General features: G+C 30.4%; 426 protein-coding genes, 14 tRNA genes, 12 rRNA genes, 1 other RNA gene, 3 pseudogenes, 4 riboswitches and 1 other annotated feature (2 of these 461 only partly in view). Of the genes and pseudogenes, 305 read left to right on the top strand and 151 right to left on the bottom strand.

What is annotated here, in order from left to right; genetic code table 11:
* The 57 genes and pseudogenes from DYA59_RS08795 to DYA59_RS08515 all read right to left on the bottom strand — a co-directional run.
* Positions 1-1140, bottom strand: the 5' portion of a protein-coding gene (locus tag DYA59_RS08795) for an efflux RND transporter periplasmic adaptor subunit (RefSeq protein ID WP_115271267.1). The gene continues 192 nt to the left of window position 1, outside the view; the window shows 1140 of its 1332 coding nt (coding positions 1-1140); its start codon is at positions 1138-1140; its stop codon lies beyond the left edge, outside the window.
* Between the two features lie 11 nt (positions 1141-1151).
* Entirely contained in the window at positions 1152-2411 is a 1260-nt protein-coding gene (locus DYA59_RS08790; RefSeq protein WP_172606969.1) for a TolC family protein, read from the bottom strand.
* The gene (locus DYA59_RS08785) at positions 2326-3123 is read right to left on the bottom strand and encodes a tyrosine-protein phosphatase (protein ID WP_115271263.1); all 798 of its coding nucleotides are present in this window, start codon (positions 3121-3123) and stop codon (positions 2326-2328) included. The genes DYA59_RS08790 and DYA59_RS08785 overlap by 86 nt, the downstream gene beginning before the upstream one ends.
* Positions 3123-3947 carry a CpsD/CapB family tyrosine-protein kinase gene (locus tag DYA59_RS08780; protein WP_115271261.1) on the bottom strand — a complete coding sequence of 275 codons (825 nt, stop codon included), beginning with the start codon at positions 3945-3947 and terminating at the stop codon, positions 3123-3125. Before DYA59_RS08780 ends, DYA59_RS08785 begins: the two co-directional genes overlap by 1 nt.
* The gene (locus tag DYA59_RS08775; protein WP_172606968.1) at positions 3940-4686 is read right to left on the bottom strand and encodes a YveK family protein; all 747 of its coding nucleotides are present in this window, start codon (positions 4684-4686) and stop codon (positions 3940-3942) included. The genes DYA59_RS08780 and DYA59_RS08775 overlap by 8 nt, the downstream gene beginning before the upstream one ends.
* Positions 4687-6109: 1423 nt before the next feature.
* Positions 6110-7099, bottom strand: a complete 990-nt coding sequence (locus DYA59_RS08770; protein ID WP_115271257.1) for a glycosyltransferase family 2 protein — start codon at positions 7097-7099, stop codon at positions 6110-6112.
* Entirely contained in the window at positions 7096-8493 is a 1398-nt protein-coding gene (gene wzx / locus DYA59_RS08765) for an O-unit flippase-like protein (protein ID WP_115271255.1), read from the bottom strand. The genes DYA59_RS08770 and wzx overlap by 4 nt, the downstream gene beginning before the upstream one ends.
* Positions 8493-9773 (bottom strand): protoporphyrinogen/coproporphyrinogen oxidase, encoded by a 1281-nt coding sequence (locus tag DYA59_RS08760; RefSeq protein ID WP_115271253.1) that lies wholly within the window; start codon positions 9771-9773, stop codon positions 8493-8495. Before DYA59_RS08760 ends, wzx begins: the two co-directional genes overlap by 1 nt.
* Position 9774: 1 nt before the next feature.
* A complete protein-coding gene (locus DYA59_RS08755; RefSeq protein ID WP_115271250.1) occupies positions 9775-10668 on the bottom strand; it encodes an NAD-dependent epimerase/dehydratase family protein in 894 nt (297 codons plus the stop codon).
* A gap of 70 nt (positions 10669-10738) precedes the next feature.
* Entirely contained in the window at positions 10739-11677 is a 939-nt protein-coding gene (locus DYA59_RS08750) for an NAD-dependent epimerase/dehydratase family protein (protein ID WP_115271248.1), read from the bottom strand.
* A 2-nt stretch (positions 11678-11679) separates the two neighbouring features.
* Entirely contained in the window at positions 11680-12756 is a 1077-nt protein-coding gene (rfbG, locus tag DYA59_RS08745) for a CDP-glucose 4,6-dehydratase (RefSeq protein ID WP_115271246.1), read from the bottom strand.
* 1 nt (position 12757) lies between these two features.
* Positions 12758-13534, bottom strand: coding sequence for a glucose-1-phosphate cytidylyltransferase (gene rfbF, locus DYA59_RS08740; protein ID WP_115271244.1), 777 nt, complete (start codon positions 13532-13534; stop codon positions 12758-12760).
* A gap of 9 nt (positions 13535-13543) precedes the next feature.
* Complete coding sequence (gene rfbH / locus DYA59_RS08735) at positions 13544-14884, bottom strand: lipopolysaccharide biosynthesis protein RfbH (RefSeq protein WP_115271242.1); 1341 nt, start codon at positions 14882-14884, stop codon at positions 13544-13546.
* A 32-nt stretch (positions 14885-14916) separates the two neighbouring features.
* Positions 14917-16038 (bottom strand): glycosyltransferase family 4 protein, encoded by a 1122-nt coding sequence (locus DYA59_RS08730; protein ID WP_115271240.1) that lies wholly within the window; start codon positions 16036-16038, stop codon positions 14917-14919.
* Positions 16039-16103: 65 nt separating this feature from the next.
* A pseudogene (locus DYA59_RS09695) lies at positions 16104-17040 on the bottom strand (dTDP-glucose 4,6-dehydratase).
* Between the two features lie 75 nt (positions 17041-17115).
* The gene (locus DYA59_RS08720; protein WP_115271239.1) at positions 17116-18234 is read right to left on the bottom strand and encodes an O-antigen polymerase; all 1119 of its coding nucleotides are present in this window, start codon (positions 18232-18234) and stop codon (positions 17116-17118) included.
* Between the two features lie 13 nt (positions 18235-18247).
* Positions 18248-19666, bottom strand: a complete 1419-nt coding sequence (rfbD, locus tag DYA59_RS08715) for a dTDP-4-dehydrorhamnose reductase (RefSeq protein WP_115271237.1) — start codon at positions 19664-19666, stop codon at positions 18248-18250.
* Entirely contained in the window at positions 19667-20515 is an 849-nt protein-coding gene (locus tag DYA59_RS08710) for a glycosyltransferase family 2 protein (protein ID WP_115271235.1), read from the bottom strand.
* Positions 20505-21377 carry a glucose-1-phosphate thymidylyltransferase RfbA gene (rfbA, locus tag DYA59_RS08705; RefSeq protein WP_115271233.1) on the bottom strand — a complete coding sequence of 291 codons (873 nt, stop codon included), beginning with the start codon at positions 21375-21377 and terminating at the stop codon, positions 20505-20507. Before rfbA ends, DYA59_RS08710 begins: the two co-directional genes overlap by 11 nt.
* A complete protein-coding gene (locus tag DYA59_RS08700; RefSeq protein ID WP_115271231.1) occupies positions 21374-22087 on the bottom strand; it encodes a glycosyltransferase family 2 protein in 714 nt (237 codons plus the stop codon). Before DYA59_RS08700 ends, rfbA begins: the two co-directional genes overlap by 4 nt.
* Positions 22088-22333: 246 nt before the next feature.
* Complete coding sequence (locus tag DYA59_RS08695; RefSeq protein ID WP_115271228.1) at positions 22334-23149, bottom strand: glycosyltransferase family 2 protein; 816 nt, start codon at positions 23147-23149, stop codon at positions 22334-22336.
* Positions 23150-23164: 15 nt separating this feature from the next.
* Positions 23165-23953 (bottom strand): NAD-dependent epimerase/dehydratase family protein, encoded by a 789-nt coding sequence (locus tag DYA59_RS08690; protein WP_245943728.1) that lies wholly within the window; start codon positions 23951-23953, stop codon positions 23165-23167.
* A gap of 19 nt (positions 23954-23972) precedes the next feature.
* Positions 23973-24557 carry a sugar transferase gene (locus DYA59_RS08685; protein WP_115271224.1) on the bottom strand — a complete coding sequence of 195 codons (585 nt, stop codon included), beginning with the start codon at positions 24555-24557 and terminating at the stop codon, positions 23973-23975.
* 2 nt (positions 24558-24559) lie between these two features.
* Positions 24560-25390: a formyltransferase family protein gene (locus tag DYA59_RS08680; protein WP_115271222.1), complete on the bottom strand. Its 831-nt coding sequence runs from the start codon at positions 25388-25390 to the stop codon at positions 24560-24562.
* Between the two features lie 15 nt (positions 25391-25405).
* Entirely contained in the window at positions 25406-26086 is a 681-nt protein-coding gene (locus DYA59_RS08675) for a PIG-L deacetylase family protein (protein ID WP_115271220.1), read from the bottom strand.
* 15 nt (positions 26087-26101) lie between these two features.
* The gene (locus tag DYA59_RS09615) at positions 26102-26323 is read right to left on the bottom strand and encodes an LbetaH domain-containing protein (protein WP_115271218.1); all 222 of its coding nucleotides are present in this window, start codon (positions 26321-26323) and stop codon (positions 26102-26104) included.
* The gene (locus tag DYA59_RS08665; protein WP_115271217.1) at positions 26323-28464 is read right to left on the bottom strand and encodes a polysaccharide biosynthesis protein; all 2142 of its coding nucleotides are present in this window, start codon (positions 28462-28464) and stop codon (positions 26323-26325) included. Before DYA59_RS08665 ends, DYA59_RS09615 begins: the two co-directional genes overlap by 1 nt.
* A 176-nt stretch (positions 28465-28640) precedes the next feature.
* A complete protein-coding gene (locus tag DYA59_RS08660) occupies positions 28641-29669 on the bottom strand; it encodes an acyltransferase family protein (protein ID WP_172606966.1) in 1029 nt (342 codons plus the stop codon).
* 115 nt (positions 29670-29784) lie between these two features.
* Complete coding sequence (locus DYA59_RS08655) at positions 29785-30876, bottom strand: patatin-like phospholipase family protein (protein ID WP_115271215.1); 1092 nt, start codon at positions 30874-30876, stop codon at positions 29785-29787.
* 129 nt (positions 30877-31005) lie between these two features.
* Complete coding sequence (locus DYA59_RS08650) at positions 31006-31302, bottom strand: hypothetical protein (protein WP_115271214.1); 297 nt, start codon at positions 31300-31302, stop codon at positions 31006-31008.
* Positions 31303-31494: 192 nt separating this feature from the next.
* On the bottom strand, positions 31495-32481 hold the full coding sequence (locus DYA59_RS08645) for an RnfABCDGE type electron transport complex subunit B (RefSeq protein ID WP_115271213.1): 987 nt from the start codon (positions 32479-32481) through the stop codon (positions 31495-31497).
* Between the two features lie 18 nt (positions 32482-32499).
* A complete protein-coding gene (rsxA, locus tag DYA59_RS08640; RefSeq protein WP_115271212.1) occupies positions 32500-33084 on the bottom strand; it encodes an electron transport complex subunit RsxA in 585 nt (194 codons plus the stop codon).
* A 2-nt stretch (positions 33085-33086) separates the two neighbouring features.
* On the bottom strand, positions 33087-33695 hold the full coding sequence (gene rsxE / locus DYA59_RS08635; RefSeq protein WP_115271211.1) for an electron transport complex subunit RsxE: 609 nt from the start codon (positions 33693-33695) through the stop codon (positions 33087-33089).
* Positions 33695-34225, bottom strand: coding sequence for an RnfABCDGE type electron transport complex subunit G (locus tag DYA59_RS08630; RefSeq protein ID WP_115271210.1), 531 nt, complete (start codon positions 34223-34225; stop codon positions 33695-33697). Before DYA59_RS08630 ends, rsxE begins: the two co-directional genes overlap by 1 nt.
* On the bottom strand, positions 34215-35159 hold the full coding sequence (locus DYA59_RS08625; protein ID WP_115271209.1) for an RnfABCDGE type electron transport complex subunit D: 945 nt from the start codon (positions 35157-35159) through the stop codon (positions 34215-34217). Before DYA59_RS08625 ends, DYA59_RS08630 begins: the two co-directional genes overlap by 11 nt.
* Before the next feature lie 45 nt (positions 35160-35204).
* Positions 35205-36515, bottom strand: a complete 1311-nt coding sequence (gene rsxC, locus DYA59_RS08620) for an electron transport complex subunit RsxC (protein ID WP_115271208.1) — start codon at positions 36513-36515, stop codon at positions 35205-35207.
* Between the two features lie 92 nt (positions 36516-36607).
* The gene (pth, locus tag DYA59_RS08615; protein ID WP_115271207.1) at positions 36608-37168 is read right to left on the bottom strand and encodes an aminoacyl-tRNA hydrolase; all 561 of its coding nucleotides are present in this window, start codon (positions 37166-37168) and stop codon (positions 36608-36610) included.
* 27 nt (positions 37169-37195) lie between these two features.
* Complete coding sequence (locus DYA59_RS08610; protein WP_115271206.1) at positions 37196-38404, bottom strand: L-serine ammonia-lyase; 1209 nt, start codon at positions 38402-38404, stop codon at positions 37196-37198.
* 93 nt (positions 38405-38497) lie between these two features.
* Entirely contained in the window at positions 38498-40885 is a 2388-nt protein-coding gene (gene pheT, locus DYA59_RS08605; protein ID WP_115271205.1) for a phenylalanine--tRNA ligase subunit beta, read from the bottom strand.
* Between the two features lie 15 nt (positions 40886-40900).
* The gene (pheS, locus tag DYA59_RS08600) at positions 40901-41917 is read right to left on the bottom strand and encodes a phenylalanine--tRNA ligase subunit alpha (RefSeq protein WP_115271204.1); all 1017 of its coding nucleotides are present in this window, start codon (positions 41915-41917) and stop codon (positions 40901-40903) included.
* Between the two features lie 41 nt (positions 41918-41958).
* Positions 41959-42417, bottom strand: coding sequence for a YfcE family phosphodiesterase (locus DYA59_RS08595; RefSeq protein WP_115271203.1), 459 nt, complete (start codon positions 42415-42417; stop codon positions 41959-41961).
* 13 nt (positions 42418-42430) lie between these two features.
* Entirely contained in the window at positions 42431-43198 is a 768-nt protein-coding gene (locus DYA59_RS08590) for an adenine nucleotide alpha hydrolase family protein (protein WP_115271202.1), read from the bottom strand.
* 35 nt (positions 43199-43233) lie between these two features.
* Positions 43234-45777: a DNA gyrase subunit A gene (gene gyrA, locus DYA59_RS08585; RefSeq protein WP_115271201.1), complete on the bottom strand. Its 2544-nt coding sequence runs from the start codon at positions 45775-45777 to the stop codon at positions 43234-43236.
* A 93-nt stretch (positions 45778-45870) separates the two neighbouring features.
* Positions 45871-47778, bottom strand: coding sequence for a DNA topoisomerase (ATP-hydrolyzing) subunit B (gene gyrB / locus DYA59_RS08580; protein ID WP_115271200.1), 1908 nt, complete (start codon positions 47776-47778; stop codon positions 45871-45873).
* On the bottom strand, positions 47775-48035 hold the full coding sequence (remB, locus tag DYA59_RS08575; RefSeq protein ID WP_115271199.1) for an extracellular matrix regulator RemB: 261 nt from the start codon (positions 48033-48035) through the stop codon (positions 47775-47777). The genes gyrB and remB overlap by 4 nt, the downstream gene beginning before the upstream one ends.
* On the bottom strand, positions 48035-48655 hold the full coding sequence (locus tag DYA59_RS08570) for a DUF721 domain-containing protein (RefSeq protein ID WP_115271198.1): 621 nt from the start codon (positions 48653-48655) through the stop codon (positions 48035-48037). Before DYA59_RS08570 ends, remB begins: the two co-directional genes overlap by 1 nt.
* Entirely contained in the window at positions 48627-49733 is a 1107-nt protein-coding gene (gene recF / locus DYA59_RS08565) for a DNA replication/repair protein RecF (protein WP_115271197.1), read from the bottom strand. Before recF ends, DYA59_RS08570 begins: the two co-directional genes overlap by 29 nt.
* A 29-nt stretch (positions 49734-49762) precedes the next feature.
* Complete coding sequence (yaaA, locus tag DYA59_RS08560; RefSeq protein WP_115271196.1) at positions 49763-49969, bottom strand: S4 domain-containing protein YaaA; 207 nt, start codon at positions 49967-49969, stop codon at positions 49763-49765.
* Positions 49970-50148: 179 nt separating this feature from the next.
* Positions 50149-51522: an MATE family efflux transporter gene (locus tag DYA59_RS08555; protein WP_115271195.1), complete on the bottom strand. Its 1374-nt coding sequence runs from the start codon at positions 51520-51522 to the stop codon at positions 50149-50151.
* A gap of 37 nt (positions 51523-51559) precedes the next feature.
* The gene (mscL, locus tag DYA59_RS08550; RefSeq protein ID WP_115271194.1) at positions 51560-51958 is read right to left on the bottom strand and encodes a large-conductance mechanosensitive channel protein MscL; all 399 of its coding nucleotides are present in this window, start codon (positions 51956-51958) and stop codon (positions 51560-51562) included.
* Between the two features lie 82 nt (positions 51959-52040).
* Positions 52041-53393: a glucose-6-phosphate isomerase gene (locus DYA59_RS08545; RefSeq protein ID WP_115271193.1), complete on the bottom strand. Its 1353-nt coding sequence runs from the start codon at positions 53391-53393 to the stop codon at positions 52041-52043.
* Positions 53394-53410: 17 nt separating this feature from the next.
* Positions 53411-53845, bottom strand: a complete 435-nt coding sequence (locus DYA59_RS08540; protein WP_115271192.1) for an S-layer homology domain-containing protein — start codon at positions 53843-53845, stop codon at positions 53411-53413.
* A 118-nt stretch (positions 53846-53963) separates the two neighbouring features.
* Positions 53964-54038: transfer RNA gene (locus DYA59_RS08535), tRNA-Gln, on the bottom strand.
* 6 nt (positions 54039-54044) lie between these two features.
* A 5S ribosomal RNA gene (rrf, locus tag DYA59_RS08530) occupies positions 54045-54161 on the bottom strand.
* A 119-nt stretch (positions 54162-54280) separates the two neighbouring features.
* Positions 54281-57193, bottom strand: a 23S ribosomal RNA gene (locus DYA59_RS08525).
* A gap of 210 nt (positions 57194-57403) precedes the next feature.
* Positions 57404-58911 (bottom strand): 16S ribosomal RNA (locus tag DYA59_RS08520).
* A 348-nt stretch (positions 58912-59259) separates the two neighbouring features.
* Positions 59260-61047, bottom strand: coding sequence for a replication initiator protein A (locus DYA59_RS08515; RefSeq protein WP_115271191.1), 1788 nt, complete (start codon positions 61045-61047; stop codon positions 59260-59262).
* An 800-nt stretch (positions 61048-61847) separates the two neighbouring features.
* Between DYA59_RS08515 and rpmH the strand changes: the two genes are divergently transcribed.
* From rpmH to mnmG, 7 genes are all read left to right on the top strand, one after another.
* A complete protein-coding gene (gene rpmH, locus DYA59_RS08510) occupies positions 61848-61982 on the top strand; it encodes a 50S ribosomal protein L34 (protein ID WP_005886225.1) in 135 nt (44 codons plus the stop codon).
* Positions 61983-62070: 88 nt separating this feature from the next.
* On the top strand, positions 62071-62409 hold the full coding sequence (gene rnpA / locus DYA59_RS08505; protein WP_115271190.1) for a ribonuclease P protein component: 339 nt from the start codon (positions 62071-62073) through the stop codon (positions 62407-62409).
* Between the two features lie 11 nt (positions 62410-62420).
* Entirely contained in the window at positions 62421-62648 is a 228-nt protein-coding gene (yidD, locus tag DYA59_RS08500; RefSeq protein WP_115271189.1) for a membrane protein insertion efficiency factor YidD, read from the top strand.
* 8 nt (positions 62649-62656) lie between these two features.
* Entirely contained in the window at positions 62657-63277 is a 621-nt protein-coding gene (locus tag DYA59_RS08495) for a YidC/Oxa1 family membrane protein insertase (RefSeq protein WP_115271188.1), read from the top strand.
* A 6-nt stretch (positions 63278-63283) separates the two neighbouring features.
* Complete coding sequence (locus DYA59_RS08490) at positions 63284-64021, top strand: Jag family protein (protein ID WP_115271187.1); 738 nt, start codon at positions 63284-63286, stop codon at positions 64019-64021.
* A gap of 9 nt (positions 64022-64030) precedes the next feature.
* Positions 64031-65401 (top strand): tRNA uridine-5-carboxymethylaminomethyl(34) synthesis GTPase MnmE, encoded by a 1371-nt coding sequence (mnmE, locus tag DYA59_RS08485; protein WP_115271186.1) that lies wholly within the window; start codon positions 64031-64033, stop codon positions 65399-65401.
* Between the two features lie 63 nt (positions 65402-65464).
* A complete protein-coding gene (mnmG, locus tag DYA59_RS08480; RefSeq protein ID WP_115271185.1) occupies positions 65465-67312 on the top strand; it encodes a tRNA uridine-5-carboxymethylaminomethyl(34) synthesis enzyme MnmG in 1848 nt (615 codons plus the stop codon).
* 134 nt (positions 67313-67446) lie between these two features.
* On the opposite strand, the gene DYA59_RS08475 is transcribed toward mnmG, so the two are convergent.
* Positions 67447-67884, bottom strand: a complete 438-nt coding sequence (locus DYA59_RS08475; RefSeq protein ID WP_115271184.1) for an ACT domain-containing protein — start codon at positions 67882-67884, stop codon at positions 67447-67449.
* 164 nt (positions 67885-68048) lie between these two features.
* On the opposite strand from DYA59_RS08475, the gene sstT reads away from it, so the two are divergent.
* On the top strand, positions 68049-69296 hold the full coding sequence (gene sstT, locus DYA59_RS08470; protein WP_115271183.1) for a serine/threonine transporter SstT: 1248 nt from the start codon (positions 68049-68051) through the stop codon (positions 69294-69296).
* A gap of 216 nt (positions 69297-69512) precedes the next feature.
* On the opposite strand, the gene DYA59_RS08465 is transcribed toward sstT, so the two are convergent.
* The 3 genes from DYA59_RS08465 to DYA59_RS08455 all read right to left on the bottom strand — a co-directional run bounded on the left by DYA59_RS08465 (position 69513) and on the right by DYA59_RS08455 (position 74099).
* Positions 69513-70679 carry a dicarboxylate/amino acid:cation symporter gene (locus DYA59_RS08465; protein WP_115271182.1) on the bottom strand — a complete coding sequence of 389 codons (1167 nt, stop codon included), beginning with the start codon at positions 70677-70679 and terminating at the stop codon, positions 69513-69515.
* A gap of 50 nt (positions 70680-70729) precedes the next feature.
* Positions 70730-72019, bottom strand: coding sequence for an L-cysteine desulfidase family protein (locus DYA59_RS08460; RefSeq protein WP_115271181.1), 1290 nt, complete (start codon positions 72017-72019; stop codon positions 70730-70732).
* Between the two features lie 310 nt (positions 72020-72329).
* Positions 72330-74099 carry a sigma-54 interaction domain-containing protein gene (locus DYA59_RS08455; RefSeq protein ID WP_115271180.1) on the bottom strand — a complete coding sequence of 590 codons (1770 nt, stop codon included), beginning with the start codon at positions 74097-74099 and terminating at the stop codon, positions 72330-72332.
* Positions 74100-74430: 331 nt separating this feature from the next.
* On the opposite strand from DYA59_RS08455, the gene nagE reads away from it, so the two are divergent.
* Positions 74431-75891: an N-acetylglucosamine-specific PTS transporter subunit IIBC gene (gene nagE, locus DYA59_RS08450; RefSeq protein ID WP_115271179.1), complete on the top strand. Its 1461-nt coding sequence runs from the start codon at positions 74431-74433 to the stop codon at positions 75889-75891.
* A gap of 231 nt (positions 75892-76122) precedes the next feature.
* On the opposite strand, the gene DYA59_RS08445 is transcribed toward nagE, so the two are convergent.
* Entirely contained in the window at positions 76123-76656 is a 534-nt protein-coding gene (locus DYA59_RS08445; RefSeq protein ID WP_115271178.1) for a helix-turn-helix domain-containing protein, read from the bottom strand.
* A gap of 404 nt (positions 76657-77060) precedes the next feature.
* Between DYA59_RS08445 and DYA59_RS08440 the strand changes: the two genes are divergently transcribed.
* From DYA59_RS08440 to DYA59_RS08405, 8 genes are all read left to right on the top strand, one after another.
* Positions 77061-78080, top strand: coding sequence for a PTS sugar transporter subunit IIC (locus tag DYA59_RS08440; protein WP_115271177.1), 1020 nt, complete (start codon positions 77061-77063; stop codon positions 78078-78080).
* Positions 78080-79306, top strand: a complete 1227-nt coding sequence (locus tag DYA59_RS08435) for an L-serine ammonia-lyase, iron-sulfur-dependent, subunit alpha (RefSeq protein ID WP_115271176.1) — start codon at positions 78080-78082, stop codon at positions 79304-79306. The genes DYA59_RS08440 and DYA59_RS08435 overlap by 1 nt, the downstream gene beginning before the upstream one ends.
* 128 nt (positions 79307-79434) lie before the next feature.
* Positions 79435-82389: a transcription-repair coupling factor gene (gene mfd, locus DYA59_RS08430; protein ID WP_115271175.1), complete on the top strand. Its 2955-nt coding sequence runs from the start codon at positions 79435-79437 to the stop codon at positions 82387-82389.
* A gap of 20 nt (positions 82390-82409) precedes the next feature.
* Complete coding sequence (gene mazG / locus DYA59_RS08425) at positions 82410-83174, top strand: nucleoside triphosphate pyrophosphohydrolase (RefSeq protein ID WP_115271174.1); 765 nt, start codon at positions 82410-82412, stop codon at positions 83172-83174.
* A gap of 37 nt (positions 83175-83211) precedes the next feature.
* Positions 83212-83502 carry an RNA-binding S4 domain-containing protein gene (locus tag DYA59_RS08420; protein ID WP_005886217.1) on the top strand — a complete coding sequence of 97 codons (291 nt, stop codon included), beginning with the start codon at positions 83212-83214 and terminating at the stop codon, positions 83500-83502.
* On the top strand, positions 83502-84356 hold the full coding sequence (gene ispE, locus DYA59_RS08415) for a 4-(cytidine 5'-diphospho)-2-C-methyl-D-erythritol kinase (protein WP_115271173.1): 855 nt from the start codon (positions 83502-83504) through the stop codon (positions 84354-84356). The genes DYA59_RS08420 and ispE overlap by 1 nt, the downstream gene beginning before the upstream one ends.
* Positions 84357-84387: 31 nt before the next feature.
* The gene (spoVG, locus tag DYA59_RS08410; protein ID WP_115271542.1) at positions 84388-84672 is read left to right on the top strand and encodes a septation regulator SpoVG; all 285 of its coding nucleotides are present in this window, start codon (positions 84388-84390) and stop codon (positions 84670-84672) included.
* A 173-nt stretch (positions 84673-84845) separates the two neighbouring features.
* The gene (locus DYA59_RS08405) at positions 84846-86189 is read left to right on the top strand and encodes a uracil-xanthine permease family protein (protein ID WP_115271172.1); all 1344 of its coding nucleotides are present in this window, start codon (positions 84846-84848) and stop codon (positions 86187-86189) included.
* 18 nt (positions 86190-86207) lie between these two features.
* Here DYA59_RS08405 and DYA59_RS08400 read toward each other — a convergent pair whose 3' ends face one another.
* Genes DYA59_RS08400 through hemA form a run of 6 tightly spaced genes read right to left on the bottom strand, consistent with a single transcriptional unit; the run spans position 86208 to position 92318 of the window.
* Positions 86208-86663, bottom strand: coding sequence for a precorrin-2 dehydrogenase/sirohydrochlorin ferrochelatase family protein (locus tag DYA59_RS08400; protein WP_115271171.1), 456 nt, complete (start codon positions 86661-86663; stop codon positions 86208-86210).
* Positions 86653-87960: a glutamate-1-semialdehyde 2,1-aminomutase gene (hemL, locus tag DYA59_RS08395; RefSeq protein WP_115271170.1), complete on the bottom strand. Its 1308-nt coding sequence runs from the start codon at positions 87958-87960 to the stop codon at positions 86653-86655. Before hemL ends, DYA59_RS08400 begins: the two co-directional genes overlap by 11 nt.
* 8 nt (positions 87961-87968) lie before the next feature.
* Complete coding sequence (gene hemB / locus DYA59_RS08390) at positions 87969-88946, bottom strand: porphobilinogen synthase (protein WP_115271169.1); 978 nt, start codon at positions 88944-88946, stop codon at positions 87969-87971.
* Positions 88947-88958: 12 nt separating this feature from the next.
* Positions 88959-90425 carry a uroporphyrinogen-III C-methyltransferase gene (gene cobA / locus DYA59_RS08385; RefSeq protein ID WP_115271168.1) on the bottom strand — a complete coding sequence of 489 codons (1467 nt, stop codon included), beginning with the start codon at positions 90423-90425 and terminating at the stop codon, positions 88959-88961.
* Positions 90418-91317, bottom strand: coding sequence for a hydroxymethylbilane synthase (gene hemC, locus DYA59_RS08380; protein WP_115271167.1), 900 nt, complete (start codon positions 91315-91317; stop codon positions 90418-90420). Before hemC ends, cobA begins: the two co-directional genes overlap by 8 nt.
* Positions 91317-92318: a glutamyl-tRNA reductase gene (gene hemA / locus DYA59_RS08375; protein ID WP_115271166.1), complete on the bottom strand. Its 1002-nt coding sequence runs from the start codon at positions 92316-92318 to the stop codon at positions 91317-91319. The genes hemC and hemA overlap by 1 nt, the downstream gene beginning before the upstream one ends.
* Before the next feature lie 228 nt (positions 92319-92546).
* Here hemA and DYA59_RS08370 point away from each other — a divergent pair, with 228 nt between their 5' ends.
* From DYA59_RS08370 to DYA59_RS08335, 8 genes are all read left to right on the top strand, one after another.
* Positions 92547-93416: an RluA family pseudouridine synthase gene (locus tag DYA59_RS08370; protein WP_115271165.1), complete on the top strand. Its 870-nt coding sequence runs from the start codon at positions 92547-92549 to the stop codon at positions 93414-93416.
* 215 nt (positions 93417-93631) lie between these two features.
* Entirely contained in the window at positions 93632-94639 is a 1008-nt protein-coding gene (gene gap, locus DYA59_RS08365) for a type I glyceraldehyde-3-phosphate dehydrogenase (RefSeq protein WP_115271163.1), read from the top strand.
* Between the two features lie 95 nt (positions 94640-94734).
* Complete coding sequence (locus DYA59_RS08360) at positions 94735-95934, top strand: phosphoglycerate kinase (protein WP_115271161.1); 1200 nt, start codon at positions 94735-94737, stop codon at positions 95932-95934.
* 120 nt (positions 95935-96054) lie between these two features.
* Positions 96055-96324 carry an ArsR/SmtB family transcription factor gene (locus DYA59_RS08355; RefSeq protein ID WP_115271159.1) on the top strand — a complete coding sequence of 90 codons (270 nt, stop codon included), beginning with the start codon at positions 96055-96057 and terminating at the stop codon, positions 96322-96324.
* A 60-nt stretch (positions 96325-96384) separates the two neighbouring features.
* Positions 96385-96747 carry a thioredoxin family protein gene (locus DYA59_RS08350; RefSeq protein ID WP_115271157.1) on the top strand — a complete coding sequence of 121 codons (363 nt, stop codon included), beginning with the start codon at positions 96385-96387 and terminating at the stop codon, positions 96745-96747.
* Between the two features lie 108 nt (positions 96748-96855).
* Positions 96856-97869: a permease gene (locus DYA59_RS08345; RefSeq protein WP_115271155.1), complete on the top strand. Its 1014-nt coding sequence runs from the start codon at positions 96856-96858 to the stop codon at positions 97867-97869.
* 12 nt (positions 97870-97881) lie between these two features.
* A complete protein-coding gene (locus DYA59_RS08340) occupies positions 97882-99492 on the top strand; it encodes an FAD-dependent oxidoreductase (protein WP_115271153.1) in 1611 nt (536 codons plus the stop codon).
* A 107-nt stretch (positions 99493-99599) separates the two neighbouring features.
* Positions 99600-100793: a coenzyme F420-0:L-glutamate ligase gene (locus DYA59_RS08335; protein WP_115271151.1), complete on the top strand. Its 1194-nt coding sequence runs from the start codon at positions 99600-99602 to the stop codon at positions 100791-100793.
* A 297-nt stretch (positions 100794-101090) separates the two neighbouring features.
* Here the strand turns inward: DYA59_RS08335 and DYA59_RS08330 are convergent, their stop codons facing one another.
* Positions 101091-101798, bottom strand: coding sequence for a queuosine precursor transporter (locus DYA59_RS08330; RefSeq protein ID WP_407918898.1), 708 nt, complete (start codon positions 101796-101798; stop codon positions 101091-101093).
* 208 nt (positions 101799-102006) lie between these two features.
* Complete coding sequence (locus tag DYA59_RS08325) at positions 102007-103335, bottom strand: MATE family efflux transporter (RefSeq protein ID WP_115271147.1); 1329 nt, start codon at positions 103333-103335, stop codon at positions 102007-102009.
* Between the two features lie 493 nt (positions 103336-103828).
* Between DYA59_RS08325 and DYA59_RS08320 the strand changes: the two genes are divergently transcribed.
* From DYA59_RS08320 to DYA59_RS08230, 19 genes are all read left to right on the top strand, one after another.
* Positions 103829-105336, top strand: a 16S ribosomal RNA gene (locus DYA59_RS08320).
* Between the two features lie 210 nt (positions 105337-105546).
* A 23S ribosomal RNA gene (locus DYA59_RS08315) occupies positions 105547-108459 on the top strand.
* Between the two features lie 119 nt (positions 108460-108578).
* Positions 108579-108695 (top strand): 5S ribosomal RNA (gene rrf / locus DYA59_RS08310).
* 99 nt (positions 108696-108794) lie between these two features.
* A complete protein-coding gene (gene gmhB / locus DYA59_RS08305) occupies positions 108795-109364 on the top strand; it encodes a D-glycero-beta-D-manno-heptose 1,7-bisphosphate 7-phosphatase (protein ID WP_115271145.1) in 570 nt (189 codons plus the stop codon).
* Between the two features lie 98 nt (positions 109365-109462).
* Entirely contained in the window at positions 109463-110740 is a 1278-nt protein-coding gene (locus DYA59_RS08300) for a UDP-N-acetylmuramoyl-tripeptide--D-alanyl-D-alanine ligase (protein WP_115271143.1), read from the top strand.
* Between the two features lie 20 nt (positions 110741-110760).
* Entirely contained in the window at positions 110761-111849 is a 1089-nt protein-coding gene (gene mraY / locus DYA59_RS08295; protein WP_115271141.1) for a phospho-N-acetylmuramoyl-pentapeptide-transferase, read from the top strand.
* A 74-nt stretch (positions 111850-111923) separates the two neighbouring features.
* Entirely contained in the window at positions 111924-113219 is a 1296-nt protein-coding gene (gene murD, locus DYA59_RS08290) for a UDP-N-acetylmuramoyl-L-alanine--D-glutamate ligase (protein ID WP_115271139.1), read from the top strand.
* A complete protein-coding gene (murG, locus tag DYA59_RS08285) occupies positions 113216-114292 on the top strand; it encodes an undecaprenyldiphospho-muramoylpentapeptide beta-N-acetylglucosaminyltransferase (protein ID WP_115271137.1) in 1077 nt (358 codons plus the stop codon). Before murD ends, murG begins: the two co-directional genes overlap by 4 nt.
* Position 114293: 1 nt before the next feature.
* Positions 114294-115649, top strand: coding sequence for a UDP-N-acetylmuramate--L-alanine ligase (gene murC, locus DYA59_RS08280; RefSeq protein ID WP_115271135.1), 1356 nt, complete (start codon positions 114294-114296; stop codon positions 115647-115649).
* The gene (gene murB / locus DYA59_RS08275) at positions 115649-116497 is read left to right on the top strand and encodes a UDP-N-acetylmuramate dehydrogenase (protein ID WP_115271133.1); all 849 of its coding nucleotides are present in this window, start codon (positions 115649-115651) and stop codon (positions 116495-116497) included. The genes murC and murB overlap by 1 nt, the downstream gene beginning before the upstream one ends.
* Positions 116498-116509: 12 nt before the next feature.
* On the top strand, positions 116510-117376 hold the full coding sequence (locus DYA59_RS08270; protein ID WP_115271131.1) for a D-alanine--D-alanine ligase: 867 nt from the start codon (positions 116510-116512) through the stop codon (positions 117374-117376).
* Positions 117377-117387: 11 nt separating this feature from the next.
* Positions 117388-118086: a cell division protein FtsQ/DivIB gene (locus DYA59_RS08265; RefSeq protein WP_115271129.1), complete on the top strand. Its 699-nt coding sequence runs from the start codon at positions 117388-117390 to the stop codon at positions 118084-118086.
* Positions 118073-119407, top strand: coding sequence for a cell division protein FtsA (gene ftsA / locus DYA59_RS08260; RefSeq protein ID WP_115271127.1), 1335 nt, complete (start codon positions 118073-118075; stop codon positions 119405-119407). The genes DYA59_RS08265 and ftsA overlap by 14 nt, the downstream gene beginning before the upstream one ends.
* An 18-nt stretch (positions 119408-119425) precedes the next feature.
* A complete protein-coding gene (gene ftsZ / locus DYA59_RS08255) occupies positions 119426-120493 on the top strand; it encodes a cell division protein FtsZ (protein ID WP_115271125.1) in 1068 nt (355 codons plus the stop codon).
* A 100-nt stretch (positions 120494-120593) separates the two neighbouring features.
* Positions 120594-120878, top strand: a complete 285-nt coding sequence (gene rpsF / locus DYA59_RS08250) for a 30S ribosomal protein S6 (protein WP_115271123.1) — start codon at positions 120594-120596, stop codon at positions 120876-120878.
* A 39-nt stretch (positions 120879-120917) separates the two neighbouring features.
* A complete protein-coding gene (gene rpsR / locus DYA59_RS08245) occupies positions 120918-121136 on the top strand; it encodes a 30S ribosomal protein S18 (protein ID WP_005885805.1) in 219 nt (72 codons plus the stop codon).
* Positions 121137-121486: 350 nt separating this feature from the next.
* Entirely contained in the window at positions 121487-122110 is a 624-nt protein-coding gene (locus tag DYA59_RS08240; RefSeq protein WP_115271121.1) for an OmpW family outer membrane protein, read from the top strand.
* 53 nt (positions 122111-122163) lie between these two features.
* Positions 122164-122802, top strand: a complete 639-nt coding sequence (locus DYA59_RS08235) for an outer membrane beta-barrel protein (RefSeq protein ID WP_115271119.1) — start codon at positions 122164-122166, stop codon at positions 122800-122802.
* A gap of 47 nt (positions 122803-122849) precedes the next feature.
* Positions 122850-123185 carry a hypothetical protein gene (locus DYA59_RS08230; protein ID WP_115271117.1) on the top strand — a complete coding sequence of 112 codons (336 nt, stop codon included), beginning with the start codon at positions 122850-122852 and terminating at the stop codon, positions 123183-123185.
* Between the two features lie 62 nt (positions 123186-123247).
* Here DYA59_RS08230 and DYA59_RS08225 read toward each other — a convergent pair whose 3' ends face one another.
* On the bottom strand, positions 123248-124585 hold the full coding sequence (locus DYA59_RS08225) for an MATE family efflux transporter (protein WP_115271115.1): 1338 nt from the start codon (positions 124583-124585) through the stop codon (positions 123248-123250).
* 84 nt (positions 124586-124669) lie between these two features.
* On the opposite strand from DYA59_RS08225, the gene DYA59_RS08220 reads away from it, so the two are divergent.
* Positions 124670-125491, top strand: coding sequence for a MerR family transcriptional regulator (locus DYA59_RS08220; RefSeq protein WP_115271113.1), 822 nt, complete (start codon positions 124670-124672; stop codon positions 125489-125491).
* 46 nt (positions 125492-125537) lie between these two features.
* On the opposite strand, the gene rpmB is transcribed toward DYA59_RS08220, so the two are convergent.
* Positions 125538-125795 carry a 50S ribosomal protein L28 gene (rpmB, locus tag DYA59_RS08215; protein ID WP_115271111.1) on the bottom strand — a complete coding sequence of 86 codons (258 nt, stop codon included), beginning with the start codon at positions 125793-125795 and terminating at the stop codon, positions 125538-125540.
* Between the two features lie 169 nt (positions 125796-125964).
* Here rpmB and DYA59_RS08210 point away from each other — a divergent pair, with 169 nt between their 5' ends.
* The 54 genes from DYA59_RS08210 (at position 125965) to rplQ (ending at position 159078) form a co-directional block, all read left to right on the top strand.
* Entirely contained in the window at positions 125965-128301 is a 2337-nt protein-coding gene (locus tag DYA59_RS08210) for an endonuclease MutS2 (protein WP_115271109.1), read from the top strand.
* Positions 128277-128954 carry a 2-C-methyl-D-erythritol 4-phosphate cytidylyltransferase gene (gene ispD / locus DYA59_RS08205; protein WP_115271107.1) on the top strand — a complete coding sequence of 226 codons (678 nt, stop codon included), beginning with the start codon at positions 128277-128279 and terminating at the stop codon, positions 128952-128954. The genes DYA59_RS08210 and ispD overlap by 25 nt, the downstream gene beginning before the upstream one ends.
* A gap of 206 nt (positions 128955-129160) precedes the next feature.
* Positions 129161-129991, top strand: a complete 831-nt coding sequence (locus DYA59_RS08200) for a nitrilase-related carbon-nitrogen hydrolase (RefSeq protein WP_115271105.1) — start codon at positions 129161-129163, stop codon at positions 129989-129991.
* Between the two features lie 10 nt (positions 129992-130001).
* The gene (locus DYA59_RS08195; protein ID WP_115271103.1) at positions 130002-131255 is read left to right on the top strand and encodes a hypothetical protein; all 1254 of its coding nucleotides are present in this window, start codon (positions 130002-130004) and stop codon (positions 131253-131255) included.
* Positions 131252-132670 (top strand): cysteine--tRNA ligase, encoded by a 1419-nt coding sequence (cysS, locus tag DYA59_RS08190; protein WP_115271101.1) that lies wholly within the window; start codon positions 131252-131254, stop codon positions 132668-132670. The genes DYA59_RS08195 and cysS overlap by 4 nt, the downstream gene beginning before the upstream one ends.
* Positions 132658-133047, top strand: a complete 390-nt coding sequence (locus DYA59_RS08185) for a ribonuclease III domain-containing protein (protein ID WP_115271099.1) — start codon at positions 132658-132660, stop codon at positions 133045-133047. The genes cysS and DYA59_RS08185 overlap by 13 nt, the downstream gene beginning before the upstream one ends.
* Positions 133037-134071, top strand: coding sequence for a rod shape-determining protein (gene mreB / locus DYA59_RS08180; RefSeq protein ID WP_115271097.1), 1035 nt, complete (start codon positions 133037-133039; stop codon positions 134069-134071). Before DYA59_RS08185 ends, mreB begins: the two co-directional genes overlap by 11 nt.
* Positions 134071-134982 carry an ATPase gene (locus DYA59_RS08175; protein WP_115271095.1) on the top strand — a complete coding sequence of 304 codons (912 nt, stop codon included), beginning with the start codon at positions 134071-134073 and terminating at the stop codon, positions 134980-134982. The genes mreB and DYA59_RS08175 overlap by 1 nt, the downstream gene beginning before the upstream one ends.
* Before the next feature lie 191 nt (positions 134983-135173).
* Positions 135174-135249, top strand: a tRNA-Val gene (locus DYA59_RS08170).
* Positions 135250-135256: 7 nt separating this feature from the next.
* Positions 135257-135333 (top strand) — tRNA-Asp (locus DYA59_RS08165).
* A 5-nt stretch (positions 135334-135338) separates the two neighbouring features.
* A tRNA-Phe gene (locus DYA59_RS08160) sits at positions 135339-135414 on the top strand.
* A gap of 19 nt (positions 135415-135433) precedes the next feature.
* Positions 135434-135508: transfer RNA gene (locus tag DYA59_RS08155), tRNA-Cys, on the top strand.
* A gap of 448 nt (positions 135509-135956) precedes the next feature.
* The gene (locus DYA59_RS08150; protein WP_115271093.1) at positions 135957-136337 is read left to right on the top strand and encodes a hypothetical protein; all 381 of its coding nucleotides are present in this window, start codon (positions 135957-135959) and stop codon (positions 136335-136337) included.
* 18 nt (positions 136338-136355) lie between these two features.
* Positions 136356-136838, top strand: a complete 483-nt coding sequence (locus DYA59_RS08145; RefSeq protein ID WP_115271091.1) for a TlpA family protein disulfide reductase — start codon at positions 136356-136358, stop codon at positions 136836-136838.
* Between the two features lie 185 nt (positions 136839-137023).
* Entirely contained in the window at positions 137024-137395 is a 372-nt protein-coding gene (locus tag DYA59_RS08140; RefSeq protein ID WP_115271089.1) for a hypothetical protein, read from the top strand.
* Between the two features lie 202 nt (positions 137396-137597).
* Positions 137598-138515: a dihydrodipicolinate synthase family protein gene (locus DYA59_RS08135; RefSeq protein ID WP_115271087.1), complete on the top strand. Its 918-nt coding sequence runs from the start codon at positions 137598-137600 to the stop codon at positions 138513-138515.
* Between the two features lie 122 nt (positions 138516-138637).
* A complete protein-coding gene (locus tag DYA59_RS08130) occupies positions 138638-139609 on the top strand; it encodes a gluconeogenesis factor YvcK family protein (RefSeq protein ID WP_115271085.1) in 972 nt (323 codons plus the stop codon).
* Entirely contained in the window at positions 139602-140432 is an 831-nt protein-coding gene (locus tag DYA59_RS08125) for a radical SAM protein (protein WP_115271083.1), read from the top strand. The genes DYA59_RS08130 and DYA59_RS08125 overlap by 8 nt, the downstream gene beginning before the upstream one ends.
* 174 nt (positions 140433-140606) lie before the next feature.
* Positions 140607-140682, top strand: a tRNA-Thr gene (locus DYA59_RS08120).
* A gap of 3 nt (positions 140683-140685) precedes the next feature.
* Positions 140686-140760: transfer RNA gene (locus DYA59_RS08115), tRNA-Glu, on the top strand.
* Positions 140761-140779: 19 nt separating this feature from the next.
* Positions 140780-140864: transfer RNA gene (locus DYA59_RS08110), tRNA-Tyr, on the top strand.
* Positions 140865-141011: 147 nt separating this feature from the next.
* Positions 141012-142196 (top strand): elongation factor Tu, encoded by a 1185-nt coding sequence (gene tuf, locus DYA59_RS08105; RefSeq protein ID WP_115268318.1) that lies wholly within the window; start codon positions 141012-141014, stop codon positions 142194-142196.
* 135 nt (positions 142197-142331) lie between these two features.
* Positions 142332-143099 carry a formate/nitrite transporter family protein gene (locus tag DYA59_RS08100; protein WP_115271081.1) on the top strand — a complete coding sequence of 256 codons (768 nt, stop codon included), beginning with the start codon at positions 142332-142334 and terminating at the stop codon, positions 143097-143099.
* 165 nt (positions 143100-143264) lie between these two features.
* Positions 143265-143576, top strand: a complete 312-nt coding sequence (rpsJ, locus tag DYA59_RS08095; RefSeq protein ID WP_005885865.1) for a 30S ribosomal protein S10 — start codon at positions 143265-143267, stop codon at positions 143574-143576.
* Positions 143577-143759: 183 nt separating this feature from the next.
* Entirely contained in the window at positions 143760-144386 is a 627-nt protein-coding gene (gene rplC / locus DYA59_RS08090; protein WP_115271079.1) for a 50S ribosomal protein L3, read from the top strand.
* A gap of 30 nt (positions 144387-144416) precedes the next feature.
* Positions 144417-145049: a 50S ribosomal protein L4 gene (gene rplD, locus DYA59_RS08085; protein WP_115271077.1), complete on the top strand. Its 633-nt coding sequence runs from the start codon at positions 144417-144419 to the stop codon at positions 145047-145049.
* Complete coding sequence (gene rplW, locus DYA59_RS08080; RefSeq protein ID WP_115271075.1) at positions 145049-145336, top strand: 50S ribosomal protein L23; 288 nt, start codon at positions 145049-145051, stop codon at positions 145334-145336. The genes rplD and rplW overlap by 1 nt, the downstream gene beginning before the upstream one ends.
* A gap of 69 nt (positions 145337-145405) precedes the next feature.
* Positions 145406-146236, top strand: coding sequence for a 50S ribosomal protein L2 (gene rplB / locus DYA59_RS08075; RefSeq protein WP_115271073.1), 831 nt, complete (start codon positions 145406-145408; stop codon positions 146234-146236).
* A 29-nt stretch (positions 146237-146265) separates the two neighbouring features.
* Positions 146266-146544: a 30S ribosomal protein S19 gene (gene rpsS / locus DYA59_RS08070; protein WP_115271071.1), complete on the top strand. Its 279-nt coding sequence runs from the start codon at positions 146266-146268 to the stop codon at positions 146542-146544.
* A 41-nt stretch (positions 146545-146585) separates the two neighbouring features.
* On the top strand, positions 146586-146918 hold the full coding sequence (gene rplV / locus DYA59_RS08065) for a 50S ribosomal protein L22 (RefSeq protein WP_115271069.1): 333 nt from the start codon (positions 146586-146588) through the stop codon (positions 146916-146918).
* A 17-nt stretch (positions 146919-146935) separates the two neighbouring features.
* The gene (gene rpsC / locus DYA59_RS08060; protein WP_115271067.1) at positions 146936-147592 is read left to right on the top strand and encodes a 30S ribosomal protein S3; all 657 of its coding nucleotides are present in this window, start codon (positions 146936-146938) and stop codon (positions 147590-147592) included.
* Positions 147593-147594: 2 nt separating this feature from the next.
* Positions 147595-148017 (top strand): 50S ribosomal protein L16, encoded by a 423-nt coding sequence (gene rplP / locus DYA59_RS08055; protein WP_005885881.1) that lies wholly within the window; start codon positions 147595-147597, stop codon positions 148015-148017.
* On the top strand, positions 148017-148199 hold the full coding sequence (rpmC, locus tag DYA59_RS08050) for a 50S ribosomal protein L29 (RefSeq protein ID WP_005885895.1): 183 nt from the start codon (positions 148017-148019) through the stop codon (positions 148197-148199). The genes rplP and rpmC overlap by 1 nt, the downstream gene beginning before the upstream one ends.
* 46 nt (positions 148200-148245) lie before the next feature.
* Positions 148246-148497, top strand: coding sequence for a 30S ribosomal protein S17 (rpsQ, locus tag DYA59_RS08045; protein ID WP_115271065.1), 252 nt, complete (start codon positions 148246-148248; stop codon positions 148495-148497).
* Positions 148498-148527: 30 nt separating this feature from the next.
* Complete coding sequence (gene rplN / locus DYA59_RS08040) at positions 148528-148896, top strand: 50S ribosomal protein L14 (RefSeq protein ID WP_005885899.1); 369 nt, start codon at positions 148528-148530, stop codon at positions 148894-148896.
* A 24-nt stretch (positions 148897-148920) separates the two neighbouring features.
* Complete coding sequence (rplX, locus tag DYA59_RS08035; protein ID WP_115271063.1) at positions 148921-149262, top strand: 50S ribosomal protein L24; 342 nt, start codon at positions 148921-148923, stop codon at positions 149260-149262.
* 18 nt (positions 149263-149280) lie between these two features.
* On the top strand, positions 149281-149832 hold the full coding sequence (gene rplE, locus DYA59_RS08030; RefSeq protein ID WP_115271061.1) for a 50S ribosomal protein L5: 552 nt from the start codon (positions 149281-149283) through the stop codon (positions 149830-149832).
* Between the two features lie 22 nt (positions 149833-149854).
* Positions 149855-150142 carry a 30S ribosomal protein S14 gene (gene rpsN, locus DYA59_RS08025; protein WP_005885905.1) on the top strand — a complete coding sequence of 96 codons (288 nt, stop codon included), beginning with the start codon at positions 149855-149857 and terminating at the stop codon, positions 150140-150142.
* Between the two features lie 26 nt (positions 150143-150168).
* Complete coding sequence (gene rpsH, locus DYA59_RS08020; RefSeq protein WP_005885908.1) at positions 150169-150564, top strand: 30S ribosomal protein S8; 396 nt, start codon at positions 150169-150171, stop codon at positions 150562-150564.
* Positions 150565-150589: 25 nt separating this feature from the next.
* On the top strand, positions 150590-151123 hold the full coding sequence (gene rplF, locus DYA59_RS08015) for a 50S ribosomal protein L6 (protein ID WP_115271059.1): 534 nt from the start codon (positions 150590-150592) through the stop codon (positions 151121-151123).
* A gap of 29 nt (positions 151124-151152) precedes the next feature.
* On the top strand, positions 151153-151521 hold the full coding sequence (rplR, locus tag DYA59_RS08010; RefSeq protein ID WP_115271057.1) for a 50S ribosomal protein L18: 369 nt from the start codon (positions 151153-151155) through the stop codon (positions 151519-151521).
* 24 nt (positions 151522-151545) lie between these two features.
* On the top strand, positions 151546-152049 hold the full coding sequence (gene rpsE / locus DYA59_RS08005; RefSeq protein ID WP_115271055.1) for a 30S ribosomal protein S5: 504 nt from the start codon (positions 151546-151548) through the stop codon (positions 152047-152049).
* Between the two features lie 12 nt (positions 152050-152061).
* Positions 152062-152247, top strand: a complete 186-nt coding sequence (rpmD, locus tag DYA59_RS08000) for a 50S ribosomal protein L30 (protein WP_005885913.1) — start codon at positions 152062-152064, stop codon at positions 152245-152247.
* A gap of 1 nt (position 152248) precedes the next feature.
* Positions 152249-152728, top strand: coding sequence for a 50S ribosomal protein L15 (rplO, locus tag DYA59_RS07995; RefSeq protein WP_115271053.1), 480 nt, complete (start codon positions 152249-152251; stop codon positions 152726-152728).
* A gap of 39 nt (positions 152729-152767) precedes the next feature.
* A complete protein-coding gene (secY, locus tag DYA59_RS07990; RefSeq protein WP_115271051.1) occupies positions 152768-154048 on the top strand; it encodes a preprotein translocase subunit SecY in 1281 nt (426 codons plus the stop codon).
* A gap of 127 nt (positions 154049-154175) precedes the next feature.
* On the top strand, positions 154176-154817 hold the full coding sequence (locus tag DYA59_RS07985) for an adenylate kinase (protein WP_115271049.1): 642 nt from the start codon (positions 154176-154178) through the stop codon (positions 154815-154817).
* Between the two features lie 25 nt (positions 154818-154842).
* Positions 154843-155607: a type I methionyl aminopeptidase gene (gene map / locus DYA59_RS07980; protein ID WP_115271047.1), complete on the top strand. Its 765-nt coding sequence runs from the start codon at positions 154843-154845 to the stop codon at positions 155605-155607.
* Between the two features lie 101 nt (positions 155608-155708).
* A complete protein-coding gene (gene infA, locus DYA59_RS07975) occupies positions 155709-155930 on the top strand; it encodes a translation initiation factor IF-1 (protein ID WP_005885934.1) in 222 nt (73 codons plus the stop codon).
* Between the two features lie 23 nt (positions 155931-155953).
* Positions 155954-156067 (top strand): 50S ribosomal protein L36, encoded by a 114-nt coding sequence (gene rpmJ / locus DYA59_RS07970; RefSeq protein ID WP_115271045.1) that lies wholly within the window; start codon positions 155954-155956, stop codon positions 156065-156067.
* 172 nt (positions 156068-156239) lie between these two features.
* The gene (gene rpsM, locus DYA59_RS07965) at positions 156240-156596 is read left to right on the top strand and encodes a 30S ribosomal protein S13 (RefSeq protein WP_115271043.1); all 357 of its coding nucleotides are present in this window, start codon (positions 156240-156242) and stop codon (positions 156594-156596) included.
* A 57-nt stretch (positions 156597-156653) separates the two neighbouring features.
* Positions 156654-157043, top strand: a complete 390-nt coding sequence (gene rpsK / locus DYA59_RS07960; protein WP_005885940.1) for a 30S ribosomal protein S11 — start codon at positions 156654-156656, stop codon at positions 157041-157043.
* Positions 157044-157106: 63 nt separating this feature from the next.
* Positions 157107-157694, top strand: coding sequence for a 30S ribosomal protein S4 (rpsD, locus tag DYA59_RS07955; RefSeq protein WP_115271041.1), 588 nt, complete (start codon positions 157107-157109; stop codon positions 157692-157694).
* A 27-nt stretch (positions 157695-157721) separates the two neighbouring features.
* A complete protein-coding gene (locus DYA59_RS07950) occupies positions 157722-158699 on the top strand; it encodes a DNA-directed RNA polymerase subunit alpha (protein WP_115271039.1) in 978 nt (325 codons plus the stop codon).
* 28 nt (positions 158700-158727) lie between these two features.
* Positions 158728-159078, top strand: a complete 351-nt coding sequence (rplQ, locus tag DYA59_RS07945; protein WP_115271037.1) for a 50S ribosomal protein L17 — start codon at positions 158728-158730, stop codon at positions 159076-159078.
* Between the two features lie 52 nt (positions 159079-159130).
* Here rplQ and DYA59_RS07940 read toward each other — a convergent pair whose 3' ends face one another.
* Entirely contained in the window at positions 159131-160408 is a 1278-nt protein-coding gene (locus DYA59_RS07940; protein ID WP_115271035.1) for an ArsB/NhaD family transporter, read from the bottom strand.
* Between the two features lie 267 nt (positions 160409-160675).
* On the opposite strand from DYA59_RS07940, the gene DYA59_RS07935 reads away from it, so the two are divergent.
* A complete protein-coding gene (locus tag DYA59_RS07935; protein WP_115271033.1) occupies positions 160676-161866 on the top strand; it encodes a MalY/PatB family protein in 1191 nt (396 codons plus the stop codon).
* 15 nt (positions 161867-161881) lie between these two features.
* On the top strand, positions 161882-163201 hold the full coding sequence (locus DYA59_RS07930; RefSeq protein ID WP_115271031.1) for a Na+/H+ antiporter NhaC family protein: 1320 nt from the start codon (positions 161882-161884) through the stop codon (positions 163199-163201).
* 58 nt (positions 163202-163259) lie between these two features.
* On the opposite strand, the gene trhA is transcribed toward DYA59_RS07930, so the two are convergent.
* Both trhA and pncA read right to left on the bottom strand, forming a co-directional pair.
* Complete coding sequence (gene trhA / locus DYA59_RS07925) at positions 163260-163883, bottom strand: PAQR family membrane homeostasis protein TrhA (RefSeq protein ID WP_115271029.1); 624 nt, start codon at positions 163881-163883, stop codon at positions 163260-163262.
* A 47-nt stretch (positions 163884-163930) separates the two neighbouring features.
* The gene (pncA, locus tag DYA59_RS07920) at positions 163931-164554 is read right to left on the bottom strand and encodes a bifunctional nicotinamidase/pyrazinamidase (RefSeq protein ID WP_115271027.1); all 624 of its coding nucleotides are present in this window, start codon (positions 164552-164554) and stop codon (positions 163931-163933) included.
* Between the two features lie 217 nt (positions 164555-164771).
* On the opposite strand from pncA, the gene rpsB reads away from it, so the two are divergent.
* From rpsB to DYA59_RS07745, 35 genes are all read left to right on the top strand, one after another.
* The gene (gene rpsB / locus DYA59_RS07915) at positions 164772-165524 is read left to right on the top strand and encodes a 30S ribosomal protein S2 (RefSeq protein WP_115271025.1); all 753 of its coding nucleotides are present in this window, start codon (positions 164772-164774) and stop codon (positions 165522-165524) included.
* A gap of 64 nt (positions 165525-165588) precedes the next feature.
* A complete protein-coding gene (tsf, locus tag DYA59_RS07910) occupies positions 165589-166482 on the top strand; it encodes a translation elongation factor Ts (RefSeq protein ID WP_115271023.1) in 894 nt (297 codons plus the stop codon).
* 68 nt (positions 166483-166550) lie between these two features.
* A complete protein-coding gene (gene pyrH / locus DYA59_RS07905) occupies positions 166551-167270 on the top strand; it encodes a UMP kinase (protein ID WP_115271021.1) in 720 nt (239 codons plus the stop codon).
* Between the two features lie 17 nt (positions 167271-167287).
* Positions 167288-167854, top strand: coding sequence for a ribosome recycling factor (frr, locus tag DYA59_RS07900; RefSeq protein ID WP_115271019.1), 567 nt, complete (start codon positions 167288-167290; stop codon positions 167852-167854).
* A gap of 125 nt (positions 167855-167979) precedes the next feature.
* Positions 167980-168666, top strand: coding sequence for an isoprenyl transferase (locus tag DYA59_RS07895; protein WP_115271017.1), 687 nt, complete (start codon positions 167980-167982; stop codon positions 168664-168666).
* Between the two features lies 1 nt (position 168667).
* A complete protein-coding gene (locus DYA59_RS07890; RefSeq protein WP_115271015.1) occupies positions 168668-169492 on the top strand; it encodes a phosphatidate cytidylyltransferase in 825 nt (274 codons plus the stop codon).
* Positions 169493-169527: 35 nt separating this feature from the next.
* Positions 169528-170679: a 1-deoxy-D-xylulose-5-phosphate reductoisomerase gene (gene dxr / locus DYA59_RS07885; protein WP_115271013.1), complete on the top strand. Its 1152-nt coding sequence runs from the start codon at positions 169528-169530 to the stop codon at positions 170677-170679.
* A gap of 1 nt (position 170680) precedes the next feature.
* Positions 170681-171352, top strand: coding sequence for a dTMP kinase (locus DYA59_RS07880; RefSeq protein ID WP_115271011.1), 672 nt, complete (start codon positions 170681-170683; stop codon positions 171350-171352).
* Between the two features lie 16 nt (positions 171353-171368).
* Positions 171369-172388: a M50 family metallopeptidase gene (locus DYA59_RS07875; RefSeq protein ID WP_115271009.1), complete on the top strand. Its 1020-nt coding sequence runs from the start codon at positions 171369-171371 to the stop codon at positions 172386-172388.
* Positions 172389-172534: 146 nt separating this feature from the next.
* Positions 172535-173920, top strand: a complete 1386-nt coding sequence (locus DYA59_RS07870; protein WP_115271007.1) for a sigma-54 dependent transcriptional regulator — start codon at positions 172535-172537, stop codon at positions 173918-173920.
* A gap of 59 nt (positions 173921-173979) precedes the next feature.
* Positions 173980-175707, top strand: coding sequence for a peptidylprolyl isomerase (locus DYA59_RS07865; RefSeq protein WP_115271005.1), 1728 nt, complete (start codon positions 173980-173982; stop codon positions 175705-175707).
* A 150-nt stretch (positions 175708-175857) separates the two neighbouring features.
* The gene (gene dnaG / locus DYA59_RS07860) at positions 175858-177657 is read left to right on the top strand and encodes a DNA primase (protein ID WP_115271003.1); all 1800 of its coding nucleotides are present in this window, start codon (positions 175858-175860) and stop codon (positions 177655-177657) included.
* Positions 177658-177680: 23 nt separating this feature from the next.
* A complete protein-coding gene (rpoD, locus tag DYA59_RS07855) occupies positions 177681-179015 on the top strand; it encodes an RNA polymerase sigma factor RpoD (RefSeq protein WP_115271001.1) in 1335 nt (444 codons plus the stop codon).
* Positions 179016-179081: 66 nt separating this feature from the next.
* Entirely contained in the window at positions 179082-179897 is an 816-nt protein-coding gene (locus DYA59_RS07850; RefSeq protein WP_115271540.1) for a sigma-70 family RNA polymerase sigma factor, read from the top strand.
* Entirely contained in the window at positions 179894-180670 is a 777-nt protein-coding gene (locus DYA59_RS07845) for a Nif3-like dinuclear metal center hexameric protein (RefSeq protein ID WP_115270999.1), read from the top strand. Before DYA59_RS07850 ends, DYA59_RS07845 begins: the two co-directional genes overlap by 4 nt.
* Positions 180671-180686: 16 nt before the next feature.
* Positions 180687-181271 carry a hypothetical protein gene (locus DYA59_RS07840; RefSeq protein WP_115270997.1) on the top strand — a complete coding sequence of 195 codons (585 nt, stop codon included), beginning with the start codon at positions 180687-180689 and terminating at the stop codon, positions 181269-181271.
* Between the two features lie 6 nt (positions 181272-181277).
* Positions 181278-181616, top strand: an RNA gene (gene rnpB, locus DYA59_RS07835) — RNase P RNA component class A.
* A gap of 200 nt (positions 181617-181816) precedes the next feature.
* Positions 181817-183324 (top strand): 16S ribosomal RNA (locus DYA59_RS07830).
* A 210-nt stretch (positions 183325-183534) separates the two neighbouring features.
* Positions 183535-186447: ribosomal RNA gene (locus DYA59_RS07825) — 23S ribosomal RNA — on the top strand.
* A 119-nt stretch (positions 186448-186566) separates the two neighbouring features.
* A 5S ribosomal RNA gene (rrf, locus tag DYA59_RS07820) occupies positions 186567-186683 on the top strand.
* 189 nt (positions 186684-186872) lie between these two features.
* Positions 186873-187025: a 50S ribosomal protein L33 gene (gene rpmG / locus DYA59_RS07815; protein WP_035960606.1), complete on the top strand. Its 153-nt coding sequence runs from the start codon at positions 186873-186875 to the stop codon at positions 187023-187025.
* 16 nt (positions 187026-187041) lie between these two features.
* Positions 187042-187117 (top strand) — tRNA-Trp (locus DYA59_RS07810).
* A 33-nt stretch (positions 187118-187150) separates the two neighbouring features.
* A complete protein-coding gene (gene secE, locus DYA59_RS07805) occupies positions 187151-187333 on the top strand; it encodes a preprotein translocase subunit SecE (protein WP_115270995.1) in 183 nt (60 codons plus the stop codon).
* A gap of 4 nt (positions 187334-187337) precedes the next feature.
* Positions 187338-187940 (top strand): transcription termination/antitermination protein NusG, encoded by a 603-nt coding sequence (gene nusG, locus DYA59_RS07800; protein WP_115270993.1) that lies wholly within the window; start codon positions 187338-187340, stop codon positions 187938-187940.
* A gap of 65 nt (positions 187941-188005) precedes the next feature.
* The gene (rplK, locus tag DYA59_RS07795) at positions 188006-188431 is read left to right on the top strand and encodes a 50S ribosomal protein L11 (RefSeq protein ID WP_115270991.1); all 426 of its coding nucleotides are present in this window, start codon (positions 188006-188008) and stop codon (positions 188429-188431) included.
* Between the two features lie 88 nt (positions 188432-188519).
* Positions 188520-189227 (top strand): 50S ribosomal protein L1, encoded by a 708-nt coding sequence (gene rplA / locus DYA59_RS07790; RefSeq protein WP_115270989.1) that lies wholly within the window; start codon positions 188520-188522, stop codon positions 189225-189227.
* A 3-nt stretch (positions 189228-189230) separates the two neighbouring features.
* Positions 189231-189375 (top strand) — a sequence feature (ribosomal protein L10 leader region).
* A gap of 19 nt (positions 189376-189394) precedes the next feature.
* On the top strand, positions 189395-189913 hold the full coding sequence (gene rplJ / locus DYA59_RS07785) for a 50S ribosomal protein L10 (protein ID WP_115270987.1): 519 nt from the start codon (positions 189395-189397) through the stop codon (positions 189911-189913).
* Positions 189914-189987: 74 nt separating this feature from the next.
* Positions 189988-190356, top strand: coding sequence for a 50S ribosomal protein L7/L12 (gene rplL / locus DYA59_RS07780; RefSeq protein WP_005885109.1), 369 nt, complete (start codon positions 189988-189990; stop codon positions 190354-190356).
* Positions 190357-190563: 207 nt separating this feature from the next.
* Entirely contained in the window at positions 190564-194064 is a 3501-nt protein-coding gene (gene rpoB / locus DYA59_RS07775) for a DNA-directed RNA polymerase subunit beta (protein ID WP_115270985.1), read from the top strand.
* Positions 194065-194172: 108 nt separating this feature from the next.
* Positions 194173-198135 carry a DNA-directed RNA polymerase subunit beta' gene (rpoC, locus tag DYA59_RS07770; protein WP_115270983.1) on the top strand — a complete coding sequence of 1321 codons (3963 nt, stop codon included), beginning with the start codon at positions 194173-194175 and terminating at the stop codon, positions 198133-198135.
* Between the two features lie 68 nt (positions 198136-198203).
* Positions 198204-199082, top strand: a complete 879-nt coding sequence (locus DYA59_RS07765; RefSeq protein WP_115270981.1) for a YicC/YloC family endoribonuclease — start codon at positions 198204-198206, stop codon at positions 199080-199082.
* 9 nt (positions 199083-199091) lie between these two features.
* Entirely contained in the window at positions 199092-199340 is a 249-nt protein-coding gene (locus DYA59_RS07760; RefSeq protein ID WP_115270979.1) for an extracellular matrix/biofilm biosynthesis regulator RemA family protein, read from the top strand.
* A complete protein-coding gene (gmk, locus tag DYA59_RS07755; protein WP_115270977.1) occupies positions 199333-199899 on the top strand; it encodes a guanylate kinase in 567 nt (188 codons plus the stop codon). Before DYA59_RS07760 ends, gmk begins: the two co-directional genes overlap by 8 nt.
* Positions 199900-199913: 14 nt before the next feature.
* Positions 199914-200129, top strand: a complete 216-nt coding sequence (gene rpoZ / locus DYA59_RS07750) for a DNA-directed RNA polymerase subunit omega (RefSeq protein ID WP_115270975.1) — start codon at positions 199914-199916, stop codon at positions 200127-200129.
* A 4-nt stretch (positions 200130-200133) separates the two neighbouring features.
* Entirely contained in the window at positions 200134-201114 is a 981-nt protein-coding gene (locus tag DYA59_RS07745) for an FAD:protein FMN transferase (protein WP_115271538.1), read from the top strand.
* 60 nt (positions 201115-201174) lie between these two features.
* Here DYA59_RS07745 and DYA59_RS07740 read toward each other — a convergent pair whose 3' ends face one another.
* Complete coding sequence (locus tag DYA59_RS07740; protein ID WP_115270973.1) at positions 201175-203067, bottom strand: PTS fructose transporter subunit EIIC; 1893 nt, start codon at positions 203065-203067, stop codon at positions 201175-201177.
* 176 nt (positions 203068-203243) lie between these two features.
* Between DYA59_RS07740 and DYA59_RS07735 the strand changes: the two genes are divergently transcribed.
* Positions 203244-205298, top strand: a complete 2055-nt coding sequence (locus tag DYA59_RS07735) for a BglG family transcription antiterminator (protein ID WP_115270971.1) — start codon at positions 203244-203246, stop codon at positions 205296-205298.
* Positions 205299-205575: 277 nt separating this feature from the next.
* On the opposite strand, the gene DYA59_RS07730 is transcribed toward DYA59_RS07735, so the two are convergent.
* Positions 205576-205776 carry a cold-shock protein gene (locus DYA59_RS07730; RefSeq protein ID WP_005885129.1) on the bottom strand — a complete coding sequence of 67 codons (201 nt, stop codon included), beginning with the start codon at positions 205774-205776 and terminating at the stop codon, positions 205576-205578.
* A gap of 248 nt (positions 205777-206024) precedes the next feature.
* On the opposite strand from DYA59_RS07730, the gene DYA59_RS07725 reads away from it, so the two are divergent.
* Positions 206025-206615, top strand: coding sequence for a ComF family protein (locus tag DYA59_RS07725; protein ID WP_115270969.1), 591 nt, complete (start codon positions 206025-206027; stop codon positions 206613-206615).
* Positions 206616-206684: 69 nt separating this feature from the next.
* Here DYA59_RS07725 and DYA59_RS07720 read toward each other — a convergent pair whose 3' ends face one another.
* Complete coding sequence (locus tag DYA59_RS07720) at positions 206685-208235, bottom strand: sodium:solute symporter (RefSeq protein WP_115270967.1); 1551 nt, start codon at positions 208233-208235, stop codon at positions 206685-206687.
* Positions 208236-208560: 325 nt separating this feature from the next.
* On the opposite strand from DYA59_RS07720, the gene DYA59_RS07715 reads away from it, so the two are divergent.
* The 10 genes from DYA59_RS07715 (at position 208561) to DYA59_RS07665 (ending at position 218457) form a co-directional block, all read left to right on the top strand.
* Positions 208561-209574, top strand: coding sequence for a substrate-binding domain-containing protein (locus DYA59_RS07715; RefSeq protein WP_115270965.1), 1014 nt, complete (start codon positions 208561-208563; stop codon positions 209572-209574).
* A 13-nt stretch (positions 209575-209587) separates the two neighbouring features.
* Complete coding sequence (locus DYA59_RS07710) at positions 209588-210496, top strand: ROK family protein (RefSeq protein ID WP_115270963.1); 909 nt, start codon at positions 209588-209590, stop codon at positions 210494-210496.
* 76 nt (positions 210497-210572) lie between these two features.
* Positions 210573-211034: a YhcH/YjgK/YiaL family protein gene (locus DYA59_RS07705; protein WP_115270961.1), complete on the top strand. Its 462-nt coding sequence runs from the start codon at positions 210573-210575 to the stop codon at positions 211032-211034.
* Between the two features lie 34 nt (positions 211035-211068).
* The gene (locus DYA59_RS07700; RefSeq protein ID WP_115270959.1) at positions 211069-211743 is read left to right on the top strand and encodes an N-acetylmannosamine-6-phosphate 2-epimerase; all 675 of its coding nucleotides are present in this window, start codon (positions 211069-211071) and stop codon (positions 211741-211743) included.
* Between the two features lie 92 nt (positions 211744-211835).
* A riboswitch (Lysine riboswitch) is annotated at positions 211836-212020 on the top strand.
* 172 nt (positions 212021-212192) lie between these two features.
* Positions 212193-213014 carry a transporter substrate-binding domain-containing protein gene (locus DYA59_RS07690; protein WP_115270955.1) on the top strand — a complete coding sequence of 274 codons (822 nt, stop codon included), beginning with the start codon at positions 212193-212195 and terminating at the stop codon, positions 213012-213014.
* A gap of 17 nt (positions 213015-213031) precedes the next feature.
* Positions 213032-213799, top strand: coding sequence for an amino acid ABC transporter permease (locus DYA59_RS07685; RefSeq protein ID WP_115270953.1), 768 nt, complete (start codon positions 213032-213034; stop codon positions 213797-213799).
* Between the two features lie 12 nt (positions 213800-213811).
* Entirely contained in the window at positions 213812-214555 is a 744-nt protein-coding gene (locus DYA59_RS07680; RefSeq protein ID WP_115270951.1) for an amino acid ABC transporter ATP-binding protein, read from the top strand.
* Between the two features lie 352 nt (positions 214556-214907).
* Positions 214908-216320 carry a pyruvate kinase PykF gene (gene pykF, locus DYA59_RS07675; RefSeq protein WP_115270949.1) on the top strand — a complete coding sequence of 471 codons (1413 nt, stop codon included), beginning with the start codon at positions 214908-214910 and terminating at the stop codon, positions 216318-216320.
* Positions 216321-216394: 74 nt separating this feature from the next.
* On the top strand, positions 216395-217702 hold the full coding sequence (gene eno, locus DYA59_RS07670; protein ID WP_115270947.1) for a phosphopyruvate hydratase: 1308 nt from the start codon (positions 216395-216397) through the stop codon (positions 217700-217702).
* Between the two features lie 104 nt (positions 217703-217806).
* Positions 217807-218457, top strand: coding sequence for an HAD family hydrolase (locus tag DYA59_RS07665; protein WP_115270945.1), 651 nt, complete (start codon positions 217807-217809; stop codon positions 218455-218457).
* A gap of 136 nt (positions 218458-218593) precedes the next feature.
* Here the strand turns inward: DYA59_RS07665 and DYA59_RS07660 are convergent, their stop codons facing one another.
* A complete protein-coding gene (locus DYA59_RS07660; RefSeq protein WP_245943725.1) occupies positions 218594-219895 on the bottom strand; it encodes an MATE family efflux transporter in 1302 nt (433 codons plus the stop codon).
* 700 nt (positions 219896-220595) lie between these two features.
* On the opposite strand from DYA59_RS07660, the gene DYA59_RS07655 reads away from it, so the two are divergent.
* From DYA59_RS07655 to atpC, 32 genes are all read left to right on the top strand, one after another.
* Positions 220596-222092 carry a sodium-dependent transporter gene (locus DYA59_RS07655; RefSeq protein ID WP_115270943.1) on the top strand — a complete coding sequence of 499 codons (1497 nt, stop codon included), beginning with the start codon at positions 220596-220598 and terminating at the stop codon, positions 222090-222092.
* A gap of 8 nt (positions 222093-222100) precedes the next feature.
* On the top strand, positions 222101-222211 hold the full coding sequence (locus DYA59_RS07650; RefSeq protein ID WP_115270941.1) for a methionine/alanine import family NSS transporter small subunit: 111 nt from the start codon (positions 222101-222103) through the stop codon (positions 222209-222211).
* Positions 222212-222284: 73 nt separating this feature from the next.
* On the top strand, positions 222285-223508 hold the full coding sequence (gene tyrS, locus DYA59_RS07645; RefSeq protein ID WP_115270939.1) for a tyrosine--tRNA ligase: 1224 nt from the start codon (positions 222285-222287) through the stop codon (positions 223506-223508).
* Positions 223509-223524: 16 nt separating this feature from the next.
* Entirely contained in the window at positions 223525-224058 is a 534-nt protein-coding gene (locus tag DYA59_RS07640; RefSeq protein WP_115270937.1) for a GNAT family N-acetyltransferase, read from the top strand.
* Positions 224012-224659: an endonuclease III gene (gene nth / locus DYA59_RS07635; protein ID WP_147368828.1), complete on the top strand. Its 648-nt coding sequence runs from the start codon at positions 224012-224014 to the stop codon at positions 224657-224659. The genes DYA59_RS07640 and nth overlap by 47 nt, the downstream gene beginning before the upstream one ends.
* Before the next feature lie 68 nt (positions 224660-224727).
* On the top strand, positions 224728-225900 hold the full coding sequence (locus DYA59_RS07630; protein ID WP_115270935.1) for a cysteine desulfurase family protein: 1173 nt from the start codon (positions 224728-224730) through the stop codon (positions 225898-225900).
* Positions 225901-225931: 31 nt separating this feature from the next.
* A complete protein-coding gene (nifU, locus tag DYA59_RS07625; RefSeq protein WP_115270933.1) occupies positions 225932-226318 on the top strand; it encodes a Fe-S cluster assembly scaffold protein NifU in 387 nt (128 codons plus the stop codon).
* 267 nt (positions 226319-226585) lie between these two features.
* A 16S ribosomal RNA gene (locus DYA59_RS07620) occupies positions 226586-228093 on the top strand.
* 122 nt (positions 228094-228215) lie between these two features.
* Positions 228216-228292 (top strand) — tRNA-Ile (locus tag DYA59_RS07615).
* Positions 228293-228301: 9 nt separating this feature from the next.
* Positions 228302-228378: transfer RNA gene (locus DYA59_RS07610), tRNA-Ala, on the top strand.
* Positions 228379-228474: 96 nt separating this feature from the next.
* Positions 228475-231387 (top strand): 23S ribosomal RNA (locus tag DYA59_RS07605).
* 119 nt (positions 231388-231506) lie between these two features.
* Positions 231507-231623, top strand: a 5S ribosomal RNA gene (gene rrf, locus DYA59_RS07600).
* 13 nt (positions 231624-231636) lie between these two features.
* Positions 231637-231712 (top strand) — tRNA-Asn (locus DYA59_RS07595).
* A 127-nt stretch (positions 231713-231839) separates the two neighbouring features.
* A complete protein-coding gene (gene rplS / locus DYA59_RS07590; RefSeq protein ID WP_005882833.1) occupies positions 231840-232190 on the top strand; it encodes a 50S ribosomal protein L19 in 351 nt (116 codons plus the stop codon).
* A gap of 107 nt (positions 232191-232297) precedes the next feature.
* Positions 232298-233641 carry a Sapep family Mn(2+)-dependent dipeptidase gene (locus DYA59_RS07585; RefSeq protein ID WP_115270931.1) on the top strand — a complete coding sequence of 448 codons (1344 nt, stop codon included), beginning with the start codon at positions 232298-232300 and terminating at the stop codon, positions 233639-233641.
* A gap of 20 nt (positions 233642-233661) precedes the next feature.
* Positions 233662-235212, top strand: coding sequence for a YfcC family protein (locus DYA59_RS07580; RefSeq protein ID WP_115270929.1), 1551 nt, complete (start codon positions 233662-233664; stop codon positions 235210-235212).
* 191 nt (positions 235213-235403) lie between these two features.
* On the top strand, positions 235404-236342 hold the full coding sequence (lepB, locus tag DYA59_RS07575; RefSeq protein ID WP_115270927.1) for a signal peptidase I: 939 nt from the start codon (positions 235404-235406) through the stop codon (positions 236340-236342).
* Positions 236343-236354: 12 nt separating this feature from the next.
* A complete protein-coding gene (rimI, locus tag DYA59_RS07570; protein WP_115270925.1) occupies positions 236355-236771 on the top strand; it encodes a ribosomal protein S18-alanine N-acetyltransferase in 417 nt (138 codons plus the stop codon).
* A 68-nt stretch (positions 236772-236839) separates the two neighbouring features.
* Positions 236840-238273 carry an adenylosuccinate lyase gene (gene purB, locus DYA59_RS07565; protein WP_115270923.1) on the top strand — a complete coding sequence of 478 codons (1434 nt, stop codon included), beginning with the start codon at positions 236840-236842 and terminating at the stop codon, positions 238271-238273.
* Positions 238273-238788 (top strand): Gx transporter family protein, encoded by a 516-nt coding sequence (locus DYA59_RS07560; RefSeq protein ID WP_115270921.1) that lies wholly within the window; start codon positions 238273-238275, stop codon positions 238786-238788. The genes purB and DYA59_RS07560 overlap by 1 nt, the downstream gene beginning before the upstream one ends.
* Positions 238785-240140, top strand: a complete 1356-nt coding sequence (glmM, locus tag DYA59_RS07555) for a phosphoglucosamine mutase (RefSeq protein ID WP_115270919.1) — start codon at positions 238785-238787, stop codon at positions 240138-240140. Before DYA59_RS07560 ends, glmM begins: the two co-directional genes overlap by 4 nt.
* Before the next feature lie 14 nt (positions 240141-240154).
* On the top strand, positions 240155-240862 hold the full coding sequence (locus DYA59_RS07550) for a class I SAM-dependent DNA methyltransferase (protein ID WP_115270917.1): 708 nt from the start codon (positions 240155-240157) through the stop codon (positions 240860-240862).
* Between the two features lie 104 nt (positions 240863-240966).
* On the top strand, positions 240967-241185 hold the full coding sequence (locus tag DYA59_RS07545; RefSeq protein WP_115270915.1) for an AtpZ/AtpI family protein: 219 nt from the start codon (positions 240967-240969) through the stop codon (positions 241183-241185).
* A 9-nt stretch (positions 241186-241194) separates the two neighbouring features.
* Complete coding sequence (locus tag DYA59_RS07540) at positions 241195-241572, top strand: ATP synthase subunit I (protein ID WP_115270913.1); 378 nt, start codon at positions 241195-241197, stop codon at positions 241570-241572.
* Positions 241573-241603: 31 nt separating this feature from the next.
* Positions 241604-242473 (top strand): F0F1 ATP synthase subunit A, encoded by an 870-nt coding sequence (gene atpB / locus DYA59_RS07535; protein WP_407918893.1) that lies wholly within the window; start codon positions 241604-241606, stop codon positions 242471-242473.
* 28 nt (positions 242474-242501) lie between these two features.
* Positions 242502-242774: an ATP synthase F0 subunit C gene (gene atpE, locus DYA59_RS07530; protein WP_005882859.1), complete on the top strand. Its 273-nt coding sequence runs from the start codon at positions 242502-242504 to the stop codon at positions 242772-242774.
* Positions 242775-242830: 56 nt separating this feature from the next.
* Complete coding sequence (atpF, locus tag DYA59_RS07525) at positions 242831-243337, top strand: F0F1 ATP synthase subunit B (protein WP_005882861.1); 507 nt, start codon at positions 242831-242833, stop codon at positions 243335-243337.
* The gene (gene atpH / locus DYA59_RS07520) at positions 243334-243858 is read left to right on the top strand and encodes an ATP synthase F1 subunit delta (protein WP_115270911.1); all 525 of its coding nucleotides are present in this window, start codon (positions 243334-243336) and stop codon (positions 243856-243858) included. The genes atpF and atpH overlap by 4 nt, the downstream gene beginning before the upstream one ends.
* Before the next feature lie 27 nt (positions 243859-243885).
* Positions 243886-245388, top strand: coding sequence for a F0F1 ATP synthase subunit alpha (atpA, locus tag DYA59_RS07515; protein ID WP_115270909.1), 1503 nt, complete (start codon positions 243886-243888; stop codon positions 245386-245388).
* Between the two features lie 14 nt (positions 245389-245402).
* Positions 245403-246254: an ATP synthase F1 subunit gamma gene (atpG, locus tag DYA59_RS07510; protein WP_115270907.1), complete on the top strand. Its 852-nt coding sequence runs from the start codon at positions 245403-245405 to the stop codon at positions 246252-246254.
* Positions 246255-246272: 18 nt separating this feature from the next.
* Complete coding sequence (gene atpD, locus DYA59_RS07505; protein ID WP_115270905.1) at positions 246273-247673, top strand: F0F1 ATP synthase subunit beta; 1401 nt, start codon at positions 246273-246275, stop codon at positions 247671-247673.
* Between the two features lie 2 nt (positions 247674-247675).
* Positions 247676-248080: an ATP synthase F1 subunit epsilon gene (gene atpC / locus DYA59_RS07500; protein ID WP_115270903.1), complete on the top strand. Its 405-nt coding sequence runs from the start codon at positions 247676-247678 to the stop codon at positions 248078-248080.
* Between the two features lie 152 nt (positions 248081-248232).
* Here the strand turns inward: atpC and thiD are convergent, their stop codons facing one another.
* Together thiD and DYA59_RS07490 are read right to left on the bottom strand one after the other, a co-directional pair.
* Complete coding sequence (thiD, locus tag DYA59_RS07495; protein ID WP_115270901.1) at positions 248233-249036, bottom strand: bifunctional hydroxymethylpyrimidine kinase/phosphomethylpyrimidine kinase; 804 nt, start codon at positions 249034-249036, stop codon at positions 248233-248235.
* On the bottom strand, positions 249036-249347 hold the full coding sequence (locus DYA59_RS07490; RefSeq protein WP_115270899.1) for a hypothetical protein: 312 nt from the start codon (positions 249345-249347) through the stop codon (positions 249036-249038). Before DYA59_RS07490 ends, thiD begins: the two co-directional genes overlap by 1 nt.
* Positions 249348-249483: 136 nt before the next feature.
* On the opposite strand from DYA59_RS07490, the gene DYA59_RS07485 reads away from it, so the two are divergent.
* Both DYA59_RS07485 and hydG read left to right on the top strand, forming a co-directional pair.
* Complete coding sequence (locus DYA59_RS07485; protein ID WP_115270897.1) at positions 249484-250986, top strand: YifB family Mg chelatase-like AAA ATPase; 1503 nt, start codon at positions 249484-249486, stop codon at positions 250984-250986.
* A gap of 91 nt (positions 250987-251077) precedes the next feature.
* Positions 251078-252481 carry a [FeFe] hydrogenase H-cluster radical SAM maturase HydG gene (gene hydG, locus DYA59_RS07480; protein ID WP_115270895.1) on the top strand — a complete coding sequence of 468 codons (1404 nt, stop codon included), beginning with the start codon at positions 251078-251080 and terminating at the stop codon, positions 252479-252481.
* A 194-nt stretch (positions 252482-252675) separates the two neighbouring features.
* On the opposite strand, the gene yfcC is transcribed toward hydG, so the two are convergent.
* The 15 genes from yfcC to DYA59_RS07405 all read right to left on the bottom strand — a co-directional run bounded on the left by yfcC (position 252676) and on the right by DYA59_RS07405 (position 268560).
* The gene (gene yfcC / locus DYA59_RS07475) at positions 252676-254178 is read right to left on the bottom strand and encodes a putative basic amino acid antiporter YfcC (protein WP_115270893.1); all 1503 of its coding nucleotides are present in this window, start codon (positions 254176-254178) and stop codon (positions 252676-252678) included.
* A 117-nt stretch (positions 254179-254295) separates the two neighbouring features.
* Positions 254296-254952 (bottom strand): N-glycosylase/DNA lyase, encoded by a 657-nt coding sequence (locus DYA59_RS07470; RefSeq protein ID WP_115270891.1) that lies wholly within the window; start codon positions 254950-254952, stop codon positions 254296-254298.
* Positions 254949-256346, bottom strand: coding sequence for a sensor histidine kinase (locus DYA59_RS07465; protein ID WP_115270889.1), 1398 nt, complete (start codon positions 256344-256346; stop codon positions 254949-254951). The genes DYA59_RS07470 and DYA59_RS07465 overlap by 4 nt, the downstream gene beginning before the upstream one ends.
* A 3-nt stretch (positions 256347-256349) precedes the next feature.
* Entirely contained in the window at positions 256350-257009 is a 660-nt protein-coding gene (locus DYA59_RS07460; RefSeq protein ID WP_115270887.1) for a response regulator transcription factor, read from the bottom strand.
* 12 nt (positions 257010-257021) lie between these two features.
* Positions 257022-257597, bottom strand: coding sequence for a metal-sensing transcriptional repressor (locus DYA59_RS07455; RefSeq protein ID WP_115270885.1), 576 nt, complete (start codon positions 257595-257597; stop codon positions 257022-257024).
* 101 nt (positions 257598-257698) lie between these two features.
* Positions 257699-260170: a heavy metal translocating P-type ATPase gene (locus DYA59_RS07450; RefSeq protein ID WP_115270883.1), complete on the bottom strand. Its 2472-nt coding sequence runs from the start codon at positions 260168-260170 to the stop codon at positions 257699-257701.
* Complete coding sequence (locus DYA59_RS07445; RefSeq protein ID WP_115270881.1) at positions 260170-260364, bottom strand: heavy-metal-associated domain-containing protein; 195 nt, start codon at positions 260362-260364, stop codon at positions 260170-260172. The genes DYA59_RS07450 and DYA59_RS07445 overlap by 1 nt, the downstream gene beginning before the upstream one ends.
* Before the next feature lie 81 nt (positions 260365-260445).
* Complete coding sequence (locus DYA59_RS07440) at positions 260446-261477, bottom strand: threonine aldolase family protein (RefSeq protein ID WP_115270879.1); 1032 nt, start codon at positions 261475-261477, stop codon at positions 260446-260448.
* Between the two features lie 122 nt (positions 261478-261599).
* Positions 261600-261998, bottom strand: a complete 399-nt coding sequence (nusB, locus tag DYA59_RS07435) for a transcription antitermination factor NusB (protein WP_115270877.1) — start codon at positions 261996-261998, stop codon at positions 261600-261602.
* 12 nt (positions 261999-262010) lie between these two features.
* Entirely contained in the window at positions 262011-262232 is a 222-nt protein-coding gene (locus DYA59_RS07430) for a DUF2273 domain-containing protein (RefSeq protein WP_115270875.1), read from the bottom strand.
* 12 nt (positions 262233-262244) lie between these two features.
* On the bottom strand, positions 262245-262769 hold the full coding sequence (gene amaP, locus DYA59_RS07425) for an alkaline shock response membrane anchor protein AmaP (protein ID WP_115270873.1): 525 nt from the start codon (positions 262767-262769) through the stop codon (positions 262245-262247).
* A 52-nt stretch (positions 262770-262821) separates the two neighbouring features.
* Positions 262822-263196, bottom strand: coding sequence for an Asp23/Gls24 family envelope stress response protein (locus DYA59_RS07420; RefSeq protein WP_115270871.1), 375 nt, complete (start codon positions 263194-263196; stop codon positions 262822-262824).
* 72 nt (positions 263197-263268) lie between these two features.
* Complete coding sequence (accC, locus tag DYA59_RS07415) at positions 263269-264615, bottom strand: acetyl-CoA carboxylase biotin carboxylase subunit (RefSeq protein ID WP_115270869.1); 1347 nt, start codon at positions 264613-264615, stop codon at positions 263269-263271.
* Between the two features lie 31 nt (positions 264616-264646).
* Positions 264647-265072 carry an acetyl-CoA carboxylase biotin carboxyl carrier protein gene (locus DYA59_RS07410; RefSeq protein WP_115270867.1) on the bottom strand — a complete coding sequence of 142 codons (426 nt, stop codon included), beginning with the start codon at positions 265070-265072 and terminating at the stop codon, positions 264647-264649.
* 71 nt (positions 265073-265143) lie between these two features.
* Positions 265144-268560 (bottom strand): DNA polymerase III subunit alpha, encoded by a 3417-nt coding sequence (locus DYA59_RS07405; protein ID WP_115270865.1) that lies wholly within the window; start codon positions 268558-268560, stop codon positions 265144-265146.
* A gap of 106 nt (positions 268561-268666) precedes the next feature.
* On the opposite strand from DYA59_RS07405, the gene DYA59_RS07400 reads away from it, so the two are divergent.
* Positions 268667-269371, top strand: coding sequence for a DUF554 domain-containing protein (locus tag DYA59_RS07400; protein ID WP_115270863.1), 705 nt, complete (start codon positions 268667-268669; stop codon positions 269369-269371).
* Positions 269372-269426: 55 nt separating this feature from the next.
* Here the strand turns inward: DYA59_RS07400 and DYA59_RS07395 are convergent, their stop codons facing one another.
* Together DYA59_RS07395 and DYA59_RS07390 are read right to left on the bottom strand one after the other, a co-directional pair.
* On the bottom strand, positions 269427-269903 hold the full coding sequence (locus DYA59_RS07395) for a GNAT family N-acetyltransferase (RefSeq protein WP_115270861.1): 477 nt from the start codon (positions 269901-269903) through the stop codon (positions 269427-269429).
* A gap of 26 nt (positions 269904-269929) precedes the next feature.
* Complete coding sequence (locus tag DYA59_RS07390; protein WP_115270859.1) at positions 269930-271243, bottom strand: Na+/H+ antiporter NhaC family protein; 1314 nt, start codon at positions 271241-271243, stop codon at positions 269930-269932.
* Between the two features lie 235 nt (positions 271244-271478).
* Positions 271479-271608, top strand: a riboswitch (FMN riboswitch).
* A gap of 86 nt (positions 271609-271694) precedes the next feature.
* On the opposite strand from DYA59_RS07390, the gene ribH reads away from it, so the two are divergent.
* From ribH to gpmI, 19 genes are all read left to right on the top strand, one after another.
* Entirely contained in the window at positions 271695-272156 is a 462-nt protein-coding gene (gene ribH / locus DYA59_RS07385; protein ID WP_115270857.1) for a 6,7-dimethyl-8-ribityllumazine synthase, read from the top strand.
* Between the two features lie 4 nt (positions 272157-272160).
* The gene (ribD, locus tag DYA59_RS07380) at positions 272161-273237 is read left to right on the top strand and encodes a bifunctional diaminohydroxyphosphoribosylaminopyrimidine deaminase/5-amino-6-(5-phosphoribosylamino)uracil reductase RibD (protein WP_245943724.1); all 1077 of its coding nucleotides are present in this window, start codon (positions 272161-272163) and stop codon (positions 273235-273237) included.
* 16 nt (positions 273238-273253) lie between these two features.
* Positions 273254-273904: a riboflavin synthase gene (locus DYA59_RS07375; protein ID WP_115270855.1), complete on the top strand. Its 651-nt coding sequence runs from the start codon at positions 273254-273256 to the stop codon at positions 273902-273904.
* A gap of 14 nt (positions 273905-273918) precedes the next feature.
* Positions 273919-275115: a GTP cyclohydrolase II gene (ribA, locus tag DYA59_RS07370; RefSeq protein ID WP_115270853.1), complete on the top strand. Its 1197-nt coding sequence runs from the start codon at positions 273919-273921 to the stop codon at positions 275113-275115.
* 139 nt (positions 275116-275254) lie between these two features.
* Positions 275255-275605 (top strand): Hpt domain-containing protein, encoded by a 351-nt coding sequence (locus DYA59_RS07365; protein WP_115270851.1) that lies wholly within the window; start codon positions 275255-275257, stop codon positions 275603-275605.
* A gap of 57 nt (positions 275606-275662) precedes the next feature.
* On the top strand, positions 275663-276478 hold the full coding sequence (locus DYA59_RS07360) for a 5'-methylthioadenosine/S-adenosylhomocysteine nucleosidase family protein (protein WP_115270849.1): 816 nt from the start codon (positions 275663-275665) through the stop codon (positions 276476-276478).
* Positions 276475-277131, top strand: coding sequence for a suppressor of fused domain protein (locus tag DYA59_RS07355; RefSeq protein WP_115270847.1), 657 nt, complete (start codon positions 276475-276477; stop codon positions 277129-277131). Before DYA59_RS07360 ends, DYA59_RS07355 begins: the two co-directional genes overlap by 4 nt.
* Positions 277132-277149: 18 nt before the next feature.
* Positions 277150-278145, top strand: a complete 996-nt coding sequence (locus DYA59_RS07350; protein ID WP_115270845.1) for an SPL family radical SAM protein — start codon at positions 277150-277152, stop codon at positions 278143-278145.
* Between the two features lie 10 nt (positions 278146-278155).
* Positions 278156-278848 carry an SDR family NAD(P)-dependent oxidoreductase gene (locus tag DYA59_RS07345; protein WP_115270843.1) on the top strand — a complete coding sequence of 231 codons (693 nt, stop codon included), beginning with the start codon at positions 278156-278158 and terminating at the stop codon, positions 278846-278848.
* A gap of 128 nt (positions 278849-278976) precedes the next feature.
* Positions 278977-279534 (top strand): ferritin family protein, encoded by a 558-nt coding sequence (locus tag DYA59_RS07340; RefSeq protein ID WP_115270841.1) that lies wholly within the window; start codon positions 278977-278979, stop codon positions 279532-279534.
* A 654-nt stretch (positions 279535-280188) separates the two neighbouring features.
* Positions 280189-281469 carry a branched-chain amino acid transport system II carrier protein gene (gene brnQ, locus DYA59_RS07335; RefSeq protein WP_115271530.1) on the top strand — a complete coding sequence of 427 codons (1281 nt, stop codon included), beginning with the start codon at positions 280189-280191 and terminating at the stop codon, positions 281467-281469.
* Positions 281470-282276: 807 nt separating this feature from the next.
* On the top strand, positions 282277-283233 hold the full coding sequence (locus tag DYA59_RS07330) for an RluA family pseudouridine synthase (RefSeq protein WP_115270839.1): 957 nt from the start codon (positions 282277-282279) through the stop codon (positions 283231-283233).
* Positions 283223-283843: a ribonuclease HII gene (locus DYA59_RS07325; protein WP_115270837.1), complete on the top strand. Its 621-nt coding sequence runs from the start codon at positions 283223-283225 to the stop codon at positions 283841-283843. Before DYA59_RS07330 ends, DYA59_RS07325 begins: the two co-directional genes overlap by 11 nt.
* Complete coding sequence (locus DYA59_RS07320) at positions 283833-284195, top strand: YraN family protein (protein ID WP_115270835.1); 363 nt, start codon at positions 283833-283835, stop codon at positions 284193-284195. Before DYA59_RS07325 ends, DYA59_RS07320 begins: the two co-directional genes overlap by 11 nt.
* Complete coding sequence (locus DYA59_RS07315; RefSeq protein WP_115270833.1) at positions 284179-284388, top strand: zinc ribbon domain-containing protein; 210 nt, start codon at positions 284179-284181, stop codon at positions 284386-284388. The genes DYA59_RS07320 and DYA59_RS07315 overlap by 17 nt, the downstream gene beginning before the upstream one ends.
* Positions 284357-284998, top strand: a complete 642-nt coding sequence (locus tag DYA59_RS07310) for a ComF family protein (protein ID WP_115270831.1) — start codon at positions 284357-284359, stop codon at positions 284996-284998. Before DYA59_RS07315 ends, DYA59_RS07310 begins: the two co-directional genes overlap by 32 nt.
* Positions 284999-285011: 13 nt before the next feature.
* A complete protein-coding gene (locus DYA59_RS07305; RefSeq protein WP_115270829.1) occupies positions 285012-285632 on the top strand; it encodes a chemotaxis protein in 621 nt (206 codons plus the stop codon).
* A gap of 92 nt (positions 285633-285724) precedes the next feature.
* Positions 285725-286477: a triose-phosphate isomerase gene (gene tpiA / locus DYA59_RS07300; protein ID WP_115270827.1), complete on the top strand. Its 753-nt coding sequence runs from the start codon at positions 285725-285727 to the stop codon at positions 286475-286477.
* A 25-nt stretch (positions 286478-286502) separates the two neighbouring features.
* The gene (gene gpmI, locus DYA59_RS07295) at positions 286503-288020 is read left to right on the top strand and encodes a 2,3-bisphosphoglycerate-independent phosphoglycerate mutase (RefSeq protein WP_172606965.1); all 1518 of its coding nucleotides are present in this window, start codon (positions 286503-286505) and stop codon (positions 288018-288020) included.
* Positions 288021-288212: 192 nt separating this feature from the next.
* Here the strand turns inward: gpmI and DYA59_RS07290 are convergent, their stop codons facing one another.
* Genes DYA59_RS07290 through ptsP form a run of 4 tightly spaced genes read right to left on the bottom strand, consistent with a single transcriptional unit; the run spans position 288213 to position 292733 of the window.
* Positions 288213-289835, bottom strand: coding sequence for a 30S ribosomal protein S1 (locus DYA59_RS07290; protein ID WP_115270823.1), 1623 nt, complete (start codon positions 289833-289835; stop codon positions 288213-288215).
* Entirely contained in the window at positions 289835-290704 is an 870-nt protein-coding gene (gene ispH / locus DYA59_RS07285) for a 4-hydroxy-3-methylbut-2-enyl diphosphate reductase (RefSeq protein WP_115270821.1), read from the bottom strand. The genes DYA59_RS07290 and ispH overlap by 1 nt, the downstream gene beginning before the upstream one ends.
* Positions 290705-290706: 2 nt before the next feature.
* Positions 290707-290976, bottom strand: coding sequence for an HPr family phosphocarrier protein (locus tag DYA59_RS07280; protein ID WP_115270819.1), 270 nt, complete (start codon positions 290974-290976; stop codon positions 290707-290709).
* A 23-nt stretch (positions 290977-290999) separates the two neighbouring features.
* Positions 291000-292733, bottom strand: a complete 1734-nt coding sequence (gene ptsP, locus DYA59_RS07275) for a phosphoenolpyruvate--protein phosphotransferase (RefSeq protein ID WP_115270817.1) — start codon at positions 292731-292733, stop codon at positions 291000-291002.
* A gap of 251 nt (positions 292734-292984) precedes the next feature.
* Between ptsP and DYA59_RS07270 the strand changes: the two genes are divergently transcribed.
* From DYA59_RS07270 to glyA, 3 genes are all read left to right on the top strand, one after another.
* Positions 292985-295099, top strand: a complete 2115-nt coding sequence (locus tag DYA59_RS07270) for a glutamine synthetase III family protein (RefSeq protein WP_115270815.1) — start codon at positions 292985-292987, stop codon at positions 295097-295099.
* 131 nt (positions 295100-295230) lie between these two features.
* Positions 295231-295587 (top strand): arsenate reductase family protein, encoded by a 357-nt coding sequence (locus tag DYA59_RS07265; RefSeq protein ID WP_115270813.1) that lies wholly within the window; start codon positions 295231-295233, stop codon positions 295585-295587.
* A 16-nt stretch (positions 295588-295603) separates the two neighbouring features.
* On the top strand, positions 295604-296839 hold the full coding sequence (glyA, locus tag DYA59_RS07260) for a serine hydroxymethyltransferase (RefSeq protein ID WP_115270811.1): 1236 nt from the start codon (positions 295604-295606) through the stop codon (positions 296837-296839).
* A gap of 306 nt (positions 296840-297145) precedes the next feature.
* Here the strand turns inward: glyA and deoC are convergent, their stop codons facing one another.
* The 6 genes from deoC to udp all read right to left on the bottom strand — a co-directional run bounded on the left by deoC (position 297146) and on the right by udp (position 302251).
* Positions 297146-297814 (bottom strand): deoxyribose-phosphate aldolase, encoded by a 669-nt coding sequence (gene deoC / locus DYA59_RS07255; RefSeq protein WP_115270809.1) that lies wholly within the window; start codon positions 297812-297814, stop codon positions 297146-297148.
* A 14-nt stretch (positions 297815-297828) separates the two neighbouring features.
* The gene (locus tag DYA59_RS07250; RefSeq protein ID WP_115270808.1) at positions 297829-299019 is read right to left on the bottom strand and encodes a phosphopentomutase; all 1191 of its coding nucleotides are present in this window, start codon (positions 299017-299019) and stop codon (positions 297829-297831) included.
* A 13-nt stretch (positions 299020-299032) separates the two neighbouring features.
* Entirely contained in the window at positions 299033-299743 is a 711-nt protein-coding gene (gene deoD / locus DYA59_RS07245; RefSeq protein ID WP_115270807.1) for a purine-nucleoside phosphorylase, read from the bottom strand.
* Positions 299744-299760: 17 nt separating this feature from the next.
* Positions 299761-300177 (bottom strand): cytidine deaminase, encoded by a 417-nt coding sequence (gene cdd, locus DYA59_RS07240; protein WP_115270806.1) that lies wholly within the window; start codon positions 300175-300177, stop codon positions 299761-299763.
* A 62-nt stretch (positions 300178-300239) separates the two neighbouring features.
* On the bottom strand, positions 300240-301442 hold the full coding sequence (locus DYA59_RS07235) for a NupC/NupG family nucleoside CNT transporter (protein WP_115270805.1): 1203 nt from the start codon (positions 301440-301442) through the stop codon (positions 300240-300242).
* A gap of 26 nt (positions 301443-301468) precedes the next feature.
* Complete coding sequence (udp, locus tag DYA59_RS07230) at positions 301469-302251, bottom strand: uridine phosphorylase (RefSeq protein WP_115270803.1); 783 nt, start codon at positions 302249-302251, stop codon at positions 301469-301471.
* Positions 302252-302497: 246 nt separating this feature from the next.
* On the opposite strand from udp, the gene DYA59_RS07225 reads away from it, so the two are divergent.
* From DYA59_RS07225 to DYA59_RS07160, 14 genes are all read left to right on the top strand, one after another.
* On the top strand, positions 302498-303250 hold the full coding sequence (locus DYA59_RS07225) for a MipA/OmpV family protein (protein WP_115270801.1): 753 nt from the start codon (positions 302498-302500) through the stop codon (positions 303248-303250).
* A 138-nt stretch (positions 303251-303388) separates the two neighbouring features.
* Positions 303389-303964 (top strand): tetratricopeptide repeat protein, encoded by a 576-nt coding sequence (locus tag DYA59_RS07220; protein WP_245943723.1) that lies wholly within the window; start codon positions 303389-303391, stop codon positions 303962-303964.
* Positions 303965-303994: 30 nt separating this feature from the next.
* The gene (locus DYA59_RS09610) at positions 303995-304549 is read left to right on the top strand and encodes a DnaJ domain-containing protein (protein ID WP_115270799.1); all 555 of its coding nucleotides are present in this window, start codon (positions 303995-303997) and stop codon (positions 304547-304549) included.
* Between the two features lie 89 nt (positions 304550-304638).
* Complete coding sequence (gene glmU, locus DYA59_RS07210) at positions 304639-305988, top strand: bifunctional UDP-N-acetylglucosamine diphosphorylase/glucosamine-1-phosphate N-acetyltransferase GlmU (RefSeq protein ID WP_115270797.1); 1350 nt, start codon at positions 304639-304641, stop codon at positions 305986-305988.
* Positions 305989-305991: 3 nt separating this feature from the next.
* Positions 305992-306963 carry a ribose-phosphate diphosphokinase gene (locus DYA59_RS07205; protein WP_115270795.1) on the top strand — a complete coding sequence of 324 codons (972 nt, stop codon included), beginning with the start codon at positions 305992-305994 and terminating at the stop codon, positions 306961-306963.
* Positions 306964-307047: 84 nt separating this feature from the next.
* Positions 307048-307692, top strand: coding sequence for an L-threonylcarbamoyladenylate synthase (locus tag DYA59_RS07200; protein ID WP_115270793.1), 645 nt, complete (start codon positions 307048-307050; stop codon positions 307690-307692).
* A complete protein-coding gene (locus DYA59_RS07195) occupies positions 307689-308126 on the top strand; it encodes a hypothetical protein (protein ID WP_115270791.1) in 438 nt (145 codons plus the stop codon). Before DYA59_RS07200 ends, DYA59_RS07195 begins: the two co-directional genes overlap by 4 nt.
* Before the next feature lie 222 nt (positions 308127-308348).
* Positions 308349-309635, top strand: a complete 1287-nt coding sequence (gene obgE, locus DYA59_RS07190; protein ID WP_115270789.1) for a GTPase ObgE — start codon at positions 308349-308351, stop codon at positions 309633-309635.
* A 124-nt stretch (positions 309636-309759) separates the two neighbouring features.
* Positions 309760-310674 carry a tRNA (adenosine(37)-N6)-dimethylallyltransferase MiaA gene (gene miaA, locus DYA59_RS07185; RefSeq protein WP_172606964.1) on the top strand — a complete coding sequence of 305 codons (915 nt, stop codon included), beginning with the start codon at positions 309760-309762 and terminating at the stop codon, positions 310672-310674.
* Between the two features lie 68 nt (positions 310675-310742).
* Positions 310743-311129, top strand: coding sequence for a hypothetical protein (locus tag DYA59_RS07180; protein WP_147280959.1), 387 nt, complete (start codon positions 310743-310745; stop codon positions 311127-311129).
* Position 311130: 1 nt separating this feature from the next.
* A complete protein-coding gene (locus DYA59_RS07175) occupies positions 311131-311526 on the top strand; it encodes an ATP-binding protein (RefSeq protein ID WP_115270785.1) in 396 nt (131 codons plus the stop codon).
* A 3-nt stretch (positions 311527-311529) separates the two neighbouring features.
* A complete protein-coding gene (locus DYA59_RS07170) occupies positions 311530-311877 on the top strand; it encodes an STAS domain-containing protein (RefSeq protein WP_115270783.1) in 348 nt (115 codons plus the stop codon).
* A 20-nt stretch (positions 311878-311897) separates the two neighbouring features.
* Positions 311898-313463, top strand: a complete 1566-nt coding sequence (gene rny, locus DYA59_RS07165; protein ID WP_115270781.1) for a ribonuclease Y — start codon at positions 311898-311900, stop codon at positions 313461-313463.
* A gap of 511 nt (positions 313464-313974) precedes the next feature.
* Positions 313975-322239, top strand: coding sequence for a two-partner secretion domain-containing protein (locus DYA59_RS07160; RefSeq protein WP_115270779.1), 8265 nt, complete (start codon positions 313975-313977; stop codon positions 322237-322239).
* An 83-nt stretch (positions 322240-322322) separates the two neighbouring features.
* On the opposite strand, the gene DYA59_RS07155 is transcribed toward DYA59_RS07160, so the two are convergent.
* On the bottom strand, positions 322323-323381 hold the full coding sequence (locus tag DYA59_RS07155; RefSeq protein ID WP_115270777.1) for an acyltransferase family protein: 1059 nt from the start codon (positions 323379-323381) through the stop codon (positions 322323-322325).
* A gap of 169 nt (positions 323382-323550) precedes the next feature.
* Here DYA59_RS07155 and DYA59_RS07150 point away from each other — a divergent pair, with 169 nt between their 5' ends.
* From DYA59_RS07150 to DYA59_RS09510, 7 genes are all read left to right on the top strand, one after another.
* A complete protein-coding gene (locus DYA59_RS07150; RefSeq protein ID WP_115270775.1) occupies positions 323551-324345 on the top strand; it encodes a TIGR00282 family metallophosphoesterase in 795 nt (264 codons plus the stop codon).
* A 10-nt stretch (positions 324346-324355) separates the two neighbouring features.
* Positions 324356-325285 (top strand): 50S ribosomal protein L11 methyltransferase, encoded by a 930-nt coding sequence (prmA, locus tag DYA59_RS07145; RefSeq protein ID WP_115270773.1) that lies wholly within the window; start codon positions 324356-324358, stop codon positions 325283-325285.
* Between the two features lie 12 nt (positions 325286-325297).
* Entirely contained in the window at positions 325298-325960 is a 663-nt protein-coding gene (gene cmk / locus DYA59_RS07140) for a (d)CMP kinase (protein ID WP_115270771.1), read from the top strand.
* A gap of 1 nt (position 325961) precedes the next feature.
* The gene (locus DYA59_RS07135; RefSeq protein ID WP_115270769.1) at positions 325962-327188 is read left to right on the top strand and encodes a 3-deoxy-D-manno-octulosonic acid transferase; all 1227 of its coding nucleotides are present in this window, start codon (positions 325962-325964) and stop codon (positions 327186-327188) included.
* Positions 327189-327199: 11 nt separating this feature from the next.
* Positions 327200-327895 carry a tRNA (guanosine(46)-N7)-methyltransferase TrmB gene (gene trmB, locus DYA59_RS07130; protein ID WP_115270767.1) on the top strand — a complete coding sequence of 232 codons (696 nt, stop codon included), beginning with the start codon at positions 327200-327202 and terminating at the stop codon, positions 327893-327895.
* Between the two features lie 17 nt (positions 327896-327912).
* Positions 327913-329193, top strand: coding sequence for an adenylosuccinate synthase (locus DYA59_RS07125; RefSeq protein WP_115270765.1), 1281 nt, complete (start codon positions 327913-327915; stop codon positions 329191-329193).
* A 325-nt stretch (positions 329194-329518) separates the two neighbouring features.
* Positions 329519-329737: an NUDIX hydrolase gene (locus DYA59_RS09510; RefSeq protein WP_218564216.1), complete on the top strand. Its 219-nt coding sequence runs from the start codon at positions 329519-329521 to the stop codon at positions 329735-329737.
* 361 nt (positions 329738-330098) lie between these two features.
* Here DYA59_RS09510 and DYA59_RS09685 read toward each other — a convergent pair whose 3' ends face one another.
* The 6 genes from DYA59_RS09685 to aroA form a co-directional block, all read right to left on the bottom strand.
* The gene (locus DYA59_RS09685; protein WP_407918897.1) at positions 330099-330227 is read right to left on the bottom strand and encodes an RloB domain-containing protein; all 129 of its coding nucleotides are present in this window, start codon (positions 330225-330227) and stop codon (positions 330099-330101) included.
* A gap of 397 nt (positions 330228-330624) precedes the next feature.
* Positions 330625-331230: an AAA family ATPase gene (locus DYA59_RS07105; protein WP_115270763.1), complete on the bottom strand. Its 606-nt coding sequence runs from the start codon at positions 331228-331230 to the stop codon at positions 330625-330627.
* 109 nt (positions 331231-331339) lie between these two features.
* A complete protein-coding gene (locus DYA59_RS07100) occupies positions 331340-331690 on the bottom strand; it encodes an AAA family ATPase (protein ID WP_115270761.1) in 351 nt (116 codons plus the stop codon).
* A 93-nt stretch (positions 331691-331783) separates the two neighbouring features.
* A complete protein-coding gene (locus DYA59_RS07095; RefSeq protein ID WP_172606963.1) occupies positions 331784-332398 on the bottom strand; it encodes a nucleotidyltransferase domain-containing protein in 615 nt (204 codons plus the stop codon).
* Entirely contained in the window at positions 332358-333167 is an 810-nt protein-coding gene (locus tag DYA59_RS07090) for a carbon-nitrogen hydrolase family protein (protein ID WP_115270757.1), read from the bottom strand. The genes DYA59_RS07095 and DYA59_RS07090 overlap by 41 nt, the downstream gene beginning before the upstream one ends.
* A 258-nt stretch (positions 333168-333425) precedes the next feature.
* Positions 333426-334700: a 3-phosphoshikimate 1-carboxyvinyltransferase gene (gene aroA, locus DYA59_RS07085; RefSeq protein WP_115270755.1), complete on the bottom strand. Its 1275-nt coding sequence runs from the start codon at positions 334698-334700 to the stop codon at positions 333426-333428.
* Positions 334701-334786: 86 nt separating this feature from the next.
* On the opposite strand from aroA, the gene DYA59_RS07080 reads away from it, so the two are divergent.
* The 19 genes and pseudogenes from DYA59_RS07080 (at position 334787) to DYA59_RS06995 (ending at position 356627) form a co-directional block, all read left to right on the top strand.
* Complete coding sequence (locus DYA59_RS07080; RefSeq protein ID WP_115270753.1) at positions 334787-335065, top strand: chorismate mutase; 279 nt, start codon at positions 334787-334789, stop codon at positions 335063-335065.
* A 251-nt stretch (positions 335066-335316) separates the two neighbouring features.
* Complete coding sequence (locus DYA59_RS07075) at positions 335317-337482, top strand: Tex family protein (RefSeq protein WP_115270751.1); 2166 nt, start codon at positions 335317-335319, stop codon at positions 337480-337482.
* A 5-nt stretch (positions 337483-337487) separates the two neighbouring features.
* Complete coding sequence (locus tag DYA59_RS07070; protein WP_115270749.1) at positions 337488-339896, top strand: sensor histidine kinase; 2409 nt, start codon at positions 337488-337490, stop codon at positions 339894-339896.
* Positions 339896-342697 carry an isoleucine--tRNA ligase gene (gene ileS, locus DYA59_RS07065; protein ID WP_115270747.1) on the top strand — a complete coding sequence of 934 codons (2802 nt, stop codon included), beginning with the start codon at positions 339896-339898 and terminating at the stop codon, positions 342695-342697. The genes DYA59_RS07070 and ileS overlap by 1 nt, the downstream gene beginning before the upstream one ends.
* An 8-nt stretch (positions 342698-342705) precedes the next feature.
* Positions 342706-343176 (top strand): signal peptidase II, encoded by a 471-nt coding sequence (gene lspA / locus DYA59_RS07060; RefSeq protein WP_115270745.1) that lies wholly within the window; start codon positions 342706-342708, stop codon positions 343174-343176.
* Positions 343173-344042 (top strand): glycine--tRNA ligase subunit alpha, encoded by an 870-nt coding sequence (glyQ, locus tag DYA59_RS07055; protein ID WP_005883024.1) that lies wholly within the window; start codon positions 343173-343175, stop codon positions 344040-344042. Before lspA ends, glyQ begins: the two co-directional genes overlap by 4 nt.
* A gap of 228 nt (positions 344043-344270) precedes the next feature.
* The gene (glyS, locus tag DYA59_RS07050; protein WP_115270743.1) at positions 344271-346337 is read left to right on the top strand and encodes a glycine--tRNA ligase subunit beta; all 2067 of its coding nucleotides are present in this window, start codon (positions 344271-344273) and stop codon (positions 346335-346337) included.
* 38 nt (positions 346338-346375) lie between these two features.
* On the top strand, positions 346376-347398 hold the full coding sequence (locus DYA59_RS07045; protein WP_115270741.1) for a PTS transporter subunit IIC: 1023 nt from the start codon (positions 346376-346378) through the stop codon (positions 347396-347398).
* Positions 347399-347423: 25 nt separating this feature from the next.
* Positions 347424-347975 (top strand): GTP cyclohydrolase I FolE, encoded by a 552-nt coding sequence (gene folE / locus DYA59_RS07040; protein ID WP_115271520.1) that lies wholly within the window; start codon positions 347424-347426, stop codon positions 347973-347975.
* A 10-nt stretch (positions 347976-347985) separates the two neighbouring features.
* On the top strand, positions 347986-348840 hold the full coding sequence (folK, locus tag DYA59_RS07035) for a 2-amino-4-hydroxy-6-hydroxymethyldihydropteridine diphosphokinase (protein ID WP_115270739.1): 855 nt from the start codon (positions 347986-347988) through the stop codon (positions 348838-348840).
* Positions 348813-349220, top strand: a pseudogene (locus DYA59_RS09550) (GNAT family N-acetyltransferase); the annotation flags it as partial. The gene folK and the pseudogene DYA59_RS09550, both read left to right, overlap by 28 nt.
* A 6-nt stretch (positions 349221-349226) precedes the next feature.
* Complete coding sequence (gene folP, locus DYA59_RS07030) at positions 349227-350072, top strand: dihydropteroate synthase (RefSeq protein ID WP_115271518.1); 846 nt, start codon at positions 349227-349229, stop codon at positions 350070-350072.
* 109 nt (positions 350073-350181) lie between these two features.
* Positions 350182-350496 (top strand): thioredoxin, encoded by a 315-nt coding sequence (gene trxA, locus DYA59_RS07025; protein ID WP_115270737.1) that lies wholly within the window; start codon positions 350182-350184, stop codon positions 350494-350496.
* A gap of 242 nt (positions 350497-350738) precedes the next feature.
* On the top strand, positions 350739-351224 hold the full coding sequence (locus DYA59_RS07020) for a hypothetical protein (RefSeq protein WP_115270735.1): 486 nt from the start codon (positions 350739-350741) through the stop codon (positions 351222-351224).
* Positions 351225-351352: 128 nt separating this feature from the next.
* Positions 351353-352684 (top strand): butyryl-CoA:acetate CoA-transferase, encoded by a 1332-nt coding sequence (locus tag DYA59_RS07015; RefSeq protein ID WP_115270733.1) that lies wholly within the window; start codon positions 351353-351355, stop codon positions 352682-352684.
* A 156-nt stretch (positions 352685-352840) separates the two neighbouring features.
* Positions 352841-353932, top strand: a complete 1092-nt coding sequence (locus tag DYA59_RS07010; protein WP_115270731.1) for an antitoxin — start codon at positions 352841-352843, stop codon at positions 353930-353932.
* Positions 353933-354236: 304 nt separating this feature from the next.
* Positions 354237-354998, top strand: coding sequence for an ABC transporter permease (locus tag DYA59_RS07005; protein ID WP_115270729.1), 762 nt, complete (start codon positions 354237-354239; stop codon positions 354996-354998).
* Positions 354982-355680 carry an ABC transporter ATP-binding protein gene (locus DYA59_RS07000; RefSeq protein WP_115270727.1) on the top strand — a complete coding sequence of 233 codons (699 nt, stop codon included), beginning with the start codon at positions 354982-354984 and terminating at the stop codon, positions 355678-355680. The genes DYA59_RS07005 and DYA59_RS07000 overlap by 17 nt, the downstream gene beginning before the upstream one ends.
* Positions 355681-355691: 11 nt before the next feature.
* Positions 355692-356627, top strand: a complete 936-nt coding sequence (locus DYA59_RS06995; protein WP_115270725.1) for an NrtA/SsuA/CpmA family ABC transporter substrate-binding protein — start codon at positions 355692-355694, stop codon at positions 356625-356627.
* A gap of 62 nt (positions 356628-356689) precedes the next feature.
* On the opposite strand, the gene DYA59_RS06990 is transcribed toward DYA59_RS06995, so the two are convergent.
* The 5 genes from DYA59_RS06990 to treC form a co-directional block, all read right to left on the bottom strand.
* Complete coding sequence (locus DYA59_RS06990) at positions 356690-357718, bottom strand: alpha/beta hydrolase (protein WP_115270723.1); 1029 nt, start codon at positions 357716-357718, stop codon at positions 356690-356692.
* A 72-nt stretch (positions 357719-357790) separates the two neighbouring features.
* On the bottom strand, positions 357791-358414 hold the full coding sequence (locus DYA59_RS06985) for a YczE/YyaS/YitT family protein (protein WP_115270721.1): 624 nt from the start codon (positions 358412-358414) through the stop codon (positions 357791-357793).
* A gap of 11 nt (positions 358415-358425) precedes the next feature.
* The gene (locus DYA59_RS06980) at positions 358426-358875 is read right to left on the bottom strand and encodes a MarR family transcriptional regulator (protein ID WP_245943751.1); all 450 of its coding nucleotides are present in this window, start codon (positions 358873-358875) and stop codon (positions 358426-358428) included.
* A 129-nt stretch (positions 358876-359004) separates the two neighbouring features.
* Positions 359005-360408, bottom strand: coding sequence for a PTS trehalose transporter subunit IIBC (treB, locus tag DYA59_RS06975; RefSeq protein WP_218564215.1), 1404 nt, complete (start codon positions 360406-360408; stop codon positions 359005-359007).
* Positions 360409-360425: 17 nt separating this feature from the next.
* Positions 360426-362075, bottom strand: a complete 1650-nt coding sequence (treC, locus tag DYA59_RS06970; RefSeq protein WP_115270717.1) for an alpha,alpha-phosphotrehalase — start codon at positions 362073-362075, stop codon at positions 360426-360428.
* A 141-nt stretch (positions 362076-362216) separates the two neighbouring features.
* On the opposite strand from treC, the gene treR reads away from it, so the two are divergent.
* The 4 genes from treR to DYA59_RS06950 all read left to right on the top strand — a co-directional run bounded on the left by treR (position 362217) and on the right by DYA59_RS06950 (position 367171).
* Positions 362217-362930: a trehalose operon repressor gene (treR, locus tag DYA59_RS06965; protein WP_115270714.1), complete on the top strand. Its 714-nt coding sequence runs from the start codon at positions 362217-362219 to the stop codon at positions 362928-362930.
* A gap of 132 nt (positions 362931-363062) precedes the next feature.
* Positions 363063-363818 (top strand): substrate-binding domain-containing protein, encoded by a 756-nt coding sequence (locus DYA59_RS06960; protein ID WP_115270712.1) that lies wholly within the window; start codon positions 363063-363065, stop codon positions 363816-363818.
* Positions 363819-363931: 113 nt separating this feature from the next.
* Positions 363932-366757, top strand: coding sequence for a DEAD/DEAH box helicase (locus DYA59_RS06955; protein WP_115270710.1), 2826 nt, complete (start codon positions 363932-363934; stop codon positions 366755-366757).
* A 15-nt stretch (positions 366758-366772) separates the two neighbouring features.
* Positions 366773-367171, top strand: coding sequence for a (deoxy)nucleoside triphosphate pyrophosphohydrolase (locus DYA59_RS06950; protein WP_115270708.1), 399 nt, complete (start codon positions 366773-366775; stop codon positions 367169-367171).
* Between the two features lie 45 nt (positions 367172-367216).
* Here DYA59_RS06950 and DYA59_RS06945 read toward each other — a convergent pair whose 3' ends face one another.
* The 10 genes and pseudogenes from DYA59_RS06945 to DYA59_RS06900 all read right to left on the bottom strand — a co-directional run bounded on the left by DYA59_RS06945 (position 367217) and on the right by DYA59_RS06900 (position 377032).
* Positions 367217-367807 carry an IMPACT family protein gene (locus DYA59_RS06945; RefSeq protein WP_172606960.1) on the bottom strand — a complete coding sequence of 197 codons (591 nt, stop codon included), beginning with the start codon at positions 367805-367807 and terminating at the stop codon, positions 367217-367219.
* The gene (locus DYA59_RS06940) at positions 367807-368541 is read right to left on the bottom strand and encodes a site-2 protease family protein (protein ID WP_115270704.1); all 735 of its coding nucleotides are present in this window, start codon (positions 368539-368541) and stop codon (positions 367807-367809) included. Before DYA59_RS06940 ends, DYA59_RS06945 begins: the two co-directional genes overlap by 1 nt.
* Entirely contained in the window at positions 368504-369853 is a 1350-nt protein-coding gene (locus DYA59_RS06935) for a ComEC/Rec2 family competence protein (RefSeq protein ID WP_115270702.1), read from the bottom strand. The genes DYA59_RS06940 and DYA59_RS06935 overlap by 38 nt, the downstream gene beginning before the upstream one ends.
* A gap of 106 nt (positions 369854-369959) precedes the next feature.
* Entirely contained in the window at positions 369960-371282 is a 1323-nt protein-coding gene (locus DYA59_RS06930; protein WP_115270700.1) for an MFS transporter, read from the bottom strand.
* Positions 371275-372450 carry a nucleotidyltransferase gene (locus DYA59_RS06925; protein ID WP_115270698.1) on the bottom strand — a complete coding sequence of 392 codons (1176 nt, stop codon included), beginning with the start codon at positions 372448-372450 and terminating at the stop codon, positions 371275-371277. The genes DYA59_RS06930 and DYA59_RS06925 overlap by 8 nt, the downstream gene beginning before the upstream one ends.
* A gap of 93 nt (positions 372451-372543) precedes the next feature.
* Positions 372544-373902, bottom strand: a complete 1359-nt coding sequence (locus tag DYA59_RS06920) for an MATE family efflux transporter (protein ID WP_115270696.1) — start codon at positions 373900-373902, stop codon at positions 372544-372546.
* Between the two features lie 113 nt (positions 373903-374015).
* A pseudogene (locus tag DYA59_RS06915) lies at positions 374016-374966 on the bottom strand (D-serine ammonia-lyase); the annotation flags it as partial.
* A gap of 71 nt (positions 374967-375037) precedes the next feature.
* A complete protein-coding gene (locus DYA59_RS06910) occupies positions 375038-375742 on the bottom strand; it encodes a toxin-antitoxin system YwqK family antitoxin (protein WP_115270694.1) in 705 nt (234 codons plus the stop codon).
* A gap of 69 nt (positions 375743-375811) precedes the next feature.
* Positions 375812-376315: a flavodoxin gene (locus DYA59_RS06905; protein ID WP_115270692.1), complete on the bottom strand. Its 504-nt coding sequence runs from the start codon at positions 376313-376315 to the stop codon at positions 375812-375814.
* A 3-nt stretch (positions 376316-376318) separates the two neighbouring features.
* The gene (locus tag DYA59_RS06900; protein ID WP_115270690.1) at positions 376319-377032 is read right to left on the bottom strand and encodes a tRNA threonylcarbamoyladenosine dehydratase; all 714 of its coding nucleotides are present in this window, start codon (positions 377030-377032) and stop codon (positions 376319-376321) included.
* A gap of 224 nt (positions 377033-377256) precedes the next feature.
* Here DYA59_RS06900 and rplU point away from each other — a divergent pair, with 224 nt between their 5' ends.
* The 3 genes from rplU to rpmA are packed head-to-tail and all read left to right on the top strand — an operon-like array spanning position 377257 to position 378209.
* The gene (gene rplU / locus DYA59_RS06895) at positions 377257-377568 is read left to right on the top strand and encodes a 50S ribosomal protein L21 (protein WP_115270688.1); all 312 of its coding nucleotides are present in this window, start codon (positions 377257-377259) and stop codon (positions 377566-377568) included.
* Between the two features lie 20 nt (positions 377569-377588).
* Positions 377589-377924: a ribosomal-processing cysteine protease Prp gene (locus tag DYA59_RS06890; RefSeq protein ID WP_115270686.1), complete on the top strand. Its 336-nt coding sequence runs from the start codon at positions 377589-377591 to the stop codon at positions 377922-377924.
* Positions 377925-378209, top strand: coding sequence for a 50S ribosomal protein L27 (gene rpmA, locus DYA59_RS06885; protein ID WP_005883067.1), 285 nt, complete (start codon positions 377925-377927; stop codon positions 378207-378209).
* Positions 378210-378591: 382 nt separating this feature from the next.
* On the opposite strand, the gene lgt is transcribed toward rpmA, so the two are convergent.
* Positions 378592-379458, bottom strand: a complete 867-nt coding sequence (gene lgt / locus DYA59_RS06880) for a prolipoprotein diacylglyceryl transferase (protein WP_115270684.1) — start codon at positions 379456-379458, stop codon at positions 378592-378594.
* Between the two features lie 253 nt (positions 379459-379711).
* On the opposite strand from lgt, the gene DYA59_RS06875 reads away from it, so the two are divergent.
* Both DYA59_RS06875 and DYA59_RS06870 read left to right on the top strand, forming a co-directional pair.
* Positions 379712-380923, top strand: a complete 1212-nt coding sequence (locus DYA59_RS06875) for an FprA family A-type flavoprotein (RefSeq protein WP_115270682.1) — start codon at positions 379712-379714, stop codon at positions 380921-380923.
* 8 nt (positions 380924-380931) lie between these two features.
* Positions 380932-381008, top strand: a tRNA-Arg gene (locus DYA59_RS06870).
* Between the two features lie 127 nt (positions 381009-381135).
* Here the strand turns inward: DYA59_RS06870 and DYA59_RS06865 are convergent.
* The 5 genes from DYA59_RS06865 to DYA59_RS06845 form a co-directional block, all read right to left on the bottom strand.
* On the bottom strand, positions 381136-382344 hold the full coding sequence (locus tag DYA59_RS06865) for an FprA family A-type flavoprotein (RefSeq protein WP_115270680.1): 1209 nt from the start codon (positions 382342-382344) through the stop codon (positions 381136-381138).
* A 16-nt stretch (positions 382345-382360) separates the two neighbouring features.
* Complete coding sequence (locus tag DYA59_RS06860; protein ID WP_115270678.1) at positions 382361-384280, bottom strand: acyl-CoA dehydrogenase family protein; 1920 nt, start codon at positions 384278-384280, stop codon at positions 382361-382363.
* Positions 384281-384513: 233 nt separating this feature from the next.
* On the bottom strand, positions 384514-388749 hold the full coding sequence (locus DYA59_RS06855) for a 2-hydroxyacyl-CoA dehydratase (protein ID WP_115270676.1): 4236 nt from the start codon (positions 388747-388749) through the stop codon (positions 384514-384516).
* A gap of 57 nt (positions 388750-388806) precedes the next feature.
* Positions 388807-389145, bottom strand: a complete 339-nt coding sequence (locus tag DYA59_RS06850) for a hypothetical protein (RefSeq protein WP_115270674.1) — start codon at positions 389143-389145, stop codon at positions 388807-388809.
* A 46-nt stretch (positions 389146-389191) separates the two neighbouring features.
* Positions 389192-389923 carry an HAD family hydrolase gene (locus tag DYA59_RS06845; protein WP_115270672.1) on the bottom strand — a complete coding sequence of 244 codons (732 nt, stop codon included), beginning with the start codon at positions 389921-389923 and terminating at the stop codon, positions 389192-389194.
* A gap of 1024 nt (positions 389924-390947) precedes the next feature.
* Between DYA59_RS06845 and DYA59_RS06840 the strand changes: the two genes are divergently transcribed.
* The 8 genes from DYA59_RS06840 (at position 390948) to DYA59_RS06805 (ending at position 398848) form a co-directional block, all read left to right on the top strand.
* Positions 390948-391772 carry an endonuclease/exonuclease/phosphatase family protein gene (locus tag DYA59_RS06840; protein WP_115270670.1) on the top strand — a complete coding sequence of 275 codons (825 nt, stop codon included), beginning with the start codon at positions 390948-390950 and terminating at the stop codon, positions 391770-391772.
* 8 nt (positions 391773-391780) lie between these two features.
* A complete protein-coding gene (locus DYA59_RS06835; protein ID WP_115270668.1) occupies positions 391781-392410 on the top strand; it encodes a thiamine diphosphokinase in 630 nt (209 codons plus the stop codon).
* A gap of 19 nt (positions 392411-392429) precedes the next feature.
* Positions 392430-392807, top strand: a complete 378-nt coding sequence (locus DYA59_RS06830) for a thioesterase family protein (protein ID WP_115270666.1) — start codon at positions 392430-392432, stop codon at positions 392805-392807.
* Between the two features lie 36 nt (positions 392808-392843).
* Positions 392844-394100, top strand: coding sequence for a uracil-xanthine permease family protein (locus DYA59_RS06825; RefSeq protein ID WP_115270664.1), 1257 nt, complete (start codon positions 392844-392846; stop codon positions 394098-394100).
* Between the two features lie 138 nt (positions 394101-394238).
* Positions 394239-396062 (top strand): oligoendopeptidase F, encoded by a 1824-nt coding sequence (pepF, locus tag DYA59_RS06820; protein ID WP_147368834.1) that lies wholly within the window; start codon positions 394239-394241, stop codon positions 396060-396062.
* A 98-nt stretch (positions 396063-396160) separates the two neighbouring features.
* Positions 396161-396928 (top strand): threonine/serine exporter family protein, encoded by a 768-nt coding sequence (locus tag DYA59_RS06815; protein WP_115270660.1) that lies wholly within the window; start codon positions 396161-396163, stop codon positions 396926-396928.
* The gene (locus DYA59_RS06810; protein ID WP_115270658.1) at positions 396925-397377 is read left to right on the top strand and encodes a threonine/serine exporter family protein; all 453 of its coding nucleotides are present in this window, start codon (positions 396925-396927) and stop codon (positions 397375-397377) included. The genes DYA59_RS06815 and DYA59_RS06810 overlap by 4 nt, the downstream gene beginning before the upstream one ends.
* Positions 397378-397486: 109 nt before the next feature.
* On the top strand, positions 397487-398848 hold the full coding sequence (locus DYA59_RS06805) for a CoA-disulfide reductase (RefSeq protein WP_115270656.1): 1362 nt from the start codon (positions 397487-397489) through the stop codon (positions 398846-398848).
* Positions 398849-398885: 37 nt separating this feature from the next.
* On the opposite strand, the gene DYA59_RS06800 is transcribed toward DYA59_RS06805, so the two are convergent.
* From DYA59_RS06800 to DYA59_RS06790, 3 genes are all read right to left on the bottom strand, one after another.
* Positions 398886-399827, bottom strand: a complete 942-nt coding sequence (locus DYA59_RS06800) for a TDT family transporter (protein ID WP_115270654.1) — start codon at positions 399825-399827, stop codon at positions 398886-398888.
* Between the two features lie 252 nt (positions 399828-400079).
* Positions 400080-400769 (bottom strand): TMEM164-related integral membrane acyltransferase, encoded by a 690-nt coding sequence (locus DYA59_RS06795; protein ID WP_115270652.1) that lies wholly within the window; start codon positions 400767-400769, stop codon positions 400080-400082.
* Positions 400770-400779: 10 nt separating this feature from the next.
* Positions 400780-401400, bottom strand: a complete 621-nt coding sequence (locus DYA59_RS06790) for a ribonuclease H family protein (protein WP_115270650.1) — start codon at positions 401398-401400, stop codon at positions 400780-400782.
* Between the two features lie 157 nt (positions 401401-401557).
* On the opposite strand from DYA59_RS06790, the gene rpmE reads away from it, so the two are divergent.
* On the top strand, positions 401558-401770 hold the full coding sequence (gene rpmE / locus DYA59_RS06785) for a 50S ribosomal protein L31 (protein ID WP_115270648.1): 213 nt from the start codon (positions 401558-401560) through the stop codon (positions 401768-401770).
* 134 nt (positions 401771-401904) lie between these two features.
* Positions 401905-402528 (top strand): uracil phosphoribosyltransferase, encoded by a 624-nt coding sequence (gene upp, locus DYA59_RS06780; protein ID WP_115270646.1) that lies wholly within the window; start codon positions 401905-401907, stop codon positions 402526-402528.
* A gap of 38 nt (positions 402529-402566) precedes the next feature.
* Here upp and pdxR read toward each other — a convergent pair whose 3' ends face one another.
* On the bottom strand, positions 402567-403958 hold the full coding sequence (pdxR, locus tag DYA59_RS06775) for a MocR-like pyridoxine biosynthesis transcription factor PdxR (protein WP_115270644.1): 1392 nt from the start codon (positions 403956-403958) through the stop codon (positions 402567-402569).
* Positions 403959-404110: 152 nt separating this feature from the next.
* Here pdxR and pdxS point away from each other — a divergent pair, with 152 nt between their 5' ends.
* The 11 genes from pdxS (at position 404111) to DYA59_RS06720 (ending at position 417302) form a co-directional block, all read left to right on the top strand.
* The gene (gene pdxS / locus DYA59_RS06770; RefSeq protein WP_115270642.1) at positions 404111-404986 is read left to right on the top strand and encodes a pyridoxal 5'-phosphate synthase lyase subunit PdxS; all 876 of its coding nucleotides are present in this window, start codon (positions 404111-404113) and stop codon (positions 404984-404986) included.
* Positions 404987-404988: 2 nt separating this feature from the next.
* Positions 404989-405564, top strand: a complete 576-nt coding sequence (gene pdxT / locus DYA59_RS06765; protein WP_115270640.1) for a pyridoxal 5'-phosphate synthase glutaminase subunit PdxT — start codon at positions 404989-404991, stop codon at positions 405562-405564.
* A 138-nt stretch (positions 405565-405702) separates the two neighbouring features.
* Positions 405703-406320: an NUDIX hydrolase gene (locus DYA59_RS06760; RefSeq protein WP_115270638.1), complete on the top strand. Its 618-nt coding sequence runs from the start codon at positions 405703-405705 to the stop codon at positions 406318-406320.
* An 82-nt stretch (positions 406321-406402) separates the two neighbouring features.
* Positions 406403-406903, top strand: a complete 501-nt coding sequence (gene rfaE2, locus DYA59_RS06755; protein WP_115270636.1) for a D-glycero-beta-D-manno-heptose 1-phosphate adenylyltransferase — start codon at positions 406403-406405, stop codon at positions 406901-406903.
* Positions 406896-407360 (top strand): tRNA (adenosine(37)-N6)-threonylcarbamoyltransferase complex ATPase subunit type 1 TsaE, encoded by a 465-nt coding sequence (tsaE, locus tag DYA59_RS06750; protein ID WP_115270634.1) that lies wholly within the window; start codon positions 406896-406898, stop codon positions 407358-407360. Before rfaE2 ends, tsaE begins: the two co-directional genes overlap by 8 nt.
* Positions 407341-408030, top strand: coding sequence for a tRNA (adenosine(37)-N6)-threonylcarbamoyltransferase complex dimerization subunit type 1 TsaB (tsaB, locus tag DYA59_RS06745; RefSeq protein WP_115270632.1), 690 nt, complete (start codon positions 407341-407343; stop codon positions 408028-408030). Before tsaE ends, tsaB begins: the two co-directional genes overlap by 20 nt.
* Positions 408031-408085: 55 nt before the next feature.
* Positions 408086-409411: an FAD-dependent oxidoreductase gene (locus DYA59_RS06740; protein ID WP_115270630.1), complete on the top strand. Its 1326-nt coding sequence runs from the start codon at positions 408086-408088 to the stop codon at positions 409409-409411.
* Positions 409412-409500: 89 nt separating this feature from the next.
* The gene (locus tag DYA59_RS06735) at positions 409501-409818 is read left to right on the top strand and encodes a thioredoxin family protein (RefSeq protein WP_115270628.1); all 318 of its coding nucleotides are present in this window, start codon (positions 409501-409503) and stop codon (positions 409816-409818) included.
* A 139-nt stretch (positions 409819-409957) separates the two neighbouring features.
* The gene (locus tag DYA59_RS06730; protein WP_115270626.1) at positions 409958-413767 is read left to right on the top strand and encodes a hypothetical protein; all 3810 of its coding nucleotides are present in this window, start codon (positions 409958-409960) and stop codon (positions 413765-413767) included.
* 35 nt (positions 413768-413802) lie between these two features.
* On the top strand, positions 413803-415719 hold the full coding sequence (gene thrS, locus DYA59_RS06725; RefSeq protein ID WP_115270624.1) for a threonine--tRNA ligase: 1917 nt from the start codon (positions 413803-413805) through the stop codon (positions 415717-415719).
* Between the two features lie 248 nt (positions 415720-415967).
* Positions 415968-417302 (top strand): CCA tRNA nucleotidyltransferase, encoded by a 1335-nt coding sequence (locus DYA59_RS06720; protein WP_115270622.1) that lies wholly within the window; start codon positions 415968-415970, stop codon positions 417300-417302.
* A gap of 27 nt (positions 417303-417329) precedes the next feature.
* Here the strand turns inward: DYA59_RS06720 and DYA59_RS06715 are convergent, their stop codons facing one another.
* From DYA59_RS06715 to DYA59_RS06705, 3 genes are all read right to left on the bottom strand, one after another.
* On the bottom strand, positions 417330-417881 hold the full coding sequence (locus tag DYA59_RS06715; RefSeq protein WP_115270620.1) for a DJ-1 family glyoxalase III: 552 nt from the start codon (positions 417879-417881) through the stop codon (positions 417330-417332).
* A gap of 9 nt (positions 417882-417890) precedes the next feature.
* Positions 417891-418151 carry a hypothetical protein gene (locus tag DYA59_RS06710; RefSeq protein WP_115270618.1) on the bottom strand — a complete coding sequence of 87 codons (261 nt, stop codon included), beginning with the start codon at positions 418149-418151 and terminating at the stop codon, positions 417891-417893.
* 81 nt (positions 418152-418232) lie between these two features.
* A complete protein-coding gene (locus DYA59_RS06705; RefSeq protein WP_172606959.1) occupies positions 418233-419225 on the bottom strand; it encodes a LacI family DNA-binding transcriptional regulator in 993 nt (330 codons plus the stop codon).
* Between the two features lie 185 nt (positions 419226-419410).
* Between DYA59_RS06705 and ebgA the strand changes: the two genes are divergently transcribed.
* The 4 genes from ebgA to DYA59_RS06685 all read left to right on the top strand — a co-directional run bounded on the left by ebgA (position 419411) and on the right by DYA59_RS06685 (position 424989).
* Positions 419411-422452 (top strand): beta-galactosidase subunit alpha, encoded by a 3042-nt coding sequence (gene ebgA / locus DYA59_RS06700; protein ID WP_115270614.1) that lies wholly within the window; start codon positions 419411-419413, stop codon positions 422450-422452.
* 18 nt (positions 422453-422470) lie between these two features.
* Positions 422471-422911, top strand: coding sequence for a beta-galactosidase subunit beta (locus DYA59_RS06695; RefSeq protein WP_115270612.1), 441 nt, complete (start codon positions 422471-422473; stop codon positions 422909-422911).
* Between the two features lie 15 nt (positions 422912-422926).
* Positions 422927-424321, top strand: a complete 1395-nt coding sequence (locus tag DYA59_RS06690; RefSeq protein WP_218564214.1) for an amino acid permease — start codon at positions 422927-422929, stop codon at positions 424319-424321.
* A 65-nt stretch (positions 424322-424386) separates the two neighbouring features.
* On the top strand, positions 424387-424989 hold the full coding sequence (locus tag DYA59_RS06685) for a sugar O-acetyltransferase (RefSeq protein WP_115270608.1): 603 nt from the start codon (positions 424387-424389) through the stop codon (positions 424987-424989).
* A 48-nt stretch (positions 424990-425037) separates the two neighbouring features.
* Here the strand turns inward: DYA59_RS06685 and DYA59_RS06680 are convergent, their stop codons facing one another.
* The 3 genes from DYA59_RS06680 to DYA59_RS06670 all read right to left on the bottom strand — a co-directional run bounded on the left by DYA59_RS06680 (position 425038) and on the right by DYA59_RS06670 (position 427045).
* Positions 425038-425640 carry a lysine exporter LysO family protein gene (locus DYA59_RS06680; RefSeq protein WP_115270606.1) on the bottom strand — a complete coding sequence of 201 codons (603 nt, stop codon included), beginning with the start codon at positions 425638-425640 and terminating at the stop codon, positions 425038-425040.
* Positions 425640-425918 (bottom strand): hypothetical protein, encoded by a 279-nt coding sequence (locus DYA59_RS06675; RefSeq protein WP_115270604.1) that lies wholly within the window; start codon positions 425916-425918, stop codon positions 425640-425642. The genes DYA59_RS06680 and DYA59_RS06675 overlap by 1 nt, the downstream gene beginning before the upstream one ends.
* Positions 425919-426001: 83 nt before the next feature.
* Complete coding sequence (locus DYA59_RS06670; protein ID WP_115270602.1) at positions 426002-427045, bottom strand: aldose epimerase family protein; 1044 nt, start codon at positions 427043-427045, stop codon at positions 426002-426004.
* Between the two features lie 131 nt (positions 427046-427176).
* Here DYA59_RS06670 and DYA59_RS06665 point away from each other — a divergent pair, with 131 nt between their 5' ends.
* Complete coding sequence (locus DYA59_RS06665; RefSeq protein ID WP_115270600.1) at positions 427177-428145, top strand: type I phosphomannose isomerase catalytic subunit; 969 nt, start codon at positions 427177-427179, stop codon at positions 428143-428145.
* A 90-nt stretch (positions 428146-428235) separates the two neighbouring features.
* On the opposite strand, the gene nhaC is transcribed toward DYA59_RS06665, so the two are convergent.
* The 3 genes from nhaC to asnA all read right to left on the bottom strand — a co-directional run bounded on the left by nhaC (position 428236) and on the right by asnA (position 432257).
* Complete coding sequence (gene nhaC, locus DYA59_RS06660; protein WP_115270598.1) at positions 428236-429612, bottom strand: Na+/H+ antiporter NhaC; 1377 nt, start codon at positions 429610-429612, stop codon at positions 428236-428238.
* A 222-nt stretch (positions 429613-429834) separates the two neighbouring features.
* Positions 429835-430989, bottom strand: a complete 1155-nt coding sequence (gene metK / locus DYA59_RS06655) for a methionine adenosyltransferase (protein ID WP_115270596.1) — start codon at positions 430987-430989, stop codon at positions 429835-429837.
* Between the two features lie 94 nt (positions 430990-431083).
* Positions 431084-431172: riboswitch (SAM riboswitch) on the bottom strand.
* An 89-nt stretch (positions 431173-431261) separates the two neighbouring features.
* Positions 431262-432257: an aspartate--ammonia ligase gene (gene asnA / locus DYA59_RS06650; RefSeq protein WP_115270594.1), complete on the bottom strand. Its 996-nt coding sequence runs from the start codon at positions 432255-432257 to the stop codon at positions 431262-431264.
* Between the two features lie 468 nt (positions 432258-432725).
* Here asnA and DYA59_RS06645 point away from each other — a divergent pair, with 468 nt between their 5' ends.
* The 15 genes from DYA59_RS06645 (at position 432726) to gmhA (ending at position 450439) form a co-directional block, all read left to right on the top strand.
* Complete coding sequence (locus tag DYA59_RS06645) at positions 432726-433199, top strand: ribosome maturation factor RimP (protein ID WP_147368833.1); 474 nt, start codon at positions 432726-432728, stop codon at positions 433197-433199.
* Positions 433200-433223: 24 nt separating this feature from the next.
* Positions 433224-434288, top strand: coding sequence for a transcription termination factor NusA (gene nusA / locus DYA59_RS06640; RefSeq protein WP_115270590.1), 1065 nt, complete (start codon positions 433224-433226; stop codon positions 434286-434288).
* A gap of 1 nt (position 434289) precedes the next feature.
* On the top strand, positions 434290-434817 hold the full coding sequence (locus DYA59_RS06635; protein WP_115270588.1) for a DUF448 domain-containing protein: 528 nt from the start codon (positions 434290-434292) through the stop codon (positions 434815-434817).
* 22 nt (positions 434818-434839) lie between these two features.
* Complete coding sequence (gene infB, locus DYA59_RS06630; protein ID WP_115270586.1) at positions 434840-437023, top strand: translation initiation factor IF-2; 2184 nt, start codon at positions 434840-434842, stop codon at positions 437021-437023.
* Positions 437024-437049: 26 nt separating this feature from the next.
* Positions 437050-437412, top strand: a complete 363-nt coding sequence (gene rbfA, locus DYA59_RS06625) for a 30S ribosome-binding factor RbfA (protein ID WP_115270584.1) — start codon at positions 437050-437052, stop codon at positions 437410-437412.
* Between the two features lie 4 nt (positions 437413-437416).
* On the top strand, positions 437417-439156 hold the full coding sequence (gene recJ, locus DYA59_RS06620) for a single-stranded-DNA-specific exonuclease RecJ (protein WP_115270582.1): 1740 nt from the start codon (positions 437417-437419) through the stop codon (positions 439154-439156).
* The gene (gene tig / locus DYA59_RS06615) at positions 439153-440439 is read left to right on the top strand and encodes a trigger factor (RefSeq protein ID WP_115270580.1); all 1287 of its coding nucleotides are present in this window, start codon (positions 439153-439155) and stop codon (positions 440437-440439) included. Before recJ ends, tig begins: the two co-directional genes overlap by 4 nt.
* 121 nt (positions 440440-440560) lie before the next feature.
* Positions 440561-441136, top strand: a complete 576-nt coding sequence (gene clpP / locus DYA59_RS06610) for an ATP-dependent Clp endopeptidase proteolytic subunit ClpP (RefSeq protein WP_115270578.1) — start codon at positions 440561-440563, stop codon at positions 441134-441136.
* A 14-nt stretch (positions 441137-441150) separates the two neighbouring features.
* Positions 441151-442383 (top strand): ATP-dependent Clp protease ATP-binding subunit ClpX, encoded by a 1233-nt coding sequence (gene clpX, locus DYA59_RS06605; protein ID WP_115270576.1) that lies wholly within the window; start codon positions 441151-441153, stop codon positions 442381-442383.
* Between the two features lie 22 nt (positions 442384-442405).
* Positions 442406-444712, top strand: coding sequence for an endopeptidase La (lon, locus tag DYA59_RS06600; RefSeq protein WP_115270574.1), 2307 nt, complete (start codon positions 442406-442408; stop codon positions 444710-444712).
* Between the two features lie 15 nt (positions 444713-444727).
* A complete protein-coding gene (gene yihA, locus DYA59_RS06595; protein WP_115270572.1) occupies positions 444728-445333 on the top strand; it encodes a ribosome biogenesis GTP-binding protein YihA/YsxC in 606 nt (201 codons plus the stop codon).
* Complete coding sequence (locus DYA59_RS06590) at positions 445334-447994, top strand: valine--tRNA ligase (protein WP_115270570.1); 2661 nt, start codon at positions 445334-445336, stop codon at positions 447992-447994.
* Positions 447995-448066: 72 nt separating this feature from the next.
* Positions 448067-448849 carry a Cof-type HAD-IIB family hydrolase gene (locus DYA59_RS06585; protein WP_115270568.1) on the top strand — a complete coding sequence of 261 codons (783 nt, stop codon included), beginning with the start codon at positions 448067-448069 and terminating at the stop codon, positions 448847-448849.
* A 132-nt stretch (positions 448850-448981) separates the two neighbouring features.
* A complete protein-coding gene (locus DYA59_RS06580) occupies positions 448982-449854 on the top strand; it encodes a LysR family transcriptional regulator (RefSeq protein WP_115271514.1) in 873 nt (290 codons plus the stop codon).
* A 9-nt stretch (positions 449855-449863) separates the two neighbouring features.
* Complete coding sequence (gmhA, locus tag DYA59_RS06575; RefSeq protein ID WP_005886481.1) at positions 449864-450439, top strand: D-sedoheptulose 7-phosphate isomerase; 576 nt, start codon at positions 449864-449866, stop codon at positions 450437-450439.
* A 27-nt stretch (positions 450440-450466) separates the two neighbouring features.
* Here gmhA and galE read toward each other — a convergent pair whose 3' ends face one another.
* A complete protein-coding gene (galE, locus tag DYA59_RS06570; RefSeq protein ID WP_115270566.1) occupies positions 450467-451444 on the bottom strand; it encodes a UDP-glucose 4-epimerase GalE in 978 nt (325 codons plus the stop codon).
* A gap of 179 nt (positions 451445-451623) precedes the next feature.
* Here galE and nagA point away from each other — a divergent pair, with 179 nt between their 5' ends.
* The 9 genes from nagA (at position 451624) to DYA59_RS06525 (ending at position 459015) form a co-directional block, all read left to right on the top strand.
* Positions 451624-452769: an N-acetylglucosamine-6-phosphate deacetylase gene (gene nagA / locus DYA59_RS06565; protein ID WP_115270564.1), complete on the top strand. Its 1146-nt coding sequence runs from the start codon at positions 451624-451626 to the stop codon at positions 452767-452769.
* Between the two features lie 57 nt (positions 452770-452826).
* Positions 452827-452915, top strand: a tRNA-Leu gene (locus tag DYA59_RS06560).
* A gap of 63 nt (positions 452916-452978) precedes the next feature.
* A complete protein-coding gene (gene bioB, locus DYA59_RS06555; RefSeq protein WP_115270562.1) occupies positions 452979-453965 on the top strand; it encodes a biotin synthase BioB in 987 nt (328 codons plus the stop codon).
* Complete coding sequence (gene bioD, locus DYA59_RS06550) at positions 453952-454638, top strand: dethiobiotin synthase (protein WP_115270560.1); 687 nt, start codon at positions 453952-453954, stop codon at positions 454636-454638. The genes bioB and bioD overlap by 14 nt, the downstream gene beginning before the upstream one ends.
* Complete coding sequence (gene bioA, locus DYA59_RS06545; protein ID WP_115270558.1) at positions 454639-456009, top strand: adenosylmethionine--8-amino-7-oxononanoate transaminase; 1371 nt, start codon at positions 454639-454641, stop codon at positions 456007-456009. It abuts the gene before it with no gap.
* A gap of 20 nt (positions 456010-456029) precedes the next feature.
* On the top strand, positions 456030-457148 hold the full coding sequence (locus tag DYA59_RS06540) for an aminotransferase class I/II-fold pyridoxal phosphate-dependent enzyme (protein ID WP_115270556.1): 1119 nt from the start codon (positions 456030-456032) through the stop codon (positions 457146-457148).
* The gene (locus DYA59_RS06535; protein WP_115270554.1) at positions 457126-457734 is read left to right on the top strand and encodes a pimeloyl-ACP methyl esterase BioG family protein; all 609 of its coding nucleotides are present in this window, start codon (positions 457126-457128) and stop codon (positions 457732-457734) included. Before DYA59_RS06540 ends, DYA59_RS06535 begins: the two co-directional genes overlap by 23 nt.
* On the top strand, positions 457731-458393 hold the full coding sequence (locus DYA59_RS06530) for a methyltransferase domain-containing protein (protein ID WP_115270552.1): 663 nt from the start codon (positions 457731-457733) through the stop codon (positions 458391-458393). Before DYA59_RS06535 ends, DYA59_RS06530 begins: the two co-directional genes overlap by 4 nt.
* A 13-nt stretch (positions 458394-458406) precedes the next feature.
* Entirely contained in the window at positions 458407-459015 is a 609-nt protein-coding gene (locus tag DYA59_RS06525) for a copper homeostasis protein CutC (protein WP_115271512.1), read from the top strand.
* A gap of 172 nt (positions 459016-459187) precedes the next feature.
* On the opposite strand, the gene hslU is transcribed toward DYA59_RS06525, so the two are convergent.
* Positions 459188-460501, bottom strand: coding sequence for an ATP-dependent protease ATPase subunit HslU (gene hslU, locus DYA59_RS06520; protein WP_172606958.1), 1314 nt, complete (start codon positions 460499-460501; stop codon positions 459188-459190).
* Between the two features lie 240 nt (positions 460502-460741).
* Positions 460742-460915, top strand: a riboswitch (Lysine riboswitch).
* 156 nt (positions 460916-461071) lie between these two features.
* On the opposite strand from hslU, the gene lysA reads away from it, so the two are divergent.
* Positions 461072-461373, top strand: partial view of a diaminopimelate decarboxylase gene (gene lysA, locus DYA59_RS06515; RefSeq protein WP_115270550.1) — the 5' portion only. 1003 nt of this gene lie beyond the right edge of the window; the window shows 302 of its 1305 coding nt (coding positions 1-302); it begins with the start codon at positions 461072-461074; the stop codon falls past the right edge of the window.

Raw genomic sequence — 461373 nt, 5'->3', positions numbered from 1 at the left:
ACTATTTACAACTGGTACAGATGTCTTAGCTTGCCCACTTATCTCAACATCAGCTATAAATCCAGGTCTTAAATCATTTTCTTCATCTATTGATACCTCTACTTGGATTACTTTTTCCTTAGTCTTAGAATACTTACTATCTACAGCAGCAGTAGAAACTTTTTCTACCTTCCCTTTATATCGCTTATCTCCATCACTATCTCTAGATACAATAACAGCTGGCTGTCCCTTTGTAATAGTCGAAGATTGATATAGTGGCACCTCTACATTTACTCTATTTCCTCCATTTGTAGATACCGCTAATAATCTCTCTCCAGGCTGAGTCACACTTCCTTCTTGTACGTCAACACCTACTACAACTCCATCTACTCCAGCTTTCAATGGTTGCTTTAACTGCTTTTCTCTAATCTTTAAAGTCTCATTTTCTAACTCCAACTTCTCAAGATTCGATCTCAGCTTTGCCTCTTCTATATTTAATTCTCTTTTTAAGCTCTCATAACTCACTACCATGAGTTGATGCTTTTGTCTATTTAACTCCAAGTCAGTTTTTAAATCTTCTAACTCTACTTGCTTTCTTCCTGATTCTGTATTTACTCTACTTGCCTCAGTTGCTGACACTCCATCTTTAGCTAAAAGTTGCATGTAAGCCTCTGCTCTTTTTTGAAGGGTTCTAGCCTCTTCTGTTATTACAGGAAGCTTTCTCATATCAGCCTTTATCTTCTCTTCTAAGTTTTTTATCTCCAACTCTCTATTATCTAGTTCTAATTTCATTGAACCAGAATCTAAGTCAGCTATTTGTAATTTTACATTTTGAATATCTAACTCATTTACTCTAAGAGCCTTATCATTTTCCATTATACTTTTATTACTAAAGAGTATAAGCTCTGTATCTTTTGTAACTTCTTCTCCATTTTTTACCAAGATTCTCTCTATTACTGCTGGAGCTGATATATAGACAGGCTTTACCTCTCCAGGTACCACCATACCAGTATATAAATTCATATCTGAAAGATCTCCTACTTCAATTCTTGCTACCTTCACCTGAGTAGTTCCTAAGATATTCATCTTATAGACTCCAACACCTGCTAATACAACAACTACAGCTGCTATCGCTATCTTCTTTGCCATCCCTTTTTCCATTTTCTCTCTCCCTATCTATACAGATTCTCATACTCTATTACCGCTAATACAAGCTTTCTTTGTAATTCATAATAATCTTCTTGAGCTTCCCTAAAACTATTTACAGAGTTTAGATAGTCAAAAGTCGTAAGTAATTCATTTTCATATCTCATGCTGTCAATATCCATATTCTCTTGAAGTAAGTTGGCTCTTTTCTCCATAGCTAGAGATTTTCCATATAGTGCCTTTATCTCTCCTAACTTATTTTTCATATCTAGCGATATTCCTTTTAAGTTATCTTCATATTCTATTTTAGCTTTCTCATAGAGATACTTCTGTGCTTTTACGTTATCTAAAGTCGCACCCCAAGATAGAACCCATCTAAATCCTATTTCAAATAGATCTCTATGTTCCTTAGGATAATCATATAGCTCTCCATAATCATTTGTCCCTTTATAACGCAAAGTATATCTTGTATAAATCATAGGATATAAATCAGCTTTAGCTATCTTTACATCATAATTAGCACTCTCTAATTTCAATGCTTCTTTTGATCCTAACAGGGTATTTTCAACAGGAGTTTTATTCTCTTCTGTGACATGAGCCTTCTCCTCTAAAAATTGTACTGGATCAAAATCTTTTAATTCCAATGGGCTACTTAGTGGATAATTTAAAATTCTTGCTAACTCACCTAAACTAGCTTCCTCTTTCTGCTTATTTTCCAGGTTAATACCTCTATTATTCTCTATATCAGCCTCTATCTTTAAAAGTTCAGACTTAGGTACTAACTTACCATTATTATATAGATCGGCTACTCTTTCTTTTTGTTTTTCTAGTGCCTCTATCGCCTTATCAGTTATCTCTATCTGTTTTTTATAGTTTAAGGCTTCAAAGAATTTTGCTACAGCTGCTTCTTGAGCTGCTATTCCTACAAGCTCACTATCCTTTTTTGCTATCTCATATTGATTCTTTGTCTTGTTATAAGTATTTACTATCTTTCCACCACTAAAAATAGGCATTGTTACAGATAATTGGTTTATTCCTATTCCCTCTTTTTCTATCATTTCCCAACTTTCTTCATTCGATAAATCTACTGGTGGTAATACCAAATTTTTCCAAGCTTTCTCTTTTAACTCTCTTTTACTTTCCTCATTCATCTTTTGAGCTCTTACTTGTGGATTACTCTCCTTAACTCTTTCTAATACATCAGCTAGAGTAAAAAAATCGCTCGAATAGCTCATTGAACAAGTCGCTAAAAACGTTACCAATCCCATTAGTTTTTTTCTTTTCATCACTATCTCCCTCATATTTTATTACCGTAACTATCTCTTTACTCTCTATTACCTTCCTTGGATTCACTTCCATAAGGAGTCGGAAAAACTCTTTACCTAAATATCTCTCTAAATTTTTTAGATACTCGCCTACATTGTAATCTCTTTTTCCAATACGATGACTATCTGTTGCTATTATTGAGATGTAACCATTTTCTAGTAGATATCTCACTTTATGTTTAGGATTAGCTACTGCTTTTAAGTTCATCTGTAAGACTACTCCCATCTCTACTAATTCTCTAAACTCAGATATTTTAATTTGAGGATATCTTTCTACATGGGCAAAAATAGGAATGTACCCTTTAGCTAAAATCTCTTTAAAAAAAGCTTTACAAGCTACAAATATAAGCTCTCTCTTTAGTTCCACAAGAAGATACTTACTTCCTGCCATACTATTTATTTTTCCTTCATGTTCAAAAAATCCCATATCTAAAGCAAATTCATTTCCTTTGTGAATATTTAAAGGAATTTTTTCTTCTAGAAGTCTATTCTTTAAAGTTTCAAAGTTTTCATTATAATTCTGATTTTCAAATCTTCCTATCAAATAATGAGAAGAGCAAACAATATCCGTATATCCAACAGCTACTGCTTGCCTTGCTAGACTTAGACTTTCTTCTATGTCTATTGCACCATCATCTACCCCAAAAAGTATGTGTGAGTGAATATCAATCATTATTTCTTTCCTTTCAAATCTCCAGAAAACTGTCTTTTATACTGCTCTTTTACAGCATGCATAAATCTACCAAATTTACTTTTAGGCTTTTTCACAATATGTTTTTTTCTATTTCCATCACTGTCACTATAATACTCTTGATAATATGAGTAATAGTTATTGTAGTATCCATAGTTTCCATAAGATAAGCCACCTTTATCAACCTTAGTTACAACAAATCCGTAGATATTAGCTCCAGCATTAGATAGCATCTCTTTTGTAAATTCAAGCTCTCTTTTTGCCACTTGATCATAAGCTACTACTACCACCACTCCATCTACATATTTAGACAAAATAGCAGCATCAGATGCTACTGCTAATGGAGGCATATCTAAGATAATTGTGTTGTATTCATTTTCTAATTCAGCTATTACCTCTTTCATCTTATCTCCAATAAACAACTCTGTTACATTATACTTCATGTGTTTAGTAGGTAATAGATCAAAATTAGGAATAATATCTTTTAAAATCACAGATTTTGGATCAGCATTTTCAGTAAGTACTGCTTCTAGCCCTCTTTCTACTTTTATTCCAAAACTCTCATGTGCTCTAGGTCTTCTTATATCACAATCTATAAGTAAAACTTTCTTCCCAGCTATAGCAAGACTGGCTCCATAGTTTCCTGCAAGTGTAGATTTCCCTTCACCTGGAATGGAACTTGTTATCATTATTTTTCTACCTATATCTTTCTCATTTTGAAAGGCAAGGTTAGTTCTCACTGTTCTAAAAGCTTCTGTTACTTCCATGTTGTCTTCTTGTATAAAAAATATCTTTCTTTTACTCATTACTATCCTCACCCTTTTGAGTTATGACATCCTCTAAATCTGGTATCATTCCTATCATAGGAGCCCCTAAAATAGATTGTATCTCAGATGGTTTTCTAAGTTTTTTATGTAAAAACTCCATTACAAAGGCCATTCCTGTTCCAGCTGCTAATCCTAAGACAACTGATGCAAAAAGTATAAGTAATCTTTTCTTAGGAAGAGGTTGTACTGGTACCTGTGCTTTTTCTACCACGCTTACATTTCTAACTCTCATTACTTGTACAACTTTATCCATAAACTCATTAGCTATCTCATTTGTTACCATAGCTGCAAGTTGTGGATCGCTATTTTTATACGTTAATGATATTAACTCTGTACTGTCTACTGGAGATATTGTTACTAATTTAGCTAAGGCCTCTACACTCTCTTGTAAGTCAAATTTTGTCTTTACTTTTCTAAGAACTGACTTATTTTTAGCTATCTCTGAATAAGTAATTACCAATCTTTGACTAAGTGTGATATCTGTACTATCTAGAGCTACACTACTCATATTATTAGATACTATGAGTGTAGTTTCTGCCTGATACACAGTTGGTCTTGTTGCTGCAAATATAACTCCTAGTATAACTACTGGTATGGCTGTAAGAACTATTAGCTTCCATCTTCTTATCAATGTGAATATAAGATCAGCTAAGTCTATTTCTTCATCATCATTTTCAAATTCTTCTTCATAATCTTCGTATCTTCTCTTTCTAGACATCTGTAAATACAATCCTCCCATTTTGTTTTCACTTTACATTATACTACAAAAGGAATATTTTGCAAGGTATTATTTTTCCTTTTTCGGAAAAGTATATTTTTTAACCTAATTTTACCAAAAAAATGTACAAAGTATGTACAATTCTTAAGATATCAGTGTTGTTTATTTATTTGTTTATTCAAAAATTTTCTCTTACCAAAAAATTATTTTTTAATTGTATATATGTTTTGTCTAGTTTTAGATATGAAAAAAGAGAGTATCCTACTCTCTTCTATAATATATTTTTTCTTCTACTTTTTATCTTTCATTACACACCTTGTAGTTATATATCCACACTTTGCTAAGTTACTTTTTCATGCACTTACAGTACTTTAAAATATAAAAAATCTAATATACCTATATCTTTTAAATTATCACTTACTTTACATAAGATTATTCCCCATATTTCCATATTTTATTTTAAGTTCTCAAAGTCTAGCATCTCTATTATTTAATTAATACTAGCATAAGTTGTATTTAATAAAAATGTTGTTATAAACTCTTAAGTATCTTCTAAAACTATTTTATAACTTTTTTCAAATTTTAATGTATTTTCTATTCTAGTATTCTATTTCTATATTAGGATATTTAGCTAATTTTCTTATACAATCTTCATAAAAATAGTTGAAATAAGTGGGAAATAGTATATCCAATATAGATTTTCTCAATCATATTTAATTTCAGAAAAAATAAAAATATTACAATTGGTAGATATATTGATATTTTTTCAAACTCACCTTCTATCCAATTCAACGTTAATACCATTATACTTAATATTAGACAAATATTTATCAGATATAAATATAATACTTTTTATTCTTAAAATATTGCTAATGTAAAAAAGTATATTTCCTTGCAACCCAAATTGCTGTAGAGAATTTTTTACTTTCCTGTTATCACTCTTAATCTTTCTGAATTTAAATTATTTTCTTTTAGAAAATATAATAAGTTTAATCTTTTATCTTTTAAACTCATTTCTTTAAAATCTATATTTTCTTTATAATTAAAAAAAGTTTTATTGTTTTAAGTTAAAAATTTTTAATTCATTAGCTACTATTCTTCCATAGGCTAAAGTTTCTTGATCAAATTGATGTCTTTCAAAACTTTTTATATCTCTAAAATATAGAAAATAAAATCTTATTTTATTATTTTAAAACTAAATCTCAAACTTAAATTCCATGTTGCTAGTAATGCTAATATAATATTTAAAAAACACTAATACTAAAAAACTTTTCTTTTTTATTAGATTAAATTTTATATTTAGTATTCCATTTCTCCATTTCATATATAACTCTGTCCTATTTGCTAATTTTTTTATAAATAATCGCTTAATTATCGAAATTTCTTACTTTGATATGACAAAATTATCTAAAATATTTTTTTATTAACCAAAAATATTTTTTACTATTTCTCTTAATTTGAAATAATACATATATTTTTTATTAAATATTTTTTTATCATAGATAATATCTATTTTCCATACCTCATTAATACTTTTTTTATTATATTCATTTAAACATAAATTTAACTGAGCATAATAGTTTTTCAAGTGCAACTTTACTATTAAAAAATCTCTAAAATTTTTATTACAAATTTGAAATAATATGGCTGTCTTTGGATTCATACTTTCATTTTGTTGTATCCTATAATTTCCTAATTCTTTCTTTAAAATTTTTGCACCATAATAATAACAATATTTAGCATGAAAAAAATAATCTGCTGAAGGAAAATATTCTTCATTATATCCTCCTAATTCAAGCATAGTATTTCTCTCAAAAATCATTCCTAAAGTCCCAGCACTTCTATTAGTAAAGAAAAAATCTATAATATTTAGATTTCTTATTTTTTTTATCTTTCTAATTTGATAATAAATTTCTCTTAAAATACTCGTTTTTATTTTTTTATTATTTAGTATTCTTTTATCATGGATTTTGTATTGTGAATAAATTATTTTTTTTTCATCTATATATTTAGTTATTTCAAATAAAAAATTCTCTTCTAACCAGTCATCATCATTTAAAATAGATAAATACTCACCATCAGCTAGTTCTATACATCTATTCCAATTTCCAAATATTCCTATATTTTTTTCATTTTTATAATAAGAAACTTTTTCTGAATTTATATCTAAAATCATATTTTTTACTTCATCAGTATTATTATCATCATTATCTACAACTATTATATTATAGTCATCAAAATCTTTCTGATTAATTGCGCTTACTAAAGCTTCTTTTAATAATTCTACTCTCTTATATGTAGGAATAGCTATTGTAATTTTAGGATTTTTTACTTTCCCTTCGATTATCAAGTTTGACCTTATATCTTTATATTTTTTAAAATTATCCTCATATCCAAAATAATCTGGAATCATATTTTTTCTCCTTTTAATACTTTATTTAGTTTATTTATGCCTAGTATAAAAATAGTAAAACTATTTAATCCTAATTCTTTATTTACTTCTAATGGCCATTTCCAATTATTATAAGAAAGCTGTACTATAAACTGAGATAGCAATAGTCCCCACAATCCTAATTTAAAATATTTTATCAGTATAATTGATAATACTATTATTCCAATTCCTGAACAAATAGAAGGTTTTACATAAGGAATGACATTTTTTGTTGCAATTACTCCTGCAGCATTTGAATGAATTACTTCTAAACATAAATAAATACCTATGAAAATTAATTCTCTAATATCTAACAATTTAGTTTTAGTTCCTAATATTTCCAAAACTTTAGGAGCTAATAGTGAAATAAAAAAAACTCCAAAAATATAAATTAATATATTAATTAAATAAGCAAAAGAATATAACTCTTTTAAACTTTTATTATTGTTTTCTAGTCTATATTGAGAAAATTTTGGAATAAAAGTTTGAAAAACCATACTAGATAATGCACCTAATATCCCATATATTTGTAAAGTTAATCCATATTTTCCTACTATTTCTAAACTTAAATATTTAGATGCTATAAAAGTATTCCCTCTTAAAATTAAAAAAGCTCCCAATGAAACTAATCCTATTTTTTTAGAATTATATAGAATAACTTCAAATAAATTTTTATCTATCACTTTTTTATCTTTTAATTTTTCTTTTAACTCATTTGTATAAAATGCTCTATATGATAGTATTCTTGTTATTACTACAGATACTAAATTTCCAAAGGTTAAGCTAAGTAGTCCATAATTTAAATTAAGAAAAAAAATAGTTATGATTAATAATCCAATTTTTGATACTATCATTATTTTATTTGCTTCACCTATTAATCCTCTTCCTCTAAGGAGAGCATTAAAATAATAATAATAAAAATTTAAAATTATTGATAAAATATAACATAACCATGAAATAATTATTTCTTTACTATTCTCTAAATTTTTACTTAAAGAATATATATATATATTTCCAAAAGTCATACATATTATTAAAGTAATCATAGAAACTTTTCTATATAATTTTTTACTCATAGCTATTAGATCATTGAGTAATTGATAATTAACTTCTCTTCCTACTTCACTAATTCCTTCTTTTTTTAATTCCTGTGCCCCACTAAAAACATATGAAATATTTCTTTGAATAGTAGGTAAAAATCCAAAATCTAATAAATAAACTAAATTAGAAATAGCTAAAAAAATATACCATATTCCTAACTCTTGAGAAGGTAATTTTCTTAATATTACTGGAAGAATTAATACTCCAACTCCGATATTTAAAAATTGAGCTAAATATCCCCAAAGAACATCTCTATTTTTTATTTCTATTTGCACTAATCTCTCCTTCCTATTTCTAATCCACTCATTAAACTTTGATCACTCCAAAAGTAATCCCACTCACCAAATCTTCCTATTGTTTTTATTCCTATACTTTCTAAATATTTTCTTATTTTCATTCTTACTTCATATATATTAAAATCAAATATTATATTAGCATATTTCTCAAATCTAATATCTTTGACTATGAGATCTTCTTCTTTAATAACTTTCATTTCTACTAACTTTTGTATACTCTTTTCTAGCAATTCTTCTTTGGAAGTTTTAAATTCTTTTTTATTTTCAAAATAAACTTCTAATTGTAAAGATGAACATCCCTCTGGACAATTATCTGCTGACTTATGACTTGGAGAATATACTCTTGCAAAAGGTATATCTTCATCATAAATATAAAACCAAAGATATGGAGAAATATTTTTATTTTTTAATCCTAGTGAAATTATATATCCAGAAGTCCATCTTAATTTTTTTATATTTTCTTTAATATTTTTTGGAATATTTTTTATTAAACTACTCATTTCAGATAATGGAATACTTGAAATTAATTCATCATAAGTTTCTTGAGTACTATTTGTAAAATAAATTACTTTATTAGTTATATCTATTTCTCTTACTTTATGATTTAATTTAATATCTAAATCTTTAACTATATAATTTAAATAACTTTTATAACCTCCAGTAGTTGGGTACCTCATTTCTTTAGCATAATAAGTTATTGGAGTATCTTCCGTTTCCATTCCTTGTTCAATTTCTTCTAGAGTAGGTCTATACATTCTATTTCCTACCCATCTAGTTTCCAATTCTTTTGCTTCAACTCCCCAATACTTTCTTGTATATTTCATTGGGAAATTTTCAGCAAAATAATTTCCATATTGAACTCTTAACCATTCTTCATAATTTTTAATTTTATCAATATCCCTATTTTCTCTTTTTTTAAATGAAGATAGTATTTGATTTTTCTCTTCATTAGATAATGGATAAAGATTATTTTGAGCTGGATGTTTTAACCATATTCCATTATAATAATTTTTGGGATTAGGAATATGTCTAATACTTTCACAACTCTTCTCAAATAATTCCTTTATTTCTTGATTATTTGTAAAAGACAAATGAACAAATCTATCAAATCTAAATCCATCTATGATAAAGTTATCACATAACCCTCCCCAACTACTATTCTTTTCATATAAAATAACTTTATTATTTTTATCTTTATTTAGTTGATATCCAGCTCCTATTCCAGATATTCCAGCTCCTAATATTACCATTTTTTTCATATCATTCCTCAATTATTTTTTCCAACCATTCTAATTTTAATTTTCTATTTAAAATACTTTCTAATTTAGATATATCTAAACAAAAATCCATCATCTCATTTTCTCTATATGGAATAGCTCCAAATCTTATTTCTGATTTAGAGTTTAATTTTTCCTTTGAATTTAAAATTATCGCTTTTAAAGATATACTAATTCCACTTCCTACATTTATAACTTCACCTTTTATCAAACTATTTTTTTCTAATAACTCCTTTATTATATAAACAAAATCATCTATACAAATAAAGTCTCTTTTCTGTTCTCCAAAAGTTGTTAAAATTTCTTGATTATTTTTTAATTTTTCTAATACATAAGGAATAAACTTATCTTTTGACTGATATTTTCCAAATAAATTAGAAGGTCTAATTATACATATTGGATAGTCATAATTTTTATTTAACATTAAAGCAGTATTAGTTGTTATTAATTTTGCTATTGCATATGGAGAAACTGGCTCTTCTTTCATTTTTTCATTGAAAGGAGCTTGAATATTTCCATACTCTTCTCCAGAGCCAAATTGCATAACTAACTCTAAATTTTCTAGTTCTTTAGTTACCTCATAAATTTTTAATAGGATATCTAAATTAGTATTTAACATTTTAGGAAATAATCCTAACTCTCTTATAGAAGTTACATAAGATATTAAATTTATAATATATTCTGGTTTTTCCAAATCAATTATCTCTCTTAATTTATCTATATTTTCAAAGTCATATTGATAAAATCTTATTTTATTTTCTTTTAAAAATAATTTATCAATATATTTATCAACTACAATAATCTCATAAAGATTTTTTAAATATTTAGATAAATTTTTCCCAATAAATCCACAACCACCAAATATAATTATTTTCATGCTATCAACTCATTTGTTATTTGATAATCAAATATAAATAATATATATTTGATTTTTTTTGGAAATTGTGCTACAATCCTATGTCTGTCTGTCTGTCTGTCTGTCTGTCTGTCTGTCTGTCTGTCTGTCTGTCTGTCTGTCTGTCTGTCTGTCTGTCTGTCTGTCTGTCTGTCAACTCAACGATATTCTTTAAATTTTTAATTGGTTCCATTACTTCTCTCTTTCTATAAGGTCTTGCTCCCCAATTTACTAAAATTTTTTTCCCGCTTTCTTTTTCAAAATTCTCTACAATCTCCCTTAAAGAAATTTGTTTTCCTGACGAAACTCCATAACTATCATATTTTAAAGTAATACTATTATTTAATAATTCAAAAGCTTTTATAAAGCTGTTTGTCACTTTATCTATATGAACTAAATCCAACTTTTGTTCTCCTAAAGACATGTCTAACACTTTTTTCTTATCAGCAAATTTATTTAATAAATTTATTAATTTAGGCCTTTTATCATTTTCTCCATAAGTATCAAATAATTTTAAAGTAATACATCTAATGTCTTCAGCTTCTACATAATATTTTATTATTTTTTCAAAAGCTTCCTTAGTTGCCGCATATAAATCTACTGGATTATATTCTTCAGAATTATAGTGTTGCCAATAAGTTCCTGTGTTAATTATTAGTTTTGTATTACTATATTTCATTGCTTCTAAAATATTTGTTCCATATAATATATTACTATCTATCAATTTTTTAATGTCTTCTTGAATATGTTCTGTCTTAATGTATGAAGCTAAATGAAAAATACATTGTATTTGATTTTCTATCAAATATTCAGCAAGTTTTTTTATATCTTCATTCCAACAATAAATACTTAATTTATTCTTTATATCTTCTAAATACTCAAATTTTGAAGTTTCTCTTATTAAAATATGAACTTTATAATTTTTTTCTAAAAGTTTTCTGCACAAATTTGAACCTATAAATCCTGTTGCTCCTGTAACTAAAACATTCATAATTATTCTCCTATAGTAGAAAATCTTTCTATATGTTCTTTACATAACTCATATACATCTTCATTAATATATCTCTTATACCAATCTACTGTTAACCCTATACTCTGTTCTATTGTTAAAGTTGGCTTCCATCCTAATTTAAATCTTGCTTTAGTTATATCTAAAAGTAAAAGTCTTGCTTCATGTAAATCATTAGGATTAGATATATCTTTTAATTTTCCTTTTCCATAAAACTTAACTATATTACTTGCAACCTCCCATACATTTACTATCGCATCTAAAGTTGGTCCAAAGTTCCATCCTTCACAATATTTAGTAGGCTCCTCTAACATCTTTTGCCCAAGTAATAGATATCCACTTAATGGTTCAAGTACATGTTCCCAAGGTCTAATTGATTTAGGACTTCTTATCTCTATTTCTTTTCCATCTTCCAATGCTCTTATACAATCTGGAACTATTCTATCTTTTGCCCAATCTCCTCCACCTATAACATTTCCCGCTCTTACACTTGCAATACTTTTTCCATGTTTATCATAATCTTTAGGATTAAAATATGATTTTATCCAAGATTGAATAGCTATCTCACAAGCTCCTTTAGAAGAAGAGTATGGATCATATCCACCAAAAGCTTCATTTTCTCTATATCCCCATATTTGTTCTTTATTCTCATAACACTTATCTGTAGTTATCAATATTCCTACTTTTACGCTTTTAGAACTTCTAATCTCTTCTAAGATATTAACTGTTCCCATTACATTAGTTTCATATGTTTCTACTGGAATATCATAAGATAATCTTACTAAAGGTTGAGCTGCTAAATGAAATACTATCTCTGGCTGATATTTTTCAAAGACTTCTCTTAGATGTTTTCTATCTCTAATATCTCCTCTTATATCTATTATTTTTTCTGATAATTTACTCAAATTAAAATTATCTTTTTCAGTATATGGGTTTAATGAATATCCTATTACTTCTGCTCCTAATTCTCTTAACCATATCGATAACCAAGAACCTTTAAAACCAGTATGCCCTGTTACTAATACCTTTTTTCCTTCATATATGTTATTAAAGTTTTTCATATTATTCCCACACTTTCCATGGGGCTTTTCCACTATCCCACATTTCATTTAACTCTTTATTATCTCTTAATATATCCATTGGTTTCCAAAATCCTTCATGTTTAAATGAGTTCATTCCACCATCTTTTGCTATATTTTCAAGTGGAGCTTTTTCAAATACTGTAGAATCTCCTTCAGTAATATAATCAAATACTTTAGGCTCACATACAAAATACCCAGCATTTATCCAGCTTCCATCCCCAGCTGGTTTCTCTGTAAATGACTTTACATTTCCTACTTCATCAAGATTTAAAGCTCCAAATTTCCCTTGTGGCTTATATGCAGTTACTGTTAATATTTTTCCTGTTTCTTGATGATATTTTATAGTATCAGCTATATTTAAATCTGTTACTCCATCTCCATAAGTAAGTAAAAAAGTCTCATTTCCTACATATTTTTGTATTCTCTTTATTCTTCCACCAGTCATTGTTTCAAATCCAGTATCTACAAGTGTTACCTTCCAATCCTCTGCATGACAATCATGTACCATCATATCATTATTTTTCAAATCAAATGTTACATCACTTGTATGTAAAAAATAGTTAGCAAACCACTCTTTTATTACATATCCTTTATATCCACAACAAATAATAAATTCTTTTATTCCATAGTGCGAGTAAGTTTTCATTATATGCCATAGTATTGGCTTTCCACCTATCTCCACCATTGGTTTAGGTATTAGATGTGTAGCTTCACTCAGTCTTGTTCCAAGTCCACCAGCTAAGATTACAGCTTTCATAGTAACCTCCTATCCTAGAATATATTCTCTTATCTTTTTAATCATAAAATCTAACATCTCTTGAGTCATCCCTGGATATACTCCTATCCATAAAGTATTATTCATTATGAAATCAGTTACCTTTAAATCTCCTACTACTCTATATCCTTTTCCTGTTTCTCTCATTTCATCAAAAGCTGGATGTTTTAATAAATTTCCTGCAAATAAATTTCTTGTTTGTATCTTATGACTCTCTAACCATTTAGCTAATTCTATTCTTGATTTTCCAGAATCTTCTTTTACAGAAATTAAAAATCCAAACCAACTAGGCTTTGAATTTTTTTCCGGTTCTGGTAAAATTATTTTATCTTGTAAATCTTTTAGTCCATTATATAGATATTCCCAATTCTTTCTTCTAGCTTCTACTATTATTGGTAATTTTTCTAATTGTGCCACTCCTATAGCTGCTTGCATATCAGTAACTTTTAAATTATATCCAAAATGAGAATAAACATACTTATGATCATATCCTAATGGTAATTGACCATACTGTTTTGTAAATCTTTGATGACAAGTATCATCTACTCCACTTTCACACCAACAATCTCTACCCCAGTCTCTAAATGACTTTATCAATCTATGTAGTAAGGGATTATTTGTATATACAGCTCCTCCTTCTCCCATAGTCATATGATGCGGTGGATAAAAACTTGATGTTCCTATATCTCCTATCGTTCCAGATTTTTTCCACTCTCCATTTATATAGTACTCTGTTCCTAAAGCATCACAGTTATCTTCTACTAACCAAAGATTATATTTTGCACAAAATTCTTTTACTACTTCTAAATTAAATGGATTTCCTAATGTATGAGCAATCATTACAGCTTTTGTTTTAGGACTTACAGCTTCTTCTAGCATTTCTACATCTATATTGTAAGCTGGTACTGTAACATCTACAAATACTGGAATCGCTCCATATTGAATAATTGGAGTTACTGTGGTAGGAAATCCAGCTGCTACAGTTATTACTTCATCTCCTCTTTTTATTCTTCTTTCTCCTAACTCTTGTGCAGTTAAAGTCATAAAAGCTAATAGATTAGCTGATGAACCAGAGTTAGTCAAAGAACAATATTTTACTCCTAAATACTCTGCCATTTGTTTTTCAAATTTTTGTACCCATGGTCCTGATGTTAACCAGAAGTCTAAAGATGAATCCACCAAATTAACCATTTCTTTCTCATCAAAAAATCTTCCACCATAATTAATATATGTTTCTCCACCTTTAAATTCTTTTTTATCTCCATATTTTACATTATGATATTCTTTTACTTTTTCTAATATATCTTGTTTTAAGCTTTTCAATTTAGACATTCTCTACTAAACTACTCCTTTCATCTAGATTTCTACATATAATTGAATAAATTCTTTATTTTTATTTTATAATTTTTACTAAAAGAGTACTTTTCAATTATTTTTAAGTTTCTCTTGAACAAATTTTTTTTTTCTGATTCCTTCAAATATAAAACCTTTTCAATTTTACTTTCTAAATTTTCTAAATTATTAGGATCAAAATAAAAAATATTTTTTTCCTCTTGAAATATTTCATCTAAATCACTTTCTTTAGTTATAATAGGAATCACCTCTGCCTTCATTGCTTCTATTGCTACTAACGGCCATGCTTCATTATAAGAAGGTAAAATAAATATATCAATTTTATTAAAAAATTCATTTATATCTATATAATCATATAACTTTAAATTAGACATTTCTAATTTTTTTTCAGTTATATATTTTTTTATTTCTTCTTTTATCTTTGAGCCACACATTATTGCTTCAACTTTATACTTTTTATTTAATTTTTCAATGAGCTCTACAAATAAATAAGGGTTTTTTCTTTCACAAAAAGTTCCAGCAAATCCTAAGGTTACTACTGATCTATCGCTATTCTTCTGCTCAATACTTTCTTTTATAAAATTGTATATAATATGATCTTTTGTTTTTTCTTTTATTTTTAATCTTTTTTTCCAAGAATATTTCAATTTATTTGATAAAAATATTACTTCACTTTTTCTAAATAAATATTTCATTATTTTATCCAACTTTGGATTATAAATTTTCGAATAATCATTATACCTTTCATGAATATGCCACACTATTCTTTTTTTAGTAATTACTCCTAATATAATTGGAAAAATATTTACGATTGTTGATGAATAAATTATATCTATATTTTCATTAATAATCAATTTTCTCCTAAAAATTATTATAAGAATAAAATCATATATAATTTTTATTAAATTTTTATATAGAGGCCCTACACTTATATTTTTTAAATTTAAAATAAATAATTTTATTCCTTCTTGATATTTTAATTTTTCATATAAATATCCCTTTTTATTAGGCAGAATAACTGTTATTTTATGTCCATCTTCTTTTAAATAGTCCAATGTTTTCTCAAATACAACTTCTGCTCCACCACCACCACTTGAATGAGAAACCATTAAAATATTTTTTCTTTTTTTCAATTTATAATTTCTTCCTTTCTATAAAATTATTTTAAATATTCTATTCATTCTTAATTATTTAAATATTATCTAATTGTTTTTTCTATTCCATTGTCAAATGATGCTTCTGGATACCAATCTAATTCCTGTTGCTATCCTTATTGAATTTATTGTATATCTTGTATTATATCCAAGTCTATCTGTATACAATTCTTACTATCATGTCTATTGTTAGTTTCACTATATTGATATTTTCCTCCTCATTAAATCCACCAATATTATAAACTTCTCCCAGTTTTCCACTATTGATTACCATATCAACTGCTTTGTTATGGTCTCTTACATATAGCCAATCTCTTACATTACTTCCATCTCCATACACTGGTAGAGATTTTCCTTCCAATATATTTTTATTATTAATGGTATTAGTTTCTCTGGTATTGATAGGGAGCTTATATGTTTCTACATAGGCTTTACTATAATATCTCCTGATGCCTTTGATGATAAGTATAGTGATCTTCTTGGGTATAGTGGAGTTTTCTCTGTGAAAAATTTATCTCTACAAGTTTTTAAACTATCTCTTCCTTTTATTCCCCTTTTTATACTCTTATCTAAGTGTAATTCCTCAGCTTCTATATAATCTCTACTTAATGAAACATATACTCCATCAATTGAAATTTGAATATATTTTTTCCTTTTTATAGCTAGGATATCCATTTTCATCTTTTCCTATTATCCAACTATCTTTAATACTTCTAATAGATTTGATGTTCCTAGTATATTTGTTTCTGTTTCTAGAATACTTCTATCTACATGTCATTCAGCTGCAAAATTTATAGATAATCTATATTATGTATTGAGAAAATATTTTCTACTAACTCTCTATTTCCATATTTCCCTTTACAAACTCTATCTTTCCTTCTGCTATCTCATCTTTTAAACTATCCTTATTTCCAGCATAAGTACGCTTATCTAAAACTATTATTTTACAAAGTTTACCCCTATAAATCCTGCTGTTCCTATTACTAAATATGTTTTATTTTAATTTTCTCTCTTCTTCGTAATTTCATATAATAATAAATACATTTGTTCCTTCTCTTAATTATTTTTTATTATTTTTTTTAAAATGTAAAATACTAGTGGATATATTATTGTGACTCCAATAGCACTATTAACATACATATTATCGAAAATAAAAAATATATTTGTTATTCCTAAAAGTAATAAAATAATAAAATAATATTCTGTATTCTTCATTAACTTTAAATATAAATATCCAAAACTCATATATGTTATGTAAGTTATCCAAGCACCTAGCATTCCAAGATTTATTATTGAACTATTATATCCAGTTTGAACAGTTAATACAGGTATTAAAAGTTTTATATTGGTATATCCTTGAAAACGCTTTTGAATAAAATCTAGAAAAAAATTTCTTCTAATATATTCAAAAATATTAAAAGTTATGTTATTAATTTCTAAAGTATGTTGTAAATTAGATAGTGGTGAAGTTATATAGGTATATACCCACAACAATGGATCAAAAAAACTTTCCTCAGTATTGAGAAAAACTATCGCTTTTAACATTCTTGTATCTAATGGTGAAAACCCATGTCTAATATTTCCTAAAATACCAAATAAATATGCTACTATAAAACTTATTATTATTCCTTTCAATAATAAGTTTTTTATTCCACGTATATATACATAAGATAAAAAATTTGCAATAAAAATTATTAATATAGGTCCTCTTCGATATCCTAATAAATAAAAACATATTTCTATGGTAAAATATAACAAATATTTTTTTTCTTTAAAAATTAAATATTGAATATAATTTTTTATACTATGATAAGTTGTTAAAGTATATATAAGTGGACTTATTGTTGGAATTCCTTTAAAATCTATATATATATATCCTGTTTTTCTCATTGCCTCAATTAAAGGGATTTTTCTTTCATATAAAAAAGTTAAAACCCAGCCAATAATAATAATAATAAATAATATTTTATCCTCAAAATTTTTAGTAAATTTTATCCTTTTTATTCTCAATGTTTTTCCTAAAAAAATAGAAAATAATATTGATAAAATTAAAAATATTTCTAACTCTAATGAAAGTTTAGGAAAAACTTTTATTATATTAATTTTATAAAATACCAAAGTTATAGTCCAAGATATTGAATATAAATAAAATGGATTTATTAATATTTTTCGCATTTAATTTTCCTTTCTATGATTTTCTATTTTTATACTCTTCTAAAAATCTATCAATCCCCTCTTTCCAATGAGGTATTTTCTTATTTACTAATCTCTCTATCTTACTACTATCTAATTTTGAATATTTGGCTCTTTTTGCCTTTAATGGAAAATCATTTGTTTTTGCTCTTTCTAATTTTCCTCTCCAGCCTATCTTATTTAATATATATTCTGCTTGTTCGTACTTAGAAGCTTCTCCTGCATTTGAAAAATGATATAATCCATACTTATCTGTTTGTATTAAAGTCCAAGAAAATTCTGCTAAATCCCTTGAATATGTTGGGCTAGATACTTGATCATCTACTATCTTTAATGTATCTTTATCTTTTGACCAACTTATTACTTGTTTACAAAAATTATTGTTTCCCATTCCAAATACCCAAGAGGTCCTAATTAAAAAAGCCTTCTCATATTCTAAAGAGTATTTCTCGCCTTCTAACTTAGATTTAGAATATATTGATAAAGGATTAGGAGTATCTTCCTCTACATATGGTATCTCTTTTTCTCCATCAAATACAAAATCTGTCGAATAGGTTACAAAAATAATATCTTTTTCTTTACAAATCTCTGCTAAATTTTTAGGTGCATAAGTATTTAAAGAATAACACTTTTCAACTTCATCTTCTGCCTTATCTACATCATTATATGCAGCGCAATTAATAACTACTGTAAAATTATTACTATTCATATACATTTTTATTTTTTCTTTGTCTGTTATATCAAGATCTTGATAATCAGTAGCTATATATCTAACTCCTAATTTATCAAATAACTTTTGAAAATCTTGTCCTAATTGGCCATTAGCACCAGTAAGCAATACATAATCGCCTTGGTAATTTTCTGTATATTCTCTAAAGGTTTGATGTTTTTTATCTTTTTCTGATAAAATTAACTCTGTTATCCCATATTCTTTTAATTTCCAATCTATATTTAACTCTTTATCATTGTACATTATTCCACTATCATATTGTGGCGCATATATATCTGTACATTTATATTGAAACTCTGTATCATCTTCTAAAGTTAAAAATCCATGAGCAAATCCATCTGGTATATAGAACATCTTTTTATTTTCTGCACTTAGTTCTATTCCATACCACTGTCCATATGTTTTACTTCTTTTTCTAATATCTACTGCTACATCATATACTGAGCCTTTTACTACTCTTACTAATTTTCCTTGAGAATGTTTAGTTTGAAAATGTAATCCTCTCAATACTCCTTTTCTAGATTTAGAATGATTATCTTGTACAAATTCTGCTGTTATTTCTAACTCTTCAAATTCTTTCTTATTATATGTTTCTAAAAAAAATCCTCTATTATCTCCAAATACAGTAGGTTCTATTACACATAGTCCTTCTATCCCTGTTTCTATTCTTCTAAACTTACTCATTTAAACACCTTCTACTAATTTACCTTTTTTATTTTTATAGAAATCATCAATCCCTTTAAAAAAATATTTAATTTTTTTTATTTTATTTTTTTCAAAAAGTATTATTTTAAAAAAATCACTAAAATTTTTTATTATATACTTCTTTTTTAACTCAGGAAATCTTTTTATCATATATAATCTATTTCTAGTTATGTAATATCTTCTAATATAATTATGATTAGTCACTGAAAAGAACTTATAATTTTTTAAATTTCCCAATTTATGATTTAGTTCAATATCATTTAAACATAATATTTTATATCCTTTTTCTCTTATCCTATAACAAAATTCATGATCAACTTCATCAATGAAAAAATCTTCGTTAAAATCTCCTATATTTTTTATTAAATTCAAATTAAGAATATTTCCAGATGTCATCACAATCTCTTTTTCTTCTAATTTATTTTTCGTTTTTATATTTTTCTCTTTTAGATTATGAATAGGAGAAATTATAGCAACTTTTTCCAGTAAAAGCTCATTATTAATTAACCAATTTATCATTTCTCTAAAATTATTTTTAAAACTACTGTCTTGATCTATTGTAAGGAAATAATCCGCTTCTTCGTTGATAGCTTTATTTTTTCCAACATTCAATGCTTTAGCTATCCCTTTATTTTCTCCTAGCCAAGTATATTCGATATTTTTATTAATTGTTATATAATTTTCTAACCGTGTATAGTTTTCTTTTTCGGAGTTATCTATTATGTATAATTTATCCAATTCACTCACATAAGAATTAATATTATTTATTGTTTCACTGATATTTGGATTATATAAAACTACAACTCCATAAATTTTTCTATTTTTCATTTTTTACCATTCCTATCAGATACTCTCCATATTTAGATTTCATTAACGGCTTAGCTAATTCTAATACTTTTTCTTTACTTATCCATCCATTTCTGTATGCTATCTCTTCAAGACAAGCTACCATTACTCCTTGTCTACTCTGAATTGTTTTTACAAAATTTGCTGCTTCAAGTAGAGCATCATGTGTCCCTGTATCTAACCATGCCATTCCTCTACCGAAGTTTACTACATGAAGTTTTTCTTCTTGTAGATACATCTCATTGATTGAAGTTATCTCCAACTCTCCTCTTTTTGAAAATTTTACTCTCTTAGCTTTCTCTACTACTGTATTATCATAAAAATATAGTCCTGGTACTGCATAATTTGATTTTGGATTTTGTGGTTTTTCTTCCAAAGATATTACCTTCCCATCTTTATCAAACTCTACCACTCCAAAATCTTCTGGATTAGTCACATAATAGCCAAATATAGTAGCTCCTTCCTTTTTCTCTCTTGCTTCCCTTAAAATTCCTGTAAGTCCATGTCCATAAAAAATATTATCTCCTAATACTAAAGCACATGAATCACTTCCTATAAAGTTTTCTCCTATAATAAATGCTTCTGCTAATCCATTTGGCTTTTCTTGGACACTATATTCTAGTCTTACTCCAAAATCTTCTCCATTTCCTAGTAAATCTTTAAACGAAGGTAAATCTCTAGGAGTAGAGATCACTAATATCTCTTTTATTCCTGCTAACATAAGAATAGAAAGGGGGTAATAGATCATTGGTTTATCATATATTGGATTTATTTGTTTCGATATCGCTTTTGTTATTGGGTAAAGTCTTGTTCCACTTCCTCCTGCTAATATTATTCCCTTCATTTTTTTATCACCTTTATAAACAAATTTTTTAACAATCGCCATCTTATTTGTAATTGTTTTAATTTTTTATTTTTACTATTATTTAGTTCAGTTACATTATTTTCATGTCTTCTATAATATATTAAAGTTTCAGTTTCAAAATAAACATTTCCGTATAGCTCAGCTATTAGTCCTATCCAACTATCATGCATTGGAATATCCTTAGGAAATGGCAATACCTTTTCTAGAATCTTTCTATTAAATGCCATACAACATCCTATATACCTATTTTTATATAAATTTTTTAATATCCCTTTTTTAGAATTTCTAATATCAAAAAAAGTTTCTTTTAAAATTACATCATCATTTGAATTAATAATTTTAGCATTATGTACTACTAAATCATATTTTCTTAAACTTTTAATTATCTTATCAACTTTATCCAATTCCCAAATATCATCTTGATCAACTAAAAATATATAATCTCCAGTACTTTCCTTCAAACTATTTTCAAAATTATTAATGACACCTTTTTTTAAATTTTTAATAATTTTTATTTTAGGATTATTAAACTTTTTTATAATATTTAAAGTTAAATCATTTGAATTATCATCTGATATAATAATTTCGTCTACTTGAAGTGTTTGATTTAAAATACTCTCTATTTGTTTTTTTATATAGTCTTCTCCATTATATGTTGCCATACATACAGAAATTTTCTTTCTTTTCATTTTTTATCCATCCATTATTTTAATAATCTTTTATATTTGATTATTTTTTATATAAAAACCTTACTTAATAAATATTAAATATTTTTTATAAATTATCATAACTAACTTTTATGATACTTCTAAATAATTTTTGTATTTATTTAATTTATAACGATTAATTTTGATAAATTTTCAACGAAATAAGAACTGATATAACTTTGATTCATCTCTTCTTACTAAATATTGTTTTTTATTATAATCTATTCACTATTGATATCGATTCTTTATTCTTTTATTTATTTCTCTCCTATATCTATCAAAAAACCATCCATATTTATTAAAATAATATATTGAGGATTGAATTGTAATATTTCTTAATTTTTTACTTTTATATGTTCCCCTTTCCCATTTATGAAAAATCTGTGTTTCAGGATACATAACAGTTTTATAGCCCTTTATTGAAATTCTTCTTGAAATATCTGTTTCTTCCAAATACATAAAAATATTGTCATCAAAATAACCAATTTCTTTAAAAACACTTGTTCTAAACCCCATAAAACATCCTGAAATATATGGAACTTCTATAGTTTTATCATAATTTGTGAATCTCATTTCATAATTATCATTTATTTTCTTTACCCATTTCCAACTTGGTAAAAAAGCTCTAGAAAATAAGTTAAATGGAGTAGGAAGCAATTTACAAGCATATTGAATTTCTCCATTTAAATGTAAAATTTTAGGCATCATTAAAGCCACATTTTCATTTTTTTCTAAAAAATCAACCATTTTTTCAAGTTGCCCTTCCTCATAATAAATATCTGGATTTATTACAAAATGATATTTTGAATTCTCTTTTTCTGCTTTTTTTATCGCTATATTATGTCCATATCCAAATCCTTTATTTGAGTTATTAAAAATATATTCTATTCTTTGATCTCTACATATTTCTTTAATTGTATCTATTTCAGAATTATCACTAATATAAAGTTTTATATCCAAATTTGTATTTAAAAAACTTGATATAGCCTTTCTCAACTCTTCAATATTATTATTATAAGTTACAATAGATCCTGTTATTTTCATCTTCACTCCCATAAATTATTCAAATCTCATATCTCCATATAAACTTTTCATTATTTCAGGTTTTATCTTAACTAACAACTTAAAAATAAAACTTGGAAACTTTATTAAGATTCTTTTCTTATTTTTTTCTTTTATTATCTTTTCCACTATCTCTTTTATAGAAACATCTCTATCATCTTTTGGAATTGTTATTCCTAATACTTCTTTCTCTATTACTTCATTCGTTATTTTTAATAGCTTATTTATTTCAACTAATGTCCTTTTATTCTCAATATAATTAAATGGTAGTATTGGTAGTATATCTACTAACTTTTCTAATCTTCTCATATTTCCTGGACAATTTTTTCCATATACCATTGGTGGTCTTAAAATTGAAATTTTAAAATTATCCCCCTCTAATTTTCTTAAAATTTCTTCTGCTTGCCACTTACTCTCTGCATAAGGTGTTTTAGGGTTAATTTTTGAATTTTTATCTAATATAACTTCTTTATAAATTTCCCCATGAGTTCCATATACTGCCACTGTACTATAAAATACAAAATGTTTTACCCCTTGCTTTTTAGCTTCTACTGCTACTCTTCTAGTAAGCTCTGTATTTACTTCAAAATACTTCTCTCTAGGAGCTCCTTTCATTTGATGAACTAAAGCAGCTAGATGTAATACTGTATCTACTCTAGTAAAATCTATTTCTTCTGGTTTTACTTTTAATAAATCCATAGGAATAATATTATATTTATCTTTATATCTTTCCATAAAATTACTTCCTATAAATCCAGAAGCTCCTGTTATTAATATTGTTTTCATTTTGATTATCTCCATACAGTTATATTCTCTTATTTTTAAATTTTTCTTCTCCTAATAAAACTACTCCTACTGTTCTAACCATTATTTTTAAATCTAATAATAAACTAAAATTCTCTACATAATAGACATCTAATTTATAACGTTCACTTAATGGTAGATAAATATTTCCACAAACCTGTGCTAATCCTGTCATTCCAGGAAGTACATTTAACCTTTTTGAGATCTCTTCATCATAATCTTTTAATGAATCTATTCTCTCTGGTCTTGGTCCTATTAGACTCATATCTCCTTTTAAAACATTTATTATTTGAGGTATTTCATCTATTTTTGTCCTTCTTAAAAATTTACCAATTCTAGTAACTCTTACATCATCTTTCATGACTTCTTTTCCTTTTATCATGACTTCTGATCCGAGATTCATTGTTCTGAATTTATATATTTTAAAAATTTTCCCCTTTAATCCAGGTCTATTTTGAAAGAAAAATACTGGTCCTTTTGAATCTAACTTTATTAATAAAGCTATTAAAAAACCTATAGGAAATAATATTATAAGTATTAAAAATGAAACTACCATATCAAATATTCTCTTTAATAATTTTTGCATCTTTACTCTCCTATAGTTTCTACTGTATATTCTATTGGTAACAAATATCCATTTAATAATTCTATTGAATTTTCTTCATACTTTTCTACTTTCTTTGCCTTCCAAATAATAATTTTTTGATTATCTTTTTTATAAAAAGCTCCTGGATAAGGATGAGTAACTGCCCTCACTAATGTTTCTGCTTCTTCTACTGTCATTTTATTTTTTATTTCCCCATCTTCTGGTTTACGACCTTCCCAATAAGTTGCATCTTCTTCTTGTTGCTCTTTTAATTCTAATCTATCATTTATAATATCTTCCCAATATTTCTCTATCAATTTTATGTGTGATTTATTAACTTCTCTATATAATTCTGTTGCAGTTATCTCTTCTGTTAAGGGTATCTCTACTTGACCTAAGATTTCTCCAGTATCTACCCCCTGATTTAATTTAAACATTGTAACACCAGTTTTATCTAATTTCTTTAAGATTGCCCAAGGAATACTTGCTCTCCCTCTTCCTTCTGGTAATAATGTTGGATGCATTCCAATACACCCTTTTTTAGGTGTATTTAATAAGTCTATCTTAGCTATTTGAGACCATCCTATTATAAATAACCAATCAATTTCATATTTTTTCAAAATTTCTATTACTTCTATATCATTTACATTATTTATTTTTAGTAATGGAATATTATTTTTAGTAGCTATATCATCTAAATATATTCTTCCTGATTTATCTTTAGCTTTTTCATCTTTTAAAGTTACTAATAAATCTAACCTTCCTCCCATTTCAAGAATTTTTTCAATACAACTCTTTCCTAATTGTACACATGTTATAAATCCAAATTTCATATTATATTTTCCCCCTTAAAATCCTCTTCTAAAAACACTTTCAAAAGCTTCAGCATAATATAATCCAGCTTGTCCGCCTCTATAGCCTGCTAATCCTGCTATAAACTCATTACTTCTTGGGTGTGGATAATCTCTCATCACTCCTCTATAACTATTTAATGCTTCTATTTTTTTTTCAAGTGCCTCTTTTCCTATTTCAACAAATAAATTTGGATTAAACTTATTCATACCATTATTAAGTGTCCATTCAGTAGCTGATGGTACTTCCATAAATAAAAATTCCTTTATTGGAGCTACATCATTTCTTCTTTGAAATAAACGTACTGCAGCTTGACAAGCTAAAGATGTATGTAAATGATCATTATTTAGATCTGAAGGATGATGTGTTATTATTACATCTGCTTTTGTTTCTATAATTACCTTTTCAATAAATTGAACTAACTCTAAGTGTGGAATTATATTCAATTGAATATTTGGAAACTCTCCACAAATAAACTTATTAACATTTAATATTCTCATACTAGTATTTGTGTCTTGTTCTAACTCTTCATCACTAGGTCTAAATTTACGAGCCATTACATTTCCTGACAATATACATACATTTACTTCTTTTCCCTCACTAGCTAATTTATACATTGTTGCTCCAGCACCTAAAACTTCATCATCTGGATGTGCACAAACTATTAAATATGACATTCTTTCTCTTCCTTTCTATACACTACTTCTTCTTTCTAATATTCTCCCCATATCTACCATAACGTTAGCTGATATCTTACTTTCACTTCCCACTAAGACTCTATAAGATAAGTGAGCATAATCCCCTATCTCACAGTTATGTTCAATTATACTTCCTGTATTTATAATTGAACATTTCCCTATTTTACTTTCTGGATTAATAATTACCATAGTTCCTATTAATACAACTTCTTCCATTAGTCATATTTCACTTCCTTATACGACACTACCAACTCCTTCATCACCTCTTTTATATGTCTTACATCTGGGTTATGTATACACTCTTCAAGTTTTATAAAGAACTTAGTAATATCTATATTTCCATCTTCTATCTTAGTTATAAATATCTTCTTATTATCTGTCTTAACTGCTGAGTTTACATCATATAGTAGCTCTTCAAAGAGTTTTTCTCCCGGTCTTAGACCTACCACATCTATACCTACATTGGCATTTGATAGTTTTATCATTCTCTTAGCTAGATCATATATTCTCACTGGTTTACCCATATCCAGTATAAAGATCTCTCCCCCATTACCTAAGCTTCCAGCCTCTATTACAAGTTGTGCTGCCTCTGGTATAGTCATAAAATATCTAGTTATATCCCTATGAGTTAGTGTTAGATTTTTTCCTTCCTCAATCAATTTTTTAAATATTGGTATTACCGAACCATTACTTCCTAATACATTTCCAAATCTTACAGCCATAAACTTAGTGTTTTTAGATATCTTATTCATATGTTCAATAACTAATTCACAAGCTCTTTTACTTGCTCCCATTAAGTTTGTAGGGTTTACTGCCTTATCTGTAGAGATAAGTACCATTCTCTCTACCCCATATCTATCAGCACACTCTGCTACCTTTTTAGTTCCAAATATATTATTTTTTATAGCTTCTTCTGGATTATGTTCCATGAGAGGTACATGCTTATGAGCTGCTGCATGGAATACTACATTTGGTCTATACTTATTAAATAAAAAATCCACCTTCTCTTCTTCTCTAATATTACAAATCTCCGATATCAAATTCAAATTAGGATATCTTCTTTTTAATTCTAGCTCTAAGAAATATGTATCATTTTCATTTATATCTATAATTACTAATTTTTTAGGATCAAATTTTGCTATCTGCCTTGAAAGCTCTGAACCTATACTTCCAGCTCCACCAGTTACAAATACTATTTTATTTTCTATAATTCCCCTAATACTTCCATCATTTATTACTATCTCATCTCTTCCTAACAAGTCTTCTATTCTTACACTTCTGATCTGACTAGATAGTGGCTTGTTCTCTATCATCTCTGATAATGCAGGTACTGTCTTTATACTTATATTCTCAATTCCTTGTAGTTTATCTACCACTCTTCCCAATTCTGTTCCATTCATTGAGGGAATAGCTATAAGGATCTCTTCTATTTTTTCATTCTTTATTACCTTATCAAAGCTCTCTTTATTCCCTAATACAGGAATGTTATATATAGATGTTCCTATTTTTTTGAAGTCATCATCTATAAAACCTACTAAATCATATGGAAAACTCGAGTTTAATAGATACTCTCTTGCTAACATCGCTCCAGCTTCCCCAGCTCCATATATAACTGTTCTTTTTTGTTTCGAACCATTTTTCTTATGTTTTCCATAATATTTTTTTAATCTAAAGATATATCTACACAAAAGTTGTACTGAAACTGATAATATATATATCATTACTATTGTTGTTATAGGAAAACTCCTATCTCTATTTATTAACATAACTATTACGAATACAAACGCTGTAACTAAATTCAAAACTAATAAGTTTAGAACATCCAGTATATTAGTATAACTCCAGCTTTTATCACTCATTTTTATGTATATATATCCTATTAAAAATATAGCTAAGTAAGTTGCTACATACTCAATCCTTAACTCCTGTATAGCAAAGAAGTCATATTTTAATATAAAAGCAAAAATTATAGAAAAAATTACTCCTAAAATATCTAAAAATACCTTTACAAAATTCCTTTTATTTATCCAATTATATGCTGGGAGATTGTTACTCCTCTCGTACATCCTTTTAAAAATTTTTGAAAGTAACATTTGAATAAGTGAAAATCCTAAAAATGCTATAAAAATAGATATATCTTTATAAAAGAAAAGAAATATTACAAAAATTATAATATTTACTAGAATAGAGTGTGTTTTTGGTTTTTTAGAAAAGTCTAAATTGTCGGTTATATGATAAAAAAACAGTAGCAAGGCAAAAAGTCCATATGCTGCTGTATTCATACTAAATCCTGTAAACATAAATATCATCTGGTAAGCTATAAACAATAATATTGAATAAAAAATTTTGATATTCATATAAATACTCCCTAATTTTTTTGTTCCTTTATATTTTACTACTTTTCTTAATAAAGTCAATAGTATAAAATTAAAATTAGATTTTATTTAGCTTTTGTTCATTTTTATAATCCTTTATGCATAAAATATTATTATTGATAATATACAAAAATTAAGAGAATAGGTTTTCTATCCTCTTAACTTCCAATCAATATCCTACTATTTTTTCCAAGTCCTTTTTTAAAGAGTAAAACTATCAATGTTGATAAAAAAATTGTTACAATACCTAAAGTTAAGCTCTGCAATATCCCTATCCCAGTATGATATTTTTCCCAGAATAGTAAAATAAAATAATTATGTATAAAAAATATTCCAAAGCTACACTCTGCTAATAGATTTAAAATTTTCTTTATTCCATCTCCTAAAGCATTATTTAAATTTTCTAATTTTATAAAAAGTCCTAAAAAGAAAAGACAGATAAAAAATTTTTCAGGGACTACTAAATCAACTCCTTTTATTTCAAAGATACTTTTTTGTGTTGTCTCTAAGATATTATATTTAACTTGAAAAATTAATGTTATTAACCATATAATTCCCAAAATTAATGTATTTCTTTCTAATATCTTTCCTATTTTTTCCTTGTTCATTGATACATATATCCCTAAACAGTAAAATGGTGAAAAATATATAAAAGCTTGAAAGAGATTGATAGTTAGATCCCTTATAGGTCTTTGAATTATCATGCTTATAATCAATAATAAAAATATTATTACTTTTTGCTCAGTATTCTTTAGATTGATAAATTTAACAAATATAGGTGAAGCTAAAAACAATAACATAGCAAATGGAATATACCAAGTTGCTGTGAGAGCATTCCCAGATAGGTAGTATAGTATTATATATAAAACCTTACTTTTTTCATATATATATGAATCTAAATTGTGCTGTGAAACTACATATATAAGGCCTGGTATGACTACTATAGTATAGGGTAAAAGTACATTTTTAAACTTATTTTTCATAAATTTTTTATAATCAAATCCTCTCCTATAGAATATGTGATGAAATAGAAAGCCTGATATAAATACGAAAGGGCTTGTTCCACCTTTTATAACTGCTTTTACTATCTTTTCTGTTACTGTACTCTCAGGAAAATATAGAAAATGTCCTAATACAACCATCAAGATAGCAAAGCCTCTAAAATAATTAATATAGTTTAAATACATCTGTACCTCCCATAAATTTTTTAGGATTTTAGCATATTTTTTTGTCATAACAGGCTCAATTTTTTTAATTTTTCCCTCTGTCTTAAAAATTGAGATAGAGAAAAACTTCTTTATATTATAGACTCTTTAATAACATACTCTCATACCCATGCCTTAATAACTTATCAAACTCCTCTTCCTTAGGTTTTTTAAGGTTAGTAGGATAACACTCTGCCCATCTACACTCCTTAATACTCAAACTATTATTTATTCTTTTTAACTTTCTCCATTCCTCCATTTCTCTATCTTTTAATATTTCAAAAGCACTCTCTCCTATTCTGATATATACTCCATTTTTCTCTCTTTCAATATACTCTTTATAAAATCTACTATTGAGACTATCAACTTGCTCCATTGAAATATCTAAGAGTCTTTTTAAAGCTCTGACTCTTCCAAATATTTTCCTATATACAACAAACTCCTTACTACCAGCCCCAGCATCACTCACTATATAGTAATTCACTTTTTCATCCTCTCTGAGTATCCTCTGAAATATCGGCTCCAGTCCAAGATTATCATAGATTCCTCCATCCCATAGGTGAAGTTTTCCCTTACTTGGTTCTATTTTCTTCTCTCCATATCTATCAAACCATTCAAAATTATCTCTTTTTAATTCATACATTCCTATTAAAATTGGAAATCCTGCTGATGCAGCAACTGCTTCCGCTATATCCAACTCCTCTCCATAAAAATACCCAATTCTGTTATCTCCACATCTTTCCTGAGAAAAGAAGAATCTCTTTCCAGTCTCATATGTTACAGCATTGATATCCCATCTAGGATTTTTAGGCAGTTCTCCTAATTTTCCATTCATTCCCCAAAATATTTTCATAGTATTAGCTAATTTCTTACACTTAGTATCTAATATATGTGGTATATCTATTATACTTCTCAATATAAATCGTCTTTCTATATCCTCACTCAATATCATTCTTCTTATACTAGGTAGTACTCTATCTATGTACTCATCACTACTTACCCAATGCATATTATTGTTCGTATACATAAGAGCTAGAGTTATACTTCCCCCTGATACTGAAGATACATATTCCACATTTTCTAATAATTTTTTCTCAGCTAAATATTTTAATACTCCTAGATGAAATATTATAGCCCTCATTCCACCACCAGATAGTGCTAAGCCTATCTTTAATCCATTTCTTTTCATATTATCACCTCCTTTTATATCAAAATAGCTATATCAAGTAAAAGAGAGAATAGAAAATAGGGTTATTAAACCAGAGGGATAAAAGATTAAAGGGAATGCTGTAGTTCTACAACATTCCCCTTTTGTTTCCTATTCTATAGGATTTTGCTCTAAGTAATACTGATAGGCAACTATGAGTTCTTTATATTTTTCTATTGTAGCTAGAGATGAATTTTTAGATTTTAATTTCTTTTCTACATCTGCTTGCCATTCATCATAACTAGTGAAATTTGTCTCTTCTGGCAATGGCTCTGAAGCTTCCTTCATCTCTGCTATATGTTCCATTACAGCTGTATAATTCTGCACCTCATTTTCTATAGCTGCCTCTCTTTTAATAGTATTTTGCATCTTTTCAACTTCTTTTTGTACTGTTGCTTGTATTGACATAATAATTCCCCCTCTTAATTTATTTCCTTGGTGGCCTCCTTTGGATACATATATAATACTATTTTTTCTTTTTATTAAACAGAGCACTAATCTTAATTATTATTAATTAATGGAAAATATCTTTTCTAGTTTTACTTCAATATAAAAAGGGTAGGATTTCTTCCTGCCCTTTCTTTTATACATTAATTTACTTTATACAACATTCATTTTTATTGCCTTAAACTTACAAGCATCAAAACAAATTCCACATCCTACACATTTGTCAGTAATTACGTGATGCTTTTCTTTTACTGCTCCTTCAATAGCAGATACTGGACATTTTCTAGCACAAGCTGTACATCCTATACAGTTATCTTCTATAATCTCAGCTTTTCTAGGCTCTATATCACTAACTATAGCTTTTGTAGGACACTTAGTAGCACAGATTCCACAAGAGATACATTTAGCTGGATCTATCTTAGCTAAATTATTCTCAACTGTAATAGCATCTACTGGACAGTTCTTAGCACAGATTCCACATCCTATACAAGCCGTAGTACAAGCTTTTTTAGCAACTGCTCCCTTATCTTTAGAAGAACAAGTTACAGTTACCTTTTTATTTTTTGGTAACATAGCTATTACACTCTTAGGACAAGCTTTTTGACAAAGTCCACAAGAGATACACTTATCTTCATCAACCTCAGCTATACCTCTTTTATTTACTTTAATGGCATCTACTGGACAAACTTTTTCACAATCTCCATGACCTAAACATGAGTAAGCACAAGATTTATCTCCGCCAGCATAAAGTGTCATAGCTGCACAAGTTTGTAACTCTCCTTCGAAATCATATATCTTAGTAGTTCTAGTATTATCACCTTGACATAATACTCTAGCCACTATTTTTTCAGAAGAAACATCTACAGATGCTCCCATAATCTCTCCAATTTTAGCTGCCACAGATGCTCCACCAGGTGCACATAGTGACATAGGTACTCCCTCTTCTACTATTGCAGCTGCATATCCAGAACATCCTGGAAATCCACATCCTCCACAGTTTGCTCCCGGAAGAATCCCACCAATTGCTTCTATTTTTGGGTCTACTTGTACCTCAAACTTAATAGACGCGAACGCAAGGAATAACCCCATAGCAAGTCCTGTTACCCCCAACACAATAGCTGGTATTAATACTGCCTCCATATTAACCTCCAATAATTTTTAAATTTGCATACCACTGAATCCCATAAATGCCATAGCAAGCAATCCTGCACAGATAAAGGCAATTGGAATCCCTCTAAATGGTGCTGGAATTGCTGAATACTCTATTCTCTCTCTAATTCCAGCTAGTAAAACTAATGCTAATGAGAATCCTACCGCAACTGCAAAACCATTTACAATTGTTTCAATGAAGTTATATCCCTCTTGAATATTGATAATTGCAACCCCTAGCACTGCACAGTTTGTAGTAATAAGTGGTAGGAAAACTCCTAATGCTTTATATAGTGATGGTGATGTCTTAGCAATAGCCATTTCAACAAATTGAACTAATGCCGCGATTATCAAAATAAAAGCAATAGTTTGAAGATATCCCAATCCAAATGGAGCTAATAAAAAATGATATACAAGCCAAGTAACTGCAGAAGCAATAGTTATAACAAATGTTACAGCCATTCCCATTCCTAAAGAAGCATCAACTTTTTTAGATACTCCCATAAATGGACAACATCCTAAGAACTTAGCAAAAATAACGTTATTTATAAATATTGAACCAATAATTATACCGAATAAACTACCAAAACTCACGATTATCCCTCCTTACTCTTTTTCATTTCAAGATAGTTAAGGAAAGCTTTTATAAAGGCAATAGTTATAAATGCCCCTGGAGCTAATATGAATATTAAAGCAGGTGAATATGATTCTGGTGTTACTCTTAATCCAAATATAGTCCCGTTTCCTAAAACTTCTCTAATCACTCCTAATACTGTCAACGAAAGAGTAAATCCAAGTCCTGAACCAATTCCATCTAAGAAAGACGCAAACACACCATTTTTTGATGCAAAACTTTCAGCTCTTCCAAGTACAATACAGTTAACAACAATAAGAGGAATAAATAATCCTAGCACTTTATATAGCTCTGGAGTATATGCCTCCATTACCATCTGTACAATAGTTACCAATGAAGCAATTATCATAATATACGCTGGGATTCTTACCTGTGATGGTATAAAGTTTTTAAATGCTGAAATCAAAAGATTTGAACAAGCAAGAACCGCAATAACAGCAATTCCCATTGAAAGTCCATTTATAGCTGAACTTGTAACTCCAAGAGTAGGACATAGTCCTAAAAACAACACAAATATAGGGTTTTCTTTAAAAATTCCAGACATTATTATTTTTCCATAATTAGTTTTCATTATTTACTCACCCCATTATAAGCTTTTAATGCTCTCATAAGCCCCGTATAAACAGCCTGCGGAGATATTGTAGCACCAGCAAAAGCATCTACTGATTTATTGAACTCATAAGTTGAATCCTTTCCTACCCAATGATCTTGCCACTCTATTCCTGCTACCTTAGCTCCTAGACCAGGAGTTTCAGATTGATTTGTTACTCTTACTCCAGCGATCTTTCCATCTAAAGTAACTCCTAAGATAAATGTTATATCTCCAGCATATCCTGGTTGTGCTACAGTTGTTACATATCCAACCTTAGCTCCATTTGCATCATATCCAGGTACAAACTCTAACCCTTCTGATGTCACAGCTTCTTCAGCTTTAAACTCATTAGCCTGAGTTAAAACTTGTCTCTTAGCTTCATTTTGAGCTTTTTCATTATTTTGTGCAATAACTGTCTTTGTAAAATCATTAACTAGTCCTAATATTCCTGCTGAGATTGCAGCTATTACTAATAGAACTAATCCGTAATGTATAAATCTATTTTTCATTAGCTTTCACCTCACCAAATTTCTTAGGTCTTGTATATCTATTGATAAGAGGTACAACTCCATTCATTATTAAGATAGAGTATGCAACTCCCTCTGGATATCCACCTTTCATTCTAATCATAGAGATTAAAAGTCCTAAAAGTAATGAATATATAATTTTTCCCTTTGAAGTATGAGGACTTGTAACCATATCTGTAGCCATATAGAAAGCTCCTAAGAAAAGTCCCCCTGAAAGTATGTGCATTAGTGGATCTCCACCCATTGCCCAAGTTAATACAAATACTGTGGCAATTATTGTAACAGGTACTCTCCAATCTACTTGTTTTTTATAGATTAAATAAATTCCACCTATTAATAATGCAAGTGCTGAAGTTTCTCCTAAACTTCCTCCCATTCTTCCAATAAAAGCTTGAACATACTGATTTCCACTCTCTAGTAAAGATTCATTTAAAGGAATCCCTCTTTTCATAGCATCAAGTACTGTAGCTCCAGCTTTTCCATCATAAGCAAATGTAGTTATTGCTACTGGCCAAGAAGCTTGTACGAATGCTCTTCCTACTAATGCTGGATTAAATACATTGTGTCCAAGTCCTCCAAATACCATTTTTCCAAGTCCAATAGATACTACACACCCTATAATTACATATTGTAATGGCATAATAACTGGAATTACAAATGAAAATAATATTCCAGTAATAATAGCACTTCCATCAAATATAGATGGCTCTTGCCCCATTACTCTTTGACAAAGATATTCAGTAACCATACAAGTAAGTATAGATACTGCTGTTACTATAAATGCTCTTATACCAAATACATAGATAGCAAACAAAAATGCTGGTATTAGTGATATAATTACATCATACATTACTTTTTCAACTGTTTCTGACGTTCTTATATGAGGTGATGGCCCCATTTTCAAAATATTAGTCACTTTTCCCTCCTGATAACCTAATAACAATAGTTATTATCCTTTAATTTACTTTTTCATTGCTCTTAATTTTGATTTTCCTATTTTTATAGCTTCAGTTAGTGGCCTGTTAGAAGGACAAATATATGCACAAGAACCACACTCTATACAATCCATTAAATTATACTCACCTATTTTTTCCCATTGTTCAAATGCTGCAAGCCTTGCATACATAAGCGGTTCTAGACTCATAGGACATGCATCTACACACTTTCCACATCCTATACATGGTTTAGGTTTATATGGATTTGTCTCCTCTTTAGTGAGAGCTAATAACCCTGATGTACCTTTAATAACTGGAGCCTCTTCTGAGAATTGAGCCATTCCCATCATAGGTCCTCCCATTACCAATTTATCTACAACTTCTCTATTCACACCACAGTAATCTAGTAAATAAGCAAAAGGTGTTCCTATTGCTACCTTTAAATTCTTTGGATTAGCTATCGCCTTTCCTGAAACTGTAACTACCTTTTCAATCAATGGAATTCCATTCACAATACCATCGTAGATAGCTGCTGCTGTCCCAGTATTTTGTACTACTACACCTACTGCTGATGGAAGTTTTCCCGATGGAACCTGTCTATCTAAAACAGCTTTAATAAGTTGTTTTTCTCCCCCTTGAGGATATTTTGTTTTTAATGGAACTATCTGAATTCCTGTTCCCTCTGCTGCTTTTTGCATAGAAGCTATCGCTTCAGGCTTATTTTCTTCAATACCTACTATTGCTCTTCCAACACCTAATATCTTTTTAATAATCTTTATACCATTGATTATCTTTTCTGGATGCTCTAGCATAAGCCTATTATCTGAATTAAGATACGGTTCACACTCTGCTCCATTCAATAATAACGTATCAATTTTAGTATCTGCCGGAGGATTCAGTTTAATATGAGTAGGAAAGCTTGCTCCTCCTATTCCTACTATTCCCTTTTCTCTTATCATAGCTAATAGATCTTTTTTATCAGCTGTTTCCCAATTCTCAATTTTTGATAACTCCGCCCAAGTATCTTGCTCATCATTTTCAATCATAATAGTTTTCATTCTTCCCATCAAAGGAAATACATGTTCTTCTATTTTTTTGATTGTTCCACTTACTGGAGAGTGAATAGGTGATGACATAAAACCTTGAGAATCTGCTATTTTTTGCCCTTTTAGTACCTTATCTCCAATGGCTACAAGTGGATCTAGTGGTGCACCTATATGCTGTAGTAATGGTACATACAACATTTTTGGTGCTTTTAAGTCTTCAACAGCCATATTTTCTGTTTGAATCTTATTTTCAGGCGGATGAACTCCTCCTCTGAAACCAAAAAATTTCATAATAAATCTCCTTTCAATTTAAAGTTAACTACTACTAAACTAAGTTTACCATATTTATCACTAATTCTCAATCTTTTTTGTAAAAAAATTTGTCACTTTTTGTTATATTTCTGCATTATTTTTCCTATTTCAACATCTTGTATAATATCAACTACACATTTACTTGCATTTTCTATCATTATTGTAACCTCTTCTTGTTCACTTTTACTAAACTGTCCTAAAACAAAGTCAATAGTATTATCCTTAGGTTTTCCTATCCCACATTTTATACGTAAAAATTCATCTCCTAGATGAGAGATAATAGACTTTATTCCATTGTGTCCACCTGAACTTCCTTTCTCTTTTACTCTCAATCTTCCTACTGGCAAATCCATGTCATCATAGATTACTACTAAATCTGTCTTTGGATTTAGCTTATAGAAATTTATGACCTCTATTATTGAATTTCCACTTAAATTCATGAATGTCTGAGGTTTTAGAAAAAGTACCTTCTCTCCACCTATGCTCTTTTCACTTATAAGTCCTTGAAATTTCTCTTTCTCGTTTGTTATTCCAAGCTCCTTTTGAAGATAGTTTATCACTTCAAATCCCACATTATGTCTAGTCTTTTCATATTTACTTCCCGGATTTCCCAGTCCTACTACCAACTTCATTTCTCTATTCTCCTTTTAATATTCCACTTAGCATTCAGCGTTAAATGTAAATTTTGCAAGTCCACCTAGTGAAGTCTCCTTATACTCCTCTTTTAAGTCTTTTCCTGTCTCACCCATAGTTTTTACAACTTGATCAAATGTAACTCTATGACTTCCATCTGTGTATAAGCTATATCCAGCTGCATCTAATGCTCTTGCTGCTGCAGCTGCATTTCTCTCTATACAAGGTACTTGAACATATCCACCTACTGGATCACAAGTAAGTCCTAAATGGTGTTCTAACGCCATCTCTGCTGCATACTCTATCTGAGCTAATGATCCTCCAAGTAAGAAACATGCCATAGCTGCAGCCATTGAACATGCTGATCCCACTTCTGCCTGACATCCTCCTTCTGCTCCTGATATTGTAGCATTTTCTTTTATAAGGTTTCCTATAAGCCCAGCTATTGCCAAACTTTTTAAAACCTCTTCCTCTTGTAAGTCATACTCCTCTTTAAGAGCATATAAGAGTCCAGGTACAACTCCACAAGCACCACAAGTTGGAGCAGTTACAACTTTTCCTCCAGCACCGTTTTCCTCTGAAACAGCTAGTGTATAGGCAAATATTCTTCCTAAAAATCCACCTCTACCATGGTTATTTCTAGCCTTTCTATAAAAATTTGAAGCTTTTCTAGGATATTTCAATGTTCCAGGAAGTACTCCAGTTTTATTAATTCCTCTTTCGACAGATTCTTTCATAGCTTCCCAAATCTCTTTTAAAAAATCAAATATCTCTTTTCCTTCACTTTCCACTACATATTCCCATAATTCTTTTTGGTTTTCTTCACACCACTTTTTTATCTCAGCCATAGAATTTAATTTATATACAGCTTGAGCTCCTTTTCTCTCTTGATAGTGCTCCATTATAGTTCCACCACCAACAGAGAATACTAACCACTCATCTGTTTGATTATTATCTTTGTCAAAAGCTTTAAATAACATTCCATTAGTATGATATCTATGAACTACTTCTGGTTTCCATAAAATATCAGTCGGAGTAGGTTTCATAGTTTCTACTATTATCCAATCTGTAAGATGTCCCTTTCCTGTAAGTGCAAGTGAGCCATATAATTCTACTTCAAATCTTTCAGCAGTTGAATTTTTCTCTTTAAATTTTTTTGCAGCTCTTTCAGGTCCCATTGTATGAGAACTAGATGGTCCATTTCCAATTTTAAATAACTCTTTTAGTGTATCCATTTCTTCCTCCCTTACTTTTTATGATTCTATTGAATAAAAAAGAGCGAAGAAAGCTATCACTCTCTTTTAGCTTTTTCCACTCTTCAATTCTGACTACTGTCTTATCTCTCCATTATAATCCTTAGATACAGTTGTAAGTATTTTCTCTATGACTTCATTTATCTCTTTTTCATCTAAAGTTTTCTCTTTATTTCTAAGTACTATACTAATAGCAATAGATTTTTTATCTGTACCTATCTTATCACCTTCATAAATATCAAATATCTCTATTTTTTCTATTATAGGAGATAGTTTTCTCAAATTTTCTATCATATTTCCTACAAGAACATCCTTTGGAAGAACTATAGCTAAATCTCTAGTAACTTCTGGATATTTTATTATTTTTTCATATTTAGTAGAAGTCTTCATATATTTTAAACACTTAGTTAAATCTATTTCTGCTATATATGGTCTCTCTTTTTGTATCCCCATACTTTTTTGTATATCTGGATGTATCTCTCCAAATACACCAATTATATCATTTCCTATTTTTATCTCTGCACTTCTTCCAGGATGAAAATTAAAGTCTGAACTTCTCTCTAACTTGTATTTAGCTATTCCTATGTATTCCATTAACTTTTCTACATACCCTTTTATAGTATAAAAATCATATGCTTCTGGCTTTGGATTCCACAATGTTCTCTCTGGTTTTCCTGCAACTCCAATACAAATTCTCAAACTTTCATCAGCTAACTCTTCAGCTGGTAAAAATACTTTTGAAACTTCATAAAATCTTAGATTAAACTGATTTCTATTCATATTATCTTTTATATTTGTAAGTATGCTCCAAATAAGTGTAGGTCTTAGTACAGCCATGTCCTCACTCAATGGATTTTCTATATCAATAACTCTCCCATTTATATCTAATATATTTTCTATATCTTTAGGAACAAAAGAGTAATTGATGACCTCTTGAAGTCCAATCTCTTTTAAGATTTTTTTAGTATGGTCTATTAGCTCTATGGTAGTTGCCTTTTTCCCTCCCTTAATATTTTCAACTGGCATTATAGGCTCTATATTTTCAAAACCATACATTCTAATTATCTCTTCATAAATATCAGCTGTTCTAGTCAAATCTCCTCTATATGTAGGTGGTATTACAAGTAGTGTATCTTGAGAAAGTGTCTTTATTCCAAGTCCCAAATTACTTAGAATTTTTCCTACAATATCAGGTGAGAGCTCTTTTCCTATAAATTTATTTAATTTTGTTAAGCTTAATGGAATTTCATACTTTTGTGGTTTTTCTATATATTTATCAATAGCTCCATCTAGTATCTCACCACCAGCTATCTCAGCTATTAATGCTGCAGCTCTTTCACTGGCATCTGAAATACCTTCTATATCAATACCTCTTTCATTTCTATATGAAGAATCTGTAGAAATTCCTAATTTTCTTCCTGTCTTTCTAATATTTTCTGGTGTAAAGTATGCTACTTCTAGGAATATATTTTTAGTTTCAGAAGTTATCTCCGTTCCTATTCCACCTATTATACCTGCTATAGCAATAGCTTTCTCATCATCAGCTATCACTAGCTCTCTTTCATTTAGCTCTCTTTCAATACCATCTAAAGTGGTTATCTTCTCTCCAGGTAAGGCAGCTCTTACATTTATACTTTTATTAGCTAATTTATCTAAATCAAAAGCATGCATAGGCTGATTATATTCGAACATAACGAAGTTTGTTATATCCACTATATTATTTATAGGATTTAATCCCATAGCTCTTATTCTCTTTTTTAACCACTCTGGAGATTCACCTATAGTAACATTCCTAATTACTCTTCCCATGTACCTCTTACATCTATCTTTATCATCAATATTTACCTTCGCAACCGTAGTAATAGTATCTATAGCCTCTGTATAAGTTACTGAAGGATACTTTACCTTTCTACCATAATAAGCTGCTATTTCTCTTGCTATCCCTATATGAGATAGACAATCTGGTCTATTAGGAGTTATCTCCAACTCGAATATAATATCATCTAAATTTGCATATTTTCTATACTCTTCTCCTATCGGAGCAGTTTTTGGAAGGATTATTATTCCATCTCCATCTGTTCCTATTCCTAATTCAACTTCTGAACATAACATTCCAAACGATTCAATATCTCTTATCTTACTCTTTTTAATTTTAAAATCTCCAGGTAATACTGCACCTATTTTTGCAACTACCACCTTATCTCCTAATTTATGGTTTGGAGCTCCACACACTATTTGCAATGGTTCTCCTTCTCCAATATCAACTTTTACAAGTGTTAACTTATCTGAATTAGGATGTTTTGTATATTCTATAATCTGTCCTATAACTACATTATCAAGCCCTTTTCCTTGGATATCAATGGCTTCAACTTCTTGTCCTATCATAGTCAAGGCATTATCTAGTTCTTCTATATTTTCTTTTATGTCTACATATTGTTTTAGCCAATCTAAAGAAATTAACATTACTCTCCTCCAAAATTACTTAAATTGTTTTAAAAATCTTACATCATTTTCAAAGAAAGCTCTCAAGTCATTTATTCCATGTCTTAACATAGCCACTCTCTCTATTCCCATTCCAAATGCAAAGCCACTCACTTCATCTGGATCATAACCGACAGCTTTTAGTACTTCTGGATCTACCATTCCACATCCCATTATCTCTACCCAACCGCTATCTTTACACATTCTACATCCCTTTCCTTTACATACGGCACATTGAATATCTACCTCTGCTGATGGTTCAGTAAATGGGAAGAAATGTGGTCTAAATCTTACTTCTCTGTCACCAAACATTTTCTTTAATGACTCTGTTAAAATAGCTTTAAAGTTAGCAAAAGATATATCTTTCCCTATCATAAGTCCTTCCATTTGATGGAACATAGGTGTATGAGATATATCATAATCAGGTCTATATACCTTACCAGGACAGATCATTCTAAATGGTGGTTTATTCTCTAGCATATATCTAACCTGAACTGGTGATGTTTGAGTTCTTAAAACTACATCATCATTGATGTAAAAAGTATCTGTTATGTCTCTTGATGGATGAGTTTCTGGAATATTTAAAGCATCAAAATTATACTTTACTAACTCTACCTCTGGTCCATCAACTACATCAAATCCCATCTCTACAAATATATTTTTCATAAAATCCATTGTTTCTGTAATTGGATGAGTTGTTCCCAATACATTTCTTTTTCCTGGAAGAGTTATATCAATAACTTCATTAGCTAATCTTTCTTCTCTTTCTTTTGTCTCTATATCCTTAGCTTTATCATTTAATTTTATATTGATATACTCTCTTACTTCATTTATTAGTTGACCTATGACAGGTTTCTCCTCCGGTGTAAGATTTTTTATCCCTTTGGAAATTTCTGTTAACTCACTTTTTTTACCGAGTAGTTTTATTCTTATCTCTTCTAATTCCTGTGAAGAATTCGTTTTATCAATACTTAATCTAGCAGTCTCTCTGAGTTGCTCTAACTTTTCTTCCATTTTCCCTCCCTAGTTTAAAAGGCTTTATGTATTTTAAAAATTTATATACTTTTGTGATAGAATTGAAATTTATTTTCAATTATCTCTAATACACCATACTCTCTTCCATATACGGAACCTGGATTAAATAAAGTAATACCATTTTTAGAAGATAGGTACTGAATATGTGTATGACCAAAAATAATAATATCACATCCTAATTCCAATCCTCTTTTTTCTATCGAAGCATAGCTACGTTTTACCCCGTATTCATGACCATGAGCTAGAAGGATCTTTATTCCCTCTAGCTCAACTAACATCTCATCATCATATCTTCTATCAAATATATCACAATTTCCACGCACTATATAGTACTTAGAATCTGGATATATAAAAGAAAGCTCTTCTCCATCTCTACTGTGGTCTCCTGCACAGATTACTACTTCTGGTCTTTCTTTTTCATATATTTTCATAAGTGTATCCAGTTTCTGATGTGAATCTGAAATTACCAATACTTTCATCTCTATCCCTAATCTATCCTATAAATATAGGTACCTTTCCTTTTTCTAATAATTTTATCCCATTTTTACCTATTACCTTTTCAAATAGATAACTTTTGCTTAAATTTCCCATTATAAATAGATCAGCTTCGTTGATTCTTTTTATTACATCTTCATAGTTATTTGTGATAATCTCCTCATGCTCTACATCTTTTTCATGTCCTACTAAATATTCAACCAACATATTTTCTTCTATCTCTTTATTTATAACAAAAGATGAAAATCTCTTCACCTCTGGGAAAAGATTCATAAAATGTGTACAACTTCTATTTACCTTTACACCATTGTCATTCCCTATCAATACATTTTCAATAGCTTGAAGAGGTTTTTCTCCTATTAAAAGTATTGATTTATAGTTAGCTTTTAATAAATTTATCTCTCTTTCAGTTAAAATATCATTTTTTCCCATAACTAATAAATCACATTTTTTCATCTGTTCAGTGACTACTTCTGAAATATCACCCATATCTACTATCAATTCAGACTTTATCCCTTTTTCTTTTAACATCTCTTTTATTCCTTGGATCTCGACTTTTTCTATCTCTTCCCAACCTTGATTTATAAAAGGGCTTCTTCCAGCTAGCATAAGTCCATCTGTTGCTGACATAAGTTTCTCTCTTGCTATATCTCTTACATAGAGAGGATATATTTTGAATCCTAATTGCTTCTCTAAGAAAACCACACTATCTGCTAGGCTTCCTCTTTCAATCTCGTTTCCAAATAAAACCAATGCTCTTCTCATATATATCACCTCATATTTTGTAAATGAGACTTTAATTAATCTACAGTCTCCTCTATTAACTCCTCTTCCTCAGAGCTCTCTATCTCCTTTGAAGTTAATTCCTCATCTATAGTTGCTGCTTGTTCTGCTTTCTCTATATCTTCTTCCTCACTGTCTTCAGATTTTACCCTTGTTATAGAAACAACTTTTTCATCTTTACCATTTACTTTCATGATAATGACACCTTGAGTAGCTCTTCCATAAAGTACTATATCTTCAACAGCTATTCTTATAATAACTCCAGAAGATGTAATCGCCATAAGCTGTTCACCATTTGATACTGTAAGAACCGAAACAACAGCTCCAGTCTTAGGACTACATCTCAAATTGATAACTCCTTTACCACTTCTTGATTGTAATGGATATTCATCTATTCTAGTTCTTTTACCATAACCATTCTCTGTAATAGTCAAAATACTACTATTTTCTATATCTTTTATGAGAAGAGCTGAAACTACTGTATCCCCTTCTCTTAAGGTAAGCCCCTTTACTCCCATAGTATCTCTACCTGTAGTTCTTATCTCCCCACAGATAAATCTCACTGAATATCCACGCTCAGTAGCTATAAGTAGCTGCTCTTTTTCTATATCCTGTATCATTCCTACATATATTATATCATCTTTTTCTTTTAATTTAATTGCTTTTAACCCAGAACTGTTGATATTTTTAAATTCACTTAAATTTGTTTTCTTTACAATTCCCTCTTTAGTTACAAAAATTACCTCATTTTCATTAGAGAAATCTCTAGTTTTTATAATAGCTCTAATTTTCTCATCATCTTTAAGATTTATGATGTTACCTATCAATCTTCCTCTAGATTGTTTTGAAGTTTCTGGAATCTCATATACTTTTATATTGTATACTCTTCCCTGATTTGTAAATACCATTAAGGTATCTAAATTACTAGCTGACTCTATATTTTCTACAAAATCATCTTCTACTGTATTTTGACTAGCTACTCCTTTTCCACCTCTTCTTTGGGCTTTATATTTACTTAGCTCCATTCTCTTGACATAACCCTTGTTTGTGAAAGTGAGTATTACCTCTTCATCTTTTATTAAATCTTCTGGACTGATCTCTTTTCTCTCTTTTTCTATAATAGTTCTTCTCTCATCATTATACTTATCTTTTAACTCTTGAAGCTCATTTTTCATTATATCATATATCTTCGAATCATGGGCTAATATATCTTTTAATTCACCTATATATTTTTCTATCTCCTGATACTCAGCTTCTACCTTATCTCTTTCAAGTCCAGTAAGTCTTTGCAACTTCATATCTAGTATAGCTCTAGCTTGAACATCCGTAAATCCATACTTTTCAATTAATTGCTCTCTAGCTTGATTTCCATCAGTAGCTGCTCTAACTAATTCTATTATTCTATCTATATTATTTAAAGCTATTCTATATCCTTGTAAAATATGGGCTCTTTTCTCTGCTTTATCAAGATTAAATTCAGTTCTTCTTGTAATTACTTCAAATCTATGTTTTATATACTCTTCTATAATTTGTTTCAAGTTAAGAACCTTAGGCGTATTATTAACTAAAGCTAGCATTATAATTCCAAATGTACTTTGTAGATCTGTATACTTGTACAGCTTATTTAGAATAAGTTCTGGTTCCTCTCCCTTTTTTAACTCTATAACAACTCTTATTCCATCTCTATCTGATTCATCTCTTAAATCTGAGATTCCTACTATCTTCTTATCTTTTACCAACTCTGCAATCTTCTCTATCAAAGTTGCCTTATTTAACTGGTATGGTATCTCTCTTATTATAATATTTATTTTTCCATTTTTCAACTCTTCTATCTCAATTTTCCCTCTTACTCTTACTTTTCCTCTACCAGTCATATAGGCATCTTTTATACCCTTATCTCCATCTATTATACCACCAGTAGGAAAATCTGGTCCCTTTATATATTCCATCAAATCTAACGGTGCAAGCTCTGGATTATCTATAAGAGCCAATGTTCCATCTACTATCTCTCCTAAATTATGAGGTGGAATATTAGTAGCCATTCCTACAGCTATTCCAGTAGCTCCATTTAGTAATAGATTTGGTAGTTTTGCTGGCAATACTGTTGGCTCATCTAATGAGTCATCAAAGTTCTTTCTAAAATCTATTGTATTTTTATCTATATCTTCTAAAAGCTCATTACTTATCTTTGCCATTCTAGCCTCAGTATATCTCATTGCTGCTGCTGAATCTCCATCTATAGAACCAAAGTTTCCATGTCCTGAGATAAGTGGATATCTGTAGTTAAAGTCTTGAGCCATTCTTACCATCGTACCATATACAGCTGAATCCCCATGTGGATGGTATTTACCTAGTACTTCTCCAACGATTCTAGCTGACTTTTTATATGGTTTATCAAAACTCATACCAAGTTCATTCATAGCAAATAATATTCTTCTATGTACAGGTTTCATTCCATCCCTTACATCAGGAAGAGCTCTACTTACTATAACACTCATTGAATAATCAAGGTATGACTCTTTCATTTCATCTTCTATGTATCTATTATTTATATTTGACATACGATTATACTGCCTAGGCAGTTTCCCCTCCTCTTATTCTTAATTTTTTCAATAGATTGCAGCACACAATCTAAGAATTCTATAATCTATAGATTATATATCCAAGTTCTTTACATACTCGGCATTCTCTTCTATAAACTCTCTTCTTGGATCTACCTTATCTCCCATAAGTTTATCAAATAGCATATCCGCTGCTCTAGCATCATCTATTGTAACCTTAAGAAGTGTTCTATTTTGAGGGTCCATCGTAGTTTCCCAAAGCTGTTCTGGATTCATCTCCCCTAGCCCTTTATATCTTTGAAGAGTATATTTTTTATCCTCTCCCTCAAATGTATCTGTTATCTCTTTTAACTCTCTATCTGAATAAGCATACTTTATCTGTTTTCCATAAGATATCTTATATAGCGGTGGTTGAGCTATATAAACATTTCCATTATATATTAATTCTATCATGTATCTGTATATGAACGTTAATAAAAGAGTTCTGATATGAGCACCATCAACATCAGCATCAGTCATAAGTATTATCTTGCCATATCTTAGTTTCTCAATATTAAAATTATCTCCTATTCCTGTACCAAAGGCTGTAATCATAGCTCTTACCTCATTATTTTCAAGAGCTCTATGAAGACCAGCTTTTTCAACGTTTAATATTTTTCCTCTAAGTGGTAATATAGCTTGATGGTATCTATCTCTTCCTTGTTTTGCTGATCCTCCAGCTGAGTCTCCTTCAACTATATATATCTCACACTCCTCTGGATTTTTAGATGAACAATCTGCTAATTTTCCTGGTAATGATCCCACTTCTAATGCCGATTTTCTAAGTACTAACTCTCTTGCTCTTTGAGCTGCTTCTCTAGCTTTTTTAGAATTCAATATTTTCTCTATTATGACCTTAGTATCGCTAGGATTATCCTCTAATACCATTTTAAGTTGAGTTCCAACTATTGTAGATACAATCCCTGTAATTTCTGAATTTCCTAACTTTGTTTTAGTTTGACCCTCAAATTGTGGCTGAGGGACTTTTACAGAAACGATTCCTGTAACACCTTCTCTAATATCTGAACCTTGTAACTTTCCATCTTTGTCTTTTAGTAGTCCCTGAGCTTTTCCAACATCATTTATTATTCTAGTAAGTGCTGTTCTAAATCCTTGAACATGAGTTCCTCCCTCATGTGTATTAATATTATTTACAAATGAATATATCACCTCAGACTGGTTAACTGTATATAGAAAAGCTATCTCTACTCCTATATTCTCAACCTCTCCTGTCATATAAATAGGTTCTTTTATCAACTTCTCTGTATCTTCAGTTATCTCTCTTAAAAAATCAGCTATTCCTCCTTCAAATTCAAAAACTTCCTTCTTAAAAGGCTCTTTTCTCGAATCTGTAAGAGTTATTACCAGACCTTTATTTAGATAGGCTAGTTCTTTTAATCTATTTTTTAAAGTATTATAATCATAGATCAATGTTTCAAATATTTCATGATCAGCCTTAAATCTAACTGTCGTTCCATGTTCTTTTGTCACTCCAATCTCTTTTACTGGTTCTTCTGGTATCCCTCTATTGTATCTTTGGTACCATACCTTTCCATCTTTCTTTACCTCCACTTCTGTCCAAAGAGAAAGAGCATTAACTACTGAAACTCCAACTCCATGTAGACCACCAGATACCTTATAATTATCATTTTCAAATTTTCCTCCGGCATGTAACACAGTCAAAACTATCTCTAATGCTGATTTTCCATATTTAGGGTGTATTCCAACTGGAATTCCTCTTCCATTATCTACTACCTCTATGATATTATCTGGAAGTATACTCACTTCTATATGAGTGCAATACCCAGCTAATGCTTCATCCACTGAGTTATCTACTATTTCCCATACCAGATGGTGCAATCCTCTCTCAGAAGTTGTACCTATATACATTCCTGGTCTTTTTCTTACCGCTTCTAATCCTTCTAGGACTGTAATATCTTCTGCTTGATAATTATCGCTCACTTTCTACCTCCAATTATATTAAAAAATTCATTGCTCCTACTCATTAAAGTCTGCTTTCCATATGATGAAATATATATCTTATTATCTGTTATTATGACTGTTTTTCTCTCTTTTTCAGTTAAATCAACAAGCTCTTTTTTCTTTAACTCTTCCCTATAAAATTTAGTATTTTTCTCACTCATAAAATGTATATAGTCAATAATAATTATTATTTCCTTACTAGGAATCAACAAATTATTTTCAAGATAAACATACATCACTCTTCACTGTCCTCTATACTCTTTGATCTTTCATGTCCTTTCAAGAATTTTTTAGCCTCACCTGTATCAAGACAGACTCTACAAAAATTCTCTTCTCCTTCGTATAACATTCCACATACTTTACATTTCTTATATCCATTAGCCAATAAGTATTTCTCTCTTTCTATAGCTAATTCCCTGAGATATGTTATCTTTTGCATTATTCCTATGTTATTTCCATCTAAAGCAACATTTTCTAACTCTTCTGCTATCTCATCCTCTTTTAATTTAGCTTTTTTTTCAATGATTACCTCTTCTTTTTCTCTATCTAGGTATTCATTCATAATTTCACTTAATTTTCCTGTCTTTACAACTATGTCTTTTATAACTTTTTTACAAAAATACTTATTTACTTTTTCTATATACTTATTCTTTTCAAAGGTTAAATGATGAATAAAAACAGGGCTTTCAACTCTTATGTAAAGAACTCCATCTTTTATGTATTCAGGTTGGCATTTCTCACAAATTTTTCCTACAATCTTCTCCCATTCAGCCTTCAGCACTCCTTCTTTCAATCTCATACTTTTACCTATTGCTGTGTCTATCATCTCACTTACATTGTTCAAATCCTGTGCCATATCTTATCTCACCACCCTCTACATAAAAATTCTCTGACTCTATTCCTAAATCTCCAGTTGAACTTATTAAAACTTGGATATTTCTTTTTCTGAGATAACCAAGTATACTATTCTTTCTATTTGAATCAAAATAAGAAGAGATGTCATCTATTATAAGTACTGGATTCTCTTTTTTTTCACGTATCACCATATCTATCTCAGAAAGTTTTAGTGAAAAAATTATAGATTTTTTTTCTCCTTGTGATGCTGTTGATTTAGCTTCATGTCCATTTAAAATAAATAAAAAATCATCCTTTTGTGGTCCACATAGTGAAAAGCCATATCTTTTCTCTTGATTAAAACTTTTCTTTATCTTCTCTTTTAAAAGCTCCTCTATCTCCTTTATACTCATTTTTTTTATATTTCCTAAATGACAGTCATAACTCAAACTTAACTCTTTTTCATTATCAAATAGCTTTCTGTAGTTCAAGTTTAAAATTATCGAAATTTTTTGCACATATTCCAATCTTTTCTCAATTACTTTAGCTCCATATTTTACAAATTCTTCTTCATATACTTGATACTCTATCTCTTTTGTCCTTTGCTCCTTTAAATACTTATTTCTTATTTTAAGTAGCTTATTATAATTTTTTAAATCTTGAAAATATTCACTATTTGTTTGAGCTATCTCCCCGTCAAAAAAAGTTCTCCTGATAGATGGAGAACCTGTTATTAGTACTATATCCTCTGGTATATATGTAACAACATTTAACTTTCCATAAAACTCATCATAAGTTACTTTTTTACTATTATAATAATATTCTTTTTTGCTATCATTAAATTTAACTGTAAGAGTTTTTTCACTTATGCTATCTCTATAGAGTATATATACGCCTGCTCTTTTCACTCCATACTTCATCATTTCAGTACTTTTAGTTGTTCTAAAACTCTTTCCTGTGGCATTGAAATATACAGCCTCTAATAAGCTAGTTTTTCCCTGTCCATTTTTCCCAAAGAATAAATTGAGCTTTGGAAAAAATTTTACATTATTATCAATTAAGTTTCTAAAATTTATATAATTTATCTCTAAAATCTCCAAAGCATAATTCACCCTATTTCAATTTCAACCTACTTAATTATAAAAATCTTCTCAGCTATTTCTACCTTATCTCCTGGATATAATTTCTTTCCTCTTCTAATTTCAGTTTCTCCATTTACTTTTACATTCCCATCTATGATAAAAAATTTTGCATCCACCCCTGTATTACAAATTCCTGCCCATTTTAAAAACTGATCTAATTTTATAAATTCAGTTGATATTTTTACCTCTTGCATCTCTTTCTCCTTATATCTTTTCCATAAATAATCTACTACATATTTTACCATAAATTTAGTTAAATTAACAGTAATTCTTTATCTATATCCCCTCTACAAATTTCTATATTCACTTTCTCAATTCCTCAATTTAATAGTTTCTCATAATTATATATATAATCAATAATAAATATCTATTTTTAAAAATTTCTTCTATTTTTTATTTTTCTACTCATTAATATTTTTTTATATGTCAAAGTAAAAGTTATGCTAGCTATTATCACTGATGTAATATCAGCAATTGGTTCAGCATAGTATATTCCATTCACTCCTAAAAAAAATGGTAAAACAATTGCTAAAGGTATTAATAAAATAACCTTCCTTAATAAAGCTATAAAAATTGAATATTTAGCCTGTCCTAAAGCTAAAAAAGTCCCTTGAATAGCTTGCTGTATTCCAAATATAAGCATTCCAAATACAAAAATTGGCATAAATTTAGAAGTTAAGTCAAACAATTCCTTTGAATCAGTAAAAATTCCAACATATATCTTTGGAAAAGCTACTCCTATTCCTCCCATTATAACTGTTACAGTCAAGCATATCCCTAACATTCCCTTAAAGGTCTGTAAAACTCTTTTTCTATTTCCAGCTCCAAAATTATAACTTATTACTGGCTGAATTCCTTGTGTTATTCCATTTACTGGAACAGTTATTAATTGTAATACACTTATTAATATTGACATAGAGCCCACATATAAATCTCCACCGTATTTTTGTAATCCTGAATTTAAAGTTAACAGAACTAAACTCTCTGTACTTTGCATGATAAAAGGAGAGATTCCTAATGCCCCTGTCTTTTTTAAAATCTCTTTCTCTAGATTTAAATTTTTTATTTTTATCTTTATTACACTTTTTTTAGATAAAAGAAAATATACAACCCAAATTGCACTTAAAGCTTGTGAGATAATAGTAGCCAACGCTGCTCCTCTTACTCCCATTCCAAATACAAATATAAATATAGGATCTAGAATAATATTAGTCACTGCCCCTATTAAAACTGATAACATAGCTATTTTTGCATTTCCCTGTCCACTAATAAAAGTATTAAGCCCTAAAGATAGCATAACAAATATAGTTCCATACAAATATAACCCTATATATTCTTCAGCATATCTTATAACATTAGTACTAGCTCCAAAAGCATATAACAATGGAGTCTTAAAAGTTTGAAAAAAGATTGTTAATACTATTGCGAATACTATCAATAAAGCGGTACTATTTCCCAATATTTTCTCAGCTTTTTTATAGTTTTTTGCTCCTAATTCAATGGAAGCTAGTGGTGAGCTTCCTTGACCAGCAAAAGCACTAAAAGCGGAAACTATCATTATTATAGGAAAGGTTACTCCTACCCCTGTAAGGGCTAAAGAACCCACATCTTTTATGTGCCCTATATATATTCTATCTACAATATTGTATAATACATTTATTAGTTGAGCTAGTACTGATGGTACTGCCATTACTAAAAATAATTTTTTTAAAGGTGTTTCTCCTAACTTTTCAGCTTGATTATTCATTTATTCTCTCTCTTTTTTTTATTATTATCTATATACACTATTTTTCTTTTAAAATATCCCTAATCTCTCTTAATAATAACTCTTCATTTGTTGGTTTTGGAGTCGGTTTACTATCCTCGTGTTTCTTTATCAGTTTATTTACTAGTTTAACCATAAAAAATACGCATAAACAAATTATTGTAAAGTCTAAAACATTCTGTAAAAATTGTCCATATTTTATAACTACAGAGTCCCCTCCTGCTATACTAGATGGTAACTTTAAACTTAAAGATGAGATATTAACCTTTCCTGTAAAAACTCCTATCATAGGCATAATCATATCATTTACCATACTTGACACAATCTTACTAAAAGCTCCTCCTACTATAACTCCTACTGCCATATCTAATACATTTCCACGTAATGCAAATTTTTTAAATTCTTCAATAAACTTCATTATTTCTCCTTTTTATTTAATAAATATTTATGATAAAAGAAGTGAGTTAAAAAACTCACTTCTAAGCTTTAAATATATAAAATTATCTATTTTCTAATCTTTTATTTAATATTTCAGCTTCTTTTTCATATCCTTTTTTACCAAGTAATGCAAACATATTAGCCTTATATGATTCTACTCCTGGTTGATTAAAAGGATTTACTCCAAGAATATATCCACTCATTCCACAAGCTTTTTCAAAGAAATAGAATAGGTATCCTAAGTGGAATGGAGTAGCTTCTGGTACATTTACTACTAAGTTAGGTACTCCTCCATCAACATGGGCAAGTAATGTTCCTTGAGCAGCTTTCTTATTTACAAAATCCATTCCTTTTCCAGCTAGATAGTTTAATCCATCTAAATCTATCTCTTCAGCTTCTATTGTTATATCAGCTTCAGGCTCTCCTATTAATACTGCTGTTTCAAATAATTCTCTTCTTCCATCTTGGATATATTGTCCCATTGAGTGTAAATCAGTTGAAAAATCTGCTGCTGCTGGAAATAGGCCTTTTCCATCTTTACCTTCAGATTCTCCAAATAGTTGTTTCCACCACTCACCAAAATAGTGTAATCTTGGTTCATAGTTTATTAACATCTCAATATTTTTACCTTTTCTATTTAAAATATTTCTAATTGCAGCATACTTGTAACAGTCATTCTCTTCAAATGGTGCATTATAATCATTTTGAGCCTCTCTAGCCCCTGCCATAAGCTCATCTATATCAATTCCTGCACAAGCTATAGGAAGTAATCCAACTGGTGTTAATACAGAGAATCTTCCTCCTACATCATCAGGAATTACAAATGTTTCATATCCTTCTTCATCAGCTAATTTCTTTAATGCTCCTTTTGCTTTATCTGTAGTTGCATATATTCTATTTTTAGCTTCTGCTTTTCCATATTTCTCTTCTATATGTTTTTTAAGAACTCTAAAAGCTATTGCTGGTTCAGTAGTAGTTCCTGATTTAGAGATTACATTGATTGAGTAATCTTTTCCTTCTAATATGTCTAATAAGTGTTTTAAATATACTCCTGAGATATTATTTCCTACATAGAATATCTCTGTTCCTTTTCTCTTATCTTTTGGTAAATTATTATAGAAAGTATGAGATAAGAAATCTATTGCAGCTCTTGCTCCTAAATATGATCCTCCTATTCCTATAACAAGAAGAATATCTGAATCTTTTTTTATTTTTTCTGCAGTAGCTTTAATTCTTTCAAATTCAGTTTTATCATAGTTAGTTGGTAGTTCAATCCAACCTAAAAAATCACTTCCTGCTCCATTTTTTTCTTTTAAAAATCTTTCTGCTACCACTATTTGTTCTTTCATAAATGATAATTCTTCTTCTCTTACATACCCAAGTGCTTTAGAATAATCAAATGACAGTTTTTTCACTATTCATCCCTCCAATTTTAATTTTTATTTTCAAGAGTTTCCACTCTTTTTTTCAACTCTTCAATAGTTTTTTCATTTTCATTGACTCTTTCTCTTAAAAGTTCAATAGTCTCATTAATATTATCAATTCTTCCATTGAAAGTACTAGCGTCAAAACCTATCTTATTTAATTCTTGAGAAAATTCTAACATCAAAGCCTCTAATATATTTAGATCTTCCTTATTGGCCTTTTTTAAATCTAAATAGTCAATAGTTCTCACTAACCCTTCTGCAAACTCATATCTACTTGTTGGTTCATTTCCATCAAATCTATATCTATTTTCTTTTATTATCCCTTTTTCAACAAGAGAATTTATAGCATTATATGCCCAATGCTCCTTATTCAAATCTTCAAATTTGGTATCAGCCATTGAAAAAGAAAATACTAAAAATAATAACAATAAATATCTCATAATTTCTCTCCATATTATTTTTTAATCTATTCTTTAGTATAGCATATATAGCAATTTTTATCTAGTTTAATTTTAGATAAAAAAAAACTGCCTTTTAGGCAGTTATAACTTCTTAAAATGGCTGGGGTGGCTGGATTCGAACCAACGCATGACGGAGTCAAAGTCCGTTGCCTTACCGCTTGGCGACACCCCAATCAAAGCTTGGCAAGTTCCTATCCTCCCAGGAGGCTTCCCTCCAAGTACTTTCAGCGTTTACGGGCTTAACTTCCAGGTTCGGAATGTATCTGGGTGTACCCCCGTAGCTCTTCTCACCAAGCTAATGTCTATTTACATAGGCATTTGAAACTATATAGTAATATCAGGTAACGCTGATTCCTTTCAGTCATCTGCGTCTAAATAATCATAGTCGTAACTTCGTTACTTCTTGATTATTTGAAGGTTAAAACTTCGACTTATTAGTATTGGTCAGCTAAAGGCCTCGCAACCCTTACACCCCCAACCTATCTACCTCCTAGGCTCGAAGGAGTCTTAAAGAATACTTATCTTGAAGTCAGTTTCCCGCTTAGATGCTTTCAGCGGTTATCTGTTCCAAACGTGACTACCCAGCTGTGCCACTGGCGTGACAACTGGTACATCAGAGGTTTGTCCATCCCGGTCCTCTCGTACTAAGGACAGATCTTCTCAATATTCTAACGCCTACAGTGGATAGGGACCGAACTGTCTCACGACGTTCTGAACCCAGCTCACGTACCGCTTTAATGGGCGAACAGCCCAACCCTTGGGACCTTCTCCAGCCCCAGGATGCGATGAGCCGACATCGAGGTGCCAAACCCTACCGTCGATATGGACTCTCGGGTAGGATCAGCCTGTTATCCCCAGGGTAGCTTTTATCCGTTGAGCGACGATCCTTCCATTCGGAATCGCCGGATCACTATGTCCTGCTTTCGCACCTGCTCGACCCGTCAGTCTCGCAGTCAAGCTCTCTTATGCCATTGCACTCTGCGGTTGATTTCCATCCAACCTGAGAGAACCTTTGAACGCCTCCGTTACTCTTTCGGAGGCGACCGCCCCAGTCAAACTGCCCACCTAGCACTGTCTCCGTGGCTTCAAACCACAGATTAGAATTTCAACATTGAATGGTTGGTATTCCACCGACAACTCCAATGCAGCTAGCGCCACATCTTCATAGTTTCCCAACTATCCTATACATGCAATGCCAAAACCCAATACCAAGCTACAGTAAAGCTCCATGGGGTCTTTCCGTCCTACTGTAGGTAACCGGTATCTTCACCGGTAATACAATTTCACCAGGCCTCCCGTCAAGACAGCGCTCAAATCATTACACCATTCGTGCAGGTCGGAACTTACCCGACAAGGAATTTCGCTACCTTAGGACCGTTATAGTTACGGCCGCCGTTCACCGGGGCTTCAATTCGGAGCTCTCACTCCTCCTCTTAACCTTCCGGCACTGGGCAGGTGTCAGCCCATATACATCGCCTTACAGCTTAGCATAGACCTGTGTTTTTGTTAAACAGTTGCTTGAGCCTCTTCACTGCGACCCCCAAGCGCTTTGCATTGCGTGTATACTCACGCCCAGGGGCACCCCTTCTCCCTAAGTTACGGGGCTATTTTGCAGAGTTCCTTAACGAGAGTTAGCCTGTCCGCCTTAGATTTCTCATCCTGACCACCTGTGTCGGTTTCGGGTACGGGCAGTCATACCTTAACGTTAGAAGCTTTTCTTGGCAGCGTGGGATCTGTACATTCATCTTACGACTATATATCACACCTCAAATCTAACTTGACGGATTTACCTATCAAGTCATTCTACATGCTTTTACGGAAACTACCGTTCTTCCGCGCACATACCCTTCTGCGTCCCTCCATCACAAAATATGACTGGCACAGAAATATTAATCTGTTTTCCATTCGCCTACGCACTATAGCCTCGGCTTAGGTCCCGGCTTACTCAGGGAAGACAAGCTTTACCCTGAAAACCTTGGTCTTCCGGCGGGGAGGATTCTCGCCTCCCTTCTCGCTACTTATTCCTGCATTCTCACTTCTGATACCTCCAGAGTTGCTTACGCTTCTCCTTCAACGGCCTACAGAACGCTCTCCTACCAATTGCTTGCGCAATTCCACAGCTTCGGTTCATAACTTAGCCCCGTTACATTGTCGGCGCAGAGACTCTCGACCAGTGAGCTATTACGCACTCTTTAAAGGTATGGCTGCTTCTAAGCCAACCTCCTGGTTGTTTATGAATCTCCACCTCCTTTCCCACTTAGTTATGATTAGGGACCTTAGCTGGTGGTCTGGGTTGTTTCCCTTTTGACGATGGAAGTTAATTCCCATAGTCTCACTCCTGAGCTCTTGAATTATGGTATTCGGAGTTTGATTGGATTCAGTAAGCAATGCGCCCCCTAGTCCATTCAGTGCTCTACCCCCATAATTAAACACTCAAGGCTGCACCTAAATGCATTTCGGAGAGAACGAGCTATCTCCTAGTTCGATTGGCTTTTCACCCCTAAACCTACCTCATCTCCCAACTTTTCAACGGCGGTGAGTTCGGGCCTCCACTGTGTCTTACCACAGCTTCACCCTGGACAGGCTTAGATCACCAGGTTTCGCGTCTACGCCCAGCGACTAAAATCGCCCTGTTCAGACTCGGTTTCCCTTCGGCTCCGTTAAACTTAACCTTGCCACTGAACGTAACTCGCAGGATCATTCTCCAAAAGGCACGCCATCACCCCGAAGGGCTCTGACCGCTTGTAAGCACATAGTTTCAGGTTCTATTTCACTCCCCTCCCGGGGTTCTTTTCACCTTTCCCTCACGGTACTATACGCTATCGGTTAGTAAGAGTATTTAGCCTTACGAGATATGGTCCTCGCAGATTCACACAGAATTCCTCGTGTTCCATGTTACTTGGGAGAGAACGGACAAGTTAATGAGTTTACCTGTACAGGATTATCACCTTCTACGATCTAGCTTTCCAACTAGTTCCAGTTCAGTCATTAACATTGTTGAGTACGTTGCAGTTCCTCATAGTTCTTCCCACAACCCCGCATAAACAACGGCTGCATCCTTGACATTTATGCGGTTTGGGCTCATCCCCGTTCGCTCGCCGCTACTTGGGGAATCGTTTTTACTTTCTTTTCCTCGCGTTACTTAGATGTTTCAGTTCACGCGGTACCCTCTTTCGTGCTAAGTCTTCAACTTAGCGGATTGCTCCATTCGGAAATCTCAGGATCAAACGTTCGATTGCAACTACCCTGAGCTTATCGCAGCTTACCACGTCCTTCATCGGCTCTTACTACCTAGGCATTCCCTATGTGCCCTTAATTATTTTAACCTTTAGTTTTTAAATATTGATTGACAGCTAACTCTATTAAAATTAGAGTTAAATTGTATTATCTGATTTACTATATAGTTTCCAATGTCCATTAATAATAATGTTGCGTCCCATTCTCCGAATGCGACATCTTTATAATCATAGTCGTAACTCCGTCACTCCTTGATTATAAGAACATTATCAATAGAATAGAGAAAGTATTGCTCCTTAGAAAGGAGGTGATCCATCCGCACGTTCCCGTACGGATACCTTGTTACGACTTCACCCCAATCGCTAATCACACCCTCGGAGCATCCCTCCTTACGGTTAGGCCTGCTACTTCAGGTGCAACCAACTCTCGTGGTGTGACGGGCGGTGTGTACAAGACCCGAGAACGTATTCACCGCAACATAGCTGATTTGCGATTACTAGCGATTCCAACTTCATGTACTCGAGTTGCAGAGTACAATCCGAACTGAGAATAGTTTTCTGAGATTAGCTCCCCCTCGCGGGTTTGCGACTCTCTGTACTACCCATTGTAGCACGTGTGTAGCCCAGCGTATAAGGGGCATGATGACTTGACGTCATCCCCACCTTCCTCCTGCTCATCGCAGGCAGTATCGCATGAGTGCCCAACTTAATGATGGCAACATACGAAAGGGGTTGCGCTCGTTGCGGGACTTAACCCAACATCTCACGACACGAGCTGACGACAGCCATGCACCACCTGTCACTAGGTTCCCCCGAAGGGGCACGAAGGCATCTCTGCCAACTTCCTAGGATGTCAAACGCTGGTAAGGTTCCTCGCGTTGCGTCGAATTAAACCACATGCTCCACCGCTTGTGCGGGTCCCCGTCAATTCCTTTGAGTTTCATACTTGCGTACGTACTCCCCAGGCGGATTACTTATCGCGTTAGCTTGGGCGCTGAGGTTCGACCCCCAACACCTAGTAATCATCGTTTACGGCGTGGACTACCAGGGTATCTAATCCTGTTTGCTACCCACGCTTTCGCGCTTTAGCGTCAGTATCTGTCCAGTGGGCTGGCTTCCCCATCGGCATTCCTACAAATATCTACGAATTTCACCTCTACACTTGTAGTTCCGCCCACCTCTCCAGTACTCTAGTTTGACAGTTTCCAACGCAATACGGAGTTGAGCCCCGCATTTTCACATCAGACTTACCAAACCGCCTAGACGCACTTTACGCCCAATAAATCCGGATAACGCTTGCGACATACGTATTACCGCGGCTGCTGGCACGTATTTAGCCGTCGCTTCTTCTGTTGGTACCGTCACTTACTTCGTCCCAACTGAAAGCACTTTACATTCCGAAAAACTTCATCGTGCACACAGAATTGCTGGATCAGACTTATGGTCCATTGTCCAATATTCCCCACTGCTGCCTCCCGTAGGAGTAAGGGCCGTGTCTCAGTCCCCTTGTGGCCGTTCACCCTCTCAGGCCGGCTACCTATCATGGCCTTGGTGAGCCGTTACCTCACCAACTAGCTAATAGGACGCAAAGCTCTCCTGCAGCGCATATAGCTTTCATATGAATTCCATGCGAAACTCACATAATATCCGGTATTAGCATTCGTTTCCAAATGTTGTCCCAGACTGCAGGGCAAGTTCTTTACGCGTTACTCACCCGTCCGCCACCATCACCCGAAGGATCAAGTAGACTTGCATGTGTTAAGCATTCTGTCAGCGTTCATCCTGAGCCAGGATCAAACTCTTCGTTCAATCTATTAAACTCAGTAAAATATACTGATTATTTACACCAATTTATTGTTGTGTTTGCATTACTTATCTTTCTCTATTCTGTTGCTAACGTCCTTATTCATCAATACCGCTCTCTCGCGGACGAAATACATATTACCATATATTTTAAAATACGTCAATACTTTTTTTATTTTTATTTTATTTTCTTTACTAATATTCTATAAATCTTCTAGATAATTCTTATATTTTAATAGATAAAAAATGAATAAAAAATAAAAGAACCATTACAAATATCATAATGGCTCTACTATACTTTGATCATCTCAGTTCAAAAAATAAATTTTTAAATATGTATATAAACAATAATATTTATATTTGATTTACTTTTACTTCTTTCATAACTCTCTCTATATAATCTTTTATCGCTCCTATATATATAGCTCTTGTCTTAGCTTTCATAGCTAATAAAAAATTAATATCTACTCCCATCTCTTTAGAACAAAGCTCTAATGCTTTCTCCTCTATTTTTAATTTCTCGTATTCATCATAACTTTCAAACTCTTCAATAATATCCCTAGGTATATTATTTTCTCCTACTAGATCTTTAATATTGCTAAGAACTGGTTTTTTACTAGCTTTTCTAGCTTGATTTATCTGTCTTCTGCTTTTTAATCCCTTATCTTTTACAACATTTCCAAATAGTGTCAAATTTTGTTTATTATTTTCTTTCTCTACAGAAGCTAAATTTTTCATAATTCCATTTATATACTGCACTAAGGTCGTTTTGACATTAGTAACTAAATTTTTATACAAAATATTTAATATCTCTTTTGTTCTTTCTTCACCCTCTTCTCTATAAATCTTTTTAATCTTAGTATCAGTTCTTTTATCCCATGCTCTCATTACATAAATATTTCTTTTAGCCTTTTTTATTCTTTCTAAAATTTCGTCAGGAAATTCAGTGCTCTCCTTCTTTTTAACACTCTCTTTTGTGGCTTTTTCTTCAGTAATCTCAATTATTTCTGCATCTTCAATATTATCTTCAATTTCTTGTTTATTTTTATAATCGATTGTTGCTAACTTCTCAGTTTTATTCTCTATATATGTTGAAACATGGCATTCACCATCTTTCTTTTTATTGAAAGTGTATTCAAAATAATAAGTATCTTCTGTTTTTATATATGCAACTTTATAATTTAGAATATATTCCAATCCAACTAAAACATCAAAAGCCTTTTCTATTCTTTTTAAAACTTGTTTTAATCTACAAAGAACATATTGCTTAACCTCGCCATTTTTATTTGCTCTTTCAGTTATCTGCTCAGTTTTCAGAGGGATTACAGCTGCTAATGTTCTCAAGTTTATCCTATCTTTATCTTTATTGTATCTAATTTTACTAATATATTTATAGATTCTTCCAGCTATAGGATCTTTTGTTAAAATTTCTAATAAAGATCTTGAATTATATTTTATGTATCTCTTATCTTTTATTTTTTGCCTAATATTTTTGTTTAAAGTAACTCTATAAAATTTTTTTCTTCCTCTTTCTAACTTTTGATAAGTAAGTAATTTAAACTCTTCATCTTCAAATCTATAATTTCCTAATTTTGTATGATTTGATACAAGAAATTGATACTCAGTATTTTTTAGATTCTTTAAGGCTTGCTCAACTTTAGTATAATAAGTTCTATTCATCTTATTTCCTAAAAAATTAACTATAAAGTCTGATATCTCAAACTCTATATATTCATCTGTATCGTTAACTTCCTTTTTTAATTCATACATTGAAATTAAATAGGTATATATTTTTTCCTCAAATATCGAAGGCTGAAAAACTTTATCATTATTATCTTTAGCTATTAAAGTACATGACATTGTTACACCTAAATCTTCAAAGGAATACTGAAAATTTACCCTTTTATTTTGTTTTTGTGGAGTAAAAAATGGAAAAACAATCATCTCAACCGGTATGTTTATTATATTATCTTTTAAATTTAGAAAATTTCCCGTCTCTTTTATAACAACTTCCTTCACTTCAATTTCTGGAACTTTATTTAATTTTATTTCAACATTTTTGATATCTTCAAGCAAAGATCCACTACTTACTATATTAAAACTATCTACTCCATCTTTAATTCTCGAATTTTCTTTTTTCATACCGACTCCTTTGTTCTATTAAGTTTAGCATATAATGAAAATGTATATATTCAATAATATATCATTTTCTTTTGTATATTTGCAATAATATTTTTTTATTTTTTTATTCTTCAATTTTAAGTCTCTATTTTTACTATATTTTATAATATCATCTTTGAAATATGAATTTAAATTTTACATTAAAACATAAATAAAATATAGCTTTATACTATTGTCTATCATCAATAATAAATGATATAATTTTTATATTTTTTCAAAACTTTAAAAACCTTAGTTAAATTATTCTTATAATCAATAATAAATTAAATTATATGTTAGTTTACTTAGAAAAAATCGCAATTTCTTTTATGCTTATTTATAATAATATTTTTTTCAATTTATTTTCCTTGATTTTACTAGTTAGTTATCCTAATTACTATATATAAGTTCTAAAAAAATAAAGCTTCTTAAATTTGTATATTGACAATAATATAATTTTTTATCTTAATTCTCTAATTTTTAGGACTTCTTTACTCTCTCTCTCCTACTAAAAGGTTGAAAAAACTAGTTTTTTAATAATGTTTATACTCAATAATATTTTTTTCTTTTTTATTTTCTCTCAAGCTTAAAAAAATAGATCTTTATCTCTTATAATTTTTTTAACATTGTCTGTACATATAACAAAATAACATATTACAAATAACTACAAAAATGTTTGTTTTTTTTTAGAGATTTAATTTTTATAATAAATACTTGACAAATTTATAAAAATAATATAAAATTTTTATCTGAAATATAGAATTTTTTCGGAGGTGAAATAGATGAAAAGAACATATCAACCTAATAAAGCTAAAAGAAAAAAAGATCACGGGTTCAGAGCAAGAATGGCTACTAAAAATGGTAGAAAAGTATTAAAAAGAAGAAGAGCTAGAGGTAGAAAAGTATTATCAGCATAGAACCCGGTGTTTTATATCACCGGGTTTTTACAAGGAGCTCATTTTAGAGACAAAATATTATTATATATTTTTTGGGAGAATAATAATCATGAATAATTTAAAAAAAAACAGAGAGTTTCAAATAATCTACAATTCTGGAAGAAAAAGTTTTGGTTATTACTCTCTTATTTTTTTTAAGAAGAATGATAATAATTTAAAAAAATGCGGTTTTGTTGTAAGTAAAAAAATAGGAAATGCTGTTTGTAGGAATAGACTAAAGAGACTATTTAGAGAATATTATAGACAAAAAGAAAAGATATTAAAAGATGAATATGATATTATTTTTGTGGCAAAAAAAACTGCTGGAGAAAAGATTAAAACTCTTAAATTTCTTGATATCGAAAGAGATTTAGATAAAGTTTTAAAAAATGTCAAAATTTTTAAATAGGAAAATGAATTATGAAAAAAATTATACTTTTATTAATAAAATTTTATCAAAAGTATATATCTATATTTTTAGGAAAAAATTGTCGTTTTTATCCAACTTGTTCAGCTTATACTTATGAAGCTATAGAAAAATTTGGAGTATTTAAAGGGATATATTTAGGTATACGAAGAATAATAAAATGTCATCCCTTTCATCCTGGGGGTTATGACCCAGTACCGAAAAAAAAAGATAAAAATTAGGAGGATTAATGAGTTATATTTATAGTTTATTAAAAGGTGCAATTTCAGGATTGTTACATCTTATGTATAGTTTAACGGGGAATTTTGGTATCGCAATAATTTTAGCTACTATAGTTATAAAAATAATATTACTTCCATTGACTTTAAAACAGGATAAATCAATGAAAAGTATGAAAGTATTACAACCAGAGATAGAAAAAATTAAAAAACAATATCAAAATGATAGTAAAATGCTGAATCAAAAAACTATGGAGTTATACCAAAAACATAAAGTTAATCCTATGGGAGGGTGTCTTCCATTATTGATTCAATTACCTATATTATGGGCATTGTTTGGTGTATTAAGAGATCCAGTAACAGTTCCTCAAGATTCAACTTTTTTATGGATGCAACTTATTAATCCAGACCCTTATTATATACTTCCAGTATTAAATGGAGTAGTATCATTTTTACAACAAAAAGTAATGGGTTCAGCTGATAATCCTCAAATGAAAAATATGATGTATATGTTTCCATTAATGATGGTATTTATATCTTATAAAATGCCAGCTGGATTACAAATCTATTGGTTAGCATCAAGTGTTGCAGCAGTAGTACAACAATACTTGATAATGAAAAAAGGAGACTAAATTGTTATGAGTAATGTTATAGAGATAAAGGCAATGACTCAGGAGCAAGCTATAACTAGAGCATTAAAAATTATGGAAGCAACTCCTGAACAAATTATTAAAGTAACAGAAAAACAAAAAAGTAGATCTTTTCTAGGTATTTTTAATAAAGAAGGAATATATGAAGTAGAAATAGATAAAAATAAGTGTACAAAAGAAAAGAAAAAAGAAGTAGAAAAGGAAATTAAAGAGGAAAAAGAAGAGAAAAAAGAGATTGAAAATGTAGAAAAGCAAAATCTTGAAGTAAAAGAAAGTAAAAAAGAGAAAAAAGATATTTCAAAAGAGATAGAAGAAAAGGCAGTAGAGCTTTTAAAATATATAGGATTAGAACTAAGAGTGGAAGCTAAGAGATTAGGAGATAGAAGTTATCTTGTAAATCTTTATGGTGAAGATAATGGAATTATTATAGGGAAAAAAGGAAAGACTTTAAATAGTTTTGAATATCTTTTAAATTCGTTAATGAAGGATTATAAAATAGAAGTTGATGTAGAAGGATTTAAAGCTAAAAGAACAGAAACTTTAAGAGAGTTAGGAAAGAAAATGGCTGAGAAAGCATTGAAAACTAGTAAAGCAGTAAGATTAAATCCAATGCCACCAAGAGAGAGAAAGGTAATACATGAAGTTGTAAATAAGTACCCAGAATTAGATACATATAGTGAGGGAAGAGACCCTAAAAGATATATAGTTATTAAGAGAAAAAAATAGGAGGCAATCATGCTTTTTGATACTATAGCGGCTATTTCGACCCCACGTGGAGAGGGTGGAATTGGTATTGTAAGAATTTCAGGAAGCGATGCTTTTACAATTCTTGAAAAAATTTTTAAACCAAAGTCTGGTAAAAAGATAGAAGAGTTGAGGAATTTTAGTATAAACTATGGACATATTTATGATGGAGAACAATTGATTGATGAAGTAATGGTATCTATTATGAAAGCTCCTCATACTTATACCAAAGAAAATATTGTGGAGATAAATTGCCACGGTGGTTTTGTAATAACTGAAAAGCTTCTTGAAACAGTTTTAAAGTATGGAGCAAGACATGCTGAAATTGGGGAGTTTACAAGGAGAGCTTTTTTAAATGGAAGGATTGATTTAACTCAAGCTGAAGCTGTGATAGATATAATCCATGGAAAAACAGAAAAATCAGTATCTTTATCACTAAATCAACTCAGAGGAGATTTAAAGGAGCAGATAGAGCATCTTAAAAAATTGATTTTAGATGTTGCTGCTCATATTAATGTTGTTCTTGATTATCCAGAAGAGGGAATAGATGATCCATTACCAGAAAATCTTGTAGAAAATCTCCAAGAGGTAATTGATACAACAGATAAATTAATTAGATCTTATGATAAAGGAAAGATGATTAAAGAAGGGATTAAGACTGCTATAGTAGGTAAACCTAATGTTGGGAAGTCAAGCCTTTTAAATTCAGTTTTACGTGAGGAGAGAGCTATTGTAACTCATATTCCAGGAACAACTAGAGATGTGATAGAAGAGATTGTTAATTTGAAGGGAATACCGTTGATTTTAGTAGATACAGCAGGTATTAGAAAAACTGATGATATTGTAGAAAATATAGGTGTGGAGAAATCTAAAAAAATGATAGAAAATGCCGACCTTATACTTTTTGTAATAGATGGTTCAAGAGAGTTAGAAGAAGAGGATATAAAAATTCATGAGAGTATAAACTCTGAAAAAGTAATAGGTATCTTAAATAAAATAGATATGCAAAGAAAAGTAGATCTATCAAAATTGATCAAGATAAAGAACTGGATAGAGATTTCAGCTATGAAAAATATAGGTATTGATGAGATGGAAGATAAGATCTATAGGCATATTATAGACGGAAATGTTGATGATAGTTCTCAAAAGTTAACAATTACAAATGTGAGGCATAAGTCTGCTTTAGAGAAAACAAAACAGTATGTAGAGAATATTTTTGATACTATACATTTAGGGCTTCCTATGGACTTGATGGCTGTTGATATTAAAGGTGCATTAGATTCACTTTCAGAAGTAACTGGAGAGATTTCTAGCGAAGATTTATTAGACCATATTTTTAGCAATTTTTGTGTTGGAAAGTAGTAGATGAGGATGCTCAAAATTTGAGTAATCCTCTTTCTTAATTTATGGAATTAGGAGGAGAAGATGAAAAAAAATTATGATGTAATAGTTGTTGGAGGAGGACATGCTGGAATTGAAGCTGCATTTGCTTCAGCAAGGCTTGGAAAAGATACAGCTATATTTACTTTATATTTAGATACAGTGGCGATGATGTCATGTAATCCTTCAATAGGAGGTCCAGGAAAGAGTAATCTTGTAGCCGAAATGGATATACTAGGTGGAGAGATGGGAAGACATACAGATGAATTTAATCTTCAATTGAAGCACTTAAATGAAAGTAAGGGACCAGCTGCAAGAATTACAAGAGGACAAGCTGATAAATATCTCTATAGGACTGAGATGAGAAAAAAACTTGAGCATACTGAAAATCTTCATATGATTCAAGATTGTGTAGAGCAAATTATAGTAGATGAAGGTGAAATAAAGGGTATTAGAACTAGATTAGGAATCTCTTATTTTGCCAAAGCTGTCATACTTTGTACTGGTACTTTTTTAAAAGGAAAGATAGTTATAGGTGATGTAACTTACTCTGCTGGAAGACAGGGAGAGCAATCGGCTGAGAAGCTCTCAGATTCTCTTAGAGAGCATGGAATACATATAGAGAGATATCAGACGGCTACACCTCCAAGAATTGATAAAAGGACTATAGACTTCTCTAAAATGGAAGAATTGAAAGGAGAGGAGCAGCCTAGATATTTTTCAATTTTTACTAATAAGGAGAGAAATAATGTAGTTCCAACTTGGCTTACACACACTACTGAAAAAACAATTGAAGTGGCAAAGGAAATGTTGAAATACTCTCCAATAGTAAGCGGAATAATAGAAACTCATGGACCTAGACACTGTCCTTCACTAGATAGAAAAGTACTTAATTTTCCTGATAAAACAAACCATCAAATATTCTTAGAGTTAGAGTCTGCAGATTCAGAAGAGATCTATGTAAATGGACTTACAACAGCTATGCCACCATTTGCTCAAGAGGCTATGATGAGAACTATAGCAGGACTTGAGAATGCAAAAATAATGAGATATGGATATGCTGTAGAATATAATTATGCTCCAGCTTCACAATTATATCCTAGTTTAGAGAGTAAAAAAATAGCTGGACTATATTTTGCAGGTCAGATAAATGGAACATCTGGTTATGAAGAGGCAGCCTGTCAAGGATTTATGGCTGGGATAAATGCTGCTAGGAAACTTGATAAAAAGGAACCGGTAATAATCGATAGAAGTGAAGGGTATATAGGAGTTCTAATTGATGATATCATACATAAGAAAACTCCAGAACCATATAGAGTACTACCATCTCGTTCAGAGTATAGATTAACATTGAGATTTGATAATGCATTTATGAGATTGTATGAAAAGGCTAAAGAGATTGGAATTTTATCTCAAGAGAAGTTGGATTGTTTAAAAAATGCTATAGATATAGTAAATAGTGAAATAGCTAGACTTAGAGAGATAAGTGTCCCTATGGTAAAAGCCAATGAACTTTTAGAAAAATTAGGTTCTAATCAAAAATTTGCTAAAGGGATAAAGATAGGAGAGCTTTTAAAAGTTAAAGAGGTAACTTATGATAGTTTAAAAGATATTACTGAGATTGGAGACTATCCAGAGTTTATTAAAAATCAGATAGAAACTATTATAAAATATGATGTTTTTATTCAAAGAGAAAATGAACAAATAGAGAAATTTAAAAGATTAGAAGAGATGAAAATTCCTAAAGATTTTGATTTTTCTAAGGTAAAAGGAATCTCTAATATTGCTAGAAGTGGATTAGAAGAGATAAGACCACTATCAATCGGTGAGGCTTCAAGGATAAGTGGAGTTACAGGAAATGATATAGCGTTATTGATAGGATATTTAAAATAATAATTACTTAATCGATTTAAAAAATTTAAATCTTATTTATAAAGACAGATGAGCAAGTATTAACTTGCTCATTTTATTTTTTACTTATCATTTATAAATTTCTTATTTTAAAATAAAAATTTATAAAAATTAATCTATTCCAATGCTATTAGTTTACTAGAAACAACATTTTTTATACTCCTTAATTTTGATAATATCTCTTCAATTACTAGTTTTGTATCAGAAATATCCATGGAAATTGTTATGGAAGCAACTTTATTGATTGGAATATTTTGATTGATAGTGATGATATTACAGTCAACAGAATATAAAAAATTTAGTACTTCTGAAAGAGCTCCTTTTTTATCTTCGAGCATTATAGAGAGGAGAACTTTTCTACCTATATTGCTATCTGAAGGTGAAAAAATAAAGTCTTTATATTTATAATATGTACTTCTACTTATTCCTACCTCTTTTACGGCATCACTAACATTTTGAAATTTTCCATCTCTTAAAAAATTTCTAACTTCGATAACCTTTTCAAAATAATCAGGTAAGATAGACTTATCAACAATTAGATATTTTCCTTTCATAAAATTTCCTCCCAAAAAATGTCTTTAATAAGAGTATAGCTTTAAAAATTTATTTTGTCTATAGAAAAATAAAAAAAAAGCTTGCATAAAAGAAAAGTTTATGGTATATTGTACTCTATACAAAGACACGTGTTTCTAAATTAAGGACAAAAAGGAGAGTTTTTATGAAAGATATATATTTGAAATGGATTGAGTTAGGTCTCATTAAAAGGATAGTTATTGGTATTATGTTGGGGATAATATTGGTTATAATAGCTCCAGAAAAAGCTAGTGCAGTTATTATTTTAGGAGATTTATTTGTTGGAGCACTTAAATCTATTGCTCCTATACTAGTTTTTTTCTTGGTTATGGCTGCTGTATTACAACATAAAAGAGGACAGAAATCTAATATGAAATCAATAGTAATTCTGTATCTTTTAGGTACTTTTTTAGCAGCTGTTGTTGCTATTATTGGAAGTTTTATGTTTCCTGTGGAATTGATGTTAAAAGCAGGTGAAGGTTCAGTTGTACCGCCAGAGAATGTAAATCAAGTTGTGAAGGGATTAATGTTAAATTTAGTAGATAATCCTGTAAATGCTTTATTAAAAGGAAATTATATAGGGATTCTTTTTTGGAGTATACTTTTTGGAATGATTTTAAGAGATGGAAAAGAAGAGACAAAACAAATTCTTATAGATATATCTGAAATAATTTTAAAAACAGTTAAAGTTGTAATAGAATTTGCACCATTTGGAATAATGGGGCTTATATTCAACTCTATGAAAACAAGTGGAATAGCTAGTTTGCTGGCATATGGAAAATTGATAGTTTTATTACTAGCTTGCTTAGCTTTTGTAACTTTTGTTATAAATCCTCTAATAGCATGGTTTATGATAAGACAAAATCCATATCCATTGGTATTTAAATGTTTGAAATACAGTGGAGTAACAGCTTTTTTTACTAGAAGTTCAGCTGCTAATATTCCTGTAAATATGAATCTTTGTAAAGAGTTAGGATTGGATAAAGATGTTTATTCTGTATCTATTCCACTTGGAGCTACTATTAATACAGCAGGAGCAGCTGTTACAATATCTGTATTTACACTGAGTGCTGCACATACTTTGGGCATTCAAGTAGATTTACTTTCAGCTATACTTTTAAGTATTCTAGCAGCTATTTGTGCTTGTGGGGCTTCAGGAGTTGCTGGAGGATCTCTTTTACTTATTCCGTTGGCTTGTAGCTTATTTGGAATACCTAATGATATAGCAATTCAAGTAGTAGGAGTTGGATTTATAATAGGAGTTATTCAAGATTCTTGTGAAACTGCTTTAAATTCTTCAACTGATGTTTTATTTACTAGTGTTGCTGAGTATGCAAATTGGAGAAAAGAAGGTAGAGAGATTAGATTTGAAAGAATAGAAAGCGTAGAGTAATTGAAAATGACAGTTATATAAAATTTTATTTGGACTACATCTAAAACCTTAGATATTTAAGATTGAGGGTGTAGTTTTTTATTTAGGATTTATAAATTATTATAAAATTAAGAAGGATTGACACCTGTAAAGTACATGTGCCAATCCTTGTTAATTAATAAATAAATGTTAATACTAAGAAAATAGCTTAACCTTATTCTCACACTTTAATTTATATTACTTAGCTAAATCTTTTTTAAAAATTCCATTTAACATAAGTGCTAAAGCTCCATCCCCAACGACATTACAAGCAGTTCCAAAACTATCTTGTAAAGCAAAAATTGTAAGCATTAAAGCAACTCCACTATCATCAAATCCAAGTACAGAGATAATAATTCCAAGAGAAGCCATGACTGTTCCACCAGGTACTCCAGGAGCTCCTACAGCAAAAATTCCAAGTAAAATTATAAATAATATCATAGTTCCAAGTGTAGGTAATTGTCCATATAGTACTTGTGACACTGTCATAACAAAGAAAACTTCAGTTAGAACAGAACCACAAAGGTGTACAGTAGAACCTAAAGGGATAGCAAAATTTGCTATATCATCATCAAGAACTTGAGATTTTTTAGCACAACTCAATGCAACTGGAAGTGTAGCAGCTGAAGACATAGTTCCAACAGCTGTTAAATAAGCAGGTCCATAAAATTTTAACAAACTGAATGGATTTTTTCCTGATGTAGCACCACCAATTGTATATAAAACAGCAAGCCAAATAAAGTGTCCTATTAAAACTATTACTACGACCTTTAAGAAGATAGGTAATTGTTTTGTTATTCCACCTTCATAAGCCAATGTAGCGAATGTAGAAGCTATGAAAAATGGAAGTATAGGAATAATAATAGCATAGACAATCTTTAACATAATGTTATTGAACTCATCTAATAATCTTTCAAAATTCTCAGATTTTGTCCAAACCACAGCTAATCCTAAGAATAAAGATAGAACAAGAGCTGACATAACAGAAAATACTGGAGGTATTTCAACTTTAAATATCATTTCAGGCAACTCTTTTAATCCTTCAACTGTAGATACAATATTTAGCTTAGGAATTAATGTGTATCCAGCTATCATAGAGAAAAATGCTGCTCCAACAGAAGAAGTATAAGCAAGTAATAACATGACCCCCAACATTTTACTAGCATTAGATTTCATTTTGGTAATAGCAGGTGCTATAAATCCCAAAATGATCAAAGGTACAGTAAAGTTTATTAACTGACCTAATATAAATTTAATAGATTGAATAACTCCAATTACAGCTTCATTAGAATATAAACCTATAATTAGACCTGCTACAACCCCTAGAATTAGCTTAATTATTAAGCTATCCTTCATTTTAGCCATAAAAAGCCCTCCTTAAAATAAATTTTATACATTAAATTTCTTTAATGACTCTAAATATTTTTAATCATTATATCCAAGATAACCTCATCTGTTGTCTTCATACCAACTTGTCCGAGTACCCCTACATGTTCTATTGTTTTTTCTACATTTTTACCTACTATTCCCTCTCCAAACTCAAATTTTCTATTTTTTGAAGCTGCATAGTAAGAGTCAAAAGCTGCTGATATTCCGGCCGCTATCTTTGTAGCACAAGAGCTTTTAGCACCATCACAGATCACACCTGACATTGTTCCTAAAGTAGTTTCAATAGCATAGCCAATCTGTTCAAGTGAGAGCCCTGATAAAAAAGATATAGCACCAGCTACTCCAGCACTAGCACATATAGCTCCACAATAAGCAGATAATCTTCCGATATTAGATTTAATATGAATTGTTGTCATATGAGAAAAAAATAGTCCTCTTATCAATTGTTCTTTTGAAAAACCTTTTTCTTGACAGAATTTTATTATTGGTAATGAACAAGTCATTCCTTGATTTCCACTTCCACTTGTAGTTATAACTGGAAGAGAACAACCATTCATTCTAGCATCACTTCCAGCACTTGCAAAGCTAGCCATTTTATTTCTTAGGTCGTTTCCATAAACTCCCTCTTCCATTCCCTCTTTTATAGTTTTTCCAATAGCTATTCCATAAGTATTAGTTAATCCTTCATTAGCAATAGCAGAGTTATAATCTATAACTTTTTGGAAAGTTGCTTCGATTAGAGATAAATCTATTGTTTTAGCAAGATTATAAATCAATTCTACTGATAAGAAAGATCTATCTGTCATAACATCACCAGAACATATTTCATCACAAGATTGTCCCTTTACTTCGACACCATTTTTTATGATTTTAGTTATATTAGTATGATAGTGTTGAATTTCAATAGTGGCAGTATTATTTTGGTAAATACCTTCTAATCTGATATACAGTTTAATATCTCCCTCATTTAAAAAAACATTGATTTTTTTATCTTCTATATATTTTTTTACTTCTGGTAAACGTGATTTATCTACATGTGCTATAACCATGAGCTCTTTTGAAGAATCTCCCAAGATAGCCCCCATAGCAGTAGAAGCTTCAATTCCTATCATACCTTCAGAATTAGGTATTTTAACACTTTTAACATTTTTGACTATGTTTCCAGAAAGATAGGCATCAATTTTTTCAGGGATACCTCCTAAGATATTTGTTAACTTAGCAGCAGCATAGGCTATAGCTATTGGTTCTGTACATCCTTCAGCAGGAACTAATTCTTCTTCTAAAATATTTAAGATTTTTTCTGTTACTTTTTCCATATTTTCCTCCCTTTATAAATACTACTAAAAATAAAAATTGTCAATAACTAAATTTAGTAATAGTCATGTTATTTTGCTTAAAATTTTTTAAATTAATTTAAAAGTTTCTACTATCTTATTTTTTTATAGTAAATAGAATTAAAAAATAAAAAAGTTTTGTTATTATTCTATATAAGCAAAAAATATACCAATGATAAAAAAATAAATAAAGATAGTAAAATTAATTATTGTAGCTATATTTTATTAAAAAGAAAAATTTTCAAAATGAAAAAATTTTCAAAATGAAAAAGTAGTTTTTCATTTTGAAAAACTACTCAATTCTTAATTTTTTTAATTTTCTATATAGAGTTGTTAATCCTATATTCATTTTGTCAGAAATAATCTTTTTTCCTGTTGTTGTATTTCCATATTTTTTTAATGCTTTAACAATATAATTTTTTTCAATTTCTTCAAAATTTTCTAACTCTTCATTAAAATTAGTACTAAAAATATGAGGCAGATCCAAAGAATTATTTTCAATAGGAGTAAGAATATTTTCAGGAAGGAGAGAATAAGTTAAAGTATTACTATCAGTACTCATATTTATCATTAATTCGATTATATTTTCTAATTCTCTAACATTTCCAGGCCAATCGTAAGAAAGTAAAGAATCCACAACTTTATTATCTATAGAGTTTATATTTTTATGAGCAATGTGATTATATTTTCTAATTAATTTTTCAACTATTGGAATGATATCTTCTTTTCTTTCTCTCAAAGGTAGTAACTTTATAGGGATTACATTCAATCTATAGTAGAGATCATTTCTAAATTTCTTTTCTCTTATTTTTTGTTCTAAATCTACATTAGTAGCAGCAATAATTCTTATATCTAAATCAATACTTTTATTAGACCCTATTCTTTCAATCTTTTTTTCTTGTATAACTCTCAAAATTTTAGCTTGTAAATAAAGTGGCATATCTCCAATTTCGTCTAGGAAAATTACACCAGTATTTGCCAATTCAAACTTTCCCATTCTTCCATTGTTATTAGCACCAGTGAAAGCTCCTTTTACATATCCAAAGAGTTCACTTTCTAGCAACGAATCTGGAATAGCTGAGCAATTTATGACAACAAAGGGTTTATCTTTTCTATTGCTATGGGAGTGTAATGAACGAGCTACGAGCTCCTTACCAGTTCCACTTTCTCCTGTTATTAAAACTGTTGAATTTGTATTAGCAACCTTTAATATATTTTCTTTTAATCTATTAGTAGCTATTGAGTTTCCATAGATATCATTTAAAGAGATAACATTTCCATTATTAGTGATCTCTATTATATTTTCATTTATTTTTTTTATATCTTCAAAGATGAAGGCTGAGTTTTCTCGATTATCAAAAGATGTGAGTGAAATTTCTTTTCCTACAACATTGAATTCTCTGTTTTCAATTATTAATTTAAAAATTTCTTCATTCATTAAATAATCATTTTGATTGATAAGTTTAATAGTTTTTCCAGTATATTCAAAATCTATATTTAGTTTATTTATAGCTATTTCATTGATACTTAAAATAATATTATTTTTATCTTTTATAATAACACCTTTGTTAATATTCTCAAGGATAGTATTTAATGTATTTTCTTTATCTTTTTGTAGGAGATTTTCTTGATATTCAAAAAATTTTATTCCTATAAATTCAGCTATTTGTTTTGTAAAATTAAGGTAGGAATCTATACTAGCTATAATTTTTTTCTTTTGTTGATCGTTAAAACAGACTAATCCAAGTACTCCAATAATCTCATTATGGCAATAAATAGGTGTGGATATTTCTAGTTTTTCCTTACAATTGTTTCTATCTTCGCAGCTACTACAAAGAATATGTTTTCTTGGATTTTCAATAATATGGGTTTTTCCTGTTTTTAGAGTGTTTTTATAAACATTTCCAAGGGCGTAGATACCGTTTATATTTTTATAAAGTCCTGTTCCAGTTATTCTTAACATGTTTTTATCTACGACTCCAACATCAACATTTATTAAATTAGAGATAATGTTGATATATTTATCAACTTCTTCTTTTATATTTAATAAAGAAATTTCCATATTTTTCTCCTTTTGAAATAATAGTTGCATAGTTTATTCTAACATAAAATTTATATAAAATAAATAGAGGAATTCTCTTGACAAATTGAAATAATAATAGTATCTCTAAGTTAAGGAGGCAGTGATAATATTATTATATTTTATATAAATAATTGTTATATAAAATATTAAAATAGAACATAAAGTTAAAATAAAAGATAAAAAATAAAAATATATATAGAAAAAAGTAAAAAGTTGTGCTATAATCAAGTTAAAGGATATGAAAAAAAAAATCGTGATCTAAACATTAACGTGAATAAATAAAAAAATGTTACAAAAAGGAGGAAGTTTTATGTTTAGTTACTTACAGAAAATTGGTAAAGCTTTGATGGTACCGGTGGCAGTATTACCTGCAGCAGCGATTTTGATGGGAATTGGTTATTGGATTGATCCCATTGGATGGGGAGCTAATAGTCAATTAGCAGCATTTTTAATAAAAGCTGGGGCAGCTATTATTGACAATATGCCTATTTTGTTTGCTGTTGGTGTAGCTTTTGGATTGTCGAAAGATAAAAATGGAGCAGCTGCTTTAGCTGGACTAGTTGCTTTTGAAGTTGTTACTACCTTACTTTCAGTAGGAGCGGTAGCACAAATGACTGGTGTACCAGCAGATCAAGTTCCAGCTGCTTTCGGAAAAATCAATAACCAATTTGTTGGAATATTATGTGGAGTTATAGCAGGTGAATTGTATAATAAGTTCCATACATTAGAATTACCTAGATTCTTAGCTTTCTTCAGTGGAAAAAGATTTGTTCCAATCATAACTTCTGTTGTAATGTTAGTAGTATCATTTATTTTATTATATGTTTGGCCTATCATTTATTCAGGGTTAGTATCTTTTGGAATATCGATTGCTAAACTAGGACCTATAGGAGCAGGAGTATATGGGTTCTTTAATAGATTGCTTATCCCAGTTGGATTACATCATGCATTAAATTCGGTATTTTGGTTTAACGTTGCAGGAATAAACGATATAGGAAGATTCTGGGGAGATCCAGCAGCAGCTTATGCAGGATTACCAGAAGCTGTGGAAGGAGCTTATCATGTAGGAATGTATCAAGCAGGATTTTTCCCAATCATGATGTTTGGATTATTAGGAGCATGTGTAGCATTTATTAAGACAGCAAAAGTAGAAAATAAAGAAAAAATAAAATCTATTATGTTGGCTGCAGGATTTGCAAGCTTCTTTACAGGAGTAACAGAACCTATAGAGTTTGCATTTATGTTTGTTGCACCAGGATTATATCTATTACATGCTATTTTAACAGGAGTATCAGTATTTTTAGCAGCATCTTTAAATTGGATGGCAGGATTTGGATTCTCAGCTGGTTTAGTAGACTTTGTATTATCATTACGTAATCCAAATGCAAATAATCCAATTATGTTATTAGTATTAGGAGTTATTTTCTTTGTAGTATATTATGTAATATTTACATTTGTAATTAATAAGTTTAATATAAAAACTCCAGGAAGAGAAGATGAGGAATTAGTAGAAGTTGTAGCTGAAGGGGGAGTAAATACTTATACAGCAGTAGCAATAGCTCTATTACCACTATTAGGTGGAAAAGAAAATTTAACAAATATTGATAACTGTACTACTAGATTGAGATTAGAAGTTGTAGATAGTTCTAAAGTGAATGATACAGAAATTAAAAAAGTAGCTGCAGGAATCATCAAAAAAGGAAATGCTGTACAAGTTATAATAGGACCACATGTTGAATTTGTTGCAACAGAATTGAAAAAATTGGTATAAACTTGAAATTTAGAAATAAAATAAAAGAATAAAAAAGGAAAAAATTTACTTTTAATTTGTAATTGCTTATGCAATAGTCATTATAGTAAATTTTTTCCTTTTTCTTTATTTTTAATTTATTCTTAATTTTTTTATTAAAACATAACTTTAGTAAAAATATATATTATTATTAAAAAATTTTCTTAATATTATAAATTTTAATTAAATAAATTCTAAGAAAGTAAAAATTATTTATTTTTTACTAGAAACCCAGTAAACTACAGAAGATGTTACACTTGGATTTCTATATCTATGAGGAGTATTTTGCTTAATAAAGATAGAATCACCTTCATAAAGATGATAAAGTGTCTTATCTATTTCAATTTCTAGTTCTCCTTTAACAACAATTCCAATTTCATCGTAACCATGTCCCCAAGACATATCACTAAAAGAGCTTTCTTCTTCAATAGTAATGGCAATTCCATTTAAACTAGCTTTTCTATTTAAGAGGCTTTCAACAGTTGTATTTGTTTCAATATTTTTGAGTATTTCCTCTCTTTCATGTACTCTAGTTATAGGATTAGTAGAGATTTCTTCATCAAGAATCTCCATAAGGTTGATATTTAATGCAGAACAAATCTGTTGTAGATTGTTAATAGATGGACTGTTCAAATCTCTTTCAATATTACTTAAAAATCCTATTGAAAGTCCAGTAATTTCTGATAATTCTTTTAAAGTATAATCTTTGTTTTTTCTAATTAATTTTATTTTTTCCCCTAATTTCATGAACAACTGTTCCTCCATAAAAAAATATGATTTACAAAATTATATCATAAATTTTAACTAATGTAAATTCAATATGATGTTAAAAACGCAAAAATGTGAAGAATTAGAGAGTGAAAAATTCAAAAAACTATAAATATATTATAGTGAAATAAAGATATAATATAGTAAATAGAATAGTAAAATCAATAAAAAACAAAAAATAATAATTGTATTAAAGGAGCAATTTATGGTGATTTTAATAACAGTTATTTCATTTTAGTGAAAAAAATCTTGAAATATTAGAAATGATATGTTATACTTTTATTGTATTTAAAGTAACAATAATATACGTAAAAAGAACGGAATATATTGTTAGATACTACTAAAATCAAATTAAGTAAAACTAAACAAAAGGAGAAAAAGATATGGATGTTATTAAAGGAGTAATTTTATTATTAGTTGTATTGGGTGGATTTTCGTTATTTAGTATGAAAGCTCCAAAAGGTATGAAAGCAATGGGAGCATTAGCAGGAGCAGCAACAGCTAGTTTTCTAGTTGAGGCATTCCAATTGTATGTAGGAGGAGATCTTTTAGGTGTTCCTTTTTTAGGAGAAGTAGGAAAAGCAGCAGGTTCTATGGGAGGAGTAGCATCAGCTATATTAGTGCCAATAGCTTTAGGAGTTAACCCAACTTATGCTGTATTAGTAGGTGTTTCTGTAGCAGGATTTGGAATATTACCTGGATTTTTAACAGGATACATTCTTTCTTTCATTATACCAAAAGTAGAAGAGAAAGTACCTCAAGGTTTAGATTTGATTTTTGTAATATGTTTTATATCACCATTAGCTAGATTAATAGCTTCTATATCTAGTCCAGTAGTTGATTCGGCATTAATGAATATAGGTGGAATTCTTGAATCAGCTTCAAAATCTAGTCCTATACTAATGGGAATTATATTAGGAGGAGTAATAACAGTAGTTGCAACAGCACCATTATCATCGATGGCTCTTACAGCTATGATGGGATTGACAGGGGTACCTATGGCAATAGGAGCACTTTCAGTAATGGGATCATCTTTTATGAATGGGATTTTCTTCCATAGAATGGGATTTGGAGATAGAAAAACAACAATAGCAGTTGCAGTAGAGCCATTAACACAAGCAGATTTAATTTCAGCTAATCCAATTCCTATATATGTAACTAACTTTATAGGTGGAGCATTAGCAGGTGTTGTGGTTGCACTTTCAGGACTTATAAATAATGCAACAGGAACAGCAACACCAATAGCAGGATTGATGGTAATGTATGGATTTAATGATGCAATAACAGTTACAAAAGTTGCGTTAATGTGTGCTGCATCAGGTTTATTTGCTGGATTCTTAGGTTCAATAATATTTAAAAATTATAAAATAAAAACTGTAGATGAAATAAGAGGTAAAAATTAATGGATAGTTTAAGAGAATTATTTAAAATAGGATGTGGACCTTCTAGTTCTCATACAATGGGACCAGAGAGAGCAGCTAAGAAATTTAAGGCTGAAACAGAGGGAGCTAATTTATATATAGTTGAGCTTTATGGAAGTTTAGCAGCTACTGGTAAGGGACACTTAACAGATTGGATAATAGAGGAAACTTTAAAACCTGTAAAAACAGAGATAGTATGGATGCCAGAGTATATTCATGAATATCATACTAATGGAATGAAATTTATAGCTTTAGATAAAGATGGAAAAGTTATGAAGGAATGGTTAGTATTCTCTGTTGGTGGAGGAACAATAAAAGAGCTTACAGATAAAAGAAGTGGAGCTGGACAATGCTATAATTTAACTAAGATGGATGATATTATAGCATGGTGTAAAGAGAATAATAAAGAGCTTTGGGAATATGTAGAGTATTGTGAAGGACCAGGGATATGGAATTACTTAAAAGATATATTAGATACTATGAATGCTGCTGTAGATAGAGGAATAAGAAAAGATGGCATTCTTCCTGGAAAATTAAGATATCCTAGAAAAGCAAAAGAGATATATGATAAAATTGATAAAAAGAAAAATTATCTAGTTTTGACTAAAAAGATATTTGCTTATGCTCTAGCAGTATCTGAGGAAAATAGTAGTGCTGGAACAATAGTAACATCTCCAACATGTGGAGCAGCTGGTGTAGTTCCAGGATTACTAAGAGCTCTAATAGAGGAATATGAATTAGATGAAACTACTTCGTTAAAAGCATTAGCTGTAGCAGGACTTATTGGAAATCTAATAAAAGAAAATGCTACAATATCAGGAGCAGAAGGTGGTTGCCAGGCTGAAATAGGATCAGCGTGTTCAATGGCAGCTGGAATGGCTGTATATATCTTAGGAGGAACAATTGAACAGATAGAATATGCAGCTGAGATGGGAATGGAACATCATCTTGGAATGACTTGTGATCCCGTTGGAGGATATGTACAAATACCTTGTATAGAAAGAAATGCAATAGTGGCTGTAAGAGCTCTAAATGCAGCAGATTATGCACTTTCGACAAATGGAGAACATACTATAAGTTTTGATCAAGTTGTAGTAACTATGAAAGAGACAGGAGTAGATATGTGTTCTGCTTATAAGGAAACTTCAACAGGTGGACTTGCTAAATATTATGATAAATTTTTAAAAGAAGAAGTTTTAACAAATTAATAGATTTAGATAAAAAAGATTGTATATTTTAAAGTATACAATCTTTTTTTTATAAAAATATAATTTTGCAAAGTTATAAAATAAAGAGTAAAATAGAGGTATAATCATGTAAAATACGGAGGATGTAAATGTTGGAGTATAGAGGAAAGATTCCTTTTTTGTTAAATGAGATGGAAGAAAAAGTTTTTTATCTTTGCTCTTCAAATAGGAATATAGAAGACTACTATAACGTTTTGATGGATATATATGATGGAAAACTATTAAAATTGGAAGCTAACTTATCATATGAAGAATTGGAAAAAGATAACTATGATTTACTTGAGATTCTAAAATCTAAGAAGAAATGTATAATACTTTTTTCACTAGAGGCTGTTTTTAGAGAGTATTTTTCAGAAGGTAAAAGATATGAATTAAAAATAGGAGAAAATATCAATATAAAAACTTTAGAAAAAGAGTTGGAAAAAAGTGGTTATCAAAGAGGCTATATGGTAGAGCAAAGAAATCAATATAGTATAAGAGGAGATATACTAGATATTTTTCCTAAAAATGGTAATTTTCCAATAAGAGTTGAATTTAATTTTGGAGATGAAATTGAAAGAATTACTTATTTTGATATCGAAACTCAAAAGAGTATAGAAAAAAAGGAAGTTCTTTATATGTATATAAACAATAATAATAAAGAAAAAAATACATTTCTTGAATTTTTAAAAACTCAGAGGAATATAAAAATATATGTTGAAAATACAGAGTTATTAAATTATAAATTTACAGAATTAGTAGAAGAGAGAATGGAAAATAAAGAAAGTTTAGAGAAAAATTATAAAGAACTTATGAGACTTGCAGAAAGAGTGGAGTTAAGAAAATTTGAAAGTAGCGAATTAAAGAAGTTTGAAGATCTACAATATGTAAAAACTCTAGGAGCAGCTGGTAGTTTATTAGATGTTAAAATTGTTTCAGAAGAAGAAAAAAGATATAGAGAAATATTTGAGAATTGTAACTTTGAATTTGAAAAATATCCTCTATATGAAGGTTATAGGGAAGGAAATAAGCTCGTTTTAACAGATAGAGAATTAAAGGGAATAAGAGTAAAAAGAGAGAAGAAAGATAAAGATTTTCAAAGATATAAAAATATAGCAGAAATACAAGAAGGAAATTATATTATTCACGAAAATTATGGAGTGGGTCTATATTTAGGGATTGAAATAATAGATGGACACGATTATTTAAAAATAAAATATGCTGGGGAGGATAAACTTTTTGTTCCAATAGAGGGGATAGGAAAAATAGGGAAATATATCTCTTTAGATGGAGAGATACCAGAGATATATAATTTAGGAAGAAAAGGATTTAGAAAAAAAAGAGAAAAAATAGCAGAAGAGATGCTACAATTTGCAAAAGAGATAGTAGAAATCCAAGTAAGAAGAGACTTAGAAGCTGGCTATTCTTTTGCTCCTGATAATTTATGGCAGGAAGAATTTGAGGAGAGTTTTCCGTATAAAGAAACTCCATCACAATTACAAGCTATTGAAGATGTGAAAAGAGATATGGAATCACCAAGAATAATGGATAGAATTGTGTGTGGAGATGTTGGATATGGAAAAACAGAAGTAGCTATAAGAGCAGCATTTAAAGCAGCTATTGAAGGAAAACAAGTAGTACTTATGGTTCCTACCACAGTTTTAGCTCAGCAACATTATGAGAGATTTACAGAAAGAATGAAAAATTATCCAATAAATATAGAATTATTAAGTCGTTTATTAACTTCTAAGGAACAAACTCGAACTTTAAAAAAGATAAAAGAAGGAGAAGTAGATATAGTAATAGGTACTCATAGAATTTTATCAGAAGATGTTGAGTTTAAGGATTTGAGGCTTGTAATTATAGATGAGGAGCAAAAATTTGGAGTAAAAGCAAAGGAGAAATTAAAAAAATTAAGAAGTAAGGTAGATGCACTAACTTTAACTGCAACTCCTATACCAAGAACTTTAAATTTAGCTCTTTTAGGAATAAGAGATTTATCAGTGATAGATACTCCGCCAGAGGGCAGAAAACCTATCAATACTCTTTTTGTTGAAGGATTTGAAAAAAATATAAGAGAGATTATCATGAAGGAGATAGCAAGAGAGGGACAAGTATTCTACATATTTAATTCAGTAAAAGGTATAGAGAAAAAGACTCAAGAGTTAAGAAAAATTTTACCAGAATATTTAAAAATAGATTTTGTACATGGTCAAATGGCTCCAAGAGATATAAAGGATAAAATAAAAGAGTTTGAAAATGGAGAAATAGATATATTAGTAGCTACTACAATTATAGAAAATGGAATAGATATAGAGAATGCTAATACTATGATTATAGATAGAGCTGATAAGCTAGGACTTTCACAAATATATCAGTTGAGAGGAAGAGTAGGACGAGGAAATAGACAAAGTTATTGTTATCTTTTGACTAAAGAGTATCAAACAAAGAAAGCTAAGGAGAGAGAAGAGTCAATAAGAAATCTTGAAGAGATTGGTGGTGGAGGACTTCAACTTTCGATGGAAGATATGAGAATAAGAGGAGCTGGAGAGATATTAGGAGAAAAGCAACATGGGATATTAGAGACTTTTGGGTATACTTTATATATGAAGATGCTACAAGAAGAGATAGATAAGATAAAAGGAAAGTTTGAAGAGGATATAGATGAGATAGAGATAAGAGTAAATTATCCAGCATTTATACCTAATGAGTATATAGAAAAAAATGAGAAAATAAAGATATATAGGAGAATAGCTGAAATAAAAAGTAAGAGCGAATTAGAGGATGTAAAGGATGAGTTAATAGATAGATTTGGAAGGATGCCAGTAGAGGCACAGGGATTTTTTAGATATATAGATTTAAAATTTAGGGCTAAGAAGTTGGGAATAAAAAGTGCATTTGAAATAAAAGGAAAAAATGAGTGTGAGATAAAATTTAATAACGATAAAGTAAATTTTGATGTTTTATTAAAATTAATACAGGAAGGAATAATAAAATATCAGAAAAAAGATGATACAATAGAGTATAATGGAACAATAGAAGAATTTTTAAATGTATATAAATAATAATAAAAAAGGAGATCATGATGAAGGAATTTGATAGACTTGTAGAAATAATAGATATATTGAGAAGTGAAAACGGGTGCCCTTGGGATAGAGAGCAAACTTTGGAAACTTTGAGACCTTGTTTAAGAGAGGAGGTAGCTGAATTATTAGAGGCTATGGAAGGTGATATAGAGGAACATAAAAGTGAGTTAGGTGATGTGTTAATGAATATCATATTTCAGGCTGATATTAGAGAAAAAGAGGGGAAATTTAATATAGCAGATGTTATAAATGAGGTAAGTGAAAAATTAATAAGAAGACATCCTCATGTATTTAAGGAAAAAAATAGTGAGATATCTACGAAAGAGGTTTTAACTAATTGGGATGAGATAAAAAAGACAGAGAAGTTACATGAAAATAGAAAGTCAGTAATAGATGGAGTTCCCAAATATCTTCCAGCACTATCTAAAGCTCAAAAAATACAGAAAAAAGCATCAAAAGTTGGTTTTGATTGGGATAATGTAGAACAAGTATTTGATAAAATCTATGAAGAGTTAGATGAATTAAAAGTTGAGATAGAGAGAAAAGATAAAGAGAAAATGAAAGATGAATTAGGAGATGTATTATTTTCCATTGTAAATATAGCTAGATTTTTAGATATAGATGCAACTGAAGCACTAGAAGGAACAATAAAAAAATTTGATAAGAGGTTTAGATATGTTGAACAAAACTGTGATATTGAAAAAACTTCATTGGAAAATTTAGAAAAACTTTGGCAAAATGCAAAAAAAGCCATTGACTTATAGAAAAAATGTAGTATATATAGTATAAAGAGGAGTAGATATGAGACTAGATAAATTTTTAAAAGTGAGCAGAATAATTAAAAGAAGACCTATTGCTAAAATCGTGGTAGATGGTGGAAAAGCTAAGCTTAATGGTAAAGTAGCAAAGGCAAGTACAGAGGTAAAAGTAGGTCAGATATTAGAGTTAGAGTATTTTAATAAGTATTTTAAATTTGAGATATTAGAAGTACCTACTGGAAATGTAGCAAAAGAGAGAACCTCAGAACTTATAAATGTGTTAGAAAGTAGAGGAATTACTGTGGATATAGATGGTGAGGAGGATATTTTTTAATGAAATTCTCTTTAAATTCAAATGCTAAAATAAATATTGGTTTAAATGTAACAGGAGTTTTACCTAATGGCTATCATCTATTGGATATGGTAATGATACCAATATCTCTTACTGATAAACTTGAAGGAGAGATATTTGAAGAGGATGGAGAGTTAGAGATTACTACTAATAAACCAAGTATTCCAACTGGAAAAGAAAATATTCTTTGGAAAATATATGATAAATTTTATAAGAGAAGTGGATTTACAAAAAAAAGAGTAAAAATATATTTAGAAAAAGTTATTCCACATGAAGCTGGTCTAGGTGGAGGAAGTTCTAATGGAGCTTTTTTCTTAAAAGAATTAAATAAATATCATAAAGACTTCTTTTCTTTAGATGAGTTAATAGAGTTAGGAAAAAGTGTTGGAGCAGATATTCCTTTCTTTATAATCAATAAGCCTAGTAGAGTGAAAGGTATTGGAGAGGAAATAGAAATAATAGAAAATAATTTGGATAAAGATATTATTTTGATTAAGCCAAATTTTGGAGTATCAACAGCTAAAGCATATAAAAATATGTATATGCTCAAAAATAAAAAAGATGCTAATATAGATAAAATAATTGAGGGATTAGAAGATAATAAGCTTTCTTTAATAGAAGAGAGTATAGAAAATAATTTGGAACAGGGACTTTTACTTGAAGATACTAATATAATAGAGTTTAGAAAAGAATTAGAAAAAATTTCTAGTATGAAATTTTTTATGTCTGGAAGTGGAAGTGCATATTATGCTTTTACAGAAAATGGAAAAGAAAAGGTAGAGGCAATAAGGGAGCAATTACAACACTGTGAAGTACATCTTTGCAGAGGGTTATAATGATTACATAAAAAAGGGAAGGTGCATGATTATGAAAATTACAGATGTAAGATTAAGAGAAGTTAAAGGGGAAAATGAATTAAAGTTGAAAGCCTATGCTGATGTGACTTTTGATGAGTGCTTTGTTATTCATGGATTAAAAATTATTGATGGACAAAAGGGAATGTTTGTGGCTATGCCATCAAGAAAAATGCCAGATGGAGAGTATAGAGATATAGTTCATCCTATTACTCCAGAACTAAGAAAAGAGATTACAGATACTGTAATTTCAAAATTTAATGAATTGAAACCAGAAGGGGAAGAAGTAGAAAAATAATTATAAAGGTTTACACCTAGGATCTTTTTAAGATTTTAGGTGTAATTTTTTTATCCTAAATATGTAAATTAAGACATAGTTAAATAATAATAGTCTAGATTTTATTAAGAAAATATGATAAAATAATCAATGGATAAGAGTGTGATAAAAATCATAGTGTTTGAGGTGCAAAGATGTTAGATAAAAATCAAAATTTAAAAGATGGAGCTGAATTGTTTAAAGTTGATGGAAAACCTGCTTTTCTAGAAGCATTGCCATTGGCTTTTCAACATATTGTGGCTATGTTTGTAGGAAATGTAGCTCCTATTTTAATAATTTCAAGAGTAACCAAATTGGATCCTAGTATAACTACAATTTTAATTCAATGTGCAATGTTATCGGCTGCAATAGCAACATTTTTACAGATTTATCCAATTAAACTTTTTGCAGGTCTAAGAATAGGATCTAAGCTACCTGTGGTGATGGGAACAAGTTTTGGATTTTTACCAACAGTTTTAGCTATATTAGGAGGAAATTCTTTGAACTTACCTACACTATTTGGAGCACAAATAGTAGGTGGAATAGCTTCTATTTTAATTGGTGCCTATTTAAAGAAGATAAGAAAGTATTTTCCACCTTTAGTTGCAGGAACTGTTGTTTTTTCAATAGGATTATCTTTATTTCCAATAGGAATTAACTATATGGCAGGTGGGGTGGGAAGCCCAACTTATGGATCATATCAAAACTGGGCTATAAGCTTAGTCGTATTAGCAACAGTATTATTTTTCAACCAATTTACTAGGGGAATTACAAAGTTATCCTCTATTTTAATAGGAATAGTGGTAGGATATATAATATCGATGGTTTTAGGAATAGTTAATTTTACTCCAGTAAGCGAAGCTGCCTGGTTTGCTTTTCCAAAATTTTTTATTTTTGGAACTCCTAAATTTGAAGCTGGAGCTATAGTAGCGATGGTAATAATGTATTTAGTAACAGCTATTCAAGCTGTAGGAGATCTATCGGCTATTACTTTAGGAGGAATAAATAGAGAAGTTAGTGATAAAGAGTTATCTGGAGGAGTAATAGGAAATGGTGTAGGAGCTATTTTCTCAGCTATATTAAACTCTTTTCCAACTGCAACTTACTCTCAAAATGTTGGACTTGTAGTTTTAACTAAAGTAGTAAGTAGATATGTAATTGGAATAGCAGCTACAGTTTTATTAATAGCTGGATTTGTACCTAAATTTGGAGCGATTATAAATACAATTCCTTCAGCAGTAATTGGCGGAGGAACAATTACTGTATTCTCAATGATAACAATGACAGGTATTCAAATAATAAGTAAAAGTGGAATCACAGGTAGAACAATGGTAATAGTTGGGCTATCAGTAGCAGTAGGAGCTGGAGTTGGTCAAGTTCCACAATCTATAGCCCAATTCCCTCAATTTATAAAATTAATATTTGGTTCAAGTGTCGTAATGTCTACATTACTAGCTTTATTACTAAATATCATTTTACCTAAAGAAGAGAATAAGTAATAAAAAAACTGACTTAGATTATTCTAGGTCAGTTTTTAACATATTTTTTAATTTATTTTTCAAAGCCTTAGATTTACTAGGGTTTCCTTTAGCAGATATACCTATTTGGTAATCTTTAGTTTCTAGAATACTAGCAAAACGACAATTCATATCTTCTTTAGAGGTAATATTATTTACTAATATATTTTTAGAGTTACAAAGTTTATAAATATATCTATTAAACTCTGGATTATCGGTAGCAGCCACGACTATAAATTTATTTTCAAGGAGAGTTTCATTAAACTCCCCTATTTTTATATCTATATTTTTAAGATTGAGAAATTTCTCTTCTTTAATTTCTCTGGTGACAACTGTAATCTTAGCACCATATCGAAGAAGTGATTCCACCTTTCTAATAGCTATCTTTCCAGCTCCAATAACAAGAGCTTCTTTTCCTATTAAGTTCACAAATAGCGGAAAAAATCTATTTTTCATTTTTTTCTCCAATAGTTTTAAATGCCATATCTATAACTTTTAAAGTTTTATCTAAAATCTCTTGAGTATGAGCTATAGATACAAAGTGAGCTTCAAATTGAGATGGAGGGCAGATAATACCATTTTCTAGCATAGTATTGAAGTAGATAGCAAAATTTTCTGTATTAGATGAAAGTGCATCTTTAAGATTATTTATCTCTTTTTTATCAGTAAAAAATACAGTGAAAAGAGAACCGATGGAGTTAATAACTACATTTACTCCATATTTTTCAGCAGATTTTTTAGCTTCTTTAGTTATATATTTTACTTTATCTTCTAACTCTTTATATAAGGTCTCTTTATTCTCATCTAAGTAAGTTAGCATTTCATATCCAGCTCTTACAGCTATAGGATTTCCAGATAGAGTTCCAGCATGATAAACTCTTCCCATAGGGGCAACAAGTTGCATGATTTCAGATTTACCACCAAAAGCTCCCACTGGGTATCCACCGCCAATTATTTTTCCAAGAGTAGTCATATCAGGAGTAATTCCGAAATACTCTTGAGCCCCTCCTAAAGCTAATCTAAATCCAGAGATAACTTCATCAAAGATTAGTAAGGTTCCTGTCTTAGTACAAAGTTCTCTCACTGCTTTTAAAAATTCCACATCAGGATAAATTACTCCCATGTTAGCAGGAACAGGTTCCATGATTAAACAAGCTATATTTTTCTTTTCTAATATATTGTTTAATTCCTTTAAATTACCAAAAGGAATAGTTATAGTATCTTTCAAAACTCCTTCGGTAATTCCATTACTATCTTGATATCCATCAGTTAAGAGGCCAGAACCAGATTTAACAAGTAGTGCATCAGAATGTCCATGATAACATCCCTCAAACTTAGCTATCTTATTTCTATTAGTGTAAGCTCTAGCAAGTCTTACAGCGGACATAGTAGCTTCAGTGCCTGATGTAGTAAGTCTTACCATTTCAATAGATGGGCAACATTTAGTTATAAGCTCAGCTAATTCTACTTCTTTTTTGGTAGGTAATCCAAAAGAACTTCCGAGTTCAATAGCATCACGTACTCCAGCTATGATTTTAGGATGATTGTGTCCAAGGATTAATGGTCCCCATGAACAGATATAGTCAATATATTCATTTCCATCTTCATCCCAAATTTTAGCTCCTTCACCTTTACAAGCAAAAATTGGGGCTTCTCTACTAACAGATTTAAAAGCTCTAACTGGGCTGTTAACTCCTCCAGGAATATATTTTTGGGCTTTTTTAAATATTTCTTTTGAAATTTTGTGATTCATTTTTCCTCCTAAAGTGTAATTTCTCCATTTTTAACCCATTGAGCTATCTCTTTAGCATGGTAAGTGATGATTAAATTTACTCCAGCTCTTTTTAGAGCATACATATTTTCCATGACAATGCCTTTTTCATTTATCCAGCCATTTTGAGCAGCAGCTTTAACCATTGAATACTCCCCACTTACATTATAAGCTACAAGTGGTAAAGAAAGATCTTTTAAAGCATGAATAATATCAAGATAAGCAAGAGCAGGTTTAACCATTATGAAATCAGCTCCCTCTTTAATATCTGAATCCACTTCTCTGTAGTATTCTTTAGAGTTTCTGAAATCCATTTGATAGGTTTTTCTATCTCCAAAACTTGGAGCTGAGTCAGCAGCTTCTCGGAAAGGACCATAATAATTAGACGCATATTTTACACTGTAAGACATTATGGGTATATATTCAAAACCATTGATATCTAAATTTTCTCTTATAACTTGAATTCTTCCATCCATCATGTCTGAAGGAGCTACAATATCAGCTCCAGCTTTGGCATGAGAAAGGGCTATTTTAGCAAGAGATTTCAAAGTTTCATCATTTTTAACATCACAACCATCTAAGATTCCACAATGTCCATGAGAAGTGTATTCACACATACAGACATCAGTGATAATTAAAAACTCTGGATAATTTTTCTTAATATATCTTATAGTTTCTTGGATTATTCCATTTTCAGCATAAGCTCCAGAACCAATAGCATCTTTTTCCTTAGGAATACCGAAAAGTAGAAGAGATTTAATGCCTAATTCTTTTAATTCTTGTAATTCCTCTCCGAGTCTATCTATAGAAAATCTATATTGACCAGGCATTGAGGTAATCTCCTCTTTGATATTTTTTCCCTCTTCAATAAAAAGTGGATATATAAATTCATCAATACTTAAAGTTATGTTTTTAACCATATTTCTCATAGTCTTAGAACTTCTAAGTCTTCTTGTTCTTATAAACATTCTTCCTCCTAGCTATTTTATAGCTTCAATAATTCCAGCTGTATCATAAACTTTAGCTTCAAAGTCTACAGTTAGTCCGTATTTTTTCATAGTTTCACTTGTAATAGGACCAATAGAAGCTAATTTAATATTTTTAATAGACTCTATATTATACTCTATACTTTCCATAAAAGCATCAACTGTAGATGAACTTAGAAAAGTTATTATTTCTATTTTTTTTAAAGTATTTAATACTTCATCTTTATCTCTTATTATTTTCTTAGTTTTATAGGCAATTATTTTATCAAAATATCTATTATAAGTAGAATTTAATTTTTCTGTATCACAAGGAGATATATTGGAAGTTACAATTAGAATTTTTTCTCCAACTGCTGTGTGTTGAATAGCCTCTTCAGCAAGTTTTTCAACTAGATATTTCTTAGGGATAAAATCAGCTTTTATTTTATATCTTTCCAATTCTTCTTTAGTTTTACTTCCAACAACTCCTATTTTAAGATGAGCTATATCTCGAATATCTTCAATTTTATTCATGAACTCTCTAACTCCATTAGGTGAGTTAAATAGCAAAGCTGAATAAGATTTTAACATCTCTTTGTCTATTTTATTTAATGTAGATTCTATCTCAATAAATGGAAGTTCAACAGCTACTCCCCCTATTTTTTCAATTTTATCAGAAAACTCTCTAGCTTGTCTTCTATCTCTAGTAACTAAAATTTTTTTACCAAATAATTTAGTATCTTCAAACCATTTAAAAGTATCTCTAAGATTTACAACCTCTCCTATTATTATAATAGCAGGAGGAACAATTTTTCTTTCCTTTGAAATATCAATAATAGTTTCTAAAGTTCCAACAGTAACTCTTTGATCAGCAGTAGCTCCTTTTTCAATAATAGCAATAGGAGTTTTAGGATCTTTTCCATTAACTATTAAGTCACTGACTATAACTGGAAGATTTTTTATTCCCATTAGGAAAACTAAAGTTCCATCTAATTTAGCAATAGCCTCAAAATTATGCCATTCTCCGTCAGTCATAGTATGTCCTGTAAATACATGAAAGGATCTAGCCACTCCTCTATGTGTTACTGGAATACCAGCATATGCAGGGACAGATATAGCTGAAGTTATACCTGGAATCTCTTCAAATTCTATTTTATTTTCAAAAAGAGCTTGAATTTCTTCTCCACCCCTACCAAAAACAAAAGGATCACCTCCTTTAACTCTAGCTACAATTTTTCCCTCTAAAGCTTTTTTAATAATAGTGTCATTGATCTCATCTTGGATAACTCCACCTTCAGTATTTCCTTTTCCAAGATATATCATCTCTGTATCTTTTTTAGCATAATCTAAGATACGATTATTAATAAGTCTATCATAAACTATACAATCAGCTTCTTCAATAGCTCTCTTTCCCTTTAAAGTAAGAAGCTCAGCATCTCCAGGACCAACTCCCATTATATATACTTTACCCTTTTTATCCATTGATCTTCTCCTTTATAGTATTAGCAAGTTTTTGAGCTACCTTAATTCCTTCTTCAAGTTTTTCAGTTATATTAGCACTATATCCTTTTTCTTCTTGGAAATATACACCATAAAAATTGATACTATCTCCTTTAACTTCTGAGTAGCATCCCATTGGTGTATGACAACCACCATCAAATATCTTTGAGAACTCTCTTTCAATAGCCACAATTTTTTCAATCTCTTTATTATGGATTGATTTTAGAATATTTCTAATTTTTTTATCATTTTCTCTACATTGGATGTATAGTACTCCTTGAGCTGGAGCAGGGAGAAATGTTTTAGGATTTAAGTATTCAGTAATTTCAGATTCTAATCCCACTCTTTTTAAGCCAGCTGCAGCTAGTAAAATTGCATCATAACCTTCAGTTTTTAATTTGTTTAATCTGGTGTGAATATTTCCTCTTAATTGTTTTATTTGTAAGTCTGGTCTTAAATTTTTAAGATTCATAGTTCTTCTTAATGAGCTTGTTCCAATAATAGCACCATTAGGAAGTTCTAACAGTGTTTTTCCATTTTTTGAAATAAGAACATCTCTTTGATCTTCTCTATCGGGAGTAGCTCCACAGATCAATCCCTTTGGAGAAACTATAGGCATATCTTTCATTGAATGAACAGCTAAATCAATAGTTCCATTTAAAAGTTCAGTCTCTATCTCTTTAGTAAAAAAACTTTTAAGTGATTTATTACTAGTACTCCAATTACTTACTAGGTCTTTATCTCCAGTAGTAACTATCTTTTTTATTTCAAATTCTAACTCTGGAAAATTACTTTCTAATTTTTTTTTTATTATTTCACTTTGGGCCAAAGCTAAAATGCTTCCTCTACTTCCAATAACTATTTTTTTTTTCATTATATATTCCTTCCTTTATAGTATTGAAACCATTTTTTTAAATTTTCTAACTGTCTATCTACTAAAAAACTATAATCTTTTACTAATGAATCTCTAGTAACTAGATGCTTGTTATATACTCTCCATATGTCATCAAGATTAAAAAGAGAAACATTTTCTAAATCCCCAAGAGATGGCTCTATATCTCTAGGCATTGCTAGATCAAGAAATGTATATTTTTTTTCTGGTTTTAAAAGTCGAGCTACATCTTCTGTTTTTAAAACTAAATGTGGAGCAGAAGTAACACTTATTATTATGTCGGTTTCTGGTATAATATTTAGTTTTTCTGCAAAAGATATGACATTGACATCAAATGTATTTTTTATTTTAAGAGCTTTATGATAAGTTCTATTAGTGATACTTATATCTTTTACTTTTTCTTTAACCAGAAGATAGAGAATAGCCTGAGCTAGATCTCCAACTCCTAAGATTAATATTTTTTTATTATTTAAAAATCCTATAGAGTCTTTTATAAATTTTAAAGATATAGCTTCAAGAGAGAGTGCATTATGGCATATTTTACTTTCAGTTCTAAATTTTTTTCCAATTTCAATTGCTTTATTAAAAACTGTATTTAAAATTTTAGAAGATCTATTTTCTTCAAGAGCGGATGAGTAAGCTTTTTTTATTTGAGCTAAAATTTGATCTTCACCTTTAATTATAGAAAAAAATCCACAAGATACCTTAAATAAATATTCGCTAGCGTCTATGCCTTTTTTTATAAAGATACCTTTATTTATTTTAAATTCTTGTATCAACTCTTCAATAAAAAAATTATCAGCTAATTGTAGATAAAATTCTATTCTGAGGCAAGTTGAAAGATTGATATAGCCAAGAATTTTTTTTTCTAAAAAAAATTTGTGTATGATATTAGTAGGGTTTTGTTGAATAAACTTTTCTCTTTCTTCAGTAGAAAGCTCTGTATGTGAGATACCTAAAACCAAAATTTCATCGATTTTCATTAATTTGTATTCTCCTTAAATTAAACTAAATTTTTATTTTAGAATTATATTATACAATTTTATTATATTATATTGTATATTTTTTTTTAAATTAATAATATTGATAAATTAAGAAAAAAATTTTATAGAAAGTAGCATTGGAGTTTAGAAGTAAAAAATTAAGTTAACTTTTTTTGGTAATTATAGTAAAATATGTTAAAAATATTGAAAGGAAATGAGAAAGTATAGATGAAAAAATATGTAATCGAACCAGAATATGATGGATATGAAATAGGAACATATCTCAAAGAAACAAAGGGGTATTCAGGAAGAGGATTAAGAAATCTAGAGATATATTTAAATGGAAAAAGAGTAAAAAATAATAGTAAAAAAGTGAGAAAGTTAAATAGGCTCCATATAAGAGAAAAAGAGAAGGAAACTGGAATAAAACCAATGGACATTCCTATAAAAGTTGTCTATGAAGATAAGAATCTACTTTTGATAAATAAAGACCCGTATATAATAGTCCATCCAACTCAAAAAAAGGTAGATAAAACTTTAGCTAACGGAGTGGTGAACTATTTTTTACAAACAACAGGTAAAGTTATGGTTCCAAGATTTTATAATAGACTTGATATGAATACTTCTGGTATAATAATAGTTACTAAGAATGCTTATGCTCAATCTTATCTTCAAGAAAAAGGAGTAGTAAATAAATTTTATCAAGCAATAGTATTAGGAATTGTAGAAAAAGATGAGTTTTTAATAGATAAACCTATTGGAAAAGTAGGTAATGAGCTCAGAAGAATAGAGTTGCGACCAAAAGATGGAGGTCAGAGTGCTCAAACTAAGATCAAAGTATTAAAAAGATTTCCAGATAAAAATTTAACTCTTATAGAGGCAGAATTACTGACTGGAAGAACTCATCAGATAAGAGCACATATGGCATTAGAAGGACATCCATTGTTGGGGGATGAGCTCTATGGTGGGATTGACAAAAGGATAGATAGACAGATGCTACATTCTTATAAAACAGAGTTTTCAGATGTTGAAACTGGAGAATTAAAAAGTGTAGAAGTGGAATTGCCTGATGATATGAAAAAAATATTAGGAATATAGTATTCTTCGATATGAAGAAAATACAGTGTGTCTATCTGAAATATTAGAATACAACTGATTAAAAAATAATCGTAAAAAGATAAAATTTAACTCTAATAGAATTATTAAAAAAGACTTAATTGACAAAGAGTGGAAGGTATTATATACTATTCACATAGAAAATAGCAAAATAAAACAAATTTATATAGTTTAAACAAAATTTAGGAGGAACAGAAATGGCAGTTAAAGTAGCAATTAACGGATTCGGAAGAATTGGAAGATTAGCATTGAGATTAATGGTAGAAAATCCAGAGTTTGATGTAGTAGCAATCAACGACTTAACAGATGCTCACATGCTAGCACACTTATTTAAATATGACTCAGCTCAAGGAAGATTTGATGGAACAATCGAAGTTAAAGAAAATGCTTTTGTAGTAAATGGAAAAGAAATCAAAACTTATGCAAAGGCTGATCCAAAAGAGTTACCATGGGGAGAACTAGGAGTAGACGTTGTTCTTGAGTGTACAGGATTCTTTACTAAAAAGGAAAAAGCAGAAGATCATATCAAAGCTGGAGCTAAAAAAGTAGTTATTTCTGCGCCAGCAACTGGAGACCTTAAAACTGTAGTTTACAACGTAAACCACGATATATTAGATGGAACTGAAACAGTTATATCAGGAGCTTCTTGTACAACTAACTGTTTAGCACCTATGGCTAAAGTTTTAGAGGATAATTTCGGAATCGTAGAAGGATTAATGACAACTATCCACGCTTATACAAACGACCAAAACACATTAGATGGTCCACACAGAAAAGGAGACTTAAGAAGAGCTAGAGCTGCTGCTGCTAACATCGTTCCTAACACAACTGGAGCTGCAAAAGCTATTGGATTAGTAATCCCTTCATTAAAAGGAAAATTAGATGGAGCTGCTCAAAGAGTTCCTGTAATAACTGGATCAATAACTGAGCTAGTATCAGTTTTAGCTAAACCAGTAACTGTAGAAGAAATCAATGCTGCTATGAAAGCTGCTTCAAACGAGTCATTTGGATATACAGAAGAAGAGTTAGTGTCATCTGATATCATCGGAATCAACTATGGATCATTATTTGATGCTACTCAAACAAGAGTTATGACAGTAGGAGACAAACAATTAGTTAAAACTGTTGCTTGGTATGACAATGAAATGTCTTATACTTCTCAATTAATCAGAACTCTTAAAAAATTCGTAGAATTATCTAAATAATTACCTGAATTTGAGATTAACTAAATAGAAATAGAATAGCGGAACTTTTAGGTTCCGCTATTTTTAAGAAAAGATATTAACGGGAGGCAATCTAAATGGCTAAAAAAATAGTTACAGATTTAAACGTTAAAGGACAAAAAGTATTAATGAGAGTTGACTTTAACGTACCTATGAAAGATGGAAAAATAACAGATGAAAATAGAATAGTTGCTGCTTTACCTACTATAAAATATGTATTAGAAAATGGTGGAAGAGTAATAGCTTTCTCTCACTTAGGAAAAGTAAAAACTGAAGAAGATTTAGCTAAAAAATCTTTAAGACCAGTTGCTGAAAGATTAGCTGAATTATTAGGGCAATCAGTTAAATTTGTTCCAGCTACAAGAGGAACAGAATTAGAAGCGGCTGTAGCTGAATTAAAAAATGGAGAAATCATGATGTTCGAAAATACAAGATTCGAAGATCTTGATGGTAAAAAAGAATCTAAAAATGATCCTGAATTAGGAAAATACTGGGCATCTTTAGGAGATCTATTCGTAAACGACGCGTTTGGAACAGCTCACAGAGCTCATGCTTCAAATGTTGGAATAGCTGCTAATATAGGAGAAGGAAAAACTGCTGCAGGATTCTTAATGGAAAAAGAGATTAAATTCATAGGAGGAGCGGTAGATAATCCTGAGAGACCTCTAGTTGCTATCTTAGGAGGAGCTAAAGTATCTGATAAAATAGGAGTTATTGAAAATCTTTTAGTAAAAGCTGATAAAGTTCTAGTAGGGGGAGCAATGATGTTCACATTCCTAAGAGCTTTAGGAAAAAATATAGGAACTTCATTAGTTGAAGAAGATAAAATAGAATTAGCAAAAGAATTATTAGCTAAAGCTAATGGAAAATTAGTTCTTCCAATAGATACAGTAGTAGCTAAAGAATTTAACAACGATGCAGCTCATATAACTGTATCAGTTGATGAAATTCCAGCTGACCAAATGGGATTAGACGTTGGACAAGGAACTGTAGAGTTATTTGCTAAAGAGATTGCTGGAGCAAAAACTGTTGTATGGAATGGACCAATGGGAGTATTTGAAATGCCTAACTTCGCAAAAGGAACTATCGGAGTTTGTGAAGCTATAGCTAACTTAACAGGAGCTACAACTATCATCGGAGGAGGAGATTCAGCTGCTGCTGCAATAAGCTTAGGATATGCTGACAAATTCACTCATATCTCTACTGGTGGAGGAGCTTCATTAGAGTACTTAGAAGGAAAAGTATTACCAGGAGTAGAATCTATTTCTGATAAATAATTTAACTATGTAATAAAAAAGGGTGGCTTTTGCCACCTTTTTTATTTTAAATATATTGACAAATATCAATGTGTTGACATATAATAGATTTATAATTATCGATATGAAAAGGAGATAAAGATGAATAAATTTGAGGAAGCCGCTAAGATATTTAAAGCTTTTTGTGATCCTAATAGATTAATGATTTTAGAAATATTAAAAGGGGGAGAACAATGTGCTTGTAAACTTTTAGAACAGTTAAATATAGGCCAACCTACACTTTCTCATCATATGAAAATACTTTGTGATTCTGGAATTGTAAATAGTGTAAAATATGGCAAGTGGACTCACTATTCAATTAATAAAGAAAAATTAGAAGATGTAAAAAGTATTATTGACAGTATGATATAAAAATTTTAAAAAATATATTGATAAATTTAAATATATAGATATTAAAATGGAGGTATAAAGATGAGTATATTTGATAAGTTATTTGGGAAGAAAGAGTGTGGATGTTCTTGTGGAACAGAGGTAAAAGAGGAGCCTAAAGTTCAAGAAACAAGTTGTTCTTGTGAAGGAACAAATGAGGTAAGCAAAATGGAGATTAGAGTTTTAGGACCAGGATGTAAAAACTGTCATACTCTAGAAAAGAATACTTTAGAAGCAGTAAATGAATTAGGATTAGATGTAAAATTAACGCATGTTACAGACTTTGCAGAGATAGCAACATATGGAATTATGTCTACTCCTGGATTATGGGTAGATGGAAAAGTAGTTTCTTATGGAAAAGTTCTGTCAAAAGATGAAATCAAAGAATTATTAAAAAAATTATAAATAAAATTTAGGGGTTGTTATAATTACTTTAATTTTTAAATTGTAACATCCCTTTTTATTAGAAAGATAGATTGATATATATCGATATAAAGGAGTGAAAGTAAAAAAATGGGAACAATATGGAGTTTTATACAAAATCAAATTCTAGGAATGAAATGGTTAAATCTATTAGTTGGAGATATATTAGTAAAATTTGGAATGGGAAGAGATACACATCTATTTGGTGGAGTTCAATTCTTTTTTTATGATGTAATCAAGATAACAATACTACTTTGTTCCTTAATATTTTTTATCAGTTATATTCAAAGTTATTTTCCACCAGAAAGAAGTAAGAAGATTTTAGGAAGATTTCATGGAATATGGGCAAATATAGTAGGAGCACTGTTAGGAACTGTAACTCCTTTTTGCAGTTGTTCATCTATTCCTCTATTTATAGGTTTTTCTTCAGCAGGATTACCTTTAGGAGTAACTTTTTCTTTTCTTATATCTTCTCCTATGGTAGATTTAGGTTCTTTATTATTGTTAATGAGTATATTTGGAATAAAAATTGCTGTATGGTATGTAGTATTAGGACTTATAATTGCTGTAATTGGTGGTACAATAATAGAGAAATTAAAATTAGAAGATGAGATAGAGGATTTTATTCGTAATGCTAAAAGTGTTGGAAGTATAGATTTAGATATTCCAGAATTAAGTGTAGGAGATAGAATAAGATATGCAAAACAACAGATGATGGAAACTTTTAAGAAGGTTTTTCCATATATAATTGTTGGAGTTGGAATAGGAGCTGCTATTCATAACTGGATACCAGAGAGATGGATTGTAGGAATATTAGGAAGTAAAAATCCCTTTGGTGTAATTTTAGCTACTTTAATAGGAATTCCTATTTATGCTGATATTTTTGGAACTATACCTATAGCTGAAGCATTATTTGCAAAGGGAGCAAATTTAGGAAGTATTTTAGCTTTTATGATGGCTGTTACAACTTTATCACTTCCATCTTTAGTAATGTTACGTAAGGCTATAAAACCTAAATTATTAAAGGTATTTATAGGAATTTGTACTGTGGGAATAATTATAGTGGGATACTTTTTTAATGCTATCCAGCAATTTATAATATAGTGAGGGAGATATATGAAAATAGTAGTTATTGGAGCTGTTGCAGCAGGAACTTCTGTAATAGCAAAAGCTAGAAGAAATATTGAAGAAGTGGAGATAGTTTGTTATACAGCAGGAAGAGATATAAGTTACTCTGGATGTGGAATACCCTATTATGTAGGAGAGGATTATATATCGAGAAAAAATTTAACTCCTAGAGATGTAAAATGGTTTAAGGATAGGTTTAATGTAGATATTTTTACAGTTCATAAAGTTGAAAAAGTAATTGCAGGAGAGAAAAAAATTCTAGTTAAAAATGAGATTACTGGAGAGGAATTTTTAGATACCTATGACAAATTAGTGATTACAAGTGGTGCTAGAGCAAGAGAGTTAGAGTATAAAGGGGAAAATATTTTCTATGTTAGAAATATTGAAGATGGAGATAGAATAAAAGCGTTTATAAATAAAAATAATCCTAAAAGTGCTCTTGTTATAGGAGGAGGTTTTATAGGCTTAGAGATGTTAGAAAACCTTACTTCTAGAGGAATAAAAACTACTCTTATAGAACAAGGAGATAGAATAGGGGGAAAATTAGATAAAGACATCAGTAGAATATTAGAAAAATATTTAAAAAAACAAGGGATAGAAGTAATTTTAAAGGATTCTATTGAAACTATTGAAAAAAATAGGGTAAAAACTATTAATGGAAAAGATATTGAGGCAGAGCTTATAATTGGAGCTATAGGAGTGATTCCAAATACAGAGTTTTTACAAGGAATAGGGATAGAACTTAGTAGAGAGGGAGCTATAAAAGTTAATAAATATCTTGAAACTAATATAAAAGATATTTATGCAGCTGGAGACTGTGCTTTGGCATATTCAAGTATAACTGGAGAAGAACTATATCTACCTTTAGGGTCAACTGCTAATAAGATGGGAAGAATCTTAGGAGATAGATTAACAGGAGGGAATCTAGAGTTTAAAGGAGTTTTGGGAACTTCAATATTTAGAGTTTTTAATCTTGTAGTTGGAAAAACTGGATTATCTCAAGAGGAAGCAGAAGCTAGAGGATATGATATTGAAATTATCCATAATATAAAACCAAATCAAACTGAATATTTAGAAAGTTCGAGAGAGATGTTAATAAAAGCTATTGCAGATAGAAAAACAGGTAAATTACTAGGAGTACAGATAGTTGGAGAAAATGGAGTGGACAAGAGATTAGATGTATTTGCTACTCTTTTAACTTTTGGAGCAACTGTGGATCAATTATTTCATATAGATTTAGCTTATGCTCCACCTTTTTCTACTACTAAAGATCCTGTTGCTTATACAGGAGTGATTTTAGATAATGCTATAAATGGAAGAAATAAAATAATAACTCCAGAAGAACTAAAGGATAATTTTTCTGAATATTTAATAATTGATACTCGTTCAGCAAGTCAATATAATTCAGCTCACATAGAAGGAGCAATAAATATTCCTTTAGAAAAATTGAGGGAAAAATTAAATGAGTTACCTAGAGATAAAAAAATAGTTGTTCATTGTAATAAAGGGACAACTGGAAATGCAGCTCAAAATATACTATTGAATTATGGATTTGATGTATATAATCTCTCTGGAGGATTTAAAAATTATAATAATTAAAATAACTTATTTTTCTTTTATTTTTTTTATTTTTAATAATATTTTTTCAAAAAATATGATATAATACTCTTGTAAAAATTCTAAATAAATAAAAAAGGAGTAAGAGTATGGGAAGATTAGTAGGAACTATATCAAGAGGACTTCGTGCACCAATTATTAAGCAAGGTGATGACATATCTGTATTTACAGTAGACGCTGTTTTAGCTGCTGCTGAATCAGAAAATATTGTATTAAGAGATAGAGATGTAGTGGCTATTACTGAATCAATAGTAGCTAGAGCTCAAGGAAACTATGCTACAATTGATGATATTGCAGCTGATGTAAAAAAGAAATATGGAGAGAATACAATAGGACTTATATTTCCAATTTTAAGTAGAAATAGATTTTCTGTTTGCTTAAAAGGAATTGCAAGAGGAGCTAAAAAGATAGTTTTAATGTTTAGTTATCCTTCTGATGAAGTTGGAAACCATTTTATAGATTACGATTTACTAGATGAAAAAGGAGTTAATCCTTGGACAGATATTTTAACTGAAGCTGAGTTTACTGAAAAATTTGGAAATCCAATTCACGTATTTACAGGAGTAAACTATATAGAGTATTATTCACAACTTATTAGAGAACAAGGGGCAGAAGTTGAAGTTGTTTTTGCTAATAATCCTACTGCTATTTTAAAATATACTGATTGTGTATTAAATTGTGATATCCACACTCGTATGAGAACTAAAAAATTACTAAAAAAAGCTGGAGCTAAAATAGTTTATGGAATGGATGAAATTCTAACTACTTCTATAAATGGTTCTGGATATAATTCTGATTATGGATTACTAGGTTCAAACAAAGCAACTGAAGATAGTGTAAAATTATTTCCTCGTGATTGCAAAGAATTAGTTGTAAAAATTCAAAAAATGTTAAAAGATAAAACTGGAAAAAATATTGAAGTTATGGTTTATGGAGATGGAGCATTTAAAGATCCAGTTGGAAAAATTTGGGAACTTGCTGATCCTGTTGTTTCTCCAGGATATACTGATGGATTAGATGGAACTCCAAATGAAATAAAATTAAAATATCTAGCTGATAATGATTTAGCTGATTTAAAAGGAGAAGAATTACAAAAAGCTGTAACTGAAGCTATTAAGAGTAAAGATTCTGACTTAAAAGGACAAATGATAACTCAAGGAACTACTCCAAGAAGATTAACTGACTTAATAGGATCTCTTTGTGACTTAACTTCTGGAAGTGGAGATAAAGGAACACCAATTATCTTAATTCAAGGATATTTTGATAACTACATAGATGAATAGATTTCTTAAATTGAAATCGGAGAAAGTAATAGTAAAGGAAAATTTACTGGTAACTACTCAGTTCTTAGTCAATTAAAGAAAACTCAAAGAATTGTGTAATTTATGAAGAGAAGTTAGATTAACTCAGCGAAATCGAACGCTAAAAAATGCAATAAGTCAAAAGACTTAACCCTTGCATTTTTAGTGAGATAAGCCATAGTTAATCAACTTCTTAGAATATGGAACAATTCTTAGTTTTCTTCTTAAAAGATGAAATGCCTGAGTAGTTACTTTTATTTTTGATTTCAATTTAAAGATTTATATAACCTGTTCTATTAGATTTTTCTTTTTTAAGTAGTGAGCTATATATACAAATGGAGTATCACATACAGCTACTAAGAATTTCATAAAATATGTAGTTAGGAAAATTTCGATTAATACCTCTTTTGGATAAACTCCATAGAAAGCTATTAAAGTAAAACAAGCATTATCTATAAGTTGGCTAACCATAGTACTAGCATTATTTCTTATCCAAATATGTTTTGGCTCACTGTATTTCTTTTTCCAAAACTCATAAGCCCAAATATCGTGAGTTTGAGAGATAAGGTATGAGATAAGAGAAGCTATTACTATTCTTGGCATAAAATCAAATACCCTTTTAACACCATTAAATGTTATAATTCCCTCTTCAATATTAGAAGGTGTAAAAGATACAGCTATCTGCATAATTAAAGTCATTGCAATAAGAGAGAAAAATCCTAAATATACAGCTTTTTGAGCTTCTTTTCTTCCATAATTTTCAGCTAAAATATCTGTAACTAAAAATCCTCCTGCATATAGAATATTTCCCAATGTAGTTCCAAAACCAAATAAATCAACTAAAAGAACAACTTGAATATTAGCTAAAATAGTTGAAATTGGTATCCAAGCATAAAGTCCAATTCTTCCAAATTTTTTATAAGCAAAAAGTATTAATCCAAAGTTAATAACGAGCATGCAAAACCAAAGTAATTCATTTCTAAATATCATTCTATCCTCCTAAATTTATTAAAAACTAGGAAGATAAAATAACTAATAAAAAAGAGCAGAAAAACTCTGCTCTTTAAAATAAATAATTACTTTAAATTTTGGCCTAGTTTTTTATAGATGGTTTGTCTGTGTAGAACATCTCCTTGTCTAAACAAGAGTTTATTTAATTTTACAGCATTTAGTATATAGTAAAATATTGAAAAAGTCAATTTTTTTTTGTATAGATTCTATAAGCAATGAGACACAGAAGTATTTGTACAACTGTAGAGATAGGAGTTCCTAATCCAATATGAAAAAGATTAGCATCTTTGATATTTTTCATAAAATATACAGCAGGAATTCTAATGAAGAAGGCCCCAATTATTCCTTGTAACATAACAAAAACAGTGTGACTACACCCATTAAAATAACCTATAAAACAGAAAAGTACAGCAGTTAACAGACAATCAATAGCATAAGCTTTTAAATAGTTATGAGAAGATAAAATAACATTTGCTTCATTTGAGAAAAATGCTGAAAGATGATTTCCCCAAAAAAATGATAGAGAACCCATTATTATTCCTGCTATAAAGGCTGTTTTAATTCCATAGAAAAGAGCTTTTTTTGAACGATCAAAATATCTAGCTCCATTATTTTGAGCAACAAAAGCTGAAATAGATTGCATATAAGCAGATGCAACTAACATAAGGAAGATACAAACTTTTTCAGCTACTCCAACAGCGGCAGATTCTATAACTCCAATGCTATTTACAATAATTTGAATAAATAGAAAAGAGAACTGTACAAGAAGTTCTTGTAAAGCTATTGGTATTCCTACAACTAATATTTTTTTACTTAATTTTTTATTAAAAGATATATATTTTTTTGAAAAAGAGAAAGGGAGCTCTTTCTTAGAGATAAAAATAAGAGAGATAATAACACTTATTCCTTGAGCTGTAACAGTAGCAATAGCAGCTCCAGTTGTTCCCATTTTAAAGATAACAACTAAAATTAAATCTCCTACAATATTTATAAAGCACGCAATAGCAACAGTTATAAGTGGTGTTTTAGAATCTCCTATACCTCTAAAAACTGCTCCAATAACATTATAAGCTACAATAAAAGTAGTTCCAATTCCACATATGAATATATAAGAGCTAGTTTGTTTAAAAGCTTCTGGAGGAGAATGCATAAATTGAGTAAGTATGTCACTAAAAATTGTAACTGAAATTGTAATGAAAATTGCTAAAATAGCAAATATAGCTATTCCTACTCCTATTCCTTGACTAGCTTCTTCTTTTTTATTTGATCCAATAGCTTGAGCAACTAAAACAGTTATTCCCATGGATAAACCTGTAATCACCATAGCAACCATATTAAAAAATTGACTTCCTGTAGCTACTCCAGATTGTTCAAAGGTTCCAGCAAATTTCCCCACAATTATTAAGTCTGCAGCTCCATACATAGCTTGTAAAAAGAGTGCTAATAAAACAGGAAAAGCAAAGGAAATTAATGATTTTAAAATATTTCCTTTTAATAATGTTGATTCTTTCATTTTTTAATTCCTCCTTGTTAAAAAAAAGAGCCAGATAAGAAACGGGAGTTTCACCCGTCATCTTATCCAGCTCATAACTTACAATAGTTATTTACCCTCCGATGGTATAAGAATACTAACATATAAAAAGATGAAAGTCAAGGAATTGTATTATAAAACTGTTAGAAATTATAAAAAATTACTTTTAAATTTCACATAAATGACATTGAAAAATAGTATTATTATACCATAAATCTTTCCCCAAAATATTTTATATAGATTAGTAAAATAAAAATCCCTCTTTAAGTTATTAAAGGGGGATTTTTATTTATAAATTCAAAAAATAAAAAAAAGTATTGACGAAAAATATTATTTATGGTAACATATACCTTGTTCGCGAGAGAGCGGTACTGATGAATAAGGACATTAGCAACAGAATAGAGAAAGATAAGTAATGCAAACACAACAATAAATTGGTGTAAATAATCAGTATATTTTACTGAGTTTAATAGATTGAACGAAGAGTTTGATCCTGGCTCAGGATGAACGCTGACAGAATGCTTAACACATGCAAGTCTACTTGATCCTTCGGGTGATGGTGGCGGACGGGTGAGTAACGCGTAAAGAACTTGCCCTGCAGTCTGGGACAACATTTGGAAACGAATGCTAATACCGGATATTATGTGAGTTTCGCATGGAATTCATATGAAAGCTATACGCGCTGCAGGAGAGCTTTGCGTCCTATTAGCTAGTTGGTGAGGTAACGGCTCACCAAGGCCATGATAGGTAGCCGGCCTGAGAGGGTGAACGGCCACAAGGGGACTGAGACACGGCCCTTACTCCTACGGGAGGCAGCAGTGGGGAATATTGGACAATGGACCAAAAGTCTGATCCAGCAATTCTGTGTGCACGATGAAGTTTTTCGGAATGTAAAGTGCTTTCAGTTGGGACGAAGTAAGTGACGGTACCAACAGAAGAAGCGACGGCTAAATACGTGCCAGCAGCCGCGGTAATACGTATGTCGCAAGCGTTATCCGGATTTATTGGGCGTAAAGCGCGTCTAGGCGGTTTGGTAAGTCTGATGTGAAAATGCGGAGCTCAACTCCGTATTGCGTTGGAAACTGTCAAACTAGAGTACTGGAGAGGTGGGCGGAACTACAAGTGTAGAGGTGAAATTCGTAGATATTTGTAGGAATGCCGATGGGGAAGCCAGCCCACTGGACAGATACTGACGCTAAAGCGCGAAAGCGTGGGTAGCAAACAGGATTAGATACCCTGGTAGTCCACGCCGTAAACGATGATTACTAGGTGTTGGGGGTCGAACCTCAGCGCCCAAGCTAACGCGATAAGTAATCCGCCTGGGGAGTACGTACGCAAGTATGAAACTCAAAGGAATTGACGGGGACCCGCACAAGCGGTGGAGCATGTGGTTTAATTCGACGCAACGCGAGGAACCTTACCAGCGTTTGACATCCTAGGAAGTTGGCAGAGATGCCTTCGTGCCCCTTCGGAGGAACCTAGTGACAGGTGGTGCATGGCTGTCGTCAGCTCGTGTCGTGAGATGTTGGGTTAAGTCCCGCAACGAGCGCAACCCCTTTCGTATGTTGCCATCATTAAGTTGGGCACTCATGCGATACTGCCTGCGATGAGCAGGAGGAAGGTGGGGATGACGTCAAGTCATCATGCCCCTTATACGCTGGGCTACACACGTGCTACAATGGGTAGTACAGAGAGTCGCAAACCCGCGAGGGGGAGCTAATCTCAGAAAACTATTCTCAGTTCGGATTGTACTCTGCAACTCGAGTACATGAAGTTGGAATCGCTAGTAATCGCAAATCAGCTATGTTGCGGTGAATACGTTCTCGGGTCTTGTACACACCGCCCGTCACACCACGAGAGTTGGTTGCACCTGAAGTAGCAGGCCTAACCGTAAGGAGGGATGCTCCGAGGGTGTGATTAGCGATTGGGGTGAAGTCGTAACAAGGTATCCGTACGGGAACGTGCGGATGGATCACCTCCTTTCTAAGGAGCAATACTTTCTCTATTCTATTGATAATGTTCTTATAATCAAGGAGTGACGGAGTTACGACTATGATTATAAAGATGTCGCATTCGGAGAATGGGACGCAACATTATTATTAATGGACATTGGAAACTATATAGTAAATCAGATAATACAATTTAACTCTAATTTTAATAGAGTTAGCTGTCAATCAATATTTAAAAACTAAAGGTTAAAATAATTAAGGGCACATAGGGAATGCCTAGGTAGTAAGAGCCGATGAAGGACGTGGTAAGCTGCGATAAGCTCAGGGTAGTTGCAATCGAACGTTTGATCCTGAGATTTCCGAATGGAGCAATCCGCTAAGTTGAAGACTTAGCACGAAAGAGGGTACCGCGTGAACTGAAACATCTAAGTAACGCGAGGAAAAGAAAGTAAAAACGATTCCCCAAGTAGCGGCGAGCGAACGGGGATGAGCCCAAACCGCATAAATGTCAAGGATGCAGCCGTTGTTTATGCGGGGTTGTGGGAAGAACTACGAGGAACTGCAACGTACTCAACAATGTTAATGACTGAACTGGAACTAGTTGGAAAGCTAGATCGTAGAAGGTGATAATCCTGTACAGGTAAACTCATTAACTTGTCCGTTCTCTCCCAAGTAACATGGAACACGAGGAATTCTGTGTGAATCTGCGAGGACCATATCTCGTAAGGCTAAATACTCTTACTAACCGATAGCGTATAGTACCGTGAGGGAAAGGTGAAAAGAACCCCGGGAGGGGAGTGAAATAGAACCTGAAACTATGTGCTTACAAGCGGTCAGAGCCCTTCGGGGTGATGGCGTGCCTTTTGGAGAATGATCCTGCGAGTTACGTTCAGTGGCAAGGTTAAGTTTAACGGAGCCGAAGGGAAACCGAGTCTGAACAGGGCGATTTTAGTCGCTGGGCGTAGACGCGAAACCTGGTGATCTAAGCCTGTCCAGGGTGAAGCTGTGGTAAGACACAGTGGAGGCCCGAACTCACCGCCGTTGAAAAGTTGGGAGATGAGGTAGGTTTAGGGGTGAAAAGCCAATCGAACTAGGAGATAGCTCGTTCTCTCCGAAATGCATTTAGGTGCAGCCTTGAGTGTTTAATTATGGGGGTAGAGCACTGAATGGACTAGGGGGCGCATTGCTTACTGAATCCAATCAAACTCCGAATACCATAATTCAAGAGCTCAGGAGTGAGACTATGGGAATTAACTTCCATCGTCAAAAGGGAAACAACCCAGACCACCAGCTAAGGTCCCTAATCATAACTAAGTGGGAAAGGAGGTGGAGATTCATAAACAACCAGGAGGTTGGCTTAGAAGCAGCCATACCTTTAAAGAGTGCGTAATAGCTCACTGGTCGAGAGTCTCTGCGCCGACAATGTAACGGGGCTAAGTTATGAACCGAAGCTGTGGAATTGCGCAAGCAATTGGTAGGAGAGCGTTCTGTAGGCCGTTGAAGGAGAAGCGTAAGCAACTCTGGAGGTATCAGAAGTGAGAATGCAGGAATAAGTAGCGAGAAGGGAGGCGAGAATCCTCCCCGCCGGAAGACCAAGGTTTTCAGGGTAAAGCTTGTCTTCCCTGAGTAAGCCGGGACCTAAGCCGAGGCTATAGTGCGTAGGCGAATGGAAAACAGATTAATATTTCTGTGCCAGTCATATTTTGTGATGGAGGGACGCAGAAGGGTATGTGCGCGGAAGAACGGTAGTTTCCGTAAAAGCATGTAGAATGACTTGATAGGTAAATCCGTCAAGTTAGATTTGAGGTGTGATATATAGTCGTAAGATGAATGTACAGATCCCACGCTGCCAAGAAAAGCTTCTAACGTTAAGGTATGACTGCCCGTACCCGAAACCGACACAGGTGGTCAGGATGAGAAATCTAAGGCGGACAGGCTAACTCTCGTTAAGGAACTCTGCAAAATAGCCCCGTAACTTAGGGAGAAGGGGTGCCCCTGGGCGTGAGTATACACGCAATGCAAAGCGCTTGGGGGTCGCAGTGAAGAGGCTCAAGCAACTGTTTAACAAAAACACAGGTCTATGCTAAGCTGTAAGGCGATGTATATGGGCTGACACCTGCCCAGTGCCGGAAGGTTAAGAGGAGGAGTGAGAGCTCCGAATTGAAGCCCCGGTGAACGGCGGCCGTAACTATAACGGTCCTAAGGTAGCGAAATTCCTTGTCGGGTAAGTTCCGACCTGCACGAATGGTGTAATGATTTGAGCGCTGTCTTGACGGGAGGCCTGGTGAAATTGTATTACCGGTGAAGATACCGGTTACCTACAGTAGGACGGAAAGACCCCATGGAGCTTTACTGTAGCTTGGTATTGGGTTTTGGCATTGCATGTATAGGATAGTTGGGAAACTATGAAGATGTGGCGCTAGCTGCATTGGAGTTGTCGGTGGAATACCAACCATTCAATGTTGAAATTCTAATCTGTGGTTTGAAGCCACGGAGACAGTGCTAGGTGGGCAGTTTGACTGGGGCGGTCGCCTCCGAAAGAGTAACGGAGGCGTTCAAAGGTTCTCTCAGGTTGGATGGAAATCAACCGCAGAGTGCAATGGCATAAGAGAGCTTGACTGCGAGACTGACGGGTCGAGCAGGTGCGAAAGCAGGACATAGTGATCCGGCGATTCCGAATGGAAGGATCGTCGCTCAACGGATAAAAGCTACCCTGGGGATAACAGGCTGATCCTACCCGAGAGTCCATATCGACGGTAGGGTTTGGCACCTCGATGTCGGCTCATCGCATCCTGGGGCTGGAGAAGGTCCCAAGGGTTGGGCTGTTCGCCCATTAAAGCGGTACGTGAGCTGGGTTCAGAACGTCGTGAGACAGTTCGGTCCCTATCCACTGTAGGCGTTAGAATATTGAGAAGATCTGTCCTTAGTACGAGAGGACCGGGATGGACAAACCTCTGATGTACCAGTTGTCACGCCAGTGGCACAGCTGGGTAGTCACGTTTGGAACAGATAACCGCTGAAAGCATCTAAGCGGGAAACTGACTTCAAGATAAGTATTCTTTAAGACTCCTTCGAGCCTAGGAGGTAGATAGGTTGGGGGTGTAAGGGTTGCGAGGCCTTTAGCTGACCAATACTAATAAGTCGAAGTTTTAACCTTCAAATAATCAAGAAGTAACGAAGTTACGACTATGATTATTTAGACGCAGATGACTGAAAGGAATCAGCGTTACCTGATATTACTATATAGTTTCAAATGCCTATGTAAATAGACATTAGCTTGGTGAGAAGAGCTACGGGGGTACACCCAGACACATTCCGAACCTGGAAGTTAAGCCCGTAAACGCTGAAAGTACTTGGAGGGAAGCCTCCTGGGAGGATAGGAACTTGCCAAGCTTTTTTATTTTTTGTAATTTTTATTCTATTTCTATTCTCCAATAAACTATGATATAATAAGAATGATTTTAAAGATTTGAGATAGAAGGGATTGAAATTATGAATAAAGCTATTATTTTAGATAGGGATGGAACTATAAATATAGAGAAAGATTATTTACATAAAATAGAAGATTTTGAATTTGAAGAGGGAGTAGTAGAAGGATTAAAAATTCTAGCAGATTTGGGATATATTTTTGTAGTAGTTACCAATCAATCAGGAATAGCAAGAGGATATTATACTGAAGAAGATTTAGAAATTTTAAATAATTATATTGGAGAGATATTGGAAAAAGAGGGAATAAAAATAAAAAAATTTTATTTTTGTCCACATCATCCAGAAAAAGGAGTTGGAAAATATAAGGTAGAGTGTAATTGTAGAAAACCTAATCCTGGGATGTTAGAAGAAGCTATAAAAGAGTTTGATATAGATAGAGAAAAATCTTTTATGATAGGAGATAATATAAGTGATATAGAAGCTGGTATAAATGCAAATGTAACTCCAATATTGTTAGAAACAGGGCACGGAATGGAGCATTTAACTAAAATTAAGAGAATGAAAGTAAAAAATTACAGAAATCTTTTAGATTTTGCAAACTTTTTGAAGGAGAATTTAGTTAAAAATATATAAAAGTTCATTGTATTATATAGCTATTAATGATACAATAAACTGTTAGTATTAAATATAAAGAAAGGCATATTAATTTATAAATTAATTTGGTAATATTTATGGAAATTCTTACAAAATTATTAAGGAAGAAATTTAAATTAGAAAATTTGAATGAAATATCAAAAGTAACTATGGATAGCAGAAAAGTAAATAAAGATGCTCTTTTTTTTGCTATCAATAATGGAAATGTTTATATAGAGAATGCTTTAGAAGATGGAGCTGCACTTGTTATAGCTGATAACTATTCTGGTAGTAATGAAAAAGTAATTAAAGTAAAAGATACAGTAGAAAGTATGCAAGAAATAGCAAAAGAGTATAGAAAAGTCTTAAATATAAAGGTTATAGCTATAACAGGAAGTAATGGAAAAACAACTACTAAAGATATGATATACTCTATTTTATCTCAGAAATATAGATGTAAAAAGACGGAAGGAAACTATAACAATCATATAGGTCTACCATATACTATTTTGCAATTAGAAGATAAAGATGAAGTATTAGTTCTTGAGATGGGAATGAGTGGATTTGGGGAGATAGATAGGTTATGTAGAATAGCACAGCCTGATTATGGCCTTATAACCAATATAGGAGACTCTCATTTAGAGTATTTAAAAACAAGAGAAAATGTTTTTAAAGCTAAGAGTGAGATGATAAAATATGTTAATTCAAAGAATTTAGTTGTCTTTGGAGATGACTTTTATCTTAAAAATGTAAAAGCAATAACTGTTGGCTATGAAAATAGCTGTAAAAAACAGATAAAAGATTATCAAGATAGTGAGAATGGAATAAGATTTCTTTTAGATAAAGAGAGTTATCAAGTTAACTTAAATGGGAAGCATAATTGTATAGATGCAGCTATGGCTGTAGCTATGGTAGAATTATTAGATATATCTAAACATGATATTCAAAAAGGATTTAATAAGTTGAATTTGACACCTATGAGATTTCAAAAAATTGATAGAATGGGAGTTTTATATATAAATGATGCTTATAATGCTAGTCCGATATCTATGAAGTATTCTTTAGAAACTTTTGATAGTTTGTATAATGATAGAATAAAAATAGCTGTTTTAGGTGATATGTTAGAACTCGGAGAAAACGAGATAGCTTATCATAAAGAAGTTATAAAAAAAGCTATAAATATAAGAGTAGATAGAATATATCTTTATGGAGAGAGAATGGAAAAAGCCTATGAATTAGTAGAAAAGAGTAATAAGATAAAAGTATTTTCAGATAAATTTCTTATAAAAGAAAATATAAAGTCTGAATTTTCAGATTCAAAGGTTGTTTTTTTGAAAGGATCTAGAGGAATGAAAATGGAAGAGATAATAGAATAAGAGGGAGAGAATGAGGTAAGATGTTTTATTTAATTGGAGAATATGTGCAAAGTTTACAATTTTTAAAATCTATCTATTTAAGAAGTTTTATGGCTTTTATTTTGGCATTTATGATAGTATTAATTGTTGGGAAACCTTTTATCAATTATTTAAGAGCGAAAAAGCTTGCTGAAAAAATTAGAGAAGAGGGACCAGCTACTCATATGTCGAAAAAAGGAACTCCAACTATGGGTGGAGTACTTATTATTCTGACAATATTTATTACTAATATTTTAGTATCTGATATAAGTAATAGAATAATTATATTATTGCTAATAAGTATGACTGGTTTTGCAGGGATAGGATTTATTGATGATTATAAAAAATTTACAGTCAATAAAAAGGGGTTATCAGGAAAGAAAAAGTTACTAGGACAAAGTTTTATAGCTATTTTAGTGTGGTTATTTATAAATTATTTTGGACTTACTGGGAATAAAGAGATAGATTTATCAATAATTAATCCAATATATGGAGAAAATATGCTATATATTGGTAGTATAGGAATGCTATTATTTATTTTGTTAATATTGATGGGGACTTCTAATGCAGTAAATATAACTGATGGATTGGATGGATTAGCTATAATGCCAATGGTAATATGTTCTGCTATTTTAGGAGTAGTAGCATATTTTACTGGACACATAGAATTAAGTAGACATTTAAATCTTTTTTATACAGAAGGTTCAGGAGAAATAACAGTGTTTTTATCAGCTGTATGTGGTTCAGGATTGGGTTTTTTATGGTATAATTTTTATCCAGCACAGATATTTATGGGAGATACAGGTTCATTAACACTTGGTGGAATTTTAGGAGTAGTAGCAATTCTCTTAAAACAAGAATTGATCTTACCTATAATTGGTGGAGTATTTGTAATGGAAGCTCTTTCAGTAATAATTCAAGTTGGCTCTTTTAAGTTGAGAGGAAAAAGAGTGTTTAAAATGGCTCCGATTCACCACCATTTTGAGTTATGTGGACTTGCAGAGACCAAGGTAACAATGAGATTTTGGATCGCTACTTTAATGTTTGGAATAATAGCTTTGGGAGTAATAAGAATGAGAGGAATAATCTAAAAAAATAACCACGGGAAAAATATAACCGTGGTTATAAATCTATCTAGGGAAGAAAGAGAAAAGGCGGTAGTAAAATGAAAAAAGCAATGGTTTTTGGAGCTGGAATAAGTGGAGTGGGAGCGAAAAAACTTCTGGAAAGTATACATTATGATGTGATTTTAGTAGATGATAAGGTAGGATTATCTTCAGTAGAGGCAATAGATTATTTGGATGAAATTGAAGTGTTTATAAAAAGTCCAGGAGTACCTTATAATAAATTGGTACTTGAAGCTCAAAAAAAAGAAATAAAAGTTATAGATGAAATTGAATTATGTTATGAATATATGGTACAATATAACGTCAGTACAAAAATTATAGCTGTAACGGGGACTAATGGAAAGACCACAACAACTACAAAAATAGCAGAACTTTTAAAGTATTCAGGGCATAAGGCTGAATATGCTGGAAATATAGGAAGAAGTTTTGCAGAGTTACTTTTAGAAAGGAAGGAATTAGAATATATAGTATTAGAGCTCAGTTCATTTCAATTAGAGAATTTAATAGATTTTAGACCATTTATTTCTATGATAATAAATTTAACTCCTGATCATCTTGTAAGATATGGTAGTATTGGTGAATATTACGATACTAAATTTAATATTTGTAAAAATCAAGATGAAAGAGAATATTTTTTAGTAAATAGTGATTGTGAAGAGATAATAAAGAGAGAGGAGTTAATTTTTGGACAAAAAATAGAATTGTCTCAATACATAAGAAGGGATTGCTATGTGCAGAATGGAAAACTTTATTGGAAAGAAGAAGAGATTTTAGAAGTTGAAAAACTTTCTTTAAAGGGAAGACATAATTTAGAGAATGTATTATTTGTAGTAGCAACAGCTAAACTTTGTGGAATAGAGAGTGAAAAAATAAAAGAATTCTTATATACTACTAAAACATTAGAGCATAGAATGGAAAATTTTTTTGAATATGGGAAGATAAAATTTATAAATGACTCTAAGGGGACAAATATAGAATCAACAGCTTTTGCTATAGAAGCTTTTCAGAAGTGTATTTTAATATGTGGTGGTTATGACAAAAAATTGGATTGGACTCCTTTGGTGAAATTGATAGAAAAATATGTAAGTTGTGTTTACTTAATAGGAGAGATAGCTGATGAATTAAATATGAAACTGTTAAAAGAAGGATATGAAAATGTCTATCTTTTAAGAGAGTTGAAGCCTTGTTTAGAAGATATAAAAAGGAGATTTTCTAAGTATGAAGAAAGAGTAGTATTGTTTTCTCCAGCAACTTCTAGTTATGATCAATTTAAAAATTTTGAACATAGAGGAAATGTATTCAAAGAGTTAGTAAAAGATATTTTTGGTAGGTGAGATATTTGAAAAAGGTAATCTTAACGACAGGAGGAACTGGAGGGCATATATATCCAGCTCTTTCAGTAGCAGATGAGTTAAAAAAAAGGGGAATAGATGTACTTTTTGTTGGCACTAGCATAAGGATGGAAAGAGATATAGTGCCTAGGGCAGGTTTTAGATTTATAGGATTAAATATAGCGCCACCTAGAACTCTTAAAAAGATGTTAGGTTATATAAAAGGAGTATTTCAAGGAATAAGTTTAGTGGCAAAAGAGAAGCCAGATGCGATAATAGGTTTTGGAAATTATATATCTATTCCTGTTTTGATTGGAGGAGTGCTTTTTAGAAAAAAAATATATCTTCAAGAACAAAATGCTAACTTAGGAGGAACGAATAGATTTTTTTATAGATTTGCTAAAAAAATATTTTTAGCTTTTGAAAAAACTTATGATGATATTCCTATTAAGTATCAGCAAAAGTGTATGGTAACAGGAAATCCATTGAGAGAAGAGATATATCTTGTAAAAACTCTTGAAGAAAGAAAAAAGTTAAAAGTAGAAGATAATGAAAAAGTTCTTTTGATAACAGGTGGAAGTCTTGGAGCTAAAGAAATAAATGAAGCAGTTTTAAAAAATTGGGAAAGGATATTAGAAGATAAAAATATTAGACTTTATTGGGCTACTGGTGAGAAAAATTATGATGAGATAGTGAGAAATATAAATAGGACTAAGATTCAAGATATAGTTAGACCATATTTTGAAAATATGATAAATATAATGGCAGCTGCAGACTTGATAGTGTGTAGAGCAGGAGCACTAACTATATCAGAGATAATACAGTTAGGGAAACCATCTGTTATTATTCCTTATAATTCAATAAAAGTAGGTCAATATGATAATGGAAAATTATTAGAAGAAGTTGGGGCAGCTTTAATGTATAAAAATTCAGAAGCTAGTCTAGCGGTTGAAAAAGCTCTAGAATTATTAGAGCAGAAAAATGATTTAGAGATGATGAAAGTAAATATTAGAAATTTAAAAAAAGAGAATGCTGTGGAGAAAATAATAGAGTCTCTTGATATTTGGAGGAATTAAAGTGAAAAAAATTTATTTTATAGGGATAAATGGAATAGGAATGAGTGGTCTTGCTAAGATAATGAAATGTAAGGGATATAAAGTAGAAGGAAGTGATTTAAGTCGTTCTTATGTAACTGATGAATTAGAGAGTATGGGGATAATAGTTCATAACCAGCATTCTGAAAAAAATCTTGAAGGAAAGAATTTTGATATGATAATAGCTTCTAGTGCTATAAAAAAGGAGAATCCAGAGTATATATATGCCTTAGAAAATGGTATAAAGGTTGTAAAAAGAGGAGAGTTATTAGCTATGCTTTTAAATGAAGAATGTGGAATAGCAGTAGCTGGAACTCATGGAAAGACAACAACTAGTTCAATGGCAGCTTCAGTTATGTTATCGCTAGATCCTACTATTGTTATAGGGGGGATACTTCCTGAGATAGGATCAAATGCTAAGCCAGGGAAATCAAATTATTTTATAGCTGAAGCTGATGAGAGTGATAATTCTTTTTTATATATGAATCCAACTTATTCAATAATTACAAATATAGAAGCTGATCATTTAGAAAATCATGGATCTTTAGAAAATATTATAAAATCTTTTTCTAAATTCATAGATCAGACTTCTAAGGAAATTCTTATTTGTTCAGATTGTGAAATCCTAAACAAGTTAGTTTCTAGTAAGAAAGATAAAAAAATAATTAGATATAGTATGAAAGACAAAACTGCAGATATCTATGTTGAAAATGTAATGATAGAGGATGGAAAAACTAGTTATGACGTGGTAATTAGAGAGAAAAAGATAGGGAATTTTACTCTGTATATTCCAGGAGAGCATAATATTTTAAACTCCTTGCCTGTGATATATTTAGCTTTAGAATTTGGACTAGACGAAAAAGATATAGAAAAAGCATTTGGTAAATTTAGAGGATCAAAAAGGAGATATGAGATACTTTATAGCGGAAATGGAGTGAGAGTAATAGATGACTATGCTCATCATCCAACAGAGATAAAAGCTACTTTACAAGGAGCAACTTCAATTGAAAAAGATAAAATAACTGTTATATTTCAACCACATCGTTATAGCAGAGTGAATTTTTTATTGAAAAATTTTAAAGATGCTTTTGAAAAAGCTGATGAATTAATTCTTTTACCAATATATAGTGCTGGAGAAAAGAATATATTCAAAGTTACAATTGAGGATTTACAGAATATAATTACAAAGCCAAAAGCTATTGTAGAAAAAAATCCACAAAATATAGATGAAATGATAATGAATTTTGAAGGAAATAGGGTGTTTATGTTTATGGGAGCTGGAGATATATCAAAAATTGCTCACAGAGTTGCAGAAAAATTAGAAGGGAAATATAGATAATGAAGATATTAGAAAATCACAATATGAGAAATTATTCAAATATGAAAATAGGAGGAATAGCAAAAAGGTTCATCATAGTTGAGGATAAAAGTGAATTAAAAGAGATATATGAAAAATATGGAAATATTTTTTTAATAGGTAATGGAACTAATACTCTTATTGATGAAGGAAACTTAGATATAACTTTTGTATCTTTAAAAGAATTGAATAGTATAGAAGAATTAAAAGAAGGAGTTATAAGAGTAGGTGCAGGATTAGATTTTAATAAGCTTATAGCTTTTATGAATAAAAATGATTATTCAGGACTTGAAAATTTGGCTGGAATTCCAGGAAGTATAGGTGGATTAGTCTATATGAATGGTGGAGCTTATGGAAGTGAAATATTTGATTGTATTAAGGAGATAGAAGTATTTGATGAAAATTATGAAATAAGAAGCTTGAAAAAAAATGAAATAAAATTTTCTTATAGAAATACAGAGATTCAAGAAAAAAAATGGATAATTATAAGTGCTACCTTTGAATTTAAAAGAGGATTTAATTTAGAAAAAGTAAAAGAGATACAAATTCTTAGAGAGAGTAAACAACCTTTAGATAAACCAAATCTTGGAAGTACATTTAAAAATCCAGTAGGAGATTTTTCAGCAAGATTAATTTCAGAAGCTGGCTTAAAGGGAACAAGAATAGGTGGAGCAGAAATATCTTCTAAGCATCCAAATTTTATAATAAATCATGGAAATGCAACTTTTGAAGATATTTTAAAAATACTAGCACTTGTAAAAAAGAAGATAAATTCTATGTATGGTATAAATTTAGAAGAAGAAATAGTTATATTAAAAAATAATAAATAAGGGGTAAGAAGGATGAAAATAGCAGTATTTATGGGAGGAATATCTTCGGAGAGAGAAGTTTCACTTAGAAGTGGCACAGCTATATTAGAAAGTTTACAGAAACAAGGCTATAATGCCTATGGAGTAGATGTAACAGAGAAAAATTTATTTTCAGCTTTTATAGAAAATGAATATGATTTAGCATATATAGCTTTTCATGGTGGCTATGGAGAGAATGGAACATTTCAAGGATTATTGGATATGTTAGGAAAATCATATACAGGATCTGGGGCTTTAGAAAGTGCTATAGCAATGGATAAAGCTTATACTAAAGCAATAGCTAATTCAGTAGGAATAAAAACTGCAAAAACTTATAACTATGTTGAAGAAATAAAGGAGTTTCCAGTAGTTGTAAAACCAGCAAGAGATGGATCAAGTGTAGGAATATATTTTTGTAATACTCATGAGGAAGTAAGAGAGGCTATTAAAGTACTAGAAGGAAGAAAACCTTTAATAGAAGAGATGATACAGGGAGAGGAACTAACAGTAGGGGTGTTAAATGGAGAAGGACTTGGGGTATTAAGAATTATTCCTAAGAATAAATTTTATGACTATGAATCAAAATATGCTGCTGGAGGATCTATTCATGAATATCCAGCTAAAATAGATAAAATAGCTTATGATAAAGCAATAGAAAATGCTGAAAAAATTCATGAGATAATAGGGTTAAAAGGAATTTCAAGAAGTGATTTTATATTAAAAGATGGAGAGGTATATTTTTTAGAGGTAAATACTTGTCCAGGAATGACAAAAACAAGTTTAATACCAGATTTAGGTACACTTAAAGGGTATACTTTCGATGATTTAGTGAAAATAATGGTGGATACTTTTAAAAAATAAGGAGAGTTTTTTTGAAATTTATATTAAGACTAGTATTTATATTTTTATTTAGTTGGTTAATATATATAATTCCTAGTAAATTTTTAGTCTTGGATTTTTTCAAAGTAAAAGAGATAAAAATAGAAAGTAATTCAAAAATATTGTCAAGTGAATTGACAGATATGATAAAAATAATTTATAATAATAACATATGGGATATTGATTTTAAAAGTTTAGAAGAGTATTTAGAGACTGATGTAAGAGTTGAAAAAGCAGAGATAAAAATTTTAGGATTAGATAAAATAGCCATTTATATACAGGAGAGGAAATTAGCTTACTATCTTCAAAATGGAGAGAATACTTTTTTATTAGATAGTAAGGGTAAAATTTTCGGATATTTAAAAGAACAGTTAGATAGTAATATATATTTTTTAGTTGCTGAAAATAAAGAAAAATTAGAAAAACTTTTAAAATTATCACAAAAATTAGAGGATATCTTATTAAGGACATTAATTTCTCAAATTTATTTAAAAAATGATAACTGCATAGAGCTTATTTTAACTGATGGAACTATTATAAAGACAAATTTAGATGTTGAAGATGAAAAATATAAAGTATTAGAAACTTTATATGGTGAACTTATAAAAACTAGAAAGATTGAATATATAGATATCAGATTTAATGATTTTATAGTTAAAGAGTTCGGAGGAGAAAAAAATGGTAATAAATAGGGATAAGATTGTAAAGACAGTAGTAGACATAGGAAATGCAAAAATAAAAGCTATCACAGGAGAACTTTCTTCTAATGGAGAGGTATTGAAAGTATTAAAGTATGTAGAAGGTCCTAGTGTCGGAATGATAAAAAATGAAATTAGAGATGCTGAAGAGCTTTCAAAGGCTATAAATAATGTTATTGAAGAGTTAAGAATAGCTACAGAACAAGAAATAGACTCTATAACTATTGGAATAGGTGGAGAAAAAATAAAATCAAGAACGGTAAATATGGAGTATAGTTTTCATGAAGAGGAGATTACAGAGGATCATATAAAAGCTCTTTTAGAAGATACAAAGAAAAAAATTCTAACTTCAGAGGAACAATTAATAAAAACGGAGATATATAATATAAGAGTTGATAACTCAGGAATTGTTAAAAATCCGTTAGGAGTATTAGGAAGTAAGTTACAAGGTGACGTACATTTGATATATACAGAGAAAAAAAGAGTTGCTAAGCTAGTAGAAACTATTAATAGAATAGGTGTGGATGTAGAGAATATAGTTTTGAATGCTTATGCTTCAGCTAAGTCTACATTAGGAGAAGAAGATAGTAGAATGGGAGTAGCTCTAGCTGATATAGGAGAGGGAAGTACTGATATTATTCTCTATAAAAATGATAAGCTTATCTATACCGAAACTATCCCACTTGGTGGAATGCATTTTAAAACAGATTTAATTTATATTCTGAAATTGAATGAAGAAGAAGAAGCGATTGAAATTTTAAATAAATACAGAAATAAAGATATTTCTCCAGAAGGTTATATCTATTATGGAGAAGGAAAATATATTGCAGCACTTGAATTAGAAAGTTTCATTAATGCTAGAGTTGAAGAGATAATAGATTATATAAAAGATACTATAGAAAAGTCAGGTTTTAATGGTTATTTGGGAAAGGGACTAATTTTAACTGGTGGAGCTGTGTCAGATAGAATAATAAATGTAGAAAAACTATTAGAAACAATTAATAAAAAAACTGGGTATGTGGCACGAAAAGTTTTACCTAGCGAATTTAGCGGTTTAGAAGAGGTTACTACTAGTATGGCGACTGTCATTGGAATTTTTTATGAGGTAATGGAAGAAGAGGACAGGAAACTAAAAACAGGTAGCTACACTCACCAAGAAATAAAGGTTAAAAATGAAAAAATTATACAACCGATAGAAGAGGAGAAAGAAGACCTATCTAAAATGCTGGAGGAAGAATCGGTAGAAGAAGAAAAAGAGAAGAGGAAGAATGGGGTTTTGAAAGCTGTAAAAAATTGGTTTTCAAACTTCATTTAGAAAGGGAGGGATGAAATTATGTTACTTGATCAAGACTTAGTAAAAATAAAGGTGTTAGGAGCAGGTGGAGCAGGAGGAAATGCTATAAATGATATGATTTCTTCAGGAGTAGGAGGAGTGGAATATATAGCAGCTAACACAGATGCTCAAGATTTGGGAAAGTCATTGGCCGATATTAGAATCCAACTAGGAGAAAAGTTAACTAGGGGGCTTGGAGCAGGAGCCGATCCTGAGATAGGAAGACAAGCGGCAGAAGAGGACGTAGAGAAGATAAAAAATCTATTAGAAGAGACAGATATGCTATTTATTACAGCTGGGATGGGTGGTGGAACTGGGACAGGTTCTGCTCCGGTAATTGCAAGAGTAGCCAAGGAATTAGGTGTTCTAACTGTTGCTGTTGTCACAAGACCTTTTTCATTTGAAGGAAGAAAGAGAAAAAATAATGCTGATGTAGGAATAGAAAATCTTAAAAAAGCTGTAGATGCTTTAGTAATTATTCCAAATGATAAATTATTTGAACTACCTGATAAAACAATAACATTACAAAATGCATTTAAAGAAGCAAATAATATCTTAAAAATAGGTATTAGAGGTGTAGCTGACCTTATGATAGGAAATGGACTTATCAATTTAGATTTTGCTGATATTAAGGCGACAATGTTAAATTCTGGAATAGCAGTGCTAGGATTTGGAGAAGGAGAAGGGGAAAATAGAGCTATAAAAGCTACTGAAAAGGCATTGTTATCTCCATTATTAGAAAAATCTATTCTTGGTGCTAGTAAAATCCTTATAAATATAACAGGGGCACCAGATATTACATTGATGGAAGCTCAGACTATATCTGATATGGTAAGGGATGCTGCTGGTAAGACAGCTGACGATGTAATGTTTGGACTTGTTATAGAGCCAGATTTTGGAGATAGAGTTCAAGTTACAATTATAGCTAATAATTTCGCAAATGAAGAAGAGAAAAATGAGCCATTTATCAGTATAGATAAAGCAAAAAGTGAAAAGGCTGCGTCAGGGACAGAGGAGCAAATAGAAAAACCTAACTTAGATTTACCACCTTGGGTAAGAAAAAAATAAAAAATACTTGAAAATATTATATAGTTTTGATATAATATTAAACGACCCTGCTCAAAAACATTTGTGTTTTGGGCTAAAACCATAGGGAGGAGGTTAAAAAATGAAAAAATACGAAATTATGTTCATTATCAACCCAACTGTACTTGAAGAAGGTAGAGAGGCTGTTATTGAAAAAGTAACTGGAGTTTTAACTGCTGCAGGAGCTAATATTCAGAAGAGCGAAAAATGGGGAGAAAGAAAGTTAGCTTATCCTATCGATAAGAAAAAAACTGGTTTCTACGTATTAACTACTTTTGAAATTGACGGGACTGTATTATCAGATGTTGAATTAAAACTAAACATCATAGAAGAAGTATTAAGATACATCATAGTTAAACAAGACTAATAATCAGTTAATGTTAAAAATCAAGAGGAGGTTAAAAAGATGGCAGAATTCAGAAGAAGAAGAGCTAAATTAAGAGTAAAAGCTGAAGAAATTGATTATAAAAATGTAGACCTTTTAAAAAGATTTGTATCTGATAAAGGAAAGATCAATCCTTCAAGAGTAACTGGAGCTAATGCTAAGTTACAAAGAAAAATAGCTAAAGCTATAAAAAGAGCTAGAAATATTGCTTTAATTCCTTATACAAGAATTGAAAAGTAATTTTAATTAATTAGACTGAGAGAAAATCTCAGTCTTTTTTCTTTTATAAATAACTGAAGTTTTAGAATAGTTGCTTAATAAACAGGGAAATGATAGAGATAGCTTAGGAATATTATATGAATACTAGAGCATTAAATTTATTTCAGTGGATGAGATAAAAAAGAATGGTATGAATATTTTCTAAAATTTAGTAAAATAAAAATTATAAAAATATTCTTTCATAAAAATATTTTTTAAAAATAGATTGACGTATTTTTAAAAAACTGATATAATACTTTATGATAACTAATAAAGTCTATATATTTGATAAAAGGGGAGGATATTATCAAAAATAGGAGGATTTTTAGTTTATGAAGAAAGTATTATTAGGATTAGCAGTTGTGTCATCGATAGTAATGGCAGGAGATGGAGCAAATCTTTATTTAAAAACAGGATTAGATATTTCAGGAAAATTTGATGAGATAGAAGTGGCATCAGGACAATCTCTCAATAAATCAGAGAGTGATAGATTAGGTTTTGATTTAACAGCTGAGGTAACTAGAGAGTTTTATCCAAATTTAGAGTTAGGGCTTGGATTCTCTTATCAAGATCATGGAAGACCAGAGGCAGGTAAAATAGGAGGAGAGAAATTTCAAAATACAGGATATAAATCATTACCAGCTTATGCAGTAGCTAAATATAATATACCTTTAGAGAGCAATATAAAACCATATTTAAAAACTGATTTAGGATACTCTTTTAACTTTGATGAAAAGGATTTAAAGGTAGAAAATGAGAAAATAAAAATGTCAGTAGACAATGGGTTATACTATGGACTAGGGGCAGGAATAGAGTATAATAACTTTGTAGTGGAATTGATGTATAAAGTAAATAGAGCAAAGGTTCAGCATGAATATAATGGTGCGAAATCCTCTAAATTTGATTATGAGTATTCAAGAACAACATTATCATTTGGATATAGATTTGACATCTAATAAAATCTAGACTATAATCTGCATAATTATTCGGGATATATGGAGGTTTTTATATGAAAAAAATATTATTTGGATTAGTAGTTTTATCTTCGATAGCAATGGCAGACGAGAGAACGAACCTTTATTTTAAAACAGGAGTAGATATCTCAAGCGAGTTTAAAAATGATTATATTAGAGGCGAGGTATCAAATCGTTCTGCTGATGGAGATGGAGGATTTGAGTTTGCTATTGAAGGAACAAAAGAGTTTTATCCAAATTTGGAGTTAGGATTAGGAATAGCACTACAGGACCATGGAGATCCAGATAAAATAAATTTAAGTTATAATCAAAAATTTCAGATAATAAAAAATACGGGGTATAAGTCTCTACCATTGTATGCAGTAGCTAAGTACAATATACCACTTGGAACTAATGTAAAACCATATTTAAAGGCTGATTTAGGTTATGCCTATAACTTTGGAGAAAAAGATGCTATAGAGACATGGGATGGACCAATAGCAAAAACGTCAGTAGATAATGGGTTATACTATGGGCTAGGTGCTGGAATAGAGTATAATAACTTTTTATTTGAAGTTATGTATAAAGTAAATAAAGCAGATGTAAATTACTCATTTAATGATGGAGAAAAATTAAGGAAAAGTTATGACTATTCAAGAACGACTTTATCAATAGGGTATAAATTTAATTTTTAAGATAAGAGGTTTCAATGCCTCTTTTTTAACTAAAGAGGTGGTTTCAAATGAAAAAGATATTAGGAATTTTGACTTTGGGAGCAATATTATTAGGATGTAATAATCAAAAAGTCAAAGAGTATCAAGGAGTATATACCTATGGACACGAGGTAAGAATATTCCAAGATACTAAGAGTAATCAAGGGTATTGGTTATATAGTGATGATGATACACTTGAAAGTCTAAATAGAAAATTGAGAGAAGAGATTGAGACAAAGGGAGCTGTTTATCCTGAAGTAAAATTAATAATAAAGGGAATAGATGAAGGAAAGGCAACAAACGGATTGGCTGAACCTAATGATAGAAAAATGAAAGTTATTGAGTATAGGATAATAGATAAGTAAAATGATGAAGGGGATTGATATAAATTGCTATAACAGTCCCCTTCTGTATTTTAATAAGAAAATTATATATTTTTTTGTTTAAAATTTCTTAAAAGTTTTTTTAGTAAAAGTATTGAGATAATTCCTGTCAGCATTGAAGTAATAGATGAGTTCAACCAAAGACCTGTAAGTTTTAAATTCCATAAAATAGGAATAGAGATTATTGGAAAGATAAAGCTCACACACAGTGAAATAATAGTTGCAAAACTAAATTTTCCAATGGCTGACATAAAACTTTGTATAGCAAAAGAGAACCATCTAGTGAGATATGTTGTAGCGTAGATTATAAGGGCAGGTATAGCCATTATAAAGGTTTCATCTTTTTTTACAATAAATAGGGAAGCGATCTCATCAGTTAAGAAAAAGAGAATAAAACTTGTAACTATGGAAGCTATAGCACTAGCAATTAAACAATATTTTTCTATCTCTTTAAGACGAGAGTAATTTTTAGCTCCCCAGTTATATCCAAGTGCTGGCTGTAAGGCGTCACACATACCATAGAGAATAGGCAGGATAAAAGCATCAATAGACATCAATATCCCATAGACACTAACAGCTGAAATTCCACCTAGATAGAGTAATAAGTAATTAAATAAAATATTAGTGATACGGCTAGCTACATTATTTAAAAATGTGGGCATTCCATTTATAAATATTGATTTTAAAAGTTCTAACTCAATTTTAAATTTACAAAACTTTAAGCTACTATCTTTATAAAAAAATTGAGAAAAGGCTATAAGTGTACATATAAAAAATGCTATACAGTTAGCAAGGGCAGCACCTATTAATTCAAAATTTAAGAAATATAGGAATAAAATCTCAAGAGAGATACATAAAAATGACATTAAAATATTTAAAAACATACTAAATTTTATTTTTCCACAAATTCTTAAATAGTTATCAACTGCAAAAGTGATAGTAGTAAGTGGAGAAAATAAAGCATATACTCTCAAATATTTTATAGATTGTCTAGCAAGCTCTCCAGTAGCTCCTAAAGAGTATAAAATAGTAGGAGCAAGGAGAAATAATAATATACCTAAGATAGTACTAGATATAAGTATAGTAAAACAAGAGAGTGAAAAAATTTTAGATGCTTTTTCAAACTTTTTTTCTCCTAATAAAATTGCAATATTTACTGAGGAACCTAATCCTATTAAATCAGCAAAACCAAAGTTTAAAACAACTATTGGAATAGTGAGATTAAAAGCAGCAAATGCAGTTTCTCCTAGAAGTCTACTGATAATAACTCCATCAAAAAATAGATATATAGCTGAAGCAAGCATTCCAATAGAACCTGGTATGGCAGCTTTAAAAAATAGTTTTAAAGGTGGTGTTTTTTCAAACAAAGTTATATTTTCCATAAAAACTCCTTAAATCTTTGATTTATTTCCAGAAATAGTATAAACTATAGAGTAACTCCATAGTCAAGAGAAAAGGTGGGATTTATGAATAGAAGAGATAAAAAGTTATATACAACAGGAGAATTTGCTAAAAAATTTAATATCAAGAAAGATACTCTTTTTTATTATGATAAGATAGGACTATTTCAACCAATAGAGGTAGATGCAAAGGGTTATAGATATTATAGCTCAACTCAAATTCCTATTTTAGCTACAATTTTAGCATTTAGAGAGATGAATATTTCAATAAGTAAATTGCAGGAATATTTTGCAACACCATCAGTACTTAAGCTATTAGAATTAGTAGATGAGCAGATAGTAGGAATAGATAGAGAGATAGAGAGATTAGGAAATATAAAAAGGAGATTTGAAAGTATAAAGGAAAATCTTCTTGAAGGAGAGAGTGTTGAGTTTGAAAAACTTTATATAAAAAAAGAGAAGAGCAGAAAATATATCTATAGTAATTTGACAGATAAAGATTTAGAAATCTCCTTAGAAGAGTGGTTAGAGATGTACAATGAATTTATGTTGAAGTTAAATAAGATAGATGTGATAAGTATAGGTTCTGTAATATCTGTAGAAGATTTAAAGAAGAGAAACTTCGGAAGAGTATGTTGTTTATTTATAGAGGATAGAAAAGATGAAAAAGAGTTAGAGGAAAAAACTTATGCAGTATATTATTATAAAGGTGGAGTAGATGAGATAGATAGAATATATAATGATATATTGGATAAAATAGAAAAAGAAAATTATATTATATTAGGAGATGCATATGAAGAGTATCTCATAACAGAATTAGAGGGATTACCAGAAAATATAAATGTAGTTAAGATAAAAATAGAGATTGGAAGAAGGTACAAAAAATAAAAAAAGACATGCTTTTAATTAAGCTGTCTTTTTTATTGACTAAAAACTATTTTGCCATAGCTTTTTGAAGTCTTGTACTTAAAGTTGTTTCGTTAGCTTTTAAAAATTTCATAACTTCTACATCATTAAGACCTTTTAAAGTTTTTAAAGTTCTAGAACAAACTTTTACTTTAATAGGAGCTCCATTTACATTGATAGTAGTTACTTGTAAGTTAGGTTTCCAAACTCTTCTAGTTAATCTGTGTGAATGAGAAATTTGGTTTCCACTGATTAGTCCTACTCCTGTAATTTCACATCTTTGCATTCTGTTTCTCTCCTTTCTTAAAATAATTTATATACACAATGCATATAATTGTATCATTAAATCGAGGAAATTTCAAGTTTTTTTTAAATTTTCTTGAATAAAGTTAAGAAAATTAGAGATTTATGCTATAATAAGAGGTGAATGAAATAATAAATTAGGGAGTAAAAAAATGAATACACATAGTTATAAAGTATTAGAGTTTGATAAATTAAGAGAGGAATTATCTGCTTATAGCGTGATTGAGGAAAATCATTATAAAATAATGAATTTATCTCCATTAAAAGATTTTAGTTCACTTAATAGAGAGCTAGATATTTTAAAAGATTTTACAGACTTTATAAAATATGATGGTGGATTTGAAACTGCTGGGATGAAAGATATCTGTAAAATGACAGAGAAATCACAACTTATAGGAGCATATCTTGATGTAGAGGATTTATGGGATATAAACTTTAATTTAAGAATTTTTAGACTTTTTAAAACTAGATTAGAGGATTTAGGAAAATATAGAGATTTAAAAGATAGATATCATGATGTACCTGTAATGAGAGGAATAGAGGATATTATCAATAAAGCAATAGATAATAATAAAGAAATAAAAGATGATGCCTCTTTAGATTTAAGGGATCTAAGAATACATAAAAAAACTCTTTCAATAAATATAAAAAGAAAATTTGATGAGTTATTTGATGAGCCAAGTTTAGCCAAAGCTTTTCAAGAGAGAATAATAACAGAGAGAGATGGAAGAAGTGTAGTTCCTGTAAAAGCTGACTTTAAAGGGCTTATAAAAGGTATAGAGCATGATAGATCTTCTAGTGGTCAAACCGTATTTATAGAGCCTCTTTCAATAGTAGCTCTAAACAATAAGATGAGAGAGCTAGAGTTAAAAGAAAAAGAGGAGATAAGAAAAATTCTACTTAGAATAACTGAGCATGTGAGAAATAATAGAGAGGATATAGATGCAGTAGGAGAAGCAATACTATCTCTTGATATTTTAAATGCTAGAGCTGTATATGGAATAGAAAAAAATTGTGTAATACCTAATATAAATAATAAAGAGATGTTGAGCTTAGTAGATGCAAGACACCCATTTATACCAGCTGATAAGATAGTTCCACTGACATTTGAGATAGGAAAAGATTACAATACTCTACTTATCACAGGACCAAATACAGGGGGAAAAACAGTAGCACTTAAAACAGCTGGACTTCTAACTCTTATGGCTCTATCAGGAATACCTATCCCAGCTCATGAGCATACAAGCATAGGGTTCTTTACAGGAGTATATGCAGATATTGGAGATGAGCAAAGTATAGAACAATCTCTATCCTCATTCTCTGCACACTTAAAAAATGTACAGGAGATTTTAGAAAGTGTAAATAAAAGCTCTTTAGTATTACTAGATGAGTTAGGATCAGGAACTGACCCAATAGAAGGTTCAGCTTTTGCTATGGCTGTTATAGATTATTTAAGAGATAGAAAGTGTAAATCTTTTATCACAACTCACTATAGTGAGGTAAAGGCTCATGGATATAATGAAGAGGGAATAGAGACAGCTTCTATGGAGTTTGATGTAAATACTCTATCTCCTACTTATAGATTATTGATAGGAATACCCGGAGAGAGTAATGCTCTTACAATAGCTAAAAGGCTTGGAGTATCTGATGAGGTAATAGAGAAAGCTAAGAGCTATATAGGTGATGATAATAAAAAAATAGAAAAGATGATAGCTAATATAAAAGAGAAAGCTGATGAGCTAGAGGCTATGAAACAACAAGTTGAGTTTTTAAAAGCTGCAGCTCAAAGGGATAGAGATGAGTATGCTGAAAAATTAAGAGTATTGGAAAAGGAGAAAAATGAGATACTAAAAGAGGCATATGAAAAAGCTGATAAGATGATGAAAGAGATGCAAGCTAAAGCAGTAGCTCTTGTTGAGAAGATTCAAAAGGAAGAGAATAAGAAAGAGGATGTTAAGAATGTGCAAAAAAGTCTTAATATGCTTAGATCGGCTCTTCAAGATGATAGAAATAAAAATGTTGAGGAAAAACCAAAGATTGCTAGAAAAGTTGATTATAAAGTTGGAGATAAGGTATTTGTAAATAGCTTAAATCAATTTGCTAATGTTTTAAAAATCAATGGTGGAAAAGAGACAGTTCAAGTTCAAGCAGGTATCTTAAAATTAGAGGTATCTATGGATGATGTAAAAGTTGTAAAGGAAAAGGCTAAGAAAGAGTATAATACTTTTTCACACACTAAGACTTCAGTAAGAAATGAGATAGATTTAAGAGGTAAGATGGTAGATGAGGCTGTATATGAGCTTGAGACTTATTTAGATAGAGCTGTTATGAACTCATATACTGAGGTATATATAATTCATGGTAAGGGAACAGGAGCTCTAAGAGAGGGAATATTAAACTACTTGAAAAAATGTAGATATGTAAAAGAGTACAGATTAGGAGGACATGGAGAGGGAGGACTAGGATGTACAGTAGTAACTTTAAAGTAACTATGATAGTTGCAGCTGCAGGAGTAGGAAAGAGAATGGGACTAGGTTACCCTAAACAATTTTTCGAGTATAAAGGAAAGCCACTTTTTATAATGCCATTGGAAGTAGCACAAAATTCTAAGATAGTAGATGAGATAGTAGTAGTTACTAATAAAGAGAATGTATCTTTAGTAGAAAATTATTGTAATCAATATGGATTATCTAAGATAGTGAAAGTAATAGAGGGTGGAAAAGAGAGACAAAACTCTATATACAATGCACTAAAATATGATAATAACAGTGATATAATTTTAGTTCAAGATGGAGTAAGACCATTTTTAAAAGAGAAGTATATAGAGGAGTGTTGTAGAGTAGTAGTAGAAGAGAGGTTAGGAGCAGTAGTAGGAGTACAGGTAAAGGATACTATCAAAGTAATAAATGAAAGTTTTGAAGTGGTATCTACTCCTAAAAGAGCTGATCTAGTAGCAGTACATACACCTCAAGCCTTTGAAGGAAAATTATTAAAAGAAGCTTATGAGATAGCTGAAAGAGAAAACTTTTTAGGAACTGATGACTCATCTCTAGTGGAGAGAATAGGTGGAAAGGTTAAAATAGTTCTTGGAGATTATGACAATATTAAGATTACTACTCAAGAGGACTTAAAATTTTTATAGGAACAATTTATAGTTTGAGTATATTAAGGAAATTTAGAAATGACGGCGATTAAGTTAGAATATAAGAGGAACACAGCGAAATCGAACGCTAAAAAATGCAACTGTTTGAGGCAAAGCCGAGTTTTGCATTTTTAGTGAGATGAGCATAGTTACTCAATATTCTAACTTACAGAGGAATTTCTAATTTCCTTGGATAAGGAGTGAACATGAAAGTATATATAGGGCAGATAAAACCAACACTAGGAAATGTAGAGAAAAATTTAAATATGATGCTAGAAGTAATTGATAAAGCCATAGCAGAAAAAAATGATATAGTAGTATTTCCAGAGTTATCACTTACAGGATACTCATTAGATGATATAGTTTTTGATGTAGCTATAAAAGAAGTACCAAGTGTATTACTAGAAAAGAGCAAGGAGATAAGTATAATATTTGGAGCAGTAGAGTTAGGAGAAGAGGAATATCCATACAATACAGCTTACTATTTAGAAGATGGAAAAGTAGCACACAAGCATAGAAAAGTATATCTTCCTACTTATGGAGCTTATCAAGAGGGTAGGAACTTTATGGCAGGAAATAAGGTAAGAGCCTTTGATACAAAATTTGGAAGATTAGGAATATTAATTTGTGAAGATGTATGGCACCAATCAACTCAATATATTTTAGCCCAAGATGGAGCAAAGTATGTTTTTATATTATTTAATTCTCCTGCAGTAGTTGGAAAGAAAAAAGAGGAGTTATCTGAGGGATGGAAAACAATAGTTAAAACTAACTCTTTACTTAATGGAGTATATTCTGTAGCAGTAAATAGAGCTGGAGTGGAAGATGGTGTTACTTTCTTTGGAAACTCATTTGTAGTAGCACCAAATGGTGAGATAGTAGTAGAGGGCGAGTACTTAAAAGAGGATTTTTTTACTTGTGAGTTAAAAGAGGAAGAGGTAAGAAGAGCTAGATTTAAAGCTCCGATGTTTAAAACGGAAAATCTAAATCTTACAAAAAAAGAGATAAAAAGAATAGAAAATAAAAGATTCCAATAGGTGATAGTTTATGAAAAAGATAGTAGGATTTATAGCAGTTGTAGTACTAATTTTAGGAATATTTTTGGGGTATAAAGTAGTATACAAGGCATCTCCTAGGGATTTTATAACTAAAGAAACTAAAATAATATATGCAAATGAGGGAATAAGTAGTAAGAATTTTACTCTTTTATTGGAATTATTTGATAAGGAGAAAGTAAGTGGTTTGAATTCTGAAATCTCAAACTTGAAATATATTTCTAAATTTTATGTTTTTTCTGACAAAGAGTTCTATGCAATAAATGAAAAATCTTTTACAGTTGTCGTGGATACAGGATATTGGTATTTTTTTCTTTTAAAAAATCTAGGAAGATACTTTGAATTGAAAGATGATTTATATGTTTTAAAAAGAGAGTACAAAGATAAGTATCTACCTAAATTAAAGACAGATTTATTTATGAAAAACTATAAGGGGTTGTTTATATTTTCCCTTGGTGAGAAAAATCTAAAAGATTTTATGGTAAAAGATAAAAAATATTTATATAATAAAGAAATAGAAGAGAGATTAGATTTACAAAGAGATAATTTATTAGGAACATTTATATATAATAATACAGAAGTTGAGTTTTATGGACTGGATTATTTGATTAATAGTGTGGATATAAAGGATGGAAAATTAATATCAGATATTGAATTAGTTTTAGATAAAGAAAAGAACGAAATTTTTAAAAATAATAAGAATGAAAGGGAATTATTAAAATATTTTGGAAAAAATAATATATATTTTTCAGTAAATGATTTTTCAAAATTGGATAAATTATTATTTAATCCTTTTGTTACAGGGGTTAATATAGATATTAAGTCAATTTTAATACTTTGGAAAAATTTGCTTGGAATAGATATTGAAAAAATTTTGAAAGAGATAGATGGAGAGGTACTTTATAGAGTTGATGAGAATTCATTTATGATAAAAATAAAGGATGAGGCGCCGGAGATAGAAAAAGTATTGAAAATGCTAGGAGATGAAAATTCAGCTTTTTATATAGGAAGAAAAATAGAAAAAAAAGATGGAATAGTGATTATAGGTGATAGTAAATTTGACGAAAGGACAAAAGTTGTAGCTTTGAGTGATGAGACTTTTGTTTATGGAAAGCTAGAATCTTTTGAATTTATGGGATTTGAAGGAGTAGAAGCGACAATACATGGAGAGGATCAAAATGTAAAGATAAAGCTTATAATTCCAGTGGAAGAGTTTAAAAAGATGGTGATTAGGAGGCAGATATGATAAAAATATATAACACTTTTACTAGAAAGTTAGAAGAGTTTAAACCTATAAAAGATGGAGAGGTATCAATGTATGTATGTGGTCCTACTGTGTACAACTATATACATATAGGAAATGCTAGACCAGCAATATTTTTTGATACTGTAAGAAGATATTTTGAATTTAGAGGATATAGGGTAAACTATGTTTCAAACTTTACAGATGTAGATGATAAGATAATTAAAAGAGCAAATGAAGAGGGGATAAGTTGTGAAGAGGTAGCTGAAAAATATATTAAAGCTTACTTTGAAGATACAGCTAAGGTAAATTTAAAAGAAGAGGGAATGACTAGACCTAAGGCTACTGAGCATATAGGTGGAATGATAAAGATAATTAAATCTCTGATAGAAAAAGGGCATGCCTATGAGTCGCAAGGAGATGTATATTTTGATGTAGAATCATACAAAGATGAGTATTTAGGATTATCTCATCAAAATCTTGAAGATTTAAGAAGTGGAGCAAGAATAGAGATAAGTGAAATAAAAAAATCTCCGCTAGATTTTGCTCTATGGAAAAAGGCTAAAGAGGGAGAACCAAGCTGGGACTCTCCTTGGGGACAAGGCAGACCAGGTTGGCATATAGAGTGTTCAGCTATGTCTCATAAATATTTAGGAGATACATTTGATATTCATGGAGGAGGACAAGACTTAATATTCCCACATCATGAAAATGAGATAGCACAATCTAAATGTGGTTGTGGTGGAGATTATGCAAGATATTGGATGCACAATGGATATATCAATGTAAATGGAGAAAAAATGTCTAAATCTCTTGGAAATTTCTTCCTACTTAGAGATGTATTAGAGCACTATGATGGTAGAGTTGTAAGACTGTTTGTGCTTAGCTCTCACTATAGAAAGCCAATAGATTTTTCAGATGCAGAACTTACTCAAGCTAAAACTTCTCTTGAAAGGATAGAGAATGCTATAATGAGAGGAAAAGAAGCAGTAGTAGATGTAAAAGCTGATGGAAGCTCTTGTATGGAATTAAAGGAGCAATTAGCTGTAGCAAAAGAGAAATTTATAGCTGCTATGGATGAGGACTTCAATACTTCGATGGGACTTGGAGCTATATTTGAATTGGTAAAAGAGCTAAATAAAGCTGTGGATACTCCTATCAATGCAGAGGGAGCAGAGATAGTAAAAGAGACTGTTGAGTATATTATAAATGTTATGGAAGAGGCTTTAGGAGTGAAATTAAAGCTTGAAACAGTTGTAGGAAATATGACTTCTGAACTTATAGAGTTTATACTTGAACTTAGAAGAGAAGCGAGAAATGAAAAGAATTGGGCTATGTCAGATAAGATAAGAGATAGATTAGCTGAAATGGGAATAAAAATAAAAGATGGAAAGGATAAGACTACATGGACAATGTAGATTTAAGAGAAACTAGTGGACTAATATTAGCTTATCTAGGAGATTCAATATGGGAGTTAAACATTAGAAAGTATTGGATATCTAAGGGCTTGAATTTACGAAATCTAAATAAAAAAGTAAAAGATTGTGTAAATGCTAAAAAACAAAGTAAACTGTACAGAGAGCTTTTTCCTAGATTAGATAAAGAATTCCAAATGTTGGGAAATAGGTCGAAGAATGGAAATATAAAGACTTTTCCAAGATCTTGTAATGTACAAGAGTATAGAGAAGCAACAGCTTTTGAAGCTTTAATAGCTGGATTTTATATAAAAAATAGAATGGATTTAATAGAACTAGCAGTAAATTTATGTGTGGAGGAGAAAGAAAATGAAATTTAAATTTCCAAATATTGGGTTTAATAGAAGTTTAGGAATAGATTTGGGAACAGCAAATACTTTAGTGTATAGTAAAAAGCATAGAAGAATAGTTTTAAATGAACCGTCTGTTGTAGCAGTAGAAAGAGAGAGTAGAAAGATATTAGCTGTTGGAAATGAGGCTAAAGAGATGTTGGGAAAAACTCCTGATACAATAGTGGCAGTAAAACCTCTTAGTGAAGGAGTTATAGCTGATTATGATGTAACAGAGGCTATGATAAAATATTTTATTAAAAAAGTTTTTGGCTCATATAATTTTTTTATGCCCGAGATAATGATATGTGTTCCAATAGATGTTACTGGTGTAGAAAAAAGAGCTGTTCTTGAAGCTGCTATTTCTGCCGGAGCTAAAAGAGCATACTTGATAGAAGAAGCAAGAGCTGCAGCTCTTGGATCGGGGATGGATATATCTGTACCTGAGGGAAATATGATAATAGATATTGGTGGAGGATCTACTGACGTAGCAGTTATCTCTCTTGGTGGAACGGTTGTTAGTAAAACTATAAGAACAGCTGGAAATAATTTTGATGCAGACATTGTGAAATATGTAAAAAAGACTCATAATCTTTTAATAGGAGATAAAACAGCTGAAGAAGTAAAGATAAAAATAGGAACAGCATTACCACTAGAAGAGGAAGAGATAATGACTATAAAGGGAAGAGATTTAATAATGGGACTTCCTAAAACTGTAGTAATAACTTCAGAAGAGGTAAGGGAAGCTATACATGATTCTCTAATGGAGATAGTAGAATGTGTAAAATATGTATTAGAACAAACTCCACCAGAACTTGCTTCAGATATAATTGATAAAGGTATGATAATGGCAGGTGGAGGTTCACTTATTAGAAATTTCCCAGAATTGATAGCAAAGCATACAAACCTAACAGTAAAATTGGCTGAAAATCCGTTAGAAAGTGTAGTTAGAGGGGCTGGTCTTGCTTTAGACCAATTAAATGTTTTAAGACAGATAGAGAAGGCAGAGAGATAATGATAAAAGATATAATTTCCAATGAAGAGGTAAAAGAGTTTTTTAAAAATGAATTAAAGCTAGAAAAAGATTCTGGAACTTATCTCTTCTATGGGAGTGATATGAGCTTGCTTATGGAATTTGCTCTACATTTTGCTAAAGGATTGTGTTGTGAAACTTTAGAGGGAGATTTTTGTGGGGAGTGTAATATCTGTAAAAGGATAGAGAAGATGCTTTACAGTGATTTAGAGATACTAGATAATCCTGATGGATTAAAAATTGATGAGATAAGAGAATTAGCTTATAAATCATCTTCAAGTCCTTATGAAGGAAATAAAAAGGTATTTATAATAAAAGATATTAGTAAAATGAGAAAAGAATCTAGTAATGCTCTTTTGAAACTTATAGAAGAGCCAAATAAAGGAAGCTTTTTTATTCTTTTAAATAGTAATTTGAATATTCTTCCAACTATAAAATCCAGGAGTATCCTTGTAAAAATTAAACGAAGAACAGCTGAAGAGTTAGGGGTAGATGATTTCGTGTATTCCTTTTTTAGAGGAAAGAGTGAAGATATTCAAAAATTTAAATTATTGGATATAGATTTAGAAGGAGGTTATTCTTACCGAGAGATAGGAAAGGCTATTAAAGAATATGTAAAGACTCAAGAATTATTATATAGAATAAATATATATAAAGCACTTAGAGATTTTTTGAATAATGTGAATAATTTAAAAATATATGAGAAGATATTTTTTTCTGAAGAGATAGTTAGAGCTACTTCAGATAGGAATCTTTATAAGGAGATAGTCAGTTATTATGTAGAGCTACTAGGTGATTTTTCCGGATTAGAAGAAAGACTTGTTATGAAAAGTATGTTGAGATTTCCTATGAATATGAGGATATTTTTTATAAGTTTATTTCTTGAGTTATAATTGTAACTGAAATGTACTTTAATTCTTGGTTATGGAATTGAAAGTACATTTTTATTTTTGTAAAAAAATTAGAAAAATAAAAAAAAATATATAAAAATAATTAAAATAGAAATATATTAAAATAAATTAGGATAAACCGGATTGATTTATTATATAAAATAGTGTATCATATCTAAGCGCACTGAGAATAAGGTCTCATAGCTCAGTTGGGAGAGCACCTGCCTTACAAGCAGGGGGTCACAGGTTCAAGTCCTGTTGAGACCACCATTGTCTTGGGGGTGTAGCTCAGTTGGTTAGAGCGCATGCCTGTCACGCATGAGGTCGCGAGTTCGACCCTCGTCACTCCCGCCATTTATGCCCAGATAGCTCAGTCGGTAGAGCAGGGGACTGAAAATCCCCGTGTCGGTGGTTCGATTCCGCCTTTGGGCACCACTGACTAACAATTAAATATGGCGACGTCGCCAAGCGGTAAGGCAGAGGTCTGCAAAATCTCCATTCACCAGTTCAAATCTGGTCGTCGCCTCCATTAAAAAATAATAATTTAAAAGTATAATGGACTATAGATAATTTATCTATGGTCTTTTTTTCTTTTCATTAAAAATTATAATTCAAGTTTTAGTGAAGAATAGCAGGGAATATATGTTTTAATGTGTATCTCCTTTTGTATATTTTGTTTGATGTTATCCAAAAAAGACTTGAGTAAAATATTTTTTAATGCTGTTCAACTTTTTTTATATAAATTAGTCATTTTAAAATTAGTAAGTTTTTTAAGTATTAAACATAAAAATAATAAAAATTCTCTTGACACCTATGGAAAAAAAAGATTAAAATTAAAGTAATAACTATTGCGAAAAGTACGTTTTTATATTTAATATATTCTGTTTTTGAACTAAAAATATTTTAAAAAGTGTATTTAATATAATTAGAGAAATAATTTAAAAATAAAACTTTTATATATTGGAGAGTGAAGAATAATGATTAAGAAAACTCTACTATTTATGATATTAAGTATGTCAATTTTTGCTTTAAGAACTAGTGATATAAATATGGATATCAAAGTGAAGGAAGGAGAGAAAGGAAGTAAAACTTTTATACTTGAAAATGCAAAGGAATACCCACTAAGATATAGACTTAGCATAGAAAATGATGTGTATGGAGTGAAAGTAACTCCAAATACACTTTTAATTCCAGCTTTTAGTAGTAAAAGTTTTGAAGTTTTAGTAGATGGAGATACACAAGGAGAAAAAAGTTACTTTTTGATATTGGAAGAGGAAATATTAAATTTAAAGAGTGAAGGGTCAAATGCTAAGATAAAAATGAAGTATAGAATAGAACAAAAGTATGTAGTTGAATAGAAAGTGAGAGAAAAATTTATGAAAAAACTTTTATTTTTGTTAATGTTAGTATACACAATAAGTGTATTTGGAAATTTAGTAACTGCTACAGAATTTCAATTGAAAGATCAATTTCAAAAAGAACATACTTTAGAACAATATAAGGGGAAGAAAGTATATTTAACTTTTTGGACTAGCTGGTGTGGATATTGTAAAAAATCATTAGAAGATTTAAAAGTTCTATATGAGGAAAATGGAGAGAATAAGAAAAATATAATTTTTTTAACTTTTAATGATGAAGAGGAAGCGAAATTAAAGGATGTAATAAAAGAAAAAAATTATAATTTTCCTATAATAAATGATAAGATTATGTTTTATAAATATTACATAGATAGCTATCCAACAACTTACCTTATAAATGAAGAAGGAAAGGTAGTTCAAGTTATAAGCGGTTATATTGAAAAAGAAGAGTTTAAAAAATTAATTAAAGATCAAAATTATAAAGTAGAGATAGAAGAGTGATGAGAAAGGATATATTTCTATAAAGAAATAGAAGTAACAGTGACTGCAGAAGAGAGTCAGCTATAAATTAAATTAGCTTTCTAATAGGTCCTAACTTTTATCTAAAAATATCTTAATATTTTAATCTTTTTTTAATAAAAAAGTGTTAGAATGATATCATAAAGATAAAGTGTGGAGGTAGACAGATGAAAAAGATATTAATGGGATTGTTTTTAATAACATCACTTATAGTAGTAGCAGAAGGACCATATGATTATTTAGAGGATAAATTAGAATTTAAGTATAGTGTTTTAACAGATAATAAAAATAATTCATTGTCAATAGATGGAATTGACATAGGGTCATTTCATGGACGAATATATGTAAATATGGAGATAGAATCATTCTCAGGAGATGGAGGATGGGGAAAATTTGATAAGGGATCATATGACAGAATAGCAAAACAGATAGCGGATGAGATAAGAGGAATGTTAAATACAAAAGATCAGATAGAGATAACATTAATACTAGAAAAAGAGATGGGAAAAGATATGATGTTACATAATGGATTGTATTAGTATAAGTTATAAATATTAAGTTAGAATAGGATTGTTACAATAAATTTTGTAGCAGTCCTTTTTTTATAAAGAAGTTTTTTAAAATATATATTGACAAAATATTCTAATTTTAGTAAAATGTTCTCGTGAACAAGATTTAATATGAAACATTAAAAACGAAAAATTAATATTGGAATATTTGATTGAAAAGGAGTGTTTTTAAATGAGAAATTTAGAGAAATACCATGGAGTAATACCAGCATTCTATGCTTGCTATGACAAAGAAGGAAATATTAGTGTTGAAGGAGTAAAAGCTTTAACTAGATACTTTATTGAAGCAGGAGTTCAAGGAGTATATGTTGGAGGTTCTTCTGGAGAGTGTATTTATCAAGGTAAAGAAGAGAGAAAATTAGTTCTAGAAACTATAATGAAAGAAGCACAAGGAAGATTAACAGTAATAGCTCACGTAGCTTGTAACAACACAGCAGACAGTATGGAATTAGCTGCTCATGCAGAAAGCTTAGGAGTAGACGCAATCGCTGCTATACCACCTATTTATTTCCGTTTACCAGAGCATGCAATAGCTAAATACTGGAACGACATTTCAAGTGCTGCACCTAACACAGATTTCGTAATTTATAACATTCCACAATTAGCAGGAGTTGCTTTAACACCATCTCTATATAAAGAAATGTTAAAAAATCCTAGAGTAATAGGAGTTAAAAACTCTTCTATGCCTATCCAAGATATCCAAACATTCAAAGCTATTGGAGGGAAAGATACGATAGTATTCAATGGTCCAGATGAGCAATTTATCGGAGGATTTATGATAGGAGCAGAGGGAGGAATTGGAGGAACTTATGGTGCAATGCCTAAATTATTCCTTAAAGCTTTAGAGTGCTTCAAAAAAGGAGACTACGAAACAGCTCGTGTAATTCAATATGATGTAAATGACATCATAACAGCTCTATGCTCTTGCAAAGGAAATATGTATGGAGTAATCAAAGCTACTTTAAAAATCAACCACAACATAGAAATCGGAGGGGTTCGTTCTCCACTAGCTAATCTTGTAGAAGAGGATATGCCAAAAGTAGAAGCTGTAGCTAAATTAATAAGAGATACAGAAGGTAAATATCTATAATAAAAATAGAAATAAATTTTAGTCCCTGGAGGAGTCTGGGGACTTTTTTATATACTTGATTTTTTTTATATTTCGAGGGATAATATAAAAAATAGCGTTGAGTAGCATATAGGAGTGATACTATGAATAGAAAACCTAAGGTAGTAGTATTAGGTGGGGGAAGTGGAATATCTGTAGTATTGAGGGGATTGAAATATTTACCAATTGATCTGACAGCTATTGTATCTGTAGCTGATGATGGTGGAAGTAGTGGAGCTTTAAGAAAGGAGTTTGATTCTCCACCACCTGGAGACTTGAGGAATGTACTAATTGCTCTAAGTGATGTAGAACCCATAATAGAAGATGTATTTCAATATAGATTTAAAGAGGAAAGTTCTATAGGGGCACATCCATTGGGAAATCTTCTTATTATGGCTATGAATGAGATAACGGGTAACATTGGAGATGCGGTAGATAGACTTAGAAAGTTATTTAATATAAAAGCAAAAATATTACCAGCAACTTTGGAAAAAGTATTTTTATATGCTGAAACAGAAAGCGGAAAAATAGTAGAAGGAGAATCTAATATACCTTTTTCGAAAGAGAAAATTAAAAGGGTTTTTTATAAAAATGAAAGAAAGGCACCCTTAGAAAATTTAAAAGCTTTAGAAGAAGCAGATTTAGTAGTATTTGGAATAGGGAGTTTATATACGAGTTTAATTCCGAATCTCTTATTAAAAGGAATTAAGGAGAGTTTAAAGAAAACTAAAGGGAAGATTGTATATGTTTGTAATGCAATGCAACAGCCAGGGGAAACAGAAGGGTATGATGCTTTAGACCATGTAGAAGCTATATGTGATGTTATAGGAAATGAGGTAATAGATGAGGTAGTAGTAGATACAAGAGAGATTCCAGAAGAGATATTAGCAAGATATAGAAAACAAAGAAGTGATAGAGTTATCGTGAATAAAGAAGAGCTAAAAGAAAGAGGGATTAAAATTAGGGATAGAGATATATTAGAAATTGATTCAAAAGGGATGGTAAGACATCATCCGTATAAATTAGCAGCAACACTATATTCTTTAATAGATAAATGGGAGGAGTTTTATGTTTAAACATGTATTTGGACCTGTGCCTTCAAGAAGATTAGGAATTTCTTTAGGAGTAGACTTAGTGCTTCCTAAAAGTTGTAATATGAATTGCATATTTTGTGAATGTGGAGCAACAAAAAAATTAACATTAAAAAGAGAAAGGTTTAAAGATCCAGAAGAGATAAAAGAGGAGATAAAAGAAGTTTTAAAAAAAATAAAGCCTGATTATATAACTTTTTCAGGAAGTGGAGAACCAACTTTAAGTAAGGATATAGGAGAGATTATAGATTGGATAAAAGAGCATACAGATGTAAAAGTCTGTGTGATAACTAATGGCTTACTTTTAGATGATTCTGTAGTTGTAAATGAGATAAAAAATGCAGATTTAATAATACCAACTTTGAATAGTGTGGACAATATGATATTTAAAAAAATAAATAGACCTTCTGTATCTAGTGATGTTTTACAAATTATGGCAGGTTTAAAAAACTTAAGTGAAAAGTATTTGGGAGAAATTTATCTTGAAAGTTTTATAATAGAGGGATTAAATGATTCAGATGAGCATACAGAAAAAATGGTGAAGTTTTTAAAAAATATAAAATTTACAAAATTACAATTAAATAGTTTAGATAGAGTGGGAACAGAAAAATGGGTAAAAGCTACTAGCCAAGAGATATTACGTAGAATAAAAGACAAGTATGTAGAGTTAGGAATAGAAAATGTAGAAATAATAAGTGAGATGAAAGAAATAGATGAGAAAATAGATATTGATCAGGAATTAATAAAAAATATGAAAGAAAAAAGAGAATATAAAGAGGAGGAGTTGAAAAAAATTTATAATATTTAAATAAAATCAAAGAGATTGGAAAGACAGAAAAGCTTTAATTCGCTAGGGGATTTAGTGAAAAATTAAAAAATGAAAAAATAAAAAAAAGTTATTGACAGTTTTTTTATTATGTGGTACTATATTATACGTCAGCGGGACATGGAAAAAGAAAATAAGCGTTGATTAAGAAAAGATGCCGCTTTAGCTCATCTGGTAGAGCAACTGACTTGTAATCAGTAGGTGATTGGTTCGACTCCGATAAGCGGCACCAGATGCCCCGTTCGTTCAGTGGTAAGGACATCAGATTTTCACTCTGGAAACAGGGGTTCGATTCCCCTACGGGGTACCACTAAAAAACTCAATAAAACGGTGAGGTTCCCGAGTGGCCAAAGGGATCAGACTGTAAATCTGCCGGCTCTGCCTTCGAAGGTTCGAATCCTTCCCTCACCACCATTTAACAACTACACTGAAGTGCAAGAGCATAATGTGTGGATTTTTTTTTATGAAAATTAAAGTGATATAAGAAATAACTAGAATTTTTTCAAAAATAGTAGTAAAATAAGTTATAGTATTATAAAAATATTTGGAGGTAAAACCAGAATGGCTAAAGAAAAATTCGAAAGAAGCAAACCGCACGTTAACATTGGAACAATCGGACACGTTGACCACGGAAAAACAACAACAACAGCAGCTATATCTAAAGTATTATCAGACTTAGGACTAGCTCAAAGAGTTGACTTCGATAATATCGACGCAGCTCCAGAAGAAAAAGAAAGAGGAATCACAATCAACACAGCTCACATCGAGTACGAAACAGAAAAAAGACACTATGCGCACGTTGACTGTCCAGGACACGCGGACTATGTAAAAAATATGATAACAGGAGCAGCTCAAATGGACGGAGCAATCCTAGTAGTTTCTGCAGCAGATGGACCAATGCCTCAAACAAGAGAGCACATCCTACTATCAAGACAAGTTGGAGTACCATATATCGTAGTATATTTAAATAAAGCTGATATGGTAGACGACGCTGAGTTATTAGAGTTAGTAGAAATGGAAGTAAGAGAGTTATTAAATGAATATGGATTCCCAGGAGATGACGTACCAGTAGTAGCTGGATCATCATTAGGAGCATTAAATGGAGAGCAACAATGGGTTGATAAAATCATCGAATTAATGAATGCAGTAGATGAGTACATTCCAACTCCAGAAAGAGCAGTAGATCAACCATTCTTAATGCCAATCGAAGACGTATTTACAATAACAGGAAGAGGAACAGTAGTAACAGGAAGAGTAGAAAGAGGAATAATCAAAGTAGGAGAAGAAGTAGAGATAGTAGGAATCAAAGACACAGCTAAGACTACAGTAACAGGAGTAGAGATGTTTAGAAAACTACTAGATCAAGGTCAAGCAGGAGATAACATAGGAGCGCTATTAAGAGGAACAAAGAAAGAGGAAGTAGAAAGAGGACAAGTATTGGCAAAACCAGGATCAATAACACCTCATACAAACTTTAGATCAGAGGTATATGTATTAACAAAAGAAGAGGGAGGAAGACATACACCATTCTTCTCAGGATACAGACCACAATTTTATTTTAGAACAACAGATATAACAGGAGCGATAGCGTTACCAGCAGGAGTAGAGATGGTAATGCCAGGAGACAACATAGAGATGACAGTAGAATTAATCCACCCAATTGCAATGGAAACAGGATTGAGATTTGCCATCAGAGAGGGAGGAAGAACAGTAGCTTCAGGAGTAGTTGCTGAAATCCTTAAATAGTAAATGAAAACTTATGAGAGGAAGTGACTTTTGTAGGGGAACTTCCTCTTTTTGTTTGATAATTAAAAATATTATTAAATTTAGTAATTTAAAATACATATTAGGAAGGAAAATTTACTTTGTTAAGGAGATAATATGTATAAAGAAAAAGAGATGGACAAACTGATAGAAAGTGGGAAGGAGAAGATAAAAAGTTTAGAAGAGGATTTTAAAAAATATTTGGTTTCATCAATTTTAGCTGGGTTATTTGTAGGAATTGGAGTAATCTTCAGCTCAAGTATATCTACTTACTTAAAAGGAACAGTTTTAGAAAAAATTGGCTTTGGAGTAGTTTTTCCGATAGCTTTAAGTTTAGTAGTTATACTGAAAGTGGAGTTATTTACAAGTGGGAATTTTGTATTATGTGTTAGCTATATAAAGAAGGAAATTAGGTTAGAAAAAGTTCTAAAAGCTCTTGTGACATGTTATCTAGGAAATTGGATAGGAGCTATACTGCTAACCTTTCTATTTATAGGTACAGGAAGTTTAGATAAAAGTGTAGGAGAATATATTATGAATCTTGCATTTTCAAAAGTAAATTATTCTTGGATAGAACTTTTGTTTAAAGGAATTTTATGTAATATTTTAGTTTGTCTAGCAAGTTGGACAACTTATAAATTAAACTCAGAAAGTGCAAAGTTAATAATGATATTTTGGTGTCTTTTTGCTATGGTTATATGTGGATTCGAGCACAGTATTGCCAATATGACAACATTGACATTTGGATTATTAAAAGGGAGTTTTTTTGAATTTGGAATAACTGGGTATTTTTATAATCTATTTTGGGTAACGCTAGGAAATATATTAGGTGGAGCAATATTTGTTGCTATTCCATATTATTTTATGCATAGAAATGAAAAATAGCGTTGTAAATAGATATAAAATTTTAAATAGGTATAAAGTTAAAAAACTCATGAAAAATTTTAAAAAAAGCTTTTCTTTTTTGGGAAAGTGTGATATACTCTTTAGAGTGTATAAGGATATTTGAAAATCCTTAAAGATAATTTTCAAGGAGGTGTAAAGTAATAAATGGCTTCTAACAAATTAAGAATCTACTTAAAAGCTTATGATCACACTTTATTAGATCAATCAGCTAAAAAAATAGCGGAAGTTGCTAAAAAGTCTGGAGCGGAAATCGCAGGACCTATGCCATTACCTACTAAAATTAGAAAGTACACTGTATTAAGATCAGTGCATGTAAACAAGGATTCAAGAGAACAATTTGAAATGAGAGTACACAGAAGAATGGTTGAGATCAACAATTCTACACAAAAGACAATAGCTTCGTTAACAGCAGTTAACTTACCAGCTGGTGTTGGAATAGAAATCAAACAAATCTAATAGTTGATTTTTAGAAAACATTGTAAGGTTATATTTCGAGTAATTTGATTTGTTTGATAAGAAGATTATCGGAATAAAAAAATTTCCTTACAGAATAATACAAGTTGGCGTTTTTTTAAAGCAAAGTGGTAGAACCACGAGGTCGAGTTGTCAACCAATATATTATTTGATGGAGGTAGAAATATGTCAGGAATTTTAGCTAAAAAAATTGGAATGACTCAAATTTTTGAAGATGGAAAATTCATTCCAGTGACAGTTGTTGAAGCTGGTCCTAACTTCGTACTACAAAAGAAAACTGTAGAAAACGATGGATATACAGCTCTACAATTAGGATTTGATGAGAAAAAAGAGAAAAACACTACTAAACCAGTAATGGGAATCTTCAAGAAAGCGGGAGTAAACCCTCAAAGATTTATAAAAGAGTTAAAAGTTGACTCAGTTGAAGGTTATGAATTAGGGCAAGAGATCAAAGTTGATGTGCTAGCTGGAGTAGAGTTCGTAGATATTACAGGAACTTCAAAAGGTAAAGGAACATCAGGAGTTATGAAAAGACATGGATTTGGTGGAAATAGAGCTTCTCACGGGGTATCTAGAAATCACAGATTAGGTGGATCTATCGGAATGTCAACTTGGCCTGGAAAAGTATTAAAAGGAAAAAGAATGGCTGGACAATATGGAAACGAAACTGTTACAGTTCAAAACTTAAAAGTAGTTAGAGTTGATGCAGAAAACAATCTATTACTAATAAAAGGTGCTGTACCTGGATCAAAAAATAGTTACATAGTTGTTAAACCAGCTATAAAAAAATAATTCATTAGTAGATGTGGAAGGAGGAAAACAATGGCAGTTTTAAACATATATGACTTGACAGGAACTCAAACTGGAACTGTAGAAGTTAAAGATACAGTGTTTGGGATTGAGCCTAATCAAGCAGTACTTCATGAAGTACTAACTGCAGAATTAGCAGCTGCTAGACAAGGAACTGCAGCTACTAAGACCAGAGCAATGGTTAGAGGAGGAGGAAGAAAGCCTTTTAAACAAAAAGGAACTGGTAGAGCAAGACAAGGAAGTATAAGAGCTCCTCACATGGTTGGAGGGGGAGTAACATTCGGACCTCAACCAAGATCATATGAGAAAAAAGTGAATAAAAAAGTAAGAAATTTAGCATTGAGATCAGCTTTATCAGCTAAAGTTGCTAGTGGAGACATTTTAGTTTTAGATGGAACTATTGAAACTCCAAAAACAAAAACAATAGTTGCTTTAACAAATGCAGTAAATGCAACTAACAAGCAATTATTTGTAGTAAATGATTTAGCAGATATAAAAGATTACAACTTATATTTATCAGTAAGAAATCTAGAGAATGCAGTTGTATTACAGCCAAATGAAATAGGAGTTTATTGGTTATTAAAACAAGAGAAAGTAATTCTTACTAAAGAAGCACTAACTACAATAGAGGAGGTGCTTGGATAATGACAGCTTATGATATCATCAAAAAACCTGTTATCACTGAAAAAAGTGAAATGTTAAGAAGAGAGTATAACAAATATACTTTTGAAGTTAGTCCAAAAGCTAACAAAATTCAAATAAGAAAAGCTGTAGAGGAAATATTTAATGTAAAAGTTGAATCTGTATCTACTTTAAACTCTAAACCAGTTGTAAAAAGACATGGAATGAAACTTTATAAAACTCAAGCTAAAAAGAAGGCTATCGTTAAGTTAGCACAAGGAAGTACAATAACTTACTTTAAAGAAGTATAATTAATATATAACGGCTAAAGATATATATAGGTCTAAAGAATAAGGAATTTTTTCGGAGGTTAAGCAAAAATGGCTATTAGAAAAATGAAACCTATTACTAACGGACAAAGAGGAATGTCTAGATTAGTTAATACGGATTTAGATAGTGTAAGACCTGAAAAGTCTTTAACTGTACCTTTAAAATCTGCATATGGTAGAGACAACTATGGACACAGAACATGTAGAGATAGACAAAAAGGACACAAAAGACTTTACAGAATTATCGATTTCAAGAGAAATAAATTAGATATACCTGCTAGAGTAGAATCTATCGAGTATGATCCAAACAGAACAGCTAATATAGCTCTTTTATTCTATGTAGATGGAGAAAAAAGATATATACTAGCTCCTAAAGGGTTAAAAAAAGGTGACATGGTTATGGCAGGATCTCAAGCTGAGATTAAACCAGGAAACGCACTTAAAATAAAAGATATGCCAGTAGGGGTTCAAATTCATAATATTGAACTACAAAGAGGAAAGGGAGGACAATTAGTTAGATCTGCAGGAACTGCAGCAAGACTAGTTGCAAAAGAAGGAACTTACTGTCACGTAGAGTTACCATCTGGAGAATTAAGATTAATTCACGGTGAGTGTATGGCTACTATTGGTGAAGTAGGAAACTCAGAGCACAGCTTAGTACAGATCGGTAAAGCTGGAAGAAATAGACATATGGGTAGAAGACCTCACGTAAGAGGATCTGTAATGAACCCAGTTGATCACCCTCATGGAGGAGGAGAAGGAAAGAATCCTGTAGGTAGAAAAGCTCCTTTAACACCTTGGGGAAAACCTGCTTTAGGTGTTAAAACTAGAGGTAAGAAAACTACAGATAAGTTTATCGTAAGAAGAAGAAACGATAAGTAATTCTAAATTCGAGAGGAGGCTAATAAGGAATGGCTAGATCATTAAAAAAAGGACCTTTCTGTGACCACCACTTAATGAAAAAAGTTGAAGATGCAGTGGCTTCTGGAAACTTAAAAGCAGTTATTAAGACTTGGTCAAGAAGATCAACAATATTCCCTAACTTCATTGGATTAACTTTTGGTGTATATAATGGGAAAAAACACATTCCTGTTCATGTAACTGAGCAAATGGTTGGACATAAATTAGGTGAGTTTGCTCCAACTAGAACTTACTATGGACATGGAGTAGATAAAAAGAAGAAAAAATAATTTAAGTATATATTTGAGAAGGTAAAGAGGAGGTTGGACTAGTGGAAGCTAGAGCAATTACGAGATACGTAAGAATGTCTCCTAGAAAAGCTAGATTGGTAGCTGACTTAGTGAGAGGAAAATCAGCACAAGAAGCATTAGATATTCTAGAATTTACAAATAAAAAAGCAGCTAGATTAATAAAGAAGACATTAGCATCAGCTATTGCTAATGCAACTAACAACTTCAAGATGGACGAAGATAAGTTAGTAGTTTCAACAATTATGATAAATGATGGACCAGCTCTTAAAAGAATAATGCCTAGAGCTATGGGAAGAGCGGATATAATCAGAAAGCCAACAGCTCACATTGTTGTTGCTGTTTCTGAAAAGTAGTTTAAGGAGGTAAGACCGTGGGACAAAAAGTAGATCCTAGAGGACTAAGACTTGGAATTACAAGAGCTTGGGATTCTAACTGGTATGCAGATAAAAAGGAATACGCTAAGTACTTCCATGAGGATGTAAAAATCAGAGAGTATGTTAAGAAAAACTACTTCCACGCAGGAATAGCAAAAGTAAAGATTGAAAGAACTTCTCCTTCAAATGTAGTAGTTCTTGTTTACACAGCTAAAGCGGGGATAATCATCGGAAGAAAAGGTGCTGAAATAGAAAACTTAAGAGTAAATCTTGAGAAATTAACAGGAAAGAAAGTAACTGTAAAAGTACAAGAAGTTAAAGAGTTTAATAAAGATGCTGTACTTGTTGCAGAAAATATAGCTACTTCAATTGAGAAAAGGGTAGCATACAAAAGAGCTGTAAGCCAAGCTGTAATGAGAGCTATGAGAGCTGGAGCTAAAGGGATTAAAGTTATGGTTTCAGGAAGACTAAATGGAGCAGAAATTGCCAGAGCTGAGTGGGTAGTTGAAGGAAAAGTTCCTTTACATACATTAAGAGCTGATATTGATTATGCAACAGCAACAGCTCACACAACTTATGGAGCTCTTGGAATAAAAGTATGGGTTTTCCATGGTGAAGTTCTTCCAGCTAAGAAGGAAGGAGGAGAAGCGTAGTCATGTTAATGCCAAAAAGAACAAAACATAGAAAAATGTTTAGAGGTAGAATGAAAGGTACAGCTCAAAGAGGAAATACTGTAGCATTCGGAGATTACGGACTACAAGCTCTTGAGCCACACTGGATAACAAATAGACAAATCGAATCATGCAGGGTTGCAATTAACAGAACATTTAAAAGAGAAGGAAAAACTTTCATAAGAATATTCCCTGATAAACCTATTACAGCTAGACCAGCTGGAGTGAGAATGGGTAAAGGTAAAGGAAGTGTTGAAGGTTGGGTAGCAGTAGTACTACCAGGAAGAATAATGTTTGAAGTTTCTGGTGTAACTGAAGAGAAAGCTTTAGCAGCATTGAGAAAAGCGTCTATGAAACTTCCTGTAAGATGTAAAATAGTAAAAAGAGAGAATGGTGGTGAAAACTAATGAGAGCTAAGGAAATAAGAGAAATGTCAACTGAAGACTTAGTTGTTAAGTGTAAAGAGCTTAAGGAAGAGTTATTCAACCTAAAGTTCCAACTTTCATTAGGTCAACTTACTAACACTGCTAAAATCAGAGAAGTTAGAAGAGAAATTGCTAGAATAAATACAATCTTAAATGAAAGATAATCTCATTCATATATAAATTGATTCTTAGGAAGAGGAGGTTAATGTCTTGAGAAACGAAAGAAAAGTTAGAGAAGGAGTAGTTGTTTCTGATAAAATGGACAAAACTATCGTTGTTGCAATAGAAACAATGGCTTTACATCCAATCTATAAGAAGAGAGTAAAAAGCACTACTAAGTTTAAAGCTCACGATGAAAATAATGTAGCTCAAACTGGAGATAGAGTAAGAATTATGGAAACTAGACCATTATCAAGAGATAAAAGATGGAGACTAGTAGAGATTGTTGAGAAAGCTAGATAATTCCAATTATTGTGAGAGGAGGATAATTTAATGGTACAACAACAAACTATCCTTAACGTTGCTGATAACTCAGGTGCAAAAAAATTAATGATAATCAGAGTACTAGGTGGATCTAAAAAGAGATTTGGAAAAATTGGAGACATCGTTGTAGCATCTGTTAAAGAAGCGATTCCTGGAGGAAACGTTAAAAAAGGTGACGTAGTTAAGGCTGTAATAGTTAGAACTAAAAAAGAGTTAAGAAGAGAAGATGGATCATATATAAAATTTGATGATAATGCAGGAGTTATAATCAATAACAATAATGAACCAAAAGCAACAAGAATCTTTGGACCAGTTGCAAGAGAGTTAAGAGCTAAAAACTTTATGAAAATTTTATCTCTAGCTCCAGAAGTAATCTAATAATTAAGAGAGGAGGCTAATATCGTGGCTAAACCTAAAGTTAAATTTGTACCAGATTCATTACATGTAAAAACTGGAGATACAGTTTATGTAATATCTGGTAAAGATAAAGGAAAAACAGGTAAAGTTGTAAAAGTATTCCCTAAAAAAGGAAAAGTTGTAGTTGAAGGAATAAATATAGTAACTAAACATATGAAGCCAACTCCAATAAACCCACAAGGTGGAGTTGTTAGTAAGCCAGCTGCTATATTCTCATCTAAAGTAATGTTATTTGATGAGAAAGCTGGAAAACCAACAAGAGTTGGATATAAGTTTGTAGATGGTAAGAAAGTAAGATACTCAAAGGTATCAGGAGAAGTTCTATAAGAAGGGAGGAAAACGTAAGTGTCTAAATACGTTTCTAGATATCATAAATTATATAATGACGTTATATCTCCAGCTTTAATGAAAGAATTAGGAATTAATAACGTTATGGAATGTCCAAAACTAGAAAAGATAATAGTAAATATGGGAGTTGGAGAAGCTACTCAAAATTCTAAATTAATAGATGCTGCAATGGGTGATTTAACTATAATTAGTGGACAAAAACCAATAGTGAGAAAAGCTAAGAAATCTGAAGCAGGATTCAAATTAAGAGAAGGAATGCCAATCGGAGCAAAAGTTACTTTAAGAAAAGAAAGAATGTACGATTTTCTAGATAGATTAGTGAATGTAGTTCTTCCAAGAGTAAGAGACTTCGAAGGGGTTTCAGCTAATGCTTTTGATGGAAGAGGAAACTACTCTTTAGGATTAAGAGACCAATTAGTTTTCCCTGAAATTGAATTTGATAAAGTTGAAAAACTTTTAGGAATGTCTATCACTATCGTTTCTTCTGCTAAAAATGATGAAGAAGGAAGAGCTTTACTTAAGGCGTTTGGAATGCCTTTCAAAAAGTAATAGTGAGGAGGGTAAAGAATAAATGGCAAAGAAGTCAATGATCGCTAGAGATGTTAAAAGAGCTGAACTATGCGAGAAATATGCTGAAAAAAGAGCTGAACTAAAAAAGAGAGTTGCTGAAGGAGATATGGAAGCAATGTTTGAATTAAACAAACTTCCAAAAGATTCTTCTGTAGTTAGAAAAAGAAATAGATGTCAGTTAGACGGAAGACCAAGAGGATTCATGAGAGAATTTGGAATTTCGAGAGTAAAATTCAGACAGCTTGCAGGAGCTGGAGTAATACCAGGAGTTAAAAAGTCATCTTGGTAATATTATAGGAAGGAGGATTTTCGTAGATGTATTTAACAGATCCAATTGCTGATATGTTAACAAGAATCAGAAATGCAAATGCAGTAATGCACGAGAAAGTAGATGTACCTCATTCAAATTTAAAAGATAGATTAGCAGAAATCCTAAAAGAAGAAGGATATATAGCTAACTATAAAGTTGTGACTGATGGGAATAAAAAAAATATAAGAGTTTACTTAAAATATGATGGTAAAGAGAGAGTTATCAAAGGAATTAAAAGAATCTCTAAACCTGGAAGAAGAGTATATTCTTCAGTAGAGGATATGCCAAGAGTATTATCAGGATTAGGAATTGCTATCGTATCTACTTCTAAGGGAATTGTTACTGATAGAGTAGCTAGAAGAGAAAACGTAGGTGGAGAAATTCTTGCATTTGTTTGGTAATAAATAACTTAGGAGGTGTTAGTAAATGTCAAGAGTAGGTAAAAAACCTATAATAGTGCCTTCTGGAGTTGAAGTAACAATGAACGGAAACGTAGTTACTGTAAAAGGACCAAAAGGTACTCTAACAAAAGAATTTAACTCAGAATTAACTATAAAAAAAGTAGAAAATGAAATCGTTGTTGAAAGACCAAACGATTTGCCAGCTGTAAGAGCTATACATGGGACAACAAGAGCTTTATTAAACAATATGATTTTAGGAGTTTCTCAAGGATTTAGAAAAACTCTTAACTTAGTTGGAGTTGGATATAGAGCAGCTGCAAAAGGAAAGGGACTAGAATTAGCATTAGGATATTCACATCCAGTAATTATTGATGAAGTTCCTGGAATTGCATTCACAGTAGAGAAGAATACAACTATCCATATCGATGGTATCGAGAAAGATGTAGTAGGACAAGTTGCTGCTGATATAAGAGCTAAAAGAGCTCCTGAGCCTTATAAAGGAAAAGGAGTTAAGTATTCTGACGAAGTTGTTAGAAGAAAAGAAGGTAAAAAATCGTAAGGTAGCTTAACTAAAAGGAGGTAAGACAGTTGTTTAAGAAGGTAGATAGACAAGCTGTAAGAACAAGAAAGCATTTATCAATCAGAAACAAAATTTCTGGTACAGCTGATAGACCAAGACTTTCTGTATATAGATCAAACAACAATATCTTTGCTCAATTAATAGATGATGTTAATGGAGTAACTTTAGTTTCTGCATCAACTATTGATAAAGCGTTAAAAGCAAATATTGCAAATGGTGGAAATGTAGAGGCTGCTAAAACTGTAGGAAAAATACTAGCAGAAAGAGCAGCAGCTAAGGGGATAACAAATATCGTATTCGACAGATCAGGATACAAGTACACAGGAAGAGTAGAAGCTCTTGCTGAGGCAGCTAGAGAAGCTGGATTAAGCTTCTAATTCTATTAGAGAGGAGGATTTCACTTGTCTAAGTTAGCAAATAGAGAAGAAAAACAATATCAAGAAAAATTATTAAAGATATCAAGAGTTTCTAAGACAACTAAAGGAGGAAGAACAATATCTTTCTCAGTTTTAGCAGCTGTTGGAGATGGAGAAGGTAGAGTTGGATTGGGATTAGGAAAAGCTAATGGTGTACCTGATGCTATAAGAAAAGCACTTTCTTCTGCAAAGAAAAATCTAGTAGATGTTTCTCTAAAAGGATCTACTATTCCTCATGAAACACAAGGAAAATGGGGAGCAACAACTTTATGGATGGCACCAGCTTATGAAGGAACTGGAGTTATCGCTGGTTCTGCAACAAGAGAGATATTAGAGCTTGTTGGAGTGCATGACATTTTAACTAAAATTAAAGGTTCTAGAAACAAACACAACGTTGCTAGAGCTACAGTAGAAGCTTTAAAAACACTTAGAACAGCTGAGCAAATTGCTGCTTTAAGAGGTAAAGAAGTTAAAGATATCTTAAGCTAGGAGGGAATTTAGATGGTAAAGCTTAGAATAGAGCTTGTAAAAAGCATAATCGGAAGAAAGCCTAACCACATAGCAACTGTAAAGTCGCTAGGGCTTAAGAAGATGAATGATGTTGTGGAGCATGTAGAAACTCCTGAGTTAAAAGGAAAACTAGCTCAAGTTTCTTACTTACTTAAAGTAGAGGAGGTGCAAGCTTAATATGAAATTAAATGAATTAATGCCTTCTGTACCAAGAAAAGCTAGAAAAAGAGTTGGAAGAGGAGAATCTTCTGGATTAGGAAAAACAGCTGGAAAAGGAAGTAACGGACAAAAGTCTAGAGCTGGTGGAGGAGTAAAACCTTACTTTGAAGGTGGACAAATGCCTATCTATAGAAGAGTTCCAAAAAGAGGTTTCTCTAATGCATTATTCAAGAAAGAGTATGCTATAATCACATTAGATCTATTAAATAGATTTGAAGATGGAGCTGAAGTTACTCCTGAAATCTTATTCGAAACTGGATTAGTTAGAAAAATGATGGATGGAATTAAAGTTTTAGGAAATGGAACTTTAGATAAAAAATTAACTGTAAAAGCTCATAAAGTTTCTGCATCTGCCAGAGCTGCTATAGAAGCTAAAGGTGGATTAATAGAAATTATAGAAGTTAAAACATTTGCTAATGTTGCTAAGAACAATAAGTAGTTTTTAACTTGCTAGGACTAGAAGCGAGGTGAAGTTGTTTTGACTTTAATGGAAAAATTTAATATGAAGTTGAATAACATTATGAAGATTCCTGAGTTGAGAGAGAGAATTGTCTTCACCTTGTTGATGTTTTTAGTTGCTAGGGTAGGGACTTATATTCCTGCTCCAGGGGTAGATGTAGATAGATTAGCAACTATGACAGCACAAAGTGATATATTGGGTTATATCAATATGTTTTCTGGAGGAGCTTTCAAGAGAGTATCTATATTTGCTCTTGGGATAGTTCCTTACATCAACTCATCAATCGTTTTCAGTCTGTTGGCTGTAATAATACCTAAAATTGAAGAGATTCAAAAAGAAGGTGAGTCTGGAAGAAATAAGATTACTCAGTGGACTAGATATTTAACTATTGGAATTGCTATAATACAAGCTTTTGGAGTATGTATATGGCTTCAGTCAGTTGGACTTGTCACAACTCCAGGAACTATGTTTTTCTTAACTACAATAGTTACTTTGACTGCTGGTACAGTATTTTTGATGTGGATTGGAGAGCAAATTTCGATAAAGGGGATAGGAAATGGAGTTTCACTTCTTATTTTTTTGAACGTAATTTCAGGTGGACCGTCGAATGTTGTTCAAACAATACAAAGTATGAGAGGAAGTAAGTTTTTAATACCTGTATTAGGATTGATTACTTTAGCTGGAATACTTGTAGTAGCTGGAATAGTTATCTTCCAATTAGGACAAAGAAAAATACCTGTTCACTATGTAGGAAAAGGCTTTAATGGAAGAGGAGGTATGGGTCAAAATTCATATATTCCTTTAAAATTAAATAGTGCTGGAGTTATGCCAGTAATCTTTGCATCAGTAGTTATGATGATTCCATCTGCTATCGTGAATGTGATTCCTTCTGAATACACAATTAAAACGACGTTAGCAATGATATTTAGTCAAAATCATCCAGTATATATGTTAATATATGCTGTTGTAATCATATTTTTCTCATTTTTCTATACTGCTATAGTATTTGATCCAGAAAAGGTGGCAGAGAATCTAAAGCAGGGTGGAGGAACAATCCCAGGAATAAGACCTGGAACAGAAACAGTTGAATATTTAGAAGGAGTTGTCACAAGAATAACTTGGGGGGGAGCTTTCTTCTTAGCAGCTATATCAATATTACCATATGCTCTTTTTACAGCATTTGGACTTCCTGTTTTTTTTGGTGGAACAGGAGTGATTATTGTTGTTGGAGTTGCTATTGATACAGTTCAACAAATAAATGCTCATTTAGTAATGAGAGAATATAAAGGATTTATATAAAGCTTTATATAAAAGGCATAACTTTTAAGTTGTGCCTTTTTATTTTAATAGAAAATCGTGCATTTTTTTAGAAAGTGTAGTATAATTAAGAGGGTAAAACAAAATAATTTAAGGAGATGATAACATAATGAATATCATGTTATTTGGTGCACCAGGTGCAGGAAAGGGAACTCAAGCTAAGTTCTTAATAGAAAAATATGAAATACCTCAAATTTCTACTGGAGATATTTTAAGAGCAGCCATAAAAGAGGGAACTACTATGGGACTAGAAGCTAAAAAATTCATGGACGAAGGGAAATTGGTTCCAGATTCTACAATTATTGGAATAATCAAAGATAGATTATCACAAGAGGATTGTAAAAAAGGCTTTATCCTAGATGGATTTCCTAGAACTTTAGCTCAAGCAGAAGCACTAGAAGTATTAATGAAAGATATGGGAATAGCTTTAGATAAAGTTATATCATTAAATGTTCCAGATGAATTAATAGTAGGAAGAGTTACAGGAAGAAAAGTATGTCCAGCTTGTGGAGCATCTTTTCATGTAAAATTCAACCCACCAAAAGTAGCTGGGAAATGTGATTATTGTGGAACAGAATTAATTACTAGAAAAGATGATAATGCTGAAACTGTAACTAAGAGATTGACAGAATATCATTCTCAAACAGCTCCATTATTTGATTTTTATAAATCGAGAAATCTATTAGTTGATATCGATGGAACCAAAGAAGTAGACGTTATAACTCAAGAGATTTTTGCTATTCTTGGATAATTTTAGATTAGAAAGGAATTGATAAATGGCAATAATAAAGACATTAGAACAGATAAAAGAGATAAAAAAATCCAATCAAATAATTGCTAAGCTGTATAGAGATATTTTACCTAAATATATTAAACCTGGTATTTCAACTTATGATATAGATAAAATAGTGGATGATTATATTAGAAGTCAAGGTGCTATACCAGCGTGTATAGGAGTTCCTGGACCATATGGAGCCTTTCCAGCCGCAACTTGTATATCAGTAAATGAAGAGGTAGTTCATGGAGTTCCTAATGGAAGAGTTTTGCAAAATGGAGATATTGTGAGTATAGATACAGTAACAAATTTAAATGGGTATTTTGGGGACTCAGCTATAACTTTTCCAGTTGGAGAAATAGATGAAGAATCAAAAAAATTGTTAGAAGTTACAGAAAAATCTAGAACTATAGGAATAGAGATGGCAGTGGTTGGAAATAGATTAGGAGATATTGGCCATGCTATCCAACAATATGTAGAAAAAAATGGATTTAGTGTAGTAAGAGATTATGCAGGTCATGGAGTGGGACTTTCAATGCATGAAGAGCCTATGATACCAAATTTTGGAAAAAAGGGAAGAGGCTTTAAAATAGAGAACGGAATGGTTCTTGCAATAGAACCTATGGTCAATGTTGGAACATATAAACTTAACATGAAAAATGATGGTTGGACTGTTGTAACCAAGGATGGAAAAAGATCTGCACATTTTGAACATTCTATTGCAATAATTGATGGAAAAGCAGTAATTTTAAGTGAAATAGATTAGTGTAAAAATATCAAAAAAGTTTGTAGAAATCAATATTTTTTATGGACTTTTTGTAATTTACATGCTATAATAATTTGAAGTTCTGTTCGATAGGAGGAATTATGTCAAAAAAAGATGTTATCGAATTAGAAGGTACTATTTTAGAAGCCCTTCCAAATGCGATGTTTAAAGTTGAGTTAGAGAATGGGCATACTATTTTAGGCCATATCTCTGGGAAAATGAGAATGAATTATATTAAAATTTTACCTGGAGATGGAGTGACTGTACAAATCTCTCCTTATGACTTGTCAAGGGGTAGAATAGTATACAGGAAGAAAAATTAATATCACGAAAGGAGGACAGATGAATGAAAGTAAGAGTATCAGTTAAACCTATTTGTGACAAGTGCAAAGTTATCAAGAGACATGGAAAAATTAGAGTTATATGTGATAACCCTAAACATAAACAGGTTCAAGGATAATTTTGAAAGAGAGTTTGTTGAAAGTACGACAATAAGAGATGTAGTACTGTAAAGATATGTTGGCTGTAGAGCCATCTCCGAATTTAGGAAACGGAACATATCGACGAAAGTATTGAGCCAGTTCATATTACTGGTAAAATATATAAAATTTTCGATAGAGGAGGAAACAATTTTGGCTAGAATAGCAGGAGTAGATATCCCAAGAAACAAAAGAGTTGAGATAGCTTTAACTTACATTTATGGAATCGGAAAACCAACTTCACAAAAAATCTTAACAGAAGCTGGAATTAACTTTGATACAAGAGTTAAGGATTTAACTGAAGAAGAAGTAAATAAAATCAGAGCTATTGTTGAAACTGTTAAAGTAGAGGGAGACCTAAGAAAAGAAGTAAGACTTTCTATAAAAAGACTTATGGATATCAAATGTTACAGAGGATTAAGACATAAAATGAATCTACCTGTAAGAGGACAAAGTTCAAAAACTAACGCAAGAACAGTTAAAGGTCCAAAAAAACCTATTAAAAAGTAATCGAGTATTTTAGAGGAATTATAGAATTTTATAATTTAGCAAGGGAGGTAGCTTAAGTTGGCTAAAAAGAAAGTAGCTAAGATTAAAAAGAAAGTTAAAAATATTCCTAACGGAGTTGCCCATATACATTCAACTTTTAATAACACAATAGTTGCTATTACTGATGCAGAAGGTAAAGTTGTAAGTTGGAAATCAGGAGGAACATCTGGTTTCAAAGGAACTAAGAAAGGAACTCCATTTGCAGCTCAAATTGCAGCTGAGCAAGCAGCAAATATTGCTATGGAAAATGGAATGAAAAAAGTAGAAGTAAGAGTGAAAGGGCCAGGATCTGGAAGAGAAGCTTGTATTAGATCATTGCAAGCAGCTGGATTGGAAGTAACTAAAATAACTGACGTTACTCCTATTCCACATAATGGATGTAGACCACCAAAGAGAAGAAGAGTGTAATCTCACTTATTTATTTTGAAAATTATTGTGGCAAAATGAATACAAAGGAGGAATATTTAGAAAATGGCAAGAAATAGACAGCCTGTATTGAAGAAATGTAGAGCGCTAGGAATTGATCCAGTAATTTTAGGAGTTAATAAATCTTCTAAAAGAGGGCCTAGACCAAATGCAAATAAAAAGCCTACAGAGTATGCAGTTCAATTAAGAGAAAAACAAAAAGCAAAATTTATATATAATGTAATGGAAAAACAATTTAGAAAGATATACGAGGAAGCAGCAAGAAAACTTGGTGTAACTGGTTTAACTTTAATAGAATACTTAGAAAGAAGATTAGAGAATGTAGTTTACAGACTAGGATTTGCTAAAACTAGAAGACAAGCTAGACAAATCGTTTCTCATGGACATGTTGCTGTAAACGGAAGAAGAGTTAATATTGCTTCTTACAGAGTAAAAGTAGGAGATATTATCTCTGTAATAGAAAATTCTAAAAATTTAGATATAATTAAGACATCTGTAGAGGATGCAACTGTACCAGCTTGGTTAGAGTTAGATAGAGCTGCTTTCTCTGGTAAAGTTTTACAAAATCCAACTAAAGATGACTTAGATTTTGATTTAAATGAGTCATTAATAGTTGAGTTCTACTCTAGATAATAAGCCCTTTTAATAGGAGTTGATTGAATGTTAAAGATTGAGAAACATGCAAGGGGTATCAATATAACTGAAGTAAAAGAGAGTGAATTTAAAGGTCAATACATAGTTGAACCTTTATATAGAGGTTATGGGCATACTGTTGGTAATGCTTTGAGAAGAGTTTTACTTTCGTCTATCCCAGGAGCTGCTATTAAAGGTGTGAGAATTAACGGTGTATTAAGTGAATTCTCTGTCATGGAGGGAATACAAGAAGCTGTAACTGAAATTATCCTAAATATAAAAGAGATAGTTATTAAAGCTGAAAGTAGTGGTGAAAGAAAAATGACTCTTTCAGTTAAAGGACCTAAGATAGTAACTGCAGCTGATATAATACCTGATGTAGGAATAGAAATAGTAAATCCTGAACAAGTTATTTGTACAATAACAACTGATAGAGAACTTGACATGGAATTTCTTGTAGATACTGGAGAAGGATTTGTTGTATCAGAAGATATCGAAAGAAAGGAGTGGGCAGTAGATTATATAGCTGTTGATGCTATTTACACTCCAATTAAAAAGGTATCATATACTATCCAGGATACTATGGTTGGTAGAATGACTGACTTTGACAAATTAACTTTGGAAATTGAAACAGATGGAAGCATAGAAATAAGAGATGCATTATCTTATGCAGTTGAGTTATTAAAATTACACTTTGATCCTTTCTTAGAGTTAGGAAATAAAATGGAAAACCTAAGAGCTGAAGCAGAGGATGAAGAGGAAGATTCAACTACTCACTCTAAAGATGATAATATTCTAAATACTAAAATAGAAGAGCTAGATTTAACAGTCAGATCATTTAACTGTTTAAAGAAAGCTGGAATAGAAGAAGTAAGTCAATTAGCAAAATTATCGCTTAACGAACTTCTAAAAATTAAAAATCTAGGAAGAAAATCTTTAGATGAAATCCTAGAAAAGATGAAAGAATTAGGATATGATCTAACTCAAAATGGATCTCCTGAGTAAGAAGATAATAAGGAGGATAGCTAACTAAATGAATCACAATAAATCATATAGAAAGTTAGGTAGAAGAGCTGACCATAGAAAAGCTATGCTAAAAAACTTAACTATATCTTTACTAAGTGCAGAGAAAATAGAAACTACTGTAACTAGAGCAAAAGAATTAAGAAAATTTGCTGAGAAAATGATAACTTTAGGAAAGAAGAATACTCTAGCTTCTAGAAGAAATGCGTTTGCTTTCTTAAGAAATGAAGAAGTAGTAGCTAAGTTATTTAATGAAATAGCACCTAAATATACAGAAAGAAATGGTGGATATACAAGAATCATCAAAACTACTGTTAGAAAAGGTGACTCAGCTGAAATGGCTATAATCGAGCTAGTTTAATTAAATAGAAAGAGGAGTAATAAAAATTTACTCCTCTTTTTTATTTTATTATTTAATATCTCAGATAGAGGTAAATTAAACTTAGAACGGTTGACTGTATTACTACAATAATCCCCCATTTAAAAAATTCCATAAAACTGATATCTATTCCTCCTTTTTTAGCGACTGAGGCTCCTACTATATTGGCTGCAGCTCCTACTATTGTCATATTCCCACCTAGGCAAGCTCCAAGTGAGAGTGCCCACCAAAGAACTTGAGTATCTTCAGAAAAGTTAGGTACTATTTCTAATAAAATTTTTCCAAAGGATAATGTATGTGGAATAGAGCCAACTATTGGAGATAAGATAGTTGAAAGTAATAGAATTAAACTAGATGTAAATTTTAAATTTCCTTCAGTGAAATATATTAGATATTCAGATAATTTAGTAATAATACCTAGATTTTCAACTCCATCTACTAATACAAAGAGTCCACCAAAGAAAAATAAAGTATCCCATTCAACTTTTGCAAAGACTTCCTCAGTTTTTTTCTTGCTTAAAAATATTAAGATAGCAGCACCTAAGATAGCTATAATTGCTAGTCCAATGTGAGTTATACTATTTGTTAAAAAACCTAGAATAACCAAAGAAAAAACTATTATAGACTGGATAAGCAATTTCTTATTAGTGATTGTTCTATCTAAGCTAAGTTCCATTATTCCAGCTTTTAATTCATTAGAAACCTGTAATTTATTTCTAAAAAATAGTGCTGCACTAATAAGAAGAACAGCCATATTGATTATAATAAATGGTGTTAAATTAACAATGAAATCATTAAATTCTAATCCACTTAAACTTGCAATAATAAGGTTAGGTGGATCTCCAATCATAGTAGCTGTTCCGCCTATATTAGATGCAAAAATTTGTAAAAGAATAAATGGTTTTGGATCTATTTCTAAACGTTTAGCAAGAAAAATAGTTATTGGAACAACTAGTAATATAGTAGTTACATTATCCAATACAGCAGAAAAAATAGCTGTTATAATAGAAGTAAAAACTAGAATTTTAATAGGATTTCCTCTGACCAGCTGAGCTATTTTTATAGCTACCCACTGAAAAATTCCTGTTTCAGACATAATTTCTACAATTAGCATCATTCCAATAAGTAAAAATATGATTTCTAAATTAAATCCAATAGTTTCTAAAGCTTCCTCTTCGGTAATGATTCGAAGTACTATCATCAAAGAACCACCAATGGTTGCAACTATAGATTTTGGATATTTTTCAGTGATAATAAAATAGAAAGTTATAATAAAGATAAATACTCCAAGAATAAGCTTTAATAATTCCATAACGCCTCCCCATATTTCAGTAAATTTTAATTGATTGTATAACCTTATTATATATCTGAAGTAAAAAAGAGCAAAATATTTTTTAAAAAATACTATATAAAAAATATAAAAAAAATATATACTAATTATATAAAAATTTGTGGTTAGAAATTATACTTTTTTATGCCTTATATTAAAGATACTACTATTGATTATAGTGATTTTAAATGTTGACTATTTTGATATAACAGTTTATATTTATAATAGGGGAAAATACTAGGAGGTTACATGAAATACAATTTTAATGAACAAATTGACAGGAAAAATAATCATTCGGCAAAATGGGAGGAAATGGGAAAAAACTTTGTTTCAAATGATTTATGGCCAATGTGGATAGCAGATATGGATTTAAAAACTGCTCCTGAAATAACTTGTGCTATGAAAGAGAAAGTGGAACAAGAAATATTTGGATATGTATATAGACCAGATTCCTATTATGAGAGTGCAGTAGAATGGTTAGATAGAAGATTTGGGTATAAAATATCAGCAAATACTCTAATAAATAGTCCTGGAGTAGTACCAACCCTATCTTTATTAATTAGGCAGATGACAAAACCAAAAGAAAAGATTTTAATACAGACACCAGTTTATTATCCTTTTGCAGCTACTATAAGGGCTAATGAAAGAGTGGTAGTTGAAAATAAATTAGTTAGTGACGAAGACGGGTACTATACAATAGATTTTGAGGATTTTGAGAAAAAAGTATCTTCAAAGGAGATAAAATTATTTATTTTATGTAGTCCACATAACCCAATAGGAAGGGTTTGGAAAGAAGAAGAACTTAGAAAAATGGCAGAGTTATGTTTAAGATATAATGTTAGAATCATTTCTGATGAAATTTGGAGAGATATTGTTATGCCAGGTTTCAGACATATACCAATAGCTTCTCTAAGTAAGGAAATCGAAGATATTACAATAACTTGTTTTTCACCAACAAAGACATTTAATATTGCAGGATTGCAAGCTTCATTCGTAACTTTCCCAAGAAATGAGGATTGGAAAAAGTTTGATACAGAGTTAGGGATATTAGATATAAAAAGAAACAATCCTTTTAGTTTGGTTGCCTTTGAAACTGGGTATAGAAAGTGTAGTACTTGGGTGGATGAATTAATACTACACTTAAGTGGAAATATGGACTATGTACTTGAATTTGTAAGAGAAAAACTTCCAGAGATAAAAGTTAGAAAGCCTGAGGGAACATATTTAATGTGGCTGGATTTTTCAAGTTTGGGAATGAATAAACAAGAGCTTTCAAGATTTATGCAGGAAAAAGCTAAGATAGCTTTAGATGATGGATATTGGTTTGGAGAATCAGGAGAAGGATTTGAAAGAATGAATGTTGCTTGTCCAAGATATATGTTAGAAGAGGGGATGAAGAGAATAGAAAAAGCAGTTATTGAATGGAGAAAAGTTAAATAAAAAGGAGGAAAAATAATGGAGGAGAAAAAATATGGAGCAGTTTCATTTTTACCACTACTTATTTTTTTGGTGCTCTATATAGGAAGTGGCCTATATTTTACATTTACAGGAGCAGAGAGTGCCTTTTCAAAATTTCCAAGACATGTAGCTCTTTTAATAGGAATAGTTATAGCTCTATTGATGAATAGAAATATGAAATTAGATAAAAAAATAGATATATTTTGTGAAAATGCTGGAAATTCAGGTGTTATAATTATTGGTTTAATTTATTTGTTAGCAGGTGGATTTCAAGGTGCAGCAAAAGCGATGGGGGGAGTAGAATCAGTAGTCAATATGGGATTAACTTTTATACCTAGTAGTTTATTGGTACCAGGTGTATTTGTAATATCTTCTTTTATATCAACTGCTATTGGAACTTCTATGGGAACTATAGCAGCAATGGCGCCAATAGCAATAGGAGTGGCTGAAGCAGCAGACTTGAACTTACCTTTGACTTGTGCTGCAGTAATAGGAGGAGCATATTTTGGAGATAATTTATCTATGATATCGGACACTACAATTTCTGCAGCTAAAGGTGTAGGATCAGAGATGAAAGATAAATTTAGAATGAACTTTACAATTGCTTTACCTGCAGCAATTGTAGCAATTATAATGTACTGGTCGCTAGGTGGAGTAGGTGCAATAATGGGAGAACATAATTATGAAATTATAAGAGTTATTCCATATATAGTAGTATTAGCGGCTGCTTTAATAGGTTTTAATGTCTGTGGAGTTTTATTTATAGGAATAGTTATGAGTGGCTTAATTGGAATTTTCGAAGGAACAATGACACCATTAAAGTGGGCACAAGCAGTTGGAAATGGGATGTCAGATGTATTTAGTATAACTATAGTAGCGATGTTGATTTCTGGTTTAATAGGATTGATAAAATACTATGGTGGAGTAGATTGGCTTGTAAATTCAATAATTTCAAGAATAAATAAGAGAAAAGATGCAGAATATGGAATAGGATTACTAGCAGGATTATTATCAGCAGCTTTAGTTAATAATACAATAGCTATTATAATAAGCGCACCAATAGCAAAAGAGATTGGGAAAACTTATTATATAGCTCCAAAGAGATTAGCAAGTTTGATAGATATATTTGCTTGTAGTTTCTTAGCTTTGACACCTTATGATGGGGGGATGTTAATTGTTACAGGTTTAGTTGATGTATCACCATTAGCAGTATTAAAGTATTCTTTTTATATTTTTGCTCTTATAATAACAACTTGTATAACCATTCAATTTGGATTATTGAGAACAGATGAAGAAAAAATATTTAAAAGAGGATAATTAAAAATCAAGAATGGCTTTTGTTTAGAGATTAAAAGTCATTCTTGATTTTTATTGTTTAAATAAAGTATACAGATAAATAGATTAAAATACTTCCAGCTAAGACAAATAAATGCCAAACTCCATGCATGAATCTAATTTTTTTCATTCCATAAAATATTGTTCCAACTGAATAAGAAATTCCACCTGCAACTAAAAATTTCAATGAGAGAGGACTGATTAAAGCTTTTAAATCATCAAAAACAAAGATAATCATCCAACCCATGAAAAGATAAATTAATGTAGATAGTAATCTAAATCTTCCAGCAAAGAAAATTTTAAAAATAATGCCAGCTAAGGTCATTCCCCATTGTAAGAAAAAAAGTAACCATTTTACTTTATCATCAAAAAAACCTAATAAATATGGAGTATATGAACCTGATATGAGGACATAAATAGCAGAATGATCAAGAATTTTAAATATTTTTTTTAGTTTACCATTGTATAATATATGGTAGGTTCCAGACATTGTATAGAGTAAAACTAACGAAAAGCAAAATAACATAGAACCAATAAAATAACCAAGGTTATCACTTTCTAAGGATCTTACTAAAAGTGCTCCAGTTCCGATAAGTGCCAAAATAACACCAAAGTAATGAGTCATTGAATTTACCCATTCTTCAATTCTCAAAATTTTTTCCATAATAGTCTCCTGTTCAAAAATACAAAGTAATATAAAGTGGCCATTAATTATATGATTTCAGAACTTGTAATAATTTTAGCTCCCTTTAATTTCATCTCTTTAATAGCTTCTTCTGAAGAATCAGGTGATAGATTGACACCTTTACAACCATCAACTACTAGATAGACACTATATCCTAAATCAAGGGCATCTAAAACTGTAAATTTTACACAGAAATCAGTTGCTAATCCCATTATATAAAGAGTATCTATATCCTTTTCTTTTAAAATTTCATCTAAATCTGTTTTTTGAAGTTTTCCATTGTCAAAGAAACCACTGTATGAATCAATCTCTGGATTGGTACCTTTAAATATTGTAATTTGAATACTGTTGACATCTAATTCAGTATGAAAGTTACTCCCAAGAGTATTTTGTACACAATGTATAGGCCACCAAACTTGTGGTAAACCATTTAAAACTCCTAATTCTCCAACATTTCCATTGGAGTTAATAGCAAAACTTTTATGAGTATTGGGATGCCAATCTTTAGTTGCTAAGATTAAATCTCCCGTATTTTTAAATCTTTCTATTAAAGAGTTTGCAATTGGGATAACCAAATCTCCGTCTTTAACTTCAAGTGCACCATTTTTACAGAAATCGTTTTGTAAATCAATTAATAGTAAAGCTCTCATGAAATCCTCCAAAAGTATTTAATATTTATATTATATCATTATTTAGGAGAAAAGAACAACTATCTATTGAAAATATTGACATTTTTTAAAAATTATGATAAAATAAGCCGTTGTGAAATACACACATCAGTTATTTCTAAGCCGGGTGTTCTTGAAAGAGAATTGCTTAGTTTTGAGACTGGTGGAAGAAAAACCGAAAGATTATTAGGAGGAAAAAATGGCAGTAATATCAATGAAACAATTATTAGAAGCTGGAGTTCATTTTGGACACCAAGCAAAAAGATGGAATCCAAAAATGGCTAAGTACATTTTTACAGAAAGAAATGGAATCCATGTAATCGATTTACACAAATCTTTAAAGAAAATTGAAGAGGCTTATGCAGTAATGAGAGAAATTGCTGAGCAAGGTGGAAAAGTTTTATTCGTAGGAACTAAAAAACAAGCTCAAGAAGCAGTAAAAGAGCAAGCTGAGAGATCAGGAATGTATTATGTAAACAACAGATGGTTAGGAGGAATGTTAACTAACTTTTCTACTATCAAATCAAGAGTTGAAAGATTAAAAGAGTTAGAGCAAATGGAAGCAGATGGAACTTTAGACAATGCTTACACTAAAAAAGAGGCAGCTAATTTTAGAAAAGAATTAGCAAAATTATCTAAAAACCTTTCTGGAATAAAAGATATGAAAGATATTCCAGCAGCTGTATTTATCGTAGATTGTAAGAAAGAGACTTTAGCAATTAAAGAAGCTTCTGATTTGGGAATTCCTGTATTTGCAATGATCGATACTAATGTAGATCCAGATTTAATAACTTATCCAATTCCTTCAAATGATGATGCTATAAGATCAGTAAAATTAATTTCATCTGTAATGGCTAATGCTATTATTGAAGGAAATCAAGGAAAAGAAGTAGTAGAGGTTCCTGTTACTGAAGAAGTTGTAATGGAAGAAGAAGTAGTAATAGCTGAGTAATTTTTATTCATCTATGTACAATTGATTATAAATTAATAAAATAAAATTTTATTAGGAGGAAAAAATGGCAGAAATAACAGCTAGCTTAGTCAAAGAACTAAGAGAGAGAACTGGTGCTGGAATGATGGATTGTAAAAAAGCACTAACAGAAAATGGCGGAGATATGGATAAAGCAATCGATTATTTAAGAGAGAAAGGGATTGCTAAAGCAGTTAAGAAAGCTGGAAGAATAGCAGCTGAAGGACTAATTTTTGATGCTGTATCAGCAGATAATAAAAGAGCTGTATTAATTGAGTTCAACTCTGAAACTGACTTCGTTGCTAAAAATGTAGAGTTTAAAGACTTTGGAAAGAAATTAGCTGAAATTGCTATTGCAAATAATGTAAAGACTGTTGAAGCTTTAAATGAAGCTGAAATAGAAGCAGGAAAAACTGTTGCTCAAGCTGTAACTGATTTAATAGCTAAAATCGGAGAAAATATGAATATCAGAAGAATTCATGAAACTGAATCTAAGGATGGTTTCGTAGCAACTTATAGCCACTTAGGAGGAAAACTAGGAGTTATAGTTGAATTAACTGGAGAAGCTACTGCTGAAAATATTACAAAAGCAAGAGATATTGCTATGCACGTAGCAGCTATGGATCCAAGATATTTAAATGAATCTCAAGTTACAACTGCTGACTTAGAGCATGAAAAAGAAATAGCTAGAAAGCAATTAGAAGCTGAAGGAAAACCAGCTCAAATAATTGAAAAAATTCTAGTAGGAAAAATGAATAAATTCTATGAAGAAAACTGTTTAGTAGATCAAATTTATGTAAGAGCAGAGAATAAGGAAACTGTTGCTAAGTTCGCAGCACCTTTAACTGTAGTATCATTTGCTAGATATAAAGTTGGAGATGGAATCGAGAAAAAAGAAGAGAACTTTGCAGAGGAAGTTGCAGCTCAGATCAGAGGATAATAGCTAACAATTTAATGGGGATGTAACAGCATCCCTATTTTTTTAAAAAATATAAAGTAGGAGGAGCTATGGAGAAGCCATTTTATAAAAGAGTTTTATTAAAACTTAGTGGAGAAGCTCTAATGGGAGATCAAGAGTTTGGAATTTCATCAGATGTAATAGCATCTTATGCTAGACAAATAAAGGAAATAGCAGATTTAGGAGTAGAAGTTTCAGTAGTTATAGGTGGTGGAAATATTTTTAGAGGATTATCTGGAGCAGCTCAAGGTGTAGACAGAGTAACTGGAGATCACATGGGAATGTTAGCTACTGTTATCAACTCACTTGCACTTCAAAACTCAATAGAGAAACTAGGAGTACAAACAAGAGTACTTACAGCTATTGAGATGCCTAAGATAGCTGAGCCATTTATTAAAAGAAGAGCTCAAAGACACCTTGAAAAAGGAAGAGTTGTAATATTTGGAGCCGGAACAGGAAATCCGTATTTTACAACTGATACAGCAGCAGCATTAAGAGCGATAGAAATGAATGCAGAAGTGGTATTAAAAGCTACTAAAGTAGATGGAATTTATGATAAAGATCCAGTAAAATATACTGATGCAATAAAATATGAAACTGTAACTTATACAGAAGTTTTAAATAAAAATCTTAAAGTAATGGATGCAACTGCAATATCATTATGTAGAGAAAATAAACTTCCAATTATTGTATTCGACTCTTTAACAGAAGGAAATATTAAAAGAGTAATAATGGGAGAAAAAATAGGGACAACAGTAATAGCTGATTAATATTTAGGAGGAAATTTATGACTGGTAAAGAAGTAGTAAGCTTATGTAAAGAAAAAATGAGTAAAGCTGTAGAAACAACTAAGCACAGATTTACATCAATAAGAGCTGGAAGAGCTAATATATCTATGCTTGATGGAATTAAAGTGGAGCAATATGGTTCTGAGATGCCATTGAATCAAATAGGATCAGTATCAGCTCCAGAAGCAAGATTATTAGTAATTGATCCTTGGGATAAATCAATGATAGTGAAAATAGAAAAAGCTATAATAGCTGCTAACTTAGGATTAACTCCTAATAATGATGGAAAGGTTATCAGACTTATAATGCCAGAGCTTACAGCTGATAGAAGAAAAGAGTATGTGAAAATGGCTAAAACTGAAGCTGAAAATGGAAAAGTAGCAGTAAGAAATATTAGAAAAGATGGAAATAACGAACTTAAGAAATTATTAAAAAATAAAGAAAATCCAATCTCTGAAGATGAAGTTAAAAATTTAGAAAATGAAATTCAAAAATTAACAGATACTCATATCAAAGAGATAGACGAGCTATTTGCTAAAAAGGAAAAAGAGATAACAACAGTATAATATATGTTTGAAATCAAAAAATTGTAGATGGACAAAAAGATCTATCTACAATTTTTTATATGACAAATTAGTAGAAAAATTTGTGTAAATATGGTACAATTTACAAAGTATAAAGAGGTGAAGATATGGAAAAACAAGTACCAAATCATATAGCTATAATTATGGATGGGAATGGAAGATGGGCGAAAAAAAGAGGATTTCCTAGAACTTTTGGACATAGAGAAGGAGCTGTGGCACTTAGAAAAATAATAATACATGCAGCTAGAATAGGGGTAAAGTATTTGACTGTCTATGCCTTTTCAACTGAAAATTGGAAGAGGAGTCAAGAAGAAGTGAGCGCTTTAATGTTTCTTTTCAAAAATTACATAAAAAATGAAGAGAAAAATATAATGGAAAATAATATTAGATTTATGGTTTCTGGAAGAAAAGATAATGTTAATAGTTCTCTTTTAGAAGCTATAGATAAACTTCAAGAGAAGAGTAGAGACAATACAGGATTAACTTTTAATATAGCTTTTAACTATGGTGGAAGATCTGAAATAATAGATGCTGTAAATAAGATTTTAAAATCGGGCAAAGCTAATATAACAGAGGAGGAGTTTTCATCTTACTTATATAATGATATCCCAGATCCAGAGTTATTGATAAGGACAAGTGGTGAATTAAGAATTTCAAATTTTTTACTCTGGCAGATAGCTTACTCTGAGATATACATAACAGATACTTTGTGGCCAGATTTTAATGAGCAGGAATTGGAAAAGGCTATTGAAGCTTTTAATAGAAGAGATAGACGTTTTGGAGGAGTAAAATAATATGTTAAGTAGGATAATAGTTGCTCTTATAGGGATACCTATACTTATAGGAGTTTTATATTATGGAGGATTACCACTTTTAATTTTTACAAATATAATTGTAGGAATTGGAGCTTATGAATTTTATAAGATGGCAGAGATGGGTGGAAAAAGACCTCATAAGCTATTGGGAATTATAATGGCAATTGTCATTCCTAATGTATTATTTTTCAAAGAGTTGAATATGATTTCTTTTGGAGTAGAGGCAGTAATAGCTCTTTGTATCATTTTGATTATAAGCTTGAGAGTTATTCAAAATAGGGTTGAAAATTCTAGTATAGATATAGGAGAAACTATTCTAGGAGCTTTGTATCCAAGTGTTTTATTTTCTCATATTTTATTGATAAGTCTTCTACCTAATGGTGGAAAATGGCTTTTGACTGCGCAAATAATGGTATGGATATGTGATAGCTTTGCATATTTTGTAGGAATGGGAATAGGAAGGAAGATATTTAAGAGAGGATTCAATAGTATAAGTCCTAAAAAATCTATTGAAGGGGCAATAGGAGGAACGATTTTTACAGTGTTAGCTTTATTTTTATTAGAAAAGTATTTTGGACTAATTACTGGTGAAATGAATGTTTTAGGTGCTGTGATCTTGGGGCTTTTTATCAGTGCAGTAGCGCAGATAGGTGATCTAGGTGAATCTATGTTTAAAAGAGAATTTAAAGTAAAAGATTCAGGGACCTTACTAGGCGGACATGGAGGTATATTAGATAGATTTGATAGTATGTTTTTTGTAGCTCCAGTTATGTATTACCTTTTGAAGTTTGTAATTTTAGGGTGAGGGAACTCATCCTAAATTTTTTTAGAGGAGGAAAAATGAAAAGAATAGTGGTATTAGGTTCTACTGGAAGTATAGGAACAAATGCCTTAGAGATTGTGAAAAGCTCAGAAGATAGATTTGAGATAGTGGGTCTGAGTGGACATAAAAATTATAAACTTTTGATTGAACAAATAAAGGAATTCCAGCCAAAATATGTTTCGATTGGAAGTGAAGAGGGGTATAAGCTAATAAGAAGAGAGTTTCCAAATTTAGAGTTATATTTTGGAGATAGAGGATTAAAAGAATTAGCTCTCAAAGAGAATTATGATATATTACTTACAGCTATAAGTGGTGCAGTTGGGATAGAAGCTACAGTAGAAGGAATAAAAAAAGGGAAAAGAATAGCTTTGGCAAATAAAGAGACAATGGTTGCAGCTGGTCCATATATTAATAGATTGTTAAAAGAAAATCCAAAAGCAGAAATAATTCCAGTAGATAGTGAACACTCGGCAATATTTCAATCACTTCTAGGAGGAAGAAAAAATGAAGTGAAAAAGCTTATAATAACAGCCAGTGGAGGAACATTTAGAGGTAGAAAAAAAGAGGAGCTTCAAGATGTGAGTATAGAAGAAGCTCTAAAACATCCTAATTGGTCTATGGGTAAAAAAATAACAATTGATTCTTCAACACTTGTTAATAAGGGATTGGAGGTTATAGAGGCACATGAACTTTTTGGAATATCTTATGATGATATAGAGGTAGTAGTACATCCTCAAAGTATAATTCATTCTATGGTAGAGTTTAAAGATAAAAGTATAATAGCACAGTTAGGAGTACCAGATATGAAACTTCCTATACAATACGCCTTTACTTATCCAGAAAGGAAGGAGAATTCAATCTTAGAGGGATTAGATTTTACTAAAGTTACAAACTTAACTTTTGAAAAGCCAGATCATGAGACATTCAAAGGTATAAAATTAGCTTTTAAAGCTGGGAGAATAGGAAAAACTATGCCAGTTGTTTTGAATGCTGCTAATGAAGTAGCTGTTGAATTGTTTTTAAAAGGAAGGATTAAATTTTTAACTATATATGAGATAATAGAAAAAGCTATGGAAAGACATATTCCGCTTGAAAATGATGGAATAGATATAATAAAGAGAGTAGATTTAGAAACGAGAGAGTGGGTATATTCAAATTATGAGGTGTAGTATGGGAAAGTTGATAGTAATAGAAGGTACAGATTCAAGTGGCAAAGAGACTCAGACAAAAAGATTATATGAAAAATTAAAAAAAGTTGTAAAAGATGTAAGAAAGATATCTTTTCCTAATTATGGGAGTCCAGCTTGTGAACCAGTTAAAATGTATTTAGCGGGACTTTTTGGCAAAGATGCTTTAGAAATTAATCCTTATCCTATTTCTACAATGTTTGCGATAGATAGGTATGCTTCATATAAAATGGAATGGGAGAATTTTTACAATGTTGGTGGAATTGTTATAACAGATAGATATACTACATCTAACATGATCCATCAAGCTTCTAAAATAGAGAGTGAAGATAAAAAGAGGGAGTATCTAGAGTGGTTAGAAGATTTAGAATACAACAAAATTGGAATACCTAAGCCTGATTTAATAATTTTTTTAAATATGCCAACTGAAATAGCAGTAAAATTGATGCAAGAGAGGAAAAATAAGATAACAGGTGAGGAACAAAAGGATATTCATGAAAAAGATTTTTTATATTTGAAAAAATCTTATGAAAATGCTTGTAGTATAGCAAAAAAACAGAACTGGCAAGAGATAAAATGTATGGAGGGTGAAAGATTAAAAACAATAGATGAGATAGAAAAAGAGATATTTTCTCTAGTTGAGAAAATTTTATAGATGGAGGTAATATAATATGAATATATTAATAGCCATTTTAGTATTAGGAATTATAATATTTGTTCATGAGTTGGGACATTTTTTAACAGCAAAATTTTTTAAAATGCCAGTCAGCGAGTTTGCTATAGGAATGGGCCCTCAGGTATATTCTTATAATACTATGAAAACTACATATTCTCTTAGAGCAATACCAATAGGTGGATTTGTAAATATAGAAGGAATGGAGTTAGATAGTGAGGTAGAGGATGGATTTAATTCTAAACCAGCTTATGCAAGATTCGTAGTTTTAGGAGCTGGAGTATTTATGAATTTTTTATTAGCATTTATAATACTCTTTGTTTCCATATATTCAACTGGAAAATATATACCAAATGAGGAAGCTGTAATAGGAAGCGTTTTTAAAGAGGCTAAATCAATACAATATATTCGGCCAAAAGATAAGGTATTGGAGTTAGAGGGGTATAAAATAGTAAAATGGACAGAGATTGGAGATGTGCTGAAAAAATTAGAAGATAAGGATAGTGTTTCACTAAAAGTGGAAAGAGCTGGGAAGATTAAAGAATTAAGTGTTCCATTGACTTTTGATCTAGAGAGTAAAAAAAAGGTACTAGGAGTTTTGCCTGAGTATACTATTCACAAATTTGGGATTTTGGAGGCTTCTAAACTCAGTTTACAAACTGGAGTTAGGATAGTTGGAGAAACTTTATCGGATTTTATAAGAATAGTAAGAGGGGAGGTAAAAAGTGAGGAGTTAAGTGGTCCTATTGGAATAATTAGGGTTGTTGGAGAAGCATCAAAAAATGGGTTAGGTATAGTAATACATCTCATGGCTTTACTTTCTGTAAATGTAGGAGTACTAAATTTACTACCATTTCCAGCATTAGATGGTGGTAGAATAGTTTTTGTACTTTTGGAAATGATAGGAATAAAAGTAAATAAGAAAGTAGAAGAGAGACTACATATGTTAGGAATGTTAGTTCTTTTTGGATTCATAATTTTTATAACAACTAATGATGTTTTTAATTTAGCTAGATAAAATAAATTTTGAAATGCTCTAAAAATGAGAAAGTGTACAAAATAAAAAAAATAGTCTTGAAAAAATACAAAATATCTATTATAATACATATGTAGATTAGAATTAAATAATATGATCATGGATAAATAAAAATGTGGAGGTAATATATGAAAAATGCTATTTTAGCTATTTCAGAGAGAAAGGAAACTTTAAAGCAAATAAGGAAAGAATTATCAGACCAATATGAAATAATAACATTTAATAATTTATTAGATGCTCTTGATATGTTAAGAGAGAGTGACTTTGATATTGTTCTTTTGGATGAATATTTGACATGGTTTAATTTTACTGAAGCTAAAAGAAAGTTAAGTGGATTAGGGAAAGACTTTGTGATAGTAGGATTGTTAGAAGATGAAACAGAGACAGCTATACAGGAGCTAAAAAATGCAGATATCTACAATTATTTAATGAAACCAGTAGAATTAAAAGAGATGAATAGAATAATTTTTCCTGCTCTAAAAAATTTAGAAATTTTAAAAGAAAAGAGAAAGTTAGAAGAAAAATTAGCTAGTTTTGAAGAAGAGAGTGAAATAGTAGGACAATCTTCTAGAATAAAAGATGTAAAAAGCCTGGTTGAAAAAGTAGCTGAAAGTGATTTAGCAGTATTAATTACAGGAGAAAATGGACTTGGAAAAGAGATAGTAGCTAAAGAAATATATAAAAGAAGTGATAGAAGAAAGAATAATTATATAGTGGTAAGTTGTGCTTCTCTTCCAGAGGAAACAATGGATAGAGAGTTATTTGGTTATGAAAGAGGGGCATTTGTAGGAGCTAACTCTAGTAAAAGAGGACTTTTAGAAGAAGCTGATGGAGGGACTATATTCTTAGATGATATCTCAGCTATGGGTATAAAGTGTCAAGCTAAGCTATTAAAAGTTATAGAATATGGTGAATTAAAAAGAGTTGGTGGAAATAAAACTAGAAGAGTAGATGTAAGATTTATTGCTTCTAGTAATAGAGATTTAAAAGAAGAAACAGAAAAGGGAAGATTTAGAAAAGATCTATATCATAGATTGACTGCTTTCCCAATAGAGATTCCTCCACTAAGAGAGAGAAAAGAAGATATTCCATTACTTGCGAACTATTTTTTAAATAAAGTAGTAAGAGAGTTACATAGAGATACACCTGTGATATCAGGAGAAGCTATGAAATATTTAATGGAATACTCATATCCAGGAAATATTAGAGAGTTAAAAAATATGATTGAAAGAATGATAATACTTTCAACAGACAAAGTAATAGATGTAGAAGATTTACCATTGGAAATAAAAATGAAATCAGACACAGTAGAGAATAAAACTGTAGTTGGAGTAGGACCATTAAAAGATATATTAGAGCAAGAAATCTATAGTCTAGCTGATGTAGAAAAGGTTGTAATAGCAATAGCTCTTCAAAAAACTAGATGGAATAAGCAAGAAACTTCTAAATTACTAGGAATTGGAAGAACTACACTTTATGAAAAAATAAGAAAATATGGTTTAGATTTTAAATAAAAAGAGCTTTAGAAATTATTTAAACTATAGAAAGGGGACAGCTTTGGCTGAGTGAGAAAATGGCAATAAGAAAATTTCGTAAACATATAAAACCATTTATTTGGTTTATTACAATTATTTTTATGGTTTCATCTGCAATTTTGGCATACATGAATATAAAAAGTTCATATTCAAGAGTCAATATTTACGCATTTAAGCTAAATGGAGAAAAAATCTTAAAATTTGATGTAGAAAAAACAAAATCTAATTTAACTCAAGGCTATTCAAGATATTTAGGTGACAAATTAGATAAAGATTTAGTAGAAGTAATAGCTTTTGATGATGTGGTGAAAAGGAATTTGACATTAGGGATAGCTGATGATTTAAATTTGAAAGTTCCTAATAGTGAAATAAACGCTCAGTATGATGCTATTGAGAACTCTGTAGGTGATAAAGAACAATTTAAAAGAATGTTAGCAGTTCAGGGATATACTAAAAAGACATTTAAAAATGATATAAGAGATAATATCCTTGTTGAAAAAACATTTCAAAAAATTCAAGAAGGAATAGAGCCAACTGAAGAAGAGATCGAAGCTAATTATAATCAAAATAAAGATACATTATATAAGGATAAAACTTTAGAAGAGGTTAAACCAGAGATTATAAAGGCTTTAAAAGAGGAAAAAGGACTTGAAAAATATCTTGAGCTTTTAGAAGTAGCTAAACAAAATGCTAAAATAGAGAATGTAGCACCAGAATATCAAAATTTAGTTGAAAAGGTAGAGATAGATAAAGATGGTTTTAAAATAACAAATGTTGATTTAGCAAAAAGAACATTAAATATGTTATTTGCTGGTGATATTATTAAAAACGGTGAAGAGTCAGGAGCGAAACTATATTATGATAGTCAGATAAAAATAGCAAATGAAGCTAAAAAGAGAGGAATTACAGTCAAGGCTACCCTTCCAGTAGATTATCAATTTGCTATATATCAAAATGGACTATTAGAAAATATTAAATCTGAGTTAAAACCTACAGAGAAAGAATTAAAGGAATATTTTGAAAAGAATAGTTTAAAATATGATACTTTTCCTAGTGCTCAAGCTAATATAGCAGTAGTTCAAGTGGATCCTTCTTCTGCTGATAAGGAAAAAGCTAAGAAAGAGGCAGAAGATATTTTGAAGGAGTTAACTACTGAGAATTTTAAGGAAAAAGCAAAAGAATTATCTCAAGGTCCAAGTGCAGGAAATGGTGGAGAATTGGGATGGTTTTCTAAAGGGGATATGGTAGAACCTTTCCAAAAAGCGGCATTTGAAGGAGAGGTAGGGAAAATATATCCAATTCCAGTAGAAACAGTATTTGGATATCATTTGATCTATGTAGAGGATAGAAATGATAAAGAGGAAAAGGTAAAAGCTAGTCATATTCTTATAACTCCTAAAGTTTCAGTTGAAACAAAAAAGGCTAAGGAGGAAGAGATAAAAGGATTGCTTACAAAATTGCAAAATAAAGAATTAACTTTTGATAAATTAACTGGTGAAAGAAAAGATATCATTCAAAGTAGTTCTTTTAAAATAAATAATGCAGGTTATATTTCAGGTTTAGGATATAATGAAGTATTAGCTAAAAAAATATTGGATGCTCCATCTAATAAAGTAGAGAGTTTAACAATCGAAGATAAAATCTATATTTTTGACAAAACTGAGGATGTTAAGTATAAAAAAGCTAATTTTAAAGATGTAATAGAGAGTGTCAAAAAAGATTATCTAAATAGTAAAGCTCAGGAAGTTATGAAAAAATACATTTAGTTATATAGAAAAGAGAATGACCAGAAAGGTTACTCTCTTTTTTATTAATTTTTATTTGCTTTATTTCAGAAAATGTATTATACTATAGAGCTGGATATATTACAATATTGTGTAGAAATAGTAAAGTAGGAGTAATGAGGAGGTTGAAAAATGAGATATAGAACAGAAGATATAGACCTCTTAATAGACTCCTTAAAGATAGAAGAGGTAGTAGGAGAATTTGTTGAGTTAAAAAGATCAGGAACCAACTATAAAGGATTATGTCCATTTCATTCAGACACAACTCCATCTTTTATGGTAAGTCCAAGTAAAAATATATGTAAATGTTTTGTTTGTGGAGCTGGAGGAAATCCAATTTCTTTCTATTCACAATATAAGAAAATTAGTTTTGTAGAGGCAGTAGAGGAATTATCTAAAAAATACTCTATTCCGATAAAGAATATTGGCGAAATTACTACAAGACAGGAAGAAAGCTATGAAAAATATTTCGAGATAATGAGAGAGGCTCATGAATTTTATAAAAATAGCATATTTTCTAATCAAGGAAGAGGAGCTTTAGAGTACCTCTCAAATAGAAAGTTAAATCCTAAAATTATAAAAGAGAATCAATTAGGATTTGCTCCTGATAGATGGAATGATTTATATAATCATCTATTATCTAAAGGGTATGGAAGTAAGGATTTGTTAAAGTTAGGTTTAATAAAAGAAGGAGAAAATGGAAATAGTTATGACACATTTAGAAATAGAATAATGTTTCCTATTTATTCTATAAAAGGTGAAGTAATTGCTTTTGGAGGAAGAACTTTAGAAAAGGATAAAGAGACACCTAAATACATTAACTCTCCGGATACTCCTATTTTCAAAAAAGGGAAAAATTTATATGGACTAGAAAGAAGTAGCATAATTCGAAAGAAAAACTATGCTATGTTAATGGAAGGATATATGGATGTACTTTCGGCTTATATCTATGGTTTTGATGTAGCTTTAGCTCCGTTAGGAACAGCTTTAACTGAAGAACAAGGGAGTATTCTAAAAAAATATACTTCAAATGTAATTTTATCTTTTGATTCCGATACAGCTGGACAAGCAGCTACAGAGAGAGCTGGTTTAATATTAAAAAATCTGGGATTTAATATTAGAATACTACAGTTAGAAGGTGCAAAAGATCCAGATGAATACTTGAAACAATATGGGAAAGAAAGTTTTTTAAAATGCGTAAAAAATTCTGTTGAAATATTTGATTTTTTGTATAACTATTATTTAAAAGATTATGATTTAACTAGTGTGATATCTAAACAAAATTTTGTAAATAGATTCAAAGATTTTTTTCAATGTGTAGATACTGAATTAGAGAAAACACTCTATTTAGACAAACTTTCGAAAGAGTTAGATATTGAAAAGAATGTATTAAAAGAGATTTTGGTTGATAAAAATAAAAAAAAATCAAGGAAATTTGAAAATAATTTAGTAAATATAAGTACAGGAACAAAATTTGAGGTAATTAACAGGGTAGAAAAAGATACAGTTTTTCTATCTGTTTTGAATAGAGAGTACTTCAATTATTTTAGAGGTAAGAAAATAAAGGGATCATTGACTAAAAAGATATTTAATTACTTAGAGATGGAAGAAAAAGAAGAAAACATAGCAGATATAGCTAAGTATGTAGAATTAAATTCTGAAGAGCTAGAACAATGGCAATTGATAATATGTTCTTTAATTGAAGATGGAACAAATGAAAAGAAGGTATCTGAAATATTAAAAGACACATTTTTGTCTTGGTTTAAGCAAGAGATAGAAAGTAGTTATAGAGAAGTGAAGACACAAGGTTTAAATGGAATATTATTAACTAAACAGATAAAAAAATTGGAAATTCAACTGAGTAGAGCAGGAAAATTTGAAGAAATGGAAGAAATTTATGAGAGTTATAAAAAACTATTAGTTAATCTATAGCGTATTTAGAGGAGGCTCAAATAATGAGAGAGTTTATAAAAAATGAAAAAGTCCTAGCGCTGGTTAGAAAAGCGATGGAAAATAAATGTATTACCTATGAAGAGATCAATGATGGTCTTAAAGACGATCTTCCAATAGATAAGATAGAACAATTAATAACTGGAATGATAGATCAAGGTATAGAAATTATAAAACAAGATGATATAGAGAAAGACAAAAAAATAGTAAAAGATTCAAAGGAAAAAAAAGTTAGAGAAATAGTTAAGAAAACAACTAAGAAAAAAGAAAAAGAAGAGATGGAAGAAGAGTTACTAGATGAAGAAAAGTATGAAGATTTTAAGGATGATGAAATAGATATTGATATTTTTGAAAAAGATGACTTTTTAGATGATGATGACTTTGATGATGTTTTAGATAGAAAATTAGATGACTTTGATGATGACTTTGATCATTTCAATTCAGATGATTTAGAAAATATGTCTGACGATGAGTACATAAGTGATGATTTATTTACTCTTTCTGGAGACATGAAAGTAGATGAACCTATTAAAATGTATCTGAGAGAGATAGGTCAGATCCCCTTATTAAGCCATGATGAGGAATTAGAATATGCAAAGAGAGCATTAGAAGGAGATGAATGGGCAAGTCAACAGTTGATAGAGGCAAACTTAAGACTTGTTGTTAGTATAGCTAAAAAGCATACAAATAGAGGTTTGAAGCTCCTTGATTTAATACAAGAAGGAAATATAGGGCTTATGAAAGCAGTAGAAAAATTTGAGTATACTAAGGGATACAAGTTTTCAACATATGCTACTTGGTGGATAAGACAGGCCATTACAAGAGCTATTGCTGATCAAGGAAGAACTATTAGAATACCTGTTCATATGATAGAGACTATCAATAAAATCAAAAAAGAGGCTAGAATTTATCTTCAAGAGACAGGAAAAGATGCTACTCCTGAAGTGTTAGCAGAAAGACTTGGAATGGAGCTTGAAAAAATAAAGGCGATACAGGAAATGAATCAAGATCCAATTTCATTAGAAACTCCAGTAGGAAGTGAAGAGGATAGTGAACTTGGGGATTTCGTGGAAGATAATAAAATGTTAAATCCTTATGAATTGACAAATAGATCTTTATTGAGAGAACAATTAGATGAGGTTTTAAATAGTTTAAGTAGTAGAGAAGAGAAAGTTTTAAGGTATAGATATGGATTAGATGATGGATCACCTAAGACATTAGAAGAAGTTGGAAAGATTTTTAAGGTAACGAGAGAAAGAATAAGGCAGATAGAAGTAAAAGCACTTAGAAAGTTGAGACATCCAAGTAGAAGAAAAAGATTAGAAGATTTCAAAGTATAATTTGTAAAAAAGAGGCTGGAGAGATGGAAAGTGCCAGCCTCTTTTTGGGTTAAAAAGGAGAAAGTTATGGGAAAAATAGATGTTATGGATTTTGAAAAAGGTGTAATAAGGCAATACCATCAAGATGATAAATTTTTAGATTTTTTAAAAGAGAAGAAAGAGCTAATACTAGATTATACAAAATTAGGGTTAAAAGAATTAGATGATGGAGATTTAGAATCTCTAGGAGAAGAGAATGTGATAGACTACTTAGAAGAAATTTCAAATATAGATCTTAGTGAGAATTTAGAAGGAGAAGAATTTATATTACAAAATCTACCTGTGATAGCTTCTATTGCTTTTAACTATCTAAGAGAAGGAATAAGTTACTTAGATGTTGTCCAAGAGGGAACAGTTGGGCTTATAAAAGGAATAGATATATATAATAGTGAGATTTATGGAGATTTTGAAAATTATAAAAAATATTGGATAATAAGAGAGATAGTACTATTTATTAATAATAAGGTTGTAGCTACAAAAAATGAATTTAAAAATTTTTTTAAAGATAAAAGAGAAAATTTTGGAAAAGAAAATCCTTATGAAGAGGAGTTAGAAGATAGTTCAGAAGTATATCTAAAGGAGGAGGATTTGCTTCCAACACTTGAATCAATAGATAAACGAGAAAAGTTGATGGAGAGACAAATAGATTTTTTTAAGTTGAAAAATAGATTAAGTTCAAGGCAGATAGAGGTTTTGAATTGTTATTTTGGATTTGGAAAAGAAAAAAGATTATCTATATTCGAAATAGAAGAGAAATTAGGAATAGCTAAGGGAGAGGGAGAGCTAATATTTGAGCAGGCTCTATTTATACTTTCAACAGTTGAAGGGAAGGTGATTTTGTGATAACAAAAGATATAATAAAAGAATTAGAAAGAGTGTTTCCTAAAGATTTGGCAGAAGAGTGGGATAATGTAGGGTTATTAATCGGTGATGAAAAAAGAGAAGTACAAAAAATTCAAATTTCATTGGATGCTACTGAAAAGGCTATAGATAAAGCTATAGAAAATGGAGTAGATATGATAGTAACACATCATCCTATGATATTTAGAGCCATAAAAAGTATTGATTATTCGACAGTTTTAGGAAGAAAAATTATAAAGTTAATAGAGAATAAAATTAATTTATATACCTTACATACTAATTTAGATTCTGCTTTGAATGGTTTGAATGATTATATATTGAAAAAGTTAGGAATAGATGAAGCTAAAATAGTAGATGAAAATATGAATATTGAAAGCTCTGGAATAGGAAGAGTTTATAAGTTAATAAAAAATTCTACAATAGAAGAATATATTCAAATTTTAAAGAAAAATTTGGAAATAGAGAGTGTAAGATTTATAGGTGATGAGAAAAGAGTAGTAAAAAAGATAGCTCTTGTTAATGGATCGGGTATGAGTTATTGGAAAAAAGCAAAGAAAATGGGAGTGGATCTATTTATAACTGGGGATGTAGGATATCATGAAGCTTTAGATGCTAAAGAAGCGGGTTTGAACTTGATCGATATAGGTCATTTTGAAGGAGAAAAATGTTTTGCAGATTTATTGAAGGAGCATTTTGAACGTTTAGAGATAAAAAGTACTATATATAATGATGGGCCAGTTTTTAAAAATTATTAATTTGGAGTGTATGAAGATGAGAAAAAAAATATTTATAGTTGGAATTTTTTTAATAAATTTATTGTTATTTGGAAGAGTGAATGATAATTTAAATTTATTTGATGAAGTTCAAAAAGTTGAGTTAGAGAAAAAAATAGAAGATATTGGAAAGAAAAGAGATATTAATATTTATGTTAATAGTTTTTCAGGAGAAGAAGGATTCGTAGTAGAACAAGCTGAGAGGGTATTAATTTTAAATCTAATCAAATCATCTGAAGAAAAATTTAAAGTTGAGTTAAAGGTTACTAAGGATATGGAGTTAGATGATATACAAGGGAGTATAGATGAAGTATTAAATATAAATGAAAGATATTTAGCTGAGAGGAAAATAGTTGATTATACTATGGGGGTATTAGATGGATTAGATGGAATAATTGATAAAATTAAGATAGAAGATCCTATAGTTATAGAAGAAGAAATTACAGAGGAAAAGAAAAATAAATTTTTAATAGGAATGGGAGCTTTATTTTTTTTAATTTTTATTTTGATTATAAGGATACTTATGGTAAAATATAAAAAGAGTTTCAAAGAAGAAATTGAGATAGTAAGTAAGAAAAAATAGTAGAATAGAGGTATTAAAGTTAATTGCTGCTTAAAAATTAAGGAGAGGAAAGTCCGGGCTCCATAGAGCAAGAGGGCAGCTAACGGCTGCTAAAGGAAACTTTAAGGAAAGTGCCACAGAAAAGAAACCGCCATCATGGTAAGGGTGAAAAGGTGGTGTAAGAGACCACCAGTTTTTTAGGAAACTAAAAAAGCTAGGTAAACCCCCTCTGGAGCAAGACTAAGTAGGAAAGGTTAAGGGTTGCTCGTCCAGCTTTCAGGGTAAGTTGCTTGAGATTATAAGAGATTATAATTCTAGATAAATAATTAACATATACAAAACCCGGCTTATTTAATGCCTCTAAATTTCAAAAAAATAAAAAAAAATTCAAAAAACTATTGACGTATTTCTAAATATATGGTAGTATATATCTTGTCCGCGAGAAATCGTGAGAGCTACATAGATAATTTTAAGGACATTAGCAACAGAATAGAGAAAGATAAGTAATGCAAACACAACAATAAATTGGTGTAAATAATCAGTATATTTTACTGAGTTTAATAGATTGAACGAAGAGTTTGATCCTGGCTCAGGATGAACGCTGACAGAATGCTTAACACATGCAAGTCTACTTGATCCTTCGGGTGATGGTGGCGGACGGGTGAGTAACGCGTAAAGAACTTGCCCTGCAGTCTGGGACAACATTTGGAAACGAATGCTAATACCGGATATTATGTGAGTTTCGCATGGAATTCATATGAAAGCTATATGCGCTGCAGGAGAGCTTTGCGTCCTATTAGCTAGTTGGTGAGGTAACGGCTCACCAAGGCCATGATAGGTAGCCGGCCTGAGAGGGTGAACGGCCACAAGGGGACTGAGACACGGCCCTTACTCCTACGGGAGGCAGCAGTGGGGAATATTGGACAATGGACCATAAGTCTGATCCAGCAATTCTGTGTGCACGATGAAGTTTTTCGGAATGTAAAGTGCTTTCAGTTGGGACGAAGTAAGTGACGGTACCAACAGAAGAAGCGACGGCTAAATACGTGCCAGCAGCCGCGGTAATACGTATGTCGCAAGCGTTATCCGGATTTATTGGGCGTAAAGCGCGTCTAGGCGGTTTGGTAAGTCTGATGTGAAAATGCGGGGCTCAACTCCGTATTGCGTTGGAAACTGTCAAACTAGAGTACTGGAGAGGTGGGCGGAACTACAAGTGTAGAGGTGAAATTCGTAGATATTTGTAGGAATGCCGATGGGGAAGCCAGCCCACTGGACAGATACTGACGCTAAAGCGCGAAAGCGTGGGTAGCAAACAGGATTAGATACCCTGGTAGTCCACGCCGTAAACGATGATTACTAGGTGTTGGGGGTCGAACCTCAGCGCCCAAGCTAACGCGATAAGTAATCCGCCTGGGGAGTACGTACGCAAGTATGAAACTCAAAGGAATTGACGGGGACCCGCACAAGCGGTGGAGCATGTGGTTTAATTCGACGCAACGCGAGGAACCTTACCAGCGTTTGACATCCTAGGAAGTTGGCAGAGATGCCTTCGTGCCCCTTCGGGGGAACCTAGTGACAGGTGGTGCATGGCTGTCGTCAGCTCGTGTCGTGAGATGTTGGGTTAAGTCCCGCAACGAGCGCAACCCCTTTCGTATGTTGCCATCATTAAGTTGGGCACTCATGCGATACTGCCTGCGATGAGCAGGAGGAAGGTGGGGATGACGTCAAGTCATCATGCCCCTTATACGCTGGGCTACACACGTGCTACAATGGGTAGTACAGAGAGTCGCAAACCCGCGAGGGGGAGCTAATCTCAGAAAACTATTCTCAGTTCGGATTGTACTCTGCAACTCGAGTACATGAAGTTGGAATCGCTAGTAATCGCAAATCAGCTATGTTGCGGTGAATACGTTCTCGGGTCTTGTACACACCGCCCGTCACACCACGAGAGTTGGTTGCACCTGAAGTAGCAGGCCTAACCGTAAGGAGGGATGCTCCGAGGGTGTGATTAGCGATTGGGGTGAAGTCGTAACAAGGTATCCGTACGGGAACGTGCGGATGGATCACCTCCTTTCTAAGGAGCAATACTTTCTCTATTCTATTGATAATGTTCTTATAATCAAGGAGTGACGGAGTTACGACTATGATTATAAAGATGTCGCATTCGGAGAATGGGACGCAACATTATTATTAATGGACATTGGAAACTATATAGTAAATCAGATAATACAATTTAACTCTAATTTTAATAGAGTTAGCTGTCAATCAATATTTAAAAACTAAAGGTTAAAATAATTAAGGGCACATAGGGAATGCCTAGGTAGTAAGAGCCGATGAAGGACGTGGTAAGCTGCGATAAGCTCAGGGTAGTTGCAATCGAACGTTTGATCCTGAGATTTCCGAATGGAGCAATCCGCTAAGTTGAAGACTTAGCACGAAAGAGGGTACCGCGTGAACTGAAACATCTAAGTAACGCGAGGAAAAGAAAGTAAAAACGATTCCCTAAGTAGCGGCGAGCGAACGGGGATGAGCCCAAACCGCATAAATGTCAAGGATGCAGCCGTTGTTTATGCGGGGTTGTGGGAAGAACTATGAGGAACTGCAACGTACTCAACAATGTTAATGACTGAACTGGAACTAGTTGGAAAGCTAGATCGTAGAAGGTGATAATCCTGTACAGGTAAACTCATTAACTTGTCCGTTCTCTCCCAAGTAACATGGAACACGAGGAATTCTGTGTGAATCTGCGAGGACCATATCTCGTAAGGCTAAATACTCTTACTAACCGATAGCGTATAGTACCGTGAGGGAAAGGTGAAAAGAACCCCGGGAGGGGAGTGAAATAGAACCTGAAACTATGTGCTTACAAGCGGTCAGAGCCCTTCGGGGTGATGGCGTGCCTTTTGGAGAATGATCCTGCGAGTTACGTTCAGTGGCAAGGTTAAGTTTAACGGAGCCGAAGGGAAACCGAGTCTGAACAGGGCGATTTTAGTCGCTGGGCGTAGACGCGAAACCTGGTGATCTAAGCCTGTCCAGGGTGAAGCTGTGGTAAGACACAGTGGAGGCCCGAACTCACCGCCGTTGAAAAGTTGGGAGATGAGGTAGGTTTAGGGGTGAAAAGCCAATCGAACTAGGAGATAGCTCGTTCTCTCCGAAATGCATTTAGGTGCAGCCTTGAGTGTTTAATTATGGGGGTAGAGCACTGAATGGACTAGGGGGCGCATTGCTTACTGAATCCAATCAAACTCCGAATACCATAATTCAAGAGCTCAGGAGTGAGACTATGGGAATTAACTTCCATCGTCAAAAGGGAAACAACCCAGACCACCAGCTAAGGTCCCTAATCATAACTAAGTGGGAAAGGAGGTGGAGATTCATAAACAACCAGGAGGTTGGCTTAGAAGCAGCCATACCTTTAAAGAGTGCGTAATAGCTCACTGGTCGAGAGTCTCTGCGCCGACAATGTAACGGGGCTAAGTTATGAACCGAAGCTGTGGAATTGCGCAAGCAATTGGTAGGAGAGCGTTCTGTAGGCCGTTGAAGGAGAAGCGTAAGCAACTCTGGAGGTATCAGAAGTGAGAATGCAGGAATAAGTAGCGAGAAGGGAGGCGAGAATCCTCCCCGCCGGAAGACCAAGGTTTTCAGGGTAAAGCTTGTCTTCCCTGAGTAAGCCGGGACCTAAGCCGAGGCTATAGTGCGTAGGCGAATGGAAAACAGATTAATATTTCTGTGCCAGTCATATTTTGTGATGGAGGGACGCAGAAGGGTATGTGCGCGGAAGAACGGTAGTTTCCGTAAAAGCATGTAGAATGACTTGATAGGTAAATCCGTCAAGTTAGATTTGAGGTGTGATATATAGTCGTAAGATGAATGTACAGATCCCACGCTGCCAAGAAAAGCTTCTAACGTTAAGGTATGACTGCCCGTACCCGAAACCGACACAGGTGGTCAGGATGAGAAATCTAAGGCGGACAGGCTAACTCTCGTTAAGGAACTCTGCAAAATAGCCCCGTAACTTAGGGAGAAGGGGTGCCCCTGGGCGTGAGTATACACGCAATGCAAAGCGCTTGGGGGTCGCAGTGAAGAGGCTCAAGCAACTGTTTAACAAAAACACAGGTCTATGCTAAGCTGTAAGGCGATGTATATGGGCTGACACCTGCCCAGTGCCGGAAGGTTAAGAGGAGGAGTGAGAGCTCCGAATTGAAGCCCCGGTGAACGGCGGCCGTAACTATAACGGTCCTAAGGTAGCGAAATTCCTTGTCGGGTAAGTTCCGACCTGCACGAATGGTGTAATGATTTGAGCGCTGTCTTGACGGGAGGCCTGGTGAAATTGTATTACCGGTGAAGATACCGGTTACCTACAGTAGGACGGAAAGACCCCATGGAGCTTTACTGTAGCTTGGTATTGGGTTTTGGCATTGCATGTATAGGATAGTTGGGAAACTATGAAGATGTGGCGCTAGCTGCATTGGAGTTGTCGGTGGAATACCAACCATTCAATGTTGAAATTCTAATCTGTGGTTTGAAGCCACGGAGACAGTGCTAGGTGGGCAGTTTGACTGGGGCGGTCGCCTCCGAAAGAGTAACGGAGGCGTTCAAAGGTTCTCTCAGGTTGGATGGAAATCAACCGCAGAGTGCAATGGCATAAGAGAGCTTGACTGCGAGACTGACGGGTCGAGCAGGTGCGAAAGCAGGACATAGTGATCCGGCGATTCCGAATGGAAGGATCGTCGCTCAACGGATAAAAGCTACCCTGGGGATAACAGGCTGATCCTACCCGAGAGTCCATATCGACGGTAGGGTTTGGCACCTCGATGTCGGCTCATCGCATCCTGGGGCTGGAGAAGGTCCCAAGGGTTGGGCTGTTCGCCCATTAAAGCGGTACGTGAGCTGGGTTCAGAACGTCGTGAGACAGTTCGGTCCCTATCCACTGTAGGCGTTAGAATATTGAGAAGATCTGTCCTTAGTACGAGAGGACCGGGATGGACAAACCTCTGATGTACCAGTTGTCACGCCAGTGGCACAGCTGGGTAGTCACGTTTGGAACAGATAACCGCTGAAAGCATCTAAGCGGGAAACTGACTTCAAGATAAGTATTCTTTAAGACTCCTTCGAGCCTAGGAGGTAGATAGGTTGGGGGTGTAAGGGTTGCGAGGCCTTTAGCTGACCAATACTAATAAGTCGAAGTTTTAACCTTCAAATAATCAAGAAGTAACAAAGTTACGACTATGATTATTTAGACGCAGATGACTGAAAGGAATCAGCGTTACCTGATATTACTATATAGTTTCAAATGCCTATGTAAATAGACATTAGCTTGGTGAGAAGAGCTACGGGGGTACACCCAGATACATTCCGAACCTGGAAGTTAAGCCCGTAAACGCTGAAAGTACTTGGAGGGAAGCCTCCTGGGAGGATAGGAACTTGCCAAGCTTTTTTACTTCATGAAATACTAAAATATAATATACTTAGGAATAATAAAAAAGAAAAAAAATATTTGACAAAATTTAAAATATATGGTAATATATCTGAGTCTTAGAAAGCAAGATATAAACTCTTTAATACCATACAAATTCTGTATGGGAGGATCTAAATGATACCGTTATGAGTGGAGGTGTGAAATTGAGAGTAAATATTCAATTAGAATGTACAGAATGTAAAAGAAGAAATTATAGTACTTCAAAAAATAAAAAGAATACTACAGAAAGATTAGAAATTAATAAATACTGTAAGTGGGACAAAAAAGTTACTTTACATAAAGAAACTAAGAAATAATTAGTTTAAAACATGCAGGTCAATGGCTCAATTGGTAGAGCATCGGTCTCCAAAACCGAGGGTTGGGGGTTCGAGTCCCTCTTGACCTGCCATTTTTTTATAATATTGAATTGAAAGGTGATTGTATGAATCTTTTTCAAGGAATAAAAATGGAGTATTCCAAAGTTCAATGGCCTAACAAAGAGGAAGTTAAAAATTCAACTCTTTGGGTAATAGCAATGAGCTTAATACTTAGCATATATTTGGGAGTTTTTGATTTAATTGCTTCTAGACTATTAAAAATTTTGGTATCTCTCTTTGGAGGATAAAGAAATGGAAAAAACCTTAGTGAAAAAATGGTTTATGATTCATACTTATTCGGGGTATGAAAAAAAAGTAAAAACTGACCTTGAACAGAAAATAGAGACTTTAGGAATGGGTGACATTGTAACAAAAATTCTTGTTCCTGAAGAAGAAAATATTGAAGAAGTAAGAGGAAAGAAAAAAACTGTTGCAAGAAAAATATTTCCAGGTTATGTTATGTTAGAGATGGTAGTTACTAGAGAAGAAAGTAATGAAGGGATAAACTTTAGAGTTGATTCAGAGGCTTGGTATGTAGTTAGAAATACTAATGGAGTAACAGGATTTGTAGGGGTTGGATCTGATCCTATCCCAATGGAAGATGATGAAGTAAAAAATGTTTTTAATGTTATAGGTTTAGAGCTTTCAGAGGAAGAAAAAGAGCTAAAAGAGATAATAAAAATAAATTTTACTGTTGGAGATTATGTAAAAGTGCTTAAAGGTGGTTTTGCTGATCAAGAAGGTAAAGTTGCTGAAATAGATATGGAACATAAAAAAGTTAAAGTTATGATCGAAATGTTTGGAAGAATGACTCCAGTAGAAGTAGATTTTGATAGTGTTCAAAAGGCTAATTAAGAGCCTTGTTAGTGGGAGATGACACCGTCATTACCACACATTTTTTGGAGGTGTAATTTTAAGAAATGGCAAAAGAAGTAATTAAATTAATAAAACTACAATTACCAGCAGGTAAAGCTAATCCGGCTCCACCAGTTGGACCAGCATTGGGAGCTCACGGAGTAAATATTATGGAATTCTGTAAAGCTTTTAATGCAAAAACTCAAGATAAATCAGGATGGATAATTCCAGTAGAGATATCTGTTTATAACGATAGAAGTTTCACATTTATATTAAAAACTCCACCTGCATCAGACTTATTGAAGAAAGCAGCAGGAATCCAATCAGCAGCTAAAAACTCTAAAAAAGAAGTTGCTGGACAAATTACAACAGCTAAATTAAGAGAGATTGCTGAAACTAAAATGCCTGACTTAAATGCAGGATCAGTAGAAGCAGCTATGAAAATAATAGCTGGATCAGCGAGATCAATGGGAATAAAAATAGTAGACTAATTAATTTGTTTGGGAGTTGGCTAATTCAGTCACTCTATATTAAGTGGTAGGAGACATCCGCATCACCACAAAGGGAGGAAATTAAAACATGGCAAAACATAGAGGAAAAAAATACTTAGAAATAGCTAAGTTAGTAGAAACTGGAAAGCTTTATGAAGTTAAAGAAGCTTTAGATCTAGTACTAAGAACTAGAACAGCTAAATTTATAGAAACTGTAGAAGTAGCATTAAGACTTGGTGTAGATCCAAGACATGCAGATCAACAAGTAAGGGGTACAGTTGTGTTACCTCATGGAACTGGAAAAACTGTAAAAGTATTAGCTATAACTTCAGGAGCTAATATAGAAAAGGCTTTAGCAGCTGGTGCAGATTATGCAGGAGCTGAAGAATATATAAATCAAATTCAACAAGGATGGTTAGATTTCGATTTAGTAATCGCTACTCCTGATATGATGCCTAAATTAGGAAGATTAGGAAAAATCCTAGGAACTAAAGGACTAATGCCTAACCCTAAATCAGGAACTGTTACTCCAAACATTGCAGAAGCAGTAACTGAATTTAAAAAAGGTAAATTAGCATTCAGAGTTGACAAATTAGGGTCAATTCATGTACCAATTGGTAAAGCAGATTTCGCACCTGAAAAAATTGAAGAAAACTTCAAAGCTTTCATGGATCAAATAACAAGATTAAAACCAGCATCTTCTAAAGGACAATACTTAAGAACTGTTGCTGTATCACTAACTATGGGACCTGGAATTAAAATGGACCCTGCATTAGTAGCTAAATACGTTGGATAAATAATTTAATATAGATCCAAACCAAAGACCGTAGGTGGTTGTGAACCTTAAATTATCCTACCGAGGTTGGAATAAGGTTTCGCTAGCCTCATAGTTTGATTACGACCTCCGTTCCTAACCTTTGGCACGGAGGTAATTTTTAGAAAAAAGAGGAGGTGAATCAAAGAATGGCAACTCAGGCAAAAATCGAACAAGTAGCTGAACTAGCAGAAAAAATAAGAAAAGCTCAATCAGTAGTATTAGTTGACTATCAAGGAATCACAGTTAACGAGGAAACTGAATTAAGAAAAAAAGTTAGAGAAGCAGGTGCTGAATATCTAGTTGCAAAAAACAGATTATTCAAAATAGCATTAAAAGAAGCTGGAGTAGAAGATTCTTTTGATGATTTATTAGAAGGGACTACAGCATTTGCTTTCGGATATGCAGATCCAGTAGCTCCTGCAAAATTAGTTTTTGATTTGGCAAAAGATAAGGCTAAAGCAAAAAAAGATGTATTCAAAATTAAAGGTGGATTATTAACAGGAAAAAGAGTTGAGGCAACTGAGGTAGAAGCTCTAGCTAAATTACCTTCAAGAGATCAATTACTTTCTATGTTACTTAACTCAATGCTTGGACCAATCAGAAAGCTTGCTTACGCAACTGTGGCAATCGCTGATAAAAAAGAAGCTGAAAGTGCAGCAGAATAATTTTGATCAAATTTAAAATAAAAAATAAAAAAATTTAAGATAAATATTTTCGAAAAATTAAGGAGGAAACATAAATGGCATTCAATAGAGAGCAATTTATAGCTGATTTAGAAGCTATGACAGTTTTAGAATTAAAAGAATTAGTAACTGCTTTAGAAGAGCACTTTGGTGTAACAGCAGCAGCTCCAGTAGCAGTAGCAGTAGCAGGAGGAGAAGCAGCAGCAGCTGAGGAGAAAACTGAATTTGACGTAATCTTAACTTCTGCAGGAGCTAATAAAATAGCTGTAATTAAAGAAGTAAGAGGAATAACTGGATTAGGATTAAAAGAAGCTAAAGAATTAGTAGACAACGGTGGAAAATTAAAAGAAGGAGTTGCTAAAGAAGAAGCTGAAGCTATAAAAGAGAAGTTAACAGCTGCTGGAGCAACTGTAGAAGTTAAATAATTTTAACTTAAACTGTTGAGTAAGCAATAAATCTTAACTTAGTTAAAAAAAATAGGCACTCTTGGATAGAGTGCCTTTTTACTAATTATTAAGAGTATACTAATTTTTATTTTTGGAAAGTGATAATTAATCATTTGGAAATAGAGTGGCCTGATATTTTCAAGTGATTAGGTATTAAATTTTAAAATTGATAAGGGGTGTGAATTAATGGGGAAACTCGTTGAAAGATTGAATTTTGGAAAGATAAAAGAGAGAGGAATTATGCCTCATTTTCTTGAGTTCCAATTGGATTCCTATGAAGATTTTCTACAAGCTAAAGAAGCTCCAAATAATAGAAAAGACAAGGGGTTAGAATCAGCTTTTAGAGAAATTTTCCCTGTTGAATCTTCTAATGGAGATATCAAGTTAGAATATGTAGCTTATGAATTACATGAAGCTGAACCACCATTAAATGATGAACTTGAGTGTAAAAAAAGAGGTAAGACTTATTCTGCTTCTTTAAAAGTTAGATTAAGACTTATAAATAAGAAGAGCGGAAATGAGATTCAAGAATCATTGGTGTATTTTGGAGAGATACCTTTAATGACTGAAAGAGGTACTTTTATAATAAATGGAGCGGAAAGAGTTGTTGTATCACAGTTACATAGATCACCAGGAGTATCATTTAATAAGGAGATAAATATTCAGACTGGAAAAGATTTATTTTCTGGAAAGATTATTCCATATAAGGGGACTTGGCTTGAATTCGAAACTGATAAGAATGATTTTCTAAGTGTTAAGATTGACAGGAAGAAAAAAGTATTAGCAACTGTATTCTTAAAGGCTATTGATTTTTTCGAGAATAATACAGAGATAAAAGATTACTTTTTAGAAACTAAGGAATTAGAATTAACTCCTATATTCCAAAAATATAAAAATAGAGAAGAGTTAGTAAGTGTTCTTAGAACAAAGTTTGAAGGAAGTTTTATAAAAGAAGATATATATGATGAAGAAACTGGAGAGATAATAGCTGAAGTAGATGCGGTTATTGATGAAACACTGATAGAGAACTTAATAGATACAAAAATAGAAAAAGTTGTTTATTGGGAAGTAAAACCAGAAGATAAGCTATTAGCTAATACTGTTTTAAATGATACTACATTAACTAAGGAGGATGCTGTAACTGAGGTATTCAAAAAATTAAGACCTGGAGATTTAGTTACAATAGACTCAGCAAAATCACTTATTAGACAAATGTTTTTCAATCCTCAAAGATATGATCTTGAGCCAGTTGGAAGATATAAGATGAATAAGAGACTTAAGTTAAATGTAGCAGATGATGAGATACTTTTAACTAAAGAGGATATCATTGCAACTATGAAGTATGTAATTAATTTAAACAATGGAAATGGACATACTGATGATATAGATAATTTATCTAATAGAAGGGTAAGAGGAGTTGGAGAGTTACTTTTAATGCAAATTAAAGCTGGACTTTCTAAAATGGGTAAAATGGTAAGAGAAAAAATGACTATTCAAGATTCAGAAACATTAACTCCACAATCACTTTTAAATACTAGACCATTGAATGCATTAATATTAGATTTTTTTGGTTCAGGACAATTATCTCAGTTCATGGATCAATCAAATCCATTGTCTGAGCTAACTCATAAGAGAAGAATATCAGCATTAGGACCAGGAGGACTTTCAAGAGAAAGAGCAGGTTTCGAAGTTAGAGACGTACATGATTCTCACTACGGAAGAATCTGTCCTATAGAAACACCAGAAGGACCAAATATCGGTCTTATTGGATCTTTAGCTATCTATGCTAAAATTAATAAATACGGATTTATTGAAACTCCATATATAAAAGTAGTAGATGGAAAAGCTGATTTTGATAGAATAGAGTATTTAGCAGCAGATGAAGAAGAGGGATTATTCATTGCTCAAGCGGATACTAAAATTGGAGAAAATAACGAACTTTTAGGAGAGGTTGTTTGTAGATTTGGACATGAAATAGTAAATATAACTGGAGAGAAAGTTGATTATTTAGATATTTCCCCTAAACAAGTGGTGTCTGTATCAGCAGGATTAATTCCATTTCTTGAGCATGACGATGCTAACAGAGCACTCATGGGATCAAATATGCAAAGACAAGCTGTACCATTATTAAGAACTGAAGCACCTTATATTGGAACAGGGCTTGAAAGAAAAGTTGCTGTAGATTCAGGAGCTTTAGTACTATCTAAAGTGGATGGAAAAGTTGTATATGTAGATGCTAGTAAGGTTGTTGTAGAGGATGAAAATGGAAAAGAACATAAGTATAGATTGTTAAATTATGAAAGATCAAATGCTTCAATGTGTTTACATCAAAGTCCGCTAGTTTCATTAGGTGATGAGGTGAAGATAGGAAGTATTTTAGCTGATGGACCGGCAACAAAAGGTGGAGATTTAGCATTAGGAAGAAATATACTTATGGCATTTATGCCTTGGGAAGGATATAATTACGAGGATGCGATTCTAATTTCTGACAGGTTAAGAAAAGATGACGTATTTACATCAATTCATATTGAAGAATATGAAATAGAAGCTAGAAATACAAAATTAGGAGATGAAGAGATCACAAGAGAGATTCCTAATATTTCTGAAGAAGCATTAAGAAAATTGGATGCTAATGGTATTATAACTATTGGTTCTGAAGTAGGACCAGGAGATATCCTAGTAGGAAAAACTGCTCCTAAAGGAGAAACTGAACCACCTGCAGAAGAAAAACTTTTAAGAGCAATCTTTGGAGAAAAAGCAAGGGATGTAAGAGATACATCTCTAAGAATGCCTCATGGTTCAAAAGGAACAGTAGTAGAAATTCTTGAATTATCAAGAGAAAATGGCGATGAATTAAAAGCTGGTGTAAATAAAGCTATAAAAATATTAGTTGCAGAAAAAAGAAAAATCACTGTTGGAGATAAAATGTCAGGACGTCATGGAAATAAAGGGGTTGTATCAAGAGTACTACCAGCAGAAGATATGCCTTTCTTAGCCGATGGAACACATTTAGACGTTGTACTTAATCCTCTAGGGGTACCTTCACGTATGAACATAGGGCAAGTACTAGAGGTTCACTTAGGAATGGCTATGGGGAATTATAATGGTGGAACACACATAGCAACTCCAGTATTTGACGGAGCATCTGAAGAACAAGTTAAGGATTACTTAGAAAAATTGGGATTCCCTAGAAGTGGAAAAGTTGACTTATACGATGGAAGAACAGGAGATAAATTTGATAACCCTGTAACAGTAGGAAGAATGTATATGTTAAAACTTCACCACCTAGTTGAAGATAAGATGCATGCAAGAGCAATCGGACCATACTCATTAGTAACTCAACAACCACTAGGAGGAAAGGCTCAATTCGGAGGACAAAGACTTGGAGAAATGGAAGTTTGGGCGCTAGAGGCATACGGGGCATCTAATATACTTCAAGAGATGTTAACGGTAAAATCAGATGACGTTACTGGAAGAACTAAGACTTATGAAGCTATTATTAAAGGTGAAGAGATGCCAGAGGCTGACTTACCTGAGTCATTTAAAGTACTATTAAAAGAGTTCCAAGCATTAGCACTAGATGTAGAACTATTTGATAGTGAAGATAATATAATAAATGTAGATGAAGAGTTAAATAAAGAAGAGGTATTAACAGAGTACTCTCCTTTAGATGACTTTAAAGATTAATAAAAAATAATTGATATTTTAAAATTAGAAAATAAGTTAAGGAGGGAAACTCTCCAGCTTATTTCTAATCGTTTATAGCTTTATCTCAATAAGGAGGCTTTGTATTTAATGGGAATTAGAAGTTTTGAGAAAATAAGAATTAGATTAGCATCTCCTGAGAAAATAGAAGAATGGTCTCATGGAGAGGTTACAAAACCTGAAACAATAAACTACAGAACTTTAAATCCAGAAAGTGATGGGCTTTTCTGTGAAAAAATATTCGGACCAACTAAAGATTGGGAATGTGCATGTGGAAAGTATAAGAGAATGAGATATAAAGGTCTAGTTTGTGAAAAATGTGGGGTAGAAGTAACTAGATCTAAGGTAAGAAGAGAGAGAATGGGACATATTTCTCTAGCTGCACCAGTTTCTCATATTTGGTATTCTAAAGGGACACCAAATAAAATGTCACTTATAATAGGACTATCTCCAAAAGAATTAGAATCAGTATTATATTTTGCTAGATATGTAGTTACTGAAACTGGAGAAAGTAATTTAAAAGAAGGGAAAATCTTAACTGAAAAAGAATATAAACTATATAAGCAATTATATGGAAATAGATTTGAAGCTTTAATGGGAGCTGAAGCTATTTTAAAGCTTCTTGAGAAAATTAATCTTGAAGAATTAAGAATAGAGTTAGAAAAAGAGTTAGATGATGTAAGTTCATCTCAAAAGAGAAAGAAAGTTGTTAAGAGATTAAAAATAGTAAGAGATTTTATAGCTTCTAACAACAAACCTGAGTGGATGATACTTAAAAATGTTCCAGTAATACCAGCTGATTTAAGACCAATGGTACAATTAGATGGAGGAAGATTTGCAACTTCTGACTTAAATGATTTATATAGAAGAGTTATTAACAGAAATAATAGACTTAAAAAACTATTAGAAATAAAAGCACCTGAAATAGTTGTTAAAAACGAAAAAAGAATGCTTCAAGAAGCAGTAGATGCTTTAATAGATAATGGAAGAAGAGGAAAACCAGTAGTTGCTCAAAACAATAGAGAGTTAAAATCTCTTTCTGATATGTTAAAAGGAAAACAAGGAAGATTTAGACAAAACCTACTTGGGAAAAGAGTTGACTACTCAGCAAGATCAGTTATCGTTGTAGGACCATCATTAAAAATGAATCAATGTGGAATTCCTAAGAAAATGGCTCTTGAGTTATATAAACCTTTCATTATGAGAGAATTAGTAAAAAGAGAGTTAGCTTCTAACATAAAAACAGCTAAAAAATTAGTTGAAGAAGCAGATGATAAAGTATGGGATGTAATTGAGGATGTAATTCAAGACCACCCAGTACTACTTAACAGAGCTCCAACTCTACACAGACTATCTATTCAAGCATTTGAACCAGTATTAATAGAAGGAAAAGCAATTAGACTTCACCCATTAGTATGTTCTGCATTCAATGCTGACTTCGACGGAGATCAAATGGCAGTTCACTTAATGTTATCTCCAGAAGCCATAATGGAAGCAAAGCTATTAATGTTAGCACCAAATAACATAATATCTCCATCAAACGGAGAGCCAATAGCAGTTCCATCTCAAGACATGGTCATGGGGTGTTTCTATATGACTAAGGAAAGAGCAGGATCTAAAGGAGAAGGGAAGGCATTTTCTAATATAGATCAAGCTTTGACAGCTTATCATAATGGAGTATTAGATACTCATGCTATAATTAAAGTTAGAATAAATGGTGAAATGGTAGAAACTACTCCTGGAAGACTTATGTTTAATGAGTTATTACCTGAAGTAGACAAGCAATACAATCAAACTTTTGGTAAATCTCAACTTAAGAAGTTAATTGCTAAATTATATGATGAGCATGGATTTACTGAAACAGCTGAATTAATCAATAAGATTAAGGATTTCGGATACCATTATGGAGCTATGGCTGGGGTATCAGTAGGTATAGAAGACCTTGAAATTCCAGAAGCTAAAAAAGAGATCCTAGCAAAAGCAGATGAGCAAGTAGCTCAAATCGAAGCTGATTATAAAGCAGGAAAAATTATAAATGAAGAAAGATATAGAAAAACAATTACTGTATGGTCTGAAGCAACAGATGCTGTTACAAAGGCAATGATGGATGGACTAGATCAATTTAATCCAGTTTATATGATGGCGAATTCAGGAGCCAGAGGTAATATTTCTCAGATGAGACAGTTAGCGGCAATGAGAGGGAACATGGCCGATACACAAGGGAGAATCATTGAGGTACCTATTAAAGCTAACTTCCGTGAAGGACTAACAGTATTAGAATTCTTTATGTCATCACATGGAGCGAGAAAAGGATTGGCTGATACTGCTTTAAGAACTGCTGACTCAGGATATTTGACAAGGAGACTTGTTGATATTTCACACGAAGTTATAGTTAATGCAGAAGATTGTGGAACTTATCAAGGAATTGAAGTAGGAGAGCTAATCTCTGAAGGTAAGGTAATTGAAGAATTAAAAGAAAGAATAAATGGAAGAGTTCTTGCAGAAGATTTAGTATTTAAAGGAGAAGTAATAGCTCCAAGAAATACTTTAATTGAAAAAGAATTAATTAAGAAGATAGATGAATTAGGAGTAAGAAAAGTTAAGATAAGATCTCCATTAACATGTGCTCTTGAAAAAGGAGTATGTAGAAAATGTTATGGAATGGATTTATCTAATCATAAAGAGATATTACTTGGAGAAGCAGTTGGAGTTATTGCAGCTCAATCAATCGGGGAACCAGGAACTCAGCTTACAATGAGAACATTCCATACTGGAGGAGTTGCAACAGCAGCAGCTGTAGTAACAGGAGTTAGAGCTGAAAATTCAGGAAAAGTAGCTTATAGAGATGTAAAAATACTAATAAATGAGGAAAATGGAGATGAAATAGTAGTTAGCCAATCAGCTAAGTTAATTATAGGAAACTATGATTATGAAATTCCATCAGGTTCTATCTTAAAAGTAAAAGAGGGACAACATGTGGAGATTGGAGAGACATTAGTTACATTTGACCCATTCCATATCCCTATTATTGCTGACCAAGATGGAAGAATTGAGTATAGAGAACTTTATGTAAAAGAAAACTATGACGAAAAATATGATGTTACAGAATTTATGGCAATTAAACCTGTGGAATCTGGAGACATCAATCCAAGAGTTGTAGTATTTGATGCTGAAGGAAACACAAAAGGAAGCTATACTATCCCATTCGGAGCTTATTTAATGGTAAGAGAAGGGGAAGAGATTAAAAAAGGACAAATTATTGCTAAAATTATTAAAGAAGGAGCAGGAACAAAAGACATTACTGGGGGTCTTCCAAGAGTTCAAGAGTTATTTGAAGCTAGAAATCCTAAAGGAAAAGCAATGCTTACTGAAATAGAAGGTAAGGTAGAAGTAACTGGTAAGAAGAAGAAAGGTATGAGAGTAATCTTAGTTAAATCAGTTTCTGATTCAAGTGATTATAAAGAGTATTTAGTACCAGTTGGAGAGCGTCTAGTTGTTACTGACGGAATGCTTGTAAAAGCTGGAGATAAGATAACAGAAGGAGCTATTTCTCCATTTGATATTCTAAATATTAAAGGACTTGTAGCAGCTGAACAGTTTATCCTAGAATCTGTACAACAAGTGTATAGAGACCAAGGAGTTACTGTAAATGATAAACATATTGAGATTATCGTTAAACAAATGTTTAAAAAAGTAAGAATAGTTGACTCAGGAGCATCTTTATTCTTAGAGGATGAAGTTGTAGAAAAGAGAGTAGTAGAGTTAGAAAACGAAAAACTTCAAGCTGAAGGAAAAGCTATAATTAAATATGAACCAATTATTCAAGGTATTACTAAAGCAGCTGTTAATACAGGAAGTTTCATATCAGCAGCTTCGTTCCAAGAGACTACAAAAGTTCTTTCTAATGCTGCTATTGAGGGAAAAGTTGACTTCTTAGAAGGATTAAAAGAAAACGTAATTATCGGTAAGAAAATACCAGCTGGAACTGGATTTAGTGCTTATAAAAAGATAAAAGCAAAAGTCAAAGAGGAAGAATTAATGGAACAAGAGTAATATTATATATAGTAATAGGCGACATTGTCGCCTATTACTATATATATTTTATCTTTATGGAGGTTGTAATGAGAAGTATGACAGGTTATTCAAAGCTAGCTTATCAAGATGAAAAATTTGCTTTGAATATGGAACTAAAAAGTGTGAACAACAAAAATTTAAATTTAAGAATAAAACTTCCATATAGTCTTAATTTCTTAGAAGGAGCAATAAGAACGGAGATAGCTTCAAAAATAAGTAGAGGTTCACTAGATTTGAAAATTGAGTTTAGTGATTTGAGAGATTTGGGGAAACTTTTTGATTATGACAAAGAGCAAAGTAAGCAATATATGAGCGTATTACTTGAGATGGAAAAGGATTTTAATGAAAAATTTAGTAACAAAATGGATATTTTAGTTAGAAATTTAGATGTAATAAAGAAAAATGATTTTGAAATTAATGAAAATGAATATACAAATTTTATATTAAAAAAAATAGAAGAGCTATTGATTCCTTTTATTCAAACGAGGGAAGAAGAAGGTGAAAGACTAAAGTTTTATCTTTTAGAGAGATTAGAAGTATTAGAAGTTAACATAGAAGAGATAAAAAAATATAAAGACATAGTTGTAGAAACTTATAAGAATAAATTGTTAGAAAGATTAGATAAAGTAAAAACAAGTATTGAATTTAAGGAAGAAGACATATTAAAGGAGATATTACTTTTTACAGATAAATCAGATATATCTGAAGAGCTTTCTAGATTAGATAGTCATTTAGAACAATTGAAAAAGGAGATTTCTATTAAAGGGATTCCAGTAGGGAAAAAGATTGACTTTATATTACAAGAGATATATAGAGAATTAAATACAACAGGAGTAAAATCAAATCTTTATGAAATTTCAAAACTTATAGTAGAAAGTAAAAATGAGTTAGAAAAAATAAGAGAACAATCTATGAATATAGAATAGGAGGAAGAGATGAAACCAATAAATATAGGATTTGGTAATATAGTTATACAAAGTAGAATTATAGCAGTAATAACTCCTGATTCTGCTCCTAGCAAACGTCTTAGAGATGAAGCAAAAATTGAAAATAGACTTATTGATGCTACTTTAGGGAAAAAGACAAAGACTCTTATAATAACTGATTCAAACCATGTTATAATGTCAGCAATAAATCCGGAGACAATATCACTTAGGATAGAGAAAGGAGAAAAAGATGAGTAGAGGAATAAAAGGACATCTATATATAGTATCGGGGCCTAGTGGTGCAGGAAAGTCTACTATTTGTAGGATGGTACGTAAAATGCTTGGGATAAATTTAGCTACTTCAGCGACGACAAGAGCTCCTAGAGAAGGGGAGATGAATGGTAGAGACTATTATTTTTTGACTAAAGATGAATTTTTAGCTAAAGAAAAAAATGGAGAATTTTTAGAATATGCAACTGTTCATGGTAACTATTATGGAACTTTAAAATCAGAAGTAGAGAGTAGAATTTTATCTGGAGAAGATGTAATATTAGAAATAGATGTTCAAGGAGGGCTTCAAGTAAAAGCTAAATATCCAGATGCACATTTAATTTTCTTCAAAACTCCGACCATGGAAGATTTAGAAAATAGACTAAGAGGCAGGAAGACTGATAGTGAAGAAACTATTCAATTAAGACTTAAAAATTCTATAAAAGAATTAGAATATGAAAAAGAATATGAAATAACAATTATAAATAATACTGTTGAAGAATCTTGTGCAGCACTTAGAAGAATTATAGAGGAAAAATATAATTAATAGGAGATATTAGTATGAAAAAAGAGATAATATATGATGAATTATTAGAAAAAATACCAAATAAATATATATTGACTATCGTAAGTGGACAAAGAGCTAGACAAATAGGTAAAGGAGATTCTCTTTTAACAAAGTGTAGTAAAAAAGATACTGATGTAAAAAAGGCATTTAGAGAGATATTAGCTGGTAAGATAGGATATGAAATAGTAGAGGATAAAGTTGGTGAGTAAATCTATGATAAAAAAAATATTGGCAATTTTTATATTGCCAATTTTTATTTTGTCATGCAGTAAAGATATACTAAAAATAGAGAATAGTAAATTTTTATTTGGAACTTATATAAGTATATCTGTGTATGATGAGGATGAAAAATTGGCAAATAAAGCTATTGAAGCTGCTTTTAAAGAAATAGAAAGAATAGATAACAAGTTTAATAGTAAAATAAGAGGAAGTATTATAGATAATTTAAATTCTGGGAAGAGAAAAGAGATAGAATTGGATGAAGAAGGAATATACCTATTTCAAAATTTAAAAAAAATTTACGAATTATCACATGGAAAATATGATGTTACGATAGGACCATTACTTGAATTATGGGATTTTGGTAGTAAAGATGAGAGGAGATTACCAACAGAAGAAGAGATAAAGAAAGCTCAAAAAAATATAGGTTTTGATAATCTCGTTTTAGAAGGAAATAAACTATTGTTTTCTAAAGATAATGTGGAGATAGATACTGGATCTTTTTTAAAGGGATATGCTGTTGAAAGAGCTAAAAAGATAATGAGGGAGATGGGTGTAGAGAGTGCTTTTATATCTTCAATTTCAAGTATAGAAACAATAAATTTAAAACCGGATGGTAAACCTTGGAAAATAGGAGTAGAAAATCCTGAAAATAATAGAGAAATTTTAGGGATAGTAGAATTAAATAATCAAGGAATGGGAGTTTCAGGAGATTATCAAACTTATATAGAGATAAATGGAAAAAGATATCATCACATAATTGATAAAACGACTGGTTTTCCTGTAGAAGATAAAAAAATGATAGTAGTAATATCAGACAATGCTTTTTTCTCAGATATGTATTCTACAGCTTTTTTCACTATGCCTATTGATGAAATATTAGATTATTCTGATAAAAATAATTTAGGTGTATTGATAGTTGATAAAGATATGAAAATTTATAAAAATTCTAAGATAAATATAGAGTTAAAATGATTATAGATAAAAAATAAAGAGCAAGTAGGTTTATCATACTTGCTCTTTATTTTTAAGTTATTATTTTAAGCTATTTTGAATTAAAGTTTTAGGGTCTTGAATTGCAACTTTAGTTTTTACATCTACTATTTTTATATTTTTAAATCTTTGAGGTTCTTTTATAGCAATATCATGAGCAAATATAATAACTTTTGCATTTTCTACATCTTTTGGAGTTATTCTATTAACAATTCCATTAGCTCCTTGAGTTTCAACTTTTATTTTTATACCTAATTTAGCTGCAGTTTTTTCTAAAGCTTTTGCTGCTAAGAAAGTATGAGCAACTCCTGAAGGACAAGATGTTATTGCTAATACTTCAGCTTCTCCTTCTCCTTGTACACTTTCACAGTTTATTTCTTCCTCTTCAGAATCCTCTTTTTCAACTGCTACTGGTTTTAAAGCATTTACTATTAGTGCAGTAACTAGAGCTCCAGCAACAGTACCGATTATATATCCTATTTTTCCTTCAACTACTGGAAGAACAATCCAACCTCCCCAAGGAGCGTGGTTAATACAGTTCATTAAGAATCCAATAACGTTTCCTACAATTCCTCCTGCAACTATTGCTGGTAGAACTCTTACAGGATCAGCAGCAGCAAATGGAATAGCTCCTTCACTGATACCGATAAGTCCCATTATAGCAGCAGCTTTACCTGCTTCTTTTTCCTCTTTAGTATATTTTTTAGGAGACATAAATGTAGCTAATGCCATTCCTAATGGTGGAGTACAAATAGCTATTCCAACTCCTCCCATTAACCAAGGTTGAGTATCAACTTGAGTTTGAGCAAAAAGTGTAGCAACTTTGTTGATAGGTCCACCCATATCAAATGCAGTCATTCCCCCTAGGATAGTTCCTAATAGAACTTTTCCACTTCCAGCCATTCCAGCTAACCAACTATTCATAGCTTCCATCATACTTGCAATAGGGTTTCCAATTATCCAAATAACAACAGAACAAACTAAGAAAGTTCCTATTAATGGATAGATAAAGATTGAACCTAGAGATTTCATACTATCTGGTAATTTAATTTTCTTTAAGTTTTGAACAATAAATCCAGCTATAAATCCGACAATAATTGCACCTAAGAATCCTGTTTTATAGTTTTGTACTGCTATCCAAGAACCAATCATACCTGGTGCTAATCCTGGTTTATCAGCTATTGAGTAAGCTATATATCCTCCAAGTATTGCAGTGAAAAGAGTAAGTCCTGCAATTCCCATATCTGCCATCTCTTTTAAGAATCCACTATCTGGAACAGCACCTTTTCCTGATAACATAACTGCTAGTGATAAAAGAACTCCTCCTGCAACTATGAATGGAATCATATGAGATGTTCCAAATAGTAAGTGTTCTTTCATTCTATTTAAAGTTTGTTTAAAGTCTTGTTTTTCTGTTGTTTCTTGAACAAAGTTATTTTTCTCAACTTTTTCTTCTACTTTTTCCTCTTCAACTTTTTCATTTTTTAAGATTACATCTAAAAACTCTTTTTTAGTTTTAGCATTTTTTAATTCATCTAAGAATCCATCTTCCATAAATAGAGTAGTTAAATTTGATAAAACCTCTATATGAGTAGAACCTTTTTCTGAATCTGGAATAGCTATTAAGAAAGCTAATTCAACTTCATTGTCTTCATCAACTGATTCCCAATTAGTAATTTTATTTTTTAATCTCATTGCTGAGATTTTAGCACTTTTAACTGTTGTAGATTTTCCATGTGGTATTGCTAAACCATCTTCTAATCCTGTTGGAGATTTTGTTTCTCTCTCCATTACAACTTTTAAAAACTCATCTCTGTTTTCTAAAACACCACTTGCATTTAAAAGGTCAACTAATTTTTCAATAGCTTCAATCTTTGTTTTACACTTTGAATCAAGAATAATTAAATTTTCATCAATTAAATTTCTAAAATTCATTACTTTTACCTCCACTTATATTTTATAGTATGAGTATAACAAAATTTTACTTGTTTGAATAGAATCTAAAAAATTCAAAAAAATATGATTTTTTTTGACTTTATATGTTTTAATTTAGTTGATTTTAATATTTTATGATATAATTAATATAATAACAATTTGTAAGGAGAAAGCAGATGACAAATAGAATGTTAGATATATTAAAAATACTTTTAGAAAATGAAGGAAAATCTTCTTATAAATATCTATCAGAAAATCTTTTTATAAATGAAAGAAGTATTCGGTATGATATAGAGAAAATAAATGAACTTCTTTCTGAAAGTCATTTTATAGAGATAGAAAAAAAGTCTAAAGGGGAACTTTTTTATTCAAATTTAAATGTACTTTCTGATGTAATCTCTTTCTTTCAAAAAAATATCTCTACAGATGAAATAAAAGATGAAATAGTATTATTTAAAACATTATTTCAAGAAAAATTGAATTTAAAAGACCTAGGTGAGGAGTTAGATGTTAGTAGAACAACTATAAAAAATATTGTAAGAGAGATTAGAGAAAAATTAGAAAAATACAATTTGAAATTAGAAACAGAGATTCAAAAGGGATTAATCTTAGTTGGAGAAGAGGGAAATATTAGAACTGCCCAATTAAAATTTTTAAATAAGTATTTTAATTATTTTTCTTCTAAACATTCAGAGTTTATAAAAAAATTATTAGATGAGATTTTTTTATTAGAATACAAGGAGATTTCTAAAAAATTTATAGATATTCTAATGGAAGAAAAAAATATTTTAATTGCTGATGAACCTTATTTAACATTTCAAAACTATATTTGTATTATGATTTGGAGATTAAAAAATAGTAAGGTTTTAACTAAGATAGAAAATGAGAATTTTTTCAAAAGAACTGCTGAGTATTCTCAAATAAAAAATAATATAAAAATTATAGAGAAAAATTTTAATATTTTTATGAATGATATTGAAATTTTAAAATTAACTGATTTATATTTAGGTTGCCATAATTATTGTAATGAAAGTAATTTTTATAATTTTTGGATAGAGATTGATGTTTTAGCAAAAAAGATAATAGAAAATTTTTCAATAAATATAGAGATTGATTTAACTAAGGATAAAGATTTGTTATATGGAATTATAAATCATTTAAAACCGACAATTCATAGGTTAAAAAATAGTATTTCTCTAGAAAATTCTATTTTAACTGATTTTTTGAAAAACTATAAACCTATTTTTGAAGCTACAAAAAAATCATTATCTCCTTTGGAAGATTTTATAGGAATGGAGATTACTCCAGATGAGATAGCTTTTTTAGGGACTCATTTTAAAAGTGCCATTGATAAAAATTTCTCTTTGGAGAAAAAAGTTTTAATTGTTTGTGGTTTTGGTTATGGAACATCAAAACTTTTGGCACAACAATTAAAAAATGCTTATAGTGTTTTTGTAAAAGATATAATCCCAATTTATAAGTTAGAAGAGTATGATTTAGATGAAATTGATTTAATTATTACTACATTACATTTAGATAATAGTTTTTCAAAACCAATAGTACAAGTTAATACTATTTTATCTAATGAAGATAAAATAAATTTACAAAAAGCTGGATTACAGGAGCAACAAAGAAAAATTAAATTCAGCAATTTAATAAAAATAATAGAGAAAAATACCCTTATTACAGATTTTGTAACATTAAAAAAAGGGTTGAAAGAATTTATAGGGGATTTACTTATTGATGACACTAGTAGAAATATTCTTTCACTTTCTGAGCTTTTAAAGAATAATATTATTTTACAAAGTGATTCTAATAATTGGAAGGAAGCTATATTAGAGATAGGTGAGATGTTAGTAGATGATGGTTCATGTGATAAAACATATATAGATAGTATGATTAAAAAGATAGAAGAATATGGTTCATATATGGTTACTAATAAAAAAATTGCTATTCCTCATAGTAAAAATGATAATAATGTTTTTAAAACTGTTATGGGATTACTTACTTTAGAAAATGAAGTTATTTTTCCAGGAAATCTTCCTGTAAAAACAATATTAGTTTTTACATCTATTGATGGAGAGGAACATCTAGAAGCTTTAGCTGATTTTATGGATTTAGCTAATAATCATAATTTTTTATCAAGATTAGATGAGTTTACAAATATTAGAAAGGTAAAAGATACTATTAAAAAGTTTGAATTTTTATCTAAAATAGGAAAAAATGAGTAACTACTCAGCCAGTAAATTAATTTAAGAAAACTCAAAGAGTTGTGTAATTTATGAAGAGAAGTTAGATTAACTCAGCGAAATCGAACGCTAAAAAATGCAATAAGTCAAAAGACTTAACCCTTGCATTTTTAGTGAGATAAGCTCATAGTTAATCAACTTCTTGAAATATGGAACAATTCTTAGTTTTCTTTTTAAATCATAAATAGCTGAGTAGTAACAAAAATAAATAAAAGAGAGCGACGATAATCGCTCTCAAAAAATTCATATTTATAAAAAACTAAGCAACTTTAACGTCTACAGCCATAGGTCCTTTTTTACCTTCTGTAACTTCGAAAGTAACAGCTTGTCCTTCTTCTAAAGTTCTGAATCCTTCTCCTACTATTCCAGTGAAGTGTACGAAATAATCAGCACCATCTTCGCTAGTTACAAATCCAAATCCTTTTTCTTTGTTAAACCATTTTACAGTTCCCTTTAACATTTTACAACCTCCAAAAAATAAAAAACTTCTCGTTCGAATAGTAGAATTTATAAAATTCAGCTCCCTAGAACAATTAAATAGATTATACATCAACTATTCAATAATATCAAGTATTTTTTATAAAAAAAATATTGAAATATTAGGAAATAAATGATCTTGAAAAATTACTAAACAGTTTATTTGATTTTTATTCATAAAAAATGTATAATTATAATAGAGATATAATTAAATTTAGGAGGAGAAATGAATTGGAGATACATCCTATGATAATAGAGGGAAATTGGAAAGAAGGATATACACTTGATTATTTTATGAGAAAAAGTAATTATCAAGGTGAAGATATATTTGGATATCCGATATTTGATGTAGAATACACAGATATAGGGAAAGCTTTAAATGAATTAAAATATCATAAAGAGTATAATAGAGCTATTGATATAGCTGAAGCAGTAGCTAAATTTATAAAGGAAGATTGGAGATTAGAGGAGAAAATTGATGGAATAGTAGCCACGCCACCTACACATTATAGAGAGATACAACCTCTCTTCCAAATAGTAAAACATCTTGGCGAGAGTTTAAATAAGCCAATATCATTAGATTTTTTTAGAAAATTATCGTCTGAAGAGATAAAAAAACTTCCTATAGAAAAGAAAATGGAGCTATTTAAAAATAGTATAATAAAAGAAAGGAAACTAACAAAAAGAGGGAGCTTACTTATAGTAGACGACCTATTTACAACAGGAGCAACACTTAAAAATCTATGTGAACTTTTAAAAGAAGATATATATGTAGATGATATATATATATTGACCATTTGTAAAAATATTAAGAGTGAATAAAAAGATAAGCCTCATTAGTACTGAGGCTTATCTTTTTTTTGAGAGATTTTTTACAAAGTAAAGTTAAGATTAAATAGATAATTTACTATCTTCTTTCATATTTTTAATAGAAGAATAAGTTAGACCTTCTATTTGTTCTGAATTTGGTTTTCCAGTTACAAATGAAGCTAAAACAGATGTAACAACACTTCCTGCTATAATTAAGAAAGATATCATAAATTCAAATATTTGTGGTTTAACATAACCAGGAATAACATTGGAAGCTATGTTCATTGGATTAGTTAGATATATAGCTATTAATATAGAAACCATAAAACCTATCCAAACAGCTTTTGTATTAACTTTATCAAAGAACATTCCAACTAGGAATACTCCAGCAATAGGACCTCCTAATAATCCAGTAATAGCTTGGAAATATAAGAACATATCTCCTTGTCCAGCATATAGGAAATGTACAGCTAGTATTGTACTTAAAATTCCTACTACCCAGCTTGAGCCTTTAGCGAAAGATAATTTTTGTTTATCATTCATATCTGGTCTTAAATGCTCTAAAATATCAGCTGTCATACAAGTAGAAACAGAGTTTAAGCTTGAAGATACTGTAGATTGTGCAGCAGCAAATATAGCAGCAAGAACAAGTCCAGAAATACCAGTAGGTATATATTGAATTACAAAATATGGTAATATGGCATTTCCATTTATTCCAACTGGAAGTTGAGCTTTAAATTTGAAGAAAATAAATAGTGCAGATCCCATACCAACAAAAATAAATATACTAGTACAAAGTAATGGGATATTCATAAATAAACTTTTCTTAGCTTCTTCTTCATTTTTTGTAGTATTGTATCTTTGAACAATATCTTGGCTTCCAACATAAGAATAGATAGAATTAACAAATCCACCTATTAACATAGTCCAAATACTAATTTTAGCAAGGTCTAAGCTAAAGAAATCACCATTTAAAAGCATACCATTATCAGAAAGAGACTTGAATCCTTGAGCGACTCCTTCTGGAGCAGCTGTAAATCCTGCTATAATGATTAACAAAGCTCCAAGTAATAAAACAATTGTTTGAATAGCATCAGACCATAAGACTGCCTCAATTCCTCCCATTGAAGTATAAGCAACACAAAAAATTGCAACTCCAATAGTAAGTATTACAGGATTTAAACTTGGAAGAGCTTGTTGTAATGCTAATGTTGGAAGATAAAGTACTATAGCCATTCTAACAACATGGAAAAGAATAAAAGCTAAACTTCCAATAAGTCTAAATTTGTTATCAAATCTTTTTCCAAGATATTCATAAGCTGTAGTTACATTAACTCTTCTAAAGAAAGGTACAAATACAACAGCAGCAACCCAAACAATAGGAATAATTCCTAAAGGTGCCATTCCTAATAACCATCCTTTACTGAAAACAGAAGCAGGGATAGCTATAAAAGATATAGATGATAGCGCAGTTGCATAAATACTACAAGCAGTTACCCAAGCAGGAACTCTTCCCCCTGCTTTAAAGTAATCTTCAGTAGAATTAGCTCTCTTGGAGAAGTAAACTCCAACCATAAACATACCAATAAAATAAAGCAAAATAACAATCCAGTTTAGCCAATGCCAATTCATAAAAAGCCTCCTTAAATATTCTAAACTATGTTCTCGAGAACATTTCTTTGAGAAAATATTAATATATTTTTTAAAAAAAGTCAATAATTTTTTAAAAAAATGTTTATTTTTTGTTTTAAAAGAATATTAATAATATATTTTAGATTAAAATAATAATTAAGTTGTTAAACAACATAAAAATATTATGTATAATCAGTGTAAAAAAAAAGAAAATATTATTCTAAAATCGAAAAATATAACTTTGGAAATATTGACAAATAAAAGAAAAAAAGGTATATTATACTAAAATATGAACATGTAACTTAGATTTGGGAGATAGATAGTTATGATAACTCAAAAGGAGATTGCTAAAAAATTAGGAATTAGTAGAACAACGGTTGCTAGAGCTATCAATGGTAGCTCATTGATAAAAGAAGAAACTAAAAGAAAAATTTTAGAATTAGTCAAGGAAATGAACTATGAAAAAAACTATATAGGTAGTTCATTAGGAACAAAAAAACACAAAAAAGTATATGTGTTAGTAGTGAAATCTAAAAATGAATTTTATACTCAGGAAATTTTGCGTGGAATAAAGGAAGCTTTTGATGAATATAAAGCTTATAATTATGAAGTAAAAATAAAAACAACTGATATAAATTCTCCTAATAATCAGATAGATGACTTAAAAGAGGTGTTAAATGAAAAGGATATTGATGGATTAATAATTACACCATTAGATAAGAAAAAAGTATATCAAGTATTAACTCCTTATTTAGAGAAAATAAAAATAATTTCGTTAGGAATAAGATTAGATAAAAATATCCCACATGTAGGTCCAGATCATAAAAGACAAGGAAGAATAGCAGCAGGATTAATGTCAAAATTATTGAGAAAAAATGAAAAATTACTAATAATAGATAATGGTGATGATAAGGTTTCTTCAAAACTTTATTTAGAAGGATTTTTAAAAAGAATGCAAGAAGATGAGATTATTATAGAAGGACCTATAAAATGTAATGGAATAGAGAATAGTTTATTTTATCTAGAAAAAAAATTAAAGGACGAATCTATAAAAGGATTGTATATGAATAGATATGCACATGATATTTTAGAAAAGCTTCCAAGAGAGTTGTTATTCAACAAAAAAATTGTAACAAATGGGATTGGAAAAATGATAAAAAAATTATTAAAAGAGAAAGTAATTTCGTTGACAGTTATGGAAGAAATAGCATCAGAAGGGTATATGGCTGGGAAAAGAATGTTTGAAATGTTATATAAAGATAAAAGTTTAGAAAATAATTGGGATGTATCAAAATCTCATGTAATATTTTATGAGAATTTAGAAGATTATAAAAAATAATTATGGAGGAGTAATGAAGGTAATAGGAATTGATGTTGGTGGAACAGCTGTAAAATATGGGCTATTAGAAGAAAATGGAAAGCTTTTAGAAAGTGGAGAGTTTCCAACAGAAGCAGGAAAAGGAATAGAAAATCTTTTTGAAAATATGTGTAAAGTTATAGATAAATATATGTCTAAAGATATTTTAGGAATAGCTGTTTCAGGAACTGGACAAATAGATGGGAGTATTGGAAAGATAATAGGAGGAAATCCTATAATTCCTGGATGGATAGGAACAAAATTAGTAGAAAGACTAGAAAAAAAATATTCTTTACCAGCTGTTTTAGAAAATGATGTTAATTGTGCAGCACTTGGTGAGAAATGGTTAGGTGCCGGAAGAGAAACGAATAATTTTGTTTGCTTAACTATAGGAACAGGAATTGGGGGAGGAATTGTTCTTAATGATGAAATCTTTAGGGGAGATACTTGTGTTGCTGGAGAATTTGGACATATTCAAATAGAAAAGGATGGAGAACAATGTCTTTGTGGTAAAAAAGGATGCTATGAAAGATATGCTTCTGCTACTGCATTAGTTAAAATGGTAAGAGAAAAAACTGGAAAAAATTTAAATGGGAAAGAGATATTTGAACTTGAAAAATCTGGAGATAAAGAGATAAAAAAAATTTTAGATAAATGGATAGATTATTTTACAGATGGACTTAGTACAATTGTTTATATTTTTAATCCTTCATTAATAGTTATTGGTGGTGGGATAACAAAGCAAGGAAATTATTTATTAGATAGAATATTAAATAGTTTAAGTACAAAAGTTGGAGAAAATTATAGAAAGAATTTAAAAATAAAATTTGCTGAATTAGGAAATAATGCAGGAATGTTAGGGGCAGAATATTTACTTTTAAAAAAAATTGGTAAAATAAAATAGGTGTTGACAAAATTTATAAAAGAGTGTATTTTTATTATATGTTCACGAGAACAAGAATAATTAGGAGGTTTAAATTATGATATATGGAGAAATAAAAGATTTAGGATTATACAAAGGAATATTAAAAAATTTAGATAAAGCAATAGCTTTCATATTATCTGGAGAATATAAAAATGGAGTAGTTGGAAAAAATGTTATAGATGGAGATAGTGTTTATTTTAATCAACCAGATTTTCCAATGACTAAAGAAATAAAAGATGGATTTATAGAAAATCATAAAAAGTATATAGATATTCATATTGTTATTGAAGGAGAGGAAAAAATAGGATATATTTCTAATACTGATATAAAATTAACAAAAGAATATGATGAAGTAGGAGATTATGAATTATATGAAGGAGAGTTAGAAAACTTATTTTATTTAAATCCTAAAAAATTTATAATTCTTTTTCCTGGGGAGCCTCATATGGCCTTGATAAAAGGTGGAGAAAAAACTACTAAAGTAAAAAAGGTAATATTTAAAGTTTTAGTTGATTAATTATTATTTATATAATTTTTAAGGAGAGAAAATAATGGATAAATTAAATAAGATAAAAGGGAAACTTATAGTTTCATGTCAAGCTCTTCCAGAAGAACCGTTACATAGTTCATTTATAATGGGAAGAATGGCTTATGCTGCATATATAGGGGGAGCTTCTGGGATAAGAGCAAATACTATTGCAGATATACAGGAGATAAAGAAAAATGTAAATTTACCAATTATAGGAATAATAAAACAACAGTATGGTGATAATCAAGTTTATATAACTCCAACGATGAAAGAAATAGATGCTTTAGTATTTGAGGGGGTTGATATTATAGCAATTGACGGAACAAAAAGAGAAAGACCAGATGGAAGAAAATTAGAAGATTTAATAAAAGAGGCTAGACTTAAATATCCAAATCAAATATTTATGGCCGATATATCATGTGTTGAAGAAGCAATAATGGCTGAAAAGATAGGGTTTGATATAGTAGGAACAACTTTGGTAGGATATACTGAGTACACAAAAGGAAATGATCCTATAGTTGAATTAGAAAAGGTTATAAAATCTGTATCTATTCCTGTAATAGGAGAAGGCAATTTAGATACTCCTACTAAAGCAAAAAAAGCTTTAGATTTAGGAGCTTTTGCTGTAGTTGTTGGTGGTGCTATTACTAGACCACAACAGATAACCAAAAAATTTGTAATTGAGATGGAAAAGTAAGTTTAAGAACTAAATAACTTGAAATTAAAAAATGATTGACAAAGATGAAAAAATGTATTATTATTAAAACACAATTAATAATTGCCTCACATTTGTGAGGTAGAGGCGCAAAATGCTAACAGTCCGTGGTGGAGCTAGAGAAAGCGTTGAAACTACTGAGAAGGAGCTTTTGCCGAAGCTTGTAATATACTCAGTATTACTTGCTGGGCCTATGGTTAAGAGCCATAGGACTGTCTTGATAAATTTCCCCAGTTTATCAAGTTGTGCTATCTCAAGTGGGAGTAGGGGAAATATTGTATAATATAATTATTATACATCTATTGTCACTTTGTTTATAAGATAGCACCAATTTATTTTTAATTGGTGCTTTTTTACATGAAATGGAAGGTTTTTTTGAGTGAATAATTAAGAGTACATAAAAAGATATGTAAGAAGGAGTGAAACGAAAGATGAAAAGAGGTTTAGTAAAATTAGTATTGGCAACAATAGCAGCAATTACACTAGTAGGATGTGGAGGGACAAAAAATGAAGGAGAATCAGGAACATTTAAAATAGGCTTAGAGGCTGGGTATGCACCATATAACTGGACACAGTTAACAGATGTGAATGGTGGAGTTAAAATTTCTGGATCTTCGGAATATGCTGGAGGTTATGATGTTGAAATTGCTAAAAGAATAGCTGATGGCTTAGGAAAAGAATTAGTTGTAGTGAAAACAGAATGGGATGGATTAGTACCAGCATTAGTTTCAGGTAAAATAGATGCAATAATTGCTGGAATGTCTCCAACAGCTGAAAGACAGGAAACAATAGATTTTACAGATATTTATTATCAATCTAATTTAGTTATGTTGGTAAAAAATGGAGGAAAATATATAAATGCTAAAACTTTAGCAGATTTTTCAGGAGCGAAAATAACTGGGCAATTAAATACTTTTCACTATACAGTAATAGATCAAATACCAAATGTAAGTAAACAACCCGCAATGGATAATTTCCCAGCGATGAGAGTGGCATTAGAAAGTGGCGTAATAGACGGTTATGTTACAGAAAGACCCGAAGCTATAAGTGCACAGTCAGCAAATAATAACTTTAAAATGGTTGAGTTTACAGATGGATTTATTACTTCGCCAGAAGATACAGCAATAGCAGTAGGAGTAGCTAAAGGAAGTCCATTGAAAGATAAAATTAATGAAATTTTAAGAGCGATATCCCAAGAGGAGAGATTAGAGATAATGGATAAGGCTATTAAAAATCAGCCTGCTGCGCAATAAATAAGAGGAGAATTGAAATGGATTTTGAATGGATAGTTAGAATATTAGAAAATAACTGGCAAATGTTTTTAAGGGGAGCAGGAGTAACCTTATGGATATCGGTTATAGGAACAATTTTAGGAACAATTGTCGGCCTTGTAGTTGGAGTAATAAAAACTATACCGATTCCAGAAAAGGGAATAAAAAAAGGAGTATTAAAAATAATTAATTGTTTACTTTCTGCGTATATAGAGTTTTTTCGTGGAACCCCTATGATAGTCCAAGCAATGGTTATTTATTATGGATCAGCCCTTGCTTTTGAGGTAAATATAGATAGAATGGTGGCTGCATTATTCATAGTTTCTATAAATACAGGAGCATATATGTCTGAAATTGTAAGAGGAGGAATCATCTCTGTTGATAAAGGGCAGTTTGAAGCAGCTCAAGCAATTGGAATGAATCATTTTCAAACTATGACAAATGTTGTTTTACCACAAGTTGTGAGAAATATTTTGCCAGCGACAGGAAATGAGTTTGTAATTAATATTAAAGATACTTCTGTTTTAAATGTTATATCTGTATCTGAACTTTTTTTTCAAACAAAAACTGTAGCAGGAAATAACTTTAGATATTTTGAAACATTCTTTATAACTTGTATATTATATTTTGTAATGACATTTACAATTACAAGAATTTTGAGATATATAGAAGTAAAGTTAGATGGACCAGATAATTATGCAATAATGGCTGGAAATCAGATGCAAGTTGAAAGACCAGAAGAGAAACTAAAAAGGGAAACAAACTAGAGGGAGGAAAAAATGAGTGAAAATATAATAGAGATAAAACATTTGAGTAAATCCTTTGGTGAGCATAAGGTTCTTAAAGATATAGATTTTTCAGTAAAAAAAGGAGAAGTTGTTTGTATCATTGGTTCATCAGGGTCAGGAAAATCAACTTTATTAAGATGTATAAATCTTTTAGAGAAACCAAGTGGTGGAGAGATTATCTATAATGGAGAAAATATTTTAGATGATAATCATGATATTTGTAAGTATAGAACAAAGTTAGGAATGGTATTTCAACAGTTCAATCTTTTTAATAATCATAATGTGCTTAATAACTGTGTTGTAGGTCAAATGAAAGTGTTAGGAAGAAGTAAAGAAGAGGCTGAAAAAGTTGCTATGAAATATCTACAAGTAGTAGGAATGAGTAACTATGTCAATGCAAAACCTAAACAACTTTCAGGAGGACAAAAACAAAGAGTAGCAATAGCTAGAGCTCTTTCTATGGAGCCAGATGCAATACTGTTTGATGAACCTACATCAGCTCTAGATCCAGAGATGGTAGGAGAAGTTTTGAAGGTAATGAAGGAGTTAGCAGAAAGTGGTCTTACTATGCTAGTAGTAACTCATGAGATGGGGTTTGCAAGAGAAGTATCTGATAGAGTTGTATTTATGAATAATGGTTATATAGAAGAAGAAGGGACACCTGAAGAAATATTTAACAATCCACAAAAGGAAAGAACAAGAGAGTTTTTGAAAAGAACTTTAGTAAAAAATTAATAAAAGTAGAATAAAACTACTTCTGAAATCTTTATAGATAGATGGGGTAGTTTTTTTTATAGAAAAATTCTAATGAAAAGTAAGGGTAAAATTTTGAAGTATTAGAAGTTGATATATAATATAAAGAGTCCTATTAAATTGAGAATAAAAGCTATATGAGTGACTCAAAAATGGGCATAAAAAGATTAAAAAATGTACTTATATTTTCTTGCTAAAAGAGATATATTAGTATAAAATTTGTATTAGGTAAGTTTATTATATAAGGTTAATTATTGGGTATGGGATATTAGAAATTGTGTACTACAGTTATATAAGTGAAAGAAAATAATGAAAATAATTTGAGGTGAGTAATTTGAAAAAGACGAAGATTGTTTGTACAATTGGACCTAAAACTGAATCAGTAGAAAGTTTAAAAACGCTTTTAAAAGCAGGAATGAATATGATGAGATTAAACTTTTCTCACGGGGATTATGAAGAGCATGGAAACAGAATAATTAACTTTAGACAAGCTCAAAAAGAAACAGGGATAAGAGCAGCTTTATTATTGGATACAAAAGGTCCAGAAATAAGAACTATTAGACTTGAAGGTGGAAAGGATGTTACTATAGTAGCAGGACAAGAGTTTACAATAACTACAGATAAAACAGTTATTGGAAATAATACAAAAGTTGCAGTTACTTATGAAGGATTTGCAAGAGATTTAAAAGTAGGAAATACTATATTAATAGATGACGGATTATTAGCATTTACAGTTACTGAAATTAATGGAAATGAGGTAAAATGTATTGCACAAAATGGTGGAGAGTTAGGAGAGAATAAAGGGGTTAATCTACCAAATGTAGCAGTAAGTTTACCAGCTTTATCTGAAAAAGATGTGAGTGATCTTAAATTTGGTTGTGAAAAAGGAATAGATTATGTTGCAGCTTCGTTTATAAGAAAAGCTGATGATGTAAAAGCGGTTAGAAAAGTTCTTGATGAAAATGGAGGACAAAGAATTGGAATTATTTCTAAGATAGAAAATCAAGAGGGATTAGATAACTTTGAAGAAATTTTGGCTTTATCAGATGGTATTATGGTGGCAAGAGGAGATCTTGGAGTAGAAATTCCTGTTGAAGATGTTCCGTTAGCGCAAAAAATGATGATTAAGAGATGTAATGAAGTAGGAAAGGTAGTTATTACAGCTACTCAAATGTTAGATTCTATGATAAAAAATCCTAGACCTACAAGAGCAGAAGTAAATGATGTTGCAAATGCTATATTAGATGGAACAGATTGTGTAATGCTATCTGGAGAATCTGCAAAAGGAAAATATCCAGTAGAAGCTGTTACAGTAATGACTAAAGTTGCAGCTAAAATGGATCCATTAGTAAATGTAAAAAGAGTTATTGATAAAGATGATGTAACTATAACTTCAGCCGTAGCAAGAGGAACAGCAGATGTAAGTGAAGAATTAGGTGCAAAAGTAATAGTGGTAGCAACTCAGTCAGGAAGAGCGGCAAGGGATATGAGAAGATATTTTCCAGGAGCTATGATTTTAGCTATAACTAATGATGAAAAAACAGCTAATCAGTTAGTGATATCAAGAGGAGTTGTTTCTTATTATGATAATAATGTGGAAACATTAGATTCATTCTTTGCACTAGCAGAAAGAGTAGTTGTTGAGTTAGGATTAGCACAATCTGGAGATGTTGTAGTAGCAACTTGTGGAGAAAAAGTATTTGAAAGAGGAACTACTAACTCTGTAAAAGTAATAAAAGTAAAATAGTCAAAATTAGCAAAGTATGGTATAATGTACTTATGATTTAAATTTAAAATATAAAAAAATAGGAGGACTTTTAAATGACAAGAATAGTTGATGTAGTAGCTAGAGAAATCCTTGACTCAAGAGGAAATCCTACAGTAGAAGTAGATGTAGTATTAGAGTGTGGAGCAAAAGGAAGAGCAGCAGTTCCATCTGGAGCTTCAACAGGAGCTTACGAAGCTGTGGAGTTAAGAGATAATGACAAATCAAGATATTTAGGAAAAGGTGTATTAACAGCAGTTAATAACGTAAATACTGAAATCAAGGAAGCTATCTTAGGAATGGATGCTATTGACCAAGTTGCAATAGACAGAACTATGATAGAATTAGATGGAACTCCAAACAAAGGAAGATTAGGAGCTAATGCTATACTAGGAGTATCATTAGCAGTTGCTAAAGCAGCAGCAGAAGCATTAGGAATGCCTCTATACAAATACTTAGGAGGAGTAAATGCTAAAGAATTACCTCTACCTATGATGAACATTTTAAACGGAGGATCTCATGCTGACTCTGCAGTAGATGTACAAGAGTTTATGATTCAACCAGTTGGAGCAAAAACTTTTGCAGAAGCTATGCAAATGGGATGTGAGGTATTCCACCACTTAGGAAAATTATTAAAGAAAATGGGAGATTCTACTAACGTAGGAAACGAAGGAGGATATGCTCCAGCTAAAATAAATGGAACTGAAGGAGCTTTAGACCTTATCGTTGAAGCTATAAAAGCTGCTGGATATGAGCCAGGAAAAGATGTCACTTTTGCAATCGATGCTGCATCAAGTGAGTTCTGTAAAGAAGTAGCACCAGGAAAATTTGAATATCACTTCACAAGAGAAGGAGGAGTTGTAAGAACTTCTGAAGAAATGGTAGAATGGTATGCTAAACTTGTTGAAAAATATCCAATCAAATCTATTGAAGATGGATTAGGAGAAGATGACTGGGCAGGATGGCAATTATTAACTGCTAAAATCGGAGATAAAGTACAAATCGTTGGAGATGACTTATTCGTAACTAACACTGAAAGACTTAAAAAAGGAATAGAGTTAAAAGCTGGAAACTCTATCTTAATAAAACTTAACCAAATCGGATCATTAACTGAAACTCTAGATGCTATCGAAATGGCAAAAAGAGCAGGAATGACTGCAGTTGTATCTCACAGATCTGGAGAAACTGAAGATGCTACAATAGCTGATATAGCTGTTGCAACAAACGCAGGACAAATCAAAACTGGATCAACTTCAAGAACTGATAGAATGGCTAAATACAACCAATTATTAAGAATTGAGCAAGAATTAGGATCAATGGCTCAATACAATGGTTTAGAAGTATTCTATAACATCAAAAAATAATTATAAAAATATAATATTCCCCTCTTAGATTTTTCTAGGAGGGGTTTTATATTTTTTGAGAAAAATTATGATATAATATAGAGAAAGGAATCTTAGGAGGATAAATGGAGTTAAAACTTATAATATTTGATATGGATGGTGTGATTTTAGATAGTGAGAGAGTAGCTAATATAGCTTGGTTTGAAGTAAGCAAAAGATATGGATTAGGGATAACATTGGAAAAATTACGTAATATAAAGGGTGGAACTGTTAAAAGAACTCAAGGAATATTAGCAGAACTAGTAGGAGAAGAGAAGGCTAAAAAAATTTTAGATGAGAAAAAAGAGATTCAATTAGAAATAATAAAATCTGAGGGTGGAATCAAATTAAAAAGAGGGGTAGTAGAGCTATTAAAATATATAAAAGAGAGAGATTTGAAATGCGTAGTGGCAACTTCTACTAGGAAAGAAAGTGCAGAGAGACAGTTAAAAGAGACAAAAGTATATGAATACTTTGATACATTGGTTTTTGGTGATGAAGTGGTAAATGGAAAACCAGCTCCAGATATTTTTTTGAAGGCTTGTGAAAAGACGGGAGTTTTAACTGGAGAAGCTGTAGTTATAGAAGATTCAGTATTGGGAGCTACTGCAGCTAATAATGCTAAAATAAAATGTTTTGTGGTAGAAGATACTATAAAGTTTACTGAAGAAGAAAATAAATTGGCTTATAGAAAGTTTGACAGTTTATTAGAAGTTAAAGAGTATTTAGAGAGGTAAAAAACAGATTACTATAATCTGAAAAAATAGTTCAAGAATATTTTTATTTCTTTATCATAAAATATTCTTGAGCTTTTTATATATTTGATAAAATTTTTAGATTGTAGTTTATTCAATAGAGTATTTTTTTTTAGATTTATTGAATGAGTAATACATAAGAGGGATACTTATAAATATACAAGATAGTTCTCCTATTGGCATAGATAACCAAAGCCCAGAATTTCCAAAAAATAGGAAGAATAAATAAATATGATACTGTAAATACAAGAGATCTAAAAAATGAAACTAACATAGATTCAAATGGTTTTTCTAAAGCAGTTAGAAAACCTATAGCAGTAACATTAATAAAAGATATTATATATTGAAAAGTAACAATATTTAAAACATCAAAAGTTAAAAGTTCTAAGTCAGAATTTCCTTTAGAGAAAAGTTTAACAATAAAGTCACTTTTAAGTTTCATAGTAATAAAACATATTAATCCTAAAGTAGCTCCAGAAATTAAAGTTATTTTAACCGTTTCTTTTATTTTATCAAATTCTCTAGCTCCCAAATTAAAAGAAACTAAAGGTTGTAGTGCTTGATTTAAACCATAAAGGCATATATTTAAGATATTATTAACATAAAATACGATTGTTAGAGCTGATACACCAAGGGGTCCTATATATTTCATAAGAAGCAAATTAAAAATATAAGTAGTAATAGCAGCTGAAACAATAGTTAACATTTTAGAACTTCCATTATAAAGAATTTTTCCTAATAGATATCTATTACCTTTAGGAGAAGTGAATGTTAGAGCACATCTATTTTTAAGAAAACGTGTAAATAAAATAACTCCAGCTGTTCCATTAGCTACTCCAGTTGCTAATGTAGCACCAAATACTCCTAAATTCATTTGAACTATTAAAATATAATCTCCTAATATATTTCCACTTATACAAATAAGAGCACTGATAAAAACAAAATTAGGAAGTCCACCAATTTTGACAAACATTTCAGAGAATATAGGGAAATTAAATAGAAGATTTAAAACTAAAAGAGTTATAAGATATGGTTTTACTAAAGGAATTAACTCTTTACTAGCACCTAAAAAATAGATTATTTTATCTATAAAAATTGTTCCTAATATACTTAGTGTTCTCAGAATAGCAATATAGACAAAAAAAGTAAAAGAAAAAACTTCATTCGCTCTTTTTTTATTTCCTTTTCCTAATTCAATGGATGTATATACAGCTCCTCCTGCACATATCATCATAGCTATACTCATATAGAGATTAATAACAGGCATAGAAAGATTTATAGCAGCAAGCCCATTAGCCCCTACAGTATTAGCTATAAAAAAACCATCTACCATCATCTGTATAGATCCTAAAACACTTGGAAGAGCAAGCTTGAAAAAAATTTTTTTAGTATTTTCATGTCCTAAAGAAATTTTACTCATTTTAAATAAAAAACCTCCTAAAATATATTTGCTAATATAGAGTATAAGGTGTATAGTATACTATATAGTCAAGAGTTTTTTTTTTGAGTAAAAATGAAAAAATTTTATACTATAGGTTAGTTATCTAATTTTTTAAGTATCTAGGTTATACACTAAGATAGATATATTTAAATTTGATTATAAAAATGAGAAAAATAGTAATTTTAAAGTGGAAAAGAATAGATATGTATTATTATATTATGTTGATCTTTATAATAAGATATATTTGAGTTATTTAAAATTATTTGAATAAATAACTTGAAGATAATAAGAGGGATTCTTTAGAGTTTTCTTTAACAGCGATACTCTTTTTTAGGAAAGGGTGCAGGAGTATATATTGAAATATTGATTCTAGTGGAAAAAAAGAAGAAAAATCAATTGACAATTGTACAAAATTATAATATACTTATTCTAAGATTATGGAAAAAGGAGGTTATCAATATGAAAGTACAATATTGGTGGAGCTACATAGAAAAATTGGATAATAAGTTAAAAAGTGTTAGATATTGGCTTTGGTCTATTGATAACATATCTCTATCTATGTAACTTTAAAAATTGAAAAAGCAAGTTATTGCTTTATAAAGGAGATATTAGAATTAATAGTTTTTTAAAAGCAGTCTAACAGACTGCTTTTTTTATTTTTAACAAGGGAGAGGATAATATGGAAGAAACTAGAGAGTTATGGAATAGTAGAAAAGGGTTTATTTATGCAGCTGTAGGAGCAGCAATAGGTTTAGGAAATTTATGGAGATTTCCATTTCAAGCATATAAAAATGGTGGAGGAGCATTTTTTTTACCATATATAGTAGCACTTTTTACTTGTGGAGTACCTCTTATGATATTAGAATATCAGCTTGGGAAAAAAGTAAGAGGAGGATCTACAAAAGCATTTAGAACATTGGGGAAAAATTTTGAGTGGTTTGGATGGTTACAAGTAATGATACCAATAGTGGTAATGATGTTTTATTGTACAATAATTTCAGTGGCAGTAGTATTTATGGTGTGGTCTTTAGGACATGCTTTTGGTATTGTGAATTGGATGTCAGATCCTGGAAAGCTAATGGGAATGATAGCTGGTAGTGCCAGTGGACCATTTGATTTTAAAGCGGGAATAAGTAAATATATGCTATGTTTCATACTTGTAGTTTGGTTTGGTAACTGGATAATTGTAAAAAAAGGCATATCTGCAGGAATAGAGAAAAGTTCAAAATTATTTACACCTTTACTTATGGGATTAATGTTAGTATTTATGATAAATTCTTTAAGATTAAAGGGCTCGGTAGTAGGTCTTAATGCACTATTTACTCCTAATTTTGAAGCTATATTAAATCCAAGTATTTGGGTAGCAGCTTATGCACAAGTATTTTTTTCAACTACATTAGCAGTAGGAGTTATGATAGCATATGGTTCATATATTCCTAAAAAATGGGATATAGTAAATAGTTCTTTTATAACTGTATTAGCTAATGCATCATTTGATATAATTTCTGGAATAACAGTATTTTCAACATTAGGATATTTAGTTAATAATATTGGAGTGAATTTTAACTCTTTTGGAAATGGAGCTGGAATAGCATTTATAGCTTTTCCTATAGCTATATCAACAATAACAACTAATATTTTTTTACAAGGAATAATAGGTTTTGTATTTTTCTTTTGCTTATTTATAGCTGGATTGTCATCTAGTATATCTATGTTAGAAGCTTTTACAACTGGAGCATTAGATAAATTTAAAATGACGAGAGAAAGACTAGTTGGAATAATTTCTTTTTTAGGATTAGTAGGGAGTGCAGCATTCTCAACTTATGCAGGATTTAATTATATTTTGGATATTGTAGATTCTCATGTTGGTAATTATATAATAGCAACTCTTGGATTAATAGAAACTATCTTAGTGTGTAAATATTATGGAATTGATAAAATAAGAATAGAAGTAAATGAATATTCAGATTTTGGAGTTGGAAAATGGTTTGATATCTTATTAAAGTATGTAACACCTGTTCTTTTAGGAATAACCGTTATAACTAATTTAATAAAAGGAATAAGGAGTATAACTGTTGGAAGTTTAGTCTTTGGTTGGGGAACAATTCTAATAATGGTGGTTTCTGCAACAATTTTTTATAAAAAAAAGTGGGAGAATAAATCTGATAGAGATTAGGAGGAATTATGAATATAGGTGCAGTCATAATGATGATATTTGGATGTACAATAGTTTGGGGAGGACTTCTGATATCAATAGGCATAACATTGAAAAAAGAAAAAAATGAAGAGAATTAAAAAAACTTTAAAAACATCAGTATTTATGATAAAATATTAGGGAATATTTATAAAACTAAGAGAGGAAAATGAAATGAATAATGAGAGTGTAGTAGATGTATTAGTAGAGCGTGGATATATTAAACAATTCACACACGAAGATGAAATAAGAGAAGCTTTAAGAAAAGAAAAAATAACTTTTTATATAGGATTTGATCCTACAGCAGATAGCTTGCATGTAGGACACTTTATAGCTATGATGTTTATGGCACATATGCAAAAATTTGGACACAGACCAATTGCTTTAGTTGGTGGGGGAACTGCTATGATAGGAGACCCTAGTGGAAGAACTGATATGAGACAGATGATGACTAAGGAAACAATAGCTCACAATGTAGCTTGTATCAAAAAACAAATGGAAAAATTTATAGATTTTAGTGAAGGAAAAGCAATATTAGAAAACAATGCTGATTGGTTATTAGGACTAAACTATGTTGATTTTATTAGAGATATTGGAGCACATTTCTCTGTAAATAGAATGCTTGCAGCTGAGTGTTTTAAACAAAGAATGGAAGCAGGGTTATCTTTCTTAGAGTTCAACTATATGCTTATGCAAGGATATGACTTCTTAGTTTTAAATAAAAAACATGGATGTACTATGCAATTAGGTGGAGATGACCAATGGTCAAATATGATAGCAGGAGTAGAATTAATAAGAAAGAAAGAACAAAAACAAGCTTTTGCTATGACATGTACACTTCTTACAAATAGTGAAGGTAAGAAAATGGGAAAAACTGCAAAAGGAGCATTATGGCTAGATGCAGCTAAAACTACTCCATATGAATTCTATCAATATTGGAGAAATGTTGCAGATGCTGATGTGGAAAAATGTCTAGCACTATTAACATTCTTACCAATGGATGAAGTAAGAAGATTAGGAGCATTAGAAGGAGCAAAAATTAACCAAGCCAAGAAAATATTAGCTTATGAAGTTACAAAATTAATACATGGAGAAGAGGAAGCTTTAAAAGCTCAACAAGGAGCAGAGGGAGCTTTTGGTGGTGGAGATATGAGTAATGTGCCATCAGTAGATTTTCCAAGTGAAAAATTAGGAACAGAGCTTTTAGATTTATTAGTTGAGCATAAATTTATAAAGTCTAAAGGGGAAGGAAGAAAACTTGTAACTCAGAATGGCTTAACAGTAGCAGACAATAAAGTCACAGATTTTGCTATGAAGATTACAGAAAATTTATTTAAAGATGGAAATTTTGTATTAAAAATAGGAAAGAAAAAAATATATAGAGTAATTTTGAAGTAGTTAAAAGGTGATTTTTTTGACGGATATAATATTGAGAAAGATGGAAGAGAGGGATATTCCTAATATTTATAAATATATTCATTTAGATTATGTAAGAAAATATTTCCCAAATAAGCAAATCGAGCAGTGGGAAGCTCATAGAAGATGGTATTTATTTGTTATAAATTCTCCTAGCTATTTATTTTATACAATAGAAAGTTTAGGAAGAGAATTTTTAGGAACAGTAAGATTTGAAATTATAGGGAAATCTAAAGTTGCAATAAGTATCTATTTAGTAAGTAAAATACGAGGAAAGAGATATTCTGAATCTGTTATCTTTTACAGTATTGAAGAGTTAAAGTTTGAAAGACCTCAATTAAAAAAAGTTTGTGCCTATATTCTTGAAGAAAATGAAATATCTAAAAAGATTTTTATGAAAAATGCTTTTGTATATAAGGGTATTAAAGAATATATGGGAGCAGAGCATCTTTTGTATGAGAGAAAAATAATTCAAGAGGTAAAAAATGAGGAAAAAAGAAAAAGTAAAAAATATTTTAGAGATATTGAATAGAAAATTTGGAAAACCAGAGTGTGCTTTAAAATATAATACACCATTTGAATTGTTAGTTGCAGTAATATTATCGGCACAGTGTACTGATGTAAGAGTAAATATAGTAACAAAGGAAATGTATAAAAAAATAAATACTCCACAGCAGTTTGCAAATTTATCATTAGAAGAGATAGAGGAAATGATAAAAAGTACAGGTTTTTATAGAAATAAAGCGAAAAATATAAAATTATGTAGTCAACAATTGTTAAATGAATATAATGGAGAAATTCCACAAGAGATGGAAAAACTTGTAAAATTAGCAGGAGTAGGAAGGAAGACAGCGAATGTTGTCAGAGGAGAAATATGGGGACTTGCTGATGGAATAACTGTTGATACACATGTAAAAAGATTGAGTAATTTAATAGGTTTAACTAAAAATGATGATCCTATAAAAATAGAACAAGATTTAATGAAAATAGTTCCTAAAAATAGTTGGATAGATTTTTCCCATTATTTGATACTACAAGGAAGGGATAAGTGTGTGGCAAGAAGACCTAAATGTATAGAGTGTGAAATATCGGAGTATTGCATATATGGAAAAAAGAAATTAATTAATTCTTGACAATTTAACTAAAGAATGGTATAACATGTATAGTAAGGAAATGTCATTTTTATAGGGAGAGGGTAAATATGAAAGTTTATCTAGATAATAATGCGACTACTAAAATGGATAATGAAGTTTTTGAAGCAATGGTTCCATATTTAACAGAATTTTATGGAAATTCTTCAAGTCTACATCTGTTTGGTAAGGAAACAAATAAAGCATTAATGGAGTCGAGACAGAGTATAGCAAACTTTTTAGGGTCTGAAGCAGATGAAATTATTTTTACCGCATCAGGAAGTGAGTCGGATAACTTAGCTATAAGAGGTATTGCTAGAGCTTATAAAAATAGAGGAAAACATATAATAACAAGTCCGATAGAACATCCAGCTGTAAAGAATACATTGAAAGATTTAGCCGAAGATGGCTATGAGGTAACTACTATACCAGTAGATCATAATGGAGTTTTAGATATAGAAGCTCTAAAAGCAGCTATTAAAGATGATACAATATTAATAACTGTAATGCATGCAAATAATGAAGTTGGATCATTTCAACCAATAGAAGAGATAGGAAAAATAGCTAAGGAAAATAGAATAATATTCCATGTAGATGCAGTTCAAACAATGGGAAAGTTAGATATAAAACCTAAAGAGATGGGAATAGATCTTTTGTCATTTTCAGCACATAAATTTTATGGGCCAAAAGGAGTAGCAGGATTATTTTGGAGAAATGGAGTAAGATTTGGAAAAGTTTTAACTGGTGGAGGACAAGAGAAAAAAAGAAGACCAGGAACTTCAAATATTCCAGGAATAGTTGGGATGGCTAAAGCTCTTGAGTTAGCTTATAGAGATATGACTGATGAGTGGAAAAAAGAAGAAGAGTTAAGAAATTATCTTGAAGATGAAATTGTTAAAAGAATTCCAGAAGTAGTAGTAAATGCAAAAGATGTTAGGAGATTACCGGGAACTTCAAGTATAACATTTAAATATCTTGAAGGGGAATCTATACTTTTAAGTTTAAGCTATAAAGGAATAGCGGTAAGTTCAGGTTCTGCTTGTTCATCTGATGAGTTACAAGCATCTCATGTACTATTAGCTATGGGAATAGAGCCAGAGTTTGCTCACGGAACTATAAGGTTTGGTATTGGAAAATACAATACTAAGGAAGAGATAAATTATGTAATTGATTCGGTTGTGGAGATTATCGCAAAATTAAGAATGATATCTCCATTATGGAATGCTTATCAAGCAAGTAAATAGTGTTAAATTAAAGGAATTTAAGGAGAAAAAAATGCAATATACAGAAAAAGTAATGGATCATTTTATGAATCCACATAATGTTGGAGTTATTGAAAATCCTTCAGGATATGGAAAGGTAGGAAATCCATCTTGTGGAGATATAATGGAGATATTTATAAAGGTTGAGGATGATATTATAACAGATGTTAAATTTAGAACATTTGGTTGTGCTTCAGCTATAGCTAGTTCATCTGTTTCAACTGATTTAGTATTAGGAAAATCAATAGAAGAGGCACTAAAATTAACGAATAAAAAAGTTGTAGAAGAGTTAGGTGGTTTACCTCCTGTTAAGATGCATTGTTCAGTTTTAGCAGAGGAAGCTATACAATTAGCTATTAATGATTATTTATCAAAGAAAGAAAAAGATAAAGAAGAATAGTTAAAAATTTTTGAGTAAAAATAAGGATAGTTTTCATTAAGAGCTATCCTTATTTTTATGATGTTTTTAAAATTTAAAAAAAATATAAAATAAAAACAAAAAAACTATTGACGAAAAATATTATTTGTGATAGTATATATCTTGTCCGCGAGAGAGCGTGACTAATGATGATAAGGACATTAGCAACAGAATAGAGAAAGATAAGTAATGCAAACACAACAATAAATTGGTGTAAATAATCAGTAGATTTTACTGAGTTTAATAGATTGAACGAAGAGTTTGATCCTGGCTCAGGATGAACGCTGACAGAATGCTTAACACATGCAAGTCTACTTGATCCTTCGGGTGATGGTGGCGGACGGGTGAGTAACGCGTAAAGAACTTGCCCTGCAGTCTGGGACAACATTTGGAAACGAATGCTAATACCGGATATTATGTGAGTTTCGCATGGAATTCATATGAAAGCTATATGCGCTGCAGGAGAGCTTTGCGTCCTATTAGCTAGTTGGTGAGGTAACGGCTCACCAAGGCCATGATAGGTAGCCGGCCTGAGAGGGTGAACGGCCACAAGGGGACTGAGACACGGCCCTTACTCCTACGGGAGGCAGCAGTGGGGAATATTGGACAATGGACCAAAAGTCTGATCCAGCAATTCTGTGTGCACGATGAAGTTTTTCGGAATGTAAAGTGCTTTCAGTTGGGACGAAGTAAGTGACGGTACCAACAGAAGAAGCGACGGCTAAATACGTGCCAGCAGCCGCGGTAATACGTATGTCGCAAGCGTTATCCGGATTTATTGGGCGTAAAGCGCGTCTAGGCGGTTTGGTAAGTCTGATGTGAAAATGCGGGGCTCAACTCCGTATTGCGTTGGAAACTGTCAAACTAGAGTACTGGAGAGGTGGGCGGAACTACAAGTGTAGAGGTGAAATTCGTAGATATTTGTAGGAATGCCGATGGGGAAGCCAGCCCACTGGACAGATACTGACGCTAAAGCGCGAAAGCGTGGGTAGCAAACAGGATTAGATACCCTGGTAGTCCACGCCGTAAACGATGATTACTAGGTGTTGGGGGTCGAACCTCAGCGCCCAAGCTAACGCGATAAGTAATCCGCCTGGGGAGTACGTACGCAAGTATGAAACTCAAAGGAATTGACGGGGACCCGCACAAGCGGTGGAGCATGTGGTTTAATTCGACGCAACGCGAGGAACCTTACCAGCGTTTGACATCCTAGGAAGTTGGCAGAGATGCCTTCGTGCCCCTTCGGGGGAACCTAGTGACAGGTGGTGCATGGCTGTCGTCAGCTCGTGTCGTGAGATGTTGGGTTAAGTCCCGCAACGAGCGCAACCCCTTTCGTATGTTGCCATCATTAAGTTGGGCACTCATGCGATACTGCCTGCGATGAGCAGGAGGAAGGTGGGGATGACGTCAAGTCATCATGCCCCTTATACGCTGGGCTACACACGTGCTACAATGGGTAGTACAGAGAGTCGCAAACCCGCGAGGGGGAGCTAATCTCAGAAAACTATTCTCAGTTCGGATTGTACTCTGCAACTCGAGTACATGAAGTTGGAATCGCTAGTAATCGCAAATCAGCTATGTTGCGGTGAATACGTTCTCGGGTCTTGTACACACCGCCCGTCACACCACGAGAGTTGGTTGCACCTGAAGTAGCAGGCCTAACCGTAAGGAGGGATGCTCCGAGGGTGTGATTAGCGATTGGGGTGAAGTCGTAACAAGGTATCCGTACGGGAACGTGCGGATGGATCACCTCCTTTCTAAGGAGCAATACTTTCTCTATTCTATTGATAATGTTCTTCCAATAATTGTAAGTCAAATGACTAAATTATTAGATGTAGATTTAATAAATCTGCAACATTATTATTTAAGAGATGAATGAGCGTTCGTAGCTCAGCTGGTTAGAGCACACGCCTGATAAGCGTGAGGTCGGTGGTTCAAGTCCACTCGAACGCACCATAAAGATATGGGGATATAGCTCAGTTTGGGAGAGCGACGCACTTGCACTGCGTAGGTCAGCGGTTCGATCCCGCTTATCTCCACCAAATTAATGGACATTGGAAACTATATAGTAAATCAGATAATACAATTTAACTCTAATTTTAATAGAGTTAGCTGTCAATCAATATTTAAAAACTAAAGGTTAAAATAATTAAGGGCACATAGGGAATGCCTAGGTAGTAAGAGCCGATGAAGGACGTGGTAAGCTGCGATAAGCTCAGGGTAGTTGCAATCGAACGTTTGATCCTGAGATTTCCGAATGGAGCAATCCGCTAAGTTGAAGACTTAGCACGAAAGAGGGTACCGCGTGAACTGAAACATCTAAGTAACGCGAGGAAAAGAAAGTAAAAACGATTCCCCAAGTAGCGGCGAGCGAACGGGGATGAGCCCAAACCGCATAAATGCCAAGGATGCAGCCGTTGTTTATGCGGGGTTGTGGGAAGAACTATGAGGAACTGCAACGTACTCAACAATGTTAATGACTGAACTGGAACTAGTTGGAAAGCTAGATCGTAGAAGGTGATAATCCTGTACAGGTAAACTCATTAACTTGTCCGTTCTCTCCCAAGTAACATGGAACACGAGGAATTCTGTGTGAATCTGCGAGGACCATATCTCGTAAGGCTAAATACTCTTACTAACCGATAGCGTATAGTACCGTGAGGGAAAGGTGAAAAGAACCCCGGGAGGGGAGTGAAATAGAACCTGAAACTATGTGCTTACAAGCGGTCAGAGCCCTTCGGGGTGATGGCGTGCCTTTTGGAGAATGATCCTGCGAGTTACGTTCAGTGGCAAGGTTAAGTTTAACGGAGCCGAAGGGAAACCGAGTCTGAATAGGGCGATTTTAGTCGCTGGGCGTAGACGCGAAACCTGGTGATCTAAGCCTGTCCAGGGTGAAGCTGTGGTAAGACACAGTGGAGGCCCGAACTCACCGCCGTTGAAAAGTTGGGAGATGAGGTAGGTTTAGGGGTGAAAAGCCAATCGAACTAGGAGATAGCTCGTTCTCTCCGAAATGCATTTAGGTGCAGCCTTGAGTGTTTAATTATGGGGGTAGAGCACTGAATGGACTAGGGGGCGCATTGCTTACTGAATCCAATCAAACTCCGAATACCATAATTCAAGAGCTCAGGAGTGAGACTATGGGAATTAACTTCCATCGTCAAAAGGGAAACAACCCAGACCACCAGCTAAGGTCCCTAATCATAACTAAGTGGGAAAGGAGGTGGAGATTCATAAACAACCAGGAGGTTGGCTTAGAAGCAGCCATACCTTTAAAGAGTGCGTAATAGCTCACTGGTCGAGAGTCTCTGCGCCGACAATGTAACGGGGCTAAGTTATGAACCGAAGCTGTGGAATTGCGCAAGCAATTGGTAGGAGAGCGTTCTGTAGGCCGTTGAAGGAGAAGCGTAAGCAACTCTGGAGGTATCAGAAGTGAGAATGCAGGAATAAGTAGCGAGAAGGGAGGCGAGAATCCTCCCCGCCGGAAGACCAAGGTTTTCAGGGTAAAGCTTGTCTTCCCTGAGTAAGCCGGGACCTAAGCCGAGGCTATAGTGCGTAGGCGAATGGAAAACAGATTAATATTTCTGTGCCAGTCATATTTTGTGATGGAGGGACGCAGAAGGGTATGTACGCGGAAGAACGGTAGTTTCCGTAAAAGCATGTAGAATGACTTGATAGGTAAATCCGTCAAGTTAGATTTGAGGTGTGATATATAGTCGTAAGATGAATGTACAGATCCCACGCTGCCAAGAAAAGCTTCTAACGTTAAGGTATGACTGCCCGTACCCGAAACCGACACAGGTGGTCAGGATGAGAAATCTAAGGCGGACAGGCTAACTCTCGTTAAGGAACTCTGCAAAATAGCCCCGTAACTTAGGGAGAAGGGGTGCCCCTGGGCGTGAGTATACACGCAATGCAAAGCGCTTGGGGGTCGCAGTGAAGAGGCTCAAGCAACTGTTTAACAAAAACACAGGTCTATGCTAAGCTGTAAGGCGATGTATATGGGCTGACACCTGCCCAGTGCCGGAAGGTTAAGAGGAGGAGTGAGAGCTCCGAATTGAAGCCCCGGTGAACGGCGGCCGTAACTATAACGGTCCTAAGGTAGCGAAATTCCTTGTCGGGTAAGTTCCGACCTGCACGAATGGTGTAATGATTTGAGCGCTGTCTTGACGGGAGGCCTGGTGAAATTGTATTACCGGTGAAGATACCGGTTACCTACAGTAGGACGGAAAGACCCCATGGAGCTTTACTGTAGCTTGGTATTGGGTTTTGGCATTGCATGTATAGGATAGTTGGGAAACTATGAAGATGTGGCGCTAGCTGCATTGGAGTTGTCGGTGGAATACCAACCATTCAATGTTGAAATTCTAATCTGTGGTTTGAAGCCACGGAGACAGTGCTAGGTGGGCAGTTTGACTGGGGCGGTCGCCTCCGAAAGAGTAACGGAGGCGTTCAAAGGTTCTCTCAGGTTGGATGGAAATCAACCGCAGAGTGCAATGGCATAAGAGAGCTTGACTGCGAGACTGACGGGTCGAGCAGGTGCGAAAGCAGGACATAGTGATCCGGCGATTCCGAATGGAAGGATCGTCGCTCAACGGATAAAAGCTACCCTGGGGATAACAGGCTGATCCTACCCGAGAGTCCATATCGACGGTAGGGTTTGGCACCTCGATGTCGGCTCATCGCATCCTGGGGCTGGAGAAGGTCCCAAGGGTTGGGCTGTTCGCCCATTAAAGCGGTACGTGAGCTGGGTTCAGAACGTCGTGAGACAGTTCGGTCCCTATCCACTGTAGGCGTTAGAATATTGAGAAGATCTGTCCTTAGTACGAGAGGACCGGGATGGACAAACCTCTGATGTACCAGTTGTCACGCCAGTGGCACAGCTGGGTAGTCACGTTTGGAACAGATAACCGCTGAAAGCATCTAAGCGGGAAACTGACTTCAAGATAAGTATTCTTTAAGACTCCTTCGAGCCTAGGAGGTAGATAGGTTGGGGGTGTAAGGGTTGCGAGGCCTTTAGCTGACCAATACTAATAAGTCGAAGTTTTAACCTTCAAATAATCAAGAAGTAACAAAGTTACGACTATGATTATTTAGACGCAGATGACTGAAAGGAATCAGCGTTACCTGATATTACTATATAGTTTCAAATGCCTATGTAAATAGACATTAGCTTGGTGAGAAGAGCTACGGGGGTACACCCAGACACATTCCGAACCTGGAAGTTAAGCCCGTAAACGCTGAAAGTACTTGGAGGGAAGCCTCCTGGGAGGATAGGAACTTGCCAAGCTCTCAATAAGAGTGCTTCCTTAGCTCAGTCGGTAGAGCATGCGGCTGTTAACCGCAGTGTCAATGGTTCGAGTCCATTAGGAAGCGCCATTTTTTTATTTTTTGTTAATTATTTTACCTTGACATTTTATAGGAATTATGATAAAATACTAAAGTTAATTCGATATTCCGCTTTAATAGCAAATAAATTAAATGAATATCTTTAGGAGGAGAATAAATGAAAGAAAAATTAATTCAATTAGTAGAGCAAAGCTACTTAAGAAATGACATTCCTGAATTTAAAGCTGGAGATACTATTGCAGTATACTACAAAGTTGTAGAAGGAAACAAAGAAAGAGTTCAATTATTCGAAGGAGTAGTTATTAGAGTAAATGGTGGAGGAATTGCAAAAACTTTCACAATAAGAAAAGTAACTGCTGGTGTAGGAGTAGAAAGAATAATCCCTGTAAACTCTCCAATGATCGATAAAATCGAAGTATTAAAAGTTGGAAGAGTAAGAAGATCTAAACTTTACTATTTAAGAGGACTTTCTGGTAAAAAAGCAAGAATCAAAGAAATCAGAAAATAATTTTTTAGGAGATGGTAATTTCCATCTCCTTTTTCTTTTCTAGCTAAAATAATTAAAATATTATATAATTAATATATAATAATTATAAAAAGTAAAAGGAGAGTAAGATGAATAATAATAATTACTATGAAAAACTAGAAAATAATTTTTCAGAGTTTTTAAATAATTTAGATAGAATAGTTTCTATTCCAAGTTATTATCAAGAAGATTCTACTAAATATCCATTTGGAGAAAATATTCAAAAAGTGTTGGAAGAGATGATAGATATTTGTAAAGAATTAGGTTTTAGAACTTATATTGACTCAGAAGGATATTATGGATATGCTGAAATAGGTAGTGGAGAAAAATTAGTAGGAGTATTAGGACATCTTGATGTAGTTCCACCAGGAGATTTAAGTAAATGGGAGAATGACCCTTTTAAATCTGTAATAAAAGATGGAAAATATTATGGAAGAGGAGCACAAGATGATAAAGGACCTACTCTAGCTGCTATATATGCATTAAAAATACTTTTAGATTGTGGATTTAAATTAAAATACAGAGTAAGATTTATATTTGGAACAGATGAGGAAAATTTATGGAGAGATATGCCAAAGTATGTTGAAAAAGAGGAAATGCCCACAGTAGGCTTTACTCCAGATTCGAAATTTCCATTAATTTATTCAGAAAAAGGATTGTTACAATGTAAACTTATAGCTAAAAATGAGAGCGGTTTAGTATTTAAAGGGGGAGATGCATTTAACTCTGTTCCATCAAATATTATAGTGCCAAAAAGTGAAGAATTAATAAAAGTATTAGAAGAATTAAATTATGAATTTAAAGATAAAGATGAAGTTATAGAGATAGTAGGAAAAAGTGTTCATGCACAAGTGGCAGAAACTGGAATAAATGCTATTAATAGATATATGCATGCTCTTACAAAACTAGGAAAAGAAACTAAATCAGGAAAATTTATAACTGAAAATTTAATAGGATATGATTTTGCTGAACCAATTTTTGGAGTAGTAAAAGATGAACATTCAGGGGAATTAAAATTTAATGTAGGTAAGATAGAATTTACTGAAGAAAATGAAATATTAATGATAGATATGAGAATACCTGTAACTTATGATAAAGAAAAAATAGTAGAAACTTTATCAAGAAAAGCTAAAGAGTATGGATTTGAATATACACAGTATGATTATTTAAAATCTATATATGTGCCATTAGATTCTGAATTAATCACAACTTTAATGAGTGCTTATCAAGAAATTACAGGAGATATGGAGTCTCAACCAGTAGCAAGTGGAGGAGCAACATATGCTAGAGCTATGAATAATTGTGTAGCTTTTGGATGTGTTTTACCAGGAAGTCCTAAGACTGAGCATCAACCAAATGAGTATATTATATTAGATGATATAAAGAAAGCTATGAAAATTTATATGAAAGCTTTTGAAAAGTTTAATAAATAATTTTAGAATGGAGAATATAAATGAATAAAAAGAAAATGCTAAGTGCATATACTATAGTTTTTATATTTTTATTGATAACTGCTGTATTAACCTGGATAGTTCCTCAATCAATAGTTGTAACAAACGAGAATGGAATTCAAGAAGTAATTTATAATGCAATATTTGATAGCAATGGAGAAATTATAAGAGGAGTAGGAGCACAACCAGCTGGGCTTTGGGATATTATTATGGCACCAATAACTGGTTTCCAAAATGCTGGAGCAGTAAGTATAGCAATACTTATGGCAGGAGCATTTTTAGGATTAATTAATTCTGTAGGAGCTTTAGATGCTGGAATAGGAGGATTACTAAAAAGATATACAGGGACATCTCTTATAGCAATTTTAATGTTTGTATTTGCTATATTTGGAAGTGTTTTTGGTTTTTGGGAGGAGATTCCTGCATTTTCAATAGTTATAGTTCCATTATTTGTATTAGCTGGTTATGATGTAATGACAGGACTTGCAGTTTTATTTATAGGAGCTACAGCTGGGAATATGGCTAGTGTTGTAAATCCATTTTCAGTAGGAGCAGCAATTGGAGCAATAGGAAATCCAGAGCTTTCTCTAGGTAGCGGGATGATTTTAAGAATGGTAATATTTTTAGCTTTATATCTAGTGGGAGTAGTATATGTTATAAAGTATGCTAATACTGTAAAAAAAGATAAAGAAAAATCAATAGTGGCAGGTATTGAAGTAAATACAAGAGTAAATGAAGAGGGACATGAATTACCTGAACTTACTAAAAAAAGATTTTGGTCGATTATGGTATTAGTTGGAATAATTATATTACTAATATTAGGTTATATGCCTTGGTATGTAATAGAATTAGATGGTGGAAGAACATTTCAAGATGTTATAAATACTCCTATTAATTTCATAGCTTCAATACCTATATTAGGAAGTTTAAGTGGCTTTAAACATTTCACTCCTTTTGGTGATTGGTATTTTGGAGAATTTGCCTTTGTTTTCTTATTAGGGTCAATATTAATTGGATTAATAAATAGAATGCCAGAGGAGCAGTTTGTAAAAGAGTTTGCAAATGGTGCTAAGGATTTATTAGGAGTAATATTAGTACTTTCTGTTGCTAATGGTATATCTGTACTTATGGGAAGTAAAAGTGAAGGAATGTCTGTAACATTTGTTTATTGGATTCAAACAGCTCTTCAAGGAATACCATCTTGGGCTTTTTCAATAGCAACAGTGGCTGCTTATGTAGGAATAGGATTTTTCTTACAATCTACAAGTGGAGTAGCAGGAATAACAATGCCAATATTAGGTGCTGTAACAATGGCACTTTTTCAAGGTTCAGATATTGGAGCTGCTGGTGGGCAAGTAATGTTGATATCAGCATTTACTGTGGGGATTAATTTTATGTGTGGAATTTATCCTGGAGCAAGTACAATGGGGACATTAGAATTATTCCATGTACCATATGATAGATACTTAAAGTTTGTATTGAAAATATTATTACCAATGTTAGCGATAGGTTGTTTAATAATTTCAGCTTCACAATTTTTAGGATTAATTTAATAAAGAAAAGTGTAGAGAGTTTTATTTGAAAAAATAGACTCTCTATTTTTATTTTGATTTTAATAAAATTTAAAACATTTTGTAGTAAAAGTGAGTCTAAAAAATATCTTTTCAAAGGGAGGTGAAAATTTAATGTAAATTTTAAAAAAATATGATAAAATATATATTAATCAAGGTTTATGGAGTGAAATATGGAAAAAAGTAAATTAATATTGAATGGAATTTTTTATATTATTATAACAATAATATTTATAATTTTATTTGTTAAAGAGAAACAAATAGGAGCTTTTATAAAAACTAATAGAGATAAATTTTCAGACAATCTGGTTTTAAAGTTGGGTTGGGAAGGAAAAAGCTCAGGAATATTTTTTAAAAAAGCAATTGCTTTTATAGAAAGTATTGGAACAGCACTTATTTTAGTTTTAATTATTCAAAAAATTTATTTAGGAAATTTTTTAGTGCCAACAGGTTCAATGGAACCTACTATAATGCCTAAGGATAGACTCTTTGGGAATATGGTAGTCTATAAATTTAGAAAGCCAGAGAGAAATGAAATAATAGTGTTTAAAGAGCCAATTCAAAATAAAGTTTTATATACTAAAAGAGTAATGGGATTACCAGGAGAAAAGGTATTTTTAAGGGATAATCACTTATATATTAATGATGAGAGAATAGATATAAGAGAGTACTCTAGTTTAGGACAATTAGGAGAGGATAACTACTGGATAATACCTAAAAAAGGGGATACAATAGAAGTTATACCTGGAGCTAATTATGGTGAGTATACATGGAGTAAGAGTGGAAAACCAGTAGATGTTGCTGAAGTTCAAAAACAATTAGTAGATAACCCAGGAGCAGTAGCACAAATACTTCCAGATTTAGAATTTAGAGTTAATGGAGAAAAAACAGGGATGGTACTTGATATTATTCATGATTCAAAAGCTGTAGAAAAGATACTTTCTGGAGAAAAAGTTACTGTAACAGCTGATGAAGATTATTATTTAGCTTTAGGAGATAATACTAATGGTAGCTATGATTCAAGAATGTGGGGATTTGTAAAAGAGAGTAGAATAAAAGGAAAAGCTTTTGTAAGATTTTGGCCTTTGAATAGAATATCACTTTTAAAATAGTATGGAGTGAAGATGGGAATAGTTTATGATATTGATGTAAAAATATTAGAAGAATTAGAAAAAAAATGCTTTCCTAATAGTGCCTATACTATAAATCAATTGGAAGAGATAATATCAGATAAAGAGAAGTATCAAATATTAGCAGTAAGTGATAAAAATATAATAAAGGGATATATAATCCTTTTTGATAATAGTGAATCTTTAGAAATTATGAAGATAGGAACTTTAGTTGAATATAGAAGACAGGGAATAGGAAAAATTTTAATAGATGAGATTTCAAAAATGAAAAGGAATATTTTCTTAGAAGTTAGAGAGAGCAATAGTGCCAGAGAATTTTATAAAAGTTGTGGATTTGAAGAGGTAGGAAAAAGAAAAAATTATTATCCTGACACAAAAGAAGCAGCTATTATAATGGTAAAAAATTTTTAAAAATTATACATAATTAAATCACAAAAAATCTATAAAATAACTAATACGTATAAAAAGGATGGTAAAAAATGGAAACAAATATTTATTCAAACCCTCTAGCAGAAAGATATAGTTCAAAGGAAATGTTAGAAAACTTTTCTCCAGACAAAAAGTTTTCTACTTGGAGAAAACTTTGGGTGGCTTTAGCTGAAGCAGAAAAGGAACTTGGATTGAATATTACTGATGAGCAAATTGAAGAGATGAAAGCTAATATCTATAATATTGATTATGAATTAGCAGCTAAAAAAGAAGCAGAGTTTAGACACGATGTAATGGCACACGTACATACATTTGGAGCACAAGCTCCAAAGGCTATGCCTATAATCCACTTAGGAGCAACAAGTGCCTACGTTGGAGATAATACTGATTTAATTCAAATAAAAGATGGATTAGATATTATAAAAACTAAATTAGTAAATGTAATTTCTGAAATGTCAAAATTTGCTATGGCAAATAAAGATTTACCTACTTTAGGATTTACTCATTTCCAAGCAGCACAACTTACTACTGTTGGAAAAAGAGCAACACTATGGTTACAAAGTTTATTATTAGATTTAGAAGAGTTAGAGTTTAGAGAAAACACTTTAAGATTTAGAGGAGTAAAGGGAACTACTGGAACACAAGCAAGTTTCCAAGAGTTATTTAATGGAGATTTTGAAAAAGTAAAAGAGTTAGATAGAAGAATAACTGAGAAAATGGGATTTGATAAGAGATTTTTAGTAACAGGTCAAACTTATGATAGAAAAGTTGACTCTGAAGTAATGAATTTACTTGTAAATATTGCTCAATCAGCTCATAAATTTACAAATGATTTAAGACTTTTACAACATTTAAAAGAGATAGAAGAACCATTTGAAAAAAGTCAAATTGGATCATCAGCGATGGCTTATAAGAGAAATCCAATGAGAAGTGAGAGAATATCATCATTAGCTAAATTTGTAATAGCATTACAACAAAGTACAGCTATGACAGCATCAACTCAATGGTTTGAAAGAACATTAGATGATTCTGCTAATAAAAGATTATCATTACCACAAGCTTTCTTAGCAGTAGATGCTATATTAATCATTTGGAAAAATGTTTTAGATGGATTAGTTGTTTATCCAAAAATGATAGAAAAAAGAATTATGGCTGAGCTACCATTTATGTCAACTGAGTATATCATAATGGAGTGCGTAAAAAATGGTGGAGATAGACAAGAATTACACGAGAGAATAAGAGTTCACTCAATGGAAGCTGGAAAAAATGTAAAAGTTGAAGGAAAAGACAATGATTTAATTGATAGAATAATCAATGATAAATACTTTAACTTAGACAAAGATAGATTATTAGAGATATTAGACCCTAAAAACTTTATTGGATTTGCTCCAGAGCAAACAGAGGAATTTGTAAATATAGAAGTTAAGCCAATATTAGAAAAATATAGTAATAGATTAGGAATGAAAGCAACTTTAAAGGTTTAATGGAAAATAAAAAAAGAGAGATATATTTAACTGCATTTGTTTTAGTAGCACTATATCTTTCCCTTGCAGAAAACTTTATTCCAAAACCATTTCCTTGGATGAAAATAGGGCTATCAAATATAGCTGTTTTGGTAGCCCTTGAAAAATTTGATTCTAAGTTTGCTATTGAGTTAATATTACTTAGAATCTTTATTCAAGGATTAATGTTAGGGACATTATTTACACCTGGATTTATAATAAGTTTTGTTGCAGGGACTTTGACAACTATATTTATGATAGGGTTATATAAATTTAGAAAATATCTTTCATTGATAGCAATCAGTTCGCTATCAGCTTTTCTACACAATCTATTTCAACTCATAGTAGTATATTTTCTTATGTTTAGAAATGTTTCTTTATATTCAAAGTCTATTATGGGGTTTGTGTGGATTTTTTTAATTATAGGAGTAGGAGCTGGGATTATTACTGGCTTTATAGGAGAAAAGTTAAATTTGAGAAGGAGCAGAATAGAATGAGAAAATACTTCGGAACAGATGGAATAAGAGGGGAAGCAAATAGAGAGTTAACTGTGGATATAGCTTTAAGATTAGGATATGCTCTTGGATATTATTTAAAAAGGGAAAATCCAGATAAGAAGAAAATAAAAGTAATTATGGGGTGCGATACAAGAATATCAGGATATATGTTAAGGTCAGCAATGCTTGCAGGGCTTACTTCAATGGGAGTATATGTGGATTTTGTAGGAGTAATATCAACTCCAGCAGTAGCTTATTTAACAAAAGCGAAGAAAGCAGATGCAGGTATAATGATATCAGCGTCTCATAATCCTGCTAAAGATAATGGATTAAAAATATTTGCTGGAAACGGATATAAGTTACCTGATGAAGTAGAATTAGAGATAGAAAGACTTATGGATGATCCAACTATTTTAGTTAATCCAATTGCTGGGGATAAAGTTGGGAAATTTAAATATGCAGAAGATGAATATTATTCATACAGAGACCATTTATTAGCTTCTGTAAATGGAGATTTTTCAGGAATGAAAATAGTTGTAGATACAGCTAATGGTTCAGCTTATAGAATAGCTAAAGATGTATTTTTAGCGTTAGGAGCAGAGGTAGTACTTATAAATGATGCTCCAAATGGAACAAATATAAATGTAAGATGTGGTTCTACTCATCCAGAAATTCTTACAAAAGTAGTAGTAGGATATGAGGCAGATTTAGGTCTTGCTTATGATGGAGATGCAGATAGATTAATAGCTGTAGATAGGCATGGAAATATAATTGATGGAGATAAAATAATAGCTACTCTTGCTATGGGAATGAAAAGAAAAGGGGAGCTAAAAGGAAATAAAGTTGTTACAACTGTAATGAGTAATATGGGATTTGAAAATTATTTAAAAGAAAATGGAATAGAGCTACTTAGAGCTAATGTAGGAGATAGATATGTACTTGAAAAGATGATAGAGCATGATGTAGCTATTGGTGGAGAGCAATCTGGACATATTATATTATTACAATATGCAACAACAGGTGATGGAGTTTTAACTTCTTTAAAATTAGTTGAAGCTTTGAGAGATGAAAAAAAATATCTAGATGAGATGGTAGGAGATATAAAAGATTGGCCACAAAAATTAGTAAATGTAGTTGTAGATAATAGTAAGAAAAATATTTGGAATCAAAACAAAAATATAACAGACTTTATAGCTCAAAAAGAGAAAGAGATGGAAGGATTAGGAAGAGTTTTAGTTAGAACATCTGGAACTGAGCCATTAGTAAGAGTGATGGTAGAAGGGAAAGAGATGGATATGGTAGAAAAAGTTGTAAATGAGATAGCTGAAGTTGTAAAGAAAGAGCTAGCTTAATTAAGGTGAGATAGATGTATAAAGTTTTCTCAAAATTATATGATAAATTTATGGAATTTTCTGACTATGGATCTTGGGAAAAACAGGTAGAAGAGTTAATAAAAGAGGGACAACCTAATGGAAAAACTCTTTTAGATATAGGATGTGGAACAGGAGAATTACTTCTAAGAATGACAAAGAACTATCAATGTGATGGTATGGATTTGTCAGAAGAGATGTTAAAAATAGCTCAAAGAAAATTAAAACATAGAGAAGTTAGACTTTTTTTAGGAGATATGGTTGAATTTGATACTGGGTATAAATATGATATTATGGTGTCACTATTTGATACTGTAAATCATATGGTTTCAGTAGAGGAATTAGAGAGTCACTTAGAGAGTGTGGTTAACTCTTTAAATAATGGAGGAATCTATATTTTTGATGTAGTGGATAGAGAGTTTATGGATATGATGTTTCCTGGAGGACTTTTTGTAGACAATAGAAAAGATATAACTTGTATTTGGGAACATGAGATAGAGGAAGGAGTAGATTATATAGATGCTACATATTTTTTAAAAAATTCTCGTGGAAGTTGGGATAAATTTACAGAAACATATTCTAAAAAGATTTTTACAGACATCGAGATAGAAAAAAGTAGTGAAGTAATAGGATTTAAAATAGTTAAAAAAGTTATAAATGATAAAATTGCTGGAAGAAGAACTATTTACTTATTGAAAAAATAAATAATATTTATAATAAAATAATAAACAAAAAATAAAAAAGAATAAATTTGACTATTTTTATTTTATATTATAGAATTATATATAGTAAAGTGTATGGTAAAATTATGAAATTTGATAGATGGATTACAAAAGATATAATACATGCATTGTCTTTATTGAGTTATTTAGGTTTTTTGATAGTAGGAAATATACTCTTATATATTGCTATCTATAAATTGATAGAGAAGTATTTATTTAAAAGTACGATATTGTTTATAATATTTGTTATGGTAGGGATTATAAGTGGATTTTATAATGCCTATGTAGCAATAATGAAAAAATAAGGTGATTAAGTGGAGAAAGTAAAAAGTTTATTTAAAAGGACTGGAATAACTGCTCTGATAATATTTATTTATGGAATAGTTATTGGAAGTAGAGAAATTTATTTTGGTATGTTTTCAGGAGCACTAATATCCATTTTAGGACTTTATTTATTATGTTTAGATGTAAAAAAAATAGTAGTAACGCAACAGGGATCATATAAAAGAGGTATCTTAGGATATATCCAAAGATATGCTCTATATGGTGTCTACTTGGGAGTGATGGCAAAATTTTTTGGGCTGTCAATGATAATATGTTCGGGACTAGGGCTTTTAAGTGTAAAAGTAAATATTTTGCTTATGGCTCTTTCTGATAAAATTATTAAAGTCAGGGATAAAAACCTAAAGTAATATTAAGATAAGAAAGGAGGTTAAATAGTCAATGAATAAAATAAAAACACTCATTCCAATAGCTATAATAGCAGCAATCGGAGGAATAATAAGAAAACTAAGTTTTATAGAGTTTCAAGTACCTCCTTTAGTAGAAGGGCCAAAAGTTGTGTTTTTTATACCATTACCAGAGTTTCTTCATAAAATACCATTTGCAATGGAGATAGGAAATGGCGGATATGGGTTACCAGTTACAATTACAGTAGTTACTACTTGGTTTTTAATATTGTTTATGTTTATACTTTTTAGAGTTGGAACTAGTAAATTAGAAGTAATCCCAGGAAAATTACAACTTATCTTAGAAAGTATATATGCTTTTTTAGATGGTGTAGTAGGACAAATGATGGGTTCATGGAAGAAAAAATATCTATCATATATTGGACCACTATTTCTATTTATATTTACAGCAAATACAATAAGTTTCTTTCCAATTCCATGGTTTTCTGTAGCTGATGGACATATAACTTTTGCCCCAGCATTTAGGTCACCAACATCTGACTTAAATACAACAGTTGGATTGGCACTTTTAACAACATTTATGTTCTTAAAAGCAAGTATAAAAACAAATGGAGTTTTAGGATATTTTAAAGGTTTCTTAGCACCAATTCCAGTAATGTTACCATTAAATATTGTTGGAGAATTTGCAAAACCAGTAAATATATCAGTCAGACTTTTCGGAAATGCATTTGCAGGAGGAGTAATTATGGGACTTCTATATATGGGAGCTCCAGCAGCAATACCTGCAGGATTACACTTATACTTTGACCTATTCTCAGGATTAGTACAAAGTTTCGTATTTATAATGTTAAGTATGGTATATATTCAAGGTTCTCTTGGAGACAGTGAGTATGTAGAAGAATAAAGTTTTAAAAATATCAGGAGGTAAAAAAATGGATCAAATGTTATTAGCAAAAACAATAGTATTAGCAGCATCAGCAGTAGGTGTAGGATGTGCAATGATAGCTGGATTAGGACCAGGAATTGGAGAGGGATATGCAGCTGGTAAAGCGGTAGAATCAGTAGCAAGACAACCAGAAGCAAAAGGAGATATCATCTCTACAATGATTTTAGGACAAGCAGTATCTGAGTCAACAGGTATTTACTCACTAGTTGTATCATTAATATTAATGTATGCAAATCCTTTCATTGGATTATTAGGATAATCCTATAATCAGTCACAAAAAATAACTGATTATCATCTGGAAAGGAGGTAGAAAATTTGGCGACAACTATAATGCCAGTAGTATCAGTAGATATTAATATGTTCTGGCAGATAATAAACTTTTTTATACTTGTATTTGTGTTTAACAAGTATTTCAAAAAACCTTTAGGTAAAATGTTAGACAGTAGAAAAGAAAAGATAACTAGCGATTTAAGAGAAGCTGATGAAAATAAAAAAGCAGCTATAAAACTTCAAAAAGAATCTGAAGAAATTTTAAGAAAAGCTAAAATTGAAGCTAATGAAATTCTTAAAACTGCTGAGAAAAAAGCAGATGAGAGAAGAGAAAGTATCTTAAATGAGGCTAAAACTCAAAGAGAAAAAATCATAAAAACTGCAGAAATGGAAGCTCTTAAAATGAAAACAGATGCTAAGGAGATATTACAAGAGGAAGTTAAAGTTCTTGCAGTTAAATTAGCTGAAAAACTTATTGAAGAGAGAATAAATCCAAAAATCGAGTCTACCTTAATAGATGAGTTTATAGAAGGGGTAGGGGAAGAAAAATGATAGCTAACCAAGTAGGAAGAAGATATGCAGAGGCTATCTATGAAATCGCAGTTTCTAGTGATAAAGTAAAAGAGATATATGAAGCTTTAAATCAAATGATGGAGCTTTATAAAAATGATAATGAATTTAAAACTTTTATCACTCATCCACTAATTGAATTAGATGAGAAAAAAAGAGTTTTAAAAGAGATGTTTAAAAATTCTGACGAGACAATAGAAAATATAATTTTCTATATCTTAGATAAAAAAAGAATGGAAAACATAAGAAATATAACAGCTGAGTATCTTAAAATTTATTATGAAAAAAATCAGATAGTAGATGTAGAGACTACTTTTGCTGTTGAACCTAGTGAAGCTCAAAAAACTAAGTTGATAGCAAACTTAGAAAAGAAAACTGGTAAAAAAGTCAAACTGGCTGTAAAGGTTGATAAGAGCATCTTAGGAGGAGGTATCATTAGAATAGGTGATACTGTAATAGATGGTTCTATACGTAAAGAGCTAGAAAATATAAAGAAAAGATAATGATTTGTAACAGGAGGTGTAAATCAGTTGAACATTAGACCAGAAGAGATTAGCAGCATAATCAAAAATGAGATTGAGAACTATAAAAAAAGTCTTGATATAAAAACTTCAGGTTCAGTATTAGAAGTAGGAGACGGTATTGCAAGAATCTATGGACTTAGCAGTGCAATGTCTGGAGAGCTTCTTGAGTTCCCACATGGAGTAATGGGAATGGCACTAAACCTAGAAGAGGATAACGTTGGAGCCGTTATTCTAGGAGACTTCTCTCTAATTAAAGAAGGAGATGAAGTTAAAGCTACTGGAAGAGTTGTTTCAGTTCCAGCAGGGGAAGCTATGTTAGGAAGAGTAGTTAATGCCCTTGGAGAACCAATTGATGGAAAAGGTGAGATTAAACCTGAAAAATATATGGAGATAGAGAGAAAAGCATCAGGAATTATCTCTAGAAAACCTGTATCTGAACCGCTACAAACAGGTATTAAATCTATAGATGGAATGGTACCTATTGGAAGAGGACAAAGAGAATTGATTATTGGAGATAGACAAACAGGAAAGACTGCTATAGCTATTGATGCTATTATCAACCAAAAAGGAACAGGGGTAAAATGTATCTATGTTGCTATTGGACAAAAAAGATCAACTGTAGCACAAATTTATAAGAAGCTTGAAGATGCAGGAGCTATGGAGTACACTACTATCGTTGCTGCTACAGCATCAGAAGCTGCACCATTACAATATATGGCACCATACTCAGGAGTAGCTATGGGAGAGTACTTCATGGATAAAGGTGAACATGTATTAATAATATATGACGACCTTTCAAAACATGCAGTGGCTTATAGAGAGATGTCACTATTACTTAAGAGACCACCTGGAAGGGAAGCTTATCCAGGAGACGTATTCTACTTACACTCAAGATTACTTGAAAGAGCAGCAAAACTATCTGATAAATTAGGTGGAGGTTCAATAACAGCTCTACCAATAATTGAAACACAAGCTGGAGATGTATCTGCATATATTCCAACAAACGTAATTTCAATTACAGATGGACAAATATTCCTAGATTCTCAATTATTTAACTCTGGATTCAGACCAGCTATCAACGCAGGGATCTCAGTTTCAAGGGTTGGAGGGTCTGCTCAAATAAAAGCTATGAAACAAGTTGCTGCTAAAGTAAAACTTGAATTAGCACAATACAATGAGTTATTAACATTTGCTCAATTTGGTTCTGACCTAGATAAAGCTACAAAAGCTCAACTAGAAAGAGGACACAGAATCATGGAAGTATTAAAGCAATCTCAATATAAACCATATGCTGTTGAAGAGCAAGTAGTATCATTCTTTGCATTAATCAATGGATACTTAGATTCTGTTGAATTAGATAAAGTAAGAAGATTTGAAGCAGAATTAATAACTGAATTAAAAAATACAACTAATATTCTTGATGAAATTAGAGAGAAAAAAGCTCTTGATAAAGAGATTGAAGCTAAATTAGGAGATGCTATTAACGCATTTAAAAAGAATTTTAACTAGGAAGAGGTGGGAGAATGGCTGGAGCTAAAGAGATAAAAAATAGAATAAAAAGTGTTCAGTCTACTCACCAAATTACTAAAGCCATGGAAATAGTTTCCACTACAAAATTTAAAAGATTTTCAGCTCTAGTTGTAAAATCTAGACCATTTGCTGAGAGTATTCAAACTATACTTTCAAATATAGCAGCTGGAATAAAAAGTGAAAGACACCCTCTTTTTGATGGAAGAGATGAAGTTAAAAAGATTGGTGTTATAGTTATGACTTCTGATACAGGACTTTGTGGAAGTTTTAACCATGCAACACTAAAAGAGTTAGAAAAGATTAGAAAAGCTAATAGTGGAAAAGAGGTTTCAGTAATTGCTATCGGAAAGAAAGCAAGAGATTACTGTACTAAGAGAAATTATGATTTAAAAGCAAGTTATGTACAACTTGTTCCTGAAACTATGGGTAAAAAAGCTCAAGAGATCAGTGAAAATATTGTAGATTACTACTATGAAAACATCTTTGATGAAGTATATGTAATTTATAATAAATTCGTATCAGCTCTTAGAAGTGATTTAACAGTTAAAAGACTTATTCCAATAGAAAGAGTAGAGGCTAAAGAAAATACTTCATATATTTTTGAACCAGATGCAGAAACAATTTTATCTGCTCTTCTTCCAAAATATTTAAATGTTGAGATTTATCAAGCTCTATTAAATAATGCTGCAAGTGAGCATTCAGCTAGAAAGAACTCTATGAAGAATGCAACTGAAAATGCAGAAGAGATGATGACAATGCTTAACTTGAAGTACAATAGAGAAAGACAAGCTGCAATCACTCAAGAAATCACAGAGATTGTTGGTGGAGCAGCAGCTTTAAATTAATGATTAGGAGGCAATAGGGTGGAAAACAAAGGAACTATAACTCAGATTATTAGTGCCGTTGTAGACGTTGCTTTTAAAGATAAATTGCCTAATATATATAATGCCTTAAAAGTTAAGGTTGATGATAAAGAGCTTGTACTTGAAGTACAACAACACTTAGGTAATAATGTAATAAGAGCAGTAGCAATGGATTCTACTGACGGACTACAAAGAGGTATGGAAGTAACAGATACTGGAGCACCTATAAAGGTACCAGTAGGAAAAGCAGTATTAGGAAGAATATTAAATGTTTTAGGACAACCAGTTGATGATAACGGACCAGTTGAAACAGATGAGTATTTACCTATACATAGAGATGCTCCAAGCTTTGAGGAGCAAGAAACAGAAACTGAAATTTTCGAAACAGGAATCAAAGTAATAGACCTTTTAGCACCATATATTAAAGGAGGAAAAATTGGTCTATTCGGAGGAGCTGGAGTAGGAAAAACAGTTTTGATCATGGAGCTTATCAATAACATTGCTAAGGGACATGGAGGACTTTCAGTATTTGCTGGAGTAGGAGAAAGAACAAGAGAAGGAAGAGACCTTTATGATGAAATGACTGAATCAGGAGTTTTATCTAAAACATCTCTAGTTTATGGACAAATGAATGAGCCACCTGGAGCAAGACTAAGAGTTGCTTTAACAGGATTAACTGTAGCAGAGAACTTCAGAGATAAAGAGGGACAAGATGTTTTACTATTTATAGATAACATATTCAGATTTACACAAGCTGGATCTGAAGTATCAGCTCTATTAGGAAGAATGCCTTCTGCCGTTGGATATCAACCAAACCTAGCTACAGAGATGGGAGCTCTTCAAGAAAGAATCACATCTACTAAATCTGGATCAATTACATCAGTTCAAGCTGTATATGTACCAGCAGACGACTTAACTGACCCAGCACCAGCAACAACATTCTCACACTTAGATGCTACAACAGTTCTGTCAAGACAAATAGCATCACTAGGAATCTATCCAGCAGTTGACCCATTAGATTCAACATCTAAAGCTCTATCCGCTGATATAGTTGGAACTGAGCACTACAATGTTGCTAGAGAGGTACAAGAAGTATTACAAAGATATAAAGAACTTCAAGATATCATTGCTATTCTAGGTATGGACGAGTTATCTGATGAAGATAAACTTACTGTATCAAGAGCAAGAAAAATTCAAAGATTCTTCTCTCAACCATTCTCAGTTGCTGAGCAATTTACAGGAATGGAAGGAAAATATGTTCCAGTAAAAGAGACAATCAGAGGATTTAAAGAGATATTAGAAGGTAAACATGACGATATCCCTGAACAAGCTTTCCTATATGTAGGAACAATAGAGGAGGCAGTAGCAAAGGCGAGAGACCTTATGAAAGGGGATGAATAGTTATGGCTACATTTAAAATAAAAGTTGTAACTTATGAGGAGAAAGTTCTTGAGCAAGAAGCTGAGTTTGTTCTTGTAAGAACAACAGAAGGAGATATGGGAATACTTCCTAATCACTCTCCATTTATAGCTGGGCTTAGTACAGGAGAAATGAAAATAAGACTTGATGGAAAAGAAGATAAATACTTTGTTTCAGAAGGATTATTAGAAATTTCTAACAATGTGGTAACTATTATAGCTAGTGAAGCTATACCAGCTGATCAGCTTGATGTAGAGAGAGCTAAAAGAGAGGTAGAAGAACTTAAAGCAAAACTTGATAAACTTCAAGAAGATAAGGATATTCTTCTAACTCAAAAAAATCTACATAAAGCGTTAATGAAAGTACATGTTGCAGAGAAATTATTGTAAATAAAAAAGCAGTCAATTTTGGCTGCTTTTAATTTATTATTTATAATTGTAGTTTTAGATAATTTTTGTAAAGAGGAGAAAAAAGAATACTAGAGATATTCAGATATACTCTTTCATTTTTTGATATTTTTTTATTGGATTGCTCATTTGTTTTAATATTTGATGCTCAATTTCTTATAAATTTCAATAAAATGTCCCAATGGCCCTATTCCATGACCTAAGTCAAAAGAGTTTTCAATGGCTTTGGTAATATATTTTTTTCCAAGCTCTACACTAATTGGAATACTTTTTTCTTTAGCTAAAAAAGTTGTGATAGCAGATGAAAGAGTACAACCTGTTCCATGAGTATTTTTATTTTCTAGTCTAGGTGTAGTGTAGTGATAAAAACTATTTTCAAAGTATAGTGTATCAGTACAACTATTTTCATCACTGTGTCCACCCTTTATTAAGATAGCTTTTACTCCAAGTTTTGCAATTTTGATACAAGCTTTTTTTATATCTTCTTGAGTTTTTATTTTCATATCAGCTAATATTTCAGTTTCTGGAATATTTGGAGTAACAAGGGTACTAATAGAGATAAGAGATTTTAATTCCTCTACTGCTTCAGGTTTAAGAAGATGATAACCATTTTTAGAAACCATAACAGTATCAATTACAATATTTTTAGCAGAATACTTTAAAAGTTTTTCTCTAATAATTTTAATTATCTCTACATCTGAAACCATACCTATCTTTACTCCATCAATCTCTATATCAGAGAAAAGAGACTCTAGTTGTTCTCCAATAATTTCAGGAGTAAGAGGGAAAGATTTTTGTACTCCAAGGGAGTTTTGAGCAGTAACAGCTGTGATAACACTCATACCATGTACACCCAAAGCCCCCATAGTTTTAATATCTGCTTGAATTCCAGCTCCACCACTACTATCAGAACCAGCTATAGTTAAAACATTTTTCATTATAACTCCTCTGTAATATCTTTAGCATAGTAGTTAGGGAATTTTTCATTTAAAAATTTTTCTCCAAGCTGTTGAGTTTCTTTTATATATCTTTTTACATTATCATAGTTTTCAGGAGAGTGCAATCCTGTTTCTATAATTTGAAAAAATTCCAACTCTTCCTTTTTTATTGTAGTATTATTAAAGTCAAATTTTCCAGTATTTTTATAAGGAAAGTATATTTTTTCTAAAATTTCTTCTTTAGATAGAAAATTTAAAATTTTCTTAATCTCATTTTCATTTTTTAATTTAAAAAATACACTATAAAACATATATTTATCTCCTTTTAATTAATTTACTATCTTGATTATATTATAAGTATGAGTATTTTTCAAGTACTAAGAGTAGAATAAATATTTAAATATGGTATAATTGTACTAAGATGATATTTTTGGGGAGAGTGGTAATATGAATAAAAAAGTTTTGAGTTCTAGTTATATAGGTATAGAATCATTTCTTGTAGAGGTAGAAGTAGATATAAGTAATGGACTTCCTAATTTTTCTATAATAGGTTTGGGAGATACAGCCATTTCAGAAAGTAAAGACAGAATAAGAACTGCTTTAAAAAATAGTAATTTTAAGTTAGAACCTAAAAAGATAATAATAAATTTATCTCCGGCTGGTGTAAAAAAAGAGGGAGCGCATTTTGATTTACCTATTGCTGTTGGTATAATGATGGCCATGGGTTTTTTAAAAGATCGATATAATATATTAGAACATTATCTATTTTTAGGAGAATTGTCATTGAACGGGGATATTAAAAGAGTTAGAGGAGCGCTTAATAGTGTAATCTTTGCAAAAGAAAAAGGGTATAAAGGGGTAGTACTTCCAGTAGAAAATTATCAAGAAGCTACTTTGATAAAAGGAGTAGAGGTAATACCTGTGAAAAATTTACAAGATGTGGCTGAGTTTATATCTAAAAATATAGTAAAAGATGTACAAAGGAAAATAATACCTTCTATTGAAGGACCAGAATTAGATTTTTCTGATGTAAAAGGACAGACGATGGCGAAAAGAGCTTTAGAGATTGCAGCAGCAGGTAAACATAATTTAATTATGATAGGAAGTCCAGGCTCTGGAAAAACAATGTTATGCAAGAGAATAACAACTATATTACCATCATTGAATGAAAAAGAAATAGTAGATAGTACTAAGATATATAGTATTGCAGGTGAACTTTCAGAAGAGAGACCAATAATAGATATTCCTCCATTTAGAGCACCACATCATACAAGTACTCCAGTAGCTATAGTAGGAGGAGGAAAAAAGGTAATACCGGGAGAGGTAAGTTTAGCTTCTGGGGGAGTTCTTTTTTTAGATGAGTTAGCTGAATTTTCAAGAAGTGTACTAGAGAGTTTGAGGCAACCTTTAGAAGATGGAATAGTTTCAATTTCAAGAGCTCAATATAGGGTTGAATTTAAAACAGACTTCATTTTTATTGGAGCTAGTAACCCGTGTCCTTGTGGATTTTTATTAGATGACAATGGAAAGTGTAACTGTACTCAAACAGAGATAAATAAATATATGAAGAAAATCTCAGGACCAATTATGGATAGAATAGATTTGCACGTAGAGATGAGAAGACTTACAGAGGAAGAACTTATGACCTATAAGTCTGGAGAGAGTTCAAAAGAGATTAAAGAGAGAGTTTTAAAAGCTAGAGAGATTCAGAGAAAAAGATATGGAGAGGGAGCATATAATGGTACTATCTCTCAAAAACAAATTCAAAAATATTGTAAGTTATCAAAAGAGAATATGGAATATTTTAAAAGAGTAATTCAAGTAATGGAAATTTCAGCTAGGGGATATGATAAAATTTTAAAAGTAGCAAGGACAATTGCTGACTTAGCAGGAAGTGAAAATATTGAGAAAGAACATCTTATGGAAGCTGTATCCTTCAGAAATAGATAAAAAAAATAAAAAATATGACCTTTTTTATTCAGATTATGATATAATAAGAATTAATTTACTTTAAAAGTCAATTTTGATTGGAGGATGAGGAATGAAAGAAGAGAAATATGATATTGATTTTTTAGATGCAGATAAAATTTATTCTATATTAGGTTTTGCCAAAGAAAAAGCAAAAAATAGAAATGAAGTAGAAAAAATAATTCAAAAGGCAGCTCTAGCGGAAGGAATAACTGCAGAAGAGGCAGCTATTCTTCTAAATGTTGAAGATAAAGAGCTATTAGCTAAGATGTTTAAGGTAGCTAAACAAGTAAAAGAAAAAATTTATGGAAAAAGAATAGTTATGTTTGCTCCACTTTATGTAAGTAACTATTGTGTAAATAATTGTGTTTATTGTGGATATCAACATTGTAATGAAGATTTGAATAGAAAAAAATTAACGAGAGAAGAGTTAATAAATGAAGTTAAAGCTCTTGAAAAATTAGGACATAAGAGAATAGTTTTAGAAGCTGGGGAGGATCCAGTCAATTGTTCTTTAGATTATATTTTACAATGTATTAAGGATATATACTCTATAAAATTTGAAAATGGAAATATAAGAAGAATAAATATCAATATAGCAGCTACAACTGTTGAAAATTATAAAAAATTAAAAGAAGCTGAGATAGGAACTTATACTCTTTTCCAAGAGTCTTTCCACAAACCTACTTATGAAAAATTACATTTATCTGGACCTAAAAAAGATTACTACTACCATACAACAGCTATGTTCAGAGCTAGAGAAGCTGGAATAGATGATGTCGGTATAGGAGTATTATATGGATTATACGAACATAAATATGAAACAGTAGCTATGATACTTTATGCTAATGAGTTAGAAAGAGTTACTGGTGTAGGGCCTCATACAATATCAGTTCCAAGATTAAGAGAGGCTAGTAATGTGACTTTAGCTCAATATCCATATTTAGTAAATGATGAAGAGTTTAAGAGATTAGTAGCTGTATTAAGACTTGCTGTACCATATACAGGAATGATTTTATCTACAAGGGAGGAAGCAGGATTTAGAGATGAAGTAATTGAATTGGGGATATCTCAAGTAAGTACAGGTTCTTGTACAGGTGTAGGAGGATATTCTGAAGCAAATGAAAATACTGCTCAATTTGAAGTAGGAGATCATCGTTCTCCAATGGAGATGTTAGCAAGTTTAATAAATAGTGGATATATTCCAAGTTATTGTACAGCTTGTTATCGTTCAGGAAGAACTGGAGATAGATTTATGGAGATAGCTAAGAGTGGGAAAATAAATGTAATGTGTGAAGCTAATGCCCTTATGACATTAAAAGAGTTTTTACTAGATTATGCTAATGAAGATTTAAGAAAACTTGGAGATACAGCAATATTAGAGGCCATTGAAAAGATGCCAAATGAAAATTTTAAAAATAAAATAAAAGGATTTTTAAAAGATATTGAGAATGGAAAAAGAGATATTTCAGTATAGTAATCTGAAAGAGAAATTATTTCTGCAACTATTAGACTGAAATTTTAAAATGGGCTTATTAATAATATAAAAGGAAAAAATTTGCTTTTAGTCATAACTACTTATATAGAGTTAACTATAGTAAATTTTTTCCTTTTTTTTATTTATGATTTTTAAATTATTTTATTTTTTAATAAAAATTATTCTTTTTCTATCTACTGTAAATTTATTAGTACAGCAGCTATTACAAATAATGAGCCAAAAAAGAATAAAATTGCTTGAAATTTTATTTGAAATCTAGCCCATACTAACCAATCTAATTTAGCTATTCCTAATATAGCAATTAATATTCCAGAAGTTGGTACTATTAAATTGGTAAAGCCATCTCCTAATTGGAAAGCTAATACAGCTACCTGTCTAGGCACACCTACTAAATCTGATAGAGGAGCCATTATAGGCATAGTAAGAGCTGCCTGTCCTGAGCCAGAGACAACAAAAAAATTAAATATTGATTGAAATATATACATGACCCAAGCACAAATTGCAGGAGGAAATCCGCTTAAACTTTCTGCTACCCAGTTAAGAACAGTATTTAAGACACTAGGTATTTCTGCATCTGCTCCTCCAAGGACAAGTACAATTCCTTTGGCCATTCCGACAACTAATGCAGCACCTATTAGATCCTCAGCACCTTTTCTAAACGAAGATGCTATATCATTTATTTTCATATTATCTAGCCTAAATATAACTCCAATAATACCAGCAATTACTCCCATAATTACAAATTGAGTAGCAATTTCAGGAAGAAAGTAACCAAATTTTATAACTCCATAGATTATCCAGACCATACCTAAAGCTATAGCTAGTAAAACTAATTTATGCCCAATTTCAAATTTCAGATCTTGATGGTCAGAAAAATTGAATTCATTTCTATAATAAGTATCTGATTCATAGGATATTGAAGATTGAGGATTAGCTTTCACTTTTTTAGCATATATCATTGTAAATGTAATACCTAAAGCAGTGAAGAATATCCACATGATTATTCTAAAACCTGCTGCAGATAAAACAGGAATTCCAGCTACTCCTTGTGCTATAGCAACGCTGAAAGGATTCATCCATGAAGTAGCAAATCCTATTTGAGTAGATATGTAAGTAATCATAATTCCAGTTATAGCATCATATCCCATTCCTATAACTATGGGGATAAGTATCATTGCAAATGGAATGGCCTCTTCACCCATTCCAAATACTGCACCTCCTAGTGAAAAAAAGAAAAATACTACTGGAAGTAAAAGATATTCAGAACCTTTAGTCTTTTTAATAAGATTAAATAATCCAGCTTCTACAGCTCTAGTTCTTAAAATTATTCCAAAAGCTCCACCAGTTATTATAATGAAAGCAATTACTCCAACTGCTGTTCCCCATTTGTCTCCACTTGTTATTCCTTCAAAAATATAATTAGATATTCCAACTTCACCACCAGGTTCAAAAAATTTTACTCCTTTTATTAATGGTTCTCCCTGATCATTTAACTCGTATGAAAAACTTCCGGCTATGGGAACAGTCCTTGTTTTTTCAACTCCTGTTTCAGTTGTATAAGTTATCTTCTCCATTTGGAATTTTCCAATAGGTACAGTATATGTTAATATTGCTGCAAAAATTACAACAAAAAATATTATAACATACGTATCTGGTATGTTGAATTTTTTTTTCATCCTTACCTCCTAATTAATTTTATATCTTAATTATTATACTTCAAATGCTGCATTTTATCAATAAGAAATTAATAATTGATTTCTATTTAAGATATAAAAATAGAAAAATTGTAAGGCTTATTTAAATATTTCGCCAGCTTCTAAATACCAAAGTAATAAATCTAAACTATCCATTGAAATATTTATAAAATGACAATATTTTTTCATTTTTTCTTCAATTTCTAAGTAAAGCTTTGGAGTTATATTTTTAGGAACTTCATCAATTACTTCTAATTTCACTAAATTTTTTAAGATATGTCTATCTAAAATAGATATTTCTTTCCCAAAACCTATATTTCTTAAAAAATGGCTAGCTTCTTTGAATGCCATTCCTTTTATATTTTTAACTATCCACTTTCTAGCTTCTTTCATATCCTCAAAGCTTGAAAAAAAATTTTTAGTTATGAATTCTCCTTTTTCATCTTTCATTTTTTCTCTAAGCTCTATTAGATATTTTGCTTTATTGTTTTTAAATCTTACAATATTAAGATATTCGACTATTTCTTCTTTTGAACCATTAAAAAGCAATCCATTATCTCTTAAGGTTGAGATAGCTTTCCAAGCATTTATAGCCTTAGATTGTGGTGTAAGTATACAAAAAGATAATTCTACATGAATATCTTTATTATCTCCATTCTCCCATACTTCTTTAAATTCTTTTAATCTTTTTTCTATATCATCTTTTTTTTCAAAATAGACTTTTTCTATATCATAGAAATACTTATTTTTTTTCAATTTTCCTCACCATTATATTTTCTTAATTCAAACCAGAAATTCACTATATTTTTATTTGACAGATATACACCATAATTACATTTATGATTTTCAAGGATACCAGCTACTATTGCTAAACCAAGTCCATGTCCTTCCTTTCCTATTGCACTATTAAGCCTAACAAAAGGATTCCATATAGTATCTAAGTCTTTTTCTTCTAAATTATTGCTTTCATTACTAACAGTAACTATACAGCTATCCTCTTTTTCCTCTACTTTAATATGAATAGGCGAATTACCAGTTTTATATTTAATAGCATTAGACACTAAGTTATCTAAGACTCTATCTATATATTTTTCATCACATAATATGAGAATATCATTTTTATTTTCATATATTATTTTATGTAATTTTGGGGAATATTTTCCTATTACATCTTTAATGAGACAAGATATAGTTACTTTTTCCATTTGCATCTTAAAGTATCCAGCTTCTATTTGTGAGATTAGTAGTAGTTCTTTTACTAAGCTATCCATTTTGTAACTTTCTTCAATTATAACATTACAATAGAAATCTCTATCCTCTTCAGTTGCTACATTTTCAAGTAAACCTTGTGCATATCCTTGAATTATAGCAACAGGAGTCTTCAGTTCATGACTTACACAAGCCACAAATTCCTTTCGTAATTTATCTAGGTTTTTCTCTTTTTCAATATCAGCTCTTAACTTTTTATTAAGTTCATTTAATTCAGCAATATTTTTTTCAAGAGTTTCTCCCATCTTATTGATAGCTTCTCCTAATTCTCCTATTTCATCTGTTCTATCAGATTCAAATTTTCTAGAAAAATCTAACATTGCTATTTTTTGTGTTATCTCTTTTATTTCAAGTATAGGATTTACCATAGCCTTGGAAAATACAAATGCAATCGATGAACCAATAACGAAAGATAGGATTATTAATTGTAGATGATATTTAGTTGATAAGTCTAATCCTTCTTGAATAAGACTCAAAGGAGTAATTATTTCAATATATCTATTTGATTTATATGGCATAAATAGAATTAGGACTTTGCCTCTATAATCGTCATAAGAAACAGTTTTAAAAATTGGCTCATCACCCTTAAAACTTTCCTTTATCTCATTTATTTCCTGTTCAGTGAGTTGTTTTTTTTGCAAGTACTTATCTACTTGTTCCCATTTTTTTATTAATATTTCAGCGTTGTTTTGAATTTCTAAATTTCTAAAATCAACTATATAATTAGGATCTGTTATAACCCTTCCCATTTGAATAAGCTTTTCTTTTTTGTTAGTTAGGTAAAATCTTTCAAGATAGACAGTATTAGTCAAAACAAACCCACCTATTATCATCAATACCATACATAGCATTAAGAGAAATAGTTTCCATCTTATTTTCATATATTACTCCTCAAATTTATAACCAAAACCTCTAACAGTCTGTACATAATTATCACCTATTTTTTTTCTTAATCTCTTAATGTGGGTGTCAACAGTTCTAGAATCTCCAAAATAATCCCAGCCCCATACAGAATTTAAAATTTTTTCTCTTGAGAGGGCAATTCCTTTATTTTCTACAAAAAAATATAATAAATCATATTCTTTAGGGGTTAAATCTAATATTTCATCTTTTAGTTTTACTTCTCTTTTTATTCCATCTATTGATAAATTACCAAATATTAATGGGCCTTTATCTACTATTTTTCCATCTCTTCTTAATAAAGCTTTAACCTTTGCTACTAGTAATTTAGGATTAAATGGTTTCACCATATATTCATCAGTTTCAAGTTCAAATCCAAAAAGCTGATCACTTTCATCTGCTCTAGCTGTAAGCATAATAATAGGTACTTGTGACTCCTCTCTTATTTTTCTACAAACACTCCAACCATCTATTTTTGGCAACATAATATCAAGGATTACAATATCATATGAATTAGAGAAAAATTTATCAAGTCCCTCTTCTCCATCTCCAGCTTCTTCTACCATGTATCCTTCTCTTATAAGATAATCTTTTATTAATTTTCTGATTTTCCACTCGTCATCTATTACTAAAATCTTTTTCATATCTGCCCTCCGTTATTTTATCATTTTATTAATCGTATATAAAAAATCATCTACAATCTTTTCTTCGAAACCAAGTTTTATGTCTCTCACTAAACAGTTCTTTATATGTCTTTCCAATATAACTTTAGACATACTGTCTAGTTCGTTTTTTATAATGGCTATCTCTTTTAAGATACTACTACAGCACTCATCTTTTTCTATACATTCTTTTATTTTCTCTATCTGCTTTTCTACTTTTCTTATTATATTATCGTTACTTTCTTGAGTTCTACTTCCATTTTTATCCATCAATTTACTTAAAGTTTCTATTAATTCTGAAGTTGCTTGTTTTTCAAAGCCAGATTTTATCTCTTCTACTACACAACTTCTTAAATGTGCTTCTAATACAACTTTAGCTATTCCATTAAGAGCAGATTTTACTGAGGAAACTTGATTTAATATCTCATCACACTTTACATGATTTAACATCATTTTTTCTATTCCTCTCAATTGTCCAGCTATTCTATTTATTCTTGAAATAAGATTTTTTCTAAAACTACTTTCATTAGATAAGCAATGTCTTTGAATCTCCATCTCTTTATTTTCCATTTTACCACCTTATACAATATGCTACATATATTATACATTAAAAAAAGGTATTGTTGCAAATTTAAAATAAAAAATTTGCTCAATACCTTTAACTTTTTAGATTATTTTTTGAATTTTTTTAATCTAAGTGCATTAGTTACAACAGAAACTGAACTCATTGCCATAGCTGCTCCAGCTATCATAGGATTTAATAGATGCCCAGTAAGAGGATATAATACACCAGCTGCCACTGGTATTCCTATTGTATTATAAATAAAAGCCCAGAATAGATTCTCTTTTATATTTTTTATTACTGCATGACTTAATTCCATAGCCACTAACACATTTTTTAAATTTTTCTTCATAAGAACTATATCAGCACTTTCCATAGCTATATCTGTTCCACCACCAATAGCTATACCTATGTTAGCTTGGACTAGAGCTGGAGAATCATTTATTCCATCTCCTACCATAGCTACATTTTTTCCTTGCTCTTGTAGTTCTTTTACCTTTAGATACTTCTCTTCTGGAGTTACTTCAGCAAAGATTATATCTATTCCCACTTGTTTTCCAATAGCTTGAGCTGTAAGTTTATTATCTCCAGTTATCATTCCAACATGGTAACCTCTTTTTTGTAACTCTTTTATTGTTTCAATAGCCTCATCTTTTAAAATATCTGCTACTGCTATTACTCCAGCAAGTTTACCATCTATTGCTAAATACATTGGTGTTTTACCTTGATTTGCTAATTCATCTAAGATTTTTTCATCTCCTAATTCTATACCAAACTCTTTCATAAGCTTAATATTTCCTATATATATTTTTTTCTCATCTATAACACCAGATACTCCCTTTCCTGTTATAGATTTAAAATCTTTAACTTTTGGAAATACTAATTTTCTTTCTTTCACAGCTTCCACAATAGCTTCTCCTAATGGATGTTCTGAATACTCCTCCAATGCTCCAGATATTTTTAAAATCTCATCTTCACTCATTTCATTAAAAACTATTATATCTGTAATCTTTGGCTTTCCAACAGTAAGTGTTCCAGTTTTATCAAAAACTATTGTGTCAACTTTATGAGCTTTTTCAAGAGCCTCTCCTGATTTAATAAGTACTCCTAATTCTGCTCCTCTTCCAGTTCCTACCATTATAGCCGTAGGTGTAGCAAGACCTAAAGAGCATGGACAAGCTATAACCATAACTGCTACAAATATGGTAAGAGCAAAGATAGATGGTGCTTCATGTATTTCAACTATTCCTCTGCTTCCTAAATAGTACCAAGTTATACCAGCTATTGTGGCTATAAGCATTACTACTGGAACAAAATAACCTGAAACCTTATCAGCTATCTTAGCAATTGGAGCCTTACTTCCTTGAGCATTTTCTACAAGTTTAATTATCTTAGATATAACTGTATCTTTTCCTATAGCTTCAGCTTTTATTTGTAAAGTTCCATTTTTATTGATACTTGCTCCAAAAACTTTATCTCCAATATTTTTTTCTACTGGAATACTCTCTCCTGTAAGCATAGATTCATCTACACTACTTTGGCCATCTACAACTACTCCATCTACAGGGATACTCTCTCCAGGCTTTACTAAAACTATCTCATTTAGCTCTACTTCCTCTATATCTACCTGTACAAATTTTCCATCTCTTACAAGAGTAGCTTTTTTACTTTTTAAATTCATAAGCTTTTTAATAGCTTCAGAAGTTTTTCCCTTACTTACATTTTCTAAATATTTTCCTAATAAGATGAGAGCTAATATTACTACTCCAGACTCATAGTAGAGTGCATGAGCATAGTGAATATCTCCTTGATAAATTTTATATGTACCATACAAACTATACAGTATAGCTGATCCTGTACCAGTAGCTATCAATGAATCCATACTGGGACTTCTCATAATAAGTTGCTTTATTCCCACTCTATAAAATCTTCTACCTATATAGATTACAGGTATTGCTAATACTAGTTGAATCAAAGCAAAATTCAAAGGATTATTATCAGGAGAGATTATATTAGGAACAGGAAGCCCTACCATTGTTCCCATAGATATATAGAAAACAATTGCTGAGAAAAATATTGCCAACTTAAACTCTAAAAACTCTCTTTTAAGAATCTTTTCATTTTCTAAAGCTCTGCTATCTTCTTCTAACTCTTCATGTTTCTTACCATCATATCCAAGTTTTTTTATAACCTCTAGTATTTCAGAAAGTTTTATCTTTTCAGAATCATAGATTACTTTTCCTCTACTATTAGCTAGATTAACAACAACTTCATTTACTCCCTCTAACTTTCCTACTTTTTTCTCTATCTTATTTACACATACTTGGCAAGTAATTCCAGAGATATCTAGTTCTACTTCTTTATAATCATTTATCTCTTCTATCTCATATCCAAGTTTTTTTACAACCTCTTTTATCTTTTCACTCTCTAATACTTTTTCATCATAATCTACAATAAGTTTTTCATTAGAAAAATTTACAACAGCTTCATTTACTCCTTCTAATTTAGAGAGCTTCTTCTCTATCTTATTTACACATACTTGGCAAGTAACCCCACCAAGTTGATAATTTTTTTTAGTCATTAGATTACCTCATATCCTGCATCATCTAAAGCTTCAACTATTATACTCATATCAAAATCTTCAGCTATTTCCACAGTAGCTTCTCCAATTTTTACCTCTAATATCTTTACTCCAGATACATTCTCTAAAGCATTAGTTACACTTTTTACACAGTGTTGACAACCCATACCATCTATTTTTATTACTTTTTTCATAATTATTACCTCCACTTAAATTAAATATAGGGGTACCCCCCTATACCTATAATACTATTTTTTACTTTTTTTGTCAATATTTTATTTCATATTTTTTAAGTCTTCTATAAAATCTTTTACATCTTCCTCTTTTGTAGCCCAAGAAGTTACTAATCTAATTGCTGAAGTTTCTTCATCTATTTTTTCCCAAAATTCATATCTATATTTTTTCCCAATCTCATCTATTATTCTATTAGGAAGTATAAAGAATTGTTGATTAGTATATGAATCTGCTTTCAATTTATATCCAGCCTCTAATACTCCTTTTTTTAACATAGCTGCCATCTCATTTGAATGTTTTCCTACTTGATAGTATCTATCTCCTTGGAATAACTCTGCAAATTGTATTCCTAACAATCTTCCTTTTGCTAAAGTAGCTCCCTTTTGTTTTGTACTACAGAAAAATCCTCCTGCTAACTCTTTATTTGTAATTACCAATGCCTCTCCAAATAAAAGTCCACATTTAGTTCCTCCTATATAGAAAGCATCACAATATTTAGGATAGTCAGTAAGTTCTATATCATTTTTTTCAGAAGCTAATGCTGACGCCATTCTTGCTCCATCAAGGTATAGATACATACCTACCTCTTTACAATAATTAGAGATGTTTATTAATTCCTCTTTTGTATAAAGAGTTCCTAATTCTGTTGGATTAGATATATATACCATCTTAGGTTTTACCATATGAAAATCATTTTTATGAATATCATAAGCTTTTTTTATCATATCTAAGTTTATTTTTCCATCTCCATTAGTTGCCAACTCTATTACTTTATGTCCAGTAGCTTCTATTGCACCAGCTTCATGTACACTGATATGTCCTGTATCTGCTGCTATTACTGCTTCATATGGACGTAAAATATGAGAAATTGTAAGAAGATTTGTTTGTGTTCCTCCTACTAAAAGACGTACATAGCAATCTTTAAAATTTATAGCCTTTTTTATAGTTTCTATACCCTTAGTTGTGTATTCATCCTCTCCATATCCAACTGTTTGTTCTAAGTTAGTTTTTAAAAGAGCCTCCATTATAACTGGTAATGCTCCCTCACTATAGTCATTTTTAAAACTTACCATTTTTTTACCTCCAATTTAACATAGTTTTTTATATTACAATTATTGCCATATAAATGTACTAATTTATGCCTAATTTTGATTTTATAAAAAAGTTGTTACATTTCATGTAACAACTTTTTTATTTACTTATTTATTATTTTAGCCAATATCCCATTTACAAATTCAGAAGTTTTTTCATCTCCGTAGAGTTTTGCAAGCTCTACAACTTCATTTACAACTATTTCATGTGGTGTAGTTTCACATAAAAGCTCATAGACAGAACATTTTAATAGAGATTTTTCTACATTTCCAATTCTTTCAAAACTCCAACCAGTGATATTATCATTGATAGTTTTTAATATTCTATCATTATTTATGGCCATTCCATTCATATATTTTTTTATAAACTTTAATTCGTTTTCATTAGTTAAAGCTTCATCTCGTTTTAAATAATTTTCTAGTGTTTCTTTTGTATTTTCCTCTTTTAATTCACTTTCAAAAACTAATTTAAATAGTTCTTCTCTTGCTACTTTTCTACTCATTATTTTCCTTTCTTACTCTTCATTTAATTTTTCAGATAATATATTTTTTATTTTTTTTATTTTTTTAACAAGCATAGGACTTCCAAAGCAATATCCTATAAATGTAACTAGTAATATAAATATTGTTTCGAAAATTCCAACTGTTACTAATAGGACTGCCATTATAAATCCTATGAAAGCATAAAGATATCTTTTTCTATTGTAGATAAGATTTGCTAAAACTTCTTCTAACATAAATTTTCACCTCTACTCTTCAAATTGACTATCAGTATCTTTTACAGCTAGCTTAGATATTTTTACTTCAATAGTTCCTACTTCTAATCCCATTTTATCAGCTAGTTTACTTTTTATTTCATTTTGTATTGAAGAAGATTTACCAGATATATTGCCGTTAGAAAGCATATCTAATCTCACTTTTATATTAAATTTTCTTCCCTTTTTAGAAGTTTCTACTCTTATATTAGAAATTTCCTTATCTTTAGTTAAAAGCTCCCTTATAAAGCTAGTAACAGATGATGATGAAATATATACTATTCCATCTTCAGTTTTAATTTCATAATCTTTATTTTTTTCAAATAAAGATAAAAATTTTAATATTGAGACTATAAAGTATATTATAGATATGATGAGAACTATTATATCATAGCTTAAAGTTCCTATATAGGTATTAAATTGTACTAAATATTTTGGAATAACTACATATACTATTCCTGTTATAGAAAGTAAAAATATTCCTATCCATGCAAAGAAGAAAATAATTTTTTTTATCATAAATACCTCCTGTAATAAAAGATTAGAGGTGCTTTTAAACACCTCTAGGGAGTTACACCTCTAAATCTTCCTCTTCTTCAGAAGTCTCTTCAGCCTTAATTTTCACATCTTGAACATATACATTTACTTCTACTACTTTTAAACCACTTAGTTCTGATACAGCTTGTAGAACTGATTTTTGTACATCATGAGCAACTTCAGAGATGAGATATCCATATTCAATAACAATAAATATTTCAATACTACATTCTTTTTCTCCTACTTCTACTTTTACTCCATTTGTAGGTCTTTTTTTACCTAAGATTTTACTAACTTCATCAGCAACTCCTCCTGCTAACTTATAAACGCCTTCAACATCAGAAGCTGCTTTAGCTGCTATAGTTTTTACTACGTCATCCGATATTCTAATATTTCCTAATTCGCTCATTTGTAACACCTCCGTGTAATCTTCTATTTATATTATACTTAATTTTTTTACAAAAAACCACTACTTATAAAATTATTTTTTTGAAAAATTTTCTTCTATAAAATTTGTTGAAGTTTTTCCAGTCAAATAAAGTTCATTATCTAATACTTCTAAATGAAAAGGTATAGTTGTATCTATTCCTTCAATTATATACTCTTTTAAAGCTCTTTTCATTTTAGCAATAGCCTCTTCTCTATTAATACCAAAAGTGATTAATTTTCCTATCATAGAGTCGTAGTATGGGCTTATTTCATATCCTTGGTATGAGTGAGAATCAACTCTTACTCCATTTCCACCAGGAACTATATACTTTGTAAGCACTCCTGGTGATGGTAAAAAGTTATTATTAGGGTCCTCAGCATTTATTCTACATTCTATTGCATGTCCAAAAAGTTGGATGTCATCTTGTGTAATATTTAACTTCGCACCATAAGCTATTTGAATTTGTAGTTTTATAATATCAAGTCCTGTTACCATTTCAGTTACAGTATGTTCAACTTGAACTCTTGTATTCATCTCCATAAAATAAAACTTATTATCTTTATCTACTAGAAACTCTAATGTTCCAGCAGAGTCATAATTTATAGCTTTAGCTAGTGTAACTGCTGCTTCTCCCATAGCTTTTCTTACTTCAAAAGGTAATGAAAATGAGGGAGCTTCTTCTATAAGTTTTTGATGTCTTCTTTGAATAGAGCAGTCTCTTTCACCTAAATAGATAACATTTCCATGCTTATCTCCTAAAATTTGTATCTCTATATGTCTAGGATTTTCTACAAATTTTTCTATATAGACATCTGGGTTCCCAAAAGCTGCTCCAGCTTCTGTTTGAGCTGCGATTATATTTAATTCTAGTTCTTCATCGTTTCTGGCAATTCTCATACCCTTTCCACCACCACCAGCTGTGGCTTTTATCATTACTGGATATTTGATTCTTTCATTTACTTCTTTTTTAGCTTCTGATATACTTCTTACTATTCCAGTTCCATTAGTGAGAGGAACATTATTAGCTATTGCGGTTGCTCTAGCTGTTGCTTTATCTCCCATTTTTGTTATACATTCAGGTCTAGGACCTATAAACGTAATATTATGTTCCTCACATATTGACGCAAACTTAGCATTTTCTGATAAAAATCCATATCCTGGATGTATAGCATCTGCTCCTGTTATTTCAGCTGCTGCGATTATATTAGGAACTTTTAAATAAGACTCTGTACTAGATACTCCACCTATACATACAGCTTCATCTGCAAGCTTTACATGCAGACTTTCCTTATCAGCTTCAGAATATACAGCAACAGTTTTTATTCCTAGTTCTCTCGCTGCTCTTACTATTCTTACAGCAATCTCTCCTCTATTTGCAATAAGTATCTTTTTAAACATATTTTTCCTCCTGATAATCCAAGAATTATGACTATGAAATTTTAACTTTTATTAATGGTCTTCCATAATCTACTGGCTTACCATTTTCTATATATATATCTTCTATTTTACCTGAAAATTTAGCTACTACAGGTAGAGCTACTCCAACAGCAACAACATTTCCAAGTTCTTGACCTTTTTCTATTTTTTGACCTATTTTTACTATGGGTGTTCCATCTTTTTTTAGATAGATATATCTTCCTATGTGTTCAGATACTATATCTTTAGATGTTTCTGCTAGTTTTTCAAAACTTTCTTTTTTAGATTCGGTTTTTTTTGGAACTAAAGGTTCATTTGTAGTCATAAGAGAACCTTTTATATTTATTTTTATTTCAGATGTTTCATACGATATCTCAGTTAGTTTTTTTTCTTGAAGAATTTTCATTAATTCTTCAATAGTGTTTATATCACTTTTCATAAAATCCTCCTTGTACAATATTTATATATTTTACCACTAACTTGTCTATATTTCAATAAAAATTACTACTGTTATTTTATAGTTGCCCTCTCTTCTCCCATCAATTCTACTATTTCATCAAGAAAAATCTTATCTGGAGTTATACTATATTTACTTTTCTTTACCTCTTTATGATTTTTATCTTTAATAGCAAAGAAAACAGGAGTTTCTCCTACTGATTTATTTAAAATCTCCTTAAGTCTACTAAATTTTTCTCTATCCTCTTCTATCATTAAAATATACAATTTTAAATTTTTTTCTCTAACTATATCATCTAAAAACTTTAATTTTCTAACTATAAGTTTCTTATTCTCAGTTCCTTTAAAATAATCTATCTGTATGCTTCCTTCAATATACACAGGTTTTCCTTCTAAAAGTATATGAGTATATCTCTCATAATCTTTAGGAAAAAGAACACAAGAAATCTTGTTATAATAATCTTCTAACTCAAAAACTCCCATTATCTGTCCAGAATTTTTAGTTACTATTTTTTTTACATCTCTTAATATTCCATAAGTTTTTAAAATCTGTGTAGTCTTTTCCTCTTTTATTTCATTGATAGAAGATAATCTAAATACTTTTATAAGTCTTCTATAACTATCTAATGGATGTGCACTAAAATAAAATCCTAAATACTCTTTTTCCTTAGATAATAACTCATCCAAAGAGTATTCTGTTACTTGAGGTAGTGTAAATACTCCTAAAGAAGATTTAGCTTCACCAAAAAGATTCATCTGCTGTATATCATCTTCCTTTAATTTTCTGTTAGCATAATCGATTATCTTATCTACTGATTCAAATTTTTGTCTTCTATTTCCAGGAAGTCCATCTAAAGCTCCAGCTAAAATTAAAGACTCCAATGCTTTTTTATTAAGTCCATATTTTTTAGTTCTCACTACAAAATTTTCTAAATTTTTATATTCTCCATTTTCATTATATTCTTCAAGTATTTTTTCAGACACTCCCTCTCCTACATTTTTTATAGCTGCTAAGGAAAATATAATTCCAGTTTTATCTACAATAAATTTAGAAGTGGCTCTATTGACATCTGGAAGATGTAATTTCAAATTATGCACTTTAGCATCATCTACATAGTAAGCTATATCTTCAATATGTGCCATCTCTGATGTCATAAGTGCTGCATAATAATGCTTCATATAATGAGCTTTAAAATAAGCTGTCCAATAAGCTATAAGAGCATAGGCTGCTGAGTGAGATTTATTAAATCCATATCCAGCAAATTTATCTATAAGTTCAAACATCTCCTGTGCTTTCTCTTCACTATAACCATTTTCTATTGAACGAGTAATAAATTTCTCTCTATTCTCCTCCATTATTTGAACATTCTTTTTCCCCATAGCTCTTCTTAATAAATCTGCTTCTCCTAAAGAGTATCCAGCCATTATATTAGCTATCTTCATTACCTGCTCTTGATATAAAATTACCCCATAAGTTTCCTTCAATGTTTGCTCTAATGATGGATGTGGATATTTTATCTCAGTTGTTCCATTCTTACCATTGATAAAGTCATCTACCATTCCAGAGCCAAGAGGTCCAGGTCTATATAGAGCTAAAAGTGCAATGATATCTTCAAATTTATCAGGTTTTAATTTTACTAATATTTTTCTAATACCCACTGACTCCATCTGGAATACTCCAGATGTATCCCCTCTAGAAAGCAATTCATATACTTTTTTAGAATTTAGTGGAATATCCTCTAATCTAATCTCTTCTCCTAAGTCCTCTTTTATATAATCAATAGTTCTCTGTAAGTTAGTAAGATTTCTAAGCCCTAAAAAGTCCATCTTTAAAAGTCCTAAATCTTCTAGCTCTTTCATTTGATATTGAGTAGAAACTACTTTATTTTTCGTATCACAATAAAGTGGCACTGTATCAGTAAGTGGGTCCTTTGTAATTACTATCCCTGCTGCATGTACAGAGGCATGTCTTACTTTATTCTCTATCTTAGCTGAAATATCTATAACTTTTTGTATCTCTCTATCTTCTAAATACTGTTTTCTAAACTCCTCTACTCCCTCTAAAGTCTGCTTTATAGTAGCATTAAAAGGGACTAATTTCGCCACTGCATCTATTTTGCTAAGTGGAGTATTAAGTACTCTTCCTACATCACGAATAGCTGCTCTAGCTTTCATTGTTCCAAAGGTAATAATTTGTGCAACCTTATCAGCTCCATATTTTTCTATAACATAATCTATTACCTCTTGACGTCTTTCTTGGCAAATATCTATATCTATATCTGGCATAGATATTCTCTCTGGATTTAAAAATCTTTCAAAAATTAGATTATATTTTAATGGGTCTAGTTGAGTTATTCCCAAAGCATAAGCTATCAAACTTCCAGCAGCAGAACCTCTCCCTGGTCCTATTGGAATATTTTTTCTTCTGGCAAAATCTATAAAATCCCACACTACTACGAAATATCCAGCATATCCCATCTTCTCTATTATTCCAAGCTCATACTCCACTCTTTCTACTATACTTTTAGTAAGTCCATGAGAATATCTCTTAGATAATCCTAAATATACTAACTTTCTTAAAAAAGCTTCAATAGTTTTTACACAAGTAGGTATCTTATAATCTGGAAATTTAAAATGTCCAAATTCTATATCTACATTACATCTCTCTGCTATAACAATAGTATTATCTACTGCCTCTATATATTTCTCTCCAAGTTGCCCTAATACCTGCTCTCTACTTTTTAAAAATAACTCTTCAGTTTCTATTCTCATTCTCTTTTCATCAGAAAGTTTAGCTCCTGTTTGTACACAAATCAAAATATCTTGAAGTGTATGTTCTCCTTCATTTACATAGTGAGTATCATTAGTAGCTACCAATTTTAAATTATTTTGCTTAGCTATTTCATAAAGTTTTTCATTTAATTCAAATTGCTCTTTTATTCCATTCGCTTGTACTTCTATGAAGAAATTCTCTCTTCCAAAAATATCTACATACTCATCTATTGCATTAGATATTTTAACTTCACTTTCCATATCTAAAATTCTTCTAGATATCTCCCCCTGCATACAAGCTGAAAGGGCTATCAATCCTTCACTATGTTCTTTTAAAAATACTTTATCTACTCTTGGTTTATAGTAAAATCCTCTAATAAAACTCTCTGAACTTATCTTTAAAAGATTTTTATACCCTTCATTATCTCTTGCTAAAAGGATTAAATGAAAGTTTCTCCCCTCTTTATCTTCCATTCCTCTTTCACAAACATAGGCTTCCATTCCTATTATTGGCTTTATCCCTTTTTTCCTTGCTTTTTTATAAAATTCTAAGGCTCCAAAAAGATTTCCATGGTCAGTAATCGCTATAGCTTGCATTCCTAACTCTTTGGCTCTATCTAAATAATCATCTATCTTTCCTACTCCATCAAGGAGGCTATATTCAGTGTGTAAATGTAGATGTACAAAGTTTTTTATCATAATTTCTCCTCCTTTTTTCTTTTAATTATACCATAAAACCTCTCTTTACTCTTGATTTTTTTATCTTCTTATGTTAAAATGAGAAAATTTTTTAAGGAGGTTTTTTATGTTACCTAAAGGAATTATTATTGATTGTTGTTGTGTTCTCATTGGAATAAATATTGGAAGTATGATTAAAAATCATATCCCAACTCACATTAAATATTCAATGAATATTATTTTTGGTATAGCTGCCATTCTAATTGGTATTGTTTCTATGATTAAACTTAACTCTTTACCTGCTGTTATCTTAGCTCTTATTTTAGGAGCTTTACTTGGAGAAATTTTATCCTTAGATAAAAAAATTCGAAATTTTTTCCAAAATATTTTAAATAAGTTAAATTTTGATATTCCTGGAGATAAAGAGGCTTATATGCATTTTTATTTACTTGTTACAGTTACTCTTTGTGCTAGTGGAACTAATATATTTGGAGCTATTAACGAAGGAATAACTGGAGATATGACTATTTTACTTTCTAAAGCTGTTATGGATATTTTTGCCTCTGTTATCTTTGCTGCTACTTTAGGTTATCCTATGAATTTAATTGTTATTCCTCAATTTATTATCCTTACAATCATTTTTTATCTTTCACAATTTATAATTCCTTTTATTTCTCCTGATATGATGAAAGATTTTATTGCAGTGGGAGGAATTCTTACTTTTGTCTTAGGACTTAGTATTGCACAAATTAAACATATAAGTGCTATTAATCTACTTCCAGCTCTTATTCTTATTTGGCCTTGTTCAAAATTATTTAGTTTAATAATTTAAATAAAAAAGGAAAATCTATTTAGATTACTATCTAAGTATATTTTCCTTTAATTTTTTATATCTCCAAATACATGATTCTACTAAAATTTTCAAATCCTAATCCTTCATAAAATAGTATTGCACTTTCATTAAATTCATATACATTAACTTCTATCCTATTAATTCCTTTTTCTTTAGTCCAATCTAGAATAGTATCAAATAACATATTACCTATTCCCATTCCTCTATATTCCTTTTTGACTATTATGGTATCTAAAACTATCCACTCTCTATCTATTTTTAAAGGGTATGGAGTATTTTTCTTTTTTATTACTTCTGCTAATCCTAATAATTGACCTTCGCTCTCAGCTACAAATATCTCACTATTTTCATCTCTACACATATTTTCTATATGCTCTAAAGATCTTCCTATGACCTTTGCTTTTTTAAAAATATGTGGTAAATTAATTCTGTGGTATTTATCTAACTCTTCAAAAAGTAAATTCATTTTTTCAAAATCCTTTATTTTAGCCTCTCTTATTAATATATTCAAGATTTATTCCTCCATTTTTAAGTATTTCATTTATTAAAAATTCTATTATTGAAAGAGAAAATTATAAATAGTATTGTACAAATAAATAGTAAACCTTGATACCATAATAATGGAATGATATCTAATGGAGAAACTTTACCAGCTGTGAATCCTAAGAGAATTAACATTTGAGCTCCGTAGGGAATAAAGCCTTGAAAAATGCAAGAAAAAATATCTAATATAGCTGCACTTTCTCTTAGATCAACATTGTATTTTTCAGAAATTTTTTTAGCAATTGGACCATTAATTATAATAGCAACTGTATTATTAGCAACAGCTATATCAGTTAAAGCTACTAAGGTGCCTATTCCTATTTTTGCACTTTTAGGTCCAACTATAAATTTTTGAATTTGATCAATAAGCCATTGAATTCCACCAGCCTTAGTAGTCATTGTAGCAAGTCCACCTGTAAGTAGCGAGAGTAAGAAAATTTCATTCATACTTGTGAACCCATTGTAAATCTCTTTAGAAAAAGTTAAAAATGAAAAATCTCCATAAACAAATCCTATAATTCCCGATAAAATAATACCTGATGTCAACACTATAAAAACATTTATACCAATAATGGCCAATAGAAGTACAATTACATAAGGAAGAATCTTTAAAAAATTGTATGGAAGGATTTCTATATTAGGAATACTTTCCGGACGCCCAAAAATAAGAAGTAAAATGATAGTTATTATAGCAGAAGGGGCAGCTATATATAAATTAACTCTAAATTTATCTTTCATTTCAACTCCTTGAGTTTTTGTAGCGGCAATAGTTGTATCCGATATAATAGAAAGATTATCACCAAACATGGAACCACCCAAAACAGTAGCTAATATAAGTGGCATAGAAACACCACTTTTTTCAGAGAGACCTATCGCTATAGGAGTAATAGCAACGATAGAACCAACTGATGTGCCAGTAGCTGTTGAAATAAATGCAGATATAATAAATAATCCAGCAGCTATATAGTGAGAAGATACATGAGTAAGGCCGAAATGTACGGTTGCATCTACTCCTCCCATTGTTTTAGTAACAGTAGCAAAAGCTCCAGCTAAAAGATATATTATGCACATTGTAATAATATCTTGATGTCCACATCCTTGAAGGAAATTACTAAATTTTTCATTTATAGTTCCTTTAAATATTGTGAATGCTGATATTAACCCAATAAAGATAGCAATTGGAGAGGGTAATTGATAGAAAGCCATTTCTATCTTTTGAAAATGTAGGAAGATTCCCGTTCCTAAATAGATAATGACAAAAATTAATAAAGGTATTAACCCAAGAAAGCTGGATTTTTTGTTTTCCATATTTTCCTCCTGATAAATTGAAAATAATTTTACATAATAAGTGTACTTTGTTTATTAATAAAAAGCAAGTAAAGATTTTTTAATCATTTGATTAGTAAAGAAATAATTAAAAGTTTTTGTTGTATATATAGGAGTTATCTTAGAAAAATAAAAGAATATATTGAAGAATTATATTAAAAAATAATAGTTGACAAATTTATTGAATAAGATTATACTTGAACTATAATAATAAATATTTAATCTTCAGGGCAGGGTGAGTGAAAGCAATTCCCGACCGGTGGTTATAGTCCACGAGAGTTTCTTTGAAATTCTGATTTGGTGAGATTCCAAAACCGACAGTATAGTCTGGATGGAAGAAGAAAAGATATCTTTAATAAGGAATCTTATACTTTTTTACATGCCCAGAATAAGTCTGGGTTTTTTATTTGTCCTGAGAAATCAAGGAGGAAAAATGAGAGTATTACAAGGGAAATTTACAGGAAAAGAATTAAGAGTAGGAATAGTAGCAGCTAGATTTAATGAATTTATTACATCTAAACTTATTGCTGGGGCAGAGGACGCTTTATTAAGACATGAAGTAGAAGCTGATAACATAGATTTAGCTTGGGTTCCAGGAGCTTTTGAAATTCCACTTGTAGCAAAGAAAATGGCAGAATCTGGGAAATATGATGTGGTAATAACTTTAGGAGCAGTTATAAAAGGGTCTACACCACATTTTGATTATGTCTGTGCTGAGGTCTCTAAAGGAGTAGCAACAGTTAGCTTAAATAGTAATATTCCAGTAATATTTGGGGTATTGACAACTAATAGCATTGAAGAGGCTATAGAAAGAGCTGGAACAAAAGCTGGAAATAAAGGTTTTGATGCAGCTATAACAGCAATTGAAATGGTAAATTTATTAAAGGGGATGTAGTTTTATGGATGAAAAGTACATGGCAAGAGCATTAGAGTTAGCTGCTCTTGGAGAGGGAGCTGTAAATCCGAATCCTTTGGTAGGAGCTGTAGTAGTGAAAAATGGAATAATAGTAGGAGAGGGATATCATAAGAAGTATGGAGGACCCCATGCAGAAGTATTTGCTTTAGAGATGGCAGGAGAAAAAGCTGTGGGAGCAGATATTTATGTAACTTTAGAACCATGTTCACATTATGGAAAGACTCCACCATGTGCTAAAAAAATAATAGAAATGGGATTGAAGAGATGTATTATTGCATCTCTTGATCCTAATCCTTTAGTATCAGGAAGAGGAATAAAAATACTCCAAGATGCTGGAATAGAAGTAATAACAGGAGTATTAGAGCAAGAAGCAAAAGAGCTTAATAGAGTTTTTATGAAGTATATAGTAGAAAAAAAGTCATATCTTTTTTTAAAATGTGGAATAACATTAGATGGAAAAATAGCTACAAAAACTGGAGACTCAAAATGGATTACAAATGAATTAGCTAGAGAAAGAGTACAAAAACTACGAAGTAAATATATGGGGATAATGGTTGGTATTAATACAGTATTAAAAGATGACCCAAGTTTAACAGCTAGAATAGAAAATGGAAGAGATCCATATAGAATAGTAGTGGATCCAAATTTAGAGATACCATTAGGGAGTAAGATAGTAAATTTTCAAGATGGTAAAAGTATAGTTTTGACATCACAAAAAAATGTAGAAAATAAAAAAAGTAAGATACTTTTAGATAAGAAAGTAAAAGTTATTTATTTTGAAGGTAAAAATTTTAAAATATCAGAAATTTTATTAAAGACTGGAGATCTTGGAATAGATGGAATACTACTAGAGGGTGGAGGATATCTTATATCTAAAGCTTTTAAGGAGGGAGCAATAGATGGTGGAGAAATATTTATTGCACCTAAAATACTTGGAGATGAAAATGCAATACCTTTTATAAAAGGATTTTCTATGGAGAATATAGCTGATGGAATCGAATTGAAAAATGTTAAAATAAATAGTTATGGAGATAATGTATCTATGGAGTTTTATAGATAGAAAGGAGTGATTTCTTATTTTTACAGGATTAGTAGAAGAGATGGGAGAAGTTCTATCTATTGAAAGCGGAGAAAAATCTTTAAAATTAAAAATAAAGTGTAAAAAAGTCTTAGAGAAAGCAAAGCTTGGAGATAGTATTGCAACAAATGGGACATGTCTTACAGTGACAAAGTTAGGAAGTGATTATTTTACTGCTGATTGTATGTATGAAACAGTAAAAAGAACTAATCTTAAAAGGTTAACTGTAGGAGATAAAGTAAATTTGGAAAAGTCAATAACTTTAGCTACACCATTAGGAGGCCATTTAGTAACTGGAGATGTAGATTGTGAAGGAAGAGTGGTTGCAATTATTTCTGAAGGAATAGCTAAAATATATGAGATAGAGATAGAAAGAAAATATATGAAATACATAGTTGAAAAAGGAAGAGTCACTCTCGATGGAGCAAGTCTTACTGTAATGAAATTAGGAGATATGACTTTTGGAGTCTCACTTATACCTCATACTCAAGAAATGATCACGCTCGGGAAAAAAAGAGTTGGAGATTATATAAATGTCGAAACTGATTTAGTTGGAAAATATGTTGAAAGACTTTTAAAATTTCAAGATGGACCTTTTAAAGAGAATGAGGGAATTACTATGGAGTTTTTACTAAAAAATGGTTTTTAGAGGAGTGAATTGTGATGTTGGATAGAATAGAAGATGCTCTTGAAGAATTAAGAGCTGGTAAAGTAATAATAGTAGTAGATGATGAAAATAGAGAAAATGAAGGAGATTTTGTTTGTGCAGCTGAGTTTGCTACTCCTGAAAATATAAATTTAATGGCAACAGTAGGAAAAGGATTAATTTGTATGCCTATGACACAGGAGTATGCTAAAAAATTAGCTCTACCTCCAATGTGTTATGATAATACTGATAATCATTCCACTGCTTTTACTGTATCAATAGATCATGTAGATACAACAACTGGGATATCGGCCTATGAGCGTTCATTGACAGCTATGAAAGCTTTAGATGAAAATGTTAAGCCATATGAGTTTAGAAGACCAGGACATATGTTTCCATTAGTGGCTAGAAAAGGTGGAGTAATCGTCAGAAATGGCCATACAGAGGCAACTGTAGATTTAATGAGATTAGCTGGACTTAAACAAATGGGTTTATGTTGTGAAATCATGAAAGAAGATGGAACAATGGCTAGATTTGATGATTTACAATTGCTAGCTAAAGAATTAAATATGAAAATGATTTCTATTGAGGATTTACAAAAATATATAAAGATGAATGATCAATTAGTAGAGGTTGCGATAAGAGCTAAGATGCCTACTGGATCTGGAATTTTTGAAATAGTAGCATTTGATAATAATCTAGATGGAAAAGAACACATTGCTTTAGTAAAAGGAGATGTAGCAGGAAAAGAGAATGTTTTAGTTAGATTGCATTCTGAATGTTTTACAGGAGATATTTTAGGCTCTTTAAGATGTGATTGTGGCTCTCAATTGAAAAGAGCTATGAAAAGAGTAGATGAAGAAGGAGAAGGAGTAGTTCTTTATTTAAGACAAGAAGGAAGAGGAATAGGCCTTATAAATAAATTAAAAGCATATACTCTTCAAGATCAAGGAGCTGATACAGTAGAGGCTAATGTGGCTTTGGGATTTGAGCCAGATATGAGAGATTATGCGATAGCTGTTCAAATGTTAAAAGCTTTAGGAGTGAAGTCAGTGAGAGTAATGACTAATAATCCAGCAAAAATAGAAGCTCTTGAAAATTATGGAATGAAGGTAATAGGAAGAGAAGCTATAGAGACAGGATTTAATGAGACTAATGAGAAATATATGAAGACTAAAAAAGAAAAAATGAGACATATGTTAACAAAAATTTAAAATAGAGGATACTGTGAGGGAGAAACCAGTTATAGTTTCTCCCTTTTATAATATTAGGAAAAGGAGTTCATAAAGTTGCTAAAAAAAGATAAATATTATATACTTTAATTGTAAAAAGTTAGATATAGGAGGAAAGAAAATGGAATTAAAAGATTTAAATGGAATAATAGATATAGATATTGATGGAAGTTTAGCGAGATTTGGAGATATGATAGAATTTTATGTAAAGTTTTTAAAAAAATTTTCAGAAGATAAAAATTTTGAAGATTTAAAAATAGCATTAGATAGAAGTGATGTAAAAAAAATTGAAGAAATAGCTCATACATTAAAAGGAGTAGCTGGTAATTTAGGCCTCAATAAGGTATATCAATATTCAAATGAGATAGTTAATTTAGCTAGAGAAAATAAACTTGAAGAGATAAATAATATAAGACCTGAATTGGAAAAAGAAATGCAACATGTAACTGAAATATTAAAGAAGTTGATTTAGTAAAATGTACAAATACATATATTGTATTTCTATTAATTTAAAAAATGAGGAGAGAAGATGATATATATTTCAGTAGCTTTAGGAATAGAAGCAAAACCTATTATAAAGTATTTTAATTTAAAAAGAGATAATGGTATAAAAAAATTACAAGTTTTTAAAAATGAGAGAGTTACTTTGATAATAACAGGAGTAGGAATTTTAAAAAGTGCAATAGCTTTGACATATATTTTTTCCCAAAGTGAGATAGATGAAGATGACATATTTTTAAATATTGGAATCTGTGGAGCTAAGAGTGAAAAATATAGTATAGGGGATATAGTCCTATGTAATAAAATAATAAATTCAGAGTTGGAGAAAAGTTATTATCCAGATATGGTGTTTAATCATTCCTTTAAGGAAGGGAGCTTAGAGAGTTTTAATACCCTAGTATATTGTGAAGATGAGGTTGTAGGAGATTTAGTAGATATGGAGGGGGCAGGTCTTTTTGAAGCTACTACATATTTTTTTCAAAGTTACCAACTAAATTTTATAAAGATAGTATCTGATTATTTAGATAGAGAGGTAGAGCAAAACCAAGTGGAGGAGTTAATTTTAAAATCTCTTCCTCAGATAGATAACTGGTTGATAGAGAGAGAAAAATTTAAAGTAGAAAAGGAGATGGATTTCACTTTAGAAGAAAAAAATATGGTAGAGGAACTTATAAAAAACGCTAGATTTACAGCAACTATGGAAAATGAATTAAAAAGCTTGTTACTTTATTATAAATTACAAGGAAAAAATATAAATGAAATTTTGGAAAAATATAGAGATGTAGAGATAAAAGATAAGAGAGATAGTAAAAAAATCTTAGAGGAGATCAAGGAGATAAGATGAAAGAGAATAACGAATTTGAGATAATTGATACAGCTGGTTTTGATGCAATAGAGAAAAGATTTAAAAAACTTTATCCTAAGCAGGAGGAGATACATTTCCACGCTCAAGTTTCATCAAGATTAGGTGGAGATGACCCTCTTGATGGAATAAGTATATTTAGAGGAGATGGATATTATCACTTTGTAACTTTTGGTTTTAGTGAACTCTATGAAAAAGAGAGTGATGATATGGAGTATAGTGGATATGGTTTTGAGCTTACATTTAAATTGAAGATGACAGAGGAACAGAAAAAGAGAAAAAAAAGAGACTTTGATATAAAGGACAGGGAGCTAAAAAATATCTGTTCCATATTACAAGAGTTAGCTAGATATGTATTTGAAACAGGTGAGATATTCCAGCCTAATGAGTATATTTGGACAGGGCAAAAAGAGGGAATAGATTCTAATAAAAAATCTAAGATAACAGGTTTTGTAACGACTCTTGATATGGCAGGAGAGATATCTACACCTAATGGTAAGGTACAATTTGTAGAGTTAGTAGGTGCTACTGATAATGAATTAAAAAATATAGATAGTAATAAGTTAAAAGTAGAAGAGTTATTAAAAAAATTAAAAACAGATATTACTGACTATAATAGAAAGAGTATTATATAGAAAGGATAATTTTAATAGATGAATTTATTAAATAAAAGTTTTTCTCACATATATATTGAAAAGGAAGCAAAAGAGTATGAGGAGAGTAAAAAAATTTTTGAAAGATTTCCAAATTCTCAAATAGTAGAGATAGATGATTATAAGGAGATTTTTTCTAAAAATAATCAAAATTTTTCACTACAAAAAAGGACACCTAAACTAATATTAGCAGTGAAAAAGGAAAATTATCTCTATGAGGGAGCAAAGGTGTGTGAAAGTTTTGGGAATGAGAATTTTTATTACTCATCATCTATTTTAAATTGTGTATATGATTGTGAATACTGTTATCTTCAAGGGGTATATTCCTCTGGAAATATAGTTATTTTTGTAAATTTAGAAGATATGTTTCAAGAGATAGAGAGGATATTAAAAGAGAAATCTATGTATATCTGTATTTCTTATGATACGGACTTGATGGCTCTTGAAGAGGTAACAGGATTTGTGAAGAGATGGTATGATTTTGTAGCTAAGCATAAAAATCTCAAGATAGAGTTACGTACTAAAAGTGCAAGTATAAAGGTATTTAAAGATTTAAAACCTAATCCTAATTTTGTAATAGCATGGACAATATCTCCTAAGAAATTTGCTCAAGAACATGAGAGAGGTACTGTACCTTTTGAGATGAGAGTAAAATCAGCTAAAACTTTAATAGATAGTGGTTGGACTGTAAGAATCTGTTTTGACCCTATGATAAAAATAGAGAATTTTTATGAAATCTACGGAGAGATGGTAAGAGAAACTTTTAAAGAGATAGATAGTAAAAAGATTTTAGATGTAAGTATTGGAACTTTTAGAATATCTAAAGAGTATATGAAGAGAATGAAAAATAATAGGAAAAACTCATTGATATTAAATTATCCTTTCCAATGTCAAGATGGGGTATATAGTTATCCATTAGATGAAAATAGTAAGATGTTAGAGTATATGAAAAAATTGATACTAGAATATGTAGAGGAAAGCAAAATATTTATATAGAGGAGAGAAGATGAAAAAAGTATTGATAACAGGGGCTACGTCTGGAATAGGACTGGCTATATCAAAAAAGATGTTAGATATAGGATATAGTGTCTATGGAGTGGGAAGAGATTTTAGTAAGGTTGATATAGATTCTTCAAATTTTTACCCAATTGTTTGTGATCTTATAAAGTATCAAAATATAGAGGATATGGTAAAAAAATTAAAAAAAGAAGTGGATATAGATATACTTATTAATTGTGCAGGGGTAGGATATTTTGGACCTCATGAAGAGATAAACCCTACAAAACTCCATAAGATGATAGCTCTTAATTTAGAAGCCCCTCTTATTTTAACTCAGCTTCTTCTTAGAGATTTGAAAAAGAGAAAGGGAACAGTTATAAATATATCATCTATTACAGCTACTAAAGCTAGTACATATGGTTGTGCATACTCTGCTACTAAGGCTGGGCTTGTGCATTTTTCTAAGGGATTATTTGATGAAGTAAGAAAAACAGGAGTAAAGGTAATTTCTATCTTACCAGATATAACAAAAACTCCTTTCTATGATAAATTAAATTTTAAAGAGGGAGAAGATGAAGAAAGTTATATTCTCCCAGAATGTGTAGCAGCTTTTGTAGAAAATATTTTGTTTCAGAGAGAGGGAACTGTGATTACAGAAGTAATATTACAACCACAGAGACATCAGATAAAAAGGAAATAATTTAAATTAATAAAAAAATACTTGACAAAAAGAGTAATATATAGTATATTATTACTGTAGTAAAAGTGAAATGATTACAAAAAAGTAAAATAGAAATAAATTAAAAGAAATTTAAGGAGGAAATTAAAGTGGCAAAATGGAGATGTAAAGTTTGTGGAGAAATTATAACTGATGAGGCGATAACTGTTTGTCCTGTATGTAAGGCTGGAAAAGACAAATGGGAAGAAGTAGTAGAAGGAGAAGGAAGAGTTTGGGCAACTGAGCATAAAGTTGGAGAAGGATTAGCTTGTGGAGATGAAGAGATAATCATGGGATTAAGAGCTAATTTTGAAGGAGAGTGTACAGAAGTTGGAATGTACCTAGCAATGTCAAGAGTGGCTGACAGAGAAGGATATCCAGAAGTAGCAGAAGCTTATAAGAGAATTGCTTTTGAAGAAGCTGAGCATGCAGCTAAATTTGCAGAATTATTAGGAGAATGTGTAACTACTTCTACTGAAGAGAATTTATCAAGAAGAGTTGAAGCTGAATATGGAGCAACTGCAGGAAAATTTGATATTGCTAAGAGAGCAAAACAACTAGGATTTGATGCTATTCATGATACAGTTCATGAAATGGCGAAGGACGAGGCAAGACATGGAAGAGCTTTCACAGGGTTATTAGAAAGATATTTTGGAAAAAAATTATAATAAATTTTGAGGTAAATCAAATAAGTAAACTATTAAATGTTTTACTATTTTTATAATTAAGAAAGAGTCAGAGGAATTAATTCTTTTGGCTTTTTTTTTATCTAATGAAATTATAATTTGATTTTTCTAATAAAAAATAAAAATATGAGTAGTACAAAAAACTGATTTTATATCACCTCTAGTAACCATATTCTTTTCAGCAAATTGAGTTTGTAGATATATTGAAATATGAAGTTCTTCTTAAATAGATACTAAGTTTTCCAATCATTTTAAAGTTTTTAGGAAGAATATGAACAATTAATTTAGTAAGAAATTTTTGAATAATCTCTTTGATATAAAGAAAATGATCATTGTTAAAATGTTTTTTGACATGAGTTAAAAAATTTAACATATTAATATCATAGAATATATATTTTAAAAATATATATATCTTTTGGTATATTTTATTTAGTTACTAAACTATAAAAAAGAGAACTAAGTAAAGTGTTTTTTAATGCTATTTAACTTTTTTTATAAAAATATATTGTATTTAAGATATAAATTGACGTTTTTTATAAAAAATGGTATACTTTATAAGTAATTTATGTCTAAAAAAATAGTATAAAATAATTTTATATAGTTTATAAATTTTTAGTTAAAAAAGGAGTGAGTAAAATTTACAAAACGAAGGATATTATATTAACAGGATTTGCACTTTTTGCAATGTTATTTGGAGCAGGAAACTTAATATTTCCACCAACAGTTGGATATATAGTAGGAGATAACTGGAAATTAGCAGCTTTAGGATTTTGTATTACAGGAATAGGATTCCCATTAATGGGAATAATAGCTTCAGGATTTGCAGGAACAGAATTAGACCACTTTTCAGATAAAGTTTCTCCTATTTTTAGTAGAATTTTTAATACAGTTTTAATTTTAGCAATTGGCCCCTGTTTAGCTATACCAAGAACTGGAGCAACAGCATTTGAAGTAATGATAACTCCTTATATAGGAAATGAAAGTTCAATAGTTAAATATATTTTTTTAATAATCTATTTTGGAGTAGTTTTACTTTTTTCTTTAAGAGAAAGTGAGGTAATAGATAGAATAGGAAAAATATTGACTCCAATTCTTTTAATAGTATTGACTATAATAATTTTTAAAGGAATATCTACTCCTATAGGAGAGGTAGTATCAACAGAAACTACAAATAATTTTAAATATGGTTTTTATAATGGTTATCAAACTATGGATACTCTTGCTGCCATAATATTTGCAAGCATAATTTTAAAAACAATAACTGCAAAAAATAAAGAGTTAGGAAAAAAAGAACAGTTATCTTTTTTGTTGAAAGCTAGTGCAATAGCTGTATGTGGACTTGCAATAGTATATGGTGGGCTTTTATATATAGGTGCAACTTCGACAGCAGTATTAGAAAATAAAGGAACTACTCAGCTTTTAAATACTATTGTCGCAGAGCTTTTAGGAAAAAATGGAAGTATGCTTTTAGGAATTTGTGTTGCTGGAGCTTGCCTTACAACAGCAATAGGACTTACTGCTACTGTTGGAGATTATTTTAGTTCAATATTTAAAATGAGATATGAAAAGATAGTAGTTATAAATGTATTGGTGAGTTTAATATTTGCTGGATTTGGCGTTGATTTAATAGTTCAAGTGGCTGCTCCAATATTAGTATTTATTTATCCAATAGCTATAGTTCTGATTATTCTAAATTTGTTTAAAGAATATTTACAAAACAAGGGAATATTTATAGGATCTGTAATTGGAGCTGGAATTATAGGAGCTATTGAAGCATCAGAAATGTTAGGAACTTGTCCAGCACTAGTATATAATCTTTATTTAAAACTACCTTTTCAAGATTATGGTTTAGCTTGGATATTACCAAGTATAGTAGTCGGGGGTATATTTGGTATGATAGAAAAGATAAAAAAATAAATTATAAAGAGAAAAGAGTAATAGATAAATTACTATTCTCTTTTCTTTATTTTATATAAAATTATTTGATCTAATAAAAAATTTTTAAAATTTTTTGAAAAACGTTCAGCAAAAAATACTGAAGTTATTAATTTTTCTTTTTATAGAAATACTTCTAAATGGGTAACAGTAGTATCAAACATAGTACTGATTGAATAAGTGAGTATACTTAATATTAGCTATATAGTTTAAAATATTTTTTAATTGCTTGTGTTCTATCTTTATGCATGTAATTAGAATAACAAAAGTTTCTTCTAGTTTTTCAGTGCAGAATTAGATAATCGGTTTCCATTTCAGCACTTATGTCTTGCCATACAAGTAAGGAGTTGAAATTCCTTTACTTTTTTTAATTAAGTTGTCATCTATATCATTTATAGAGAAACTTTTAGTTTTAAGATTTTCAAATTTAGATATTGTTAATGCAAGCTACTTTACCATATTTTTAGTTGCTTCAGAGACATAATAGTAAATAATACTTATTTTCATAACCTTCCTTCATTTTATAAAAAATACTAAGTATAAAAAATAATTTACTCCATTTTGAATACTTGATATAATGTACTATGTTTAAAAAATCAATTATACAGAAAATATGAGAAAATAATAGAGGAGAGGAAGAAGACTTTTGATCGATTAAAATCAGAAAAATTTAGTTTTTAAGAAAGAAAATATTAGATTGAAAAATATTTTGTTTAAGTTCTTATATTTTTTTACAAAAAAATTTGATTATGATATAATATAAATGTAGATAGAGTTAGAGGTAATTTTATGCTTATAAAAGAAACATTAACAATCTGTACTAATGAGAATGATAAGGGAAAAAGAATAGATAAATTTTTAAATGAGTTGATTGATGATGCTACAAGATCATACATTCAGAAAATAATTGATAATGGTTTGGTAGAGATACAAGGAAAAAAAGTTACTAAGAGTGGAAATAAATTAAAAGGAATAGAAATAATAGTAGTAAATATCCCTGAAGATGAAGTGTTAGATTTGACTCCTGAGGATATACCATTAGATATTATTTATGAAGATAGTGATATAGTAGTTATAAATAAAGCTCCAAATCTAGTGGTACACCCAGCTCATGGAAATTACAGTGGTACACTTGTAAATGCTCTTTTATACCATATAAAGGATTTATCTACGATAAATGGAGTGATAAGACCAGGAATAGTTCATAGGCTAGACAAAGATACAAGTGGTGTAATAGTAGTAGCCAAAAATGATGAAGCTCATGGAAAACTTTCAGAGATGTTTAAAGAAAAAACTTTAGAGAAAACTTATGTATGTATAGCTAAAGGAATTTTTAAAGATAAGAGTGGAAGGATTGAAACTTTTATAGGGAGAGATAGCAGAGATAGAAAAAAAATGGCTGTTGTAAATGAGAATGGGAAGATGGCTATTTCAAATTATGAAGTACTAGATGAAGGGAAGAATCACTCTCTAGTAAAAGTGAGAATAGAAACTGGAAGAACTCATCAGATAAGGGTACATATGAAATATTTAAATCATCCAATAATGGGAGATACTACCTATGGAAATGGAAGTGATGGTGCAGACAGACAGATGCTACATGCATATAGATTAAAATTTACACATCCTACAAAAAATACCGAGATGATAGTGATAGCTCCACTGCCTGAAGATTTTAAAAGGGCAGCAAAACATGTGGGAGTAGATATATCTAAAATAGAAAGTGAGATAGAAAATGGAAAATAATTTACTTTATCAATTTGATTTGGAAAAGGGCCAAGAGATAATAGGAGTAGATGAAGCTGGAAGAGGACCTCTTGCTGGAAATGTTGTAGCAGCTGCTGTAAAATTAAAAAGATATTCAGAAGAACTTCAGGAGATAAATGATTCAAAAAAACTTACTGAGAAAAAGAGAGAGAAACTTTTTGATATAATTATGGAAAATTTTGAAGTAGGGATAGGGATAGCTTCTGTACAAGAGATAGATGAATTAAATATATTAAATGCTACATTTTTAGCTATGAGAAGAGCAATAGAGGAATTAGGAAAAAAAACTAATATAGATGTATTAGTACTTGTAGATGGAAATTTTAAAATAAGAGAGTATATTAGAAAACAGGAGCCAGTAATTAAAGGAGATACAAAAAGTCTATCAATAGCGGCAGCCTCTATAATTGCAAAAGTTACAAGGGATAGGCAATTAGTAGAAGAGGGGAAAAAATATCCAGAATACCATTTTGAAAAACATAAGGGTTATGGAACGAAAGCTCATAGAGAAGCTATTTTACAATGTGGAGTTACACCTATCCATAGAAAAACTTTTTTGACAAAGATACTAGGAGAAAATGCAAAATAATAGAGAGATAGGAGATAAGTATGAGGAAAAAGCTGTAAAGCTACTTATCTCTCGTGGATATGAAATAGTAGAAAGAAATTATAGAGTGAAAGCTGGAGAGATAGATATAATTGCAAAATTTGAAGATACTATTGTGTTTGTAGAAGTGAAGTATAGAAAAACTTTAAAATATGGATATGGTTTAGAGGCAGTAGACTATAAAAAAATCAGAAGGATATATAATGCTGCTAAAGTATATCTAATGTTGAATAAAAAATTATCATCTAAGACTAGGTTTGATTGTATAAGTTTTTTAGGGGAAAAAATATCTTGGACAAAAAATTTAACATGGGGTGATGAAATTGGATTTTAAATGTATAAAATGTGGTTGTGATAAATACCAAGTAAAAACAACAGTTATTCCAGAGAAAAGCCCTGGTTTAAAATTAGAATTTGAAACTTATTATATAAAAACTTGTCTGAATTGTGGGTATACAGAGATATATTCTGCAAAAATAGTGAATATGGAAAAAGATGAAAAAAAGAAACTTTGTCCAGAATATTAAAGAGTTAGTTTTTTCTCAAAGATGTCCAATATGTAAAAAAATTTCCCAAGAAAATAATTATATTTGTAATGAATGTTACTTTTTATTGAAAAGAAAAGGAAAAATAAAAAATATAAAAAATTATTATTATTTATACTATTATAACGAAGAAATAAAAAGTTTAATAGCTGATTTTAAATTGAAAAATAGAAGAAATCTTGGATATGAGATAGCTTTATTAATAAAAGATCCGATTAAGAGTCTTATTAAAGAAAAAAGAATAGATATAGTTTTACCTGTTCCTATAAGTAAAGAAAGAGAAAGAGAAAGAGGATTTAATCAGATAGAAGATTTACTTGATAGATGTGGAATAGAATACAAAAGAATAATAAGAGAAAAAAATACTAAACATATGTATGAATTACTTGATAGCAAGGACAGAAAAAAGAATATATATAATGCTTTTAAAAATAGGAATTTAGATATAAATGGAAAAAATGTATTGATAGTTGATGATATAGTAACTACAGGAAATACAATAAAAGAAATAGTAAAAGAAATAACAAAAATTGCATCTCCTGAAAGCATATATATTTTTTCTTTAGCAGTTTCAAAAATTTTTAAACCGTGATTTAGGAGAAAAGATGGAATTGTACGTAGATAATAAAAAGATGAAATTGAAGCAGAAAAAATTTAAAAGTTTTGGGAGAATGATTAATGAAATTACAAAGCAGTTGACTCTGAGCAATAAAGTCCCTTATAAATTTTATATTAATGGAGAAAAATTAAAAGAAAATTCTATAGTAGATTTAAAGGATTTAAGATTGATAGAAGTTATTACAAAAACAGAAGGAGAAATGTTATTAGATTCAATATTAAGAGCAAAGGAACAAATTGATTTATTTTTTTCAATTTTTGATTATGCTGATGAAGATCCCACTAATGTAGGTAGAGCAGCTGTTGTTGTCACTGAAATAGAAATGGTGGAAAGAGGAATTTTTTTAAGATGGTTTTATAACTTATTATTGCTTATGAAGGCTAGTGGAGATTTAGATTTTCTATATAGTGATTTTGATGAATATATAATTGAATTTGAGCAAGAAATGGAACGAATTGAAAAGGCATATGATGCTCAAGATTATGAAGTGTTTGTTGAGATGCTGGAATTTTCTATAGGTAACCTACTTAAAGACTTTTATGAAAATATTGAGAATTATTATAATGACATCTTAGATGAAGAAAATCGTAAAAGATTGCTCAACTAAGAGTTAGATACTGATCAATCTAATATTTGAAAATTGATAATCTCTGTGATAAGATTTAAAATAAGAAAATAGAAAAAAGATGGAGGAGTATAATGAGAACAAATGTAATAGCTGGAAACTGGAAAATGAATAAAACCAATACAGAAGCAGTAGAAATGCTTACTGAATTAAAAAGATTAGTAAAAGATATAAAAGGAGTAAAAATAGTAATAGGAGCTCCATTTACAGCTCTATCTGATGCTGTAAAAGCAGTAGAAGGAAGTAATGTAGAGATAGCTGCAGAAAACGTATATCCAAGATCATCAGGAGCTTACACTGGGGAAGTTTCTCCTACAATGTTAAAAGCAATAGGAGTAAAATATGTAATCTTAGGACACTCAGAAAGAAGAGAATACTTCAAAGAGTCAAATGAGTTCATCAATGAGAAAGTAAAAGCTGTATTAGCAGCTGGAATGACTCCTATCCTATGTGTTGGAGAAAAATTAGAAGATAGAGAAGCTGGAAGAACTGCTGAAGTAAATGAAACTCAAGTAAGAGAAGGATTAAAAGATATAACTGCTGAAGAAGCTAAAAATATAATCATAGCTTATGAGCCGGTATGGGCAATAGGAACAGGGAAAACTGCTACTCCAGAAATGGCACAAGAGACTCATAAAGAGATAAGAGAAGTATTAAAATCTATGTTTGGAGCAGTAGCTGATGAAATGGTAATCCAATATGGAGGATCAATGAAACCTGAAAATGCTGCTGAATTATTAGCTCAAGCTGATATAGATGGTGGATTAATTGGAGGAGCTTCATTAGAGGCAGCTTCATTTGCTAAAATAGTTTTAGCTGCAAAGTAGTCAAATTTTAGGAGGAATAAAAATAATGAAAAAACCAGTAATGTTAATGATATTAGATGGTTGGGGAATAAATAAAAATCCAGAGCAAAAAAATGCAATAACTGCTGCTAACCCTGAAACATTCAATAGACTTATGAATGAGTATCCTCATTCTGAATTACAAGCTTCAGGAGAGGCAGTAGGATTACCTGATGGACAAATGGGTAACTCAGAAGTAGGACACTTAAATATAGGCTCTGGAAGAATAATATATCAACCATTAGTAGAGATTTCAAAAGATATCAGAGAGGGAACAATATATGAAAATCCTGTGTTAAAAGAGGCTTTTGAATATGCTGTTGCTAATCGAAAAAATGTTCATTTTGGTGGACTTTTATCAAATGGAGGGGTACACTCTCATATAGAGCATCTATTTGGTCTTTTAGCTATGGCTAAAAAATATGGAGTAAAAGCTTATGTACATGCTTTTCTAGATGGAAGAGATACAGCTCCACAATCAGCTAAAGGATTTGTAGAAGAGCTAGAAGCTAAGATGAAAGAGATAGGAGAAGGAACAATAGCTACTCTTTCTGGAAGATACTATGCTATGGACAGAGATAAGAACTGGGATAGAGTAAAACTTGCTTATGATGCTATGGTTTTAGGAGTAGGAAATAAAGCTAACTCAGCAGTAGAGGCAGTAGAAGCTTCTTATGCAGAAGGGAAAACAGATGAGTTTGTTGTACCAACTGTTATAGATGTTAATGGACTTATAAAAGCTGGAGATGTATTTATTAACTTTAACTTTAGACCAGATAGAGCAAGAGAAATTACAAGAGCTTTAAATGATAAAGAGTTTACAGGATTTGAAAGAGAATACTTAGGAGTAAAATATTATTGTATGCGTCAATATGATTCTACAATAGATGCTCCAGTTGTATATGAAGATAAAGATATTACAAATACATTTGGAGAAGTTTTAGCAAAAGCTGGAATGAAACAATTAAGAACTGCTGAAACCGAAAAATATGCCCATGTAACTTTCTTCTTCAATGGAGGAAAAGAGGAGCAATTTGCTGGAGAGGATAGAAAATTAGTTGCATCACCAAAAGTAGCAACTTATGATTTACAACCAGAGATGTCAGCTTGTGGAGTAACAGAAGGGCTAATGGAAGCTTTAAACTCTGGAGAGTATGATGTAATTATAGTAAACTATGCTAACCCAGATATGGTAGGACATACAGGAGTATTTGATGCTGCTGTAGCTGCAGTACAAAAAGTAGATAGATGTATAGCTAAAGTTTCTGAAAAAGTTTTAGAACTTGGAGGAACATTACTTATAACTGCTGACCATGGAAATGTAGAGTTAATGGAAGATCCTGAAACTCATATTCCTTTCACAGCTCATACTACAAATAATGTACCATTTATCTTAGTTTCTAATGAGTATAAAAATGCTAAATTAGAAGATGGAAAATTATCTGATATAGCTCCAACTATGTTAGATATCTTAGGGCTTGCTAAGCCAGAAGAGATGAATGGAAAATCTTTATTAGTTAAGTAAATAATTGTTAGAAGGATAAAAAGGAAGTCATCAATAATTGATTGACTTCCTTTTTGATATAGTTGTAACTTTTTATAAATAAAATAATTCTTAATTTTCATTTGAAAATATCTAAATAATCTAACCTTATTATTTAAAGATTGAAAATAAAAAAGGAGAAATCAAGTTTATGAAATCTCCAAATTTAGATGATTATTCTTCAGTAGAAGAAGTTCCATATTTAGATAAAAGTTCTTGATTTTCTCTTTTTTCATCTTCTAATTCTATTTTTTTAATAGATAACTTGATTCTTTGTTTTTCTTTATCTATCTCAATGATCTGTGCCTTTACAATATCTCCAACTTTAAATCTATCTTTTAAATTTTTAATAAAATCTTTAGATGCCATTTGAGCAGGAACAAATCCATCTATACCTTTGCTCAAATTTAAAAATAAACCAAAATCCATAATGTTTTTTATTTCTTTTTCTACAGTTTGTCCAACTTTATAATTTTCAAGAGCTACTTCCCAAGGACTCTTAGTTAAAGCTTTAATACTTCCTTTAATTTTATTATCTTCCATATTTAAATCAATAACTTTAAAGTTTATACTATCACCAATAGAGAATTTTTTACTAGTTTCTCCTTGCCAATTGTAATCTGATTGATGAATAAATACATCTACTCCAGGTTCAACTTCAGCAAATAGTCCAAATGGTTTTATATCTAAAACTTTTGCTGATAATTCTTTACCAATAGCAAATCTTTCTTCTGCAGAATCCCATGGATTTTCACAAAGTTGTTTTATTCCTAACTTTAATTTTCTTTCGCTAGGAACAAATTCAAGTACTTTTACTTTTATAAGATCTCCTACTTGTGTAAATTCTGCAAGATTTACTCTTTTTTTATTCCAAGTAAAATCAGACATGTGAATAAGTCCTTCTACTCCATCAGTTATTTCTACAAATGCTCCATAAGGAAGTAATTTAGTTACTTTTCCATTGACTATAGAGCCTACTCCAATATTTTCAGCTACAATATCCCAAGGGTTTTTAGTTAGAGCTTTTATAGAAAGTTTGATATTTTTCTTTTCGGGTTCTAAAGAGATAATTTTTCCTTGAATAGAATCGCCTTTTTTATATTCATCAGTTAACTTTTCTAATTTTTTCCAAGATGTTTCAGAGATATGAATAAATCCTCTCAGATGACCTATTTTTACAGATAGTCCAAAATCTAATACATCGGTTACTTCAGCTTCAACTATATCTCCTACTTTTAACTGAGAGAATTCTTGCTCTTCTTTTTGTAAAGTGATATCTTTTCTTGAAAAAGTTATTTTTTTAGTTTTTTTGTCTTTTTCTGTTTGAATATCTTTTATCATAAGTTGAACTTCTTTACCTATGAAGTCATCTCCATCTTTCATATTAATTTCTGATAAAGAATTTGGTAAAAATCCTTGATGGAACATAGCCTCTACCATATATCCACCTTTTATTTTTTTTATAATTTTTCCTGTAATTATCTCTTTTTTCTCGAAAGCTTCTTCTAATTTTTTTAGATTATCTTCCATATCAATTCTTCTTCTTGAACCAATTATAAATTCTCCATCTTCAGTTTCTCCAACTAAAAGAATCTCTACTTCATCACCTATGTTATAAGCTAAAAGCTCTTCATTTCTAACTCTAACACTTGTTGGTTGTCCTTGTACATCAAGATAAGCAAAATTTCTATCTCTTTGTGCAATTGTTCCCGTAACTCTTACCTTTATTTTTTCCTCTGCTGGTAAGTAATCGTTTAGCAGAGCTTCAAATTCATCATAGTTTTCGTTATTATACATTAATGAATCCCCCTTATTTGATTTTCTATTTTAATAACTATTTCTTCTGGTGTAGATGCTCCTGCGGTTATGCCAATTTTTTTCTTTCCTTCAAACCATTCCTTTCTTAGATCATTTTCATCTTGAACTAAATAGGTATTAGGATTAAAGTTTAATGAAATATCATACAATTTTTTTGTGTTTGAACTTGTTTTTCCTCCAATAACTATAAGCATATCCACTTGTTGGGCTAATTCTTCTACTGCTTCTTGTCTAACTTGAGTAGCCCCACATACCTTATCTAATATTTTAACATTTTGATAGTTATTTTCCAAATAACTTTTTATTTTTTCTAACTTTTTTTTATTTAAAGTTGTTTGTGTTAAAAGACAATACTTTTTTTTTGGATCTATTACTATATTTTTTAATTCTTCTAGATCATTGCAAACTGTTACATTTTTACCAAAAGAGATTATTCCTTTTACTTCTGGATGATTTTTATCACCTATAAATAATATATCATATCCATTCTCTTCCATTTTTACAAGAGTCTTTCTAATTTGTGTTACAAATATACATGTTGCATCATAGATTTCTACTTTCTTTTTATTTAAAATTTCGAATATTTTTTCTGATGTTCCGTGAGCTCGAATTATTACAATATCTCCTCTTTGAAGTTTATCTCTTCCTTGTAAAATATCAAGTTCTTGAACAATTTTAAATCCTTGCTTTGAAAGTTGGTTAACAACATATTCATTATGAACTAACATTCCTAAAATATATATTTTTTTATTTTTATTTTTTTCATCATTAGAAATTTTATGACATATATTTATAGCTCCAGAAACTCCAAAACAAAATCCCATATGTTTAGCTCTTATAATTTTCATAATCATTCCTCATTAAATTTTTTAACTTCTATTAGATTTACTAATGCTTCTAACATTTCATTTTCGTCAGGACCATCAGCTATGAGCTCTAATTTTCTACCTTGCTCTGCAGCTAATAACATTAATCCCATTATACTTTTTCCATTTATTTCTTCATTACCACATTTTACAATTATATTAGAATCGTAGTTAGTTACTACTTGTACAAAAAGTGATGAAGGTCTAGCATGAAGTCCAGCTTTATTTTTGATTTCTACTATTATACTTTTCATATTATTTTTTAATCTCCTAATTTTTAATAATTGATGTACTTTTTTAAAATATTTTTTACTTCTTTTTCATCTTTAGAATTTAAGATACTTTCTTTAATTTTGCCTAGATCTTCGTAATTGAGATTTCTAATTAAAGTTTTAGCAGCCAATATAGAGCTTTCTACCATACTGAAATCCTTTATACCTAAACTTAAAAGAGCAATTATTGCTTTTAAATCACCAGCCATTTCTCCACATACAGAAACTTTTTTTCTATATTTATCAGCAGCTTCTTTTATGTAGTATATAGCTTTTAGAACAGCTGGATTATATGAAGAATAGAGTTCACCAACAGTTTCTGAAAGTCTATCAGTAGCTAAAATATATTGGGTTAAATCATTGCTTCCAATACTAAAAAAGTCAACTTCTCTAGCAAATTCTTCAGCTAGTAAGATAACAGAAGGAACTTCTACCATGATACCAACTTCAATTTTTTCATTAAAAGGAATTTTTTCTTTTTTTAAATTTTCTTTGACTTTTTCTAAAATTATATTGGCTTTTTTTATTTCATTGATACTTGTTATCATAGGATACATTATTTTTACATTTTTTTCATTAGATAATCTGAGAATTGCTCTTAATTGTGTTTCGAAAATATCAGGGTATCTCAAAGAAAATCTAATACCTCTAAGTCCTAAGAAAGGATTGGTTTCATTTTTCATTTTAAAATAAGAAAGTTGTTTATCTGCACCAATATCTAAGGTTCTTATTATGATAGATTGTTCTTTTGAAAATCCATTTAATATTTGTTTGTATTTCTTTAATTGTTCTTCTTCAGATGGAAAAGAAGTAGTATTCATATAAATTAGTTCAGTTCTAAGTAATCCTACTCCTGCTATTAATTTTCTATCTATTTCAGAGTTTATTTTTTGCTCATTAGTACCTAAATTTAAATATAAATTTATATTTTTACCATCTTTTGTAATACAAGGTGAAGAAGCTGATTGTCTAACTTGTTCAAGAATGTTTAAAAAATTTTCTCTTTTTTTTGAATACTCCTTTATTTGTGAGTCATTTGGAGCTATAATTACTAACCCATTTTCTTGAGTAGTATCTAAAATAATTTCCTCTTTCCAGTCATAATTAAAGATATTTGTTACTCCCATGAGTGTTGGTATTTTTAGTGCTTTAGCAAGAATAGCTAAATGGGATGTCTCACCACCATACTCCATAATAATTCCTTTTAGATTAATCCCTTCTTTATGAATTTTTAATAACTCAGTTGGATAAATTTCTTTTGTAACAAGTATTTTCTCATCATATTTTTTATAATTTTCATTCCCATTATTCAAAGTTTCGATTAATCTATTACCCACATCTTTAATATCCAAACCTCTTTGTTTATAGATAGGGATATTTATATTCTCAAATAATCTTATAAACTTTTCTGTAACTTCTTTTATAGCAAACTCTGCTTTTTTTTGTTTTTGCTCTATTGTTTTTCTTATGTCAGAAATATATATAGGATCTGAGATTAATAAGAGATGAGCTTCAATTATTTCAAGCTCTTGTTTGTCAATTTTATTACTTAAGTCCATTTTTAAATTTTTTAATGAGAGAATAGATTTTTTTATACATATTTCTAGCCTTGTTTTTTCTTTTTCAATTTCTTCAAAACTGATATTCTCTTTTTCATTTTGCAAATTTATATTTGTATCTAAATAAGTTTTTCCAATTACAACACCTTCATATACACACTTTCCTGTCAGGTATTTCATTAAAAAATCCACCTCTTTATATCTACTTATATACTACATAAAATTATATCTTATTTTAGTTTTTTTTTCAATTTTTAATTGAAAAAGGAAAGTTTTTAAAAAAATTATTGATTATATTATGAACATGTGCTAAAATCATTAATAATATAGTCTATGTCAAGAAATAATAAGATAAATATCACGAATATAAATGTATTAGAGTTGGTTTAGTATATTATTATAGTATGAAAAATGCTTAGGAGGGTTTAAAAATGAACACTATGTTGGATGTTTTTGGGGCTAATTATTTTTCAGAGCTTGAATTAAAAAGTAGGGTTCCTAGTTCTGTTTTTAAAAAATTTAAGGCCGTTCAACAAGGTAATGCGGAGATGTCATTAGAAGTGGCTGATGTCATTGCTAATGCAGTTAAAAGTTGGGCAACAGAAAAAGGAGCTACACATTTTACTCATTGGTTTCAACCTCTTACTGAATTAACAGCTGAAAAACATGAGTCTTTTATATCTGTAACTTCTGAAGGAACTATTATGTCTCAATTCTCTGGAAAAGATCTAATAAAAGGAGAAGCGGATACATCTTCTTTTCCTAATGGCGGATTAAGATCGACTTTTGAAGCTCGTGGATACACAGCTTGGGATACAAGTTCTCCTATGTTTATAAAAGGAGAGGGAATGACTAAATCACTTTATATTCCTACAGCTTTTGTTGGATATAATGGAGAGGCATTAGATAAAAAAGTTCCACTTTTAAGATCAATTAAATCTATTGAAGCACAAGCATTAAGAATGCAAAGATTATTGGGAGATTTTGATACAAAGCATGTCAATGTAACTTTAGGGGTAGAGCAGGAGTATTTTCTTGTAGAGAAAGAGTTTTGGGATAGAAGGCAAGATTTAGCTTTGGCTGGAAGAACTTTATTTGGAAATCTTCCACCAAAGGGGCAAGAGATGAATGATCATTATTATGGGACTATTAAAGAAAGAGTAGAAATATTCATGGCAGAATTAGATGCAGAGCTTTGGAAATTAGGAGTAATGGCAAAAACAAAGCACAATGAAGTGGCGCCTAATCAATTTGAAATAGCGTTGATGTTTACTTCGGCAAATGTTTCAGTTGATCAAAATCATCTTGCTATGGATACTATAAAGAAGATAGCAAATAGGCATAAATTAGCTGCTCTTTTGCATGAGAAGCCATTTTCAGGAGTAAATGGTTCAGGAAAACATTGTAATTGGTCACTAGCTACAGATACTGGAATAAATCTTTTTGATCCAGATAATTTATCAGCAGAGAATCTTCAATTTTTACTATATACAATGGCAGTAATAGAAGGAATAGATAGGTATGCTGATATATTGAGAGCTTGTACTGCAACTCCAGGAAATGATCATAGACTAGGGGGACATGAAGCTCCACCAGCAGTAATATCAATATTTTTAGGAGAACAATTGCAAGAATTATTTGAAAATATAGGAAACGCTTCTTTCTTAGAGACATCGGATATCAATGAAACAATTAATATAGGAGTTCGTATTCCTAAAATAGCAAAAGATTTATCAGATAGAAATAGGACTTCTCCATTTGCTTTTACAGGAAATAAGTTTGAATTTAGAATGCCTGGTTCAAGTGCTTCAGCTTCAACACCAGTATTTATGATAAATACTATTGTTGCTGATATTTTGAGAGAATATGCTGATATTTTAGAGAAAACTAATCCAATTCAAAATATTAATAAATATATAATTAAACTTATTAAGGAGAGGTATAATCTTCATAAAAGAGTTATTTTTAATGGAAATGGATATGAAAGTTCATGGATAAGTAAAGCTAAAGAGCTTGGGTTATCAAATTTAAAAAATACTATTGAGGGAATACCTGTATATATTAGAGAAGAAACAATTGAGTTATTTGAAAGAAATGGTGTTTTATCGAGAAATGAACTTTATTCAAGATTTAAGGTTTATAGTGATAGATATAATAAACAAACTAATATTGAGATATCAACAGCAATAAGAATGGCAAGAAATGAAATATATCCTTGTGTTATAAAATATATAACAAATATATCACAAATGATTAATAGTGTAAGAGAAGCATTAAAAGAAGAGGAGTATATTCAATTTGATAAAGAGCATTTAATCAAAGTTATAGGATTTAAAAATCAATTAAAAAATTGTATAACTGAATTAAATGAAGGATTAAAAGTAGCAATGCTGATATCAGATGAGTATGAAAGAGCTTGTTATTATAATACAGAGTTAGTGCCAATATTTAATCAAATGAGATATGTAGTAGACTCATTAGAGCTGTTAGTTGATAAGACTGTATGGCCTATTCCTACTTATTATGATTTATTGTTTAGATTATAATTGAAATATAAAAAAGGATATTGGAAGTAATTTCAATATCCTCTTTTTTTTATTAATTTTAGCTTGCATTTATTATGACTAATTTAGTATAATTAAATCATAGAGATTATTAAATTTATAAGGAGGGGTAGATGTCAGTATTATTTATTAATTATCCTAAGTGTAGTACTTGTATTAATGCAAGAAAATGGCTTGAGGAAAATAAAATAAATTTTGAGAATAGACATATTGTTGAGAATAATCCAACCAAAGATGAGCTTAAAAGATTTATAGCTTTAAGTGGTTTATCAGCAAGAAAATTTTTTAATACTAGTGGGATACTTTATAGAGAGATGAAACTTAAGGAGAAACTTGTTACTGCTACTGAAGATGAGATGTTAGATATCTTGTCATCTAATGGAATGCTAGTAAAAAGACCTTTGTTAATTACAGAAAATGGTGTTTTAATAGGATTTAAAAAGGATAAATGGGAAGAGTTTTTTAAATAATTTTTAGGAGGGGAATATGAATAAACTATGTGAAGTAGATAAAGATATTTTTGAAGCTATTGAGGCTGAAAAGAAAAGGCAAAACGAGGGAATAGAGTTAATAGCATCTGAAAACTTTGTATCAGAAGCTGTATTAGAAGCAGCTGGAAGTATAATGACAAATAAGTATGCTGAAGGATATCCAGATAAGAGATACTATGGAGGTTGCCATATAGTTGATATAGCTGAGAAATTAGCTATTGAAAGAGCTAAAAAATTATTCGGTGTAAACTATGTAAATGTTCAACCACATTCAGGGTCACAAGCTAATATGGGAGTATATAAAGCACTTCTTAGTATAGGAGATACAGTTTTGGGAATGAAATTGGATCATGGTGGACATTTGACTCATGGAAAAAATGTAAATTTTTCAGGAAAAGACTACAATATTGTATCATATAGTGTTTCTCAATCTGATGAAAAAATAGACTATGATGAAGTAGAAAAAATAGCACTTGAAACTAAGCCTAAAATGATAATAGCTGGAGCTAGTGCTTACTCAAGGATAATAGATTTTAAGAGATTTAGAGAGATAGCTGATAAAGTAGGAGCTTATTTAATGGTAGATATGGCACATATAGCTGGACTTATTGCTGCTGGAGTGCATCCATCTCCTATTCCATATGCTCATGTGGTAACTACTACAACTCATAAAACACTAAGAGGACCTCGTGGTGGAGTTATTATGACTAATGATGAAGAGATAGCTAAAAAGATTGATAAATCTATATTTCCTGGAATACAGGGAGGCCCTCTTATGCATATAATAGCAGCTAAGGCTGTAGCATTTAAAGAGGCTTTGACACCTGAGTTTGTTGAATATCAAAAACAAATTGTAAAGAATGCTAAAATTTTAGCTAAAGTTTTAGAGGAGGGAGGACTTAGAATCGTAAGTGGAGGAACAGATAACCATATGATGCTTATAGATGTAAAATCTAAAGGACTTACAGGTATGCAAGTTGAAAAATCTTTAGATTTAGCAGGGATAACTGTAAATAAAAATGGTATTCCTTATGATACTGAAAAACCAATGGTCACCAGTGGAATAAGAATAGGAACTCCTGCTATGACGACTAGAGGAATGAAAGAAGAAGAGATGAAGAAAATAGGAGAGTTTATTCTTAGAGTTATTGAGAATATTGAAAATGAAAGTGAACTTTTGAAAATAAGAGAAGAGGTTAGAGAGTTGTGTTTAAATTTTCCATTGTATTAAAGTTTAAAGTTATTATTTAGATATTTTTAAATTTTCTTTATTCAATTAGTATTTGAATAATTAAAATTTGAAAAAATAGAATAAGAAAGGAAAAAGTAAAAAAAGAACATTATTCTTGAATTAAAATGTAGTGAATTCTCTTTCTTAGATACTATTATTTAATCATTGATTAATAAGGATTGACTCCTGTATTCTGTAGACGTTAATCCTTTTAATCTTATTCTTTTGTTAAAAACTACAACCTCTATCTTAGATATCTAAGATAGAGGTTGTAGTATAAAATTCTTCTTTTCAATTTGTTAGATTTTAATATATATTTTTAAAGTTTTCCCCTTTGATGATTTTTACTATTCTACTTGTACCTAATCTATCAGCCCCAAGTTCCATAAATTTAGCAGCATCATCTAATGAAGAGATTCCTCCAGCAGCTTTTATTTTAACATTTTTTCCTACATACTTTTTCATTAGAGCTATATCATCAAATGTAGCTCCACCAGTTGAGAATCCAGTAGAAGTTTTAATATATTCAGCTCCTGAATTAGTAACTATTTCACACATTTTTATTTTTTCCTCTTCAGTTAGAAGACAAGTTTCAACGATTACTTTTAATATTTTACCATTACAAGCTTTATGAATATCTTTAATCTCTTCTAAGATTGCATTAAAATTTTCATTTTTTACATCAGTAATATTGATAACCATGTCTATTTCATCAGCACCATTTTTAATAGCATCTTCAGTTTCAAAAATTTTTACAGCAGTTGTAGAATACCCATTAGGGAAACCAATTACTGTACAAATAGGTAGCTTATCTCCTACATATTCTTTAGCTTTTTTTACATAAGAAGCTGGAATACAAGCAGAAGCAACACTGTATTTTATTCCATCATCAAGAATTTGTTTTATATCTTCCCAAGTAGCATTTTGAGTTAAAAGTGTGTGGTCAACAGCACTTAATATTTTATTTCTATCCATATACATATCCTCTCTTAATTTATTTTATCTAAAATAGAGTATCCAATAGTATCTTGAGGCATTGTTAGTCCAAAGTTATCAACTATTGTTGCTCCTATTACAGCAAAGGTATCAAATTCTCCTAAATTTCCATTTTCTTTAAAAGATGGAGAATAAGCTATAAAAGGCACTTGTTCTCTAGTGTGATCAGTTCCAGTATAAGTAGGATCATTTCCATGATCAGCTGTCAATATTAACAGATCATCTTCTCTCAACTTAGAAAGAAGTACTCCTAAATTTTTATCAAATTTTTCTATCTCCTCAGCATAACCTTGCGGATTTCTTCTGTGTCCCCATAAAGCATCAAAATCTACTAAATTTACAAAACAAAGACCTGTAAAATCTTTGTTGGCTATTTCAATAGTTTGTTCCATTCCATGAACAGAACTTTTTGATTTATGAGACTCAGTAACTCCCTCTCCATCAAATATATCATTAATTTTTCCAACAGAAATTACATCTAGTCCAGCATTTTTTAAAACATTAAGAGCAGTATTTCCATAAGGTTTTAAAGCATAATCATGTCTATTACTTGTTCTTTTGAATTCTCCTTTTTTTTCACCTATATATGGTCTAGCTATTATTCTCCCGACTTTCCATTCATCTTTCATAGTAAGTTCTCTAGCTATTTCACAATATTTATAAAGATTATCTAATCCCATATATTTTTCATGTCCACAGATTTGTAAAACTGAGTCAGCACTGGTATAAACTATCATGTCTCCCGTAGCTATCTCATGTTCTCCATATTCATCAAGTATTTCTGTACCACTAGCAGATTTATTTCCAACTACTTTACGTCCACATTTAGCTTCAAGTTCATCTATTAATTCCTTTGGAAAACCTGTATCAGTAAAAGTTTGGAAAGGTTTTTGTATATTAAGTCCCATCATCTCCCAATGCCCAGTCATAGTATCTTTTCCAACACTAGTTTCATTAAGAACAGCAAAATATCCTAATGGTTTTTCTACTGTATTTACATTTTTAATAGGATGTAGATTAGCTAATCCTAATTTTTGCAGATTTGGAATATTAAGAGAAGAAACAGATTTAGCAATATTACCAAGTGTATCTACTCCTATATCTCCAAATTTTTCAGAATCTTTCATAGCCCCAATTCCTAATGAATCTAATACTATTGTAAAAATTCTTTTGTATTTTTTCATATTAATCTCCTTTTTAGTCAATAAAAGTTTCTAGAGCTATTTCCATCATCTTAGTGAAAGCAGTTTGTCTCTCTTCAGGAGTTGTAACTTTATGAGAAGTGAAAGAATCAGATATAGTTAAGAGACAAGCTGCTTTTTTACCTAAAACTTTAGCATTATGGAATAGAGCAAAGCTCTCCATTTCTACACATGTACAACCATGTTTTGCAAAATGCTCTTTATAGCTATCTACATTTGGCTCTGTATAGAATACATCACTTGAATGAATTTTTTCAACATGTAAAGGAATACCTAATTTTTTAGCAGTTGCTATAATTTTTTCATTTAATTCTTTATCTGGGTATGTAGTATCACTTTCATATCCATTTTGAGTATGAGCAAAAGTTGATTGACTCCAAGCTGATTCAGCTAAAACAACATCGTATACATCTAACTTATCAACATAAGCTCCAGCTGAACCAATACGTACAATATTTTCTACTCCATATACTTTGAATAACTCATAAGAGTATATTCCTATTGATGGCATTCCCATTCCAGAAGCCATAACAGTAATTTCCTTTCCTTTATATGTTCCAGTATAGGCAAGCATATTTCTAACAGAGTTAACTTGTTTTATATTTTTTAAAAATGTTTCAGCTATAAATTTTGCTCTTAAAGGATCTCCAGGCATTAAAACATTTTTTGCAATTTCTCCGATTTTAGCATTATTGTGTGGTGTCATATTAATATATCCTCCTATTATTTTAAATCATCACTTGTAAAAGAAAAAGGTAAAAGTTCAACAATATTTGTGATCATAGCTTGAGAATTTGTATTAGCAATAATTATAGGGGTATCCTTTTTTAAAAGCTCAACCATAACTTGTCTACATGCTCCGCAAGGACTTCCTAAAGTGTTCCCTTTAGTTACTAGAGCCATAGATTCAATGTCATCTTGTCTATACCCTAAAGAATATACATGAAATAGAGCACTTCTTTCAGCACAATTAGTAAGCCCATAAGAAGCATTTTCTATATTAGCTCCAACATAATATTTTCCATCTTTAGTTTTTACACAAGCTCCAACATGGTATTTTGAATAAGGTGCATAAGCTTTTTCCATTACCTCAAAAGCTCTATCTAGAATATCTTTATATTGTTCAAATATTTTTTGCATAAATACCTCCTTCTAGTAATAATTGAGGTTGAAAATCAACCCCAATATATTATAACATAAATTTATATAATTGTGATAAATCCAACAATCATCGCACTTAAAATACTTACAGCAAAACCACCTATCATAGCTTTGAAAGCAAGTCTAGCAAGTACAGGTCTTTTGTCAGGACAAAGTATAGATATTCCAGAAATACAAATTCCCATACTAGAAACATTAGCAAACCCAGCCATAGCAATACTTAACATAAGTCCTGTTCTATAATCTAAAGAAGCAAGGTGTTGACCTAAATTTTGAAAAGCAACAAATTCATTTAAGACTAATTTAAATCCAAGTAATTCTCCAGCATACAAGATATTTTTACCTTCTAATCCCATAAAGAAACCAAATGGAGAGAATATATATGCGAAAATTTTCTCAAGGCTTAATCCAGCAACTCCTAATATACCATTTACAAGAGAAACAATAGAGATAAATGCTACAAGAGAAGCAGCAATGGCAATAACAGCTTGGATACCGTTTACAGCTCCTTCTGTAACAGCTGATATAATATTTTCATGATGTCCTTTTCTATCCATACTTACATTTTCAATTACTTTAGCATGCTCTGTTTCAGGTAAAAGAATTTTTGAGATAGCAATACTTCCAAAGGGAACAAGAGCTGAAGCTGTAAGTAGATACTCCATAGGGATACCTAAAGCAGTATATCCTCCAATTATTGTAGCAGACATACTTCCCATTCCAGAAACTAAAACTACCATTATTTCACTTTGAGTCATATTTCCTAAGTATTTACTAACAAGAATAGGACTTTCAGTTTGTCCTAGAAACATATTAGCAACAGCAACAAAGCTTTCAACTTGAGTAGTTCCTAAGATTTTCCCTACTACTTTACCAATAACTTTAACAATAGCTCCTAATATTCCAAGATAGAAAAGAGCAGCTACTAGAGCTGATAGGAATATTATGTTTCCAAGAGCACCTATTATAAATATGAAACCAGTAGCTTGACTAGGGTCTGCTAAACTACCAAATACAAATGATAATCCATTAAATCCATAACTAAGAATTTTTGTAACTACATCAGAAAGCTTAGATACTACAATTCTTCCAAAAGGAAACTTTACTAGAAGAAAAGCTAGAATAAATTGAACAATTAAAGCTTTTACAACAATAGAAATTTTTACTTCCTTTTTGTGTGAAGATATAAGATACAATAGACCTAATAGTAAAACTATACCAATTAAAATTATTATCCCTTTCATCATTCCTCCGATTTATTTAATTAAAATTATAAAAGACCAGATTCTTTATCTTGTTTAATTAAGTTACGAATAGCTTGAACTGTAACTTCAATAGCAGCCTCTGTATCATGAACAACGGGGTTTTCTAGTCCTAATTTTTCTCTTTCTTGGTTAGCAACAACTAAAAAAGATGAACCTACACGAACTTTTAAATAATCTCCAACAACAAATAAAGCAGCAGATTCCATTTCAGAAGCTTTACATCCTAGACGCACCCAAGCATTCCATTTGTTCACTAGTTCATAATCTACAGGTTTTGTTTCAGGCTCATGTTGTCCATAAAAAGCATCCTTACATTGAACAATTCCAACATGATATTTTTTATTTAAATCTTTAGCAGCTTGAATAAGTGCATTAGTAATTTCGAGATTAGCAACAGCAGGAAACTCTATTGGTGCATACTCTTTACTAGTTCCTTCCATACGAATAGCCCCAGTAGCGATAACTAAATCTCCTCCCATTATATCTGTTTGCATACCACCGCAAGTTCCAACTCTTAAGAAAGTATCAGCTCCAACTCTTACTAACTCTTCAAGAGCTATTGAAGCAGATGGTCCCCCTATTCCAGTAGAAGTAACACTTACTTTAACACCATCTAAATAACCAGTATATGTAACATATTCTCTACTATCTGCAATAAGTTTAGCATCATCAAAATGTCTTGCTATTTTCTCACAACGTTTAGGATCTCCAGGTAAAATTACATATTTACCTACATCTCCCTTTCTTAATCCTATGTGATATTGTACCCCTTCTTCAGCATATTTCATGATATGACCTCCTGAATAATTTTAATAAATGTCTACAAAGTTGTATAATTTATAATTAAAATATACCATAACTAAATAAAAGTGTCAATTATTAAATTGTTTTTTATCTATAAAGATGTCTAAAAATTATAAAAAATATTAAAATATAGAGGTGTTTATTTTTTATGAAAAATATGATAAAATTGAATAAATTTATTATTGAATTCATTAAAATATTTTAGGTATAAATTATTTAGGAGGAAATTTATGAAAAAAGAACTACTATTACTAGGAAGTTTATTAATTTTAACTCAAAATATATTAGCTGGAAATATTGGAATAGGATATGGAGTGACAACACCTATATATCATAATAATAAAAATACATATATTTTACCAATAGTAGACTTTGAGTATAATAAATTTTTCCTTAAAGGAGGAAGTACTTATGGTTTATCTTTAGGATATAAATTAATAGAAGAAGATAATTATGTTTTATCCCTTTATGGTATGCCCTTTGGTGGATATGAAGTAAAGAATAGTGATATGAAGTCAGGTTATAAAGGAATAAATGATAGAAATACTTATTTTATGGGTGGAATGGAGTTAACTTATTATCCTGGAATATATAATCTTCAAACAAAGTTAGCAGTTGAGTATGGAAAGGAAGGTGGCCATTTTAATTTAAGCTTAAGCAGACCTTTTTATGTATCTTCAAAAATAGTATTAATTCCATCATTAAATTATATTTATTATGATTCGAATTTTATAAATTATTATTTTGGGATTGATTCGAGTGAGCTGGGGAGAGCAGAAGGAGAAAAAATAACCAACTCATTTAATGGAAGAGAGGCTCATAGAGTAGGGATAGGAGTTTTAGGAAACTATAGAATAAATGAAACTTTGTCATTAATGGGATTTACTGGTGTGACAAAGTTACCAAAAGAAATATCAAACTCTCCAATAGTTGATAATGATCTGATTTATGTGTTTGGAGCAGCTTTAATTTATACTTTTTAAAGATGTAAAATTATATAAAGTTGTTTGTTAAACTTAATTTATACTATGTTCATGTTTATAAAAAAATTCTTTATATAATGAAAAATTATGATATAATATTAACGTATTAACTCTTTGGGGTGGGAGGTTGAAATTATTTTGGATAGAAGTATATTAAAGACAGAAATTTTTAATCAACTAGATATGAAAGATTTATTGAAAAAAGAAGAAGAGATACGAATAGCACTTTTGGGCAATCCTAATGATATAGAGTTATTAAGAGGGCTAGCTATTTTATTATATCATAAGGGGGATTATTCAGGAGCTATAAAAATATATAAAAAGGTATTAGATTATAGAGATAATAAAGCAGAAGGATTAGCTTTTTTAGGACAACTTTATTATGAAAACGAAGATTATTTAAATGCGATAAAAGCTTTTGAAAAATCTTTAGATATAGATCCGGATGTTGCTTTTGTACATTTTTTATTAGGTAATGCTTACTCAAGAGCAGGAAAGCTTATGGAAGCAGTTATGAGTTATGATTTTGCAATATTTTTAGATCTAGATATTTATAAGGCTCATATAGATTTTGCACAAAAATATGAGAAAATGGGATTGTTAGAAAGGGCTCTAAAAGAGTATACGATCGCTTATGAAATAGATCCGCGTGAAAAAAATGTTTCGGATAAGATACGAGAGTTGAAAAAGAAACTAGAGTTAAAAGTAATTTAGAGTTTCAAAAGTATAGAGTAAGGAGAATAAATGATTTATAGTGTTTCATTAACTTTTATATTAATACTATTTTTATTTATAGGAATAACAGTTGGCTTTAATAGGGCTATAGGTATGGCACCTGTATTATTTATAGTATTTTTATTAGTTACATTTCTAGGTTGGTTTGCAATAAATTTCTTTTGGTTAATATTGTTAATTATATTTATTAATTATTTAAAAAATAGGAATCAGCCTAAAGGTACAAGAAGAACTTACTATTACAGATATAATGGTAATAATGCAAAAGATTTTGAGGATTTTTTTCGTCAAGCTGGTGGAGATTTTAAGGGGCAACAACAAGATAGTTATCATAATAGAAATAACCCATTTGGTTATACAGAAGATAGAGGAAAGTATTATGATATTTTAGGAATTAGTAGAGATGCTAGTAGAGATGAAATAAAAAAAGCATATAGAGATTTAGTAAAGAAACATCATCCTGATAAGTTTACCAATGCTAGTGAAATAGAAAAGGAACAGCATGAAAATAAATTAAAGGAGATAAATGAAGCTTACGAAAAACTTTCAAAAGATTTTTCTTAACTTGAAATAGGTAAGTAAGTATGGTATAATTTAGCGCGTATGGAAAGTCTTTTATAAATGTACAGTGCAATTTTATAAGGAGTGTATTTATGAAATTAAAAACGTTAATTTTAGCTGCTGGAAAAGGAACTCGAATGAAGTCAGAATTACCTAAAGTTATTCATAAAGTAAATGGAGTTCCAATGATATCAAAGATAATAAAGGTCTTATCAGGATTGAATCCAGAGGAAAATATACTTATTTTGGGGCATAAAAAAGAGGAAGTTTTAAAAATTGTAGGAGAAAATTGTAATTATGTCTTACAAAATGAACAATTGGGGACAGGTCATGCTGTTATTCAAGCAAAAGGAAAACTTCAAAATTATGATGGGGATGTAATGATATTGTGTGGAGATACTCCCCTGCTTAGAGATAGTACATTAAAGGCTTTATATGAGTATCATAAAAAAGGTGAGGCTGTTACAACTATACTTACTTCAGTTTATGATAATCCATTTGGTTATGGAAGAGTAGTGAAGGAAAATGGTTTAGTGAAAGCTATTGTAGAGGAAAAAGAGGCTACTGAGGAGATAAAAAAAATCAAAGAAGTAAATGCAGGAGTATATTGTTTTAACTCAAGAGAACTTTTTAAAGCTTTAGAAAGAATAGATAACAAAAATGAAAAAGGAGAATATTATCTTACTGATGTAATAGGAATTCAAGTATCTGAAAATAAGAAAGTTCAAAGTTTTATTTTAGAAGATAATATGGAAATTTTAGGAGTGAATTCTAAGATAGAGTTAGCTCAAGCTGGAAAAATTTTGAGAAATAGAAAAAATAAGGAATTAATGGAGGAAGGAGTTATTCTTATTGATCCAGAAACTACTTATATAGAAGATGATGTGAAAATAGGAAAAGATACTATAGTATATCCAGGAGTATTTTTACAAGGAGCGACAGTTATTGGAGAAAATTGTGAAATAATAGGAAATAGTAGAATCGTAAACTCTGTTCTTGGAAATGATATAAGAATAGAAAATTCAGTCGTAGAAGAAAGTAGTATAGACAATGGAGTGACGATTGGGCCTTATGCTCATTTAAGACCTAAGACTTATCTTAAAGAAAAGGTACATATAGGAAATTTTGTAGAGGTTAAAAAATCCATTTTGGAAAAAGGGGTAAAAGCTGGGCATTTGACATATTTAGGTGATGCTCAAGTTGGTGAAAATACAAATATTGGTGCTGGAACAATCACATGTAACTATGATGGTGTAAATAAATTTAAAACTATAATAGGTAAAGATGTATTTATAGGAAGTGATACTATGCTCGTAGCTCCCGTAAACGTAGGAGAAGGAGCTCTTGTAGGTGCTGGCTCTGTGATTACAAAAGATGTTCCTAATAGTTCATTAGCTGTATCGAGAAGTAAACAAATTATTAAGATCGACTGGAGGAAATAAAAAATGATTAATTCTGAAAATGTAAAAATTTTCACTGGAACTTCAAACAAAGACTTAGCTAAAAAAATAGCTGAAAAATATGGGTTGCCTTTAGGGAAAGCAGAAGTAGTTAGGTTTAAAGATGGAGAGGTATTCGTTAAAATTGATGAAACAGTAAGAGGAAGAGATGTGTTTGTAGTACAGTCAACTTCTGAACCTGTAAATGAAAATTTAATGGAGTTATTAATTTTTACTGATGCTTTAAGAAGAGCATCAGCTAAAAGTATCAATGTTATAATTCCTTACTATGGATATGCTAGACAAGATAGAAAATCTAATCCCAGAGAGCCAATTACATCAAAGTTAGTGGCTAATTTATTGACGAAATCTGGAGCTACTAGATTAATAGCGATGGATTTACATGCTGATCAAATTCAAGGATTTTTTGATATTCCTGTTGATCATATGCAAGCACTACCATTAATGGTAAGATATTTTATGAAAAAAGGATTATATGGAGATGATGTAGTTATAGTTTCCCCAGATATAGGTGGAGTAAAAAGAGCTAGAAAATTAGCTGAATGGCTAGATTGTAAAATAGCTATTATTGATAAAAGAAGACCAAAGCCAAATATGTCAGAAGTAATGAACTTAATAGGAGAGGTTCAAGGAAAAACAGCAATCTTCATAGACGATATGATAGATACAGCTGGAACAATAACTAATGGAGCTGCTGCTATTATAGAAAGGGGAGCAAAAGAAGCTTATGCTTGTTGTACACATGCTGTATTTTCAGATCCAGCAATAGAAAGACTTGCAGCCTCACCTTTAAAAGAGGTTATAATAACTGATTCAATAGCTTTACCAGAGAGAAAAAAATTAGATAAAATAACTGTATTATCAGTAGATGAAATTTTTGCTGAAGCAATTAGGAGAATTATAAATAATCAATCAGTTTCTGAGTTGTTTGAAAAAAAATTAATAATGGATAATTAATTTAGGCAGAAAAAGCTAGTATTTTACTAGCTTTTTCTAATTAGATATGATAAAATATTAAGAGTCTAAAATAAGGTGTAGAGTATGAAAAAAATATATAATTTAGAAAATATAAATTTTTTGGAAATAGCTAATTCTCTAAATTCTGGAGAACTCATAATATATCCAACTGATACTGTATATGGAATAGGAGGAGTTATCTCTTCTGAAGAGACAATAAAAAGTATTTATAAAGCTAAAGAAAGAAGTTTTAAATCTCCCCTTATAGTTCTAATAAGTGATGTAAAAAAAATAGAGGAAATAGCATATATAAGCGAAGAAAATAGAAAAATTGTTGAAAGATTAATAGCAAAATTTTGGCCTGGAGGGCTTACAATCATTTTGAGAAAAAAAGAGTGGATTCCAAATGTTATGACAGCTTTTGGAGATACAGTTGGAATAAGAATGCCAGCTTTAGATGTAGCATTAAAAATAATAGAATCTGCTGGTGGAATGCTTCCAACTACAAGTGCTAATATCTCTGGAGAAAAAACACCAAGAGCTTATGATGAGTTATCAGAAGTTTTTAAAGGAAAAGTTGATATTTTAGTGGATGGTGGCAAATCACCATTAGGGATTGAATCAACTATAATTGATTTGAGTGATGAACCAAGAATAATAAGATTAGGTGCAATATCAATTAAAGATATAGAAAAAGTAATTGGGAAAAGTATAGGGAGGAATTTATGAAAACACAAAGAGTAAATCCTAATGGAATGAATCCGATGCATATGAATAATATGTCTAGCATGATGGGGACGATGAATATTATTCAAAGAATAGGGAAAGGAAAAAGAAAAATAAGTGTTAATTTAGATAAAAGTAATAAAAAATTCTTATCTAAATTTATAGATGAAGTTAAAAAACAACTTACTTCTTCAGCTATAGGAGCACAAACAACAAGTTTAGAAGAATTTTTTGATTATATAAAATCTATTGCTGATGCAAAAGAGCAAATGGAATTGAAATTAAGTTTTGAAGAGTATGAGTTTTTGAAGAGAATGATAGTTGATTCTATAAAGGGAATGGAAGCAATGAGTTTTAAATGGTACCAGTTTGTAAAAAAAGGTATGTTAAAAGTTATGTTGAAACAGTATAAAGAATTACTTACAAAATTTAAATAGAGATATTAAAACTGTGGAAAAATTTAAGGGGCTAAATGAAAAAGTTGGAGCAAGTTAGTAAAGTTGAGTACTAAAAAATACAACTCTGAAAATAATAATGAAGTTAGTGTTTATTAGTAGGATAGTTACACTTGCTTTTTATTTTGAAAATAATAATTATTGAAAAAATTTAGAATATAATGTAGAATATATTGATAAAAATAATTGATAGGAGAGTAATGGATGTTTGTAGATGAGGTTATAATAACTGTAAAAGCAGGAAATGGAGGAGATGGTTCGGCTGCTTTTAGAAGAGAAAAATTTATACAATTTGGTGGCCCTGATGGAGGAGATGGAGGAGATGGAGGAAGTGTGATTTTTCTAGCTGATTCTAATATAAATACCCTCATAGATTTTAAATTTAAAAAACTATTCAAAGCTCAGAATGGAGAAAATGGACAAAAAAAACAAATGTATGGGAAAACAGGAGAGGATTTAGTGATTAAGGTTCCTGTTGGAACACAAGTAAGAGATATAGAAACTGGAAAGCTTTTACTGGATCTAAATATACCAGGAGAGAAGAGAACTTTACTCAAAGGTGGAAAAGGTGGTTTTGGAAATGTTCATTTTAAATCTTCTATTAGAAAAACTCCAAAAATAGCTGGTAAAGGTAGAGAGGGAGCAGAATTAAAAGTAAAACTTGAATTAAAACTTATAGCTGATGTTGCTCTTGTAGGATATCCATCTGTTGGAAAATCAAGTTTTATTAATAAAGTATCAGCTGCTAATTCTAAAGTAGGAAATTACCATTTTACAACTCTTGAACCTAAATTAGGAGTAGTAAGACTAGAAGAGGATAAATCTTTTGTAATAGCTGATATACCTGGGCTTATTGAAGGTGCACATGAAGGAGTAGGATTAGGAGATAAATTTTTAAGACATATAGAGAGATGTAAAATGATATATCATTTAGTTGATATATCTGAAGTTGAAGGAAGAAGTGCTATTGAAGATTATGAAAAAATAAATACAGAGCTAAAGAAGTTTAGTGAAAAGTTAGCAGCTAAAAAGCAAATAATATTAGCAAATAAAATGGATCTATTATGGGATATGGAAAAATATAATACTTTTAAAGAGTATGTAGAATCTCAAGGTAATGAAGTATATCCTGTATCAGTAATACTAAATGAAGGAATTAAGGAAGTTTTGTATAAAAGTTGGAGCATGTTAGAGAAAATAGATAGAGAACCATTAGAAGAAGAGGCTAGTGTAAATGAAGTTTTGAGAGAAATAAAAGGAGATAAAGAAAATTTCATTATTACTCAAGATGAAGATGGAACCTACGTGATAGAAGGAAGGGTACTAGATGGAGTACTAGCTAAGTATGTAATTACTATGGACGATGAATCAATAGTAAATTTCTTGCATATGATGAGATCTTTAGGAATGGAAGAGGCTATGAGAGAAGCTGGAATTCAAGATGGAGATAGTGTAAGGATAGCTGATGTTGAATTTGAATATGTAGAATAATCATATTTTAAAAGTTAAATAAGAGATTAAAAGGGGAAAAGAGTATCTCAAATTTGAACTGTAAAGTGGTTCGCTTTGGTAGCTTTTCCTTTTTTTGCTAAAATAGATTAGTATTGGAGGAAATATGATAAAGAAAGGAATAGTGATAGCAGGGCCTACTGGTGTAGGTAAAACAGCTCTTTCGATAAAATTGGCAAAAATATTAGATGCTAGTATTATATCAGCTGATTCTGCACAGGTATATAAAGAGATGAATATAGGGACAGCTAAGATAACATTTGAAGAGATGGATGGGATTGTACATCATATGTTAGATGTTTTGGATCCTATAAAAAAATATAGTGTAGGTGACTACCAAAGAGATGTAGATAAGATATTAAAAGAAGAAGAAAAAAAAGGGAAAATGGTTATATTAACTGGAGGGACAGGTCTCTATATTAATTCTATTACAGATGGACTATCAGCTCTACCAGTATCTAATGCTAAAATAAGAGAGGAATTTATGAAAAAAAGTTCGCTTGAACTTTATAAAGAATTAGTGAAAGTAGATCCAGAAGCAGCAAAAGAGATACATTTTAATAATAAAAAAAGAGTAGAAAGAGCTCTAGAGGTATATATACTTACTGGACAAAAATTTTCCTATTTATCAAAACAAAATATAAAAAATAATAACTACAGTTTTTTAAAAATTGCACTAGAAAGGGGAAGAAAAGAGCTATATGAAAGAATAAATACAAGAGTAGATGCTATGATTAAACAAGGATTAGAAGAAGAGGTTAGAATGCTTTATAAAAAGTATGGTGAGGTATTAAGAAAGATTAATATAATTGGCTACTCTGAGTTTATAGATTATTTCAAAAGCGAGATAAGTTACGAAGAAACAATAGAAAAAATAAAACAAAATTCAAGAAAATATGCTAAAAGACAATTTACTTGGTTTAAAAATGATCACAGATATATTTGGTATAATTTAGAAGAAACATCTGAAAATGAGATAGTAGAGGATATAGTAGAAAAATTAAATATAGAAAATGGATAATTAAATTCTTGATAAAAAGATATGTATATGGTATTATTTATAGTAATAAGGAATGGTGCATGTTGTTAATGAAAAGGATTTTTATTTTTATAATTACTTCTGTTTTTATAATAGGTTGTTCGAATATTGGAAAAAAAGAAGAAGTAACTTTAGAAGAAAAAGCAGCTTTAATTATTTTTATAGAAGAGATAAAATCTAGCCTTAAAAATGGGGAAACAACATTTTTAGAACAAAGCTTAATTTCTAATATGGGAAATAATTTTTTAAAAGAAGAAATACAAAATATAGATTTTTCAAAAATAAATATTTTTAATTCAAAACCTGAGTTTTTAAAAAATAAAGCTATGAATGTTGTTGCTTTGAATATACAAACTACAACTATATATTTTGATGTTGAATATGTATTAAAAAATAAAAAATGGAAAATAAATAAGTTTAAAGAGAGAAGGAAATAAGATGAGACCAAATGAAGTGAAAATAACTGTCTCTTCTTCTTTAGAAAATTTATCTTTAATAAGAGCTATGGTAAAGACATATCTAGAGTTACATCAGGTAAGTCAAAGAGATGTATTTCAACTTTTATCAGTAGTGGATGAACTTTCAACAAATGTTGTTGAGCATGGGTATGAGTATAGGCCTGGAGATATCATCTTAGAAATTCAAAAGTCAAATGATATTATCCGTTTGATAGTAGAGGATAATGGTGTAGGATTTGATGAAGAGAAATTGAGTAAAGAAGAGGGTGGGATGGGACTTTTTATAGCAAGAACCATCGCAGATGATTTTAAAATTGAAAAAAAATTGAATGGAACATTATTTAGAGTAGAAAAAAAGGTTAAGGAGGCAGAATAAAAGATGATAAATAATTTTGAAATACTTGAAAAAAATTTAGAAGGAGTTAAGGAGTTAAAAGTAATAGGGGAATTAGATGCTTTAGTAGCACCAAAATTAAAAGAAAGGATTACAAAATTAGTAGAAGCAGATTGTATAAAGTTTATTATTGATTTTGAAGAAGTTACTCACATCAACAGTTTAGCTATGGGAATATTGAGAGGAAAGTTGAAGGTAGTAAAGGAGATGGGAGGAGATATAAAATTGATAAAATTAAATGAGCATATCAAAACAATATTTGAAATGATAGGATTAGATGAAATATTTGAGATATATGAGACGGAAGAGGAAGCTGTAAATAGCTTTAAATAAAATGTAGAAAGGAAATAATTATGAGTATAATATTAGGTATAGGTTTGATAGTAATTGGACTAGGAATAGTATTTGCCATACTATATAAAAAGTCTGTTATAGATAAAAAAATAAATGAGTTAAATGATTTAGAGGATGAGATAACAAAATCTAAAATAAAAGCTAAAGAAATAATAGAGAATGCAGAAAAAGATGCAAATGCTAAAGGGAAAGAGATAGAGTTAAAGGCTAAAGAACATGCATATTTGATAAAAGAAGAAGCAGAAAAAGAAATAAAAAATGCTAAAAATGAGCTTTTACAAAAAGAAGCGAGGTTAACTAAAAAGGAAGAAACATTAGATAGTAAAATAGAAAAGTTAGAATTAAAAAGTCAAGAACTAGAAAAAACAACTGAAGAATTAGAAGCAAAAAAAGACGAAATAGAAGCTATAAAATTGAAGCAGGAAGATGAATTAGAGAGAATCTCTGGACTTTCTAAGAATGAAGCTAAAGAAATTTTAATAGCGAAATTAAGAGATGATTTAACACATGAAACAGCTGTAGCAATTAGAGAGTTTGAAAATAAGCTTGAAGATGAAAAAGATAGAATATCTAAGAGAATATTATCAACTGCCATTGGAAAGGCTTCAGCTGAGTATGTAGTAGATGCAACTGTATCAGTTGTAAATTTGCCTAATGATGAAATGAAAGGGAGAATTATAGGTAGAGAGGGAAGAAATATAAGAGCTATTGAGGCACTTACGGGAGTAGATATAATTATAGATGATACTCCAGAAGCAGTAGTTCTTTCAAGTTTTGATGGAGTAAAAAGAGAAATAGCTAGACTTACTATTGAAAAGCTTGTAACAGATGGAAGAATACATCCAGGAAAAATAGAAGAGGTAGTAAACAAAGCTAGAAAAGAGATAGAAAAAGAGATAATTGATGCAGGGGAAGGAGCTTTAATAGAATTAGGTATTCCTGGAATGCATCCAGAAATAATAAAGATTTTAGGAAGATTAAAATTCAGAACAAGTTATGGACAAAATGTATTAACTCATTCTATAGAAGTAGCAAAACTTGCAGCTAATTTAGCTGCGGAATTAGGAGCAGATACTGAATTAGCTAAAAGAGCTGGATTATTGCATGATGTTGGTAAAGTCTTAGAAAGTGATATAGAGGTTTCACATGCATTGATTGGCGGAGAGTTTTTGAAAAAGTTTGGAGAGAAACCAGAAGTTATAAATGCAGTAATGGCACACCATAATGAAGTAGAGTTCGAAACTGTAGAGGCAATACTAGTTCAAGCTGCTGATGCAGTATCAGCTTCAAGACCTGGAGCAAGAAGAGAAACTTTAACAGCTTATTTAAAAAGATTAGAAAGTCTTGAAGAAATAGCTAATTCATTCTCAGGAGTTGAATCTTCATTCGCTATTCAAGCAGGAAGAGAACTTAGAATAATAGTAAATCCTGAAGCGATGACTGACGATGAGGCTACGAAAATGGCAAGAGAGGTAGCTAAAAAGATAGAAGAGTCTATGCAGTATCCTGGACAAATAAAAGTTACAATAGTAAGAGAGACTAGAGCAGTAGATTATGCTAAATAAGGATTTAGAGATGATACTTTTTTAACAAAAAATAAATTTATAAAAATGGGAGAAAGTTTTTAGTGTAGGGATCATTTTGAGATGATTTATAATAAAGCTTTCTTCTTTTTTTCTATAAAAAATAACTATAGAGTTCTATTTTGGGAGATATAAATATAAAAAAAGGTAAAAGTTTTAATTAGGAGGAATAATTTTGAGGTTAAAAATTAATATTTAATAAAAAACTATTATTTAAAAAAATAAAGATGCAATAATTCATATTTAGAGTAAGATTATATGATATTTTAATCTGAAATAGGAAAAAATTTTTTAATCAATATTTTAAAATGTAATCATAATAAAAATGTATAATTTAGGATGTGTTTATAATGAAAATGTATATTTATATCGGATGTCTTATTCTATTCTAAAATATTTTTAATTAAGGAATATTTTGCATGGGACAATATTATATGATTATCGTTTTAGTTGCTATTTCGTAAATTATTCATATTAGAAGGTAGGTGATAAGATGAAAGATTTTAAACTGTCGGAAAAAGTTTTAAAACGCAATCTTAAGGGCAAAAAAAGTATCACATTAGCTTTGGTTGTCAGTTTTTTAATTACTGGGGGATTGGGGACTACTGAAGAAGTTATTTTAGCTAGAGATTTGAGAGCTAGAAACACTGTTATTCCTGTTCAGGGAAACAATGCTCCAACTTTAGGAAATTCTGCTAATGGAACAGATGTTGTTAATATTGTTAATCCTGATAAAAATGGGATTTCTCACAACAAATTTACTGATTTAAGTGTCGGTGCAGGGAATGGGCTTATATTTAACAATAGTACTGAGCATGGAGTCTCACAAATTGGTGGGTATGTAACTAAAAACCCTAACTTAAATAGTAGCGCTACTACTATTTTGAATGAAGTTAGTGGAAATAAAGTATCTAATATAGATGGAACCATTGAAGTTTTTGGTAAAAGAGCTGATTTCATACTTGCTAATGAAAATGGAATAAATGTCAATGGAGCTACCTTTATTAATACTAATGGAGTTACTTTAAGTACTGGTAAAGTTCTAAAGGATGACTCTAATATTAATTTTGATGTACAAAAAGGAAATGTTCTTTTAAATGGAGTTGGAACTAGTGGAGATTATTTCAATGTTTTGGCAAGAAGTATTGAGATACACAACGAAATATCTGCTATAAAGGAAGAAAAAACTCCTGATATTACTTTAATCGCAGGACAAAATAAAATTGAATTAAAGAAGGGAGATTTTAGTAATCCTATTATAAAATCTTCTTCTGATAGTAAACAAGATAAGTATGGTATATATGCTACTGGATTAGGTGCTATGTATGGAAGAAATATTAGACTTATCAGTACTGATCAAGGACTTGGAGTAAAACATGAAGGAGCTATATTTAGTGAAGGTGATATAGCGATTGAAGCTAATGGAAATATTTCAGTAGCTACACTTAACGCGAAGAAAGGTGTAAAACTCAAAGGAAAAGATCTAGAAACAAAAGGTGGAATCATAAAAGTTGCTGGAAAAGATCAAATTAATTCTATTTCAGCAGGGAATGATATTACTCTTGAATTAGAAGGAAATGGAACTATAAGATCAGCTGTTCAATCTACTGGAGGAAATATAGTTATTTCTGCTAAAGGATTAACTCTACAAGATAAGACTTCTGCTAGATTGATAAGTAAAAATTCTATAACTTTAAAGCTTTCAGAGAAGTTAGATGTACAAGGAGTACTAATTCCTACAGTATCAGGAGTTGATTCTAATAAGTTAGTAATAGTATCAAATAGTGATGGATCACTTCAAGTAAAAGATATTGAAAGTGGAAAAGTTTATTCTTCAGAAGAGATTACATGGGTAAGTACAGGAATAATAGGTAAAGATGTAGAAATATTTACTAAAGAATTAGTAAATAAAGGAATTATTTCTGCAGATGGAAAATTAACTATTACTGCTGAAAGCTTATTAAATGAAAAGAATGCTTTATTAAAAGGAAGTGATCTTGAGTTAACAGCTAATTCTTCTTTTGTTAACAAAGGAGAGATTAGAGAAAATAAAAAAGAGTTAAATGAGGTAGTAGATCCTAATGGAAAATTAAAAATTGAAGTTTTAAAAGGAAAATTTGAAAACTATGGAAATATATCAGCAAAAGATATAACTATCACTGCTCAAGAACTTATAAATGCTTTAAATGGAAAAGTTATTGCTAGTGATGGAAATATTATTCTAACTACTACTGTTGGAGAACTAGTTAATAATGGAGAGATATTAGCTACAAAAGATCTTAAGTTAATAAGCGCAAATAATCTAACAAATACAGGAAAACTAGGTGCAGATTCTATATTAATTCAGGCTGTACAAGGTAAATTTTTAAATGCGGGACATATAACGGCTGTAAAAGATTTAGTTATAAATGTTAAAGAACTTCTCAATGCTGGAAGCTCAGAAGAGATAGAGAAATATTTAGGAGCTCTATATCAATATTCTGAGGAGGAGTTAACAAAAGTAGAAAATTCTATATCAGAGTTAAATAAGAAAATAGCAGCTGAAAAAGATCCAGCGCAACTTGCAGAATTAAAAGCTACTTTAAGTGGATTAGAAGAGGTTAAAAATAAATTAAATAATTTAAAAGATATCTTATCTAAAACAGGAATGCTTGGAGTATTATCTGGAGATAATGTTAAAATAACTACAAAAGAGTCTTTTGAAAATAAAGGAGTTGTTACTTCACAAAAAGATCTTACTCTAGAAACTGGTAGCGTTATTAATTCAGGGGTATTACAAGCTGGAGATAATCTTTTAATTGAAGCTCTTGGAAAAATAGTGAATACTCAAAGAATAACTGCTGGGAAGAAAATTATAATCAGTGGTGATAGTTTTGTTTCTAATGGAAATGAAGAAAAAATAAAAGAGTATTTAGAGTTATTACAAAAGTTAAATTCAGAAAATTTAAGCGCGGAAGAATTAGCAGAATTAAAAGCTAAGATAGCAGCTTTTTCTGATTTAGGTGTGATAGAAGGAGAAACTTTAGCAATAACAACTAAAACAACTTTAGAAAATAATGGAATAGTAATAACTAAAGGTGATGTAAGTTTAAAATCAGAAGATTCAATTAAAAATAATGGAGTAATGTCAGTAGGAAAGAACTTAGATGTTAAGGGTAAGAGTTTTAGTTCAAAAGATTTAACAATTAAGGAGAACTTAAGCGCAAATATATCTGGGGATTTTAATTCACACAATTTAAGTGTTGGAAGTAATGTAGATGTTACTTCTTCTAAGTTAGAAAACTCTGGTAAATTAGAAACTGGAGGAGGCTTAAATCTGACAGGAAACTTCTCGAATAAATCAGGAGCTACAGCATCTGTAGGAAAATCCTTAAATATAAATGGAGGAGTTAATAATAGTGGAGAACTATTAGTTGGAGAAATATTAAAGGTAGCTAATGGAAATACTTTAAATAACGGAAATATTAATGTAAATGGAGATATAAATATAGGAGGATCATCTCTTACAAATGCTGGAAAATTGATTGCTAATGGTAAAATAGTAACTAATGTATCTGAAGATATAAGTAATAGCGGAGATCTTTCTTCAACTGATAAAATAAGTTTAAAATCTAAAAACTTTTCAAATAGTGGAGAAGTTGTTGGAAATGGAGTTTCAATAACCGTTGATAATTCTTTTTCTAATACTAACTCTATCCAATCAAATTCAGAATTAAGTATATCTAATTTGGGAAATGGAATAACTCAATCAATGAAAGAGTTAAAAGCTAAAGGTAATATAGATATAGAAGCTTCTTCTAGTGATGTATCATTAGCTGGTAAAGTTCAGACTGAAAATAATTTGAAAGTAGATTCTAAATCTTTCACAAATACTGGAGAGCTTTCAGCTAAAAATATAGATGTAAAGACAGGATCATTAAATAATACAGGTACATTAATGACTGGTGAAAGTACAAGAGTTTCGCTTGATTCTTCAAGACAAAATTTAAGTAGTGGATTCCGTAGTAGTTTTGCTAATTCAAGCGCTAATACTGTTGCTGGTACTATGATAAGTAATGGAGATATCACTCTTGAAAATGTTGTTGGAGATATTAATGTTAAAAAATTCCAAACTCCTGGAAGTATAACTATATCAACTTCTGGAGATATAGTTAATGAAGGAATGATAGTTGGAAATAAAGATGTTAATTTAAAAGCTACTAATGTTTTAAATCAAGAAGGTACAACTATTTGGGCTGGACAAAATCTTCTTATAGAAGCTCTTGAAAAAATATATTTAAAATTAAACTCTCTTATTATGAGCAAAGGAGATATGAGTCTAAAAGCTAAAGCTATTATAAATGATGCTGGAACTATAAGTAGTGGTAAAGATTTAAGTATTAAAACAGATGTTCTTCTTAATAAGAGTAAAGTTGATATCAAATATGATGTTGTAGGAACCGAAAATTCAAAACATACAGTAAGATGGGATGATACTTTCAATTATCACTTAGATACTACAGAGGTTTGGGTACCAGTTATTGAAAATAATAGCGTAGTAACAGATAAAGCAACAATAGAAGCTGCAGGAAATATAAATATAACTGGTGATACAGGAGCTACAACCAAAGTTTTAAATGAATCTGGTACTATTGCAGCAGCTAAGGATATAACTATAAAAGGGGATATTCAAAATAATACATCTTATAAAGAAGTTGATGTAATAGAACTTTTAAAACTTATTAAAGTTAAACTTTCATGGCAAACAAAACTTTATTTAACTAATGCGCATGGAAATTCTGGAGTATCTTTTGAAGGAAGTCTATATGATGCATTGACTCAAGGATACTTAGGAAAAGGAAGAGAAGCATATTATAGAGCTTTAGCTTTAAATGATAATGAACTACTTAATAAGGCACTTTCAAGTGTTCTTGGTAGCGATTGGAAAGATAAGAGTAAACCTATTTCTCAAGATAAATGGAATTTAGATGCTAATTTTAAATATTATGCAGCTAATGGAAATGCTCAAATATTAGCAGGAGGAAATTTTACCCACACTGATGGAAGTTTAGTAAATAATGGTGGAGAAAGTGGAGGAAACAAAAGCGTAAATATCACTATAGGAGAGAATGTTGTTGATGGTATCGAAGGAAATTTAGGAGTAAATATTGCAAATATAAACGATATCAAAGAAGTGAATGGTATAAAATATCCTCATGATGTAGAATTAGCAACTGGAAGTATAACTATAGATGGAGTGACTATAACTGCTGAAACAGGAAACTTAGCAGGAACAATAGCTGTATCAGGAACTGTAAATCCTATAATCTTTATAGATGTTCCAACTGGTGAAAATGGATTGTTTAAACCTGTAGTAGGAGATCCACAACCTGGAGAGCCTTTATTTGAAACTAATATAGAATTTATTGATCCTAATAATTTCTATGGTTCTGATTATTTCTTTAAGCAATTAGGATATGATAAAAATAAAACATCATCAGTTCTAGGGGATGCATATTATGATTATTTATTAATTAAAGATATGATTCAAAAAGGACTTGGTTATGTAAAAGATATTAATGCACAGGATATTCAAGCTCTTATTAATAATGCAGCAAAAGTGTCTACTGCACTTGGACTTCAACTCGGAAAAGCTTTAACACAAGAACAAATTAACAGCTTAGAGCATGATATAGTATGGTATGTTGAGGTAGAGGTTAACGGACAAAAAGTTTTAGCTCCACAATTATATTTATCTAAAAATAGTAGAATAGATATAGCGCAAAATCAAGGTAATGGTGGAACTTCAACTATAAAAGCTGGAGGAGACTTTATAAGTGACAATACATCATTTAGTAATACTAATGGAAATATTGATGTTGCTGGTAATGTTATTATAAAATCTTCAGGAAATATTACTAATAATAGTTCTGGTGGAATGAGTGGAGGAATTAGCGCAGATAAAAATATTGCTGTAGATGCTACTGGTAATATTAATATGATAGGTGGTAGCCTCAAAGGTGATAATGTAATTGTTAGTGGAAATGATGTCAACATAGAGTCTACATTAGGAATTGATGAAAAAGGAAATCAAATTATTTCTGATAAAGCAGGTATAGAAGCTAATAATGGAATTCAAGTAGATGCAAAAAATAATATTAACATAAAAGGTGGGTCGTTAACAGCTTCAGGATATGAAGTTAGAACTAATGATACACAAGAGGCAACAACTACTCAAGATGTTAGTCAAGGTAATGGAAATGAAGTAGTTGAAAATGTAGAAGTAGTAAAAGATATAAATTATTATAAAGAACTTTTTGCTAAAGATTCTAAAGATGTTATAGCAGGAGATGCTGGAAGTATTAATATTAATGCTGGTGGCGATGTTAATATAGAAGATATATACACTGTCTCTTCTGAATATAAGCATGAATATAGTGATAAAGGATATTCTAATGAATCAGGAAGTAGTGCTCTTTCAAATGGAACAGAAGTTAAAGGTTCAAATATTAATATTAGTGGAAAAAATGTAAATATAAAGGGAAGCGATTTATCAACAAATGATGTAGATGAAAAGATTGCAGAGAAAAGTAAATCAAATACAATAAGTATAAGCGCAGAAGATAATGTTACTGTAGAAGATTCAGCTGATGTAGTACATATTTCAAGCTCAGGAAGAACTTTAGATACAGTAAGAGGGTTATTAACATCAGAATATAGATCAAAAGATTTTAATGCATCATTATCACATGGATCAAATATAAATACAAATGGAGATGTATATATATCAGCTGGACATGATGCGACAATAAAAGGAAGTAATATTAATTCAAATGGAAGCACTAATATTTCAGCAAAACATGATGTAAATATAATAGATGGAAGAGATGAGATAAAGGAAAGTACAAGAAAAGATGTATATCAAGTATTTGGAGGTAGTTCAACAAAAACAAGTAAAGAAGCATCATTAAGTAAAGGAAGTAATATAACTGGTGATGGAGATTTAAATATAAGTGCAGGAAATGACATCAAAGTAGTTGGAGGAAAAGTAGAGGTAAAAGGAGAAGCTAATTTTGATGCAGGAAATAATGTAACATTTGAAGCTGGTAAAAATGAGATAAAAGAAGAAGTAGATTCCTTTGGAGCTGGACTATATGTTGTTGGTTGGGCTGGAGCAGCTGGCTCATCTGCCAATTTTGAAGAAAAAACTTACTCTATTGAAACTGTTGATGGTTCAGCAACAGCCCCATTACCAACATATCCTACTGGTTCAGGAGGAACTATGTTAGATCCTACTGCTTATCTTAATATGGGAGTAAAATTAGAAAATTATCATGGTATTACAGAAGAAGTTAATTGGGAAAATAGTAAAATATCTGGAAAAAATATTAATATTACTTCTGGTAATACTACTGATATAGGAGGAGTAGATTTTTCTGCAACTGACAATATTGATGTTGTAGCTAGAAAGATTATAACTACAAAGTATGAAGATACATATAAGCAAAAAGAAAATGGATTTAGTTTCTATCTTGAAAATTCAACTGCATTTGAGAGTTCGATAGTAGATGCTGCAAATAAACTTGGAAGTATGATATCAAATGGATCTGAGCTAGATCCTACAACTGGAGTTTTACAATCAGTTGGAGCTTTAACAACTATGATTTTTAATGATACTGCTGGTTTAGGAAACTATTTAAAGGCTGGATTTGTTTATAAGCAATCTGATGTTAATCAAACTGAAGAAAATATTTCTAGTATGTCAGGAAAGAATATTTCATTAACTTCAACTGGTGATGGAATAGAATTAGTAGGAGTTGATATCACTGCTGAAGAAGAGTTAGCTTTAAATTCAGCTGGAGATATAACTATTGAAGCAGCAAAATCTACCGAAGATTCTTTTAAAATTACTGCTGATGGAGAGTCAAGATTTGGACAAGCAGCAAGTGTTAATCCTATGTCTGGAGCAGGTGTAGGACTAAATTTAGGGGCTCATGTAAGTGCTGATACAACTGATGAGTATAATAGTAAAAATATTCAATCTAAATTGAATGCTAAAGATATTACTATTAAGGCTAAGGATGATTTAAATATCAAGGGAGGAAGTATTGAAGCTACTAATAATGTTGGTTTAGCAGTAAATGGTGATGTAAATATAGAAAGTTTAAATGATGTACATGACAAAGATAAAAAATTTGGAAGTGTAGGAACTAGATTAGGAATAAAAGTTACATCAAACACTATTGTTAGTGGGAATTTTTCAGGAGCTGTAGGTGGAGGACATATTTATGAAGATGCTGAAACTACAATAGTTTCTGGAATTAAAGCTGGAAATGAACTTAATGCTAAAATTGATGGAAATCTTAATATGAAAGGGTCTGTATTAGGATCTGAAAGTAAAAAAGGAAGTCTAGAAGTAGAAGGAAATATTATATTGGATGATGTTACTGCTAAAAGTAACAGTGGTGGAGCGGATGTAGTTGTTTCAGCAGGACAAGCTGGAGAGCTAGGTGTTACCGGACAGATAGCTGATAAGCTTAAAAAAGAAGTAGTAACTGAATCAGCTATAGGTATTGAAAATATAGTTGTAAAAGGTGATGTTAATATTAATGGAGAAAAGAGCGATACTTCAGATATAAAGAATGATATTAACAATACCCAGCATGTTGTAACTGATGAATCAAGTAAGGGAGGAATATTCTCTATAATTATCCCTGCAAAAGCAGGATATAATGCAGCTACTTCACATCAGAAAGGAAGTTATAATGTTAATCCATAATATTAGTTGAGTTTTTTATTAAAGAATAAAGATGGATAAAATATAAAAAGGCTGTGGCAATTAATTTTGCAACAGCCTTTTTTCTATCCACCTATTATCATTCTACTATTTTTTTTAAAAATTAATTTTATTATTTTTGTAAAAATCATAGAAACTATACAAATATATGTGGTAAATAATATTAGTCCTAAATAGCTAAAATTTAATGTTAAGTTATATTTTTCTAAAAAATATTTTGTAATTAGTATAGAGTAATTATGGATAAAGAATATGGGAAAACTATAATTTGCTAAAAGAGATAGGGGTTTTTCTATTAAAATATATTTTTTATCTTGTATTTTGTAAAATAAGCCTACAAAGAATAGACAAACTATTATCTTTTGTATTCCCATTAAGTCAATTCCGTTATAAACAAACATATTGGCTTTATGCATATTCATAAATTTATTTATATGTACTTGAAAAATTCCCATTCCTATCCAAAGTAAAAATATAAAAGAATTATATTTTTTTAAATAAGGTAAAAGTTTTTCTTTATTTTGTGATATATATATTCCAAGGCAATAAGCTGGAGAAAAATAAAGAAGTGCTTGAATTACATTGATATGTAAATTATGTGCAGGTCTATGTATTAACATTCCTATTAATAATCCAATTATAATTATAAGTATTTTTCCTTTTTTAGCTTCTATATATCTTATGAAAAGTGGAGAAGATATAAAGAGTAAAAAGGCAAATGGAATATACCAAGTAGAATCAAGTAAAGCACCAGAAAGGTACATAAGTATTAGCCTGATGATATCAGAAATATTGATAGATGTTTCTGTAAGGGTTTCAGGAAATTTAATCATTATAATAGGAGTAATTATAATTAAGTATGGGAGAAAAACATTTTTAAATTTATTTTTCATAAATTTTTTAAAGTTGAATCCTCTAGAATAAAAAATATGATGGAATAAAAATCCAGATATAAAGACAAATAATGATGTTCCTCCAGTAGTCATAGTAAAAAAAAGTTTTCTGAAAAATGGATTACCTATGGGATTACTAAGATTAAAAAAATTAGTAATATAGAAGGAGTGCCCCATAACAATTAAAAAAATTGCAAATCCCCTAAAATAATTTAAAAAATTTAAGTACATAAATTTCTCCTTTCAAGTAGTTATTTTATAGATATACTAACATTTTTTTATGGCAAAAAAAGAAAAGATATACTTAGAAATAAATAAAAATTAAATAATTTTTGGACAAAATTATGGGTTTTATGATATAATTGAATGTAAAAACCTATTGATAGAAAGAGGGAAATTAATGAGAATTTTAGTGGTAGGAGATATAGTTGGAAGCCCAGGAAGAGAGACTTTAAAAACTTTTTTAGAGAAAAAAGGAAAAGGTTATGACTTTATAATTGTAAATGGAGAAAATGCTGCTGCTGGATTTGGACTTACAGTAAAATTAGCTGATCAATTACAAGAGTGGGGTTGTGATGTAATAACTAGTGGAAATCATATTTGGGATAAAAAAGAGCTATATGAATACTTAGATAGAAGTGATAGAGTTTTAAGACCAGCTAACTATCCAGATGAAAATACACCAGGTAAAGGATATACGATAGTAAAAGATAGAAAGGGAAATAAAATAGGAGTGCTATCTATTCAAGGAAGGGTATTTATGCCACCTATTGATTGTCCTTTTAAAAAAGCTAAAGAGATAATAAAAGAGATTAGGAAAGAGACAAAATTTATAATAGTAGATTTTCATGCTGAAGCAACATCAGAAAAAATTGCTATGGGTTGGCATTTAGATGGTTATGCTTCTGTAGTATTTGGAACTCATACACATATACAGACAGCTGATGAGAGAATTTTACCAGAGGGAACAGGGTATATTACAGATGTTGGAATGACAGGTTCAGAAAATGGAGTAATAGGAATGAAAGTTCAATCTGTATTACCAAAATTTTTAAACTCTCTTCCTCAAAGATTTGAAATAGCAGAAGGAAATGAAAGACTTTGTGGATTGGATATAGAGCTAGATGAGGAAACTGGAGAGTGTAAAAAAATAGAGAGAATTAGTAAAACACTTATGGAGATCTCATATTTATAAGGAGTGAAGAATGAAAGTAGTAGAGATAAAAGTAATATATGAAAGTGATGATATAGAAAGAGCTACTAAAGAGATTTCAGATATATTTTATGGGTTTGGAGTAACTGGATTAAAGATAGAAGAACCAATGAAAAGTAAAAATCCGTTAGATTTTTATAAAAATGAGAAGGAATTTTTAATGGTAGATCATGCTATTTCTGCTTACTTTCCATTAAATCCTTATGCTGAAAAGAGAAAGATGGCAATACTATCTACTTTTGAAGAAAAATTTGCTGATAGAGATGATATAATCTATACAGTTGATTTTTATGAGTATGATGAAGAAGACTATCAAAATAGCTGGAAAAAATATTTATTCCCAGAAAAAGTAAGTGAAAAATTTGTAGTAAAACCTACTTGGAGAGAGTATACTCCAGAAGCTGATGAACTTATAATAGAATTAGATCCAGGAAGAGCTTTTGGTACAGGTTCACACCCTACTACTTCACTATGTTTAAAACTTATGGAAGAGAATATCTCTGAAGGAGATAGTGTAATAGATGTAGGAGCAGGTTCTGGAATACTTATGATTGCAGCTGATAGACTTGGAGCTAGTGAAATATATGGAACTGATATAGATGAATTAGCAGTTGAATCAGCTAAAGAAAATCTTGAATTAAATAAAATTAGTGAAGAGAAAGCTAAAGTTTATAAAGGAGATTTAATCTCTGTTGTTGAGAATAAGAAATTTGATGTAGTTGTGGCTAATATTCTAGCTGATGTACTACTTATACTTTTACATGATATTTCAAAGGTTGTAAAACCAAATGGAAAGATTATCTTCTCTGGAATTATTGAAGATAAATGTGAGTTATTAAAAAGAGAAGTAGAGAGTTTAGGATTTACAGTAGAAGAGATAAAAGCTGATAAAGAGTGGAGAGCTATACTTATAAAAGCATAATTAGGAGGGAAAATGAAAGAGTTTATAGTTACAGTAGATGGACCTGCTGGAAGTGGAAAGAGTACAATAGCTAAAATAATAGCTAAAAAGTATGGATTTACATACCTAGATACTGGAGCTATGTATAGAATGATAGCCCTTTATGCTTTAAAGAATAGTATTGACTTACAAGATAGCAAAGCTATTGAAACTATGCTTAAAAATACAAAGTTAGATATTGTAGGAAATCAATTTTTTCTAAATGGAAAAGATGTTTCTGATGAGATAAGAACTCCTAGAGTAAGTGCAATAGTATCTCCAGTGTCTGCAATAAAAGAGGTAAGAGTAAAACTTGTAGATTTACAAAGAGAAATAAGCAAAGGAAAAAGTGTTATCTTAGATGGTAGAGATATAGGTACAGTAGTATTTCCAAATGGAGATGTAAAGATATATTTAGTAGCTTCTCCAGAGGAAAGAGCCAAAAGAAGACTTAAGGAGTATGAAGAAAAAGGAGTAGAGGCTGATTATGAATCAGTATTAACATCTATTAAAGAGAGAGATTTTATAGATTCTACTAGAAAGGAAAGTCCTCTAAAAAAAGCTGAAGATGCTCATGAAATAGATAGTAGTACTATGAGTATTGATGAGGTAGTAGAGGTTATTTCTAAATATATAGATGAAAAAATAGGAGTTTAGAATGTTTTATCAAATAATTAGAAGGATATTACAACCTTTTATTCTAATTTTAATGATGATAGGTGGAAGAAAGGGAGAGTTCTTAAAAAAAAGATTGAAACAAGATTTTTCTTCACTAAAAAAAGAAGAGTATATATGGGTACACTGTTCATCAGTAGGAGAGATAAATCTTTCTGAAACTCTAATAAAAAAACTTTTAGAGAATAGAAATGAAAGAATACTTCTGACTATGTTTACTGACACTGGAATAGGAGTAGCCAGAGATAAATTTAGAAAAAATGAGAGAGTAGATATTTTTTATTTTCCATTAGATGATAGAAAAAACATTTTAGATATTTTAAAGAGAATAAAGTTAAATCTATTGATTTTAGTAGAAACTGAGATTTGGCCAAATCTAATAACAGAGATTGGGAAAAAATCGAAAGTCATTATAGTAAATGGAAGAATTTCTGATAGGAGCTTTAAGAGATATCAAAAGCTATCTAGTTATTTGAAAAAAATATTTTTGTGTGTAGACAGATTTTATATGCAAAGTAATGAAGATAGTAGAAGAATAATAGAGATAGGTGCTGAAAAAAATAGAGTAGAAATTCTTGGAAATTTAAAATTTGATATATCTTTTCAAAAGTATAATGATAAGGAGAAAAGAGAGTTACAAAGTTTATTTAATATAGATGGTAGAAAAATTTTTACTGCTGGAAGTAGTAGAAGTGGAGAGTATGAGGTTTTACTTGATACATTTAAAGAATTAAAAGATACATTATTGGTTTTAGTCCCTAGACATATAGAGAGAACTCCTAAGATAGAAGAGATTATAAAAGAGTATGGATTTAGTTATAAAAAATATAGTGAGATAGATAGCAAAAAAGAAAAAACTGACATAGTTATAGTAGACAAAATAGGAATATTAAGAAAGATATACTCAATTACAGACATAGCTTTTGTAGGAGGAACTTTAGTAAATATTGGGGGGCATAGTTTACTTGAACCATTATTTTATGGAAAGACTCCCATATTTGGTCCATATTTACAAAATGTAAAGGAGATATCTAGAGAGATATTAGAGTTGGGATTAGGTTATAAAGTAACTAATGTAAAAGATTTTTTAGAAGCTATTAAAGAGATAGATGTAAAACAAGAAAGTTCTATTGAAAAAATAAAAGAGCTATTTGAGAAAAATAGTAGAACAGCAGATAAGATTGTAGAGAGAATAAAAAAATTAATATAAATGGAGGAGAAATGGAAGATTTAAGAGAAAATCTATGGAGCCACTTTTTCAAAAGTCCAAGAAAAAATTATAATCCATATATGTTTAAGCTTTTAGAATATCCAGAATATATCATATATGATAAGAAAATAATGGACTCTTATAAGGGAAAATGGCATGAGTTCTTTGGAAATAATAATCCTATATACTTAGAGATAGGTTCAGGTAGTGGAAATTTTGCACAAGGAATGGCAAAGAGATATCCTGAGAGAAATCATATGGGATTAGAACTTAGATTTAAAAGACTTGTACTATCAGCTGTAAAAGTAAAAAGAGATGGTTCTACAAATGCACTTTTCTTAAGAAGAAGAGGAGAAGAGATACTTGAGTTTGTAGCTGAAAATGAAGTTGATGGTATCTATGTAAATTTTCCAGATCCTTGGGAAGAAAATGAGAAAAATAGAGTTGTGCAAGAGAGTTTTTTCAAAACTTTAGATGTAATATTGAAAAAAGGTGGAATGTTTTACTTTAAAACTGATCATGATAAATATTATCAAGATGTAATTGATTTAGTAGAAAATTTAAATGGATATAGAGTGGTGTATTATACTTCAGATTTACATAAAAGTGAAAAAGTAGAAAATAATATAAAAACAGAGTTTGAACAACTGTTTTTATGTAAGCATAATAAAAATATTAACTATATTGAAATTGAAAAAATAAAGTAGGCTAGTAGGAGGTAACAATGGCTGGATATGTAGTAGTAGGGACTCAATGGGGTGACGAAGGAAAAGGAAAAATAATAGATGTATTAGCAGATAGAGCTGATTATGTTGTGAGATTTCAAGGTGGTAATAATGCTGGACATACAGTAGTAGTAAATGGAGAGAAGTTTATACTTCATCTACTACCATCTGGAATGTTACATGGAAATGGAAAATGTATAATAGGTCCAGGTGTTGTTGTAGATCCTAAAGTATTACTAAAGGAATTAGATACATTGGAAGAAAAAGGTGCTAAAGTAGATCATTTATTTATTAGTGATAGAGCTCATATAATTATGCCTTATCACATAAGAATAGATGAGTTAAATGAAGAAACTAGTGGAGAAAATAAGATAGGAACTACTAAAAGAGGAATTGGGCCGTGTTATGCTGATAAAATAAACAGAATTGGAATAAGAGCTGTAGATTTTTTAAATATGGATATCTTTGCTGAAAAATTAAAAAGATTTTTAGAAAAGAAGAATCAAATAATAACAAAGATATATGAATCAGAGCCACTTTCTTATGAAAAAATATTAGCTGACTACACAGGATATGCTGATAGATTAAGACATAGAATAATAGACTCTATACCAGAAATAAATAAAGCATTAGATGAAGATAAATTAGTTCTATTTGAAGGAGCTCAAGCTATGATGCTTGATATAAATTATGGAACTTATCCATATGTAACATCTTCATCACCTACTACTGGAGGAGTTACTACAGGAGTAGGTGTTTCTCCTAGAAAAATAACTAAAGGTATAGGAGTAATGAAAGCTTATACTACAAGAGTTGGAGAGGGACCTTTTGTTACTGAATTAAATGATGAGTTAGGTGAAAAATTAAGACAAATAGGTGGAGAGTATGGAGCAACTACAGGAAGACCTAGAAGATGTGGTTGGTTAGACTTAGTAGTTGGGAAATATGCTGTGGATATCAACGGACTTACAGATATAGTTATTACTAAGATAGATGTATTAAGTGGATTAGATACAGTAAAAATTTGTGTAGCTTATGAGATAGATGGAAAGAGATATGATTACGTTCCAGCATCTACTGAGATACTATATAGAGCAAAACCTATATATGAAGAGTTACCAGGATGGAAAGAAGATATCTCTCAAATGAAAACTTATGAAGAGTTACCAGAAAACTGTAAAAAATATATCAAAAGAATGGAGGAATTTTTAAATTGTCCAATATCAGTTGTTTCAGTTGGACCTGATAGAAGTCAGAATATACACATAAGAGAAATATAAAAAATAAATAGATATATACCTCATAAAGTTAAATTTTTATAGGACTTATAAAAATTTTTAAAAGAACTTGAGGTAGGAACATGGAAAAATTAAAAAGAGATATTAAAAATTATGTACCTTTTAATGAACAAGAAAAAAAGATAAGGAGCTTATTTTAGAAATATTTGAAAAAGAAAAAGGTATTTTAACAAGAGATAATAAAAAATACCATTTTACTGTCTCTACTTGGATAGTAAGTCTTGATAGAAAAAAAGTATTAATGTGTTATCATAATATATATGATTCATGGATTTGGTTAGGAGGACATACTGATGGAGATAGTAATTTGAAAAATGTAATTTTGAAAGAAATAAAAGAAGAAAGTGGGCTAACTAATATTAGGTTTCTATCTGAAAATATTTTTTCTTTAGAAGTACTTACAGTAGCAGGGCATATGAAAAATGGAGAATATATTTCTTCACATCTCCATTTGAATTTGACATTTTTATTAGAAGCTAATACTACTGAAAAATTATTTATAAAACATGATGAAATAGTAACTTAGAATTGATAAATATAGAAGAAATCCCCCAAAAATCAAGTGAAAGGTGGATTGTTGAAAATATTTATTCAAAATTAATTATTAAAGTAAATCAAATGATAAATTAACTTGAGATAAAAGTGATACTTAAAAAAAGAAAAGCTGTTGTAATTGAGTACAACAGCTTTTTTTTACTTTCTATTTAATAACTCTTTTAGTTTTTCTACTAGCTTATAAACTTTGGTCATAGGTTTACTATTAGCTGGAGTATTTGTTTTATGTTGTTCTTCTAATCTTTTAGCAAATTTAAGAGCCGAATTATAATTACCATAAGTTTCTAAAATTTCATAAATATTAGCAAGATTTTTTCTATACTTTCCATTATTTATACTATTTTTTTAAAGTAGAAGTTTAATTTTCCAATATACTGTTCCCTTGAAATTCCAGTACTAATAAATTCAAAATGAAGTAAGAACCATAGTTCAATAGCTTCATTAGACCAAGTAACATTTATATCTTCATTTTTCAGCTTTTATTATAGCACTATTAAATTGATTAGGATTAAATGAATCTTTATCAAATACACACCAAACATTTCCATAACCAATTAGTGCATTTCTCTAAGTTTTTTAGTATATTCAACTAGAGATTCAGTATTTCTTCCTTTTACTATAATATCTACACAGTCAACTTTTAGAGTTATAAAGTTTTTCTTTTCCTTAAATTCCTTTGTCTTTTTCTATGTAAATCATCAAATCCTATTATATTTTCTCAAACTCTTTTAATAATGGTAAAGCTCCATACTTACCAAGTAAGTAGTCTTTATTATAACTTGCGTCATTTCTAACTTTGTTATTATCTATTTTATATTCTACAAGGGAATAAAGTGTTGATTCATTCTTTATATTTTTTTATACAAACCAAATCTCATCTCTTCTAAAGTTTTCTTTCTTTAGGTTAATTACATCATGGGTTGTATAAATAAGTTGTGCCTTATTAGGATTACTATTTTTATTGTGAAATTTTTGAATTAAATATTTAGTTAAAAGTGGGTGTAACTTTACGTCAAGTTCATCTATAAAGATAGTTCCACCATTATTTAGACATTTCTCTATATCTGAATAAAGAGAAATCATCTTTAATGTTCCATCAGATTCTTCAGATATAGGCAGATATTCATTATTATTAGTATCGTTGTTTAAGTGAATAGAAAAAATACTATATTTCCCTTTATCCTCATTATTAGTTTCCTCAATCTTTATATCTTTAATTCCTACATCTATATCTGAAAGAAAATTATTGAAATTATCTTTAGCTTTTAAATCTCCTTTTAATAGCTTTTTTGGTAAAAATTCAGATAAATTTTCTCCTGAATTAAAAGTTCCTAGATTTAAAACTTTAGTTTCTTTGAACCACTCATAAGTATTCTTTATATCTCCAATTTTAATATTAGCTAAGAAAGATAAGATAAGAGTTTTTTCAGAAAGTCCATTTAACATTTCACTATATATTTTCAATTCTTTTGAAAGTTCAAAACTATTATTTTCTCTAGCAAAAACTAACTCAAACTTTCTATATTTTACTTTTTTTCTTTATATAGCCATTCCTCTTTTATACTATGATTATCTAATTCAAAGCCATATTGATATACTTCATTATTGTATTTAAAAAAGACTTCAAACATACTATTAGAGTTTTACTCTCTTCATCAAAAGCAAATCTCTTTAGAGGGATATTTTCCCACTTTGCTTCTTCAGTAAAAGAATCTAAAATAATTCTTTTCATATGGGAAAAAGCTTCTATAACATTAGATTTTCCACAGGCATTAGCACCATATATAGCTGTAACTTTAAGATATTTTTCATTTCCATTTTCAATTAATTTATCTGTATGTTCTTTGATTGAAGAAGCTGTCATATCAAGAGTTACTTCATCTTTAAAAGATTTAAAATTTTTAAAAGAAAATTGTATTAACATGAGCAACCTCCTTATACTATTTTTAAGAAAATTATATCATGTTTTAATTTGATTTAGAATTATTTGAGGAAATTTCTCAAATATATTAGAAAATTAATTTGTTTTAATATATAAACACCATTTTTCAAGATTATCAATATCAAAATTTTTTAAAGATGTACAAAATAATTTATATCCAACTTCATCATATTTCTCTAAATACTCTATAGTATCCTTTGAACCCCGAAAAAATTTATCACGAAATATGCAATATAGTTCCAAGGAGTCCATTATCAACCAATGATATCTATACATTCCTTCTGTATCTTTTACTTTTATTCTTTCAATCATTTTATCAATCCAAATAGATAAATGTTTTTTCTCTTCTAAAGATTTTAAGGAATTCAAGTCCACATACTTTTTTATTTTTTTTAAGAAATTTTTCCCAATATTTTGGTTATCCAATACAAGAGAAGCATTATAAAGATGTACAAAATTTTGTAGGTTTTGTAGGTGTTCAATTTCTTCTAAAGTATAGATAAATAAATCTAAATAGGTATTTGAAATCATAGTATTATCGTACGAAGTAACTTTTTCATTTACTATAATTAATGAATCAAAATCACTGTTTTGATTATTTGTTCCTTTATTGAAAGAACCATAGACAAATATACTTATAGGATTATATTTATCTTTTATATATTTCAATATCTTTTCTTTCTTTTCCACAAAAATACCCCTTTTTTCTCTCAAAATCAAAATCTTTACACATTATATTTGAATTTTTTCTAAACTCTTGTATATCAAATTCTAAATAGATTTCTTTTTCTTTTAAAGGAAAAATTAATTGAGTTCCCTCATAATTATAAATGGTACTATTTCCTAAAAAGCTTGTTGATAAACTATTATTTTCTTCTTTTCCAACACGATTACAAAGAATAACAGGAATTAAATTTTCAATAGCTCTTATTTTACAAATTTCATATGTTGTTATTCCTCCAAAATTGCCTAGAATAAAAATTAAATCAGCTCCTAAATTTAATTGTTCTCTTGATATTTCTGGAAACCACACATCAAAGCATATTTGAAGTCCTATATTTACTCCCTGAACTTTAAAAATTTTATTTTCCTCTCCAGCTTCAAACAAATTCTTTTCAAAATCAGTTAAATGAATTTTTCTATATGCTCCAATTACCTGTCCTTTATCTATTATAATAGCAGAGTTATATATTTTTTCTCCATCTTTTTCAGCTACTCCAACTATTACAGATTTCTTATTTTCTAATGTTATATTTTTCAACTTATTTATTAAAATATTTTTTTCTAATTCTGTAGCTATAGAAAAAAGCTCTTCTCTATTATTATAAAGGTATCCTCTATCTGATAGTTCAGGTAAAATAAATATATCAGCATTATTATTTGAAATTATTTTTGAAATTTTAGTAATATTTTTATTTATATCCTTAGAAATATCTAGCTGTAAAATTCCTATTTTCATATATTCTCCTTTTAATTTGACCTCATAAAATCCTTTTTAATCCCCTTCTAAAACTTTAGAGGACTTATACCTTACCTCAAAAATATAGATTTTAGTGCCTTTTTTATTTTTTCCACTACTTTTTTATCAAGTACAAGATAATTTTCTAGTCTATATGTTATTTTGGTATATATTCCTTCTCTTTCTTTAAAACTTAGTTGTTTTATATAAGTTTCTAATACTTTATATATTTTCTTATGTTTATTTCATTTTTAGTTTTTAATCCTCATTATAAATCTTGAGAAAAATATTGATCTTTTTAAGGTCTTCAAAAAAATTAGGATAAGATTTAGAAATAAATTCAGCACCATTAATAATCAAAGGAGTATCAAGTAAGGTAGCAAATATAGCAAGACTCATAATAACTCTGTGATCTTTATGACCAAAAACTTCACCACAGCTATTGTACTTTGTTTTTCCTTTGATATAAATATTATTTTTATCTGAGGATATTTCAACACCAAATTTTCTTAATTCTTTTTCCATTGAAACTATTCTATCACTTTCTTTATATCTTAGTCTTTGGGTATTATATAGTTTAAAATTTCCATTCCCATAAGAAGAGAAAACAGTAAGGATAGGACCAAGATCAGGGCAATTTTCTAAATTTATAATATTTCCTTTGGGAATACCTTTAAAGAATCTATATCCATCCTTTAATTTTTCGATTTTAATTCCAGTTTTCTTTAAAATCTTTATTATTTCTTTATCACCTTGTTTTGAATTAATTTGTAAACCTCTACAGGTTATTGTATTATTAAGAGCTCCTAAAACTGCAAAAAAGGCTAATTGAGAAAAATCACCTTCAACTTTATAATCAGTTGGAATATATTTTTGACCTCCTGGGATTGAAATGGTCAATTCATTTATAAAATTAATTTTAATACCAAAAGTTTTTAATGTATCAATAGTTAAATCAATATATGATTTTGATTCAAGAGGTGGAATAATTTTTATTGTAGAATTTTCTTTTAAAAGTGGAAGAGCAAAAAGAAGTCCACTAATAAATTGAGAGCTAATATTTCCAGGAATGGTATATTCATTAGGTTGTAATCTACCTAAGATTTTTATGCTTTTTTTATCTTGTTTATAAAAGAGAGCTTGTCTCAAAAAGATATTTTTATATATTTCTAAAGGACGATGTAGCAGTCTATTTTTTCCTTTAAATTCTATCTTTTTATTTGTCAATGAAAATATAGGAATGAGGAATCTAAGTGTTGAACCAGATTCATTACAATCTATTATATCATCTTTTATTCCTGAAAAATTTTTAACTCCTTCAATATATAAAGTATTTTTATTTTTAACAATATTAGCTCCTAATTTTTTCATTCCAGCGATGGTTGCTAAAATATCATCTGAGTATGTGATATTTTCAATTTTACTTTTTCCATCTGCAAGAGAAGCACAGATAATAGCTCTATGAGCTATACTTTTAGATGGTGGGATTAATATTTCACCAAAACATTTAGATGGATATATTTTGACTTTCATAATAACTCCTTAAAATTTTTTATTATATTTTACAACTTTTTTTTCTGAATTAATAGTGTTATAATTAAATAAAAAAGGTGATAGATATGAATAAATTAGAAGAAGCAAGAGTTAAAATAAATGAAATAGATAGAGAAATGGCTGAGCTTTTTGTAGAAAGAATGAAAGCTGTAGAAAAAGTAATAGAATATAAGTTCCAACATAATATGAAAATTTTAGATAGTAATAGAGAAAAAGATATCATTCAAAAAAATAAAGCTTTTATTATTGAAAAGAAATACGAAAGATACTACTTGAGTTTTATTCTTGAAATAATGAGGATCTCAAAAGAGTATCAAGGAGATATTTTGGGAAGAAAAGATTGAGCTTAAAATGTAAAATAAAGAGTTTATAAAAGAGGTACAGTGTATAATACTGAGCCTTTTTTATTACTAATAGTTTCATAGATTTCATTTCTATTTTTATGTTTAGAAATAGTTGAAAGAACTGTTTTAAGTTTGTAAAAATAAAAAAAGATGCACATATATAAAACTCTTTTTTGTTAGACAAGCTAGTAAAGTTTTGGTATAATATAAAGAAGTTCATAAATTATAACAAAGAAAAATAAAGGTGAAATATGGAAAAGATATTTGAACAGGTAGCAAAGGAATTGGAATTATCTCCAGTTCAAGTAATAAATACTATGCAACTTTTAGATGAAGGAGCAACTGTTCCTTTTATAGCTAGATATAGAAAGGAAGTTACTAATAATCTTGATGAAATAGAGATTGGAAAAATTTTAGAGACAGTTACTTATCAAAGAAATTTAGAGAAAAGAAAAGAAGAGGTAATTAGACTTATTGAAGAGCAAGGAAAACTTACTGATGAAATAGTAAAGTCAGTTGCTTTAGCAACTAAACTTCAAGAGGTAGAAGATATATATTTTCCTTATAGAAAAAAGAGAAAAACTAAGGCAGATACAGCAAAAGAAAGAGGATTAGAACCACTTTCTGATTATATATTAGAAGCTGTATCAAATGAGGCAGTAACTGAAAAAGCAAAGGACTTTATAACAGAAGAAGTTTCTAATGTAGATGAAGCAATAGAAGGAGCTATGCTTATATTAGCTCAAAATATATCTGAAACTCCTGCTTATAGAGAACAAATCAGAGAGATGATGCTTAATAAAGGAGTAATTACAACTAAAGAAAGTAAGAAAGCAAAAGAGTTAGATATAAAAAAAGTTTATTCTGACTATTATCAATATAGTGAGTCTATATCTAAAATACCTTCTCATAGAATTTTAGCTGTAAATAGAGGAGAGAGTGAAGAGATACTATCTGTTTCAATAGGATTTGAAAATGAAGTAAGAACAAGAGTAGAAAGACTTATACTAAAGGATTTTAAAAATAAAAATCTTCAAGATATTTATCAAAAAATAGTAGTAGATGCATTAGATAGATTGATACTTCCTTCTATTGAAAGAGAGGTAAGAAATATCTTAACAGATAAAGCAGAAAAAGAAGCAATTAAAGTGTTCAAAGAAAATTTGAAAAATCTTTTGATGCAACCACCTTTGCGAGAAAAAAGTATATTAGCACTAGATCCAGGTTATAGAACAGGATGTAAGGTAGCTATAATAGATAAGAATGGTTTTTATGTAGAAAATGATGTATTTTTTTTAATAGAAGAAATGCATACTCCAAAACAATTAGAAACTGCTGAAAAAAAGATAGTCAATTACGTAAATAAATATAATATAGATATAATAGTAATAGGAAATGGAACTGCATCAAGAGAAACAGAAAATTTTGTGGCAAATGTAATAAAAAAACATGATTTAAGTGCGAAATATCTTATATCAAATGAAGCGGGAGCTTCTATTTATTCAGCTTCAAAAATAGCAGCTGAAGAATTTCCAGACCTAGATGTAACTGTAAGGGGTGCTATTTCAATAGGAAGGAGAGTACAAGATCCACTTGCTGAATTAGTTAAAATAGATCCTAAATCTATAGGAGTAGGTATGTATCAACATGATGTAAATCAAGGTAGATTAGATGAATCTTTAGAGAGTGTAATAGCCTATGTGGTAAACAGTGTTGGAGTGAATTTAAATACAGCTTCTTGGGCATTGCTTTCACATATTTCAGGAATAAAAAGAAATATAGCTAAAAACATAGTTGATTATAGAAAAGAAAATGGAAACTTTCAAAATAGAAAAGAGCTTTTAAGGGTAAAAGGAATAGGAGCAAAAGCTTATGAACAGATGGCAGGTTTTCTTGTAATAGTAGATGGTGAGAATATATTGGATAATACAATAATTCATCCAGAGTCATATTATATAGCTGAAGAGTTGTTGACCGAGGCAGGACTTACAGTAGGAGAGTATAGAGTTAATTTGAATGTAGCTAGAGAAAGATTGAAAGGATTCGATTATAATAAATTTGCTAAAGAAAAAGGATATGGAGCAGAAACAGTAAAGGATATATATGAAGCTTTAATTAGAGATAGAAGAGACCCAAGAGATAGTTTTGAAAAGCCGTTACTAAAGTCAGATATATTGAAAATTGAGAATTTGCAACCTGGAATGGAGTTGGAGGGAACTGTTAGAAATGTCGTAAAATTTGGAGCCTTTATAGACATAGGCTTAAAAAATGATGCACTTTTACATATTTCAGAAATTTCAAATAAGTTTATAGATGATCCAAGTAAAGTTTTGTCAGTGGGGCAAATTATTAAAGTTAGGATAAAAGATATTGATAAAGAAAGAGAGAGAGTAGGATTAACTAAGAAGGAGAAATAGCTGTAATGAAAGTAAGTAAGAATTCCCTTTTAGTCAGAATGATATTTTACAATGATATTGCTATAGCAGTATCTTCTATTACAATAGCTCTTTTTTTAACATTTACAGCCTTTCAGAATATAGAATCTAGAGTAATAGAATCAGCAAGAGATAGAATATCCTTAATAAATAGGGTTTATAATGGAGAAGTCTTAAAAGTAAAAGATGATTTAAATCAGACTTTAAGAACTTTTTTTGCATTTGAAACTAGGAATTCAGAAAATATATTAAATTATAATGAAAAAGCTAATTTAGTAAGAAATCAATTGATAAGAAGAAATTATGAATTATATTCAAATTCTACACTTTGTATTGTTGATGAGAACGGCTTTGTTTTAGGAAAAACAAAGGATAATTCTATATATTCAAAAATAGATAAAGATGGATTTAAGGCTAATGTATCTAATGCTGATAGTGATATAAAGACTAGCTATTTTTCAAAGGTAGAGGATAAAATATTCAATAGAATTATTGTTAGATATAATGATGAAACTAATCAAAAATTATATTTAGTGTTGACTTTACCAATAGATAATACTACTTTAAAAAATCTTTCTGTATTGTCTTCAATAGGAGAAAGAGATAAAATTTTTCTATTAATAGATGATAAATACAAACTTGGGACTTTTGACTTAAAAGAGGATACTCCAATTTTAATAAGACGTGATATAAATAAATTTTCATTAAAAAATTATAATTATATTTATAAAAAAAGAAGTATTAATAATGAGACTTATTATATTGCATTATCTGATATATATGATTATAAAAATGATTATATAGGAAGTTTTGGAGTTGGAATATATTATGAGAATATTGAATTTATGAAGCTTATGGTTTCTCTTTCTGTCATGTTTATAGTATTGGTATTTATAATCTTAAGTACTACAATATCAGCTAGAATGTTTAGTAAATTATTAGAACCATTAGGAAGAATAGTTGAAGCAGCTGAAGAGGTAAGTAAAGGAAATTACAAAATATTTGTAAAACCTGAAGGTGTAGATGAGATGAGAACCTTATCTAAAACTTTTAATAAAATGGCTACTGATATCAGAGCTAACGAAGAACAAAGTAAAAATAAAAATAGAAAGTTAGTGGGAACTCTTAAAAGAATAGACGCTGTAGAGAAAATTCTTATGAATATACAGATAGAAGATGATATGAATACTACTGTAAAGGAAATAATGTCAGCTTTGACATCAGAGATAGGACTTGGTTTCAGTAGAGCTATGTACTTTAGATATAGTAGAGAGATTGATACTATGGTAGGGGAATTTGCCACTACAAATAATAAAGTTAAGCGTGAGATATTAAATGGAACTGATGGAACAGATGGATTTAAATTTCAGATAGAAGAGTTAAATAAATTAGTAAAATTGATAAAAATACCATTTAAAAATAAGAATTTAATAGCTAAATCTCTTATTGAAAGAAGAATAATATTTCAAAATGATAAAGGATATAAGCATGAACTTGGGAATGAACTTTTTAAAAGTTTAGGAATAAATAATTTTTTAATTATGCCAATATTTACAGAAATTAGAAATTATGGATGTATAGTGGTAGATTATTTTGGAAAAGAAAATAATGTAACACAAGAAGAAGTTGAATTATTGACTTTACTTTTTTTAAATATCTCTATCAGAATAAAAAATAAAAACTTAGAAAAGGAAAAAATAGATTCTGAAAGAACAGCTACTATCGGAAAACTTGTAGAGAGATTTTTTAAAAGAAGAGAGGTGTCTTTTGAAAAGATACTGGAACTTATCAAAAAGATATATAAAGAAAATTTAAATAATGATCTACTTAAAATTCAGATAGAAGAGATAAAAAATGAAATAGGAAAACTAAAAAGAGAGAAAGAGATTTTGAATGAGTATGTGAATGTAAAAAAGAATACCTCTTTAGAAGTAGTTGAAATAGAAACAATATTATCAGATGCAATAGAAGAAGTAGAGCCTAAATTAGAAAAGCTTGGGATAAATTTATCTACATTTATTAACTATAATGCAAAAATATTAGCAAATAGAGCTAGACTTACGAGGGCTTTTTATGAAATAATAAAAAATGCTAAGGAATCTTTTGATAGGAAGAATGATAATAATAAAAAAATAAATATAATAGTTACAAAGGAAAAAAATATTGATAAAATAAAAATTAGTATAATAGATAATGGAATTGGAATGTCTAAAGAGCAACTAGAAAATATATTTGAACCGTTTGTAGGATATAATGAAAATGCTCCAGGTCTTGGGCTTTCAATAGTTTCAAGAATAATAAAGGATCACTATGGAGTAATAAAATATTCATCCCAAGTAGATGAAGGGACAGAAGTAAAAATAACTTTAAATATATATAAGGAGGAAATTTTATAATGAGTGAAAAGGATTATGGGTCTACATTAAATCTTCCGAAGACAAGTTTTCAAATGAAGGCAAATCTTCCAAATAAGGAACCAAAAATTATTCAAAAATGGGAAAAAAATAAAATTTATGAAAAAGGATTAAGTAAGGGAACAAAATCATTTATACTACATGATGGGCCACCTTATGCAAATGGAGATATCCATATAGGACATGCTTTAAATAAGATATTAAAAGATATAATTTTAAAATATAAAAGACTTAGAGGCTATAATGCACCATATATTCCAGGATGGGATACACATGGATTACCTATTGAATTAAAAGTAACAGAAAAATTAGGAGAGAAAGCAAAGGAGATGTCTCCATTAGAGATAAGAAAACTTTGTACAGAATATGCTCTTAAATGGGTAGGAATTCAAAGAGAAGGATTTAAAAGATTAGGAGTACTAGGAGATTGGGAAAATCCTTACTTAACTTTAAAACCAGAGTATGAAGCAAAACAATTAGAAGTATTTGGAGAGCTTTATGAAAATGGATATATTTTCAAAGGATTAAAGCCAATTTATTGGTCTCCAGTTACAGAAACAGCTCTAGCAGAAGCTGAAATAGAGTATAAGAATGTAACTTCTCCATCTATCTATGTAAAAATGGAAGCTAATGCTGATTTATTAGAAAGATTAGGACTTACAGAACAAACTTGGGTAGTAATTTGGACAACAACTCCTTGGACATTACCAGCAAATATGGCTATATCATTAAATCCTAACTTCGAATATGGAGTATATAAAACAGAAAAAGGAAATCTAATTCTAGCTAAAGATTTAGCAGAAAAAGCTTTTGCTGAGATGGAAATAGCTGAATATGAATTAGTAAAAGAGTTTATAGGAAGTGACTTAGAAAGAGCAACTTATAAACATCCATTCTTAGAGAGAACAGGTATGATAATATTAGGAACACACGTTACTGCTGATGCAGGAACAGGTTGTGTACACACAGCTCCTGGACATGGACAAGATGACTATGTAGTAGCAACTAGATATGGAATTGAGGTAATCTCTCCTATTAATAACAAAGGGGTACTTACTGAGGAAGCAGGACAGTTTGCTGGATTATTCTACTTAAAGGCAAATAAAGCAATAGTTACTCATATTGAAGAGACTGGACACTTATTAAAATTAAAAAATATAGAGCACTCTTATCCACACGATTGGAGGTCAAAAACTCCAGTAATATTTAGAGCTACAGAGCAATGGTTCGTAAAAGCTGAAGGTTCAGATTTAAGAGAGAAAGCGTTAAGAGTTCTTGATAATGTAGAGTTTGTACCAGCATGGGGAAGAAATAGAATAGGTTCTATGCTAGAAACAAGACCTGACTGGTGTATCTCTAGACAAAGAGTATGGGGAGTACCAATTCCTGTATTCTACAATGAAGAGACTGGAAAAGAGATTTATAATAAAGAGATTTTAGCAAGAATAGTAGAGATAGTTAAAAAAGAGGGAACAGCAGCTTGGTTAACTCATACAGCTGAAGAGTTAATAGGAGAAGAGTTATTAGAGAAATATAACTTAAAAGGAGTAACATTAAGAAAAGAAACAAATATTATGGACGTTTGGTTTGACTCTGGAGTATCTCATAGATCAGTTTTAGAAACTAGAGGAGAACTATTACATAGACCAGCTGATATGTACTTAGAGGGTTCTGACCAACATAGAGGATGGTTCCAAACATCACTTCTTACTTCAATAGGTTCTACACATGATGCTCCATACAAAAAAATCTTAACTCATGGATTTGTAAATGATGGAGAAGGTAAGAAAATGTCTAAATCGGTAGGAAATGTAGTAGTGCCAGCTGATGTTATAAAAGTATATGGAGCAGATATCTTGAGATTATGGTGTGCTTCAGTAGATTACAGAGAGGATGTGAAAATCTCTGATAATATCTTAAAACAAATGGCAGAGGCATACAGAAGAGTAAGAAATACTGCTAGATATATTTTAGGTAATAGCAATGATTTCAATCCTACAACTGATAAAGTAGCTTACAAAGATTTAATGGAAATTGATAAATGGGCATTAAATAAATTAGAAATTTTAAAGAGAAAAGTTACAGAAAATTATGAAAAATATGAGTTCTATAACTTATTCCAAGATATTCATTACTTTGCTGGTGTAGACATGTCAGCTTTCTATTTAGATATTATAAAAGATAGATTATATACAGAAGGAACAAACTCATTAGATAGAAAATCAGCTCAAACAGTAATGACAGAGATATTATTAACTTTAACTAAGATGATAGCTCCAATTCTTTCATTTACAGCTGAAGAGATTTGGGATACATTACCAGAAGCTTTAAAAGATGAGGAATCAGTACTTTTAACTTCATGGTATGAGGAAAATGATGAGTACTTAAATCCAGAAGTAGAAGCTAAATGGGCAGATATTATAAAAATAAGAAAAGAAGCCAATAAATCTCTAGAGAAAGCAAGACAAGGAGAGAATAGAATAATTGGGAATTCTCTTGATGCTAAAGTAGTGCTATTCTCTAAAAACGTCGATATGCAAAAATTCTTAGTAGAAAATAGAGATAGACTAGAGTTAGCATTAATTGTTTCAAATGTTGAAATAGTAAATTCTTATGATGAAACATTTGTAGAGGGAGAAGAATTAAAAGAATTATACATAAAAGTTGTACATGCAGAGGGAGAAAAATGTGAAAGATGTTGGAAATATTCAACTGAGGTTGGAGTAGATGTAGAACATCCTACACTTTGTCCAAGATGTGCTTCTGTACTAAAAAATAACTAGGAGAAATTATGATATATATAGTTTTAATTTTGATACTTGTTGGTGCTGATCAACTATCAAAATACCTCATAGATAGCAATATGCTAGAAGGGGAGACACTACCTATAATAAATGATTTTTTTCATCTTACTTATGTAAAAAATAGAGGTATTGCCTTTGGAATGTTTCAAGGAAAACTAGATATAATAAGCATAGCTACAATTATAGCAATTGTAGCTATTGCTTATTACCTGTATAAAGAGAGAAATAAATTATCTATGGTAGAAAAAATGGGATTTATTTATATCTTAGCAGGAGCTATTGGAAATATGATAGATAGAGCCTTTAGAGGATTTGTAGTAGATATGGTAGACTTTAGAGGTATCTGGAGTTATGTATTTAATCTAGCTGATGTCTGGATAAATATAGGAGTAGTATTTGTACTACTAGACCAATTAATTCTTAGAAAGAAAAGAGAAACCGAGGAGGATAAGAAATGACATTTCAAGAGATAATTTTTGCCCTTCAAAAATATTGGAGTTCTAAAGGGTGTGTATTAGGAAACCCTTATGATATTGAGAAGGGAGCTGGAACATTTAACCCAAATACATTCCTTATGTCATTAGGACCTGAACCATGGAGCGTGGCATATGTTGAACCATCAAGAAGGCCTAAAGATGGAAGATATGGAGAGAATCCAAATAGAGTTTATCAACACCATCAATTTCAAGTTATAATGAAACCATCTCCATTAAATATTCAAGAGCTTTATCTAGAAAGTTTAAGGGTATTAGGAATAGAACCTGAAAAGCATGATATCCGTTTTGTAGAAGATGACTGGGAATCACCTACACTTGGAGCATGGGGACTTGGTTGGGAAGTATGGTTAGATGGAATGGAGGTAACTCAATTCACATATTTCCAACAAGTAGGAGGATTAGAGCTTGATCCTATTCCTGTTGAGATTACTTATGGGCTAGAAAGAATAGCACTATATATACAAAATAAAGAAAATATTTATGATTTAGAATGGGCTCCAGGAGTAAAATATGGAGATATGAGATTCCAATTTGAATATGAAAACTCTAAATACTCATTTGAATTAGCAGATTTAGATAAACATTTTAAATGGTTTGATGAGTTTGAAAAAGAAGCAAGTAGAATACTAGACGAAGGTTTAGTATTACCAGCTTATGACTATGTTTTAAAATGTTCTCATGTATTCAATGTACTAGACTCAAGAGGTGCTATATCTACGACTGAGAGAATGGCATATATATTAAGAGTAAGAAACTTAGCAAGAAGATGTGCTGAAGTTTATGTTCAAAATAGAAAAGATTTAGGATATCCGCTATTAAAAAAATAATTAGATGAGTAAAAATAAAAAATAACTTTCGTTCAAAGAATAGAGAGCAAGTAGGCTTATCTCATTAAAAACACAAGGGTTAAGCCTTTGGCTTATTGTGTTTTTTTACATTCGTTTTCGCTGACTTGCTCTAACTATTCTTTTCAATCTTTGTTATTTTTAATTTTATCAACACAAATAAAATTTTTTAATAGGAATATCAGTTATTAATTAAGAGGAGGAAGAACATTGAGATTATTATTTGAAATTGGAATGGAAGAATTGCCAGCAAGATTTCTTAAGCAGGCATTAAGTGATTTAAAATCTAATTTAGAAACAAAATTAAATAATGAAAGAATAAAATTTGATGAGATAAAAACTTATGGAACACCTAGAAGATTAGTACTAGATGTACATAACTTAGCTGAAAACCAAGAGGACTTAGATCTTGTAAACTTAGGACCAGCTAAAAATGTAGCTTATGTAAATGGAGAAATTTCAAGAGCTGGACTTGGATTTGCTAAATCTCAAGGAATAGAACCAGAGCAACTAGAAATTGTTTCTACTCCAAAAGGAGAATACATAGCTGCTAGAAAATTTATGAAAGGTAGAGCTACTAAAGAACTTTTATCTGAAATTTTAAAATCTCTAGTATTAGAGTTAAACTTCCCAAAATCTATGAAATGGGCAGATAAAAAATTAAGATTTGCAAGACCAGTTCAATGGTTCTTAGCTTTATGTGATTCAGAAGTAGTTCCATTTGAAATAGAAGGAATAGCAAGTCGAAATAGATCAAGAGGACATAGATTCTTTGGAAAAGAGTTTGAAGTATCTAACATAGAAGAATACTTTACAAAAGTTAAAGAGAATAATGTTATCATAGATATAGAGGAGAGAAGAGCATTAGTTAAAGATTTAGTAGCTAAATGTGCTGGTGCTGGAGAGCAAGTTCACATTGAAGAGGAGCTATTAGATGAGGTAACAAATTTAATAGAGTATCCTTGTCCAATAGTTGGAAGTTTCAATGCTGATTTCTTAGAAGTACCACAAGATGTATTAATTATATCTATGCAAGTACACCAAAGATATTTCCCTATTTTAGATACTAATGGAAAATTACTTCCTAAATTTGTAGTTGTAAGAAATGGTATTGAATCTTCTGATTTCGTAAGAAAAGGAAATGAAAAAGTATTATCAGCTAGACTTGCAGATGCTAGATTCTTCTATCAAGAAGATTTAAAACATCCATTAGCTGATAATGTAGAAAAATTAAAAACAGTAGTATTCCAAAAAGATTTAGGAACTATCTATCAAAAAATAGAAAGAAGTAAAGAGATAGCTACTTATCTAATAGATGTATTAGGTTGTACAGATAGAAAAGAAGATGTATTAAGAACTGTATATCTAGCTAAAGCTGACCTAGTTTCTAATATGATAGGAGAGAAAGAGTTTACAAAACTTCAAGGATTTATGGGAGCAGATTATGCACTAAAATCTGGAGAGAATGAAAAAGTTTCATTAGGAATAAAAGAGCACTATTATCCAAGATTCCAAGGTGACTTATTACCAACAGAAATGGAAGGAATAATAGCGGGTATATCTGATAGAATAGACACTCTAGTAGGATGTTTTGGAGTAGGAGTTATTCCAAGTGGTTCAAAAGACCCATTTGCTTTAAGAAGAGCAGCTTTAGGAATAGCTAACGTAATAGTTAACTCTAAATTAAATATATCATTAAAAGCATTAGTTAATAAATCTTTAGATACTTTAGTAGCTGACGGAGTATTAAAAAGAGATAGAGCTACTGTAGAAACTGAAGTATTAGAATTCTTTAAACAAAGAGCTATCAATATTTTTGGTGATATGGGATATAGTAGAGATGTAATTGTTGCAGTAGTAGATAAAGATTGTGATAACTTAGTAGATGCACTTGAAAGAGTAAAAACTTTAGAGTCATTTGCTAAAGAGGAAGAGTTTGGAAAACTATTACCTGTATTAAAAAGAGTTGGAAATATCTCTAAAGACCATACAGATATGATAATTAATCCAAAATTATTCAAAGAGGATATAGAGAAGAAATTATATCAATTTTCTGTAGAGTTAAGTAATAAAATAAATCTAGCTATTGAGCAAAGAGATTATACTAACTATTTACAAGAGATAATAGCTGGAAAAGATATAATCAATAACTATTTTGATAAAGTAATAGTAATGGATAAGGATGAGGATATTAAAAATAATAGATTATCTCAAATGAAATTTTTAACTGATATCTTTACTGAGATGGCAGATTTGAACCAAGTAGAAGAGAGATAAAATTAAATTTAGGATTAAAATTAGGAGAAAATAGAAAGATGCGAGAGTTTTTAAAAAGAAAAGATGTAGAATTATCTATAAAAAGATATTTGATTGATGCTTCTAGTTATATGGCATTGGGACTTTTTTCTACTCTACTTATAGGAACTATACTCAATACGGTGGGAGGAAAATTAGGAATAACTTTTTTAACTGATGCAGTATGGAAGACAGCTAGAGATATGACGGGCCCTGGAATAGGAATTGCAGTAGCTTATGGGTTAAAAGCTCCTCATTTAGTTCTATTTTCTTCTACTATAACTGGAGGTATAGGAGCTATCTACGGAGGTCCTGTAGGAGCTTTTATAGGAGCAGTTGTTGGAGTAGAATTTGGTAAAATAGTATCTAAAGAGACAAAAGTAGATATAATAGTAACTCCAGCTGTAACTATAATAACAGGCTCTTTAATTGTTTATTTAGTAGGACCATTTGTAGCGAAACTTATGGCAACTTTTGGTGCTATGGTAACATATGCTACAGAATTACAACCATTTGCTATGGGCATACTTGTTTCAACTATCGTTGGAATAGCATTAACTCTCCCTATTAGTAGTGCAGCTTTATGTATGATGATAGGGTTAGGAGGTCTTGCTGGAGGAGCTGCAACAGTAGGATGTTCAGCTCAGATGGTAGGTTTTGCAGTAATGAGTTTTAAAGAAAATGGTTGGGGTGGACTTGTAGCACAAGGAATTGGGACATCCATGCTTCAGATAGGAAATATAGTAAAAAATTGGAAGATATGGATACCACCAATAGTAGCAGGAGCTATATTGGGTCCAGTGTCTACAATAGTTTTTAAATTTCAAAATATACCGATAGCTTCAGGAATGGGAACAAGTGGATTTATAGGACAGTTTGGAACAATTACAGCTATGAATAGTATAGGAGTAACTGGATTAAAATTATATCTAGGAATATTATTACTTCATTTTTTATTACCGGCTATAATTACTTTAATAGTAGCAAAGTTTATGAGAAGAAAAGGTTGGATAAAAGATGGAGATTTGAAGTTAGATCTGTAGAAAATTTATGGGAAAGGAAAGAGAAATGGAGTTAAAAAAGATAGAGAAAGCTTTTGAAATGATACTAGATGGAATAGGAGAAGATAAAAATAGAGAAGGCTTAGTAGATACACCTAAAAGAGTTGCTCAAAGTTATGAAGAGTTTTTTTCAGGTGTAAATAAAGATCCAATAGAACCATTGCTTAAATATTTTTCAGTAGAGAATAACGATTTAGTTATGGAGAGAAATATAGATTTTTATTCTATGTGTGAACACCATTTTTTACCTTTCTTTGGAACAATAGATATAGCATATATCCCAAATGGAAAAATAGTAGGTTTTGGAGATATTATTAAGAGTATAGAGATACTTACAAAAAGGCCACAGATACAGGAAAGACTTGGAAGTGAGCTAGCAGATGTAATTTATAGAACACTTAATTGTCAAGGTGTTATGGTAGCAATAAGGGCAAAGCATCTATGTATGACTATGAGAGGGGTAAAAAAAGAAAATAGTCAAATAATAACTACTGCTTATCGAGGTGTATTTGAAGATGATGCTGCTAGAAGAATAGAAATATTAACTTTATTAAAATAATGGTGGTATAATGGATAAAATTTATATAAATAACTTAGAGTTTATAGGATTTCATGGAGTTTTTCTTGAAGAGAAAAAGTTAGGGCAAAAATTTTTAGTATCTTTAGAGCTTACTATTGATACAAGAGAAGCTGCTAAAACTGGTGATTTAACAAAATCAGTTCACTATGGTCTAGTAGCTCAAGATGTAGAAAAGATTTTTTTAGAAAAAAGTATAGATTTGATAGAAACATGTGCTGAAAATATAGCTGAAATGGTGTTAAAAAAATATAAGTTAGTAAAAGAGGTAAAAATTATTATAAAAAAACCTTGGGCGCCTTTACAGATGCATTTTGAAAATGTAGCCATAGAAATTACTAGAAAATGGCATAAAATCTATCTTTCATTAGGAAGTAATATGGGAGATAAACAGGCAAATCTTTTAGAAGCTATTAAAAGAATAGGTAATTTAGAAAGTACGGAGATAGTTAAAAGTAGTCGAATGTTAGAGACGGAACCTTTTGGGTATTTGGAACAAGATAATTTTTTAAATGCTTGTTTAGAAATAAAAACTCTTATGACAGCACAGGAATTTTTAAAGGAAATTTTACAAATAGAACTAGATATGGGAAGAGTTAGAGAATTAAAATGGGGACCAAGAATAATAGACATTGATATATTATTTTACGATAAAGAGATAATTGAGGAGGATAATTTAGTTGTACCTCATCCTTGGATTTGTGAAAGAGAGTTTGTATTGGAACCATTGGCTGAGATCGCACCGAATTATATACATCCTTTGGAAAAAAAAACAATATCTATATTAGATAAAAAATTAAAAGAGGGTGAAAAAAAGAAATGGAGATTAGAAAACTTGAAAGATTAGAAATAAATAAAGCATTGAAGCTTATATGGGATGTATTTTTAGAAAGTGAAGCTTTTAATTATAATAGAAGAGGAGTAGAAGAGTTTAGAAAATTTTTAGATTGTAGAGAATTAATAAATAGATTCGATTTTTATGGAACTTATGATAGAAGAGAATTGATAGGAGTAATAGCTTTTCAAGGAGGACAACATATTTGTTTCTTTTTTGTAAAAAAACCTTATCAAAGGCATGGGATAGGTAGAAGACTTTTTAATGAAGTTTTGAATATAGTGAAAGAAAAGGAGATAACAGTAAATTCTCCTGGAATAGCAGTGGATATTTATAAGAAATTGGGATTTGAAATTACAGATTGTGAGCAAGATATAAATGGAATAAAATTTTTTCCAATGATATACAAAAGATTAAAAAGAGATTTTCAAATTTTAAAATGTAGAGAGAAAGAGTTAGAGTTAGGAAAAAGAACTTTAATAATGGGAATACTAAATGTTACACCTGATTCTTTTTCGGATGGAGGGGAGCATAATACAGTAGAAGAAGCTGTAAAATATGCGAAAAAGATGATTGTAGAGGGTGTCGATATTATTGATATCGGTGGAGAATCTACAAGGCCAGGACATACTAAGATAGATGAAGAAGAAGAGATAACTAGAGTTATACCAGTAATAAAAAAAATTGTAGAATTAGGTGTGATTGTATCTATTGATACATATAAATATAAAGTTGCAGAAGCAGCTTTTGAAGCAGGAGCCCATATATTAAATGATATATGGGGATTACAATATGATAATGGAGAAATGGCAAGGGTAGTAAAAAAATATAAAGTTCCTATGATTGCTATGCATAATCAAATTGGAAAGGAATATAGAGGAGATATTATCTGGTGTATGAAAGAGTTCTTTAAGAAAACTTATGAGATAGCTGAAAGATATGAAATACCTAGAGAAAATATCATTTTAGATCCTGGAATTGGTTTTGGAAAGGGAATAGAAGAAAATTTAGAAGTGCTTTCAAGATTACAAGAACTAAGAGAAATTGGAAGATTACTTTTAGGAACATCTAGAAAGAGATTTATAGGAACAATATTGAATGATTTACCACCTCAAGAAAGGGTAGAAGGAACAGTTGCTACTACTGTTTTAGCGATAGAAAAAGGTGTTGATATAGTGAGAGTGCATGATATAGTACCTAATAAGAGAGCAGCTATGGTAGCAGATAAGATAGTAAGAAAATAGTTGGTATAAAGTTGAGTAAAAAGATAAAGAAATTCTAGACAAAATAATAAAAATAGTATATAATAGGTATATAAAATTGAAAAGATACCAATTAGAGGAGGAAACAATTATGGCAATTTTGCATATAACAAAAGAGAATTTTGAAAAGGAGGTACTACAATCAAAAGAGCCAGTATTAGTTGATTTTTGGGCTTCTTGGTGTGGACCTTGTAAAGCATTAGCACCTATTTTGGATGATATAGACTCAGAATTAGCTGGGAATGTGAAAGTAGTAAAAATTAATATAGATGAAGAGGAAGAATTAGCAGCTCAATTTAGAGTAATGAGTATTCCAACTCTTTTACTTTTCAAGAATGGAGAGGTAGTTAATAAATCAGTTGGGCTTTCTCCAAAAGAAGAAGTAATGGCCTTTGCAAAGTCTTAAAAAATTTTTAAAATTTTTGGAATATATAGTGTTAGTATAGCTTAATAGCTTTATTAACACTTTTTTTATTAATTATTAAATATATTGTTAGTAATTATTTAACTGAATATGATACAATAGTAAATAATAAGTAATAAAATTGTTTTAAAATTAAATAGAATTAGATTTTATATAAAAAAATAAAAATTGAACTTTGAAAGAGTTTTTTATGATATTTAATATAATTAACAGGGGGGATTTTTTTGTTATTAAAAAAAATAAATATTTATAATCCTTTAACTAGAAAAGGATTTATTCAAGAGGTTTCATTAATAATGGAACCGGCTATTGAAGCTATGTATTTGGAATTAAAAAATAATCATGAAGCTTTATTTAAACATAAGGAGTTATTGTCACTGAGTCCTGTAGGAATGAAAAATTATAATATTGAAATAACAGGATATGAAGGAACAGCTCTTTATAAAATTTTCCATGGAGAAGAACTAGTGGTATTAGGAGAAGTATTTACTAATGAAGAAGAGATAAAGAAATTTTCAAAGGATTTAAGTTTAGAATTAGTAGAGGCTTATAAAGATATACCATCAGCACCAGTTTCAACAATAATTTTTACAGGGAAGTTTTATAAAATAAATAAGTTAATGCAAGAGAATTTATTTTCATTTTGTAGGTTACTAGGATTTTCAGTTGTAAGACTCTTAGTAGACTATAATGATCATGTAAAAATATAGATATTATCAACTAAAATTTAACATTTTGAAAAAAAATAATATACTAATGAATAAAAATATGGTAGAATTAGAGTGACATAAAAATAAAAATATAATGGGATTTTTAGTCTAGAAAGGAGAATGTAGGAATGTCGATATTTAGAGAAGAATATCAAAAAAAATTAGTAACAGCAGAACAAGCAGCAAAGGTAGTTAAATCTGGGGATTATGTAGATTATGGTTGGTGTGTAACTACGACAGTAGCTTTTGATAAAGCATTAGCAAAAAGAATGCCAGAGTTAACTGATATTAATTTAAGAGGTGGAGTACTTTTATGGGAACCGGAAGTATTTAAAATTCAAAGTCCAGAGAAGCATTTTACTTGGAATTCGTGGCATGCAAGTGGATTAGAAAGAAAATTGATATCTAAGGGATTGGGATTTTATATTCCATTGAGATACTCTGAGATGCCAAGGTACTATAGAGATGGAGCAGCAAAGGTAGATGTAGCAGTTATGCAGGTAACACCTATGGATGAATCAGGATATTTTAATTTTAGTGTTAGTCCTTCCCACGCAATGGCTGTATGTGAAGTAGCAAAAACAATAATTCTTGAGGTAAATAAGAATCTTCCGGTATGTCAAGGGGGATTTGAACATGCAATTCATATTTCTAAGGTTGATATGGTTATAGAAGGTGATAATCCTATGCCAGCTATTTTACCAGCACCTACTCCTTCAGAAGTTGATATGAAAGTAGCAGAGTTAATAGTTGAGGAATTAAAAGATGGATGTTGTATTCAATTGGGAATTGGAGCTATGCCTACAGCAGTAGGATCTTTAATAGCAAAATCTAATTTAAAAGATTTAAGCGTACATTCAGAAATGTATGTTGATTCTTTTGTTGAGATGGCAAAAGCTGGAAAAGTTACAGGAACACATAAAAATTCAAATAGATTCAGACAAGTATTCACATTTGCAGCTGGAGGAAAAGAGATGTATGAATATTTAAATAACAATTCTGAGCTTATGGCAGCTCCAGTTGATTATGTAAATGATATAAGAATTATATCTTCAATAGATAATTTTATATCTATTAATAATGCTGTAGATATAGATTTATTTGGACAAGTAAATGCAGAAAGTGCAGGATCTAAGCATATAAGTGGTGCAGGAGGACAGCTTGATTTTGTATTGGGAGCTTATCTTTCAAAAGGTGGAAAAAGCTTCATATGTTTATCGTCTACATATAAGACAAAAGATGGTCAATTAAAATCTAGAATTAGACCAATGTTAGAAGAAGGATCTATTGTAACTGATACAAGATCAAATGTTCAATACATTGTAACTGAATATGGAAAAGTAAATTTAAAAGGGAAAAGTGTATTTGAAAGAGCAAAGCTTTTAATAAGTATAGCTCATCCTGATTTTAGAGAAGAACTAAAAGAGGAAGCTAGAAAATTAGGGATTTGGAAAGATTAATTGTAATTATAGGGTTAGTATATTAGCTATATTACATCCATTATCTTAAATATTAAGATGATGGATGTATTTTTTAAAATAAAGATTGACAAAACTGTACTTTGAAGGTAATAATAATTATAAAGAGAATTTTTATTTGAGATAGGGGGAAATAAATTGGATAATTTAATAATTACAGTAGGAACAAGTTTAATAGAAAACTATATTAAACATAATCCAGAGAAAGAAAATATTACTAAAGATGATATTTTAAGCTTTTATGAAAAAGAAAAAATTGAAGATTTACGAGATAGAAGATTTGGATTAGAAATAATTTCGATAGAAAATTTAAGAAAGAAAGATATTTTTTCAGGAAGACATCTATTTATGATAACACATGATACTGTAAATGGAAGATTAGCTGGAGAGGTATTGGAGGAATTTTTCTTAAGTAAAGGAATAGTAAGAAGGGTTACTAGAAAAGCTGTTGAAAAGATGAATAAAAGAAATCCTGATGAATTTAGAACAAAAGGATTAAGAAATCTAGTAGAAGAAGTTGGAGATATAGTAGAGCAAGTTGGAAATAAATATAATATAGCCGTATGTACAGTTGGAGGTTATACAGCAGAGATATTTATGGTAAGTCTTATGGCTCAAATTCTTGGAATTAAATCATATTTTATGTTTAGAGAGTTTGAAGATGTTACTGAGATACCACCTTTACCTATAAAGATAGACTATAACTATTATTTAGAAAATAAAGAGTTTTTCAATACTATTTCAAATAATGAGAGATTAGAAAAAGAAAAAGTTGAAAAATATTTAAATGAAAATTTAGAGTTATCTTATTTCTTAGAAGAGGTAAAAGATGGAGAAAAAACTTATGTAGAATTATCTGCAATGGGAGATTTTTACTTAAAGACTGTTAAAAATTGTAAATATTTACCAAGAAGAACTACTAATGTTCCTGTAAGTGAAAAAGAGATACCATCTTCAACAATCACAGAGAGACCACAAGAGTTAGATGATATGTTAAGTCTATTAAAAGGTTCTCCATATGTAAATAAGTTAAAAGTTGTATTCCATAATCCAAATAGAAAATTAAAAGTTTCTAAATTCTTTATTTTAGATAGTGATGATTTTGAGAGTACATTAGCTCTTGAAATGAAAACTTCTATGGGAGGATTTAGAGTAGATATATATACTGTAGCTGATACTAAGAAAGAGTATGAAGCTCTAATGGTATATTTCAATGAAAACTTTCTATAATAGATAAAATAATTATATAAAAGATATAAGAGACTGTTGCAAATTCTTAAATTGAAATCAAAAAATAAAAACATTTAATAATATAAAAGGAAAAAAGTTTACTTCCAATCGCTAGTGCTTACACAATGCTCATTACAGTAAATTTTTTTCCTTTTCCTTTACTCTTTACTCTTTATTCTTTGAACGAAAGTCATTCTTGAATTAGTTATAATAACTTTAATTTCTTAAATTGCAGCAGTTCCGTTATTTTTTGATTAGTTTAGAAATTTTTCTGCTATAATAGTGATAGAAAGGAGCAGATAAAATGTATAAAAGAAGATTTTATATAATTATACTTATATTTTTCATATGGTATTTAGGTTCAATTTTTAAATTATGGAATAGTTTTATAATTCCACCTCCTGAAAAGGTAATAAAAAGTTTTTTTATTTTATCAAAAAATGGAAAATTACTAAATAGCGTAGCTATAAGTTTAAGAAGAGTTATAATAGGTTTTGGAATATCTATATTTTTTGCTCTTCCTCTTGGAATAGTATTTGGTATAAAGCCTAAATTATATGAGTATTTTAAAAATCTGTTGGAATTTATGAGGCATGTTCCTCCATTAGCTCTAGTTCCAATGATAATACTCTGGTTTGGAATAGGAGAGTTATCAAAAATAGTGATAATAATATTAGCTAGTTTTTTTCCCATATTTTTAAATTCACTAAAAGGGATAGTAAGTTGTGATGAGAAATATATAGAGGTTGGGAAAGTTTTTAATTTAACTCATATGGAGATATTTAAAAAGATAATATTACCAAGTGCTATTCCAGATATACTTCTAGGATTAAAGTTGGGGCTTGGTTATAGTTGGAGAGCAATAATAGCAGCGGAACTTATAGCTTCATCTTCAGGGATAGGATATCTAATTTTAGATGCCCAACAAATATCTAGGTCAGATATAGTAGTTGTTGGTATATTATCCATAGGATTTTTAGGAATGATTACAGATTACATATTTTCTATTTTTACTGATAAATATTTAAAAAAAAGAAAAGGAAGCTTATATGAGAGGGTTATATAGAGTAAAAAACTTAACTAAAACCTATGAAAGAAAAGAGGTTTTTAAAAATTTAGATTTAGAGATAAAAAATGATGAAATAACAGTTATCTTGGGAAAAAGTGGCTGTGGAAAAACTACTTTAATGAGAATACTATCTAAATTAGATGAAGATATTCAAGGGGAAGTGAAATTTTATGATGAAAATAATTTAGAGACTCAAGGAAGGTATGGAGTAGTTTTTCAAGAGAGTAGATTATTACCTTGGCTTACTGTAGAGGAGAATATAACTATTCATGGGAGAAAAGAGAGTGTAGATGGATATTTAGAGATGATAGGACTGGGGGAGTATAGGAAAAGTTACCCTCAAGAACTATCTGGAGGAATGGCTCAAAGAGTAGCATTAGCTAGAGCTTTAAGTTATGAGCCAGATACTCTGTTTATGGACGAGCCTTTTTCAGCTTTAGATTATTTTACAAGAAGACAATTGCAAAAAGAGTTATTAAAAATCTATGAGAAAACAAAGATAGGAGTAATTTTTGTAACACATAATTTAGATGAAGCACTAGCACTAGCTCATAGAGTTTTAGTTATAAAAGAGGGAAACATAATAGAATTTAGAATAGATAAAAATTATCCAAGAGAGATAGAGGATATGGAGTTAATAAAGTTAAAAGGTAAAATAATAGATTTAATAGAAAATTAAGGAGGATAAGTATGTTAAAAAAGATAATGGTTTTAATAAGTATGGTTTTAGTGTTATTATTAGGTGCATGTGGAAAGGAAAAAAAAGTTGAAAATATAAATTTGACTTATGTTAAATCTCCATTAAATATTCCATCTATATTAGAAAAAAATTTAAAAATGTTTGATAAAGAGTTTGAAAAAGATGGAATAAAGATAAATTTTTATGAATTGACAACAGGACCAGAACAAACTAATGCCTTAGCAGCTGGAGAGTTAGATTTTTTACATGCACTAGGTGGAACTTCTGCTATAATAGCAGCTTCCAATGGAGTAGATTTAAAAATTACCAATGTATATAGTAGGTCACCAAAGGGATTTATGATTCTTTCAAAAAAAGATGATATAAATACTCCTGAGTCATTGAAAGGGAAAAAAATTGGAGGACCAAAGGGAACAATACTTCATCAAGTATTAGTTGGATATTTAGGAAAAGGAAATCTTAAAGAGGAAGATGTAGAGTTTATAAATATGGGACTTCCTGATGCTTTAGCAGCTATGGAAAGTGGACATATAGATGCAGCCCTACTTGCTGGACCTGTAGCTTTAAAAGCTATAAAAAATGGCGCTAAGGTAGTAAGTAATGGGGAAGGGTTGACACAAGGGCTAGTAGTTACAGCTGTAAGTGGAAAATTTTTAAAAGAGAATCCAGAGTTAGTTAAGAGATTTTTAAAAGTCAATGAAGAAGCAGTAAAATATATTGATGAAAATTTTGAAAATACTTTAAAAATAACAGCTGAAGATGTAGGGTTAACAAAGGAAGAGGTACTAGAGTTATATCCACTATATGATTTTAATCCAGAGATAAGGGAGGCAGATATTCAAGATTTAATAGAGACACAAGAGTTTTTAATAAAAAATGGTATGCAAGAGAATAGAATAGATATAAATAGTATTATAGCTAAATAGAAATTAGGGTGTTGTGATAAATAGCAACACCCTAATTTTATTGGGAAGTAAAATGATAAAAATTATTTGTTATTAACACTATTTATAAATTCGTAAATACGATTTAAGTTTTCTTCAGTTGTAAATGCTGGACCACCATGTTTTGCCCCAATTACAAGTTCAATCTCAACTTTATTTTTAGATATTTCTTTTAATTTTTCAGCGAAAGTTACAGACTGTGTATAAGGGACAACATTGTCAGAAGTTCCATGTTCAATAAAGAAGTGAGGAGAATTTTCAGAAATATAGTTAGTAGGATTATTTTCATTTACTAACTCAGGAATTTCAGATAATTTTTTTCCCATGTATAGTGATGCTGGAGAATCAGCAGCACCATGTACTTCATCACTTATAGGTTGATTAGGGTCTTCAACAGCAGCACCACGTAATTGAGGTCTTATTCCTAGATTTTTTAACTCTTTATCCATAGTTAATAAATTTATAGGTGGAAACCATGCAACTACAGCATGAACAGAACTAGAAACATCAGAGTTTCCCAATTCTGGATTATCAAATTTAGTTGTACCGCTAGTTACTCCTGCTAAAGTGGCAAGGTTAGCTCCAGATGATCTTCCAAAAAGTGTTATTTGCTCAGCATCTAAATTAAATTTATTAGCATTTGCTCTTATAAAACGAATAGCAGCTTTAACATCTTCAATAGCAGCAGGAAATGTGGCTTCTCCACTAAGTCGATAGTTGATACTTACAACTGCATATCCCTCTTTTAATCCTCTTAAGATAGGAAGAGAAAAATTCTCTCTCTTATCTCCAGACATCCATGCTCCACCATGTATAAAGATTATTACTGGATATTTTTCTTTCTTTTCATCAGGTAGATAGATATCTAACTTTTGTGCTTCTGATATTGGAGCATAGCTAATATCCAAATATTTATTTTTTATTGAATTAATATCTAAAATATCTTTCTTTCTAACTGGTTGCTCCGCTCTTTGCTCATCTTCTTTAGAAGAAGTATCAATACTATATGTAAAAGATGAAGTAGCTAAAAGTAAAGCAGTTATAAAAAATATTTTATATAATTGTTTTTGCATTGTATAATTACCTCCATAAGTTAAAATATTTATGCAACATAGATTAGGAGTTAAAATATTATTATTGTATTGTTAAATTATTCTCTTTAAATTTAATTTTGTTAGTATACCTACAACTTTTCCTACAAGAATAGCAGCAATAATAGTTCCCTCTCTCACTCCAGAAATATTTTCTAAGAATATAAAAGAGATAATAACAGCTATTACAACTGTAGTAACGTCAAATCCCATTTTTATATTATGGAACTCAAAGATAGTTTTTTCTTTAAGTGCCATCATAACGCCTTCAGCAGGTAGTGGAACAAGTTTAGCTTCTAAATATAGATAAACACCAATTCCAATTAGAACAATACTAACTAACATATAGATTAGTCTAATTATATAATTTTCAGAAGGTGTAAAGTAAAATATCATATTTGAAAAAGAAACAAAGTAACCAAATAGGCTTGCACATATAATTTGTAATAAGCTATGAAATTTAAAATCTTTTTTTAAGATAAAAACCTGTAAAATAATATAACTACAAAAAATAACTGATACACATAATCCTTGATCTAATCCAGAGATTAAACTTACAACATAGGGTATAGCATTAACTGGAGATACTCCTAAATTAGATTTTACAGAAAATGTTACTCCAATAGCCATAATAAATAGTCCAATACAATAAATAATAATTCTTTTAAAATGATTCATCTTTCTTTCTCCTAAATTTCTCTTAAAGTTTTTAATTTTATATCTATTTCATTTGAAAGTGATTTTAGACTTTTTTCTAAATTATCAACTTCAACTTGAGTTAGATTTTTACAAATTTCTTTTGTTAAGTTTTCATCAATTTCATATAGAGTTTTTATATTCTTTTTTATTTTTTCTTTCAAAATAATGTTGAAAATTCTTTTATCCTCATTACTTTTAACTCTTTCAACATACCCTTTTTTCTCTAGCTTATCTATTATTGCTGTAACTGTATTCTGGTCTTTTTGAGATTTTATAGCTAATTCTTTTTGAGAAAGTTGGATATCACTTTCAAAAAGTATTCTAACTATAACCCATTGTTCAGGGGTAATGTCATACTCTTTAAACTTTTCAGTTAAAAGTTGAGAGAATTTTTTAGCTGTAACACAAAGATTATAACCAAGTAAATCTATTTTTATCACCTCCAATAAAAGTCTCACAAAAAATATTTTAATACGTTTACGTATTATTGTCAAGAAAAAAGAGATAGTTACAAATTCTTAAATTGAAACTATCTCTTAAATAATATATTCTATTTATTAATCTGAAAGTTAAATAGTGGCTTTTTTCTTTGTGAAGATAAATGTAGAGATGAAAGTTACAGAGATAGTGACAATCATAGCTACTAAATATACTAACCAATATTGAGGTTTAACAGTTAATATTCCTGGTAATCCTCCTACTCCAATACTATTAGCCATTACTCCAAAGAATCCACAAATACCAGCACCACAAGCTGAACCAATCATAGCACAAATCATAGGGTATTTATATTTAATATTAACTCCATAAAGAGCTGGCTCAGTAACACCTAAATAAGCTGAGATAGCAGCAGGAATAGCTACATCTTTTTTTACCTCTTTAGAAGAGATACTCATAGCTAATGAAGCAGTAGCTTGAGAGATATTACTTAGAGCTAGTAGGGGGAATATCATTGTTCCACCTAATTGTTGAATAAGAGTAAATTCAACAGCATTAGTAGTGTGATGTATTCCTGTAATAACTAGTGGAGCATATAAGAAACCAAAGATAATAGAACCTATCACAGCAAATTTACCAGTAAGCAGTACTTGGAATATATGTCCTACAAAATCTCCTAAGATTCTTCCTACTGGACCGATTATAGCGTGAGCTAAAAATACAGTAATCACTAAAGAGATTAAAGGAACAATAACAATTCTAACAGCTTCATGAACAACTTTATTAAGCTTAGTTTCTATATATCCAAGAGTAAGTCCTGCTAAGATAGCTGGAATAACTTGAGCTTGATAACCTACTTTATCTATAGAGAATGCAATAAAATCCCAAGCTTCAGGAGTAGCTTTACCTATGTTGTAAGCATTCATAAGTTGTGGAGAAACTAAAGTGATACCTAAAATTATTCCTAGTATTTGACTTCCTCCCATTTTTCTAACAACTGACCAAGTGATACCAACAGGTAGAAAATGAAATATTGCCTCTCCAATCAGCCAAAGAAAATTATATACTGTAGCCCAGAAAGGATGAGCTTGAGCTAAAGTTTGTCCACCAAATTGAATATCTCCAATAAGATTTCTAAATCCTAAGATAAGTCCACCACAGATAATTGCTGGCAGTAAAGGTACAAATATCTCTGCCATAGTAGATAAAAATCTCTCTAAAGGATTCATATTTTTCTTAGCATACTCTTTACTTTCCTCTTTAGAGACCTCTTTTAAATCAAAAAGAGCTGTCATAGTTTTATAAAATTCTGCCACTGTATTTCCAATAATTATTTGAAATTGTCCTCCACTTGTAAAACTTCCTTTTACACTTTTAATTGCTTCTAATTTTTTTATATCAGCTTTATCTGTATCCTTTAATACAAAACGAAGTCTAGTCATACAGTGAGTAACTGAGGAGATATTATCCTTTCCTCCAACTCCCTCTATTACTTTTAAAGCGTCTTCTCTAAATTTTTCATTAATCTCTGCCATATTCCAATCCTCCTAATCTATTTTTTTCTATAAAATACAAATGAATCATATGCTTCAAGTTTTAAATTTTTATCTAATTTTTTATTCATATCTCCATTTGAAAGGATACACTCATATCCCTCAATATCAAAATCTAAATTTATTTCACAAGAAGTACCATAGAAATTGTTTATAACTAAAAGTTCCTCATTTTTAAATTCTCTTTTGAACATATAGATATTTTTATCCTTTTCAGCTAGTGGAATAGTTTTTCCTAAGGCTATTACTCTATATTTTTTTCTTAGAGCTATAAGTTTACGATAATGATTTAAGATACTCTCTTCATCATCAATTTGATTTTTTACATTGATATCTCTATAATTTTTTATACTTTCAATCCAAGGAGTTCCTTTAGAAAATCCACCATTTATCTCATCAGACCACTGCATAGGAGTTCTTCCATTATCTCTTGAACGTTCCATTACAACTTTCATAGCTTCCTCATCACTTAAGCCATTATTCATTAAAATTTTATGATAGTTGGTAGATTCCACATCTCTATATTGTGAGATATTATCAAAGTATGCATTAGTCATACCAATCTCTTCTCCTTGATATATATATGGAGTACCTCTTAACATATGGATAACAGTTCCTAACATCTTAGCTGATTTTTTCCAAAAGTTTTTGTCATCTCCAAGCCTTGATACAATTCTAGGCTGGTCATGATTACACCAGAAAAGAGCTGACCAAGCATCATGCTCTTGCATTCCAACTTGCCAAGAGTTAAGTATATCTTTTAATTCTTGAAAATCAAAAGGTTGTAGTGCCCACTTGTCTTTATTTTTATAATCTACTTTTAAATGATGGAAATTAAATACCATAGATAACTCATTTTCTTTTTTGCCAGAGTATTTAAAGCAATTTTCCATAGAAGTAGAAGACATCTCTCCAACAGTTATGATATCATTTTTTTGTCCAAAGGTATTTTGATTTAATCCTTTTAGATATTCATGTATCTTAGGACCATCAGTATAGAATCTTCTTCCATCTCCCTCATAATCATTTTCAAATTTTTCTGGTTTAGAGATAAGGTTTACCACATCAAATCTAAAACCATTAACTCCTTTATCTAACCAAAATTTTACAACTTTGTAAATTTCCTCTCTTACTTCTGGATTTTCCCAGTTTAAATCTGCTTGAGTTTTATCAAAGAGGTGTAAGTAATAACTTTCTAACTCTTTTACATACTCCCAAGCATTTCCCCCAAATTTTGAAACCCAGTTAGTAGGAGAATTTCCCTTTTCTCCCTTTTTAAAAATGTAGAAGTCTTGATATTTTTTCTCTCCAGCTAAAGCTTTTTTAAACCATTTATGCTCAGTAGAGGTATGGTTAAAAACCATATCTAACATAATTCCAATCCCTCTTTTTTTAGCTTCTGCTGAAAGTCTATCAAAATCTTCCATAGTTCCATATGTAGGGTCTATGTTACAGTAGTCAGCTACATCATAACCATTATCTCTCTGTGGAGAAATAAAAAATGGTGTTATCCAGATATAGTCTACTCCAAGATATTTTATATAGTCTAATTTTTCAGTAATTCCATTTAAGTCCCCAATACCATCATTGTTGCTGTCATAAAAAGATTTAGGATAAATTTGATAAACAACTTTATCTTCAAAATTCATTTCACCATCTCCTTATACGTATATGTTTTACAACATTAATATAACATATACGTATAAGATAGTCAAGAAGAATTTTAATTATTTGAATAATTTTAACTTGTATGTTATATTATAAATAGATAGAAAAAAGGAGAAAATATTATGGAGAGCAAGTATATTCAGTTATATAATAGACTTTTAGAGCAGATAGAAAATAAAGAATTACAAGAGGGAGATAAGCTTCCTTCAGAAAAAGAGCTGATGGAAAAGTATAACATGTCTAGGGATACCGTTAGAAAAGCCTTAAACATGTTAGTACAAGATGGACATATAGAAAAAGCTAAGGGAAAGGTAGCTACTGTAGCTAGTAGAAATCAATTTAATTTTCCAATCTCAGCGATAAAATCTTTCAAGGAATTACATGTAGGAGTAGAAAACTCTACCTATGTAGAAAATCTTGAGATAGTTAAGGGAGAGAAGGAGATTATTAAAAAATTAGGTATCAGTAAAGATGAGGAATATTTTAAACTTATACGTATAAGAAAGATAGAGGGAGAGAGAATAATTATAGATAAGGACTATATTCCAAGAAAATATGTAGCAAATATACCTCTAAAAGCTGCTCAAGACTCTTTATATGAATATTTAGAAAATGATTTGGGAATGAAGATTAGTTATTGTACAAAAGAGATAACAGTACATAAAGTAACTGATGAAGATAGAGAGCTTCTAGATATGAAAGATTTTGATATGGTAGTAGTGGTAAAGTCTTTTACTTATTTAGAGGGGGGACATCTTTTTCAATATACAGAGGCAAGGCATAGACCAGATAAGTTTAAATTTATAGATTATGCTTATAGGGAGAAGAAAAGATAAAAAGAAAGAAGTTTAATTTTAAAATAAAAAAAGTTTGAAAAAATAAAAAAGTATATTATAATAGTTATATATCATTTTTTAAATGAAATAAATTTAAAAAATTAAAAATAACTTAAATAAAAGGAGAAGGAGATGTTAAAAAAAATTTTTTTAATGGGAGCAATTTTGACAGTAAGTTTAACAGCTTTTGCTGATATAAATTTATATGGACCAGGGGGACCTCATACAGCTCTTCAAAAAGTGGCTAAAAAATATGAAGAAAAAACTGGGATAAAGGTTAATGTAAATTTTGGACCACAAAGTACATGGAATGAGAGAGCGAAAGTAGATGCAGATATATTGTTTGGATCTTCTGAACAATCTGCAATAGCAATAGCAGATGATCATAAAGAAAGATTTGATGTGAATGAGATAGAACCCTTATATTTGAGAAGAGCTATAATTTTAGTTAAAAAAGGAAATCCTAAAAAGATAAAAGGATTAAAAGATTTAGCTAACAAAAAAGTAGGAATAATAGCTCCAGAAGGAATGGGAAAAAGTAATACTTCTGGTACAGGTGCTTGGGAAGATATGATAGGACGTACAAAAAATATTGATATAGTTAAGAAATTTAGAAAAAATATTGTTTCATTTACACCAAATAGTGGAACGGCTAGAAATTTATTTTTAAATGATGATAAAGTAGATGCATGGATAACTTGGATAGATTGGGCAAAAAGTAACCCAGGATATGGAGATATTGTTGAAATAGAAAAAGACTTAGTTGTATATAGAGATTTAAATTTAGTTGCAAGAAAAAATGCGAATAAGGAAATATTAGATTTCATAAAATTTGCAGAAAGTAAAGAAGTAGAAAGTATTTATAAAGAATTAGGTTGGGAAAGATAAAATACTTTATTGAACTATAAATTTTAACATGATATAATAAAGAAAAATATACCAGCAAAAATATCTGTTATGGGTAGAGCTGGTATTTTTTATTTAATATGAAGAGGAAATTTATGAAAAATATATTAATTGATAGTATAAAAACAAGTTTGATAGATAGAAATATGGAATCTATTCTATCTTATCAGCATAAGCTTATCTCCAATAGAGAAGAGAAAATAATAAGTTTAATAAGAAGAGAGCTAGAAAGTTGTGATGAATTTATAATCTCAGTAGCCTTTATAACTTTAGGTGGAGTTACTATGATACTTGAACAGTTAAAAGATTTAGAGAAAAGAGGTGTAAGGGGAAAAATTTTAACTGGGGATTATCTAACTTTTACTCAACCTAAGGCACTTAAAAAACTTTTAGAGTTTAAAAATATAGAGTTGAAGATACTGTCAGATGAAAAATTTCATGCTAAGGGATATTTCTTTAGAAAGGGAGATATATGGACAATGATAGTGGGAAGTAGTAATCTTACTCAAACAGCTCTCACTGTAAATTTTGAATGGAATTTAAAAATTAACTCTCTTAAAGATGGAAAGATAGCCCATGATATTTTAAATAATTTTTATGAGATTTATGATAGAACCCCAATATTGGATAGTGATTCTCTTGATGAGTATGAAAAAATATATACACTTACAAAAGAGTACAACAAGAAAAGAAAGAAAGAGATAAGAGAGTATAAGGAGATAACTCCTAATCTTATGCAAAGACAGGCTCTTGAAAATCTGAAAGTTTTGAGAAATTATGAAAAAAGAGGACTTCTTATTAGTGCAACAGGGACAGGGAAAACTTATCTCAGTGCCTTTGATGTAAAAAATTCAAACCTTCAAAAAGTGCTCTTTATAGCTCATAGAAAAACTATACTTCAAAAGGCAAAGGAAGCCTATGAAAATATTTTAAGAGATAAAAAAATAGTAATCTATGGAGATGAGGAAGTAGAAGGAGCAGATGTTGTTTTTGCTATGATACAAACTTTAAGTAAAGAGAAGCATCTGGCAAAATTTTCTCCAGATTATTTTGACTATATAGTGGTAGATGAGGTACATCATGGAGGAGCAAAGAGCTATCAGACTGTTATCAATTATTTTACTCCTAAATTTTTATTGGGAATGACAGCTACTCCAGAGAGAGGAGATAATTTTGATATATATAAGTTATTTGATAATAATATAGCTTATGAAATTAGATTGCATGATGCTTTAAAAGAGGAGCTACTATGCCCTTTTCATTATTTTGGTATCTCTGATATAGAGGTAGATGGGGAATTAATAAATGAGAAGAGTGGAATAAAAAAACTCACAACATCTGAAAGGGTAAATCATATTTTAGAGAAGAGTAAATTTTATGGATATAGTGGAGAAAAGCTTCATGGACTTATCTTTGTATCTCGTGTAGAGGAAGCACTACTTCTTGAGGAACGATTTCAAGAGAGGGGAGTAAAATGTGTAGCTTTAGTTGGAGATGATAGTGATGAGAAAAGGGAAAAGGCTATAACAGAGCTTGAAAATGGTAAGATAGAGTATATTATAACTGTGGATATATTCAATGAGGGAGTAGATATCCCCTGTGTAAATCAAGTGATACTGTTACGTCCTACTGAGTCATCAATTGTATATATCCAACAACTAGGGAGAGGACTTAGAAAATATCCAGATAAGGAGTATGTAGTTATACTTGATTTTATAGGGAACTATGAGAAAAACTTTTTAATTCCTGTAGCTGTATCTCAAAATAGTAGCTATGATAAAGACTATATGAAAAGATTTATAATGAATGGAACAGATATGATTCCAGGGCAGAGCTCTATAATTTTTGAGGAGATAGTTAAGGAGAGAATTTTTGAAAATATTAATAAGACAAACTTTTCTACAAAGAAAAATATAGAAAAAGACTTTGTACTTCTTGAAAAACAACTTGGAAGAATACCTATGCTATATGATTTTTTTGAAAAGAATATGATAGAGCCAAGTGTAATATTGAAATATAAGAAAACTTATGATGAGGTACTTAGAATTTTAAAACCTAGAGAGGAGTTTACAGTTCTTAATGAAAGGGAGAGCAACTATTTAACTTTTTTATCTAGCTTTTTTACTCCAGCTAAAAGAGTGCATGAGATGGTAATCTTAGAAAAGTTACTGAGAGATGAAAAAATAGATATAGATGAGATAGAGAAAATTTTAAAAGAGAGATACTCTTTAAGTAATCAAAAGGAAAATATAGAAAATGCTATAAAGCATTTAGCAAAGGAGATATTTGTAAGTCTTTCAACAGCTAAGGAGTTTTTACCTATTGTTGAAAGATATGGAGAGGATATAGTTTTAAGTAGTGATTTCAGAAAAAGTTACAAAGAGAAAGAGTATTTTAAAAATCTAATAGATGATTTGATAAAATATAACTTGGCATATGTAGAGAAAAATTATAAACAGATAGAAGAGGAGAGCATATTAAGATATAAGGAGTATAGTAAGCAGGAGGCATTTTGGTATCTCAATTTAGATTTTAATAATGGTTACCAAGTAAGTGGATATACTGTTTTTGAAGAGCAGAGAAAGGTAATACTATTTATTACTTTAGATGATACACCACCTTTTACACAGTATGATAATAAGTTTTTTGATAATAGAAGATTTACTTGGTATTCAAAAAATCAAAGGTGTCTAAGTAGAAATGGGAAACTTACAGCAGAGGGAAAAATAGCAGAAAATTATTATACTTTAGAAGCCTTTATTAAGAAAAAATCTGGAGAGAACTTTTACTATCTTGGACAAGTTAGAAAGGTATTGAATCCTAAGGAGATAATAAACTATAAAGGAAATCAAGTAGTAGAGTATGAATTATTATTAAAAAATGAAATTGAAAGTAGCTTATATCAATATATTATAAAATAATCTGGAAGTGATAATATGAAAAAAATAGTTAAAGTTGTAGGTGCAATAATAGAAAATGAAAATAAAGAGATACTTTGTACACTAAGACCTAAAGATAAATCTTTAGGAAACATGTGGGAGTTTCCAGGAGGAAAAATAGAGAGTGGAGAAGAAAAAGAGGAAGCTCTAAAAAGAGAGCTTAAAGAAGAATTAAACCTTGAGATAGATATAGATAGATATTTTATGGAGGTAGAAAAAGAGTATGAAAATGTGATAATTAATCTAACTTGCTATATTTGTAAGTTTTCTAATAATATGAGTTTTGAATTAAAGGAGCATTCAGGTTTTGTATGGTTAAAAAGAGAGAATTTAACTTCTCTAGTTTGGGTGCCTACAGATTATCCAATAGTTGAAAAATTAATAAATGGAAAATAATTAATAAAGGAGCTATTACAAATTATTACAATAGCTCCTTTATTTTTATAGATCTATTATCATAATATCTCTTAAAGCTTGAAGATTTTCAAGAGTAGGTGTATCAATTCTAACCTTATAAGTTACTCTATCATTGTACCCTTTATCTAAATACTCAGCTCTAGCACTGTTTAAGATAGATTCTACCTCTCCAATTCTTTCATAGGAAAAATCGATAAGATAGATTTTTCTCTCTACATACTCCTCTATACCAGCTTCCTGTATAGCAAGTTTAGCTGTTTTAGCATAGTTTCTAACAAGTCCACCAGCTCCTAACTTTATTCCACCAAAATATCTAGTAGCTACAACAGCAAGGTTTGTAACTTCCATATAGGTAATGATATCCCCCATTGGGTTACCAGCAGTACCACTAGGTTCTCCATCATCATCAGTTTTAAAGTACTCCTGTCCATTGTCTACTACCTTATAGGCAGAACAGTTATGAGTAGCATCTGGGTGCTTATTTTTTATAGATTGAATAAACTCCTCAGCTTCTACCTTACTTCCAACAGGCTTTACATAGCCTATAAATTTTGATTTTCTCTCTTCAAATTCAATAACATACTCTCTAGCAACACTTTTCATAAATCTCTCCATTAAATTAATTTATCTAAAAAACTAAGAATAGCCATATAAACTGGGGCTATAAATTTATATAAAAATCCAGTCCAACTTAGAATCATAATTATAAAAATACCATATCTATCCATATGGAAGATACTATCTCTTAAATCATAACTACCTATTGAAGCAAGTACTCTTGAACCATCTAGTGGTGGTATTGGTATAATATTAAATACAGCAAGTAAAATATTCAAGCTAATCATATAAAGTATAGGCTCAAGTAGATGTAGAGGAGCTAATAACTCATAGAAATGTTTGAATAAAAACATACCAATGATAGCTAATAGAATATTTGATAGTACTCCAGCTATTGCTACTAAAAATTCTCCCAATCTTCCATATTTTAATCTGTAATAATTGATAGGTACAGGTTTTGCCCAACCAAAGACAAAGGAAGAGCCAGATAAAATTAGAAGTATAGGAAAAATAGTTCCCAATGGGTCTAGATGATGTAGAGGATTTAAACTTAATCTTCCATAATTTTTAGCAGTATTATCTCCACAGATATAGGCCATAACTCCATGAGAAATCTCGTGAACAAGCAGAGAAAATAGAAGTATAGCTATATTGATAAAGATAGAGGGATTGAAAAGTATATTTTTACCAAAGCTTAATAAAATATATGCAATAATCACTCCAAGTATAATTTTTGTAGAGGTAGGCATACCTCTATTGAGATATTTTAGTTCGTTTATAAATCTTTTCATCTTTTTTATAATCCTTTCTAAATTTTAAGATAAATACTCCTGCTATAAGAAAAATATAGAAAATAGTTATAAGCTTACTCTCATTTTTATATTTTATACTCATAAAAGGAATAGCATTAAAAAAATTTACCAATATAAAAAATAGTTTAAAAACTATATTTAATATTGGAGTAATTAAAAATCCTAATGAAAAATTTTCTAAAAGAAGTCCAATAAATCCAAGAGATATAAATAGACTTCCTATTGGAACTACTATCATATTGGTAACAAAAGATAGAAGTTGTATAACACTAAACTCCTGAATAAGTAGAGGTGTAAGAAAAAATTGAATGCTTAGTGTAAGTAAAATTCCATCTACTATCTTAGACTTCCCTTTATATATTTTAGTTTTAATATAGGGAAAAATTCCTGCTATAACAAATACAGCTCCATAGGATAGTTGAAATGAAATGCTGTTAATAGAAGCAGGATTTATAATAAGTGAGAAAACATAGCTTACGGTGAGAGTTTTTAATAATTCTGTATTCTCATCTAAAATTTTTCCAAGAAGATAGATAGCTCCCATAATATATGCTCTATTTAGTGAAGGAGAATGTTCTATCCCAAGATAGTATAGGGTCAAGGTAATTAATAAAAATATATTCCTCTCTCTTTTTTTCAAAGGTAACTTTGTAGGAAGGAGAAAAGAGATAATTGAGATAACCAGCCCTATATGAAAACCTGATAGAGCCATAAGATGTGAAATCCCTATATAGTTAAATTTTTCTCTCATCTCCTGTGTAAGCCTATATCCCTTTCCTAAAATAACTGCCTCATACACTCTTTTCATATCATAACCAGAGTTTTTTAAAAGATGTTCACTTTTCTTTTGAAAATATCTGTGTATACTATTTTGAGGTAGAGAGGTAATCTTTTCCACTTGGATATCTAAGTATTCATTTCCATACTTTTTATTAATTTCTTTTATTTCTCCAATCACTTCATATTTACCATTGGATTTATTGGAAAGATAGAGATATAAATTATTAAAAGGATATCTATTATCTATTTTTTCAATCTTTCCACGCCCTTCATAGAGTGAAATTTGGAAAGTTTTTATATCTCCTATACTATTTGAAGAGTTGAATAAAAAGAAAACTCTAATTAAAAATAGAATAGGAAGTAATAAAAGAAAAATATTTTTTTCTCTGTTAAAGATAAAAATGCCTAAAACTAAAATTAAACTGAAAAATATTCCAAGCTCTAAAGAGAAAAATTTTAGTGCTCCTAAGATGATACTAATCTCTAAAGCTATAAGATAGATTACTTCCATAGCTCTCTCCCTTTGTCCTCAATATACTATATTTTACTATATAATATACTTTTAATCCACTAGATATTTTGTATAAAAAATACCCTTTTATAAGGGTATTTTTTTATTACTCTTCATACTTATAATAGAAAAAGAAAGATATTATAAAAGATATAGCTGAAACTAAAGAAGTGAGGTATATACCAGATTTTTCTACTCCCTTAGGTGCTGTAGTAATAGCAGAAAGGATATCTCCATTTCCAGCTACTAATATAATTGGAAGTATAAGTATAGATATCATAAAAGCCATCTTTAAGAAAAATCCCTGTATACCAAAACAAACTCCCTCTATTCTATTTCCATTCTCTTCACTTATCTTACTACCTATTTCACTGAGCATAGCTGGTGGGAAGATAAAAGCTGAACCAGCTACTGGTATACCAATTAGAGCAAAAAGTGGATATCCCATAGAAATTGGAATAATTTTTCCTAATTGGAATAGACAGAGAGTAAAAAATGTAAGCATAGCTAAACAAGATAACATAATTTTTCTATATCCATATTTTTTAGAAAGTTTATTTGTGGGATAGAAAAATAGAGCTGACATTCCAAAGAGAAGAGCTGATGCAATAGTAATAGCTCCTTTTCCCATTCCCATAATATCTTCTATAAAGTAGTTCATTATAGCTCTTAGATTATTAAAACCTATAAAGAAAAATAGAAGTCCAAAAAGATAATTGATAAAAGCTTTATTTTTAAAAACTATCTTCATAGTATCTCTAAAATTAGCTTGAGAAGTTTTACCAAGTGAGTATTTTTTCTCAGGAACTAAAAATACAGTGATAAGTCCACCAATAATAACTAACACACATAGAGAGATAACCATACCTCTTACACCTACAAGGGTATCTCCCTTACCTATCATTCCTATTAATGCTCCAGGAATAATCATAGCGATAGCTGTATAGACTAATCTAAAAACTGATTGCCAAGTGGAAAGATTTAATCTCTCTTCAGTTGTCTGTCCTATCTCTGGAATAAGAGAGTTATAAGGTGCTCCTACTATTGTATAAAAAGTAAAGAACATAGAACCAACTATAGCTAGATAGATAAAAGCTAATTTTTCATTATTCATAGGTGGATAGAAAAAAGCAATAGTAAATAGTGCTAATGGAATAATTCCCACAGCTATAAAAGGAATACGCCTACCCCATCTTGTATTTACTTTATCAGATAAAAATCCTACCACTGGGTCTGTTACCATATCTACAAATCTTGAAATAACTAGAGCTAGTGAGATAAGAAGTGGAGCCATTACAGGCTTTAGTCCTGAACTCTCTGGTGGTAGATAGAAATATAGTATCCATTGAGCAAATATCTGGTCAACAATGGCATAGCTTACCCCTAATCCATAAAAAATCTGTATACTTGTAGGTAATCTTTTACTCATTAGTTTCCTCCTTTAAAATTATTGGGGACTTATAGTCCTTGTAATTATTTATAAGTCTATATATTTTTGAGCTTTCCTCATTAAACTCTATTAGAGAGCAAACTTCTGGAGAAAAAATCTCATTCATTTTTTTGTAAGAGGTGATAATCTTACTATTTTCAAATTTCTTTAGATAGTTTAAATACTCTCTTCCTTTAGAATTAAATCCTAGTACTCTCACATAGGGAATAGATTTTTTTACATCTTTAGTGATAGAGTTAGTAAGTCCTAAAAGTGTATGAGTGAGTACCCTCTGCACTCTTCCCATAGTGTATCTCCTATTGCTAATAGCTTGGAAAAAATCTTTATAGTCAGAAAATTTTACTGCTCCTTCATAGAGCCTATTTTCAAAACCAATCTCCATATCCTGTATATCAGATAGTTTTTTAGAGTTTTTAATTAACTCATATCTAATAAGAGGATAAAAATTTTCCATATATGTAAAGTTATCATAATCTTTTAAAATATTATAGCTTTCCTTTGTAACAATATTTTTAATCTCTTCATTTTTTTTAAGATGCTCTCTAATCTTTGTAGCACTTGCAAAATCTCCTACAATATTTATATCGTGATACCCTACCTTTTCTCTTTTTAGAGCCATAGGTGTTATGGAACTTTTCCAATATCTGATAGCTTTTATATATTCAAGTCCTAAGATATCGTTGGAGTTAAGTTCACTCTCTCCTAAAATCTCTTTCATAGTTAGACTATGTACAGTGGGATATGAGTGTCCCTCTTTTAATCTTTCTTTTAATTTTATTTTAAACTCATCACTTTCTTGAAGTGTAGATATTCTTTTTAACTCTTCAATCTCTCCACTCTCTGAACCAAATACCATAGAGTTACATCTTAATTCTTCTAAAATTCCAATAGCTCCTTTAGCAAAAATCTCTGCGTTCTGTGAAGAATAAAAAACAGGTAACTCTACTACCATATCCACTCCATTAGCTAAAGTCATCTTAGCCTTTGTCCACCTATCAATTATTGAAGGTTCTCCCCTTTGAACGAAATCTCCACTCATAACAGCTATGATGATAGAGTCAGGATTCAATTCTTTAGCTTTTTGTAGATGGTATCTGTGTCCATTGTGAAAAGGATTGTATTCCACTACTATTCCTGTGGCTTTCATCTTCTCTCCTTTCTTTGATTTTATTTTCATATTATATCATATTTTATTTAGAAATTTATATAAAAATAAGGAGAGGGTAAACCTCTCCTTAAATTATTTTACTAAGTTTCTAATCCATTTACCAGAGATTAATCTAGGTAGAGTAGCTATCATCTTAAAAGGTTCTTCCATACAAACAAAGAAGTAAACAGTTGTGATAGGATATTTAAAATATGTAGCTCCTAAAAAAGATAGAGGAACTCCTATTCCCCATACAGCTATTAGCTCAACAATAATAGCATACAATACATCTCCACCACCACGTAATACTCCAAGTATTTGCACAGCTCCAAAAAATCTAATAGGAACAAATACTGACATTATTTTTAAAACAGTTATAACATTAGCTTTTGTTTCTGGAGTAATCTTAAATAAAAGAACAATAAGAGGAGAAAGAAAATAGAAAAATATTCCCACAATAATTCCAAGGAAAACTCCAAAAATATTTATCTTTATAGCAGCTTCCTTAGCTTCACTCTCTTTTCCTGCTCCAATTTTATTTCCTATTACTATACTAGTGGCAATAGCGATACCAATAGCAAATATATTAAAGGTATTATTTATTGTATTAGCTATCTGCATAGTAGCAGTGGCATTAGTTCCAAGTTTAGAGTAAGCTATAAAATATACAGTAATTCCTCCTATCCACATTACATCATTAAATACAACAGGAGTAGCAGTTTTGATAAATTTATTGATTAAATCTCTTGTAAAAGTAAACATCTCACTAACTTTAGCAGCTATAATATTTTTATCTCTAATATATATAGTGTGTAGTATAAAGCTCATCTCCATAAGTCTAGCTACAGTAGTTCCAAGGGCAGCACCAGTTACTCCAAGAGCTGGGGCACCAAATTTTCCAAAGATAAGTATGTAGTTTAAAATTCCATTGAAAATTAGTCCAATCAAACTAGCGTACATAGGTATTTTTGTATAACCAGCACTTCTTAGAGCCATAGCAAAAGAGAGAGATATACTTGTAAAAATATAACTAGGTGCCACAGCAGCTAGATAATCTTTTCCTAAGTCAGAAACAATTTTCTCTTGAGTAAATATTCCCATGATATTTTCAGAAAAGAAGACTCCACCTATAACAAATAAAATAGCTGTAATAAGGGAGAAAAGAAGAGATATTCCCATAAATTTATAGATGCTTTTTATATCTTTTTTACCCCAATATTGAGCCATAAAGATTCCGGCTCCCATAACTATACCATTGGTAGCATTGTAGTAAAGCATATAATATTGGTTGGCTATTCCTGTTGAAGCGATAGCATTTTCCCCAAGACTACCTATCATCAAGTTATCAAGTAAGTTTAATGATGCTCCAATAAAGTTTTGTAAAATAATTGGAATAGCTAAGATTAAAAGATTTTTGAAAAATTCTCTATCTTTCTTAAAATTAATTAACATAAATCCTCCTACAAAAAAATAAAAGCAGGTGGGTTATCAGCCGCCCATCTGCTTTTTTATATATTTTATTCCTTTGTTATTATACTATTTTATTCTTTTTCTGTCAATTTTGATTATTTTAATAATTCTTTTCCTTTATTTACATATTCGTTCATAATATCTCTAGGAACCATATTTCCACCAGTTGCCCAAGCTATATGAGTGATATTTACTTTTTTGATATTGTGGGCTTTCAAATAACTCTCTCCAACCTTATCTTTTTCAATGAGCTCTATTCCCTTTACTCCAGCTAAAGCACTAGGCTCAAGGTAAATATTTTCTAAATCTGCCATTTGAGTTAGATATATATACATTTGCTCATCACTTAAAGTATAAGAACCAGATACAATATTTTCTACACATCTACCTACAAAACTAGATGCTCTACCCACAGCAAGTCCATCAGCAGCAGTTTTATTATCTATTCCAAAATCTTGTACACAAACTTTATCGTGTAGCTTAGTAGCAAGTCCAAGAGTCATACAAGGAGAGTGAGTTGGCTCAGCAAAAAAGCAATGGACATTATCTCCAAAAATAGATTTTAGACCAAACATAACTCCCCCAGGACCTCCCCCTACTCCGCAAGGAAGATAAACAAATAGAGGATTCTCCTTAGTGATTACTATATTTTTTTCCTCTAGCTGTTTTTTTAGACGAAGAGCAGCTACTGTATAACCTAAGAAAAGAGTTTTAGAGTTTTCATCATCTATAAAATGACAATTTTTATCAAGGCTAGCTTGCTTACGTCCCTCTTCAACAGCTTTGCTATAATCCTCTTTATATTCAATAACATTGACACCTTTACTTCTAAGCATATCTTTTTTCCATTGTCTAGCATCTGCTGACATATGAACTGTTACTTTAAATCCTAGCTTAGCTCCCATTATTCCAATAGATAATCCAAGATTTCCAGTAGAACCAACTGCTATTGAGTATTGAGAAAAAATCTTTCTAAAATCTTCACTATCTAAAATTTCGTAGTTATCTGTAATCTTTAATTTTCCACTTTTGATAGCTACATCTTCAGCAAATTTTAATCTTGAGTTATTTTATCTTAATCAGGAGCTTTGATTAAAAATATATTTTACAAAATCGTTTAACTCCAAATTTGTTCAATAAGCTTTCCATTTTTATAGATAGTAGTAACATCAACTTTGCCATTTTCACGGTATTTAATCCATTTACCATCTTTTTTCCAGTTTTTATAATTACCTTCTTCAAGAATATTCCCATTTTCCCAAAAATACTTCCATATTCCAGTTCCTTTACTTAGATCACTTTTATGTAATAGAGAACCATTTTTAGCAAATGCCTCAATTCCTATTATTTTACCATTTTTATAGTTAACAATAGACTTTATATTACCATTTTCATGGTAAGCTTTTTGCTCTCCCTCAACTTTATTGTTAATATAATTCTCTTCAAGAATAATAATACCATTGTGGGAATACCAAGTTTTTGGACCATTAAGTATACCATCAACATAAGTTTCTGTGTATTCTGTAATATCTCCTAAAAAGAGAGCAAATTTTCCACTATAAGGAACAGTTTCATTTCCAGCATATACCTTTCCATCAGATGCTATTCTTTTTATTCCTAAATCCTCTATTCTAGTTTTAATAAATGATTCTTTTCCCTTATCTTGTGTCACTAGAGATTTATTTTCTAACTCAAAATTAGTGAGATTTTCTTCAAAATTATAGGAAGTATTTTTTTCAAGAGGCATAATTTCTTGAAAACTAGAGGCAAAAATAGACGAACATAAAATAATAGATAATATAAACGAAATTATTTTTTTCATGGTCTTACTCCTTTTAAAAATATTGACATTTAAATTATACTATTTTTTTTATAAAAATTTAAGGAAAATTTAATTAAATTCAGGTTTAATTTCTTCAAACCAAGTTTTTAGTTTTTCAGGGGTATAATCTCCTTGGTTTCCTTCGTCAATAGCAAGCCCTATAAATTTATCTTCAATTACAGAATCAGATTCTTCAAAATGATATCCTTCGGTTGATGTAAATCCAACAACTTTTCCTCCGTTGTTAACAATAACATCATAAAGGACTTTTATTCCACCAACAAAAGATTCTCCAAAAGCGTATTGATTTCCAAGTCCAATAAGACCAATAACTTTACCAGTAAAATCTATTTTACAGAATTCATCATAAACATTTTCCCAATCGGCTTGCAATTCTCCTACACCATAAGTTGGTGTTATAAGAATTAAATTTTCATATTCAGAAAGGTTAGAAATACCATCAGCTACATTGTGTACCTCATAGTCATCTTTTCTTAAATAAAATTCTAATTCATCAACAACTCCAGTAGTAGTTCCAGATGTTGTACCATAAAATACTCCAATTTTTTTCATTTTTTATCCTCCTAATAAATTACAAATATCTTTAATTACCTCACTAGCAATTATAAGTCCAGCACTTGAGGGAACAAAAGAGATACTCCCAACATTCACTCTTTTTTCTCGGCTTCCACTTAAATTATGAGGTTTTTTAGGTTTTTCCTTGGAATAAACAACTTTTAATTTTTTAACTCCTCTATTTTTTAATTCTTTTCTTATTACACGAGCTAATGGACACACAGAAGTTTTATTTATATCACTTACTTCTAACATAGTAGGATTTAGTTTATTTCCTGTTCCCATAGATGAAATAATGGGAATATTTTTATCTTTTGCAAGAGATATTAAATCCAACTTGCAAGTTACTAAATCAATAGCATCTACAATGTATGAATAGGTTTTATCTTTAAAAAAAATATCCATATTTTCTGTGGAGAATTTTATAGAATATTCATGAACAACTACATTTGGATTTATATCAAGAAGACGTTGTTTCATCACAGAGGTTTTTAATTTACCAACTGTACTTTGAAGTGCTATAATTTGTCGATTAAGATTAGTAATGTCAACTGTATCAAAATCAACAATTGAAATCTCTCCAATTCCAGCCCTGATAAGTGCTTCAGTAGCAAATCCTCCTACTCCACCGATACCAAAAACTATAATATGGGAATTTTTTAATTTATTTAAGTTATCACTTCCTATTAAAAGTTCTGTCCTCTGAAACATCATAAAATAATCAACCTCATAATTTTTTACTAGATAAGTAAATAATACATTTTTTTTTAGAAAAAATCAATACTTTTCTGAAAATAAATATAAAAAATATGCTTTGATAAATATAGTAATTCTTGACAAACTTTAAGTTATATGATATAATTTTATCTAGATTACGCATGAAATGAGGTCATCAGCAACCCTATTCAGCGATTGTTAATACTTTTGGAGGTGTTAGAATGTACGCAGTTATAAAAACTGGTGGTAAACAATACAAAGTTACAGAAGGTGACGTATTAAGAGTAGAGAAATTAAATGCTGAAGTTAACACAACTGTAGAATTAACTGAAGTTCTTTTAGTAGCTAATGGAGAAACTGTAAAAGTTGGGACTCCTGTAGTAGAAGGAGCTAAAGTAGTTGCAGAAGTTGTTGCTCAAGGTAAAGGAGCTAAGGTAGTTAACTTCAAATACAAGCCAAAAACAGGATACCACAGAAAAAAAGGTCACAGACAACTATTTACTGAGATTAAAGTTACTTCAATAAACGCTTAATTGTCTAAATTAGATTGTCAATGACAAAGGTAGAAATTTATAGAAAAAAAGGTAGAGTTGTAGGATACAAAGCTACCGGACATTCAGGCTATGCTGAGTATGGTGAAGATATAGTTTGTGCTGCACTTTCTATGGCATTACAATTACCTTTAGGTGGTATGCAAGATGTGCTTGATATTTATCCTAAGTTTGAAATAGACTCTGATGGATACTTAAGTGTAGATATGAGAGGTATGGATAATAAGGGAAAAGAGAAAGAACTAGATACTTTATTAGAAAGCATGGTATTAATGATAAAAAGTTTATCAAAAGATTATCCTAAAAATATAAAGCTTGTTGAGAAGGAGGAAAAATAGATGCAATTTACTTTAAATATACAATTATTTGCACACAAAAAAGGACAAGGTTCTGTTAAAAACGGAAGAGATTCAAATCCTAAATATCTTGGAGTAAAAAAATATGATGGAGAAGTTGTAAAAGCTGGAAACATCATAGTAAGACAAAGAGGAACAGCTTTCCACCCAGGAAATAACATGGGAATGGGTAAAGATCATACTCTATTTGCTCTAATTGATGGATATGTAAAATTTGAAAGATTAGGAAAAGACAAAAAGCAAGTATCTGTATACGCTTCAAAATAGTTAAGTTAATCAGAAAGTATAGAAGTCACAAAAATTTTAGCTCTTAGGCTATAGACAATTAAATTGTCTATAGCCTTTTTTCTTTTGTTAAGTTTTTATAATAACTCTGCTGATTAAATATAATGAAAATGAGAGATAGTAATAGATAAAAGTAATTCAAAGGAATATAAAAGTTGTTTATTAAAAGAAAAATTTATAAGAAATAAAGAAAACAACCACTAATCTAAATTTGTTTTAATGGTTGTTCAACTTCAACTTAAAAGTTTCAAATTTTAGAATTTTTTATATTCTATGTTAAAATATATAAAAGAATTTCTAGTTATTTTTTTGCTTTGAAAATATTAAATAGTTATGTATATTAAAAATATATTCTATCGGATATTTAATTTTTAGATCGTTGATTCCATTTTATCATAATGATTGAAAAAATAATCATAAGAAGACTAACGAGATGAGGAGCTCTCATACCTAATAACATTAAATCTTCTGCTCTAAAGAAACTGACAAATATTCGGATAAAACTATATATTATAATGTAATTCCACCAAAGATACCCTGGAGATTTATTTTCTTTTTTTCTCAAGTAGAAAAATATAAAGAAAAAACCTAAAAGATTAAAAAATAATTCATAAAGCATAGCTGGATGTAAGGGAATATTAGGAAATTCTTCACCAGCAGGAGATGAACTAGGAAATACAATTCCCCAAGGAACAAGAGCTTTATATTTTATTTTCTCAACTATATCAAGAGAAAGATAATTATTGTACCATTCATAAAAATTAGGTTTAATGGAAAAAATTACTCTCCAAGGTGTAAAGATAGGTACACCATGAATTTCGCCATTCATAAAATTACCAAATCTTCCAAGTGCTTGTCCTAAAAGGAGTGGTGCAGCAGCAAAATCTCCGAGTATTAAAGGATTTAATTTTTTTATATATCCATAGATAAGGGTACCAATAATACCACCAATAATACCACCATGAATAGCCATTCCACCATGCCAAGTCGCTAATATTTCTGTTGGATGTTGAGAGTAATAGCTCCAGTTGAAAAAAACATAATAAAGACGTCCACCAAGAAGGCCAGATATCATAGCAATAAAAGCATAATTTTCTACTATCTTTTCATTATATCCTCTTTCCCTAGCAAGAAATTTAGCTATTTCTATTCCTAGAAAAAATGAAATAGCATACATTAAACCATAAAATCTTATTTCAAAATTTCCAATTGAAAAAAGTACAGGGTGCATAATATATACCTCCGAAAATTTAAAAATGTATCACTATAAAGCAATATATATAATTATAACATAAATCAAACAGAATTAAAAAAAAGAATTTTAAAATAAAAAAAATAATAAAAAGATTTGAAAAAATTTGATAATTCTATTATAATATATAATGAAGTGTTAAATTAAAGTTAATTTTTGAAAATTTTGCTTAAAAAGTATTGGGAAAATGTATAATTATGGAATAAAAATAAATTATTACTAGGAGGAAAAAATGTATTTTTGTACAGAGATTACAAATACTATAACTTGGATTGGTGTTAATGATAGAAAGACAGAAAGATTTGAAAATTATCTACCATTACCTAATGGGGTGACTTATAATTCGTATTTCATTAGTGATGAGAAAACTTGTGTAATAGATGCCGTAGAAATGGGAAGTACTTCTACATTTTTAGATAAAGTGGTAGAATGCTTAGCTGGGAGGAAATTAGATTATATAGTTGTAAATCATGTTGAACCAGATCATTCAAGTGGTTTAAAAGAAGTTATTAGATTATTTCCAGAAATCAAGATTGTAGGAAATATAAAAACTTTAGGAATGTTACAAGCTTTTTCTCCAGATTTTCCAGTTGAAAATTTTGTGACTGTTAAAGAGGGAGATATTTTAGAGTTAGGAATACACAAATTGACTTTTGCTATGGTTCCTATGGTACATTGGCCAGAATCAATGATAACTTATGATTTGACAGATAAGATACTTTTCTCAAATGATATCTTTGGAAGCTTCGGAACATTAGATGGAGGAATTTTTGATGATCAAGTAAACTTTGAGTTTTATCAAAATGAAATGAGAAGATACTATTCAAATATTGTAGGAAAATACGGACCACAAGCACTAAATGCTTTAAAAAAATTAAGCGGTTTAGAAATAAGATTTATTTGCCCATCTCATGGATTAATGTGGAGGAAAGATATATCTAAAGTTATTTCCTTATATGAAACTTGGGCAAAATTAGAACCAGAGATAGAAGGAGTAGTAATAGTATATGGAAGTATGTATGGAAATACTGCTAAAATGGCTGAGATAATAGGAAGAAAATTGAACTGTTGTGGAATAAAAGAAATTAAAATTTATGATGCTTCCAAGACAGACTTAAGTTTTATAATTACTGAAATTTGGAAATATAAGGGATTATTTATAGGATCTTGTGCACATAATAACTCTGTGTATCCTAAAATAGAGCCTTTATTGCATAAATTAGAGAATTATGGTTTGAAAAATAGATATATAGGTATCTTTGGAAGTATGATGTGGAGTGGAGGAGGAGTAAGAGGGATTCAAGCTTTTGCAGATAATCTAAAAGGAATAGAAATAGTAGGGGAATCAGTAGAAGTAAAAGGAACTCCTAAAACAGAAGATATAACAAGATTAGAAAAAGTTGCTGAAGAAATGGCAGCAAAATTAATATCAGATAGAATTTAAAAACAATAGCTCCTATAGCTCAGTTGGATAGAGCATCTGACTTCGGATCAGAGGGTCGAGAGTTCGAATCTTTCTAGGGGCGCCAGATAATTAGAATAAATTTAATTTCATATTGAGGTATTTTTATAAAAAATATCTCTTTTTTATTTATAAAAGTTACATAAAAGAAAAATAGAAGAGAGAAATTAATCTCTCTTCCATTTAAGTAATGATTATTTATCTTTCATAGAATCTAAGATTGCATCAACTAGTGAATCCATCTCAAGATGATTATCTTCAGTCATAGATGAAGTAAGAGTAACTTTTTCATTTAAAACATTCATATTTTTCATTTCTTCTAGAGTTTGCACCATTAAGCTTCCAACTTTACATGCCCAAGAACCATTTTCTACTACAGCAATAGTTCTTTTTTGAACATTTAAAGCTTTCATATCCATTAAATAATTATGCATAGGAGGGTATATTCCAAGATTATATGTTACAGATGCAAGTACTATATGGCTATATCTAAAAGTTTCAGATATAAGCTCAGACACATGTACTTTTGATACATCATACATATGTACGTTAGACATACCTTTTTCTACAAGTTTTGTAGCAAGTACAGAAGCAGCATTTTCTGTATTTCCATACATAGAGGCATATACTATCATAACTCCTTTTTCTTCTGGAATGTATTTACTCCATCTGTTATATTTGTCTAAAAGATATTCAAAATTATTTCTCCATACTGGACCATGAAGAGGACAAATTATTTTAATATCTATTCCACTAGCTTTTTTTAGTAGTGATTGTACATGAGGACCATATTTACCAACGATGTTAGTATAATATCTTCTAGCGTCATTTATCCAATCTCTATCAAAATTTACTTCATCATTGAAAAGCTTTCCATCTAATGAACCAAAACTTCCAAAAGCGTCAGCGCTAAATAAAACTCCATTTGTTAAATCAAAACTTACCATTGCTTCTGGCCAATGTACCATAGGAGCAGCTACAAATAATATTTTATGTTTTCCAAAAGATTTTGTGTCACCTTCAACCACTGTTTCACATTTTTCTGGATCGATATGGAAACCAAACTGATTCATGAAGTAAAAAGATTTTTCTGTACTTATAATTCTAACATCAGGATAGTGCATTATTATTTCTTCAATCATAGCTGCATGGTCAGGTTCCATATGGTTAATTACCATATAGTCAAGATTTCTATCTTTTAATACATATTTAATATTTTCTATAAATTGACGTCCTATTGCCCAATCAACAGTATCAAATAGAACAGTTTTTTTATCTAATAAAAGGTATGAGTTATATGAAACCCCTCTAGGTATTGGATGTACATTTTCAAATAGGTGTAGACGATGTTCATCTCCTCCTACCCAATATAAATCATCAGTTATTTTTCTAACATTATGCATATATTTTCCTCCTAAATTAATCCTCTATCTCAATAAAAGCACTTTTTTCTTCTCCACAATCTGGACAAATCCATTCTTCTGGTAATTTTTCAAATAATGTTCCTTCAGGAATTTCGTTTTCTTCATCTCCAATTGCAGGATCATATTCATATCCACAACCACCACATACGTGTATTTTCCAAGATGATGGTCTAGTTGGTTTAGGAACTACTCTTTTCATTTTTTTCATAGGTGGAGCAGGTTTTTTCTCTTCTCCATTATCTAAAGCCTGAGTAAGTAAAGGAAGGATTTCTTTTACATCTCCTACTATTCCATAATCAGCATTTTTAAATATAGGAGCATTAGGATTATTATTGATAGCGACAATAGTAGTAGCATCTTTTATTCCTTTTAAATGTTGTCCAGCTCCGGAAATTCCACAAGCTATATATAAATTTCCATTGAATTTTTGTCCAGACATTCCAACATAACGATTAAGAGGAATATATCTTAAAGTTTCAGCAACTGGTCTTGATGAACCAATAGCGGCTCCAACCTGATATGCTAAATCTTCAATAAGCTTCATATTTTCTTTTGCTCCAATTCCTTTTCCAGCACTTACAACACGTTCAGCTAATGGGATAGGAGTATCAACAGGAATTCCTACAGTGAAGTCATATCCATCATTTTTTAAGTTTTCAACTAATGCATTAACTTTTTCTTCTAGACTTCCATCTTTAAATATCATATTTTTACGTGGACCAGTTACTCCACCTTTTGCTTTGTCTTTTTTCTTTTTACCTTCACTTTTAGGCATTCTACCGATAATATGTGAAGCAATAACAACTCTTTGAATTTCATTTGTTCCTTCATAAATTGTACAAATTTTTGCATCTCTATAAGCACGTTCTACTTCCATTCCTTTTAAATATCCAGAACCACCAAATATTTGTAATGCATCGTTTACAACTTCAAGGCAGATATCAGAAGCATATTGTTTTGCCATAGCCGATTCCATTCCATATGGCTCATGATTTTCTTTTAATTCAGCAGCACTATATACTAAAAATCTTGCTGCTCTTAATTTTGTAGCCATATCAGCTAATTTAAAAGATATAATTTGTTGTTGAGCTATTGGTTTTCCGAATTGTATTCTTTCTTTAGCATATTCAAGAGCATTTTCATAAGCACCTTGAGCTATTCCAAGAGCTTGAGAAGCGATTCCTATTCTTCCACCATCAAGGGTAGTCATTGCTATTTTAAACCCTTCACCTTCTTTTCCAAGAAGATTTTCTTTAGGTACTTTTACATTATTAAATATTAATTCTGCTGTTGATGATGAACGTATTCCTAATTTATCATAATGGTCTCCAAATGTAAATCCTTCCCAACCTTTTTCGACTATAAAGGCACTTATTCCTCTAGTTCCGATATCAGGAGTAGTAACAGCGAAAACTACATATATATCAGCTTTGTCAGCATTAGTTATAAATATTTTTCCACCGTTTAGAATATAATGATCCCCAACTAGTTCTGCTGTTGTTTCTGTTCCACCAGCATCACTACCAGCATTAGGTTCAGTAAGTCCAAAAGCTCCAATTTTTTCTCCCTTAGCTAAAGGAACAAGATATTTTTGTTTTTGTTCCTCAGTACCGAAGGCATATATTGGATAAGTTCCAAGAGAAACATGAGCAGATAAAATAACCCCAGTTCCTCCATCAACTCTTGATAGCTCCTCTACAGCTATAGCATAGCTTAGGGTATCCATACCTGCACCACCATATTCTTTAGGATAAGGGATACCCATAAGACCCATTTCTCCAAATTTTTTAATAGCTTCAGTAGGGAACTCACTATTTTGATCTAACATAAAAGCTATCGGTTTAATTTCAGACTCAGCAAATTCTCTAACTTGTTTACGTAACTCCTCATGAACATCAGTTGTTTTAAAAAGCATTACATTAACCTCCTCTTTTAAACAATATTTGAATTGTATTTATTTTAATTATGATCTAATTACTTGAGTTTACGTTATGATTATATTACTCTGGATTAAAAAAGTCAAGTATAATTTTATAAAGGAATTAAAACATTTTTTATGAAAATATTACATAATAGTTCAAAAAAAGCTAGGATTAAAAACAAAAGGAGTTGTTATAGTTTGATAAATGTAACAACTCCTTATTAAAATTACGAAATTTTTTTCTTCATATTTTTTTTTGCTACTGATAGCATAAGTTTAATTCTATTAAGTTGATTTACCTCTGAATAAGCAGGGTCATAGTCAATAGGAGTAATATTTACATTTTCATACTCCTCTCTAAGTCTTTTAATCATTCCTTTACCAGTAATATGGTTAGGTAGACAACCAAATGGTTGAACACAAACTATATTAGGTACTCCGTGTTCAATAAAATCTATCATCTCTCCCATTAAGAACCAACCTTCTCCAGATTGATGTCCTATTGAAATAAATTCAGAAGTTTTCTTAGCTGTTTCTTGAATAGAGATTTCTCTCATAAATCTAGCGTGGGTTGAAATAGCATCATTAAGTACAGCAGTATATCTATCTAATATCCATAATGCTCCTCTTTGTTTTAATCCAGCCATCTTTCCTTTGAATTTTTCAGCTAGGAAGATATCACTATAGATACAGTATTTTATGAAGTTCATAAGAGATGAAGTATAAACCTCTCCTCCTTCTTGTTCTATAAAATTAGCTAAGTCATTGTTAGCAAAAGGACTAAATTTAACTAAAATCTCTCCTACAATACCAACTTTTATTTTTTTCTCATTACTTACTTCTATTTTAGCAAACTCATCAACTATAAGTTTACAGTTTCTTTTAAACTCTCCAAAGTTACCATTATGAATATTTTTAATAACTTGTTGATTCCATTTTTTATATAGAGCATCACTTTCTCCCTTATTTAGTTCATAAGGTCTAGTATGATATAGAAGTTTCATAAGTAAATCTCCATATGAAACAGCAATTAGAGCTTTGTGTATAAGAGGTAGTGAAAGTGAGAATCCCTCTTGTTTTTCAAATCCATTAGCATTCAATGAAAGTATAGGGACTTTTTCAAATCCAGCATCTTTTATAGCCTTCTTTAAAAATCCTAGATAGTTAGTAGCTCTACAGCTTCCACCAGTTTGAGATATAATAACAGCAGTTCTATCTAGATCATATTTTCCAGATTGAAGAGCTGATATAAGTTCTCCAATTACTAATATAGATGGATAACAAGCATCGTTATTTACATATTTTAATCCACAATCAAGTGCTTCTTGTGTTTCAGGTAAGATTACAAGATTATATCCTTGAGCTTTAAAAGCATGTTTGATTAAATCAAAGTGCATAGGAGCCATTTGTGGAGCAAGTATTGTATATTCTTTTTTCATAGCCTTAGTAAATTCAGCTTTTTTATATTCTATTTTATGTTTGATAACATTTGCTACAGAGTTTTTCTTATATTCAAGAGCTGCAAGTAAACTTCTTATTCTAATTTTGACAGCCCCAAGATTACTAATCTCATCTATTTTTAATAGAGTGTGAACTTTACCATAGTTATTTAAAATTTCATTGACTTGGTCAGTAGTAACAGCATCAATACCACAACTAAAACTATTTAATTCAATCAATTCAAGGTTAGGATTTTTTCCTACTACTGTTGCTGCTCTATAAAGTCTAGAATGGTAAGTCCATTGGTCAATAACTCTTAATTCATCATCTAATGAACCAAGGCTAGCTACAGCATCTCCAGTTAATACAGCTATACCAAAAGAGTTGATAATATTTGGAATACCATGATGTATCTCTTTGTCACAGTGATATGGTCTACCGCAAAGGACTACTCCAATTTTTCCAGTTCTTTCTAGCTCGCTAATAATCTCTTTGGCTCTATTTTGCATATCTTTTCTAAAGTTATACTTTTCTTCAAGAGCTTTATCTACAGCCATTTTAACCTCTGGTTTAGTTACACCAAATCTTGCAAACTCTTCCATAACTGTTTTATATAGTACCTCTTTATTTTCAAAAGAGAATACAGGTATCATCATATCAATATTTTTTTCCTTTATAATATCCATATTATTTTTAATAACTTCTGGATAAGACATAACAATTGGACAGTTAAATTGATTTTGAGATTTTTTATCCTCTTTCTCTTCAAAAATTACACAAGGATAAAATATTCTATTAACACCTTTGCTAATTAAATTCATAATATGCCCATGAACTAATTTAGCTGGATAACAGATAGAATCTGAAGTAATAGTATCTATTCCACTTTCATAAAGCTTTTTAGATGAGTCATCAGAAAGTACAACTCTAAATCCTAGCTCTGTAAGAAGAGTAAACCAGAATGGATAAGAGTCATAGAAGTTTAAAACTCTAGGTATTCCAATTTCTCCTCTAGTAGCCTTAGATAGTTCTAATGGAGTGTAACTAAATAATCTGTTGTATTTGTATTCAAACATATTTGGAGCTTGATTTTTTTTCATCTTTGCAACAGGATTATCACATCTATTTCCAGAGATAAAATTCTCTCCACTTTCAAATTTATGAATAGTTAAAAGACATCTATTAGTACACATACCACAACGAGTAAGATTAGTTGTGTAGTGGAAATTTTCTAACTCTTCTAAAGTCATAAGAGTAGAGTATTCTTTAGCTTCCTCTTGAGCAATAAGAGCAGCACCAAAAGCTCCCATAATTCCTGCAATATTAGGTCTTATAACCTCTCTTTCAGATACCTTTTCAAAGGCTCTTAAAACACAATCATTTAAGAAAGTTCCACCTTGTACTACTATATATTTTCCAAGTTCCTCTTTATTTTTAATTTTTATAACTTTGAATAAAGTATTTTTTACAACTGAGTAAGAGAGTCCAGCAGAGATATCAGCTACCTCTACTCCATCTTTTTGAGCTTGTTTTACCTTTGAGTTCATAAATACTGTACATCTAGTTCCAAGATCTGCTGGAGACTTAGAAGTAAGTCCAAGTTTTGCAAACTCTTTTATATCCATACCAAGAGAGTTGGCAAAAGTTTCTAAGAATGAACCACAACCAGAAGAGCAAGCCTCGTTTAAAAGTATAGATGTAATTACTCCATCTTGTATTTTTAAACACTTCATATCTTGTCCACCGATATCTAAGATAAAATCTACTTGAGGTTGGAAAAATTTAGCCCCCTTATAGTGAGCAATAGTTTCTACTACTCCTTTATCTACTCTTAGAGCAGATTTTATAAGATTTTCTCCATATCCAGTTACACAAGAACCTTTTATTTTTATTTTATCATGTAATTTAGAATAAAGAAGCTTTAGATTATCTATTATATTATCTAAAGGGTTTCCTTTGTTATGAGAATAGTATGAGTAAAGTATCTCTTTCTCTTCAGAGATAAGAACCACCTTTATAGTAGTAGAACCAGAATCTATTCCAAGATATGCGTTACCAGAATAATTTTCAATAGCTTTACTCTCTATTTTTTCTTTTTCATGTCTTGATTTAAACTCTTCAAACTCTTCATCATTTGTAAATAATGGTTGAAGTCTTGAAGTTTCAGATGTATCTTTTTCATTTAATTTTAAGAATTTTTTTTGTAATTCCTCTAATGAGTAAGTATTATTATTTTCCTCTGAAAGAAAACCAGCTCCCTGAGCTACAAAAATTTGTGAATTTTTAGGGAAGATTACATCTTCAGGTGCAAGATTTAAAGTTTCAATAAATCTTTTTCTAAGCTCACTTAAAAAGAAAAGAGGTCCTCCTAAGAAAGCTACCTTACCAGTTATCTTTTTACCACAAGCAAGTCCAGTGATAGTTTGATTTACTACTGCTTGGAAAACAGATACAGCAATATTTCCCTTTTTTACTCCCTCATTTACAAGAGGCTGTATATCAGTTTTGGCAAATACTCCACATCTAGCAGCAATAGGATAGATAGTGTCATACTCCTTAGCTAACTCATTTAACCCTGTAGCATCAGTATTAAGTAGGGCAGCAATCTGGTCTATAAAAGCTCCAGTTCCACCAGCACAGCTACCATTCATTCTTTGATCCATATCATTTTTAAGGAAAGTGATTTTAGCATCTTCTCCCCCTAATTCTATGGCAACGTCTGTTTCAGGGATAATTACCTCAATAGCTTTTATACAAGCGATTACCTCTTGTACAAACTCTATTCCTATCCAACTTGCAATACCCATACCACTTGAACCTGTGATATTTATCTTAAAGCTGATATCTTCTCCATATTTTTCTTTCATAAATTTAAAAAAATCATCAAACATAGATTTTGTAGTCTCTCTTACATTTGATAGATGTCTTTGGTAGATAGAATAAACAATATTTTTTTCCTCATCTAAGCAGACGATTTTAACTGTTGTTGAACCAACATCTGTTCCAATAAAAAATTCTTTCATAGTATTACTCCTTAAAATTTACTTTTTAAAATATTTTGGTAAAAATTAAAGAGTTTTTTAAATCCGTAGTATGCGGGATTTATAGCGAATCAAAATGTTATAATATCCTCTTTCTTGTAGAAATGAAGAGAGCTTTTCATATTTTATAAATTTTTTGGTTATAGATTTAATCTCAATAAAGTTTTGCGGTGTACCTATTTTAATAATGCTTTTAGCTAAAATTTCAATTTTGCTAAGGTGAACAAAGCTGTAACTCTCTATTTCATCATTAGTGTGTATCATATAAATAGCTTCATTTTTGTCATAAAAGCCATTTATTTCCATATGTGGATTGATACTAGAGCTAAAGAACAAAAATAGAGATGAAATGATAAAGCAAAGGATTCTTTTTATCATTTCTCTTTCCTCCTCAATTTATATAGACTAAATAAAAATTACTAACTTAAAAACTTGAATTTAGGATTTTTACATCAGCATTTACAGAGTAGACAACATCCTTTCTTTCAATAATTATTTCAGTTTTATACTTTAATTTTTTATCATTTTTTATATTATTTAGAAGTTCTAAACTTGGATTGATAGCTCTAGGATTACCAACTAGTTGTAGCATAGTAATATCTCCATGAGTATCCCCATAAGCATAACTTTTATTTAAATCAATTTTATATTTTTCACAAAATTTATGTATTGATTTTAATTTATTTTCAGAATCCCACATAGGTGAGATTTCTCCAGTGAGTATTCCAGCCTTATCAGTGTGGTAAGTAGAACCACAAAAATCATCAGCATTCCATTTTTTAGCCATTCTTGAAACTAAAAAGTCTGGACTACCAGATATAAAAATAACAAGATGATCTTGAGATTTATGCCATTTTATCATCTCTCTAGTATAAGTATAGACTTTATTTCCTTTTAATTCAACTACTTTATCAGCAACAAAATCATTGTATTTAGTAGGTAGACCTTTTATAGCATCTACATATGTTCCTGTCAAATCTCCTAAGTAGTTATCATAATTTCCAACTCTCTCGTCCCAAAGCTTAAATGCTTCTTTGACTCTTCTATCATATTCACTAAAATCTAATAAATCATATTTTATTAATTTTTTAAAATGCTCAGTCAAAAGAGAGTTTCTAAAAATAGTACCATCAATATCAAAAAACGCTGCAATCATAAATTATACCCTCCTTTAAAAATTATATCTATATTAGAAAGATTATAGTTGAAAAATCAAAAAAAGTCAAATATTATCTTGATTTCTTATTATACTAAAACAGTTTAAAAAGATAACTTTATAAAATTAATTGAAATGTCTATATAAAAAATACCCCGCAGGGTTAGAGGTAATGCTACTTTCTGTACAACAATACAATGATGATAACAACTAGTAAAAGAACTAGCCTACCATCAAAGTGGATGTTTTGAATAAAAATATTCATAGAGCATTCCTCCTAAGTTAAGAATATTTGTTCTATCTTGTTCAAGGGCAGAATAAAAGCCCTAATAAATAAATATTAGAGCTTCCATTCTGAACTTAATTACAAATATTCTTAACTACCCATTGGGGTACTATAGTACAATTTAATTATATCAAATTATAGGCAAAAAGTCAAATTTAATAGGGAAAAGTTGAGGCTATAAAATTGATTTTAATATCTGTTATTTTATTCTTTTGATTAAAAGGGGTATTTGAAAGGAGCTACTTTAGATACTTTGATAGAGTATAAAAATTATATTTTTTCACTTTTTTGAATAAAATAAGATAAAAAGTATAAAAAAATGAAAAAATAATGTGAGAATATGTATTAAAGTGAGGAAAGAAGTTGGTGGATGAGAAAAGTGTATTACTTGTTTTTTATTATTAATATGTTATAATTTAAGTAAAGATATAAGGGAAACAATAACCCGTAAGGGTTGAGGGTAACTCTTAAAGAGTTATTTTTATAGTTATTTCGATTTTGCCAAATCTAACATTTTAAAATAATTCTTCATAAATTAAACCCTCATTTCTCACAGAATTAAAGGTTTTTCTTATCTTTTTATTATAATATAATAACTAATTATATCAATGAAGTGTTGTAGAGTAAAGTGTTACAGCACTTTTTATTTTTAAAAAAATAAAGTTATATCTTAATAATCTGATAGAGAATTTTTAAAATTAATGATATAATATGTAAAGAATAAAAAGAGGTGGAAAGATGAGAAAATTAAAAGTCTTGATTTTATATATTTTAATGACTTTGACTCTTTTGGCTCAAGAGGGATATATAGCTTCTTTTAATACCTTAAGAATAGGAAAAGCTCAAAAGGATTTTAAACTTATAAGTAAAGTTTTAGAAAGTTTTGATGTAGTTGGACTTATAGAAGTAATGAATCCAATAGGAGTAGAAAGGCTTATAAAAGAGTTAGAAAAAGAGAGTGGAGTAAGGTGGAAATACCATATTTCTCCATATTCAGTAGGAAGTACAAGCTATAAAGAGTATTTTGCATATATTTGGAAAAGTGAAAGAGTAGAATTTTTAGGAGGTAGAGGTTTCTATCCTGATGATGAGAAAAGATTTGAAAGAGTTCCCTATGGAGCAGATTTTAAAATAGGAAATTTTGATTTTACTTTTGTATTAGTACACTCTATCTTTGGAAAGAAAGAATCTGAAAGAAGAGCTGAAGCTTTTGCTATGGATAGAGTTTACAATTATTTTCAAGGGCTAGATAATGAAGAGAATGATATAATTATAGCTGGAGATTTTAATCTCAGAGCTGATGATGAAGCATTTGAAAATCTGTTGAACCATGAAGATGAGATAATTTATACGATAGCTCCAAGAATAAAAACAACTATTGGGAAGGATAAATTAGCTAGTTCCTATGATAATATGTTTTTGTCAAAAATTTATACCCAGGAATTTGAAGGAAAGAGTGGAGCAATAGATTTTACAAAGAAACAGTACAGAATGATGAAAGATAAAATATCAGACCATCTACCGATATTTATTATAGTAGATACAGAATTTGATGATGATTAGAGGGAAGAATGAGAGTAGCATATGTTTTTTTTAATGGAGAATTTTTAGGAAGTAAAGAGTATTATTTAAACCTTATGAAAAAAGATAAGGGGGATATCTATTGTGCTGATGGTGGTGCAAATCTTTTGGAAAAATTAGAGATAATTCCAATGGAGATATGGGGAGATTTTGATTCTGTACCTGAAAATATTTTAGAAAAATATGAAAAGTTAGGAGTAATTATAAAGAGATTCCCTAAAGATAAGGATTTTACGGATGGAGAGTTGATTTTAAAATATATAAGTGAAAAAAAATATGATAAAATTATAGTGATTGGTGGGCTAGGTGGTAGAAAAGACCATGAATTAACAAATCTTAATCTGATGTTTAAATTTAAAAATCTTAGTTTTGTAACTGAAACGGAGGATATCTTTGCAATAGAAAACTACAGAGAGTTTGTAGGAGAAAAGGGAAAAACTATATCCTTTGTTCCATTTTCTGAGAAAATAGAAAACTTGACATTAAAAGGATTTAAATATCCACTTACTAACTATACTCTTCATCAAGGGGAGAGTATTTGTATGAGCAATGTAGCACAGAATGATATCTGCATTGTATCTTTTGATAAAGGAAAATTAGTAGGTATTGTTATAAAATAATTTATGTAGGAGGAATGTTATGTTAAAAAAAGGAATGAATTTTACGCAAAGTAAAGTAGTTAAAGAGAGTGAAACAGCTGCTAAAGTAGCATCAGGAGCTTTAGAAGTGTTCTCTACACCTATGCTTATAGCTTTTATGGAGAGTACAGCTTTTACTTTGGCTCAAAAAGAGTTAGAAGAAGGGGATACAACAGTGGGAATCTCTGTAAATATTAAACATTTAAAAGCTAATCTTATAGGAGATGAATTAACTTGTACAGCTACTTTAGATAAAATAGATGGGAAAAAATTAGATTTCTCTGTTAAGGTTTTCCATGGAGAAACTTTAGTAGGAGAGGGAGAACATAGTAGATTTATAGTTAATGAAAAAAAGTTTTTAGAAAAACTTAATAAGTAAATTAAAGAAATAATATCTTTGGAGGAATTTTAAAAAATGAATAATAAGGAAAATAAAATAGGTAAAGCTAGATTTATCTTAGGAATACAGCATGTACTTGCAATGTTTGGAGCTACTGTTTTAGTTCCTTTCTTAACAGGATTAAATCCATCAATAGCTTTAATATCTGCTGGAGTGGGAACATTGATATTTCATTTTTGTACTAAAAGAATTGTACCAGTTTTTTTAGGTTCATCTTTTGCTTTTATAGGAGCATTGACACTGGTTTTAAAAAATGAAGGAATAGCGGCTATAAAAGGTGGAGTGATAGCAGCAGGATTTATTTATGTATTTATGGCTTATTTAGTTAAAGTTTTTGGAGTTGAAAGAATAAAATCATTTTTTCCACCAATAGTAACAGGACCAATTATAATGTTGATAGGGCTTAGGATGAGTCCAACAGCTTTAAATATGGCTGGATATACCAATGGAAAATTTGATCCTAAAAGTTTGATTGTTGCCCTTGCTGTAATTTTAACAATGATATTTATAACAATGATGAAGAAAACATTTATAAGGCTTATTCCAATATTAATGGCTGTGATAGTTGGATATATTACGGCAGCTTTTTTGGGAATGGTAGACTTTGGAGTAGTGTCACAAGCTAAATGGATAGGACTTTCTTCGGAGGCTGCAAATGATTTATTAACAATTCCAGCTATGTCTTTGACAGGGATAATAGCTATAGCTCCAATAGCACTTGTCGTATTCATAGAACATATAGGAGATATTACTACTAATGGTGCTGTTGTAGGAAAAGATTTTTTCAAAGATCCTGGAATCCATAGAACGCTTTTAGGAGATGGACTTGCTACAATAGCAGCAGGATTTTTAGGTGGGCCAGCTAATACAACTTATGGAGAAAATACAGGAGTGCTAGCTGTAACTAAAGTATATGATCCAGTTATTTTAAGAATAGCAGCTTGTTATGCTATTATATTAGGATTTATAGGGAAATTTGGAATACTTTTACAAACTATTCCATTACCAGTAATGGGAGGAGTTTCTGTAATTCTATTTGGAATGATAGCTTCAGTAGGAGTAAGAACTGTTGTAGATGCACAACTTGATTTTGGAAATTCAAGAAATTTAATAATCTCTTCTATAATATTTGTTCTTGGAATAGCTATAGATAATATAACTATATGGGAGACGCTTTCTATTTCTGGATTGGCTTTAGCTGCTTTTTCAGGAGTTATTTTAAATAAAATTCTTCCATTGGATAGAGAGATAAAATTAAAAAAAATAGGCTAGAAAGGGGATAACATGAAAAAACTTATAATCATAGGATTTATAGCAGCAGTAGTTGGATTTTATTTTGTTAATGATAAAAAGGAAAAGAGCAAAATTTTAAAAAATGAAGTTATGAAGCAACAAAAGGAGGTAACAAAATTGTTAAAAAGAAATGAAATTGATAATAAATATAAATGGAATATGGCAGATTTTTATGCTAATTGGGATGAATGGGAGAAGGACCTTGAAACTTTTAAATCTATGGCAAAAGAGATTTCACAATACAAAGGACAAATAAAAGATGATTCTAAAAAATTTATAGAACTCATCAAATTAGAAGAAAAAATGGGAAGATTATTGGATAAGTTATATGTATACCCATATATGCTAAAAGATCTAGATTCTAAAGATGAGGTATCTTCTGTAAAACTTCAAGAGATTCAGTCTATATATACAGAGTATTCAGTAAGTGCAGCTTGGATAACACCAGAAATTTTACAAATTCCGAAAGAAACTATGGAAAAATGGATAGATGAAAATCCAGAGCTAAAAGACCATAAATTTGGACTTATGGAGATATATAGATTACAAGGACATGTATTAGATGAAGGAAAGGAGAAATTACTTTCTTACTACGGACAATACATGGGGGCTCCTCATGATATATATGCAGAATTATCTATCTCTGATATGAAGTGGAATGAGGTAAAACTTTCTGATGGATATGAGGGACCTGTTACAAATGGAATATATTCAAAAGTTTTAGCAACTAATAGAAACCAAGAGGATAGAAAAAAAGCTTTTGAAGCACTATATGGAGCTTTTGATAATAATAAAAATACTTATGGAGCAATATATAGAGCACTTCTTCAAAGAGATGTGGCTTCATCTAAAGGAAGAAATTATAACTCTAGTTTAGAAAAAGCACTTGAACCTAAAAATGTTCCAACTGAAGTTTATACAACTTTATTAAAATCAGCAATAGATAATAACGCTCCACTACAAAGATATGTAAATTTAAGAAAAAAGGCCTTAGGCTTAAAAGAGTATCATTACTATGATAATAGTATAAATATAGTGGAATATGATAAAACTTTTAATTATGATGTGGCAAAAGAGATGGTATATAATTCTGTAGCACCTCTTGGAGAAGATTATTCTAGTAAAATGAATAGAGCTATAAGTGAAGGTTGGATAGATGTATTTGAAACAGAAAACAAAAGAAGTGGAGCTTATTCAATAGGAGTTTATGATGTACATCCATATATGTTATTAAACTATCAATCTACTTTAGATGATGTATTTACATTAGCTCATGAGTTAGGCCATACATTACATACAATGTTATCAAATGAAAACCAACCATATGCTACACATAATTATACAATATTTGTAGCTGAAGTAGCTTCTACTTTTAATGAAAGATTACTGTTAGATTATATGATTAAAAATTCAAATGACCCTATTGAAAAGATAGCGTTGATAGAGCAAGCTCTTGGAAATATTGTAGGAACTTTTTATATTCAAACTCTATTTGCTAACTATGAGTATCAAGCTCATAAGTTAGTTGAAGAAGGAAAAGCTGTAACTCCTGATGTTCTTAGTGGAATAATGGATAATCTATTTAAAGAGTATTTTGGAGATAGTATTACTATGGACGAACTACAAAAAATAATCTGGGCAAGAATACCACACTTCTTTAATTCTCCTTATTATGTATATCAATATGCTACTAGCTTTGCTTCATCAGCAAATCTGTATGATAGAATAACTAATACTAAGTATAGTGAAGAGGAAAGAGCTAAAGCTAAAGAAGATTATTTAACACTTTTAAAATCTGGCGGAAATGATCATCCTATGGCTCAACTTAAAAAGGCAGGAGTAGATTTAGAAAAAGTTGAAAGCTTCCATGCAGTAGCTGTAGAGTTTGATAGATTACTTGATATTTTAGAAGAGGAATTAAATAAATTAGAAAATAATTAAATAATAAAAAAAGAATAAGGATTAAATTCAGGATAATCTGACTTAGTCCTTTTTTTATTCAAATTTACTAAAAATTATTAATGAAGAGGAATGAGAGTATGGATAAAGAATATGAATATAGAGTATTAAATCTTGTTGGAGATGTAGGGGAAATGCTTTTAGAAAATGGGTCAGAAGTTTATAGAGTAGAAAATAGTGTATGTGCAGTGGCACAATATTTTGGTTTCCATTCTCAATGTTTTGCTACTCTCACTTGTATTATTATAACTTTTGAAAATTCTACAGGAGAGATTGTATCATTACTTAGGAGAGTGAAATCAAGAGGGATAAATTTAGATAAAGTATATAAAATTTCTTCAGTAGTTAAAGGAATAGAGAATTATGATGTGGAAATGCTAGAAAAAGAATTAAAAATAATTAAAGAGGAAAAACCATATTCTCATTTAGTTAGTATGTTTGGTAATTGTATAGGAGCATCATTTTTTTCTATACTATTTTTAGGAAATTTTAATGATTTTTTAGCTTCATTTTTATCAGGCTTAATAACATCGATATTTTTAAAAATCTCAGATAAACTTAATTTAGGGATATTTTTTACTAATTTAATTTGTGGATTTATAGCAACTACTTCAGCATGCATTTTTTATCATATGGGATTTATAATAGGAGTTTCAATAACAATTATATCAACACTTATGATATTAGTTCCAGGAGTTGCTTTTATTAATTCAATGAGAGATATTTTTGCTGGTGATTTAGTGACTGGAATGTCAAGGTTCATGGAAGTTGTCATGATAGGAACATCCATTGCAGTAGGATCTGGAATAGCACTTAATATTTTTTTAAAATTGGGAGAAACGATATGATAGATATATATTTTAATAATTGGTTGGTACAGATAATTGCTTCAATAATTGCTACTATTGGATTTGGAATAATGTTTAATATCAAAAATAGAAATTTAATTCATACAGGAATAGCTGGAGGAATAAGTTGGGTAGTATATCTTTTGGGAAAGAATTGTAATTTGACAGATGGACTTAATTATTTTTTGGCTTCATTATGTCTTTCACTTTATTCAGAAATAGCTGCTAGAAAATTAAAAACTCCGGTTACAACCATATTAATAGCAGCTCTTATACCACTTGCACCAGGCGGAGGAATATACTATATGATGTATAATTTAATTAATAAGAATTATTCTTTAGCAATAGAAAAAGGAATAAGTACATTTATAATAGCTGGTGCTATGGCAGTAGGTATATTTACAGCTACTAACATGATGAGAATATTTAAAAAAAGTACAAAAAAATAGAAGAATACAATAAAAAATTTTTATTACTAGGGAGAGAAAATTTTTTGTAAAATAGATAAAAAAGATATATAATAATAGCAGATAAAATGATACAAAAAGAGGTGGAAAAGTGAAAAAAATTATTATTATTGGAGGAGTTGCTGCTGGAATGAGTGCAGCTGCAAAAGCAAAAAGATTGAATTCAGAATTAGAGATAGTAGTATATGAAAAAACTAATATTGTTTCATGGGGAGCCTGTGGATTACCTTATTATGTAGGAGACTTTTATCAAGATGCTAATATAATGGTAGCCCGTGAACCTGAGCAATTTGCTAAGGATGGAATTAAAATAAAAAGTTTACATGAAGTTATAGATGTAGATATTAGTAAGAGAGAGGTAACTGTATTAGATAAAGAAAATGGGAGAGTTTTTAGTGATAATTATGATGAGCTAATAGTTACAACTGGTGCTTCAGCAGCAAAATTGGATATAAAAAATTCAGAAGTAAGAAATATTTTTAATTTAAAAGATTTTAGTGATGGAATAGAGTTAAAAAAGGAGATATTAAAGTCAGAAAATCAAAAGATTATAATTATAGGAGCTGGATATATAGGATTAGAGGCAGCTGAGGCAGTTATACATTTAGGGAAAGAGGTTAGAATTATTCAACATTCATCAAGAGTTTTGCTTGGGAGCTTTGATAAAGAGATTACTGACTTAATGGAAGAGGAATTAAATAAAACAGAAAAATTAAAGCTACATCTTAATGAAGGAGTGCAGGAGTTTTTATCTAAAGATGGAAAAGTGAGTGGAGTGAAGACAGATAAAGGAGAATATTTAGCTGATATCGTAATAGTAGCGATAGGAGTAAAACCAAATACAGATTTCTTGAAGGATAAAGGATTTGAGATGTTGAGAAATGGAGCTTTAATTATAGATGGAAAGGGGAAAACGAATGTAGATGGAGTTTACGCTGCTGGAGATTGTGCTAGTGTTTATCATAAAATAAGAAGGGAAAATGTGTATATACCATTAGCAACTACTTCAAATAAGATAGGAAGAGTTGTTGGTGAACATTTGGCAGGAGTAGAGATTGAGTTTAAGGGTACATTAGGTTCTGCTGCTATAAAAATTATGAATTTAGAAGCTGGTAGAACAGGAATAACAGAAGAAGAAGCAAAAAGCTTAAATATTCCATATGGAAGTGTATTTATAGAAGATGTAAATCAAACTTCATATTATCCTGGACAGGAGCCATTATATGCTAAATTAATTTTTCATAATGAAACAAGAGAAATACTTGGAGGACAATTAATAGGGAAAAAAGGAGCAGTATTGAGGGTAGATGTATTGGCTGCAGCTATTGATAAGAATATGACAATAGATGAATTAGGAATGTTAGATTTATGCTATGCTCCACCATTTTCCCTAACATGGGACACTTTAAATACTCTTGGAAATGTAGCCAAATCAAAGCTCAATAAAAAATAAAAAGTCCAGCTATTAAATTATTATTTTATAAAATTTATTATATTTTAATTATATTTTTCTTGAGAAAAATTAACATTTTTATAAAAATACTAGTTATAATTATAGTGGCTATTATAGCAGCTATACATGCAAAAATATACCATATTTCTCCTTTAGTGGAGTCAAATTTTTTGATATAGTTTGAATATTTTAATATGGCTGTCGAACTAATAGCTAATGGAAAAGTAAAAGAAGCATATATAGGCGTAAAATTAAGTCTAAATATTTTAAACATAGCTATATAGATGAGTGCTGTCATAAATAATCCCAATGGGAAGAGAAAATTAATTATAATTGGATTAGGATTACTAAAAGCTACTAAGTATCCAGCTAAACAAAGATTAGGTGGAGCAGCCATAATAGCAAATGTTGGTAATCTAGCTTCATCTATTCTTTCAACAAAGATTATTCTATAAAGCATCATTGGTAACATTATGATATAGAATATAAATCCTATGTAGAAAAGTGCATGTGATAGATGAGGCATTCCCATTGAATTTGAGTTAACACAAGCAACAACGATTCCAATAGGAGGAACAAACCAACTTGGAAGCATATGTTTAATATCCCAGTTTTTTAATCTATGATAGATAAAAGATATGGCAAATATGAGATGTAGTAATATACATAAAAACCAAAGTAGTTTACCTAATAAAAATGAGAAGTTGTATAGTATGGTTGAAAAATTCATTAGAGCCATATCAAGTGTAGGGATAAAACTACCTAAAGTTGGATGTTTTAATTCTTCTTTAAAAATTTCAAAATGAAGAAGATTTTTTATAATAATTGGGACTAGGAGAATTATTGAAATAAAATTTCCAATATATAAGAATGTAGGATTTAAAATTATAGATAAAACAGCACTAATTCCAGAAATTCCTAAAGCTAATCCTGTAAGAGCAACTGGTAGAGATTTCAAAATATCTTTAAAAAATGTCATAATTCTTCTCCTTTTTATAAAAAAATATTTTTGTTCATGTATTAATTATAATATTTTTTAATGAATAAATCTAGATAAAATTTCTAAAAAATTATAAAAGTTTGTTTTATAATAATAAAAAATTATTATAAAAGGGATTGTCTAAGCAATCCCTTTTATAGTTAACTTGTATGTATAATTATCGTTTTATTATTCTATGAGTTTATATGGTATAAAATAATAAACTAATCTAGAAGCAGTTGATTATAAAATTTAATAAAATTTAGATTTTCCAAATTTAACGCTCTTACTTTTAAATGGAAAGTAGATAAGATATGTAAGGATAATATATATCATTTCTACAACAATTATATAGTAAGGCCATTCTCCAAAGTAGTTAAGAGGTGATGAAAAATTTGGTAGTCTATTTACATATAGATAGTTAGTACCAAGAATATCGTTTATAAAATAAACTCCTAAAGATAGTAAATTAAGAGTAAAGAATGCCATAAAATATCCCCAAAGGGCTGGACGAAATCTAAAAAATATATAAGCATAAGCTACTGTAAATATTATATAAAAATGAGTAACAAAAAAACTTAATGTTATAAAATTAGGAAAAGAATATTTAATATCAGGAGTAATAATAGCAAAAACTGCTCCTAAGTTCCAATAAAAACATAGTTGAAATAATGTTTTAGAAGCACTAAGCATCATTAAAATACCAAATATTAGTGAAATATTACAAAGATGTAATGGTAGAAGTTCAAAAATTTGTTCTCCATTATACAAATATCTATATATAAGCTCAGCTAATTTTATACAAAAAATTATAATAGCCGAAATTTTTGCAAAATATCTTTTATTGAAAAAATTAGCTAGAAATAACAAAAATAAGAAAAATAAAAAAGTCATAAGAATCATCATGAAATGTTCAATACTAAATAATTTAAAAGTTTCCATATTACCTCCATTATTTATGAAACCCTAAGTCAGCAGGATTATAGTCTCCAGATATATATTCTATACTTCCTCCAGAAAGCTCAAATTTTTTTCTAGCTTCTATAACTTTTAGGATTAATTCTATAGTTTCACAAGGAAGTGTATCTTTTTTAAAAATTCCTTTAGACCAAAAGAATAAAACTAAATTACTATCACCATAAATATGTTTGTAATTTCCTTTTGTAGCAATATCAATAGCTAGTAAGAGTCCAAGTAATTCACCAAAGTTATTTGTTTTTTCTTTACCTAAATAGACATTTCCAAATTCATTAGAGGGATATCCATAAGAATTAAAATGGGTAAGTGAATTTCCTTTTTCATCAGTAATTCTTGTTTCTACTCCTATTCCTCTACCAGTTCCTGCATCAAAATATATTCCTATTGGAAGATTTTGTTGAATTTCTTTTTTTATCCCAGCTTTTTTTTCATAGTTAGCCCCTGTCTCTAACCAATTTTCACATTCGATTCTTGTAGAAAATGATTTATATCTAGCTTTTTTTCCATGAACTAAGTTTTTACATTCGTCCCATGTTTCAACAATTCCAGTAACTTTTTCATTTTCTAAAAAGTATGCATAAAATTTTTTTGTCACAACTTCCCTCCTAAGATTTCTTTATAAGGATATATTACCTCATAAAATAGAAATTTACAAATATTTTTAAAAGATATTAAAAAATAGTTGCACAAATCTAAGAATTATGGTAAAATAATTCCGATATTAAGAAAAGTTTTTGTAGGAAGGTGAAGATATGAAAAACGGAATTCATCCACAATATAATGTTGTAACTGTTGAGTGTACTTGTGGAGAAAAATTCGAAACAAGATCAACTTATGCTAGAGGAAGTGAACTTAAGGTAGCTGTATGCTCAAAGTGCCATCCATTTTATACTGGAAAGGCTAAGTTTATTGATGCAGCTGGAAGAGTTGATAAATTCAATAAGAAGTACAGCTTTGGAAAATAGTTTAAAAATAAGAAAGCAGGGTATAAGTATCCTGCTTTTTTTCTATAAAATATATTTAGATTAAAATATTTGTTTTTTCTTTTTTTAAAATTGTAGTATAATGGTAATAGAATAAATATTTATAGGAGGAAATAATGGCAGTAATAGAGATAAATCATCCATTAATTCAGCATAAGTTGACGATTATGAGAAGCATAGAAACAGATACTAAATCATTTAGGGAAAACTTAAATGAGATAGCAAAACTTATGACATATGAGGCAACAAAAAATTTGAAATTACAAGATAAAGAAGTTACAACCCCACTTATGACAACAATAGGGTGTGAGTTACAAGATAGACTAGCTATTGTTCCCATCTTAAGAGCAGGACTTGGAATGACAGATGGTATATTAGACCTTATGCCTACTGCTAAAGTTGGACATATAGGTGTATATAGAAATGAAGAAACTTTAGAACCGGTATATTACTATTGTAAACTTCCTGTAGATATTACATCTAGAAAGGTAATAGTTGTAGACCCAATGTTAGCTACTGGTGGTTCAGCTGTATATGCTATTGACTATTTAAAAAATAGTGGAGTAAAGGATATAATATTTATGTGTTTAGTAGCTGCTCCAGAAGGAATAGCAAAATTATTAAACAAACATCCTGATGTAGCTATATATACAGCTAAAATTGACCAAGGATTAACAGCAGAAGGATATATCTATCCAGGACTTGGAGATTGTGGAGATAGAATATTTGGAACTAAATAATTTATAGAGTTGGGGGCAAAAGCCCCCCTTTTTTATTATTAAAGAGAGTTTAATTCCTCAATAGTACTTCTTAGTATTTCAACTCCTCTATCTATATCTTCAAGTGAGCATTGAGCAAAGCTTAATCTAATATAGTTAGAAAAATCATTGGAAAAAACAACTCCTGGAATAATTTTAACTCCTTGTTTAATGAGTTTAAAATATACAGCTTCTCCAGTTATATTATTAGGAAGTTTTATCCAAAAAGAGAGCCCCCCTTGAGGTTTAGAAAAAGAAATTTTATCTATGTTTGAAAGTTTCTCAATGAGGAAGAGTTGTTTTTCTTTAAAATGAATTCTAAGTTTTTCAGTATACTCTTCCCAAATATTATTTTCTAAAAAATGTTGAAAAACCCTCTGATTTAATCCTGAAGTTGAAATATCTGAAGAGTATTTAGCTCGAACAATTTCATTGATAAGAGAGTTAGGAGTTATCATGAATCCAAGTCTAAAACCAGGCATAAAAACTTTTGAATAACTTTTTATATAGATTACTCGATTATTATTATCAAAATTTTTTAAAGGTAAAATTTTTTTATTAAAATATATATCTGAGCTGCTGTCATCTTCAAGAATATAAAAGTCATACTTTGCAGCTAATTTTAAAAGTTTTATTTTTTTCTTTTCAGATAGAGTTACTCCAGTGGGATTTTGAAATATAGGTATTGTATAGAGAAGTTTTATCTTATTAAATTTAAGAAAACTCTCTAATTCATCTAAATTGATTCCATCCTCTTCAATTGAAATCTTTTTTATAGATGCTCCACTATTTAAAAAACTATTTATAGCTCCCTTATATGTAGGATTTTCAATAACAACAATATCCCCACTTTGAATTAAAATTTGACTCAATAGATTAATTCCCTGTTGTGCTCCTGATATGATTTGAATATTATCTAAGTTTGTAAAAATATTAAAACTTTTTAAATTATTAACAATAGTTTTTCTAAAGTTGATATTTCCTTGTGGAACTTCATAGAGTAAGGCTTTTTCTCCATCGGTATCTAATATTTTATTAATACTATCTTTTAAAATTTCAATGGGGAAAAAATTACTTTTAGGAGATGCAGAAGAAAAATCAATTGTACAATTTTCATTGAAGTAATTATATTTAAAATCTTCATTTGCCATATAATCTTCAGAGTAAAAAATATGTTGATTCCTATTATTTTTTATAAAAAAACCACTCCCTTTTTTACTAGCAACATATTCATCTTTCTCTAATAGTTCATAAGCTTTTATTACTGTAAAAATACTTATATTAAAATCCTTTGCTAATTTTCTAATACTAGGAAGTTTAGATAAAATTTTTTTATCTTCAATATCTTTTTTTAAAAAGTTATATAGTTTTAAATATAGAGTATCTCCAGGAAATAGTTTTAAATTATTCATTACTTTTCTCCTTTTAAAATTGTTACGGTACAATTTTAGATGAAAAAATTGAATTTATAACAAAGATATGTAATAATACTTTTATAAATAATATAATTGTACCGGTACTCTTATTATAATATGAATATAAAAAATAATAAAGGGTGATAATTATGTCAAGATATGAGCTTAATAAAAATTTAGCACAGATGTTAAAAGGAGGAGTAATAATGGATGTTACTACTCCAGAGGAAGCAATTATAGCTGAAAAAGCAGGTGCTTGTGCTGTAATGGCTTTGGAAAAAGTTCCAGCTGATATAAGAAAAAATGGTGGAGTAGCAAGAATGTCAGACCCTAAGATGATAAAAGAGATTCAAAAAGCTGTTTCTATTCCTGTTATGGCAAAAGTTAGAATTGGACATTTTGTAGAAGCTCAAATATTAGAATCTTTAGAGATTGATTATATAGATGAGAGTGAAGTATTAACTCCAGCAGATGATAGATTTCATATAGATAAAACTAAATTTCAAGTTCCATTTGTATGTGGAGCAAAAAATTTAGGAGAAGCTCTAAGAAGAATACAAGAGGGAGCAAGTATGATAAGAACTAAGGGGGAACCTGGAACTGGTGATATAATAGAAGCTGTTAAACATATGAGAAGAATGAATGAAGAGATTAGAAGAATAGGTTCAGTGGAAGAGTCAGAGTTATATAATATAGCTAAGGAGTTAGGAGTTCCATATGAGTTATTAAAATATGTCTATGAAAATAAAAAGTTACCAGTAGTTAACTTTGCTGCTGGTGGAGTAGCTACCCCAGCAGATGCAGCTTTAATGATGCAATTAGGTTGTGATGGTGTTTTTGTAGGGTCAGGAATATTTAAATCAGGAGACCCAGCTAAAAGGGCAGCAGCAATAGTAAAGGCAGTAACTAATTTTGATAATCCTAAGATATTAGCAGAGGTATCAGAAGATTTAGGAGAAGCTATGGTAGGAATAAATGTCTATAGCTTAGAAGAGAAAGAAAAAATGTCTGATAGAGGTTATTAATTATGAAAATAGGAATTTTAGCTTTACAAGGAGCTTTTTTAGAACATAAAAAAATTTTGGATAAATTGGGAGTTACAAGTATATATATCAAAGAAAAATCTCAACTTGAAGAGATAGATGGAATAATTTTACCAGGTGGAGAGAGTACTGCTATGGGGAAATTAATGAAAGAGTTTGATTTACTAGAACCTCTAAAAGAGAAGATAAAAAATGGAATGCCAGTATTTGGAACTTGTTCAGGGTTAATTCTTCTAGCTAAAAAATTAGTTAATGATGATACAGTTCATTTAGGAGTAATGGATATAGCTGTAAAAAGAAATGGTTATGGTAGACAATTAGGAAGTTTTAAATATTTAGGAAGCATCAAAGGAATAGAAAAGAAAATAGAGCTGGTATTTATAAGAGCTCCATATGTAGAAACAGTAGGAGAAGAGGTTGAAATCTTAGGAGAAGTTGAAGGGAAAATTATAGCTGTAAAAGAAAAAAATATGTTAGGGATATCTTTTCATCCTGAGTTAACAGAGGATACAACATTACATAGATATTTTTTAAATATGGTAGAAAAAAATAAAAAATAATTATGATTTTAAAGAAGAAAAATTAAGGAGTGAACTGAAGTTTTAAAATTAACTACAGCACTTAAAAATTTTTCTTCTTTTTTCTTTTCTTTAGTTAATATAAGTGATAAAATTAAAAATAAAGATAAAGGAGAGAAGATGGGAGATAAGTTATCAGAGATATTAGCTCAAGGAGAGAAGAGAATAATAGGGCAAAATAGATATATAACCTCAGCTGTACTTATAGCTATTGTAGAAATAAATGCTAAAGAGTATATTATTTTAGAGAAAAGAGCTTTACATATTAGACAGGGAGGAGAGATATCTTTTCCAGGAGGGAAATTTGACAAAGAGGATATTACAACTGAATACACAGCTATAAGGGAGACTATTGAAGAGTTAGGGATAGCTAGAGAAAAAATAAAATTAAAAGGGAAATTTGGAAGTTTAGTAAGCCCTAATGGAATAATTATAGAAGTATATGTAGGATATCTAAATATTAAAAGTATAGATGAATTAAAGTATAATATTGATGAAGTGGAGAAGGTTTTTTTGATACCAATTAAATTTTTTCAAAATAATAACCCTAGAGTTGAGAAAATAGGATTAGAGAATAGACCATTATTTTCTACAAGTGAATTAAAATTACCAGCTAGATATGGAAACTCTTGGTTAGGAAGAGCTAGAGAGGTATATTTCTATAATTATCAAGGAGAGACTATCTGGGGGCTTACTGCAGAAATTATCTATGAATTTATAAATTTATATGGAGTATAAGTTTATTTTCTATTTAATAAAATATACAAATATGATAAAATACAAATGGAGATAAGTTTGCTTATATGGGAGGGGGAGTATTATGATTTTAAGTAGAGAAACAGCAGCAAGAGTGATAGAGGAATTAAAGCTACAAGGAAAAAAAGTAGTGTTTACAAATGGGTGTTTTGATATTTTACATGTGGGACATTTAAGATATTTAAATGATGCCAAAAAGCAGGGAGATGTTTTAATAGTTGGAGTAAATTCAGATGAGTCAGTAAGGAAATTGAAAGGACCAACTAGACCTATAAATAATGAAATAGATAGAGCAGAGATGTTATCAGGGCTAAAAGCAGTAGACTTTACTCTTATTTTTGATGAATTAACACCAATAGAAACTTTAGAAAAAATTAAACCATCTATTCATGTAAAAGGTGGAGATTATACAAAAGAGCAATTACCAGAAACTGCCACAGTAGAAAAAAATGGTGGAGAGGTAATAATCTTATCTTATGTTGAAGGAAAATCTACAACTAACATAGTAAATAAGATACAATTTAAAAATGAAAAGGAAGATGATGAGGGAGGAGAGAATGAATAAAATTCTCACATTTGATGAGTTGAATAATCTAGCAGAAAAATTAGCTGATTACTCTTGTAAAAATACAGTAATAGCTTTAATAGGAGATTTAGGTACTGGAAAAACTACATTCTCTCAACACTTTGCTAAAAGGTTAGGAATAGTTGAAAATATAAAAAGTCCAACTTTTAATTATGTATTAGAGTATTTAAGTGGAAGATTGCCTCTATATCATTTTGATGTGTATCGTCTAGGGGAAGCAGAAGAAGTATATGAGGTAGGGTATGAAGATTATTTAAATAGTGATGGTATACTTCTTATAGAGTGGGCTAATATAATAGAGAGTGAATTACCAAAGGAGTATATAAAGATAAAACTAAATTATCATGATGAGGATACTCGTGAAGTAGAATTGAGATATATAGGAAATGAAGCAAAAGAGAAGGAGATGTTAGAGTATGTTGGTTTTAGCTATTGATACAGCAACTAAGATAGGAAGCGTCTCTCTATTTGATGATAGAATAGGAGTTATTGGAGAGTTAAATCTTTATGTAAAAGTAAATCATTCAGCAGTTATTATGGAGATGATAGATAATCTTTTTAAGATGACAAAACTTTCTATAAAAGATGTAGATAGAGTGGCTGTAACTGTTGGACCTGGGTCTTTTACAGGAATAAGAATAGGGGTAGCTGTAGCTAAAGGGCTATGTTATGGAACAAAAAAAAGTATTGTAGGAATAAACGAATTAGATTTATTAGTTCAAAATACAGAGTGTGGAGAAGGGGTAATAGTTCCACTTTTAGATGCTAGAAAAGAGAGAGTATATTATTCAATTTATGAAAAAAAGGAAGATATAAAAAGAGTTTTAGAATATAAAGATGGAGAATTAAGGAATCTTTTAGAAGAGTTAGAAGGTAAAAATATGATTTTTTGTGGAGATGGAGCTATTGCATATGAAAAAATAATAAAAGAGGTATTAGGAGAGAAAGCAAAAATAGTTTCAAAAGGAAACTCTATACCTAGAAGTGTTTTAGCAGGGCAGATGGCTATTGATATGCAAGAAGATAATCTATATACACTAGAGCCATTTTATGTAAATAAATCTCAAGCAGAAAGAGAAAGGGAAGAGAGACTAAAGAGAAATTAATTTATTTTAAAATAGTTATGGGAAGAGATAATAGATAATTTAAGAGGTGAAGGAAATGTTAGTGAAAAAATGGAGATGTACAGTATGTGATGAGTTATTTGATTATGATAAAAAACCAGCAACTTGTCCAGTTTGTGGAGTAGGACAGGAGCTTTTTGAATTGGTAGAAGTAGAAGTATCAGAAAATTCTACTGCAAAAGAAATTGATGTAGTAATAATAGGAGGAGGAGTAGCTGCTGTAAATGTAGCTGATTCTATCAGTGCTAAAAATAAATTAGCAAAAATAACTATCATTTCAAAAGAAGGATACTTACCATACTATAGAACAAGACTTACAGAGATATTAGATAATGATATTCCAATGGAAAGAATGGAGATAAAAAAACAGTCTTGGTATGATGAGAGAAATATAAAAGTGATGTTAAATGAAGAAGTTACATCTATTTTAAATGGTGAAAAAGCTGTTATTCTTTCTAATAATGAAAAATTAAAATATGATTCGTTAGTAATAGCTACTGGAGCAAGATGTTTTGTTCCACCATTTGAAAATAAAGCTTTAGATGGTGTGAGGGTAATAAGAGAATTAAAAGAAACTCTTGAGATAAAAGAATTAGCTAAAAAATGTAAAAATGTAGTAGTGATTGGAGGAGGAGTTCTTGGATTAGAAGCTGCTTGGGGTCTAAAAAATCTTGGAGCTAATGTAACCGTATTAGAGGTTATGCCAAGAGTATTACCTAGACAATTAGACGAAAAGGGGAGCTTTTTATTAGAAAAAATTATAAAAACTTCAGGGGTAAATATTATGACTGGAGTAGAAATTAAAGGATTTGTTGGGGATAAAAAAGTAGAAAAGATTCTTTTAAAAGATGGACAAGAGATACAAGCAGAATTTGTTATTATAAGTGCTGGAATTTGTCCAAATGTAGAATTTGCTATGGCTTCAGGGATAAAGATAAATAGAGGTATATTAGTAAATGAGAGAATGGAAACATCCCTAAAAGATGTTTATGCTTGTGGAGATGTAGCTGAATTTAATACTAAAATAGTAGGTCTTTGGCAAGTAGCTATGGAGCAAGGAAAGGTGGTAGGAGCTAATATTTGTGGAGAAGAAAGGGTATATACTGAACAAATACAACCACTTAGCTTTGAAGGAATGAATACACAACTTCTTTCAATTGGAGAAATAAAATCTGAAGTTAAGTGCCAGGAGATAGTAGAAGATTATAATGAAACTGGAGATACATATATAAAACTTTTCTTTGAAAATGAGGTGTTGAAAGGAGCAATTTTAATAGGAGATACGTCTAAGTCGATATCTGTTATAAAGGGAGTTAGAGAAGGAGAGAAAAAAAATCAAATTATGATGAAAATTTATAATTAAGGCTTGATTTTTTTGAAAATTAAGGTAAAATTATAAATGAACAATTTCTAACTACTAAATTAAGAATTTTCAGAAATTAGGAGGAAGGATTGAATACTTTGATGGATTTAGATGATATGACATTTGCTGAAAATATTCGAAATGAGAAAGGGATTGTAATTTTGAATTTTATTGCAGATTGGTGTGGGCCATGTAAGATAATGAGTCCAATTTTAGAAACAATAGCAAAAGAAGAAAAAGTAAAAATATTTAAGGTAAATGTGGATAAAAGTCCAGATTTGGCTATTAAATTTGGAATAACAAGTGTTCCTGTTACAATGTTTATGAATTCTGGAAGTAAAATTTGCCAAATAAATGGGTTAAAATCTAAAGAAGAACTTAAAGAAAAATTATATGAATTAAGATGAGAAAAACTGACTGATTAGCTATAAACTATTCAGTCAGTTTTTATTTTTTTTAAGAAAAAGTAAAAAAAAATATATAAATTATTATATAAATATGGTATAATTACCTAATAATATTTAGTTTGGAGAGAGGACTGCAAGTATGAGAGATAGGATTAGATTGGCAATAGCATTTGTGGTTGTTTCGTTAACTATATTGGGAATAGATAAGGTTCCAATAGTGACAGAAATATCTAACTCAGGTGTAGAGCTAAAAAAGGAGAATGAAGGTTCTATTCTGGCTGGCACGGATGAGGTTGAAATAGATTTAGTGAATAATACTATGAAATCTAAAAATGGATTAAATCTCAAACAAGGAGACTTAGAATTAAAAGCTTATAATTTAAAAAGAGATATAGAAAGAAATAAGGCTTATATAAATGATGAATTGCAAACTCTTTTTTCAAATGAACAAGGAGATATTAGTTTACAATCTTTAAAGGGTGGAGAGGTTGCATTAGATGGAAGTGAAGGAACTTTTTACAATAACTTTGGATATTTAGAAGTAGGAAAAATAACTAGTGCTGAAAAACCAAATGACAGAATATATTTCGGTGGAGATAGGGTAGAGTATAAAGATAATAAAATATATATTAATGATGGTTGGTTAACAACTGATTATAATATAAATAAAACTAGAAATCCTAATAATGCAGGTTATCATTTATTAGTAAAAAGTATAGTAATAGAACCTGAAAAACAGATCACTTTAAAAAATAGTGATTTTTATGTAGAAAATAAAAGTAGGTTACCCTTTAGGTTTCCATGGTTTAGAACTAATATAAGACAAGGATCAGCAGTACCATTATTTCCAGAATGGGGAGATGATCAATATTATGGCTGGAATAGTACGTGGGGATTTTTATATGGTGATAGAGATGATAGATATATAGGAGGATTTGCTCCAAAATTTGCAGATAGGATGGGTTTTCTAATAGGAAGATGGGAAAATTGGTATAAAACTGATAGATTTGGTACTATAAAATTGGACATAGATGACTGGTTAGTATATTCAAAAGAAAAGAAAATAGATAGAGAAAATGCTACTGATGGGCAACTTTTATCAAATGAGGAAAGAAGTAAGAGATATAGAGTAAACTATACTCATGAATATGATGGAAACAAAGGAAAACTATATTTTAATGCTATTAATGCGACATATAATATGATTCCTAAATTAGATGATATAGTAATCGATTATACAAATAGAGGAAATAAGTTTGGAAAAACTGAAGAGGAAGGATTGAGACCTAATTTAACCAATACTATGAGTTTTTTTAGTATAGATGCTGATTTGAAAAATTTAGGAGAGAATAAAGATATTACTTTAAAAAGTAAGTTAAAACTTACTGATGATAAAAAAATATATGCTCTTATGGTGTATGATGATATTGATGATATCTCTTACGGAAGTAGTATAGATAATGATTTATTTAGTCAAGTAGAACTGACAAAAGATAATATTGATTATAGAGTTAGTGGCTACTATAATTATCTGTATGATATGGATCCAGGGTCAACTTTTAACGATACTCAATCAAGAGCTGAAGATTTTGGTTTTGAGTTTTTAGATAAAGATACTAAAATGGGCTTTACTTACGATGAAAAAACTGGAGATAGATTTAGAAAATTAGGACTTTGGGAACGAGATCCAAAACTCAACAATTTATTGACATATCAAAGTATGTATGGAAGAAATTTTAGAGCTAATTATTCTCCTAGTACAGTAAAAGAGTACAATAGGTTTGATACAAAAGATTTAAGAGTATCTTTCGGAGAATATAATTTCTATAGAGATTATAAAGTAAAAGTAGGGTATGATTACTATTCAGAGATCAAAGAGTTGGATTTAGGGAATGATCCATTGAGACTTACATTAAAAGAAAGGGAAGAACAAAATAAAGGAAACTCACTTGAGAATGTACCTATGGTTAATCAATTAATTAAGGGTAACTATAGAAGTAAACAATATAATAGATTTGAAGATATTATTTATAGTGATTTCGAGCAGCAAAGAGGATATGTAGATATTTTTGATGAAACTACAAAATTCTCATTTGCTAGTGGGCAAACTAAAGAGGAGTTCTGGGATAGAACTGGAATATATACCGTTGATGGATATAGAAAATATGTGAATGAATCAGATTTTTATGAGGTAACTGTTGAAAGAAATGAGATAGATTTAGATGGTTTTGGAGAACTTGCTCTATTTGGAGGAGTAAGATATGATGAGTATAGTAAGGGATATAATCCATATAGTAATAATGGAAAAGGAAATTATGTAAGTGGAGAGGACTCAACTTTAAGAACTCAATTAAAATTAAACCATACTATGACTCTATTTAATAATGAAGATAATATCAATAGAAATATAGATTTATCTATGGCTAATGATTTAACTCTATTCTATCAAAAATATGATTATGATTCTGGAAGTATAAATTTTGGTAATGAAATAGATGGAAGAAGTGCTGAGTATATAAGATTAAAAAATAAAGATAATATTTATCAAGTAGTTGATACAGTTAGCACAACAATAGGAAATACTGAAACTATCTATACAATAGATTATAAAAGAGCAGAGAATCCAGCTACTAATGAGTTAAATAATGAAGTTATAAAAAATAATTTAGATTTTAAAATAGATGGGGATAAATCTTTGAGTTTTAATTATGGTCAAGATAGAAAGTATACAGATGAGACATTGAATAGAGAAAACTATAATTATTATACTTTTAGAGACTATGGAGTTACTTATTACTTAGATGGACATAAATTAGCATATCAACATAATGGAATAAATTCAAAAATTTTCAATATAGATCCTAAGTATAATAATGGGTTAAGTATAGATAATGCTAAAGAAAAAATTAGATTAAATACATATTCTTATGAATATATTTTTGGTGATAATAAATTAGGATTAGATTTTAGTGAAGGTAGAGATAGTAGAAAAAACTACATTACTTTTGAAAAAGAATTAGATGTAAAAAATCAGATCTATGGAATTTCTTTTTTAGATGGAAGAAATGAGATAGAAAATTATTATAGGGCAACCTATGAAATTTATAATCATAATGAACCTAATGCTAAAAATTTAATTTTAGACGGAAAATCATATAATAGTCAGAACTCTGATGTGGTATCATTTAGATATGAATATAGAGATAAGAGATTTACAGATGATGAATTAAAAAAATATGCTGAAATAGAATATGATAAAGATTCCGTTTCACTTACTCCGCAAGAGATATATAGAGTAAGAGATATTCTAAGAAATAGAGAAAGGAATCATGTAGATTTTAAATTAAATAGAAATATATATGATGAATTTACAAATATAGCTGAATATAAACGTAACTTTAAAGTAAATCTGATGTTACAAAGGAATGAAGCTAGATATGAAAGAACAGGTGATTATTGGGCTTCGCTTAAAGAGATACAAGCAGGAGTTTTTTATTCTCAAAATAGATTCGGTATTGGTTATCAAGTCGATGAAAGTGCTGATTGGAGAAATAGTAAATGGACTAAAACTGATAGGGAGCATAAAATTAGTCTAGTTACAAAATTAGGAAAGCCTAGTGAAGGGTGGACATTAAAAGCCTATGGTAAGTTTTATGAAGATTTGACAAATATGATAAAGGATGATGAGAGAAGAAGAAAATCATCACTTGATGGGTTAGGAATAGAGATAGGAAAAGAGATGGGGTACTATCAATGGTCTTTAGCTTTTGAAAAACAATATGTTCTAAGTGCTAAAGATTATGAATGGAGAGCAGCTCTTCAATTTACACTACTCACATTCCCAAGTAATCCAATATTTGGTATTGGTGCTGATACTGATGCCAAAAAGCATACTAAACCACAGACTTATATGTTTGATGGATTAGAAGTAGAAGATGTAGTAGATTAGTAAAAAATAAAAATTGATGATAAGGAGGAATAAAGATGAGAGTAATATTACCAGATGGAGACGCAAAAGAGTTTGAAGGAAAGGTAAACTTATTTACGATAGCTAAAAGTGTAAGTAATTCTCTTGCTAAAAAAGCAATTGCAGCTAGAGTAAATGATGAATTAGTAGATATGTCAACTGTATTAAATGAAGTAGAAGTTAGAGTAGAGTTTATAACTCCAGAAACAGAAGAGGGAGAAGAGATAATAAGACATTCTACTGCCCATCTTATGGCACAGGCTGTAATTAGATTATTTCCAGGAACAAAAGTAGCTATAGGACCAGCTATTGAAAATGGATTTTATTATGATTTTGATCCAAAAGTACAATTTACAGAAGAAGATCTAGCTAAGATAGAAGCTGAGATGAGAAAAATTGTGAAAGAAAATGAAAAAGTTGAAAGAATAATGATGACTAGAGAAGATGCTATAAAGCACTTTGAAGAATTAGGGGAAGAATATAAAGTAGAAATTATAAAAGAGATAGCTCAAGGTGAAATGTTGTCTTTCTATAAACAAGGAGAATTCATGGATTTATGTAGAGGACCACATGTACCATCTACTTCATATTTAAAAGCTTTCAAATTAAAATCAGTAGCAGGAGCTTATTGGAGAGGAAATTCTGATAATAAAATGCTACAAAGAATATATGGATTTGCTTTTGCTGATGAAAAAAGATTAAAAGATTATTTAACTTTATTGGAAGAAGCAGAAAAAAGGGATCATAGAAAATTAGGAAAAGAATTAGATTTATTCTTTGTAAGTGACTATGGGCCTGGATTTCCAATATTCTTACCAAAAGGAATGGCGATAAGAAATACACTTATTGATTTATGGAAGAAAGAACATACTCTTGCTGGATATACAGAGATTATGACTCCAATTATGTTAAATAGAGAGCTATGGGAAATTTCAGGACACTGGTTTAATTACAGAGAAAATATGTATACATCGACAATAGATGAAACAGATTTTGCAATCAAACCAATGAACTGTCCAGGTGGAGTAATTACTTATAAACATCAGTTACACTCATATAAAGATTTACCAATCAGATGTGGGGAATTAGGAACTGTACATAGACATGAATTTTCAGGGGCATTACATGGACTTATGAGAGTTAGATGTTTCACTCAAGATGATGCACATATATTTATGACTCCAGAGCAAATAGAAGATGAAATTATAGGGGTAGTAAACTTAATAGATAAATTCTATAGTAAGTTATTTGGATTTGAGTATCATATAGAATTATCTACAAAACCAGAAAAAGCTATTGGTTCTGATGAGATTTGGGAAAAAGCTGAATCGGCTCTTGCTGCAGCTTTAGATAAGATAGGAAGACCATATAAATTAAATCCTGGAGATGGAGCTTTTTATGGACCAAAATTAGACTTCAAAATTAAAGATGCTATTGGAAGAACTTGGCAATGTGGAACTATCCAATTAGACTTCAACTTACCAGAAAGATTTGATATAAGCTACATAGGTGAAGATGGAGAGAAACATAGACCAGTTATGATTCATAGAGTTGTTTATGGTTCTATTGAAAGATTTATAGGAATCTTAATAGAGCACTATGCTGGAGCTTTCCCATTGTGGTTAGCACCTACTCAAGTAAAAGTTTTAACTATTAATGATGAAACAAAACCTTATGCTGAGGAAATTTGTAGAATTTTACTAGAGAGAGGAATAAGAGCAGAGCTAGATGATAGAGCAGAATCTATTGGATACAAGATAAGAGAAGCTAATGGAAAATATAAAGTTCCTGTTCAATTAATCATTGGTAAAAATGAAGTTGAAAATAGAGAAGTTAATATTAGAAGAAGAGGTTCTCAAGAGCAAACTTCTATGAAACTTGATGAGTTCTTAGATATGATTATTGACGAAGCTCAAGTAAAATTTGATAAATAATTTTTAAAATTTAATTTAAAATGTTATAATAAATAAAATAAATCAAGAATGACTTTCGTTCAAAGAATAAAGAGCAAGTATGGCTTAATTCACTAAAAACACAAAACTCGACTTTGTCTCAAACAGTTGTGTTTTTTAGCGTTTATTTTCGCTGACTTGCTCTATTTATTCTTTTCAATCTTTGTCATTCTTGAATTTTTATATTCCTAATAAATTTCTTAAGTTGAAATCAAAAATAGGAGGTAAAAATGTATTTAGATAAAAATATAAGGCTTATCTTAAATATCTTACAAAAAAATGGACAAGGATATATTGTTGGAGGATATGTGAGAGATGTTCTTTTAGGTCTTGAACCAAAGGATTGTGATTTTGTTACAGATATAGAGTATGAGAAGTTATTAAATATTTTTAGTGAATATTCTCCTAAAGAGATAGGAAAACATTTTGGGATTATTCAGATAAAAATTGATGGAGCACACTATGAGATAGCTAAGATGAGACAGGATAAAGGGATTCCAAAAGATAGAAAGGAACAGGAGATAGAGTTTACAGAAAATATTTATGAGGATTTAAAAAGACGTGATTTTACTATCAATGCAATAGCTTTTGATGGAGAGAAATTTTATTATGGAGATAGTGATTCACAAAAAGACATAGAGAATAAAACTTTGAGATTTGTAGGAGAATGTAAAAAAAGAATAGAGGAAGACCCACTTAGAATATTGAGATACTTTAGATTTTTAGCTACTAAAGATTTAAAATATTTAGATGAAGATGTTGAAGAAATTTCAAAGTATAGAGAATTATTACAAAACCTTTCAGTTGAAAGGATAAGAGAAGAATTTGATAAAATAATAACTGGAAAAAATGCCTACAATATTTTAAGAATATTATCTGATAAAAAAATATTGGAGATAATTATTCCTGAATGGAAAGATTGTAGAGGATTTAATCAGAGGAACATTCATCATATCTATACTGTAGATGAGCATATTCTACAAGCTTTAAAAGAAACTGATATGGACTTAATTACAAGACTAGCAATTTTTTTTCATGATATAGGAAAGCCTAAATGTTTTTCATTAGGAGAAGATGGGAAAGGACATTTTTATAATCATGAATTAATTTCAGCTGAAATAGCTAAAGAGATAATGGAAAGATTAAGGTATGATAAAAATAGTATAGAGAAAGTATATAGGATTATACAATATCATCTAGTTTACGGGATAGACAATGAAGAAAAATTTATAAAAAAGATGATGAATAGATTAGAAAAAGAGGATATGTTAAGATATTTTCAGGTATTAAAAGCGGATAGAAAAACTCATAGACCTCCCTATAACTTCGAACAGATAGAGAGATTAGAAAAAATCTATCAAGATATTGTAAAAAAGCAGTTACCTATTTCAATAAAAGATTTAAATATAAGTGGAAAAGAGTTATTAGAAAATGGTTTTAAACAAGGAAAAAATATCGGAGAAGTACTAAAATATTTATTAAATCAAGTACTAGAATATCCAGAATGCAATACTCAAGAACAATTATTAAAATTAGCTTTGGAGTATAAAAAAGGAAGAGAATAGCTAAAAGCTCAACTCTTCCTTTTAATTTTAAATAAGTTCCATTCCTTTTTTCACTTTAAGGATAGTTTCATTGTCTAATAATTTTTCAGCCAGTGCAAAAGCAAAATTTAAAGCTAGTCCAGCTCCCATTCCAGTAATAAGATTTCCATCGGTAAAAGCTTTACTTCCATTGTAATTATATCCCTTCATTTCTTCTACAACAGAAGAGTGACAAGTTAATTCCTTACCTAAGAAAACATTATTTTTAGCTAAAACGGTAGGAGCACCACAAATAGCTCCAACAAATTTATTATTTTCAACATAATATTTTAATACTTTTCCAACTTCTTGAGATTCTCCAAGGTTAACATATCCAGGATATCCTCCAGGAAGAATAATCATATCTCCATCTGTAATATCTTTTTCTTTAAGAGTAGTATCGCTAATAACAGGTACTTTTTGTGCTGAAGTAACCTCTCTATTATCAGTAATAGAAACAGTAACAACTTCAGCTCCACCTCTTCTAAGAACATCCACAGGAGTCATAGCTTCAATTAATTCAAAACCTTCTGCTAAAAGCACATAAACCTTTTTAGACATAATAACCTCCTAGTTGTTTTCAACAGTTAGTTTACCTTGTTTAATCATAGCAAGTACAAATTGATGGGCATCTACAACAGCATTACAATAAGCCGATTTAGTTTCTCCTTCAAAAAAAGCATTTAAAAGAACTTGCTGTTGTTCTTCAATATTTACTTTCAATTCATCAACAGTAATAAGACCTTTTTTATACTCATCAACAAGGGCGTCATATACTGTATCGAATGTAGATTCATATAAATTTTCTTCCCAAGTTTCAAAAACTGACATATTTATTCACCTCAAATTTAAAATTTCTAACATAAATATCTTACCATTTCTTAGTAAAATTGTCAACTTTATTCCCTACGATTAGAATTCTATTTTTTTACAACTCTCTCTAAGAATAAGTGTTGAAGGAATAGTAACAAAAACTGGAAATTCACGTGATGTACTATATCTATCTAATAATAATTTTAATCCAAAAGAACCTAGAAATTCTGAATTTATATGAACTGTTGAGAGAGATGGATAAACAAATTCAGCAGCTGGAATATCATTAATACTAAAAATAGAAAGTTGTTTAGGAACTAAAATATTGTTTTCATGACAAGCTTTTAGAACACCAATAGCTAAAGAGTCATTTGCAACAAATATAGCTTCAGGAAGATTGTTATCTTTAATAATTTTAGTCATAGTTTCATATCCAGAATTACTTGAAAATTCATTACCTAGATAAATGTATTTTTGATATTCTAATTTGTTTAAAATACAGTAATTTATATATGCTTTTTCTCTCTCATCTTTTGTATTAGAAAAATCTCTAGCTCCAATATACCCAATTTTTTTAAATCCACATTTAGTAAAGTATACAAGAATAGATTTTGTAATTTCTTCTAGGTCAATGCTTAGGGTATCAAATTTGGTATTTTGTTTTTTTTGATCTAACAATAAAATATTAGGAGTAATTTTTTCAAATTCTTTTAATATACAGTCGCTATGAGAGCCAATAGCAATAATTCCACTAACATTTTTAACTGTTGAAATATCATTTTCATAATAAAAGGAAACCTTTATATTTTGTAATTGAGCTTCATTTTTTATACCATACTTTATAGAAAGGTAATAAGGGTCATTAATTTCATCTCTTTCTGAGAATGAAGCAACTACAGCAAATTTAACAGTAGAAGTAGTAGTACTCTTATTATTTTTTTTTGAAAAATTATAATTAAGTTGTTGTGCAACTTCAAGAACTCTTTTTTTAGTAGTTTCTTGGACATTTAAAGAAACATCATCATTTAATATACGTGATATAGTAGATTGTGAAAGTTTAGTAATTTCACTAATTTCTTTTAAAGTAGCCATAATAATCCTCCAAGTGTAATATAACATTATTATAACATAAAAATATGATAAATATAACAAAATGATTTTTAGTAAAAATTTAGTAAAAATTATTTGACTTTTTGTAGTAAAACATATATACTTAAAATAAGATAAATATTTAAAAAATGAACAAAAAAAATATTAAAAGTACAAGAGGTGTAAGAATGAAAAATTGGGAAAATTTTAAAAAAACAAATGAAAATAGAATGACTCCAAGAGCATACTTTTTTTCTTATAGTTCTATTAAAAAAGCTCTTACATATCAAAGAGCAAATAGTAATGAATTTATGTTATTAAGTGGAAAATGGAATTTTAATTTTTATGAGAATCCAATGTTAGTTCCAGAAGAATTTTATAGTTCTAAAATGACTGATTGGGCAAAAGTAAATGTTCCAAGCATATGGCAAATGGAAGGTTATGGAAAGTTACAATATACAGATGAAGGGTTTCCATTTCCAGTAGATGTTCCGTTTGTACCAACTGATAATCCTACAGGAGCATACCAAAGAACTTTCTTCTTAAATGAAAGATGGGAAGATAAACAAGTTATAATTAAATTTGATGGAGTAGAGACTTATTTTGAAGTATATATAAACGGAAATTATATAGGATTTAGTAAAGGAAGTAGACTAACAGCTGAATTTGATATTACTAAATATTTAGTAAAAGGAGAAAACTTAATTTCTGTAAAAGTTTTACAATGGGCAGATTCAACTTATATTGAAGACCAAGACATGTGGTGGACAGCTGGAATATTAAGAGATATTTACTTAATAGGAAGAGAAAAAGTTCATGTAAATGATTTTTTTGTAAAAACTAAGTTTGATGAAAAATATGAAGATGCTACATTTACTTGTGATGTTACTTTAGAAAATGTAACTGGAGAGATAAGTAAAAATAACACACTTCAATATAGATTGTTAGATGGGGATGTTGAAGTATTTAGAGGAAGAATAGAAAATATAGATGTAGATATTACAACAGAGGTAAAAATTAAAGAGGAAGTTAAAGCACCTAAGAAATGGGATGCTGAAAATCCAAATCTATACAACTTAGTATTAGAATTAATTGATGGAAATGGAGAAGTAAAAGAGATTATTCCTCAAAGAGTAGGATTTAGAGAAATTGAAGTAAAAGATGGAATTTTCTATGTAAATGGAAAATATTTAAAACTTCATGGGGTAAATAGACATGATGATGACCCAGAGAGTGGAAGAGCTATCAATATGGATAGAGCAGTAAAAGATATTGAGTTAATGAAATTACACAATGTTAACTCTGTAAGAACTTCTCACTATCCAAATGATCCAAGATTCTATGAGTTATGTGATATCTATGGATTATTTGTAATGGCAGAAACTGACTTAGAGTCACATGGATTTGCTAACATAGGAAATATCAGTAAAATAACTGATGATATTGAATGGAAAGAAACTTATGTAGATAGAATAGAAAGACATGTTCATGCTCAAAAGAACCACCCAAGTATAATCATGTGGTCATTAGGAAATGAGTCTGGTTATGGAGTAAACATAAGAGCTATGTACCATAAGGCAAAAGAGATAGATGAGACAAGACTTGTACATTATGAAGAAGATAGAGATGCTGAAGTAGTAGATGTTATTAGTACTATGTATTCAAGAGTACAAATAATGAATCATTTTGGAGAGAACCCTCATCCAAAACCAAGAATTATATGTGAATATGCTCACTCAATGGGTAATGGACCTGGAGGACTTCAAGAGTATCAAAATGTATTCGATAGACATAGATGTTTACAAGGACATTTTATTTGGGAATGGATTGACCATGGAGTATTAGATAAGACTATAAAAGATAAGAAAGTTTATAGATATGGAGGAGATTTTGGAGACTATCCAAATAATAATAACTTCTGTATGGATGGAATGTTATTATCTGACCAAACTCCTACACAAGGATTAGTAGAATATAAACAAGTAATATCACCAGTTAAAATTAGAGAGAAAGAAGTAGGAAGATATGAAGTAGAGAATAGATACTGGTTCTCAAATTTAGATGATATTACAATTCATGCACAAGTAGTAGCTGAAGATGAAGTTTTAACTGAGAAACTATATAAGATAACAGGATTAAATCCAGAGGGAAAATCAGAAATAGTTGTAGATATTCCAGAAGATAATAGGGAATTATTTGTAAACTTTAAAGTTAAAAAAGATAGTAAAACACTTTATGCACCAGAAAATTATGAAATTGGAGTTTATCAATTCAAAATACATGATAGAAAATTTGTAGAAGCTAAATACGAAAATTATAATGCAACTGAATTAGAAGTTATAGAGGATAGATTAGAATATAAAATTATTGGATCAACTTTCCAAGTAACTTTCTCAAAAGTAAATGGACAACTTGTTTCATGGATAGATAATGGTGAAGAAATAATAGGAAGAGCTCCAAAAATTAATTTCTTTAAACCTGTGATTGATAATCATGAGCAAGAATATGATGATTTATGGCATCCAAATCATTTACAAATTATGCAAGAACACTTCAGAGCTATGGAAGTTATAAAAGAAGAAGGAAAAGTTTTAGTTAAAGTTAATTCATTAATAGCTCCACCAGTATTTGACTTCGGAATGAGATGTGAGTACATTTATGAAATAGCTAAAGAGGGACAAATTAATGTAAAACTATCTGGTAAAAAATATGGTGGATATGATGATATAATTCCTAAGATAGGATTTGAAATTGGAATTAATAAAGATTTCCAAACAGTAAAATACTATGGAAGAGGACCAGAAGAAAATTATCAAGATTCTTGTAAATCAAATATCATAGGAGTATATAAAAATACTGTAGATGGAATGTTCTTTAATTATCCTTATCCACAAGATAATGGTAATAGACAAGATACAAGATGGTTCTCATTAACAAATCACTATGGAAAAGGAATTTTTGTAATCGCTAAAGATGCAATAAACTTTAGTGCATGGAATTATACTCAAGAGAATATTCATGAAGCTACACACACAGATAAATTAGTTGAAGCAGATTATATAACACTAAACATAGACCATAAAGTTTTAGGATTAGGTTCAAACTCTTGGGGTTCTGAAGTTTTAGATAGTTATAGAGTATACTTTAGAGATTTTGAATATAGCTTTACTATGTTACCATTTGATAAATGGAATAATAACGAAGTTACTCTTTCAAAATTTGAATACTAATAGTTAGGGGGATAAACGATGTTAAAATTAAACTCATTTGATGAATTTAAAAGTATATTTAGAACAGGAAAAAAATGGATAAGATGTGCAGAAGCAATCAATAATATTCCAAATATTCAAGAAAATGTATATTACAGCATTGGAGACTCTTTAGCGTATATGATAACTGAATCTAAAGCTGAAGACAAATTTTGTGGTCATAGAAGATATATGGATATATTCTACTATTTAGAAGGAGGAGAAGAGATAGAGATAGCTCCTAAATCAGAATTAGAGTTAGTAGAAAAATATTCTGATGAAACAGACAGAGAATTTTTTACTGGAAATGGTAAAAAATTAGATATGAAGCAAGGAGAAATGATTATTGTTGAAATTAATGAGGCAGTAAAATGTTCTGGAAATGCTAAAAAAGTAATTATCAGAGTTACTGTTGAAGATAATTATTTCTTAAATAAATAATTAGGAGGAATGAAAATGTCTGAAAGAGCGAGAATTGGTAAATTTGCACTGTTATCAATGACAATAGCGGCAGTTTTTAACTTCAGAAACGTTGTAAATAATAATATAGAGATAGGAATGGCTTCAGCTACTGGATTTTTATTCGCGACACTATTTTATTTCACACCATTTGTATTTATAATAGCTGAATTTGTAAGCTTGAATAAAGATTCTGAATCTGGGGTATATCAATGGGTAAAATCATCATTAGGACCTAAATGGGCTTTCCTAGCTGCTTATTCATATTGGTTTGTTAACTTATTCTACTTTACATCACTACTACCAAGTATATTAGTTTATGCTTCATATACATTCTTTGGTTATGAATATGTTTTCTCACCAGTAACTGTATCAATACTTTCAATTATAATTTTTACTATTTCGACTTGGGTGTCAACAAAAGGAGCAAGTTGGATAGGACATATTACAAGTATTGGAAGTTCGTTGATGTTGGCTACTTCAATAATCTTTATTGTACTATGTGGAGGAGCATTATTGGGGGGAGTAGAACCTGTTACTCCAATAACAATGGAGAGAGTAACACCTAACTTAAACTGGAAATTTATGGGAACAATGGCATGGATATTCTTTGCAGCTGGTGGTTCTGAATCAATTGGAGTTTATATTAATGACTTAAAAGGTGGTTCAAAAGCTTTCGTTAGAACAATAATTTTAGCTGGATTGACAATTGGAGCACTATACTCACTAGGTTCATTATTTGTAAATGTATTTACTCCACGTGAGGAATTGACATATACATCTGGAATTTTTCAAGTATTTGCAGGATTAGGAACACATTTTGGAATAAGTGCTAAATTTATATACCATTTTATAGGATTAGTAATGTTGTCATCAGCTTTAGGAGCTCTAATGATTTGGACATCAGCCCCAGTAAAAGTATTCTTCTCAGAAATTCCTGAAGGAATCTTTGGAAAAGAAACAGTAAAATTAAATGAACATGGAATACCAGTAAGAGCAACTTGGATACAATTCTTTATAGTAATTCCACTATTATTAATTCCTTGCTTTGGAGTAAAAGATATTAACCAACTATTAGGGATAATTATAAATATGACAGCAGCTACAGCTTTAATGCCACCATTATTTATTATGTTAGCTTACTTCAATTTGAGACTTCATAAAGATCATTTAGAAAGAAGTTTTAGAATGGGAAGCAGAACATTTGGATTAGCTGTAACAGGAATGTTATTGGTTATATTCTCTATAGCTTTTGTTGCTGCGATATTCCCAGAAGGACAAAATATAGTATTGACATTGATATATAATGTAGGAGGAGTAGTAGTATTTTTAGGTTGGGCTTTATGGAAGTACAATAAATATGAAAAAAGTATAGCAAATACTGAAAAATAATATGTTATAATGACTAAGAGGTTGGTTTCAAAAGCCAACCTCTATTTATGATTAGGAGGAAATATATGGATATAAGAGAGAGAATGAAAAATAGAAAGTTATATTATAGTAATGATGAGAAATTAATGAAAGAGCAATTAGAATGTTTGGATTTATTATATGATTTTAATATGACTAGACCTAGTGAGATGGAAAAAAGAATGGAATTTATGAAAAAGTTATTAGCAGAGGTAGGAAATAATTGTTATATAGAACCTCCTCTTCATGCTAATTGGGGAAGAAATACTCATTTAGGAAATGATGTCTATGCAAATTTTAACTTAACTTTAGTAGATGATACAGATATTTATATAGGAAATAATGTATTAATAGGTCCAAATGTAATAATAGATACAGGAACTCATCCTGTAAGACCAGACATTCGTAAAAGACAAGCTCAATTTAATGTACCAGTATATATAGGAGATAATGTTTGGATAGGTGGAGGCTCAATAATATTACCAGGTGTAAAAATAGGTAAGAATAGTGTTATTGGAGCTGGAAGTGTTGTTACGAAAGATATCCCAGAGAATGTAGTAGCAGTAGGAAATCCATGTAGGGTTTTGAGAGAGATAGGGGAAAGAGATTTAAAATACTACTACAAGGACTTAGAAATAGATATAGATTAAAAAATAAATGGGGTATTGCAAGTTTTATTGCAATAGTCCCATTTTAAATTATGCAAGTTTGAATATAGAGATTAAAAAAGGTAGAAGTACAGGAATCACAAGAGTGATTATAAGTCCAGAGTAAAAAGAAACAATAGCCATATTAGCTGGTGTGTTTCTATTTATAAATGGAAGTAATGAGTCCATAGCAGGAGCACCAGCACAACTTATAGCTTCATATCCACCTAAGTATTTAGCAATAATAGGTATGAATAAAATTGCTAAAAGTTCTCTAAAAACATTAGATAAAAAGGCGATAGCTCCAAGGTTAGCATCTATTTTGGCAAGTTCAATTGCTGAGAAAGAGTACCAACCCATACCAGAACTTATTGCTATTGTTTCTGGAAAAGAGAGACTCAAAAATGAAGAGGCTATAAGACCACCTAATAGAGAACCAAAGATTGTAACAATAGGAAGAAAGATAACTTTCTTTTTAATTTTTCTAAGACTTTTAGTTAAATTTTTATAGTTACCAATATCTATTCCGACAAAAAATAAGAGTAAACAAAGTCCTAATTTTATAAAGACATCTATAGTAGTTAACAAAAATGTAGATTTGAGAAATAAACCACTCAAAACTCCTATAAAAATAGAAATTGTAATCCCTAACATTATTTACCACCTCTTCTTTTATAGAATAGATAAGTTAAAGCAACACTAAATAAAATAGAGACAGCGGCAATACTAAAAGCTTGTAATCCAATAGTAGGAAGAGAACGTATCAGCTTTTTATCAGCTCCAATTTTATAACCCATAAATCCTAAAAGAATAAATAGTGAGATATTTTGAAAGTGTGCTATTTTTTTTAAGATTAAATCTGGAATTAAATTTTTTTTAGAGATAGTAAAACCAACTAAAATGATGAAAACATATAAAAGAATATCAGACATAAAATCCTCCCAAATAAAATAAAAAAACTACTTATATAATAATCCATATTATAGGAATATAAGTAATTTTTGTCAATTTATTTTTATTTTATATTAAAAATAAATTTTGTTTTCTGAATGTAAGGAGAATCAGGAGTAGTAATAAATGCTTTATCAGGTAAAAATCTTAAAGCATCAGCATAGTTTTGAGTTTCAAAGCAGATTCCCATGTGTTTCTTACACTCTATTTCTTCATTTAATTTTCCAATTTCATGTAAATAATTTCCTGTATAAATGACTACAGCTGGTTGATTTGTAACTACTTCTAAAGTTCTACCAGAAATTTTATCTTCAAGAGAAATAACATTTTCTCTGCTATGTCTTAAGATAAAAGGATGGTCAAGACCTTGATTTACAATTTTAATTTGCTCATCATCAGAGTATAAAAAATCTTTTAAAAGAGTTGAATTTCTAAAATCAAAAGCTGTATTAGTTACAGATTTTATTTCAACAGGGAGAGTAGCCTCATCTACTGCTATAAATTCATCACAATCTAGTTGAAGATATTCATCAGTAATATCTCTTTTGAAATCTCCACTAAGATTAAAATATGTGTGGTTAGTTAAGTTAAGATATGTTGGTCTATCACTAGTTCCATAATATTCTAGAGATAACTCATTTCCTTTTAAAATATACTTAACTTCAACTTTGACATTTCCAGGAAATCCTTCTTCCATATGTGGACTTTCTAAAGAAAGTTTAAGACCAATAAAATCTTCACCTTTAATTTCCTCAACATTCCATACTTTATGTCCAAAATTATCTATTCCACCATGAAGATTATTATTTCCGTTATTTTTAGCTAATGTGTAAGTTTCTCCATTTAATGAAAAAGTTCCATTACTAATTCTTCCAGCGTTTCTACCAATAAGTGAACCAAAGTAAGGCGACCTTTCCTCATAATCTTTTATCGAAGGCAAGTTTAGTACTACATTTTCTAAAATTCCTTCCTTATTAGGAGTAGATATTCTTCTAAGAACTCCTCCATAATTTATAATCTCAATTTCCATAAATTTATTTTTAAGAGTATACATTAAAATTTTTTCATTTTTTTTGCTAACTCCCCAGCTTTTAATAGTTATTTCCATAATCTCACCTCAGTTAATATTCTAACATAGAAAATAGAAAAATGTAATGCTTAAATAAAAAACTTGCTAGTAAAAAATTAGAATAAATTGTAAAATATATTAGTAAAAATGAAATATCAAGGAGGGTAAAAATGTATCCATTAAAATTTAAGAAAACATTAGTAAAAAAAGTATGGGGTGGAAGAAAATTTAATACGGTCTTAAATATGGAGCTTCCAGATACTGAGTTATATGGAGAATCTTGGGAAGTAAGTTCTCATAAAGGTGGGTTATCATATATAGAAAATGGGGAATATACAGGAAAAAGTTTAATTGAAGTTATAGAACAAAATAAAGGAGAAATATTAGGTGAAGAGATAGTTGAAAGATTTAAAGGAGAGTTTCCATTACTTATAAAATATTTAGATATAAATGATAGATTATCAGTTCAAGTTCATCCGAGTGATGAGTATGCTCTTAGAGTAGAGGGAGAATTTGGAAAAAGTGAGTGTTGGTATGTAATGGAAGCTAGCGAAGATGCTACACTTATTTTAGGAATAAAAGAAGGAATAACAAAAGAAATTTTTAAAGAAAAAGTTGAAAAAAAAGATTTTACAGATTTATTTAATACTATAAAAGTAAAAAAAGGAGATTTTATAAATCTATTACCTGGAGTAGTTCATGCAACTTTAGAGGGTTCTATTTTAATTTGTGAAGTTCAACAAAATTCAGATACAACTTATAGAATTTATGATTTTGATAGATTAGTAGATGGGAAATTAAGAGATTTACATATAGATAAAGCTTTAGATGTAATAGATTTTGAAGGAGATATTCAAGTTACAACTTCTGAAAATAGACAAAAAATTTCATTAGTAGGTGCACTAAAAGAGGAATTAGTAAGAGGACAATATTTTAATGTAGATAAATATCTAATAGATGGAAAATTTGAAGATGAAACAAATAAAAATTTTAAAATTCTTTCAATATTGGACGGAGAGGGAGAGATTATTTGTGATAGTAATTCTTACTCTATAAAAAAAGGAGATACATATTTCATTCCAGCTGGATTAAAAACAGTTTTAAAAGGAAAAGTCGAAGTTTTGAAATCTTATTTATAGTAGATTTTAAACCATATTAGTTGAAGAAAAGAAGAAAGTTTTACTCGTAATAGTAAGGAGCTATGAAGAGGAAAATTTTCTTCTTTGTTTTTATTTTTTTTCTATTGTAAATCCTGTAAAACCATAAAAAGCAGAGATCAGTGGTGAAATTATATTGAATAAACAATATGGAACATATACCCAAGCTCCTACTCCTAAAGCTCCCATCATAAAGGCTCCACATGTATTCCAAGGGATAAGGGCTGATGTCATTGTTCCTGAATCTTCTAAGGCTCTTGAAAGATTTTTAGGAGCAAGTCCTCTCTTCTCATAACTTTCTTTAAACATTCTTCCAGGAATAACTATTGAAAGATACTGATCTCCAGCTACTGAATTGATAAACATAGGTGTCAATAATGTTGCTAAAATTAATTTACCTGTTGTATTAGCAAATTTTAATATTTCTTGGGCTATTCTTCCTAACATTCCAGATTTTTCCATTATTCCGCCAAAGGTCATTGCGCATAGAATGATAGAAACAGTCCACATCATGGAATTCATTCCACCTCTATTTAATAATTCGTCTACCATAGAGTTTCCTGTACTTCCACTAAAGCCATAGTGTAAAGAGTATAGAGCGTCTTTTAAAGAAGCTCCTTGAAAAAGTATGGCAGCAATTCCTCCTATTATAGAACCTATAAATAATCCAGGAATGGCAGGAACTTTCATAACTACCATTCCAATTACAAATATAGGAATTAATAGAAGAAATGGATTAATATTAAATGAATTAGATAGAGCATTCAATATTTCATTTACTTGAGCAGTATCAACCTCTCCGTCTGAGCTGTGTTTTATTCCCAATACGATGAATCCAATTAATGTAAATATATAAGCGGGTACAGTTGAATAAAGCATGTGCTTAATATGGTCAAATAATGTAGCTCCTGCCATAGCTGGTGCTAATGTTGTTGTATCAGACATTGGAGAAAGTTTATCTCCGAAATACGCTCCAGATATTATCGCTCCTGCTATTACAGGACGAGGTAAGCCTAGACCCTCTCCTATCCCTACTAAAGCAATTCCAACTGTTGAAGCTGTACTCCATGAGCTTCCTGTAGAAAGAGATACTATTGAACATATTATAACTGTAATTGGTAAAAATACTAAGGGATTAATAATTTTTAAACCATAGTATATCATGGATGGAACTATCCCTGATAAAATCCAACTTCCTATAACCATTCCTATTATCATAAGGATAAGAATGGCTCTCATAGACATTTTTATTGTTTCTACAATACCATCTTCTAGTTCATCCCAAGTAGCATATTTGCTTATTAATGCAACAAACCCTGCAAATATAGCAGAAATAAATATTGGTATGTGTACTTCTAATTGAGCTATTTGTACTGAGTAAAAAAGTATCGCTACCAGAAATATTATTGGTAACAATGCACAAGAAAGGGATACTTGTCTCTTTTTCATTTCGCTCTTATCAACTCCTCTATTACAAATATTTTTTATGACAATTTAATATACTTTACATTAAAGAAAAAGTCAATATTTTTTTATACAACTTATTATGAAAGTTTAAAGTACTTTCTTAATAAATTTGATTATAAAAAAATTACATCTAAAATCTTAGATATTTAAAATTTTAGATGTAGTACTTGATCAAGAGTTTTACGTTATTATCTTATTAAATTTTTATTTATTCAATATAGTTTTTAACTCTTTTATTTTATTTGTTTTTTCCCATGGAATATCTAAATCTGTTCTTCCTATATGTCCAAATGCTGCTAAATCTTGATATTTGAATTTTCCACTTCTTAATTCTAATGATTTTTCTATTCCTCTTGGTGTTAAATCAAATACTTTTTTAACAGCTTCAGCAAGCTCTATCTCGCTTACTTTTCCTGTTCCAAATGTATCTACTTTTACTGATGTAGGTTCTACTACTCCTATTGCATAAGATAGTTGTACTTCACATTTGTCTGCTAAATCTGCTGCTACTATATTTTTAGCTACCCATCTTGCTGCATAAGCTGCTGATCTATCTACTTTTGATGGATCTTTTCCTGAAAATGCTCCTCCACCATGTCTGAAGTATCCACCATAAGTATCTACTATGATTTTTCTTCCAGTAAGTCCTGTATCTCCATGCGGTCCACCTATAACAAATCTTCCAGTTGGATTGATATGATATTTTTTAACATCAGTTGGATTTAAGTTATATGCTTCGAGTACTGGTTTTATTACTCTTTCTTTAACATCAGCTTTTATTTGATCTTGAGTTACATCAGGGTTGTGCTGTACAGATAATACGATTGTATCAACATGATCAATCTTTCCATTTTCATCATAAGCCAAAGTTACTTGAGCTTTAGCATCAGGTCTAGCCCAAGTTAATTCTTTACTTCTAGTCATTTTAGTTAATTTAACTAAAATTTCTCTAGCTAAAACTAAAGCAAGTGGCATAAGTTCAGGAGTTTCTTTTACAGCGCCACCAAACATTATTCCTTGATCACCAGCACCACCAACATCAACACCCATAGCAATGTCAGGTGATTGAGCATGAATAGCATTAAGTACTCCACAGTTAGAGTCAAATCCCATTCCTTCTTTGTATCCAATCTCATCAATTTTAGTTCTAACAATATCTTGGATATCAATATAAGTAGAAGTAGTGATTTCACCACCAACAATGACTTGTCCAGTAGTACAGAAGACTTCACAAGCAACTCTAGAATTAGGGTCATCAGCAAGGCAAGCATCTAATACTGCATCAGATATTTGGTCAGAGACTTTATCAGGATGTCCAGGTGACACAAATTCAGATGTAAAGTAAGTTAAATTTTTCATTTTTAATTATCCTCCTAAAAATTCAATGAAATTATCAATAAAAAAATCCTTCACTTAGAGAGATGAAGGATTTACAATTCAGATTCAATCTTTTCATCCATCTGTACAGGAGTTAGCACCACACTAGAAAAGCAGGTTGCTGAGATGTCATAGGGCCAGTCCCTCAATCTCTCTTGATGGTTATTTAGGATAGTATATCATATTAGGACTAAAAAAGTCAACAAATTTATTCAATTATATTTTAATAAATAAATTTTAAAGAGACAAAAAGATTAAAGAAAATATGCCCCTAATTTAGCAAACTTTTCTATCATTTCCTCAGGCCATATAGATGCCTGAACTTCTCCGATATGTAATTTTTCTAGAAAAAACATGCAAATTCTTGATTGTCCTATTCCTCCACCAATTGTATATGGAAGTTCTTTAGCTATAAGAGATCTATGAAAAGGTAGTTCTTTTCTTTCTTCTTTGCCATCAAGTTTTAATTGAAGTTGAAGACTTTCTTCACTTACTCTAATTCCCATAGATGATAGTTCAAAGCCTTGCTCTAATATAGGATTCCATACTAAAATATCTCCATTTAATTCCCAATCGTCATAGTCTGGAGCTCTTCCATCGTGTTTTTTTCCAGAAGTTAAAGTTTTACCTATTTGAGATATGAATACAGCTTTATGGATTCTACAAATTTCGTTTTCTCTTTCCTTAGCTGTAAGTTCAGGATAAGCATCTTCTAGTTCCTGTGAAGTTATGAAAAAAATATTTTTAGGAAGTTTTGTAGAGAACACTGGATATTCTCTATTAATGAATTCTTCAGTTTTTCTAAGTGCTTTATAAATATTATTTACGATATTTTTAAGGGTTTCTGTAGTCCTTTCTTCTTTGTTAATTATAAGTTCCCAATCCCATTGATCAACATACATAGAATGGATATTATCTAGATCTTCATCTCTTCTAATAGCATTCATATCAGTGTAAAGTCCAGTATGAACTGGAAATCTATATCTTTTTAAAGCCATTCTTTTCCATTTTGCAAGAGAATGTATAATTTGATATTCTTCATTTTTATCCCAATGAGTATCAAATTGTACAGGTCTTTCTATTCCATTTAGATCATCATTTAAGCCAGAAGATTTTCTGACATATAGGGGAGCAGAAACTCTTGTAAGATTTAATTCATAAGCTAAAGCTCTTTCAAAAAAATCCTTTACCTTTTTTATAGCTACTTCAGTTTCAAATAAATCTAGCTTGCAATCATAATTTTTTTTCATATATTATCACTCCTTTAAGATTATTTTAATAAAAAAAACCATTCGGTTGTACCCGAATGGTTTATAAACAAGGTCGGGTACAAATCAATTAAACTCGAAAAAGATTTGTACCACAAGTAGAATATACTACTTAGAGTCCAAACCTCGACATATTATTATTATTATTAAGTTGTGCAGTAAATTCGAAAATATAAAACTTCATAACCTGCCTCCATAGGAAATAAAACATAAATCTATGTGATAAGAATACACCTTTTTATTAAAAAAGTCAATATTTTTTTAAAATATATTACTTGGAGTATTAAAAATAAAGGTAAATTTATTTTGAGTAATAATTGATTTTTTTTTAGACATATGATATAATACTTAAAATAAAGTAGTATGCTAGTTTTAGAGGGAGTGGGTTTTTATATCCACTCCCTCTTTAGTAGTAAAAATTTGGAAAAGAGGTGAAACTTGGTGGAGAAGATAGATAACCAACAAAAAATAGTCGAAAAAATAGAAAAAATAGTGACACCTGTTGTTGAAGAAATGGGATTATCTCTTGTAGATGTAGAGTATATACAAGATGGTGGATATTGGTATGTGAGAGTATATGTAGAAAACTTAAATGGAGATATTACATTAGAAGAGTGTGCGACTATAAGTGGTAAAGTTGATGAAGATATAGATAGATTAATTGAACAAAGATTTTTTTTAGAGATATCTTCACCAGGAATAGAAAGACCATTAAAAAAATTAAATGATTATGTGAGGTTTAAAGGAGAAAAAATAAGAGTAGCCTTAAAACATAAGATTGAAGATAAAAAAAATTTTGAAGGAGTTATAGTTGATTGTAAAGAAAATAGAATTCTTCTAGAAGTAGAAGAGGAAAAAGTTATGGAAATTCCTTTTTCAGAAATAAGAAAAGCAAATATTGTATATGAATTTGATGAAATTTAAGATAAAGTTTCAGGAGGGAAATCAATGAAAAGTAAAGACGCTAAAATATTTTTAGAGGCTTTGGATGAACTAGAAAAGGAAAAAGGTATAAGTAAAGAGAACCTTCTTTCAACCGTTGAGCAGGCTTTATTAGCTGCTTATAAGAAGAACTATGGAGAGGAGGAAAATGTAGAAGTAGAAATTGACAGAGAGACTGGAGATGTAAAAATCTATGAAATAAAGACTGTTGTACCTACTGAAGATTTATATGATGCAGCTGTAGAAATAGCTTATGATGATGCATTAGAGATAAAAAAGAGAGTCAAGATTGGAGATACTATAAAGATAGAAGTGAATTGTGAAGAATTTAGAAGGAATGCTATTCAAAATGGAAAACAGATAGTTATTCAAAAAGTGAGAGAAGCTGAAAGAGAGTATGTTTATGATAGATTTAAAGTGAGAGAGCATGATATTATAAATGGTATTATTAGAAGAATAGATGAGAGAAAGAATATATTTATAGAGTTTGATGGAATAGAAGCTATTCTTCCACCAGTAGAACAATCACCAGCTGATACCTATAGAGTTGGAGAAAGAATAAAAGTTTATCTAGCAGAGGTAGAAAAAACAAATAAATTTCCTAAAATAATTATTTCTAGAAAGCATGAAGGCTTATTAAGAAAACTTTTTGAATTAGAGATTCCAGAGATTACATCTGGACTTATAGAAATAAAAGCAGTTGCTAGAGAGGCTGGATCAAGGGCTAAAGTTGCTGTATACTCTACGGATTCTAATATAGATACTGTTGGAGCATGTATTGGGCAAAAAGGACTTAGAATAAAGAATATAGTTAACGAGTTAAACGGAGAGAAAATAGATATAGTTATTTGGAAAGAATCAGTTGAAGAGTTCGTTTCAGCAGTTTTAAGTCCAGCTAAAGTGATAAGCGTAGAGGTAGTGGAAGAAGAAAATACAGCTAGAGTAATAGTTGATAATTCACAGCTTTCACTTGCTATAGGTAAAAATGGACAAAATGCAAGGCTTGCAGCAAAATTGACTGGAATGAGAGTAGATATAAAAACTTTAGATAGAGTAGAAGAGGGAGAGTAAATTGAACACTACTATTATCCATGAGAGGACTTGTCTTGTTTGTAGAAAAAAAGTAGAGAAAAAAGAACTTTTTAGAATTGTAAAATTAACTGAAGATAAGTATAGTTTTGATGAAAAACAAAAAGCTCAAAGTAGAGGATATTATATTTGTAAATCCCATGAATGTTTAAAAAGATTAACAAAGCATAAAAAAATAAAGATGAGTACAGATGATTTAATGAAAATGTTAAATCTATTAAAAAAAAGTGAAAAGGACTATTTAAATATTTTGAAGGCAATGAAGAACTCACAGGCTTTATCTTTTGGAGTGAATATGGTTTTAGAAGATATTGAACACATACATTTTTTTGTTCTTGCAGAAGATATAAGTGAAAAAAATGAGAGAAAACTTCTAGCAAAAGCGAAGGAATTAAATATAAAGTATGTATATTTTGGTAATAAGAATCAACTTGGTGAAATCTTTGGAAAAGGAGAAGTCAGTGTAATTGCTGTGAAAAGTAAGAAGATGGCCCGTGGACTCATAGAATAACCTAAATTTAGGAGGTATTTCAATGAAAAAGAGAGTACATGAGTTAGCAAAAGAGTATGGAATGAATAGTAAAGATTTTTTAAATTTACTAAGAGATGAGATAAAATTAGAAACTGCAGAAAATTTAAAAAATTTATCTGGATTGAGTGTTGAAGATGTAGAGAGGGTAAGGAAATATTTTGAAGATATAACTGCCCCAAAAGAGATTGTAGAAGAAAAAGGAGTAGCTTTGAATAAAAAACTTTTAGAGGAAGATGAAATTTTTGAAGAAGAAATCACTTCAAAAAAAGGTAAAAAGAGTAAAAAGAATAATAATAAAAAAGTATCTTTTGATGGAAATGATGAAGAAAGAAATAAAAAAAATAAGAAGAAAAAAGGAAGAAGAACAGATTTTGTAATGAAAACTGTTGAAACTGTAGGTTCTGAAACTATTGAAGAAGATGGAATGAAAATAATAAAAATAAGAGGAGAGATCACTCTTGGTGACTTTGCTGAAAGATTAGGAATATCTAGTTCTGAGATAATTAAAAAGCTTTTCTTAAAAGGGCAAATGTTGACGATAAATAGTCCACTATCAATAGATACAGTTGAAGAAATAGCAATGGATTACGATGTTTTAGTGGAACAAGAGGAAGAGATTGAGTTAGAGTTTGGAGAAAAATTTGCTCTTGAAGTAGAAGATAAGGATGAGGATTTAAAAGAAAGACCTCCTGTTATAACAATAATGGGACATGTTGATCATGGAAAAACTTCTTTACTGGATGCTATTAGAGCGAGTAATGTAGTAGAGGGAGAAGCTGGAGGAATTACACAAAAGATAGGAGCTTATCAAATAATAAAAAGTGGTAAAAAGATAACATTTGTAGATACTCCGGGACATGAAGCTTTTACAGATATGAGAGCTAGGGGAGCTCAAGTAACTGATATAGCTATATTAGTTGTAGCTGCAGATGATGGAGTAATGCCACAGACAATTGAAGCATTATCACATGCTAAAGCAGCAAATGTACCAATAATTGTAGCTGTAAATAAAATAGATAAACCAGAAGCTAATCCAATGAGAGTAAAGCAGGAGTTAATGGAGCATGGACTTGTTTCAGTAGAATGGGGTGGAGATACTGAATTTGTAGAGGTGTCTGCTAAGCAAAAATTACATTTAGATGACTTGTTAGATACAATACTTATTACAGCTGAAATATTAGAATTGAAAGCAAATCCTAAGAAAAGAGCTAAAGGAGTTGTGCTAGAGTCAAGACTTGACCCTAAAGTAGGACCAATAGCAGATATTTTAGTTCAAGAAGGAACTTTAAAAATAGGAGATGTTATAGTAGCTGGAGAAACTTATGGTAAAGTAAGAGCGTTGATAAATGATAAAGGGGAGAGAGTTGAAAAAGTAGAACTTTCACAACCAGCAGAGATAATAGGATTTACACAAGTGCCTCAAGCTGGAGATACTATGTATGTAATTCAAAATGAACAGCATGCAAAAAGAATTGTGGAAGAGGTAGCAAAAGAGAGAAAATTAGCTGAAACAAGTAAGAAGACTATAACTTTAGAATCTTTATCAGAGCAGTTTGATCATGAAAATGTAAAAGAGTTAAATCTTGTATTAAGAGCAGATTCGAGGGGTTCTGTTGATGCACTGAGGGAGTCATTATTAAAATTATCGACAAGTGAAGTAGCTGTAAATATTATTCAAGCAGCTTCTGGAGCAATTACAGAAAGTGATGTGAAACTTGCTGAAGTATCAAATGCAATTATTATTGGATTTAATGTGAGGCCTACAACTAAAGCGATAAAAGAAGCTGAAGCTAATGGAGTTGAAATTAGAACTTCAAATATAATTTATCATATAACTGAAGATATAGAAAAAGCATTAACAGGTATGTTAGATCCAGAGTATAAAGAAGTGTATTTAGGAAGAATAGAGATCAAAAAAGTTTTTAAAGTTTCAAAGGTTGGAAATGTTGCTGGATGTGTAGTTGTAGATGGTAAGGTAAGAAATGATGCTAATGTTAGAATTCTTAGAAATGGTATTGTGATGTATGAAGGAAAACTTGCATCGCTTAAAAGATTTAAAGATGATGTAAAAGAGGTAGTGACAGGTCAAGAATGTGGACTTGGAATAGAGAACTTCAATGATATCAAAGAAGGAGATATAGTAGAAGCTTTTGAAATGCAAGAAATAAAAAGAACTCTAAAATAATCTAGTGATAAAGGAGTGCTTATTTTATGAAGAGACAAAGATTAGCTGGAATAGAAAAAGAGATGAGTAGAGTGATATCTCAAGTTCTATTTCAAGAAGTAAAAAATCCAAAAATAAAAGGATTGGTTTCAGTGACAAATATAAAGGTTACTGAAGATTTAAAGTTTGCAGATGTGTATTTTAGTATTATGCCTGGACAAATAAATGAAGAAAAAGCTGTAGATAAAAAGGAAATATTAGAAGGGCTTAATCAGATAAAAGGGTATTTAAGAAAAAGAGTAGCTGAAGAAATAGAGATAAGATATATACCAGAGATAAGGGTGAAACTAGATGACTCAATTGAGCATGCAATAAAAATATCAAAACTTTTAAACGATTTAAAAGGATAAAGATATGACGAAATGGGAATATAATCCATTACCCCAATCTCTAATTGATATGAAGGCTATAGAATGGAAAAAAAATAAACTGCTGACTACTTTATTATTAAATAGAGGTTTTATAGATGAAGAAAGTGTTGATAAGTTTATAGATCCTAAAATTTCAGATTTTAGAGACCCTTTTAAATTTGAAAAAATGAATAGTGTGGTAGAGAAGATATTAGTAAAAAGAGCAAAAAAAGAGAAAATATTTATTTATGGTGATTATGATGTTGATGGTATTACAGCAGCAGTTTTTTTGGTTAAAGTATTTAGTGAAATAGGAATAGAGGTAGATTATTACATCCCTAATAGAATGGAGGAAGGGTATGGCTTAGATAAAAAGGCTATAGACTTCATGAAAAAAAGAGAATGTAAGTTGGTAATAACTGTAGATACTGGAGTAAACTCTATAGAAGATGTAAGGTATGCTGAGAGTTTAGGAATGGATGTAATTGTTACTGATCATCATAAATCAACTAAAGATAAAGAGGACGATGAATTATTATTATTAAATCCTAAATTAAGTGATACATATGAATTTAAATATTTATCTGGAGCTGGTGTTGCCTTGAAGGTAGCACAAGGTGTTTATAAGAAATTAAATGCTGATATGGAAAAATTATATCAATATATGGATATAGTGATGATAGGTACAGTTGCTGATGTAGTTCCTATGGTAGATGAAAATAGAATAATAATAAAAGAGGGATTGAAAATTTTAAGTAGAACAAAGGTAAAAGGGCTTATGTATCTTCTAAAATATTTGAAATTTCAAAATAAAGAGATAAATACTACAGACGTTAGCTATTTTATTTCTCCTCTTATTAATTCTTTAGGTAGAATAGGAATATCTAAAATGGGGGCAGACTTTTTTTTAAAAAATGATGAATTTGAAATATATAATATTATCGAAGAGATGAAAAAAGCTAATAAAAAAAGAAGAGAATTAGAAAAAACTATATATGATGAAGCAGACTTAAAAATAAAAAAGATGGATAGAAAGAATACTAAATGTGCATTTTTATATTCAAGAAAATGGCATCCAGGAGTTATAGGTGTAGTTTCATCTAGACTTAGTGTAAAGTATAATATGCCAATAGCTTTAGTGGCTTTAAGAGATAACATAGGGAAGGCTTCTTGTAGGAGTGTGAGAGGTGTCAGCATATTTAATATTTTCCAGACTATGAAGGATAAGCTTGTACGTTTTGGTGGACATGATTTAGCTTCTGGTTTTATAGTAAAACAGGAAAATCTAAAAGAGATTGAGAGAATGTTTAAAGAAAATATAGATGAAATAAAGATGGAACAGGAACAAAAAATCCTTAAAATAGATATGGAGCTTCCTATTGAAAAAGTGGATAATGAATTATTTGAGGCCATGAAGTGCTTAGCGCCATTTGGTCTTGATAATCCATACTCTCTTTTCATAGATAGAAATTTAGCTTTTGAATATATTAGAAAATTTGGGGTAAATGATAGACATTTTAATGGAGTTATAAAAAAAAATGGGAAGAGTTATCATATGGTAGCTTTTGATATGGGACATAAAATAAATGATATAGAACCTAAGATACAGAAATTTGATATAGTTTACTATCCAGAGAAAGTAATATATAAAGGTGAAGAAATTATCCAAATAAGAATTAAGGATATAAAAATAAAAGATGATTTCTATGAAATTTTTACTAAAAAAATTAAGGAGGAACAATGAAACACGAATTAAAAAAAGTTGCAAACTCTGCAGTGGAGATTAAGATTTGTCTTACTGCTGAAGAAGTAAAGCCTATAAAAGAGGCTATTTTAAAGGAATTAGCTAAAAAAGTGGAAGTGCCAGGATTTAGAAAGGGACATGTACCTGTAAATACTGTAGAAGCTCAATTCAAAGATGCAGTAAAAGAAGAGGTAACTGATAAAGTATTACATAAATATTATGAGGAAGTTATAAAAGCTGAAAATATTATGCCTATTAGCTATATTAATAATGTAAAAGCTAACTTAGGAGAAGAGTTCGATGTTGTATTTAATGTAGATGTATATCCAGAAGTAACATTAGGAGAGTATAAAGGATTAGAAGTTGAAAAAGAAATTTTTGAAATGACTCCAGAAAAATTAGATGCTGAAATTACAATGATGGTAAATAGTAAATCTAAACTAGAGGAAACAGAAGCAGGATATAAAGCTCAAATGGGAGATACAGTAGATTTAGCTTTTGAAGGATTTGTTGATGGTGTAGCTTTCGAAGGTGGAAAAGCTGATTCTCATGTTTTAAAATTAGGTTCAAAAATGTTTATAGATACTTTTGAAGAGCAATTAGTAGGATATGAAGCTGGACAAGAAGGAGAAGTAAATGTAACTTTCCCTACTGAGTACCATGCAGCTAATTTAGCTGGAAAACCTGCTGTATTTAAAGTAAAAGTAAATAGTATTAAAAAATTAATAACTCCTGAATTAAATGATGAATTGGCAAAAGAGTTTGGATTTGAAAATGTTGAAGATATGAAAGCTAAAACAGAAGAAAAAATAAAAGCTAGAGAAGAAGAAAGGGTAAAAAATCAGTACATTGGAAAATTATTAGATAAAGTTTCTTCCACAAGTAGTGTAGAGATACCAGTATCTATGATAGCTAATGAAGTAAGAGCTAGATTAGCTGAGATGGAGCAACAATTAGCAGCTCAAGGAATAGGATTTGATATGTACATGCAAATGACAGGTATGGATAGAGCTAAATTAGAAGCACAAATAGCTCCAATGGCAGCTGCAAAAGCTAAAGCTGATGTAATACTAGAGGCTATAGCTAGAGCTGAAGGAATAGAAGTTTCTGAAGATGAAATAAAAGAAAAAATGACTGAAATAGCTAAAATGTATGGAATGGATTTAGCTAAATTGGAAGAAGAGTTAAACAAGCACAAAAACTATGACAATTTCAAAATGACAGTTCAAGGTGAGTGCTTAATGCAAAAAGCTATTGATGTAATAGTTAGTAATGCAAAATAGTAATTAAAAAATAGGAAGCAGAGAACTGCTTCCTATACCATTAAAAGAATATGGAGTTTTTAAGTAAATAATTGAAGAGTAATTAATATTATTATTGAATTATTTATTTAAGGAGGTAGATATGTATAATCCAACTGTTATAGAAAATGATGGTAGGTCAGAAAGAGCCTACGATATATATTCAAGACTTTTAAAAGATAGAATAATATTTTTAGGTACAGAGATAGACGATAATGTTGCTAATGCAATAGTAGCTCAGCTTTTATTTCTAGAAGCTGAAGATCCAGAAAAAGATATAATTATGTACATAAATAGTCCTGGTGGAGTAGTAACTGCTGGAATGGCTATATATGATACAATGAATTATATCAAACCTGATATACAAACAGTATGTATAGGACAAGCTGCAAGTATGGGAGCATTGCTTTTATCTGCTGGAGCAAAGGGAAAAAGATTTGCACTAGAGCATTCAAGAATAATGATTCATCAACCATTAGGAGGGGCTAGAGGACAGGCTACTGATATAGAAATACAAGCTAAGGAGATTTTGAGAATGAAGGAGATGCTATCTCAAATCTTAGCTAATGCTACTGGAAAAAGTATTAATGAGATTTTAAAAGATACTGAAAGAGATAACTATATGTCAGCTCAAGAAGCTGTAAAATATGGACTTATTGATCAAGTATTTAAGAAGTAGAAAGGAGAGGAAATATGAGTAAAAGAGCTAGATGTTCTTTCTGCGGAAGTGGTGAAAATGAAGTTTCAAAACTGTTTAGTGGAATAGATGGAGCACTTATATGTGATAAATGTATAGAAAGTTGTTATGATATATTAGAATTATCAAAGGAGCATACAAAGAGTGCTTTACCAGCTGAGTTATCAAAAGAAACTTTGCTTACACCAAAGGAGATAAAAAAGAAATTAGATGAATATGTAATAGGACAGGATGAGACAAAAAAAATTCTTGCTGTAGCTGTTTATAATCATTATAAAAGAATTTTAGATAATGCAGAAAGAAATGAAGAAAATAGTGTAGAATTGCAGAAATCAAATGTATTATTGATAGGACCAACTGGTTCTGGAAAAACTCTTCTTGCACAAACTTTAGCAAGAAGTTTAAAGGTTCCTTTTGCAATAGCTGATGCTACAACATTAACAGAAGCTGGATATGTAGGAGACGACGTAGAAAATGTATTAGTAAGACTTTTACAAGCAGCAGAATATGATGTTGAAGCTGCAGAAAAAGGAATCATATATATAGATGAAATAGATAAGATAGCTAGAAAATCTGAAAATGTATCTATAACAAGAGATGTTTCTGGAGAGGGAGTTCAACAAGCTCTATTAAAAATAATAGAGGGGACTAAATCACAAGTTCCTCCTCAAGGTGGAAGAAAACATCCTAACCAAGAGCTTATAGAGATAGATACAAGCAATATCCTATTTATAGTAGGAGGAGCATTTGAAGGACTTGAAAAAGTTATTAAGTCTAGAACCAATAAAAAAGTTATTGGTTTTGGAGCAGATATATCTAAAGAAAAAGAAGAAAGAATAGGAGAAGTATTTGCAAAAGTTTTACCAGAAGATTTAGTAAAGCAAGGAATAATACCAGAGCTAGTTGGAAGACTCCCTATTATAACTACACTTCAAGATTTAGATGAAGAGGCTTTAATTAAAATTTTAACAGAGCCAAAAAATGCGATAGTAAAACAATATAAAAAATTGTTTGAAATAGAAGGAGTAGAGTTAAACTTTACCTCTGAAGCATTGATAAAGATAGCTAAATTAGCATTAGAAAGAAGAATAGGTGCTAGAGCTCTTAGAGCTATAATAGAGCAAACTATGTTAGAACTTATGTATGAAGTACCATCAAATAAGAAAATACATAAAGTGATAATAGGAGAAGAAGCTGTTCTTGATTCTAGTAAAGCTATCATAGAATAAAATATAGATGGAGGGACGACTGATGAGTAAGACATATTTTTTACCTACTAGGGATTTAGTCATATTCCCAGGGATAGTGACCCCTCTTTATGTAGGTAGATTGAAAAGTATAAATACTCTTGAAGCAGCGGTAAATAGTAAAGGAAAACTAATTTTGTGTATGCAAAAAGATGCTGCTAAAGAGGAACCAGATTTAGAAAAGGATATGCATAAAATAGGCGTTGTAGCAAATGTTTTGCAAATAGTAAAAATGCCAAACAATAATATAAAAGTGTTAGTAGAAGCTGAAGATAGAGTAGAGATAGGCGTAACTGAGGTAATAGATGAAATATATAAAGCTGAATATAATTTATTAAAATCTACAAAAGGAAATACAAAAGAAGCTGAAGCTGTTTATAGAAAAGTTTTAGGAATATTTGAAAAGTATGTAGCACTTACTGGAAAAGTATCTTCAGAGCTTTTAGTAAATCTTAAGGGAATAAAAAATATAAATAATGCTTTGGACATAATAGCAGCTAATCTTCCACTAAAAAGTGACAAGAAACAGGAGTTATTAGAAGTTTTAGATGTTACTGAAAGAGGAATAAAAATATTAGAGCTTTTAGCTTCAGAGATGGAAATAGTTTCTTTAGAGAAAAAAATAGATGATAAAGTAAAAGCGAAGATGAATGAAGCGCAAAAAAATTACTTTATAAAAGAAAAAATAAATGCTATGAAAGAGGAGCTTGGAGATTATTCACAAGATGATGATATGCTTGAGTTGGTAGAGAAGGTAAAAAAAGTAAAACTTCCTAAGGATGTAAAAGCAAAAATAGATAGTGAGATGAAAAAACTATCTAAGATGCCACCTTTTTCTGCTGAAGCAACTGTTTCTAGAAATTATATTGAAACAGTTATAGAATTACCATGGGAAAAAGTAACAAAAGATATAGTAGATTTAAAAAAGGCTAATGAAATTCTAGAAAGAGATCATTATGGGCTAAAAGATGCTAAAAGTAAAGTTTTAGACTTTTTAGCTGTGAAAAAATTAAATCCTAATATGAAGGGAAGTATTCTTTGCTTTGCTGGACCTCCTGGAATAGGGAAAACATCTCTTGTAAAATCAATAGCAGATGCTATGGGAAGAAAATTTGTAAGAGTATCACTTGGTGGGGTAAGAGATGAAGCTGAAATAAGAGGTCATAGAAGAACTTATATAGGATCTATGCCTGGAAAACTTATAAAAGCTATAAAAGAAGCAGGAACTAAAAATCCAGTTATTTTACTTGATGAGATTGATAAAATGTCTAATGATTATAAAGGAGATCCAGCTTCTGCTATGCTTGAGGTATTAGATCCAGAACAAAATAGCCATTTTGAAGACCACTATATAGATATGCCTTTTGATTTATCAAAAGTGTTCTTTGTAGCAACGGCAAATGATTTAAGAACTATATCAGCTCCTTTAAGAGACAGAATGGAGATAGTAAATATCTCTTCTTATACAGAATTTGAAAAACTACATATAGCTAAAAAATATTTAATAAAGCAAGCTAAAGAGGAGAATGGACTTAAAGATATTGAACTTTCTTTATCTGACAATGTAATTTTAAAAATTATAGATGAATATACTAGAGAGGCAGGAGTTAGAAATTTAAAAAGGGAGATAATAACTTTATGTAGAAAAGTAGCTAGAGAAGTTGTGGAAGAGAAAAAGAAAAAAATAGTTATCAAAACAAATACTCTTGAGAAATACTTAGGAAAACCTAAGTTTAGACCAGAAAAACAAAAAGAAAAAGTTCCAAAATTAGGAGTGGTAAATGGACTTGCTTGGACAGCAGTAGGAGGAGTTACTCTTGAAGTACAAGGAGTAGCTATTCCAGGAAAAGGAGAGATATCTCTAACAGGTTCTCTAGGAAATGTTATGAAGGAGTCAGCACAGGTAGCTTATACTTTTGTAAAAGCTAATATAGATAAATATAAACCTCTTCAAGAGGATTTCTTTGAGAAAAAAGCTATACACTTACACTTCCCAGAAGGAGCTACACCAAAAGATGGACCATCTGCTGGTATAACTATAACTTCTGCAATAATATCTGTACTTACTGGTAGAAAAATAAGACAAGATATAGCTATGACTGGAGAGATAAGTATTACAGGAGAAGTTTTAGCTATTGGTGGAGTAAAGGAAAAGGTTATAGGAGCTCACAGAGCTGGTATTAGAGAGGTAATATTACCAGAAGATAATAGAATTGATAAAGATGAAATTCCAGCAGAGATAGCAAAAGAGATGAAGATACATTTTGCTACTACTTATGAAGATGTAGAGAAGCTAGTTTTTGCTAAATAGTGAGAGTGATAAAATATGAGGATAAAACAAGCTGAATTTGTAAAATCTGCAGTATATGAGAAAGATTATCCAATTGAACTCAATAATATGGAATTTGCCTTTGTAGGTCGTTCTAATGTTGGGAAATCTTCTCTTATAAATAGTATTACTGGAAGAAAAAAATTAGCAAAGACGAGTAAAACTCCAGGAAGAACACAGCTTATAAATTATTTTAAAGTAAATAATGAGTTTTATATAGTGGATTTACCTGGATATGGATTTGCTAAGGTACCCAAAGAGATGAAGGCTGAATGGGGAAAAACAATGGAAAGATATATAACAAGTACAAGAAAAAAACTTGTATTTGTACTACTAGATATAAGAAGAATACCTAGTGAAGAAGATATAGAGATGCTTGTCTGGTTAGATCATCATAATATACCATTTAAAATAATCTTTACTAAGATAGATAAAGTATCTAATAATGAAAAATCTAAATGTTTAAAAGATATAAAAAAAAAGCTTGAATTTTATGATGACGATGTATTTTTCCACTCATCACTTAATAATACAGGAAAAGAGAATATTTTAAATTATATAGATTCCCTTTTAATAAAAAAGGAGATGAAAGAGGAGGCATAGATGGAAGAGTTAAATAAGACATATTCCCCTAAGGAAATAGAGTCTAAATGGTATAAGATATGGGAAGATTCTAAATATTTTGCTGGTAAAATTGAAGAAGGAAAAGAGAGCTATTCAATAGTTATACCTCCTCCAAATATAACAGGAATACTTCATATGGGACATATACTAGATAACTCTATACAAGATACATTAATAAGATATAAGAGAATGTGTGGTCTAAATACTCTTTGGGTACCTGGATGTGACCATGCTGGTATAGCTACTCAAAATAAAGTTGAGAGAATGTTAGCTGAGCAAGGAATAAAGAAAGAGGATTTAGGAAGAGAAAAATTTTTAGAAGAGACTTGGAAATGGAAAGAAAAATATGGTGGAATAATAACTAACCAACTTAGAAAGATAGGTGCTTCTCTTGATTGGGATAGAGAGAGATTTACTATGGATGAAGGACTTTCTAAAGCTGTTAGAAAGATATTTGTTGACCTATACAATGATGGATTAATCTATCAAGGAGAGTATATGGTAAACTGGTGTCCTAGATGTGGAACAGCTCTAGCTGATGACGAGGTAGACCATGCTGAAAAAGATGGAAATCTATGGCACTTAAAATATCCAGTAAAAGATTTAGATGAGTATATTATAATAGCTACATCAAGACCAGAAACTATGCTTGCTGACGTAGCTGTAGCTGTACATCCTGAAGATGAAAGATATAAACACTTAGTTGGTAAAAAATTAATACTTCCATTAGTAGGAAGAGAGATTCCTGTAATAGCTGATGAATATGTTGAAATGGAATTTGGAACAGGAGCTTTAAAAATAACTCCAGCACATGATCCTAACGATTTTAACTTAGGGAAAAAATATGATCTACCTATTATAAATATGCTTACTCCAGAGGGAAATGTAGTAGATGATTATCCTAGGTATGCTGGAATGGATAGATTTGAAGCTAGAAAAGCAATAGTTAAAGAGTTAGAAGAGAATGGAGTACTTGTAAAAGTAGAAAGTTTAAAGCATAATGTAGGGCACTGCTATAGATGTTCAACAGTTGTTGAGCCAAGAGTTTCTAAACAATGGTTTGTAAAAATGGAACCACTTGCTAAAAAAGCTCTTGAAGTGGTAAGAAATGGAGAAATAAAAATAATTCCTAAGAGAATGGAAAAAATTTATTTCAACTGGCTAGAAAATATAAGAGATTGGTGTATCTCTAGACAATTATGGTGGGGACATAGAATACCAGCTTGGTATGGACCAGATAACCATATGTTTGTAGCTATGACAGAAGAGGAAGCGTATGTTCAAGCAAAAGCTCACTATGGAAAAGATGTAAAATTAGTACAAGAGGAAGATGTACTAGATACTTGGTTTTCATCTGCATTATGGCCTTTCTCAACTATGGGTTGGCCAGAAAAAACTAAAGAATTAGAAACTTTCTATCCAACTTCAACACTAGTTACAGGAGCAGATATCATATTCTTCTGGGTAGCTAGAATGATAATGTTTGGATTATATGAAATGAAAGAGATACCATTTAAAAATGTATTCTTCCATGGAATCGTAAGAGATGAGATAGGAAGAAAGATGTCAAAATCTCTTGGAAATTCTCCAGACCCATTAAATTTAATTGAAGAGTATGGAGCAGATGCTATAAGATTCTCTATGCTTTACAACACTTCTCAAGGACAAGATGTTCACTTCTCTGAAAAACTTTTAGAGATGGGAAGAAACTTTGGAAATAAAATTTGGAACGTGGCTAGATTTGTTATCATGAACCTAGAAGGGTTTTATGTAAAATCTGTAAATAAAGATGAGTTAAGATTTGAACTTGTGGATGAGTGGATATTCTCAAAATTAAATGAAACTACTAAAGAGGTACATGATTGTCTTGATAAATTCCTACTTGATGATGCTGCTAAAGCTGTATATGAATTTTTAAGAGGAGATTTCTGTGACTGGTATGTAGAGCTTGCAAAAGTAAGATTATACAATAATGAAGAGTCTGGAAAAAAATCTAAAACAACAGCTCAATATGTATTATGGACAGTATTAGAAGCAGGACTAAAACTTCTACACCCATTCATGCCATTTATAACTGAAGAGATTTGGCAAAAGATAAAAGTAGAGGGAGAGACTATAATGTTATCTCAATTCCCAGTTGTAGATGAAGCTCAAATTAAACCAGAAGTAGTAAACTCTTTTAAATATATTCAAGGAGTAATCTCTTCTCTAAGAAATATTAAAGCTGAAATGGGAATATCTCCAGCTAAAGAGGTAAAAGTAGTTATAAAAACTTCTGATGAAAATGAGTTAAAAACTTTAGAAGACAACTATCTATTTATTACTAAGTTAGCTAAGATAGAGGAAATGACTTATGGTAAAGATGTAACTAAGCCAGAGCAAAGTGGATTTAGAGTAACTGGAAATTCAGAAGTATATATGATACTTACAGGACTTTTAAATGTAGAAGCTGAGATTAAAAAGATAACTGAGCAAATAGAAAAAGTTCAAAAGGATTTAGATAAAGTAAATGCTAAATTAGCTGATGAAAGATTTACTTCTAAAGCTCCAGCTCATATTTTAGAAAGAGAAAGAAGAATTCAAAAAGAGTATCAAGATAAAATGGATAAATTAACTGAGAATTTGAAGAACTTTCAGTAGAGAGTTAGATAAAAGGGACTGTTGCAATGAAGTTGCAACTGCCCTTTTTCTTTTAATAAATGGGAGGGTATTATGATAAAGGCTGTATTTTTTGATATAGATGGCACATTAGTTAGTTTTAAAACTCATAGAGTTCCTAATAGTACGTTAGAGGCTATAAAAATATTGCAAACAAAAGGCATAAAGGTATTTGTGGCAACAGGAAGACATCCGTCAATTTTGACTGTAGGAAATAATGTAGGTGAGATAGATTTTGATGGATTTGTAACTTTAAATGGACAATATTGCTTTACAAAGACTGGAGAAACTATATATGAAAATAGTATCTGTAAAGAAGATATAGTATCTTTATTAGAATTTATGAAGGAAAATAAATTTCCTTGTGCCTTTGTGGAAGATAAAGATACTTATATAAATTATATAGATGATGTAGTAGTAAATCTTTTAAAAAGTGTAAATGTTCCCTTACCTCCAATTGAAGATATAGAAAGAGCAAAAGAGGGAAAAGTATTTCAGTTGAATCCATATGTTCCTGTGGAATTTGAAGAAGAAATTATGAAAGTTTTGCCTAATTGTGAAGCTACAAGATGGAGTCCTACTTTTATAGATGTAATACCAGCTGGTGGAGGAAAACATGTGGCTATTGAAAAAATAATAGAATATTATGGTTACAAAAAAGATGAGGTAATGGCTTTTGGTGATGGAGGAAATGATAAGACAATGCTTATAGCAGCAGGGATAGGTATTGCTATGGGAAATGCTAATGAAGATGTAAAAAAAATAGCTGATTATGTGACTACCTCGGTAGATGATGATGGGGTAATAAAGGCGTTAAAGTATTTTAATATAATATAAGAAATTAATGAAATTATAAAAAATAGTATAAAGTTTTAATAAAAATTATACATTAGGAAAAATTTGTGATAAAATATGTGATATAATCATATTAACTATATACAATTTTTTAATCTAGGGGAGTTGGTGGTTTTGGATTTACATTATTTAAAAATATTTTATGAAGTAGCTAAGGAGAAAAGTTTTACAAAGGCTGCAAGTAAATTATATATAAATCAATCAGCGGTATCTATTCAAGTAAAAAAGTTTGAAGAAATATTGAATGCAAAACTGTTTGACAGAAGCTCGAAAAAGATAAAGTTAACTTATACAGGAGAAGCTCTATACAAGATGGCAGAAGATATTTTCGATAAAGTGAAAAGGGCTGAGAAAGAAATATCAAGAATAATAGATTTAGATAGAGCAAAAATCTCAGTAGGAGCCACTTCCGTAATAGGAGAGCCTCTTATTCCAAGATTGATGAAGGGATTTTCAAAAGTACATGAAGAAATAGAGTATGAGTTAACTATAGGAGATAAGAATTGGTTATTAAAACTTTTGAAAGAGGGAGATCTAGATATTTTAATTATAGATGAAGAGCATATAAATGATCCTAATTTAGAGATTATAACAATAGAAAAGATGCCTTATGTCTTAATAAGTACAAAAGAGTATCATAATATGGAAAGTGTAGCACAAGATCCACTTATTACAAGAAGAAATATTCCAAATAATAATGAAGCAATAGCGGCTATTGAAGATAAATATAAAGTTACATTTAATAGTAAAATAAATGTAAATGGGAGTTTAGAGATAATAAAGGGAATGGTAAGAGAAGAGATAGGAAATGTTATTTTACCTTATTATTCTGTACATAAAGAGATTGAAAAGGGAGAGTTTAAGATAATATATAAAGTCAGTGATGTAAAAGATGGATACCAAGTAGTTATCACAAAAGATAAGAAAAGTTTAATTCAAATAATTAAATTTATTAACTTTATACAAGACTATAAAATTCAATACTAGGAGGTGTTTATGAATTTATTAGAATCGTATAAAATAGAACTTGCTCTTTTAGAAAATTTTATAAAAGAGGAAGAAGAGAGAAGGGAAACAGAAAAAGTAGCAAAAGAGTTAGCTGATGTTTTTACAAAGGGAAATAAAGTTTTGATTTGTGGAAACGGTGGAAGTAATTGTGATGCTCTACATTTTGCTGAGGAGTTTACAGGAAGATTTAGAGGAGATAGAAAGGCATTACCTGCTATAGCTATTTCAGATTCATCACATATAACTTGTGTAGGAAATGACTATGGATTTGACTATATTTTTTCTAGAGGAGTAGAAGCCTATGGAAAAGAGGGAGATATGTTTTTTGGTATCTCTACAAGTGGAAACTCACCAAATGTTATAAAGGCAGTAGAAGCTGCTAAAAAACTTGGAATGAAAACTTGCGTCCTATTAGGAAAAGATGGTGGAAAACTTAAGGGAATGTGTGACTATGAGTTTATAATTCCTGGAAAAACTTCAGATAGAATTCAAGAGATACATATGATGATACTTCATATTATTATAGAAGGTGTAGAGAGAATAATGTTCCCAGAGAACTATTAAAAATGGAGGCTTAGCCTCCATTTTATATTACTTATTTCTTAAATTCCATTCCCAAGCAGTTCTAATAATATCTTTTACATCAGTGTAAACTGGTTTCCAATTAAGTTCAGCTACAGCTTTTTTACTAGAAGCTATAACACAAGGAGGGTCTCCAGCTCTTCTACCAGTTATCTCTGCTGGAATATCTATTTTAGTAACCTCTTTAGCAGCATTTAACATTTCAAGTACAGAAAAACCATTTCCATTTCCTAAGTTATATATATTACTTTTATTTTCGGCTAATTTATTTAATGAAAGGATATGAGCTCTTACTAAATCTACTACATGAATATAATCTCTTATACCAGTTCCATCTTTAGTATCAAAATCATTTCCATAGATAGATAATTTTGGAATATCCCCTTTAGCCGCTTTTAAAATAAGAGGAATAAGGGCAGTGATTCCCTCTCCCTTTTGTCCTATATTATGTTTTTCATGAGCTCCACCTACATTGAAGTATCTAAAAATAGAGTAATTTAATCCATAAGCTTTAGCACAATCCATAATTATTTTTTCAGACATAAGTTTACTCATACCATATGGATTAATTGGGAGAGTAGAGTGAGTTTCTTCTACAGGTTCAGGCTCTTTTACGTCTCCATAAACAGCAGCAGTAGAAGAGAACACAATATTTTTAACTCCATGTTTTCTCATAGATTCAATAAGACACATTACTGTATAAGTATTATTAAAATAATATTTATTTGGCTCAACTACACTTTCTGGAACCTTTATATAACCAGCAAAATGCATAACAGCATCGATTTTATTTTCATCAAATATTTTATCCATAATATTACTATCTTGAACATTTCCTTGATAAAATTTGGCTCTTTTATCAACTAACTCTATAAATCCATTTTCTAATGAATCAATTACTATAACATTATATCCAGAATCTAAAAGTTCAGCTACAGCATGACTTCCTATATATCCAGCTCCACCAGTAACCAATATATTTTTCATGTATTTACCTCCAATGAATTTTTATTACTATAATTATAACATAAAATATTAATATTTTTAAATATATGTTCTATTAGTATAAAATAAAAAATATGTTGAGAAAATTTTAAAATTGTAATAAAATATTATAAAAGAATATTAACTATGAATTTTTATTTCATAAATTTAGGGAGGGTTTTATGGAAAAAATAATTTTGAAGAATGCTAAAATAGTTTTGACAGATAGAATAATTAATGGAGCAATTGTATTAAATGATGGAAAAATAAAGAAAATATATGAAGGGACAGTGATAAGTGAAAAAGATGGAATTGATCTTCAGGGCAAATATGTTGTACCTGGATTTATAGATGTGCATATTCATGGAGCTGGGGGAGCAGATGCTATGGATAATACAGAAGAGGCTCTTAGAACTATTTCAAAATATATAGTAAAACATGGAACAACTAATTTCTTAGCTACAACACTTACAAGTTCTAAAGAGACTTTAAAAGAGGTATTAGAAAAAATAGGAAAATTACAAAATGAAGATATAGAAGGAGCAACTATATTTGGAGCACATATGGAGGGACCATATTTTGATGTTCAATATAAGGGGGCTCAAAACGATAAATATATAACACCTGCTGGAGTTGAAGAGATAGAAGAATATTTAAGTATTAAACCTGGACTAGTAAAACTATTCTCTATGGCTGCTAAAGGTGAGGGAGCACTAGAATCTATAAAATATCTAAAAGAAAATGGGGTAGTAGTTTCAGTGGGACACTCTGGAATATCTTTTGAAGAGGTGCAAAGTGCTGTGAAAGCTGGAATAAGTCATGCAACTCATACTTTCAATGGAATGAAAGGATTTACACATAGAGAACCAGGGGTAGCTGGAGCTGTAATGGTAAATGATAATATTAACGCAGAGATAATTTTTGATAAAATTCATGTTCATCCAGAAGCTGTAAGATTATTAATAAAAGCTAAAGGAGTGGACAAAGTAGTTTGTATAACAGATGCTATGTGTGCTACTGGATTACCTGCTGGAAACTATAAACTTGGAGAATTAGATGTATATGTAAAAGATGGACAAGCTAGACTTGTAAGTAATGACTCTCTTGCTGGAAGCGTACTTACTTTAGATAAGGCATTTAAACATGTAATAGAGTTAGGATATAGTATTTTTGATGCTGTAAAAATGACAAGTACAAATGCAGCAAAAGAATTTGGATTGAATGCCGGTATTTTACAAGAGGAAAAAGATGCTGACATAGTAGTATTAAATTCAGATTATTCAGTTAATATGACAATAGTTAAAGGAAAAATTAAATATCAAATATAATATTATTGACAAAAGAAGAAAAATATAGTAGAATACTCCTGTTGTAGTAAGTATTTTGCCTGGATGGCGGAACAGGTAGACGCACAGGACTTAAAATCCTGTGGTATTTAGTTACCGTGCCGGTTCGATTCCGGCTCTAGGCACCACTTTTGAGACTGAGCACATCTGAATAGGTGTGCTTTTTTTTATAAGAAAATAAAGGAGGAAATATGAAGGATTTTATAAAAAAATTAAAAAATAAAGTATTGAAGAAAGAGAGAATAACTTTTGAAGATGCTAAAAGATTATGCTCGATCTCTGTTGATGAAAAAAATATATTTGAGGAGTTATGTAACTCAGCAGATGAAATAAGAGAAAAATTTTGTGGGAACATTTTTGACTTATGTACAATAACTAATGCTAAATCTGGAAAGTGTAGTGAAGATTGTAAATATTGTGCTCAATCAGCTCATTTTAAAACAGGAGTAGAAGTATATCCTCTAATATCTAAAGAAAAAGCTTTAGATGAAGCTAAAAAAGTAGAGATAGAGGGAGCTAATAGATACTCTTTGGTAACAAGTGGAAGAGGTCTTAATGGAGATAGTGAAGAGAGTGATAGATTAGCAGAAATATATAACTATTTAAAAGAAAATACAAATCTTTCTCTTTGTGCTTCTCATGGAATATCAGATAAAAAAGCTTTAGAAAAACTTTTTAAAGCTGGAGTAAAGACTTATCATCATAATTTAGAAAGTTCAAGAGAGTTTTATGGAAATATCTGTACTACTCATACTTATGATGAGAGAATAAAAACTATAAAACTAGCTCAAGAAGTAGGATTACAAGTATGTAGTGGAGGAATATGGGGGCTTGGAGAAAGTGAAGAGGATAGAATAAAAATGGCTTTTGAGCTGCAAAAGTTAGGAGTATTCTCTATACCTATTAATATTTTAATGCCAATACCTGGGACTCCTTTAGAAAATAATAAACCATTAGAGCCAAGAGAGATTCTAAAAATGATAGCTATATATAGATTTATTTTACCAGAGGCATATTTAAGATACGCTGGTGGAAGAATAAAACTTGGAGAATTACAAGAAAAAGGAATAAAGTCTGGAATTAATTCTGCTCTTACAGGAAACTTTTTAACAACTACTGGAACTACTATAGAGAGCGATAAGGCTATGGTAAGGAGAAATGGATATGAAATTAAATAAGGGATTTTTTGTAATAGGAACAGATACAGGAATAGGAAAAACCTATGTGAGCTCACTACTATACAAAGGAATAAAGGATAGAGATGGAGGATACTATAAGCCAGTACAGAGTGGTTGTACAAGAAAAGATGGAAAATTAGTAGCACCAGATGTAGATTTTGTATGTTCTATGGCAGAAGTAGAGTATGATGACAAGATGGTAACTTATACTTTAGAAGCAGAAGTATCACCACATTTAGCTAGTGAATTAGAGAATACAGAGATAGATATAGAAAATATAATGAAAGATTGGGAAAATTTAAAAGCGAGATATAAGTATATGGTAGTAGAGGGAGCTGGAGGACTATATGTTCCCCTTATTAGAGATAAATTCTATATCTTTGATTTGATAAAAAAAATGGAATTACCTGTAATATTAGTATGTAGTAGTAGAGTGGGAGCTATTAATCACTCTATGCTTACAATAGAGATGTTGAAAAAGCTAGAAATAGAGATACAAGGATTGGTTTTTAATAAGGTAACTAATGACTTTGAAAGAGATTATTTTGAAAAGGATAATATAGATATAGTTTTAAAACTAAGTGGAATAAAAAATAGTCTAATTATAAGAGAGGGAGAAAGAACTATACCAGAGAAAGAGTTAGAAAAATTTTTAGGAATAGAGGTAAAATAGATGAGTAAATTAAGCAGCTTACAAGAAAAAGATTTAAAATATATCTTTCACCCATGTTCACAGATGAAAGATTATGAGAAATTACCACCAATGATTATAAAAAAAGCTGAAGGATTATATTTAGAAGATGAGTTTGGAAATAGATATATGGATTGTGTAGGAAGCTGGTGGGTAAATCTTTTTGGGCACTGTAATCCTAGAATTAATAGAGTAATAAAGGAGCAAATAGATAAATTAGAGCATGTACTATTTGTCAATTTTTCCCATGAAGCAGCGATAGAGTTAGCTGAAGAGTTAATAAAGGTAGTACCAAAAGGGATAGAAAAATTTCTTTTTGCTGATAATGGTTCATCTAGTATAGAGATGGCTTTGAAACTTAGTTTTCAATATCATCAACAAAGTGGAAATCCTAAAAGAACAAAATTTATATCTCTAAGTAATGCTTATCATGGAGAAACAGTAGGAGCACTAGGAGTAGGAGATGTAGATATATTTACTAAAACATATAGACCTCTTATAAAAGAGGGATTAAAAGCTGATAAACCAGAGTGCTTTAGATGTCCATATGGAAAGAATTATTCTACTTGTGAAGCTCAGTGCTTTGAAAGAATGGAAAAATTAATAGAGGAAAATAGAGGTGAGATAGCTGCTGTAATAATAGAGCCAGTGGTACAAGGAGCAGCAGGAATGAAAATCTATTCTCCCATATATATAAAAAAGTTGAGAGAGATTACTAAAAAATATGGTATCCATTTAATAGCAGATGAGATAGCTGTTGGATTTGGCAGAACAGGAAAGATGTTTGCTATGGAACACGCTGGAGTGAGTCCAGATATTATGTGTATGTCTAAGGGACTTACAGCTGGATACTATCCAATGGCAATAATAGGAATTACTCAAGAGATATATGATAGTTTTTACGCTGACTATCTTGAAGGAAAATCTTTTCTACACTCTCATACATACTCTGGAAACCCAATAGGATGTAGAATAGCTTTAGAGGTATTGAGAATATTTAGAGAGGAAAATATCTTAGAGATGATAGAAGAAAAGGGAGAGTATCTTAGAAAAAAAGCTCAAGAGGTATTTGAAGGACATCCATACATAGGAGAATATAGGCAGATAGGAATGATAGGAGCTCTTGAGTTTGTAAAAGATAGAGATAATAAGGAGCTTTTTCCAAGTGAAGAGAGAGCAGGTTATGAAATCTACAAGATAGCTTTAAAAAAGGGAGCACTACTTAGACCATTAGGAAATGTAATCTATTTTATGCCGCCATATATAATTACAAAAGAAGAGATAGATAAGATGCTAGAGATTTGTAAAGAGTCTATAGATGAGTATATAGATAGAAGAAATAAAGATAAATAAAAAATTTTCAGGGGAGACTTATGAAAAAAGAGAAAATATTAGAGGAATTAGAAAAATTACAGGAGATAAAAAATTATAGAGTATTGAGAGAGCAGGATGAAAAACTTTTAAATCTATCATCTAATGATTATTTAGGAATAGCCAATGATGTAACTCTTAAAGAGGAGTTTTATAAAGGGTATAGACCTAAACTTTCTTCAAGCTCATCAAGACTTATAGATGGTTCATATAGTGAGATAATGGAGCTTGAAAAAAGAGCAAAAGAGATATATGGTAAACCTTGTATAATGTTTAATTCTGGTTTTGATGCTAATTCATCTCTTATAGAAACTTTTTGTGATAAAAATACTTTAATACTTACAGATAGGTTAAATCATGCTAGTATATATGATGGAATAGTCAATAGTGGAGCTGAATTTTTAAGATATAAGCATTTGGATATGGTGGGATTAGAGAAACTTTTACAAAAATATTCAGATAGATATGAAGATATTTTAGTTATTTCTGAAAGCGTTTATAGTATGGATGGAGATATAGCTGATATTGAAAAATTAGTGGAATTAAAAAGAAAATACAATTTTTCTTTAATGTTAGATGAGGCTCATTCCTATGGAGTTTATGGTTATGGTATAGCTTATAACTTAAAGCTTGTCAGTGAGATAGATTTTTTAGTAATTCCTCTTGGAAAAGGTGGAGGTTCTATGGGAGCTATGGTAATTTGTGAGGGATATCTTAAAAACTATATAATAAATAAAAGTAGAAAGTTTATATTTTCAACTGCACTACCTCCAGTAAATAGTTCTTGGAATCTTTTTATTCTAGGTAAAATGGAAGAGTTTGATGAGAGAAGAGTGAAATTAGAACTTTTAAAAAATCATACTTTAAAATTGTTAAAAGAAAGAGGAATAGAGACTACATCTACTACTCATATAATAAGTATAATTATAGGAGATAACGAAAGAATTGGAAAGATAAGTCAGAATATGAAAGAGAGAGGGTATCTTTTATATCCTGTGAAGGAGCCAACAGTACCTAAGGGAACAGCAAGATTTAGAATAGGATTAAATCCATATATTACTTTTGAAGAGATAGAAAAATTTGTAGAGGAGTTAAAGTATGAGATTGATACTATTTTTTAATGGTTGGGGAATGGACAGCAGTGTAATAGAGAAAGTGGAGTTGCCAAAAGATACAGAGATAAAAGTCATAAATTTTCCATATAAATTAGATAATTTAGAGGAGTATTTTAGTGAATATGAGGATATATTTTTAGTAGGTTGGTCCTTTGGGAGTTATTATCTAACTAAATGGGTGCTAGCAAATAGAGAAATTAAAAATTTTTCAAAGGTTAAAAAGATAGTTGCTATCAACGGAAATGGAGAGATAATAGGTAAATTTGGAATAACACCAAAGATTTTTGAGTTTACTCTTTCTACATTAACTCCAGAGTCTTTAATCAAATTTTATAAAAATATGGAAATAAGTGAAGAGTTTAAAAATCCTAAAAAAGAGTTTAAAAAGATATTAGAGGAATTGGAATACTTTAAAAATGGTTATAGAGCTCTTGAAAATATTTTTACTGAGATAATAATAGGAATAAGAGATAAAATTGTTCCTGCCTCAAGGCAAAAAAAATATTGTGAAGAGAGTGGAATAAAATACAGAGAATTAGATATGGGGCACTATCCCTTTGAGTTTATAAAAGCTTGGAGTGAAGTAATATGAATTTTGAAAAAAAATTTGATACATATGATGAGAATGCTCACATTCAAAAATCAGTAGCAGATACTCTAGTGGAGTTTTTAGATGAAATGGGAGTATCTAAGGAGAGAGATGTTTTTGAGATAGGATGTGGAACAGGGCTTTTTACTAAGAGATTTATAAAAAAGTTTTCTCCTAAGAAAGTTATATTAAACGATATATATGATGTAGAAAAATATTTAAAAAATGTAAGATATGATGAGTTTATATTGGGAAATATAGAGGAGATAGATATACCTAAGACGGATACAACAGTTTCTAGCTCTGTTTTCCAATGGTTGAAAAATTTTTCAAAGAGTATAGAAAAAATAGCACATTCTACAAATGAGTTGGGATTTTCAATGTATATAGAAGGAAATTTAGAAGAAATAAAACAACATTTTGATATTTCACTAAAATATCTCACACTTGATAATATTATAGAGATTTTAACAAGTCTTTTTTCTAAAGTAAAATGGAAAGAGGAGACTATTGAATTAGAGTTTTCCTCATCAATAGAAGCTCTAAGATATCTAAAAAATACAGGAGTTACAGGATTTGAAAAGAGCTCTATAAGCAAGGTTAGAAATTATGAGAGCAAGAGCTTGACATATAGAGTTGGATATTTTTATTGTAAAAAATAGAGGAGAGGATTTTATGATAAGAGAAAAATGTATAGGAAGTTTTTTAGAGGCTCTTGAAGCTCAAGAATTAGGAGCAGAGAGAATAGAGCTTTGTGATAATTTAGCTGAAGGGGGAACTACTCCATCTTATGGAACAATAAAAATGGTAGTTGAAAAATTGAATATACCAGCTTTTGTAATTATTAGACCAAGAGGAGGAGATTTTTACTATACTCCTGAGGAGATAGAGATTATGAAAGAGGATATTAAGCTTTGTAAAGAGTTAGGAGTAGAGGGAGTAGTAATAGGAGCACTAAATAGAGATAATACTATCAATTATGATGCTATCAAAGAGATGATAGATTTAGCTAAACCTATGTCTATAACTTTTCATAAAGCAATAGATGAGTTAGAAAATCCTGTGGCAGAAGTAAAAAAATTAGCAAACTTAGGAGTGAATAGAATACTTACTTCTGGAACAAAGGAAACGGCATTAGAGGGACAAGAGATTTTGAAAGAGATGATAAAAGAAGCTGGAGAAGATATAATTATAATAGTAGCTGGAAAAGTTACTAAGGATAATTTAGATGAGATATCGAAACTTATTCTAGCTAAAGAATATCATGGGAAAAAAATTATTTAGTGTATAGAAAAAGGGCTTAAGATAACCAAGCCCTTTTTCTAACTATATAAAACATCTTGGGGAAAGATTTTATATAGTTATAATAATATTATTGTGTGTCAAATTTGTGTCTGTTTTTTATAAAAATAGAATTTTTTTTATTTTAGTGAAAAAATTAATTTAGATACTTTTGCTATAATATAAACTTATCTAAATTTTCTTCTTCAGTATCTTTTTTTAGAACTTTTTTGATAAAATTGATATCAATTGTTATTTTTTTTGTTTTTTCGTATGGAGCTTCAAACATTATTTCTTTGAGTAATTCTTCAATTACCGACGCGAGTCTTCTAGCTCCTATATTTTCAATTTTTTCATTTTGAGTGACTGTTATTTCAGCTATTTTTTCAATGGCTCCTTTTGTAAAATTTAATTCTACGTTATCGACACTTAACATGGCTTTATATTGTTTTAATAAATTATATTCAACTTCAGTGAGTATTTTTACAAAGTCTTCTTTTTCAAGATTTTGCAATTTAACTCTGATAGGGAATCTTCCCTGTAATTCTGGCATAAGATCAGATGGAGAGCTTTGAGAAAAAGCTCCAGCTGCTATAAATAATATATGATCAGTTCTAACAGGACCATATTTTGTCATAACTGTACTTCCTTCAACTATAGGAAGTATATCTCTTTGTACTCCCTGCCTAGAAACATCACCTTTTCCAATACCATCTCTTTCAGTTATTTTATCTATTTCATCTATGAAGATAATACCATTATTTTCTACATTTTCTATAACTTCTTCTGTAAGTGCTTCTAAATCTATTTTTTTCTCTATTTCTTCATCTAAAAATAGAGAAAGAGCATTTTTAACGGTAGTAGTCATTTTTTTTACTTTTCCAGGAAGAGAAGACATCATTTGGTCAATAAATTCTCCAATATCTTCACCACCAGATACAACTTCGATAATAGGAATATCATTATCTTTTTTAGGTCTATCTATTTCTATTTCATTATTATCATACTTACCATTTTGAATTTCTTTTTTTATGTTGATTTTTTCCTTATCATTTAAGGAATCATAGGGTTTTAGAATTTTAGCTATTCTTTCAATGGCTGTATCTAAAGAAGATTTTCTTAAAGATAAAAATTTTTCCTCTTTCATTTTTCTATATGTGAGAGACACTAAATCTTTTATAATACTTTCTACATCTTTTCCAACATATCCAACTTCAGTATATTTTGTGGCTTCAACTTTTAAAAAGGGTGCATTAGCAATTTTAGCTATTCTTCTAGCTATTTCTGTTTTTCCTACTCCAGTAGATCCTATAAGTATGATATTTTTAGGAGTTATCTCTTTTTTTAAATTCTCATCTTTCAGCATTCTTCTTCTATCTCTATTTCTTAATGAAATAGCTACGTTTTTTTTAGCTTCATCTTGTGAAATTATATATTTATTTAATTCTTCTACAATTTTTTTAGGCGTAAGTTCTTTGTTTATACCCATATTGTTCTCCTTTTATTAATTTTACTAGTATTATATCACTTTATAATAGTAGTGTAAAGAAATGTGAAATATTAATTTTGAAATATTATTTTTATAAAATCTTGGGAATGGTATAGCTAAGGATAAAGAAAATATAGAGTATATGAGTGAAAATTTTGGGAGAGTAATCAATATTTATAAAAAATAGTAAACTATATATAAAATATATTTTACTTGTGGTGTCATATATTATATAATGACAAAAACGATAGAGGTGCAATTGACAAGAGTAATGTCTCAGAGTTTGACGAACTATGAAGAGATATGAAAGGGGAGATTGCCGAAATAAAAATCAAGGTCAAAGGATTTTTGTTGGTAACTCAGATAATATCTGTTTTACTGTCATTGAGTATTCAATGGAGTGCTATCTAAAGGACTGTTAATTATAGAATATACAAGAAAAAGTATAGAATTTAATTTGAATTAGTTGAAAGATAGCAAAGCTTAAAAGCAAGAGGTATTATAATATTTCAAAGCTTTTACTAGGCTATCTTTTTTTATAATTCATTTAGAAAAATTCGGAGGAAAAAGATGAGATTTTTTGGAACAATGAGAGATAATAATGGAGTACTATCAATAGGAGAAGTTAAGGTAACAGAGTTAGCTAAAAAATATGGAACACCACTATACATAATGGATCAAGAGTTGATCGAAGAAAATATGAAAAAGTATAAAAATAGTTTTAAAAGTAAAAATTTTAAAACACAGATAGTATACGCATCAAAAGCTTTCTTATCAAAAGCTATGTGCCAATTAGTAGAGAAATATGATATAGATATAGATGCTGTTTCTGCAGGAGAATTATACACTATAAAAGCTAGTGGAATAGACAT

The sequence above is a fragment of the Fusobacterium necrogenes genome (assembly GCF_900450765.1).
GTDB lineage: Bacteria > Fusobacteriota > Fusobacteriia > Fusobacteriales > Fusobacteriaceae > Fusobacterium_A > Fusobacterium_A necrogenes.
The sequence above is the reverse complement of the archived record's forward strand: the minus strand, read 5'-3'. Positions and strand labels throughout refer to the sequence as shown.

Coding starts and splice junctions, on each gene's coding strand:
- DYA59_RS08790 (WP_172606969.1), bottom strand. CDS start 2,411: ATGAAAAGAAAAAAACTAATGGGATTGGTAACGTTTTTAGCGACTTGT.
- DYA59_RS08785 (WP_115271263.1), bottom strand. CDS start 3,123: ATGATTGATATTCACTCACACATACTTTTTGGGGTAGATGATGGTGCA.
- DYA59_RS08780 (WP_115271261.1), bottom strand. CDS start 3,947: ATGAGTAAAAGAAAGATATTTTTTATACAAGAAGACAACATGGAAGTA.
- DYA59_RS08775 (WP_172606968.1), bottom strand. CDS start 4,686: ATGTCTAGAAAGAGAAGATACGAAGATTATGAAGAAGAATTTGAAAAT.
- DYA59_RS08770 (WP_115271257.1), bottom strand. CDS start 7,099: ATGATTCCAGATTATTTTGGATATGAGGATAATTTTAAAAAATATAAA.
- DYA59_RS08760 (WP_115271253.1), bottom strand. CDS start 9,773: ATGAAAAAAATGGTAATATTAGGAGCTGGAATATCTGGAATAGGAGCT.
- DYA59_RS08755 (WP_115271250.1), bottom strand. CDS start 10,668: ATGAAAATAATTATATTTGGTGGTTGTGGATTTATTGGGAAAAATTTA.
- DYA59_RS08750 (WP_115271248.1), bottom strand. CDS start 11,677: ATGAATGTTTTAGTTACAGGAGCAACAGGATTTATAGGTTCAAATTTG.
- rfbG (WP_115271246.1), bottom strand. CDS start 12,756: ATGAAAAACTTTAATAACATATATGAAGGAAAAAAGGTATTAGTAACA.
- rfbF (WP_115271244.1), bottom strand. CDS start 13,534: ATGAAAGCTGTAATCTTAGCTGGTGGACTTGGAACAAGACTGAGTGAA.
- rfbH (WP_115271242.1), bottom strand. CDS start 14,884: ATGTCTAAATTGAAAAGCTTAAAACAAGATATATTAGAAAAAGTAAAA.
- DYA59_RS08720 (WP_115271239.1), bottom strand. CDS start 18,234: ATGCGAAAAATATTAATAAATCCATTTTATTTATATTCAATATCTTGG.
- rfbD (WP_115271237.1), bottom strand. CDS start 19,666: ATGAGTAAGTTTAGAAGAATAGAAACAGGGATAGAAGGACTATGTGTA.
- DYA59_RS08710 (WP_115271235.1), bottom strand. CDS start 20,515: ATGAAAAATAGAAAAATTTATGGAGTTGTAGTTTTATATAATCCAAAT.
- rfbA (WP_115271233.1), bottom strand. CDS start 21,377: ATGAAGGGAATAATATTAGCAGGAGGAAGTGGAACAAGACTTTACCCA.
- DYA59_RS08700 (WP_115271231.1), bottom strand. CDS start 22,087: ATGAAAAGAAAGAAAATTTCTGTATGTATGGCAACATATAATGGAGAA.
- DYA59_RS08695 (WP_115271228.1), bottom strand. CDS start 23,149: ATGAAAATAACAGGATCTATTGTAACTTATAATAATAATATTGAAGAG.
- DYA59_RS08690 (WP_245943728.1), bottom strand. CDS start 23,953: ATGAAAACAATATTAATAACAGGAGCTTCTGGATTTATAGGAAGTAAT.
- DYA59_RS08685 (WP_115271224.1), bottom strand. CDS start 24,557: ATGCAAAAATTATTAAAGAGAATATTTGATATGGTAGTTTCATTTTTA.
- DYA59_RS08680 (WP_115271222.1), bottom strand. CDS start 25,390: ATGAAATTTGGATTTATAACATGTGTACAATTAGGAAAGAGTTGTATT.
- DYA59_RS08675 (WP_115271220.1), bottom strand. CDS start 26,086: ATGTCATATTTAATAGTTTGTGCACATCCAGATGATGAAGTTTTAGGT.
- DYA59_RS09615 (WP_115271218.1), bottom strand. CDS start 26,323: ATGGAAGAAGTTGTATTAATAGGAACTATGGTAATTATTAATCCAGAA.
- DYA59_RS08665 (WP_115271217.1), bottom strand. CDS start 28,464: ATGAATATCAAAATTTTTTATTCAATATTATTGTTTATAGCTTACCAG.
- DYA59_RS08660 (WP_172606966.1), bottom strand. CDS start 29,669: ATGTATTTAAACTATATTAATTATTTTAGAGGCTTTGCTATCTTGATG.
- DYA59_RS08655 (WP_115271215.1), bottom strand. CDS start 30,876: ATGAAAAGAAATGGATTAAAGATAGGCTTAGCACTATCTGGTGGTGGA.
- DYA59_RS08650 (WP_115271214.1), bottom strand. CDS start 31,302: ATGTCAATACAAGCAACAGTACAAAAAGAAGTTGAAAAGATGCAAAAT.
- DYA59_RS08645 (WP_115271213.1), bottom strand. CDS start 32,481: ATGGAGGCAGTATTAATACCAGCTATTGTGTTGGGGGTAACAGGACTT.
- rsxE (WP_115271211.1), bottom strand. CDS start 33,695: ATGAAAACTAATTATGGAAAAATAATAATGTCTGGAATTTTTAAAGAA.
- DYA59_RS08630 (WP_115271210.1), bottom strand. CDS start 34,225: ATGAAAAATAGATTTATACATTACGGATTAGTTCTATTAGTAATAGCT.
- rsxC (WP_115271208.1), bottom strand. CDS start 36,515: ATGAAATTTTTTGGTTTCAGAGGAGGAGTTCATCCGCCTGAAAATAAG.
- pth (WP_115271207.1), bottom strand. CDS start 37,168: ATGAAGTTGGTAGTAGGACTGGGAAATCCGGGAAGTAAATATGAAAAG.
- DYA59_RS08610 (WP_115271206.1), bottom strand. CDS start 38,404: ATGGATACACTAAAAGAGTTATTTAAAATTGGAAATGGACCATCTAGT.
- pheT (WP_115271205.1), bottom strand. CDS start 40,885: ATGTTAATTTCTTTAGATTGGCTAAAACAATATGTAGACATAAAAGAA.
- pheS (WP_115271204.1), bottom strand. CDS start 41,917: ATGGAAGAAAAGTTAGAGCAACTCAGAGAGACTGCTAGATTAAGTATT.
- DYA59_RS08595 (WP_115271203.1), bottom strand. CDS start 42,417: ATGAAAGTATTGGTAATTTCAGATTCACATCAGAAACTGGATACACTT.
- DYA59_RS08590 (WP_115271202.1), bottom strand. CDS start 43,198: ATGAGAAGAGCATTGGTTTTATTTGGAAACGAGATTGAAAGAGGAAGC.
- gyrA (WP_115271201.1), bottom strand. CDS start 45,777: ATGTCAAATATAAATAATAGATACATAGAAGATGAAATGAAAGAGTCA.
- remB (WP_115271199.1), bottom strand. CDS start 48,035: ATGTATGTTTATCTTGAAAATAATTTGTTGATTCCTAGTAAGGAAATA.
- DYA59_RS08570 (WP_115271198.1), bottom strand. CDS start 48,655: ATGGCACAGGATTTGAACAATGTAAGTGAGATGATAGACACAGCAATA.
- yaaA (WP_115271196.1), bottom strand. CDS start 49,969: ATGCAAGAGGTAAAAATATCAACTGAATTTATAAAATTAGATCAGTTT.
- DYA59_RS08555 (WP_115271195.1), bottom strand. CDS start 51,522: ATGAATAATCAAGCTGAAAAGTTAGGAGAAACACCTTTAAAAAAATTA.
- mscL (WP_115271194.1), bottom strand. CDS start 51,958: ATGAAGTTTATTGAAGAATTTAAAAAATTTGCATTACGTGGAAATGTA.
- DYA59_RS08540 (WP_115271192.1), bottom strand. CDS start 53,845: ATGAGATATTTATTGTTATTATTTTTAGTATTTTCTTTTTCAATGGCT.
- DYA59_RS08515 (WP_115271191.1), bottom strand. CDS start 61,047: ATGAAAAAAGAAAATTCGAGAATTAAAGATGGAGTAGATAGTTTTAAT.
- rpmH (WP_005886225.1), top strand. CDS start 61,848: ATGAAAAGAACATATCAACCTAATAAAGCTAAAAGAAAAAAAGATCAC.
- rnpA (WP_115271190.1), top strand. CDS start 62,071: ATGAATAATTTAAAAAAAAACAGAGAGTTTCAAATAATCTACAATTCT.
- yidD (WP_115271189.1), top strand. CDS start 62,421: ATGAAAAAAATTATACTTTTATTAATAAAATTTTATCAAAAGTATATA.
- DYA59_RS08495 (WP_115271188.1), top strand. CDS start 62,657: ATGAGTTATATTTATAGTTTATTAAAAGGTGCAATTTCAGGATTGTTA.
- DYA59_RS08490 (WP_115271187.1), top strand. CDS start 63,284: ATGAGTAATGTTATAGAGATAAAGGCAATGACTCAGGAGCAAGCTATA.
- mnmE (WP_115271186.1), top strand. CDS start 64,031: ATGCTTTTTGATACTATAGCGGCTATTTCGACCCCACGTGGAGAGGGT.
- mnmG (WP_115271185.1), top strand. CDS start 65,465: ATGAAAAAAAATTATGATGTAATAGTTGTTGGAGGAGGACATGCTGGA.
- DYA59_RS08475 (WP_115271184.1), bottom strand. CDS start 67,884: ATGAAAGGAAAATATCTAATTGTTGATAAGTCTATCTTACCTGATTAT.
- sstT (WP_115271183.1), top strand. CDS start 68,049: ATGAAAGATATATATTTGAAATGGATTGAGTTAGGTCTCATTAAAAGG.
- DYA59_RS08465 (WP_115271182.1), bottom strand. CDS start 70,679: ATGGCTAAAATGAAGGATAGCTTAATAATTAAGCTAATTCTAGGGGTT.
- DYA59_RS08460 (WP_115271181.1), bottom strand. CDS start 72,019: ATGGAAAAAGTAACAGAAAAAATCTTAAATATTTTAGAAGAAGAATTA.
- DYA59_RS08455 (WP_115271180.1), bottom strand. CDS start 74,099: ATGGAAATTTCTTTATTAAATATAAAAGAAGAAGTTGATAAATATATC.
- nagE (WP_115271179.1), top strand. CDS start 74,431: ATGTTTAGTTACTTACAGAAAATTGGTAAAGCTTTGATGGTACCGGTG.
- DYA59_RS08445 (WP_115271178.1), bottom strand. CDS start 76,656: ATGAAATTAGGGGAAAAAATAAAATTAATTAGAAAAAACAAAGATTAT.
- DYA59_RS08440 (WP_115271177.1), top strand. CDS start 77,061: ATGGATGTTATTAAAGGAGTAATTTTATTATTAGTTGTATTGGGTGGA.
- DYA59_RS08435 (WP_115271176.1), top strand. CDS start 78,080: ATGGATAGTTTAAGAGAATTATTTAAAATAGGATGTGGACCTTCTAGT.
- mfd (WP_115271175.1), top strand. CDS start 79,435: ATGTTGGAGTATAGAGGAAAGATTCCTTTTTTGTTAAATGAGATGGAA.
- mazG (WP_115271174.1), top strand. CDS start 82,410: ATGAAGGAATTTGATAGACTTGTAGAAATAATAGATATATTGAGAAGT.
- DYA59_RS08420 (WP_005886217.1), top strand. CDS start 83,212: ATGAGACTAGATAAATTTTTAAAAGTGAGCAGAATAATTAAAAGAAGA.
- ispE (WP_115271173.1), top strand. CDS start 83,502: ATGAAATTCTCTTTAAATTCAAATGCTAAAATAAATATTGGTTTAAAT.
- spoVG (WP_115271542.1), top strand. CDS start 84,388: ATGAAAATTACAGATGTAAGATTAAGAGAAGTTAAAGGGGAAAATGAA.
- DYA59_RS08405 (WP_115271172.1), top strand. CDS start 84,846: ATGTTAGATAAAAATCAAAATTTAAAAGATGGAGCTGAATTGTTTAAA.
- DYA59_RS08400 (WP_115271171.1), bottom strand. CDS start 86,663: ATGAAAAATAGATTTTTTCCGCTATTTGTGAACTTAATAGGAAAAGAA.
- hemL (WP_115271170.1), bottom strand. CDS start 87,960: ATGAATCACAAAATTTCAAAAGAAATATTTAAAAAAGCCCAAAAATAT.
- hemB (WP_115271169.1), bottom strand. CDS start 88,946: ATGTTTATAAGAACAAGAAGACTTAGAAGTTCTAAGACTATGAGAAAT.
- cobA (WP_115271168.1), bottom strand. CDS start 90,425: ATGGATAAAAAGGGTAAAGTATATATAATGGGAGTTGGTCCTGGAGAT.
- hemC (WP_115271167.1), bottom strand. CDS start 91,317: ATGAAAAAAAAAATAGTTATTGGAAGTAGAGGAAGCATTTTAGCTTTG.
- hemA (WP_115271166.1), bottom strand. CDS start 92,318: ATGAAAATCGATGAAATTTTGGTTTTAGGTATCTCACATACAGAGCTT.
- DYA59_RS08370 (WP_115271165.1), top strand. CDS start 92,547: ATGAAAAAATATGTAATCGAACCAGAATATGATGGATATGAAATAGGA.
- gap (WP_115271163.1), top strand. CDS start 93,632: ATGGCAGTTAAAGTAGCAATTAACGGATTCGGAAGAATTGGAAGATTA.
- DYA59_RS08360 (WP_115271161.1), top strand. CDS start 94,735: ATGGCTAAAAAAATAGTTACAGATTTAAACGTTAAAGGACAAAAAGTA.
- DYA59_RS08355 (WP_115271159.1), top strand. CDS start 96,055: ATGAATAAATTTGAGGAAGCCGCTAAGATATTTAAAGCTTTTTGTGAT.
- DYA59_RS08350 (WP_115271157.1), top strand. CDS start 96,385: ATGAGTATATTTGATAAGTTATTTGGGAAGAAAGAGTGTGGATGTTCT.
- DYA59_RS08345 (WP_115271155.1), top strand. CDS start 96,856: ATGGGAACAATATGGAGTTTTATACAAAATCAAATTCTAGGAATGAAA.
- DYA59_RS08340 (WP_115271153.1), top strand. CDS start 97,882: ATGAAAATAGTAGTTATTGGAGCTGTTGCAGCAGGAACTTCTGTAATA.
- DYA59_RS08335 (WP_115271151.1), top strand. CDS start 99,600: ATGGGAAGATTAGTAGGAACTATATCAAGAGGACTTCGTGCACCAATT.
- DYA59_RS08325 (WP_115271147.1), bottom strand. CDS start 103,335: ATGAAAGAATCAACATTATTAAAAGGAAATATTTTAAAATCATTAATT.
- gmhB (WP_115271145.1), top strand. CDS start 108,795: ATGAATAAAGCTATTATTTTAGATAGGGATGGAACTATAAATATAGAG.
- DYA59_RS08300 (WP_115271143.1), top strand. CDS start 109,463: ATGGAAATTCTTACAAAATTATTAAGGAAGAAATTTAAATTAGAAAAT.
- mraY (WP_115271141.1), top strand. CDS start 110,761: ATGTTTTATTTAATTGGAGAATATGTGCAAAGTTTACAATTTTTAAAA.
- murD (WP_115271139.1), top strand. CDS start 111,924: ATGAAAAAAGCAATGGTTTTTGGAGCTGGAATAAGTGGAGTGGGAGCG.
- murB (WP_115271133.1), top strand. CDS start 115,649: ATGAAGATATTAGAAAATCACAATATGAGAAATTATTCAAATATGAAA.
- DYA59_RS08270 (WP_115271131.1), top strand. CDS start 116,510: ATGAAAATAGCAGTATTTATGGGAGGAATATCTTCGGAGAGAGAAGTT.
- ftsA (WP_115271127.1), top strand. CDS start 118,073: ATGGTAATAAATAGGGATAAGATTGTAAAGACAGTAGTAGACATAGGA.
- ftsZ (WP_115271125.1), top strand. CDS start 119,426: ATGTTACTTGATCAAGACTTAGTAAAAATAAAGGTGTTAGGAGCAGGT.
- rpsF (WP_115271123.1), top strand. CDS start 120,594: ATGAAAAAATACGAAATTATGTTCATTATCAACCCAACTGTACTTGAA.
- rpsR (WP_005885805.1), top strand. CDS start 120,918: ATGGCAGAATTCAGAAGAAGAAGAGCTAAATTAAGAGTAAAAGCTGAA.
- DYA59_RS08240 (WP_115271121.1), top strand. CDS start 121,487: ATGAAGAAAGTATTATTAGGATTAGCAGTTGTGTCATCGATAGTAATG.
- DYA59_RS08235 (WP_115271119.1), top strand. CDS start 122,164: ATGAAAAAAATATTATTTGGATTAGTAGTTTTATCTTCGATAGCAATG.
- DYA59_RS08230 (WP_115271117.1), top strand. CDS start 122,850: ATGAAAAAGATATTAGGAATTTTGACTTTGGGAGCAATATTATTAGGA.
- DYA59_RS08225 (WP_115271115.1), bottom strand. CDS start 124,585: ATGGAAAATATAACTTTGTTTGAAAAAACACCACCTTTAAAACTATTT.
- DYA59_RS08220 (WP_115271113.1), top strand. CDS start 124,670: ATGAATAGAAGAGATAAAAAGTTATATACAACAGGAGAATTTGCTAAA.
- rpmB (WP_115271111.1), bottom strand. CDS start 125,795: ATGCAAAGATGTGAAATTACAGGAGTAGGACTAATCAGTGGAAACCAA.
- DYA59_RS08210 (WP_115271109.1), top strand. CDS start 125,965: ATGAATACACATAGTTATAAAGTATTAGAGTTTGATAAATTAAGAGAG.
- ispD (WP_115271107.1), top strand. CDS start 128,277: ATGTACAGTAGTAACTTTAAAGTAACTATGATAGTTGCAGCTGCAGGA.
- DYA59_RS08200 (WP_115271105.1), top strand. CDS start 129,161: ATGAAAGTATATATAGGGCAGATAAAACCAACACTAGGAAATGTAGAG.
- DYA59_RS08195 (WP_115271103.1), top strand. CDS start 130,002: ATGAAAAAGATAGTAGGATTTATAGCAGTTGTAGTACTAATTTTAGGA.
- cysS (WP_115271101.1), top strand. CDS start 131,252: ATGATAAAAATATATAACACTTTTACTAGAAAGTTAGAAGAGTTTAAA.
- DYA59_RS08185 (WP_115271099.1), top strand. CDS start 132,658: ATGGACAATGTAGATTTAAGAGAAACTAGTGGACTAATATTAGCTTAT.
- mreB (WP_115271097.1), top strand. CDS start 133,037: ATGAAATTTAAATTTCCAAATATTGGGTTTAATAGAAGTTTAGGAATA.
- DYA59_RS08175 (WP_115271095.1), top strand. CDS start 134,071: ATGATAAAAGATATAATTTCCAATGAAGAGGTAAAAGAGTTTTTTAAA.
- DYA59_RS08150 (WP_115271093.1), top strand. CDS start 135,957: ATGATTAAGAAAACTCTACTATTTATGATATTAAGTATGTCAATTTTT.
- DYA59_RS08145 (WP_115271091.1), top strand. CDS start 136,356: ATGAAAAAACTTTTATTTTTGTTAATGTTAGTATACACAATAAGTGTA.
- DYA59_RS08140 (WP_115271089.1), top strand. CDS start 137,024: ATGAAAAAGATATTAATGGGATTGTTTTTAATAACATCACTTATAGTA.
- DYA59_RS08135 (WP_115271087.1), top strand. CDS start 137,598: ATGAGAAATTTAGAGAAATACCATGGAGTAATACCAGCATTCTATGCT.
- DYA59_RS08130 (WP_115271085.1), top strand. CDS start 138,638: ATGAATAGAAAACCTAAGGTAGTAGTATTAGGTGGGGGAAGTGGAATA.
- DYA59_RS08125 (WP_115271083.1), top strand. CDS start 139,602: ATGTTTAAACATGTATTTGGACCTGTGCCTTCAAGAAGATTAGGAATT.
- tuf (WP_115268318.1), top strand. CDS start 141,012: ATGGCTAAAGAAAAATTCGAAAGAAGCAAACCGCACGTTAACATTGGA.
- DYA59_RS08100 (WP_115271081.1), top strand. CDS start 142,332: ATGTATAAAGAAAAAGAGATGGACAAACTGATAGAAAGTGGGAAGGAG.
- rpsJ (WP_005885865.1), top strand. CDS start 143,265: ATGGCTTCTAACAAATTAAGAATCTACTTAAAAGCTTATGATCACACT.
- rplC (WP_115271079.1), top strand. CDS start 143,760: ATGTCAGGAATTTTAGCTAAAAAAATTGGAATGACTCAAATTTTTGAA.
- rplD (WP_115271077.1), top strand. CDS start 144,417: ATGGCAGTTTTAAACATATATGACTTGACAGGAACTCAAACTGGAACT.
- rplW (WP_115271075.1), top strand. CDS start 145,049: ATGACAGCTTATGATATCATCAAAAAACCTGTTATCACTGAAAAAAGT.
- rplB (WP_115271073.1), top strand. CDS start 145,406: ATGGCTATTAGAAAAATGAAACCTATTACTAACGGACAAAGAGGAATG.
- rpsS (WP_115271071.1), top strand. CDS start 146,266: ATGGCTAGATCATTAAAAAAAGGACCTTTCTGTGACCACCACTTAATG.
- rplP (WP_005885881.1), top strand. CDS start 147,595: ATGTTAATGCCAAAAAGAACAAAACATAGAAAAATGTTTAGAGGTAGA.
- rpmC (WP_005885895.1), top strand. CDS start 148,017: ATGAGAGCTAAGGAAATAAGAGAAATGTCAACTGAAGACTTAGTTGTT.
- rplN (WP_005885899.1), top strand. CDS start 148,528: ATGGTACAACAACAAACTATCCTTAACGTTGCTGATAACTCAGGTGCA.
- rpsN (WP_005885905.1), top strand. CDS start 149,855: ATGGCAAAGAAGTCAATGATCGCTAGAGATGTTAAAAGAGCTGAACTA.
- rpsH (WP_005885908.1), top strand. CDS start 150,169: ATGTATTTAACAGATCCAATTGCTGATATGTTAACAAGAATCAGAAAT.
- rplF (WP_115271059.1), top strand. CDS start 150,590: ATGTCAAGAGTAGGTAAAAAACCTATAATAGTGCCTTCTGGAGTTGAA.
- rpmD (WP_005885913.1), top strand. CDS start 152,062: ATGGTAAAGCTTAGAATAGAGCTTGTAAAAAGCATAATCGGAAGAAAG.
- rplO (WP_115271053.1), top strand. CDS start 152,249: ATGAAATTAAATGAATTAATGCCTTCTGTACCAAGAAAAGCTAGAAAA.
- DYA59_RS07985 (WP_115271049.1), top strand. CDS start 154,176: ATGAATATCATGTTATTTGGTGCACCAGGTGCAGGAAAGGGAACTCAA.
- map (WP_115271047.1), top strand. CDS start 154,843: ATGGCAATAATAAAGACATTAGAACAGATAAAAGAGATAAAAAAATCC.
- infA (WP_005885934.1), top strand. CDS start 155,709: ATGTCAAAAAAAGATGTTATCGAATTAGAAGGTACTATTTTAGAAGCC.
- rpmJ (WP_115271045.1), top strand. CDS start 155,954: ATGAAAGTAAGAGTATCAGTTAAACCTATTTGTGACAAGTGCAAAGTT.
- rpsD (WP_115271041.1), top strand. CDS start 157,107: ATGGCAAGAAATAGACAGCCTGTATTGAAGAAATGTAGAGCGCTAGGA.
- DYA59_RS07950 (WP_115271039.1), top strand. CDS start 157,722: ATGTTAAAGATTGAGAAACATGCAAGGGGTATCAATATAACTGAAGTA.
- rplQ (WP_115271037.1), top strand. CDS start 158,728: ATGAATCACAATAAATCATATAGAAAGTTAGGTAGAAGAGCTGACCAT.
- DYA59_RS07940 (WP_115271035.1), bottom strand. CDS start 160,408: ATGGAATTATTAAAGCTTATTCTTGGAGTATTTATCTTTATTATAACT.
- DYA59_RS07935 (WP_115271033.1), top strand. CDS start 160,676: ATGAAATACAATTTTAATGAACAAATTGACAGGAAAAATAATCATTCG.
- DYA59_RS07930 (WP_115271031.1), top strand. CDS start 161,882: ATGGAGGAGAAAAAATATGGAGCAGTTTCATTTTTACCACTACTTATT.
- trhA (WP_115271029.1), bottom strand. CDS start 163,883: ATGGAAAAAATTTTGAGAATTGAAGAATGGGTAAATTCAATGACTCAT.
- pncA (WP_115271027.1), bottom strand. CDS start 164,554: ATGAGAGCTTTACTATTAATTGATTTACAAAACGATTTCTGTAAAAAT.
- rpsB (WP_115271025.1), top strand. CDS start 164,772: ATGGCAGTAATATCAATGAAACAATTATTAGAAGCTGGAGTTCATTTT.
- tsf (WP_115271023.1), top strand. CDS start 165,589: ATGGCAGAAATAACAGCTAGCTTAGTCAAAGAACTAAGAGAGAGAACT.
- pyrH (WP_115271021.1), top strand. CDS start 166,551: ATGGAGAAGCCATTTTATAAAAGAGTTTTATTAAAACTTAGTGGAGAA.
- frr (WP_115271019.1), top strand. CDS start 167,288: ATGACTGGTAAAGAAGTAGTAAGCTTATGTAAAGAAAAAATGAGTAAA.
- DYA59_RS07895 (WP_115271017.1), top strand. CDS start 167,980: ATGGAAAAACAAGTACCAAATCATATAGCTATAATTATGGATGGGAAT.
- DYA59_RS07890 (WP_115271015.1), top strand. CDS start 168,668: ATGTTAAGTAGGATAATAGTTGCTCTTATAGGGATACCTATACTTATA.
- dxr (WP_115271013.1), top strand. CDS start 169,528: ATGAAAAGAATAGTGGTATTAGGTTCTACTGGAAGTATAGGAACAAAT.
- DYA59_RS07880 (WP_115271011.1), top strand. CDS start 170,681: ATGGGAAAGTTGATAGTAATAGAAGGTACAGATTCAAGTGGCAAAGAG.
- DYA59_RS07875 (WP_115271009.1), top strand. CDS start 171,369: ATGAATATATTAATAGCCATTTTAGTATTAGGAATTATAATATTTGTT.
- DYA59_RS07870 (WP_115271007.1), top strand. CDS start 172,535: ATGAAAAATGCTATTTTAGCTATTTCAGAGAGAAAGGAAACTTTAAAG.
- DYA59_RS07865 (WP_115271005.1), top strand. CDS start 173,980: ATGGCAATAAGAAAATTTCGTAAACATATAAAACCATTTATTTGGTTT.
- dnaG (WP_115271003.1), top strand. CDS start 175,858: ATGAGATATAGAACAGAAGATATAGACCTCTTAATAGACTCCTTAAAG.
- rpoD (WP_115271001.1), top strand. CDS start 177,681: ATGAGAGAGTTTATAAAAAATGAAAAAGTCCTAGCGCTGGTTAGAAAA.
- DYA59_RS07850 (WP_115271540.1), top strand. CDS start 179,082: ATGGGAAAAATAGATGTTATGGATTTTGAAAAAGGTGTAATAAGGCAA.
- DYA59_RS07840 (WP_115270997.1), top strand. CDS start 180,687: ATGAGAAAAAAAATATTTATAGTTGGAATTTTTTTAATAAATTTATTG.
- secE (WP_115270995.1), top strand. CDS start 187,151: ATGAATCTTTTTCAAGGAATAAAAATGGAGTATTCCAAAGTTCAATGG.
- nusG (WP_115270993.1), top strand. CDS start 187,338: ATGGAAAAAACCTTAGTGAAAAAATGGTTTATGATTCATACTTATTCG.
- rplK (WP_115270991.1), top strand. CDS start 188,006: ATGGCAAAAGAAGTAATTAAATTAATAAAACTACAATTACCAGCAGGT.
- rplA (WP_115270989.1), top strand. CDS start 188,520: ATGGCAAAACATAGAGGAAAAAAATACTTAGAAATAGCTAAGTTAGTA.
- rplJ (WP_115270987.1), top strand. CDS start 189,395: ATGGCAACTCAGGCAAAAATCGAACAAGTAGCTGAACTAGCAGAAAAA.
- rplL (WP_005885109.1), top strand. CDS start 189,988: ATGGCATTCAATAGAGAGCAATTTATAGCTGATTTAGAAGCTATGACA.
- rpoB (WP_115270985.1), top strand. CDS start 190,564: ATGGGGAAACTCGTTGAAAGATTGAATTTTGGAAAGATAAAAGAGAGA.
- rpoC (WP_115270983.1), top strand. CDS start 194,173: ATGGGAATTAGAAGTTTTGAGAAAATAAGAATTAGATTAGCATCTCCT.
- DYA59_RS07765 (WP_115270981.1), top strand. CDS start 198,204: ATGAGAAGTATGACAGGTTATTCAAAGCTAGCTTATCAAGATGAAAAA.
- DYA59_RS07760 (WP_115270979.1), top strand. CDS start 199,092: ATGAAACCAATAAATATAGGATTTGGTAATATAGTTATACAAAGTAGA.
- gmk (WP_115270977.1), top strand. CDS start 199,333: ATGAGTAGAGGAATAAAAGGACATCTATATATAGTATCGGGGCCTAGT.
- rpoZ (WP_115270975.1), top strand. CDS start 199,914: ATGAAAAAAGAGATAATATATGATGAATTATTAGAAAAAATACCAAAT.
- DYA59_RS07745 (WP_115271538.1), top strand. CDS start 200,134: ATGATAAAAAAAATATTGGCAATTTTTATATTGCCAATTTTTATTTTG.
- DYA59_RS07740 (WP_115270973.1), bottom strand. CDS start 203,067: ATGAATTTTAGAAATTTAATTGATGAAAATTTAATTATTCTTGATTCA.
- DYA59_RS07735 (WP_115270971.1), top strand. CDS start 203,244: ATGACAAATAGAATGTTAGATATATTAAAAATACTTTTAGAAAATGAA.
- DYA59_RS07730 (WP_005885129.1), bottom strand. CDS start 205,776: ATGTTAAAGGGAACTGTAAAATGGTTTAACAAAGAAAAAGGATTTGGA.
- DYA59_RS07720 (WP_115270967.1), bottom strand. CDS start 208,235: ATGAATTGGCATTGGCTAAACTGGATTGTTATTTTGCTTTATTTTATT.
- DYA59_RS07715 (WP_115270965.1), top strand. CDS start 208,561: ATGATAACTCAAAAGGAGATTGCTAAAAAATTAGGAATTAGTAGAACA.
- DYA59_RS07710 (WP_115270963.1), top strand. CDS start 209,588: ATGAAGGTAATAGGAATTGATGTTGGTGGAACAGCTGTAAAATATGGG.
- DYA59_RS07705 (WP_115270961.1), top strand. CDS start 210,573: ATGATATATGGAGAAATAAAAGATTTAGGATTATACAAAGGAATATTA.
- DYA59_RS07700 (WP_115270959.1), top strand. CDS start 211,069: ATGGATAAATTAAATAAGATAAAAGGGAAACTTATAGTTTCATGTCAA.
- DYA59_RS07690 (WP_115270955.1), top strand. CDS start 212,193: ATGAAAAGAGGTTTAGTAAAATTAGTATTGGCAACAATAGCAGCAATT.
- DYA59_RS07685 (WP_115270953.1), top strand. CDS start 213,032: ATGGATTTTGAATGGATAGTTAGAATATTAGAAAATAACTGGCAAATG.
- DYA59_RS07680 (WP_115270951.1), top strand. CDS start 213,812: ATGAGTGAAAATATAATAGAGATAAAACATTTGAGTAAATCCTTTGGT.
- eno (WP_115270947.1), top strand. CDS start 216,395: ATGACAAGAATAGTTGATGTAGTAGCTAGAGAAATCCTTGACTCAAGA.
- DYA59_RS07665 (WP_115270945.1), top strand. CDS start 217,807: ATGGAGTTAAAACTTATAATATTTGATATGGATGGTGTGATTTTAGAT.
- DYA59_RS07660 (WP_245943725.1), bottom strand. CDS start 219,895: ATGAGTAAAATTTCTTTAGGACATGAAAATACTAAAAAAATTTTTTTC.
- DYA59_RS07655 (WP_115270943.1), top strand. CDS start 220,596: ATGGAAGAAACTAGAGAGTTATGGAATAGTAGAAAAGGGTTTATTTAT.
- DYA59_RS07650 (WP_115270941.1), top strand. CDS start 222,101: ATGAATATAGGTGCAGTCATAATGATGATATTTGGATGTACAATAGTT.
- tyrS (WP_115270939.1), top strand. CDS start 222,285: ATGAATAATGAGAGTGTAGTAGATGTATTAGTAGAGCGTGGATATATT.
- nth (WP_147368828.1), top strand. CDS start 224,012: ATGAGGAAAAAAGAAAAAGTAAAAAATATTTTAGAGATATTGAATAGA.
- DYA59_RS07630 (WP_115270935.1), top strand. CDS start 224,728: ATGAAAGTTTATCTAGATAATAATGCGACTACTAAAATGGATAATGAA.
- nifU (WP_115270933.1), top strand. CDS start 225,932: ATGCAATATACAGAAAAAGTAATGGATCATTTTATGAATCCACATAAT.
- rplS (WP_005882833.1), top strand. CDS start 231,840: ATGAAAGAAAAATTAATTCAATTAGTAGAGCAAAGCTACTTAAGAAAT.
- DYA59_RS07585 (WP_115270931.1), top strand. CDS start 232,298: ATGAATAATAATAATTACTATGAAAAACTAGAAAATAATTTTTCAGAG.
- DYA59_RS07580 (WP_115270929.1), top strand. CDS start 233,662: ATGAATAAAAAGAAAATGCTAAGTGCATATACTATAGTTTTTATATTT.
- lepB (WP_115270927.1), top strand. CDS start 235,404: ATGGAAAAAAGTAAATTAATATTGAATGGAATTTTTTATATTATTATA.
- rimI (WP_115270925.1), top strand. CDS start 236,355: ATGGGAATAGTTTATGATATTGATGTAAAAATATTAGAAGAATTAGAA.
- purB (WP_115270923.1), top strand. CDS start 236,840: ATGGAAACAAATATTTATTCAAACCCTCTAGCAGAAAGATATAGTTCA.
- DYA59_RS07560 (WP_115270921.1), top strand. CDS start 238,273: ATGGAAAATAAAAAAAGAGAGATATATTTAACTGCATTTGTTTTAGTA.
- glmM (WP_115270919.1), top strand. CDS start 238,785: ATGAGAAAATACTTCGGAACAGATGGAATAAGAGGGGAAGCAAATAGA.
- DYA59_RS07550 (WP_115270917.1), top strand. CDS start 240,155: ATGTATAAAGTTTTCTCAAAATTATATGATAAATTTATGGAATTTTCT.
- DYA59_RS07545 (WP_115270915.1), top strand. CDS start 240,967: ATGAAATTTGATAGATGGATTACAAAAGATATAATACATGCATTGTCT.
- atpB (WP_407918893.1), top strand. CDS start 241,604: ATGAATAAAATAAAAACACTCATTCCAATAGCTATAATAGCAGCAATC.
- atpE (WP_005882859.1), top strand. CDS start 242,502: ATGGATCAAATGTTATTAGCAAAAACAATAGTATTAGCAGCATCAGCA.
- atpH (WP_115270911.1), top strand. CDS start 243,334: ATGATAGCTAACCAAGTAGGAAGAAGATATGCAGAGGCTATCTATGAA.
- atpG (WP_115270907.1), top strand. CDS start 245,403: ATGGCTGGAGCTAAAGAGATAAAAAATAGAATAAAAAGTGTTCAGTCT.
- atpC (WP_115270903.1), top strand. CDS start 247,676: ATGGCTACATTTAAAATAAAAGTTGTAACTTATGAGGAGAAAGTTCTT.
- thiD (WP_115270901.1), bottom strand. CDS start 249,036: ATGAAAAATGTTTTAACTATAGCTGGTTCTGATAGTAGTGGTGGAGCT.
- DYA59_RS07490 (WP_115270899.1), bottom strand. CDS start 249,347: ATGTTTTATAGTGTATTTTTTAAATTAAAAAATGAAAATGAGATTAAG.
- DYA59_RS07485 (WP_115270897.1), top strand. CDS start 249,484: ATGAATAAAAAAGTTTTGAGTTCTAGTTATATAGGTATAGAATCATTT.
- hydG (WP_115270895.1), top strand. CDS start 251,078: ATGAAAGAAGAGAAATATGATATTGATTTTTTAGATGCAGATAAAATT.
- yfcC (WP_115270893.1), bottom strand. CDS start 254,178: ATGAAAAAAAAATTCAACATACCAGATACGTATGTTATAATATTTTTT.
- DYA59_RS07465 (WP_115270889.1), bottom strand. CDS start 256,346: ATGAAAATAAGATGGAAACTATTTCTCTTAATGCTATGTATGGTATTG.
- DYA59_RS07460 (WP_115270887.1), bottom strand. CDS start 257,009: ATGAAAAAGATTTTAGTAATAGATGACGAGTGGAAAATCAGAAAATTA.
- DYA59_RS07455 (WP_115270885.1), bottom strand. CDS start 257,597: ATGGAAAATAAAGAGATGGAGATTCAAAGACATTGCTTATCTAATGAA.
- DYA59_RS07450 (WP_115270883.1), bottom strand. CDS start 260,170: ATGACTAAAAAAAATTATCAACTTGGTGGGGTTACTTGCCAAGTATGT.
- DYA59_RS07445 (WP_115270881.1), bottom strand. CDS start 260,364: ATGAAAAAAGTAATAAAAATAGATGGTATGGGTTGTCAACACTGTGTA.
- DYA59_RS07440 (WP_115270879.1), bottom strand. CDS start 261,477: ATGGTAAGTTTTAAAAATGACTATAGTGAGGGAGCATTACCAGTTATA.
- nusB (WP_115270877.1), bottom strand. CDS start 261,998: ATGAGTAGAAAAGTAGCAAGAGAAGAACTATTTAAATTAGTTTTTGAA.
- DYA59_RS07430 (WP_115270875.1), bottom strand. CDS start 262,232: ATGTTAGAAGAAGTTTTAGCAAATCTTATCTACAATAGAAAAAGATAT.
- amaP (WP_115270873.1), bottom strand. CDS start 262,769: ATGATAAAAAAAATTATTTTCTTCTTTGCATGGATAGGAATATTTTTA.
- DYA59_RS07420 (WP_115270871.1), bottom strand. CDS start 263,196: ATGAGCGAATTAGGAAATATTAGAATATCGGATGACGTAGTAAAAACT.
- accC (WP_115270869.1), bottom strand. CDS start 264,615: ATGTTTAAAAAGATACTTATTGCAAATAGAGGAGAGATTGCTGTAAGA.
- DYA59_RS07410 (WP_115270867.1), bottom strand. CDS start 265,072: ATGAAAAGTGATATAAACACTATTGAAGAATTAATGAAAATTCTTCAA.
- DYA59_RS07405 (WP_115270865.1), bottom strand. CDS start 268,560: ATGATAAAAAACTTTGTACATCTACATTTACACACTGAATATAGCCTC.
- DYA59_RS07400 (WP_115270863.1), top strand. CDS start 268,667: ATGTTACCTAAAGGAATTATTATTGATTGTTGTTGTGTTCTCATTGGA.
- DYA59_RS07390 (WP_115270859.1), bottom strand. CDS start 271,243: ATGGAAAACAAAAAATCCAGCTTTCTTGGGTTAATACCTTTATTAATT.
- ribH (WP_115270857.1), top strand. CDS start 271,695: ATGAGAGTATTACAAGGGAAATTTACAGGAAAAGAATTAAGAGTAGGA.
- ribD (WP_245943724.1), top strand. CDS start 272,161: ATGGATGAAAAGTACATGGCAAGAGCATTAGAGTTAGCTGCTCTTGGA.
- ribA (WP_115270853.1), top strand. CDS start 273,919: ATGTTGGATAGAATAGAAGATGCTCTTGAAGAATTAAGAGCTGGTAAA.
- DYA59_RS07365 (WP_115270851.1), top strand. CDS start 275,255: ATGGAATTAAAAGATTTAAATGGAATAATAGATATAGATATTGATGGA.
- DYA59_RS07360 (WP_115270849.1), top strand. CDS start 275,663: ATGATATATATTTCAGTAGCTTTAGGAATAGAAGCAAAACCTATTATA.
- DYA59_RS07355 (WP_115270847.1), top strand. CDS start 276,475: ATGAAAGAGAATAACGAATTTGAGATAATTGATACAGCTGGTTTTGAT.
- DYA59_RS07350 (WP_115270845.1), top strand. CDS start 277,150: ATGAATTTATTAAATAAAAGTTTTTCTCACATATATATTGAAAAGGAA.
- DYA59_RS07345 (WP_115270843.1), top strand. CDS start 278,156: ATGAAAAAAGTATTGATAACAGGGGCTACGTCTGGAATAGGACTGGCT.
- DYA59_RS07330 (WP_115270839.1), top strand. CDS start 282,277: ATGCTTATAAAAGAAACATTAACAATCTGTACTAATGAGAATGATAAG.
- DYA59_RS07325 (WP_115270837.1), top strand. CDS start 283,223: ATGGAAAATAATTTACTTTATCAATTTGATTTGGAAAAGGGCCAAGAG.
- DYA59_RS07320 (WP_115270835.1), top strand. CDS start 283,833: ATGCAAAATAATAGAGAGATAGGAGATAAGTATGAGGAAAAAGCTGTA.
- DYA59_RS07315 (WP_115270833.1), top strand. CDS start 284,179: ATGAAATTGGATTTTAAATGTATAAAATGTGGTTGTGATAAATACCAA.
- DYA59_RS07310 (WP_115270831.1), top strand. CDS start 284,357: ATGAAAAAAAGAAACTTTGTCCAGAATATTAAAGAGTTAGTTTTTTCT.
- DYA59_RS07305 (WP_115270829.1), top strand. CDS start 285,012: ATGGAATTGTACGTAGATAATAAAAAGATGAAATTGAAGCAGAAAAAA.
- tpiA (WP_115270827.1), top strand. CDS start 285,725: ATGAGAACAAATGTAATAGCTGGAAACTGGAAAATGAATAAAACCAAT.
- gpmI (WP_172606965.1), top strand. CDS start 286,503: ATGAAAAAACCAGTAATGTTAATGATATTAGATGGTTGGGGAATAAAT.
- DYA59_RS07290 (WP_115270823.1), bottom strand. CDS start 289,835: ATGTATAATAACGAAAACTATGATGAATTTGAAGCTCTGCTAAACGAT.
- ispH (WP_115270821.1), bottom strand. CDS start 290,704: ATGAAAATTATAAGAGCTAAACATATGGGATTTTGTTTTGGAGTTTCT.
- DYA59_RS07280 (WP_115270819.1), bottom strand. CDS start 290,976: ATGAAAAGTATAATAGTAGAAATCAAAAATAAAGCTGGACTTCATGCT.
- ptsP (WP_115270817.1), bottom strand. CDS start 292,733: ATGAAATACCTGACAGGAAAGTGTGTATATGAAGGTGTTGTAATTGGA.
- DYA59_RS07270 (WP_115270815.1), top strand. CDS start 292,985: ATGAACACTATGTTGGATGTTTTTGGGGCTAATTATTTTTCAGAGCTT.
- DYA59_RS07265 (WP_115270813.1), top strand. CDS start 295,231: ATGTCAGTATTATTTATTAATTATCCTAAGTGTAGTACTTGTATTAAT.
- glyA (WP_115270811.1), top strand. CDS start 295,604: ATGAATAAACTATGTGAAGTAGATAAAGATATTTTTGAAGCTATTGAG.
- deoC (WP_115270809.1), bottom strand. CDS start 297,814: ATGGATAGAAATAAAATATTAAGTGCTGTTGACCACACACTTTTAACT.
- DYA59_RS07250 (WP_115270808.1), bottom strand. CDS start 299,019: ATGAAAAAATACAAAAGAATTTTTACAATAGTATTAGATTCATTAGGA.
- deoD (WP_115270807.1), bottom strand. CDS start 299,743: ATGACACCACACAATAATGCTAAAATCGGAGAAATTGCAAAAAATGTT.
- cdd (WP_115270806.1), bottom strand. CDS start 300,177: ATGCAAAAAATATTTGAACAATATAAAGATATTCTAGATAGAGCTTTT.
- DYA59_RS07235 (WP_115270805.1), bottom strand. CDS start 301,442: ATGAAAGGGATAATAATTTTAATTGGTATAGTTTTACTATTAGGTCTA.
- udp (WP_115270803.1), bottom strand. CDS start 302,251: ATGAAATATGCTGAAGAAGGGGTACAATATCACATAGGATTAAGAAAG.
- DYA59_RS07225 (WP_115270801.1), top strand. CDS start 302,498: ATGAAAAAAGAACTACTATTACTAGGAAGTTTATTAATTTTAACTCAA.
- DYA59_RS09610 (WP_115270799.1), top strand. CDS start 303,995: ATGATTTATAGTGTTTCATTAACTTTTATATTAATACTATTTTTATTT.
- glmU (WP_115270797.1), top strand. CDS start 304,639: ATGAAATTAAAAACGTTAATTTTAGCTGCTGGAAAAGGAACTCGAATG.
- DYA59_RS07205 (WP_115270795.1), top strand. CDS start 305,992: ATGATTAATTCTGAAAATGTAAAAATTTTCACTGGAACTTCAAACAAA.
- DYA59_RS07200 (WP_115270793.1), top strand. CDS start 307,048: ATGAAAAAAATATATAATTTAGAAAATATAAATTTTTTGGAAATAGCT.
- DYA59_RS07195 (WP_115270791.1), top strand. CDS start 307,689: ATGAAAACACAAAGAGTAAATCCTAATGGAATGAATCCGATGCATATG.
- obgE (WP_115270789.1), top strand. CDS start 308,349: ATGTTTGTAGATGAGGTTATAATAACTGTAAAAGCAGGAAATGGAGGA.
- miaA (WP_172606964.1), top strand. CDS start 309,760: ATGATAAAGAAAGGAATAGTGATAGCAGGGCCTACTGGTGTAGGTAAA.
- DYA59_RS07180 (WP_147280959.1), top strand. CDS start 310,743: ATGAAAAGGATTTTTATTTTTATAATTACTTCTGTTTTTATAATAGGT.
- DYA59_RS07175 (WP_115270785.1), top strand. CDS start 311,131: ATGAGACCAAATGAAGTGAAAATAACTGTCTCTTCTTCTTTAGAAAAT.
- DYA59_RS07170 (WP_115270783.1), top strand. CDS start 311,530: ATGATAAATAATTTTGAAATACTTGAAAAAAATTTAGAAGGAGTTAAG.
- rny (WP_115270781.1), top strand. CDS start 311,898: ATGAGTATAATATTAGGTATAGGTTTGATAGTAATTGGACTAGGAATA.
- DYA59_RS07160 (WP_115270779.1), top strand. CDS start 313,975: ATGAAAGATTTTAAACTGTCGGAAAAAGTTTTAAAACGCAATCTTAAG.
- DYA59_RS07155 (WP_115270777.1), bottom strand. CDS start 323,381: ATGTACTTAAATTTTTTAAATTATTTTAGGGGATTTGCAATTTTTTTA.
- DYA59_RS07150 (WP_115270775.1), top strand. CDS start 323,551: ATGAGAATTTTAGTGGTAGGAGATATAGTTGGAAGCCCAGGAAGAGAG.
- prmA (WP_115270773.1), top strand. CDS start 324,356: ATGAAAGTAGTAGAGATAAAAGTAATATATGAAAGTGATGATATAGAA.
- cmk (WP_115270771.1), top strand. CDS start 325,298: ATGAAAGAGTTTATAGTTACAGTAGATGGACCTGCTGGAAGTGGAAAG.
- DYA59_RS07135 (WP_115270769.1), top strand. CDS start 325,962: ATGTTTTATCAAATAATTAGAAGGATATTACAACCTTTTATTCTAATT.
- trmB (WP_115270767.1), top strand. CDS start 327,200: ATGGAAGATTTAAGAGAAAATCTATGGAGCCACTTTTTCAAAAGTCCA.
- DYA59_RS07125 (WP_115270765.1), top strand. CDS start 327,913: ATGGCTGGATATGTAGTAGTAGGGACTCAATGGGGTGACGAAGGAAAA.
- DYA59_RS07100 (WP_115270761.1), bottom strand. CDS start 331,690: ATGTTAATACAATTTTCTTTTAAAAATTTTAAATCTTTTAAAGATGAA.
- DYA59_RS07090 (WP_115270757.1), bottom strand. CDS start 333,167: ATGAAAATAGGAATTTTACAGCTAGATATTTCTAAGGATATAAATAAA.
- aroA (WP_115270755.1), bottom strand. CDS start 334,700: ATGAAAGTCAAAATATATCCATCTAAATGTTTTGGTGAAATATTAATC.
- DYA59_RS07080 (WP_115270753.1), top strand. CDS start 334,787: ATGAATAAATTAGAAGAAGCAAGAGTTAAAATAAATGAAATAGATAGA.
- DYA59_RS07075 (WP_115270751.1), top strand. CDS start 335,317: ATGGAAAAGATATTTGAACAGGTAGCAAAGGAATTGGAATTATCTCCA.
- DYA59_RS07070 (WP_115270749.1), top strand. CDS start 337,488: ATGAAAGTAAGTAAGAATTCCCTTTTAGTCAGAATGATATTTTACAAT.
- ileS (WP_115270747.1), top strand. CDS start 339,896: ATGAGTGAAAAGGATTATGGGTCTACATTAAATCTTCCGAAGACAAGT.
- lspA (WP_115270745.1), top strand. CDS start 342,706: ATGATATATATAGTTTTAATTTTGATACTTGTTGGTGCTGATCAACTA.
- glyQ (WP_005883024.1), top strand. CDS start 343,173: ATGACATTTCAAGAGATAATTTTTGCCCTTCAAAAATATTGGAGTTCT.
- DYA59_RS07045 (WP_115270741.1), top strand. CDS start 346,376: ATGCGAGAGTTTTTAAAAAGAAAAGATGTAGAATTATCTATAAAAAGA.
- folE (WP_115271520.1), top strand. CDS start 347,424: ATGGAGTTAAAAAAGATAGAGAAAGCTTTTGAAATGATACTAGATGGA.
- folK (WP_115270739.1), top strand. CDS start 347,986: ATGGATAAAATTTATATAAATAACTTAGAGTTTATAGGATTTCATGGA.
- folP (WP_115271518.1), top strand. CDS start 349,227: ATGATATACAAAAGATTAAAAAGAGATTTTCAAATTTTAAAATGTAGA.
- trxA (WP_115270737.1), top strand. CDS start 350,182: ATGGCAATTTTGCATATAACAAAAGAGAATTTTGAAAAGGAGGTACTA.
- DYA59_RS07015 (WP_115270733.1), top strand. CDS start 351,353: ATGTCGATATTTAGAGAAGAATATCAAAAAAAATTAGTAACAGCAGAA.
- DYA59_RS07005 (WP_115270729.1), top strand. CDS start 354,237: ATGTATAAAAGAAGATTTTATATAATTATACTTATATTTTTCATATGG.
- DYA59_RS07000 (WP_115270727.1), top strand. CDS start 354,982: ATGAGAGGGTTATATAGAGTAAAAAACTTAACTAAAACCTATGAAAGA.
- DYA59_RS06995 (WP_115270725.1), top strand. CDS start 355,692: ATGTTAAAAAAGATAATGGTTTTAATAAGTATGGTTTTAGTGTTATTA.
- DYA59_RS06990 (WP_115270723.1), bottom strand. CDS start 357,718: ATGCAAAAACAATTATATAAAATATTTTTTATAACTGCTTTACTTTTA.
- DYA59_RS06985 (WP_115270721.1), bottom strand. CDS start 358,414: ATGAATCATTTTAAAAGAATTATTATTTATTGTATTGGACTATTTATT.
- treB (WP_218564215.1), bottom strand. CDS start 360,408: ATGGCAGAGATTAATGAAAAATTTAGAGAAGACGCTTTAAAAGTAATA.
- treC (WP_115270717.1), bottom strand. CDS start 362,075: ATGAATTTTGAAGATAAAGTTGTTTATCAAATTTATCCTAAATCTTTT.
- treR (WP_115270714.1), top strand. CDS start 362,217: ATGGAGAGCAAGTATATTCAGTTATATAATAGACTTTTAGAGCAGATA.
- DYA59_RS06960 (WP_115270712.1), top strand. CDS start 363,063: ATGTTAAAAAAAATTTTTTTAATGGGAGCAATTTTGACAGTAAGTTTA.
- DYA59_RS06955 (WP_115270710.1), top strand. CDS start 363,932: ATGAAAAATATATTAATTGATAGTATAAAAACAAGTTTGATAGATAGA.
- DYA59_RS06950 (WP_115270708.1), top strand. CDS start 366,773: ATGAAAAAAATAGTTAAAGTTGTAGGTGCAATAATAGAAAATGAAAAT.
- DYA59_RS06945 (WP_172606960.1), bottom strand. CDS start 367,807: ATGGAGAGATTTATGAAAAGTGTTGCTAGAGAGTATGTTATTGAATTT.
- DYA59_RS06940 (WP_115270704.1), bottom strand. CDS start 368,541: ATGAAAAGATTTATAAACGAACTAAAATATCTCAATAGAGGTATGCCT.
- DYA59_RS06935 (WP_115270702.1), bottom strand. CDS start 369,853: ATGGAAGTAATCTATCTTATAGCTTTAGAGATTAGTATCATCTTAGGA.
- DYA59_RS06930 (WP_115270700.1), bottom strand. CDS start 371,282: ATGAGTAAAAGATTACCTACAAGTATACAGATTTTTTATGGATTAGGG.
- DYA59_RS06925 (WP_115270698.1), bottom strand. CDS start 372,450: ATGAAAGCCACAGGAATAGTAGTGGAATACAATCCTTTTCACAATGGA.
- DYA59_RS06920 (WP_115270696.1), bottom strand. CDS start 373,902: ATGTTAATTAATTTTAAGAAAGATAGAGAATTTTTCAAAAATCTTTTA.
- DYA59_RS06910 (WP_115270694.1), bottom strand. CDS start 375,742: ATGAAAAAAATAATTTCGTTTATATTATCTATTATTTTATGTTCGTCT.
- DYA59_RS06905 (WP_115270692.1), bottom strand. CDS start 376,315: ATGAAAAAAATTGGAGTATTTTATGGTACAACATCTGGAACTACTACT.
- DYA59_RS06900 (WP_115270690.1), bottom strand. CDS start 377,032: ATGATGTTTCAGAGGACAGAACTTTTAATAGGAAGTGATAACTTAAAT.
- rplU (WP_115270688.1), top strand. CDS start 377,257: ATGTACGCAGTTATAAAAACTGGTGGTAAACAATACAAAGTTACAGAA.
- DYA59_RS06890 (WP_115270686.1), top strand. CDS start 377,589: ATGACAAAGGTAGAAATTTATAGAAAAAAAGGTAGAGTTGTAGGATAC.
- rpmA (WP_005883067.1), top strand. CDS start 377,925: ATGCAATTTACTTTAAATATACAATTATTTGCACACAAAAAAGGACAA.
- lgt (WP_115270684.1), bottom strand. CDS start 379,458: ATGCACCCTGTACTTTTTTCAATTGGAAATTTTGAAATAAGATTTTAT.
- DYA59_RS06875 (WP_115270682.1), top strand. CDS start 379,712: ATGTATTTTTGTACAGAGATTACAAATACTATAACTTGGATTGGTGTT.
- DYA59_RS06865 (WP_115270680.1), bottom strand. CDS start 382,344: ATGCATAATGTTAGAAAAATAACTGATGATTTATATTGGGTAGGAGGA.
- DYA59_RS06860 (WP_115270678.1), bottom strand. CDS start 384,280: ATGCTTTTTAAAACAACTGATGTTCATGAGGAGTTACGTAAACAAGTT.
- DYA59_RS06855 (WP_115270676.1), bottom strand. CDS start 388,749: ATGAAAGAATTTTTTATTGGAACAGATGTTGGTTCAACAACAGTTAAA.
- DYA59_RS06850 (WP_115270674.1), bottom strand. CDS start 389,145: ATGATAAAAAGAATCCTTTGCTTTATCATTTCATCTCTATTTTTGTTC.
- DYA59_RS06845 (WP_115270672.1), bottom strand. CDS start 389,923: ATGATTGCAGCGTTTTTTGATATTGATGGTACTATTTTTAGAAACTCT.
- DYA59_RS06840 (WP_115270670.1), top strand. CDS start 390,948: ATGAGAAAATTAAAAGTCTTGATTTTATATATTTTAATGACTTTGACT.
- DYA59_RS06835 (WP_115270668.1), top strand. CDS start 391,781: ATGAGAGTAGCATATGTTTTTTTTAATGGAGAATTTTTAGGAAGTAAA.
- DYA59_RS06830 (WP_115270666.1), top strand. CDS start 392,430: ATGTTAAAAAAAGGAATGAATTTTACGCAAAGTAAAGTAGTTAAAGAG.
- DYA59_RS06825 (WP_115270664.1), top strand. CDS start 392,844: ATGAATAATAAGGAAAATAAAATAGGTAAAGCTAGATTTATCTTAGGA.
- DYA59_RS06815 (WP_115270660.1), top strand. CDS start 396,161: ATGGATAAAGAATATGAATATAGAGTATTAAATCTTGTTGGAGATGTA.
- DYA59_RS06810 (WP_115270658.1), top strand. CDS start 396,925: ATGATAGATATATATTTTAATAATTGGTTGGTACAGATAATTGCTTCA.
- DYA59_RS06800 (WP_115270654.1), bottom strand. CDS start 399,827: ATGACATTTTTTAAAGATATTTTGAAATCTCTACCAGTTGCTCTTACA.
- DYA59_RS06795 (WP_115270652.1), bottom strand. CDS start 400,769: ATGGAAACTTTTAAATTATTTAGTATTGAACATTTCATGATGATTCTT.
- rpmE (WP_115270648.1), top strand. CDS start 401,558: ATGAAAAACGGAATTCATCCACAATATAATGTTGTAACTGTTGAGTGT.
- upp (WP_115270646.1), top strand. CDS start 401,905: ATGGCAGTAATAGAGATAAATCATCCATTAATTCAGCATAAGTTGACG.
- pdxR (WP_115270644.1), bottom strand. CDS start 403,958: ATGAATAATTTAAAACTATTTCCTGGAGATACTCTATATTTAAAACTA.
- pdxS (WP_115270642.1), top strand. CDS start 404,111: ATGTCAAGATATGAGCTTAATAAAAATTTAGCACAGATGTTAAAAGGA.
- pdxT (WP_115270640.1), top strand. CDS start 404,989: ATGAAAATAGGAATTTTAGCTTTACAAGGAGCTTTTTTAGAACATAAA.
- DYA59_RS06760 (WP_115270638.1), top strand. CDS start 405,703: ATGGGAGATAAGTTATCAGAGATATTAGCTCAAGGAGAGAAGAGAATA.
- rfaE2 (WP_115270636.1), top strand. CDS start 406,403: ATGATTTTAAGTAGAGAAACAGCAGCAAGAGTGATAGAGGAATTAAAG.
- tsaE (WP_115270634.1), top strand. CDS start 406,896: ATGAATAAAATTCTCACATTTGATGAGTTGAATAATCTAGCAGAAAAA.
- tsaB (WP_115270632.1), top strand. CDS start 407,341: ATGTTGGTTTTAGCTATTGATACAGCAACTAAGATAGGAAGCGTCTCT.
- DYA59_RS06740 (WP_115270630.1), top strand. CDS start 408,086: ATGTTAGTGAAAAAATGGAGATGTACAGTATGTGATGAGTTATTTGAT.
- DYA59_RS06730 (WP_115270626.1), top strand. CDS start 409,958: ATGAGAGATAGGATTAGATTGGCAATAGCATTTGTGGTTGTTTCGTTA.
- thrS (WP_115270624.1), top strand. CDS start 413,803: ATGAGAGTAATATTACCAGATGGAGACGCAAAAGAGTTTGAAGGAAAG.
- DYA59_RS06720 (WP_115270622.1), top strand. CDS start 415,968: ATGTATTTAGATAAAAATATAAGGCTTATCTTAAATATCTTACAAAAA.
- DYA59_RS06715 (WP_115270620.1), bottom strand. CDS start 417,881: ATGTCTAAAAAGGTTTATGTGCTTTTAGCAGAAGGTTTTGAATTAATT.
- DYA59_RS06710 (WP_115270618.1), bottom strand. CDS start 418,151: ATGTCAGTTTTTGAAACTTGGGAAGAAAATTTATATGAATCTACATTC.
- DYA59_RS06705 (WP_172606959.1), bottom strand. CDS start 419,225: ATGGCTACTTTAAAAGAAATTAGTGAAATTACTAAACTTTCACAATCT.
- ebgA (WP_115270614.1), top strand. CDS start 419,411: ATGAAAAATTGGGAAAATTTTAAAAAAACAAATGAAAATAGAATGACT.
- DYA59_RS06695 (WP_115270612.1), top strand. CDS start 422,471: ATGTTAAAATTAAACTCATTTGATGAATTTAAAAGTATATTTAGAACA.
- DYA59_RS06690 (WP_218564214.1), top strand. CDS start 422,927: ATGTCTGAAAGAGCGAGAATTGGTAAATTTGCACTGTTATCAATGACA.
- DYA59_RS06685 (WP_115270608.1), top strand. CDS start 424,387: ATGGATATAAGAGAGAGAATGAAAAATAGAAAGTTATATTATAGTAAT.
- DYA59_RS06680 (WP_115270606.1), bottom strand. CDS start 425,640: ATGTTAGGGATTACAATTTCTATTTTTATAGGAGTTTTGAGTGGTTTA.
- DYA59_RS06675 (WP_115270604.1), bottom strand. CDS start 425,918: ATGTCTGATATTCTTTTATATGTTTTCATCATTTTAGTTGGTTTTACT.
- DYA59_RS06670 (WP_115270602.1), bottom strand. CDS start 427,045: ATGGAAATAACTATTAAAAGCTGGGGAGTTAGCAAAAAAAATGAAAAA.
- DYA59_RS06665 (WP_115270600.1), top strand. CDS start 427,177: ATGTATCCATTAAAATTTAAGAAAACATTAGTAAAAAAAGTATGGGGT.
- nhaC (WP_115270598.1), bottom strand. CDS start 429,612: ATGAAAAAGAGACAAGTATCCCTTTCTTGTGCATTGTTACCAATAATA.
- metK (WP_115270596.1), bottom strand. CDS start 430,989: ATGAAAAATTTAACTTACTTTACATCTGAATTTGTGTCACCTGGACAT.
- asnA (WP_115270594.1), bottom strand. CDS start 432,257: ATGAAAAAAAATTATGATTGCAAGCTAGATTTATTTGAAACTGAAGTA.
- nusA (WP_115270590.1), top strand. CDS start 433,224: ATGAAAAGTAAAGACGCTAAAATATTTTTAGAGGCTTTGGATGAACTA.
- infB (WP_115270586.1), top strand. CDS start 434,840: ATGAAAAAGAGAGTACATGAGTTAGCAAAAGAGTATGGAATGAATAGT.
- rbfA (WP_115270584.1), top strand. CDS start 437,050: ATGAAGAGACAAAGATTAGCTGGAATAGAAAAAGAGATGAGTAGAGTG.
- recJ (WP_115270582.1), top strand. CDS start 437,417: ATGACGAAATGGGAATATAATCCATTACCCCAATCTCTAATTGATATG.
- tig (WP_115270580.1), top strand. CDS start 439,153: ATGAAACACGAATTAAAAAAAGTTGCAAACTCTGCAGTGGAGATTAAG.
- clpP (WP_115270578.1), top strand. CDS start 440,561: ATGTATAATCCAACTGTTATAGAAAATGATGGTAGGTCAGAAAGAGCC.
- clpX (WP_115270576.1), top strand. CDS start 441,151: ATGAGTAAAAGAGCTAGATGTTCTTTCTGCGGAAGTGGTGAAAATGAA.
- lon (WP_115270574.1), top strand. CDS start 442,406: ATGAGTAAGACATATTTTTTACCTACTAGGGATTTAGTCATATTCCCA.
- yihA (WP_115270572.1), top strand. CDS start 444,728: ATGAGGATAAAACAAGCTGAATTTGTAAAATCTGCAGTATATGAGAAA.
- DYA59_RS06590 (WP_115270570.1), top strand. CDS start 445,334: ATGGAAGAGTTAAATAAGACATATTCCCCTAAGGAAATAGAGTCTAAA.
- DYA59_RS06585 (WP_115270568.1), top strand. CDS start 448,067: ATGATAAAGGCTGTATTTTTTGATATAGATGGCACATTAGTTAGTTTT.
- gmhA (WP_005886481.1), top strand. CDS start 449,864: ATGAATTTATTAGAATCGTATAAAATAGAACTTGCTCTTTTAGAAAAT.
- galE (WP_115270566.1), bottom strand. CDS start 451,444: ATGAAAAATATATTGGTTACTGGTGGAGCTGGATATATAGGAAGTCAT.
- nagA (WP_115270564.1), top strand. CDS start 451,624: ATGGAAAAAATAATTTTGAAGAATGCTAAAATAGTTTTGACAGATAGA.
- bioB (WP_115270562.1), top strand. CDS start 452,979: ATGAAGGATTTTATAAAAAAATTAAAAAATAAAGTATTGAAGAAAGAG.
- bioD (WP_115270560.1), top strand. CDS start 453,952: ATGAAATTAAATAAGGGATTTTTTGTAATAGGAACAGATACAGGAATA.
- bioA (WP_115270558.1), top strand. CDS start 454,639: ATGAGTAAATTAAGCAGCTTACAAGAAAAAGATTTAAAATATATCTTT.
- DYA59_RS06540 (WP_115270556.1), top strand. CDS start 456,030: ATGAAAAAAGAGAAAATATTAGAGGAATTAGAAAAATTACAGGAGATA.
- DYA59_RS06535 (WP_115270554.1), top strand. CDS start 457,126: ATGAGATTGATACTATTTTTTAATGGTTGGGGAATGGACAGCAGTGTA.
- DYA59_RS06530 (WP_115270552.1), top strand. CDS start 457,731: ATGAATTTTGAAAAAAAATTTGATACATATGATGAGAATGCTCACATT.
- DYA59_RS06525 (WP_115271512.1), top strand. CDS start 458,407: ATGATAAGAGAAAAATGTATAGGAAGTTTTTTAGAGGCTCTTGAAGCT.
- hslU (WP_172606958.1), bottom strand. CDS start 460,501: ATGGGTATAAACAAAGAACTTACGCCTAAAAAAATTGTAGAAGAATTA.